Source organism: Staphylococcus caseorum (genome assembly GCF_049943195.1).
GTDB classification, from domain to species: Bacteria; Bacillota; Bacilli; order Staphylococcales; family Staphylococcaceae; genus Staphylococcus; species Staphylococcus equorum_A.
In genome coordinates this window covers 865,074-1,326,446 of record NZ_JBNFUA010000001.1, presented here as the reverse complement: position 1 = coordinate 1,326,446, position 461,373 = coordinate 865,074, and the positions used below count along the sequence as shown (strand labels likewise).

Sequence of the window (461,373 nt, the reverse complement as noted above, 5' to 3'; positions counted from 1 at the left end):
AAAGAATTTCAAAAAAAATCAACTGTTTCACAGGGGGGAACTTCCTTTTGGCATACTCGAAAAATCAATTCTATTTAAGACGTTTACATTCTTTACTTGGTATCATACCTATAGGTGGATTTTTAATATTCCATTTACTCGTAAACCACCAAGCGACGAAAGGTGCAGATGCATTTAACCAAGCGGCTGGATTCATTGAATCCTTACCTTTCTTAATTGTATTGGAATTTGTATTGATTTACATTCCGATTCTGTATCACGCAGTTTATGGTGTACATATTGCCTTTACGGCAAAAGAGAACGTAGGACATTATTCAGCTTTTAGAAACTGGATGTTCCTACTACAACGTATAACAGGTGTTATCACTTTTGTGTTTGTTGCTATTCATGTATGGCAAACACGTATTCAACGTGCGTTAGGCGATGAGGTCAACTTTGACATGGTACATGACATCGTAACTAATCCATTTTGGTTAGTGTTCTATATTGTCTGTTTATTAGCTGTTACATTCCACTTTGCGAATGGTTTATGGTCATTCTTAGTAACATGGGGTGTATTACAATCACAAAAATCGCAACAAATTTTCACATGGGTTTCTTTAGTGGTATTTATCGTAGTTTCATACATTGGTATAAGTGCTATTCTTGCGTTTTTATAAGATAAAAAAATAAGTTTCAGATTTATATTTAGGGGAGTGACTATTTATGGCAGAGAAAAAAGTTATTGTTGTCGGTGGAGGACTTGCCGGTCTAATGTCAACAATTAAAGCAGCAGAACAAGGCGCACATGTCGACTTGTTCTCACTTGTTCCTGTTAAACGTTCACACTCTGTGTGCGCACAAGGTGGAATCAACGGAGCAGTAAATACAAAAGGTGAAGGCGATTCACCAACAGTCCACTTAGACGATACAGTATATGGTGGAGATTTCTTAGCAAATCAACCGCCAGTTAAAGCGATGACAGATGCAGCACCTCAAATTATTCATTTATTAGATCGTATGGGTGTAATGTTCAACAGAACGAATGAAGGTTTATTAGATTTCAGACGTTTTGGTGGAACAATGCATCACAGAACAGCATATGCTGGTGCAACGACTGGTCAACAGCTACTATACGCTTTAGATGAGCAGGTTCGTAGTTTTGAAGTAGATGGTTTGGTTACTAAGTACGAAGGCTGGGAATTCTTAGGCATAGTTAAAGATGATGACAACATGGCTAGAGGTATTGTTGCTCAAAACGTAACGACTTCTGATATTGAATCATTTGGTTCTGATGCAGTTATCATGGCTACAGGTGGACCAGGTATTATCTTTGGTAAAACTACAAATTCAATGATTAATACTGGTTCAGCAGCATCAATTGTTTATCAACAAGGTGCAATGTATGCAAACGGTGAATTTATTCAAATCCATCCAACAGCAATTCCAGGTGATGATAAACTCAGATTAATGAGTGAGTCAGCACGTGGTGAAGGTGGACGTATTTGGACTTATAAAGATGGTAAACCTTGGTACTTCTTAGAAGAGAAATATCCGGATTATGGTAACCTTGTTCCGCGTGATATTGCTACACGTGAAATCTTTGATGTCTGTGTTAACCAAAAATTAGGTATCAACGGTGAAAACATGGTATACCTTGATTTATCACATAAAGATCCACATGAATTAGATGTAAAATTAGGTGGTATCATTGAGATTTACGAGAAATTCACAGGTGATGATCCTCGTAAAGTTCCAATGAAAATCTTCCCAGCAGTACATTACTCAATGGGAGGACTATATGTAGATTACGACCAAATGACAAACATCAAAGGCTTGTTCGCAGCTGGTGAATGTGATTATTCACAACATGGTGGTAACCGTTTAGGTGCCAACTCATTATTGTCAGCAATTTATGGTGGCACAGTTGCAGGTCCAAATGCTATCGAATATATTTCTAATATCGAATCTTCTTACACTGATTTAGATGATAGTATCTTTGAAAAACGCGTGAAAGAAGAACAAGAGAAATTTGATAAATTACTCAATATGCAAGGTTCAGAAAATGCGTACAAATTGCATAGAGAGCTCGGAGAAGTTATGACAGCCAACGTAACCGTTGTTCGTGAAAATAAAACTTTATTAGAAACTGATAAAAAGATTTTAGAATTAATGGAGCGTTATAACAATATTGATATCGAAGATACTCAAACTTGGAGTAACCAAGCAGTATTCTTCACTCGTCAATTATGGAACATGCTTGTACTTGCCCGTGTAATTACAATCGGTGCATACAACCGAAATGAATCTCGTGGTGCACATTACAAACCAGAATTCCCTGATAGAAATGATGAAGAATGGTTAAAAACTACTTTAGCAACATATCAAGGAAAAACAGAAGCGCCTAAATTCACTTACGAAGATGTTGATATAAGCTTAATTCCACCTCGTAAACGAGACTACTCTACGACGTCTAAAGGAGGTAAATAATTATGGCAGATACAAAAGAAGTAAATGAAACAGCAGCGCAAGAAGAACAAAACCAACAACCAAGCCAAAAATTAATCAAATTAATTATCAAACGTCAAGATACAGAAGAATCAAAACCTTATGAGGAAGAGTTTGAAATTCCTTATAGAGAAAACTTAAACGTTATAGCATGTTTAATGGAAATCAGACGTAACCCAATTAATAGTAAAGGTGAAAAAACAACACCGGTTATCTGGGATATGAACTGTTTGGAAGAAGTATGTGGTGCTTGTTCAATGGTGATTAACGGTCAAGCAAGACAATCATGTTCTGCAATTGTTGATCAATTAGAACAACCTATTAAATTAGAACCAATGAGTACCTTCCCAGTTGTTCGTGACTTACAAGTTGACCGTACTAGAATGTTCGATAACTTGAAACGTATGAAAGCTTGGGTTCCAATTGATGGTACTTACGATTTAGGTCCTGGACCTCGTATGCCTGAGAAAAAACGTCAAACAGCTTATGAATTATCAAAATGTATGACATGTGGCGTATGTTTAGAAGTTTGTCCTAACGTTACTAGCAATAATGATTTCGTTGGTGCACAAGCAATTTCTCAAGTTAGATTATTTAATTTACATCCAACAGGCTCAATGACAAAAGATGAACGTCTTGAAGCCTTAATGGGTGGCGGTGGATTACAAGCATGTGGTAACTCTCAAAACTGTGTCAATGCATGTCCTAAAGGTATTCCTTTAACAACATCGATTGCAGCATTAAATAGAGAAACATCATTCCATATGTTTAAATCATTCTTTGGTTCAGATCACCAAGTCAATTAATAACATATAATATAAACTAAAGACTTAACATCTATTTAAAACAGATGTTAAGTCTTTTTTATTTTAAGGATCTTCGGATTTTGAAAAGACATGGAATATAGCTAGAGTCTTTTATCTCTCATTCATATTATTCCACTAGTGGTCAGATCTTTAATGTTCTTATAATTATATCTGTATAACAAAAAATAATATTGTATTTCAGTCTTGATAAATGATTTTGAAATCAAGGCTGTGCTACAATAAAGGACAAGCAAATGAATAAGGATGTAATTGAATATGGAGAAACCAATTGGTGTAATAGACTCGGGTGTCGGTGGATTAACAGTAGCAAAAGAAATCATGCGCCAACTACCACACGAAACAATATATTATTTGGGTGATATTAAACGTTGCCCTTATGGCCCAAGAGAAGGCGCAGAAGTTAGGAAATTCACAACAGAATTAGCTGAAAAGCTGATGGAATTTGATATAAAAATGCTTGTTATTGCTTGTAATACTGCTACTGCAGTTGCTTTAAAACATTTACAAAAATTATTAGCTATTCCAGTCATTGGTGTCATTGAGCCAGGTGCGAGAACGGCAATTATGACAACGAAAAATAACGATGTTTTAATCTTAGGTACAGAAGGTACAATTAAATCTGAGGCTTATAGATATCATATTAAAAATATTAATCCTAATGTAGAGGTTTCTGGTATCGCATGTCCTGGCTTTGTTCCTTTAGTTGAAGAAATGCGTTATAAAGATCCTACAATAACAAGTATTATCGTGCATCAAACATTGAAACATTGGAGGAATAGTAATGCAGATACTGTTATATTAGGTTGTACGCATTATCCGTTACTCTATCAGCCAATAAACGATTATTTTGGTGGCGAAAAAGTGGTGATTTCTTCTGGTTTAGAGACAGCACGTGAAGTAAGTGCACTATTAACGTTTAGTAATGAACATGCTGCTTATACAGCCCACCCAGAGCATAGATTTTTTGCTACTGGTGAAACAGAGCATATCGAACGAATAATTGAAGAATGGTTAAATATGGAAACGAAAGTAGAAAAAATAGAAGTATAGAAAGAGGGAACATCATAGTGGAGGATATTGTAATTGCATCAAATAATAAAGGTAAGATAAATGATTTTAAAGTTATTTTTCCAGATTTTAATGTCGTAGGTATTTCTGAAATTATTGAAGATTTTGATGTAGAAGAAACTGGTGATACTTTTGAAGCCAACGCAAAATTAAAATCAGAAGCAGCGGCAAAAGCATTAAACAAACGTGTGATTGCAGACGACAGTGGACTTGAAGTATTTGCTTTAAATGGAGAGCCAGGTGTATACTCGGCTCGATATGCTGGCACAGCTAAAGATGACGATGCTAATATAGAAAAAGTGCTTTCCAAATTAGGCGGGGAAACAGATCGTAGTGCACAGTTCGTATGTGTAATTAGCATGAGTACGCCGAATGAAGAAACAGTTCAATTTAAAGGCACAGTTCAAGGAGAAATCACATTAAATAAAATTGGAGAAAATGGATTTGGTTACGATCCGATATTTTATATAGATGACAAGAATAAAACAATGGCTCAACTCACTGTTGAGGAAAAAAGTGAAATAAGTCATAGAGGTAGAGCAATAGAGAAGTTACGACACTATTTAGAAGGTGATGCTTAATGACAAAATGGATTATAGTCAGTGACAATCACACTGAACAAGGCGTGCTTTTTGATGTCATCAATCATCATGAAGATGTAGATGTTGCATTGCATTTAGGCGATTCTGAATTTGCTTATGATGATAGTGAACTAAGTCATTTTCATAGAGTGAAAGGAAATACAGATTTTTCTCCAGAATTTCCAAATGAAGAAAAAATAGAAAAAAATGGCATTCATGCTTTCTCCACGCATGGTCATTTATATAGCGTTAATCGTACAAGAATGAAATTAGCTGAAAAGGCTATGGCGCTAGGTTGTGAATTTGCTTTTTATGGTCATACACATGTAGCAAAATATGAAAATATTGGTGGCATTCATGTTATCAATCCTGGTAGTATTTCACAATCACGAAGCCGAGTTGAAGAAACTTATGCAGAGCTATTGATCAATGAAGAAGAACAAAGCGCAAAATTAAATTTCCGTAATCGAAATCACGATATAATTGATAGTGAAACATTTAGTATATAATATGATTAGTGCATATTATAGTCATTAGAGATATGCACTTTTATATGATATTAAAAAGGAAAAAATAATTAAGATGGCAGTTTCAGCGGTTGTTTTAATTTAAATTTCAAAAATAGTACGAAAATAAGATAAAAGGTTTATTATAGTGAAAAATCATATTTATTTTTAATGCTTGGAGTATTGCTTTATTAGGCTAAGTTAGATATAATTATTCTTGTGTTCAAAAAGATTATGTCCTGGTAGCTCAGTTGGATAGAGCAATGGCCTTCTAAGCCATCGGTCGGGGGTTCGAATCCCTCCCAGGACACTAAGAGAATAAATTACATATTATTCAAAAAAGAACTCCGTTGCGACGGGGTTCTTTTTTTAGGTTCTTTTTCAAAGAGCTAAAAAGATGAATATATATAGGGATACGATAAATGACCAAAAAACACCAGATGAATTAACATCTGGTATAGCGGGATTTAATTTGAAATGAGTTACTTTATAGAGTGGGAAGTAGAATGGTTATCACGAATTGTTACTTATAATATATCAAATATTTCAAGCATATTTAATTTTATATTTAAATCACTAGGTGCTTTTTAATAAAAATATATAGGGATTTAAGAACTTCCCTTAAATATTATTCTAATTCATTTGATTGCATATCTGTTTTTTCATAATTCGACTGAGGAAAATCATCATAAAAATTAGTATCTTCGTCAATCCATGATGTGTTAATTTCATCTAGTTCTTGATTATAAAAATTATCTGTGCGTTCATCTACTTCAGTCTTATTTTTATCTTGTTCTGATTGTGAGTTAAGTTCTGAGTTAAGTTCTGAGTTAAGTTCTGAGTTAAGTTCTGAGTTAAAACTATTGTTTTCTTTTTTGGTAGGACTTTCGACTTGACTACGTGGGTTATTATCAGAGGTTATATCAGAATCTAAGGTTCTATTGTTGGTAGTTTGGACTAGTGAATTTCTTTCATTAGATATATTCATAACTGAATTATTTAATTCCTGTTCATTTTGATTATTCATTGCGGTTTCTTTAATATTACCCAAATCAAAAATTACGCTTTTAATACTGAAGAAACTAGAAGAGACTTCTAATTTATTGTTTTTAGCTTTAATAATTTCAGAAGAAACATCAAAAACTACTTTTCCTTCTGTGATACTATCTGGAGTTACCTGTTCAAGGAAGAAAGAATTTTGTATAGATCCATCTTCGCTTTGATTGGCAGAGATAGAAGCTTGAGAATCTGCTTCTAATGATTTTTCACCTGATTTTAACTTAAACATATTACTATCAACAGTTAAAGCAGTATTCCCTTTATTCTTAATTTTCACATCTACAATGATAAAAGTATCTTTAGGTGTTGTAGGTAAAATAGAAGGACCGACCTGTTTAGCAGTTTCAACATTATTGACTGTTACTTCTAAGTTTCCATTTTTAACAGTTTCTCCTAATTTATATATTTGTTTTTTATCGCTATCGCTATTATCACTAGATGTTGTTTTTTCATCATTATTTACAAAAATGGCTGTACATGCTGAAATTCCAATAATAATTAAAACAATTAAAATTAGAGATCCTCCACAACCAATAAGCCAATTTTTTCTTTTTTTACTAGCTGTGTACTTCTGAAATGCTTGGTATTTTTCCCATTCTGATTGAGATATTTTTTCTTGATGTTGTTTCATTCTAAGTTGCTCCTTTGCTTCTAAAATATATACTAAAGCATAAAATATGCTGAGTATTAAAGAACAATTCTCCCAATAACTCTAAAGTTGTTATTATCTTTTACATAGATGTACTCATAATAAGGATTAAAAGATACCAATTTCTAGTGTTATTATTAAATACGACTTTGTTAATTAATGCTGCATTATTTAACAGGACTAAAGCAATGGTATTGTTAATAACTTGATTTTGCTTATTAATGAAAAGAGTAGCTATCTTTATCCAACATTAAGTCCTTCATTAACTAACATACGACCAGGTATTTAATTCAACTTATATTCCTTAATTTTTTTAATGTATTTTATACTTTTATTGTATGTTTTAATTTTAAATAATGCAACGCGATAATGAAATAAAGGCTGAAATTATAAAAATTTATCTAAATGAAATACTTGTTTAGGAATAATTATAAGAAACTAAGTGATGAAGATTTGAAAGACATAAAGGATGAATTGAAAACACAATAAACAGAGTGATATGATGCTCAAAATGATGGATGAAATCAAACAAGATTTGAAGAAGTAGTAAAAAGAAATATGATAAAATAAGAGCGAGCAAGTTGGATAAATGGTGGCTAATCTCAGTATAAAGTGAGGTGGTGCTTATGAAAGTGCCGTTAAAATCTTTAGAAAGGAGATGCCTTGTGTGGTTTCAATTGTAGAAGCGCTTCACTTAATGTTAGGTTTCGGTACTTTCATCGTTACATTATTAGGTTTAGTGGTTACAATTGTCAAATTAAACCATAAAAAATAACCTTCTATTCGCTTTGGCTGGCAGTAGAAGGTTATACTATAATTAGATACAGAGGCCACCGTCTTTTTAACGGGCTCACTAGGGCGATACACGTATGGTGTGTTGCCCTTTTTCTATCTATAAATTACCACAACACAAAAATATTATCAATTGTTTAAGTCGGCATAGTCATGTCGGCTTTTTATTTTAAGGAGGAAAAAGTACGAATGCAAAAGTAATAGTAATCGTAAGAGTATTAAGTTTAATTTTTGTTTACACAATAAAACATAAGCTCTATTGTGTTCATCAGGTGCTTATATGATTATGAACCAAAACACACTTGGTGAATATAAATATGAATCTAACTACTGTAATATATCTAGAGAATATCTCAAACCACGTATACCCAAAGGACAAGACATGGTTAAGTGGGCACCATTCATTATATGTATTTAATTAATACAAAAGCCGAATTAACAGTATTTTCAACATAGTATTTATGTATTATATGTTAAAACAATCTTAAAAAGGATACTGATTATGAAACCAGTATCCTTTTTAAGATTAACAGCATTTATTATTATCTTTTTCTTTTGCTTCCTCTTTTTCTTTTTTATTATCCGTGTTTTCTTCAATTTCTACTGAACAACATGACTGCTCTTGAGGTTTTAATTTTTTTAACGCGTCTTTGATACCCATTTACTTCACCTCCTTAAATGATTAAGTTAACAATTAGGCCTGTAGCAACTGCCACTACTAAAATTGCTATAACAAAAGATATTACAAATTTCTTTTTAAATAATTTGGACAACAATACGACTTCAGGAATACTTGCGCCTGCGCCACCTATAATTAATGCGACCACTGTACCTAAAGACATGCCTTTAGATACTAATGCTTCAGCTATAGGAAGCATCGTTTCTGGTCTAATATACATAGGTATACCAATAACAGAAGCAATAACAACAGAGATAATACCATCGCCACTCGCATATTGAGTTATAAATGTTTCTGGAATAAATCCATAAATAAATGCACCGACAAATACACCAATAATTAAATAAGGTAACATTGGATATAGGAAAGCCCAAGCATCATTTAAGGCTTGTTTAAAACGAGATCCTGATTTATTATTGAAAAATCCATCGCCTTTGACATTAACGCCTTTATAACTCTCTGCTAAATTCATTTTTGAAAAAACAAGACCAGTTAAAATGCTAAATATCGCTAATACAACAAAATAAACAACAGCAACTTTCCAACCTAATAGAATCCATAGCATAAATATCATGAGTGGATTCATGAGTGGCGAAGCGATTAGGAAACTCATAGCTGGACCAAACGGAACTTTAGAGTTTAACAAACCTGCAAGTATAGGGATAGTAGAACAAGAACAAAATGGTGTAATAGCACCAAAAATCATTCCTAATATATAGTTGGTTGCTTTATTTGGTTTGCTTAAAAGCTTTTGTATTTTATCTTCTGATACTACTTGTTGAATTAAACTTACAATAAAACTTACAACTATAAATAATGCTAACAATTCAAAAAATAACATTAAAAATGTTTTTATGAATTCTATGATTGAATCTGTCATTAGTATAACTCCTCTGAATTTATTTAATCAACTTTTTTTGATATATAAATTAAAAAAAGTTGATTAATATGATGTGTAATAAGATAAATCCTATAATATTTTACAGCAAGTATCTTCAGTTAATACAACTTGAATTTGTGCTTCATTGATTTTGTAGTAGTTCCAAGTACCATATTTTTCAGGTATTAAAATCTGTGCACTTACTAATTTTTTTAAATGATAAGAAATTTTAGATTGTTTTAAATCTAATAACGCTTCTAAATCACACACACATAATGATTTATTAGAACTCTGGCTAATTTGATTTAGTATTTTCAATCTGTTTTTGTCGGCAAGTGCATTAAACATGTTTTCATAAAAATCTAATTGTTGATCTTCATTCATATCAGTTTTTGCTTTAATAACTTCCATAAAAAGAACACCTCTTTTTTATAATATTTGATTAGAGTTTATATTATCTTTATTTCAATTCTTGTATTGCTTGTTTGTAGTTATTTTCTGTTGATTCACCATACTGATGAATATTACCTTTAAAGAACTCCTTCTCCATATATATTGTAGCTTCTTTTAAAGTGACTTCTCTTGATACCATAACAAGATTTAAATAACTTACAAAGTAACCAACAGATAAAGTACTTGCGTGGTTTACTCGCAATCAGGCACACCTCCTTATTGTCTAAATAATTTTATTCCATTTAATATATCAACTTTTTTTGATATATTAAATATAAATCAATATATACATTATTGCAAGATTAAAAAACTATAATTTTACATAAACTTAGACATGCTCCACAGCAATAGTAAAAATATTTTCTTCCTAGCTATATTATTAGAAACTCAAATTAAGTAAAATTTTAAAAATCCAAATCAATACATAGACACTAATCTATATAGATGTTAATCTATGGTAGTAAAATAATTAATGAGGTGAGTATAATGTTAAATATTGAAATATACGAAGAAGCTATGTGCTGTTCTACTGGCGTATGTGGTCCAGAACCGGATGAAACACTAATAAAGACGAACCAAATCAATGAATATTTAAAATCAAATCAAATAGAAGTTCAACGTTATAATATGAGTAATAATCCGAATGAATTTATTAAAAATAAAGAAGCTATTCGTTTAATTCAAGAAAAAGGTAATGAAGTTTTACCAATCACTTTTATAGAAGGCAATATAGCTAAAACGGGTACTTATATTACCCAAGAAGAAGCCGATGAAATTATTACGGTTAATCAGATGAGAAATGGAGGATGCTGTGGTGGAGATGGATGCTGTTAAATACTTAAATAAATTGAATTTAAATAATGTTGAGTTAACAAAATATTTGTTTTTTACTGGTAAAGGTGGCGTAGGCAAAACGACGATATCAAGTTCTATTGCTTTAAATTTAGCGAAGAATGGAAAGAAAGTAGCTTTAGTAAGTACTGATCCAGCTAGTAATTTACAAGATGTATTTCAAATGGAATTATCTAATAAATTAACTACATATCAACCTATACCTAATCTCTCTATAGCCAATTTTGACCCGATTGCTGCAGCAGACGATTATAAAGCACAAGCTATAGAACCTTATGAGGGCATTCTACCAGAAGATGTACTTTCTGAGATGAAAGAACAGTTAAGTGGTTCGTGTACAGTTGAAGTAGCAGCATTTAATGAATTCACTAATTTCTTATCCGACGAAACTTTAGAACAGGCATTTGATTTCATTATATTTGATACAGCTCCGACAGGTCACACACTGAGAATGCTTGAATTACCTTCTGCTTGGACAGATTATTTAAATACAACGAGTAATGACGCTTCTTGTTTAGGTCAATTATCGGGTTTAAATGAAAATAGAAGCAAATATAACTTAACACTTGAAAAATTACGCAACCAAGAAGATACGACAATGATATTAGTTGCTAAACCTAACCAATCATCTATATATGAAATTCAAAGAGCGCAACAAGAATTACAACAACTATCAATTTCTAAATTCTATATAGTCATTAACAACTATATAGAAGAAAGTCACGGTTTAATTTCGAGTCAAATGAAATCAGAACAAGATAAAAATATTAACCATTTTACTGAATGGTTAAATAACAATCATGCCTATTACGTTCCATATAAAAAACAGAAAGCAGAAAGTATAGAAAGTTTATCTAATCTATTAAATGATGATAACTTAATTGAAAATGATGAATTTATTGTTGAAGATCATCCGCAATTCAATAAATTAATAGATGAAATTGAAAATGGTAAAGTTCAATATTTATTTACAATGGGAAAAGGTGGCGTTGGTAAAACGGCAGTAGCAACGCAATTAGCTACAGCATTATCTAATAAAGGACATCGTATTCTTTTAGCAACGACTGACCCTACTAAAGAAATTAATGTTGAAACCACAAGTAATTTAAATACTGCTTATATTGATGAAGAACAAGCATTAGAAAAGTATAAAAAAGAAATACTAGCCACAGTGAATGATGATACACCACAAGACGATATTGATTATATTGTGGAAGATTTAAAATCACCTTGTACAGAAGAAATAGCATTTTTCAAAGCCTTTAGTGACATTATGGAGAATCAAGAAGACATGGATTACGTAATTGTAGATACAGCTCCTACAGGCCATACCTTGCTGTTACTTGATTCTAGTGAAAATCATCATAAAGAACTAAAGAAAAAATCAACTCAAACTACCAGTAATGTTGAAACATTATTACCCAAAATTCAAAATAAAAATTTAACACAGATGATAATCGTAACACTAGCAGAAAAAACACCTTATTTAGAATCTAAACGTTTAGTAGAAGATTTAAATAGAGCTAATATAGGCCATAATTGGTGGGTTGTTAATCAATCGTTAGTTACGCTAAATCAACGTGATGACCTTTTTAGTAACAAAAAAGAAGATGAATCAATTTGGATAAACAAGATTAAAAATGAAAGTCTTGATAATTATTTTGTCATACCTTATGGAGGGTTATCATAATGAAAAAAATTGTAATCATTGGTTCAGTTGCTGCCGGTACAAGTGTCGCGGCTAAAGCAAGAAGAAATAGTGAAGATGTGGAAATTACCGTTTTTGATAAAGATAGTGATATTTCGTATTCAGTATGTGGTATTCCCTACTATATAGGCGGTAATGTATCTGATATTGATGAACTCACGCCACGAAATGCTAAATGGTTTAAAGAGCGCTTTAATATAGATATTTATACAAAATATGAAGTGAATCAGATAAATGATACTGATCAAACAATAACAGTTACCAATTTAGTAAATGATGAAAAGATGATTCAAGAATATGACGAATTAGTATTAGCAACAGGTTCATCGCCTAAAGAACTTCCTCAATTAAATAGCGAAGAATATAACAATGTGTTTAAAGTTAAAAATATTAATGATGCGAAAGCAATTTATAATTATATTGAGGGCAATGATGTTCAGAATATAACAATCATTGGTGGTGGATTTATTGGTCTAGAGATGTTAGAACAATTATCTAATTACAATACTTCAATTGTTCAACGTAGTACTTTTATGCCTCATTTAGACTACGATATCAGTTTTATGATTCAAGAATATATTGAAGATAAAGCTAACGTATATACCTATAATGAAATAGATATTATTGATTATGATGAAAATCATACAATAAATAGAGTGAGCTTAAAAACTGGCGAATTAATTGATACAGATTTAATCATTATTGGGATTGGTGTCACACCAAATACTAAATTAGCTAAAGAAATTGGTATTAATATTGGAAAATCTGGAGCAATACAAACCAATAAGTATTTTGAAACAAATATTCCTCACATATATGCAATTGGTGATGTAGCAGAAAGTTATAATTTAATTACTGGTAACCCTATATATAGACCGCTAGGTTCTACAGCAAATAAAATGGGACGTATTTTAGGAGATCGATTAACTGGTGGAAATCTAGAACATAAAGGTATTTTAGGAACAGGCATTGTTCGTATATTTGATATGACAATTGCCCAAACAGGCTTAACTGAAAAAGAAGCTATTGATTTAGATATTGATATTGACGTATTACACAATGTGAAACCGAATCGTCCAGAATATATGCAAGGCCAAGAAATGGTAATTAAAGCTATATTTGATAAAAACAATTCTAAATTACTTGGTGCCCAAATTATTGGGTATGAAGGTGTAGATAAGAGAATAGATGTACTAGCTACTGCTATAACGTTTGGTGCCAATGCAGAAGATTTATTTCATTTAGATTTAGCATATGCACCTCCTTTTTCTACAACTAAAGATCCTGTTATTTATACAGGGATGATTGGACACAATATTACTCGAGGACGCAAAATTATAACGCCTGAAGAAGTTATAAAACAAAATAATGATTTATTGATTTTAGATGTACGTTCTCCAAAGCAATTTGAAGTTGATCATGTTGATGGAGCGATTAACGTCCCATTGAAAACGTTGAGAAGTTATGCAAAAACATTAGATGAAAATCAAAAGATAGTGACTTATTGTAATAAAGGTACTACTGGGAATGCTGCACAAAACGTACTTATTAATTTAGGTTTTAAACAAGTGTTTAATTTGTCAGGTGGTAATAAAAATTATCAACGTTATAAAAGGTTTCAAGTAGAAAGGAAGAAGAAAAATTGAATTATAAAGAAATATCACAATACTTAAAAGTGATTGCTGATAGTAGCCGTCTTGAAATATTAGATTTGTTATCTTGTGGTGAATTATGCGCTTGTGATTTATTAGAGCATTTTTCTTTTTCTCAACCCACATTAAGTCATCATATGAAAGTATTAAAAGACAATAATTTAATTACATCCAGAAAAGATGGTAATAAAAATTTATACAAATTGAATCATGACGTATTAGATGACGTTACATCACGACTGACTCTATTGGGTTCCAGTACAGTCCCATGTATATGTGAAACAGTAGAGAAAGGTGAGTGTTAATTATGATGATATTAGCAATCACAATATTTGTATTAACGTTAATTTTTGTTATATGGCAACCTAAAGGTCTAGATATTGGTATTACTGCATTAATTGGTGCTGTAGTGGCTATAATTACTGGTGTTGTGAGTTTTTCAGATGTACTGGAAGTTACTGGAATCGTTTGGAATGCGACTTTAACGTTTGTTGCAGTTATTCTTATTTCACTCATATTAGATGAAATTGGCTTCTTTGAATGGTCTGCTATACATATGGTGAGAGCATCAAAGGGTAATGGCTTGAAAATGTTTATCTTTATCATGCTCTTAGGTTCAGTTGTAGCAGCCTTCTTCGCAAATGATGGTGCGGCTTTAATACTGACGCCTATTGTTTTAGCAATGGTACGTAGTCTAGGTTTTGATAAAAAAGCGATATTTCCATTTATTATTGCTAGTGGTTTTATTGCAGATACCACATCATTACCACTTATTGTTAGTAATTTAGTTAATATTGTTTCTGCTGATTACTTTGATATTGGATTTGTTGAGTACTTCAGTAAAATGATTATACCTAATATATTCTCTTTAATCGCAAGTATTCTTGTCTTATGGCTTTATTTTAGAAAGTCTATCCCAAGAAAATTTGATGCAGTAAATATTAGAGAACCAAAAGAAGCGATTAAGGACAAAAAGCTTTTTAACATCTCGTGGATTGTACTCACTGTATTGCTAGTTGGTTATTTAATAAGTGAGTTTATAAATATTCCAGTATCAATTATTGCTGGTATCATTGCTTTAATATTTGTATTATTAGCACGTAAATCTAAGGCTGTTCATACGAAACAAGTAATTAAAGGTGCACCATGGAATATTGTTTTATTCTCTATTGGTATGTATCTTGTGGTATTTGGTCTAAAAAATGTGGGCATTACAACGCTTCTTGGTGATGTACTAACAAATATTTCAAGTTATGGCTTATTTAGTAGTATCATGGGCATGGGTTTTATAGCTGCATTCCTTTCATCTATTATGAACAACATGCCAACTGTTTTAATAGATGCAATAGCGATTGGTCAATCTCAAACAACAGGCATACTCAAGGAAGGTATGATTTATGCGAATGTTATCGGATCTGATTTAGGACCTAAAATAACACCCATTGGTTCGTTAGCAACACTTCTCTGGTTACATGTACTTACTCAAAAAGGTGTTAAAATTTCTTGGGGAACATACTTTAAAACCGGTATTATTATAACGATTCCGGTATTATTTATTACACTGTTAGGGTTATATCTAACACTTATTATTTTCTAAAAAGAGAGGAAACTATTTATGGATAAAAAAACAATTTACTTTATATGTACTGGTAATTCTTGTCGCAGTCAAATGGCTGAAGGTTGGGGTAAACAAATACTTGGCGATAAATGGAATGTATATTCTGCCGGTATTGAAACACATGGTGTAAATCCTAAGGCAATAGAAGCTATGAAAGAAGTGGATAATGACATATCAAACCATACTTCTGATTTAATCGATAATAAAATTTTAAAACAATCAGATCTCGTTGTTACACTTTGTAGTGACGCTGATGAAAATTGTCCAGTCATCCCACCTAATGTAAAAAAAGAACATTGGGGCTTTGATGATCCAGCTGGTAAAGCTTGGTCAGAATTTCAACGTGTAAGAGATGAAATTGGCGATACAATAAAACAATTTAATCAATAGCATAATAAAAAGACTATCCAGAATGATAGTCTTTTTTCACTTGAATTAATAGAACATATGTTCTACTATTGATATGAGGTGATCTTTATTATTCCAAATCCTAATGCTCCAGATAAATATAAATACGAAACAGATTACAGAAAAATACCAAGAGAATATTTAAATCCTAAAATCCCACAAGGTCGTGGAAAAATCAAATGGCAAGCTTTTGCCACGCTCCCCCAACAATTCGAAATTTTAAATAAGTTTATCAAAGACCAAAATAAGGATGACAAACCTTTATTAACAGAGGATACTTTGACTAATATAAACTATGTTTTCCAATATAAATTACATACTGGTGAATTAAGTTCTATTGATTATTGGAAAGATGGGTATATTTTTAATTATACTGGGAAAATTTTACAAATTGATACAATCAACAATTCTTTTACTTTACTTGATAAAAAAAATAAAGTCCATAAATTATCTAATAATAACGTTTGTCATATTATTTAAAGATATGACAAACGTTATTATTAATAGGATTATTTTAAATTTCCTCATACATCTTGGAGTATAAAGTACTAAGTTCTTCTTTTAGAGACTTTTTCTCTTTTTCTAATGAATTTACTTTCCTCTTCAACGAAGCAATTAATGCATCTTTTCCGTCACTTTTATTTTTATTCACAAATATTTCTTTGTTTTTTTCACGTAACTCTTCGATTCTTTTACGAATTTCATTATTGTTATATAAAGTGGCTTTAGAGACACTTGAATGTTTTGAAACAATATTAAAATTAATTTCTTCCTTCCTTTGAATCAAATCGTTTATTGCTGTAGTAACTTTTCTCTCAGTGTTAGCTTTCCGCTCTGCATGTAACTGTTTCAATTGTTCTTTCCTGTTAAAATTTTCCATATTAACCTCTATACTTTTAGTCTATTACTTCTACCAAATATAATACTTCCATCCTTTATACTACCTAAGATTTCTTCGTATTTATTTAATATATTAGTATGCTTTTCAACCATGTCTTTTCTATTATAATTTTTAGCTAATTCTATTGACTTAACTGTTGATTTGATATGTAATTCATATTTTTCAACGTCTAAATCAGAAAAGCCAATAGCTAAATCCTTACATGGTTTACCAGAATTACATGTTAAACATGGGGGTGCTTCCATATAAGGACAATCACCATTCAATCTAGCATGACATGTGCCATAAGGGTTGTCCATTGCGTTTAATTTATGTTCTTGCCATAAAGAATTTAATGTTTTTTCTGATAGTTCACTACTATGCTGTATATTTTTGATTTTACCATCGACATCGAAACTAAAGGCACCTTGATCAATAACTGATTCAAAAGCCTTTCTTTTTGTATCATCAAGTAATTTAGCATATCTAAGAGTCATTTCAGGTGAAGAATGTGCTAATAATTCTTGTATTGTTAATATATCTGCTCCGCCATTTAATAATTTTACTGCATAAGTATGTCTAAATTGATGAGTTTTAAAATGAAATATTTCACCTTGCTCATCAACAATATTTTTAGTTTTTGCTAAATGATTTAAATGAGCCCTAACCATATGCTGTGTGAAAGGCATCCCTTTTCTTTTTCCTTTGTAAATAGCGAAAATGTAATTATTGGGATTATTATCTTTTGTACTATTTATTTTAGAATTAGCTATTAAAACTGCTACTATATCAGCCAATTTGTCATCAATTGGTATTCTATGTCCTTTTACAAAGGTTTTAGCAATATCAGTAATTATTGAAAATTTCCCATTAACTTTTGCAAGGCAACTATTTTCTAAAGTTAATACATCAGAAATTCTCAGACCCGTTTTAAAAGCTACCCAAACCACTGGTATTAAATCTTTATGCAAATCATTTATATGCTCAAAAAGCTGTTCAAGTACAAAATCAGGAATATAATCAATTTGGCTATTGTTTTTCTTTTCATACCTAGGAAAGTCTTGTGGGTAAATTAAAAAACGAATGTCCTGTGATGGAGCTATATTATAATTTTGCATAGTGATATCATTTAGGAACCTTCTAATTGCTTTTAATTCTTCTTTTACAAAATTATTCGAACTTTTTACATTTTTGCTATTAGCATATTCAAATAAAAAATCTATATATGATTCGATATGATATCTATCTAATTTATTTAAATCAGACCATGTTTTTTCTTTTTCAGTTATACTTTGGAAAAATCTAGTTAATATTCTTATATAATATCTTGCAGTACCAAATGCTATGTCACCAGTTAGCAAACGATTTTTCAAATATTTTTTTGTTGCTTCTCGTATTTTGATTGAATCAATTTTTTCAAAGTTCAAATAGTGACCAGTAAGTGTTTTATTATAACTCAGTCCATACTTTTCTAAGTTCCTAATATCCCATTTATCTTTTTCCCATTCTTCTCTCTTATCAATAAATTTTTTCAGATTAATATACATGTTCTTTAAAAAAGAAGCTAAACCACTTTTATATTCATATTCACCAAAAACGATTGTTGATGATTGTCTTTTTATTGGAATATTATTTTTGGTTAACCATTTAAACCAGTCTTTTTCTAATATATTAATATCACAATCTAGTAAAGAATTTAAATCAGGATAAGCATCATTAAAGAACTCAGTGACTTTATTGAGTTTCACAGCTCCAGAATTAAATACACTACCTAAAGACCAATCCTCTTTAACCAAAAGTTTCAAAAAAATGTATTTAAATTCTAAATTCAAATTTTTATTATTAATCCTAAAAAATATATTTTTCCTTTTGTCTTTATAGCTTTTAAGATTATCTTGAAATTGCTTGAATTTATTAAAAGATGAAATATGCCATACATCATGTTTAAAAAAGTAATCATCATAAATTTCAGTTATTAAAATTTCTCCTTTTATATTTATCGTTCTACTTTGTATTGTGCATAATTCATCAACCAAAATGTTGTTTGTAGGTAAATTAAGTGGCATTGACATAGTTATTCCCCTTTATTAAAAACTTGAAATTGATGTTTTACTTTATCCCAATCATCACGTATATCTTCTTCGGTTGGGTGAACATATAAATTAATGGTAGTTTGTATATTACTATGACCAAGTCTTTCTTGAACTTGCTTAATATCTTTCGTTTCATTGTAAAAAATAGTTGCATGTGTATGACGGAATAAATGAGGATGGACGTTTATAGATGTTTTATATTTTAATCTTTTAAATAATGAAGATATATCATTATAATGCATAGCTTCTCCCACATTCTTACCTTTTAATTTTACAAAAAGATAATCAGAACATATGGAAAGATCATCAATTATTTCATATACATAATCATCATATAGATCAATTAAAGATTGAGATATAAAAATTTTCCTCTCTCCAGTTTTTAAATATGAATCGTTACTATTGTTTCTGTTTTTCAAAACTATTTGGTGGCCTTTCCTAAAATCAAATTTGATATCACCAATACGTAACGATAGTACTTCTCCAATGCGTAATCCAGTTTCATATAATAATTGGATTAAAAATTCATCTCTTATATTATTAGCTGCTTCTAATAATATCTTTATTTCCGCCTTAGTTAGTACTTCTAATTTTCTCTTTGGTTCTTTAACTTTCAAAATATTTTTTAACGTTCCATAATCTTTGTTTACATGATGCATAAAACTTTTATATTTTTTATGATGTTTACCTTTAGTATTTAAAAAATCATAAAAATTAACTTCTAATTTTTTACTTCTATAAAGATAGTCGTAAAAATTGGACACTACAGTAATAGTCAGATTAATTGTCTTGGCACTACTTTTTGATTCTTTTTGGTTATAAGGAAGAACATTTTCATATTCAAAAGGTGCTCTCATCCATCTTACAAAATCAACAAAATCATCAAAACTAACATCTCGATGTTTTATTTCCTTATACTCTAGATATATAAAAAATTTTTTTAGTGCGTAAGCATAAGTTTTCTTAGTATTCCGACTTTTCTTGACACTATCCAGATATTTCAAATAGCGTACTGCATCTATTATAGGTTCATTATTACTATCTAAAATCATAAAATTAATACCATTCTTAGATTTCACTTCTACTATTTTCATAATAATCTCATTTCTAATTTTATTAGAATAAGTATACACTATTATGGCACGCTTTCATATTAAACATATTGAACGTAATAAAAAAGAACTGCTTAATATTTATAATATGTTTATTTCTTCTTAAAAATACAACCATATTATACAAATTAGTCTATATTTTATAAAATACACATAACCATTCGTTACAATGCCTGAACAATATGAAATGTTAAATCAATTTAAACAAGATCAAAATAAAATAGATATATACTAAATGATGATCAGTGGAACGATTTAAACGATACTTTAATATTTAAAATGTATCATGATCCATCTATAGAATTACGATATTTTGTTGATGGCTATATTTAAACTAAAGAAGGTTATATACACAGAGTAGATGCATACACACAAATACTACATTTTTATGAAGATATAGTATTAAGTAAGGTTAATTTGAAAGATATTGTGGAGATAAAATAGTTTAAAAAACTTGAAGAATTTGAAAATAATTTATATTCTTCAAATCGAAATTGCGTAATGAATGTGTTCAAAGAAATCAATCAAAAGATAAATAAAATATTCGAAACCAAAACATTTTAAAGTATGTCTAAAAATTTTGATATATGAAGTCAATCTGTAATTTATCTAAGTACTAGGAGATTAAATATCAGAAAAGATAAATTCATTGAAATTGAGAACTATAAGAATACACAAATCTAAACAAAATAAGTAAGTAGTTTTTAGTCTGAAAGCCAATAAAGCGATAATATTTGTATTTAGTTCAAAAGGGAAATTATTAAATGTTTGTAACGTTAATATGAAAAGGGGATTTTAAAGTATGGATAACCCAAAGAAAGTACTAGTAACAGGTGCTACTAGAGGAATGGGAAAAGAAATTTCAAAAGTATTAGCGGAGAAAGGCTATCATGTTATCTTAGGTGATAGAAGTTTACAAGATGGTCAATCTATTGTGAAAGAATTAAAGTTAAAAGGCTTGTCCGTGACTACAGTTCAACTAGATGTTACTGATATTAACTCTGTACAGAATGCAGCTCGAGAAATAAACTCTTTAGATGTTTTAATTAATAATGCAGGTATAGCTTTAGAAGCGTCAAGTCCATCTAAACTTGATGTCACTAAAGTGAAAAATGAGTTTGATGTTAATGTTTTTGGAGTTATGAATGTAACTTCAGCAATATTACCGTTACTCAAAAAAGTGAAAGAAGCAAAAATCATTAATATGTCTAGTATGATGGGGTCTCTTAATTCAGCTTTAGATAAGGATTCAATCGTATATGGTGCAAGTGTCGCTGGTTATCAATCATCAAAAGCAGCTTTAAATATGTATTCTATTCAATTATCAAAAGAATTAGAAAAAGAAGGCTATGATATCACTGTAGATTTAGTTGATCCTGGAATGGTAGCCACAGAATTTGGAGGTCTAGACCCAGAAACTGCTAAACAAATGGGAGCAAACTCAATTGATGTAGGTATCAAAAGAGTTATTGATTTAGTAGAAAAAGGTAAAAATATTAAAAATATAACTTTTACAAATAATAATGACGTTGTTCCTTGGTGATTTTGTGCTTTTCTTTACTATTATGACTAGATAAATATCATTTTAAACTCACCTAATTGAATAGGTGGGTTCAATTAGGTTTTACGATAATTTTTGTATTTTTTGGACTCTATATATAAATTTTCAGTTTTTATACTTACTGTATTAGAATCACACATTGATTTTTGTATAGTAACTAAAAGTTTTTTACTTTCGAAAAGATAGGTATTATAAAACTTGTTGAAATAGGATAGTTGCGACGGGGTTCTTTTTTAATCCTATACTTATCAGTTTGAAATATTTTGATCATAACGCAGTGAAAAAAGGTCATTAAAAGTAATGGTCAGTAGATTAGAAAATATAGTAAAATAAGAGCGAGCAAGTTGGATAAATGGTGGCTAATCTCAGTATAAAGTGAGGTGGTGCTTATGAAAGTGCCGTTAAAATCTTTAGAAAGGAGATGCCTTGTGTGGTTTCAATTGTAGAAGCGCTTCACTTAATGTTAGGTTTCGGTACTTTCATCGTTACATTATTAGGTTTAGTTATTACAATTGTTAAATTAAACCATAAAAAATAACCATCTCTAACTTTGACCGAGTTTGATGGTTATTTAATCATTTATTAAACGAGACCACCGTCTTTTTAACGGGCTCACTAGGGCGATACACGTATGGTGTGTTGCCCTTTTTCTATCTATAAATTACCACAATATAAAAATATAATCAAATTCTATAGGTCGACAAAAGTAATAGTCTATAGATTAAAAATATAGTAAAATTAGAGCGAGCAAGTTGGATAGATGGTGGCTAATCTCAGTATAAAGTGAGGTGGTGCTTATGAAAGTACCGTTAAAAACTTTAGAAAGGAGACGCCTTGTGTGGTTTCAATTGTAGAAGCGCTTCACTTAATGTTAGGTTTCGGTACTTTCATCGTTACCTTGTTGGGTTTAGTTATTACAGTTGTTAAATTAAACCATAAAAAATAACCATCGCTAACTTTGGCCGGTTAAATGGTTATTTTTATATAAATTATCATTTTAAAGCCACCGTCTTTTTAACGGGCTCAGTTGGGCGATACACTTAAAGTGTGTTGCCCTTTTTCTATCTATAAATTAACACAACACAAAAATATTATCAATTGTTTAAGTCGGCATATTCATGTCGACTTTTTATTATGAGGAGGAAAAAGTATGAATGTAAAAAAAGTATGATATGGTATATTAAATATATGGATAATGCAATATAATTAAAGAATTAAGAAAAATGTATTTTTTATAGTTTTTTAAAACAAAATGGGGCGATATCAATTAAGAGAGAATCATTTTATACATATGTTTTACCTGGGATCATTCTGATTATTATAGTATCTATAATAATCTTCATACCAAAAGTTAAAGGCTATGAAGGTACTGAAAAGAAACCTTTAATTATTGCTCATAGGGGTGCTAGTGGTTATGAACCTGAACATAGCTTTCCAGCATATAATAAAGCGATTCATGAAATGAATATTGACTATTTGGAACTGGATCTACAAATAACTAAGGATAATAATCTAGTCGTTATGCATGATGAATCAATAGATAGAACTACAAATGGAAAAGGTAGGGTAGAAGACTATACAATTGAAGAGCTAAAAAAATTGAAGTTAAGAGATAAGAAAAATCAAAATTTGAAGGTTCCAACCTTAGATGAGGTTTTAGACCAATATGGTAACGATGTTAAATACTATATTGAGTTAAAAAACGCTAAAGATAATCCCAATATGGCACATATTGCAGTAGAAAAATTAAAAAATAAAAAGTTATTTAACTCTAAATACATCGTTATACAAGCGTTCGATGATAAAGCTTTAAAAACAATTAAAAATGAGAATGAAAACATACCATTGGTCAAATTGATTTATGATAATGAATTAAGCAAATTAGATAATAATATGTTAGAAAGTATAAGTAGTTATAGTTATGCAGTTGGAGTTTCGCATAAAAAAATAGATCGTAAGCTTATAGAAAGTGTTGAAAACAATGCTATGCAAGTACACGCATTTACTGTAAACAGTAGGAATGACTATAAGTCCTTGAAAAAAATAGGAGTGAAAGGTTTTTTTACAAATTATGGAGATGATATTGTAAAGTAATTAACAATAATAGACGCTATAAATATAAAGAGGATGCGCATTTCAATTATAATTTCCATTGCATTAAATACTTGAATGATAAGTATTTTAAAATAATTCCATTTAAAGTGTTGTGTATTACCGTTTATGTTATTTTTAGGTAGTAGTTTTTAAAATATTAATAAATACATAACGAACGATTTTTATACATATTTAAGAATTTAACGACTTATAGAAATAAGTAGGGATTGTTTTTTATAAAAAATACTTAAGTAATCATTTATATTATATAATGAATACTAAATCATCTAAAAGGGGAATTAGGAATTGGAAAAATTGCTGTCTATCATTGTACCAGTGTACAACAAAGAATTATTTCTTAATGAATGTATAGAATCAATTGGGGCATTAAATATTAATGAAGATAAAATTGAAGCGATATTTGTAGACGATTGTTCTAGTGATAACTCATTAAAAATAATTGAAGGATATAAAAATAAATACAGTTTTTTAAAACTCATTAAATTAGAAGAGAACACGGGTAGTCCTGCTGAACCTAGAAACGTAGGCATTAAAAATGCGAATGGAAAATACATAACTTTTCTTGATGCAGATGATTGGTTAGATTCAACTGGTTTACCGACGCTATTAAACCAAGCTGAAGAGAATAATTCAGATGTTGCGTTTGGACACAGTATTAAACATACAGATAAAGCAATTAGCAAATTAGGAAGATTTACTTCATATAAAGTTGCAAATAATTTAGTACCATATGAAATTAATAAGATTTTTAGAGCTGTAGGACCACCAGGTAAAATTATTAAAAGAGATATCATTATTGATAATAATATTGAATTCAAGCATATGAAATTTGGTGAAGATAAATTGTTCTTTATCAATGCAATTTCTAAATGTAAAACAGCTTCTATGAATTCAACGCCTGTTTATCATGTGAATAGATATTCATATAATCAATCACTTGTAGGTGAAACAAATATTATAGAAAAAACACATTTTAATTTATTGGTACTACAAGAAGTGTTGAAATTGGATATACCTAAAACGGCAGAATTTCAATCATTAAGTCGACTTGTAGAAGTAGATTTCGTTTCTAGATTATTTAATAATAGAAGATTTGTAAAAAGTGAAAATAAAGATGTATTCTATAGTCTATTTCAACAAATGATAGATACTTTAAATGAACATGATAAAAACGTTGAAGATTATATCATTGGAGATAAATATAAAAATATTTATCAAATGCTTATAAATAAAGAATATGAGAAACTTTTTGACTTTATCGGCATGCTATTAAAAGGTGGAAAAGCAGATAGATATGTGAAAGATAATCAAATTCACTTTTTAATGCCTGAATCTGTAAAAGATTATTTACCAATGAAAGAAGAACTATTCGCTGTTTATGAAGGCACGCATCTTATTGATGATGAATTAAGAGAAGTTATAAGAGTTTATAAAGCTCCAGAAACTACAATTAATCAAGTGTTACTTACTGAAATTAATTATGAGCTCAACGCAATCGAAGTTGAATTCTCTGAAGATGAGCATCGATTATACGTAAAAACTGAAGATTTAAGTAAGTGCAATTTTGACTTTAACATTAATTTAATTCACGATAACTATAAGAAGTATACAATTAACATGAATTTACCTAACGCAGCGCAGACGCTCAAACTTAATAGACAAAATTTTAAATCTGAATTTATTGTGAATGATAAAAAATCTGGAAAGACAGAGGCGCCTAATAAATATTTCACTTATAATCCAATAACGATTGGTATAGCGAAAAAGGTCAATTTATATAAAGATCTGGAGTTTAAAGAACGTGCAGATGTTAATGTTGAAATAGGTGAGATAATAGAAATTAAAGACATTGGCTATACTAAAAAGAATACACCAAGACTTATCACAGTGGATGGATTAGTGTTAACAGCCAATCAAAAGTTTATTTATCGTGTTGCTACTAGTAACGCCAATAAATATATTTATGAGAAACCTGAAACAGTGATGATTACAAAAGATTGTAAGGAATATCAAAATAGGGACTTTAGTGGTGAAGCTTTGACAGAGCTTAAGGTTAATGAAAAAGTAGCTATTCAAAAAGTAGTAGCATCTTCAAAGGGTACGCCACGACTTAAAACAATGAATGGTACATTTATAACCGCAAATAGAAATTTTGTTAAAGAGGTTTAAATTGAAAAGGAACAGTGACTTTATAGAGATTACTAGAAGATTCCAATTTTGGAGTCTTCTTTTTTAATGTTTACCTTTATTGATGAAATTACTTTTAAATTCGTCGTATAAGATGCTCATATATAAGTCGGTTTCATAATTTCCATTTATATATGAACCTTCACGATCGCTACCTTCAATTATAAAACCTGCATTTTTGTAAGAATTTATAGCTCTATAATTATATGAAAGGACTCTTAAATAAACTTTATGGAGGCCTAAGTCATTAAAGGCATATTCCAAAATGTGTTGTGTTACTTGAGTACCAATTCCTCTATTCCAAAACTGTGGATTAAATATACCTATTGCAAACTTAGATTTATTATTTGTTTCATCTAAAGTTAAACGAGCTTGTCCAATAAATAAATTGTCATAGTCAATAACCCATTCATATGGGTTAGCTATAATTTTCGCGATTAATAATTTAGCACCAGATTCTTGCTTTTCAGTTTCTGAATTTATTTCAGAGCCATACATTCTTAAAAGCTCTTCATTAAAAGGGACTGAGAGATAATCTTCAATGTCACTTGCTTGAGCCTCTCTTAAACTTAGATGCTTATTAATTTTAAGCACTGCTTTCATAATGTTCCTCCCAATCTATTCATATAGTCTGTTGAATTTATTTATATCAGCATACTACAAATTAATTGTGATTATACATTAATTTTAAAAAATTCTGATAAAATCAATGCTTTTCTTACAAAAAATTAATAATCCGCCAACATTATGAAAAGTTATTTAATTGTGCGAAATACAATTAAGGATTCATAACTGTTTCAAACTAGCAATTAAATAACAGATACAGCGATTTTATGATTAAGTAAGGAATTTCGAACAATATAATCAAATATTATCTTATATTATACATAATAAGTGATACACAAATAAAACATATTTTATAAGTATCACTTTAAACATAATTTTCAGTCAGAGAAATCTTATTTTATAAGGAGTGTTTATAATGGAAGGTTTATTTGAAGCAATTAAAAATACAGTACAAGCTGGTATTGCAGGAGATGGCATGAAAATTGGAAGTGGCGTTTTAGACATCATTTCTAATGGGGCAGCATTAATTTCTCAAGCGTTAGGATTTTAATCTAAGTAGATTTTAAAAAATAATACTTTAAAGGAGATAATCAATATGTCAGATTTATTTAACGCAATAAAAGAAACAGTACAGGCAGGAATTGCAGGAGACGGAGTTAAATTAGGGACAAGCATTGTAGATATCGTATCAAGCAGTGTAGGTCTATTAGGACAATTATTCGGATTCTAGTAAAAATAAACTATAAAACTTATAAATAGAGGAGAGATTTTTATGTCTAAATTAGCAGAAGCTATCGCAAATACTATACAAGCAGCACAATCAGGTAATGGTGTAGAATTAGGGACAAGTATTGTAGATATTGTATCAAGCGGTGTCGGATTATTAGGTCAATTGTTTGGATTCTAATTATTAAAATAGGAAGTAGTGGTCAAGGTGATAACCTTGGCCATTTTTTTGTATGTTCAAAATGTGTATACTGTTATTGAGTGAATAAAAGCAATAAATGTATTCAATTATATTAATGAATATGTATAAAAAGAGGGGAAATAAAAATGAATTCTAAAAGTCTACTCATAGATTTTGACGATACAATCGTAGATTTTCATGATGCGGAATCACATGCATTTTTCAAAATGGCAGAAAAATATAAATTGATCGCTAATCATGACGATTTAAAAACCTTTATGAAAGTGAATCAAGCGCATTGGGAAGCTTTTCAAATTAATAAGTTAACGAAAGAAGAGGTTCTAAGTAAGCGATTTGAAGTATATTTTGATTTACATGAAATGACAGTGGATGGTGAAGAAGCGGATCACATATTTAGAGACGAATTAGCGAAAGCACCAATAAAATTCTTTCCTAACACAGTTGAAACTTTAAAGTATTTAAAACAAAATCATGATTTATATATTGTGACGAATGGTGTGTTAGAAACGCAAGAGCGACGTATTGAGAAGGCACAGTTTGGTCAATTATTTAAAGGCGTTTTTGTTTCAGAACAAACAGGTTACCAAAAACCAATGCCTGAATTTTTTGATTATGTATTTAAGGAAATTGGTGAAGACAAACGAGATAATGCCATAATCGTCGGGGATTCTATGACATCAGATATTTTAGGCGGTAAAAATGCCCAAATTGACACGTGTTGGTTTAATCCTAGAAATAAAATAAATGAAACTGATATCAAACCGGATTATACAATAAAATCACTCAATGAATTATTAATTTATATGAAATAAAAAAGGGGCAGGAATACGAAATTAAATTGGATTTCGAGCCCCTGCTATTTTTCGGATAACTAAAAGAGGATTCCAAGAGTTGAAGCGGTCGTAAAAAACTACGCGTCTACATTAAAGTAGACGCGTAGTTTTTTAAAGCTGAAAACAAATGCATTTAGCATCAGACTGCTAATGAAAATAAAACAACTGAGACATATGTTTTATCTTTCGTACTCTTTTATGGTGTCCAAACTAGAACATCATGTCCATCTTTGTTTACTGCATTTACATCTTTGAATCCTTGTTTAATAAAGAATGCTTTAGATTGGTTACGAGCAATTACTTTAATAGGAAGTCCTTGTTTTTTTGCAAAATCCAACAACTCTTTACCGTAACCACGATTCTGAAAGTCGTTTAATACTTCTAATTTCCACAATACGTTGTAATCGTCGAAATCAGGGAAGTAGACTTCTTCAACATCGCCTTTACGATACAATGCCATTCTTGCACCTAATCTATCTCCGATTTGAATACCATAAAAAGGTGAATCTGAACTCGCATCTATCATTTCTCCACGAAGTTCATCAACCATATACAAATCTTTGTTGCCGAAGTTTCTAAAATCTTCGAATAATTCGTCTGTTTTATAATTTATATCAAGACGTTTTACGTTACTCATAGCGTCTTCCCCCTTTGTACTATTATATTTTATTATACCTTATTTCTAATGATATTTCACAAAAATGACGACGGGAAACATACTGTTAAAGTAGACTGTATACAATGCTTATTTCAAATACATAAACACACTTTTTCAAAAATCGTTTATTATAGTATGTGCATTGAATTAAAAAGTAAAAAATACAGGTTATTTTAAGCCGTTAAATTGTCAATATAGTACATAAACTTTATACTGATTAGGAATAGAGTAACATAAGGAGAATTACGAATGGATTGTATGACTATGAAACTTAACGAAAAAGATCAATTTATTTCAAAAATTAAACAAAGTGATTCAACACTAGCTCAGTTTTATCATTTAGATGCAATGGATAAGAATAACTATAAACAAAGACTTCTAAGTGAAAATAATGGAAGAGAAGTTGCATTAGCGCAAGTGATTGGAAATTATATGAGCGATTTATCTTTGACTGAGGAACAAGAAAGTAATATTAAATTATTAAGTGATGGCGCAAAAGTAATTGTTGGCGGACAACAAGCAGGTTTATTTGGTGGACCTTTGTATACATTCCATAAAATATTTTCTATTATTACACTAAGCCAACAACTATCTAAAGATTATAATAAACATGTCGTACCTGTGTTTTGGATTGCAGGGGAAGATCATGATTTTGACGAAGTAAATCATACTTATGCATATAATAATCAAGATGCTAAGTTACATAAAATCAAATATCATACAATGGAGCCACCAGAAGCAAGTGTCTCACATTATAATCCTGATAAAGCTCAGCTCAAGGAAACTTTGAATCAATTTTTCCAACAACTGAATGAAACTGAACATTCACGACCTTTAATTGAAATGTGTCGTAATATTATTGATGCACATGATAGTTGGTCCGATATGTTTAAAGCATTGCTACATGAAGTATTTAAAACATATGGTTTATTATTGTTGGACGCTAATGATTCTGAACTACGTCGATTAGAGCAACCGTTTATCAGAAAAATTGTGGAAAATCATCTTGATGTTGATGCAGCCTTTAGAAAAACACAATCACAAACAACAGCAAGTGGTTTGGAGCAAATGATTCAAACAGATACAAATGTGCATTTGTTTTTACACGAAGATAATATGAGACAATTACTGACATTCAAAGAGGGTCAATTCTATTTGAATAAATCAGATAAAACAATGACGCTTCAAGAGGTTTTAGATATAGTAGATTCAGAGCCGGAAAGGTTTTCAAATAATGTGGTAACAAGACCTGTTATGGAAGAATGGTTATTTAACACTGTTGTCTTTATTGGTGGACCAAGTGAAATAAAGTATTGGACCGAATTAAACGATGTGTTTAGAACATTGGATGTTTCAATGCCAATCGTCTTACCACGCTTACGAATTACTTATATTAATCACAGAATTGAAAAATTAATAGCACAATATCAACTGGATAAAAACCAAATTATCGAAAATGGAATTGAAGATGCTAAACAAAAATTTGTTAGAGCACAAGCATCTCAAACATTCATTGATCAAATTGAATCAATGAAAGCACAGCAAGAAACACTGTATCAATCGCTAAAAGCAGAAGTAAAAGGCAACAATGATAATACATTGTTATTAGAAAAAAATAATTCAATTCATCAAAAGCAATACGACTATTTGATAAATAGATATTTATTAAATATTGAACGAGAAAATGAAATTAGCATGAAACATTTCAAAGTATTAAGTGGCACACTTCATCCAATGGGAGGGTTACAAGAAAGAATATGGAACCCTTTACAAATTATGAATGATTTTGGGATGAATGTGTTCAATCCCTCCACTTATCCACCACTTTCTTACACTTTTGATCATATTATAATAAAACCTTAGAGACAGTAAGGGTGCACCCGATTCATCTTTTTGATGAATCGGGTGTTTTTTTACGTTGAATAAGAAATTATGGTTATATTTGTATAATTAGTGGAGGATAGTGGTGAGATGTGGTAAATTATATATATGAGAAGGTGAGGTGATTATAAATGTTCATGGGAGAATACGAGCATCAGTTGGATACAAAAGGACGTATGATAGTGCCTTCCAAGTTTCGCTATGACTTAAATGAACGTTTTATAATCACTCGAGGCCTCGACAAATGTTTGTTTGGCTATACTTTGGAAGAATGGCAAATTATCGAAGAGAAGATGAAGACATTACCAATGAATAAAAAGGACGCACGTAAATTTATGCGTATGTTCTTCTCGGGAGCCGTAGAAGTAGAGCTGGATAAACAAGGGCGTATTAACATTCCGCAAAACTTGCGACAATACGCTAACTTAAGCAAAGAATGTACAGTAATAGGTGTCTCAAATCGTATTGAAATTTGGGATAGAGGAACTTGGAACAGTTTCTATGAAGAATCTGAAGATAGTTTCGAAGATATTGCTGAAGACCTGATTGATTTTGATTTTTAATAGGAGGAGTTAAATTTGTTTCATCATGTCAGCGTTATGCTTAAAGAAACCATTGATTATTTAAATATTAAAGAAGATGGTGTCTATGTCGACTGTACATTAGGTGGCGCAGGGCATGCCCTCTATTTATTAAATCAATTGGGTGACGAAGGTAGGCTTATAGCAATCGACCAAGATACAACAGCGATTGAAAATGCTAAAGAAGTTTTGAAAGAACACTTACATAAAGTGACCTTTGTCCATAGCAACTTTAGAGAATTAACTGAAATTTTAAATGATTTGAATATTGAAAAAGTAGATGGCATCTACTACGACTTAGGTGTGTCCAGTCCACAATTGGATGTAGCTGAACGTGGGTTTAGTTATCATAACGATGCCAAATTAGACATGCGAATGGATCAAACACAATCGTTATCAGCTTATGAAGTTGTAAATGATTGGCAATTTGAAAAATTAGTCAGAATCTTTCATCGATATGGCGAAGAAAAATTTTCAAAACAAATTGCGCGTCGTATAGAACAGAACAGAGAACAAAAGCCAATCGAAACAACGCTAGAACTCGTTGATGTAATAAAAGAAGGTATACCTGCAAAAGCTAGGCGAAAAGGCGGACATCCTGCAAAAAGGATTTTCCAAGCAATTAGAATTGCAGTGAATGATGAATTATCTTCATTCGAAGATTCACTAGAACAAGCGATAGGTGCAGTAAAAATTGATGGTAGAATTTCAGTCATAACTTTCCATTCATTGGAAGATAGATTATGCAAACAGATGTTTCAAGAATATGAAAAAGGTCCAGATGTTCCACGGGGATTGCCAGTCATACCTGAAGCGTACACGCCTAAATTGAAACGCGTTAACCGTAAACCCATTACCGCTGCTGAAGAAGATCTAGATACAAATAACCGTGCGCGTAGTGCGAAGTTACGTGTTGCAGAAATATTGAAATAAGGAGTGAATGATGAGTGGCAGTAGAGAAGATTTATCAACCTTATAATGGATCAGAACAACAGATTCCCGAATCACAACCGAGGAAACAACCTAAAACGCAACCTAAAACCAAAACCGTAAAACGCAAAGTAGTAGTTCAACTTACAAAGTTTGAGAAAATGTTATACATAGGACTTATAACAGTAATTGCTTTAATAAGTATTTATATGCTATCTTTAAAAATGGATGCGTATGATACTCGAGGAAAAATTGCAGATTTAGATACTAAAATCGAACAACAATCAAGTGAAAACAGCGCAATAGAATCTGAAATTAAAAAGAACTCTTCATATGAACGCATTTACGATAAGGCAAAAGACGAAGGAATGAGCCTTAAGAACGACAATGTAAAGGTAGTGCGTAATAATGGCGAAGCGAAAAATTAGATTTAAAAAACCGAACTTTCTAATTAAACAAAGTAAAATAGGGGCAGTCCTACTCGTTCTCGGATTTGGACTGCTCTTTTTTACGTTGGTTTTAAGATACTCATATATTATGTTGACAGGGCACTCTTCCGGCGAAGATTTAATAATGAAGGCAAACGAAAAATATTTAGTCCAAAGCCAAGAGCAACCTGAACGTGGAAAAATATATGATCGTAATGGAAAAGTACTAGCAGAAGACGTAGAAAGATATAAAGTCGTTGCTATTGTTGATAAAAAAGCGAGTGAAGGCAGCGAGAAACCGAAACATGTTACAGACAAAAAAGAAACTGCGAAGAAATTAGCGACAGTGATAGATATGTCTGAGGAAGATATTGAAAAAAGACTGGATAATAAGAAAGCATTTCAAGTTGAATTTGGACAAAAAGGTTCTGATTTAACCTATCAAGAAAAAGAAAAGATAGAGAAAATGAATCTACCTGGTGTCACGCTCTATCCAGAAACTGAACGTTTCTATCCTAATGGTAACTTTGCGTCACATCTTATTGGCATAGCACAAAAAGACCCTGATACTGGGGAACTAAATGGTGCTATGGGCGTTGAAAAGATATTCGATAGTTATTTATCAGGACAAAAAGGTGCGTTATCTTACATTCATGATATTTGGGGCTACATTGCGCCAAATACAAAAAAAGAGAAAACACCACAACGCGGTGATGATGTCCATTTAACTATAGATTCCAACATTCAAGTCTTTGTTGAAGAAGCACTAGATGGAATGGTTGAGCATTATAAACCGAAAGATTTATTTGCTGTAGTCATGGATGCAGATTCAGGTGAAATTCTTGCATACAGTCAACGACCTACGTTCAACCCAGAAACTGGCGAAGATTTTGGTAAAAAATGGGCGAATGATTTGTATCAAAATACGTATGAACCAGGTTCCACATTTAAAAACTTTGGTTTAGCGGCAGCAATTGAAGAAGGAGAATTTAAACCAGATAAAAAATATACGGCAGAACCAAGAGAAGTCATGGGATCGAAAATTTCCGACTGGAACAAAGTAGGTTGGGGAGAGATACCAATGTCACTTGGTTTCACATATTCTTCAAACACCCTAATGATGCATTTACAAGATTTAGTTGGCTCAGATAAGATGAAAGAATGGTATGAAAAATTTGGATTCGGTGAATCAACGAACGGTATGTTTGATGGTGAAGCTACTGGTGACATCGCATGGGATAATGAAGCACAACAAAAAACATCTGCATTTGGTCAATCAACGACTGTAACACCAGTACAAATGTTACAAGCGCAATCAGCGTTCTATAATGAAGGTAATATGTTGAAACCGTGGTTTATAGATAGTGTATCTAATCCTGTAAGTAATGATACTTTCTACAAAGGTGAAAAAGAAATCGCTGGTAAACCAATCAAAAAAGATACGGCTAAAAAAGTACGTACTGAAATGGATAAGGTTGTTAACAGCGAAGACAGTAATGCTAAAAACTATAAAATCGATGGTTATGAAATAGAAGGTAAAACCGGAACAGCACAAGTAGCGGATTCAGATAATGGTGGATACGTAGAGGGTGAAAATCCATATTTCGTAAGCTTTATCGGTGATGCACCAAAAGATGACCCTGAAGTTGTTGTTTATGCTGGTATGAGTTTAGCTCAGAAAAATGATCAAGAAGCATATGAAAGTGGTGTGAGTAAGGCCTTTAAACCAATTATGGAGAACACGTTGAAATATCTGAATGTTGGTGATAAAAATTCTAAAGACAAATCAGATGTGAAATACAGCAAAGTGCCAGATGTTGAAGGTCAAGAAACACAAAAAGCACAAGACAAAGTGAATAGTAAATCTCTAGAACCTATCGTTATAGGTGACGGTGAGAAAATCACAAAACAATCTGTTACTGCAGATAAAGAGGTATTGCCTAATAGTAGAGTGCTATTATTGACTGATGGCGATGTTACGATGCCAAATATGTCCGGTTGGACTAAAGAAGAAGTCATTGCATTTGAAAAGCTCACGAATACAAAAGTAACTACCAAAGGTAGCGGATTTGTTTCTGAGCAATCTATAACAGAAGGTCAAAAGATAAGTAAAAAAGATAAGATAGAAGTAACGTTGTCTTCTGAAGAAATAAATGGAGAAACAGCTGATGACGAATCAAAATCTAAAGACAATGAAGAAAACAAAGAAGATAAAGAATAAATTTATTTAGCACAACTTCTGATTTCAATTTTAACTCATGTTAGAATATTTGTTTCATGATTATGAGGTATTCAAAAATAGTAGCTTGTCAGTATTTAGTAGCGTATGACGTTAATTAAATAACTGGTAAAGCTACTTACCTCTATACATATTGTAGCCACTTAGCACTAAGAAATAATCCAATTAAATATATAAAGGAGCATAATATGGTTTATTTACTCGCAATTATTGCACTTTTAATCACTTTTATATTAGTCCCAGTATTGATACCAACGTTAAAAAGAATGAAATTTGGGCAAAGTATCAGGGAAGAGGGCCCACAAAGTCATATGAAAAAGACAGGCACACCTACAATGGGTGGACTTACTTTCCTGATTAGTATCATTGTAACTTCGATACTTGCAATTATTTTTATGGAAAATCCTAACCCAATAATTTTACTATTATTTGTAACAATAGGGTTTGGCTTAATCGGTTTCATAGATGATTACATCATTGTTGTGAAAAAGAACAATGAAGGATTAACAAGTAAACAAAAATTTTTAGCACAGATTGCGATAGCAGTCATCTTCTTCATTTTGAGCCAAGCGTTTAATTTAACTGATTTTTCTACAGGAATACATATTCCATTTACGAATACAGAAATACCACTATCCATTGCATATGTATTATTTATTGTGTTTTGGCAAGTAGGGTTCTCTAACGCAGTGAATTTAACAGATGGTTTAGACGGACTCGCAACAGGCTTATCTATAATTGGATTTGTTATGTATGCAATTATGGCGTATTTCCAAGGTGCTACATCTATCGGTCTATTCTGTATTATTATGATTTTTGCATTAGTTGGGTTCTTACCATTCAATTTAAACCCAGCTAAAGTGTTTATGGGAGATACAGGTAGTTTGGCATTAGGTGGTATATTTGCCACAATTTCAATTATGCTAAACCAAGAATTATCACTCATTTTTATTGGCTTTGTGTTTGTTGCAGAAACTTTATCAGTAATTATTCAAGTTACATCTTATAAATTAACAGGCAAACGAATTTTTAAAATGTCACCATTACACCATCATTTCGAATTAGTTGGTTGGAATGAGAAGAAAGTTGTTACGGTATTTTGGACAGTAGGCTTGATTTCAGGACTAATCGGCCTATGGATTGGAGTGAATTAAATTGCTGAAATATACAGGGTTAGAAAATAAAAATGTATTAGTAATTGGTTTAGCGAAAAGTGGTTATGAAGCAGCTAAGTTGTTAAATAAGTTGGGCGCGAATGTCATAGTTAATGATGGCAAAGATTTAAGCCAAGACTCACATGCGAAAGACTTAGAAAATAGAGGGATTAAAGTCATTGGAGGAGAACATCCGCTGTCTTTACTTGATAGTAATCATATTATAGTTAAAAATCCTGGAATACCCTATACTGTACCTTTACTTGAAGCTGCTGTAGAAAAAGGCTTGAAAATCTTAACAGAAGTTGAATTGAGTTATTTGATATCAGAAGCACCTATTATTGGTGTCACAGGTACAAATGGTAAAACTACAGTAACGTCATTAATTGGCGATATGTTTCAAAAAAGTAGAGTAACAGGTAAAGTATCAGGGAATATTGGATATGTCGCTTCTAAAGTAGCTCAAGAGGTCACAGCAAGTGATTATTTAGTTACGGAACTATCTTCATTCCAACTACTTGGTATAGATCGATACAAGCCGCATATTGCTATTATCACAAATATATACTCGGCACATCTTGATTATCATGAATCATTAGAGAACTATCAAAATGCTAAAAAAGAAATTTATAAAAATCAAACAGAGGACGATTATTTAATCTGTAATTATCACCAGCGTCATTTAATTGAGTCGGAATCATTAAGTGCCAAAACCTATTACTTTTCTACACAACAAGAAGTTGATGGTATTTATGTAAAAGATGGTTTTATTGTGTTCAAAGGATTTAGAATCATTCATAAAGATGATTTAGTTTTACCGGGTGAACATAATTTAGAAAATATACTTGCTGCGACTTTAGCTGCACTTTTAGCTGGTGTATCAGTAAGAGCAATCATTGATAGTCTTACAACATTCTCTGGTATTGAACATAGATTACAATATATCGGCTCGAACAAAACGAATAAATATTACAATGATTCAAAAGCAACCAATACACTTGCAACACAATTTGCATTAAATTCATTTGATCAATCAATTATTTGGTTATGTGGTGGTTTAGATCGTGGTAACGACTTTGATGAACTTATTCCTTATATGAAAAACGTCAAGGTGATGGTCGCATTTGGAGAAACGCAAAGTAAATTTGTGAAGCTAGGTGAAAGTCAGGGCAAATACGTAATAACGGCGACTGACGTACAAGATGCAGTCGATAAAATACAAGACGCTATAGAACCAAATGACGTTGTACTTTTATCACCGGCCTGTGCAAGTTGGGATCAATACAATACTTTTGAAGAGCGTGGAAATAAATTTATAAAAAGTTTCCAAGCGCACTTACCTTCTTTTTAAAGGGTGTGAAAATGAATGACTAATAAAGTAAGTGAATTTGACTCTGAATACTTAAAAGAAAAACGAGCAAAACGTCGAAAACGACAAAAGCAAATTCAATATTCAGTATTTGGTGTATTGTTATTTATTATCATTTTGATTCTTATATATATGTTCACGCCTTTAAGTAAGATAAGCAGTGTGGAAATAAAAGGCAATGATAATGTTTCCAAAAGTGCAATCAATAAAGCGATTGATGTTAAAGACAACTCCAGAATGTACACATATAGCACTTCAAAAGCGACGGATAAATTAAAAGACAACAAATTGATAAAAAGCGCGAAAATTACGAAACAAATGCCTAACAAATTAACGGTTGAAGTCACTGAAAATCAAATTGTTGGAATGACGAAAAAGAAAGATAATTATGTGCCTATTCTAGAAAATGGTACAGAATTGAAAAACTATGATGGTAATGCAACGGATGATGGACCCATATTAGTAGGATTTGAAAAAGAGGAGAAAGAAAAAATTATTAATGAACTTGCAAAAATGCCAGCAAATGTGAGAGGTATGATTGCAGAAATTAAATATGATCCTCAAGAAAATTTACAAAATCAAATCAAATTATTCACATCTGATGACATTCAAATTCTTGGTAATCTCAATACGATTGCTAATAAAATGAAATATTATCCGCAAATGTCTCAATCGTTAGAACGTGATGAATCAGGCGAATTGAAAAAGTCAGGATATATTGATTTATCAGTAGGTGCATCATTTATTCCTTATGGTGGTGGTAATGAAACAAAATCAGCAAGTGACAAAAATGTAGACGAACAAACAACAGAAATAGATGCTGCAAAAGACGAGTTACAAAGCGCATTAAACAAAATAAATAAAGAATCAGACAAAAATAATTAAAAAATTTCGACAAATACACGTGTTTATAGTTCACAAGCATCAAAACGTATTGTAAACTGTTAATAGTGTGAACTTGAATAAGTTATTGTCAGGAGGTGCCTATCTATGGAAGAGCATTATTATGTAAGTATAGATATTGGTTCATCAAGCGTTAAAACGATAGTGGGCGAAAAATTTCACAATGGTATAAATGTGATAGGTACAGGACAGACCTACACAAGTGGGATTAAAAATGGTCTTATTGATGATTTCGATATCGCTAAACAAGCGATAAAAGATACAATCAAAAAAGCCTCTATTGCTTCAGGTGTTGATATTAAAGAAGTGTTTTTAAAACTTCCAATAGTCGGAACTGAAGTATTTGATGAAGCAAATGAAATAGAATTTCATGAAGATACAGAATTGAATGGTACACATATTGAAAGTGTGCTTGAAGGTATTCGCGAAAAAAATGATGTGCCAGAAACTGAAATTATAAATGCATTCCCAATTAAATTTATTGTTGATGGAGAAAATGAAGTTTCAGATCCAAAAGAATTAATTGCTAGACATGGTTTGAAAGTAGAAGCTGGTGTTATTGCAATTCAAAAATCAATTTTAATCAATATGATTAAATGTGTGGAATCTTGTGGCGTAGATGTATTAGATGTGTATTCAGATGCGTATAACTATGGTTCAGTGCTATCAGCTACTGAAAAAGAGCTAGGCACATGTATCATCGATATCGGTGAAGACATTACACAACTTGCATTTTATGAACGCGGTGAGCTTGTTGATGCTGAGGCAATAGAGATGGCTGGTCGAGATATCACAGAAGATATTTCGCAAGGTTTAAACACATCTTATGAAACAGCAGAAAAAATTAAACATCAATATGGTCACGCTTTCTTTGAATCTGCTTCTGATCATGATGTATTTAGTGTGGATCAAGTGGATAGTGAAGAAGAAGCTCAATTTACTCAAAAAGATTTAGCAGATATTATTGAAGCACGTGTTGAAGATATCTTCTTTAATGCATTTGATATATTACAAGATCTAGGACTTACTAAAGTTAACGGCGGTTTCGTTGTTACTGGTGGTTCAGCAAACTTATTAGGAGTTAAAGAATTACTACAAGATATGGTCAGTGAAAAAGTAAGAATTCATACACCATCACAAATGGGTATTAGAAAACCTGAATTTTCTTCAGCAATTTCAACAATTTCTAGTAGCATTACTTTCGACGAATTGTTAGATTATGTTACAATTAGTAATCATGACAGTGAAGAATTCGAAGAAGAAGTCATCGAATCTGATGAAAGAGAACATAGCACAAAATCAAGCGGATTTGACTGGTTCAAGAAAAAATCAAACAAACAAGAAGAGCCACAAACGTCAGCTTCTGAAATGGAAGAACCAGAAGCACCTGAGGAATACGACGAAAAAGTAGACGTCAACCAAGATGAAGAACGTAAACCTCAAGACAAAGAAGAAGGTAAATTCAAAAAACTTATGAAATCTCTATTCGATTGATTGGCCATTAAAACTAGGAGGAAATATAAATGTTAGAATTTGAACAAGGATTTAATCATTTAGCGACGTTGAAAGTCATCGGTGTAGGGGGCGGCGGTAACAACGCTGTAAACCGTATGATTGACCATGGTATGAATAATGTTGAATTTATTTCAATCAATACGGATGGACAAGCTTTAAACCTGTCTAAAGCTGAAGCTAAAATCCAAATTGGTGAAAAATTAACACGTGGTCTAGGCGCTGGAGCGAACCCAGACATTGGTAAAAAAGCTGCAGAAGAATCTCGTGAACAGATCGAAGATGCTATCCAAGGCGCAGATATGGTATTCGTAACTGCTGGTATGGGTGGCGGTACTGGTACTGGTGCTGCACCAGTCGTAGCAAAAATTGCTAAAGAAATGGGAGCATTAACAGTAGGTGTCGTTACACGTCCGTTTGGTTTTGAAGGTCGTAAGCGTCAAACACAAGCAGCAGCTGGTGTAGAAGCAATGAAAGCAGCTGTAGATACATTAATTGTTATTCCTAACGACAGATTATTGGATATCGTTGATAAATCAACACCAATGATGGAAGCATTTAAAGAAGCCGACAACGTATTACGTCAAGGTGTTCAAGGTATTTCTGATTTAATCGCAGTATCAGGTGAAGTAAACCTTGACTTTGCAGATGTGAAAACAATCATGTCTAACCAAGGTTCAGCATTAATGGGTATCGGTGTTTCTTCTGGCGAAAACCGCGCAGTAGAAGCAGCTAAAAAGGCGATTTCGTCACCATTATTAGAAACTTCAATCGTTGGTGCACAGGGTGTACTTATGAATATCACTGGTGGAGAGTCATTATCACTTTTCGAAGCACAAGAATCAGCTGATATCGTACAAGATGCAGCAGATGAAGATGTAAATATGATTTTCGGTACTGTAATTAATCCAGAATTACAAGACGAAATTGTAGTTACAGTTATCGCTACTGGATTTGAAGATAAACCTTCATCACAAGCACGTAAAGCTTCAAATACTGGTTTCGGTACAAGTGCAACAAGTAGTAACAGCACAAAAGAAGATACATTTGCATCAAATACAGCAAATACTTCTCAACCATCAGAAAGTGCTAGTGAAGGCAGAAGTCATACTACAAATGAAGATGACATTCCAAGCTTTATCAGAAATAGAGAAGAAAGACGTTCAAGAAGAACTAGACGTTAATTTTCGAACTAGCTCGCCTTGTGTACATAGGGCTTAAAGCTTAAAGTAGTCAATAATAAATACAATGATGTCATCAGGTCCAAAGATCTGATGACTTTTTTGAATTTTATTGCTATCTATGAGTATAACTTAATCATATATTTGTCTGAGATTTTAGAATAAATTATTGTCGCGGGTCTCCTATAAGAAGTCATAGCGAGAAATTGCAGTTTTAATTAATGGAGGGTCATAGTATGCATGATAAATTTATTAAAGATAATCATATATTGAAATATGAGGATAGCCATTTAAATAATGTAAAATTGGGTATAACAACAAGAGAAGAAGGTTTGAGTCCCTATCCCAAATCAGCTTTTAATATGGCTAGATATATTAACGATGATCCACAGCACGTTACACAACACCAAGAAGAGCTTGCAGCTGTAATTCAATACCCGAGAGAACAGTGGGTATTTCCTATACAAACGCATGAAAATAAAGTTGTAGAGGTGACAGCTAAAGATAGAGGTACGAATATTGATATTTTAACGGATGCTTTACATGGTGTAGATGCATTATATACGTATGAATCTGATCTTCTGCTTACAATGTGTTATGCGGACTGTGTACCTATATATTTTTATAGCGAAAAACATCATTACATCGCTTTAGCACATGCTGGTTGGAGGGGCACTGTCGGTCAAATTGTGAATGAAGTCATCCGCTATATCGATTTTAATTTAAATGATTTGAATATCGTTATTGGACCTGCAACTTCTACAACTTATGAAATTAATGATGATATTAAAGCAAAATTTGAATCATTACCGATAGACATAAATGAATACATTAAGACAAGAGCCAATGACAGACATGGCATTGATTTAAAACGTGCAAATGCTTTATTACTTGAAAATGCAGGTGTTCCTAAAGATAATATTTATATGACCAACTATGCGACATCTGAAGATTTATCCTTATTTTTCTCATATAGAGTAGAGAAAGGGAATACTGGCCGCATGTTAGCATTTATCGGTCAATAATGAAGAGGTGTAGAGATTTGAACGTACAACAGAATTTAGAACAAATTGAAAAACAATTAAAAACATACTGCGAAAAAGGTAATATTTCAACGTTACCAAACGTGATTGCAGTGACAAAGTATGTTACAATAGACCGAGCTAATGATGCTTATAATGCGGGGATTAGACATTTTGGTGAGAATCGTTTAGAAGGATTTCAACTTAAAAAAGAAGCTTTACCTGATGATATTGTAATGCACTTTATTGGTTCGTTACAGACAAGAAAGGTGAAAGAAGTGATCAATGAAATTGATTACTTTCATGCATTAGATCGTCTTAAATTAGCAAAAGAAATTAACAAAAGGGCGGAACACAAAATAAAGTGTTTTGTTCAAGTAAATGTTTCAGGTGAAAAATCTAAACAAGGTGTTGCATTGAAAGATGTGAATACTTTTATTGAAACGTTGGAACAATATGAAAATTTAGAAGTAGTTGGTCTTATGACTATGGCTCCATTAACTGATGACGAGTCATATATAAAAAGCTTATTTCAATCATTAAAGAATAAAAGAGATGAGATTAAAGCGCTCAATTTAAATTATGCACCATGTACTGAGTTATCGATGGGAATGAGTAATGATTTCCATTTAGCTGCTGAAGAAGGTGCGTCATTTGTGAGAATTGGGACTAAACTTGTAGGAAAAGAGGAGTGAGCCCCGTGGCTTTAAAAGATTTATTTAGTGGATTTTTCGTGGTTGAAGAAGAAGATGACGAATTAGAAGCACCAGAAGAAGAACAAGGTAGACAACAAAACAAGCAACAAGCGCAGTCTCAAACGAATTTCAATGAATATAAAAATAATGAAAATACAGAGCGACAAAGATCCATACAATCCGTTCCCAAAAAGCAGTCATCAAGATTACAGCAATCCTCAGGTGAAAGGAAGTATCAAATGAATAACACTTCATCAAAAAATAATGCAAGGAACGTTGTGAATATGAATAATCAAGAACAAGATCAATTCGGTTTTACAGAAGAAAGTTCTAAAATGTGTTTATTTGAACCACGTGTTTTTTCAGATACTCAAGATATTGCAGACGAACTCAAAAATCGTCGCGCAACTTTAGTTAATTTACAGCGTATTGATAAAGTTTCTGCTAAACGTATTATCGACTTTTTAAGCGGTACAGTTTATGCAATCGGTGGAGACATTCAACGCGTAGGATCAGATATATTCTTATGTACTCCAGATAATATAGAAGTAGCTGGTAGTATAACAGATCACATAGAAAATATGGAATACCAAGGTGAATAGAGGTAATAATAAATGGATATAGGTTTATTAGGAAGTATATTTAGTTTTATTTTATTCTTGGTTCAAATTTATTATTACGGAATGATTGTTTATTTCTTTATGTCATGGATACCTAATGCACGAGAAAATAAATTCGGTCAATTTTTGGCTAAAATTTATGAACCATTTTTAGAACAGTTCCGTAAAATTATTCCTCCAATTGGCATGATTGATATATCATCAATTGTAGCAATAATTGTACTTGTTTTATTCCGACAAGGTTTAGCAAGTATTTTTAATCTAATTTTGAGTAATTTAGCTTAAATCAATTTACGTTAAATAGAATTTAAGTTTAACTATAACTAATGTATAAAATAAATGAGAAGCACCTAACGTTGTATGACGCGAGGTGCTTTCTCTTGTATGTGGAGTGATTAGCATCGATATTTACCAGCATTTTAGAAAAGAAGAACATGAATTAATAGATCAACTTATAGATAAGTGTAATCGTGCGAATGAGCAGTATGCGCCTATATTAACACCATTTCTAGATCCACGTGGACAATATATTATGAGTGTCATAGTCGGTAGCTATGGTGATTTAGAAGTGACATTCTTTGGTGGGCCTTATGCAGAACGCAAAAGGGCCATTGTTGCACCTGATTATTTTGTGCCAGAAGAAGAACTGTTTGAAATTGTATTGCTTGAAATAGACTATCCTCAAAAGTTTGTAACGCTACAACATCAACATATATTAGGAACAATTATGTCTTTAGGGATAGAAAGAGAGCAATTAGGAGATATTATTGTAGATGACTCAATTCAATTTACTTTGACAAAGCAATTGGAATCTTATATTATGTTAGAGCTAAATAGAATTAAGGGTGCTACAGTTAAACTTAATTCTATTCCTATAAAAGATATGATACAATCAAAAGAGCATTGGCAAACATATGAAACTACTGTGAGTGGTTTGCGTTTAGATGTCATCCTAAAAGAAATGATTCGCAAATCGCGTACAATTGCTAAACAATTAATTGATAAAAAGCGTGTCAAGGTCAATCATACAATGATTGACGCTACAGATTTTCAACTTGATAGTGGTGACTTATTGTCAATCCAAGGTTATGGTAGAGCAATGATTACTGATATTGGTGGTAAAACAAAAAAAGATAAAGTAAGAATTTCGTATAAAACTTTATTCAAATAATGTTATACTTATCTAACGTATAAACAAGTCAAATTAGATTTCAATCAATAAAAATGCATACAAATGATTATAAAAAAATAGAAAATATAGACATAAAGCACTATTTCAGATATTTAAAGAAGTGCTAAAATAGTGTATTATAGAAGGAGGATAACGCATGCCTTTTACACCAAATGAAATAAAAAACAAAGACTTTACACGCGTAAAAACTGGTTTTGAACCAACTGAGGTTGAAAGCTATTTAGAACAACTAAGTAACGAAATTGAACGTTTAAAAGAAGACAAAAAGCAATTAGAGAAAGTCATTGAAGATAAAGATACAAACATCCAGTCTTATAAAGATGTTCATCAATCTGTAAGTGATGCTTTAATTCATGCGAAACAAGCTGGGGAAGAAACAAAATTAGCTGCAACTAAAGATGCTGAAGCAACAGTTTCTAAAGCACAAAGTGAAGCTAATAAAATCGTTAATGATGCAGTTGAAAAAGCACGTCGTCTTTCATTCCAAACTGAAGACATGAAACGCCAATCAAAAATATTTAGATCACGTTTCCGTATGTTAGTTGAGGCTCAACTTGATTTACTAAAAAGCGAAGATTGGGATTATTTATTAAATTATGATCTTGATTCTGAACAAGTAACTCAAGAGAATATTAATCATTTACATGAAAATGATTTGACTGAAGAAGAAAAAGCGATGAAAGCGAAAGCAGAAGCAGATAGTACTGCAGAAGCAGACGCTCAGGCTACAAATACTGAAACAGATAAAAAATAGTAATTAATATAAATAACAGACGCGTAAGCATCTCTTTGCATATCAAAGCGAGTTAGGGACAGTGAGAGCCTTTCATATGTAAGATGTTTATATCACTGTTATTTTAAAAAAATATATGAACAATGAGAGAACTCTAAGTTGAGTTAATCAGGGTGGTAACGCGGTATTAATCGTCCCTGTTAATTGAACTTAGGGTTCTTTTTATTGTACGAATGAATTGAATTTAGTATGAAAATCGGAACAAGGAGTGTATAAAATGGATTATAAAGAAACGTTATTAATGCCAAAAACAGATTTCCCAATGCGCGGAGGGTTACCAAATAAAGAACCTAAGATCCAAGAAGAATGGGAAGCTCAAAACATTTATCAAAAAGTGTTAGATAAAAATGAAGGGAATCCATCATACATTTTACATGATGGTCCACCATACGCTAATGGTAATTTGCATATGGGACATGCACTGAATAAAATCTTAAAAGACATGATGATTAGATATAAATCAATGCGTGGTTTTTATGCACCTTACGTCCCAGGTTGGGATACGCACGGTTTACCTATTGAACAAGCACTAACTAAAAAAGGTGTTAAACGTAAAGAATTATCTATTGCTGAATTCAGAAAAAAATGTGAAGCATTTGCTTTAGAACAAATTGAAAATCAGAAAAAAGATTTTAAACGTTTAGGTGTTAAAGGTGATTTTGATAATCCATATATCACATTAAAACCAGAATATGAAGCAGCGCAAATTCGTTTATTTGGCGAAATGGCAGACAAAGGATTAATTTATAAAGGTAAAAAACCTGTATATTGGTCACCATCAAGTGAATCTTCACTTGCAGAAGCAGAAATAGAATATCAAGATAAACATTCGGCTTCTATCTACGTAGCATTTGATGTTAAAGATGGTAAGGGCGTTGTAGATTCAAATGCAAAATTCATCATTTGGACAACAACACCATGGACATTACCTTCTAACGTAGCGATTACAGTACATCCTGATTTAACTTATGGTCAATATAATGTGAATGGTAAAAAATACATTATCGGTAAAGACTTAGCGAGTGATGTTGTTGAAGCATTAGGCTGGGATGAAAACACGCTTGAATTAGAAAAAGAATTTAAAGGTAGCGAATTAGAGTATGTGGAAACACAACATCCATTTGTTGACCGTGTTTCATTGGTTATCAATGGCTTACATGTTACTACTGATGCTGGTACAGGTTGTGTTCATACAGCGCCTGGTCATGGTGAAGATGACTATATCGTTGGTCAGAAGTACAAATTACCTGTAATTAGCCCAGTTGATGATAAAGGTGTCTTTACAGAAGAAGCTGGTCAATTTGAAGGTATGTTCTATGACAAAGCTAATAAAGCAATTACGGATGTGTTAAAAGAAAAAGACGCTTTATTAAATTTAGAATTTATCACACATAGTTATCCTCATGATTGGCGTACGAAAAAACCTGTTATCTTCAGAGCAACGCCACAATGGTTTGCTTCTATTGATAAAGTACGTCAAGATATCTTAGATGCAATCGAAGTAACTAATTTTAAAGTAGATTGGGGTAAAACACGTATCTTCAATATGATCCGTGACCGTGGTGAATGGGTTATTTCACGTCAACGTGTATGGGGCGTACCATTACCAGTATTTTATGCTGAAAATGGTGACATCATCATGACAAACGAAACTGTTAATCATGTTGCAGATTTATTTGAAACCTTTGGTTCTAATGTTTGGTTTGAACGTGATGCAAAAGATTTATTACCAGAAGGATTTACACACCCAAGTAGTCCAAATGGTGAATTTACTAAAGAAACAGATATTATGGACGTTTGGTTTGATTCTGGTTCTTCTCACAGAGGCGTTTTAGAAGGCCGTCCGGAACTATCTTATCCAGCTGATTTATACATTGAAGGTAGTGACCAATACCGTGGTTGGTTTAACTCATCAATCACAACTTCTGTTGCGACAAGAGGTAAATCACCATATAAAATGCTCTTATCTCACGGTTTTGTTATGGACGGATCAGGTAAAAAAATGAGTAAATCATTAGGTAACGTGATTGTGCCAGATCAAATTGTTAAACAAAAAGGTGCAGATATTGCACGACTTTGGGTAAGTAGTGTTGATTACTTAGCTGACGTTCGTATCTCAGATGAAATCTTAAAACAAACTTCTGATGTGTATCGTAAAATCAGAAATACATTAAGATTTATGTTAGGGAACGTGAGTGATTATAACCCTGCTACCGATGCATTAGCTGAAGCAGATTTATTAGAAGTAGATAAATATCTATTAAATAGACTACGTGAATTTACAGCAAATACTTTAGATCATTATGATAACTATGACTACTTAGACATCTATCAAGAAGTTCAAAACTTTATTAACGTAGAACTAAGTAATTTCTATTTAGATTATGGTAAAGATATTTTATATATTGAAGAACGTGATTCTCATAAACGTCGTAGTATGCAAACAGTGTTATACCAAATTGTAGTGGATATGACGAAACTATTAGCACCAATCTTAGTGCATACTGCTGAAGAAGTGTGGTCTCATATTCCTCATGTTGAAGAAGAAAGTATTCACTTAACTCGTATGCCAGAACGCACTGAAGTTGACCGTGAATTTTTAGATAGATGGAATACATTTATGAATTTACGTGATGACGTTAACCGTGCATTAGAAGCAGCACGTGGTGAAAAAGTAATTGGTAAATCGTTAGAAGCTAAAGTTATAATTGGCAGTAATGAGAACTTTGATGCAACATCATTTTTACAACAATTCTCTGATTTACAGCAGTTATTCATCACTTCTCAAGCAGAAGTAGTGGAATCAGTTGAAAACGGTGTGGCTTATCAATATGGTGATATCCGTATTGAACACGCGCATGGTGAAAAATGTCAACGTTGTTGGAATTATAGTGAAGAACTCGGTTCAGTTGGCGAACTTGATGATTTATGTCCGCGTTGTCAAGAAGTTGTAAAGACACTCGTATAAAACGTAGCACCATCAATTATTAATAATTGAGTCTGAGACATGTATTTTGTCTCAGGCTCTTTTCATGTTTGAACTCCTAAGATAACTATGAAGAAATAAATGAAAATAATTGTATTGAATGAGCTTTTTTAATGTATAAAAATGGATTTCAAGTATACTGAATTTATTAGAGTTTTAGAAAGGTGTTATACATGTTCCATAGTCAAAGCGCACATTTTGTAAATGGCATTACGTTAAATGTTAGAGATAAAGATGAAATGAAACAATTTTATGAAAACATCATAGGTATGAATGTAGTAAATGAATCTTATTCAACAATTCAATATGAGATTGGTAATTTAAATCATTTTATGACTTTTAATCAAGTTATACAGGGCAGAGAGCCATTACGTTCAGAAGCAGGATTATTTCACTTGGCGATTAGGTTGCCTGCAAAGACAGACCTTGCAGATTTGCTTGTTCAAATAAGTGAAGCGGGTATTCCAGTACATGGTGGAGAGCATGATGTGACGACCTCATTATATTTAGAAGACCCTGAAGGCAATGGATTAGAATTTTATGTTGATAATCCAATTGAAGACTGGTTATTTGAGGATGAAAAAGTAGTGCTTGAAACGCAACCGATTAACGTGCCAAATTTATTAACGTTTACTTCAAATGAAAAATGGCAAGGTATTCCAGATGAAAGCGTCATTGGATATTTGAATTTAAAATCGATTGATTTAAGCAAAGTAAAGCAGTACTATAATAATTATTTCGGACTTGAAACATCATCATTAGAAACAGATGGCGCATTTTACTTATCCTCTAATGGTTATCACCAACATTTAGTGGTTAATAATTGGCTATCAAGTATTAAACGAATTGAAAATAATAGAACATATGGTTTAGCAATTATTGATTTTCATTACCCTGAAACTACTCACAAATTATTAACAGGCCCAGATGGTATACAATTTCGATTTAATTATAATAAGGTCGTGTGAATTAATGAAAAAAAGACTTGGTACGATGTTTGCGATAAGTACTATTATTATTGTTGCTGCCGCATATGAAGGATTAGATAACCAAGATATGACTGAGCCAACAAATCATTTTTGGTCGTTAGATCCAATGAAATATAATACGTATACTAAAGGACAATGCACGCACTACGTCTTTGAAAAAGTAAGAGAAGATGGTATGAAAATAGGGAAAAATTGGAACGACGCAAAGTATTGGGCATCGTTTGCACAAAAAAGTGACTATAAAGTAAATCAATCACCTAAGGTAGGGAGCATTTTACAGACTGCTGAAGGTGAGTATGGTCATGTAGCTTATATTGAACAACGAAATGACAATGGTTCATTAGAAGTGAGTGAAATGAATTATAACAAGCCTTTTGAAATATCAAACCGAATTATAACGAAAGACGAAGTTAAAGATTATAAATATATCCATCCTAAGAAAAACGCAAGTGTTTAAACATAATAGTATATACAGGTAGCGACTTGTGCATGCTTTCCGCGGGCACAGCCTCAGCCTGTTGTCTTCGGCACGTGCTTTTCCCGCAGGAGTCAGCACAAGTCGTTACCTTGATTTAATAACAAAATAATATGAAATATGATTTCGATAACTCATGACTATATTTTTAATAGCAAGACTTATTTATTATATAGTTGTATATTTTTTTATTTTGTAACAGTACTTGTGCATGCTTTCCGCGGGCACAGCCTCAGCCTGTAGTCTTCGGCACGTGCTTTTCCCACAGGAGTCAGCACAAGTCGCTACCTTGATTTAATAGCAAAATAATATGAAATATGTTTTCGATAACTCATGACTATATTTTTTATAGCAAGATTTATTTAATATATATTTGTATATTTTTTTATTTTGTGGCAGTACTTGTGCATGCTTTCCGCGGGCACAACTTCAACTTGCAGTATTCAGCTCATGTTGAAACATATGCTGGGTCTAGGCGCTTCTATATCATACTGTTATTACATCAACATAAAATATTTCATCTACATTTAAAATTAGGCAACATGGTGAGCCGTTTGATTGTTAAATGTAGATGATTTTTTAATTGGTTTATTGTATATGTGAATAATATTAGCCTTTTAAGTATTAATAATGTAACTTTTTTACCAGATATTCAAACTGTAACTTTTTTTATAAGTTTGATTAGGATATAATGAAAGATGTTGTAAAAGCGACTGAGATTAGAATAGGAGGTACAGACATGAAACGTCCGTACTATATTGGTATTTCTTTATTCATAACAATCGTTATATTAATATTAGATCAAATCACAAAATTTATTGTTGCTAGTTCAATGAAGGTTGGAGAAACATTTGAAGTTATTCCCAACTTTTTAAATATAACTTCTCACAGAAATGATGGTGCCGCTTGGGGTATTATGAGCGGGAAGATGGGCTTTTTCTATATAATTACAGTTATTATACTCGTAGTGCTCATTGTATTTTATATTAAAGAAGCAAAACACAGTTTGTTAATGCAAATCGCTATTAGTTTATTATTTGCAGGTGCTTTAGGTAACTTTATTGATCGCGTGTTGCACGGCGAAGTTGTTGACTTTATTGACACATATATAATTGGTTATAACTTCCCAATATTTAATGTAGCTGACTCTAGTTTGACGATAGGCGTTTTGTTAATTATTATCGCTTTGTTAACAGATATGAAGAACGAAGAATAGGAGAGATTTTGCATGACTATACATGAGTATAAAATAGAAAATAAAGATGACGCAGGCCAGCGTATCGACAAAGTATTACCTGAATTCAATTCAGATTGGTCACGTACACAGATTCAAGATTGGATTAAATTATCACTTGTAAAAGTAAATGATAAGCTAATTAAGCCAAATTATAAGACGAAGTTAAACGACCATATTGTAGTAACTGAAAAAGAAATTGTAGAAGCAGATATCAATCCAGAAAATTTAAATTTAGATATATATTATGAAGATGATGATGTAGCAATCGTCTATAAACCTAAAGGCATTGTGGTGCATCCTTCAGCTGGGCATTCAACAGGGACACTTGTAAATGGTTTAATGTATCAAATGAAAAATTTATCTGGCATTAATGGTGAAGTACGTCCAGGTATTGTACACCGTATTGATAAAGACACATCTGGTCTATTAATGGTAGCCAAAAATGATATTGCACATCGTAGTTTAGTAGATCAATTAGTTAAGAAAACTGTGACACGTAAATACGTAGCACTTGTTCACGGCAATATACCGCATGATTACGGTACAATAGAGGCACCAATTGGTAGAAATAAAAACGATCGTCAATCAATGGCAGTGGTTGATGATGGTAAAGAAGCGGTTACACATTTTAATGTATTAGAGCATTTTAACAATTATACTTTAGTAGAATGTGAATTAGAAACAGGGCGTACACACCAAATACGTGTACATATGAAATATATTGGATTCCCTCTTGTAGGTGATCCAAAATATGGACAGAAGAAAACCCTGAATATTGGTGGACAAGCACTACATGCAGGTATCATTGGTTTTGAACACCCAGTGACACAAGAATATATTGAAAAGTCTACACCACTCCCTGAAGACTTTGAGCAATTATTAGCAGATATTCGTAAAAGTGATACTAAATAATAAGCATGAACTTGAAATATAAAGTTTTGAAGATTTCAAGTTAATATATAAGCACAAGCTACTAGAATTCTATATTTAGAACCTAGTAGCTTTTTTATGTTTGTTTATAAGCAAGAAAAATCACCATATGAATGAAATAAACATCTTCTAATGATTAACTTGAATTTTAATTGACCGCTTGCAAGTGAATTGTATTCATGGTAGTATAGTGACAGTTTAATAGAACGTCATACGTCTTTAAATGAAAGTCCAGAGAGGCTTCGAAGACATGTAGTTAATATAAGGTACATAAACATATTGTGTGTTTGTGAAAGCAAATGAACACTGTTGTAGCTGAAGTTTATCAGCGCAATGGGAAACATAGCGGTTAAATCCCTGTGTAGAGAAAGCATCTAAGTTAAGTGAAGATAAATCTCTTGTTTGTTTATGATACCTTATAACTAAACCTCATGTCTTAATAAAGACATGAGGTTTTCTTTGTATTAAATGAGATAGATATTTATCAAATTAAGGAAGGTGCCTAAAATGTCAGAACGAGTTATTATGGATGAAGCAGCGATTCAAAGAACGGTGACACGTATTGCACATGAAATTTTAGAGTATAATAAAGGTACTGATAATTTAATATTGCTAGGTATTAAAACGCGCGGTGCATTTTTAGCGCGACGTATTCAACAAAAAATTGAACGCATAGAAGAGAAACTTGTACCAACTGGAACGATTGATATCACTCAATTTAGAGATGATTTAGAACAGACAATAAATGAAGCTGAAGAAAGCGCATATGAAATTGATGTTAATATTACAAATCAAGTCGTAATTATCATTGATGATGTTTTATATACAGGACGAACGGTGAGGGCTTCCTTAGACGCAGTGTTACAATACGCTAGACCTAAGAAAATAGGGTTAGCTACACTAGTTGATCGAGGACATCGAGAATTACCGATACGTGCAGACTTCGTTGGTAAAAACATACCAACAGCAAGGGAAGAAGCTGTGGCAGTTTTTCTTGAAGAAATCGATGATAGAAATGCAGTAGTAATTGAATAGCACCTTTTAATTCAGTACGAGAGACTGGAAAAGGGAAGAGGATTTAAATTTTCAGCTACGATCTAAGCATTAGATACGTAAGCAATTCATTTATAGTTGTCAAATGCACGATGTTGATAACATTCCTCTTCACATATACTTTGTTTTATTGCGAGTTAACTATAGTCAAAATGTCAATGGCTATAAATCAACTTAGCAATAATCAAGATATATACTTTTTAGTCTCTTTACATGAATTTAATGTAAAGAGACTTTTTTTATGAGAGGAAGCATAAAACATGGAAAATGAAACAATGTTTGAACGGACAGTTAAGCCAGTATTAGATGTGCAAGATAGACCTAAATTAGGACAATGGGCATTCCTGAGTACACAACATTTATTTGCGATGTTTGGTTCAACTGTACTCGTACCATTTTTAACAGGATTACCTATATCTTCAGCGTTATTAGCTTCTGGTGTAGGGACATTGTTATACATACTAATTACCAAAGCGAAGATACCAGCATACTTAGGATCGAGTTTTGCATTTATTACACCCATTATTACAGGACTTAATTCACATAGCTTAGGTGACATGTTGATGGCGTTGTTTATGAGCGGTGTAATGTATGTACTCATCGGGTTAGCAATTAGATTAACTGGAACAGCATGGCTGATGCATTTACTGCCGCCGGTTGTTGTAGGACCAGTCATTATGGTTATAGGGTTAAGTTTGGCACCTACAGCAGTGAATATGGCAATGTTTGAGAATTCCTCAGAGATGCAAGGATATAATCTAAGTTATTTAGCAGTAGCAATGACCACATTGATTGTAACAATTGTAGTACAGGGTTATTTCAAAGGGTTCCTATCCCTGATACCAGTATTAATTGGTATTATCACAGGTTACATCCTTTCAGCATTGATGGGACTTGTCAATTTTGCGCCAATAGCGCAAGCAAAATGGTTACAATTTCCGGACGTGTATTTGCCATTTAAAGACTATACGCCATCCATTCATATGGGATTAATCATTGTCCTGATTCCTATTGTCTTTGTGACTGTAAGTGAGCACATTGGTCATCAAATGGTTATTAATAAAATTGTAGGGCGTAACTTTTTTAAAGACCCAGGTTTAGATCGTTCGATTATTGGTGATGGTGTTTCTACCATGTTTGCAAGTTTGATTGGTGGCCCCCCAAGCACGACTTATGGTGAAAATATTGGCGTTTTAGCCATTACAAAAATTTATAGTGTTTACGTCATCGGAGGCGCAGCAGTTATTGCTATTATTTTAGGGTTTGTTGGTAAATTTACAGCGCTCGTCTCATCAATACCTACACCAGTAATGGGAGGCGTATCTATATTACTTTTTGGTATTATCGCAGCAAGTGGTCTGAGGATGCTAGTCGAAAGTGAAGTTGATTTTGCAAGTAACCGCAATCTTGTTATTGCATCAGTCATCCTTGTAATTGGTATTGGTAATCTCGTCTTTAACTTAAATGGCGTCGGTATCAATATGCAAATTGAAGGTATGGCATTAGCAGCTTTAGCAGGCATTATACTCAATCTTATCTTACCTAAGGAAACACCCGCGAATAAATAAGCATTGATCATTATGAGGAGGCTAAAAAATTGGATAACTTATTATCGATGGAACATCTAACTACAAATGAAATATATGAATTAGTCAAACGTGCGAGTGCAATAAAAAATGGTGAACTACAACCTCAACGTTATGAAGATAAATTTGTAGCAAATCTATTTTTTGAAAACTCGACACGTACGAAAAGTAGTTTCTTAGTAGCAGAGCAAAAATTAGGACTGAAATTAATTGATTTTGAAACAAATACATCTTCTGTTCAAAAAGGGGAAACATTATATGACACATGTAAAACTTTAGAACAAGTAGGTGCAGATGTTCTGGTAATAAGACATTCACAAACCACTTATTATGACGAATTAAAATCGCTTAACGTACCAATTATTAACGCAGGAGATGGCAGTGGGCAACACCCGACACAAAGCTTATTAGACATCATGACAATCTACGAAGAATATCAAACTTTTGAAGGCTTAAATATCTTAATTTGTGGTGATATTAAAAACTCTCGTGTCGCCAGAAGTAATTATCAAAGTCTAACAACACTTGGTGCTAATGTAATGTTTTCTAGCCCAGATGCTTGGAAAGATGATTCCTTAGATGCGCCGTATAAAGATATTGATACTGTTATAGATGAGGTAGATATAGTAATGTTATTAAGAGTACAACATGAAAGACATACTGATGAGAACACAACACAATTTGAAGTAAGTAACTATCATAATCAATACGGTTTAACGCAAGAGAGATATAATAGGCTGAAATCACAAGCAATCGTGATGCATCCAGCACCAGTAAATAGAGGTGTGGAGATAGAACATTCACTTGTAGAAGCATCAAAATCACGCATTTTCAAACAAATGGAAAATGGCATGTACTTACGCATGGCGGTTATAGATTATATTTTACAATCGAAAGGGGCAGAAACAAATGAAATTATTAACGAATGCTAAAATCTTAAAAAATGGTGAATTTGAAACGGTGTCTATCTTAGTTGAAGGACAACATATTAAACAAATAGCTACGCAAATTGAGGTAGATACAAATACTGAAGTTATAGATGTTAAAGGACAATTTGTTTCTCCAGGTTTAGTAGATGTACATGTGCACTTACGTGAACCAGGCGGGGAACATAAAGAAACAATAGCAACGGGCACAAAAGCAGCAGCAAGAGGTGGATTTACAACCGTCTGCCCAATGCCAAATACACGTCCGGTACCTGATTCAGAAGAAAATTTAAATCATTTAAATCAATTAATAGAAGATAACGCTGAAGTAAGAGTATTACCTTACGCAGCTATTACAGTGAGACAAGCTGGTAAAGAACATGTCGATTTTGAAACACTTGCTAACAACGGCGCGTTTGCATTTACAGATGATGGTGTTGGTGTTCAACAAGCTAATATGATGTATGAGGCCATGCAAGCGGCAGCAAAAGTGAATAAAGCAGTCGTAGCACATTGTGAAGATAATAGTTTAATTTATGATGGCGCTATGCATGAAGGGCAACGCAGTGAAGCTTTAGGCATTCCTGGTATTCCAAATATTTGTGAAGCAGTACAAATTGCACGTGATGTACTATTAGCAGAAGCGGCTGGCGCACATTATCATGTATGTCACGTTTCTACAAAAGAGAGCGTCAGAGCAATTCGCGATGCTAAAAAAGCAGGTATACACGTGACAGCAGAAGTTACACCACATCATTTATTATTAACTGAAGATGATGTTCCAGGTGATGATGCGATTTATAAAATGAACCCTCCATTAAGAAGCAAAGAAGATAGAGAAGCACTGATTGATGGTTTATTAGATGGTACGATAGACTGTATTGCAACAGATCATGCGCCACATGCTGCAGAAGAAAAAGCACAGCCTATGACAAAAGCACCATTTGGTATTGTTGGAAGCGAAACAGCTTTCCCATTATTGTATACGCATTTTGTGAAAAATGGTGACTGGTCGTTACAACAGTTAGTAGATTATTTAACGATTAAACCCGCTCAGACTTTCGAGTTACCTTATGGTACATTAGAAGAAGGCGGATTAGCAGATTTAACAATTATTAACCTAGATGAAGAAAGTGAAATAAAAGCAGAGGACTTTGCATCTAAAGGAAGTAATACGCCGTTTATCGGTTATAAAGTATATGGTACGCCAGTATTAACAATGGTTGAGGGTGAAGTTAAATTTAAGGAGGAAAAATAATGTTGAAGAAACGCTATCTAGTTTTAGAAGACGGTTCATATTACGAAGGCTATCCCCTTGGTTCTGATCAATTAACAGTAGGAGAAATTGTTTTTAATACTGCAATGACGGGTTATCAAGAAACCATATCGGACCCGTCATACACGGGCCAAATTATTACATTTACATATCCACTTATCGGAAATTATGGTATAAACCGAGATGATTTTGAATCACTTGTACCTACCCTAAATGGTGTAGTTGTTAAAGAAGCAAGTGATCATCCAAGTAATTTTAGAAAACAAAAAACATTACATGACGTATTAGTTGAATATGATATTCCTGGTATTTCAGGTGTTGATACGCGTAGTATTACCAGAAAAATCAGAAATTTCGGCGTGTTAAAAGCAGCTTTTACTGATAATAAAGCTGAAATTGAATCATTAGTAGAACAGTTGAAAACGACTGAATTACCAAAAAATGAAGTAACAGAAGTATCAACGAAAACACCTTACGTTTCAACTGGGTATGATTTGAGTGTTGTATTGGTCGATTTTGGTAAAAAACAAAATATTGTTAGAGAATTGAATTTGCGTGGTTGTAATGTAACCGTCGTACCTTATGATACTTCAGCTGAAGCGATTATGAGAATGACTCCAGATGGCGTAATGCTTTCTAACGGACCGGGAGACCCTGAAGAAGTGAAAATTGCAGTTGAAATGATTAAAGGTATATTAGGAAGCGTTCCTTTCTTTGGTATATGTTTAGGCCATCAGCTTTTCGCCTTATCTCAAGGTGCAACATCGTTTAAAATGAAATTCGGTCATAGAGGTGCCAATCATCCTGTGAAAGATCTTAAAACAGGAAAAATTGCAATAACGAGTCAAAATCATGGTTATGCAATCGATAAAGACTCATTAATTGATAGTGACTTAGAAATTACACATCTTGCAATTAATGATGGCACAGTAGAAGGTTTAAGACATAAGTCACTACCGGCATTTTCAGTTCAATATCACCCTGAAGCATGTCCAGGGCCATCTGATTCAAATTACTTATTTGATGAATTTATCGACATGATGAATAATCATAAAGCGAAGGAGCGTATGTCAAATGCCTAAACGTACAGATATAGAAACGATTTTAGTTATTGGATCTGGTCCAATCATCATCGGTCAGGCTGCAGAGTTTGATTATGCAGGGACACAAGCTTGTTTAGCCTTAAAAGAAGAGGGTTATCGTGTAATATTAGTAAACTCGAATCCAGCAACAATTATGACTGACAAAGAAATTGCAGATAAAGTATATATTGAACCATTAACTCATGATTTTATAGCGCGCATTATTCGTAAAGAACAACCGGACGCCTTGTTACCTACATTAGGTGGACAAACAGGATTGAACATGGCCATTCAACTACATGATAGTGGTGAACTTGAAGCAAACAATGTGCAACTTTTAGGTACTAAATTAGAATCTATCCAACAGGCAGAAGATAGAGAATTATTCAGATCATTAATGAATGAACTCGAGGTACCTGTGCCTGAAAGTGATATTGTAAACACCGTAGAACAAGCGTTTATGTTTAAAGAAAAAGTAGGCTATCCACTCATCGTAAGACCAGCATTTACAATGGGAGGCACTGGCGGTGGTATTTGCCATAATGATGATGAGTTTAAAGAAATTGTAGCGAACGGTCTACATTATAGTCCAGCAACACAATGTTTAATTGAAAAATCAATCGCTGGTTTCAAGGAAATTGAATATGAAGTAATGCGTGACAAAAACGATAACGCAATCGTTGTGTGTAATATGGAAAATATTGATCCAGTTGGTATACATACAGGCGATTCGATTGTTGTGGCGCCGAGCCAAACATTGTCAGACATTGAATATCAGATGCTACGTGACGTGTCATTAAAAGTAATCCGTGCCTTAGGAATAGAAGGCGGCTGTAACGTGCAATTAGCTTTAGATCCACACTCTATGGATTATTATATTATTGAAGTGAATCCACGTGTGTCCCGTTCATCAGCATTAGCTTCTAAAGCAACAGGATATCCAATTGCTAAACTAGCAGCTAAAATTGCAGTTGGTTTAACGTTAGATGAAATGTTAAATCCAATTACAGAAACATCTTACGCGGCATTTGAACCAACTTTAGATTATGTTATCTCGAAAATCCCACGTTTCCCATTTGATAAATTTGAAAAAGGTGAACGTGTTTTAGGAACACAAATGAAAGCAACTGGTGAAGTTATGGCAATTGGTAGAACTTACGAAGAGTCATTACTTAAAGCAATCCGTTCATTAGAATATGGTGTACATCACCTTGGTTTGCCTAACGGAGATTCATATGATTTAGATTATATTAAAGCACGTATCAATGACCAAGATGATGAACGTTTATTCTTTATAGGTGAAGCGATTCGTCGCGGAACAACATTAGAAGAAATTCATGAAATGACACAAATTGATTACTTCTTCTTAAATAAATTCCAACACATCATTAATATTGAGCATGATTTGAAGGCTAATAAAGGTGACATCGAATATCTGAAATTTGCGAAAGATTACGGCTTTAGTGATCGTGTCATTGCACACCGTTTTGATATGACCGAAGAAGAAGTTCATGATTTAAGAATAAAAAATGGTATAACGCCAGTTTATAAAATGGTAGACACTTGTGCTGCAGAGTTTGAATCAGCAACGCCATATTATTACGGTACGTATGAATACGAAAACGAATCTATTGTTACAGATAAAGAAAAAATTCTTGTACTCGGTTCAGGACCAATTCGTATAGGACAAGGTGTAGAATTTGATTATGCAACAGTGCATGCAGTTTGGGCAATCCAACGTGCAGGTTATGAAGCAATTATCATTAATAACAATCCAGAAACTGTATCAACAGATTTTTCAATTTCTGATAAGTTATACTTCGAGCCATTAACAGAAGAAGATGTTATGAATATTATTGATTTAGAGCAACCTAAGGGTGTGGTTGTACAATTTGGTGGTCAAACAGCTATCAACTTAGCAGATAAACTTGCTAAACATGACGTTCAAATTTTAGGAACATCTTTAGAAAATCTAAATCGTGCTGAAGACCGTAAAGAATTTGAAGCATTATTACACACAATCGATGTACCTCAACCAAAAGGTAAAACAGCAACGTCTCCTAAAGAAGCATTAGAAAATGCAAGGAATATTGGTTATCCAGTTGTTGTAAGACCTTCATATGTATTAGGTGGACGTGCGATGGAAATCGTGAATAGTGATGCAGAACTAGAAGATTACATGAACCAAGCAGTTAAAGCGAGCCCAGATCATCCGGTACTAGTAGATAGTTATTTGACAGGTAAAGAAATTGAAGTGGATGCTATATCTGACGGGGAAACTGTTATAATCCCTGGCATTATGGAGCATATCGAAAGAGCTGGTGTACACTCTGGAGACTCCATAGCAGTCTATCCACCACAAACATTAACGCAACAAGAAATGGATACGTTAGAAGACTATACGATTAGACTAGCTAAAGGATTAAATATTATAGGATTAATTAATATCCAATTTGTTATCGCTCATGATGGCGTCTTCGTCTTAGAAGTGAACCCACGTTCGAGTCGTACGGTACCATTTTTAAGTAAAATTACGGACATCCAGATGGCTCAGCTAGCAATGCGTGCGATTATGGGTGAAAAACTTGTAGACTTAGGCTATAAAGCAGGGATACAACCATATGCTGAAGGTGTTTTTGTCAAAGCGCCAGTGTTCAGCTTTAATAAGTTAAAAAATGTTGATATTACGCTCGGACCTGAAATGAAATCAACAGGGGAAGTTATGGGTAAAGATACAACAATGGAAAAAGCCCTATTCAAAGGATTAACAGCCAGCGGTATGGAAGTAAAAGATCATGGTACTGTATTGATGACAGTGAGTGATAAAGATAAAGAAGAAGTAGTCAGTATCGCACATCGTTTAAATGAAGTAGGCTATAAAATTTTAGCAACTGAAGGTACTGCGAATAAATTAGCTGAGCATCATATACCAACAGAAATTGTTGGTAAAATTGGCAAAGAAGATGATTTATTAACGCGTATTCAACAAAGTGAAGTACAAATTGTAGTAAATACGATGACGAAAGGTAAGGAATTCGAACGTGATGGTTTCCAAATTAGACGTACATCAGTTGAAAATGGCGTACCTTGTCTCACTTCATTAGACACAGCTGATGCACTAACGTCAGTGATTGAAAGCATGACATTTACAATGAAAAATATGTAATAGTTAAGTTTGATACCACTAAGATAAAATAATAGTGCGAGTGCATAACATTATTTTATCTTAGTTCATATAGTAGAAGATTTTAAAATACGAGGTGTAGAACATATTATGAATAATTTACCAATTATCGCACTAGACTTTGATTCATCAGAAACGGCGGATGCATTCTTAGATCAATTTGATGAGCCACTTTTTGTAAAGCTGGGTATGGAACTTTTTTATCAAACTGGACCACAATTTATAGAATCTATTAAAGCACGTGGGCATGATATTTTTTTAGATTTAAAATTACATGATATACCGAATACTGTGGGTAAGGCAATGGAAGGGTTAAGTAAATTAAACGTTGATTTAGTCAATGTACATGCTGCTGGTGGAACTGAAATGATGACACGCGCATTAGAAGGTTTAAGAAAACACAACCAAAATATTAAAATTATAGCAGTTACACAACTTACTTCAACTACAGAATCTATGTTAAGAAATGAACAAAACATTCAAAGTTCTATAGAAGATGCAGTGCTTAATTATGCGTATCTAGCCAAAACGTCTGGTTTAGACGGTGTCGTATGTTCACCGCTTGAAGCAGCATTACTTACAGGTGAACTCGGTAAAAACTTCTTAAAAGTAACACCTGGTATCAGACCAGCACATGCGCATTCAGATGATCAAAAAAGGATTACTACACCGGAAGATGCGAAACAATTAGGCTCGACACATATTGTAGTAGGTCGACCAATTACGCAAAGTGATAATCCGGTCGCAAGTTATCATAAAATTAAAGAAAGTTGGTTAAGTAAGAATGGCTAAAGCAATAGCAAAATCACTATTAGATATTAAAGCAGTTTCACTTTCGCCCAACGATCCGTTTACATGGAGTTCAGGTATTAAATCACCTATTTATTGCGATAACCGTGTGACATTAGGTCATCCGTCAGTACGACGTAATATTAGAGATGGTTTAAGTTCGTTAATTAAAAATAATTTTCCGGATGTCGAAATCGTTTCGGGGACTGCAACAGCGGGCATTCCACATGCTGCCTATGTTTCTGAAGCGCTAGATTTACCGATGAATTATGTGCGTTCTAAGAGTAAGAGCCATGGTAAACAAAACCAAATTGAAGGTGCGTTAAGCAAAGGTAAAAAAGTGGTAGTCATTGAAGATTTAATTTCAACAGGTGGATCTTCTATAACTGCAGTAGAGGCATTAAAAGAAGCGGGAGCTGAAGTTCTAGGCGTAGTAGCTATATTTACGTACGGTCTAAAAAAAGCGGATGAACAATTTAAAGAAGCCCAAATACCTTTCTTTACTTTAAGTAATTATAATGAATTAATTGAGGTAGCTAAAGAAAAGGGAGAAATTTCTGACAATGATATTGGTACATTAGTTGAATGGCGAGACAACTTGTCTTAAAATGTGAGTTGGAGGGGATATTATGACAGAAGACCCAAAAAAAGCATATAATTACTTTGCACATTTAAACGATTTTTTAAAAAAAGAAGACGATTATAGACATCCATCTCATTCAAACGATAAAAACGAATGGCTATCTAATACATCAGAAGCAAATATATATAAGAAATCAAAGACTACTATTAAACAAAAAGGACATATTAAGTAATTCATAAAATGTAATATGTATAGACGTATTTAAGATCATAATAAAGAGGAAGATCAGAATGAATTTCATTTTGACCTTCCTCTTTATATTAAATCATTTTGACATAGCAAACTTTTTGTTGAACTTCGTTAAATTAAGGTTATTTTTGTAATAACAAAGTTTATCAATATAATTTATAATACTTATTATATGTGCTGACCGTTTTAAAACTAAAATGTGTCATTGTGTAGTAAAGTTATTATTAGCGGATCATAATTTTAATAATAATATAACCTACTAATAAAACTAATGCTGCAATAAGTAATGGAATAATATAAAAAGACATGAAATACCTCCAATTGGATTTATATTTATTCTAACTGTAAATATTAGAAAGTAAAAGAAATAAAGACGATATTGTCATTCAACTAAAAAAGAGATGACAGTTATACATTTTTTGAATGCAATGGGTTAAAAGCGTTACAAGAAATACAAAGTGGTGTGACCACTATTGTTGTGGTACATTTGCATTTATAATACGATGTATAACTTAGAATTACAATAATATATTTTTATGGGGCTGGGACATAAATATATGTCTTAGCCTCTATAGTTATATTAATTTTAGCTGACTGAATTGAAAATACCAATCGTAATTGTTTACCAAAAGGGTTTAATTTTTGAAAATGTAAGGGGTGCTTAAATGAAAATGATGAAACAATTATTCCGTGATCATACTAAAAATATCATTATTTGTTTAATTGGCGCATTTGTCAGTGCAATTGCAGTAAATTGCTTTATTCTAGAATCTAATCTTGGGGATGGAGGCACAGTTGGTATATCTTTAGCGCTTAAATATGCTTTTGGTTGGTCACCAGCTTTAACTTCTTTAATTATTAATACAATTGTTATTATTGTAGGTTGGAAATTTTTAAGTACAAGAACTGCTGTATATACTTTTATTGCAAATACAGCAATTTCTCTATTTTTAGATTTAACTGAAAATTTTAGTACTGGTATAGATAACTTTGTAATCAACGCTGCTTTTGGTGGTGTGTTTGTAGGTGTGGGCATCGGCTTGGTTATTGCAGCAGGTGGTGTCATTGGAGGAACTTCAGTTGTAGCTAAAATGCTGAATAAGTACTTTGATATAAAAACGTCACAAGGCATATTTTTATTAGATGGTTTAGTTGTGCTCTCTTTCTTATTTGTATTACCGTTAGAAAATGTGTTGTTTACGATTATTATGATATTCATTACTGAACGTGCAACTGCATTTATAATTGAAGGCTTTAATCCTAAAAAAGCTGTTACAATTATTTCAGATGAAAATGAAAATATTAGTGATAGAATTAACAGTTTTACAGGCAGGGGCTCAACGTTACTTAAAGGCAAGGGTGGTTTCGGTAAAAAAGAAACAAGTATGTTATATGTTGTAGTGCCACAATCTCAAGTCACGCGTGTCAAAAAATTAGTGAATGAAGAAGATGACAAAGCTTTCTTAGTTATACATGATGTACGTGACGTGCTAGGTAGTGGATTTATTAATTTAACATAAGCCAATAATTTGAACGTTTGCAAATAAGAATTTAAAAATATTTTACAACTTATAATAACGTTGTATATTCGATTTTTTACAATTTATCATTTATTCTAGTATTAAGAAGAATTAAGGAGGTTGGATAATGGCTATACCAAAAATAACTACATTTCTAATGTTCAATGGAGATGCAGAAGAAGCAATTAATTTATATGTTAATACATTTGAAGATGCTGAAATATTGGCATTGGTAAGATATAGTGAAAGTGATGAAGAACCAACAGGGGCTGTACAACACGCTATTTTCAGGTTGAAAGATCAAGTGTTTATGGCAATTGATAATATGAATGGTGTCGATATAGAAATGAATCCAGCCGTATCATTATATGTCACTGTAGACAGTGCGTTAGAAATGGAACGCTTATTCAGTAATCTGAAAAGTGGTGGGGCTATTTTAATGCCTAAAACACAAATGCCACCATTTAGAGAATTTGCTTGGATACAAGATAAATTTGGTGTTAATTTTCAACTAGCATTGCCAGAATAAACTTAAATTAGAGAATGAAAAAAGCTAGGATATAATCGTTTTTGAAAAAACAAACGACTTTATCCTAGCTTTTTTATTATGCGCTTTGATAATCCTAACGCATAATAAAAAATTATTTTACTTTCATTTTTTGAATGTGATCATAATCTGGTGTAGCGAAAAGCGTTTTTTGATTATCATATGTTACAAAACCTGGTTTGGCACCTGAAGGTTTGTGCACATGTCTAATTTCTGTGTAATCTATTGGAATTTGTCCAGAATTACCAGCTTTGGAGAAATAACCAGATAACATGGCCGCTTCTTTAATCGTCTCTTCACTTGGTGCATCACTAAGTATCACAACATGAGAGCCTGGTATATCTTTCGTGTGGAACCAAAGATGATTTTTTGCTGCTTTTTTATTCGTTAAATAATCATTTTGTTTATTGTTTTTACCGACAAGAATCGTATCACCATCAGTTGAAACATATGCTTGTAATTGAATGGTTTGTTTCTTTTTCTTCTTGTTTTGTTTGCGTTGTTTCATAAAGCCCTGTTCTGCTAGCTCATCACGGATATCATCAATTTCATCAACAGAGATATGTGCGAGCTGTTGTTCAATACTTTCAAAATAAGCAATATTCTCTTGAGTTAATTCAATTTGATGGAGCAACTCGTGTGCTCTTGTTTTCAACTTGTTATATTTTTTATAATAATTCTGCGCATTGACAGCAGGGGCTTTGGTTGGGTTAAGAGGAATTGTAATTTCTTCACCAGTATAATAATTAAGCGTCGTAATTTCTTTATCGCCTTGCTTAATTTGATAAATATTGGCTGTTATTAACTCACCATATAGTTGCTGTAATTCTTTTTCTTTGGTACCTTCTTGCTCATCAATTAATTTACTTAATTTATTTTGATATTTATGAAGTTGTTGCTGTACAAATTTAACTAAATCATTCGCACGTTGTTTGACACGCTCTCTTTCGCCACGTGCATCATAATAGCGATCAAGTAAATCATGCAGTGAATCGTATTCTACAACATCATCATAAAATTGATTTAATTTCATAAAGTAAAAATCTTCTTTACCTGTTTTATGATTTTTATGGAAAACAGGTATGGGCTCACCCTTAGTTTCTTCAATTACTGTATCAAATGCTTCAGGCAAAGTTTGGGCAGTCGTAAATTGTTTTCTGCTAACAATTTCATTAGTAATTAATGGACTAAACCCTTCGATGTGATCTAGTAATTGTCGAGCTATTTTCCCACTATTAAAATCTATATATTTTAATACAGTTTCTCCAGATATATCATATGGATTAATTTTGTTTTGCGCGGGTGGTGCTTCATATTGAAAACCAGGCATTACAGTACGATACTGATTTGTGTTTGGTGTTAAATGCTTAAAGCCTTCAATAATCTTGTGCTGTTCGTTTACTAATATTAAATTACTGTGTTTACCCATAATCTCTAATATAATTGTACGATGTATTGTATCGCCAATTTCATCTTTACTCTGTACATCTATTTCTACGCGTCTATCATTACCAATTTGTCTTACTGCTTTTATAAAGCCACCTTCAATATGTTTACGGAACACACGTGCAAACATAGGAGGATCAAATGGATTGTCATATTTTTTATTAGTTAAATGCATTCTAGTAAAACTTGGATGGATAGAAAGTAGAAGCTGATGATTTTTACGATTTTGACGCACAACGACAAGAAGTGTGTCGTTTTCTGGTTGATTTATTTTGTGGATTCTACCACCTACAAGAAATTGTAGAGATTCCACCATTTTTTTAGTGAATAAACCATCATATGCCATTACTATCAGCCACCTTATTTTTAGTCATTCAACATATTGTAACATGGCGTAAAGATTAGGTCATGAGCAAAGTTTGTGTTGTGGGACGCTATACAATTGAATGTTTCTTATGGTATCATATGTTAATAATAGAAGATTAGCTTAGAGAGGTAGTAAGTCATGGATAATGAGAAAGGTTTATTGATTGTACTATCTGGACCTTCTGGTGTAGGAAAAGGGACAGTTAGAAAAAAAATATTTGATGATCCAACCACATCTTATAAATATTCTATTTCAATGACCACACGTGGTAAGCGTGAAGGTGAAGTAGATGGCGTTGATTATTTTTTCAAAGCAAAAGCAGAATTTGAAGAATTAATTAAACAAGATGAATTTATAGAATACGCTGAATACGTAGGAAATTACTATGGGACGCCTGTTCAATATGTTAAAGATACGATGGAACAAGGCCATGACGTATTTTTAGAAATTGAAGTAGAAGGTGCGAAACAGGTGCGTAAGAAATTCCCTGATGCATTGTTTGTTTTTCTTGCCCCGCCAAGTTTAGATCATTTACGTGAACGCTTAGTCGGTCGTGGCACGGAGTCTGATGAAAAAATTCAAAGTCGTGTGAATGAAGCACGTAAAGAAGTAGAAATGATGAACTTGTATGACTATGTTGTAGTTAATGACGAAGTAGAGTTAGCTAAACAACGTATTCAATCTATTGTAGAAGCTGAGCATTTGAAGAGAGAACGTATTGAAGCGAAATATAGAAAAATGATATTGGAGGCAAAAAAATAATGTTATACCCACCATTAAACGAATTAACAGCAAAAGTTAATTCAAAATATTTAATTGCAACTACTGCTGCAAAACGTGCTCGTGAAATAGATGAAAATCCAGAATCTGCATTGTTAAGCAAATATGATGCAAAAAAACCTGTAGGTAAAGCGCTAGAAGAAATCGCTGGCGGAGATGTTTATCCTGACGGACTTTACAAAATACCATCTAAGTAATTAAAAGTTAATCTTGAAACATATAAATAACAACTAGCATGCTGCTAATTAAAAGTTTTTCAAATGAGTCTGGGACATAAATACATGTCTCAGACTCAATTGTTAGATTGAACAGTAGTTGTTTGATATCTAATTGTACTTGTTTCAAGCTTTTTTAGTAAGCCTTACGGGGGCGGGAATAGAAATCAAATTTTGATTTCTATCCTGCTCCCTTTTTTTATTTAATTTAAAATTTTGTGTATAATGGTGATTAATCATCTATTTAAAGCATTTAATAACAAATTAACCTTTGTGTTATTTATAAACATAAATTTATAGCCTATTAAGAGGTCATATTTAAATTATTTGGAGGAGATTTGCAATGAAACGAATATTACTTGCTGTTACAGGTGGCATTGCTGCGTATAAAGCAATTGATTTAACAAGTAAATTAACGCAAGCAGACTATGACGTTAGAGTTATGCTTACAGATCATGCACAAGAATTTGTGACCCCATTAGCTTTTCAAGCAATTGGTAGAAATCCAGTTTATACAAGTACTTTTTTAGAACAGAATCCGGAAGAAATACAACATGTTGCATTAGGTGATTGGGCGGACGCAATCGTAGTGGCACCAGCGACAGCAAATATCATTGCCAAACTTGCAAATGGCATTGCAGATGATATGGTGACGTCGACATTGCTTGCTACTGAAACAGCTAAATTTATTGCGCCAGCGATGAATGTGCATATGTATGAAAATAAGCGGACACAACACAATCTCGCTACACTGAGTTCAGATGGTTATTATTTTCTTGAACCCGGTGAGGGCTTTTTAGCATGTGGCTATGTAGCAAAAGGCCGCATGGAAGAACCTTTGCAAATTGTTGAAAGGTTAAACCAGTTTTTCAAAGACAATGAACAAGCATCTTATTCGATAGACAGTCGATTTGAAGGTATGAACGCATTAATCACTGCTGGACCGACTGTCGAAGAGTTGGACCCAGTACGTTATTTATCTAACCGATCATCAGGAAAAATTGGTTATGCATTGGCAGAATCACTAACTAAGCGTGGAGCGAACGTCACACTCGTATCTGGACCTACACACCTAACACCTCCAGAAAATGTGAATGTTATTCAAATTCAGAGTGCTGAGGAAATGTTTGAAGTGGTAAAAACACGCTTTGATGAACAAGATATCGTATTTAAAGCTGCAGCAGTATCAGATTATGCACCTGCTGAAATGTTAGAGCACAAACTAAAAAAACAAGACGGTACATTATCTGTGACTTTTAAACGTACGCCAGATATTTTGAAATATCTAGGTGAACACAAAACAAAGCAATTCTTAGTAGGCTTTGCGGCAGAAACACAAAATATTGAAACATATGCTCAGAAAAAACTGCAACATAAAAATGCAGATGTGATTATTGCTAATAACGTAGGCGATCGTTCAATAGGATTTAGTTCGGATGATAATGACTATACGATGTATTTTAAAAATGGAGGTCCTATTAGTTTAGGAAAACACAAAAAAGTCATATTAGCGGAGCATATCTTAGATAGTTTAGAAACAAGGTGGGAATAAAATGATAGCAAAAGTAATTGTTGATATACCTTCTAAAAGTGTGGACTTTACGTTCGATTATATTATTCCTACAAGACTACAATCTATGATACAAGTTGGTATGCGTGTCATTGTGCCTTTTGGACCAAGAACAATTCAAGGCTATATTATGGAAATAACAGAACAACCTGACGCAAATATAGACATAGCTAAGTTAAAAGAGATAAAAGAAATTCAAGATATTAAACCAGAATTAACTGAAGAACTTATTAAGTTAACAGATTGGTATAATAATTATTTTGTGACGAAGCGAATTTCTATGTTAGAAGTGATGTTACCGAGTGCAATTAAAGCTAAATATACAAAAGTTTTTTCAATTGAAAATGATGAAGCAATTCCTGAACAGTTACGTCGTCGTTTTGATAGCGAAGGGCATTATGCGTATAAAGAAGCTCAATATAATGATGATTTATCCGTCATATCACCTTTGTTAAAGCAAGGTGATATTAGTGAAGTAACATTGCTTTCTCAAAGTCTCAGTAAAAAGAAACAACGTGCTGTGAGAGTGATAGAAGGTTTTGAATATGATGCTGTACTTGGTTCTTTAGAAAAGTCTCAAAAGCAATATGATTTATATGCTTATTTAATTGATGAACGTCATCATACTGTATTACTGAAACAATTAGAAGCAATGAACTTTTCAAAATCGAGCATTGATACACTGATGCGCAAAGGTTTTGTGGAAAAATACGATGCAATCGTTGAACGTGACCCCTTTGAAACGCGTGTATTTGAACAAGACGAAAAGCAACAACTCACAGTTGACCAACAGCAAGCGTTTGAAGCAATACTTAAAAATATTAAGGCACATGAGCAGAGAACTTTTTTACTTCATGGTGTGACTGGTTCAGGAAAGACTGAAGTATATTTGCAAACAATTGAAGAAGTCTTGCATTTAGATAGACAAGCTATGATGCTAGTGCCGGAAATTGCCTTAACCCCACAAATGGTTTTAAGGTTTAAGCAACGATTTGGTGATGAAGTAGCTGTGCTCCATTCAGGTTTGTCAAAAGGTGAACGTTATGATGAATGGCAAAAAATCAGAGATGGTAAAGCTCGGGTAAGTGTTGGTGCACGGTCAAGTGTGTTTGCACCATTTAAAAATTTAGGCATGATCATTATTGATGAAGAACATGAATCATCTTATAAACAAGAGGATTATCCTAGATACCATGCACGTGATATCGCAGAGTGGCGCAGTCAATATCATCAGTGTCCATTGATATTAGGGAGTGCTACACCAAGTTTAGAAACTTACGCGCGCGCAGATAAGGGTGTTTATGAACTGTTATCTTTACCTAACAGAGTCAATCAACAGGCATTGCCAGAAATTGAAATCGTTGATATGAGAGCTGAATTAAGTTCAGGCAACCGGTCTATGTTTTCAGAACAATTACGTGAAGCCATTCAAACTCGTTTAGATAAACAAGAACAGATTGTATTGTTTTTAAATCGTCGAGGCTATGCATCATTTATGTTATGCAGAGATTGTGGTCATGTACCACAATGTCCCAATTGTGATATCTCATTGACTTATCATAAGTCTTCGGATCAATTGAAGTGTCATTATTGTGGTCATCAAGAAACACCACCGAACAAATGTCCTAATTGTGAAAGTGAACATATCAGACAGGTTGGTACTGGTACACAAAGAGTTGAGGAATTATTACAAGAAGTGTTCCAAGAAGCACGCATTATACGAATGGATGTTGATACTACATCTCGTAAAGGTGCGCATGAAAAATTATTAAATGATTTTGGCTCAGGTAAAGGTGATATTTTATTAGGTACTCAAATGATTGCGAAAGGGTTAGACTTTCCTAATATCACACTCGTAGGTGTACTCAATGCGGATACAATGTTGAACCTTCCTGACTTCAGAGCAAGTGAACGTACTTACCAATTATTAACACAAGTATCAGGCCGTGCAGGACGTCACGAAAAAGAAGGACAAGTAATCATTCAAACTTATAATCCAGAACATTATGCGATTAAAGATGTTCAAGAAAATGATTATCCAGCTTTCTTTAACAAAGAGATGAATTATAGGAAAATAGGGAAATATCCTCCTTACTTCTTTTTAATTAATTTCACTATTGCACACAAAGATATGAAGAAAGTAATGGAAGCATCGAAACATATTCATAAAATTTTATTACAGCATTTATCAGACAAAGCGTTAGTATTAGGACCATCACCAGCAGCATTATCAAGGATAAATAATGAATATCGCTTCCAAATCTTAATTAAATATAAAAGTGAACCAGCGCTACACGAAGCGCTTAAGTATTTAGATGATTATTACCATGACCAATATTTAAAAGACAAGCTATCATTGAAAATTGATATTAATCCCCAAATGATGATGTAATAAGGGGTGTAAAATGGCTTAACACCAGTGGTTACAAGGGTTATAGAGGGTGCTGAAATTATAAAAAGGGCAGAAAAAGGGCAGATTGTTTAATTGGGAATGTTTTCTAACTTCTCGGTTAACTGTTTGTCCATTTTTTCTGTTACATGGGTGTATATCTGAATCGTTGTTTTTTCGTCTGTATGTTCAACTCTTTTCATAATTGCTTTGAGTGATACATTCATTTCAACGAGTATACTTATATGAGTGTGTCTGAAGGTGTGGGAAGTAACTTTCTTATTTATACCTAATTCAATGGCAGCGTCTGATAATAATTTATTTACTTTATGAGAATATAATGGATTGCCAAATCTTGTAGTAAAGATAAAACCACGATCAATGTAATCTTTTTCCCAATGAGCAGATTTTTTATTTTTCAATATTACTTTTTTTAAGATTTCAACTGCACGTTTGTTAATAGAAATCGTTCTTCTTGAACCTCTAGTTTTAGTTGTGTCTTTATATCCATATCCATTTTCATATTTTATCCAATGAATTGTTCCGTTTATATCTATTGTTTTATTTTGAAAATCGATATCCTTTTCTTGTAATGCTTGAACTTCTCCAATTCTCATACCTGTTAGCGCTTGTAGTTCTATTAAGCTAGCTACAAATAAATTCAACCTTTTGTCCGAATGTTTTTTTGTTAATATAAAATCACGTATTTTTAACACTTGATTCATCTCAAGATAGTTGTATATTTTTTGTTCTTCTTTTTCTATATCTTCTAGTGTTTTAGCCTTCTTGGGTACTTCCACATCATTTAACATATGTTTGTTAGTGTATCCATAAAATTTCGTTGCATATGATAAAGCTTTTTTCATATCATTGAGTTGTCGTCTAACTTGGTTTTCTGAATACATTTCTGATAGTCCATTAATTAGTTTTTGCACATGTTTTACATCTAACTTTGAAACTAGTGTATGTTCATTTATATTGCTCTTTAAATTGTTCAAACGAACTTTTGAATTTTTTAAAGTTGTTACTTTTAAACCAGATGTATTTTTGTGATACTCAATCCATTCATCTAGTAAATTGTGAACCGTTAATGATTTTAAATTGTTATTGGTGCTAGTAGACATCTTACTTTTTATCTTATCGTCTAATTGGAACACAGCCTCTTTTTGAGAAGCTTTAGTATTTTTGTTCATAACAATACTTACTCGTTTCCATTTGTCTGTATACGGGTCTCTATACTTCTCGTAGTAGCGATATTTAGTTTTGCCTTCTTTATCTTTGAATTGTTCGCTCCACATAGGTCATTCCTCCTAAAAAAGATAAAAATATATAGGGCATAGTTAAATGCCCTTAGAATTATTCATTTGTTTTATGTGGTACAGCATCATCCATAGGTAGACCAGTTTCTGGGTCTAGTTGGTCGTTAGAATAATATTCGTCTGCTGGTTCTAGTAACCCAGCATCACCGTTTGGTATACCAGTATAACCATGTTCTTTAGCTACTTTAGCATTAGCTTCCATCTTTTCTTGGTCTGTAGGTTCTTGTTGAACTGGTTGTTCTTCAACTACAGGTGCTTCTTCTTGCGACTGAATAGGTTGTTGTTCTTGAGTGTTCACTTGTTCTTGTGATTCCACAGGTTGTTCAGTAGTTTGTTGTTCTTGTGATTGCGGTTCTTCGTTCGCTATTTCTTCATTAGACTTATCATCTGATTTGTCATCGTCATCTTTTTTCTTATCGTTTTTTTTGCTTTCTTTATCAGACGCTTTAGTTTCTTTCTTATCGTCTAGCTTGCTTTCTTCTTCGTTCCCACATGCTGCTAATACTAAAAAACTCGCTAATACTAAAAATAGTAGCTTTTTCATTTTACATTCTCCCTTATAATAAATTTATTTTATATTAAACAACCTACAATTAGATATGAGTGTACCCAGACACTCAATGTAAGTTGGATTAATCTTTCTTCATTATTTTTAATGGTTCAAATTGTATGAAGTAACCATCATATTTTACATAGTTTCCAAATTGCTTTTTATAATCTTCTATAGCTTCAAAGAAATATGATCTATCAATTTGCATTAACAAACACATCTCATATAAATCTCCCCATATCCCTTGTTTATAGCACTTTATTAATTTTTCTAAAGGGACAGCCAATTTAAATCCATATCTTCTAGCTTTCAATTCTTGTCGAGCAGCATTGATATTATCTTTTCTTGAATATACTCCTGTGATATTTCCATAAGATGTTTCATGATGCCCTAATTCTTCTGCTAATACGCCGTTCTGAATATAATGGTCATAATCATTGTTTAAAATAACTAACCCATTAGGTAAGTATTTGTTTCTTTTATAATCCCCCTTAACTTTATCTACAGGAAACTGAGTTTCAACTACACTTAAATTCTCATAGTTGCTCAATAATTCTTCTCTCATTTGCAATGCACTCAACCCCTAAAACAATTACTTTTTATATTTTTGCATAAATTCTCTAATTTCTTTAATTTCTTCTTCAGTTAGGTCATCTTCTGAATGCGCAGCTTCAACTTCTTCAAATTCAGTACCCAAATTAAATAAATAATCAACTGTTACGCCAATTCCTTTTGCTACAGCAATAACATTTTCTATTTTTGCTCCCTCGAAGTTTCTTTCCAACATAGAACGTAAAGTTGTGTAGCTAACGCCGATTTCTTTCGCAAATGATCGTGTGTTGTAGCCCATTTCTTTGATATTTTCTTCTACAAATTCGCTCCTATTATTCATTGTAAAGTCCTCCATTATTTGTACGACATTTCGTATTTGATAAATTAAGTATACATGCATTTAAATAGGAAGTAAAGAGTTTTATTACGAAAAATCGTACTTTTTTAAATAAAATGGTTGCATGTGTACGATTAATCGTATATAGTATTACTTGTAGATACGACACATCGTACACAGATGCAAAACATCGTATCTTTGGAGGTGATTATTTTGTATCCAAAACTACTTACAGCGATGAAGGATCATAACATCACAGAAAAAGATATAGCTAGGGTTTTGAACATTCCTTACACAACCGTAAGAGATAGAACAAAAGGGAAATATTCATTTACTTTTGAACAAGCAATGTTAATAAACAAAAAATTGTTCCCAGGCTATACATCAGAAGAATTATTTAAAGCGAGAAAGCAGTAACAGAAAGGAGTAATAACTATGACAGATATACCAACAAAACAAAATGTTGTAGAAGATGAAAGCCAAGTTGTATTTTATCCACTATACGGAAAACCACCAACTATAGCAAAGGTATTCGATGTTGGAAAATCAACTGTTTACAGATGGTTACGTGATTATGATGAAGATGATCTAGGTGTTAAAGACTTGTACCTTGATTTGTCTGCAAACATGACACGAATCGACATTGAAAAGTTGAGAGAGTATTTAAAACTTAGAAATAAAAAATGGTTGTAGGAGGGATTAAATGAGAGGTTTACTAGCATTATCAACAGCAATAGTCGTATTCTTCATAGCTTTGATATTCACAAAAGACTTTATTCACTTGTTTCTAATCTACTGGGTAGCCGTTTGCTTTAGTTATATGGCTTGGGACAGTTGGATTAACTATATAAAGACAGAAAAAAAGACTGATAAGCGTTGGAGCGCTTAACAGTCTGAAGAAACTTAAGTAAAAATACACAACTTAATTATATATCATACGTAGGAGGTTTGCAATTGGAACCAGAGAAAAAAGTTGAAAACAAGATTCGCAAATTCTTAGTGGACAATGGAGCTTTCGTTATGAAAACGCATGGTGGAAGTCCTGGAGTTCCAGTAGGCATACCCGACTTGTTTGCAATCTATAGAGGAATTGCATTATTTATCGAAGTCAAACGTGAAAAGGGCGGAAGAGTTAAACCAATTCAAATAGCCCAGATTGATTCATTAAAACAACATGGCACGATAGCGATTGTAGCTAACGACGTTTCTTATGTAAAAGATTTAATTGAAACTATCGACACATTAATTACAGAGGGCGCATGGAAAAACATTCAAACTGCTATCAATATGGCTAACGAAATGGGTGTAAAACAGTGATTCTATATCCAACACAAGAACAAGTGTTGAACGAAGCTAACCCATCACATTACTTTGCTTTAGGTACAAGTTCAGGTAAGTCATTAATTTCTATTTACCACTACTTGAAGCATAGAGATAGTGAGCCATTACTTATAGTTTGCCCTCCAACTAAAAAGAAAAGTAACGAATGGGATTACGAAATAAAAAAAGTAGAAGAACACGAAAACATAGAAATTGAATATGAAATTATAGCATCATCAATGCTTGCTAAAGAATATTCAAACTATAAAAACTACTTTGTGATACTGGATGAAGCACATTACTTCATGAATCCGACAAGCAACAGAGGAAAGGCAGCGCAAAAATTGTGCAAAGCATCTACTAACTTTTCAATGCTATCTGCAACGCCTGGTGAGAATTGGGAGAAGTTTATGAATTATTTAATTACCTTCAATTTTTACAAGAATAAAACAGAGTTTCTAAAGAAACATGCTATATACGAAACTAAGCATTTTGGCGGTAGATCCATTAAACAAATTGTAGATTTCCAAAATACCAATAAATTAGAAAGCCTTTGGCAATCAATATCAACTATGAAAGAAACATCTTACTTTGTAGATTTGCCACAAGTAACTGAACGTTTTGTTGAGTTTAATAAATCAACTATTTATAAAAAGGCAGCAAAAGATAGAGTGATTGAAATAGATGACGAACGAGTCATATTAGATAGCCCTCCCAAACTAGCTGCAACATTACGTTACTTATCGAACCAAAAATCAAAAGTAAACTACACAAAAGAATTGTTGGAAAGTACCAATGATAATGTTGTTATCTTTTATCAATTCACTAAAGAAAAAGACAATCTACTACAGATGATAAGTAAGTTAGATAAAACAGTGTTCGAAGTAAGCGGCCAAAACTTTGAGCTACCGACGCAAGAAGAACGCCCAACTTTAACTAACAGTGTCACATTGGTACAAATTCAAGCTGGTAGTGCTGCAATCGAATTAAAGTATGCAAGTCAAGTTATTTATTATTGCCCTACTTATAGCTTCACACAGTATCAGCAATCACGTGGCAGGTGTATCAGACATGGTGGACATGACAGAGTGGAGATTATCAAATTTAAAACTAAAGGGACAATCGAAACACAAGTTTGGAAAGCGTTAAGCGATAAAAAAGATTTCGACGAAAAACTATATTTACTAGAGGAGGATAAGCGATTATGACAAAACCAACTAAAACGGATTCACACGAAAAAATATACTTCTTAATCAAACGTAAAGGTTTAGGTTTATATATTACTAATAGACCTAATAAAAATATTGAAGAAGTTGAATATACAGACAACAAAATTAATGCAAGACGTTTTGATGAAGATGATTTTGAAATATTAACCATAGATAAAACACTTCACGAAAAAGTGGAAGTACTAAAAAAATATGCAATTGTAACATTTGAAAGTGTGGTGCCATTCAATTGAGTGAACAATCATTATTTGAACAATTAAATCAATTAAACGTTAATGATCATGTAGACAAGAAGAACGGTTTATCTTACCTTTCCTGGTCATATGCACACCAAGAATTAATGAAAGTTGACCCACAATATTCAGTGAAGATACACGAATATCCACATCCAGAAGTAGCGAACGAGCAATACTTCGTTCCATATCTTGCTACACCAGAAGGTTATAGCGTGACTGTATCTATCACGATTAAAGGGCAAACAGCAACGGAAACATTACCGGTATTAGACTTTAAAAATAAATCAGTAGCATACAAACAAGCAGACATGTTCCAAATCAACAAAACATATAAACGTTGCTTCGTTAAAGCAGCAGCTTTACATGGACTAGGATTATACATCTACAACGGTGATGTAATGCCGGAGCAACCATTTGAAGCAGCGAGCGATTCAGAAACAAAAGATGTTGTAAGTAAAATTCAAGAATTGGCACCACTAATGGATATAACCGAACAACAGTTAAGAAAGAAAATGAATATAGATTTAAACAAACTATCAAGTGAAGATGCCGAAGAAGCAATCATGAGATTAGATAACGGAATTACACAATTTAAAAATAAAAAGGATGGTAAATAAATATGAATCAATTTAATGGTGTAGGTAATTTAGTAGCAGATGTAGAACTTAAAGGACAAAACAGCAATGTAGCGAGTTTTAGAGTAGCGATACAACGTCCATTTAAAAATAAACAAACTGATGAATATGAAACAGATTTTCTAACATGTAAAGCATTTGGCAAAACTGCTGAAATAATAGCAAACAACTTTAGTAAAGGTCAAAAAGTTGGAATCACAGGTTCGATTCAAACAGGTAGTTTTGATGGCAAAGATGGTAAAAAAGTTTTCACAACTGATGTAGTTGTTAACCAAGTTACGTTTGTTGAACGTAAGGGACAAGGTTCTAATCAGAACACCAAACAAAATAACACCAATGCTTTTGCTAACGGAACAAACGATCTAAAAGACGAATTACCATTCTAAAGGGGGATATTCAAATGAGCGATAAAGATTTTATAATTAAAAAATTAAATGAAATTTATGATATTTATATTGAAATGGAGGACCATCTACCTTCACCAGATGCGGCAGAATACGTATATTTAGAAAAAGGCCATGTTATAGATTTCAGAGATGAGTGCGAAGAAGAATTTGATAGAAATTCTAAAGTGATTGATTTAAATGAGCGTTAAACACACTATCACATATTTTAAGAATCACAGCGACGTAGCTAATCCATTACATTATCAACTTACCTTTCATGAATTAATTAACACATTATCAAATGTTAAAACTCATTCAGACAAAGGAAGTGCTGGTGTAATGGTGGCTGGTTACGCCACATATAGAAACAATGAACACACAAAAACTAGAAGCATGATAACTATTGATGTAGATGATATACCTAACACAATTAATTTTCCTTCATTTATTAAAGACCGATTTCAATTTGCTTATGTGATATACCCAACGCATAGTCATACAGAAAGTGAACAGCGTTATAGATTATGTATACCTTTAATGGAAGAAATTGAATCTAAATATTATAAACAAGTCACATTATTCATTCTCAAATTTTTAAAGATGAAAAGCGAATTAGAAAAGAATAAATATGAAGGTAGTAAGTCAGTAGTGTTTTACGACCCAGCAAGTGTTTCACAATGCCATGCAATGAATTTACCAACAACAGAAAACGATGGTTCAGATTACAAACTTCATTACTCTGATAACGAGTTGTTAGATCCAACACCATTAGTTGAACATGCAAAACGCATACAAGAACAAGAGAAAACGATGCGTAAGAATGGCACACACAAACGCAGTAAAGAAGATGACGAATGGCTAAACCTATTAAAAGGTGTAGGTGATGGTCAACGCACACATGCTACAGAAGCTATGGCTGGATTGTTCATAAACAAATTCAGTCGTGATATAGCTTACGAATTATTAAACATGTGGAACTTACAAAACCATCCACCTTTAGAAGAACGAAAACTATTACATCATTTCAATGGAATATATAAAACGCATTGCAATAACAACAATTTACAGTATGACCCTATTAAGTAAGAAAGGAGGATTACATGGATAACATCTATGAGTTTGCAGAAAAACAAACGGAAAGCATCATACAAGAGAATGAAGCTAGATTCTTTAAGAAAGAAGATAACCAACAACCTAAGTTTCATCATAATGAGTTTGCCGAATACATCATGAGTAAGTACCACGTGATCAATATTAACAATAGACTTCATGTATATAAAGACGGTATCTATATAGATGACGAACGTTTGGTAAAACACGCAATGGTCACACAAATTCCGAAATTAAGAAGAACGCAACAAACAGAAGTATTAGAATATTTGCGTACAATGGCACCTCATAAAGATGAAGAACCAGCTCACTTAATACCAGTTAAAAATGGTGTCTATAACATAAAAGAAAACGAATTAATATCGCATACACCAGACTTGATATTCACTGCAAGATTCAATGTTAACTATGATGCAGATGCGAAGTCTGAAATCGTAAGTGAAACATTATTTACCATAGCTGACGAAGATACAGAAATCGTAGAAATGTTCACACAAATATTCGGATATCTTCTATATAAAGAGAACTTCATTGGAAAGTCATTTCTATTTGTTGGTAGCGGTGGTAATGGTAAGTCATTGTTATTAAGAATGATGCAAGCGATGGTTGGAACAGAAAACACTTCGAGTGTGTCACTACAAGCATTAAGTGAACAGTTCAACGTATCATCATTACACCACAAACTACTTAACGCTGGTGATGACATACCACTTAAAAGTATAGATGACGCTTCAAACTTTAAAAAGTTATCTACTGGTGAGCCAGTGTTAGCTGCATATAAAGGACAAGATGTATTCGCATTTGAAAACTATGCCAAATTAGTATTCAGTGCAAACGGATTGCCACGTTGGTATGAAAATAGCAACGGTGTATTCGACAGGTTAATCATTGTGCCATTCAATGCACGCATTAGAGGAACATCAAAAGAAGACCCTAACCTACCTAAGAAGGTTACTACAGAAGAATCCAAGTCATATCTGTTCAATATAGCTTTAGGTGGATTAAAAAAAGTATTGAAGAATAATGGCATCTACTTACCATCAGCTGTTCAAACAGAAATGGACGACTTTAGAAAAGACAATGATCCATTATCTTCTTTTATGGATAGTTATGATATAGAACAAAAACGAGCAACTGATGTCTATGAAGATTATAGAGATTGGTCAGAGTTCGAAGGTTACAAACATCCATTAATAAGAAAAGAGTTTAAAAAGAAAATCATTGAAAAAGGATATACACAAATTAAAAAAAGAATAGGTGGTTATCCAACTTCACAATGGTGTTATATTCACAAGGATAAATTAGAAGAATAATAAAGGTGTTCCAAAAATCAAGTTAGTGTTCCAAGAATTTTTAAAATTGGAACAGCTGTAACCCTTGTGGCTCTAGCCATGTTCCATTTGTTCCAATTGTTCCAACTTTTCTAAATCTATAGAAAAAATAGTATATATATAAGAGAAAGTATATATAAGGGGAGAGTTGAAAAACTAGGAACTTTTGGAACGGTATGGGTAAAAATGTTGGGAGAGTAAGGCGGAAGGTGTTCCATAAACATAAAAAATTGGAACAACTTTGGATCACTATTGGAACTGGAGAAAGTTATGGGATTAAACACAGAATACAATTTAAAAGATACTAAAGGTAAAGTGGTTGGTTCAGTCATACCGTTAAATGGTAGAGATAACAGAATTTTCGGATTATATAAAGCATATGGATTAGATGAATACATTGTAAATGATGAACGGTTAAAAGAAATCATGCTGCAATATAAATTAATTAGAGTGGATCAAGTAGATATATTTGATTTCATATAGAAGGTGATTCCAATGAATGAAGAAACAATAAAGATTAAGTATACTGCATCGTTTGAAAAGACAGTGCCATTTATACAAAGACCAAATGAAGAAGCGAACGATGTGTTAGATCGTATTGGTCAAGACATGGATAAATACGTGAATGATTATTTAGATGGAACGTTTATAGAATTTAGTGAGCCGGAGGTAAAAGACTAATGAATATCAATTTAAGCAGAGCAAAAGATGATAAAGGTAACTTATGTTTCGTGATGATAGATGATAACGAAGAAGTGTTTGTGGATGTAGAAGATTACAAGGAAGCAAAACAACTTGGTATCCATTACATGAGAATTAGATACCATGCGAAGAAAGGTAGACAACACTTAAAAAACTACATTAGAAAGTATGACCAACGTCAAGGTGTGGACAGACTCAATGCAGAGGATAGAGAGCGTGCTGAACGTAAGGTTGAGTTGGAAGAACATAAGCAACGTAAGGAACAGGAACGCCTGCAGATGATAGAGGACGCTAAGCGTAGAAGTAAGTGGTTTGAACATTTATCAGAAAATGATGTATTTCCGAAAGTGGTGAAGTAGATGAAGATTAGAGATTTGGATATCGGCTACACTGTTTGGTTCATTAAGCGAGGTAAAACGTTATCAGAATATGGAACAGTTAAAGAATTGATATACAACGATGGAGAACCACAAGCAGTAGTTGAAATGGGAGAGTACACGAAAGTCATTGATGATACTTATGATATAGCGATAGGAAGTGGATATGATGGGGAGAGAAGCTAAATTTGATTACGTGATATATAAAGGTGAAGAAGTCGTTTGTCATGGTACACGTAAAGAATGTGCAGACATGTTAGGTGTTAAAGAAGATTCAATAACTTATCTGTCATGTAAACAGAATAGAAGCTATGTTATGAAATACCCGGACAGTAATAGATTGTATGCAGAAAAAGTAAGTATTGCAGAGATAGAGAAAGAGTTAGCGCTATGATCCTATCAGATACTATAAAAGTTAAGTATAAATTAGATACATGTGGGCTACAGACACATGAAGTTGCAAAGTTACTACGTGATAAAGGTGTTAAGGGATTCGTAATATCTTCGAATGATAGAAGTGTAATCGTAGCAGTACCACGTGAGGATATAAAACGGAACAGGAAGATAATGGAGGGGATTAGGAATGAAAATTAAAACTAAGAAACAACTAAACTTACCGCAGTTGATTGAGTGGGCGATGGATAATGATATAAAGCATAGAGTATTTGAATCAAATCCAAACTTTGATGGAGTTACTTATAAATTAGGTTTCGATATTGGTGGAGATTTGTATTTTGAGGAACCGTTAACACCTACACTACTTTTCACTATAGAAGTCGAGGAAGAAATTGACGAATTCAGCGATATTAAAAGATTGGCACATTATACAGTACATGGTTTTACAAGTACTAACTTCAATAAAAGTATAGGAGAATTAAGAAAGAGTAATTCATTAGCATTTTATATCATGAATGATGATAGAACATTGACTTTAATATGGACGAAAGAGAAAGGTATGGTCGAATAATGAAACAATTCACAGTTTGGCTAGCAGTCGTAATAATACTGGCAATCATACTATTGGTAATGTGGACAACTATGTAAAGGAGTGGTGAGGGTGAGTTATGAAGTAGATTATAACAGTTGGTTAGAACGCCAAAAAGAAAGGTTAACTTTTAAATACAACAAAATCAAAGCAGAACGCGACACACTAATCGATGATATAGCAGTGTTGAAAGCAAATAATGAGAGGTACAGAAAGAGAGCAGAGAACGCAATGGATTATGCGGAACGTTCTCAATGTGAAGTATTGAGGTTGGAACGGGAGAATGAGAAGTTACGTAGTTTGAATGATATTAAAGATAATGCTTTTAAAGGGGCAGACAGAATTATCAAGAACCAGAAACACGAAAACAAAGCATTACGTATACAATCTAATACTTACTTTGACGAGTGGCAGGAATCAGAGAAACAAAGAAATGAGTTTATCTCATACGTTAATCTATACACCACCCTAACCAACCACATACGTTTGAAAGCAGAAAACAATCCTGGTGTAAGTCGCTATATAGATTTGGTAGGCTACATTAATAGATTGGAGCAAAAATAATGGATAAATATTTAGTGAAAAAAGAATTACCAACTGAAGTGAAAGAAATAAATTTAATAAAGGTTGAAACAACAGTTGGTAGTGGAAGTGAAAAAGATCCTTATAGAAATGTTGTAGCTTTATACAATAAAAACGGTCAATTTATCACAGTTATTGAAGATACTTATTTATTTTCAGAATGATAAGATTTGTAGTTATGTTGCTGGATTAAAGTTTGGATATTACTAATAAGTATGTTTAAAAGCACTTTCATATCTTCATTATTTAAACTTTCATGGCGCTGATAAGGGTGTGCTCCATCGTTACCTACCCACGAAAGCAAATCAGAAAGCCAATTGCTTTCTGGTAAATTAAGAAGTCTAATTCTTTCAGGGAGTTGTTTTTTTTGTAACGACTTTTCATTTTTTTCTTCATATTTTATCAAGTAATCCCAAACTAATTGCTCGGCAGCTTTACGATAACCTAATTTTAATAGTTCGTATAAGTTATGCTTTTCAGCCATTTTAAGTTGTTTATGTATATTGGCAAAGTCTTTAGAGCATGAAATTATTTCGGAAGTAAGTGCTTCATTGTCGTATTGATATTCAGGTGGCAATTTATCTGCTTTATAAGTTGTTCTGCCCATTGTGAATGATGATGAATTATTGAATTTATAGGATTGTAAAAAATGTTGATTACAGTTATTACACTCTAAAATTATAGAAAATTCAAAAGAATTTTCTTCAATTCCGGAACTAGATAGAAATTTTGGGGTCTGTAATTGATCGCAATAAGGACATTGTTCAGGTAAATCAATATTTATTAAAGTAGTTTGGTTTGTTGGTCTATTGTTTAAAGTTTTCTGTACATCGATTGTAAGTTTTGACATTTTATTACCTCGCTTTTATTTACTAATTTTCATTATACAAAATTCTAATATAGAAAGGAAAGATGATTATGAACGAATTAATCAAACAAGTAGAACAATGGAGTATAGATAAGAACCTAGACAAAGGTAATCCAGATAGACAAGCGTTGAAATTCTATGAAGAAGCTGGAGAAGTTGGTGCAGCATTATCACGCAACAAACTAGACGACTTAAAAGACGGTATAGGCGACACAGTCGTTACTTTAATTATATTGGCACAACAACATGGAATGACATTAGAGGATTGTTTACAGTACGCGTATGACGAAATCAAAGGAAGAAAAGGAAAGACAATCAATGGAACGTTCATCAAAGAATCAGACTTGTAAGAAAGACATACTACAAAAGGTAAAGGAAGTGTTGCAGCGTGACTGATTATTTAATCCGACACATAACCGACTCGACTAACCACACCTTCACTGAAGTCATCAAACCACGTGAGAATGAGCGTTACGAGATTGTGAGTGCAGAGAGTAAGGAAGAGGCGGAGGAGATTGCAAATAAACCTAAAGGGTTGTTAAGTGTAGTGCCATCTAGTTTTAATAATCATCGGTCTATAAATAAACCCATACCTGATAGAAAACACGCTACACCACCAAGAAAGGACAGTGACCAATGAGAATACTTAAAACACTATTAATCATAGCAGTATACGAACTAAGCAAATATGTTACGAATGAAATTATTACACGCAGACAAGCAAACGATGCGGTGGATCAGTACCCGATGGATTATGAGGTGAGTGAATGATGTTCTGGATAATAGCAACTATACTTCTAGGCGTAATCGCAGTCATTTCACTTATATTAAACACAGTCAAAGATACTAAGATAGATGCGCTGGAATATGAGGTGGCATACTTATTAGATATTATATTCAATGATCATGGCGATGTTGTGTTGAGATTGAAGGAAGATGAGCTTACTGATGAAGATATTAGAGAGATTAAAGATAAGTGGGATAAACGAATTAAATAACTGGAGGTATTAGATGTACAGTGAATCATCGGTAAGAGAATTAATTACAGGGTACTACTGGAGAACTAATTTAATTGAAGACCAAGTGTATGAGTATGATAGTACATCTACTGCACAGTATGGTATTGAATCGGCTATGCCTAAAGCGCAGGGTGGTACTGGTGATAAGGTATTAGTCAGAGTGATGATGAACGATAAGAACAATAAGCAGATTAAAAAGTTAGCGACCGAGACATCCTTTGTGGATGAACATGAACATAAAGTAAGTAATCCCAAGAACTACCATTTACTTCAGTTATTAAAGAGAGGTGAAAAGGTAAGCACGATTGAAAGGTTATTAGATATAAGTGAACGTAATATATATAACCGCATTAAACAAATAGTCAAAGTGTACATGGAAGCACAACAGTAAGTATGCAGAAAATGCAGAGATTGCAGAGTTTGCGCAGTATTAGGATATACTAAATTTATTTTATATAATTGACCCATGAGGTAAAACTCACATTATAAATAAACAATACTATATTATGCTCGATGTGGTAACGAGGTTAAACAACGCCACATACTATATTATAACTAAGGCACACCTTGTGATTGGGTGTGTCTTTTTATATGCACGTATTCATACGCCACAAAGATAAGCACACATTATATAGGTGCCTTTGAATAGGACACATTAGACACATGCCTTGTTAGGTGGTCGGTGAATAGGTGTATGGTTATAGGTCAGGGCTTTGAGCCTCGTGGTTACAACCTTGATACCTGTGACCCAATACCTTACACGTTGATAGCACAACAGGTCTTGAACCGTTTAAGAGATAGGTAAGACAACACATAGAAAGCTATAACAATGTGTAAGTTCATAAGACTTTGCTAATCATTGATAGAACATTATGTTTATTATTTCGCTAATATTATTCTATGTTTAGTTCTATCTTTGATAACAAAGTAATAAGTAAATGTAATGAAAGATTATTCAATTGATTGTTTAATCAAATGATTATGTTTGTGAAAGATGTTAGAACAATTCCATTAAAGAAATGTAATAAGATTAATTGTAATAAATTAATATCATTCAATGAAAGTTATTGTGATGAACATAAAGAATTAAAGAATGATTATAAAAAGAATTATGATTCATTTAGATATGAAAGAGATCAAACATTCATTCGATTCTATAACAGTAAAGCATGGAAGGACACAAGACATAGTGTAATGCTTGCACATGATTGGTTATGCTGCAACTGCTTACGCAAAGGGTTGTACACCAAAGCAGATGTGGTAGACCATATAGCTGAGTTGAGAGACGATTGGGATAAGAGGTTGGATAAGAGTAATCTTGAGCCACTGTGTCACGCTTGCCATAACGTTAAGACTATTCGAGAGAAACAAAGAAGATTAAAAGTGGAGAAATGAAAATTATAAGTTAAGTCGAATTTATATTGACGGCGGGTATTTAACATTCGGCTCTGAAATGTACCGGGATATATTTTAAAAGTTTTGATTTTAGAATTTAAATAATATTTTTATATAAATTATTTTTAATTTTATGAAGGGGCAGTCACTTTCAATGGCGGACTTTTAACCAGGACAAATCCCGACCCGATACCCTTCCGCGAGTCGGATTCTAGTAATAAAAGTAAAATTGCGTACTATTTGAATTAAATCTAATCAAAAGGAGGTTAAAACATGGGAAGAAACTTGAAATTGCTGTCAGAGAATAAGGGAAACCTTACCGTAGAACAACAAGAAAGTAAGAAAGCAGCGGAAAAATCTATCAGAGACTTGGAACCTTTGGATAATAAGCCTCCTGATTGGTTAGATGGTACTGCTAAAGTAGAATATGACAGGATTATCCCGCTATTACAAGAATTACCGATAGCTAGTTTAGACTTGGCTCTCGTTTCAGCGTATTGCCAAGCGTATTCTGACTATCAACGTGCAACAGTAGAACTTGCCAGAGGTGAAACGGTAACTTTCACTGAAAGAGGTTCGAAAGTTAATCCTTGGCACCGAGTTAAAGTAGATTCTTTCAATATCATCAATTCTATCGCACCCAAGCTAGGGTTAACCATTGATTCACGACTTAAAATCTTCACACCTACTGAAACTAAGAAGGAAGATGCCGACCCAATGGCTAGATTTGCAAAATGATAGATTACGAAAGAGATTATACAACAGAATATGCAAGAGCAGTAGTCAGTGGTGAGATTTTAGCTAGTCGAAAGAATATACAGAGTTGTCAAAGGCATTTAGACGATTTGAGCAATCCTTTACTCAATTATCATTTCGATTATGAGAGAGCTAACAATGTTATTGATTTCTTTGGTGAGCTACCTGATCCAAAGAGTAGAAAACTATTAACATTAGCTGGATATCAAACGTTTATCGTTGGTTCTTTAATGGGTTGGCGAGATTCGGAAGATAATCGACGATACACTAAAGCTTATGTCTCAATGGCTCGTAAAAATGGTAAGACTTTAACAATAGCTGGGTTAGCATTGTACGATTTACTGTACGGTGACGAACCAAGAGCTGAACGACTTATTGGTTTGACTGCAAACAACAGAGACCAAGCATCTATTGCTTATAAGATGGTTAAGTCACAACTTGAAGCGGTTAACTCTAGGTCACAATACACTAAAAAGAATACAAAGATTACAGACAGTAGGAAAATCATAAATAACCTTATTGATGGTTCTGAGATTCGTGCTACATCTTCAGATGCTGGAAGCCAAGAGGGTGAACAGTATTCGTTAGGTATTATTGACGAATATCACATTGCTAAGTCTAATGATATGTTGCAATCGATTAGTAGAGGACAAGTATTATTGAAATCTCCTTTGCTTATTATCATTTCAACAGCTGGTGAAGATTTGAACGTACCTATGTATGAAGAATATCAATATATAACACGTTTACTGAACAGAGAAGTTAAGAATGATAACTATTTTGTATATTGTGCTGAACAAGACAGTGAGGACGAGATACATGACCCTTCTACATGGATTAAATCCAATCCTTTGCTAGAAGTTGAAAGTATTGCAGAGGTATTGCGTGAGAATATAAACGATGATGTACAAGAAGGTATCGATAAGAACGATTTAAACAGTATCTTGGTTAAGAACATGAACCTGTGGAGACAATCAAGTAAAGATACGTATATTCAGATGAACGATTGGCAAGCTGGTTACATGGAGGACGAATTGGACATCAAAGGTAAAGATGTTTACATAGGCGTCGACCTATCACGAAGTGAAGATTTAACCGCCTTGACATTCATCTATCCGTTAGAGGATAAGAAGTATTACGTTGACGCACATGTGTTTGTAGGCTTCAAGAACTCGATTCAAGAGAAGGCTAAGAGGGATAAAATAGATTACGAGAAGTTAGTTCGTACTGATAAAGCTAGTTTGACACATGCTGAGTCAGGAATCATTGACCCTGAACAAGTTGTAAACTGGTTAATTGATTTTATTGACGATAACGAGTTAAACGTTAAAGCCATTTGTTATGATCCGTGGGAATCGTCCTATTTTGTAACCAAGATGGAAAAAGAAACCGGACATCCTTTAATACAAGTTGCACAAGATTATAAATCACTTGGTCCAGTATTGAAACAGTTTAGATTAGATGTATTTGAGAAACGGGTTGTGCATAATAACAATCCTAACTTGAATTTAGCAATTGGAAACGCAATTACTAAGACTGATAACAACAACATGATGATATTAGATAAGAAAATCAACAGACAGAAAATTGATGCACTTGTAAGTCTAGTTACAGGATACAGTCAAGCTATTAATTACGAATTTGAATCAGATTTACAAGATTATATCATGTCCGATGATTTCGGATTTTAGGAGAGCTGATAAATGGATATTTATTTGGATAAAGAGAATATGATAGTTTTTCTTTCTTTGAATGCTAACTCTACAGCGGAATCAAGAATAAAATTAGCAAAAATGTGGAAAGAAAGTGGATTACCTTATCATATAATAGTTCTTGATAATATTAACAAATTTGAATTGATCTAGGAGGTCAACTAAATGAACAAAGTTGAATTTTATGAAGCTAAGTTAAATGAGTTGAAAAAGGAAATTACACAATTTGAAGAGTGGATAAAATCAAATAACGAACGAATAAAAACTGCTAAAAAGGAATTACAGTTAACAAATGAAAACATTATAGTTAGAAATGAGATTTTACTCGACTTGGAAACCTCATTTTATGGTAATGATTTTATCGATAACTTCGGTAAGTCTAATTTCATAGTTTGTGAAATTGAAAATCATAAAGAAATTTTAATTCATGCAAAAAGTGGAAGAGAAGAATTACAATCATACATTGAAGATTTTAAAAAACAAACTAAAAAATATAACTTAGGTATTAGCGATTGTAAAGAAGGGATTTTAGTAATCGAATATTTATTATCGGAGGCTAAAAAATGAACACTTTAAACAAATTTAAACTCATAGGAGCAGCGATTATCAATAACTTGATACCGTTGCTTTTTTTATTGGGATTAATCGTTGTCAACACAGCCTGTTACATACAATGGGGACTGGTTACAGGGTTAATAGTTACTGGAGCAACATTAATACTCATTGCATTGATACTTGTTGGTGAGAAATCCCAACAACCGACAGAATAAACGACATATCTGTAAAGGGGGTGTATAAAACTAATGGGAATATTTTATGAAACAAGAAGTACGCCAATTGTCATGCAGTCTGATGACGCTTTGCTAAGCGCTTTTCCAACTCAATCCATACCACTATCGTTAGTGGGTTACAACGAGCATAAGGCGCTTAAAAACAGCGATTTATGGACTGCTGTTACATTACTTAGTCGAGATATTGCAAAGCTTGATATCAGAATTAAGGAAAACGGCGTGTATAAGGATAAGGATAGATTAGAAATGTTATTAAACAAATCGCCTAATCCTTATATGAATGGTTACATGTTGAAGTATATCGTTATGATGAACGCATTGCTTACTGGTCATGGTTATATTCATGTGGAACGTAAGGCTGGTCAAATTGTCCAATTGACTCATCTCGCTACGAGTCGAGTGAACATACAAACTGATAAAAAAGGAAACTACTATTACGAAGTTTCACAAAATAACGAGTCTTTAGATGTTGATTTTAAAGACATTATCGATATTAAACCTTTTACCTTAGATGGTATCAGCGCTTTACGAGTCTTAGATGCTATTGAGGAAGATATGAATACACAAAGTTTTACAAAGAGTTTCTTTACTAAGTTCTTTGCGAATGGTGGTCAGAACTCGGGGTTATTGAAAGTTAAAGACGGTAAGTTGAACCAAGAAGCTAGAAATAAGTTGCGTGATGAATTTGTTAAGGCTAACGCAGGCGAGGATAACGCAGGTAAGGTGCTTGTACTTGATTCAACACTTGATTACGAGCAGTTAGAAATTGACAGCTCGTTGTTAGACGTTATCAGCAAGAATCAAACACCTACCAAGGCTATTGCAAAAGCCTTTCAAATACCTTTGTCTAAATTCGGTATGGAACTTTCCAACACATCATTAAAAGATGTGAACAATGATTATTTAACCAACTGTTTAGGTGGTTATATGAAAACTTGGGAATCTGAATTAAATTTCAAACTTGTTAATGGTAAAGATCAATACAATAAGGAATTTAAATTTGATAGTAGTTCCTTCCGTAAGATTGACTGGGATTCTTACATTGAAACATTGAATACTCAACTTGAAAAAGGCGCTATTACACACGATGAATACCGTTTTGATATCGGTAGACAACCGTATGATAACGGTGTGGGTGCTATTCCACGCTTTGACCTTAATCACATCAGTGCGGATATTGCTGACGATTACCAGTTAAGAAAAACAAGCACAAACAACCAAGCACCAAATCCTGATACAGAGGGTCAACCCACTTTGAAGGGTGGTGATAATATTGAATAACATTGAATTAAGAAACAGCTTAGAATTACGTTCTACAGAAACGATTAAAGCAGTTGATAATGAAAAAATGATTGTGGAAGGTTATGCCTTACGATTTAACACATTATCAAATGACTTAGGTGGGTTTGTTGAGACTATAAGCCCACAAGCTTTAAAAGATGCTGATTTATCTGATGTAAGATGTTTGATTGACCATGATTCTAGTAAGGTGTTAGGACGTACGACTTCTAAGACTTTGGATTTAAAAGTTGATGATGAAGGGTTGTACTTCCGTTGTCAGTTGCCTGATACATCTTACAGTCGTGATTTATATGAAAACATTCGTGTAGGAAATATCAATCAATGTAGTTTTGGTTTCATCCTTGATGATGATGGTGACACAATCGAAAAGAGAGATGATGGATTGTTCAAACGAACATTAAATAAAATCCGTAGTCTTTTCGACGTATCAGTCGTGACTTATCCGGCATATAACGATACGGATGTTGCTCCAGCTTTAAGAAGTATTGAGGCAGTTAAGGAACAGGAACAAGAAGAAATTCGCATGAGACAGCAAGAAGAAATAAGAACACAAAATGAATTACTTAAATTGCAATTAGATCTACTTAAAACAAAGTAGGTCTATTTTTTATGCAAAAAATCGAGTAGGAGGCAATATAAATGTCTGAAAATATCAAAGAATTACGTTCATTACGAGCGGAACAAGTAGAAGTCGCTGAGAAAGCTATTGCGGACGAAAAGCCGGATGAAGCTAAAGATGCATTGGAAGAAATTAAGAAATTAGATACACGTATTACAAAAGTCGAGGAAGAAATAGGACTTAAAGATAAAGAAGATGAAGGGGACGAACCGAAAGGAGATAACCCTGAATTCAAATCACAAGGACAAGAAGGAGAAACGAGAATGAATCAAACTTTCAAACCGGAAATCAACTCAGGTACAGAAGAGACTAGAAAAAAAGAGGAATATGTTAGAGGTTTAGCAGATTATATTAAATCTAAAGGCAATACTCGTGCAAGTGTTAAATCTGACGATGTAGGTGTAATTATCCCCGAAGCAATTTCTTATATTGCTGAACATGAAATCAAAACAGTTCAAGATTTATCAACATTGGTTCAAAAAACATCTGTTAAAAACCCGTCTGGTAAACATCCTATTGTTTTACGTGCTACAGAGAAATTTAACACAGTTGAAGAACTGAAAGAAAACCCTGAATTAGCAGCACCAGAATTCAAGGAAATTAGTTGGGAAGTTAACACATATCGTGGCGCTATTCCTTTATCTGAAGAAGCAATCGCTGACAGTGCAGATAATTTAATTCAATTAGTATCAAATAATATTCAAGAACAAAAAATCAATACTTTAAACGAGAAAATCGGTACAGTATTGAAATCATTTGCACCAAAAACAGTAACAGGTGTTAACGGTTTAAAACAACTAATCAACGTTGATCTTGACCCTGCTTATGACCGTCAAATCATTTGTTCTCAATCATTCTACCAACAATTAGATACGTTAGTTGATGGTAACGGACGTTATTTGCTACAAGATTCAATTATTAACACAGCTGGGAACAAAGTATTAGGTATGAACGTAACAGTAGTACGTGACGACTTACTAGGTGAACAAGGTGAAGCTAATGCTTTCATTGGCGATGTAAAACGTGGCGTATTCTTTGCAGATCGTTCAGACGTATCACTTTCTTGGAACCAACACAACATCTACGGACGTTATTTAATGGGAGCTTTCCGTTTTGACGTTCAACAAGCTGATGCTAACGCTGGATTCTTTGTTAAAGCTGACTTTTCGAAAGAAGAGACTCCCAGCGAAGCCTAATAACATTAATGTTAAGGCAAACATCAAATCAGCAAGAATAACAGTTAATTAGGAGGCAATACGATGGCAGATGTATTAAAAGTATATAAAGGACAATCCGTTGTAGGACAAGCTGAGCGTTCAGAAGATGGTACAGCGTCAGTAACAGTTGAAGGTTTAGATGCTGCTACTGAATATCCAGCAGGTACTTATAAAGTGGCATTTAGTAACGAATCGGGAGAATCAGCAAAAGTTGATGTTCCTGCTTTCACTACTAAAGAAAGCGCACCGACTGAGCCTGAGAACGTTGAAGTTAACACTAACGAAGATTCAGCGGATGCATCGGCACAATAAGAAAGGGTGATTCATGATGGATTTGGAAACCCTTAAGCTTCATATGCACGTTACACATTCAATGGAAGATTCACTAATTGAAATGTATAAGGAATGGGCAGAGTCAGAAATCAAAGACTCTGTTTATCCTGATGATTTAACACGTAACGAAGAATATTTCGAAAAAAGTAATATTTTTGAACGTGGTGTTGTTCTCCTTGCTTCTCATTATTTCCGAAGCCGATATGCTTATTCAGACATTGATTATAAAACATGTCCTGACGGTGTGCTTGGTGCCATACAGAAATTAAGGGGAGGTTATCCGTATGAGAGTTGATGCAATGCAAGACTTTGTAACGTTTTACTCTAGTGGTACTGATAGCCCTTATCCTGGTATGGGTGGAAAAGAAGAAGTTTTTAAATCATGGGGAGAAATATATGAACCATCTAGTAAAGATATTGAACTAAGTAGTTTAGAAACCTCTAGTGTCAATGTGACGTTAGTTGTTCGTAATACTTTTCCAGAGTTTGTTCCCAATGTAAAACAAACCTTCGTCATACAGACAGGTATGTATCAAGACACTGAATTTAACATTAAAAATGTTGCTCCTAAAGATGAATACACTATTAAAATAGTAGGTTCTAAAATATGGTCGTAAAAATAGAAGGTCTTGAAGCAATCGAAAGTGATATATACAAACTTTACAGTCGACCAAGTATGAACAAGGCGGAAAAGAAAGCTATACAAGCTGGTGGGAACTTTATAAGGAACAAAATCGCAACTAATTTAAATCGTGTTAAAGATACTGGTGAACTTGCTGTTGGTACTGATTTAAGGAATCCGAATAAAGTGGGTTCTGAAATGATTGGGAACATTTACTGGCGAGGAGATCATAAATCTTTAGCTTACATTAATGAAAAAGGTCATTATCTTAAAAATGGTTCTTTCTACAAACCTAGAGGTGCTGGAACAGTTAATACTGTCTTACGTTATTACAACGACCAGTATTTCGACATCATCAAAAGGGAGATGAATAAGAGATGACAGATTTGTTCATTGAGATTCACAATGCTTTGTTAGATGACCCTGTCATTTCTAAACATTTCCGAAATGGTGATATTGAGTTTCTAATTCACCCTAACGCTAACGACATTTCTCAAAACGTAATTGTTATTGATGAAGTGTTTAGTCCGGTGATGTCAGATTTTGCAGATGACAATCCTCTAACTTATGAGTATTTATTACAAATAGATGTGTTCGTTAAACAACAAAATAATCAAGTCAATGGCTCCTTACTCAGTAGGGAGCTTATTTTATGTGTTTCAAAAATCATGTGGGAGCAATTCGGGTTCGGAGAATTCAATTCATTCAAACCTGAATACTACCCAGATTTCAAATTGTATCAAACCTCTAAACAATACAGAGGAAAAAAATATATTAATAAGGGGTATTTATAATGGCTAAAAAATATAACTCATTTACAGGATTAACAGGTTTCCACTATCAAGTACACGGTGAAGAAGCGCAGAAAGTAGAACGTATTGAGTATTTACAAGAAGTATCGGTATCTAAAGAACAATCAATTGAAAAAGCTTACGGTGATAACTCTGTGGCAGAAATGGCAGTATCGAATGGAACAATTGAACTTGAATCTACATTCCACCATTTACCATTAGAAGATCGTGTAGCTCTATTCGGTTTAACTAAAACAGAAGATGGACTTGTTTATGTTGGAGATAATACACCACCATACGTTTCAGTTATCTTTGAAAAAACTATGGAATCTGGTGCAGTTGAATACGTTGGTTTACCAAAAGGATTATTCACATTCCCAGAAGTTGAAGGACAAACTAAAGAAGATGGCGTTGAGTTCTCACAAGATGCATCTACTGGTGAATTCATGCCTACAGACATTGAAGGTGTTGAAGGTAAACAAGCAATGATTCTTGGACGTGACGAAAAAGGCGAAACAGCAATGCGTGACGCTATTTATCAAAAAGTATTTGGTGTTGAACATCCTGACGCTAAACCAGTTACACCCTAAGACTCCCCAAAACGTATTAATTGATGCTGGTATTGATTCAGCATCGATTGTTGCTGAATAGGGGCAAGGCAATCATGAATGAGGTGTTCACATTGTGAGCATCTCTTTTCTTATAACAAAAAATAAAACAAAAGAGGTAATTATCTATGACAACTAAAACTAAACAAATGAGTATTGAATTAATCCAAGAAGTTAAAGAAAACGGGGAATTAGTAACACAAGAATTTAAAACACCAACTTTTATTCCTTTCAGTAAGTTAATGAAAGCTACTAAACAGTTAGAAAAATTAGAAGATAAATCAGAAATGGAAGCAATGGACGAAATGATGCAAGTTATTTGTGACCTTTACAACAACCAATTCACAACTGACCAATTAATGGACGGATTACATGCTCCAGATGCGGTTAGAGTTATCAGAGAAAATATCGAGTTTATCTCTACTGGTGAACTTCCTAAAAAATAATAAGGCGAGTGATTGACGATGAAAAGTAACAGTATAGAATTTGTTACGCAATTTGATTCATCAGGTGAACCTTTGAAGTGGGACACGTTCAATACTCGTCCCTCCTTAAAGTTATCCCTCGTATATGAATGTGTAGATTTCCTTTCATCTTCAAACAATAACCCTAATATAAAAGATTTACACCAGTTGCTTGACCTTGTTGTAAGAATTTATGATGAACAGTTTACCAAGTCACAGTTAATCGATGGACTACCGCTACATGAAGCGATGACCAACCTGTATGAACAGGTGACATTCGTTGCAAGCGGTCGGGGTGTCGATGATGAAGTGACTGATAAAAAAATAAAGCAAACCACTGTCAACAGTTGGGGAGATTATAAAAACAATCTTAAAGCAACGATTCAAGACATGGTGAAAGAAGGCGGTCAGAACATTAATAATGTTTTGGATATGCCTTTTTATTTTGTCTTTGATGAATTGAATGGAGAGGCTAAGAAAAAAGAGCATAAGGAGTCAATGATTTCAGCGTTCACTTGATAAAGGGGTGACAAGATGAAAAAGGATAATAAGTTGGATTACGAATCAAGTATGATACTAGCGTTTCTGAATGTACCTATTAATTACAAATGTGAATCGATGATTACTGCTTTCTCTATCTAACGAAAATACATTTGAAAGGTAGGTGAGGAAATGGCAGAAGATATAAGAAGTATGCGAATAGAATTATCCATGAAAGATATGGGTATTCAGCGTACAGTTGGTCAGATTAACAAATCGTTTAGAGCTTTGAAAAGTGAAGTATCTACTTCATCAAAGAAATTACAATATGGTGAGAAAAGTGTTGCTTCGTATGAAAAGAATGTTAAAGATTTAACTTTAGCTCATAAAGCATCAAGACAAAACTTAAAAGAATTAACAAGACAATACCATGAAGTTGGAAAAGCTCAAGGTTATTCAAGTAGTCAGGCTTTAGGGTTACAGAAAAGTATATCTGATCAAGAACGAGAAATGCACTTCTTAGGACGACAAATTGTTAATACTACAAATGAGATGAATGAATTTAAAACAGCTCAAAAAGTAGATAATACAAGTTGGGCTAAGATGGGCAAAGGCTTTGAAGGTATGAGTACGAAGATAAGAGGCGTATCGACCCAAATGGCTGAAATTGGTTCGACTCTTACAAGTAAAATTACCAAACCTGCATTAATAGCTGGTGCTGCTATGGGTGGTATAACTGCAAAACTTGGTTTCGATAGACTTGTTGGTTTAGACACAGCTAAAGATAAACTTGAAGGATTGGGATATTCAACTAAAGAAGTTGGTTCAATCACTGGACAGGTAACCAATGCTATTAAAGGTGGTATGACCACAATGGCAGAAGGTACCGACGTCGCAGCCGGTGCATTGGCAGCAGGTGTAAAAGAAGGTAAGGAACTTGAACACTATATCAAACTTGTTGGTGATGCCGCCGTAGGTAGTAACAGACCTGTATCAGAAATGGCAATGATATTTAACCGTGTACAAGGTCAAGGTAAGTTAATGACCCAAGAGTTGAATATGGTTGAAGAAGGCATGCCCGGTTTCAGTAACGCAATGGCTAAACACCTAGGTGTATCTTACGATGCGTTTAGAGAAATGGTCACAGCCGGAGAAGTGAGCGCGAAAGACTTCACCACAGTAATGGACGACTTTGCTGGAGGTATGGCTGGTGCTTATTCTAAATCTTGGCAAGGTATGGTTCAGAATACTAAAGCTTATGTGGGTATGATTGGTGAAAGTCTATTAAGTGGTGTGTTCGAACAAGCTAAAGGTTCGTTACATGAGTTTGAAAAGTTATTACAATCTGATGGCGCTCAAAAATGGGCAACACAGACTGGTGTTAAATTAGCAAATGCTTTCACAGTTATTGCTAATGGTATTAGTGGTGTTGTTAAATGGTGGAACGGTTTAGGTAGTACAACTCAATCAGTATTGGGCGGAATTGTTAAATGGTCAGCATTAACACTTGTTGCAGTTGGTCCATTGTTGAGTATTTTCAGTAAGATAGGTTTCATGGTTGCCGGTGTGTTTGGTCCATTTGGTAGATTTTTAGGAATAATGGGACAAGTAGCGGTCGCAAGTAAATCAGCAGGTGGAATCATTGCGGGTGTCACTTCACTGTTTCCTAAATTAGGAATGGCATTAACACTTGCTACTGGTCCAGTTGGATTGACAATTGCTGCTATTGTCGCACTTGGTGCAGCCTTTGTTATAGCTTATAAGAAATCTGAGACGTTCAGAAATATTGTGAACGGTGCTATCAGTGGCGTTGTAGCTGGATTTAAAATATTGTGGTCTGGTATTATGACCGTGCTTACACCAATTGGTAATGCGATTGCAAAATTCGGACGAGAACTAGCTAAAACTTTCGGTCAATTTTGGGCAGAAAATGGTCCCCAATTCATGGAAGCACTAAACAATATTAAGATCGGATTTATGGTTGTTTGGTCTATAATACGACCAATACTTTCAGGAATAGGTTCATTATTCAAATCTGTATTTGGAGGAATCTTATCCTTTATTAAATTTATTATGCCGGGAATACAAGCTATATTTAAAGTTGGCTGGGCGATTATCAAATATATTTTCGTCTCAACTTGGGAGGCTATCAAGGGTGTAGTAAATGGTGGTCTAAAAGTTATCATGGGTTTAATACAGGTATTCTCAGGACTGTTCACAGGTAACTTCAAATTAATGTGGTCAGGTGTAAAAAATATATTCTTTGGAGCTTTCCAATTCATTTGGAATTTAGTTCAACTTTGGTTCGTAGGTAAAATCTTTGGTGTATTCAAACTAGGATTAAACCTAATTAAGAAAGTTGTATCAGGTTCATTAGGTGCAGTAAGAGGAACATTCTCTTCTGTTCTTGGTTCTATTTGGGGAATCGTTAAGAGAGTATTCGGATGGATTTCAAGTTTCATGCGTAATATTTTTGGTAGTATTTGGAAATTTACTAAAGCTATTTGGTCGAACATCAAACTAGCAGTAACTAATCCAGTAGCTTTAATCCGAAAAATAGTACCTCAAACTTTCCGAGTAATGTCTAACATAATTAGAACAATTTTTAACGGACTGAAAAAAGCAGTAACTGTAATTTTCTCAACTATGAGAACTGTTGTGGTTAATATTGCTAAAGCCTTATCTAATTTACTAAAAGGTAACTTCTCAGGAATGAGGAAGAACCTACAGAATATTACTAATGCCTTGAAGAATGCAGTAATCAAACTATGGCGTATTTTGAAGAATACAGTAGTGAGTGTAGCTAAACAACTTTGGTCAGGTATCAAAGGAATTTTCAAAAATCTATTCAATACAGCTAAGAATATTACACAGGATTTGAAAAACTCAGTAGTAGATAAATGGAAATCCTTGAAGAAATCCGTGATTAATCTTGCAACTGGAGCTAAAGATGGAGTAGTTAATGGTTTCAAAGCCATGTATAACAAAGGCGTTGAATGGTTAGACAAACTCAAAGGCTTCATTAAGAACGCTAAAGATGGATTCAAGAAAGTAGCTAGTGACCTTGGTAAAGGTGTCGCTAACGGTGCTATCTCAGGACTCAACGCTATGATTGACGGAATCAATACACTTTCAGATAAGATAATGAAGAAAAAACTTATCAAGAATAAAATCAAACCATTATCAACTGGTACTGCAGCGAGTCCTGGTGTTCAAACTAACTCACAAGGACAACTGACAAAATCAACTAGAGCAGTAGTTAATGATAAAGGTTTAGGTAACGCACGAGGACCCGGTGGTCACAAAGAAATCATACAACGTAGAAACGGTAAATTACAACAGGTTAAAGGACGCAACAAAGTTGTAAGGTTAAAACGTGGTGACGCAGTTCATAATGGTATACAATCCAAAGCTTTACGTCCACATCTTTCAACTGGTACTGGTGCAGACTTATTGAAACAAGCTAAGAAACGACATAAACATGAGGAACCACATGGTGACATGTATGTACCTAAAAACTCTGGTAATGCTGGTGGAAACTTTGCAGAGGATGCTTTCAACTGGACTAAAGAAAAAGCTAAACAAGCAAAAGATTCACTAGGTAAAGCTATTGGGGATGTGATGGATTACGCTTCCAACCCTGGTAAATTAGTTGGTAAAGTGATGAAACATTTCGGTGTTGACTTCTCGAGTGTCAAAGGCGCTATGGGTGGAGTCATGGACTTTGGATATAGTGGTCTGAAAAATGGGTTAAAAACATTATTGACTGGTTGGTTTGATGAACTTGAAGGTGGGGACGGTGACGGTGGATATATTGACTTGTCACGTGGTATCAACTTTGGATTTGCTCGAACAGCAGCAGAAGCTTCGGCACAAGGTTATCCGTTCCCAAGAGCGCACCATGGTTTAGATATAAACTACCCTTACGGGACAACGGTACAATCCACTGTATCAGGTAAAGCTACAGGCTCACACGGTTGGAATGGCGGATTTGGTAACATGATGTCTATCAAATCAGGAATTATGGAAGTTATTTACGGACATTTAAGCAAACTGAATTGGACTGGTACTAAATCAGTTAAACCTGGTACTGTACTTGGTAAATCAGGTGGTGATCCATCAAGACAAGGTGTTGGCGCAGGTAGTTCTACTGGACCCCATTTACACTATGAAATGAGAAAAAATGGAGTACCGTTTGACCCGACAAATTGGCTTAAGAAAAACAATGGTGGTGGCAAAGCCGGCGGTAAATACGGTAGCACGATCAAGAAAGCATTGGGAATGGCTGGACTACCACAAACTAGTCAATACATTAAAGCTTGGCAAGAACAAGCAAGAACTGAATCAACGTTCAACCCTAAAGCTAGAAACGCATCCGGTGCTAGTGGTTTAGTACAAGTTAAACCTGGAACATTTGGACAATATAAATTACCAGGACATGGTGATATTTGGAACCCATTGGACAACCTAATTGCCGGTATGAGATACGCTAAAGCTACCTATGGACCTAAGAAAATGCTTAACCGTATTGGACATGGTTTACCTTATAAAACAGGTGGAATCATAAACCAAAACGGTATGTATAACCTTGCCGAAGATGGACACAGTGAAGTAGTAGTTCCACTTGATCCAGCACGTGCAAGCGATGCGATGAAACTTATTACTTATGCACAAAGTAAGATTAAGGATAAGAAGAATAAACGACCTAATCAGGTTAGTAATAATTATAGTAATAGCAATCAAAGTAGTAATGATACTGAAATCCAATTAATGCAACAACAGTTACAAGCAACTAGAGAACAAAATAATTTGTTGATGAAGATACTAGGTGTCAGTAAGAATATCGAAGGACAACCTAAAGGTTATAATGAACAAGATATTTCACGAGACCAAGGCAAGAGAATGCAAATGATGGCATACAATATGGGAGGTGCTTTCTAATTTGAAAAAAGAAGTTAGATTATTTAATGATAACTTTGATGTTAAATTAACTGATACAGCTAATTTATTGTTTTTAGATCACATCGAAGAAGATGTGGAAGTTAATGCAAATACAACTGAAATCAATGGTACTGATGGAGTGCTTATGGGGCCGACTACGTTCGGTCCTTTTAATTTGATTTTAAACTTTTCGTTTAAAGGATTAGACACAAAAGACTTGAAGTTGTACAAGCAAAAATTGAGGAATATATTATACCAACGTGAACCATATTATGTTTGGCACTCAGATATGCCTGGTAAGAAATACGCAGTGTATTGTGATAGTAATGATAATGAAAACTTAACTAACTCATTTGCTACTTTTGCAGTGACTTTTGTAGTATTCAAAGGCTATTCAGAATCACTGAAAGATACAGATGAATTTAGTTTATCAAGTGGTGATTGGCAGTTCGAAGGTGGTTTGTTATCTGACGACGAAATTAAGTACAAACATGATACAACGAGTTTTAAAATTTATAATGGTTCATCTGATGTGATTAACCCTTTGCTAAGACATAGATTCAAGTTAATCATTAATATAGACGCACCTAAAGGATTTAAGGTAACTAATAAAACTACTGGAGATACATTCGAGTACAAGAAAGCTATTAAGAATAATCAAACGCTAACCATAAATGGCGTACATCCTTTCATTAATAACAATCGTGTAGGTATTGACACTAATTGGCAGTGGTTAACGCTAGATGAAGGTTTTAATGATATAGAAATTACAGGCGAGAATATAAGCAAAGTATCAACTCAATGGATATTCCCGTTCATATACAGGTAGGTGAATGAATTGAAAGACATGATATTAAAGAATAGAAAAGGTACTTTCGGAGAAATACTCACCGATTATGACTTTGGTTCTTGGAAACTTAGTTATGAGCGAAACAATGAACGATCTATTGATTTTACTATATATAAAACGTCTATGAATTGGGATTTATTCGAATCATTACTGAACGAAATGTTACTTGAATGGAAAGGGCAAAACTATGTTGTGAAGTCTACTGCAATTAAATATGACGGTATGAATGTGATAAATGAAGTCACTGCGAAACATATATTTATGGAGTTCCAAAATCACTATATACAGAAAGATTTGGAAAACGAAGAACTAAACAATGAAGAATCAGAAGAAGATAGTAAGCCTACAATGACGTTAGAACAGTATTTAGATTTTGGTTTCAAGGGCAATAAGATTGGTTATACTTATAAAATTATAGGTAAATTTGACCAACGTGTAGCAGTAGATGAACTAGGTAATAAAAACGGAATGGAATACTTAACCGAAGGGGCAGAATTATTTAATTATATCTATTTTGCAGATAATAAAAAGATTTATATCTACGATGAAGATAGTTTCTATAAAGCAACCGACATACCGTTGATATACAAGTATAACTCTAGTGAAGTACAAGCAACTACAACAACTACAGACCTTTTTAATTATATACAAGGTTTTGGTAAGAAGAAAACGAGAGCTGAAACGAAAAACTATAGTCCTATGAAACCTAAAGACTTAAATTATTCTGGTGCATTCATCAAAGATGGCACTTGGCGTACTGAAAGTGTTGGCGCTAGTTATACTAAAACATTTAATTGTAAGTGGGGTAACGAGACACTTGAATGGACATTAAAGAAAATGGCTAAAGGTGGCGTGTTAGACGTATATCTTGATGATGAACATATAGGTAAATATGAATGCTATAGCAAAACTGCAACATCCGAAAAAATTATCATTGCTCAACGCTTATCAAAAGGTAACCATACCTTTAAAGCAGTATTCAGAGGAGCTAAGAGTGGTGTGGATTATAAGAAATCTAAACCATGTATGTATGTAGGGACAGAGAAATCAACAGTGTTGAATCTAACTGCTGTATTGAAAGGTACTGATGTTTATCATGTTACAGATGAATATTATTCTCCACATTTTGATAAAGACGATCCTAAAGTGGCACCCACATTATACGACGATAACGTACTTGATAAAACAGAGTTAAGAAAAAAACTTATTCAAGAATTAAACGATGAACCCACAGTGGAAGTATCAACTAATTATTTAGGATCTATGGAGGATAAGCATTACTTAAAGAATGATGATATTCATGAAAATAGTGAGATTCGATTTATTCATCAACCACTAGGCTACAACTTAGATTTAAAAGTGGTTAAGTTAACATATTCACATCCAATCGTGAACGAACCAGTGGAAGTTGATTTCAGTAACTCACCAACTGATATTATAAAAATTCAACAAGGTATAAGTAGAAATATAAAAAGAATGAATAATTTAGTTAAAGGCGGGTCACTTGGTGGGTCGTCTTTTTCTATGCCTAAATTAGCATCAGATTCAATAGGGAGTGTGTTAATAGATGAATAAACCAACTGAAATTAAATATTCATTAGATGAAAATGGTGAACCGTATTATGCAGCTACTCATACACAGGCAGTACAAGGAATGGAAACTGTTGAAACAAATATTGAAGATTTAATGAATTTCAAAGAAACAGTTATAGGAGACACGGGTTGGGTTGATTTCCAATTTATTCCAGAGGTTGATAAAAATACTAGATTTGGAGAGGGAGACTTTAAATGTGGGCTTAAAGAAGTGAGATTTGGAGATATCCGAATTAAGTCTATTAGACTAAATATAGGAAATATTCCCCACAATAAACAAATCGCATATATTCCCACAGGTTTTATTACAAAAAACAACTTCTTCAATTGCTCCACAGATGGCAACAGTTTGCCAATTAGAGTTGAAGCACGAACTAACGGTGAATTGAAAATATATGTCCATGAAAATGATAGAAATAAATCACAAAAAGATATTTGGATATATCAACAATTTACGTGGTTAGAATAAAAAGGAGTAAAAGTATACAAGGTCAAACTTGGACTTCCTTATTAAATCAGAACAAGAAATGAAAGATACATTAAAAGCAAACAATGAAACTCTATTAGAGGAGGATAATATATGATATTAGAAAAATCATTTCCATTATCTTTAGGTCATGAATTTAGAAGAGATATATTTTACAATTTTAAAACAATTGAGCAACAACACAATGATTTGGTGAACTATATTAAATATCATCATAAAATTGATGAACATGTACACGAAGCAAAACAAATTGACTATTTAAACTTTGTTACAGATACGGGATTGAAAGTCAATTGGAATATGAGAAATGTAATTAACTACACTAACAATAGAGTTAGTAACCTAGTATTAGGTTCATTTAAAGATGGAAGAAAAGAAATCATAGACAGCAGGGTTTCAACATTCAATAATAACACAGTCCATACTATACTATCTGAAAGATTACTTGCTGATTTCTTATTTATGAACTCAAAAATTGATGAACTCTGGTCAGGTATGGCTTATGTAAATATTCACAAATTAGATCTACTCGAAGAAGTTGAACAAGGCTATAAGTTGTCTAGTGAAAATCTATTAAAAATAGATGAAGGATATATACTTTATTTCCCTGAGGGTACTTATATTTTAGACGAACCTGTTAAAAACTTATCATTTGGTGTAGGTGCAAAATTATTTATAAATGAGGTTGAATTTGAGTTAAGTGCGTTCCCTCAACAGATTAACAATGTAGAACAAAACGGTCAGAGATTAAATAATCTTGTAAATGGTATTAATGCAGGTTTGAATGTGAATTTAGACTTAGTTAACTCATATGGTAATACAGTATATGGTTCTGAAGCTTTTAAACACGCACATGGTCAAAAAAGAAATACAATGATTGGTCAAGATGCCGGGAAAGAATTAGATGCCTCTTATTCGGCTACCGCAATTGGCGCTGGCGCATTGAAAGAATCCAATTACACAGATAGAGGTACTTATATTGGTGGTAACGCTGGTAAATGGGCTGGCTCGTCTGAAAATATCGTAGGTAGACATCAACTATATACCGAACCCGATATAAACAATACGTTAAATACCTACTGGCCCAATTGGAGAGATTATGCTGGTAAAGTTGATAGTCCAGCATTTACAGCACGCAGACAAGAAGATAATCAAAGTAATGTAGCTGTCGGTAGAAACGCACAGGGTTATAACATAACAACTAAACGTTCTGTAGGTATTGGATATAATGCTATGGAACAAACACTAAATGGCGATGGTATTGTAGCAATCGGTGAAAATGCTTTCCAATATGGTATTAAAGCTAAATACTCAACATTCGTAGGTGGTCGTGCCGGTTGGCATATGATGGATAGTTATCAAGACACTGTTATAGGTAAATCTGCCGCTCAAGAATTAGTACACGCTTCACACAATACGATTATTGGATATGGTGCTGCAGGCTGGAGATGGGGAAATCACGAAGATAAGATAGACCGTAACGTTGTGATTGGTAGAAATGCGATGGCACGTTCAAAAGGTGATGCTTTTGCAAATACTGTTATCGGCGAGAACGCAATGGCTGTTTCAGATGGAGCGCAAGAAAATACGATATTAGGACATTCTGCGGGTGCAAATAATGAAACTGGTTTTAGAAATACATTTATAGGTGCTAATGGAGGTACTTATTTAAAAAATACTAAGAATGCAACAGGGTTGGGATACAACGCCTTAAACGATGTTACAATGAGCGGTTACGAAAATATAACAGGGATCGGACAGAACGCTAGTGTTACAGGTTCAAATCAACTACAACTTGGAAATAGTAAGACTACTCCGTATGCCTTTCAAGCTTTACAATTACGTTCAGATGAAAGAGATAAAGCAGATATTACAAAATCAAGTTTAGGATTAGATTTCATCAAAAAATTAAAACCGGTTGAGTATCGTTTAGATTTACGTGAGGATTATTACGAAACAGATGAAAATGGAGAGTTTATCGTAGATGAATTTGGCAATAAAAACCCTATTCCTAAAGATGGTTCCAAGAAACGTAATAGATTGCATCAAGGTTTTATTGCACAAGATGTTCAAAAGATAGTAGAAGATATAAACATTGATTTTGCGGGTGTTCAACATCACGAAAAAGATGGTGGGAACGATGTTTATTCAATTGGTTATGAAGAACTTATTGCTCCAATTATAAACGCTATCCAAGAACAAAATAAAATTATTGAAAAACAACAAAACCAAATTAATTACCTAACTTCAAAATATGTAGAAAGAGGGGTTAAATAATGCCATTAAAAAAACTTGCTAATTTAACACTTGAAACATCGGCAGAATACCAACCGAGAAGCGACTTAAATATCGCATTTTCAAGTGCTGATAGAGATACAGCAATATTTAGATTTAGAGTAACACAGAACAATAAACCGTTATTAATAGGTGTTGAAAATATAAAATCGTCTATCGTTTTAGTCCATTCCAATGGATCAAGAATAACGGAGAGGTTAACTATTGCAGATGGCTTGAATGGATTACTAGAGGTGGTACTACCAAATGAATTGGTTAAAATGCCTGGTAAAGTAACAGCGCAAGTCTACGTGACTAAGCAGTCAGATGAAACAGAAACACAAGCCGTCGTAGCTGAACGTATTTTTAGTTTCACAATTCAAGAATCACTTGCTTGGAAATTTGATGGGGAAACAAAATTAAGCTATATCATTGAGTTTGATGAGCTAGAAGAACATTTAACAGAACGCGTGTTAGCCATTGAAAAAGCTATTGCAAATGGGGAAGATTATGTTACACAAATGAAAGATGCTTTACAAGAAGCGTTAACTACTATTGAAGCCAAAGTAAACAGCGTTGAATCAACCGTGGAAGATTTAAAAAGTTCCACAATAAAAGAAGTAACTAGATTGAAAGGTAATGCTACAGAAGATATAACTACTACAGCTAATAATGTTAAAACAAGTGTTCAAGATACAGCATCAACAGCAATAAATAGCATTGATAGTAAAGCTGTAGAAGCTACTGAGCATGTAGATACAAAAGTTACTGAGTTTAATCAAACGGTAGCTGATAACGGGTTCTTATCACCTCAAACATTAGATGAAGAGATAAGTAATTTAAATTGGCAAAAACATAAACTAACTAATGATAATGGAAGTCAAATTCAAGTAAGTGACATTGATTTTGATACTATTGATGAAACATTACCGCCCGGCTTTTATTGGGTTGGTGGCGGAATAAACAGACCAGTTAATACAAATGGTTTTCTGACACTAAGACGAGGTACAGGTTCTACCTCCTACATTAAAGCAATATATGAACCCTTCAATACAAATGATATGTACGTAAGAACTAAAAATGCTAATTTCGGATGGACTGAATGGCAAAACTTAGCAAGTAAACAAACCGACACAGGTTGGGTACCATTCGATACAATTAACGGTGTTAAAAAAGACACAAAATCACTATCTTGGGGGGGTGTTAAGTGTAGTTACAGAAAAGTTATAGCAAATGGCGTGGAAACATGTTCCATAAGAATAAATGTTGAAAACTTTACTAATGATATTCAAATCGCGCAACTTCCAGAAAATTTCACATCAACTATGCAAACTTTCTATTTAAGGTCATCAACTAATAGAGTAGCAATAAGTGGATATATCACACCAGATGGCGTAGTTAAATTAAATATTCCTGACAGCGAACGTAGCACATGGACTTCTGCAGATTATGCGTTAGGGTCTGCGCAATGGTTAAATTAGGAGGGGTAAAATGAAGATAATTTATTTATATGATGGTACACCAGTGATTGTCCAAAAAGAAGATGACTATCCAGATGAAAGTTGGACAGAAACACCTCCACCAGAAGGCATATATCAACCTTATTATTTTGATGGTGATGAGTGGATAGGTGCCACTCGTGAGGAATGGTTAGATACATTACCTAAACAGGAACCAGATATTCCTGATTCACATGATTTTTTAAACGCTCAACTTTTAGCTAATGATTTAGAACATAATTCTAAAATTGAAGATTTACAACAAGATATTGCAAATTTAACAGCAAAATTATTAAAAGTACAGGGAGGTATGTCTGATGTTCACGACTCTTAAACGTTTATACAATTTAAAACTATTTGATAAACAAAAGATTTTCGAAAGTGTTAAAGCAAATTGGATAACACCTGAACAGTACAAAGAAATCACTGGAGAAGAATTTTTGTCTAGTTAAACTTTAAAATATAATCTATACTATACTTAAAAAGAGGTAATATTATGGATTATATGAGTTTTTTATCAAAGGTCGTTGTTAAAATCACTACGGACAAGAATTCGTCAGGTACTGGTTTCTTTTATGAGTTTATTTACTCTAAAGATACTACAATTCCAGTTATACTAACAAACAAGCATGTTATAGAAGAATCCAGTTCAATAAGAATCACTTTGTCGAAAAACGAGTATTTCTCTAGTGAAAATAAAATTGTAGAAAAAGAAGATTTTTTATTAAAAGATTTACAAAACAGGATAGTAAATCACCCTAACGGTGATATAGATTTATGCGCAATAATAATAGCTGATATGCTTAAAAAATTCCAGGATGAATCTGTAAAAATGGATATCGCTTTCTTAAACGATAAAAATTTACCGAATATAAATGATTTAGAAGATTTAAAATTTGCCGAAGAAGTAATCATGATAGGCTATCCTAATGGTATATCAGATACTTTTAATAACTTCCCTGTTTTCAGAAAAGGAATAACTGCAACTCATCCAGCGATAAAGTTTGATGGTACTCCCCATTTTTTAATAGATATGACTATAGTTCCAGGATCAAGCGGTTCACCAGTATTTTTATACAATGCAACTGGTTATAGTACAAAATCAGGTGAATTCATTTTTAATGGAGAAAGATTAATGTTTTTAGGAATTAACAAAGCAGTATTTATTGCTGATAACTTTGGAGAAATAAAAGAAGTACAAGAACCTACAAAATTGATATCACACTCTACAATCGGTATCAATTTAGGGATAATAATAAATTCTTTAGAAATAAACGAAATAAAAAAAGAATTTATTAAATTACTAGAGAATTCGGAGATGAATGGAAATGAAAATTAATATTGGAGGATATGATATTCAAGGAACACCTGAGGAAATTAAAAATCTAATTAATTTAGTTAGCCAAAACAGAGACAAAAAAGGTTATGAGGTCATTAAATCATCTTTTGATAAACCTAAAGTATTACTTTGTAATAAAAATTTTAAATAATATCCAGAACAACCACAGGCTTAGGCTTGTGGTTTTATTTTATAGAAAGTGGGTGAGTGAATGAAAAGGACATTTAGTATTAGTAAGTTAGACACAAAAGAAATATTGTTAATCATTCAATCCCTACTACTAGGTTCGACCATATTTGGACGGGGTGTACTTTGGTTTACAAGTCCAGAAACAATATTGAAAGATTCGCCTTTTTATCTAGCTTTAAATGAAATCATGCCTATTTGGTTATGGGGTTTAATAATTATGGTTACTGGTTTTCTATATACTATAAGTGCGTTGTTTGTGACAAGTATGGAAGAAAACAGCAAATATTATTTCTTCATCTTTGTAGGTGGTTTAACCTCGTCGATATTCTACTTCGTTATGACGAGCGCCGGGTTGTACAATAATTTAAATTGGCTAACACCATTCAACTTTTTAATATTGACAGCGTGGACTGGTGTTACATCGTTTGTAGGTGGTGCGGAGTTATATGGTAGACGAAAATAAGTTTGTTACACACGATGTATTTAATACACGTGAACGAAAAATATATCAGTACATTGACAGAGGCGACCAAGAGTTAAAAGATTTATACCATAAACTAGATAAAAAGTTAGAGTTAGATCAACAACGAGGCGAACAAACGATAAAACAACAAGATAAAATGATAGATAGTTTAGACAAGATTAATAGCAATTTAACTGGATTTGATAAGCGTGTTTCTAATATTGAAACGCAAACAAAATCAAACACAGATGCAATAAAGGAAATTAAGGCAACAACTAAAGAAAAGAAAATGGGTGCTGTTCAAGTAACAATTGCCATCATAACGACGTTAGGTGGTATTTTTGCAGCAGCGATAGGTTTTGCACAAGTATTCTTTTAGAGTCGGCTCATTGAGTCGGCTTTTTATTATGGAGGTAATTAGATGAAGAAAGATAAAGTATCACAATTCATAGCTTTAATAGGTGGTTTCTTAGGTGCCTTATACATGGCGTTAAATGCATCAGGTATTAGTGCAGAATGGATTAATCCACAAAAGGTTGATGCATGGGTAAACGTGCTTAATACAGGTATACCAGTAGCGTTAACTTTCTATGGTGTATACAAAAATACATTTGTTGTAACTAAGAAAGCTAAGAATCAAGAAGAAGCATTAAAAGATTTAAATATGAAATAAGGAGAGGTTTATATATGAAGAAACAAGATGGCGTTAAATGGGCAGTTAAAAATATCGGGAATAGACTTACTGACGGTCAACCATACGGTGCGCAATGTGCAACGTTTATTATTGAATTTACTAAAAAGTATTGGGACGTACATCCACAGGGAGACGCAAAAGATTTCATTAACTATAAATGGCCTAAAGGTTTCCAAGTTATTAAAGGTAAGAATCAAATACCACAACCTGGAGATATATTTGTATTTGGTGGAGAGTATGGACATACAGGTATAGTCACAGAAGCAAATGGAACATACTTCAACAGTATAGATCAAAACTGGTACAACGAAAGTTTAACTAAAGGTAGTCCGGCAGCATTTATTGAAGACCATGACTATAGCAATTTCTTAGGAATTATACGTCCACCTTATGAAGACGCAGATAAAGGTGCAAGTAAGAAGTCAACTAAAATTGAAACGATTAACCACACAATCAATTATAAAATGGCTAACCGTAGTGGTAATGTTAAGGGTGTTGTAATCCACAATACAGCAGGTAATGCCACAGCTAAGCAAGATTATAATAATTTACGCAATGCTTCAGTAGCACGTTACGAAGCAGGTATAGCACATTACTATATTGATAGAAACACAGTGTGGCGTGCGATAGATACGTACAGTGTAGCTTGGCATGTCGCTGATGCTAACGGTAATAATAGTTATATCGGTTATGAAGTTAATGAATCAATGAACGCTAGTAATAAAGACTTCATGGCGAATGAACAAGCAGTATTCAAAAAGGCTGCAGCTGATATGCTTTATTATGGATTGCCGGTTAATAGAGATACAGTGATGTTGCATAATCAATTTGTTCCAACAGCTTGTCCGCACAGAAGTATGGCAATTCATACAGGTTTCGACCCAGTTCGACAAGGTGCAGCATCATCTAATATTAAAAACCAATTGAAAGATTACTTCATTAAAGAAATTAAAAAATACTACAACGATCCATCATTAAAAGCTGGTAGTCCAGCAAGTAGTGATGTTCCAGATAAGTCTACTGTTCCAAGTACAAAACCCGAAGAAGAAGCACAAACTAATGTAGGTTCTACTGGTTGGAAGAAAAATCAACACGGTACTTGGTACAAACCAGAATCAGCTACATTCACATGTGGTAATACTGCAATTGCTACACGTGTTGGTTCTCCAAAATTAAACGATGATATTTTCGGTTACTGGTTCCAACCTAGTGGATATACTCCATATGATGAAGTTTGTTTACAGGACGGCCATGTATGGATTGGCTTTGATTGGAACAACACTCGCTACTACATGCCTATTAGAACATGGAATAAAGTAGCTCCACCTAATCATGGGGTAGGTCAATTGTGGGGATATATTAGTTAAATTCACTAGTAATAACTAGTATAATATGATATCGTTTACTTAGATATTTTGTGCCAAAAATATCAAAAGACTTTCTAACCATTGTGTATACGCTTACTCACTTTCAGTAGCTATATTCAAGTCCTTGAAGAGCAGACACATTTGTCCCGTGTTTGCTCTTTTTTTATTATCCATTGTTATTTATAGAATATTCTGATAATATATATATATATATGTATCCTTTCTTTTAACGAACTAATTCTTACAATTAGTTCCAGGCGCTTCGGCGTCTTTTTTTATGGTACAACACAAACAGTTGCTAATGTACTTGTTACATTTTCATACTACTAAGGGTAAGTGTCGTCATGCACTTGCCCTATTTTTTTATTGAGTTCTATACAATTGTGTTATACTGAATTAGTAATTATTAATTATAAGGGGTGGCAATATGCAAATTGTAATTTACGAATTTATCGTTCTAGATTTTGACAGTAGTAAAGAGCTTTATCGTTTTGAAAGTGATACACGAAAAAAAGTAGAAGAAGAATTAGATTCACTTAAAGATGAGAATGGTCATAAATATAAAGTCATTACTTTAGGTTCAATAGGTTTTGTAGGCGAAGTGGAAGAATTGCCGAATGATACAGCAGCAAAAGTTGAAGTTTTAAATTTACAATTACCAAAAAAATAGATTGCCTGAATTTTACCACCCATAGTTTTTGTTGGGTGGTTATTTTTTGCACTAAAAAAGGTTAGAAAATCTGTCCTTTTTTTATATGAAGTGAAGTACAACTGGTACTGCTATACCAATCACTGTAACAGCTAGACCAAATACAGTTAGCGTTCTATTTTTAAATTCATTTATATCATCTTTGATTTCTTGTCTGCTGGTTGTAATATCATCTTTAATTTCTCTACGATTTTCATCTAACTTATCTATAATTCTATCAAATTTAGTATCTAAATGATTTTTGAAGTTTTCGTATTCTTCTCTTTTCACGTATTCGCTCATTTGTTTTCTACCTCCCAAATCTAAGGATCTCTCTTCATATTCCATTAAGGCTTCAATTGTAACTTTCTTTATCTCCATTATATCATATTTATTTAGTGTAGTAGCTTCGGGAATGGTTTTCCCAACGTCTGTTTCGTTCATACTTCTTACTAATGATAAATCGGGTCTACTCATTTAGATTTCCTCTTTTCATTAAGGATAAAGGGAAAGTAAATTTTGCTAATTCGTTTTCACTATCATTCAACATATAATGAAAATGATTCGTGAATACTTGAGATTCGCCGAAAGCATCAGGTAAGTACAAAATTTTTAAATATATATTATCTATATTGTTTATATCTATATCATGTGGAAGTCCCATTCCGTATGATTTTTTAAAATTTTCTCCATTCTTAATTTGTGTGCCTTGCATACCATCAAATCTCAGCTCTTTAGAAGGTAGTTCAGAATAAGTAAGTAAAATTATTCCATCTTTTTCTAAATCTCTAGTAGTTATATTTTCTAATCCGATAACATCGAACTGTAAAATTATAGACCAGTTATCATCCGATAAATCTTCAAAATTTTCTAGACTCTCTTTAAATTGTACATCGCCTTTTTCTTCGCCTGCATACAAAGCGCTATATTTTAAATTGGTTATAAAAAGTTTATCTTTTATTTTCATGTCATACCTCCTAAGAAAATTAATACATTGATACTATAATACTATTTTTAAACAATGAATGGAATGTATTTTTTTATTTACATATACGAACAAGTGTTCTATTATATTCATGAGGTGATTATATGATTATTAACCAAGATGCACCAGATGAATATAAATACGAATCCGATTATCGTAATATACCACGAGAATATTTAAACCCACGTATACCCGAAGGGCGTGGCATGGTTAAGTGGGCACCATTCATTATATGTATTTAATTAATACAAAAGCCGAATTAACAGTATTTTCAACATAGTATTTATGTATTATATGTTAAAACAATCTTAAAAAGGATACTGATTATGAAACCAGTATCCTTTTTAAGATTAACAGCATTTATTATTATCTTTTTCTTTTGCTTCCTCTTTTTCTTTTTTATTATCCGTGTTTTCTTCAATTTCTACTGAACAACATGACTGCTCTTGAGGTTTTAATTTTTTTAACGCGTCTTTGATACCCATTTACTTCACCTCCTTAAATGATTAAGTTAACAATTAGGCCTGTAGCAACTGCCACTACTAAAATTGCTATAACAAAAGATATTACAAATTTCTTTTTAAATAATTTGGACAACAATACGACTTCAGGAATACTTGCGCCTGCGCCACCTATAATTAATGCGACCACTGTACCTAAAGACATGCCTTTAGATACTAATGCTTCAGCTATAGGAAGCATCGTTTCTGGTCTAATATACATAGGTATACCAATAACAGAAGCAATAACAACAGAGATAATACCATCGCCACTCGCATATTGAGTTATAAATGTTTCTGGAATAAATCCATAAATAAATGCACCGACAAATACACCAATAATTAAATAAGGTAACATTGGATATAGGAAAGCCCAAGCATCATTTAAGGCTTGTTTAAAACGAGATCCTGATTTATTATTGAAAAATCCATCGCCTTTGACATTAACGCCTTTATAACTCTCTGCTAAATTCATTTTTGAAAAAACAAGACCAGTTAAAATGCTAAATATCGCTAATACAACAAAATAAACAACAGCAACTTTCCAACCTAATAGAATCCATAGCATAAATATCATGAGTGGATTCATGAGTGGCGAAGCGATTAGGAAACTCATAGCTGGACCAAACGGAACTTTAGAGTTTAACAAACCTGCAAGTATAGGGATAGTAGAACAAGAACAAAATGGTGTAATAGCACCAAAAATCATTCCTAATATATAGTTGGTTGCTTTATTTGGTTTGCTTAAAAGCTTTTGTATTTTATCTTCTGATACTACTTGTTGAATTAAACTTACAATAAAACTTACAACTATAAATAATGCTAACAATTCAAAAAATAACATTAAAAATGTTTTTATGAATTCTATGATTGAATCTGTCATTAGTATAACTCCTCTGAATTTATTTAATCAACTTTTTTTGATATATAAATTAAAAAAAGTTGATTAATATGATGTGTAATAAGATAAATCCTATAATATTTTACAGCAAGTATCTTCAGTTAATACAACTTGAATTTGTGCTTCATTGATTTTGTAGTAGTTCCAAGTACCATATTTTTCAGGTATTAAAATCTGTGCACTTACTAATTTTTTTAAATGATAAGAAATTTTAGATTGTTTTAAATCTAATAACGCTTCTAAATCACACACACATAATGATTTATTAGAACTCTGGCTAATTTGATTTAGTATTTTCAATCTGTTTTTGTCGGCAAGTGCATTAAACATGTTTTCATAAAAATCTAATTGTTGATCTTCATTCATATCAGTTTTTGCTTTAATAACTTCCATAAAAAGAACACCTCTTTTTTATAATATTTGATTAGAGTTTATATTATCTTTATTTCAATTCTTGTATTGCTTGTTTGTAGTTATTTTCTGTTGATTCACCATACTGATGAATATTACCTTTAAAGAACTCCTTCTCCATATATATTGTAGCTTCTTTTAAAGTGACTTCTCTTGATACCATAACAAGATTTAAATAACTTACAAAGTAACCAACAGATAAAGTACTTGCGTGGTTTACTCGCAATCAGGCACACCTCCTTATTGTCTAAATAATTTTATTCCATTTAATATATCAACTTTTTTTGATATATTAAATATAAATCAATATATACATTATTGCAAGATTAAAAAACTATAATTTTACATAAACTTAGACATGCTCCACAGCAATAGTAAAAATATTTTCTTCCTAGCTATATTATTAGAAACTCAAATTAAGTAAAATTTTAAAAATCCAAATCAATACATAGACACTAATCTATATAGATGTTAATCTATGGTAGTAAAATAATTAATGAGGTGAGTATAATGTTAAATATTGAAATATACGAAGAAGCTATGTGCTGTTCTACTGGCGTATGTGGTCCAGAACCGGATGAAACACTAATAAAGACGAACCAAATCAATGAATATTTAAAATCAAATCAAATAGAAGTTCAACGTTATAATATGAGTAATAATCCGAATGAATTTATTAAAAATAAAGAAGCTATTCGTTTAATTCAAGAAAAAGGTAATGAAGTTTTACCAATCACTTTTATAGAAGGCAATATAGCTAAAACGGGTACTTATATTACCCAAGAAGAAGCCGATGAAATTATTACGGTTAATCAGATGAGAAATGGAGGATGCTGTGGTGGAGATGGATGCTGTTAAATACTTAAATAAATTGAATTTAAATAATGTTGAGTTAACAAAATATTTGTTTTTTACTGGTAAAGGTGGCGTAGGCAAAACGACGATATCAAGTTCTATTGCTTTAAATTTAGCGAAGAATGGAAAGAAAGTAGCTTTAGTAAGTACTGATCCAGCTAGTAATTTACAAGATGTATTTCAAATGGAATTATCTAATAAATTAACTACATATCAACCTATACCTAATCTCTCTATAGCCAATTTTGACCCGATTGCTGCAGCAGACGATTATAAAGCACAAGCTATAGAACCTTATGAGGGCATTCTACCAGAAGATGTACTTTCTGAGATGAAAGAACAGTTAAGTGGTTCGTGTACAGTTGAAGTAGCAGCATTTAATGAATTCACTAATTTCTTATCCGACGAAACTTTAGAACAGGCATTTGATTTCATTATATTTGATACAGCTCCGACAGGTCACACACTGAGAATGCTTGAATTACCTTCTGCTTGGACAGATTATTTAAATACAACGAGTAATGACGCTTCTTGTTTAGGTCAATTATCGGGTTTAAATGAAAATAGAAGCAAATATAACTTAACACTTGAAAAATTACGCAACCAAGAAGATACGACAATGATATTAGTTGCTAAACCTAACCAATCATCTATATATGAAATTCAAAGAGCGCAACAAGAATTACAACAACTATCAATTTCTAAATTCTATATAGTCATTAACAACTATATAGAAGAAAGTCACGGTTTAATTTCGAGTCAAATGAAATCAGAACAAGATAAAAATATTAACCATTTTACTGAATGGTTAAATAACAATCATGCCTATTACGTTCCATATAAAAAACAGAAAGCAGAAAGTATAGAAAGTTTATCTAATCTATTAAATGATGATAACTTAATTGAAAATGATGAATTTATTGTTGAAGATCATCCGCAATTCAATAAATTAATAGATGAAATTGAAAATGGTAAAGTTCAATATTTATTTACAATGGGAAAAGGTGGCGTTGGTAAAACGGCAGTAGCAACGCAATTAGCTACAGCATTATCTAATAAAGGACATCGTATTCTTTTAGCAACGACTGACCCTACTAAAGAAATTAATGTTGAAACCACAAGTAATTTAAATACTGCTTATATTGATGAAGAACAAGCATTAGAAAAGTATAAAAAAGAAATACTAGCCACAGTGAATGATGATACACCACAAGACGATATTGATTATATTGTGGAAGATTTAAAATCACCTTGTACAGAAGAAATAGCATTTTTCAAAGCCTTTAGTGACATTATGGAGAATCAAGAAGACATGGATTACGTAATTGTAGATACAGCTCCTACAGGCCATACCTTGCTGTTACTTGATTCTAGTGAAAATCATCATAAAGAACTAAAGAAAAAATCAACTCAAACTACCAGTAATGTTGAAACATTATTACCCAAAATTCAAAATAAAAATTTAACACAGATGATAATCGTAACACTAGCAGAAAAAACACCTTATTTAGAATCTAAACGTTTAGTAGAAGATTTAAATAGAGCTAATATAGGCCATAATTGGTGGGTTGTTAATCAATCGTTAGTTACGCTAAATCAACGTGATGACCTTTTTAGTAACAAAAAAGAAGATGAATCAATTTGGATAAACAAGATTAAAAATGAAAGTCTTGATAATTATTTTGTCATACCTTATGGAGGGTTATCATAATGAAAAAAATTGTAATCATTGGTTCAGTTGCTGCCGGTACAAGTGTCGCGGCTAAAGCAAGAAGAAATAGTGAAGATGTGGAAATTACCGTTTTTGATAAAGATAGTGATATTTCGTATTCAGTATGTGGTATTCCCTACTATATAGGCGGTAATGTATCTGATATTGATGAACTCACGCCACGAAATGCTAAATGGTTTAAAGAGCGCTTTAATATAGATATTTATACAAAATATGAAGTGAATCAGATAAATGATACTGATCAAACAATAACAGTTACCAATTTAGTAAATGATGAAAAGATGATTCAAGAATATGACGAATTAGTATTAGCAACAGGTTCATCGCCTAAAGAACTTCCTCAATTAAATAGCGAAGAATATAACAATGTGTTTAAAGTTAAAAATATTAATGATGCGAAAGCAATTTATAATTATATTGAGGGCAATGATGTTCAGAATATAACAATCATTGGTGGTGGATTTATTGGTCTAGAGATGTTAGAACAATTATCTAATTACAATACTTCAATTGTTCAACGTAGTACTTTTATGCCTCATTTAGACTACGATATCAGTTTTATGATTCAAGAATATATTGAAGATAAAGCTAACGTATATACCTATAATGAAATAGATATTATTGATTATGATGAAAATCATACAATAAATAGAGTGAGCTTAAAAACTGGCGAATTAATTGATACAGATTTAATCATTATTGGGATTGGTGTCACACCAAATACTAAATTAGCTAAAGAAATTGGTATTAATATTGGAAAATCTGGAGCAATACAAACCAATAAGTATTTTGAAACAAATATTCCTCACATATATGCAATTGGTGATGTAGCAGAAAGTTATAATTTAATTACTGGTAACCCTATATATAGACCGCTAGGTTCTACAGCAAATAAAATGGGACGTATTTTAGGAGATCGATTAACTGGTGGAAATCTAGAACATAAAGGTATTTTAGGAACAGGCATTGTTCGTATATTTGATATGACAATTGCCCAAACAGGCTTAACTGAAAAAGAAGCTATTGATTTAGATATTGATATTGACGTATTACACAATGTGAAACCGAATCGTCCAGAATATATGCAAGGCCAAGAAATGGTAATTAAAGCTATATTTGATAAAAACAATTCTAAATTACTTGGTGCCCAAATTATTGGGTATGAAGGTGTAGATAAGAGAATAGATGTACTAGCTACTGCTATAACGTTTGGTGCCAATGCAGAAGATTTATTTCATTTAGATTTAGCATATGCACCTCCTTTTTCTACAACTAAAGATCCTGTTATTTATACAGGGATGATTGGACACAATATTACTCGAGGACGCAAAATTATAACGCCTGAAGAAGTTATAAAACAAAATAATGATTTATTGATTTTAGATGTACGTTCTCCAAAGCAATTTGAAGTTGATCATGTTGATGGAGCGATTAACGTCCCATTGAAAACGTTGAGAAGTTATGCAAAAACATTAGATGAAAATCAAAAGATAGTGACTTATTGTAATAAAGGTACTACTGGGAATGCTGCACAAAACGTACTTATTAATTTAGGTTTTAAACAAGTGTTTAATTTGTCAGGTGGTAATAAAAATTATCAACGTTATAAAAGGTTTCAAGTAGAAAGGAAGAAGAAAAATTGAATTATAAAGAAATATCACAATACTTAAAAGTGATTGCTGATAGTAGCCGTCTTGAAATATTAGATTTGTTATCTTGTGGTGAATTATGCGCTTGTGATTTATTAGAGCATTTTTCTTTTTCTCAACCCACATTAAGTCATCATATGAAAGTATTAAAAGACAATAATTTAATTACATCCAGAAAAGATGGTAATAAAAATTTATACAAATTGAATCATGACGTATTAGATGACGTTACATCACGACTGACTCTATTGGGTTCCAGTACAGTCCCATGTATATGTGAAACAGTAGAGAAAGGTGAGTGTTAATTATGATGATATTAGCAATCACAATATTTGTATTAACGTTAATTTTTGTTATATGGCAACCTAAAGGTCTAGATATTGGTATTACTGCATTAATTGGTGCTGTAGTGGCTATAATTACTGGTGTTGTGAGTTTTTCAGATGTACTGGAAGTTACTGGAATCGTTTGGAATGCGACTTTAACGTTTGTTGCAGTTATTCTTATTTCACTCATATTAGATGAAATTGGCTTCTTTGAATGGTCTGCTATACATATGGTGAGAGCATCAAAGGGTAATGGCTTGAAAATGTTTATCTTTATCATGCTCTTAGGTTCAGTTGTAGCAGCCTTCTTCGCAAATGATGGTGCGGCTTTAATACTGACGCCTATTGTTTTAGCAATGGTACGTAGTCTAGGTTTTGATAAAAAAGCGATATTTCCATTTATTATTGCTAGTGGTTTTATTGCAGATACCACATCATTACCACTTATTGTTAGTAATTTAGTTAATATTGTTTCTGCTGATTACTTTGATATTGGATTTGTTGAGTACTTCAGTAAAATGATTATACCTAATATATTCTCTTTAATCGCAAGTATTCTTGTCTTATGGCTTTATTTTAGAAAGTCTATCCCAAGAAAATTTGATGCAGTAAATATTAGAGAACCAAAAGAAGCGATTAAGGACAAAAAGCTTTTTAACATCTCGTGGATTGTACTCACTGTATTGCTAGTTGGTTATTTAATAAGTGAGTTTATAAATATTCCAGTATCAATTATTGCTGGTATCATTGCTTTAATATTTGTATTATTAGCACGTAAATCTAAGGCTGTTCATACGAAACAAGTAATTAAAGGTGCACCATGGAATATTGTTTTATTCTCTATTGGTATGTATCTTGTGGTATTTGGTCTAAAAAATGTGGGCATTACAACGCTTCTTGGTGATGTACTAACAAATATTTCAAGTTATGGCTTATTTAGTAGTATCATGGGCATGGGTTTTATAGCTGCATTCCTTTCATCTATTATGAACAACATGCCAACTGTTTTAATAGATGCAATAGCGATTGGTCAATCTCAAACAACAGGCATACTCAAGGAAGGTATGATTTATGCGAATGTTATCGGATCTGATTTAGGACCTAAAATAACACCCATTGGTTCGTTAGCAACACTTCTCTGGTTACATGTACTTACTCAAAAAGGTGTTAAAATTTCTTGGGGAACATACTTTAAAACCGGTATTATTATAACGATTCCGGTATTATTTATTACACTGTTAGGGTTATATCTAACACTTATTATTTTCTAAAAAGAGAGGAAACTATTTATGGATAAAAAAACAATTTACTTTATATGTACTGGTAATTCTTGTCGCAGTCAAATGGCTGAAGGTTGGGGTAAACAAATACTTGGCGATAAATGGAATGTATATTCTGCCGGTATTGAAACACATGGTGTAAATCCTAAGGCAATAGAAGCTATGAAAGAAGTGGATAATGACATATCAAACCATACTTCTGATTTAATCGATAATAAAATTTTAAAACAATCAGATCTCGTTGTTACACTTTGTAGTGACGCTGATGAAAATTGTCCAGTCATCCCACCTAATGTAAAAAAAGAACATTGGGGCTTTGATGATCCAGCTGGTAAAGCTTGGTCAGAATTTCAACGTGTAAGAGATGAAATTGGCGATACAATAAAACAATTTAATCAATAGCATAATAAAAAGACTATCCAGAATGATAGTCTTTTTTCACTTGAATTAATAGAACATATGTTCTACTATTGATATGAGGTGATCTTTATTATTCCAAATCCTAATGCTCCAGATAAATATAAATACGAAACAGATTACAGAAAAATACCAAGAGAATATTTAAATCCTAAAATCCCACAAGGTCGTGGAAAAATCAAATGGCAAGCTTTTGCCACGCTCCCCCAACAATTCGAAATTTTAAATAAGTTTATCAAAGACCAAAATAAGGATGACAAACCTTTATTAACAGAGGATACTTTGACTAATATAAACTATGTTTTCCAATATAAATTACATACTGGTGAATTAAGTTCTATTGATTATTGGAAAGATGGGTATATTTTTAATTATACTGGGAAAATTTTACAAATTGATACAATCAACAATTCTTTTACTTTACTTGATAAAAAAAATAAAGTCCATAAATTATCTAATAATAACGTTTGTCATATTATTTAAAGATATGACAAACGTTATTATTAATAGGATTATTTTAAATTTCCTCATACATCTTGGAGTATAAAGTACTAAGTTCTTCTTTTAGAGACTTTTTCTCTTTTTCTAATGAATTTACTTTCCTCTTCAACGAAGCAATTAATGCATCTTTTCCGTCACTTTTATTTTTATTCACAAATATTTCTTTGTTTTTTTCACGTAACTCTTCGATTCTTTTACGAATTTCATTATTGTTATATAAAGTGGCTTTAGAGACACTTGAATGTTTTGAAACAATATTAAAATTAATTTCTTCCTTCCTTTGAATCAAATCGTTTATTGCTGTAGTAACTTTTCTCTCAGTGTTAGCTTTCCGCTCTGCATGTAACTGTTTCAATTGTTCTTTCCTGTTAAAATTTTCCATATTAACCTCTATACTTTTAGTCTATTACTTCTACCAAATATAATACTTCCATCCTTTATACTACCTAAGATTTCTTCGTATTTATTTAATATATTAGTATGCTTTTCAACCATGTCTTTTCTATTATAATTTTTAGCTAATTCTATTGACTTAACTGTTGATTTGATATGTAATTCATATTTTTCAACGTCTAAATCAGAAAAGCCAATAGCTAAATCCTTACATGGTTTACCAGAATTACATGTTAAACATGGGGGTGCTTCCATATAAGGACAATCACCATTCAATCTAGCATGACATGTGCCATAAGGGTTGTCCATTGCGTTTAATTTATGTTCTTGCCATAAAGAATTTAATGTTTTTTCTGATAGTTCACTACTATGCTGTATATTTTTGATTTTACCATCGACATCGAAACTAAAGGCACCTTGATCAATAACTGATTCAAAAGCCTTTCTTTTTGTATCATCAAGTAATTTAGCATATCTAAGAGTCATTTCAGGTGAAGAATGTGCTAATAATTCTTGTATTGTTAATATATCTGCTCCGCCATTTAATAATTTTACTGCATAAGTATGTCTAAATTGATGAGTTTTAAAATGAAATATTTCACCTTGCTCATCAACAATATTTTTAGTTTTTGCTAAATGATTTAAATGAGCCCTAACCATATGCTGTGTGAAAGGCATCCCTTTTCTTTTTCCTTTGTAAATAGCGAAAATGTAATTATTGGGATTATTATCTTTTGTACTATTTATTTTAGAATTAGCTATTAAAACTGCTACTATATCAGCCAATTTGTCATCAATTGGTATTCTATGTCCTTTTACAAAGGTTTTAGCAATATCAGTAATTATTGAAAATTTCCCATTAACTTTTGCAAGGCAACTATTTTCTAAAGTTAATACATCAGAAATTCTCAGACCCGTTTTAAAAGCTACCCAAACCACTGGTATTAAATCTTTATGCAAATCATTTATATGCTCAAAAAGCTGTTCAAGTACAAAATCAGGAATATAATCAATTTGGCTATTGTTTTTCTTTTCATACCTAGGAAAGTCTTGTGGGTAAATTAAAAAACGAATGTCCTGTGATGGAGCTATATTATAATTTTGCATAGTGATATCATTTAGGAACCTTCTAATTGCTTTTAATTCTTCTTTTACAAAATTATTCGAACTTTTTACATTTTTGCTATTAGCATATTCAAATAAAAAATCTATATATGATTCGATATGATATCTATCTAATTTATTTAAATCAGACCATGTTTTTTCTTTTTCAGTTATACTTTGGAAAAATCTAGTTAATATTCTTATATAATATCTTGCAGTACCAAATGCTATGTCACCAGTTAGCAAACGATTTTTCAAATATTTTTTTGTTGCTTCTCGTATTTTGATTGAATCAATTTTTTCAAAGTTCAAATAGTGACCAGTAAGTGTTTTATTATAACTCAGTCCATACTTTTCTAAGTTCCTAATATCCCATTTATCTTTTTCCCATTCTTCTCTCTTATCAATAAATTTTTTCAGATTAATATACATGTTCTTTAAAAAAGAAGCTAAACCACTTTTATATTCATATTCACCAAAAACGATTGTTGATGATTGTCTTTTTATTGGAATATTATTTTTGGTTAACCATTTAAACCAGTCTTTTTCTAATATATTAATATCACAATCTAGTAAAGAATTTAAATCAGGATAAGCATCATTAAAGAACTCAGTGACTTTATTGAGTTTCACAGCTCCAGAATTAAATACACTACCTAAAGACCAATCCTCTTTAACCAAAAGTTTCAAAAAAATGTATTTAAATTCTAAATTCAAATTTTTATTATTAATCCTAAAAAATATATTTTTCCTTTTGTCTTTATAGCTTTTAAGATTATCTTGAAATTGCTTGAATTTATTAAAAGATGAAATATGCCATACATCATGTTTAAAAAAGTAATCATCATAAATTTCAGTTATTAAAATTTCTCCTTTTATATTTATCGTTCTACTTTGTATTGTGCATAATTCATCAACCAAAATGTTGTTTGTAGGTAAATTAAGTGGCATTGACATAGTTATTCCCCTTTATTAAAAACTTGAAATTGATGTTTTACTTTATCCCAATCATCACGTATATCTTCTTCGGTTGGGTGAACATATAAATTAATGGTAGTTTGTATATTACTATGACCAAGTCTTTCTTGAACTTGCTTAATATCTTTCGTTTCATTGTAAAAAATAGTTGCATGTGTATGACGGAATAAATGAGGATGGACGTTTATAGATGTTTTATATTTTAATCTTTTAAATAATGAAGATATATCATTATAATGCATAGCTTCTCCCACATTCTTACCTTTTAATTTTACAAAAAGATAATCAGAACATATGGAAAGATCATCAATTATTTCATATACATAATCATCATATAGATCAATTAAAGATTGAGATATAAAAATTTTCCTCTCTCCAGTTTTTAAATATGAATCGTTACTATTGTTTCTGTTTTTCAAAACTATTTGGTGGCCTTTCCTAAAATCAAATTTGATATCACCAATACGTAACGATAGTACTTCTCCAATGCGTAATCCAGTTTCATATAATAATTGGATTAAAAATTCATCTCTTATATTATTAGCTGCTTCTAATAATATCTTTATTTCCGCCTTAGTTAGTACTTCTAATTTTCTCTTTGGTTCTTTAACTTTCAAAATATTTTTTAACGTTCCATAATCTTTGTTTACATGATGCATAAAACTTTTATATTTTTTATGATGTTTACCTTTAGTATTTAAAAAATCATAAAAATTAACTTCTAATTTTTTACTTCTATAAAGATAGTCGTAAAAATTGGACACTACAGTAATAGTCAGATTAATTGTCTTGGCACTACTTTTTGATTCTTTTTGGTTATAAGGAAGAACATTTTCATATTCAAAAGGTGCTCTCATCCATCTTACAAAATCAACAAAATCATCAAAACTAACATCTCGATGTTTTATTTCCTTATACTCTAGATATATAAAAAATTTTTTTAGTGCGTAAGCATAAGTTTTCTTAGTATTCCGACTTTTCTTGACACTATCCAGATATTTCAAATAGCGTACTGCATCTATTATAGGTTCATTATTACTATCTAAAATCATAAAATTAATACCATTCTTAGATTTCACTTCTACTATTTTCATAATAATCTCATTTCTAATTTTATTAGAATAAGTATACACTATTATGGCACGCTTTCATATTAAACATATTGAACGTAATAAAAAAGAACTGCTTAATATTTATAATATGTTTATTTCTTCTTAAAAATACAACCATATTATACAAATTAGTCTATATTTTATAAAATACACATAACCGTTTTCCACAATACCTGAACAACATGAGCGTTTGAAAGAATATATGCAAGACCAAAACAAAATAGAAAAGCCCGAATTAAGCGATGACCAATTAAATATATTAAATGATACATTGATATTTAAAATGTACAACGATCCAGCGATAGAAGTTAGATACTTTGTAAAAGGTTATATTCAAACAATAGAAGGTTACATACACAAAGTAGATGTTCATACACAATTACTCTATTTATATGAAGAAACTGGTTTAAGTAAGATAAATTTAAAGGATATTGTGGAAATAAAATAAAAATAATGTTAATTTGAGTATAGGGTTTGCGAAGGCCCCTAACTTTTTATTGTTTAACTCTTTTCCGTATACTTTTAAGTGTACAGTCGCCTTTCGAGGCGGCTATTTTTTATGCAATAAAATAACCCACCTAAATGAATAGATGGATATTTTAAGGGCAAAAAAAGGGCAGATTAATTAGAAAAGGGCAAACACTGTGGGAATTTATAATTAGTGTAATACCCTTAAAACATTGATATGATAGCTTTTATAGACACTGTGAAACAATGGTAAAATAGACTTTTTAATCCCCAAATGATGATGTAAGTAATTTGGTTGAATATATTGACTACAGGTGACCCAAAGTTTACAGCGGTTTGTATAATTAAATAAATTTCAAAAAAGGACAAATAGTTTAACTTGAGACGTTTTTAAAGTCTTAGTTAACTGTTTGTCTTTTTTAGTGTTATATATATGAGTGATTGTTTACAATGTCGGTTAATATATTTGGCATCCGTCGATTTGCATCAGTGAAATATTATATTGGAGGAGTTTTTGTGAGGAAAATACAAATCATTAATATTGCTAATGATTATAAATAGCATCTATAAAGGGGAATAAATACGCTAAAAACATAAGTATTACTAGAATAGCTATAAACCAGTTTTCTTTATCCAAACTTATTCATCCTTTGTAAAAGTATATGGTAACCATATTATAAAAGAATAACTAAAATCAATAACATAGGGTGAATGTAATTAAATCTTTAAGTTAAATTAACAATGTTATTAAAAGTAAATAGCGAGCTACCATTTATTATAAAGGTCTTTTTAACTTTTTATTTTTAAAATTAAAAATGTCTATAACAATTGTTATGTATGTAATTTTAATATATAAAAAACATATCAAATTTAAAATTTGCATTTAATGCTTTGTACAGTTATATTGAATAGTAACGAGTCCAATATAAATTGATATCGAACTTATTTAAAATAAAGGTCTGAGATTTTAAAATCAACAATAAAATACAATGGTGGGTATTTTTCATCATGTAAATATAATATCTAAGGGGATTTGTCTATGAGTTTAATGAATATGAGAGAAGCTACAGGATTAAGTATAGTTGAATTATCAAATCGCATCGCATCTTTATATAATACGAAATTAAGTCCTGAATTAATTGAACGCATAGAAAGTAAGCAAACGAAATTAAAAAATGAAGATGCACAAATATTGGCCGAATTTTTTAATACAACCTCTGAAGATTTAATGTAAATCAAATAGACTTAAAAATTCATCCAAATGAGTGTATAATGAGCTATAAATTTCGGCATAGTACGAGTCAATAAAGGGGCGGTATGGCAATGGTATATAATGAATACAATCAACCAATTGGTGATATAATAAATGATTTTGAATTGCCAGGTTTTCCTAAAGCAAAGTCATTGAAAGGACAATATAGTCGCTTGGAAAAATTGTCAACACAACATATCGATGATTTATTCAATCATTTTAGCGTAGAAGAAGATGCCCCGAATTGGACATATCTACCTGATGAACAAACTCAAGATTTTAACCAATTTAAAGTCTACATAAATAATAAAATTAAATCGAAAGACCCCTATTTCTTTTCAATTATTGACAACGAAACGGATGAAGCGGTTGGTATTTTGTCATTGTTAAGAATAAATCAAAAAAATGCATCTATCGAAGTGGGCCATATTCATTATTCAAATGTTTTAAAACAGTCACGTATTGCAACTGAGGTCCAATATTTATTAGCAAATTATGTATTTGAAACATTAGGTTATAGAAGATATGAATGGAAATGTGATGCTTTGAATCAACCTTCTATTAAGGCGGCCAAAAGACTTGGATTTAGATATGAAGGTATCTTTAGAAATCATACAATTTATAAAAATAGAAATAGAGATACATGTTGGTTATCTATGATAGAAAGTGAATGGTATGAATATAAAATTAAGTTTGAAAAATGGCTGAATCCTTATAATTTTGATGAGTTTGGCAAACAGCTCACTAGATTGTCTATGGACTAGAAGAAAGAAAACCAAAATTTATATAACCGAAGTATATGTAAAACGAAGGAAATATTTTATTGTAAACCGATAAAATATTTCCTTTTTTTTCTTTGGAATTGTTAAGCTATATGTAGTATTAAAAACGCATGAAATATATTTTTAAATTGAAATATAAACGGCTAGTACAGCTATTTCAATTAGCTGTTGCACAATGCATGATGCATTTTTGGTCAAAATAAGTTATAATGATATGATGAATTTTTGTGAGGAGAAATATGATGACAATTAAACAGCTTGTTACGAGTCAACACCCAATTCTAAAAAGATCAATACCTGATGTTACTTTATTTGACGCTCAATTAGCGGAGTTGTTACTCGATTTAGAAGATACAATGTATGACGTAGGTGCATCCGCTATATGTGCACCACAAATTGGTATATCGCAAAAAGTAGCGATTATAGATATGGAAGTAGATGGCTTGTTACAACTGATTAATCCTCAATTAATAAGCGAATCTAATGAGAAAGTTACAGATTTAGAAGGATCTATTAGTATACCTAACGTATATGGTGAAGTGACAAGAAGTAAAATGATCGTTGTTAAAAGTAATGATAAAAATGGTAATGAAGTTGAAATGACCGCATATGATGATATTGCACGTATGATATTACATATGATTGACCATTTTGAAGGTAAGTTATTTACTGAGCGCGTAAGTAAATTTTTAAGTGAAGCTGAAATGGAGGCGTATTTTGACAATGAGTAAAATAATATTTATGGGGACACCTGATTTTTCAACTAAAGTTTTAGAAATGCTAATTGCTGAACATGATGTAATCGCAGTTGTAACGCAACCTGATAGACCAGTTGGTAGAAAACGTACGCTTACACCACCACCTGTAAAAAAAGTGGCAGTAGCACATGACATTGCGGTCTACCAGCCAGAAAAATTAGCACAATCAGAAGACTTAAAAGTACTTATTGATTTAAATGCAGACCTAATCGTCACAGCAGCTTTTGGACAAATATTACCAGAAACATTATTAGCATCACCTAAACTGGGTGCGATTAATGTCCACGCCTCATTGTTACCTAAATATAGAGGTGGCGCTCCAATTCATCAAGCGATTATTGATGGTGAAAAGGAAACAGGAATATCTATTATGTATATGGTTAAAAAATTAGATGCTGGTGATATTATATCTCAACGCGCTATCGAGATAGAACAGCAAGATGATGTAGGTACGATGCACGAGAAATTGAGTTTTTTAGGTGCAAACTTACTGAAAGAAACGTTGCCATCTATAATAAGTGGCACGAACGACAGTATTGCTCAAAATGAAAGTGAAGCAACATTTGCCTCTAATATTAATCGTGAAGACGAGAAAATTGATTGGACACTTTCAGCAGAACAGATATATAACCATATTCGCGGCCTGTCACCATGGCCTGTTGCTTATACAGTAATGGATGACGGAAATTTAAAAATATATGCATCTAGAATTGAAAAAGATAAAACTGGAGAACCAGGTACGATTATAGAAACAACTAAAAAAGCAATTATCGTCGCGACTGGTTCCAAAGATGCTATTGCTTTAACAGACATACAAGTTGCAGGTAAAAAACGAATGCTTGCTGCAAATTACTTAAGTGGAGTGCAAACGCCACTCGTTGGGAAGGTATTATTATGACAATAGACACGAACGTACGACAATTAGCGTTTGAAACTTTACAAGACATCATAAATGACAAAGCTTATAGCAATATCATCATTAATGAAGTTTTATCTAATAATGAATTAAATCGTGCAGATAAGGGATTATTTACTGAACTCGTTTATGGCACATTAAAAAGAAAGTTTTCGCTGGATTATCTATTAAAACCTTTCGTTCAAACGAAGCTCAAAGGTTGGGTAAGACAATTACTATGGATGAGTATTTATCAATACGTTTATTTAGACAAGGTTCCTGAACATGCGATTATTAACGAAGCAGTAGAAATTGCTAAACGTAAGGGCGGACCGCATAACGGTAACGTAGTAAATGGTATATTACGTAATATTATGCGCAGTGATTTGCCAGACTTCACTGAAATCACTGATGATAAAAAAAGAATCGCTATCGAATACAGTTTGCCAAAATGGTTAGTAGATCATTGGTCGACACACTTTGGTATTGAAAAAACTGAAGCAATCGCGGAATCATTTTTAACAAAAGTAGCGACAACTGTACGTGTGAATTTAACAAGAATTTCAATTGAAGATGCAATTAGAAGATTAGTTGAAGATGATTATATCGTGGAACAAGATAATGAAATTGATACATGTTTGCACATCAGTGGCAAACCAATTATCGAATCACGTATGTTCAAAGATGGTTTAGTTTCTATCCAAGATAAAAGTTCTATGTTCGTTGCGGAATTAATGGGATTAACTGAGGGCGACGAAGTATTAGATGCATGTAGTGCGCCAGGTGGAAAAGCGTGCCATATTGCAGAAGTATTAAATGGCACAGGACATATTGATGCAACTGATATCTATGAACATAAGATAGATTTGATAGATTTCAATATTAAAAAATTACGATTGTCTAACATTTCTGCTTTTGAACACGACGCGACTGAAAAATATGGTAAAGTGTATGATAAGATTTTAGTTGATGCACCATGTAGTGGCTTAGGTGTCCTAAGACACAAACCTGAAATTAAATATGAACAATCGCAACAATCGATTCAATCATTAGTTGAAATTCAATTGGAAATTTTAAATAATGTGAAAGATAATTTAAAACCAGGTGGCACGTTAGTCTATTCTACATGCACAATTGAACAATTAGAAAATGAGAATGTAGTATATACATTTTTAAAAGATAATAAAGATTTTGAATTTGACACATTTGAACACCCGATTACTGGAGAAAAAGTGAAAACGATGCAAGTACTACCTCAAGATTTCAACTCTGATGGCTTTTTCATTACTAGGATTAGAAGAAAGGAAAATTAAATTATGATTACTGAAGAAAAGAAGAAAAAGAATAAGTTTCTTCCCAATTTTGAAAAGCAGTCCATTTATTCAATTAGATATGACGAGATGCAAGATTGGTTGATACAAAATGGTCAGCAAAAATTCAGAGCGAAACAAATTTTTGAGTGGCTTTACGAAAAACGCGTAGATAGCATCGACGAAATGTTGAATTTATCTAAGGAACTTAGAGAAGTTTTAAAAGAAAGTTTTACAATGACAACTATGACGACAGTCGTTAAACAAGAGAGCCGAGACGGTACAATCAAATTTTTATTTGAACTACAAGATGGCTATACAATTGAAACAGTTCTTATGAGACATGAATATGGGAATTCAGTATGTGTGACGACACAAGTAGGTTGCCGTATTGGTTGTACGTTTTGTGCATCTACATTAGGTGGATTGAAACGTAATCTAGAAGCGGGTGAAATAGTATCGCAAGTACTTACTGTTCAAAAAGCACTAGATGAATCAGAAGAACGCGTATCACAAATTGTTATCATGGGTATTGGTGAACCGTTTGAGAACTATGATGAAATGATGGATTTCTTAAAAATTGTCAATAACGATAATGGATTGAATATTGGTGCCCGTCACATTACGGTATCAACTTCAGGTATTATTCCACGTATTTATGATTTCGCAGATGAAGACATTCAAATTAATTTTGCTGTGAGTTTACACGGTGCAAATGATGAAATACGTTCTAGATTAATGCCTATTAACAGAGCATACAACGTTGAAAAATTAATGGAAGCTATTAATTATTATCAAGAAACAACAAATAGACGTATTACGTTTGAGTATGGCTTGTTTGGTGGCGTTAATGATCAACTTGAACATGCTAGAGAATTAGCGCATTTAATTCAAAACTTAAATTGTCATGTTAATTTAATTCCTGTTAACCACGTACCGGAACGTAATTATGTTAAAACACCTAAAGAAGACATATTTAAATTTGAGAAAGAATTAAAACGTTTAGGTATTAATGCAACAATTAGACGTGAACAAGGTGCAGATATAGATGCTGCGTGTGGTCAATTAAGAGCGAAGGAACGAAAAGTAGAAACGAGGTAGAGACATGCTAAAAGCACAATTTTTTACTGACACGGGACAATATCGTGATAAAAATGAAGATGCAGGTGGCGTATTTTATAATCAAACAGAGCAACAGTTATTAGTGCTCTGTGATGGTATGGGCGGACATCTTGCAGGTGAAGTGGCAAGCCAATTTGTAACCAATGAACTGCAAAGTCGATTTGAAGAAGAAAATCTCATCGAGGCAGATCAAGCTGAAGATTGGTTGAGAACAACACTAAAAGCGATTAATCGTGAATTATATCAATTGTCAGTAGAAAATCCAAAATATCAAGGTATGGGTACGACTTGTGTTTGTGCATTAGTATTTGATAATTATGTAGTTGTTGCAAATATTGGGGATTCACGTGCGTATTTAGTGAATAGTAGAGATATTGAACAAATTACCAACGATCACTCATTCGTGAATCATCTTATGATGATAGGCCAAATAAGCACTGAAGAAGCGTTTACGCATCCACAACGCAATATTATTACGAAAGTGATGGGTACGGATAAATTAGTTACGCCAGATATTTTTGTGAAAAAAACGAATTTTTATGACTTTTTAATGTTGAATTCTGATGGTCTAACTGATTTTGTTCGTAACCATATGATTCAAGAAGTATTAATTCAAGATAATGAATTAGAAACACAGGGACAAAATTTAATAGAACTTGCATTATCACAAGATACGAATGATAACGTAAGTTTAATTTTGGCTGAGATTGAAGGTGATAAAGTATGATAGGCAAATTAATAAATGAACGCTATGAAGTGATTAAAAAACTTGGTGGCGGTGGTATGAGTACTGTCTATCTTGCTGAAGACTCGATACTCAACCGACAAGTAGCAATTAAAGCAATTAGAATTCCATCGGGAGAAAAAGAAGAAACAATTAAACGTTTCGAGCGTGAAGTACATAACTTAACTCAACTTTCACACGACAATATTGTTAGTGTATTTGATGTAACAGAAAATGAAGATAACTTCTTTTTAGTGATGGAATACATAAAAGGTCCAACATTATCAGAATACATTCAAGAAAATCGTCCATTAGATATTGAAACTGTGTTGAATTTTACGAGACAAATTATCGATGGTATCAAGCATGCGCATGATACTAAAATTGTTCACCGTGATATAAAACCTCAAAACATTTTAGTGGAAAAAGATAAAACTTTAAAAATATTAGATTTTGGTATTGCTAAAGCGTTAAGTGAAACAACAATGACCGAAACGAATCATGTGTTAGGTACAGTACAGTATTTATCTCCAGAACAAGCACGAGGAGAGTCTACAGATAATGGAACTGATATCTATTCCATCGGTGTAGTATTGTATGAAATGCTTGTTGGGAAGCCTCCATTTTCAGGAGAAACCGCAGTAAGTATTGCAATTAAGCATATACAAGACCCGATGCCCAATGTTACTGAGCATCGTTCAGATGTGCCACAAGCTATAAGTAATGTTGTGCTAAAAGCAACTGAAAAAGATAGATCCGAACGTTATGAAACTGTTAAAGATATGCAAGAAGATCTTGATAGTGCACTATCAAAAAGTAGAGAGCATGAAGCGAAATATCTTTCAGATGATGCTAACACTAAAACAGTGCCTATAAATAAAGAAGAAATTGCTAATCAAACACAATCAGAAAATCAACATAAAAATATTAAAGAAACGATGCAAATCCCTATTGTGAATCAACAAAAATTCCAATCTAGTGAAGAGCATATATATGCAATGCCAACGAAACAACGTTCAAAGAAAAAGAAGTTTTTCTATGCTATTGTAATCATTCTTTTATTATTTGGCTTATTTGGTTTTATGGCTATGGGAATGTTTGGGAGTAAGTATTTAGAGACGCCAGACTTATCTGGTAAAACTGAAAAAGAAGCAGAAACAATATTAAAAGATAATAAATTAGAACTTGGTGATATTTCTCGTGAATATAGCGATAAATACTCTGAAAATAAAATTATTAAAACAACACCTAAAAAAGGTGAGCGTTTAGAGCAGAAGAGTAAGGTGGATATCGTTTTATCTAAAGGACCTAAATTAACAGAAATGCCTAGTCTTTATGGTATCCCTAAATCAGAAGCGATGGATAAGTTGAAAGACTTAGGCATTAAAGACGCTAAAGTAAAACAAGCGTATACAAACCAAAATGTAGCTAAAGGATTAATCGAAGGACAAAACGTATCACCTGGCGATAAAGTTGAAGTGAATGATAGTAATATCGAATTAACTGAATCATTAGGTACAAAACAAGTTTATGTCGAAGGTTATGAAAACAAATCTTTTAAAACTGCTAAGTCAGAATTAGAAGCTAAAGGCTTTAAAGTTGTAGTTAATGAAGAGCAAGACGACGACAAAGTTAAAAAAGATCACGTTATCAGCCAATCACCAAAAGGTGAAGAAGTTGATGAAGGTTCAACGATTGGATTCACAGTTTCTAAAGGAGCACCTGAGGAAAAAGATGAAGACAAGGACAAAGACAAAGAAGATTCTGATAAAGAAGATGAAGATAAGTCTAAAGATGATGAACTAGACAAGACGTATACAGAGACATATCAGGTACAGTATACAGGTGATGATGATGAGAGCCAAGAAGTCAAAGTTTATGTAAGAGATAAAGATGACGAAGGCGATTCAGCTTCACAGACGTACAAGATAAAAGAAAACAAAACAGTAAAAATCCCAATGACAATTCAAAAAGGCGAGACGGCAGGATATACCATTCGCGTTGACGATAAAATCGTCGCTGATAAAGATATTCCATATGATTTTTAGCCAAAGCTTACGATCCGAACTCGCACTTAACGAACGAAGTAAGTTTAGTGTTGCTAATTTACCTTTACCAATATAAGTAAACACCATTTCAACTGATATAAAGTCTGTTGAAATGGTGTTTTATTTTATAGGTTTTATTATTTTTATACGAAATAGTCTTAAATCATATTTAAATTAAAAAGGCTTTGCTATAATATATAAGATAATAGTTTTTAAAGAGAGGTGTCTAAGTGAAGACAGGACGCATTATAAAATCATTAAGTGGCGTTTATCGTGTAGATGTAGAAGGGGAACTATACGATACGAAACCACGCGGTTTATTCAGAAAAAATAAATTTTCACCGATCGTTGGTGATCTAGTTGATTTCGAAGTTGAGAATATAACAGAAGGGTATATTCAATACGTTCATGATAGAAAAAATGAATTGAAAAGGCCACTTGTTAGCAATGTGGACCATCTTATATTAGTAATGAGTGCAGTAGAGCCTGATTTTTCAACGCAATTACTAGATAGATTTTTAGTCATTGCGCATTCATATCATATGCGCCCGCGTATACTCATAACTAAAAGAGATTTAGCCTCAGCAGAAATGCAGCAAAAAGTTATGCAATTGTTAAATGTTTATGAAAATATGGTCTATAAAACACAATTCATTAGTATCGATGATGATATTGAACCTGTTTTTGCTGCTTGGGGAGAAGGACTTGCTGTATTAAGTGGTCAATCAGGTGTCGGCAAATCAACACTATTAAATAAATATTTTCCAGAACTGAATATTGAAACACAACATATTTCAAAAGCGCTTAACCGCGGTCGCCATACTACAACACATGTAGAACTTTTTGAACGAAGCCATGGTTATATTGCAGATACGCCTGGGTTTAGTGCGTTAGATTTTACACATATCCAAAAAGACGAATTAAAAAATTACTTTATGGAGATTAATGAATACGGCGAACAGTGTAAATTTAGAGATTGTAATCATATTAATGAGCCGAAATGTAACGTGAAAACAGAGTTGGAAAAAGGAAATATCGCACAATTTAGATATGATCATTACTTACAACTCTTTAATGAAATTGCAAATAGAAAGGAAAGATATTAAATGGCAAAACTTTATCCATCATTATTATCAACTGATTTTTTAAAATTACAAGAAGAATTAACAGCATTAGAAGAAGCAGGTGTAGACGGTGTACACTTTGATGTTATGGATGGCCAATTCGTGCCAAATATCTCGATTGGTTTACCGATACTTGAAGCAGTACGTAAAGGTACCAAACTGCCAATTGATGTTCATTTAATGATTGAAGAACCAGAAAAATATGTCGAATTATTTGCTGACTACGGTGCTGATATGATTTCAGTGCATGTAGAAGCAACACCTCACATTCATAGAGTGATAGAACAAATAAAGAATAAGCATGTAAAAGCAGGTGTTGTAATTAATCCTGGAACACCAGTCGATGCAATCTTACCAGTGATAAAAATGGTAGATTTTGTATTAGTGATGACAGTGAATCCTGGTTTTGGAGGTCAATCATTTATTAGTGATACTGTTGATAAATTAGATCAACTATCGAAAATCAAAGATGAATTAAATTTAGACTTTGAAATTGAAGTAGATGGTGGTATTAACAATGAGACTGTTGAAACTGTTATAAACCATGGTGCTACAATGTTAGTTGCGGGATCATATTTTTTCAAACATGATGATTACAAAGTAGTAACTAAGACATTGAAAGGCTGAAGCTAATGAAAGTGAATTTATTGTGTGGTAATAGAAATTTGCCTGAAAGTTTATTAAACACTGAAACAGATGCGCATTGGATTGGGGTTGATCGAGGAGCGTTACTTTTGATAGAAGCAGGAATAACACCTCGATTCGCTGTAGGTGATTTTGACTCAATTACTAGTGAAGAAAAAGCATTTGTTGAAAAAAGAATTGACATTAATCCATTTAATTCGGAAAAAAATGATACAGACTTAGCTTTAGGTATTGATCAAGCAGTGACCAATGGTTATAAAGAAATTTGTGTTTATGGTGCTACAGGCGGTCGATTAGATCATTTTATGGGTGCATTACAAATTTTAGAAAAACCAGAATATACAGAGCAAAATATTGTCATAAAACTTATTGATGTGAATAATGAAATTCAATTTTTAAAAACAGGATCATATACGATTCAGAAAAATGACAATTATCGTTATATCTCATTTATTCCAGTTACGTACCCTACGATTATCTCGTTAAATAATTTTAAATATAATCTTGAAAAGGAACAACTTAAACTTGGATCTACGTTAACGATTTCCAACGAACTCAACCAAGCAGAAGGTAATGTGAATATTACTGAAGGTAATGTATTAATGGTGAGAAGTAAAGATTAAAATACAACGACAAATAATGCTCAAGTTTATGAATTAATTTAAATGAGCGCATAAAAAAAGACCAATCCTCCACATAAGGACTGGTCTTTTTCGTGCATTATATTTATTAAACTCTAGTTACTTTACCAGATTTTAAAGCACGTGCAGAAACCCAAACTCTTTTTGGTTTTCCGTCTACAAGAATTCTAACTTTTTGAAGGTTAGCATTCCATCTTCTTTTAGAAGAATTTAAAGCGTGAGAACGATTGTTTCCAGTTGAAGCTTTACGACCTGTTACGAAACATTGTTTGCCCATGAAAGTACCTCCTTTAATAAATATAAATACACGCATCTACTACATACTTGAATAATGTACCACAAATAAAAATGGATGTAAATAAGAAGAATGATTTTTTCTATTTACATAGATTCTACTTTTGTTAAAATCAAATTATGGTATAATTATAAACTGTGGATAAATGTAGAAATTTGCTTAATTAGATAAATTATATTATTTGTTAATTTTATAGTTAATTAAACAACCATAAACTAGGAGGCCCAATTTAAATGACATTAGAAATCACAAATGATTATGGTAGTATAGACATTTCAAACGAAGTAATAGCTTCAGTTGTGGGTAGCAAAGCAGTAGAATGTTATGGGATTGTAGGAATGGCTTCTAGACAACAAGTAAGAGATGGAATTGCTGAAATATTAGGGCATGAAAATTATTCTAAAGGTATTGTTGTAAGAGAAGGCGATGGCGTTATAGATGTTGATATGTATATCATTGTAAGTTATGGTACTAAGATATCTGAAGTAGCGAGCAATTTACAGTCAACAATAAAATACACATTAGAGCAAACATTAAAAGTAAAAGTAAATTCAATAAATATATTTGTACAAGGTGTTCGAGTTAATAATGGCACTAAGAACTAGGAGGACAATACGGAATGGTTAGCAAAATAAATGGTAAATTATTTGCCGAAATGATTATACAAGGGGCACAAAATTTATCAAATCATGCAGACTTGGTTGATTCATTAAATGTGTATCCAGTACCAGATGGAGATACAGGGACAAATATGAATTTAACGATGACATCTGGAAGAGAAGCAGTGGAAGAAAACTTGTCGCAGCATATCGGTGAACTAGGGAAAACCTATTCAAAAGGTTTGTTAATGGGCGCTAGAGGGAACTCTGGGGTCATCTTATCACAACTATTTAGAGGTTTTAGTAAAAGTTTAGAAGCATATGATGAGATCAATGCACAGCAATTAGCAGAAAGTTTCAAAGCCGGTGTAGAAACTGCATATAAAGCAATTATGAAGCCTGTAGAAGGTACGATATTAACTGTAGCTAGAGATGCTGCAGATGCTGCTATGCGCAAAGTAGAAGAAACTGAAGATTGTATCGAATTGATGACATATATTTTAGAAGAAGCAGAAATCTCACTAGAAAACACGCCTAATTTATTACCCGTATTAAAAGAAGTGGGTGTAGTAGATAGTGGTGGTAAAGGTTTGGTTGTCGTTTATGCTGGTTTCCTTAAAGCATTAAAAGGTGAAACGGTAAGTGCTGAAACTGCTAAATTAGATAAAGATTCGTTAGTTAATGAAGCCCATGATTTTCATGGTGTAATTAATACTGAAGATATCGTTTACGGTTACTGTACAGAAATGATGGTACGTTTCGGGAAAAATAAAAAAGTATTTGATGAACAAACATTCAGAGAAGATATGAGTACATATGGTGACTCATTATTAGTCATAAACGACGACGAAATTGTTAAAGTACATGTACATAGTGAAAAACCAGGTGATGTGTTTAATTATGGCCAACAGTATGGAGAACTTATTAAATTAAAAGTAGAAAACATGCGTGAACAACACCGAGAAGTTGTAAAAAAAGAACAAGTAGGTCAAAGAGATACTCAAACACCTGAAACAGTTGAAACGGCAGTTATTGCTATTTCAATGGGAGATGGTATATCTGAATTGTTCAAATCAATGGGTGCAACACATATGATTAGTGGTGGTCAAACAATGAATCCATCAACTGAAGATATCGTTAAAGTAATTGAACAGTCACAATGTAAACGCGCAATTATTTTACCTAATAATAAAAATATTATGATGGCGAGCGAACAGGCTGCAAATATCGTAGGTGCTGAAGCTGTCGTTATCCCAACTAAATCTATACCACAAGGCATTGCAGCACTCTTTAATTATGATGAATCAGATGCGCTTGAAGCTAACAAAACACGCATGGTTGAATCACTTGAAGCAGTGAAATCAGGTTCAGTGACATATGCTGTAAGAGATACAAAAATTGATGGTGTTGAAATTAAAAAAGATGCGTTTATGGGCTTAGTTGAAGACAAAATCGTTACGAGTAACGAAAATGAATTTGAAACTGTTAAAGGTTTATTGTCTGAACTGATTCAAGATGATAGTGAAATCATTACGATGATTATCGGCGAAGATGCAAATGCATCATTGACTTCGGATATTGAAACTTGGCTTGAAGCATCTTATCCAGAAGTAGAATTAGATCAACATGATGGCCAACAACCTGTATATCAATATCTATTCTCTATAGAATAAATATATTTATTGAACACTTGTATATATGAATAGCTTCCACTTTAGGAAGCTATTTTAAATTGTCGACAAGGTCTAAAAGCTTTGTTGACAATTTTTTTGTGCACGTTTTCTGTGAGTAGAACTATAGCTTCAAGATATATTACATACTTGCTTCACTAGGACATGACCTCAACCTATAGGCTGCGATTTGTTTTGGATTATTCGTATCATGGCAGGCGTCTTAGATGAAAAAAGTTCATAAACTAAAAAATATAGAGTTAGTCTACTAAGGATAAATTTTGTGACAGTAATTATTTTATTGTATGTAAAGATTTGTATAATTAAATTAAAAGTAAACATTTTTATTTAATTAAACCTTATACAACAATAGTCTTCTTTTAAATGAGAATAATGCAACCAGTATTGGTTTATAATGTCTTGCTTAATTGTTATAATGAGTTGCATGCATATAAATGTAAGCGCATTACATTAGAAACATTAAAAATAAGAGTGGGGTATAATTATGAAATATAAAACAGTTTTCGATATTATAGGACCTACAATGGTGGGGCCGTCTTCATCTCATACTGCTGGTGCAGTAAGAATTGGATTAGTAGCAAAAGATTTATTTAATCAATTGCCAAAACAAGTTGATATCTATCTTTATGGTTCATTTATGGAAACATACAAAGGACATGGTACAGATGTAGCACTTGTTGGTGGTTTGCTAGGTTATGATACAGATGATGACCGCATACAAACAAGTTTAGAAACAGCTGAGCAAATGGGAATGAAAGTGAATTTTATAGAAATGGCTGAAGAAAGATCACACCCTAACACTGCTATTATCAATATGAGAGATGCTGATAAAGAAATTTCTGTTGAAGGTGTTTCTATAGGTGGCGGTAAAATTGAGGTAGTTGCTATTAATGGATTTAATATTGCGATAAGCGGTAATTATCCAGCACTGCTTGTGTTTCACAAAGATACATTTGGCACGATTGGTCGTGTAGCAAATATTTTAGGTGATTCTAGTATCAATGTGGGGAGTATGCAAGTTTCTAGAAAAGAAAAGGGCGACCAAGCGTTAATGACTTGTGAATTAGATGAATCTGTGACAGATGAAATTATAGATAAAATTAAAAACGTCGAAGGTGTAGTGACAGTTTCACTCATGGGCGACGCCTAATGGAGGGTAACGCATGTTTAAAAGTGTGAAAGAACTAGTAAAAAAATGTGAAACAGAAAATAAAAAAATTCATGAAATCATGCTAGAGCAAGAAATGGAAGTAACTGGCTTATCCGAAGCTGATATTTATGCCGGCATGGATAAAAACTTACAAACGATGGAAAATGCACTTGATGAAGGGTTAGAAGGCGTAACTTCAACTACTGGATTAACTGGTGGAGATGCTGTGTTAATCAAAAATTATTTGAAGACAGGTAAATCATTAGCTGGACCAACTTTATTGGATGCAGTGAGTAAAGCAGTTGCAACAAATGAAGTCAACGCAGCAATGGGTAAAATTTGTGCAACACCTACTGCCGGCTCTGCAGGTGTAGTACCAGGCGTATTATTTGGGCTCAAACCACGCCTTGAACCTACAAGAAAAGATATGTTGAACTTCTTACTTACTTCTGGTGCGTTTGGTTTTGTAGTGGCAAACAATGCATCAATTTCAGGTGCAGCAGGCGGTTGTCAGGCAGAAGTAGGTTCTGCTGCAGCGATGGCAGCAGGTGCAACCGTAGAACTTGCTGGCGGAACGCCACAACAATCGGCTGAAGCTTTTGCAATTTGTTTGAAGAATATGCTAGGTTTAGTATGTGACCCAGTAGCTGGCTTAGTTGAAGTGCCTTGTGTGAAGAGAAATGCTGCAGGTGCATCAAACGCAATTGTCTCTGCTGATATGGCTTTAGCAGGTGTAACTTCAAGAATTCCCACAGATGAAGTGATTGAAGCAATGTACAAGATTGGCCAAACGATGCCATCAGCATTGCGTGAAACTGGTCGTGGAGGTTTAGCTGGTACACCAACAGGTCAGCGTCTAAAACAAGAAATATTTGGTGATTAAAAATGTCAAAAGTCAATTTAATAGATAGTCCCTTTCCTTTATCACAGATAAAAGGACTGGGCCCGAAAAGGTTGTCCGTATTAAATGAATTAAATATCCATACTGTAGAGGATTTAATTTTATATTTACCAACCCGTTACGAAGATAATACAGTAATTGACTTGAATACGGCCGAAGATCAAGCGACAGTGACAGTGGTAGGAGAAGTATATTCGACGCCTACTGTCGCTTTTTTTGGTCGTAATAAATCTAAGTTAACCGTACATATCATGGTCAATAATATTGCTGTAAAATGTACTTTTTTCAACCAACCATATTTAAAAAAGAAAATTGAATTGCATGGTACAGTTACGGTAAAAGGTAAATGGAATAGAAGTAAACAAGAGATAAATGGCAGTAGAATGTTTTTTAATCAACAAGAGACTCAAAACTCACAATTTGAACCTGTTTATCGTGTTAAAGAAGGCATTAAACAAAAACCATTGAGGGATATGATTCGACAATCGTTGGGAGAAGTCACTATACATGAATGGCTCTCTGATGAATTGAGACAAAAATATAAATTAGAATCATTAGAGGATACGATTAAAGCGTTGCATTTTGCTACAGACAAGGCATCTTTGCTTAAAGCACGTAGAACATATGCTTTTACAGAATTATTTATGTTTGAGTTACGAATGCAATGGTTAAACCGATTAGAGAAAACATCAGATGAAGCGATTGAAGTAGATTATGATATCAATTTAGTGAAACATTTCATAGACAGCCTTCCATTTGAACTCACTGACGCGCAAAAGCATAGTGTTAATGAAATATTCAGAGACTTAAAAGCACCAATAAGAATGCATCGTCTCTTACAAGGTGACGTGGGTTCAGGTAAAACTGTCGTAGCAGCAATCTGTATGTATGCACTGAAAACTGCGGGATTTCAATCAGCATTGATGGTGCCTACTGAAATATTAGCGGAACAGCATGCAGAAAGTTTAGTTGAAATTTTCGGTGACAGGATGAATGTGGCCTTACTTACAGGTTCAGTAAAAGGTAAAAAACGAAAGTTGCTACTAGAGCAACTACAAAATAATGAAATTGATTGTATTATCGGCACACACGCCTTAATACAAGATGATGTAGTATTTAATAATGTAGGTCTAGTAATAACAGATGAACAACATCGTTTTGGTGTGAATCAACGTCAATTGTTGAGAGAAAAAGGTGCGATGACTAACGTCCTTTTCATGACAGCTACACCCATTCCACGAACATTAGCTATATCCGTTTTTGGTGAAATGGATGTGTCATCCATTAAACAATTACCAAAAGGCAGAAAGCCGATTATTACTTCATGGTCCAAACATGAAGCTTATGAAAGTGTACTCAATCAAATGACTTCGGAATTAAAAAAAGGTAGGCAGGCATATGTAATTTGTCCTCTAATTGAAAGTTCTGAGCATTTAGAAGATGTACAGAACGTTGTTGAGTTGTATGAATCGCTACAGATATATTATGGTACTGAAAAAGTAGGGTTACTACATGGTAAGTTGCATTCAGAAGAAAAAGATAGAGTAATGCAGCAATTTAGTAATCATGAAATAGACGTTTTAGTATCTACAACCGTTGTAGAAGTAGGAGTGAACGTACCTAATGCAACGTTCATGATGATTTATGATGCTGATCGTTTCGGTTTATCTACTTTACATCAGTTAAGAGGGCGTGTAGGTAGAAGTGAACAACAAAGTTATTGTGTACTCATTGCTTCACCGAAAACAGAAACAGGTATAGAGCGCATGAATATTATGACACAAACGACAGATGGTTTTGAATTAAGTGAACGTGATTTAGAGATGAGAGGGCCTGGCGATTTCTTTGGTGTGAAACAAAGTGGTTTGCCTGACTTCTTAGTCGCAAATGTTGTTGAAGATTATAAAATGTTAGAAGTAGCAAGAGATGAAGCAGCTGAATTGATTCAATCGGGTGTCTTTTTCGAATCTCAATATCAAATGTTGAGAACATTTGTTGAAGAAAACTTATTATATATGAGTTTTGATTAATAGAGAAAGTATAAAAAGCGGGGCCGAGACATGTATTTATGTCTCGGCCCCGTTCTTAAATTGAATGTATAATGTTTGTTAATTAACGCCTACGTCAGACCAAGCTTTTTCAATTGCTTTAGATGTTTCGCTATTCGTACCATAAAGGTGGTTAGAAGCTTCTTTTAATGATGCCTTTGCATCAGAAAATTGAGCGTTAGGCGTTAAATATTGTGTGAGTGCTAAATAATAAATTTGTTCAGCTTTTTCTTTGCCAATCGCATTAATTGTTAGGTATGCAGCTTTGTTAGGAATGCCACTATTGGTATGAACACCACCGCTATCTTGGCTGCCTTGTAAATATTGATCCATATGCGCAGGTTGGTTATACTGTTCTGGATTTTTCAAACTTCTTAATGCATCGCCATCTTTATTCGGTGTATAAACATCCTCACCGAGTAACCAATCGTCTGAATCAACAAAATAACCAAAAACGTCAGAGAAAGATTCGTTTAATGCACCCGATTGATGACTATACTCTAAACCTGCAGTGCGTTCTGTTACTGCATGTGTGAGCTCATGGGCAACGATATCATTCGCACCTGACAATGCCTTAAACGTCTGGCCGTCCCCGTCACCATAAATCATATATTGACCCGTCCAGGCGGCGTTATTAAAGTTTTTGTCATAATGAACGACCGAATCAATGTCACCGCCGTTATTATCATAACTGTTTCTATCATGTTTATTGAGGAAATAGTCATAGACTTCTTTGGCATAATAATGGGCATCTACGCCGGCGCGTTGTTCTTCTTTATTGAAATGATTGCTGTCATTTGTAATAGGTGAATAGGCATTTGTCGTTTCATTTGCAGTTTTAGTTTCTATGACTGCATCTTGAGAAGTATCGAGTAATGAATATGAATCATTTGCTTTTGTAACGCTTAAAGGTTGTTTTTCATCTCCATTAACGCCTGTCCCTTTACCTTCAGTTGTTGCATTTTTAATAACGTTTTGTTTTTTTAATACTTCACCGGTAGTAGCATCAATTTGGATTTTCCAATGTGCTGCTTTAGGAGAAATATAATTAAGTTCAATATCATAAACAAGTCTTTGTTTATCACTATTTATATCAATATTGTTTTTACTGACAACAGGATAGCTTTTTATGTTTTTTACATCAGACTTTGCTTTGCCTATTGCTTCAAAAGCTTTGTTTTCAGCGTTAGCAGAAGATAATTTAGCTTCATTTTCTACTTTTATGTATGGTTTATCTACATTACCATTTATCAATGTTACTTTACCGTTTTTATTGACATGTACTTTGATTGTTGTGCCGTCTGATGTAATGTCGTTTACTTTAGGTTTCAATGCGTAATGTGTGACGCCAGTTTTATCTTGTTGTTTATCTATCACGTTATATTGTTTGAAAGCTTCTTTATTGATAGTTTCTTGTTTAGTCTTGGATGATTGGTTAACAAGAGATTGTGCATTATTTTGTAAAAATTGTTCTACATCTGCATCATTATTAATCGCAGGGGTATTTGATGACTCTAAACTTTCAGGCTTAATACTATTACTTTCTTGTGCATCAGCATAGCTTGTAGTGAAGGCTAATAATGAACATGACAGTAATGTAGTTGATAATATTTTTTTCATTAGATCCTCCTAAATAAAGTATCCAATTAATGGAATGATTTTTGAAAAATAAATATAATGAATCTTCAAAACAATTCAAATTATACATTTCAATTTTATTTAATTCAATATCTTAATAAATATTTATATAGAATGATTAGTATTTGTATTTATTTTGCTAATTAATCCCACTGAAAATCGTTTTAAACGTTATAATACTTTTTTATGTTGGATATCTGACGTGAAAAACATCTAAGGAAGTATGTTTTTTGTTGAGCTAATGAAATAGAAAGTGTTATGATATGTTAGGAATGTTTAAGACTTGGTACTAAAAATTAGGTGATTTAGGTGGTTAGAATAAAATGAAGTTAAAAAAACAAGAACGACGCGAAGCAATTAAAAAAGAAATTGAAAAAAACCCCTTTATTACAGATTTAGATTTGAGTACACTTTTTTCAGTGAGTATTCAAACTATTAGGTTAGATCGTACATACTTAGATATTCCAGAACTAAGAAAACGAATTAAATCCGTAGCAAGAAAAAATTATGAAAGTATTCGATCCATTGATGGTAGTGAAATCATAGGCGATGTAATAAATGTTCAGCCTGATCAACTCGCAACTTCAATTATAGATATTGATGAAGATTCTGTATTTACTAGAAATAAAATTGCCAGAGGACATGTACTTTTTGCACAAGCGAATTCCTTGTGTGTAGCACTGATACATAAACCTGTTGTGTTAACTCAGGAAAGTAATGTAGCATTTTTAAAAACAGTGAAATTAAATGATACAGTACGTGCTGATGCACAAGCGATTGAAATTACAAGTAAATATTATATGATAAAAGTAAATTCGTATGTCAAAGATACTTTGGTATTTAGAGGTACATTCAAAATGTATTATACAAGTGAGGATGAACAAGATGGTTAAAATAGCGATTGATATGATGGGTGGAGACGATGCACCTGAAATCGTTTTAGAAGCTGTTGAAAAAGCTGTGAATGATTTTAAAGATTTAGAAATAATTTTATTTGGTGATCAAACTAAATGCACACTCAAACATGGTCGTGTAGAAGTACGTCATTGTACAGAAGAAATTACGATGGACGATGAACCAGTTAGAGCGATTAAACGTAAAAAAGATAGCTCAATGGCTCGTATGGCTGAAGCGGTTAAAGCTGGTGAAGCAGATGGTTGTGTATCTGCAGGAAATACAGGTGCATTGATGTCTGCTGGTTTATTTATAGTAGGACGTATTAAGGGTGTTGAACGCCCAGCATTAGTCCTCACTTTGCCAACAATTTCTGGAAAAGGATTTGTGTTTATGGATGTAGGTGCTAATGCAGATGCCAAGCCGGAACACTTATTACAATATGCCCAATTAGGCAATGTTTATGCCCAAAAAATCAGGGGCGTTGAACAGCCTTCAGTAGGTTTGTTGAATATTGGTACAGAGGCAGCTAAAGGTAACACATTAACTAAAAAAGCATTTAGTTTGATGGACGAACAAAATGTCTTCAATTTCACAGGAAACGTAGAAGCAAAAGGTTTAATGGATGACGCAGCTGATGTTGTAGTTACAGACGGATATACTGGTAATATGATTCTTAAAAATTTAGAAGGTGTTGCAAAAGCGATGGGTAAAATGCTTAAAACAACGCTTCTAAGTAGTTTCAAGAATAAAATTGCCGCACTTGTATTACGTAAAGACTTAAATGGTTTGATGTCAAAAATGGATTATGCAGAATATGGTGGTTCGGTATTATTAGGATTGAATGGCATTGTAGTAAAAGCACATGGTAGTTCTAGTGCGAAAGCTTTTTATTCAGCAATCCGTCAAGCTAAAATAGCTGGAGAACAAAATATTGTAGAAACTATGAGAGAAACGGTGGGTAAAGTAAATGAGTAAAACTGCGATTATCTTCCCAGGCCAAGGATCACAAAAAGTCGGGATGGCAAATGATTTATTTAATCAAAATGATGCTGCAACAAAGATTCTTAATCAAGCACAAGCAAAAATGGATTTTGATATTTTAGAAACAATGTTTTCAGATGAAGAAAACAAATTAGGTCAAACAGAAAATACACAACCTGCGTTGCTAACACATAGCTCAGCTTTATTACAAGCACTCAATAATCTAAATGCTGATTATACAATGGGCCATAGTTTAGGTGAATATGTGAGTCTAGTAGCGAGTGGTGTATTGAAATTTGACGATGCAGTTCAAATTGTTCGTAAGCGTGGACAACTGATGGCCGTCGCTTTTCCTGATGGTGTTGGAAGTATGGCTGCAGTATTAGGTTTGGATTTTGATGATGTTAATGCAATATGTCAAAAACTTTCAACAGATGAAGAAATTATTGAACCAGCAAATATTAATTCACCTGGACAAATCGTTGTCTCTGGACATAAAACATTAATAGATAAATTAGTGGCAGAAGGTAAAGCATTAGGTGCGAAACGCGTCCTACCACTTGCTGTGTCTGGCCCATTTCATTCATCTATGATGCAAGTGATCAAAGACGATTTTGCTGAGTATATTGAACAATTTGATTGGAATGATGCGCAATTCCCTGTAGTTCAAAATGTGCACGCAAAAGGTGAAACAGATGCAAATGTAATTAAGGATAATATGATTAAACAATTATATTCACCAGTACAATTCATTGATTCAACACAATGGTTAATTGATCAAGGTGTAGATCACTTTATTGAAATTGGTCCTGGTAAAGTACTTTCAGGTTTAATTAAAAAGATAAATAGAGATGTGAAAATAACTTCAATTCAAACATTAGAAGATATGAAAGCGTGGAATGAAAATGACTAAAAGTGCATTAGTAACTGGTGCTTCAAGAGGTATAGGACGTAGTATAGCGATACAATTGGCAGAAGAAGGATACAATGTTGCTGTGAATTTTTCGGGAAACAAAGAAAAAGCGGATGCTGTCGTAGAAGAAATTAAAGCGATAGGCGTTGAAAGTTTTGCTATTCAAGCAAATGTTGCAAATGGTGATGAAGTAAAAGCAATGATTAAAGCGGTTGTTGGCGAATTTGGTTCAGTTGATGTCCTTGTTAATAACGCAGGTATTACCCGTGATAATTTGCTTATGCGTATGAAAGAGCAAGAATGGGATGACGTAATTGATACAAACTTAAAAGGTGTTTTCAACTGTATTCAAAAAGTGACACCACAAATGCTAAGACAAAAGAGTGGTGCAATTATTAATTTATCAAGTGTTGTTGGAGCTATGGGTAATCCAGGCCAAGCAAACTATGTTGCGACTAAAGCTGGCGTAATTGGTTTAACGAAATCAGCAGCACGTGAACTGGCTTCAAGGAACATCACAGTAAATGCTGTTGCACCAGGTTTTATTGTTTCTGATATGACGGATGCTTTAAGTGATGAGCTTAAAGCAAAAATGTTAGAACAAATCCCATTAGCAAAATTTGGGAAAGATCAAGACATTTCTCACACTGTAGCATTTTTAGCTTCAGACAAAGCGAAGTATATTACGGGTCAAACAATACATGTCAATGGTGGTATGTACATGTAAGTAAGTGCTACACAGCATGACAAATTTTGTTTTATAAAACTTCTGATCTCACATAGGAGATTATGATAAGGTATAAAGTATAGATTTAAAATGATTGTGTCACAACTTCATTACTACACTTTATTGTATAAGATCCATTAATATAATGTTATACAGTACAATCATTCGAAATACTACTTGTATTTCAATTGATAAAGTGGGAAAATATATAAGTCTATAATTAGATTTTTTAAAGGAGGTGAATCGACGTGGAAAACTTCGACAAAGTAAAAGATATCATCGTTGACCGTTTAGGTGTTGACGCTGAAAAAGTAACTAAAGAGGCATCTTTCAAAGATGATTTAGGCGCTGACTCACTTGATATTGCTGAATTAGTTATGGAATTAGAAGACGAATTTGGTACTGAAATTCCTGATGAAGAAGCTGAAAAAATCAACACTGTTGGTGACGCAGTAAACTTTATTAATAGTATCGAAAAATAATAAAAAAAATATCTGAGTCGTTGAGATGACGGCTCAGATTTTTTATTGATTTTAAACAGAATTTATATTGTAAGATAATACTGCTATAGCGATTTTTACTAGATATATAGATGGTAAATACAGTAGACAGTTTTTTCTTTAGTTTTATTGTATTTTCACGTAAAATATAAAGGTATTAGTACTTTAGCATTAAATCTGAGGAGGAAATAGATTGACCAATTATAAAAAAATAGAAATGGTTAAAGCATTTGAAAAAAAATTTGCGCAGAAGATGCAAGAATTAGACTTGAATTTTAAACAAATAGAATTATATCAGCAAGCATTTTCGCATTCGAGTTTTATAAATGATTTTAATATGAATCGTTTAGAGCATAATGAACGATTAGAATTTTTAGGAGATGCGGTATTAGAATTGACGGTTTCACGTTATTTATTTGATAAATATCCAGAATTGCCAGAGGGTAATTTAACAAAAATGCGTGCAACAATTGTTTGTGAGCCTTCACTTGTAATATTTGCGAAAAAAATTCAAATCAATGAACTTATCTTGTTAGGTAAAGGTGAAGAGAAAACAGGTGGCAGAACCCGTCCCTCACTCGTATCAGATGCATTTGAAGCATTTGTAGGTGCATTATATTTAGACCAAGGTTTAGAATCTGTGTGGAAGTTTGCAGAACAAATTATTTTTCCGTATGTCGAAGATGAAGAACTTGATGGCGTTGTTGACTTTAAAACCCAATTTCAAGAATTTGTCCATAGACAAAATAAAGGTGATGTCACTTATCGTTTAATTAATGAAGAAGGACCAGCGCATCATCGTTTATTTACTTCTGAAGTGATTTTAGAAAATGCTGCAGTAGCGGAAGGTAAAGGGAAGACTAAAAAAGAATCCGAACAAAAAGCAGCAGAAAGCGCATATAAATCAATGAAAAACAAAGCTAAATAACTTTGTTATAAAACAATATGATAAGAAGTGAATCATATATTGTTAAAACCTTCGCAATAGCAATGTAGTTAATTAAGAAATATATTAGCCTTCAGGTTAATACATGGGTATTTCTAAACTGTGAAACAGCAAGGAACACTTTAAAGGAGAATAGCATGGTATATTTGAAATCTATAGATGCCTTTGGGTTTAAATCGTTTGCGGAGCACACAAATGTACAATTTGATGAAGGTGTAACAGCAATTGTAGGACCTAATGGTAGTGGGAAAAGTAACATAACAGATGCAATAAAATGGGTGTTAGGTGAACAATCAGCTAAATCACTGCGTGGTGCTAAAATGGAAGATATTATTTTTTCAGGCGCAGAACATCGAAAAGCTCAAAATTATGCAGAAGTTAAATTGAAATTAGATAATAGCTCCGGCAAGTTACAATTAGACGCGACAGAAATCGTTGTAACACGTCGATTATACAGAAGTGGTGAAAGTGAGTATTATCTTAATAATGACCGTGCAAGATTAAAAGATATTATTGATTTGTTTCTAGACTCAGGTTTAGGAAAAGAAGCGTTTAGTATTATTTCGCAGGGACGTGTAGATGAAATACTAAATGCAAAACCAGTGGATAGAAGACAAATATTAGAAGAATCTGCAGGAGTTTTAAAATATAAAAAACGCAAAGCTGCCTCTGTACAAAAGCTCGACCAAACAGAAGACAATCTTTCAAGAATACAAGATATTCTATATGATTTAGAGGGACGAGTTGAACCATTAAGAGAAGAAGCAGCTATTGCTAAAGAATATAAACATCTTTCCAAAGAAATGGAAAGAAGTGATGTACTTGTAACGGTCTATGATATTGAACAATATAGTAAAAATATTCATGAACTTGATGATAATTTAAATAATTTAAAGAGTCATCAAGCTACAAAAGATGCAGAGAAAGTACAATATACACAAGCATTAAATAAATATAAATCTGAAAGACAACAACTTGATGAACATATTGAATCATTAAATTTTCAACTTGTTAAAGCGACAGAAGAAGTTGAAAAGTATGCAGGACAACTTAACGTGTTAGAAGAACGTAAGAAAAATCAATCACAAACGAACGCACGTTTTGAAGAAGAACAAGAAAGTCTTAAAATACAAACAGAAACCTTAAACAAAGAAAAGATAGATGCACAAAATCAAATAGATAAATTAAAAAACCAACAAAAAGAGTTAAATGAAAAAATTCAATACTTTGAATCACAACTCTATGTCAGTGATGAACAGCATGACGAAAAATTAGAGACAATCAAAGATGAATATTATCAACTTATGTCTGAACAATCTGATGTAAATAATGACATTCGCTTTTTAGAACATACCATTCAAGAAAATGAAACGAAGCAATCCCGTTTAGATAGTAGGTTACTAGAAGCCTTTGAACAACTGAAGAAAATTCAAAGCGACATCAATGAAGCTGAAAAGCAAACCGCGACGACTCAAAAAGAATTGAAAAATGCTGAGCAACAGCTCAATAATTATGAAAAAAAATTAACACAACTTAAACAGCAACAGTCTGAGTACGAAGAAAAATTGCATCAAGCGTATCGATTTAACGATAAATTAAAATCTCGTATTGATAGTTTGGCCACGCAACAGGAAGAATACAGCTATTTCTTTAATGGTGTAAAACATATACTTAAGGCTAAAAATAATAAACTTTCAGGGATACGTGGAGCGGTTGCTGAAGTAATTCAAGTGCCATCCGATTTAACTAAAGCAATCGAAACTGCACTTGGTGCATCACTACAACATGTGATTGTAGATTCGGAAAAAGATGGTAGACAGGCAATTCAATATCTAAAACAAAACGGTTTGGGTAGAGCGACATTTTTACCACTCAATGTGATTCAACCTCGCCAAATTGGTAATGAAATTATGAAAACTGCACAAAATAGTGAGGGTTTTATTAATATTGCTGCACAAGCAATTGAAGTAGAATCAGATTATCAAAATGTAGTTCAAAATTTACTTGGTAATACAATAATTGTAGATGAATTGAAAAATGCCAACGAATTAGCACGTAAAATTCGTTATCGTACGCGTATTGTGACTTTAGAAGGGGATATCGTGAATCCTGGTGGCTCAATGACGGGCGGTGGAGATCGTAAATCTAAAAGTATTTTAGCTCAAAAAGATGAACTATCAACGATGCGTGCACAATTCGAAGATTATCAACAGCAAACAGTAGCATTTGAAAAACAATTTCAAAATATTAAAAATGAGTCAGATCAACTGAGCGAAAAATATTTTGATACAAGTCAACATTATAATGCTATTAAACAAAATGCTCATAATTATGAATTAGAACTAGACAGATTACGTAAAAGTGAAGCGCATTTAAAAGACGAGCATGAAGAGTTTGAATTTGAAAAAAATGATGGTTACCAAAGCGAAACAAGTAAGCAAACACTTGATGATAAAAAACAAAGATTATCTAAAATCAAAACACAACTACAAAAATTAGAAGATGATATCAATCTTTATACAAAACTTTCTAAAGAAGGTAAAGAAAGCACAACGCAAATCCAGCAACAATTACATCAAAAGCAATCTGATTTGGCAGTTGTAAAAGAACGTTTAAATACTCAGAAACAAACTGAGTCAAAAATTGCAAAACAACTTAATGATGTTATTGTGCAACATCAAAAATTAGAAGAGCAAATTAAACTCTTTAATTCAGATGAAATGACCGGCGAAAAAGCATTTGAAACGATTCAATATAATATGGAACAAAGTAAAGACGAAAAAGTAAAATTATCTCAAAATATAGAAGACGTTAAATCGCGTAGACTCGAATTGAATGATACAATTGAAGTGACAGATCAAAAACTTCAAGAAGCCAATCAAGATATTCTTTCTATAGAAAATCGCTATCAGGATATTAAATCAGAGCAGTCCCGTTTAGATGTATTAATTAATTATGCGATTGATCATTTGAGCGAAGATTATCACTTAACATATGAACGTGCGAGTGAATTATATGATTTAGATGAAGATATAGACGTTTTACGCAAAAAAGTAAAATTAACTAAAATGTCTATTGAAGAGCTAGGACCAGTTAATTTAAATGCGATTGAACAATTTGAAGAAATTAATACGCGTTTTACATTTTTAGATGAACAACGTGCAGACTTAAGAGCAGCGAAAACAACTTTAGAACAACTTATTGAAGAAATGGATCAAGAAGTGAAAGATCGTTTTAAAGAAACATTTCATGCCGTTCAAGGATATTTTTCAGATGTATTTAAATCATTGTTTGGCGGAGGCCAAGCAGAACTCCGCTTAACAGATGATGACTATCTATCTGCAGGAGTAGATATCATTGTGCAACCACCTGGTAAGAAGTTACAACATTTGTCACTACTTAGTGGTGGAGAACGTGCCTTGAGTGCCATTGCATTATTATTTGCGATTTTAAAAGTTCGCTCGGCGCCATTTGTTATCTTAGATGAGGTTGAAGCGGCGCTTGATGAAGCAAACGTGATACGCTATGCACAATATTTAAAAAATCTATCAGACCAAACTCAATTTATTGTGATTACACACCGTAAAGGTACAATGGAATTCTCAGATCGCTTATATGGTGTAACAATGCAAGAATCTGGAGTTTCCAAACTAGTAAGTGTTAATTTAAATACGATTGATGAAGTGATTAAGGAGGAACAAACATGAGCTTTTTCAAACGATTAAAAGATAAATTTTCAGCACCTTCAGAAGAACAAAAGCAACAACTTGAAGAATTAGAACAACAAGACGGAGAACAACAAGGTGAAGCATCACAAGATAGAGAGGACGAAACTCAAGATAAACCAGCGAAAAAAGTTAAAAAATTAAAAGAAGCTGACTTTGATGATGATGGTTTAATCTCTATTGAAGATTTTGAAGAAATTGAAGCACAACAGCTCGGTGCCAAATTTAGAGCCGGTTTAGAAAAATCGCGTGAGAATTTCCAAGCACAACTTAATAATTTACTCGCACGTTATCGTAAGGTAGATGAAGAGTTCTTCGAAGCACTAGAAGAAATGTTAATTACTGCAGATGTTGGATTTAATACTGTGATGCAACTTGTAGAAGAATTACGTGAAGAAGCACAACGTCGCAATATTACTGAAACAGAGGATTTACGTGAAGTTATTGTTGAGAAAATTGTTGAAATCTATCACCAAGATGATGATAACTCAGAAGTGATGAATATAGAAAATGAAGGATTAAATGTAATCCTTATGGTCGGAGTGAATGGTGTTGGTAAGACAACAACAATTGGTAAATTAGCGCATCGTTACCAAGCTGAAGGCAAAAAAGTAATGCTTGCTGCTGGAGATACATTCAGAGCCGGTGCAATTGAACAACTTAAAGTATGGGGCGAACGCGTCGGTGTTGAAGTGTTGAGCCAAAAAGAAGGTTCAGACCCAGCTGCAGTAATGTATGATGCAATTAACGCAGCTAAAAGTAAAAACGTAGATATTTTAATATGTGATACTGCAGGCCGTTTACAAAATAAATCCAATTTAATGAATGAATTAGAGAAAGTTAAACGAGTTATTGGACGTGCTGTACCAGAGGCACCTCATGAAGTTTTACTTTGTCTTGATGCAACGACAGGTCAAAATGCATTGTCACAAGCAAAATCATTTAAAGAGGTTACAAACGTTACAGGTATTGTATTAACAAAATTAGATGGTACTGCTAAAGGTGGTATCGTATTAGCAATTCGTAATGAACTTCATATTCCAGTTAAATACGTAGGTTTAGGTGAAAAATTAGATGATCTCCAACCATTCAATCCTGAAAGCTATGTGTATGGGTTATTCGCTGATATGATTGAGCAAAATGTCGAAGAAGCACCTGAGTCAAATCAGAATGAAGCAGAAATTGAAGGTAATTCAGATGAGTCAAAATGATTTAATTAAAACGATACGTATGAATTATCTGTTTGACTTTTACCAATCATTATTAACAAACAAACAAAGAAACTATTTAGAATTATTTTATTTACAAGATTATTCTTTAAGTGAGATTGCTGACACATTTGATGTGAGTCGCCAAGCAGTGTATGATAATATAAGAAGAACTGGCGATTTAGTGGAAGATTATGAAGAAAAATTAGGGTTATACCGAAATTTTGAACAAAGACAAAAAATATATGAACATATGAAACAGCACATAAATGATCCAGAAAAAATAAAACAATACATTCAAGCACTTGAAGATTTAGAATAAAAGTATATAAAGGAGGGTATTTGATATGGCATTTGAAGGATTATCCGATCGTCTGCAAGGAACGATGCAAAAAATCCGAGGCAAAGGTAAAGTTACTGAAGCAGATATTAAATTGATGATGCGTGAAGTAAGATTAGCATTATTAGAAGCCGATGTTAACTTTAAAGTGGTAAAGGAATTTGTCAAAACTGTATCAGATAGAGCTTTAGGTTCAGATGTTATGAAATCATTAACACCTGGACAACAAGTCATCAAAATTGTACAAGAAGAACTTACCCAACTTATGGGAGGGGAAAATGCTACGATTAAAATGGCTAACAAGCCGCCAACTGTAGTGATGATGGTTGGTTTACAAGGTGCTGGTAAGACTACCACTGCTGGTAAATTAGCATTATTAATGCGTAAACAATATAATAAAAAACCATTATTAGTAGCAGCAGATATTTATCGTCCTGCGGCAATTGATCAATTGCAAACAGTAGGTAAACAAATCGACATTCCAGTTTATAGTGAAGGCGATCAAGTTAAGCCACAACAAATCGTTGAAAATGCAATCGCACATGCAAAAGAAGCGCATTTAGATTTTGTTATTATTGATACTGCTGGTCGTTTACACGTTGATGAAGCGTTAATGCAAGAATTAAGCGATGTAAAAGAAATTACGAAACCAGATGAAATTATGTTAGTTGTCGATGCAATGACTGGTCAAGATGCTGTGAATGTTGCAGAATCTTTTGATTCTCAATTAGAAGTATCTGGCGTAACATTAACAAAATTAGACGGTGATACACGTGGTGGTGCTGCACTTTCAATCAGATCAGTTACTCAAAAACCGATTAAATTTGTAGGTATGAGTGAGAAACTAGATGGGTTAGAAGCATTCCATCCTGAACGTATGGCATCTCGTATATTAGGTATGGGAGATGTATTGAGTTTAATTGAAAAAGCACAAACAGATGTGGATGAAGATAAAGCAAAAGACTTAGAAAAGAAAATGCGTACATCTTCGTTTACATTGGAAGATTTCCTAGAACAATTAGACCAAGTTAAAAGTCTAGGGCCACTTGATGACATTATGAAAATGATTCCTGGCATGAACAAAATGAAAGGCATTGAAAATATGAATATGGATGATAAACAAATTGATCATATTAAAGCCATTATTCAATCAATGACACCTAATGAGCGTAACAAACCTGAGACTTTAAATGTTTCTCGTAAAAAACGTATTGCTAAAGGTTCAGGACGTTCAGTGCAAGAAATCAATAGATTAATGAAACAATTCACTGATATGAAAAAAATGATGAAACAATTTTCCGGTGGTGGCAAAGGCAAAAAAGGCAAACGCAAACAAATGGAAAATATGATGAACGGTATGAACTTACCATTCTAAAATCATAAATTTTGTATAACTATAAATAAAAAACCAGAACAACGACTTGTAACCAAATCGTTGTTCTGGTTTTTTCGTCAACTATATTATTTGTAGAATGATTAAAATTTTTCTAACCCCAGATGATCACGGAAAGTATGACCATTATAAGTTGTTCTAAATAAATTTCTTTTTTGTAATTCTGGCACAATCAATGCTACGAAATCCTCTAAACTATCTGGAAAGACAGGCGGCATCAAATTAAAACCATCGGCTACACCACTTAGTAACCAGTACTCCATTTGATCTACGATAGCTTCAGGAGTACCAATCAATGTGAAATGCCCACCACCAGCATTTAAGTAACCAAGTAGTTCTCGTACAGTTGGATGAGTATCACGAATGATTTCCAATATTGTTTCGTAACGTCCAACTGGTCCTGTGAAATCTTCTACAGGAGGCAGGGGAGGCACGGGTTCATCTAACGCCCAGTTTTGACAATCTTGTTGAATAAAGAAACTTAATTGTTTTAATGCAGTTTCCACAGGTAAGGCTTTGTCTAATTTTTCTTTCTTAGCATAGGCTTTTTCGTAAGTTTCAGCGACATATGTAACTAGACCGGGAAAAATTTTGATATATCTATTACTGTTTTGTGATAATTGTAATTGTTGATCTAGCTTTTCTCGAAAAGCTTGTGCTTGTTTAAAGTTCCAGGATACTGAATACACTGCATCTGCATATTGAGTTGCCAAAGCAATACCTTGTGAAGATGCGCCAGCTTGCATAGCAACTGGACGACCTTGTGGACTGCTTGGTGTTGTTGATGGTCCTTTAACTTTGAAATGTTTACCATGATGATTAATAGCATTAATGTAATCATCATTAATAATTTTTTTGTTCTTTCGATCATGTAGAAAATGTTCGTTATCCCAAGATGTGAATAACTGATTCATCACTTTTGCAAATTCAGCAGCAATTTCATAGCGTTCATTATGATCAGGGAGCATTTCCATACTGTGATTTAAGGCTTCTAAATCTGTCATAGAGGTGACAAGATTCCAACCTATACGTCCATGTGATACATGATCTAGACTGAGCAATTGTCTAGATGCAGTAAAAGGGTTTGAGAATGTACTTGAAATTGTTGCGACAAGTCCAATGTGTGTTGTCACATGAGCAATAGCAGATAAACTGACGATAGGATCGAACCAAAATGCTGGCATATCAGTAGAAGATTTTGCAGGAAAAGATTGATTATCAGCGAAAAATACTGCGTCGAATAGTCCTTTTTCAGCAAGTTGAGCTAATTCCTGATAATAAGTAATTTCACCAATACGATTCACACTAGAATTCGGCATTAGCCACGCAGCTTGGTGATGACCACAAGCATATAGTAAAACGCCAATATTAAGTTGTTTTTGATTTTTATCAGACATAGAAAGCACCTCCTAATTATAATTTTTTAATTCATCGTTAAGCCACCATCTACAGTGAAATTTTGTCCAGTTATACCGTTTGCTTGTTCAGAAGCTAAGTATGCAACCATGTTTGCAATGTCTTGTGGTGAAGTCACACGCTTAAGCGGTGTTGTTTGTGCGATCATGTCAAATACTTCAGGCGTCGTTGTAGCACTTGCGTCAGTTGTTTTTAAGAGGCCTCCTGACACCACGTTGGCTCTAATGCCAAATTGACCAAGTTCAGCAGCAATATTACGAGTAAAACCAATTAATCCAGCTTTTGCAGTTGTATATTCATGATAAGGTACAACAGGATTTTGATATAAATTTGTACCGATAGAAATAATAGTACCTTGCTGTCTTTCTAAAAATTGAGGCATGACACTTTGTGTTACATTGAAGGCAGCTTTTAAAGTACCATCTATTTGTTGTTGGTAATCAACCCAGGTTAAATCTTTAAATGATTTTTGCTGTGTAGGATCAAATTTAAAACCTACGAGTGCATTGTTAATTACGACATCAATTTTTCCGAAATATTGAGTGGCCTGTTCAATTAAGCAATCAATATCATCTCTATTTGTGACATCAGCTTGAATAGCAATTGCACAATCTGAGCCGATATCAGAAACAAGATCTTCTGCTAACGATTTATTTTTGTAATAATTGATTATAATATTATACCCTTGTTGCGATAATGTTTTTGCAATCGTTGCACCTAAACCTCTACTACTACCAGTTACTAAAACAGTTTTATTCATAACTTTCACTCCTAAAATTTTAAAAAATTCAAATTAAAAAAATACACAACCCTCACTATAGAAAGTTGTGTATTAGAAATGATAAAATAGTGATATTGTAAAAAAGGCAAGATTGCCCCTTGAATATATGATATAAAATCTTTCACACTTTCCTCCGCTAGTTTCAGCTAGATCAGGTTCAAAGGGTTTGAGTTGTACTCATCTCAGTTAAAAACACCCCTAGTGCATGCGCTTATTTAATTTAGTCTCAATGTATAGTTTTTAAATATAGATGTCAAGAGACTTAAAATAACATAAGGTATATCATAGTTGTATAAAGTGCATGAAAAGAGGAAATTGACAAAAGCGCGTAGTTTACAAGGTAATTGATTAGAAAAAAATGTTTTTTAAAATTGGTAAAGGATAACCTCTTTACAAATATCGGAAGAACTGGTATCATTATTTCTTGTAGAAAATAAATACTTATGAAATTAAAAGGAGAGAATATAAATGGCAGTTAAAATTCGTTTAACACGTTTAGGCTCAAAAAGAAATCCATTCTATCGTATCGTAGTTGCAGATGCTCGTGCACCACGTGACGGTCGTAATATCGAACAAATCGGTACTTACAACCCATCTAATGTGAAAGCACCAGAAGTTAAAATCGACGAAGAATTAGCACTTAAATGGTTAAAAGACGGTGCTAAACCGACTGATACAGTTCACAATATCTTATCAAGAGAAGGTATTTTGAAAAAATTCGACGACCAAAAATAAGTTTTAAACTTATTAAACAAATATAGTATTTGTAAGAGTACCGTTTTAGGTGCTCTTTTTTTAATGAGAAATATTATAATCAGTGCTTTAAAATAGTTGAGAATAAGAAAATTTTCTAGTGAGGAATGTATTACTATGTTAGATTTATACATGTTATAATAATTAAATAATACATAAAAATTACACAACACTTATAAGATACATTTATCGGAGGCACATATATGAAAGTTGAAGTTGGAAAAATTGTAAATACACATGGTATTAAAGGCGAAGTAAAAATAAAATCTAATTCTGATTTTACAGATAAACGTTTTCAACCTGGGGAAATAGTTGAAATAGCACGTAAAGATAAAGCACCACTTGAATTTAAAATTGCTTCATATCGTATGCATAAAGGACTGCATATGCTTACGTTTGAAGGTATCAATAACATTAATGATATCGAGCACTTAAAAGGTGAAACACTTTTACAAGAACGTGATCATGAAGAAATAGAGCTTGGAGAACATGAATTTTATTATTCAGATATCATTGGCTGTACCGTTTTTAATGAAGATACTCCAATTGGTCGTGTGATTGAGATATTTGAAACAGGTGCAAACGATGTGTGGGTAGTCAAAGGCGACAAAGAATACCTCATTCCTTATATCGCGGACGTGGTCAAAGAAATTGATGTAGAAGGTAGACGTATACAAATCACGCCTATGGAAGGATTATTAGATTAATGAGAATCGACTATTTAACATTATTTCCTGGTATGTTTGAAGGTGTTTTAAATCAATCTATTTTAAAACGCGCTCAAGAAAAAGATTTGTTACAAGTAAATACAGTGGATTTTAGACATTTTGCTGAAAACAAACATAATCAAGTGGATGACTACCCATTTGGAGGCGGTCAGGGGATGGTGTTAAAGCCGGAACCAATATTCAATGCAATGGATAGTATTGAGCGAACAGAAGACACAAGGGTCATTTTAATGTGTCCTCAAGGTCGCCCATTTACTCAAGCAATTGCTAATGAACTTAGTCAGGCAGAACACTTAGTATTTATTTGCGGGCATTATGAAGGCTATGATGAAAGAATCCGTGAACATTTAGTCACTGACGAAATTTCAATGGGGGACTATGTATTGACTGGTGGCGAGCTACCAGCGATGGTAATGACAGATGCGGTAGTTAGACTTTTACCTGGTGTTTTAGGTAATCAACAATCTCACATGGATGATTCCTTTCAAGATGGTTTACTAGAGTTTCCACAATATACACGACCACGTATATATAAAGATTTGAATGTACCAGACGTTTTATTATCAGGTAACCATGCACACATTGATCACTGGCGTCATGAACAGAAAATTTTAAGAACATGGGAAAAACGACCGGATTTATTAGAACAGTATCCGTTGACTAAAAAAGACCAAGAAATTATAGAAAGATATAAAAAGCAATTGAAAAAAGATTAGTAATATGCTAATATATTTTAAGTGTGCGACACACGAAAATCACTATGGTCCGCTGCTATATTTTGTCTAGGTAAGAACATAGGTTGAAGGAGAGAAAAATAATGAGTAATCACAAATTAATCGAAGCAGTAACTCAATCGCAATTACGCACAGATATACCTTCATTCCGTCCAGGTGACACTTTAAAAGTTCACGTACGTATTGTTGAAGGTACTCGCGAACGTATCCAATTATTCGAAGGTGTAGTTATTAAACGCCGTGGTGGAGGAGTTTCAGAATCTTTCACTGTACGTAAAATATCTTCAGGTGTTGGTGTGGAACGTACATTCCCATTACACACTCCAAAAATCGAAAAAATTGAAGTTAAACGCCGTGGTAAAGTACGTCGTGCTAAATTATACTACCTACGTGAATTACGTGGTAAAGCTGCTAGAATTAAAGAAATTCGTTAATCAGCAAATTAGACATAAAAAAGCGATTCCCAATGGGAGTCGCTTTTTTTGATACATATATATAACATAAGCTGCATCAGGTTGTCCTGCTAGAAACACAATTTTAGTCGACGTTTCTAGCAAATCTAAGTAGCTCATTAAAGAGGTTGAGACAAAGTACATGTCTCAGCCTCAATTATTATATTGGCAGTGGCTGAATGGACTGAAAATGCGTTTATATCAAGCTTTTAAAGAACTACTACTTCATTTTTGAAGACAAGTAGTTCTTATGCAAGTGCTTCAGCCCTTGTATTCAACTTTACAGTCAGCTTTGCCGGGGTGAGACGACGAAATCTTGTTAGAAAAGTTAGATTTCTGTTTCATTCCCTTTATCGTGCTTAATTCTTTGGTTTAATCCATTTCGTGAATCCAATACTCAATATAATACCTAGAATACTTAAAACGACCAAGATAGTTGTATGGGGTGGCATATACTTGAGTTCGATTTTTTCTTGTCCTTTTTCAACTGGAATTACGGTCATAATGCCATTGCCTTGTTTTACAGGGAGTGTTTTATCATTGGCATACGCCTTCATACCATCACGATATGCCATTGGTAAGACAAGATAGCCTTCGTCATTTTTGTCTTTTTTAATTGTATAACCAGAACGTTGTTCAGACACTTGTACATTATCTAACTGTTTAGATGCTTTATTTAAAGTTTCATAGTTTTCACCGTAAATGCCTTTAATATTAAAACGATATTTACCTTGTGACAATTTAACTCGTAGTTTTTCATCTGCTTTTACACGCATTGTAACAGGCGTGACAAACCGGCGATATTTATAAGTCAATTCATTACGACCTTGATTGTATTCGTTCACACCGACGTCATGTTGCTTGTCAGGACTTAATAGTTCAACATCCATTTCTATATACATATCTTTGTATTTATTTGCAATGGAGGATGGCAGGGTGTAAGTTATGCCACCTTTGTCTTTTGTCACTATAAGCTTTCCGTCTTTATCCCTATGTGCATTATTTAATGAGGTAGAGGTTTTGCCCAATAAATTCTCATTAGCCTTAAATTGGCTGTTAGGTTTAGCATCTTTATCGTTGAGCACGACACCTTGCAACATTGCTTGTTCTTTATCAAGCGGTGATTTAAGATCTTTTGGATCATACACCTTGTTGGTTATATGAGCACTTGGATATTTAATTTCGTTTGTTGAATGAATAAATGACTCATTTTTTGAATGATGAATCGTATCTTTAGGTTCAAAACCGAAAGACATATTCGAATCATCTGGTCGACGTATACGATCATTAACGTTCCATAATGCCATTAAATTCGCTCTGTTTGATAATAATCGATAAGTACTATTTTTATCAGTATGCATATTAATTTGTAATGTCTGATCATAATATTTTAATATGTCACCATCAAAAATACTTGAATATAAAGCAATACCATTAAAATGATAGATCATTGGTGAATTAAGACCATATTGCGACATATAATCAATTCTACTCAGTGGATCGTCATTATGCTGTTGATTGATTTCAGATATTTTCTTGGATAAAGCAGGACTTTTGTATTTTGAAGCATGCATAGCTGATTTTGTGGATTCATAGTTCCTCACATTATTAAAGTGAGGATTAGAAAGAATCATACTTTGTTGAACGATAAATAATACTAATAATACGGCTAATGGCCAACGTTTTTTCAGTAGTGACCTTTTAAATAAAAGTATTCCAATAAAGATCATAATAATGAGACAAGCGAGCATCCAAGTCATTTTTTCTTTCTCAACTATAATTGTCATGATTGACATAATCAGCAAGGCGGGTACACATGCTAAGATATAAGACTTGAGTTTTAATTCTGAAATGTGTTGAATAAATAACGCGATTAATGCTGCAGTGGCGAAAGCAAATATGTAAACCCATCTGCGTTCGGGTGTCGAAAAACCATTAAACATACTATCAAAATAGGGTGTCAATGAACCAACTAACATAATCCAAGTCATAATTGCAAAAAACCTATAATAATAATGTCTATATAACTTAAATGATAGCAATGCTACCATAGCGATAATTGAAACAGTGATATAAAAGCCGTTGCTAAAAAAGTGTTTTTGTCGTGCGAAATCTGTAAACATATCTATTTTAAAATGTGGATTACTTACTCTATCATTGTTGAAAAACGAAGTAACCCCAGTATAGAACCCCCAAATACTGACTAGTGTACTTAATACTATTGCTACAGGAATAATCCATAATTTTTGCTTGCGAGTTACGATATCACTCGGGTGGGGGAACACTAATCTATAAAAGTAATATGCAAAGAGTACAAGAGATTCATAATAACTAAAATAGAAATTTGAAAATAAAGTTAGAGCTACAGCAAAAATAAATAGACCTATTTTCTTTTCTCTATAAAATCGTTCAATAGCCAATAAGGAGAGTGGAAGAAAAATAAGCAAATCTCCATAATATGACCAGGTAAAATTAAAATAAATTACTACTGTTGAGGCCCCATATAACATAGAAGCCAGAAAAACAGCATGGTTTTTAAATTTTATATATCTAAAATAGTAAAAGGCTAGTACGAACGTTACTACACCTTTAACAAAAGCAACAATCAGTTGGTTACTTGCCCAATATGTTATGTTACTTGGATTACTATTAAATAACACTTCTGATAGCCAAACAAAAATAAAATTAACCAAAGTAAATGGAGAAGTAGCATAATAATAAGCTAAATCTTTTACATAATCGCCACCTAATCCAAATGAATGATCATAAAAACTTTTGAATTGGCTAAAATGTTCATACAAATACATTTGAAATGGCATCATTTGCCTATAGCCATCACCACTCCCACTAAATACGATACCTTCAGTTAAATAACGAAAGATATATGGTGTGAATGTTAGTAAAGCAACGCCTATACCTAGCGCAACGATACAAATAAATCTTGTAACTTTGTGGGCCCAAAGATTACGAAACATAGTCATACCTCATCTCTGACAAACTCCTTTTAAATATTAATTTGAATTGCGCTGTGGTTTTTTATTTTTGTGAATGCACCAAATCACACTCAAGATGAAACTTATGACTGAAACTGCGATCATAGTATACCAGTATTGTGGTCTGTATTTAATTGTAATTTCACTGCTATCCTTATTTACAGGCACACCTGTCATCATATAATTTACTTTTAAAGGTTTTACTTTTTTACCATCCACGTATGCAGTCATACCTTTTCTATAAGGAATATTAATAGAAGCAATGCCTTTCTTATGGCGACCTAATGTTACTTTAATGCCATTTTTAATATCTTGATAATGACCCGCATTGTTCTGTTTGCTATATGCGGTTTCAAGCTTTTTATAATTTTCTCCATGTAAACTTTGTAATTCAAATTCATAATTACCACTAGGGCTAAGTGCAATGTTTATATTACCATTTTCATCTGGTTGCGTTCTATAAAGTTGTGTGTCAACCCCAGTACGATAAGTAGAATTGTTGAATAACCGATTGTTCGAATAACCGTTTATATTTACAGAAAAATTGCTGTCAGGTTTACCTCGTTTAACTTTTAGCGTCACGTAAAAATCTTTATATTGTGATCTAATGTTTTCTGGAACATGGATTTGTACTTGACCCTGTTTATTATTGTTAGGAATATATATTTTTTTGTCTGTTTTACGATTCATGTTTTGATAGGTAATTTCGGTTTGATTTAATAAGTTTTTAGCTTTATCTGTGTATGTTTTACCCTCATTATTTAAAATTATTCCATCAATCATTGCATGTTCCCTATCTATAGGCTCTTTAAGCTTTTGTGCATCAAAGACTTGATCTGAAACACGCACTGAAGGCAAGTTTAAAGTGTTTTCATAGATTTGGTATTGTCCATCTTTTTTAACTTTTTTGAAATGTGCAGGCACGTTATTTTGGTAATCTTTTAACATTAAATAACGAACAGATAATAAACTATTAATGTTTTGTCTGCTATTCGTTGATTGGTATCTACTTACAGATTCTTCTTTCATGTTGATTTTCAAATCATCGTAATAATAATCAAGTATATTGTGGTCAAAAATACTTGAATAAAGACTCATTCCTTTAAAATGTTGATACATCGGTGTATTATCTTGCTCATTAACGCGCCAATCAATGCGCTCATCTTCAGATTTTCCTTTTTTCATATCAGAAACTAACTGTTGCTGAAGTGGCGTGTCAAAGAGACTTGCATTTACATAATAGCTATTTGCGCGTTGAACATGATCATCAAAATAAATTTGGTTGCGTATAAATACGACAGACACTAAAACAGAAAGTATCATAATAGACAATATAAAGAAATGCGTTAATTTGGTTCTTATTTTAGGTTCTTTAACGAAAAGTATGAGTAAACCAATCATGCTGACTATAGGGATATACCATAGCCACGAAACAAACTTGTCATATTGCCAAGCACTTGCAAAGACAAAACCTAAAGAGACTAAAGAGGATAATATGTACGTTTTTAAAGATAAGGTTCTAAAATATTTTACATAAAGTCCTATTAAAATAGCCGAATTAAAAGCGATGAGGTAGTGCCAACGTTTTTGTGGTGCTGAAAAGCCATTAAATACTTGATCCACAAATGGTAGAAAACTAGCACAAATTGAAATCAACGTAAAAATCGAGAATAATTTGAAATAAAAATGCTTATATAACTTGAATGATAGCAATGCTTGAAGTGTTAAGAAAAGTATGACGATTAAATAATTGTCGTAAAATATATTTGTGTTTTGGTTAAAAGGTTCAAATAAGTCTACATCTCCATTAAAAGGGATGCGTCTATTATTAAAGTAACTTTGTATTGCTGGGAAAAAGAAAAACAAACTACAACCTAATGCAATTAATGCTGAAATACATAATGTCATAAATGCATTGAATCTAGTTACGAGATCATTTTTATGTTTGAAAATCATTCGAGCTATGAAATATAAAAGTCCTGTTAATAATTGATAATAGGCAAAATAAAAATTATTAATTAAAGAAATAGTTACGATAATAATAAAGAAACCTGGTTTACCACTTTTTAAGAAGCGTTCGATTGACCATAGTAATAATGGTAACCATATAAAAACATCACTAAAAAATGGCCAATAAACAGTGAACCTAAAATAAAGTGGTGACATTACAAAAATAAATGATGCTAATACAGCCACTTTGCGATTGTGTGAAATATAGTGAACATAGATAAATGTTGCTATCATTGCTATAGCAGATTTAATTATAGAAACGACTAAGGCATTTGTCATCCAAAACATCACGTCAGAGGTATCCATTGGGATGACTATTTTAAGTAAGACAATAATAATGACGTTCAAAATAAATATAATATTTGTTGAAAAGTAATAACTTAAGTCAGTGAAAAAGTCTCCGCCCAGACCAAAGTCAGAAGCATAAAACCAATTGCTATGACTCCAATTATCAAATAAATACATTTGAATTGGCACCATTTGTTCCATACCATCATTAGGCCCTGTAAATAAAACGCCATCATGGATAAATCTATAAATAACATAACTGTGTCCAATAACAGCCAGTAATAAGAATAAACATGTGTACAAAAATTTACGCTTCATAAACGACTCCTGTATATGTAATAAATATAATTCCATTGTAACGATATTTTATGAATTTAGATAAAAATAACTATTATTTATTTAGAAAAATATAATTCATTAAGTCTTAAGCGTTTTAAAAGTTAAAGAGGATAAATAAAAATCAGTAGAATTTTAATCGTTTTTAAAGATTTAAACGTGGTGTCTAAAATAATTTGAAGTATATTACTAAATAATGTTGTAAAATTAAAGTTAATGAGATAATAATGACATTATTTTATTTATATCGTTATAGGTGACGTGTTATGATTTTAAAGTCAAAGAATAGAAAACGAAATTAAAGCATAAGTATATAATTAAAACTTTTAATTAAATAGAGCGTAAATAGAGAAAGGTGATGTATATGGTAATTCAATGGTATCCAGGCCATATGGCTAAAGCAAAAAGAGAAGTATCCGAGGAGTTAAAGAAAGTAGATGTAGTGTTTGAACTTGTAGATGCACGTATCCCGTATAGTTCAAGAAATCCAATGATTGATGAAGTAATACAACAAAAACCACGTGTGATCATTTTAAATAAAAAAGATATGGCAAATTTAAAAGAGCTAGTAAAATGGGAAAAATATTTTAAAGGCAAAGGCTTTTATCCTGTTGCAATTGATGCAAAACACGGCAAGGGTTTAAAACTCGTAGAGCAAGCAGCAATAAAAGCAACAACAGAGAAATTCGAGAAAGAAAAGCAAAAAGGATTAAAACCACGTGCGATTAGAGCAATGATCGTTGGCATTCCTAACGTTGGAAAATCAACATTAATTAATAAATTAGCAAATAAATCTGTTACTAAAACGGGTAATACACCAGGTGTAACGAAACAACAACAATGGATTAAAGTAGGGAAATCATTACAATTGTTAGATACGCCAGGTATCTTATGGCCTAAATTTGAAGACCAATTAGTTGGTAAGAAATTAAGTATCACTGGGGCTATCAAAGATAGTATTGTGCATTTAGATGAAGTAGCAATTTATGGCTTAGAATTTATGAAAGCACATGACTATGAAGGGTTAAAGGAACATTACAAAGTTGATGTGCCAATCGACGCAGAGAACCTAGAGTGGTTTGATGCTATAGGGCGTCGTCGCGGATTATTAAGACGTGGTAATGAAGTCGATTATGAAGCGGTTATTGATTTAGTTATACATGAAGTGAGAAATGCCAGAATCGGTACGTATACTTTTGATATCGCTAGTGAAATGGACGTGTAAATAATATTTATGAAACAAACTATTCAAGAAATTAAATTATTGTTGCAAGATATTCACTCGTTAGAAACTTTAAAAAATCATTCTGTTAACGACGATGATCGTAAGGGTGTACAAAATGCGATTGTTTCTAGAAGAAAACAATTGGAAAAAGTTCAAACATTACTAGAAAATTATAAAGTGATGTCTCATTATGAAAATGAAATACTAGCTGATGATGACAAAGCGTTAATTTGTGGCATAGATGAGGTGGGGAGAGGGCCGTTAGCTGGTCCTGTTGTTACTTGTGCAGTCATTTTAAATAAGAATCACCATTTCACAGGCTTAAATGACTCAAAACAACTCTCTGCAAAGAAAAGAAATTTTTTAGAAACGCAATTATTATCAGAAGTATACGCATACGCGTATGGTGTGGCGACAGTTGAAGAAATTGATCAAATTAATATCTATGAAGCAACTAAATTGGCAATGAAAAGAGCAGTTGAGGCTTTATCTGTTAAGCCTACACATTTACTGATAGATGCGATGACACTAGATGTAGATATTCCTCAAACATCATTAGTTAAAGGAGATGCCAAAAGTGTATCTATAGCAGCAGCAAGTGTGTTAGCCAAAGAACATAGAGATAGATATATGCGCGAACTTGCAGTTAAACACCCAGGTTACGGCTTCGAAAAAAATGTTGGGTATGGCACTCAACAACATTTAAATGGTATAAGTCAGCACGGCATTATAAATGAACACAGAAAAACTTTTGAACCAATTAAATCACTTTCAAATTAATGGTAAAAAACAAAAGATTTAAATAACTGGGCTAAATGAGTTTACAACAGCGCTTACATTTCATATAATTAGTTATGAACTTAACCTAAGAAACAGGAGGATGGAGAATGAATATCCACGAGTATCAAGGTAAAGCATTATTTCGTACTATGGGCGTTGCTGTCCCAGAAGGACGCGTAGCGTTCACTGCTGACGAAGCGGTAGAAAAAGCAAAAGAATTAAATTCAAAAGTATATGTGGTAAAAGCACAGATTCACGCTGGGGGTAGAGGTAAAGCAGGTGGAGTTAAAATCGCTAAATCACTATCTGAAGTTGAAACTTACGCTAAAGAATTATTAGGTAAGACGCTTGTAACACATCAAACTGGTCCTGAAGGTAAAGAAATTAAGCGCCTTTACATAGAAGAGGGCTGCGATATTCAAAAAGAATATTATGTTGGATTTGTAATTGATCGTGCGACTGACAGTGTTACTTTGATGGCATCAGAAGAAGGCGGAACTGAAATTGAAGAAGTTGCTGCTGAATCACCTGAAAAAATATTCAAAGAAACTATTGATCCTATTGTTGGTTTAGCACCATATCAAGCTAGAAGAATCGCTTTTAATATTAATATTCCAAAAGAATCAATTAATAAAGCAGCTAAATTTTTAGTTTCACTTTATAATGTTTTCATCGAAAAAGACTGTTCTATTGTAGAAATAAACCCATTAGTAACAACTAATGATGGTAATGTTTTGGCATTAGATGCAAAAGTTAACTTTGATGATAATGCATTATTTAAACATAAAGATATCCTAGAATTACGCGATTTAGAAGAAGAAGATCCAAAAGAAATCGAAGCTTCTAAGTACGATTTATCATATATTGCATTAGATGGAGACATCGGTTGTATGGTAAATGGTGCTGGTTTAGCTATGGCAACTATGGATACAATTAACCACTTTGGTGGCAATCCGGCGAACTTCCTAGATGTAGGGGGCGGTGCAACTAAAGAAAAAGTTACTGAAGCATTTAAAATCATTTTAGGTGATGACAACGTAAAAGGTATTTTTGTTAATATCTTTGGTGGAATCATGAAATGTGACATTATTGCTGAAGGTATCGTTGCTGCAGTTAAAGAAGTAGAGCTTACTTTACCGCTTGTTGTACGTTTAGAAGGTACAAATGTTGAAAAAGGTAAAGAAATTCTTAAAGATTCTGGCTTAGCAATTGAATCAGCTGCAACTATGGCAGAAGGCGCACAAAAAATCGTAAAACTTGTTAAAGAAGCGTAGGAAAGGATGGGAGCACTAACATGAGCGTATTTATTGATAAAAATACAAAAGTAATTGTACAAGGTATCACAGGGTCAACTGCCCTTTTCCATACAAAACAGATGCTTGAATATGGTACACAAATTGTTGCTGGGGTAACACCAGGTAAAGGCGGACAAGTAGTAGAAGGTGTACCAGTATTCAATACAGTTGAAGAAGCACAAAAAGAAACAGGTGCTACAGTATCTGTTATCTATGTACCTGCGCCATTCGCAGCAGATGCAATTTTAGAATGTATAGATGCAGAATTAGATTTAGCTATCTGTATTACAGAACATATTCCAGTAATTGATATGGTTAAAGTTAAACGTTACTCAGAAGGTAAAGAAACACGTGTTATTGGACCTAACTGTCCGGGTGTTATTACTGCTGATGAATCTAAAATTGGTATCATGCCAGGCTATATTCATAAAAAGGGTCACGTAGGCGTAGTATCTCGTTCAGGTACTTTAACTTATGAAGCTGTACACCAATTAACTGAAGAAGGTATTGGTCAAACAACAGCCGTAGGTATCGGTGGCGATCCAGTCAATGGTACAAACTTTATTGATGTGCTAAAAGCATTTAATGAAGACGATGAAACAAAAGCAGTCGTTATGATTGGTGAAATCGGTGGAACAGCAGAAGAAGAAGCTGCTGAATGGATTAAAGCTAACATGACTAAACCTGTAGTAGGCTTCGTCGGAGGACAAACAGCCCCTCCAGGTAAACGTATGGGCCATGCCGGTGCGATTATTTCAGGCGGTAAAGGTACTGCTGAAGAAAAAGTTAAAACACTTAACAATTGTGGTGTTAAAACTGCAGATACACCATCAGAAATTGGTACAACATTAATTGATGCAGCTAAAGAAGCAGGCATCTATGAACAATTATTAACTGTAAAACAATAATTGTATTGTACAAACCCAGCACAAATTCCGAAAATATGTCGGAGTTTGTGCTATTTTACGTATTCAAACATTTTAGATAATATAATAATCGCGGTTGATAGGCATAGATATTCTTTTCTTATCAACCGTTTTTTGTTGCGTAAATTTCTTTATAAGTTTTATGAATTTGAAGGATTCAATTTACAGAAGAGAAATTTTAAGTTGCATAACCATTGTTTTATGACACTTGTTGTAGTTACTTTTATAATAGAAGAAAAACGATTGAAAATTTTTAGAACTTGGCTAATCTTAGTTAGAAGTAATACGTACATAAGCTTTATTTTAGTCATTAAAATATAAGGTAGTTCTAGTTTGAAGTGAATTTAAAATAGAGAATTACTCCTTAAAATCTTGTTACTTTTCACTAGAAAATGATGTAGTTTTGTAATCTAAACTACTGCTGTTTTCCATTATAATTGAGATGAAAAGGAGAATTATAATGAGAGAACACGAATATTTAAAATTACGTTTTTCAGGTTTAACGACACACCAAATACATCAACTGTTAAGGTGTAATCCTAGTTTTTTAGACTATGATCAAGTGGAACAAAATCATGAACTCAAACAATTTTTAAGTACATTAAAAACAAAGCGAAAAGCAGAAATTTATAAGCAATATCTAAATATAGAAGTTAAAAACATAATAACATTGTTACGACAATGGAATTTAAAGTACATTTCAATAGAACAGTCTACATATCCCATATTACTTCGTGAAATCTATGAGCCGCCACTCATCCTTTTCTATAAAGGAAAGCTATCTTTAATGCAATCTCCTCAAACTCTTGCTATTATAGGGTCAAGGCATGCGACAGAATATAGTCAAAAAGCATTGAACTTTCTTTTTCCTTCATTTAAAAAAGGAAACTTAACCATAATCTCTGGCTTAGCTAAAGGCGCAGATAAAATGGCACACGAACATGCTTTATCGATGAATATGTCTGCAATTGCAGTACTAGGTTTTGGTCATTTACAACATTATCCAAAAGAAACGTTTGAAATTAGAAAACGATTAGAAAGCGAAGGACTTGTAGTGAGTGAATACCTTCCTTTTCAAAGACCGCAAAAGCATCATTTTCCTGAGCGTAATAGAATAATAAGTGGATTGTCAAAAGGTGTATTGATTACAGAATCTAAAGCAAATAGTGGCACATGTATTACAACGAATTTTGCCTTAGAACAAAATAGAGAAGCATACGTACTACCAGGTTCTATCTTTAATCCGATGACTGAAGGAAATTTATTAAGTGCTCAAGAAGGAGCAAAAATTGTTTTAAAAGCAAGTGATATATTAATAAATTATAATTGAAATTTAATTGAATCTAATGGACATTAAATGGAAGTTTATTAATGAAAGAAAAGGCATTTTATAATTATGAAATTACGATGACATTTGTTTTGTTTTTTTAGTCAATATTCTTAGAAATCCAGGTAACTTAAAATTAAAAACATTGACAAAAACAAAATAGACCGTTTATCATTTATCTTTGTAATTAGAAATGCAAGGGGGTAACTACTTTGACAGAAAATTTAGTCATAGTTGAATCGCCTGCAAAAGCTAAAACCATTGAAAAATATTTAGGTAAAAAATATAAAGTTATCGCATCTATGGGGCATGTTAGAGACTTGCCACGCAGCCAAATGGGCGTAGATGATGAAAATGATTTTGAGCCAAAATATATTACGATACGCGGCAAAGGTCCAGTTGTTAAAGAACTTAAAAAACATGCTAAGAAAGCAAAAAAAATATTCTTAGCGAGTGACCCTGACCGTGAAGGTGAGGCAATTGCTTGGCATTTGGCGAACATATTAAATTTAGAAGAATCAGTAGAAAATAGAGTAGTATTTAATGAAATAACAAAAGATGCCGTGAAAGATAGCTTTAAACATCCTAGAGGCATAGAGATGAATCTTGTTGACGCTCAGCAAGCGAGACGTATATTAGACCGTTTAGTTGGTTATAATATATCGCCGGTATTGTGGAAAAAAGTTAAAAAAGGTTTGTCAGCTGGACGTGTCCAATCTGTTGCACTTAGATTAGTTATTGATCGCGAAAATGAAATCAGAAACTTTAAACCAGAAGAATATTGGAAAATTGAAGGCGAATTTAGATATAAGAAATCCAAATTCAATGCCAAATTCCTTCATTTAAAAAACAAGCCATTTAAGTTAACAAATAAAGATGATGTAGAAAAAATTACTACACAACTAGATGGAGACCAGTTTGAGGTAACGAAAGTAACTAAAAAAGAAAAAACACGTTATCCATCTAATCCATTTACAACATCAACATTACAACAAGAAGCTGCGCGCAAATTGAACTTCAAAGCACGAAAAACAATGATGCTTGCGCAGCAATTGTACGAAGGTATTGATTTGAAACGACAAGGTACAGTCGGTTTAATCACATATATGCGTACAGATTCAACAAGAGTATCTGATCAAGCTAAAACTGAAGCGAAAAGTTATATTGAAGAAACGTATGGTAATAACTATACGTCAAATCGTAAAGCTAAAGGACAACAAGGCGATCAAGATGCCCATGAAGCAATCAGACCATCTGGAACATTGCGTACACCAAATGAAATGAAAAATTATTTAACGCGTGATCAACACAGACTATATAAATTAATTTGGGAACGTTTTGTCGCAAGTCAAATGGCACCTGCGATTCTTGATACTGTTGCTATGGATTTAACACAAAATGATTTAAAATTCCGTGCGAATGGACAAACAATTAAGTTTAAAGGCTTCATGACACTATACATTGAAACTACAGACGACGATGAAGGCGGTAAAGAAAATAAATTACCTAATATTGAAGAAGGCGAAATGGTTACAGCAACTAATATCGAACCTTCTCAACATTACACACAACCACCGCCGCGTTATACTGAAGCGCGTTTAGTAAAAACAATGGAAGAATTGAAAATTGGTCGACCATCTACGTATGCACCGACAATAGATACGATACAAAAAAGAAATTATGTAAAAAATGAAAGTAAGCGATTTGTTCCAACTGAACTAGGTGAAATCGTTCATGAACAAGTGAAGGATTATTTCCCTGAAATCATTGATGTCGACTTTACTGTAAACATGGAAACATTATTGGATAAAGTAGCTGATGGCGAAATTCCTTGGAAAAAAGTAATTCGTGATTTTTACAGTAGCTTTAGTCAAGATGTTGAACGTGCAGAAGAAGAAATGGAAAAAATTGAAATTAAAGATGAACCAGCTGGAGAAGATTGCGAACTATGCGGATCTCCGATGGTAATTAAAATGGGACGCTATGGTAAATTCATGGCATGTTCTAACTTCCCAGACTGTCGTAACACGAAAGCCATTATCAAAACGATTGGCGTGACTTGTCCTAAATGTAAAGAGGGCGATGTCGTTGAACGCAAATCTAAAAAGAACCGTATTTTCTTCGGTTGTTCAAAATATCCTGAGTGTGACTTCGTTACATGGGATAAACCTGTAGGTCGTGATTGTCCTAAATGTGAACAATATCTTGTTGAGAAAAAACAAGGACGTAAAAGTCAGGTTATTTGTTCAAACTGTGATTATAAAGAAGAACTGCAAAAATAAACAAACATATCATTTATTAAATATTGCGTAATACAAACGTACATTACGAATATTGTTAATAATTCTATAAGCAACTAACGACACATATTTATAATGTAGACGCATATATTTATAATTATGATATGATGTCGTAGTTGCTATTTTTAATGTATTGGAGGAAATTAAATGACTCAAACTGTCAATGTTATCGGGGCTGGTCTAGCTGGCTCAGAAGCAGCATATCAATTAGCTCAAAGAGGGATTAAAGTTAATTTAATAGAGATGAGGCCAGTGAAGCAAACACCAGCACATCACACTGATCAATTTGCTGAATTAGTTTGTTCAAACTCATTACGTGGCAATGCGTTAACGAATGCAGTTGGTGTACTCAAGGAAGAGATGAGACGTCTTGATTCACTTATTATTAATGCAGCAGACAAAGCAAGAGTACCTGCTGGTGGTGCGTTAGCAGTAGATCGACATGATTTTGCTGGTTACGTTACAGAAACTTTAAAAAATCATCCCAATGTTACAGTGTTAAATAAAGAGATTAATAGCATACCTGAAGGTTATACAATCATTGCTACTGGTCCATTAACAACAGAAAAATTGGCTGCTGAAATTGTTGAAGCTACTGGTGAAGATCAATTGTATTTTTATGATGCCGCAGCTCCAATAATTGAAAAAGAAAGTATAGATATGAATAAAGTATATTTGAAATCTCGTTATGATAAAGGTGAAGCAGCATATCTGAATTGTCCAATGACTGAAGAAGAATTCAATACATTTTATGATGCATTAATGGAAGCAGAAGTTGCACCAGTAAATGAATTCGAGAAAGAAAAATATTTTGAAGGATGTATGCCCTTTGAAGTTATGGCGGAACGTGGGCGTAAAACTTTATTGTTTGGACCTATGAAACCAGTTGGGCTAGAAGATCCTAAGACAGGCGAACGTCCATATGCAGTCGTACAATTGAGACAAGATGATGCGGCTGGTACATTATATAATCTTGTAGGTTTTCAAACACATTTAAAATGGGGAGCACAAAAAGACGTTATACGTTTAATTCCTGGTTTAGAAAATGTAGAAATCGTAAGATATGGTGTGATGCATCGAAATACATTTATTAACTCGCCAGACGTGTTGACGGAAAAGTATGAGTTGATAGGTAGAGAAGAAGTTCATTTTGCTGGCCAAATGACTGGCGTTGAAGGTTATGTTGAAAGTGCAGCAAGTGGTTTAGTAGCAGGCATCAACGTAGCGCATAAAATTAAAGGTAAAGGCGGCGTAGTATTTCCAAGAGAAACAATGATTGGAAGTATGGCATATTATATTTCTCATGCTAAAAACGAGAAAAATTTCCAGCCAATGAATGCGAATTTTGGTTTACTGCCAACTTTAGAAAATCGTGTTAAAGATAAAAAATTACGTTATGAAAAACTTGCAGATCGCGCGTTATCGTATCTAGATAATTATAAGCAAACTTTATAAAATATTCGTTGATATAACCATTTTCTAAAAATTTTGTAAGTTTGACTCAATTTAATAGTTATTTTTCGCAGTCCCCTTCATCAATATGCTACAATTCATATTGATGGAGGGGTTTTTATTGGAAGAAATCCAGCAGGCATATTTATTTATGCTAAAAGTTGAACGACAGTTTTCAGAGCATACTTTAAAGTCATACCACGATGATTTAGAACAGTTTAATGTATTTTTAAGTCAAGAATATTTAGAGTTATCTGCATTCGAATATAAAGATGCAAGAAACTATCTAAGTTATTTATATTCGAAAAACTTGAAAAGAACCTCAGTTTCTCGTAAAATTTCTACGCTGAGAAGTTTTTATGAATATTGGATGACGCAAGATGAAAAAGTTATAAATCCATTTGTTCAATTAGTGCATCCCAAGAAAGAACAATACTTACCACACTTTTTTTATGAAGAAGAAATGGAAGCTTTATTTGATACTGTTGAAAAAGACCCGAAAAAAGGTTTGAGAGATAGAGTGATTTTGGAACTCCTTTATGCAACAGGGATAAGGGTTTCGGAGTTAGTCCATATAAAAGAGCATGATTTAGATATGAATTCACCTGGTGTAAAAGTGTTAGGTAAAGGTGGTAAAGAACGTTTTATTCCATTTGGGGAATTTTGTAAACAAAGTATAGAACGATATTTAGAATTATTTAAACCTAAAAACAAAAGTGATCATAATTATTTATTAGTAAATATGAACGGTGCGCCTATCACAGAGCGCGGCGTTCGTTATGTGTTGAACGATGTTGTAAAACGTACAGCTGGCGTCACGGATATTCACCCACATAAATTAAGACATACATTTGCAACACACATGCTTAATCAGGGTGCTGATTTACGTACCGTTCAATCATTGCTAGGGCATGTGAATTTATCGACTACAGGTCGCTACACACATGTTACAAATGAACAATTAAGAAAAGTATATTTAAACGCACATCCTCGTGCAAAAAAGGAGAATTAGATTATGAGTACATCTATTCATGCGACAACGATTTTTGCAGTGCAACATAACGGCCATTCAGCAATGGCAGGTGATGGTCAAGTAACACTTGGTGAACAAGTGATCATGAAACAAACAGCACGTAAGGTTAGACGCTTATACAACGATAAAGTTTTAGCAGGATTTGCAGGAAGCGTTGCAGATGCATTTACGTTATTCGAAAAGTTCGAGACTAAACTACAACAATTTGGTGGTAATTTAGAAAGAGCCGCAGTTGAATTAGCTCAGGAATGGAGAGGTGACAAACAACTGCGTCAACTAGAAGCAATGTTAATCGTTATGGATGAGGATTCAATCCTTGTTGTAAGTGGTACAGGAGAAGTGATTGCACCAGATGATGCTTTAATAGCAATTGGTTCAGGTGGTAATTACGCTTTGAGTGCTGGAAGAGCCTTGAAACGTCATGCCACAAACTTAACTGCAGAAGAAATGGCTTATGAAAGTTTAAAAGTTGCATCTGATATTTGTGTGTTTACAAATGATCAAATCGTAGTTGAAAAATTATAAAAGTTAAAACTAAAAAAGCGCAATGAAAAAATAAAAATGTATAATTGTAAAAATTTAGGATATAGTAATAATAAATAAATTTAAAAATAATTTTTAGAATAATTGAAATCAAAATTACGGAGGTAATTTATTTTATGGAAACGACTGGCATTAAATTAACACCAAAAGATATCGTTTCAAAATTGAATGAATACATTGTTGGACAAGATGATGCAAAACGCAAAGTAGCAATTGCATTAAGAAATAGATATAGACGAAGTCTTTTAGCTGATGAAGCTAAACAAGAGATTGCACCCAAAAATATTTTGATGATTGGACCAACAGGTGTAGGTAAGACAGAAATAGCAAGAAGAATGGCTAAAGTTGTAGGTGCACCTTTTATAAAGGTAGAAGCAACTAAATTTACAGAAGTAGGCTATGTCGGTCGAGATGTTGAGAGCATGGTAAGAGATTTAGTTGACGTAGCTATTAGACTGGTTAAAGAACAAAAGAAAGCTTTAGTCGAAGAAGAAGCGAAGCAAAAAGCAAATGAAAAATTAGTAAAACTTTTAGTACCTAGTATGAAGCAAAAAGCGAATAATGCGAATAACAGTGGGAATAATCCTTTAGAATCATTATTTGGTGGTTCGATGCCAAACTTTGGTCAAAACAATGAAGAAGAAGAGGATACGCCTACAGAAGAAATCAAGACAAAGCGTTCTGAAATTAAACAACAATTATTGAATGGTGAATTGGAAGAAGAAAAAGTAAGATTAAAAGTAGAGCAAGACCCAGGCGCTATGGGGATGTTAGGCACAAATCAAAATGAACAAATGCAAGATATGATGAAACAACTCATGCCTAAGAAAAAAGTTGAAAGAGAAGTCCCTGTACAAACAGCACGTAAAATATTAACGGATCAATTTGCCGACGAACTGATTGATCAAGAATCAGCAAATCAACAAGCAATCGAACTTGCCGAGCAAATGGGTATTATATTTATTGATGAAATCGATAAAGTTGCAACTAACAATCAAAATTCAGGTCAAGATGTGTCTCGACAAGGCGTTCAGAGAGATATTTTACCAATACTTGAAGGTAGCATGGTACAAACGAAATATGGTACTGTTAACACTGAACATATGCTATTTATTGGTGCTGGAGCATTCCACGTGGCTAAACCAAGTGATTTAATTCCTGAGTTGCAAGGTCGTTTCCCAATTCGTGTTGAATTAGAAAGCCTTTCAGTAGAAGATTTTGTACGAATCTTGACTGAACCGAAATTATCACTTATCAAACAATATGAAGCGCTACTTCAAACAGAAGAAGTGACAGTCAACTTTACCGATGACGCGATTAAACGTCTGGCAGAAATTGCCTTCCAGGTAAACCAAGATACTGATAACATTGGCGCACGTCGTTTGCATACTATACTTGAAAAGATGCTAGAAGATTTATCATTTGAAGCACCAAGTATGCCCAATGCGGTTGTAGACATCACACCACAATATGTTGATGATAAGTTGAAATCAATTTCAACAAACAAAGATTTAAGTGCATTTATTTTATAATATAAATAAAAAGGAGAAGGAATATGAGCTTATTATCGAAAACTAGAGAATTAAATACACTTTTGCAAAAGCACAAAGGTATTGCCGTTGATTTTAAGGATGTAGCACAAACAATAAGTAGTGTAACAGTAACAAATGTATTTATTGTTTCTAGAAAAGGAAAGATTTTAGGATCAAGTTTAAATGAATTATTGAAAAATGATCGTATTATACAAATGCTTGAAAATAGACACATACCTAAAGAATATACGGATAAACTAATGGATGTTAGAGAGACACAATCTAACATTGATATTGAAAACGTATTATCAGTGTTCCCACCAGAAAACAAAGATTTATTCAAAATCAGCAGAACTACAATTTTCCCGATTTTAGGTGGCGGTGAAAGATTAGGTACTTTAGTCCTTGGACGTGTTCAAGAAGATTTCTCTGAGAATGATTTAGTTCTTGGCGAATATGCTGCTACAGTTATTGGCATGGAAATCTTACGTGAAAAACATAGTGAAGTTGAACAAGAAGCAAGAGACAAAGCTTCTATTAGCATGGCAATTAATTCTTTATCATATTCTGAAAGTGAAGCAATCGAGCATATCTTTGAAGAATTAGGTGGTAAAGAAGGATTACTTATTGCATCAAAAGTTGCTGATAGAGTAGGTATTACACGTTCAGTTATTGTTAATGCTTTGCGTAAACTTGAAAGTGCTGGTGTTATTGAATCGCGTTCTTTAGGAATGAAAGGTACATTTATTAAAGTGAAAAAAGAAAAATTCTTAGATGAGCTAGAAAGAATTAAATAATAAATACGTAAATGAATTTAAAAATATATCATCAAAAAGAGCGTCTAAATCATAAGACTTTTAGATGTTCTTTTAATGTGTGAAATAGTAATGTGAAAGTATTGCTTTATAAACACAAATATGATATATTTATTCACGGCTATGAAGCCAATACGCACATAAAAAGTATAAGTATAAAGGGTGCGATATTTAGTTATCGTGTTTATATGAGCTTTTTGTGGAGGTAATAAACCAATAGGAGGATTTTAATTATGGCAGTAATTTCAATGAAACAATTACTAGAAGCAGGCGTTCACTTTGGTCACCAAACACGTCGTTGGAACCCAAAAATGAAAAGATACATTTTCACTGAAAGAAACGGTATTTACATTATCGATTTACAAAAAACAGTGAAAAAAGTAGAAGAAGCTTATAACTTCATTAAACAAGTATCAGAAGATGGCGGAAAAGTTTTATTCGTTGGTACGAAAAAACAAGCACAAGACTCAGTGAAAGCTGAAGCAGAACGTGCTGGTCAATTCTATGTAAACCAAAGATGGTTAGGTGGAATCTTAACTAACTATAAAACAATTTCTAAACGTATCAAACGCATCTCTGAAATTGAAAAAATGGAAGAAGATGGCTTATTCGAAGTATTACCTAAAAAAGAAGTTGTAGAACTTAAAAAAGAATACGACCGTTTAATCAAATTCTTAGGCGGAATTCGTGATATGAAATCAATGCCTCAAGCATTATTTGTAGTTGACCCTCGTAAAGAGCGCAACGCAATTGCTGAAGCACGCAAATTACACATCCCTATCGTTGGTATTGTGGATACTAACTGTGATCCAGATGAAATTGATTACGTTATCCCAGCAAACGACGATGCTATTCGTGCCGTTAAATTATTAACTGGTAAAATGGCAGATGCGATCTTAGAAGGTCAACAAGGTGTATCTAATGAAGAAGTAGCAGCAGAACAAAATATTGATTTAAATGAATCAAAAGAAGCTACTGAAGCAGGAACAACTGAAGAAAACACTTCTGTTGAATCAAACTAAGAATAATGTAAAATGGGTGATAAGATATTCAAGCTTATCACCCTTTTTTAAAAACAAATATATTAAAATTCATTAAATAATGGAGGAATATGAAATGGCAATTTCAGCTAAACTTGTAAAAGAATTACGTGAAAAAACTGGTGCAGGTATGATGGACTGTAAAAAAGCGTTAACAGAAACTGATGGTGACATCGACAAAGCTGTTGATTACTTACGTGAAAAAGGTATCGCAAAAGCTGCTAAAAAATCTGACCGTATTGCGGCAGAAGGTCTAGTTCATGTTGAAGAAAAAGGCAATGAAGCAGCAATTGTAGAAATTAATGCAGAAACTGACTTCGTAGCTCGTAACGAAGGTTTCCAAGAATTAGTGAAAGAAATTGCTAACCAAGTATTAGAAACAAAAGTTGAAACAGTAGAAGCATTATTAGAAACTACATTAGCTGATGGTAAATCAGTAGACCAACGTGTTAAAGAATCTATCTCAACTATCGGAGAAAAATTAAGTATCCGTCGTTTTGCTATTAGAACAAAATCAGATAACGATGCTTTTGGTTCTTATTTACACATGGGCGGACGTATCGGTGTGTTAACTGTAGTTGAAGGTTCAACTGATGGCCAAGCTGCTAAAGACGTAGCTATGCACATTGCTGCAATCAACCCTAAATATGTTTCATCTGAACAAGTAAGCGAAGATGAAATTAATCACGAAAGAGAAGTTTTAAAACAACAAGCACTAAACGAAGGCAAACCAGAAAAAATTGTAGAAAAAATGGTTGAAGGTCGTTTACGTAAATATTTACAAGAAATTTGTGCAGTTGACCAAAACTTTGTAAAAGATCCTGATCAAACAGTTGAAGCTTTCTTGAAATCAAAAGGTGGAAAACTTGTTGACTTCTTACGTTATGAAGTAGGCGAAGGCATGGAAAAACGTGAAGAAAACTTTGCTGACGAAGTAAAAGGACAAATGAAATAATTTTTCATAGTTAAAACAAGAAAGAAGACACCTTTGTGCTCCGTATGAAAGATTTACTTTTGTATTGGAAGACCTATTGTGTCTTCTTTACTTGTATCAATTACATATTTTTACAATAGAGAGGATAAGACAATGGCTCAAACTTCTAAATACGATCGTGTTGTTTTAAAATTAAGTGGCGAAGCACTAGCAGGTAACGATGGATTTGGAATTAATCCAATTACGATTAAAAGTGTGGCTGAACAAGTAGCCGAAGTTGCAAAGATGGATTGCGAAATTGCAGTTATCGTTGGCGGAGGTAATATTTGGAGAGGTAAAACGGGTAGTGACTTAGGCATGGATCGTGGTACTGCTGATTACATGGGTATGTTAGCAACGGTAATGAATGCTTTAGCGTTACAAGACAGCCTTGAACAATTAGAATGCGACACACGCGTTTTAACTTCAATTGAAATGAAACAAGTTGCAGAACCATACATTCGTCGTCGTGCAATTAGACACTTAGAGAAAAAACGTGTAGTTATTTTTGCAGCGGGAATTGGTAATCCATACTTCTCAACTGATACTACAGCAGCTTTACGTGCGGCTGAAGTTGAAGCCGATGTTATCTTAATGGGTAAAAATAATGTTGATGGCGTTTACTCTGCTGATCCAAAAGTAGACCCTAATGCTATTAAGTATGAACATCTTACTCATATTCAAATGTTACAAGATGGTTTACAAGTAATGGATTCAACAGCATCTTCATTCTGTATGGATAACAATATTCCGTTGAATGTGTTCTCAATTACTGAAGAAGGTAATATTAAACGTGCAGTAATGGGTGAAAAAATAGGAACAATAATAACAAAATAATTAGAGGTGTATGAGAATGAGCGACATTATTAATGATACGAAATCAAAAATGCAAAAATCTGTTGATAATCTTTCAAGAGAATTAGCTAATATTAGTGCTGGAAGAGCCAATTCCAATTTATTAAATGGCGTAAATGTTGATTACTACGGTGCTCCAACACCAGTTCAACAACTTGCTAGTATCAATGTGCCAGAAGCACGTTTATTAGTAATTGCACCATATGATAAATCATCTGTTGGTAATATTGAAAAAGCAATCAACGCTGCTAACTTAGGTGTGAATCCTTCAAGTGATGGAGAAGTTATACGTATTGTTATTCCGGCATTAACTGAAGAGCGCCGTAAAGAGCTTGTAAAAGATGTTAAGAAAATTGGCGAAGATGCGAAAGTAGCAGTTAGAAATGTTCGTCGTGATTCAAATGATGTACTTAAAAAACAAGAGAAAAATGGCGATATCACTGAAGATGATTTAAGATCACAAACAGATGATGTACAAAAATTAACTGACAACTCAATTAAAGAAATTGATAAATTATTAGAAGAAAAAGAAAAAGATATAATGTCAGTATAAACATGGTAATGATGATTATACTTCTATTCACTCATTAAGGTATATAATTACTTATAGTTAGAGCTTGAAGCAGAGGTATATCATATATTTATCTGAACTGTATCAAATCAGACTTTGGTACAGTTTTTTTATTTGTTTATTCAATGCACCTATCTATTATGATAAAATGGTAGATAATTGCATCTAGAATCTAATTATAATAAACAGAGATGATCAAGCTCGGAGGAAATACCATGTTTAAAAAGTTAAAAAAGAAGAAAGAAAATCAGTATAAGCAATCCGATATAGATTTGGAAGTACATAATATACCCGAACATGTTGCTATAATTATGGATGGTAATGGTCGTTGGGCTAAACAAAGAAAATTGCCTAGAATAAAAGGCCACTACCAAGGTATGCAAACTGTTAAAAAAATCACTAAAGCAGCTAGTGATTTAGGAATTAAATATTTAACATTGTATACTTTCTCTACAGAAAATTGGACAAGACCTAAAAATGAAGTGAATTACATCATGAACTTGCCAGTTAACTTTTTAAGAACATTTCTACCAGAGTTGATAGAAAATAATGTTAAAGTAGAGACGATTGGTTTTATTGAGCATTTACCAACATCTACACTTAAAGCGATAGATAAAGCAAAAGAAGAAACAAAGCATAATACGGGCTTAAAATTGGTCTTTGCTATAAATTATGGCGGACGAGCCGAAATTGTTCACAGTGTGAAATCAATTTATGACAAATTGACTGCTGAAGGTTTAACAAGCGAAGCAATCACTGAAGAAATGATTAATGACCATTTAATGACTCATTGCTACCCTGACCCGGACCTTTTGATTAGAACATCAGGAGAGCAACGTATTAGTAATTTCCTAATCTGGCAAGTATCTTACAGTGAATTTTTATTCAATGAAAAATTATGGCCAGATTTTGATAAAGAAGAATTAATAAACTGTATTAAAATTTATCAATCTCGTCAAAGGCGTTTTGGGGGATTATAAGTAGTTAGGAGAATAGTATGAAAGTTAGAACTTTGACGGCAATCATAGCGCTTATCATTTTCCTCCCGGTCTTACTGAAGGGCGGAGTTATATTAATGCTGTTTTCGTATTTATTAGCGTTCATAGCATTAAAAGAATTGCTTAATATGAATATGATTAAGTTTTTATCGGTGCCAGGTATCATAAGTGCGCTAGGAATTTTAATTATTATGTTACCTCAAGGCGCCGGTAACTGGGTTAATGATTTACAATTAAAGTCTTTAATAGCAATGAGTTTTATTTTATTAAGTTATACAGTGCTTTCTAAAAATAGATTTAGTTTTATGGACGCTGCATTTTGTTTAATGACGATTGCGTATGTTGGTATTGGGTTTATGTATCTTTATGAAACAAGGTCTGAAGGCTTACACTACATACTATTTGCATTTCTAATCGTATGGTCAACAGATACAGGGGCATATATTTTTGGTCGCTTAATGGGCAAACATAAATTATGGCCTGTGATTAGTCCTAATAAAACAATAGAAGGTTTTGTTGGCGGATTGATTTGTAGTTTAATTATTCCACTTGTTATGATTATGTTTGTAGACTTTAATATTGCAACATGGATATTATTAATTGTTACGATTGTTTTAAGTATGTTTGGACAACTTGGTGACCTTGTTGAGTCAGGTTTCAAACGTCATTTTGGTGTAAAAGACTCTGGTCGTATTTTGCCTGGCCATGGCGGTATTTTAGATCGCTTTGACAGTTTTATGTTTGTATTGCCACTATTAAACATCTTGTTAATACAAGCTTAACTATAGATTCAAAGTGATACTATACAATTATATAAACAAAAATAAGGAGTTAATGAAATAAAATAACTGCAATACAGTTATTTTATTTCTTAACTCCTTTTCACAAGCAAAAATACTTTGTGTAATTACGACTGCAAAATGATAAGTATAATGTAAGTGAATGACTTGAAGACATATTAAAGTTACGTGTGTCACTCAGCATTGTTGTGTTATACTTTTATAATCTAAAGTAAGCAAGTAGTCATAAGAAAATGAATCGTATGAATTAATATATAGTATGAGCAAACAATTTATTTCGAAAATATGAGGTGTAGCAAAGTGAGTTTTCTAGTAACAATTATTTCATTTATAATCGTTTTTGGTGTCCTTGTCACAGTTCATGAGTACGGACATATGTTTTTTGCAAAACGCGCAGGCATTATGTGTCCGGAATTTGCAATTGGTATGGGACCTAAAATATTTAGTTTCAGAAAAAATGAAACATTATATACGATTAGATTATTACCTGTCGGAGGTTATGTACGCATGGCTGGTGATGGTTTAGAAGAACCACCAGTTCAACCAGGTATGCATGTAAAAATAAAATTAAATGACAAAGATGAAATTACGCACATCATTTTAGATGATCAACACAAATTTCAACAAATTGAAGCAATAGAAGTAAAACAATGTGATTTTAAAGATGGCTTTTTCATTGAAGGTGTAACATCATATGATCAAGAAAGACAACGCTATGCAATAGCTAAGAAATCATACTTTGTAGAGAATGGTAGTTTAATTCAAATTGCACCTAGAGATCGTCAATTCACGTATAAAAAACCTTATCAAAAATTCTTAACTTTATTCGCAGGACCACTGTTTAATTTCTTACTTACATTAGTATTATTTATTGGTCTAGCATATTATCAAGGTACAGCAACAAATTCAGTTGATGAAGTTGTTAAAGATTCACCTGCTGAACAAGCAGGTCTTAAATCTGGAGATACGATTGTTAAAGTAGGAAATCATAATATTGATGGTAAAGATGATATCGATAAAGCAGTAAAAGATATAAAAGATAATAAGACAAAATTAGTCGTCGAACGTGATGGCAACAAACAAACATTTGATATTAAGCCTAAAAAAATTGAACAAAAAGTAACGAAAACACACTCAGAAACAAAATATTTATTAGGTTATAGTGCAACGACTGAACACACTATTTTCAAACCAATTGCAGCGGGTGTGGAACAAACACTTAGTGCAGGTAAAATTATTTTCACTGCAATTGTAAGTATGATCGCGAGTATTTTCACTGGAGAATTCTCATTTGATATGTTGAATGGTCCAGTAGGTATATATCATACTGTCGACTCTGTCGTTAAAACTGGTATAATTAACTTGATTTCATGGACTGCTTTGCTAAGTGTTAACTTAGGATTAATGAATTTACTACCAGTACCAGCGTTAGATGGTGGACGAATTTTATTTGTAATTTATGAAGCAATCTTTAGAAAACCAGTAAATAAAAAAGCAGAAACTACAATTATCGCCATTGGTGCCGTATTTGTATTAATCGTTATGGTATTAGTGACTTGGAACGATATTCAGCGTTATTTCTTATAAAGAGGGAGAGAAGCATTTAAATGAAACAATCAAAAGTATTTATACCAACTATGAAAGAAGTGCCAGCTGGTGCTGAGGCATTAAGCCATCGACTATTATTAAAAGCAGGTTTAATCAAACAAAGCACAAGTGGGATTTACAGTTATTTACCAATTGCCGCGAGAGTATTAAATAATATTGAAGCCATCGTACGTGAAGAGATGGAGCGTATTGATGCCGTTGAGATATTAATGCCAGCATTACAACCATCAGAATTATGGGAAGAATCAGGACGTTGGAGTGCATATGGTCCAGAACTTATGCGTTTGCAAGACCGTAATGGTCGCCAATTTGCGCTTGGTCCAACACATGAAGAGGTTGTGACTTCAATTGTCCGTGATGAATTGAAATCATATAAACAACTGCCAATGACGCTTTTCCAAATACAATCTAAATTTAGAGATGAAAAGCGCCCACGTTTCGGTCTATTACGTGGTAGAGAATTTATAATGAAAGATGCTTATTCTTTTCATGCTGATGAAGCATCACTAGATGAAGCGTATGAAGATATGTACCATGCATATGGTCGCATCTTTAACCGTGTAGGCATTAACGCGAGACCTGTTGTGGCTGATTCAGGTGCAATCGGTGGTAGTCATACACATGAGTTTATGGCGTTAAGCGAAATCGGTGAAGACACGATTGTGTACAGTGAGCAAAGTGATTACGCTGCAAATATAGAAAAAGCTGAAGTGGTCTACCATCCTAATAAAAAACATGAAGATGCACAACCGTTAACAAAAATTGAAACGCCAAATGTGCATACAGCACAAGAGCTTGCGACATTTTTAAATAAACCATTAGACGAAATTACTAAATCTATGATATTTAATGTCGATGGTGAATTTATATTAGTATTAATTCGTGGTCACCATGAAATTAACGATATTAAGTTAAAAGCTTATTTTGGTACCGACAATGTAGAGTTAGCAACTGAAGATGAAATTATTAATATTTTAGGTGCAAAACCGGGTTCACTGGGTCCAGTTTTTGATAAAGACATTAAAATTTATGCAGATAATTTCATTCAAGATTTGAATAATATCGTCGTTGGTGCGAATGAAGATGGATATCACTTGTTAAACGCAAATGTAGGTCGTGACTTTGAAGTAGAAGCCTATGGAGATTTCAGATTTATTTTAGAAGGTGAATTATTAGCAGATAGCTCAGACAAAGCGCACTTTGCAGAAGGTATTGAAGTAGGCCAAGTCTTTAAACTTGGAACAAAATATTCTGAATCAATGAACGCCACGTTCTTAAATGACCAAGGTAGAGCGCAACCATTATTAATGGGATGTTATGGTATTGGTATTTCAAGAACATTAAGTGCAATCGTTGAACAGAATAACGACGAAAATGGTATTATTTGGCCAAAATCAGTCACACCATTTGAATTACATTTAATCACAATCAATCCTAAAAAAGATGATCAACGTGAATTAGCGGATCAATTATATACGCAATTAAAAGAAAATTATGATGTGCTTTATGATGACCGTAAAGAACGTGCTGGTGTGAAATTTAATGATGCTGATTTAATCGGTCTACCAATACGTATCGTCGTAGGCAAAAATGCTGCAGAAGGTATTGTAGAAGTTAAACGCCGCGATACTGGTGACAGTGAAGATGTGCATATTGATAATTTAATTAATTATGTAAATGAATTATATACAAATATATAATTAAAAAGTGAATTGGTAGATGTTACTTATATAAAATCATGAGGCTGGCACATAAATATGGCATACTATATTAGTGAGTGTAAATTAGAGAACGCACAATAGTTGTCTGATTTCTAAATGTGTTTGTTTCAAACTTTTAAAGAGGGGGCGGGAATACGAAATCAAATTTTAAAGTTTGATTTCTGTTCCGCTCCCATTTGTTATTCACAAAAATATGAATTTAAGTTATTAAGTTTAACTATTAGAATTTCACACATATCCGTTATAATATAGAGAATGGAATAATAATACATACACCGTCATTTAATGTAAGTAAGCATATACAAGTAAAGCAGTGTAATTAATAGTAAGGTGGTTATCGTCATGGCAATGACAAATCAGGAAAAATTTAAAATCCTAGCTGACCAAATTAAAATAACAAACCATTTGGAACCAGAAATTTTGGAGCAAAGTGAACTAACGCGTGTGGATGTTAAGACAACAGATCGTACATGGGTGTTTCAAATCACATTACCACACTTTCTATCAATAGAAGATTATTTGCTTTTTACAGGTGCAATTACAGAAGAGTTTAAATCAATTGCAAATGTAGAATGTAATATTACGATAAATAATAAATCAAACCAAGATGAATATGCGATAAAGTATTTTAATCATTGTATCGACCAAACAAAACTTTCACCTAAAGTAAAAGGACAATTAAAGCAAAAACGCTTAATTATGTCGGGGGATGTACTGAAAGTAACTTGTCAAAATGATATCGAGAGAGATCATTTTGATAAAGCCTGTAATGGTAGCTTAGTTAAAGCTTTTCAACAGTGTGGGTTCGATATTAGTAAGATAGTTTTTGAAACGGATAGTGTGGGCAACGAAGATGACTTAGCATCATTAGAAGCACATATTCAAGAAGAAGATGAAAAAAGTGCACGTGAAGCTACTGAAAAATTAGAAAAAATGAAAGCCGAGAAGGCAAAACAACAAGATAATAATGAAAGTTCGGTAACTAAGTGTCAAATTGGTAAACCAATCCAAATTGATAATATTAAACCGATAGATTCTATTATTGAAGAAGAATTCAAAGTAGCAGTTGAAGGCGTTATTTTTGATATTAACTTAAAAGAGTTGAAGAGCGGGCGACACATTGTAGAATTGAAGGTAACTGACTATACAGATTCGCTCGTATTAAAAATGTTCACTCGTAAAAATAAAGATGATTTAGATAACTTTAAGGCATTAAGCGTCGGTAAATGGGTTCGCGCACAAGGACGTATAGAAGAAGATTCATTTGTTCGTGATTTAGTGATGATGATGTCAGATATTGAAGAAATTAAAAAAGCTACGAAACAAGATAAATCTGAAGAAAAACGAGTAGAATTCCATTTGCATACGGCAATGAGTCAAATGGATGGCATACCTAATATTTCATCGTACGTAGATCAAGCAGCAAAGTGGGGTCATAAAGCCATTGCAGTGACTGACCATAATGGTGTTCAAGCCTTTCCAGACGCCCATGCGGCAGCTGAAAAAAATGGTATTAAAATGATTTACGGAATGGAAGGTATGTTAGTTGACGATGGAGTACCTATTGCATACAAACCTTTGGATCGTAATTTGAAAACAGCAACATACGTTGTATTCGACGTTGAGACGACTGGTTTATCCAATCAATACGATAAAATTATCGAGCTCGCTGCAGTCAAAGTTAAAGACGGAGAAATCATTGATAAGTTTGAACGTTTTAGTAACCCACATGAACGCTTATCCGACGTTATTATTAATTTGACACATATCACGGATGATATGTTAGTTGATGCACCAGAAATTGAAGAAGTCCTTACTGAGTTTAAAGAATGGGTAGGGGACGCTATTTTCGTGGCACATAACGCATCCTTTGATATGGGCTTTATTGATACCGGATATGAACATGTTGGTATTGGCGCGTCTACAAACGCTGTAATAGATACACTTGAATTATCAAGAACAATCAATACTGAATACGGTAAACATGGATTGAATTTCTTAGCCAAAAAGTACGGCGTAGAGTTAACTCAACACCATAGAGCGATTTACGATACGGAAGCAACGGCTTATATGTTTATTAAAATGCTTAAACAATTAGAAGAACTCGGTGTTCATAATCACCAAGATATTAATACATCGTTATCAAACGAAGATGCTTACAAACGTGCACGTCCGAACCATGTCACGCTTATTGTTCAAAATCAACAGGGTCTTAAAAACTTATTCAAGATTGTAAGTGCGTCCTTAGTTCAATATTATTATCGAACACCTAGAATTCCACGTTCACTATTAGATGAATATCGTGAAGGTATTCTCGTTGGTTCTGCATGTGACGAAGGAGAAGTATTTACTGCAGTAATGCAAAAAGACCAGTCTCAAGTTGAACGTATAGCTCAATACTATGATTTCATTGAAATTCAACCTCCTGCTTTATATCAAGGCCTAATTGATAGAGAACTGATACGTGATAATGAAACATTACATGAAATATATAATCGTTTAATCCGTGCGGGTGAAGTTAACGATATTCCAGTCATAGCTACAGGCAATGCACACTATTTGAATGAACATGATTCGATTGCGCGTAAAATATTGATTGCTGCACAACCTGGTAATCCATTAAACCGTTCTACATTGCCAAAGGCGCATTTTAGAACTACAGACGAAATGTTAGATGAATTGCACTTCTTGGGTGAAGAAAAAGCCTATGAACTTGTCATTAAGAATACAAATGAGCTAGCAGATCGTATAGAGCGCGTTGTTCCAATCAAAGATGAGCTATATACACCGAGAATGGAAGGCGCAAATGAAGAAATTCGAGAAATGAGCTATTCTAATGCGAAAGACCTCTATGGTGAAGATTTACCACAAATTGTAATTGATCGTCTTGAAAAAGAATTAGAAAGTATTATAGGTAATGGTTTCTCTGTTATATACCTTATTTCACAACGGCTTGTTAAAAAGTCTTTAAATGATGGATATCTCGTTGGTTCACGTGGTTCTGTAGGTTCAAGTTTTGTAGCAACCATGACAGAAATCACAGAAGTTAATCCATTACCACCACATTACATTTGTCCAAAATGTAAAACGAGTGAATTCTTTGATGATGGCTCTGTTGGCTCTGGTTTTGATTTACCAGATAAAAAATGTGAAACTTGTGGTAGCGTCCTTATTAAAGAAGGTCAAGATATTCCTTTCGAAACATTCTTAGGCTTTAAAGGCGATAAAGTACCAGATATTGACTTGAACTTTAGTGGAGAATATCAACCGAATGCACATAATTATACAAAAGAATTATTTGGTGATGATAAAGTATTCCGTGCTGGAACAATTGGTACAGTCGCAGAGAAAACAGCTTTTGGTTACGTGAAAGGTTATTTAAATGACCAAGGTATCCATAAACGTGGCGCAGAAGTAGACAGACTTGTTAAAGGTTGTACAGGCGTTAAACGTACATCTGGACAACATCCAGGTGGGATTATAGTTGTACCTGATTATATGGATATATATGATTTTACACCTGTACAGTTCCCAGCGGACGATCAGTCTTCATCTTGGATGACAACGCATTTTGATTTCCACTCCATTCATGATAACGTTCTGAAGTTAGATATACTTGGACACGATGACCCAACAATGATTCGTATGTTACAAGACTTATCAGGAATAGATCCTAAAACAATTCCAGTGGATGATAAAGAAACGATGGGCATCTTTAGTTCACCTGAACCTTTAGGTGTCACACAAGAGGAAATTTTATGTAAAACTGGCACGTTTGGTGTACCAGAATTTGGTACTGGCTTTGTTAGACAAATGTTAGAAGATACGAAACCAACAACATTTTCAGAGCTTGTTAGAATATCAGGATTATCACATGGTACAGATGTATGGTTAGGGAACGCTCAAGATTTAATACGTTCAGGTAAATGTGATTTAGCGAGTGTAATCTGTTGTCGTGATGATATTATGGTTTATTTAATGTATAACGGTTTAGAGCCGTCACTTGCCTTTAAGACAATGGAATTTGTGCGTAAAGGTAAAGGATTGACTGATGATATGGTTGAAGCAATGGTAGATAATGAAGTACCTGATTGGTATTTAGATTCATGTAGAAAAATAAAATACATGTTCCCTAAAGCCCATGCCGCAGCTTATGTGCTAATGGCGGTAAGAATTGCTTACTTTAAAGTACATTATCCACTATATTATTATGCAAGTTATTTCACAGTACGTGCATCTGACTTTGATTTAATTACAATGATTAAAGATAAAGAAAGTATTCGTAATACTGTTAATGATATGTATTCACGTTATATGGATTTAGCTAAAAAAGAAAAAGATACTTTAACAGTGCTTGAAATAATGAATGAAATGGCACAGCGTGGTTTTCGTATGCAGCCAATTAGTTTAGAAAAAAGTAAATCATTTGAGTTTATTATTGAAGGCGATACATTGATTCCACCATTTATATCTGTTCCAGGTTTAGGTGAAAATGTTGCGCAAAGAATTGTAGAAGCTCGAGAAGAAGGCCCATTTTTATCTAAAGAAGATTTAAATAAAAAGGCTGGTTTATCACAAAAAGTAATAGAATACTTAGATGAATTAGGCTCTTTACCTAATTTACCTGATAAAGCGCAATTATCAATATTCGATATGTAATGAACGAAAAGACTTAATAAAAAACAAAAAGCATGAATTAACTTGTCATTATAGGCTTTTTACAAATATAGTTATTTGTCTACCAAATAAACATATGATATAATAACAGTGCTTAAAAAATTAGACTCAGGCAGAAAGAGTGGGCATAATACCCGCTCTTTTCTATTTGCCAAAACAGGAGGTCAGCATGAGTAAAATAACTGAGCAAGTTGAAGCAATAATTCAACCTGTCCTTGACGACTTAAATTTTGAATTAGTAGAAGTTGAGTTTACAAAAGAAGGAAACGATCATTTTTTAAGAGTATCTATCGATAAAGAAGGTGGCGTAGATTTAAATGATTGTGCGCTTGCTTCTGAAAAAATCAGTGAAGTAATGGACTCAGAAGATCCTATCGAACAGATGTATTATTTAGATGTTGCCTCACCTGGTGCTGAAAGACCAATTAAAAAAGAAAAAGATTATCACAACGCTGTGACTAAACCCGTATTTGTTTCTTTATATGCTCCAATCGAAGGCGCAAAAGAATGGTTAGGTATATTGCAATCAGTTGATGATGAAACAATAGTTATGGAAGTCAAAGATAAGTCAAGAACAAAACAAGTTGAAATACCAAGAAGTAAAATCGCTAAAGCACGTCATGCAGTAATTATATAACGTGACGAGGAGGATGATAAATCGTGTCAAGTAATGAATTATTATTAGCTACTGAGTACTTAGAAAAAGAAAAGAAAATTCCTAGAGAAGTATTAATTGATGCTATAGAAGCGGCGTTAATTACTGCTTATAAAAAGAATTATGAAAGTGCAAGAAACGTTCGTGTTGAATTAAATATGGATGAAGGTACATTCAATGTTATCGCACGTAAAGAAGTGGTTGAAGAATCATTTGATAACAGAGAAGAAATCGATTTAAGTACGGCACTAGTAAAAAACCCAGCATATGAAATTGGTGATATTTACGAAGAAGACGTAACACCAAGTGATTTTGGACGTGTAGGTGCGCAAGCAGCTAAGCAAGCTGTTATGCAACGTTTACGTGATGCTGAACGTGAAATACTTTATGATGAATTCATCGACAAAGAAGATGATATTGTTACTGGTCTTATTGACAGAGTAGATCATCGTTATGTATATGTAAACTTAGGGCGTACTGAAGCTGTATTGTCTGAAGCAGAAAGAAGTCCAAATGAAAGCTACATTCCTAACGAAAGAATAAGAGTGTATGTGAACAAAGTTGAACAAACTACAAAAGGACCACAAATATACGTTTCAAGAAGCCATCCAGGTTTATTAAAACGTTTATTTGAACAAGAAGTACCAGAAATCTTTGACGGTACAGTTGTAGTTAAATCTGTAGCTCGCGAAGCTGGCGATCGCTCAAAAATCAGTGTACACTCAGACAACCATGACATCGATGCAGTAGGTGCTTGTGTAGGTTCTAAAGGTAGTCGTGTTGAAGCTGTTGTTGAAGAACTTGGCGGAGAGAAAATTGATATTGTGCAATGGGATGAAGATCCTAAAGTGTTTGTAAAAAATGCTTTAAGCCCATCACAAGTATTACAAGTTATTGTTGATGAAGAAAACCAATCAACCGTAGTTGTAGTGCCAGATTATCAATTATCATTAGCTATAGGTAAACGTGGACAAAATGCCCGTTTAGCTGCTAAATTAACTGGTTGGAAAATTGATATTAAATCAGAAACAGATGCTAGAGAAGCAGGTGTCTATCCGGTAGATGTTGAAGATACAGAAGATCAACTTAATGATGTTGTTGACGAAGAAAATGTTGATTCGGAAGAAACAGTCAATGAAGTTTCTGAAACAGTAACTGAAGAAGAAGACGCTGAAAAATAACTTGGAGTGATAACTTTATGAAAAAGAAAAAAATTCCAATGCGTAAATGTATACTTTCAAATGAAATGTACCCTAAGAATGACATGATTAGAGTTGTAATTAATAAAGACGGACAAATTTTTGCTGATGCAACTGGCAAACAACAAGGCCGTGGCGCTTATGTATCTAAAAATGTTAAATTAGTAGAAGAAGCACAACAAAAGGAAACATTAGAAAGATATTTCAAATCTAATGCTGAAACGTTAGAGCCTGTTTATAAAGAGATTATACGTCTTATCTATCGTGAAGAGATACCTAAATGACAAAAGAAAAAATCGTGAATTTTTTAGGATTAGCAATGCGTGCAGGAAAAGTGAAAACAGGCGAATCAGTCATTATAAATGATTTGAAGAACAATAAATTAAAGCTCGTAATCATTGCAACAGATGCTTCTGACAACACAATGAAAGTGATGCAGAACAAATGTGAAAGTTACCATATATCATTACGCATATTTGGAACGAGAGCTGAATTAGGACAGGCTTTAGGTAAAGCAGAACGTGTAAACATTGGAATCACTGATCAAGGCTTTGCTAAAAAGTTATTGTCAATGATTGATGAATATCGTAAGGAGTGACTATATGAGTAAACAAAGAATTTACGAATACGCTAAAGATTTAAAATTAAAGAGTAGAGATATTATCGACGAATTGCAAAAGATGGACGTTGAGGTAACAAGTCATATGCAAACGTTAGAAGATAATCAAATCCACGCATTAGATAAAATTTACAAACCTGAAAAAGCAAAAGAAGCAGAGAAAAAACAACAAAAAACTGCTCAAAACAAGCAACAATCATCAAATAATAAAGGTAACCAAAACAACAAGAATAATCAAAATAACAAAGGTAACCAAAATAATAAATCAAACAATAATAAACCGAATAACAAAAACAACAAAAAGAATAATAAAAAAGCAAAACAAATGAAACAAGAAGAACCTAAAGAAATTCCAGAAAAAATCACTTATCAAGAAGGTATTACAGTAGGTGAACTTGCTGAGAAATTAAACGTAGAGTCTTCAGGTATTGTTAAAAAGTTATTCTTACTTGGTATTATGGCTAATATTAATCAATCATTAGATGAAGAAACACTTGAGTTAATCGTTGATGATTACGGTGTTGAAGCTGAAAAAGAAATTGTTATTGATGAAGAAGATTTATCAATTTACTTCGATGATGAAACTGAAGATGAAGATGCTGTTGAACGTCCAGCGGTTGTTACAATCATGGGGCACGTTGACCATGGTAAAACAACGTTACTAGATTCTATTCGTCATACAAAAGTAACAGCTGCAGAAGCTGGTGGTATTACACAACATATCGGTGCTTACCAAATTGAAAATGACGGTAAAAAAATTACGTTCTTAGATACTCCAGGTCACGCAGCGTTTACAACAATGCGTGCGCGTGGTGCACAAGTGACGGATATAACTGTTTTAGTTGTAGCAGCAGATGATGGTGTTATGCCTCAAACAATTGAAGCAATCAATCATGCTAAAGAAGCAAATGTACCTACAATTGTTGCTGTTAACAAAATTGATAAACCAACATCAAATCCAGACCGTGTAATGCAAGAACTAACGGAATATGGTTTAGTACCTGAGGATTGGGGCGGCGATACAATCTTTGTTCCACTCTCAGCATTAAGCGGAGATGGCATTGATGATTTAATAGAAATGATTGTACTTACTTCTGAAGTACAAGAATTAAAAGCTAATCCAAGTAAAAAAGCTGTCGGTACAGTAATCGAAGCCGAATTAGATAAATCACGTGGTCCATCAGCCTCATTATTAGTACAAAACGGTACACTTAACGTTGGTGACTCTTTAGTAGTTGGAAATACGTATGGTAGAATTCGTGCTATGGTCAATGATCTAGGCCAACGTATTAAAACTGCAGGACCATCTACACCAGTTGAAATTACTGGTATTCATGATGTGCCAAAAGCAGGCGATCGATTTGTGGTTTTCAAAGATGAAAAACAAGCAAGACGTATTGGTGAATCTCGCCATGAAGCGAACGTAATTCAACAACGTCATGAAAGCAAGAGTGTTTCATTAGATAACTTGTTTGAACAAATGAAACAAGGTGAAATGAAAGACTTAAATGTTATTATTAAAGGTGACGTGCAAGGTTCAGTAGAAGCACTTGCTGCATCTCTAATGAAGATAGACGTTGAAGGCGTCAATGTACGTATCATTCACACTGCTGTGGGTGCAATTAACGAATCTGACGTTACATTAGCTAACGCTTCAAATGGTATTATTATTGGCTTTAACGTGCGTCCTGATACAGGTGCGAAACGTGCTGCTGAGACTGAAGGCGTTGATATGCGTCTACACCGTGTTATTTATAGTGTCATAGAAGAAATTGAATTCGCGATGAAAGGTATGCTAGATCCAGAATTCGAAGAACAAATAATTGGACAAGCAGAAGTTCGTCAAACATTCAAAGTTTCTAAAGTTGGTACAATCGCAGGTAGTTATGTTATTGATGGTAAAATCACGCGTAACGCTGGCGTTCGTGTCATCAGAGATAATATTGTGCAATTTGAGGGCGAATTAGACACTCTAAAACGTTTTAAAGATGATGCTAAAGAAGTTGCTAAAGGCTACGAATGTGGTATCACAGTTGAGAAATACAATGACTTAAAAGAAGGCGACATTATTGAAGCTTTCGAAATGGTCGAAATAAAAAGATAAATAATTGGAGATGAATCCAATTTAATGATAGAAAACCTCCAGTAATTTAGAGGCTTTCAGAGTGTCAACAAAGTCTCTGACTTTGTTGGCATTTTTTTATGCACGATTTCAGCAGGCACAGCTTCAACCTGTAGTTTTTGGCTAGTGCTTTGCCGCAAGAGTTGGCTCAAAGTATTGTCATATTTTAAGTGAAAATATATAACTGAATTTGAACAATGATTTTCTATATGAAAATAAATCAAATGCCTTTATAGTAATTAGTATGTAGTCTTTCTTAAGCATACAAATTATTGGAGGCTTTTTATCTGGAAAAGTTGCTATGGCTGTATTTTTAATATTAAAGTGCTATCCAAAAGTGAAATATATAAGTATAATGATATTATTACATAAAAAACTAGCGATTTAGTTTATGGATTAAAATATAACATGACTTAATATTACAACTTCAATTAGAAACAAAAAATTTTACCCCCCTCGTAATGATGTAGCTTACTTTAAAAATAAAATTATAAAAACGCTTTAACCAAACAGTTTTCACAATAATTAAATATTAAAAAAGGGTAGCATATGTTTTGTAAATCATAGGTATTTATTTGGTTGCGAATAAGTCGAAATATTATAGTGAAATTTTGGGATAACTATTTTACTGACACTAGCTGTCTATGTACTTAATTACAATTAAATGAAATAGGAGGTTATAAATGATGAGTGAATATTTAAGGGAGATCAATGAATTTTGGCAAGAATATTTGAAGCAATATAACTCTATTTATGATCAAAATACTTTAGAACAAATTATAAAAAATGATGATACGACAGCGTTTTTACATCCACAGGATTTAGCATATTTTAAAGAGCATTTTGGGAATAACTTTGCTGAAATACCTAGATTTAAAAAAATGATAGATTTTGCAAACGGAAAAGTAATTATTGATAAAAATAGACAAAGAATTTTATTTGAAAATGCAGAAATAAATCCTGCTATAGCTAGACCATATTTTGGGAACCCTAATCTAGCTGATATTGTTATATTAAAAAAGCAGCCAGAAAACGATTTTAAAATGTACGAACCTGATATACCAGAATCTGTAGTGATAGATTATCGGCAAAGAATATTATTGGATATACAAGGTAGATTAACATTTAATGGTGAGAAACTGTTTTTACCCTATATAGATAAACATAGATGGTTTATGAAATATTTATATAACGCTTCTTCGACTCTAAAACGTTTTAATATTGATCCAAACAGAGTTATGGTACTTAATTTTTTCCCTTATCAATCGGGGCATACTGCAGGAATACCAAAAGATTTTTTAACATTTAAACATGGATTACCTTCTCAGAGAATGAGTTTTGATTTGTTGTTGAAACTTTTAAACGATGATAAGCATCGCATTTATCTTGTTAGTGAGGAAGAATTATATATTTCGATTTTGAAGAACTTTGCTCATAGTTCAATATGTGACTACCTAATAGATCATTTATTCGTACTTGCTTCAAAACAAAACCGCCATGTTACATTATGCAATGTGTTAAGTTACCAAGAACACAAAACACGTTTAAGAAAAAAACAAGAATTGAGTAAAATAGAATATTACAACTGGAATAAAGAACAAAAAGAAAAGCGAGAAAAAGGTAATTCAGATTTTTATAGAAAAATTAGCGCAATGCAAAAAAATATAGAGCATCAACACTGAAATATTAATTATAAAAAAGCCTATATTCAGCATAGAAGATATCTAAGATGAGTATAGGCTAATTTTAAATGTAATAGTTTTTAAACAAAGTCTGGATATGTGCTTTGAATTCATCTACATAATGTTGAGGTTCTATAATTGTAATATATTGTGGATAGTCATATGCAATTTGTATGCTTTCTTTTTTTGAAATAATAATATGTGCGATAGCCCCATGATCACTTTCAGTTCTGTCTAAAATAATGAACTGTCTTTGTATTTCTGACCACAGAGGATCTTTAATGAGTAACTTTACAGACTGAATATCTGAAAAAATACTTTTATCAAACACTTCATTAAGTTGATCGATATTTATAATTGAAGACAAATTTAATATTTGTATCTTTCCTTGATACAAATAAGTAAACCAGTATTTGTTAGAAAAATATCTAGTATATATAGGTATTACTTTTATAGTCAAATTATTAGTTATATGTATTGCAACAAAATTATTATTTTCAATGGCCATTTGGAGTCTGAAAATTAACGTGGTTTTGCTCATCTCACGCGTCACCTTGAACTGGCTTAAGAGTTTGTTAGACAGGATTTTTTCAGCAAAATTAGAGTTTGCATTAAGTCCTCTAATAAGATTATAAGTGTCTTCATGTATTATCGGTGTAAAATTTTTCAATCTAAATAACAAGTTAAGTAATCAATTATTTTTAAATTTATATTGGTTGATTCTTAAACAATGTTTTTCAAAGTTATTATCGTATATTATTTCTCCATCAATACCATGCCATTCATTATCTTCATATAAAAAACTGTTAATATCACTAAAATCTCGCTGAATTGAACGAACATTGACGTTAAGCTGGTGTGCGAGTTCTTCTTTATTGAGTTTCTTTCCGTTTAAAAAGCGGGTATAAATATATAAAAGTCTTTCTGGTTTTTCCAATCATTCACAACTCCTAAAATAAATAAATTTAATTATTAAGTTGGCTTACAGTATAACATTACAATTTATATAATGTGTAAAACTTTATAAAAAACATTTATAAGCGTAGGTTAGGTGTTTGTATGTCAAAAAATCTTCTTAAAATAACAGTTGGGCATAATATTAAACACTTGAGCAATTTAAAATAGATTTTATTGACTATTAATGAAAAAATGTTTCATAACTTAACAGTTAGGAATTAAAATAATGCCTAACTGTCATAAAATGTTTATTTTTTGTTAATAATGTACAATATAAAGTGTACAGGACTCGAACGAAACTTTTAAAAATATAACCAACTGAAATAATAAATTTGTTTGACGTTATGAAATGAACTGTCATATAATCTTTAAGTAAGGAAACATTTCCCGGACAAATAAATCGTGTGAGGTGAATATAATGAATATGAGAGCTGAACGTGTTGGCGAACAGATGAAACAAGAAATTATGGATATCGCTAATAACAAAGTCAAAGACCCAAGAATCGGATTTTTAACGATTACAGATGTGCAATTAACAAATGATTTATCAATTGCAACAATCTATTTAACAGTATTAGGTAATGAAAAACAAAAAGAAGATACTTTTAAAGGGTTAGAAAAGGCAAAAGGTTTTATTAAATCTGAACTAGGTTCAAGAATGAGATTACGAATTATTCCTGAATTGAATTTTGAATATGATGAATCAATTGATTACGGAAATAAAATTGAAAGAATGATTCAAGATTTGCACAAAAAAGATTAATTATTATACCAAGCTGGAACAAAATCTCTTTAGATTTTATGTTTCAGCTTTTTTACATAACACAAAGTAAGCTAAGTCATGTTAATATGAGAGTAATGTAAAAAAAGAGCATTAAAGGTGGCGTAAAGATGTATAACGGTATTTTGCCTGTGTATAAAGAACGTGGTTTAACAAGCCACGATGTAGTATTTAAATTGAGGAAAATTTTAAAAACAAAAAAAGTTGGACATACTGGCACTTTAGACCCAGAAGTATCAGGCGTTTTACCTATATGTATTGGTGGTGCAACTAAAGTCAGTGATTACATTATGGATATGGGAAAATCTTATAAAGCGACTGTTACACTTGGAAGTAGTACAACTACCGAGGATCAAACCGGTGAAATTCTTGAGCGAACAACTATTGCGCAAGATGAAATTACAGTTCAAGATATTGACAAAATATTGAATCAATTTGAAGGAACGATTACTCAAATACCACCGATGTACTCATCAGTAAAAGTGAATGGTAAAAAACTATATGAATATGCGAGGAATAACGAAGTAGTAGAAAGACCAGAACGACAAGTTAATATTATGCATATTAACCGTACATCCGAACTACGCTTTGAAGATAACAGTTGTCATTTCGAAATTTTGGTTGAATGTGGCAAAGGAACATACATCAGAACATTAGCGACAGATATTGGGAAAGCCTTAGGACATCCAGCCCATATGTCAAAATTAACTAGAATTCAAAGTGGTGGATTTGATGTAGATGAAAGTCTTACACTAAATGACGTTGCAGAATTACATGAGCATGACGCGTTACAAGAAAAGCTATTTCCTATAGAATATGGATTAAAAGGTTTAAAACAAATTTTGATTTCAGATGCTGTAGTAAAAAGCAAAATTTTAAATGGCCAAAAATTCTATAAAAATGAATTCACAGAAACAATAGATACGATAGTGGCATTGGTAGATGTTACAGACAATAAAGTCTTAGCAATTTATGCGCCACATCCTGAAAAAATTGACGAAATTAAGCCTAAGAAGGTATTTAACTAAAGGAGAAATACGCATGAAAGTGATAGAAGTAGCTCATCCAATTCAAGAAGATCAATATATAACAGAAGTTGTTGCCATGGCTTTTGGTTTTTTGGATGGCATGCATAAGGGGCACGCGAAAGTATTTGATATTTTAGAACAAAAAGCAAAATCATCCAATTTAAAAAAAGCTGTGATGACGTTTGATCCTCATCCTTCGGTAGTTCTAAATCCTGAACGTAAACGTACCGATTATTTAACACCAATACAAGATAAAGTTGAAATATTAGAGTCCTATGGCATAGATTATTGTATTGTTATTAACTTTTCTTCAAAATTTGCCAATGTACCCGCTGAAACTTTCATAGAAGAGTATATTATAAAAAATAATGTTAAAGAAGTAGTAGCTGGTTTTGATTTTACATTTGGTAAATTTGGTAAAGGTAATATGATGATATTAAATGAAATGACTGAATTTAATACGACAGTGGTAAGTAAACAAGAAATAGAATCTGAAAAAATTTCAACTACTGAAATTAGAAAATCGCTTAAAACAGGTGACTTGCAAAAGGCTAATGAAGAATTAGATTATCTCTATCGTATTAAAGGGACAGTTGTGCAAGGTGAAAAACGTGGAAGAACAATTGGATTTCCAACAGCAAATGTTCAACCTAGCGGTGATTATGTGTTGCCTAAAAATGGCGTTTACGCGGTAAGTATGGAAATTGGGGTGAATAAAAAGGTCTATCGAGGTGTGGCTAATGTTGGTGTGAAACCAACATTTCACGACCCTTCTAAAGCTCAAGTAGTCATAGAAGTGAATTTATTTGATTTTAATGAAAATATTTATGGCGAGCGTGTGACTGTATTTTGGCATCATTATTTAAGACCAGAAATTAAATTTGATGGAATAGATCCTTTAGTAGAACAAATGAATAAAGATAAAGAAAAAGCGAAATACTTATTATCAGTTGATTTTGGAGACGAAATATCATATAATATTTAAGTCGAATGTGTTTTACACATTTAAGGCACCTTTATCTTGGCAGTCCGAGTCTCCAACGGTTCGCTCGGTTAAAGGCGCATAAAAATTAAAGGAGGAAATTGACTATGGCAATTTCACAAGAACGTAAAAATGAACTAATTAAAGAATATCGTACACACGAAGCGGATACTGGATCTCCAGAAGTACAAATCGCTGTGTTAACTGAAGAAATCACTACATTAAACGAACATTTACGTCAACACACGAAAGACCACCATTCACGTCGTGGACTATTAAAAATGGTAGGTCGTCGTAGACATTTACTTAACTATTTACGTGACAAAGATGTACAACGTTACCGTGAATTAATTAAATCATTAGGTATCCGTCGTTAATTTTAAGATGGATATTGAAAGGGAAAGAACCTTCAGGGTCCTTTCCCTTTTTTATAATCTAGAAAGCATATTATTTAAAAAGTAATATACTAATATAAAATTTTTCTAAGAAATGATATGATGTAACTAATAGATATATGAGAGGAGATTCGTAATGTCTCAAGAGAAAAAAGTTTTTAAAACTGAATGGGCAAATAGATCATTAACGATTGAAACAGGGCAACTTGCTAAACAAGCTAATGGTGCCGTGCTAGTTCGTTATGGTGATACAGTAGTATTATCTACTGCGGTAGCTTCAAAGGAACCACGCGATGTTGACTTTTTCCCATTAATGGTAAATTATGAAGAAAAAATGTATGCAGCAGGTAAAATTCCTGGTGGATTTAAAAAACGTGAGGGACGTCCAAGCGACGAAGCAACATTAACTGCGCGCTTAATCGACAGACCAATTCGTCCGCTTTTCCCTAAAGGATATAAGCATGATGTACAAATCATGAATACCGTATTAAGTTCTGATCCTGATTGTTCTCCAGAAATGGCAGCAATGATAGGTTCATCTATGGCACTTAGTGTCTCAGACATTCCATTCCAAGGACCTATTGCTGGTGTCAACGTAGGCTATGTTGATGGCGAATACGTAATTAACCCAACTGTTGCACAGAAAGAAGTGTCGCGTCTTGATTTAGAAGTTGCTGGTCACAAAGATGCTGTAAATATGGTTGAAGCAGGCGCAAGTGAAATTACTGAAAGTGAAATGCTTGAGGGAATCTTCTTTGGTCATAATGAAATACAACGTTTAGTTAATTTCCAACAAGAAATCGTGGATCACATCCAACCAGTGAAAACACCATTCACACCTGTTGAACAAGACGAAACGCTTGCAGAAAAAGTGAAACAGCTTACTGAAGCCAATGGTTTGAAAGAAGCTGTATTAACGTTTGATAAACAGCAACGTGATATCAATCTTGACACATTAAAAGAAAAAGTCGTTTCAGAATTTATTGATGAAGAAGATGTTAACAACGCTGCACTAATTAAAGATGTGCATGGCATTTTAAATAGTTTAGTAAAAGAAGAAGTAAGAAGATTAATCGCTGAAGAAAAAATCAGACCTGATGGCCGTAAATCAGATGAAATTCGTCCACTAGAATCAGAAGTTGGTGTGTTACCACGCGTACACGGCTCTGGCTTATTTACACGAGGTCAAACACAAGCACTATCTGTGTTAACATTAGGTTCAATGAGCGAATATCAAATTCTTGATGGCCTTGGTGAGGAACAACAAAAACGTTTCATGCACCATTACAACTTCCCTAACTATTCAGTTGGTGAAACAGGTCCAGTTCGTTCTCCAGGACGTCGTGAAATTGGTCACGGTGCTTTAGGTGAGCGTGCATTGAGTCATGTTATTCCAGATACTAAAGACTTCCCTTATACTGTAAGAATAGTGAGTGAGGTATTAGAATCAAATGGTTCATCTTCACAAGCGTCAATTTGTGGTTCTACGTTAGCCTTAATGGATGCAGGTGTTCCTATTAAAGCACCAGTAGCCGGTATTGCTATGGGGTTAGTAACACGTGATGATAGTTACACTATTTTAACGGATATTCAAGGTATGGAAGATGCTTTAGGTGATATGGACTTTAAAGTAGCCGGTACGTCTGAAGGCATCACTGCAATACAAATGGATATTAAAATTGATGGTCTAACAAAAGAGATTATTAGAGAAGCTTTAGACCAAGCACGTGAAGGTCGTTTAGCTATTTTAGATCATATGCTACAAACAATTGATACAACACGCGGTGAGTTAAGTGCGTTTGCACCTAAAGTCGTTACGATGACAATCAAACCTGAAAAAATCAGAGATGTTATTGGACCTGGTGGTAAGAAAATTAATGAAATCATTGATCAAACAGGTGTGAAACTTGATATTGAACAAGATGGTACAATCTTCATAGGTGCTGTTGATAAAGATGCAATCGCCGAAGCACGTAGTATCATAGAAGACATTACGCGTGAAGCTGAAGTTGGCCAAGTATATGAAGGCAAAGTAAAACGTATTGAAAAATACGGTGCATTTGTTGAATTATTCCCTGGTAAAGATGCTTTAGTTCATATTTCACAAATTGCAAATGAACGTATTGATAAAGTAGAAGATGTATTGAAAATTGGAGATACATTTAAAATAAAAGTAACAGAAATTGATAAACAAGGTCGCGTGAATGCGTCTCATAAAGTGCTTTTATCAAATTAATATAAAATAAAAAATCGAATTTTATTAGAAACTAGTAAATGATATGAATCGCGTTACGATAGAATGTTTCCTGTTCTATTTTTAAACGGTTTTCATATCAAAGTATACTGGTTTCTTTTTTATTTAATGCAAATATTAGCAGAATTATTGCGTAAATAATTAAATACATAAGTGAATAAGACTAAAGTTTAATTTTTAGGAAATTCATAGTTTCTATTGTAGTAAAAACGTGAATATGAAAATATAAAACAAAACATAGAAAATATTGTAGATTTATAAGTAATTGTTTATTTATTGATATCAATCCCGAACTATTTATAGTAATTACTTTAATAGTGTACATAAAGCCTATTTTAACTTATAATATACTATGAGTTTATATATGGACGGGAATTTAAATAGGAGGTAACATTTTGAGTTTAATTAAGAAAAAAAATAAAAATATTCGTATAATTCCACTTGGCGGAGTTGGAGAAATTGCGAAAAATATGTATGTCGTTGAAGTAGACGATGAAATGTTCATGTTAGATGCAGGACTGATGTTCCCAGAAGATGAAATGCTAGGTGTGGACATTGTAATTCCTGACATTCAATATGTCATTGATAATAAAGATAAATTAAAAGGTATATTTTTGACGCATGGCCATGAACACGCTATCGGAGCTGTCACATATGTATTAGAACAAGTAGATGCACCTGTGTACGGTTCTAAATTGACAATCGCGTTAATTAAAGAAAATATGAAAGCACGTAATATTAATAAAAAAGTAAGATATTATACAGTGAATAATGAATCAGTTATGCGTTTTAAAGGGGTAAACATTACATTTTTCAATACAACGCACAGTATTCCAGACAGTTTAGGCGTATGTATTCATACATCATATGGTGCAATTGTTTATACTGGCGAATTTAAATTTGATCAAAGTCTACAAGGTCATTATGCACCAGACTTGAAAAAAATGACTGAAATAGGCGAAGCAGGCGTGTTTGCGCTCATCAGTGATTCCACTGAGGCGGAAAAACCAGGTTATAATACACCAGAAAATGTAATTGAATCACATATGTATGATGCGTTTACTAAAGTAAAAGGCAGATTAATTGTTTCATGTTACGCATCGAACTTTATCCGCATTCAGCAAGTATTGAATTTGGCTCAGAGATTGAATAGAAAAGTTTCTTTCTTAGGCCGTTCATTAGAAAGTTCATTTAATATCGCTAGAAAGATGGGCTATTTTGATATTTCTAAGGACTTATTAATTCCAATTAATGAAGTTGAAAATCATCCTAAAAATGAAGTTATTATTATTGCAACTGGTATGCAAGGTGAACCAGTAGAAGCATTAAGCCAAATGGCTCAAAAGAAACATAAAATAATGAATATTGAACAAGGGGATTCTGTATTCCTAGCAATTACTGCTTCTGCAAGTATGGAAGTCATCGTTGGTAACACGCTAAATGAATTAGCGCGCGCTGGTGCAGAAATCTTACCTAGTAGTAAAAAAATACACACTTCAAGTCATGGTTGCATGGAAGAATTGAAGATGATGATTAATATTATGAAACCAGAATACTTTATACCAGTAAATGGTGAGTTTAAAATGCAAATTGCTCATGCAAAATTAGCGAATGAATCAGGCGTAAAACCTGAGAAAATCTTCCTTGTGGAAAAAGGTGATGTCGTTAACTATGATGGTGACGAAATGATTTTAAATGAAAAAGTGAATTTTGGTAATGTACTTATCGATGGTATTGGTGTTGGAGACGTAGGAAATATCGTTCTGAGAGATCGTCATTTATTAGCAGAAGATGGTATCTTTATTGCGGTCGTAACACTTGATCCGAAAAACAGACGAATTGCAGCTGGACCAGAAATTCAATCTAGAGGTTTCGTTTATGTTAGAGAAAGTGAAGCTTTATTAAATGAAGCTGAAGAAAAAGTACGTGAAATCGTCGAACTAGGACTACAAGAAAAACGCATTGAATGGTCTGAAATCAAACAAAGTATGCGTGATCAAATTATCAAGTTATTATTTGAAAATACGAAACGTCGTCCGATGATTATTCCAGTTATTTCTGAAATTTAATAGTTTCCATACTAAACAAAGAGGTTAAGACAAACGCTTAGGTAAACATATTTAAAAGTAGATTGCAGTTGATTGTTATATCTTAAATATGACATGCAAGCAACCTTTAAATCCACTCAAAGCGAACATTGTCTTACCTCTTTTATGTTATTATAGAATACAAATAAACTTTTATTATACAAACATACTTATATAATAAAACCTAAATACATATTATTTACGATGAATAAAAGTGATTCACATAACAATCAATGGGTATAGGATTAAAATAAAATTGAAATCAGAGTTAGAAAAGTAGGTGTGGAACGTGGCACAAACAAAAAAGAGAACTACAACTAAGAGAAAACCAACAAATACAAGAAAGAAAACAACAAATAAAAAGAAAAAACAAAGCGACAGTCCTATAAGATATGTTTTTGCTATTATCGCTTTTGTATTAATTATACTAGGCGCGTTCCAACTTGGTATTATTGGAACAATGATAGATAGTTTCTTGAACTATTTATTCGGTAATAGCCGTTTCTTAACATATATATTACTAATTATAGGCACAATATTTATTACTTATTATAAAGCATTACCGAAGACAAGACGTACAGTTGGTGCTTTTCTATTACAATTCGCACTATTGCTAGTGACACAAATCTTCTTTTACTTTACTAATAATGCACAAGCTGAACGAGAACCAGTATTGTCATTTGTCTATAAGGCTTATGAACAGACTAACTTCCCTAATTTTGGTGGAGGGTTAATAGGATATTACTTATTAACTTTATTCACGCCTTTAATTTCTATTGTTGGTATTATTATTGTGACAATTTTATTGATTGCTTCAAGTGCAATTTTACTTTTAAAGCAAAGTCATCGTGATGTATCGAAAATCGTATTTGAAAAGGTGAAAATTAAAAGTCAAGATGCTTCAGTAAACTTAAAAGAAAAAAGAAAACAAAATAAAATTAAAAAAGATGCTAAAGTGCGTGTGAAAGCAGAGAAAAAAGCTGAATTACAAGCACAACAAGCTGCTACTCAGGATGAAGCTAATAATGAAGTTAAAGATGTAAGTGATTTACCTGAAGTTTCTAATTTAACTGCAGAACAGCAACAATCCATACCTATATATGGGCATGGTGATAACGATGAAGACAGCGCTCAACCTACGGAAAATAAAAAATACAAACGTAGTCAACGCACGCGCGATCAAGAAGGTGCCAATGAGCAGATACCATCACAACAAAGTTCTAAAGAGGAACAAGCTTCATTAGATCAGTTGATAGATGAATCTGAACAAGCCTCAGATGAAGAAGGCGCAAATTCCATATCCGAAGCAGGTGAGGTTGAAAATGAAGCATATACAATACCACCGCTTTCCTTACTCAATCAACCTGCTAAGCAAAAAGCTACATCTAAGGCAGAAGTACAAAAAAAAGGTCAGTTACTAGAAACCACGCTCAAAAACTTTGGTGTTAATGCTAGAGTGACTCAAATAAAAATTGGTCCAGCGGTGACACAATATGAAATACAACCTGCGCAAGGTGTGAAAGTAAGTAAAATTGTTAATTTACATAATGATATTGCTTTAGCACTTGCTGCGAAAGATATTCGTATAGAAGCACCAATACCCGGTCGTTCAGCTGTCGGTATAGAAGTGCCTAATGACAAAGTATCACTCGTTTCATTAAAAGAAGTATTAGATGAGAAGTTTCCTGCCAAAAACAAATTAGAAGTTGGATTAGGTAGAGACATTTCAGGTGATCCAATTACAGTTGAATTAAATAAAATGCCTCACTTACTGGTAGCAGGTTCAACTGGTAGTGGTAAGTCAGTTTGTATTAATGGCATTATTACAAGCATTTTACTTAATGCTAAGCCACATGAAGTAAAACTTATGTTAATTGATCCAAAAATGGTAGAGTTGAATATATATAACGGTATACCGCATTTGCTTATACCTGTTGTGACAAATCCACATAAAGCATCACAAGCACTAGAAAAAGTAGTTGCTGAAATGGAAAGACGTTACGATCTATTCCAACATTCTTCAACTAGAAATATTGAAGGCTATAACGAAGCAATTAGACGACAAAATAAGGAACTAGAAGAGAAGAAATCTGAGTTGCCATATATTGTGGTGATAGTTGATGAATTAGCAGATTTAATGATGGTTGCAGGTAAAGATGTGGAAAATGCAATTCAACGTATTACTCAAATGGCACGTGCAGCAGGTATTCATTTAATTATTGCAACACAACGTCCATCTGTAGATGTTATAACTGGTATAATCAAAAATAACATTCCGTCAAGAATCGCTTTCGCTGTGAGTTCTCAAATTGACTCTAGAACGATCATAGATAGTGGCGGCGCAGACAAGTTACTAGGTAAAGGTGATATGTTATACGTTGCAAATGGTGGCTCTACGAGAACACGCGTGCAAGGTGCATTTTTAAGCGATCAAGAGGTACAAGATATTGTTAATTATGTTGTTGAACAACAAAAAGCGAACTATGTTAAAGAAATGGAACCAGATGCACCAGTTGAAAAATCAGAAATGAAAAGTGAAGATTCACTTTATGATGAAGCATATATATTTATAATTGAACAACAAAAAGCAAGTACATCCTTGCTACAAAGACAGTTTAGAATTGGTTATAATCGAGCTTCAAGACTGATGGATGATTTAGAACGGAATCAAGTTATTGGACCACAAAAAGGTAGCAAACCTAGACAGATACTTGTGGATTTAGATAGTGATGAGGTGTAAATATGGAACTTACTTCTGTGTATAAAGTTAAAGAGTGGATGATTCAACAAATTAAAGAAGGTAAATTGAGTCCTGGAGAGCCATTGCCAAGTAATTTAGCAGTGGCTAGAACACTAAACGTTAAAACAGATGACGTTTATGATGCCGTAGATGAATTGATTACAGAACAAGTATTATCTAATAACTTAGGGGAAGGTGCGAGTGTTAAATCACTGCACCCGTTCTTCTATCCTTTAGGTGAACTTGTAAGTATTAGTCAAATGATAGAACAACAAGGCTTTAATGCTAGAACAGAATTTATAAGCTTAGATGAGAAACCAGCTACTTCATTGGATGCATTAAGATTAAATATTCCTGATAAAGCTTCTGTGACCATTATAGAGCGTGTCAGACTGGCAGATCGACAACCAGTAGTATATTGCTTAGATAAAGTGTCCGCTGATGATTTAACGTGTGCACAGTATCAAAATAGCGATGAATCTTTATTAAACGCGATTGAAGCTTATGCTAATAAAAAAGTTGCCTATGCAAATACAGAAATTGAGGCAATTAGTTACGAACCTCATATCTCAGACGTACTAGACGCATCACCGCATGAAGGGCTCATGCTTTTGAAATTAATACATTACGATAATGAAGATAATCCAATACTTTATTCTTTTAATTATTTCAAAAGTAGTTTAGTAAAATTTAAAACGGTTAGAAATAGAATATAAAAACAAAATTATGAAAGCGGGGCATGACAATTTGAAGATAGATAAACAGCAAAACGACTTGCATATAAAAGTAATGCCAACAACAAAATTTAAAACAACCACAATCACATTGAAATTTATGGCGCCATTAGATAGCGAAACTATGACAGCACGTTCGCTATTGAGCAAAGTACTCGTTCGTGCGACAAAACAATGGCCGACGGATAAAGCATTTAACCAACACTTATCACAATTATATGGTGCATACGTCAACAGTTTTATTTCAAAATTCAAAGACAAGCATGTAATTACAATATCTTTAGAAATCGTAAATGAACGTTATTTAAAAGACCAGACACCATTATTTGAAAAAGGTTTGAATTTGTTAAAAGAAATGATTTGGAACCCGTTAATTGCAGATGGTGAATTTGATGAAACTTTTGTTGCACAAGAAAAATCGTTATTAACAAAAAAATTAGATGCTATAGTTGATAATAAATCACAAATTGCATTTTTAAACTTACTGAAAAATATGTTTGGAGACCAACCTTATCGCCATATAGCGTCAGGGCAAGTAGAATACATATCAGGCATAACACCAAAAAATTTATATCATACATATCAATCTATGCTAAAAGATGACTTCTGCGCGGTTTATGTAGTAGGCAACGTAGATGAGCAAGCAGTGAAATCACAAATTCAATCATATTTTGATCTTAAACCTTTTCAATTTGAATTATCATATGCAGTACCAACACCGACATCACATACTTTACCACAAGAAATTATTGAAACAGATGTAGTGGATCAAGCTAAATTAAATATGGGATATAAATTCCCAGCACGATATGGCGATCCACAATACTTTGCTATGGTCGTGTTAAATGTCATGTTTGGCGGTGATCCATCGTCCGTATTGTTTAATGAAGTACGTGAGAAACAGAGCTTAGCGTATTCAATACACTCTCAAATGGATGCTAAAAATGGTTTTATGTTTGTACTTAGTGGTGTTTCAGCTGACAAATATGAAATAGCTAAAGATACAATAATAGCTGAATTTGAAAAATTCCAACAAGGTGAGTTTGATGACGATAAATTAGAGCTAGCTAAAAAAGTAATTATTTCACAACGTCAAGAATCTCATGATAGACCAAAAAGTATTATTGAAATATTAAATAACAATATTTTACTTGATGAAGATATGTCAGAAACAAGTTTTATTGAAGGTATACAAAATGTATCTAGAGCAGAGATTCAGCAATTAGCACAAGAAACAATATTAGATACGATTTACATTTTGACGAAAGGAGGTAATGACTGATGAATGAAAAATATTATAAACAAATAGACGAAAAAGTTTATGAAGCTGAGTTAAATAATGGACTCAAATTATTTGTTATTCCGAAAAAAGGATTTCAAAAAACCTTCGTAACATACACAACACAATTTGGTTCATTAGATAATAAATTTAAACCACATGGTAGCGATACATATGTCACAGTACCTGATGGCGTAGCACACTTTTTAGAACATAAATTATTTGAAAATGAAGAAGAAGACTTATTTACTGCTTTTGCGGAAGACAACGCTCAAGTTAACGCCTTTACGAGCTTTGATCGAACAAGCTATCTATTCAGTGCTACTGATAATGTAGACCGCAATATCAAACGTTTATTAACGATGGTAGAAACGCCTTATTTTACTAAAGAGACAGTTGATAAAGAAAAAGGAATCATTGAAGAAGAAATTAAAATGTATCAAGAACAACCAGGCTATAAATTAATGTTCAATACGCTAAAGGCTATGTATGAAACACATCCGATTCGTGTAGATATTGCAGGTAGTGTTGAAAGCATTTATGAAATAACTAAAGATGATTTATATCTATGCTATGAAACATTCTACCATCCATCGAACATGGTGTTATTTGTTGTAGGTGATGTAGATGCAGAGCACATTTATGAAGTCATTTCTGAGCACGAAAATAAAAGAGATAAAGTGAATCAACCACAAATTGTCAGAGATGCTTTAGCGGAAAAAAGCGAAGTTAATGAGGTCAATGTCTCAGAATCCATGAAACTTCAATCACCAAGATTAATGCTTGGTTTTAAAAATGAAACTTTAAAAAATGAACCTAACGAAGCCTATGTTAAACGTGATTTAGAAATGACACTATTTTATGAAATGGTGTTTGGTGAAGAGACAGATTTTTATCAAACGTTGCTTAATCAAGATTTAATAGATGAAACATTTGGTTATCAATTTGTTTTAGAACCAACCTATAGCTTTTCAGTTATCACGAGTGCAACGCAATATCCTGATAAATTGAAAGCACTATTATTAGAGGAATTAGAAAACACACAAGGAAAACTAAGTGATGCAGAGGCCTTTAATTTATTGAAAAAACAATTTATCGGAGAATTTATCTCAGGTTTAAACTCACCAGAGTATATTGCTAATCAATACACAAAACTTTATTTTGAAGGCGTAAGTTTATTCGACTTATTAGACATTGTTGAGAGTATCACTTTAGATAGCGTGAACGAAACAGCAAATACATGTTTAAATCTAACACAAGTTGTAGATAGTCGTTTGGAGATGAAATAAAATGAAGGCTTTGGTCATGGGCGGATCTGGTACAATAGGTTCTGCAATTGTCGATCGTTTATTAATGGATGGGTATGAAGTCATCGTACACTATAATAAATCAAACATAGAAACTCTAACTAAGCGCTATGAACAAAAGTCAGTACAATTTGTAAAATGTGATTTAACTCAGTGTAATGAATTGGACAAAGCTTTTGGCTTTATAAAGAATTTAGATTGTTTAATTTATACTAGTGGTTCAGCTTTATATGGACAATTACAGGATATGACAGACGAAATGATCGATTCGAGCTATCAAATACATGTGCGTCAATTTATACGAACAAGTCGATATTTTGCAGATCAATTAAGACAAAGTACAAATGGTAGAATCATCGTTATCTCATCTATTTGGGGCGAAACTGGCGCAAGCATGGAAACTGTTTATTCAGCTATGAAAGGTGCGCAAATTAGTTTTGTTAAAGCGCTTAGCCAAGAGTTAGCTATGACAAATGTTACGGTTAATGCTATTGCACCTGGTTTAGTTAGTGGCAACATGACTCAAGTCTGGACGGCAGACGAACTTAGTGACATAACAAGCGATTTACCACAACAAAGATTGATTGCACCTGAAGAAGTTGCACATACGTGTAGTTATTTATGCCATCCATTAGCAAAGAGTATCACGGGAACAGTACAAAAAGTGAATGGCGCATGGTATTTATAAATTTTAATATTGTGTAAAAAAATAAGCCAACTATGAAACATTCAATGATATAATAACAGTACAATAAATCACATGATTTAAAAAAGTGATATTAATAGATGTTTCTTCAGCACCAGTCTATTATAAAATAACCGTTGTTTTTAAACTAAGGGGTGTTTATTTCATGACAGTAGCTACTAAAAAAGAATGGTATTTAGAATATGAGATAACGTTGAATAGATCAGGTTTATTAGGCGATGTATCTAGTTTGTTAGGTATGATGGGTATCAATATTGTAACGATTAATGGCGTTGATGAAGGTCGTAGAGGTTTACTCATTAAGTCTGATAACTTAGAAAAAGTGAGTAGATTTGAAAATATTGTTACTGAAATTGACGATATTTCTATTACTAAATTACGCAAACCTGAACTTCGTGATAGATTGGCAGTAAGACATGGCAGGTACATAGAGCAAGATGCTGACGATAAAAAGACATTTCGTTTTGAAAGAGAAGACTTAGGTTTACTCGTTGATTTTATGGCAGAATTATTTAAAGAAGAAGGTCATAAATTAATAGGCATTAGAGGTATGCCTAGAGTTGGAAAGACAGAATCTATTGTTGCTGGCAGTGTCTGTGCGCATAAACGTTGGTTGTTCATCAGTTCTACATTAATCAAACAAACTGTGCGTAGCTCATTAATCAAAGGCGAGTACGATCCTAATCATGTTTATATTATTGATGGTGCTGTAACAGCAAGAGAATCTAATGTAAAACACCAAGAATTAGTAAAAGAAGTGATGAGTTTGCCTTCAATCAAGGTGGTAGAGCATCCTGACTTGTTTGTTGAAACAAGTGATTATGAGATGAGCGATTTCGATTATATTATTGAATTAAGAGAAAATAAAAATCAAGAAATTCATTATGAAGAAATGAAGAAACAAACTGTTAAAAGTAAAAACAACTTAGACTTTGGTAACGATGAATTTGGTGGCGGATTTGGTTTCTTTGAATAAAAAAATGAATAGTTATCAAGGAGGACTGACATCGTGAACACAGTTGGTCAAACTTTAAAGGGACGCCGAGAACGCTTAGGTATGACTTTAAATGAATTAGAAACACGCACACAGATAAAACGTCAAACTTTGACTTTGATAGAAAATAACGATTTTGAATCTTTGAATAAAGTTGATTATGCAGAAGGTTTTATTAAAAAATATGCAAAAGCCGTTAATATTGATTCTGCACAGTTAATCAAAGCACATAGAGACGAAATCCCAAATAATGATGAAAGCATGCAAGAGACGATTGAAGCTTTTTCTAAAGAAAATAAGCCAACATATCGCAGTAAGAATAAAGAACCGTTGCAAGTAGCTGTTATAGTTAGTGTTGTTGTTATCATTTCAGCACTATTATGGATTTTAGCTGTTTTAGTATTATAATCTGTTAAAGTATAAAGCAACGATTAAGTTATAAAAAAGAAAAGAGGACTTCTTATGAATATACCGAATTGGATAACTGTTTTTAGAGTTATACTAATTCCAATATTTCTTCTATTTGCACTGATAGATTTTGGATTTGGTAACATTTCATTTATCGGTGGCAATGAAATTAGAATTGAATTATTAATTAGTGGTATTATTTTTATTATCGCGTCGTTAAGTGATTTTGTTGATGGCTATTTAGCAAGAAAATGGGAGCTTGTAACTAATATGGGGAAATTCTTAGACCCATTAGCTGACAAATTACTCGTTTCAAGCGCTTTAATCGCACTTGTACAAATTGATTTAACAAATTCAATCGTTGCGATTATTATCATTGCACGTGAGTTCGCTGTAACAGGATTACGTCTATTACAAATTGAGCAAGGTTTTGTAAGTGCTGCAGGGCAATTAGGTAAGATTAAAACTGCTGTTACGATGGTCGCAATTGTTTGGATTCTCCTAGGTGATCCTTTAGCAACTTGGATTGGTTTTGAATTAGGACAAGTTCTGTTATACATCGGTGTATTCTTCACAATATTATCTGGAATTGAATACTTCTATAAAGGTAGAGATGTATTTAAAGCGAAATAATGGGGGCAGTTCCAATACATGTCCCACACCCACACTTACCAATAAAATTAAGTACTTTAATATAGCAAAACAGTCCAAAGTGATAAAATTTGGGCTGTTTTTATTTTATTTGATAAAATAGTATAATAATTGATTTATTAAGATTTACTAAGCTTTTTAAAATATATAAAAATCTAATCTTTAGTTTTTTAAGGAATTAAGATTTATAATTAAGTTTATCGAATAATTTTGCGCTCGCTTTTAAATGCATAAAAAGTATAAACTAAAGTAAATCATGTAACTTGGTGTTGAGGAGGAGAAGTTGTGAAAATATCTATCATTGCAGTAGGCTCAGAATTATTATTAGGACAAATAGCTAATACCAATGGACAATATTTATCGAAATTGCTGAATGGTGTAGGTCACAGTGTGGTAGAACATACAGTAATCGGTGATAATCCAGAACGCTTAGAAAGAGTGATAAAAGCATCATTTAATCATTATGATACTGTTATACTAACTGGTGGCTTAGGCCCAACTAAAGATGACTTAACGAAACATACGGTTGCTAAGGTATTAGGTCGAGAATTAATCATTGATAAACATGCTTTGAATTACATTGAACAATTCTTCGAAGAGCAGAATATTGAAATGACTCCAAATAATCGTCAACAAGCGTTAGTTATAGAAGGTTCACATGTATTAGAAAATAAAGTCGGCATGGCGCCTGGTATGGTAGTAGATCAAGATGAACGACGTATTGTATTGTTACCAGGCCCACCAAGAGAAATGCAACCTATGGCTAAAAACGAACTTTTGCCATTCTTCTTCAATGGTGAAAGCACTATATTCTCAGAATTATTGCGTTTTGCAGGCATCGGCGAATCTAAAGTAGAAACAGTATTAATGGATTTAATAGATGCACAGACAAATCCTACGATTGCGCCATTGGCTGGAACGCATGAAGTTAATATTAGATTAACGGCAAATGGAGATACGCAACGTGAATGCGAGCAACTTATCGATCCTATTAAATCAGAAATTTTATCACGTATTGGTGAATATTATTATGGTTCTGATGATATACTACTGGAACAATCTCTGATGGATAAAATTCATCAATCATTTGCTCTATATGATGCTGTTACAGATGGAGAATTATATTCTAGACTGAAGAATTTTAATACTTCACAATTACTTCAAGGGATGTTACCACATCATACGCAATTTATAGATGAACATGATACAATTGAAACTCAACTTTCTGTCTCTGCCAATATCGTTAAAGATTTGTATCAAACAGAAGTAGGTATTTCAATAATGTATTATAAGGATGCAATTTATTTAGGCATTTTAGAAAATGAACGACTTGAAATTCAGTCCTTTAAAATGACGCAAAGAAGAAATTCAATAAAAAGCAGAACTCAAAATTATGTACTAATACGATTACTAAATTGGTTTAAATAAGCATTTAAAGGCTGCAAAAACTTAAAAATATAGCACGTGTGTTCTGTTTTAGTTGTAAATTTCGTCTATATAAGCGAACAAATATTCGCAAAAAGCTTGCAGAATTATTTAAATCAAGGTATAGTAGGATTAAGATATTTTACAGAGATTAATCTCAATTAGGAGGTCCAGCATTGGATAACGATCGTCAAAAAGCTTTAGATACAGTAATTAAAAATATGGAAAAATCATTTGGTAAAGGCGCAGTTATGAAATTAGGTGACAATAAAGCCCAAAGAGTTTCTAGCGTTTCAAGTGGTTCAGTTACTTTGGATAATGCGTTAGGTGTAGGTGGCTACCCTAAAGGAAGAATTATAGAAATATATGGACCAGAAAGTTCTGGTAAGACTACAGTAGCATTGCATGCTATTGCAGAAGTACAAAAAAATGGTGGCGTTGCGGCGTTTATTGATGCTGAACATGCGTTAGATCCTGTCTATGCAGAAGCTTTAGGTGTAGATATTCAAAATCTATATTTATCTCAACCTGACCATGGGGAACAAGGATTGGAAATTACTGAAGCATTCGTAAGAAGTGGTGCTGTTGACATCGTAGTTATTGACTCCGTTGCTGCATTAACTCCAAAAGCTGAAATTGAAGGTGAAATGGGTGATACACATGTTGGTTTACAAGCACGTTTAATGTCACAAGCATTGCGTAAACTTTCAGCCGCTATTTCCAAATCAAAAACAACAGCAGTATTTATTAACCAAATTCGCGAAAAAGTAGGCGTGATGTTCGGTAACCCTGAAGTAACACCAGGTGGACGTGCGTTAAAATTCTATAGTTCTGTACGTTTAGAAGTACGTCGTGCTGAACAATTAAAACAGGGCCAAGATATTGTTGGTAATAGAACGAAAATTAAAGTTGTTAAAAATAAAGTAGCACCACCATTCAGAGTTGCAGAAGTGGATATGATGTATGGTAAAGGTATCTCTAAAGAAGGAGAACTTATTGACTTAGGTGTTGAAAATGAAATTGTAGATAAATCAGGTGCTTGGTATTCATACAATGGAGATCGTATGGGACAAGGTAAAGAAAATGTTAAATTATATCTGAAAGAAAACCCTGAAATTAAAGAAGATATTAATCGTAGATTGCGTGAAGCACTAGGCATTGTTGATGGTGATGTTAAAGAAGACGAAGATGAAAAACAAACTACGCTTCTTGAAGACGAATAGTGTTATCTAAAGCAATTTAAAGATTTACTATAAAATAAGTGTATATATAAAAATATGCGCTTATTTTTTTACATAAATATAAGAATTTTAAAATATAATATGACAAATATTTTGCTATATAAGCTTAATAACATAAGTGACAACAATAGTTATAGGAGAAATAGTGTAAAAGAGGGGTCTCAAATATTGAATTAATGTGTAGGAAACCTTGACACTTCTTAGTTTAAAACCGTACAATTACATTGTATGATTCTTATATAACTTCATATAATCATATTGAAATTGATATACAGAGCAAAATCCTAGATAAAAAGGGGGTGTTTGTGTGAGTTTATTAGGCCTCCTACTCATTTTGCTAGGTATTATTCTCGGAGTTGTTGTAGGGTACATTGTAGCCCGTAATCTATTGCATCAAAAGCAATTACAAGCAAGACAAACTGCAGAAGATATTATTGAACAAGGTAATAAGGAAGCAGAGAATACTAAGAAGGAAAAGCTCCTAGAAGCTAAAGAAGAAAATCAAATCTTAAAAGAACAAAGTGAAAACGAACTTCGTGAAAGACGCGGTGATCTTCAAAAGCAAGAAGCTCGACTTCTTCAAAAAGAAGAAAACTTAGAGCGAAAATCTGATCTATTAGATAAAAAAGATGAGATTTTAGAGCAAAAAGAGTCTAAACTTGAAGAACGACAACAACAAGTAGATGCAAAAGAGAGTAGTGTTCAAACATTAATAAATAAGCATGAACAAGAATTAGAACGCATCTCTGGTCTCTCTCAAGAAGAAGCTGCACAAGAGCAACTTCAAAGAGTTGAAGATGAATTGTCACAAGATATTGCAATACTTGTTAAGGAAAAAGAGAAAGAAGCAAAAGAAGCAGTCGATAAAAATGCAAAAGAATTGTTAGCAACTACGGTTCAAAGATTAGCAGCAGAACATACTTCTGAATCTACTGTATCAGTTGTTAATTTACCAAACGACGAAATGAAAGGTCGAATCATTGGTAGAGAAGGAAGAAATATCCGTACGTTAGAAACATTAACGGGTATTGATTTAATTATAGATGATACGCCAGAAGCGGTTATCCTCTCTGGTTTTGACCCAATTAGACGTGAAATTGCAAGAACTGCATTAGTAAATCTTGTTTCGGATGGACGTATCCATCCTGGACGAATAGAAGATATGGTAGACAAAGCTCGTAAAGAAGTAGACGATATTATTCGAGATGCAGGGGAACAAGCTACATTTGAAATAAATGTGCATAATATGCATCCAGATTTAGTTAAAATCTTAGGTCGTTTACAATATCGTACAAGCTATGGACAAAATGTATTGAAACATTCTATCGAAGTTGCACACTTAAGTGGTATGTTAGCAGCTGAATTAGGTGAAGATGTTACATTAGCTAAACGTGCTGGTCTACTTCATGATGTTGGTAAAGCAATCGATCATGAAGTTGAAGGTAGCCATGTTGAAATAGGTGTAGAATTAGCGAAAAAATATGCTGAAAATGAAACAGTTATTAATGCAATTCATTCCCACCATGGTGACGTTGAACCAACTTCTATTATTTCTATATTGGTAGCAGCAGCAGATGCATTATCAGCTGCGAGACCAGGTGCTCGTAAAGAGACATTAGAAAATTATATTAGAAGATTGGAAAGATTAGAAACACTTTCTGAAAATTATGATGGTGTCGAAAAAGCGTTTGCAATTCAAGCAGGTAGAGAAATTCGAGTTATTGTATCACCAGATACTATCGACGACTTAAAATCACATCGCTTAGCAAGAGATATAAAAAGCCAAATTGAAGACGAACTTCAATATCCTGGTCATATAAAAGTGACAGTTGTTCGTGAGACTAGAGCAATTGAATACGCAAAATAAATGTTAGCCATTCAATGACTAACGATAGACTGCCAACAAAGTCATAAGACTTGTTGGCAGTTTTTTGATGATTCGTATCATTAATTGTGTTTATGACATTTCTCGAACAAAGTGATATTATACGGCTTTTAAATAGTGAAAGATATTTGAAGTCTCAAACATTAAAAAAGAGTGGGACGACGAAATCTAATTTTTCTAATAAGATTTCATCGTATGAGCCCAGCCCGGCGCAGCTGACAAAATGGAGTGCAAGAGATTGGTATAAGCGCATTTTCACTTCAGTCAGCCACTGTCCATATAATAGTTGAGGCTGAGACATGTATTTATGTCCCAGCCTCAACTTTGGTACACTGAAGAAAAACTTCACTATACTAAGCAATTTATATTTTTATTAATTAGTTTAATTCTAAATCTGCAACTTTAACTTCTTTGATAATTTCAGCTGTATCACAGCAGTTTGTAGCGATATTTGCATATCTTTCTGCTAAACGATAAGCATTGATATATAGCTCTAGACTATCTTTTGCTATATCTTCTGCGTCTTCACTTTTTGATGGATTTGCTGTAACAACTAGATCAGCAAAATGTTGTGGATCGATATTAATTGACATGTATTACTTCCAACTCCTATATTGTGGATTAAAATAATTACTATAATGAATTATACCCCCATTACAAAATATAAAACTTAAAAATTAAAGAAATATTTACTAAAGAACCTTTTCAACTTAAATTATTTACATTAAACTAACATTAAGAGAGGATGAACAAGTAAATGAGAATATTATTTATTGGAGATATCGTAGGTAAAGTCGGTAGAGAAGCAATTAACACGTACTTGCCTAAGCTTAAACAAACGCATCGTCCTACAGTTACAATTGTAAATGCGGAAAATGCCGCACATGGTAAAGGATTAACTGAAAAGATATATAAAGAATTATTAAGAGAAGGCGTAGATTTCATGACTATGGGGAACCATACTTACGGACAACGTCAAATTTATGACTTTATAGAAAGTGCTAAGCGCATGGTTCGACCAGCAAATTTTCCAGATGAAGCACCAGGTGTAGGTATGCGCATTATTCAAATCAATGACTTGAAATTGGCGATTATTAACTTACAAGGTCGTGCATTTATGCAAGATATAGATGATCCATTCAAAAAAGCAGATGAATTAATTGCTGAAGCACAAAAAGAGACGGATTATATATTTGTAGATTTTCATGCGGAAACAACTTCTGAAAAAAATGCAATGGGTTGGTATTTAGATAATAGAGTGAGTGCTGTTGTAGGTACACATACGCATATTCAAACTTCTGATGAAAGAATATTGCCAGGTGGTACAGGTTATATTACAGATGTAGGTATGACAGGATTTTATGATGGTATACTTGGAATCAATAGAGGAGAAGTTATCACACGCTTTATTACTAGCCTACCACAAAGACATGTAGTGCCAGATGAAGGACGTAGTGTCTTATCTGGTGTTATTATAGATATTAATAAAGATGGTAAAGCAACGCATATTGAACGCGTGCTCATCAACGATGATCATCCATTTTAATTATCGTCCGTTAGTATGAATTTTAAAATAAACCACTCTTTACATAGTAATAGGGTGGTTTATTTTGATATGATTGATTATGAATTATTATAACCATTAGGAGGCAAGATGGTATGAAATCACAAGTATCATGGAAAGTTGGCGGCCAGCAAGGAGAAGGTATTGAATCAACGGGGGAAATCTTTGCTACTGCGATGAACCGTAAAGGATACTATTTATATGGATATCGTCATTTTTCAAGTAGAATAATGGGCGGACATACGAATAATAAAATAAGAGTATCAACATCACCTGTACACGCGATAAGTGATGATTTAGATATATTAATCGCTTTTGATCAAGAAACAATAGAAGTTAACCATCATGAAATGAGAACAGACAGTATTATCATTGCAGACAGCAAGGCAAAACCAGAAAAACCTGAAGGCTGTCGTGCGCAACTCATAGATTTACCGTTTACGGCAACAGCAAAAGAATTAGGCACTGCCTTAATGAAAAACATGGTTGCTATTGGTGCGACATGTGCAGTGATGAAATTAGATATTTCAGCTTTTGAAACGCTTATTACTAATATGTTTACTAGAAAAGGCGCAAAAGTTGTCGAAATGAATATAGAAGCATTAAATGAAGGTTATCGTTTAATGATGGAGCAACTTAATACTGTTGAAGGTGACTTTGTTTTAGAAGAAACAAATGGAACACCACATCTATATATGATTGGTAATGATGCAATTGGCTTAGGTGCTTTATCAGCTGGATCAAGATTTATGGCGGCATATCCTATTACACCTGCTTCAGAAATTATGGAGTACATGATTGATAATCTACCAAAAGTAGGCGGCACAGTTGTACAAACTGAAGATGAAATTGCTGCTGCAAACATGGCTATTGGATCAAACTATGCTGGTGTACGTGCTTTTACTGCCAGTGCTGGACCTGGACTTTCATTAATGATGGAAGCGATTGGTTTATCTGGTATGACAGAAACACCATTTGTAGTGATTAATACCCAACGTGGTGGGCCTTCTACAGGATTGCCTACTAAACAAGAACAATCTGATTTAATGCAGATGATATACGGTACACATGGAGATATCCCTAAAATCGTAGTTGCACCTACTGATGCAGCAGATGCATTTTATCTTACGATTGAAGCATTTAATTTAGCAGAAATGTATCAATGTCCAGTGATTATTTTAAGTGATTTACAATTGTCATTAGGCAAACAAACTGTAGAAAAATTAGATTATAACAAAATCGAAATTAACCGTGGCGAAACAATTCAATCTGATATAGAACGAGAAGTAGACGACAAAGCTTATTTCAAACGTTATGCATTGACTGAGAGTGGCGTATCACCTAGACCTATTCCAGGTGTTAAAGGTGGTATACACCATGTAACAGGTGTCGAGCATAACGAAGAAGGTAAGACGAGTGAAGCAGCTGATAACAGACAACAACAAATGGATAAACGTATGCGTAAAACTGAGCATTTACTAATTAATGAACCAGTAGAAGCAGATGAACAACATGATGAAGCAGATATTTTATATTTAGGTTTCATTTCGACTAAAGGCGCAATTCAAGAAGGTAAGGATAGACTAGAAGCACAAGGCTTAAAAGTAAATCATATACAAATTAGACAATTGCATCCTTTCCCTAAAGAAACACTTCAAAAATCTATTGATAAAGCATCGAAAGTTGTCGTAGTAGAACACAATTACCAAGGACAACTTGCAAGTATCTTGAAGATGAATGTTACATTGGGTGATAAATTAGTGAACCAAACAAAATACGATGGCACGCCATTCTTGCCACATGAAATTGAAACAAAAGGACTTGAGATTGCCAAAGATTTAAAGGAGCTGGTATAAATGGCAACGTTTAAAGATTTTAGAAATAATGTTAAGCCCAATTGGTGCCCGGGCTGTGGAGATTTTTCAGTCCAAGCAGCGATTCAAAAAGCAGCAGCCAATATTGGCTTGGAACCTGAGGAAGTAGCAATCATTACTGGTATCGGCTGTTCTGGTCGTTTATCTGGATATGTAAATTCTTATGGCGTACATGGTATACATGGTCGTTCATTACCATTAGCACAAGGCGTGAAAATGGCGAACAAAGACTTGACTGTTATTGCTTCCGGAGGAGACGGTGACGGTTACGCAATAGGTATGGGCCATACTGTTCATGCATTGCGTAGAAATATGAACATGACATATATTGTAATGGACAACCAAATTTATGGACTGACTAAAGGTCAAACATCACCTTCATCAGCGCCAGGTTTTGTTACAAAATCAACACCAAAAGGAAATATCGAGCAAAATGTTAAACCATTAGAGCTCGCATTATCTTCTGGAGCAACATTTGTAGCACAAGGCTTCTCAAGTGATATAAAAGGACTTACAAAAATGCTTGAAGATGCTATTAACCATGACGGTTTTTCATTTGTGAACGTCTTTTCACCATGTGTAACATATAATAAAGTGAATACTTATGATTGGTTTAAAGAAAACCTTACAAGTATTGATGATATAGAAGGTTTTGATGTTACAGATAAAAGTAATGCAACACAAAAAGTGTTAGAGTATGATTCTCTAATTAAAGGTATTGTTTATCAAGATACTGAAACACCTTCATATGAATCTCAAATTGAAGAGATGGAAGATACGCCATTAGCTAAAAGAGATATTCATATTGATGAAACGCAGTTCAATGAATTAACAAAGCAATTTGTTTAAATTCGAAGTGTAGATAATATTCATATAGTAAAAATAATTAAATGATAGTATATAAGCTGATTACATACGGGGCTTGAATAAAGACACATTCAATATCGTATAGTATCAGCTTTTTTTTAGTAAATGTAGGAATATTTTATTCTTGTTTATAGTATTATAGAAGCTAAACAGTGCTTTATACTTGGAGGGAATACGATGGTAGACCAATTTAATTCAATGACTGAACTTTTGTTACAGACAAGTGAAGGTAAAGATTGGGAAATTCATACGCGGCGAGCAAGTCAGCCAATGATTATTACGGCAGTCCATGGTGGGGCGATTGAACGTGGCACAACTGAACTTGCTCAATCGATAAGTGAGCGTGGTAACTATGATTTTTATACTTTTAAAGGTGTACGTCATAATAAAAATCACGAACTACATGTGACATCAAGACATTTTGATGAGCCAAAACTGTTACAAATGATCGATGATAATCGGCATGCGATTTCTGTTCATGGTTGCATGGGTGATAAACCAGAAGTGTATATTGGAGGAAAAGATCAAACACTAATAAAATATATTAAACACTATTTATCTGAAATTAATATCATTGTTAAAGATGCACCATCCCATATTTCTGGACTTCACGATGATAATTTTGTTAATTGTTGCCAACACAAAGCTGGCGTTCAGTTAGAATTAACTGCGCGTCTAAGAAAAAATTTCTTTATTAACAAAAAATATAATCTTTATGATAGAGAAAATCGAGATAATTGGTCTCCGTTAATGGCTGATTTTACGCAAGCAATCATTGATGCTGTAAACCATTATCAAAATGAGCGCAATTAACCATTTATGATGTTATTTTAACCAACATTAGAAATAATATTTGCAAAACAAAACATAATGAGATATTATAGACATATTATATCTATAATAGGAAGTTGATAAACAAATGAAATGTTCTAAGGCAACAGATTATGCATTACACGCTTTATTATTTATGATAAAAAGTGACGGCGATTCAAAAAGAATACCAGTACAAGACTTAGCAGCCGTATTGAAAGTTTCTACGACTTATTTATCTAAAATTTTAACACGACTTGTAAAAGCTGGGATAATTTCAGCAAATAGTGGTGCAAAAGGCGGCTATCAATTAAAAAATGGATGGCAAGATGTTTCAATTTATGAAATTATTGTAACTATAGATGGCAAACAAAGCTTACTCGAAGATAGTTTTAGTCATGGTGAAGGGTGTTCTATTAAACAAATTATGGATGAAGCGGAACGTAGTTTAATAAATAATTTAGAACAAAAAAAATTAAAGGACTTGGCTTAACGCTAAGTTCTTATATTATTCGATTAATTATAGATATTAAGAGTCTTTAAAAGGTGTAAAGGAGTGAAATAAATGGATTATGAAATCATAGTTATTGGTGGCGGTCCTGCTGGTTTAAGCGCAGCATTAAATTTTGGAAGAGGTATGATGCATACATTAGTTATCGATGAGGATAAACCACGAAATCGAGTGACATCAGAATCACATGGTTATTTAACACAAGATGGTATTTCACCAACTGAATTCAAACAAAAAGCAAAACAAGATATTGCTAAATACAAAGATGTATCATTTTTAGCAGAACGTGTTATAGATATTAAAGAAAATGATGAAGGATTTGAAGTTTTTACCCAAGCACAATCATTTACAGCTAGACAAGTGTTACTCGCAACAGGATTAAAAGAACAAGGACCAGACATACCTGGTTTCAATGATTTTTATGGACAATCTATATTTTATTGTCCGTGGTGTGATGGCTATGAAATGCGTCATCGTAAGTTGGCTGTCATATATTCCGTTGAGATGATGACACATATGGTTAAATTATTAAGCAACTTTTCAAAAGAACTTATCGTTTTTACAAATGGGGAAAGTGTTACAGCCGAAGACAAAGCTTGGCTTAAAGCTAAAAATATTGATATATATAGCGAACCCATCGCTGATTTAAGCGGGGAAAATGGTCAATTAACTCATGTTAAATTGTCAAACGGCGATAAAGTTGAAGTTGAAGGTGCATTTAGCCAAATGCAATGGGATACTCATTTTGATTTCTTGGAAAATTTGAGTTTAGAGCGTGATGAAAATAAAAAATTTGAAGTCAATGCTTTTGGTGAAACTTCGATTAAGCATTTTTATATTGCAGGTGAAACAAAAGATAATTTCGCGGGTCAAATTATAGATGCAGCAGCTAATGGTGGTATGGTTGCTAAAATGATAATAATGACACAAATTAGTGAAGATTTTTAAAATAAATCTTATGATATAAATGATTAACGTTTTATATCTATGCCTTGAACATCTTATTTGATAAACTAAAAGATAAGTAAAACATATAAGGGGCTGAAGAAATATGCATGATACGTTAATGAGTGTCCAAATTATTCCGAAAACTGCTAATGGTGAAGATGTTATACCTTATGTTGATGAAGCGATAAAGATAATTGACGATTCTGGTTTGACTTATAGAGTTGGACCACTAGAAACGACAGTACAAGGTGAGATGAATGAATGTTTGATCTTGATTCAAAAGTTAAATGAGCGTATGGTTGAATTAGAAATACCGAGTACGATTAGTCAGGTTAAGTTTTATCATGTCCCTGAAGGTATTACAATCGAGACACTTACTGGAAAATATGACGAAATTTAAAAAATAAATAATAAACAAAAACGATTCAACATATCAAGATGTTGAATCGTTTTTATTTATTGGGAAAGACCTTTTGCACTTTGGGTTTAAATTTAATATAATGAAGTAATGATTATGGATAAAGTTATAGAACTTTGAACGTCTAGGTTGAAATACCAAAGTATAAAACATATTTAAAAACACTTGTTCTTAGTTTATATGATATAGAAAGGATTTTGTAGAGTGAATGAAGAGCAAAGAAAAAGTACTTCTATAGATATTTTAGCTGAACGAGATAAGAAGCCTAAAGATTATAGCAAGTATTTTGAGCATGTCTATCAACCACCAAGTTTAAAAGAAGCACGTAAACGCGGTAAAGAAGAAGTAAACTATAACCGTGATTTTCACATAGATGAAAAATATCGTAATATGGGTCAAGGGAAGACCTTCTTAATTAAAACATATGGTTGCCAAATGAACGCGCATGATACAGAGGTCATGGCTGGTATCTTAGGCGCTTTAGGTTATACAGCAACAGAGGATATCAATCAAGCTGATGTGATTTTGATTAACACATGTGCAATACGTGAAAATGCGGAGAGTAAAGTGTTTAGTGAGATTGGTAATTTAAAACACTTAAAACGAGAAAAACCAGAAACAGTTATCGGCGTATGTGGCTGTATGTCACAAGAAGAATCAGTTGTTAACAAAATTCTCAAATCGTACCAGAACGTTGATATGATTTTCGGAACACATAATATTCATCGTTTACCAGAAATTTTAGAAGAAGCTTATTTATCAAAAGCGATGGTTGTAGAAGTATGGTCAAAAGAAGGAGACGTTATTGAAAACCTTCCTAAAGTGAGAAAAGGTAATATTAAAGCTTGGGTAAATATTATGTATGGTTGTGACAAATTCTGTACATATTGCATTGTGCCTTTTACAAGAGGTAAAGAACGTAGTAGACGTCCAGATGATATCATTGCTGAAGTAAGAGATTTAGCGCGTCAAGGTTATCAAGAAATTACGCTGCTGGGTCAAAACGTTAACGCTTATGGTAAAGATATAGAGGGCTTAGAATATGGTTTGGGTGATTTATTAGAAGATATTACACAAATTGATATACCAAGAGTGAGATTTACTACAAGTCATCCTTGGGACTTTACGGATCGTATGATTGAAGTTATTGCTAACGGGGGCAATATTGTACCTCATGTACATTTACCAGTTCAATCAGGTAACAATGCAGTATTAAAAATTATGGGGCGTAAATATACACGTGAAAGCTATTTAGATTTAGTAGATAGAATTAAAACGAAGATACCTAACGTCGCACTGACTACGGATATTATCGTAGGTTATCCAAATGAAACTGAAGCACAATTTGAAGAAACTTTAACATTGTATGACGAAGTTGAATTTGAACATGCATATACTTATATTTATTCACAAAGAGATGGTACACCAGCAGCGAAGATGAAAGATAATGTGCCTTTAGACGTGAAGAAAGATAGATTACAACAATTAAATAAAAAAGTGGCTTATTATTCAGAACGAGCTATGAAACAATATGAAGGCGAAGTCATCCAAGTATTGTGTGAAGGTGCTAGTAAGAAGGATAATACTGTGTTAGCAGGCTATACTTCAAAAAATAAACTCGTTAACTTTAAAGCACCTAAAGAAATGATAGGTAGAATTGTAGATGTACAAGTTGATGAAGCGAAACAATTTTCATTAAATGGTACATTCTTACGCATGAGTGAAAAAGCAGTGGTGACTCAATAATGTATGAAAAAGATGACATATTAGCTGAAGCAAATCGCATTAGTGAACGAATCAAATCATTGGATACAGTTAAAGATTATCACACTGTAGAACAACAAATTCATTACAATAAAAATATTGAACAACGCATGAAAGATTTAAAGAAAACACAAAAGCAATCCGTAAACTTACAAAATTACGGTAAAACAGAAGCGCTAAAACAATCTGAAGGTAAAATACAAGGTATTGAGCAAGATATTAATGTATTACCTATAGTGGAAGAGTTCAGAGAATCACAAACTGAAGCCAACGATTTATTACAAATGATGATAAGTACAATGTCTGATCGTTTAAATCAACATGAACAAAATGACGACTAGCGTGTAATGTACTTTCAGGAAAGGAATGAACCGAATGAAGACAATTAAGACGAAAAGGTTAACTTTAACCGCAATATTCATCGCTATTAATGTAGTGTTGAGTAGTATCATTGTCATTCCGTTAGGCCCTATTAAAGCAGCACCTATTCAACATTTGATTAATGTACTATGTGCTGTGTTTGTTGGTCCGTGGTTTGGACTAGCTCAAGCATTTATTTCTTCTGTATTACGCATGATTTTTGGTACTGGTAGCTTCTTCGCCTTTCCTGGAAGTATGGTAGGTGTACTACTCGCAAGTGGTTTTTATCATTACCGTAAGCATATCTTCATGGCTGCGGTGGGTGAAGTGATAGGAACAGGTATTATTGGTAGTATAATTTGTATTCCATTAGCTTGGATACTTGGCTTTTCAGATTTTGCTATTAAACCATTAATGTTAGCATTTATCGTTTCTAGTATTATTGGTGCTATCATCAGTTATATATTATTAATGATATTGAAAAGAAAAGGCATATTAAAACGCTTCTTATAAGCTATGTCAGATTTACGATACGAGATTAAGACTCAAATAACTAATCAGGAAGTTTTAGATGGATAACGAAACAAGTTATGTCGTGCTATTATTCTTGATTACTTATAGAGACTTAGTCTCGTTTTTTTATTAAGAATTATGAATATTTTACATTTACTATATTAATAACTATATAGATAAATTAAGTTACATAATTTTTTGAGCGGTATTGTTTTGGAGTTAATCCAATAGAGCGTTTGAAAACTTTAATAAAGTAGCTTTGATCTGAAAAGCTGAGTTGATGTGCTATTTCAGAAATAGATAAACTTGAGTTATCTAGCCATAATTTAGATTCTTCTAGTTTTTTTTCTGTAATATAGGCGCTTATCGTAATACCAACTTCCTTCTTGAATAAATGAGATAAATATTTAGAACTTAAATTTACATGATTTGCTAATATATCTAAAGTTAAAGGTTGATATAAATGGTTATAAATATATTGTTGTACTAAATTAATAGGTTTTGTATATTTAGAACTATTTAATGTCTTAACTTGATTGGCAAATTTTACAAAAATATATTCTACAGATTTTATTAAATCAATTTCTTTTTCTACTTCTATCTTTTGAATGAGTAGATCACTCATTGAGTATGCTACTTCGTAGTGTAATCCACCTTCAATTGCTGATCTACTCGCTATAGCTACAGCAGAAATAGCAAGATTCTTATCATTACGAATAAGGTTATCAGGCGTAACTACGCCGACTGAGTCTAAATTAATTGTATTTTTAAAAATTCTTTTTATGTTATCAATATCTCCATGTTTTATATATTCATTAAATTTGTTTTCTAACAAAATATCATGATGTAGTTGTTCATTTAGTCGTTTAATAGAAAGTTCGAAATCAATATTATTTTCTAAAACGGGCGTATTTATAGATTGTTCTTTGATAGTTGATAGTGAAATTTGCTTTCTAAATAACAAAAAATAAATGAGTTGCCCCATATGAATGAGGTCACTTTTTTCATATGTAGGAATAGAGTTAAAATAAATTTGCAAATTCTTTTTTAAATAAAGTGGTACTTTATAACGCTTTATATAATCATAAAAAAGACTATGAGTCACTTCCTCTAACACACAAGGCCCCATAGTAAAGTCAAAATCTTCTGTTCGTATACATAAATAATATTCCATATCATTAAGAGATTTAATTATGGGCATTTCAAAAGTAGATTCAATTCCCATAAATAGATCTTTATATAACTTATCTGTGCTAAGAAAAGGGTTTTCTCGATTTGAAAATTTATATTCTTTAATAGTGATATTTGCACTACTTATTAAAATATTCATACCAGTATTGGATTGTATCATATTACATATATAATCAAGTTCATCGTTTATAGCGCAATTCATAATACTTCCTCCTTATTGATAGAAAATATACTATTTATATGGAAAAAGTGCAATTAAATATTTTGTGGAAGGGATAGAATGGGGGATACAAGGAAAAGTTTTATTTATTATGTTGTGAGTAAATAAAAGGAGTGATACTACTGTGGATATTGTTCGAAAAAAATTAAGTGAAGATAAAAAAGAAAATGCTATGGGTAGTATGAAGTTATTAACTAAGCTTCCTGGACCTGCATTAGAATATTTGATTCGATTCAATCTTAAAACCTTTAGAAAAGCTATGGAAAATCAAGATCAAAAACTATTAAACTACAGTCGCTCAATCTATAAAGAAACGTATAAAATTTACGGATGGAAAAATTTAATTTCATTGAATGTATACCGAAATGATAGCGACGCGAATGACAAGAAACCGTTACTTTATTTTATTCATGGTGGTGCATTTATTGGTGGTTCTTCATATGTGAATGATAATTTCATGAGAGCACTTGCCGACAAAACAGGTTACATTATTGCAGGTATAGATTATACCTTATCACCTGAAGCTAAATACCCAGAGGCATTGAACGACTGTTATAAGGGATTAAACTATTTATTGAAATACGCGGGTGATTTTGAAATTGATACAACTCGAATTAGTATAGCCGGAGATAGTGCAGGGGGGAATTTAGCAGCGTCATTAATATTAAAATTAGCAAAAGAAAATATTAAAATCCAAAATCAAATTTTATACTATCCTTTAACAGATTTAGTTTCTTTAGATAAACCCAGCTATAAACAGCAAGGTGCAGCTTTTCAAGACATGAAAAAACTGATTTATGTATGTCAACGCTTATATTTAAAGAACAAAAAAGACAGAAACTTACCTTATGTATCGCCATTAAGAGCAAATATACCAACTGAAATGCCTGATACTTTGATTATGGTAGCTGAAAATGATGGGCTAAAAAGTGATGGTATAGCTTATGCTGAGTTATTAGAAAGATCCGGACATAATGTGTCATGCTTATTGTATGAAAATGCATATCATGCGTTCATAAATGACCTTGGATATTCACCTGAAGCTGATGATGCACTTGAAGAAACAATTCATTTTATTACAAACTAAACAAGATAATTTTGATAAATAAATAATTCATTTGGAACTACGCGTATTTCGTAATACTTATTTTAAGGGAGAGGTATCTTATGAAAAATAATGAAATAATTCAAAATCTAACATTAGAAGAGAAAATTAAAATTGTAACTGGACAGGCATTTTGGTATACACATGACTTAGAAGATAAGGGATTAAATGCACTACTACTAACTGATGGTCCTTCTGGGGTAAGAAAGCAAGAAGAGGGAGCTGATGCTTTAGGCTTAAATCAAAGCATTGAAACAATTAGCTTTCCAAGTTTAGCATTAATTGCTAGTTCATTTGATAAAAAATTGCTACGTCAATATGGTGAATATTTAGGACAAATCGCAAAAAGTGAAAAAGTTAATGTGTTGTTAGGTCCTGGTATAAATATTAAAAGAAATCCTTTGGCTGGTAGAAATTTTGAATACATGTCCGAAGATTCTTTAGTTGCTGGTAAACTTGCAACAGCTTATATTAATGGCATACAGACTCAAGGCATTGGTTCAAGTGTAAAACACTTTGCCGCTAATAATAGAGAGAATCAACGTTTTACCAATTCTTCTAATATGGATGAACGCACACTGAGAGAAATTTATCTTAGTGCATTTGAAACAGTCGTGAAATATGCTCAGCCAGCTACGATTATGAGTTCTTATAATGCCATTAACCATGTTCCCGTTTCGGAGAATAAATGGCTACTTACAGATGTGCTAAGAAATGAATGGGGGTACCAAGGTGTCGTTGTTTCTGACTGGTCGGCGGTAAAACAGCGTTCTAATTCATTAAAAGCAGGGCTCAATTTAGAAATGCCTGGTAAGGGAGAAAGCACATTGACTGAAGTAACAAAGGCTATAGAAAGTGGCGAATTGGACGAGCTTATATTAGATATTTCAGTGGATCGTGTTTTAACGTTAATAAAACAACATCAAATCAAAGATGAAGCACAGTCTTATGACAAAGCAAGCTATCATGATTTCTCAAGAGTACTAGCAAGTAAAAGTATTATTTTATTAAAAAATGAAAACAATAACTTACCATTAAATTCGTCGTCATTAGGCTTGATTGGTGAGCTTGCGGCTAAACCAAGAATTCAAGGTGGCGGTTCTTCTAAAGTTAATCCATATAACATTGTAACGCCATTGGATGCTTTTAATACACATCAAGTTGAATATGCTCAGGGTTATTATATTAGTAATCATGAAATAGATCAAAAGCTTCAACAAAAAGCAGTAAAAGTAGCTCAACAAAATGACCAAGTAATATTATTTTTAGGTTACCCTGAAAGTTATGAAACTGAAGGATTCGATAAAAATGCTTTAGCATTACCAGACAATCAATTAGCATTATTAGATGCAGTAACGAGTGAGAATCAAAATGTAACTGTGGTTTTACAAAATGGCGGGACAGTACTTATGCCTTGGGCACATAAAGTGAAATCTATTGTCGAAACCTATTTATCAGGTGAAGCGGTAGGAGAAGCGATCAAAGATGTATTAACTGGTAAACAAAATCCAGCAGGCAAATTAACAGAAACTGTTCCAAAACGAATTGAAGATGTTCCTTCGTATTTAACATTTACTCAAAGTAAAGCAGAAGAAGAATACAGAGAAGGGATATATGTTGGTTATAGATATTACGATACAAAATATATCAAAACGCAATTCCCATTTGGTCACGGTTTAAGTTATACAACTTTTGAGTACGCTAATGTCCAAGTTGCACCTCAAGAAAATAGTTTGGAAATTAATCTAGATATCAAAAATACTGGGAAAATATTTGGGGAAGAAGTTATACAAATTTATATTGGTAACCGTGCAAGTGATATAGATATGCCGCTCAAAGAACTTAGAGATTTTGAACGTATTGCTTTAGATGCAAATGAATCAAAAACAATTACGTTTGATATACCTTATAAAGCTTTGCGCTGGTTTAATAATAATACAAGACAGTGGCAAATAGATGATGGAGACTATGTAATATATGTAGGTTCATCAGTTGAAGATATTAGATTAGAGCAATCAATTACTCTAGATATAACTAATCAAACAAAATCGCATTGGATCCATGAAGATACTTATGTATATGAATTAGTGTTAAGGAAAAATGAAATCAAACAATCACTGAAACAATATCAATTAGACGAAATCATAGATAAAGTAACAGAAGATCCAGAATTAGCTCCACTTTTTGAAAATTTACCATTACGTTCACTCATTATGCTTGATATGGATATAGCGACAGTACATGACTTTATCAATGACGCAAATGATGAATTAAAGAATAAATAATTATATGTAAATTGCTTGTTATAAACAAGCGACTGTAGGATATAAAGTTATTGAATGTTATAATATGATTATTAGGATTTGTAGTATAAATACAAAATGAGGCTGGGACATAGCACATGTCTCAGTCTCATTTTTGTTGGTGAGGCTAATATCGCTTATTTATCATTACATTTGCATAGACAATATACATATAACATATATGCATCTATATAGTTTGAATACATCAAATTAAGGTTTTTCTAAGAACGCTTATAAAGGCGTTTGATAATAATTAAGCTTTAACGCTACGATTGAATAAATAGGCGTAATATCTAAAATTATGTTAAAATTTAAGAGTTAAATTAACTAATGAAGTTAAAGAAAATTAAACGAAAATGGATAGCATTAAAGAGGCTTTCGCTACAAAAATGAATATGAAAACACGCTCAGTGCATATTTTAAATGTGTGCTACATGACTATAAATACATATTCAAAGATACAATAATAATTGAATTTAATGTTTGAAAAGTAAGAAACTAATAGAAGGATTGTGAAATATCAAAATGACTAACCAAACTCCTATGATGCAACAGTATTTAAAAATAAAATCACAATATCAAGATTGTCTATTATTTTTTAGATTGGGCGATTTTTATGAAATGTTTTTCGATGATGCGAAAGAGGCGTCAAGAGTATTAGAAATCACTTTGACGAAAAGGGATGCCAAAAAAACGAACCCAATACCGATGTGTGGTGTACCTTATCATGCAGCAGATGGCTACATTGAAACATTGATTAGCAATGGATATAAAGTAGCTATATGTGAGCAAATGGAAGATCCAAGACAGACTAAAGGTATGGTTCGTCGTGAAGTTGTTAGAATCGTTACACCTGGAACGGTAATGGATAAAGGTGGCGTTGATGAAAAACAAAACAACTATATATTAAGTTTTGTGAAAGATAATGTCGCTTACGCATTAAGTTATTGTGATGTTTCAACTGGAGAATTGAAAGTTACACATTTCGAAGATGCAGCGACACTAATGAATGAAATTACAACTATTAATCCTAATGAAATCGTCGTAAACGAGAATATTGATGATAATTTAAAACGACAAATCAGTTTAACAACTGAAACGATAACGGTATTATCGGAAATTTCAGATGCACAGTATAGTGTGAATACTATGACGGAAGACAACTTATTTAATGCGACACAATTGTTGTTAGATTATATATATCACACACAAAAAAGAGATTTATCCCATATTGAAGCAGTTGTTAAATATGAAGCGGTAGACTTTATGAAAATGGATTTTTACGCTAAACGAAATTTAGAATTAACAGAAAGTATTCGTTTAAAAACTAAAAAAGGAACATTGCTCTGGTTAATGGATGAGACTAAGACGCCAATGGGTGCCAGACGATTAAAACAGTGGATTGATAGACCACTTATCCATAAAGCACATATAGAATCTCGCTTAGATACAGTAGAACAGTTTATTAATCATTTCATCGAAAGAGATACATTAAGAAATCATTTGAATCAAGTTTATGATATTGAACGCTTAGTAGGCCGTGTAAGTTATGGCAACGTCAATGCACGCGATTTAATTCAGTTGAAACATTCTATTTCAGAAATCCCAAATATTAAAAATCTACTTAATGATTTTGATGAACAGATGACTGCACAATTTAAAGCGCTAGAGCCCTTAGATGAATTACTTGGCTTACTAGAAGAAAGTTTAAAAGAAGAACCACCAATTTCTGTAAAAGAGGGTGGCCTTTTTAAAACTGGTTTTAATAGTGAGTTAGACGAGTATTTAGAGGCATCTAAAAATGGAAAGTCATGGCTAGCTGAATTACAGGCTAAAGAACGCCAACGTACTGGCATTAAATCATTAAAGATTAGTTTTAATAAAGTGTTTGGTTACTTTATTGAAATTACTAGAGCGAACTTACAAGACTTCGACCCCACAGCATTTGGTTATCATCGCAAGCAAACATTATCTAACGCAGAACGTTTTATCACAGATGAATTGAAAGAAAAAGAAGACATCATTCTTGGCGCTGAAGATAAAGCAATCGAATTAGAATATAAATTGTTTGTTCAGCTAAGAGAAAAAATTAAAACCTATACAGAACGTTTACAAAAACAAGCAAAAGTTATATCAGAACTTGATTGTTTACAAAGTTTTGCAGAAATTGCGCAAAAATATAACTATGCACGTCCGAATTTTAGTGAAGATAAAACACTACAATTAACAAATTCGCGTCATCCGGTTGTCGAACGCGTGATGGACCATAATGATTATGTGCCAAATGATTGTGAATTAGATCAAGATACATTTGTCTATTTAATAACTGGACCTAATATGTCGGGTAAATCCACTTATATGCGTCAAGTAGCCATAATTAGTATTATGGCCCAAATGGGAGCATACGTCCCTTGTGAATCTGCAACACTCCCAGTCTTTGACCAGATATTTACAAGAATAGGCGCCGCAGATGATCTTGTATCAGGTAAAAGTACATTTATGGTTGAAATGTTAGAAGCACAGAAAGCACTCGCACATGCGACAGAAAATAGTTTGATTATTTTTGATGAAATTGGAAGAGGTACATCGACGTATGATGGATTAGCACTTGCACAATCGATGATAGAATACGTTGCGAATACGTCTCATGCTAAGACACTATTTTCTACGCATTATCACGAGTTAACAACTTTAGATCAATCTTTATCTTGTTTGAAAAATGTGCATGTAGCAGCAAACGAATATAAAGGTGAACTTATCTTCTTGCATAAGGTTAAAGATGGCGCAGTAGATGATAGTTATGGTATTCAAGTAGCTAAATTAGCACATTTACCTGATGAAGTAATTTCACGTGCGCAAGTTATATTAGATGCGTTTGAACAGACTGATAAACAAGAAAACCAAGTCGTAGTTAACAAACTTGAAGTAGACTCAAGTATTCAAGAAGCGCAATACTCAAATGTAGAAGAAGCAGTTGCAACATATCCTGAGCAATCTGAATATGCAAAACAGGATGATAATAGAAATCAATTTGAACAAACAGCATTTGAACTATTTGATGCGCCGGTCGAGCAATCTGAAATAGAAAATGAAATTAAGACGTTGAATTTATCTAACATGACGCCGATAGAAGCATTAATTAAATTAAGTGAATTACAAAAACAATTGAAATAGAGGTGAAGTCAAATGGGTAAAATTAAAGAGTTGCAAACATCATTAGCGAATAAGATTGCTGCTGGGGAAGTTGTTGAACGTCCAGGCTCAGTAGTCAAAGAGTTATTAGAAAATGCCATTGACGCCCAAGCGACTGAAATCAATATCGAAGTTGAACAATCTGGCGTAACATCCATTCGTGTCGTTGACAATGGTACGGGTATTCATATAGAAGATTTAGGTCTCGTCTTTCATCGTCATGCAACAAGTAAACTAGATGCAGATGATGACCTGTTTCATATTCGCACACTTGGATTCCGTGGAGAAGCATTAGCGAGTATCTCTTCTGTTTCCAAAGTGACACTGAAAACATGTACAGATAATGAAGAAGGCCAAGAGATTTATGTGGAAAATGGTGAAATTCTTAATCAAAAACCTGCAAAAGCGAAACAAGGTACTGATATATTAGTTGAATCATTATTTTATAATACACCAGCGCGCTTAAAATATATTAAAAGTTTATATACTGAATTAGGTAAAATTACTGATATCGTAAATCGTATGGCAATGAGTCATCCAGGCATTCGTATTTCACTTATTTCAGATGGCAGAACGATTTTAAAAACAAATGGTTCAGGACGTACAAATGAAGTAATGGCAGAAATATATGGGATGAAAGTGGCTAAAGATTTAGTACATATCTCTGGTGAAACGAGCGACTATCGCTTAGAGGGATATGTTGCTAAACCAGAACATTCCCGAAGTAATAAACATTATATATCTATTTTTATTAATGGTAGATATATCAAAAACTTTTTGATAAACAAAGCAATTTTAGAAGGTTATCATACACTGCTAATGATTGGCAGATTCCCGATTTGTTATATTAATATTGAAATGGATCCGATACTGGTCGACGTCAATGTGCACCCAACTAAATTAGAGGTACGTTTATCTAAAGAAGATCAGTTGTTTGAATTGATTGTAGAAAAAATACGAGAAGCTTTTAAAGATCGTATTTTAATACCACAAAATGATATGAATAAATTGACGCAGAAAAATAAAGTGCTGGATAAATTTGAACAACAGAAAATTGATTTTGAGAAACGTAAACAGCAAAGAGATGCTACACATTCAACGAATTTGAATTTTGACCTTGATGATAATGAGCCCAATGAAACAAATCAATCTAATCAAGCCTTAGATCATACACTCTCAAGTCCGAATACCTCCTCAGAGGATTCCTATTCAGTGCAAGAATCGACTTATGATTATGCTAAGACGCAAAGAGATGTCTTGACAGATATGGAAGAACAAGATATTACTAATACATTAGCACCTTCTGAAGATGTAGCTGAAGCACCAGATATTAAAGGGAGTATCAGTAGCAATTCTTCACAGCGTGTACCTTATATGGAAGTCGTAGGTCAAGTACATGGCACATATATTATTGCGCAAAATGAGAACGGTATGTTTATGATCGATCAACATGCTGCGCAAGAACGGATTAAATACGAATATTTTAGAGAAAAAATAGGTGATGTGTCTAATGAAATACAAAATTTATTAATTCCTTTAACTTTTCACTTTTCCAAAGACGAGTTGATGATTATCAATCAACACGTAGAAGAATTAGATAAAGTGGGTGTGCATTTAGAACCGTTTGGTGGTAATGATTATATTGTTGATAGTTATCCAGTGTGGTTTCCTGCTGCTGAAGCGGAAGAAATTATTAAAGATATGATTGAGTATGTCTTAGAACATAAAAAAGTGAATGTTAAAAAAATACGTGAAGAAGCTGCTATAATGATGAGTTGTAAGAAATCAATTAAAGCAAATCACTATTTAAAAAATAATGAAATGGCAGATTTAGTGAATCAATTGAGAGAAACAGAAGATCCATTTACATGTCCACATGGCAGACCGATAATCATTAATTTTTCAAATTATGAATTAGAACGCTTATTTAAGCGTATTATATAGGAGGTTAGTGGATGAAGCCATATATTTTACCGGCTATTCGCTCAATGAAAGATTTAGAAAAACTGATACAGACAGATTATAAAGAATGTGTGTTATTAGATACGCATATAGGTCATATTAAAAGTATTATGGAATTGATGAAGAAGAATAATATAGAAGTGTATATGCATATTGATTTAATTAGAGGTATGAGTCACGATGAATTTGCTTGTGAATTTATCATTCAAAACTATCATCCCAAAGGCATCGTATCGACAAAAACGAAAGTTATAAACAAAGCCAAAGCGTTGAATACGACTACCGTTTTCCGTGTATTTATTCTAGATAGTCATGCACTAACTAGAAGCATTGAGCTTATAAAACGTGTTGAGCCTGACTTTGTTGAAGTGTTGCCAGGTATAGCAACAAAGCCAATAAAAATCATTAATGAACAGACGAATACGTCTGTGATTGCTGGTGGATTGATTAATGACGTTGAGGAAGTTGATGTTGCGGTAAAAAATGGTGCGAAATATATCACTACAAGTGATCGGGATTTATGGTAATAAAGCTAAAGCAGTTAAATTAACAATCGTTCTATTAAAGCATAAAGATTGAATGATGTTGATCATAATGTAATTGTCTTAACAGAATTAGCTATTTTAGAAACAGATTAAATCATTTTATTAATGTATAATCATTTCTAAAGATTATAGCTAATTCTTTTTTATACCATTTTTTAATGATTAAGTATCAATTTATGTAAATTAAAAGCCTAGGGGGAACATTTAATGATAAAACCGAGGAAATTATTAAGAGGCGATACTGTTGCTATTGTATCTTTATCTTCTGGTTTAGCCGGAGAAGATTCTATTTTATGGCGAACAAAACAAGGAATCGAACGACTGGAATCCGTATTTGGTTTGCATGTAAAAATCATGCCCAATGCACTCAAAGGTATTAAATATGTTCGTGAACACCCTGAACTGCGTGCTTCAGATTTAAATGAAGCATTAAAAGATAGTGAGGTAAAAGCGATTATAAGTTGTATTGGTGGTGAAGATGCCATTAGCATATTACCCTATGTAGATTTTCAAGCAATTTACGATAACCCCAAAATTTTTTCGGGTTATTCTGATTCAACGACTGTGCACATGATGTTTTATAAAATGGGTATCGTTAGTTTTTATGGACAAGCTTTATTAACAGATTTTGCGGAGAATATAGAAATGGATAGCTATACAATTAAAGATATTGAAAAATGTTGGTTCAATGATTCAGCAATTGGCGAACGATTGCCTACGCCTTATACAAGACCAACAGGATTAGAATGGAAAGTAGAAAATAAAAATATTGCTAGGACTAAAAGAGACAACCAAAGTTATGAAGTTATAAATGGGGCCGGTGCTGTGAGTGGCCATTTAATTGGAGGTAATTTAGAAACATTTGTGAGTTTGATAGATACTCCCATATTTCCGGAATTAGAGCATTTCAATCATGCGATACTTTTTTTAGAAACTTCAGAAGATACACCATCTCCTTTAGAATTTTCGAAAATGTTTAATCAATTATTACAAATAGGGGTGTTAGATAAAGTAGAAGGCATTGTTTTTGGTAAACCATTTAATCAAATATATTATGAAGCGTATAAAAATGAAATATTAAAAATTATTAAAAGAAGTAATAAACCAAGCATTCCAATTTTATATAATTTGTCATTTGGACACAATGAACCCAAGCACAGCATGCCTTATGGCTTATCAGCAAAAATTAATTGTCATACTCAGCAATTCGAAATTAAAGAAAGCGCTGTTATTGATTTTTAAATTGTGGCAATTTTTTTACAAAAAAGATTGACAACGCTTTCAATAGAGGTGTAAGATGAACACAAGTTAATAATTAGAACAGAGATGGGAGATTTCTACAGTCATTAAACCAGTGGTTCAACACTGGACATAATTGTAGGAGTCTCTTTGTCTTTTTTTAGGAGGAGTCTCTATGAGTGTATATTTTGCTGAATTATTGGGAACAGCAATATTAGTATTATTTGGGGGTGGCGTTGTTGCCAACGTTAATTTAAAACGAAGCAATGGTAACGGTGCTGATTGGATTGTAATTGCTACAGGTTGGGGACTTGCCGTAACTATGGGCGTTTACGCTACTGGTGAAATATCTGGTGCGCATTTAAATCCGGCTGTTACTTTAGCGTTCGCAATGGACGGTGCATTAAGCTGGGGTATGGTTCCTGGATACATCATTTGTCAAATACTTGGTGGTATCATCGGTGGTATTTTAGTTTGGTTAATGTATTTAGCACAATGGAAAGCAACTGAAGATAAAGATACAAAATTAGCTGTGTTTTCTACAGCACCAGCAATAAAAAATTACTTTGCCAACTTTTTAAGTGAAATTATTGGTACTGCTGCTTTAACAATGGGTTTATTATTCATTGGAATGAATAAAATAGCTGATGGCTTAAATCCATTAATTGTTGGTAGTTTAATTGTTGCGATTGGTTTAAGTTTAGGTGGTCCAACTGGTTATGCCATTAATCCTGCTCGTGATTTAGGACCTCGTATCGCACATGCCATTTTACCAATAGCTGGTAAAGGCAAATCAAATTGGAGTTATGCAATTGTTCCGGTTTTAGGACCTATTACAGGTGGTATGATGGGTGCGGTCATTTATAGATTGTTCTATAAAGGTGCGTTTGATATGATGTCTATTGTATCAATCGTGTTATTAATTGTAACAATTGCGCTTGGAATCGCTTTAAACAAAGCAAAAAGTGCAAAAGGTATCGAAACAATTTATTAAATAAGTTTTAACTGTCCTGTTTATACGTTAAAATATAAACAGGTCTTATATTATAAAAAAATAAGTAATATGAATATGTTTGTTGAATTATTAAAAAGAAATGTATACAGATAGATTGTTGGGAAACATACATTTCACATACATTATTTATTCAACAAATATAATAAAGGGGAGATTATCAATATGAAAAAATATATTTTGTCAATTGACCAAGGTACAACAAGTTCAAGAGCGATTCTTTTTGACCAAGATGGGAAAATCCAAGGCGTAGCACAACGTGAATTCAAACAATATTTTCCTAAATCTGGTTGGGTAGAACATGATGCAAACGAAATTTGGACGTCTGTATTGGCAGTTATTGCTGAAGTGCTTAATGAAGAAAATGTTGGCGCAGATCAAATCGCGAGTATCGGTATTACAAATCAACGTGAAACAGCAGTAGTTTGGGATAAACATACGTCACGTCCAGTCTATCACGCAATTGTATGGCAATCGCGTCAAACACAAAGTATTTGTCAAGACTTAAAAGACCAAGGTTTAGAAAGCAAATTCCGTGAAAAAACAGGCCTTTTATTAGATCCTTACTTTGCAGGTACAAAAGTAAAATGGATACTTGATAATGTTGAAGGTACAAGAGAAAAAGCTGACAACGGTGACTTACTATTCGGAACAATTGATTCATGGTTAGTATGGAAATTATCAGGTGGGCAAGCACATATCACAGATTATACAAATGCAAGTCGTACATTAATCTACAACATTCATGATTTAGAATGGGATCAAGAATTATTAGACATTTTAGAAATTCCGAATTCAATGCTACCTGAAGTAAAATCTTCTAGTGAAGTTTATGCTAATACTGTGGATTATCATTTCTTCGGTAAAGAAGTGCCAATTTCTGGTATCGCTGGTGACCAACAAGCAGCACTATTCGGCCAAGCATGTTTCGACCGTGGTGATGCGAAAAACACTTATGGTACTGGTGGATTCATGTTAATGAATACAGGAGAAGAAGCTGTAACTTCTAAGAGTGGTTTATTAACAACAATCGCGTATGGTATTGATGGTAAAGTCAATTATGCACTTGAAGGTTCTATCTTCGTTTCAGGTTCTGCAATTCAATGGTTAAGAGATGGACTCAGAATGATTAATTCAGCGCCACAATCAGAAAATTATGCAGAACGTGTCGAATCAACTGAAGGTGTATACGTTGTGCCAGCATTTGTTGGTCTTGGTACACCATACTGGGATGCAGAAGCACGTGGTGCTATTTTCGGACTTACACGTGGTACTGAAAAAGAACATTTCATTCGTGCTACTTTAGAATCATTATGTTACCAAACACGTGACGTATTAGAAGCGATGGAAAAAGATTCTGGTATTAAAGTAAATAATTTACGTGTCGATGGCGGCGCAGTTAAGAATAATTTCATTATGCAATTCCAATCCGACATTTTAAACATTGGTGTTGAACGTCCAGAAATTAGCGAAACAACAGCATTAGGTGCAGCATACTTAGCTGGACTTGCAGTTGGATTCTGGGATAGTAAAGATGAAATTGCTAACCGTTGGAAATTAGAAAAACAATTCAATCCAGACATGGAAGAAAAAGAAAGAGAAAAATATTATAAAGGCTGGAAGAAAGCTGTAGAAGCTACTCAAGTCTTTAAATTAGATGATGAGTAAAAAAATTAGACTTAAAAGTGTTATCTGTGCTACAATACGGGTAAGTTAATAATATCGAGATGAGAAATGAGAGATTCAATTCGTACAATTATATATGTATGGGATGGGTCTCTCTTTTTTTAATACTTTAGGAGGCGCTGGATTTTATGAGTTTATCAACTTTAAAAAGAGAACAGATTAAGAAAGAATTGAAAAATGACGCTTATGACGTTGTGATTATTGGTGGCGGAATTACCGGAGCTGGGATTGCTTTAGATGCCAGTAACAGAGGTATGAAAGTCGCTTTAGTAGAAATGCAAGACTTTGCACAAGGTACAAGTTCACGTTCTACTAAATTAGTACATGGTGGATTACGTTATTTAAAACAGTTACAAGTAGGCGTTGTAGCAGAAACTGGTCGCGAACGTGCGATTGTTTATGAAAATGGTCCACATGTAACAACACCAGAACGCATGTTATTACCATTGCATAAAGGCGGATCTATGGGTAAATTCACTACATCGATTGGTTTAGGCGTTTATGATAGATTAGCAGGTGTTAAAAAAGCTGAACGTAAAACAATGTTAAATGCAAAAGAAACACTTGCAAAAGAACCACTTGTTAAAAAAGCTGGTCTTAAAGCTGGTGGCTCTTATGTTGAATACCGTACAGACGATGCTCGATTAACTATCGAGGTAATGAAACGTGCTGAAGAAAAAGGCGCTACTATCATTAACCATACAAAATCTGTTCATTTCACATATGATTCAAATGAAACAGTTAATGGTATTCAAGTAGAAGACCAAATTAGCAATGAAACTTACCCAATTAAAGCTAAAAAAGTTATCAATGCAAGTGGACCATGGGTAGACGAAGTACGTAGTGGCGATTATGCACGTAACAATAAAGAATTACGTTTAACAAAAGGTGTTCATGTTGTAATTGATCAATCTAAATTCCCACTAGGTCAAGCTGTATACTTTGATACAGAAAAAGATGGCCGTATGATTTTTGCTATTCCACGTGAAGGCAAAGCATATGTTGGTACTACAGATACTTTTTATGACAATGTTAAGACATCACCATTAGTTAACCAAGAAGATAGAGATTATTTAATTGAAGCAATTAACTATATGTTCCCTGATGTTAACGTATCTGATGAAGATATCGAATCATCATGGGCTGGTGTAAGACCACTTATTTTAGAAGAAGGTAAAGATCCTTCGGAAATTTCTCGTAAAGACGAAGTTTGGGAAGGTAAATCTGGTTTATTAACAATTGCAGGTGGTAAATTAACTGGTTACCGTCATATGGCAGTAGAAATTGTTGATTTATTAGCAAAACGCTTAAAATCAGAATATAAACTTACTTTCGCTAAAGCGGCAACAAAACACTTACCAATCTCTGGCGGCGATGTAGGCGGCAGTAAAAACTTTGATAAATATATTGAACAAAAAGTTGAAGATGCAAAAGCTTATCAAATAGACGAAGCGACTGCACGTCACTTTGTATCTAAATATGGTTCAAACGCTGAAGAGCTATTCAAAATTGCACAAACTGCGCAATATCAAGAAACTGGTTTACCATTAGATATCTACACAGAATTAATTTATTCAATTCAAAATGAAATGGTTCACCGTCCAACAGATTTCTTTATCCGTCGTACAGGTAAATTATATTTCAAAATTGATGATGTATTAAATTATAAAGAACAAGTAATTGATGTAATGGCTGAATTATTAGGCTATACAAATATTCAAAAAGAATTATATACAAAAGAATTAGAAACTGCGATTACAGAAGCACAAACAGGTAATAACCAACCAGCAGTTAAAGAATAAATATGTATAAATAGTAAAACTGGCGACAAGGTCTTAGGACTTTGTCGCCAGTTTTTGTTTGTCTACCTCAATATATCTTTGTGTTACTTTATATCATAATATGTATAGATATCTTTTTCGTTGAAAGGGACAGATAAATCTAAAAAGTAAGGGCTTTGCCACTTTTGTGTTTTTAATGCAGTCTTGTTTAAATTTGATTCCCAATTGGGATAAACACGCATTGCCATTTTGCCTTTGTATTGGGTTGAAGTTAAGACGCCATTTGCTAACAAAATATCTTTCGGAAAAATAAATTGTCCTTTACGATCACCATCAATAATATTAATAACCAAGTAATCTTTAGAACCCTCGCAATTAAAAGGAGTATTTTGAGCTATTTCATTTTTATGCCACATTGCAACAAAATAACCAGTTTTTTTAGGTGTCTTCTTAGCTAACCGACTTTTAAAAGTATGATGGGCTAAGTTAAAATTAAAAGCCTCATATTCATGATTCCATTTTTCAACTTCAAAATTAATTGGAGAAAAGTCATTTACCATTTCGTGCATTTTATTTATTAACTTTTTAGAAGCATAATTTTCAAACATAATAAACCAACCTTTGCTAAATTATATTTAAGTCTTTGTTTTCTGAATCAAGTAATATAAAATCTAATTACTGTGTTGAAAGCATTAATATACCTAAGATAACTATAAAAATATAAATCCATTTTTCAAAATGATTATGGTGTGTCTTTTTCGATAAATACTTACCTAATAAAACTGCAACAATCAATACAGGTAAAGTAGCTAAGAATAATTGAATAGTTTGACTCGTCCATATACCACCCAACAATTGACCTATGACAACAAAGATAGCTGTTAATAGAAAATGAGCCTGAATTGTACTTTTAAAGTCTTTAATATGCCATTGACTTAGCGTTCCGAAAATAACGATTGGTACACCATGAGAGTTATAAACACTGCCTAGCACGCCGGAAACAAGTCCTGCCAAAACTTCCCATAGAGAAGATTTAAGTTTAATTTTAGCGTGATGGGTAAGAAAAACGGTCTTGATAAATGCATAAATACCATAAAAGATTAGAAAAATAGCTAACAGTAATTGTATTTTTCCAGTATCAAAATGATGGAGTATCCATATGCCTATAGGTATGCCGATTAAACTACCGGACATCATGACTGCCAAAGTCTTATATTTAATATGCTTCATTTCAGAAAAAATATTGAATAAAGCCACAGTTAGACCAGCGATACCCACTAAAGATATAGCTGTTTTTATATCTAAACCTATTAAAGCTAATAAAGGCATGCTGATTAAAGCTTCTCCAAAGCCAAAGTATGTTCGGACTAAAGCACCTAAGAATATAGCTAATAAAATAAAAATAAAAATCGTTATATCCATTAGATGTCCTCCTCGACGAATTGTTGTTTGTTTTACATTTTATGATGAGCATGATTAACTCAATACCTATTATTGATTCAATACTTGATATTGAGTATAACATTTTTAAAATAGAATCATATTAGGGTTTCGAAGGATTATTGCATTTTTATTGGTGAGAACATTTTCTTAAGTATTTATAAAATCAATGTTTTTTAATATATCGTTGTCTAGTGGTTAACGTTTTGCATTCTATTTGATAACATTGAATTTTGAGGGTATATTGTATAGTATAAGAAGATTGAAATGATGCATGATTTGGGGGCTATCACATGAGTCAAAAGGAATTTAAGATTACTGTTGAAGATGGCACAATGTTAGAAGTGAAATTAGATAAAGCCAAACATGAAACAATTGGTGTTGTACATTTGCTTCATGGTATGGCAGAACATATGGGAAGATATGATGAACTTGTTGAATCGTTTAATCAACAAGGATATGATGTATTACGCCATAACCATAGAGGCCATGGTAAAGAAATAAATGAAAAAGAACGCGGACATATAGATGATATATCGCAAGTAGCGGATGATACATATGAAATTGCTCAAACAATGTGTACACACTATACGAACATCCCATACATTATGATTGGTCATTCTATGGGTTCTATTATAGCGCGTGTATTTGCTCAAAAATATCCTGATGCAGCGCAAGGTTTAATTCTTAGTGGCACAGCACAATATCCAAAGTATTTAGGTCTACCCATTGCTGCATTAATGAAAATCATTACTTTAATATTAGGGAAACGACGTCGATTGAAGTGGATTAACCGATTAATGTATAAATCATTCAATAAAGATATCAAAAATCAAAAAACTTCAAGCGATTGGTTATCTAGCGATGCTCGAGAAGTGGCTAAATTTATAAAAGATCCGAATACTGGTTTTTTAGTTTCCAATCAACTTATATACCAAATAATAAAACACGCATTAGCCACAAGTCGTGTAAAAAATATTGAAAAAATGAATACAGAACTTCCTGTACTACTCATATCGGGTAAAGACGATCCGTTAGGTGGCAAAGGTAAAGGTATTAGAAAACTAGGAAAATTATATAAACGCTGTGGTGTGAAACATGTAACAGTCCATTTATACAAAAATAAACGCCATGAAGTTTTATTCGATACGGATTCTGATATTACATGGAATAACATGTATGAATGGATTGAAAAGCAAATTTTAAAAAAGATAAATAATAATAGTAAATAACTAAAGAGAGTTGATATACACGTGCATAACGATAAACCTTTTTTAATCGTACTTGTAGGACCGACTGCTGTTGGAAAGACAGAATTTAGCATTGAATTAGCGAAAAAATTTAATGGTGAAATTATCAGTGGCGATTCAATGCAAGTATACAAGCATATGGATATAGGTACAGCAAAGATTACACCAGATGAAATGTCAGGCGTGCCACATCATATGATAGATATATTAGAACCAGATGAAACATTTTCTGCATTTGATTTTAAAAATAGAGCCCAGCAATTAATAACTGAGATTACTGATAGAGGATGTGTGCCTATAATTGCTGGAGGCACGGGCTTATATATCCAGTCTCTGATTCACGATTATGCGTTTGAAGATGAAACAATCACAGAAGAAGAAAGTGAAGTAGTAGATAAAAAATTAGCAGAATTAGATCAGCTATCAAATGAAGCGTTACATCAGTATTTATCATCATTTGATAGTGAGTCAGCAGAAGATATTCATCCTAATAATAGAAAAAGAGTGCGCAGGGCAATACAATATTATTTAAAAACAAAAAAACTTTTAAGTTCTCGAAAGAAAGTTCAACAATATACAGAAAATTATGATACATTATTATTAGGGATAGAAATGTCGCGTGACATATTATATCAAAGAATAAATAAACGCGTAGATATAATGTTGGAACGTGGTTTACTTGATGAAGTGAAACAACTCGTAGATGCGGGATATGAATCATGTCAAAGTATGCAAGCTATAGGCTATAAAGAAATGTTGCCTGTAGTGAAGTGCGGTACAAATAAAAATGACGCAATAGATAAATTAAAGCAACATTCTCGAAACTATGCAAAGCGACAGATGACTTGGTTCAAAAATAAGCTAGACGTAGTATGGTTAGATAAAGAGAAAATGTCACTTTCATCGATGTTAGATGAAGTTTCAGTCCAAATAAAGAAAAGGAGTATAGAACATGAAGACAACAGAAAACATCCAAGATAAATTCCTAGGACAATTTAAGACTGATCAAACAAAAGTGATTGTGTTTTTAATGAATGGTTTTCAAATGAAAGGTGTTATTGAGGATTATGATAAGTATGTAGTATGCTTATTATCTCAAGGTAAACAGCATTTTATTTATAAACATGCTATCAGTACTTTTACAATTGATGATGCACCTCAAACATCATAATCAGAAAATATATAATTAAAAATTAAAAACTAAAAAAGCTACACTAGATTAATTGATATCTAGTGTAGCTTATATTTATTTATAGATATTGTAATGATTAATATTGTTTCAGAAAATCATAAAATCTTCAAATTATAATAATGCTTCAATTTCTGATTCGATTTGATTAGGTTTTTTCTGTGGAGAAAAGCGTTTTACAACTTTACCATCTTTATCTACTAGGAATTTAGTGAAGTTCCATTTGATTTTTTCATTGAAGACACCATTTTGTTCTTTAGTTAAAAATTCAAATAGTGGGTGTTGATTTTCACCTTTGACATCAACTTTTTCATGCATTGGGAAAGTAACGCCATAGTTAATTTTACAGTTTTGTGTAGCTTCTTCACCAGTGCCAGGCTCTTGACCTCCAAATTGATTACAAGGGAAACCTAATACTATAAAATCTTGATCTTTATATTTATCATATAAACTTTGAAGTCCTTCGAACTGTGGTGTAAAACCACATTCACTAGCCGTGTTAACAATTAACATGGGTTGTCCTTGGTACGTATCTAATTTGTACGATTCTCCATTTGGTTTCTGAACTTCTATGTCATATATAGTCATTTTAATTCACCTCTTATAAATAATCTAACATAAATTGGCGCTGTAGTCTTTATATATACACTATGATAGAATAGCTAAGAAAAGAGGTGCATGTTATGACCCAACAACAAACTTATAATACAAAAAAAGAATTAGAAACAGCTATTTTAGTTGGAGTACATGCTCAAAATGATGATGAATTTGATTTTGAGTCGACAATGGAAGAATTAGCATCATTGTCAGAAACGTGTCAACTAAACGTTCAAGAACAGTTTACTCAAAACAGAACGCATTTTGATAGAAAATATTATGTTGGTAAAGGGAAATTAGAAGATATTCGAGCGTATATTGAATATCATGATATCGATGTCGTTGTTGCTAATGATGAATTAACAACAGCACAATCAAAAGCGCTAAATGGAAATTTAAATGTGAAAATTATCGACAGAACGCAATTAATATTAGAGATTTTTGCATTAAGAGCAAGCAGTAAAGATGGTAAATTACAAGTTGAATTAGCGCAACTTGATTATTTAATGCCAAGATTGCAAGGACATGGACGTAGTTTGTCACGTTTAGGTGGCGGTATTGGGACAAGAGGCCCTGGTGAAACGAAGCTAGAAATGGACCGCCGTCATATTAGAACGAGAATGAATGAAATTAAACATCAATTAGAAACAGTAGTTGAACATCGTGAACGTTATCGTAATAAACGTGAACAGAACCATGTTTTCCAAGTTGCACTCATAGGTTATACGAACGCAGGTAAATCATCTTGGTTTAACATGCTTGCCAATGAAACAACATATGAAAAGAATTTATTATTCGCAACACTTGATCCTAAAACACGACAAATCCAGATAAACGATGGGTTTAACTTAATTATTTCAGATACAGTTGGATTTATTCAAAAGCTGCCAACGACATTAATTGCAGCTTTTAAATCAACGCTTGAAGAAGCAAAAAATGCGGATCTATTATTACATGTCGTTGATAGTAGTCATCCTGAGTATAGAGCGCAATATGATACTGTGAATGGAATTGTTGCAGATTTAGATATGGCACAAATTCCGCAAGCGATTATATTTAATAAAAAAGATTTACATGAAGGCGCGACACCGACAACGAATAAGCCATCGGTATTTGTTTCTAGTCGAGATGAAGCAGATATAGACAAAGTAAAACAATTGCTATTTGATCAAGTGCAAAAAGCACTCACATATTATGAAGAAAGCATACCAAGTGCGAATGCGGATAGATTATATTTTCTCAAACAGCATACACTTGTCTCAGAATTAATATTTAATGAAGATGATGCGACTTATGAAATTAAAGGATATAAAAAAGAATAGAAGGAAGTAATGATTAATGGAAGATATGAAACAGCTGATTGCTAATACAGAAGAAACATTAGCACCATATTTCAGAAACATTGAGGCAACAGCATATGTTAATCAGGAAAAAGTATTAGATGCATTTCATGCGGTTAGAGCAACTGAAAATGACTTGCAAGGCACTACTGGTTATGGCTATGATGATTTTGGTAGAGACCATTTAGAAGAAATTTATGCTCATGTTTTTAAAGCAGAAGATGCTATTGTCAGACCGCAAATTATTTCAGGTACCCATGCGATAACGATTGCTTTACAAAGCACATTAAAATATGGTGATGAGCTGTTATATATAACAGGAAATCCTTATGATACTTTATTAGAGGTTATTGGCATAAATGGAAATGGTATTGAAAGTTTGAAAGAATACGGCGTGAGTTATAATAAAGTTGATTTAAAAGATGATGATATAGATATAGAAGAAGTAATGAATCAAATCAAACCACAAACCAAAGTTATTGCAATTCAACGTTCTAAAGGGTATGATCAACGACCTTCTCTTAATTTAGAAGTGATTAAGAGCGCAATTCAAACAATAAAATCACAGTATCCGGACGTGATTATTTTTGTAGATAATTGTTATGGTGAATTCGTTGAAACGCATGAACCGATAGAATGCGGTGCAGATTTAATTGCTGGATCATTAATTAAAAATCCAGGTGGTGGCTTAGCTAAAATTGGTGGTTATATTGCCGGCAAAGAATCATTAGTTGCTAGATGTGGATACCGTTTAACTGCCCCTGGTATAGGTAAAGAAGCGGGCGCCTCCCTTAACTCATTACAAGAAATGTACCAAGGCTTTTTCTTAGCACCTCATGTTGTTAGCCAAAGTTTAAAAGGCGCATTGTTTACGAGTCTATTATTAGAAAAAATGAACATGCGTACAAAACCAAGATATGATGTTCCAAGAACGGATCTTATACAAACAGTTGAATTTGATACCAAAGAGCAAATGATTCAATTTTGCCAAAGTATTCAACATGCTTCACCGATTAACGCGCACTTTAAGCCAGAACCTGCTTCTATGCCAGGCTATGAAGACGATGTTATTATGGCTGCTGGTACGTTTATCCAAGGTTCGTCTATTGAATTATCAGCTGATGGTCCAATTCGACCACCATATGAAGCCTATGTACAAGGTGGCTTAACTTACGAGCATGTGAAATTGGCAGTAACAAGAGCTGCAGCAAATCTTAAATCACAGCAACTGATATAAAAGGAAGCTAAAATCCATGTATTCTATCAAACACACATTTTGAAGTAATATACTTGCTAATGATGTGAATTTAGATAAAATATATGGATTTTTTTGAACAAATTAAAGGAATTTTCTAAAAATTAATATGATTTATAAATGTTGATAAGACGCACGTTAGTGATACCAAGGGTTCAAAGGATATGTGAGGAAACCTTACATATTTTTGAAATTATTGAAAAATTGTGCTAAATTTAGAACAAGTTCAAAAATAGAGGTGAGGGAATTGAAGTCAAACGATACATTAAGACGCAATATGCCTGTATTCTCTATCAGTGTTGTAACTAAATTGAGTGAATTAACCGCAAGACAAATTCGCTACTATGAAACACATGAACTGATTAAACCACAACGTTCAGAAGGCAATAAGAGGCTCTTTTCATTAAATGATTTGGAACGACTTTTAGAAATTAAAAAACTGATTGAAAAAGGATTTAATATCAAGGGTATTAAGCAAATTCTTAATGAAGAGCAAAGTCATCTTTCTGATGATGAACAAGAAACAAGAAAACAAATGATAGTTGAAGCTACCCAGAAACCACAACGAGAAGCAATACCGATAAATCGTGGTGACTTATCACGTTTTATCAAATAATATTAACGGGGGACATTTACAATGCCAAAACGTACATTTACTAAAGAAGATATTCATAAGTTTGCTAAAGAAGAAAACGTAAGATATTTACGCTTACAATTTACTGATATTTTAGGCATAATTAAAAACGTAGAAGTACCAGTTAGCCAACTAGAAAAAGTATTAGATAATGAAATGATGTTTGATGGTTCTTCAATTGAAGGTTTCGTTCGAATTGAAGAGTCAGATATGTATTTATACCCAGATTTAGATACATGGGTTATCTTCCCATGGACAGCAGGACAAGGAAAAGTTGCTCGACTTATCTGTGATGTTTATAAAACAGATCATACACCATTTGAAGGTGACCCACGTTCAAACTTAAAACGTGTCTTAGAAAATATGAGAGAATTAGGATTCTCAGATTTGAATTTAGGGCCTGAGCCAGAATTCTTCTTATTTAAATTAGATGAAAAAGGTGAACCAACATTAGAATTAAATGATAATGGTGGATACTTTGACCTTGCGCCAACAGATTTAGGTGAAAATTGTCGTCGTGATATTGTATTAGAACTTGAAGACATGGGCTTTGATATTGAAGCGAGTCACCATGAAGTCGCACCAGGTCAACATGAAATCGACTTTAAATATGCAGATGCAATTACAGCTTGTGATAAAATTCAAACATTTAAACTTGTTGTAAAAACAATTGCACGTCAACATAATCTACATGCGACGTTCATGCCGAAACCTTTATTCGGTGTTAATGGTAGTGGGATGCACTTTAATATGTCATTATTCAAGGGCAAAGAGAACGCATTCTATGATCCAGATGGCGATATGCAAATGACGAAAGATGCTTATCATTTCATAGCAGGTACTTTGAAAAACGCACGTGGTTTCACAGCTGTATGTAATCCTTTAGTAAACTCATACAAACGTTTAGTTCCAGGTTACGAAGCACCATGTTATATCGCTTGGAGTGGTAAAAACCGTTCACCATTAATCCGTGTACCAACTTCTCGTGGATTATCTACACGTGTTGAAGTACGTTCAGTAGATCCAGCTGCCAATCCATATTTAGCATTAGCAGCACTTTTAGAAGCAGGTTTAGATGGTATTAAAAATAAACTAGAAGTTCCAGAACCAGTTAACCAAAACATTTATGAAATGAATCGCGAAGAACGTGAAGCTGTTGGTATAGAAGATTTACCTTCAACTTTATACACTGCTGTTAAAGCAATGAAAAATAACGCACCAATTAAAGAAGCTTTAGGCAATCATATTTATAATCAATTTATTAACTCTAAATCAATTGAGTGGGATTATTATAGAACACAAGTTTCTGAATGGGAAAGAGAACAATACCTTAAAGAATACTAGGTGCTAAGCAAGAGGGGTAATATTAGTAATATCAACAACTCGGGTCATTCTGAATGAATGATTTCGGGTTGTTTTTTTGCACCCATTTAATTTTAAGAAGTGTGTTGGGTGCATTTTGGGTGCAGACTTTAAAAGATTTCTTTTTCTTGAATGAACTTTTCAAAGTCCTCTTTTGCTTTATGATTCATGTTTTCTGTTACGTGACTATATACTTGTTCAGTCACGCTCATTGTTTTATGACCCAATCTTTCTTGAATTACTTTCATAGGTACATCACTTTCTAATAACAACGTCGCGTGAGTATGTCTTAATTTGTGGATGCTTAAACCTTTTTCTAAACCTAATATATTTTCTGTTACATGTTTCATAGTATTATGAGTTGTACTTCGAGGTATAGGGTCACCAAAAGAATTACAAAATATAAAATCATGTGAATCATTGTAAATATCTTCATTGACTATTCTGTTAGCATTTTGTAGATACTTCAATTTAGTTAGCTCTTTAGCCAAATCTTCTGTTATATATATTGTTCTATCTTCTTTATTCTTAGTAGGATTCCATCTATCGTTTTTTTGATCGTAAGACTTAGTAATTGAAATAGTTTTATTTTTTTTGTCATAATCAGACCAAAATAAAGCGTTAGCTTCTCCCACACGTATTCCTGTTTCTACCATAAATCTGAACATATAATATTGATATACATCTCGTTTTTTTACGGCTGCTAAAAACGGTTTTATTTTATCTTTTGGTATATATTGTGCTTTTTCAGGGTTTTTTAAATCTCTATGTTTCAATTCTACGTTATCACATGGATTAAAATGTAGAATACGGTCGTAAACAGCTTGTTGCAAAGCTCGGTTTAGAAAAGAATGAGATTTCTTAATCGTTGACTTACTGTATCCTTTTTCTATTAAGTCATTTATAAACTCTTGGTGTAATGATGATGTTATTGATTTTATAGGGATGTTTCCATAAAATTTTAGAACTCTCATTTTTGAAAATTTTTCTATTTCAATTGTGCTTTGACTAAGTTTATCATTGCGCCAAGTTTTTAAATAATATTCCATCCAGTCATCTAACAAATAATCTTTTTGTACTTGCATACCTGTATTCAGAGAATTCTCTAATTCAACAGCTGCACGTTTAGCGTCACTCTTAGTTCTAAAACCACTCTTAGAGATTGATTTTCTATCTCCCTTTTCGTTATGATAAAAAACTCTACATCTCCATTTAGAACCTCTTTTTTCAATTTGTGCCATTCTATCACTCCTTTTAGAGCTGTTATTTGGTAAAAAAGATAAAAATATATAGGGCACGGTATGGGTGCCCATTTTAATGTTGTTTAATTCAAAAATATAAAGTATAATAAATAAAAAAGTAAAAGGAGGGAGAACGCTATGGAAATAATTATTGCTATTTTAAACATTTTAACTAAAGTTTCAATGTTTGTGATTCTCCTGGTACCTATATATATTATTGCTTTTTATTTACTGAAATTTATATTTGAAATATTTAAGTTTTATAATATTCACTCAATTAAAATCACTTCCTTTTTAGTATCTGTTATAATTATATTTACTAATGTTAAATTTCTAGACATCTATTAGTTAGGTGTCTTTTTATATTTATTTATATCTGGAACTTCTGCTTCACCTTGTATTTTCAGTTTTTCCATTTCTTCTTGGTGTCGATTTTTTTCATGATCTTCTTTTAATTTTTGTTCATTTATCTTTATATACTCTTCAGCTAAACCATTAGTTTCTATAGTGAAATTTTTTATTTCAACTTTGCCACCTAATAAAATATTGCTTATTATACAAAAACCAACAAAGTATTTGGCGGCATTTTTACCTTTTCCTTCATATTCTTGTTTACCTGGCGACTTTATATAAATAGTACTCATTAAATCTGAGAGATTATAAAAATCATTATGTAAATATTCGTTTGCAATCCATGGAATATTAGTTAATGTCCTTAAATTTTCCGCTGATAGAGTAGTTTTTTTATTTATTTTAATAGAATAAACTATTTTTTCACCTTTAACGTAAAAATCATGTAGTGATGAATCAATTTCATTAGAGTAATCATTAATATCAGAAATTGTGTGATGACTTTGGAGCATTTTAAACAATTTTAAATCTAAGTTTCTTTTACTAATCAATTTAATCGTTTTTATTTTACGTCTTTTAACATATGGACAGTTACCTTCATCAATTTCAGTTTGTGAAATATTTTGATTATATACATCACTTGTTATTTCGCAAAACATTAAGACTTGTGAGCCTTCGGACGGTAGAATCACAATATCTCCTATTTTCATTTTATTGTAGAATTTATTAATATTGTTAATAACTAAAGTTTGTTGCTTGTTCTCAGGATAATAGTTATCTAAAATTCTTAAAGCTAGTTCTTTATTAACACTTTCACAGTAATCTTTTTTATCAAGTTTATTCCAACCAATAGCAATAAATTTTTCGCTAGTAAATTCTTCATACCAATTGCCTCCTTCAGTACGAAGTAACCAATAATTTCTATTTTCAGGTATATTTGGGATATTTAAATTATTCTTTTCAAAAACATTTAATATTTCTTTATTAATTCCTTCCATTCTACATTCTCCTCAATAATAATTTATAAAAATATATAGGGCAGTGGTGACTGCCCGTAGAATTATTCATCTAAATCCATTAATCCAGCACCAGGTACCGCATTTGGTCCGGCTGCTGCTTGTGCTTCTTTACCTTGTTTGTATTCTTCATATGCTGCGCTTTGTTCGTCTTGTGTCCAACCTGGAGAAACCACATGTTCACCATTCATATTAGTATTTTGTTCTTCATTAGGATTAAGGTTGGCGGGGTTTTCTTCAGTTGGTCCACTTGTTAAACCGTCTTGTTCCTCAACTACAGGTGCTTGTTCTTGCGACTGGACAGGTTGCTGTTCTTGAGTATTTACTTGCTCTTGAGATTGTACAGGTTGTTCTGTACTTTGTTGCTCTTGTGCTTGTGTTTCCTCGTTTGCTACTTCTTCGTTAGATTTATCGTCCGGTTTGCTCTTTTTATCTTCATCAGATTTCTTATCATCTTTCTTACTTTCTTTATCAGACGATTTTGTTTCTTTCTTGTCTTCTAACCTACTTTCTTCTTCACTCCCACATGCTGTTAACACCAGAAAACTTGCTAATAATAAAAATACTACCTTTTTCATTTCACATTCTCCTTAACTTTATTGATTATAAGTGGTTAAATTTTAACTATAAAAAGATAAAAATATATAGGGCAGTGGTGACTGCCCAAATATTATTATGTAATTAATATAGCTAGTATTATAACTAAAAAGCACATAGTTAAAGCTATTTTATCTTTGGTTTTGATAGTTATCTTCCTTTATTTTAATCATTCTAAATGATCGACAGCGTATTTAGCTTCATCAGGAGTGAATTTATCACCAGCATCTGAAGTAAGTTGAGAGTAAATTTCATCGTCAGACATATCCATCATGTCTAAATAATTTTCAGCAGATTTCAAAGCGTTCTCATTATAATCTGCTTCTAGATTATCGACAGCGTATTGTGCTGCATCTTCTGGATATTTGTCACCTGCTGAAGAAGTTAATTGGTCGTAAATAGCATCTTTAGACATGTGCATTGTATCAGCATATGTTTTAGCTGAACCTAATGCAGCTTTTGCTTCGCGGTTTGGTTTATTTTCGTTCGTATCTTGTTTAGCTGCAGGTTCTTTTGTATCTTTTTCTATTTCCGATCCTTTATTGACATCATTTTGTACACTTGTCTTTTTAGAAGATTCATCTTTTTTATCTTCTTTATCATTATTATTTTCAAGTTCTTTAATTTCTTTTTTTAAGTCCTTATTTTCTGCGTTTACATTCTTTAATTCTTTCTTTAAATCGTTATTGGCCTGGTTTTTTTGATTGGAGGAGTTATTAACTTTCTCCCCATCGTTATTTCCAAGACTACTCAAATAAACTATTACAAATAAGCAAGTAATCACAACTCTTATCCATAATTTCCACTTTTTGAATCCCCACATTAAAGCTAAACCCACAGGGTAAATAAATATAAGTGCTAAAATAACTAATAAACTTCGTTCGTACCATTTTGGTTTTTTAGTTGAGCTTTCCATACTATCGAAAGTTTTAAAATCATTATTCATTATAAATTCTCCTAATAATATATTTATGTTATAAAAACATATTAATTATTAGTGTACATAAAATATATTATGAATTGTAGTAGGTATAGAAAATTCTTTTTTAACATTTTACACAATATTCAGAATGATATACATATTATTAAAAATGTAGTTTATTTATTTAATTCACATATACTTTTATCCTGAACAATATATTTAATTGCACACGTGTACAAAGACACGTGTATTGTTTCGATATAGTATTTTTTGTTAATTTTGTAAATTTATAGTTAAAAAATTAGAGAATAACTCTGCCTGCAAATTTAACATCAGAATCTCCGTAAAAATTCATATCTTCATATTTAGAATTTAGAGAAACTAAACGTATGTGATCTTGATATATAAATACTTTTTTAACGTATGCTTCACCGTCTACAACAAATACACCTAATTGCCCACTATTAATACTTGTATTTTCTTCTACAAATATAATTTCTTTGTGTTCAAAAAGTGGTTCCATAGAATCACCATTAACTTGTAAAGCGAAATCGTGGGGTGGAACAACGCCAGCAGGGTAGTTCACTGTGAATTCTATATCATCTACTAAAGTTTCACCGGTGCCTGCTGATACGTAACCATTTACAGTTACTTCTTCAGTCTTAGAATCTTTATATGATTGTAGGTAAATAATACTCTCACCTTGTTGCTGCACTGAGTAATGATGTTCTGCGTATGCTAAAACACGTTTTTTTCTTTTTTCTTCTAATTTATTATAAATTTCTGTTATATCATTATTCTCTCTATACGTTGAATCTATATCACTTTTCATTACTCCGAAGTAATTAGCGATTCTTTGTATAACCCCATGAGAAGGGTTAGAACGTAAGTTTAAATAATCGCTTAAAGTTGATGGAGATATATCTATATTACTTGCTAATTCTTTTTGGCTAATTTTATTTTCCTTTATTAATTTTTTTATATTAGCTGCTATTACTTTATTACGGTGATTTTTTTCCATAACAATAGCACCTCCTTATTTCGTATTATACGAAATAAACGGACAAATGTAAATGATTTATACGAAAAAAACGAATTTATGTGTTGACAGTACGAAAAAATCGTATTATAGTTGGTGTATCGAAAGGCGGTGATGCTAATGAGAACATTAAAAGAGTTGAGAATTTCCAACGGTTTAACTCAGATAGAATTAGCGCAACTATTTAAAGTTTCTTCTCGTACCATACAAAATATGGAAAAAGATTCATCAAATATAAAAGATAGCTTGTTATCAAAATACCTAGCAGCATTCCAAGTTAGTTATGATGATATTTTTTTAGGTAACGAATACGAAAATTTCGTATTAAGGGAAAAGAAAAAGAATTCAGTAATTATAAATTATAAAGATAAACAGGAGTGTTGAAATCATGAATGAATTACAGTTATTTCAAAATTCAAAGTTTGGGAATTTAGAAGTCTTAACTATTGAAGGGAAAGAATGGTTTCCAGCGACAGAAGTAGCCAAGAAATTAGGATACAAAGACCCTTATAAAGCAATAAAGCAACATACAAAATTAAAGGGGTGGGCGAATCACCTAGTCCCTTCGATGGGAGGTAATCAAAACAAAAAATTTATTGATGAAGGTAATCTTTACAGATTAATAACCAATTCAAAATTACCACAAGCAGAAGAGTTTGAAGAATGGGTATTTGAAGAAGTTTTACCCTCTATTCGCAAACATGGCATCTACGCTACTGAAAATGTAATAGAACAAACTATGAAAGACCCAGATTACATTATCAATATTCTTATGGAATACAAACAAGAAAAAGAAAATAATTTACTTTTAAAACAAGAAATTGGAGAACTTAAACCCAAAGCTGACTATGTAGATGAAATATTAAAATCGCCAGGAACTATGACGATAACTCAAATTGCAGCTGATTACGGTCTGTCTGCTCAAAAATTAAATAAATTACTACATGAAGCACGTATACAACGTCGAGTAGGTAAACAATGGGTGTTATATACAGAACATATGAACAAAGGTTATACAAAGTCAGAAACGATAAATATCGTTCGTTCAGATGGAACACCAGATACACAACCACAAACAAAATGGACACAAAAAGGCAGATTAAAAATACATGAATTACTTACTGACTTCGGTTATGAAGCAGAGGTAATAAAAATATAGGAGGAACTTAAATGACACAAGAACAAATCGAAAAATTAAATAACATTGTAATTACATTGCATTTAGCAAAACAAGATAAGGGTCCAACTTTTATTCATAGTGATGTTACTTCGTTAAAAGGGCTTGGCAATATTGAACATTCATATGAAGTAGATAGAGAAGAACATTTGGAATCAATGATTGAGTGGGCGATTGACCAGATAGAACAAAACTTTGATTTAGAATTCGAACAGTAGGAGGAAATTCAATGAGGGATAAAATAAAGGGTTTGGAAGTAGATTTGAAAGTTACAGAAATAAAACAAACGCCTACTAAAAATAAGTAGACGCTGCAAATTATTATTTGAGTAAACCATTGTCAGATAAACGCTCCAGTGTATCAGCAAGTAGGGTTGCTGAATAACTAGTGTTCAGTTCAACTATATAACTAAACAACGCGTTAATATCGACATTACCATCAAAATCTGTAATTTCGTCCATCTTAGAATCTATATCTTCTTGGGTAAAAAATTCAGATTGAACATGATTAACAGACTCAATAACAATATCTTCATATTTAGACATAATATCACCTCCTTAGGTGATTATAGCAGAAAACATATTGCGCAATATAAGAAATTTCGAACAATAGGAGGAAACGGAATGAAATTTGAAAAAATCATTAGTGAAAAAGACGAAGAAAAAGCAATACAAGAAATTATAGATGTTTTAGTTAAATATAATCTAACCATAAATAATTTCAATAAAATATTAGATTCAGTTTTTAGAGAGTTTTATGATAATGCAACATTAAAATAGCCCTCGAATAAGACGAGAGCTTGATCCTAAAAGTATCTAAAGGAATAAGAACTACTATCGACAATCAAATAAAAAATTCCAGATTCATTAATAGTTATTACAGCAGGGTTTCTATCAAAGTAACCACCATAATAGCTGAATCTCTGACCTTTTAAATATTTACGATAATTAATTTTGTTCACCAAAATAACATTTGAAGCATTGTCTAATTTAACCTCGACAGTAAGAGAACCATTAGACTCAAAAGTTGGGATTTTAGCAACCATATTAAATTTCACCACCCACTATCGCAGTAGCGATAACACTATTGTACGAAACTATAATAATAAAAGCTATAGGAGGATTAAGTATGAACTTAAAACAAGTATTAAAAATAACACTCCTAATCGTCATCTTGGCGGAAGAGATTAAGAGTGTTGGGAAAAACAAAAACTATAGATTAAATATTGATACTGATGAACTTGTTGAAAAACTAAGTAAAAAAAGAAAAGTTGATATTTATTAATCTTTTAAGTCGCTTTTCATATGTTCAATTAATCCAGAACGTATTAAAACGCCCATGATTAGATTTTGGGCATAAGTTCGAGACTCAGATATGCAATACGGAATAGCGTTGGTATATTCCAAATTCCCATCTTCATTTAGATGTTTTTGCAGTCTTTTAGAAACATTTTCTTCGGAAAACATATCATCACTTAGATTATCATCAATATCTTGAAGTAAATCAAAAAGTTCTTGTTTATTCATAATAACACCCCCTTTGCACACAGATAAATAAATTATACCAGAAAGGAGCAGATACTATGTTAAATCTTCAAATCAATGATGATCACATCAACAAAATGGTAGACGAAAAAGTTAAAGAAATTCTAAAAACTTATAAACGTACACTCGTTACAGTCGATATGAAAGATTTAGTTAAGATGACTGGATTGAGTCAATCAACATTAGAACAGAAAATTGTTTGTGAACCAGAGGTTGTTGCAGTAACTAGAAGAATTGGCACAAGAGTTTTATATAAATATCCAGAAATAAAAAATGCCTTGTCTGTAGTTATAGACAGGTTAGGAAAATAGGAGGGATAACAATGAGAGGTTTACTAGCATTATCAACAGCAGTGGTCATATTCTTCATAGCTTTGATATTCACGAAAGACTTTATCCACTTATTTCTAATCTACTGGGTAGCTGTTTGCTTTAGCTACATGGCTTGGGACGGTTGGATTAACTATTTAAAGACAGAAAAAAAGACCGCTAAGCGTGGGCACGTTTAACGGTCGAGAATTAAGACAAAAATATACTACTTAAATATACACCTAATTAATGGAGGTCGTCAAATGTATTACAGAATCAATGATGAAAGTAAGAAAGTAATTAATGTTCAAGGGTTCCAATTCATCTTACGTGTTAGAAAGATGACGCAATTTGAAGTAAATATATCTGTTGAAACATTAGACAATGTATTTATAGATGAAATCTTAGTAGCTGATGAAGAACTAGGAGTAAACACTGCAAGAGAAATCTTAGAACAATCCGTATTCAAATGGATAGATGAGAACACCGATGAAGCTGATAGAGTAATGAGCGCTGTGATGACATGGTAGGAGGAATATAAATGAGTACATTATTTAATCTAACTGACAATTATAAACAAGTTTACGACTTAATCGCAGAACAAGGTGATGAACAAGCCTTAAACGACACACTGGAAAGCATCAACGACGCTTTAGAAGATAAAGCAGATGGTTATGTATCAGTTATCAAATCACTAGAAAGTGACAACAAAGCCATAGATGACGAAATCAAGAGACTACAACAACGTAAGACAACTAACAAGAATGGTATTGATCGCTTGAAAGAATCATTGAAAGTGTATATGGAAGCAACAGGTAAAACTAAATTCAAAACAGCATTGAACAGTTACAACATTCAAAATAATCCACCTTCTTTAAATGTAATTGAAGAAAAACACATACCAAGTGACTTTTGGCTTTCACAAGCGCCCAAATTAGATAAAAAAGCATTGTTGAAACATATTAAAGAAAATGACGATGTTGACGGTGTGGAAATTAAACAAACACAAAGTTTGAGGGTGAGATAAATGATTGAACAAAACAATGAACAAGCAGACCTTTTAACTCAACTAGGAGTTAAAGATATCAGTAAACAAAATGCTAATAAATTTTATAAGTTTGCTATTTACGGCAAGTTTGGTACTGGGAAAACGACTTTCTTAACTAAAGATAATAACGCGCTTGTACTTGATATTAATGAAGATGGAACAACAGTTACAGAAGATGGTGCAGTTGTATCAGTTAAAAATTATAAACACTTTTCATATGTAATTAAGTCTTTGCCACAGATATTAGAAAAGTTACGCGAGCATGGCAAAGAAATAGATGTAGTTGTAATTGAAACTATACAGAAGTTAAGAGATATAACAATTGATGATGTTATGAGCGGCAAAAATAGAAAGCCTACATTTAATGATTGGGGCGAAACAGCTACACGAATTGTTAGTATGTATCGATTTATTTCTAAGCTACAAGAGAAGTATCAATTCCACTTAGCTATCAGTGGACATGAGGGCATCAATAAGGACAAAGACGATGAAGGTGGAACAATCAATCCAACTATCACAATTGAAGCACAAGAACAGATTAAAAAAGCTGTAGTGAGCCAATCAGATGTATTAGCAAGAATGACTATTGAAGAAACAGAAGTAGACGGTCAAAAAAATTACGACTATGTGTTAAATGCAGAACCTTCAAGTTTGTTCGAAACGAAAATTAGACACTCACAAAGTGTGACGATCAATGACAAACGGTTTGTTAACCCCAGTATTAACGACGTAGTAGAAGCAATTAGAAACGGAAACTAAAGGAGAGATAATTATGAACGAAGATAAAAATAAACTATCTCAAGAAGATTTGCTTAAGATAGTTTGGAAAGATATATACCGTTTGCTAGGCGATATCTCAAGAACTTTTAATTTAATATTCAATGTGTTTGTTGTTGTATTAATTTTAATCGCATTGGTTATTTTATGTAGTTTTGTAATATTTCCATTACTTTGGTGACAAAAGGTATTAATACAGTTAATACCCAAAAAATAAAGTTTATTAAATATTTTATACCCAAGGACATTTGTATTGGTATTACTATGTTTAGCAATCTCGCCGGTAAAGAAAGAGTTCTCTCTATAGCGTATTTTGGGTTCTTTAAATCGTTAAGCCTTTTATCTTCAAGTTCTCTATTGTTTTGAAGTTGTATTATTTTATCTTGAACTCTTGATGGATTCATTATGTCGTATTGATCTAAAACAAAGACATCCTTTATCAAAACACTAATTAAACTGCCTTTAAATAGAATTTCGTTAGCTTTACGATTGTTTACTTCACCGTTATTTAAATTATATAAATGTTCGATATGTAAATTTAAATAATAAGTTAAATCGTTAAATCTATTAAGCGACTTTTTTATTAAAGATAAATAATAGTATATAAAAACTAAAATAAAACAACCAAAGATGACTAAGCACCATAGCATAAGTATATTTCACCTCTTTCTAAAACAAACTAAATAAATTGTATCAGTAAATATTATAAACAAAAAGGAGCAATTCAATTATGAAAATTACAGGACAAACGCAATATGTAAAAGATACAAACCAAGATAAATTCTATAACGGTTCAGCAGGATTTCAAGCAGGAGAATACACAGTTAGAGTTAAGGACATTGAATTTAAAGATAATGAAAATCGCTATTTTACTATCATTTTTGAAAATGACGAAGGTAAGCAGTATAAACACAATCAATTTGTACCACCTTATAAATACGAGTTCCAAGAAAAGCAATTAATAGAGTTATTAACACGTTTAGGGGTTAATTTAAATCTTCCTAGCCTAGAATTTGATACGAATGACTTAATAAACAAGCCTTGTCATCTGATTTTGAAATGGAAATTCAATAAAAATGAAGGGAAATATTTCAGTGATTTTTCATATATTAAACCATATAAAAATGGTGATGGTGTAGTTAATAAACCAATTCCGAAAGACGAGAAAATGAAGGCTGAAGAAAATGGAGAAAGTCAACCTAAAGCTTCATTAAACGACGAAGATAATCCATTCGCAAATGCTAACGGTCCTATTGATATAAATGATGACGACCTTCCATTCTAGGATGTGATTAAATGCAACAAATTACTAGATACCAATTGGATAACGACGGTACATATTCCGTCGTTGCCACTGGTGTTGAATTAGAGACTAGTCATACAGAGTTAATAGATAACGGTTACGTAGTAAACGCAGATGTGACTGTACCAGATAATAAATTACTTACTAATGACCAACGGAAAAAGATATTCGCGTTGTGTAGAGATATAGAACTGTATTGGGGAGAACCAGTAGAAGCATTGAGACAAAGATTTCAAACAGAACTAGAAATAATGAACGGCTATGACCGAATTAGTTTAAGGGACTGTACTAAGCGTGTAGCAAGTGAATTAATAGAATTAATCGTAGCGTTTATGTTCCATCATCAAGTACCTATGAGAGTTGAAACAAGCGAACTATTGCAAGGTGAAAAAGCAATGTTGTACTGGGCAACGGTCAATCGTAACTGTGTGATATGCGGTAGTCCTGGAAGTGATTTAGCTCATTATGAAACTGTAGGGCGTGGAATGAACCGTAAAACAATGAATCATTATGATAAACATGTACTTGCGTTATGTAGAAAGCATCATAATCAACAGCATGATATAGGTGTTAAATCATTCGATGATTTATATCACTTACAGAATAGCTGGATAGCAGTTGATGACAAATTAAATAGCATGTTAAGAGGTGAGAAACAATGAGCGATAGATTGATAGACATTACAGGTGGATACGGAAGTGTTTATAAGAAAGTTATGAAAGACACAGAATTGAGTATTGAAGCTAAAGCTATATATGCTTATCTAACTTCTTATGCAGGTGGTAAAGATACTGCTTTTCCTAGTGTTAGCCTAATATGTCACGAACTAAACATTAGCAAGAACAGATTTTATAACCATAGAAAAGAACTTGTTGAAAAAGAAATCATTTCTGTAAAAAGAGAAAGAACTGATAACGGGTTTAGCAAGAACATCTATACAATCAATCATCATTTCGTACGTCTCAATTTTGTAGACATACAAAACGTAGACATACAAAACGTAGACATACAAAACGTAGACATACAAAACGTAGACATACAAAACGTAGATATACAAAACGTAGATATACAAAATAAAGACACTAAGAATAACAGTACTAAGAATAACAATATTAAGAATAACAACAATAAGAATAATACTAGCGCAACTGACGTTACGCGTGAACGTTTTGAGAATTGGTGGAAACTTTATGATAAAAAGCTAGACAAGAAAAAAGCATTTAGCTTATTTAAATCAGCGCTAAAGAAACATAGTTATGAAACTATCATGGATGGAACTAGAGAGTACTTGAAGACTATTACTAATAAGAAGTATCAAAAGTACCCTAAAACATTTTTAAGTCAAGAAAGCTATATGAATGACTTTACAGAAGAAATAAACCCTACTGGACAAGACCAACTAGAACGTATGAAGTATGACTCTAGTTATTGGGATTAGGAGTGATTAAATGAAACGTATGTTAAGCCTTAGAATAACAGAAACGCTTAAACAATATGAAGCTAATGACGTAGAGAAAGGACTTTATTGTGAAAAGTGCGGTAACCGATATGATCTACACACATTTAGTAGTGGTTATGAATATCGTGATGGTTGTGAGTGTAGCATGATTGCAGCGGGCAAAGAAGCAGAAAGAAAACGTAAACAAAAAGCAGTTAATCGTATATTTAGTCAATCTAATGTAAATCACTCACTTAAAGATGTAACAGTAAATAATTATCAACCACAAAATCAAACACAAGAAGACGCTAAGCAGACAGCTATAGAGTACGTTAAAACATTTTCTATAGATGAATCTAAGAGTTTAATACTACAAGGCTCATATGGTACTGGAAAATCCCATTTAGCTTATGCCATAGCAAAAGCAATTAAAGCACAAGGTTATTCTGTAGCATTTATGCACATACCAATGTTAATGGACCGTATCAAAGCTACTTACAACAAAAATTCAGTAGAAACGACAGATGGACTCGTTAAGTTACTAAGTAATATAGATTTACTTGTATTAGACGATATAGGTGTAGAAAACACTGAACATACATTAAATAAACTATTCAGCATTGTAGATAACAGAGTAGGTAAAAATAATATATTTACTACTAACTTCAGCGATAAAGAATTAAATCAAAATATGAATTGGCAACGCATCAATTCAAGAATGAAACATAATTCAAGACAAGTGAGAGTTCTTGGTGATGATTACAGGGAGAGAGACGCATGGTAACAATTGATGAAATAAAACAAAACCTTGAATGTTCTGATGTGTACATTCAGAAAATGATTGAGTGGGCAAATGGAGACGAAAATAAGTTAGAGAGCTTATACTACTTCAAGCTTGCTGAACGTCAAATACGACCTGCTATTCAAGAGGTGAGGTAATTGGGGTTAAGCACTGAATATGATTTGAAAGATAGTACGGGTAAAGTGGTTGGTTCTGTTATACCACTTAACAATAAAACGAATAGGTTATTTGGATTGTATAAACGATATGGATTAGATGAATTCATCGTTACAGATAACAGATTAGAAAAAATAAAGAAGCATTTCAATTTAACTAGAGTAGATCAAACAAGCATATTTGATTTCATACAGGAGTGACGGAATGAGTAAATACAATGCTAAGAAAGTTGAGTGTAAAGGGATTGTGTTCGATAGCAAAGTTGAATGTGAGTATTACAAATACTTAGAAGGCCGAAAGTTTATTGATGGCTTTGATTATATTGAAGTGCAGCCAAGATATGAGTTGGTCCCTAATTTTGGTAAGCAACGAAAAGCTGAATACATTGCAGACTTTGCACTATGGAATGAGGATAAGTTGGTTGAAGTCATAGACGTTAAAGGAATGGCTACAGATACAGCTAAGTTGAAAGCTAAGTTATTCAGATACTTGTATCAAGATGTGACGTTAACGTGGATATGTAAAGCGCCTAAGTACACTGGCAAGGATTGGATAACATATGAAGATTTGATAAAGGCTAGACGAGAACGTAAGAAAGCAATGGAGTGATTCCGATGAATGAAGAAACAATCAGGATTAGATACAACGTGACATACGAGAAGTCTTATACTTTTCCGGCAAATGTTAATGATGAGGATTGTGAGATAGAGGAACGGATCTACAATGAAATGCCAATTAAAGAAGATGAATATACTGACGCAAAAGTGATTAGATTTGAAGAACCGACAATTATAGATAGAGGATTCTAGGAAGAATAAGAATGAACGTCAATTTAAGTAGAGCTAAAGATGATAAAGGTAACTTATGTTTCGTGATGATAGATGATAACGAAGAAGTGTTTGTGGATGTGGAAGATTATAAGGAAGCTAAGCAACTTGGTATCCATTACACGAGAATTAAACATCATGCTAAAAAAGGTAGACGACACTTAAAAAACTACATTAGAAAGTATGACCAACGTCAAGGTGTGGACAGACTCAATGCAGAGGACAAAGAGCGTGCTGAACGTAAGGTTGAGTTGGAAGAACATAAGCAGCGTAAGGAACAGGAACGCCTGCAGATGATAGAGGACGCTAAGCGTAGTAGTAAGTGGTTTGAACATTTAGCAGAGAATGATGTATTTCCGAAAGTGGTGAAGTAGATGAAGATTAGAGATTTAGATTTAGAGCAATATGTAATTGTGTATGACATTGGTAAGAGTGAGAACAATAATGGCATGACTGTTGTAGGACGTGTGGAAGAAATTGTGTTCAATGATGATGGAGAGAATGCAGCTACTATAAATTCGTTAGGTAACTTATACGATATTACAGACGATAACTACTTTGATTTGTGGACTAAGAGTATTGAGGATAAGACAGAGAGTGTGAGTATACAGAATAAAGAAACAGAAGAAATAGTATCAAGTGGTGAAGTGAAAGCAACTATTGATTTGAGTAATTCAGAGTTTGCACACTTGCGCCAATCCAACGACGTACAACAACGTAAGCGTAACGACACAGTCAACCACCCATCACATTATAACTATGGTGATATTGAAGTCATAAATTTCATAGAGCAGGTAACACAACATTACAATTCTAATGTAGCTTATCACATTGGTAATGCAATTAAGTATCTAGCACGTTCACCACACAAGAATGGTAAAGAAGATGTGGCAAAAGCTAAATGGTATATCGAACGTGCATATGATAAGTGGGATGTGAAGTAAATGACACCTAATGAAATACTACTAAAAAATTCAGACTTAATTGTTAAATCGTTATTTCAAAGAGCTGATAGAACATATAAACAATTCTTAAAGTATAGCAACACAAGTTATAACGCAGAAGTTGGTACAAGTAGATATTGGAAAGCAGTGGCTGGCACTGAACAGACACAAAGAGAAATAAAAGGATTAATTGAACAACTTAAAGCAATGGACGAATACACACAATGGAGCGAGAAGTTACATCAAGACAGATATAAGTTTATTGAGAAGTACGACATTGTAATGGAGAAATATAAATTATCATGATCCTATCAGATACTATAAAAGTTAAATATAAATTAAATACATGTGGGCTACAGACACATGAAATTGCAAAGTTACTACGTGATAAAGGTGTTAAAGGATTCGTAATATCTTCGAATGATAGAAGTGTAATCGTAGTAGTACCACGTGAGGATATAAAAGCGAATAGGAAGATAATGGAGGGGATTAGGAATGAAGATTAAACGTAAAGTACAGAAAACATTACCGCAATTGATTGAGTGGGCGAAGGAAAACGATATAAAAAATAAGATTTTTATTGGTAAACAAAATTATTACAATGTCGGTTTTGATATACATGGATTCATATATTTTAATAGCGGTAATACTATGCCACTTGACGAAACTTTCACAGTTACAACCGAAGAAGAAATTGATGAAGATACAGAGTTTAAAAGTATGGTCGAGGTAACCACAGACGACTTATTTGCTGTTTGGGAACACGCAAGTATTAGCACATGGAAAAATGAACACAGCAAAGAATTTCACGCATACATTGATGGCGAATTTAAATTAATTTGGACACATGAGAAAGGGTTGGTGGAGTAGATGGTACCGAAGTTTAGAGTGTATGAAACAGATCGTAAAGCTATGCACTATACAGATAAAGATTTAGTTGTATGTTTCTCTGATAACGGTGTAGATGTAATTGACCATACAACATTCAGTTCATCTTGTATGGATATAGATAATTTCGTACTCATGCAATCCACCGGACTTAAAGATAAGAACGGTGAGGACATATTTGAAGGTGATGTTGTTAAAACAAAATATGGTGAACATGGTAGACACATTGGTGTAGTTAAATACGGCGGTGCAAAATTTTATTCAGAAGGTGTTAAACAATATTTGTCATGGCATGAAGATTTAAACGGACTTTTTGAAATTATTGGTAATCAATTTGAACAACCTCATTTACTAGAAGGTGATAACGAATGAAACAATTCACAGTTTGGCTAGCAGTCGTAATCATACTGGCAATGATGCTATTGATAATGTGGGCAACTATGTAAAGGAGTGGTGAGGGTGACGGTTAAAAAATTAAAAACCATGTTAAATAATATCGGGTTGTATGTTGATGTGGAAATTAAAAAGCGCGGTGAAGTTAATCCTTTTGAAACAGAAACCTATCAATATGGCACAGTTTTAGAAGGTAATTCATGCAATGTAAAAAATTGACCCATCTTCAAAGTGTGGATTAACAAATCAAATAAAGTAACGATAAAAACCAGAGGCGTTCAAAAGAGTTTTGATATTCAAAATAAAGATGAATTGGTAAAAGAATTGAAAGGATTTGAAATCATATAAAGGAGTGATGGCGAGTGAGTACCTTAAAAGAGATTTGTAAAGAACAAACAGAAATGATAGATGAGATGCGTCAAAACATCAAAGAATTAACCGAAGAAAACGAGAAGCTATCAGAACAATATAACAAGATGCTGGAAGAACGAAACAGCCTTATAGACGATTTATCTTGGTATAAAGCAAAGGTTAGTAGGTTGGAACGTGAGAATGAGCGTTACGATATTGTGAGTGCAGAGAGTAAGGAAGAGGCTAGAGAGATTGCAAATAAACCTAAAGGGTTGTTAAGTGTAGTGCCATCTAGTTTTAATAACGGTCTTATTAGTAAAGCGTTATCGAAAGGTAACAAATATAGAAAGGACAGTGAGTGAATGAAATGTATATTTAAAACATTATTAATCATAGCACTATATGAACTAAGTAAAGAAGTAGCATATGAAATCATTATAAGAAAGCAAGCAAATGACATAGTAAATAACACACCAATGGATTATGAAATAGATGGATGGAAAAGATATTAAGGAGAGTAGAAGATGAAAAAAATAATATTAGCAGCATCATTATTATTAACAGTATTCTTAGGTGGTTGCACATGGCTGGATGATGCAAAGAAAGATCATGAGAGTGACACAAAAGGATTGGATAGAACAGTAACTGTATATAGTAAAACTGGAGAAGTAGTTAAACAGTATAAGGGAGACAATGTAAGAACTAAATATAATGACGGTGGCGCATTAGTTATTAATGTAGATGGCAAGCGTGTGCAAGTGATGAATAGCGATGTTGTGATAGAAGAAAAAGGTGCAGAGAAATATGAGGTGAGTAAGTGATGGGTGACGTTAACTTGATGGTGTGTGAAACATGTTAGTTATCACATGTATTGTATTAATAGTAATTGTTATCTTCTTGCTGTTGTCATACATAGGTATGCAAAGTCGTAATAAAGAGTTAGAACTAGATAACTTTATATTAAAAACTCAGATAGAACAAATGTTGAAAGAACAGTAACTGGAGGTAAGTCATGTATAATGCAGATCAAATAGAGGAAATGATATATGAATATCATTGGAGAAAGAATGTATTACTTGAAGAAGGTTATGAGTTAGATAGTAACTCTACTGCTCAGTATGGGGTTGAGTCTACTATGCCTAAAGCGCAAGGTGGAACGAGCGATAAAGTATTAGATATCGTGACACGTAATGATGTAATCTATAGAATATTGTATAAGCATATTGAAGTAGTAAGCTTTATTGATAAGTACGAATATCATATAGACAATGATAAGAATCTAAATATACTTTATGAAATTAAGAAAGGAAAGAGGCCTACAGAAATTAAGAAGATAATGAATATAGGTAGAACAAACTTTGAAAGTCGTATGACAGATATCGTGAATGTGTATCTTAATGAGCAAGATAAACACAATAAGCACAATCAACACAATCAACAAGATAAACACAATCAACACTAATTAGTAATCATCATTAGTATTTTATATAATATATTTATAGCGATAATGCTAGAATACAAATGGTACTAACAATTATAAATAAACAATACTATATTATATCGAGACACATCCATTCCGCGGGTGTGTTTCTTTTTGTGTAAGGTGATTCATCTATGGCATTAACCAAAGAAGAAAGAAGAATATTTTATAACAATAAGTCATGGAGAAATAAAAGAGAAGAGATAAAACGAAGAGACAATTATGAATGTCAAATGTGCAAAGCACAAGGGAAAGTTAATATAGATTACTATGAAAAGAACAAGAATGACAGAAAGAAAATAAAACTTGTTGTTCATCATAAGAAAGAATTAGAACATCATCCTGAATTAGCACTTGAAGATGACAATTTAGAAACGCTTTGTGTTGAATGTCATAACGAAATCCATGGAAGGAATTTTAAAAATTGGTTTCAACCAAAAAAGAAAAAATGGGATGACGAATTTTGGTAAACAAAAATAATTTTCATACATACCCCCGCCCAAAAATTTTTCGTTTAGAAAAGATTAAGGGAACCGGTGATAGGTAGTCTATATTCCACATTTGAAGTGTTTATTTCACACATAACCCCCCACCCCTATGCGAAAGAGAAAGAGGTGATTAATTTGGAGAATGACGAAAAGCATATAGAACACCAAGAAGAACGTGTTAAGGCTGAAACAGAGCGATTAAACAAGATATTTAAAGATATACCCCAAGATAGAATGAAAGTAGCACAGGGGCTTATTATTCAAGCTGCTAGGCTAAGAGTATTGTTAGATGATGCTTGGCTAGACATACAAACTAATGGTGATTATGAATTATTTACTCAATCAGAAAACACGCCTCCATATGAACGAGAGAGACCAGTAGCTAAACATTTTAATCAAAGAGATAGTTCTTATCAAAAAGTAGTTATGCAACTAACTAAATTATTACCAGAAGATGTAAAAGAAGAAATTAAAGAAGAAAGGAAAAGCTTATTATGACCTCAGTAAATAAATATGTGACACGTTATATAGATAAATATAAAAACGGTGAAATAACATTTAATAAAGAGCGACAATGGTTAGTCGAACACTTAGAGTTAAATATACTTTATCGAGAAGATTTATACTTTGATGAAGATCAAATAGAACGTTGTATTAAATTTATTGAGAAATTTTATTTTAAGTTACAACCTTTTCAAAAATTTCTTATTGCATTTGTATTTTTATTTGATGAAGAAGATGAACTTTATTTCGAACAATTTTTCTGGCTAGTTGCTCGTGGTGCTGGTAAAAATGGTCTGATAAGTGGACTATCTAACTATTTTATAAGTGAATTGCATGGTATAGCTAACTACGATGGTACAGTTGTTGCCAACACTGAAAAACAAGCTAAAACATCTTTTGAAGAAATGCATAGACAAATAACTAAGCATAATCTTTATAGTGGAAAAATAAACGATGTTGAAGGTGAAGGTTTCTTTGATTTAACAAAACAACGTATTACATCAGAAGTGACAGATAGTAAGTTTGAATATGCTACAAGTAACGCAGGAAGTAAAGATGGTGGACGTGAAGGATTTATAATTTATGATGAAGTTCATAGATATGAAAATAACGATATTGTAGATGTATTTTCTAGTGGACTTGGAAAAGTTAAGCACCCTAGGGAATTTTTTATTGGAACTGATGGCTTTGTTAGAGAAGGATTTTTAGATAAATTAAAAGATCGTTCAATGGATATTCTAAAAGGTCAATCACCTAATGACAGACTTTTTCCATTCATTTGTCGCATAGATGATGAAGAAGAAATGTCTACACCAGAATCCTGGAGTAAAGCAAACCCTATGTTTGAAGAACCGATAAGCGATTATGGCAAACGATTATATCGTAAAGTTCTTAATCAATATCATGATTTAGAACATAGTCCAAGTGGTCGTGAAAACTTTATGACTAAACGAATGAATTATCCAGAAGTTGATTTAGCAAAAGTTGTTGCAAGTTATGAAGACATATACGCTACTAATCAAGAAATTCCTTTATTAAAAAATAAAACAGCTATAGCTGGTTTAGACTTTGGTAGTATAAAAGACTTTGCAGCTGTTGGTTTATTGTTCAAACAAGGTGATGATGTTATTTGGATTAGTCATTCTTTTGCTAGAAAACAATATTTAGACCAAGCTAATCTTCAACCGCCAATAAAAGAATGGGAAAGACAAGGATTATTAACAATTGTAGATGAACCTTCTATTAACCCGATTCATATTATTGACTGGTTTAAAAAAATGAGAGAAAAATATGCTATTCAAATGGTTGTAGCAGATAACTTTAGAATGGATTTATTGAGACCTTATTTTGAAGGCGCTGGATTTGATATAGAAGTATTAAGAAACCCTAGAGGTGTACACAGTCTTTTAGCGCCGAGAATAGAAACGCTATTTGCAAATCATCGAGTAATATTTGGAGATAATCCATTAATGCGTTGGTATACAAATAATGTTGCTGTTGAAGTTAAAAAAGATGGGAATAAAGAATTTGTTAAAAAAGATGAACACCGTCGTAAGACTGATGGATTTCACGCTTTTCTGCATGCTTTGTATAAATTAGATGAATTACAAGAAGTTGATTTAGATAAAGCATTTGATTTATTAGATAAACTTGATTTCTAGTTAGGAGGTGGTTAATTGGGTATATTTGCAGATGCATTCAAAAGAAATATAGAACTTAGAGATGCTTTAGATTTAGATTTAGCTGACGATCCTGCAAGCAGAGGGTATTTAAAGAGAATTGCTTTAGAAACATGTATAAACTTTATCGCAAGGACATTTAGTCAATCTGAATTTTGGGTTAAAGATAAAAACAAACTATTAAAGAATAAAATTTATTATAAATTGAACGTTAAACCTAATACAGATTCTAGTGCAACTGATTTTTGGCATAAGGTTATATATAAATTAGTATATGACAACGAAGTTTTAATTATTAAAACTGATTCTGATGATTTAGTTGTAGCAGATGATTTCTATAGAGAAGAATATACTTTGTACGAAGATTTGTTTAAAGATGTCGTTATAAAAGATTATCAATTTAAAAGGTCTTTTAAAATGAGTGAAGTTATATATATGAATTATAACAACGATAAATTACAAAAATTTGTTAATAGTCTGTTTTCTGATTATGGTGAATTATTTGGTCGTATGATGGATACACAATTAAGAAAAAATCAAATACGAGGGCTATTAAGAGTAGAGAATGGCGGCGGTGAAATATCAGAAAAGCAAATGAGTAGATTGCAAAAGTTTGCTAATAAAATATACGATAAATTTAAAAATAATAATGTGGCTATTGTTCCAGAAGTATCAGGATTTCAATATGAAGACTTAACTAAAAGTGATGGTTCAAAAGGAACTGATAATGGAGCAGAGAATATTCAAAAAGTAAAAAAACTATTTATTGATGATGTAGCTAAAATTATTGGTATTCCACCTAATTTAATACATGGTGATGTTTCTGATTTAGCAAATGCTATGGAAGCTTACATTGATTTTTGTATTAACCCACTTATTTCAAAAATAGAAGATGAATTAAATAGTAAGTTATTTAGCGAAAATGAATTTTTAAATGGAAAACGTATAGAAGTTGCTGGTATAAACAAAGTTGATCCAATCAAGAATGCAGAAAAAGTCGATAAATTAATATCTTCAAGTGCAGCAAAACAAAATGAAGTGCGTGAAATGCTCGGTCTCGAACCTGTAGAAGGTGGAGACCGTTTTATTTTGACTAAAAATTATAAGAAAGAAGGAGAAAATACATTGAAAGGGGGTGAGGAAAATGACGAGTAAGGAGGAATTGATGAAAGCGAGCGCTAAATATCAATTTAAAAACGAAGCAAAAGATAGCGGGGTCATACTCACTCTTTCAGGTCCTATTGCCAAACCATCAATATTTGCTGATGAAACAATTAATAGTGCTGATATCGCTGAAGTTTTAGATGATGTAGACAAAGATATTACAATACGACTTAATTCTCCAGGTGGAGATGCATTTGAAGGCATAGAGATTTATAACTACTTGAAAAACCACCCATCTAACATAACTGTTGAAATCACTGCTTTAGCAGCAAGCGCAGCATCTATTATAGCAATGGCTGCCGATGAAACTGTTATGGGTAAAGGCGCTTCAATTATGGTTCATGAAGCTTCAACTATAGCAATAGGTAATAAATCAGAAGTGAAAAAAACAGTGAATGCATTAGAAACTATTGATGAATCTATCGTTGATATTTATGCAGAAAAAACAAATTTATCGCGTGATGAAATTGTAAATCTTATGGAAGAAGAAACTTGGTTCACGGCACAAAAAGCAGTTGAAAAAGGATTTGCCAACCGTACTAAAGATGTATCTGATATACCTAAAGGAAATAGTGATAACAAGCAAAACATTTCAAATCAACAAATTAACAATGAGATGAGAGATGCAATTGTTAATTTGACTAATGAATTTGCCTCTTTAAAAGAGAAGTTACCTACAGAAAACAAAAAGAAACGAAAATACTTATAGGAGTGAATAATTATGACAATTAAATTTAAAGATGACGTTGATAAAAACGTGAAAAACTTGCGCGAAGAATATTTTGAAGCAGTGCGCAATGAAGCAGAACAAGAGGTAGTCGAACAAAAATATAACAATTATATGGCAGCATTTTCAGACGGATTACGTGATGAAGTATTAAAACAAGCGCGTGATGAAGTGAATAACACTACTAGTGATAACCAAATTAGAATGAACCGTGGGAATAATGTTTTAACTGCTGAAGAAAATAGATTCTTCACTAATTTAGTTGAAGATGATGCAGATTTAGATACTTACAAAGAAGGTGTTATTTTACCAGAGACTACCGTTGTGCGTGTTTTTGAAGATATGCAAAAAGCTCGTCCGTTATTATCAAAAATCAATTTCCGTTTAGCTGGTATTAAAACACGTATGATTGTAGGAGACCCTAGCGGTGCAGCAATTTGGGGAGAAATATTTGGTAAAATTCAAGCTAATTTCAAAGAGTTAAATTTTTCTCAAAACAAATTAACTGCGTTTGCCATTGTACCTAAAGATATGTTGGACTTTGGTCCGCAATGGGTTGAACGTTATGTTCGTACACAATTATCTGAAGCAATGGCATTGAAATTAGAAGAAGGTATTGTTTTAGGCAAAGGCGCTGCGTCTAACGAACCATATGGATTAACGAAAGACCTTATTATTGATGATGAAGGAAAGATTACAGGAGCGAAAGACAAAGAAACAACTGGAACTTTAACTTTTGAAGATGCTAAAACGACAGCTAATGAGCTTGCTGGAGCGTTAACAACACTTTCTACTAAAGAAAACGGTTCGAAAGTCGATGTATCTTCTGGTGTAGCTTTAGTAGTAAATCCTGCAGACCAGTTTTATGTTAAAGCTCAAAACACAATGCAAACAGTGAATGGAGCATGGGTTACATCGTTACCGTTTAATGTTGATGTTACGACTTCTGAATTCATTCAAGAAGATAAAGCGTTATTTGTAGTAGGTAATCGTTACTATGCTGTTCAAACTGGACAAGTAAATATTAAGTCATATGATCAGACGTTAGCTTTAGAAGATGCTGATGTTTTTATTGCTAAACAAAATGCTCATGGTTTACCAGATGATAATAAGGTGGCTTTATTATATGACTTGAAATTAGATGGTAAGCCAAGTAAAGATTCAGAAAATGAAACGCCCTAACCGTCCCCAAAAGGTAGAAGTGGCAGTAAATAGTAAATCTGCCACTATTTATGCTGAATAGGGGTTGGTTAATAGAAAAGTGAAAGAGGTGGTTAATTGATTGCGAATGAACATGTGGAAGAAATGAAAAAACGCTTGAAAATATTTCATGCAGCAGAGAATGAGCATATCGAATCATTACTAAAACAATCATATGAAGATATTAGCTATCGATGCCAAAGTTTCGTTATGAATGAATCATTAAGAGGTGCTGAACTTGTTTATGAACGTACTAGATACGCATATAATGATTTATTAGAATTCTTCCATGAAAACTTTATATCTCAAATAACTTCTTTTGCATTAGAAAATATGGAGGATGAAGATTATGAAGAATAATTTCAAACCTCCTGAATTAGGTAATGGAGATTTAAGGACACCAGTAACGTTTTATGAACTTGTTAAAAAGGGACCTTATCCAGACGATTTAGAGAAAAGTGAATTACATTCATGCATGGCAGAAACTTATAGTCCTTCAATGAAAGACAAAGAAGTTCTAAATGTAAATGAAACACAATATGGTCTAACAATAGCAATAAGAGACCCTCTACAATCATATACACCTAATAATAAACATAGCGTTGAAGTTGAAGATTTTAGGTTGGAAAAGAATTTATTCAATATATACGATGTGCGATTTGATAAACCCGAAAGAGGTTTTATTACGGTGGTGTTAGGCGAAAAATGAGTAAATATAAAAAGAAAGGTATATACGATGTGAAAATCGAGGGCGAAAAAGAGATAATGAAAAAGATGGAAGCGAAATTTGGTCAAAAAGCGATGCAGGCAAAGAATGATAAAGCTTTAATTGAAGCATCTGATTTTTTAAAACAAGAGTTGAAATATCAATTCGAAGAATTTAGAGATACAGGTGCTACCATTCAAGAAATGAAGCGAGGGAATCCTGAAACGGTCGGTGGTCAACGACGGATTATGATTCATTGGGAAGGTCCTAAGGAAAGAAAAAATATCATTCATCTTAATGAACATGGCTATACACGAAACGGTAAAAAGTATACACCACAAGGGTACGGTGTCATTGCCAAAACGTTAGATGCATCACAAACCAAGTATCGTGGCATTATACGAAGAGAGTCGAACAAAAAATGAATATACTCAAATATATTACGAATATCATTATTAACGACCCTATCCTTGCATCAGAAGTCAATAATCGTATTTATTATTACGAAGTAACAGAAGTTGATGATACGAGTGAAGCATTTGTCGTTTTAACACCAATATTAGATCGCCCAAGCACATATGTTTCTGATAAATACCTTTCGGAAACATATTTTTTTCAAGTTGATGTTGAAGCTTATAACCATCAACAAACCATAAATATAACTAAACGTATTCGTTATTTACTATCAAATGTAAATTTAAGTCAAGCATCATCACAATTAGATGACTATTTTAAAGCAACGCAAAGGTATGTGATGTCACGTAGATATCGTGGTATACCTAAAAATCAATATTACAAAGGTGAACGTGTCGAATAGATGCGTTCTTTTTAATTCAAGGAGGAAAAATTATGGCAGTAGTAGGATTTGAAAAAGTACATGTAGGTATTTTTGATGAAGATGAAAAAATTAAACAGTTAATGACATGGAAAGACGCAAAAGGGGGTACGGTCAACCTTAATATTTCAGGATTAGCCCCTGAAAAAGTTGAAATGCGTGCGTCAAATAAGACCGTATGGTCTAAAAAGCAAGGAACAGGTGAAGTTCAATCAGAACTTGATGTGTTTAATGTGCCAGACAAAGATTTAGATGCTGTTTTAGGTCGTGATGTGGCCGATAACGGTACTTCATGGGTTGGCGAAAAAACACGTGCGCCTTATGTTGCGTTAATTGGTGAATCAGAAGATTTATTATCAGGCGAACCTGTATATCTTGCATTAACTAAAGGGACAATGAGTCTTGAATCTATCGAATGGAAGACAACGCCAAAAGAAGCAGAAGAACCAGAACCACAACAACTGACAGGTGATTGGATTGCACGTACTATTAATGGTGAATCACGTACTTATGGTTATCATGTTGGTAAAGAAGGGTCAGAAGAATTGTTCCAAAGTGTATTCCCTGGTTACGAAAATGTTGGAGAAGGCGAAATGCCAGACAATGACAATTCAAACGATAACGAAGCAGTAGAAACACCCTAAGGCACCCCAAAATGTAGGAGTAACAGCTAAAAGTAAGTCGGCTGTTATTTCTGCAGAATAGGGGTTTTTTAATGAAAACAGAAATGGAGGTAATAAAATGGCAGACATTTTAAATATTTATAAAGGTGATGAAGTTATCGCAAGCGCTGAACGTAATGAAGATGGCAATGCGATAGTGACAGTAGAAGGTTTAGAAGCAAATACGGAATATGAAGCAGGTACGTTTCAAGCTACTTTTAAAAATGAGCATGGCGAATCGCCGAAAACTAACGTGCCAGCCTTCAAAACCAATCCAATTAAGGTAACAGGCGTTACCTTAGACCAAACAGAATTAGAATTAGATGTAGACGGTACAGTGACACTACAAGCCTCTGTAGCACCAACTACAGCAACAGATAAATCAGTCGCATTCACTTCATCTGATGACACAATCGCTAAAGTAGATAGAGAAACTGGAGAAGTAACAGGTGTTGCGCCAGGAACAGCCGATATTGTAGCAACTACGATTGATGGTAATAAAACAGCAACAACAACAGTTACAGTAACAGAGAACACACCAGATGAACCAGATAATGTAGAAGTAGATGCAAATGAAAATGATGCAGATGTATCAGCAGAATAAATAAACAAGGCGACCGAAGTCGCCTATTTTTGTATACAAAAATAATTCAATTAAAGGAGATAATCACATGATCAAATTTGAAATTAAAAACGAAGAAACAGGTAAAGTAGAAAGTTACTTAAAAGAAGAAATCAAAATGGGAGAAGCAGAACGTTTTTATGAATGGATGGAAAATCGTGAAAAAGAAGTAAATAAAGAAAAAGCAGATATGAAAAAAGTTAGAAAAATGGAACGTGATTATTTAGTTAGTTTGTTTGAAAAACAAGGTTTAACAGAAGAAGACGTTTTAAACAACATGGGTACAAAAACATATTCTTATGTATTAGGTGAAATATTTCGAGAAATCAGCGGTGAAGATGAAACAGATTCAGAAGATGAAACAAGCGAAGAGGGAAAGACAGAAGAACAAGCTCAATAAAAGAAATTTTATCGAACATTAGAAATCTACAACATTTTTGTATGAAGGAATTTGGGTGGACTTTAACAGAGGTTAGAGAACAACCATATCTTAAATTGTTGGCAATTTTAAAAGCAGATGACAAACAAGATGAACAACAAACTAAGTCTAAAAAAGAAAAAGAAGTTATCAAAGGTAAAGGCATAATTAAACTATTGAATGGATAGGTAAGAAGGGAGGTATACATATTTGGATAATATTCAAGGTTACGCGATAAAGAATACCATGGATAACACAGGCATAGAACAAGGCATGAAAGGTCTTAAACGCCAGATGGGTGTATTAGGTTCAGAAGTTAAAGCGAATATGTCTAGTTTCGGTAAAGCTGAGAAGTCTGTACAAAAGTACCAAACACGTCTTGATGGGCTTAATAATAAAATGAAAGTCCAAAAGAAAATGTACGATCAAGCCAAAACGGATTTAAATAACGTTAAAAGCGCTTATGAAAAAGCATCGAACAGTATTAAACAACAAGAACAAAAAGTTAGAGAGCTTGCCGAAGCACACAAGAAACAAGATAATGCGATGCGCAAATCTAATCAAGAAATGAAAAAATCTAATAATGAATTAGACAACGCTAAAAAGAAACAATCGTTATTAAGTGCTGAAAAGGCTAAAGCTAAAACCAAATTAGATGACTTACGTTCTGCAGAAAGACGCTTAAAAGAATCAGGTAAAGCTTCTACGGAACAAATTAAGCAAGCTTCAAATGCGACTAAACAACAACGTGAAGTCCATCAAAAACTCATTGCAAGTCATAAAGAAGAAACGGCTAATGTTAAGAAGTTAACACAGTCTCATAAAGGCATTACAGAAGAGAATAAAAAGGTTAAAGCTTCTTATAAACAGTCTAATGACGCAGTAAAAACAGCTGAAAAAGAATATGATAAACTTTCTAAAACGATTAAAGACTATCCGAAAGACTTAGCCAAAGCTGAAAAAGCTGTGAATAATGAAAAAGCTTCAATGAATGGGTTACAAAAAAGTATTAATAAAACTGAACAAGAGCTAAAGCAAATGAATAAACAACAGATGGTCGCTAATAGCTCATTCACAAAACAAGCTGACCATTTAGACAAAATGTCAGAGAAGTATGGCAAGATGTCCCAAAACATGCGTTCAGTGGGACGTAATATGTCTATGTATGTAACAACCCCGATTGCTGGCGCTATGGGTTATGCTGGTAAATTAGGTGTTGAATTTGATGACGGTATGCGTAAAGTACAAGCTGTCTCAGGCGCTACGGGTAAAGATTTAGACGCGTTGAAAGCTAAAGCACGTGAAATGGGCGCAACAACTAAATTCAGTGCGACAGATAGTGCAGAAGCTATGAACTACATGGCTATGGCTGGTTGGAAATCACAAGATATGATGGGTGGCTTGCCAGGTATTATGGATTTAGCTGCTGCATCAGGTGAAGAATTAGGCACTGTTTCTGATATTGTTACCGATGGTTTAACGGCATTTGGGCTAGAAGCTAAAGATAGTGGTCATTTTGCAGATGTTTTAGCGTCAGCTAGTGCGAATGCGAATACTAATGTACAAATGATGGGTGAAGGCTTTAAATATGCAGCGCCTGTTGCTGGTGCGTTAGGTTATAGTATCGAAGATACTTCAACAGCAATTGGATTAATGAGTAATGCAGGTATTAAAGGCGAAAAAGCTGGTACAGCATTACGTACGATGTTTACGAACCTTTCAAAACCAACTGCAGCTATGAAAACGAAGATGGATGAACTTGGTTTATCTATTACAGATAGTAACGGCGAGATGCTACCAATGCGTGATGTTTTAGATCAATTACGTGATAAATTTAGTGGTTTATCTAAGGACCAACAAGCTGCAACTGCAAGTACAATATTCGGTAAAGAAGCAATGAGCGGTGCATTAGCTGTTATTAATACTTCTCAAGAAGACTATGACAAACTAGCTAATTCTATTGATAACAGTGAAGGTTCTGCTAAGAAAATGGGCGACACAATGGAAAAAGGCTTAGGTGGTAGTTTAAGAGAATTAAAATCAGCCGCAGAAGAACTTGGTTTATCAGTTTTTGAAACTATCCAACCTGCTTTATCGGGTATGGTCGGTGGTTTGAAATCAACGGTTGATTTCTTAAACGATTTACCTAAAGGCGCAAAAGTAGCTAGTGTCGCTATTGCAGGTGTAGCTGCCGCGATTGGTCCCGTAACGTTAGGTGTTGGGCTATTATTAAGAGCAGTTCAAGCAGCAGCTGGAGGTTATGCTCAACTTAACAGACGTATGGCTGAAAATTCTGCAGAAGCAGCAATTAATGCAGGCGCAACTAAAGCGAATGCAGGTGCCATTGCCACATCAGGTAAGAGTGCTAAGGGTTCAGCAGGGTTATTTGGTCGCTTTGGTAAAACAGCAGGTAAAGCTACTGGTAAAGTCAATTTGTTAGGCAAAGGTGCTAAACTTTTAGGTAATGGTGTTAAATTCTTAAGTGGTCCCATTGGTTTGGCTATCACAGGTGTTACGTTGTTAGGTGGTGCATTCACAAAAGCTTATAATAATGTGGATTGGTTTAAAAAGGGCATTGATGGTTTGCTTGATGTTGTTAAAACATTTGGTGGCGGTGCTATTGAGCAACTCAAAAACCTTGGTGGTTGGTTCTCGAAAACAGGTAGTAAAATCAAAGAAACTTTCTTCGATGAAATGAAACAAGGCTATAAAGACTTAGACGATGACGATTTATTAAAACAAGCTGGCGATGGCTTTAAAAAATTCATGGATAAAGTTGGTACAGCTTCAGATAAAGCAACCGATACAACTAAAGTTTTAGGCAAAGGTGTTTCTAAAGAAACTGAAAAAGCGTTAGATAAATATGTGAAGTATTCAGAAGAAACGACACGTATTTTATCAGATATTAAATTAAATCACGGTAAAATCACAGATGATATGCGTGAACAACTTGAAACATCCGTACGTAAAGGCGGAGAAGAAGCCTTAAAACAAACGAAAAAGCATAACCAAAAAATGACTGATGAATTGAAAGATATGCTTGAAAATAGTGAAGCATTTACGGCTCAAGAAAAGCAAGATATGATTCAAAAGAATCAAGAAGCATCTGATGAAAAAGTTAGACGACTTGAACAGCTTAACCAAGAAATCGAAGAATTAGAGCTCAAACAGTTTAACGACGGTAAACTCACAGCGCAAGAAGAAAAAGATTTAAAAGCTAAACTAGAAGAACGTACTAATATTACGACTAAAGCTTTAGTTAAAGGCCAAAAAGAACAACAAGTGATTTTATCAAGAATGAACGCAAACACAGGTGCTATTGATACCCAAGAAGCAAGTGACGCAATTAAAGATGCAGTCAAGGCAGAGAAAAAAGTTAAAAAAGAAGCAAAAAAACAACGTGATGATGATATTGGTCAAGCTGATGATTTACTTGATTATGAAGTAATTGATCAAAAAGAACATGATAAAAGAGTCAAAGAAGCCAAAGGTAACTATGATGAAGCTATTGACACTATCGAGGGGAAAACTGGTGAAATACGTAAATCAGTTAAAAAGAACAATAAAGATATAGCGGATGACATAGATTTATCTAGTGGTCATGTTTATTCTAATTCTGAAAAATGGTATAAAAAAACGAAAAATTTTATAAAAGATGATTGGAATAGTTTTTGGCAAGATGTAGGTTCACAAGCTTCTGGAATTGGCACTTGGATAGGCGATCAAACCGATGAAATTATTGGAGCTTTCAAAAAAGGTTGGGGCAAAGTTGAAGATATTGGCGATGCCGTTTCTTCTTGGCAAGAAAATATTTCTGAAGCTGGCGAAGATATCAAAGGTGGCTTTGACTCACTCACAGGTTGGTTTTCTGAACAAGGTCAGGAATTCTGGGATGCACTTCAAGATGGCTGGAACATTGCCATAGAAAATGGCGGAGATTTATGGAATTCTTTAACAGGTTGGTTGTCTGAAAAGTGGAAAAGTAGCAAAGAATGGTTCTCTCAAAAAGGCGGTCATATTTGGTCTAACATTAAATCAGGTTGGAATAATGCGCTTGAAACTGGAGGCAATCTCTGGTCATCGATTACTAATAAACTAGGTGAAACTTGGGAAAATACCAAGGGTTGGTTTAGTGAAAAAGGCCGAAATATCCAACAATCATTCAAAAATGGTTGGAATTCAGCTTGGGATACAGCCGGTAATATTTGGGGCAAAGTGACTAAAGGCGTGTCTGATACCTGGGAAAACGTGAAGACATCAACCCGTGATAAACTCGAAGAAGCTAAAGATATTGCGACAGGTAAAACAAAAGGTATTTGGAAAAATACATCTAAATGGTTTGGTGATACTTACAATACAGCGAAAGATAAAGTGACAGGCGTTTATACTAAAACGCGAGATAAATTTACAGACGCTGCAGGTAAAGTATGGGATAAATCCAAATCAGCATATGATGGCACGAAAAAATGGTTTGGTGAAACTTATGAGAAAGCTAAAACCAAGGTCACAGGTGTTTATAATCAAGCAAAAGGTAAATTTACCGATACCGCTAGTACAGCTTGGGATAAATCTAAATCTACGTGGAAAGGCACAAGCAAATATTTCGGTCAAGCTTATAGTTCTGTTAAAACTAATGTAAGTAACATGTGGGGCAAAGCTAAAACAAGTTTCGGTAATATTGCTGGTGAAGGCTGGAAAAAAGCGAAGTCTGTTTATAAAGGTTTCAAAAAATGGCTAGGCGATACACTACAATGGATTAAAGATATTGGTAAAGATATGGGTAGCGCTGCTAGTGAATTAGGTAAAACCGTTGCCAACAAAGCTGTAGATGGATTAAATGGTATGATTGGCGGGGTTAATAAGATATCTAAAGCTATTACAGATAAGAATCTAATAGAAAAAATCCCACATTTATCAACAGGAACTTACGATGGTTCTTCTGTTGCTACAGATTCAAATGGTGGTTTAAGACAACGTACCATGGCTCTTGTGAATGATAAGGGCTCTGGCAATGCACCAGGAGGTGGCGTTCAAGAAATAATCGAACGCAAAAATGGTTCTTTATACGCACCTAAAGGGCGAAATGTAGTCATGCCCTTAGAATCTGGTGATATAGTTCATAACGCAAATGACACAAAACGCTATCAAGATATGGGTTTGATTCCGAGATTTAGTAAAGGATCTAAGAAGAAGAAGAAAAATCAATTCGATTATCTTAAAGAAGCAGGTAGTGGAATAGTCAAAGAGACAGGCAAAAAACTTGGAGACGGTTACCACAGCACAAAAGAGGGAGTCAAAGATGCTGGCAAAGCTGTAAAAGCTGGTGGAGAGGTATTAGTAGATAAAGGTAAAGATACCACTAGTTGGTTAGGGGATAAAATTGGCGATGTTTGGGACTATGTAAAAAATCCAGGTAAATTAGTAGAAAAGATGATTGGTCATATAAGTTTTGGGAAAGAAAACAAAACTATGGAAATGGCTGGACTAGCATTTAGTAGTCTTAAAAAATCCTTAGTAGACAAAGTTAAGTCTTGGTTTGAAGAAGCTGAAGGCGGAGACGGAGATGCTGGATGGTTATTTAAACATGATATATGGCAGAAATTCGGAGCTTATACAGGTGGATTAGGATTTAATGGTGGACAACATTTCGGTGTCGATTTTGGTATGCTCCCTGGGACTCCTGTTAAAGCCGTAGCAGGTGGTAAAGTTTCTAAAGTTTGGAATGACTTTGGTGGCGGTAAATCAATGGAAATTGATTTAGGCAATGGCTTAACTAACTGGTATATGCACTTGAACGAACAACTCAAGAAAAAAGGCGATAAAGTAGGTGTAGGCGATTTAATCGCTAAATCAGGTAACACTGGTAACTTCACAGCTGGTAGTGGACATCTTCACTTCCAACTTAATAAGAACGGTAAACCACAAGCTAACGTATTAGAGTGGTTGAAAGGCTTAGGTGGTGGAGGTAAGAAGAAAGCAGCTAGTAAATGGGCACCAGAGATTAAGAAAGCTGCTAATCGTATGAACGTATCCCTTAAAGGAAATGATTTAAAAAATATCATCTCACTTATTAATGCTGAGTCTAGCGGTAATGCAGGAGCAGTACAAAATGGTGTAGATGATGTTAACTCAAGGAACGGCAATCCTGCACAAGGTTTACTACAGTATGTACCTAACACATTTAAATCATACGCTATGAAAGGTCATGGAAATATTAAATCGGGTTATGACCAATTACTGGCTTTCTTTAATAACAAATATTGGAGAAGTCAATTTAATCCCAATGGCGGTTGGTCACCAAATGGACCAAGAAAATATGAAAATGGTGGGATTTCTACTACACATAAACTTGCTGAAATTAGTGAAAGAAACAGAGCTGAAGCTATCATTCCACTTCATAAATCTAAACGTAACCGTGCAGTTGGCTTAATGGAAAAAGCTATGACAGCAATTGGTATGGATAATGGCTCTGCGAATGTCACAGTTAATAACGATAATTCAACAATTGAGAAAATGCTAAGTCAGCTTGTAAGAGTGAATGATCAAAACAATAAACTTACACAGACAATTATCAAACTGTTAAGCAATCAAAAACAAGGTTCACCTAAAGATGCAGCGAATATCATTTCTCAAATTTTAGGAGAAGATATGAGAATGGCTAGCTTTAATCAAGGAGGTTAATGATGATAGACGGCAGATGGTTAAAAATTATTGATGAAAATGGAACAAAGGATATCAATGAGTATATAAGTAGATTTATTTTTCTTGATGCTAAAGCCTCTTACCCTGTATCAGTCGAAGACAGTATAACTATGAAAGGAGTAGATGGTGAGCTACCAAGTGTAGCCTCATTTGCTCCTTTTAATTTAATGGTTAAGTTTGGCTTTGATGGTATCGACGAAATAGATATTAATTTAATGGAACAAAAACTTAGAAACATATTTTACAAAAGAACACCTTATTATATCGTAACCTCTGATAATCCAGGCATTAAGTATAAAGTTAATAATCCAGATATGAATCCAGACTACGCAGATTTTTCGACAACTCGTTTTGAAATGACTTTCAGCGTCAAAGATGGATATTCAGAATCATATTTAAAAACAGATGAAATGAGTTTATCGAATCAAAATGATTGGCAATTCGGCAATGGTTATCTAGCATTTGATGAATCAGATGACTTCCATCATAGAACGAAAAAGTTTCGTATTTATAATGGGTCGTCAGACACAATTGATCCAACACTGCGACACACTTTAAATATAACTGTACATGCCAATGCTCCGAAAGGATTTAAAATTAGAAGTTTAACCACAGGTGATGAATTTGAATATACTGGTAATTTGGGCTACACAGACACATTCATGTTGAAAGGTGTATATCCGGTTAAAAATGGTAGTCGTGTAGGTACAGATACCAATATGAGTTGGCTTACATTAGAAAAAGGATTTAATTATTTTATAGTTGAAGGCGAAGGTTTATCAGATTTTGATATAACTTTCTCTTTCAACTTTATTTATAGGTAGGTGAAAAGAATTGGCATACAGTTTAATTTTGAAAAACAAATCAGGCACGTTGAAGGAACATATCACAGATTATGGTTCATTTGTGTATGAGTGGGAGAAGAACAATGAACGATCAATATCTTTTACTGCTTATAAAACATCTAATAATGCTGATATATTTGATGCCATAGTTAACGAATCATTAGTTGAATGGGAAGATGAATCCTATGTTATAAAAAGTACATCTTTGAAGGCAGATGGTACAACTATCACTAATGACGTTATCGCAAAACATATATTTATGGAACTACAAAATCACTTTGTAGAAGATGAAAGTAAAAATAAAATCGAATCTGATTCTTCAAGTGAGGACAAACAAATAAAAGTAAGTTATAGAAAGTTCATGGGAACAATCTTCAAAGATAATCCTATGGGCTTTTATTATGTTACACACGGGAATTTTGATGATGTTTATGTAGATAGTTTAGGTGATAAAAATGCGCTTGAAATGTTAGTAGAGGGTGCCGAATTATTTAACTATATATATTTTGCATATAACAAAGCTGTTCACATTTACACAGAAGATGAATTTTATAAAATGTCTGGTGAGCCACTGATATATAAATATAATACAGATAACGTTCAAGCAACTACCACTACAACAGAGTTGAAAACATATATTGTCGGATATGGTAAGAAATTTGAAACAAAAGAGTTTAAAGACTACCAACCATTAAAACCTAGCGATTTAACATACACGGGTAAATTCGAAAGATCAGGCACATGGTCAACTGAACAAGTTGGTGCATACTACGATGGGGAAATTGATTGTAAATTTGGAAATGAAACAATTTACTGGAATCTTAAAAAGATGTCTAAAGGTGGCATTGTATCTGTATATTACGACACAAAATTAATTGGTAATTACAGTTGTTACAGTAAAAATGCTAAGACAGATAAGATAATACTCGATAAAAAAGCAAGTAAAGGAAAACATAAAATCAGAGTTATATTCAAGGGTGAAGATAGTAAGGTGGATTACAAAAAGTCTAAAGCGTGTATGTACGTTGGTACAAGTTCGGCGAAAGTGTTTAATGTTACAACCACATTAAATGGTGATGGTATATACAAAGCCAAAACAGAATACAAATCACCTAATTATGAACAATTTGGAAAATTACAAGCTAATACTTTTTATAGTGACAGTATCACAAGTGAAACGGAATTGAAAAAGGAATTGAAATCGCAACTTAACGATGTGCCGACAGTTAAATTATCAACGAATTATATTAGTTATGAAGATATAAAAGAATACAATAAAATGCGTTTGATTCATAGACCCTTAGGTTTCAATACTGATTTAAAGGTCGTTAAGATAACTAAGCATCACCCATTAGTAAACGAACCAGTAGAAGTTGAATTTAGCAACGCTGCAGAGGACATCATTTCTATTCAACGTAGAATAAGTAATCAAATCAAACGTGTGAACAATTATGTAAAAGGTGGAAAGCTCAATGTGATAGGCGGTTATAAAATGAACCTAACAGGTGAATCAGTAGGGAGTGTACTAATAGATGACTAGATCAGTAGAAATCAAACCTTCGTTAGATGAAGATGGAAATGAATATTTCCCCGTTGTTCATATTGACGGATTAATAGGAAGGGAAGACATCGACACTTCGGAAATGGTGCAATCAAACACAGATGAAATTAATGGATTAAAAGCAAGGATTGAAGAATTAGAAATTAAAAACAACTCTCAAAAAACAGCAATTAATGAATTGGTCAGAGGACTAGAAGAAGTAAGAGGGAGAGTCAAAGTGCTAGAGGAGAGTGATACTGAATGATTTTAGAAAAAGATTTAGACTTAGAATTGTCGCAGGGATATAGACAAAAAAACATTAAAAACTTTGTTACAATCGAAAAGTTTTACAATTATCTTTTAAATGACTTCAATAAGCATCTAACGGACAAACATGTTCATAAAGCAGTGAGTATTGATTACAATCATGCTTTTACTGTTAAAGACAGGTTAGATTGGTTATTAGTTTTAATACGAAATATTGTTGAAAACAACAACGGCGATGGAATTATAGAAGTGTCGGATGCAAGAGTAACCTTAGATGGTCAAAAGAAATCTACATTAAGAGAACGTATTGATTATGAAACGGAGAAGCTAAGTCGTATAGCATCATATGACAATGACGGTCTTATGACTAGTGAAGATCGTTTAGAATTAGATTCTTACGTCACAATTAACCCCTTGCTTTTAGAAAGAGATACAAATAGAAATCAAGATATTGCTCCATTAATTCAAAAAGCGATTGATAAAGTCGGACCTAACGGTTCGACTATTTTAATACCCGATGGTAATTATACGTGGTCGAAAACAGTTGATTTAGCATCTAATGTTAATATTCGTTTTGGTTTAGGTGCGAGAATTGTAAAGACGTATAAAGGAAATCTGTTTTATGGTACTTCTTATGGTAAACAAGGGTATGAGGCAGGAATTTCTAATGTAAATATAGAAGGCGGTCGTTTTGTTGGTGATTTGGAAAAAGGTTATGACTTAATAACAACTTTACACCATGCGAGTACTGTTACGTTTAGAAATATGGTGTTTTACGAGAGTTCATCTACACATACTTTTGATTTACTTGGTTGTGAAAATATTGATTTCGATTCTTGTGCGTTTATAGGATATAGATTAACAAATAATACCAATCACAAAGAAGCGATACAACTTGACCACAGTTACAGACAAGGTGGCGGCGCTAAAGAAGATATTTCAAGTTATGACGGTCTGCCAACACGTAAAATAACAATTAATAAATGTAAGTTTTTACCTATTAAAGACGATAAAGGGAAAGTTAAATACCCTGCACCAAATATTGTCGGTCAACATAGAAGTATCATAGGTAATAATCCTAGTTACGTCAAAATAACAAATAACGTTATGCGTGACGGTGTAGGAATGGCTAAAACAAACGAATGGCTTGGTGGTTGGATTCATTTTAGAGGTATCAATCATTTAGAAATTAGTGGTAACGAGTTTAATGCGTATAACACTGTAGGGTATGCAAGAGCCATCCAATTATATAGAACAACAAGTAACTTAATGATGGAAGATATTACTAAAACAGCGCCTAGAGTTACATTATCAGTACCAGAACCATTAGATAATGTAGTTATCAAAGATAACGTATTTAAAAACTTTAAAAGTACTACAGATAAATCGGTTGTAAATATCAACGGTACACGTTTTGATGGTAACGATTATTTCTGCAGATTCATTCAAATTAGCAATAATAATTTTGAATGGAATGCGCCATCTAATACAGTTAACGCTAATAATGTTGGTCAAACATTGATAACATCAGAATTGATGCGCCACTCTTCTGTGACAGATAACGCTTGTCGTATTTGTAAAACATTTATTGAAATTGGAGATTGTAACAGTGTAGCTATTAACTCTAACAACTTTGAACAAATGAAACATACAAATATTATTGTAAGTTCAAGTAAAAAACAAGGCTTAAATCGTTTAATATCTATTCATGATAATCGTGCTTTAAACAGCACGACTTTTTTATGGTTTGATAGAACAGATGCTATATCTGTAGCAAATAACCAAGTCTTTGGTTTGGTTGGCGTTGGTAATACAGGGTTAACATCTGTAATTGCAGCAGCAGAAGAAGTGTATAAAGTTATGATAAATAATAACTCAATTGACGTAAGAGATAAACCTTATATAGGTATTCGTTTAACAGGTGTTAAAACAAATGCTGTTATCCAAGGGAATATAATCGCAAATACGAAAAATGATATTGTTTATCGTAGTGCCGCACATGTTCTAAGCGTAAACAACTGGACTTGGGATTAGGAGGAATATGAATGGCTATAAACAAAATTGCAAAGTTCGAACTTAAAAATGAACCCTATTTAAAACCGATTGCTAATTTTGGCTTCGGTTTTTATAATATAGACAAAAATACAGCAACACTAAAAATACAAATCACTAGAAATAATGCTCCTTTACTTGTGGGTGAAGATAACGCCCTTGTGTGGGGACTGTTTCAAAGTGAAAACAAATCATCTACAGGAACACAGGAGTTAGAAATTGTAGATGCTATGAATGGGATTGTACAAATAACTTTAGATCATGAGTTTTTACAAGCTAGTACAGATACAACTGTGAATGCTCAAGTATATGTAGCACCTAGAAACGGTGATGATATAGCAGCTTTAAATGAATTTAGTTTTAAAGTGAAAGACGCTTTAATAAATCAAATAGATGCAGTTAGCAAAATAACATATATTCGTATGTTTGATGATTTGAAAGCGAGAATTGAAAACAAAGTATTTGAGATTGAGGAAGCGATTAAAAATATTGATGATTATGTAGTGAGAGTTGAAACTGCTTCTACACAAGCTCAAAAAGATATTATTCTTTTAAAAGATAATTCAATAAAAGAAATTGAAAATAAATCAAACGCTGAACAAACTAACCTTGATGATAAGATAACATCGGCCAACGTATCATTAACACAAATTACCGACGCAAACATTGAACAAGTAAACACTGCTAAAAACGAAGCTGTAACAGCTTCAAATAATGCTAGAACGGAAATTGAAAGCAAGGTTGCGGGTTTCAAAACGGAAGTTGAACTAAGAGAAGTTTTCATGACACCCGAGCAAGCAGACGCAAAATACCTAACAGTTCAAGATGATGATAATTATGCGACTAAAGCAGACGTAGCGAACTTGGTAAGTAATGATGCGTTAACTGAAAACTATTACACAAAACCTTACATTGATGAAAACATTCAAACTAAAGCAGAAACTTCTGACCAACTTCAAGATTTACAAAATAGTATAAACAACATGATTACAGAAGCAGTGGACAATAAACTATCAAATGTATGGGAAACAATTTTCAGTGGTTCTGCAATGACTGCTGATACAACATACGATTTAAACGAAGGCAAGAAATTTTCTGATTACAAAACAGTTAAGTTCTTAATTGACGACACGTACAATGGTGCGAAATGGTATTTTGTACCGATGGATAAAGGACAAAAAACTGTAGGTATTCCTAGCACGAATTTACACAATACTTTAGCAACTGCTCCAGTCATGATGGAATTTAACTTTGATATATCCAATGATACATCTTTCACAATATCAAGAGATTTCATGTATACCGTTGCTAGTAATACAGGCAACACTTCTGCAAATAAATTTAAAATACTCCAAATTGAAGGGAGTCATTTATTATGAAGATATTAGTTAATAATAAAAATGAAATTTTAAGTTATACTTTAGTTGAAAATCAAAAAACAGGTATTGATGTGAGTACAGAACATATTCCTGTTGATTTTTTTACAACATTTCAAGATAGGAAATACAAATTTGAAAATGGTGTCATCGTATTCAATGAGGATTATGACAATGTAGATATTGACAACGCAATCCCTTATTCAATCGACCAAGATGTAAGAGTGGCGTTTGGCAACTTGCAAATGAGTTCTGTTCAAACAGCAAAGATAGTATCGGAGTTGACTGACCAAGTCTCGGAACTCACAAAACAAAATGTCGAATTGCAAAAACAAATAGATAACAAAGGTGTTGAATAATATGTTTATGTATCCTAAATTTGAAGATTTAAAAACTCAATGGGGTTGGCATATATACTCGTTAGAAGATATGCAATGGTATGTAGATATGGGCGTTATAAGTAAAGAAGAATACAAAGAAATCACTGGTGAAGATTATCCAGAACAACCACAGGCTTAGGCTTGTGGTTTTATTTTATAGAAAGTGGGAGGTCCGATGTTGAATGTAAATGAATTAACGACATGGTTTATCTTCTCTGTTTTGCCTATTGCTTTAGCGATAGCAACTTTTGCGTGGAAGATAAGTAAGGATAAGAAAGATAATGAAAATCGTATTACTCGAATTGAATCCGAAGTGACGAGAAATACTGAAGATATTAAAGAAGTGAAAGACGAACAAAGACAACAAAGAGAAGAAATTAAAATAATATTGCAAATTAGTTCAAAGATTGACACTTTAAATTCACGTTTTGAAAACTTTGAAAATCGATTTTATGACAAACAAGATACTAACAACTAAGGTCGGCTCATTGAGTCGGCTTTTTATTATGGAGGGTGAAAGTTAATGCAAATATATAAAAATAAAGACATTACCACAAGTATAGACACAGAAAAAATGAGTATAAATAATTCAGACACTTATTTTTATACAGAGGATAAAGGAAGCGCAGCTTTGAGAATATTTATAAATCATCGCAAGGCTGCCTTTAATTTAAATAATACAAATTTAACACCAGTATTAGACTTGTTCCACTCAGATGGATCAATTTGGTTAGACGAAACTTTGGAAGTAATTATGTCCGATAAAGGGATTTTACAGTATAATATACCGAACAATGTTATATCACACGCGGGTCGAATTAAAGCTAAGTTATTTCTAAGAAATGCAGAACAAAGTATTCATGTGGCTAACTTCACATTTGACATCAAAGACAGTGGTATTGAGGGAGCAGTTGAAAAAGAGATAAGTGTTAATTTAGTAGATGATGCAGTTAAAAGAATAATGAATGAACAACCAGAAATATACAAAGGAGAAAAGGGAGACGCTTTTCAATATGAAGATTTTACAACTGAACAATTAGAAAGTTTAAAAGGTGAACAAGGTCCAAAAGGAGATACCTTATTAGCACCTCCTAAAATTTATACGAGAGATGAATACAATCAATTAGCAACTAAAGAACCTAATACATTGTATTTCATAAGTGAGGTGTAGGATATGTCACAAGTTAAATTAGGGGATAAAAATATTCCGTTTATATATCAAGGAAATGAGTTGTTATATCCTAATCCTGTAAAAGATGGATTAGTTCTTTATTATGACTTTAAAGGAGTTACGAATAACAATAGGTGGAAAAAATATCCTAGAGATTTAAGTGGAAACGGTCTTAGTGCAAGTCTTTATAATTCTGCATACAATACAGAAGGCAGTGGATACATTGACGGTCTACACTTTGATGGCATAGATGATTTCGTGAGCATTCCACAAAACCCTTTAGCTTATCAAGGTAAGGAAAAACAAAAGTGGACAGTTTCCATATTAGCTACTATAAAAGACTCTTATACATCAAACAAATTGCTAAAGGGTATAAACAATGGTTTGGAAGTGAGAATTTCAGGAGGTGTATATAAAGCTTTAAACTTTATAGGAAGCACATCACGACTATATTTATATTCTAACAGTATTGTACCAGTAAATGAGAAATGTCATATAACTTACAGCTATAACTATGTGAACAAGAAAAACAGAATTTATATAAATGGTGTTTTAGATAGTGAATTAATAATTGATGATAGTAAAGATAAACTAGAAGGCATGTTGAGTGTATTGGAGTTAAGTCCTAATAGAGACAATGTGATTCATTCTTTACAAATATACAACAGAATATTATCAGAACAAGAAATTCAACATAACTATCAATTAGAAAAAGAAAGATGGGGGCTATAGTATGAGATTCGTAATTGCAGATTTAGAGTTTTTCCAAAATTTAGGGTATAACACAAAATATTGGCGTAAGAATAAAGATGGAAGTAGAACAATTTGTCATTTAGAGTATGCAGAGATATTAACGCATGACTTACACAATAACCCTGATGTACAAATTGTAGATGCACCAGAAGCATCAGAAATCATGGCTACTGAAGAATGGTCATGGGAAGAAGAATAAATCATTAAGTCACTCCTAACGGGGTGGCTTTTTATTATATATAAAAGGAGATAACAATATGGAACAAATTATAGCATTTGCAGGAATTATTTCAGTAATCACAATTGCATTAACACAAGTTATCAAGAAAGCGAGTGTTGTGCCTAAAAATATCATACCAATTATTTCAATGGTGATAGGTGTGGCAGTCGGAGGTGTTACTGCTTTTATACCAGAGATAGTAACTGAATTATCAATTGCTGGTCGTTTGTTAGCTGGATTAATTAGTGGGCTAATGGCTACAGGCATTTGGGAAACGTTCAACAGACGTACAGGTAATACTAAAGATAATAATATGAAATAAGGAGAGATTTATATATGAAGAATGCGATTGATTATTTAACTGAAAAAGGTTGGAAAATATCATCAGACCCACGACAATACGATAACTATCCAAAGAATTATGGCTATCGTAATTATATAGAAAATGGAATTAACTACGATTCATTTTGTGGTGGTTATCATAGAGCGTTCGATGTGTATTCTAATGCTACAAATGATGTACCATCAGTAACAAGTGGAACAATAGTAACAGCTGAAACACATGGCAACTTTGGAGGTACACTGGAAGTAAGAGACGCAAACGGTAATGATTGGATATACGGACATTTACAACGTGGTTCTCTACGTTTCAAAAAAGGTGATTCAATTAATCAAGGAGATGTAGTTGGGTTACAAGGTTCATCTAACTATGACGACAATCCTATGGCAGTCCACCTGCACATTCAACTAAGACCTAAAGGTACTGATTTATCAGATGAAAAAGCAGAAGTTTGTACAGGATTACCAATAGAAACATACGACATTAGCAAACTGAATAAAAAACAAGATAAAGCTAATAATGGGAGCGTGAAAGAATTGAAACATATTTATTCTAGTCATATTAAAGGTAATAAAATAACATCACCTAAGCCAAGTATTCAAGGAATTGTCATTCATAACGACTATGGCAGTATGACACCTTCACAGTATTTACCTTGGTTATACGGTCGTGAAAAAGCTGGTACGCATGTTAATGGTTGGGCAAGCGTTTATGTTAACCGTAATGAATGTTTATGGTACCACCCAACAGATTATGTAGAATGGCATTGTGGTAACACATGGGCAAACAATAACTTAATCGGGCTTGAAGTGTGTGAAAGTTATCCGGGGCGTATTTCCGATAATTTATTTTTAGAAAATGAAGAAGCTACATTAAAAGTAGCAGCAGATATATTGAAGTCTTATGATTTACCAGTCAATAGATCAACTGTTAATCTGCATCGTCAATATTTTGGCACATCTTGTCCACATCGTTCTTGGGATATTCACGTTGGTAAAGGTGCAGCTAATACAACTGCTAACAATAATAAAATGGAAAATTACTTCATTAAACGTATCAAACATTATTATGATGGTGGTAAATTAGAAACTGGTAACGCAGAAACAATTCAACAAGAAGATGTAAAACAGGAAGTTAATGAACACAAAACCGAACAAATAGTATCTTCTACTGATTGGAAAGAGAATGCAGATGGCGTTCTATACAAAGCAGAGCAAGCAACGTTCACTGTAACTGCAAACGAAGGAATCATTACACGTTATACAGGACCGTGGACTGGTTGGCCACAAGCTGGAGTGTTACAGAAAGGGCAATCTATTAATTATAGTGAAATACAGAAATATGACGGTCATGTATGGGTATCGTGGGACACATTTGAAGGAGAAACAGTATACATGCCGGTCAGAACGTGGAATAGTAAAACTGGTAAGTTAGGTTCATTATGGGGAACAATTAAATAATATGTTACAATATGAATAGCTATCATACTAAGGGTAAGTGTCGTCATGCACTTGCCCTATTTTTTGTGTTCGCCTATTCGTTCGCGTTAAATTTGTTATACTATGTATATAATATTGTATTTAATGTAGTTTGAAAGGGGTATAATAATATGGAAAACAACAATGAAATAACATTTGAAAAAAGTGATGGTTATATAAATGGAGAAGATTTCTCAATGTTTTATGCTAATTCTTTAGATGTTCAAACAAGCATTACTGATTTCATGGTTAATTTTAAACAAAGCACGCCTAATGGTTTTCTAGAAAACCAAAAAATAATAATGAATCCAAGCTTAGCTAAACAATTAAGAAATGCTCTTAATCAAGCTATTAATCAACATGAAATTGTACATGGTGAAGTAAAAGATATTGATGAACTACAAAATGAAATGAGTAGTCACTATCATGGACACGAATAAAGTTTATGAAATCAATAATCATCCCAATTATAAAAAGTATGGCGGAGACTCAACTAGAAGTTATACAAGTAACCAAAGCACTGGTACACTAGGATTTCAAGAAGTGGAGGTAGGTAATATGAGTATGGACTATATTACACGACCAGAGTTTGAACAACATCAAAAACACATGGATTCAAGATTTGATAACGTTGAATTAAAAATTAATAAAGCTGTCACCGATTTAAAAGAAGAAATTAGTAAAGAAAAAGTAACTACAAAACGTTTTTGGATTGGTATTAGTGTACCCGCGATTATTAGTATCGTTGGGGTGTGTATTCAACTATTCACATAATTCTATAAAATTTTGTTCATTACAAATAACCGTATCTTAATTGATGCGGTTATTTTTTCTTTTGTGGTAAAATAAAATTACATGCGTTTGCAATCCCTTATATTTGTTTGTAAACTAAAGGCATCCCTAACACCTATGCATGTCACTGGGTGTTTTTTATGTTATATTATATTTAGCTTCCGACATAAGCTATTAAAATTTACATTTTTAGGCAATCCCGTTTGGGGTTGTCTTTTTTATGTTATAGTATATATACTTCTTTATTTCCTAACAATTAAGAAGTCCTCTTAAGTATTTAGGCAACCTATTATGGTAGGTTGCCTATTTTTATGCTTATGTTAAAATAGATTTATCCGTTTACACGGACTCCTTTAGTAGTATTTTATACTTTGCCCCTTCTATAATTAGAGGGGGTTTTTTATTTGTTTAATGAGTACTCCATTTATATGAAGGAACTGGTTTAAGTAAGATATATTTAAAGGATATTGTGGAGATAAAATAACCCACCTAAATTAATAGATGGGCAACAGTCTGCACCCAGTTTTTGATTACTACTGTTTTTGGGTGCGAAAATGGGTGCAACATTTTAAAACCCCGTAAAATCGTATACAGTGAATAATCGATATCGTAAGGGTTTTAAGAGTTAATAAAATATATAAAACACCTAGTTATTCTATAGAACACAAGTTTCTGAATGGGAAAGAGAACAATACCTTAAAGAATACTAGGTGCTAAGCAAGAGGGATAATACCAGTAATATTAACAACTCGGGTCATTCTGAATGAATGATCTCGGGTTGTTTTTTTGCGCCGATTTAATGTTAGGAAGTGTTTTGGGTGCAGGTTTCAAAAGAGTTCTTTATTCTGAATGAATTTTTCGAAGTTTTCTTTTGATTTATGCTTCATGTTTTCTGTTACATGACTATACACTTATTCAGTTATACTCATTGTTTTATGACCTAGTCTTTCTTGGATTACATTTCAAAACAATATGATACAGACTTAACATCGTGTGTACAAATCTTCTTTAACGATATTAAAGATAGAAAAGAAAAATAGTGAAAGAATAAAACTTGTACGCATAAGATATACTAGATAAAATTATAGAGGTGTTGAGAAAAAAGAGTGTACAAATTATTACACTCTTGAAACTTTAATTTTCTTGAATATCATTAAACCTATAAATAGTGCTGGTAAAACAATTAGACAACTCATAAATGCATTTATAATCATATTTATTATATCTAAGTTTGGAGCACTTTTATTTGGTGATAAACTTCCAGAAAAATCAATTAAAGCATGTAGTAAAATGACTGACCAAATATTTTTAGTGACATAGAATATAGCAGAGAACAACACTCCTAAAAAGAATGCGTAGATTATCTGAGAAATTACTTCTAGATTGTTATCATTAGTAAAAAAATTACCTATATGGGCTAATGCAAATATTAGAGACGAGATAAGAGCAGATTTTAAAGGGGTGTATTTTTTCAATAAATTTTTAAAGATAATCCCTCTGCATAATATTTCTTCAAATGAGCCAATTAATAGATTAGCTACAATAATCAACAATAATGTATAAACACTTGGATTAAATTCAATAATCTCGTTAAAAGTAGTAGCAATTAATATAAAACATATAATTATAGCGTACCAACCATAGAGAATTCCTTTGAAAAATGAATTTATTGTAAACTTAAAAAGATCTAGTGAATTAAGGTATTTCAATATTACAAGTAATATTATTATTAGAAAAGATTCCGCGATAATAGTATTGACAAATTCTGAAAAATGCAAAAAATTCATAGTTAGTTTAAGTAGAATAACTAAAAAAACTGTTAAAATGAAAAAGAATAAAATAGGGTATTTTTTAATTAAATTTTTCATTTAATTCCTCCTTTAATTTAGTATACAAAAAAGAGAGTAAAATTACTATTGAAATGGTTTTCAAAAAGAATATTGTATAAATTTTATAATGAAAATGAGACGAAGATATAGATGAAGTTTTCATGGAAGGTATTAATTGGTGGTTTTAAATTCCAAACTGGATAATCACTATCATAGTTATACCATTTTTAGCCCACTTTATTACTAAAAGTCAGATGGAAAACAAGCATAAAAATGATTTGCAAATACAAAAATTAATTAAAACACAGGATATGTTGTCTAAAGAAGCGACACCTATTAATTATATTACTCATGCAAATCTTAGCTATTTTAATAACATCTTACGTTAAAACATTATTAATAAAGAACAGCCCCAAATAACTCGATTTGAGTTATTTGGGGCTGTTTGTTGAGATAATATAATTGTAATGATACACCTATATTAACCGAATATCGCGTGCACGAAAGGTAATAAATATAATGTAAATAAAGTAAGACATATTCCAAAGTATATAATAAATGCACGCGCTTCTTTTGATTTGAAGAAAATAATCACCTCAATCATTATAAACTGAAACTTAATTTTAAGATAAAAGGATTATCACAGTCAACAAAGAGCATTATAATGCACATTAATATTTGAAGCTATTGTATTATTAATTGTATGTATAATGTATAAGTAGTAATATGTAACTAATAAATATTATTTATCTTGATAAGGGGATGGGTAGATGAACAAGATTAAACTAAGTACATTGAGAGCGGCATCATTAAAAGAATTAGAGAGTAGTATTAATGCATTTTTAGAAGATGATGAAGTGGCAGGTTATCAGTTACTAAATGCTACAGTGCGAGAAGTTGAGGAACGCACATACTCATCGAATGAAGAAGAGTTTAATGCTATACTGACATTCATAAAAAATACTTAAAATAAAAAAGTCGAGTATGAAGTTTTAACTTTTTACTCGACTTTTTTTATTTTGTGAAAAGGATCTATAAAGTAACGACGATAATTTAAGAAAGATGTTAAAACTACTATAATATAGTTATGTAAACTAAAGTGAAAAATTTTATTTCTTATCGTTCTATTGCTAATACGTATTAAAATGATACATAAAAAAACTGCCTGCATTTGATATGCGGCAGTAAAGGTTATTTCTTTTTATATTTCGTTACGACTGCTTGGATAACAAAAACAATGAAACCAATAAGGACACCTAAACAAATCGCTACGACTGCTGATACCATTAACGGTAATTGAAATTGATTTTGTAATATGAGTCCTACAATCACTGCAATAATCACTGCGATGATTGTAATCATATTCTCTTTAAATATACTCAATTTGTTCACTCCTATCTAATGTATTATAGCACGAGTTTATCAGTGATATAAAATAAAATAATATTAATCGTCATTATAATTACGTTGAATATTATAACAGAATTTTGTCATTTGAATTAAAGTATAAAATATTGTGGACTACGCTAACTTGACGACTTAATTGATTTTCTATATGATAATTTGGACAATTCAAAAGAAGTAGGTGCAACTGTGAAATCGACTAAAAAAATGACAATATTGGTTGTTAGTGTGATTGTGTTAGGTGTACTTGCGTTTCAATTTATAAATGGAACAGGGCCTTTTCAAAATAATGGATCAAAATCAGATTCTGGACCTAACGAAACTGAGGAAGTGCACATTGAACGTGTTGTTGATGGTGATACTTTGGTTGCCAAAGATGACAATAACAAAGAACTGAAGGTTAGACTTATCGGAGTGGACACACCAGAAACAGTTAAACCTGATACTCCAGTTCAACCATATGGTAAAGAAGCTTCTGATTATTCTAAAGCACAATTGACAAACAAAGATGTTTTTTTGGAATATGATAAAGAACAAGAAGATCAATATGGAAGAACATTAGCTTATTTATGGTTAGATAAGCATATAATGTTTAATGAAGAATTAATAAAAAAAGGTTTGGCTAAAGAAAAATATTATGCACCTAATGATAAATACAGAGACGTATTTGAAAAAGCCGAACAACAAGCAAAAAACAACAATGAGAATATTTGGAGTTAAAGTAATTAACCGCACATGGTTGTGCAAAGTACGCATATAAATGCTAAAAGGAATCATGTGACTTTGTGCACAAAATAAAAGGTAGCTACCCATTTTAGGAAGCTACCTTTTTATTTTTGCTACTATTCTTTCTAGTAATATCGATTAATGCATATGATTCACTAATTTATTATATTGTTCTTCAGTTAATGATTCATTTGAAGATGCTAGTGTTTCACCAATCACTTCTTTTAAAGACGATTTTGAAGAGACGGTTTCTGCGTAATCTCCTCTAATTGTTGGTCCATCTATGATATTCACACTACCATCTGTAAAATAAACAAGTCCTATACTCTTGATTTGACGTTTTAAGTGTTCATTTATTTTATCTTCTAATACTTTGGCATTTTGAGAAGATTGTTCATATGGATCATAATTATAAAATTCAAAAATCACTGAGTTATTTTTGATACGTTCTATAAATGTATAACTTGTTTTTCGTGTTGTTTGAAATTGTGAATGATATTGATTCGCAATGTAGCGACCGACAGTTTGATTTACTGTGTCTTCATTATTAGATAAAGATTCTAAGTTAGGGTCTACATTAAAATGGTAGAACGTTTTTTGTTTCCAATTTTTAACATTAATGTTGAAGAGCCCTTTATCAGTTATCACGATATAATCGAATGTTCTTGCATATTCAAATAACGGATGTTTTACTGCAAGATTACTTGTAGCAATGATGTCATAAAACTTAATCTTAGCGTCTGTTTTGTATTGTGATAAAATTTCATTTAAATCCTGTTTGGCTTTTCTTAATCCATGATGATATGTATCGTTATTTGCATCAATATCTAACATCTGATTTTTTAAGTATGTGTTTTCACTCGTAACCATACTGATTTTATTAACTAATTGATTCTTAGAATATATTTCAGTATCAAGCTTATGTTTCATAAGGTGATGATTTATAAATACAATAATAATTAATAGAACAATTATTATAAGTAAAATAGAAAATAAAAACATGTGTATCATCCTAATCTTAATTTAATTTTTAACAAGGTTTATTTTACGCCTTTCTTTAAAGTAGTACAAATTGTATTTATTAAATTGTTATAAAAAATACAATAAAATCATTATTAATAACAATTGTAATGATTTGTGTGATTAATTCTATAATAAAAGTTAACAAAGTGAACGTTTGAACAATGATTTATAGTTTTACTTATGACTATAAATAGATATAATAAATTATGCGCAATATAAATAGTGTAGATGGAGGACGACAATTTGAGTGCTATTAAAAGTTATCTCGAGCAAATTACTGAGAAGATCAATGAAAATGAAATTATCGCATTTGATAATCATCCTGCTGCTTATAAAATAATTGATCAATTATTTTATAATGGAATTAAAATCTCAGTGATTAGTTATTCTACGGATATTATTAAATATGTAGCTAAACATACAAATTTTAATATTATATTATCAAATGGTGTGGTTAGCAGTGAATATCATATTATAGTAGGTACAGATGTTGCCCAAACATTTTCAAAATATCGTATTAGTCGGTATTTTGCTGCTATGCCTTATATGGCAGATAATTCATTATATCAGACTATACCTGAAGTAGCTGAAATTCAAGTTGCGCTAATACAAAGTGCTGATCAATTTTTGCTTATTAATAGACCTGAATTTTTAAATACCAGATTAGCACATGATTTTATACATATAGGTGATTTTTAAAATTAAATGTGTTTTATTTCACATTTTCATGTTTTATACATTGAAAAACACTTCTACAAATTATATAATGAATATTATTGGAAACGCTTACTTTGATAGGAGGTGCTCATTTGCCAGATACTAAAAATAATAATATTAAACAAATTGTAGAGACGCTAAATGAAAATGTAGCTAGTTTATTTAAATATAATGGTGAAGTTGCTAAACAATTATTTTTGCATGATAAATTTAATTTAAATGGAAAAGTAGACATAAGTGTTGAAAGAAAATTTTTAGGGGAAGTTTTAAAATATATACCTAAAACATTTAAATCTGTGCTATATGATGGCACATCCTCAACGTCTGATTTCACGAAAATTGATTTTCCTAAAGTGACACACGCTAATATCTTTGATAATGAAGATATCATTATGACGATTATTGTTTATGATGTAGAAGATGAAGATTGGATGTTTAGATGGAATCATAATATTAGGATGCCTGAGAAACATATTTATTTCCATTCAATTAAATGGGATGTAGATTATGTTAAACCAGAAATTGTCTTGATGTATGAATTGTTGGATCCTATCGATTATCATCAAATTCCCAATTATAGAAGTGTCATTGATTCATTAAGTTATTATCAATTCGTTATCTTGCGCTTAGTTGTTGGAGATGAACGTATTAACCAAGCATTAATTTCAGAAAAGAAAGCAATATAAAATCCTTCAAATCAGAATGTCAGTCTTTTAACTAAAGCACATTTGATTTGAAGGATTTCTTTATTTAATATTTATGAATGCATCGTGTTAGATTTTTAAACATTGACCATTATAGCAGTATTCATATGTTGATTTAACCGCTTTTTCTGCATCTGTTACATCTATACCGAACATGATAGATATTTCCGAAGCACCTTGGTTCATCATTTTTAAATTTATATTAGCTTCGGCAAGCGCATGCGTTATTGTATTGGCTGTGCCGACAATTCTATGCATACCTTCACCTACGATCATGAGTACAGCTAAATCGTGCTCTACACTCAACTCATCAACATCACAACGTTCGCGAATATCGTTCAAGACTTGCTCTTCTCTATGTTGAATTTCTTTTGAACGCATTATGATACTGATACTGTCTATACCTGAAGGCATGTGATCGAATGAAATCTCATAATCTTCAAGTACACCTAATATTTTACGTGTAAAACCAACTTGCCTATTCATTAAGTATTTTTTGATGTTCAGTACTGTGAAATCTTTGTCACAACTAATACCACTGATAACGTTATTAGAGTTGATTTCTCTATCATGACGAATATATGTCCCTATATCATTAGGTCTATTTGTATTTTTAATAACGACAGGAATTCTATCTTTATGCAATGGCTGCAGTGCTTCATCATGGAAGACACCAAAGCCGGCGTATGAAAGTTCACGCATTTCTCTATAAGTAATTTCGTCAATCACTTCAGGATCTTTTACTATAGAAGGATTGGCTCTGAAAATACCAGATACATCTGTGAAGTTTTCATATATATCTGCTCTAACACCTCTAGCGACAATTGCTCCAGTAATATCAGAACCGCCACGTGGGAATGTAACAATGTAATTTTGTCTTGAAAGGCCAAAGAAACCGGGAATAATTAATTTTTCATCATATTCTCTTAATTTATACAATGCTTCATAAGATTGATCTAAGATTTGGGCATTTTGGGGTAAATCTGTAACAGTTATGCCAGCATCTCCGGGCGAAATATAACGGGTAGGGATGCCTTGACTGTTATTATACTCAGCGATCAATTGAGCATTAAAGTTTTCTCCACAAGATAATAAAGCATCTAACAAACGAGAAGGTTTGTCTTTTAATGTAGCAATGTAAGATTCTAGTGTTTGATCAATCGTAGATAGTAATGTATCACTCATATGTAATTCATGAATAATATCGGCATAGCGCTGAATGATTTCTTCTTTTTTAGAAACATAGTCTAAACGATCAATTACTTTTTCGTATAGACGAATTAATAAATCAGTTGTTTTCACATCTTCTTTATGTCGTTTGCCTGGTGCAGAAACAATAGTGATTTTTCTATCTTCGTTCGAATTAACAATATTTAATACTTTCTTTATTTGTTCTGCATTAGAAACAGAACTTCCTCCAAATTTTGAAACTTTCATAGTGACATACAACCTTTCTAAAAAATCAGAAAATTTTGTTTAGTTTTTATCACGAGAGTGATAGGATAGATATACGATTTAGATTTTCAAGCTTTACAAAAATAATGAATGAATTTATACTATACCATATTCAAGTATTTTTCAACTGTACAATTGTATTTTTTAGAAGAACAATCGGAGGAATGAATTTATGAAGGAATTAAATGTAGCCCTGCTCGGTTTAGGTACTGTAGGTTCAGGTGTAGTAAAAATTATTGAAGAGAATAGAGAACAAATTAAAGAAACAATGAACAAAGATATTAATATTAGACATATCTTGGTACGCGACAAGAGTCGTTCAAGACCTATAAATGTTTCGAAGTATCATTTGACGGAAGACATTGATGAAATATTAAATGATGATTCAATTGATATCGTCGTAGAAGTCATGGGTGGTATTGAACCAACAGTAGATTGGTTGAAACGTGCTTTAAGCGAGAAAAAACATGTTATTACAGCAAATAAGGATTTATTGGCAGTTCACTTGAATGTATTAGAAGAATTAGCTCAAAAAAATGATGTAGCTTTAAAATATGAAGCAAGTGTTGCAGGTGGTATACCAATCGTCAATGCGATAAATAACGGTTTAAATGCAAATAATATCAGTAAATTCATGGGTATTTTAAATGGAACATCAAACTTTATTTTAAGTAAAATGACACAAGAAGAAACATCATTTAAAGATGCTTTAGACGAAGCGCAAAGATTAGGTTTTGCTGAAGCAGATCCTACTGATGATGTTGAAGGCATCGATGCAGCAAGAAAAGTAGTAATTACGTCTTATTTATCATTTAACCAAGTCATCAATTTAGCTGATGTAGATAGACATGGTATTAGTGACGTTGAACTTTCAGATATTAAAGTAGCCGATGAATTAGGCTATAAAATCAAATTAATTGGTAAAGGTACATATGAAAATAGCCAAGTACAAGCTTCTGTAGCGCCAACACTAGTTAATAAATCGCATCAATTAGCTTCAGTTGAAGATGAATTCAATGCAATTTATGTTATCGGTGATGCTGTCGGTGAAACAATGTTTTATGGTAAAGGTGCAGGTAGTTTAGCTACAGGTAGTGCTGTAGTAAGTGACTTATTGAATGTCACATTAAACTTTGAAACGAATTTGCATACATTACCACCACACTTTGAATTGAAAACTGCAGAAACAAAAGAAATGATGGATGACGAGGATACAATTTCGTTTAAAGATAAAGAAAGTTATTACTTAGTAGTCCAAACAGATGGTGAAGAAATAAATAAAGTTGAAACTCAAATTAAAAGTATATTACCTTTCCATAAATCATTATCAGTATCAGAGCGTGATGCGCATACTGTAGGTATAGTCATCGTTGGTATCGATGAAGCACCAGAGACCTCTATTACAGAGTCAGGTTATATTGTTAAGAAAATTTATCCAGTAGAAGGGGTTTAATATTTATGAAAAGATGGCAAGGATTAGTAGAAGAATTTAAATCATATTTACCCGTAAATGAAGCAACACCACAGTTAACATTAAATGAAGGACATACCCCTTTAATTTACTGTGAGAACATGTCAGAGATGCTTGATATTGAATTACATGTGAAGTATGAAGGTGCAAATCCAACAGGTTCGTTTAAAGATAGAGGTATGGTTATGGCTATGGCCAAAGCAAAAGAAGAAGGCAAAAAAATAGTGATTTGTGCTTCTACAGGTAATACATCAGCATCAGCTGCAGCATACGCTGCACGTGCTGGTTTAAAAGCAATCGTTGTAATACCAGAAGGGAAAATTGCTTTAGGCAAATTATCTCAAGCTGTTATGTATGGTGCTGAAATTGTTTCAATAGAAGGCAATTTCGATGAAGCTTTAGAAATTGTTCAAGAAGTTGCTAAAAATGGTGAAATTGCACTTGTAAATTCAGTGAATCCATACCGTATTGAAGGTCAAAAAACAGGTGCCTTTGAAGTAATTCAACAATTGGACGGTGTTGCCCCTGATATTTTATCTATACCAGTAGGTAATGCTGGAAACATTTCGGCTTATTGGAAAGGTTTTAAAGAATATCACGACAAGCATGATACGCAATTACCTAACATGTACGGATTCCAAGCTGAAGGTGCTTCGCCAATTGTACAAAACAAAGTAGTGAAGGATCCTGATACAGTTGCAACAGCAATTAGAATAGGGAACCCTGCAAGTTGGGATAAAGCGACAAATGCATTGAATGAATCTAATGGATTAGTCGACAGTGTAACTGATGAAGAAATCTTAGAAGCATATCAACTTATGGCACGAAAAGAAGGCGTCTTTAGTGAACCTGCAAGTAATGCTTCAATCGCGGGATTAATTAAACTACACCGTTCTGGAAAACTACCAAAAGGTAAAAAGGTAGTAGCTGTATTAACAGGTAATGGCTTAAAAGATCCTGACACTGCAATTTCTTTATTAGATAACCCTATTAAACCTTTACCAAATGATAGAAAGAGTATTCTAGACTACATCAAAGGAGCACTATAGCATGAGCGATAGGTTATATTTAAAAATTCCGGCATCTACTGCAAATTTAGGTGTCGGTTTTGATTCTATAGGAATGGCTTTAAATAAATTTTTATATTTAGATGTGAAAGTAAGTAAGAATAATGTTTGGACATTTAACCATAACGGCCCAAATGTTGAAGGATTACCAACTGATGACAGTCACTATATTTTCCAAGTTGCTCAAAAGGTTGCGCGTAAGTATAACGTTACTTTACCCAACTTAGATATAGAAATGAGAAGTGAAATTCCATTAGCGAGAGGATTAGGTTCTTCAGCCTCTGCATTGGTAGGTGCGCTTTATATTGCTAACTATTTTGGTGACATAGAATTGTCTAAGTATGAATTGCTTCAACTTGCTACAGAATTTGAAGGGCATCCTGATAATGTCGCACCTACGATATATGGTGGTTTAGTACTCGGGTATTATAATCCAGATACAAAGGTTACAGATGTGTCTTATATTGACACACCGAAAGTAGATATTATTATCACAATTCCATCATATGAATTGAAGACAACTGACTCAAGAAATGCGTTGCCTGATACTTTTTCACACAAAAAAGCGGTTCAAAACAGTGCAATAAGTAATACGATGATTAGTGCACTCATACAGCATAATTATGAACTTGCTGGCAAGATGATGGAGCAAGATGGCTTCCATGAACCTTATAGACAGCATTTAATACCTGAGTTCCAATCGATTAAAGCGATTGCTAAACAGTACCAAGCCTATGCGACAGTAATAAGTGGTGCAGGGCCTACAGTATTAAATTTAATTGCACCTGAACGTAGTGGTGAGTTGGTAAGAGAATTAAAGCATGAATTTGAAAGTTGCCGATCTGAACTTGTTACAATCAACGAATCTGGTGTAGAAACTAAAGTATTGTACCAACATCTTTAATTTGGTGTAGTATAGAATGAAGATGTTGAAAGGAGATAGGCAACATGAGTAAATATAAAGTAATAGTAATGGATATGGACGATACGTTGATGAATGCTGAAAATAAAGTCAGCCCTGAGACAGAATCTTATTTAATTGAGATACAAAAACAAGGGTATAAAGTTATTTTAGCTTCAGGTCGTCCAACTGAAGGTATGCTACCCACTGCGAAATTGTTAGAGTTAGATCGACATAATAGTTATGTGATTAGTTACAATGGTGGTCAAACAATCAATGTTCGTGATGAAGCGGTTGAAGTGAGCCGAGCAATAACGAAAGAAAATTTTGATTTAATTGTAGATTTTTGTAGAAAACATGAATTGTTTGTTTTAACTTATCAAGATGGTCACATCATATATGAAGGTGAACACGAATACATGAACATTGAATCAGAGCTTACTGGTTTACCAATGAAGCATGTAGTTGATATAAAGGCGTATATTCAATCAGATGTGCCTAAAATTATGGGCGTTGATTATGTTTCTAAAGTTTCAGCTATTAACACTGAATTAGATGGCAGTTTCAATGAAGCTGTAGATGTTACAACAAGCAAACCTTACTTTTTAGAATTTATGACAAAAGACGTATCTAAAGGAAATGCAATTATTGCTCTATGTGAGAAATTGGATATAGATATAGCACAAGTCGTCGCATTTGGTGATAGTTCTAACGATATATCAATGCTTGAAGTTGTAGGCTATGCAGTAGCTATGGACAACGCAAATGACGCTGTGAAGGCTGTAGCTGATGAAATTACTTTAAGTAATATTGATAATGGCATTCCACATACGTTACAAAAAATAATAAAATAGGCTTGGATTTAAGTTTAGTTTATATTTGTTCAATTTAAAAAATCACCAATTCCTTGGCATATCAAGCCATTGAATTGGTGATTTGTTTTATGAATAGAGCAATCGTCTAAAGTTCGTTTACGTATTTATTTTGCTGTATGTGTCCATTCATTTTTACCGCGATGTCGTTTAACATGCGCGTATACCTGATCAGCTGCATAATCTAAATTTGTGTAGACTGTAATAGAAAATGCGGATTGATTCTCTTCAAAATCTTCTTCGAGAAATAAATCTTTAAGATGGTTAAAAAGACTTTCCATTTGTGAATGGTCTAAACTACTATACTCCCTTAATGTGCGTTTAATTAAGCGGTTATGTCTATCTTCAAGTGATTGCACAACAATAACGAAGCGTTCCTCAGTTTCTAAAATATCGTCAAATAAATTCGTTTGTCCAATCATAATTTCCACCTCTAAGTTACGTTTATTATTATAATCCATTATACTATATTTCTCTTCAACTGAAAATATCATCGCCTTATAGATTTGAATATGTGTTGAATTCAATAAACACGATTTATTATAAAAGAAAAAGCATTGACCCAAGAAACAAATAATTGCTTCAGTGCATCAATGCTAAGACATTAACTGTAATCGTGACTCTTTAAATCCAACTCTTCAAGTTTAACAATTTTAGTTTTTTTGAAATACTTATGACTAAAGTAAACAATAGCTAAAATCACCATAGGGAAAATATTTCGGAATAATGCTCCGAAATCACCAGCCATTACAGCACCAAATGAATTTCCAACAAATAAGAATAGTAAAGCAAGAATTACAATGATAGGTCCTAATGGGTAAAATGGTGCTTTATAAGGAAGTACATCATCAGGATTTTTATTTTGTTTTTTAATTGCTGACCGTAATCTTATTTGTGCTAAAATACTGGATCCCCAAATTACAATGACTAAAGAACCAATGATATTAAGTAATGTAAAAATAATATCAGATTTGAATTGGGCGATAATAATTATAGCTAATACAATGATAAAAGTAACAAAAAGTGCAGCCATTGGTAATTTTGTAGTTTTATTTAATTTACCTAAGAATCTTGGCGCTTGCTTATCTTCTGCCATTGAGAATAGCATACGACTCGTAGTATAGATACCTGAGTTCGCTGCAGATAATAATGCAGTTAAAATTACAGCGTTAATTACAGATGCTGCAAATGCAATACCTACACGGTCAAATACAATTGTAAATGGACTTTGCGCTACTGATTCACTTTTGTTCAATAACATTGGATCAGTATAAGGAATAATTGCTGATATGACAGCTATTGATAATACATAGAATAATAAAATTCTCCAAAATACTTGTTTAATTGCTTTAGGCATTGAACGATGCGGATTGGAGGATTCTCCAGCCGTTACAGCAACAACCTCAGTACCACCAACTGAGAAACCTGCGACCAGTAATACGCCTAAGAAGCCTGAAATTCCACCAACAAAGGGTGCTTCTCCGCTTGTGAAATTGCTTAAACCATATGTTTTACCACCTAAGATACCAACAATAGTTAATACACCAATCACAATAAATACAACAATTGTGATAACTTTTATAAGTGATAACCAAAATTCTGTTTCACCAAAAGCTTTAACTGAAAAAATGTTCAGTAAAAAGAGTAAACATAAAAAGATAATACTCCACGTCATTGGTGAGAAGAATTGAAATACATCCCAATAATAAAGTACGCTTGCAGATATAATGATATCAACACTCGTTACGAGTAACCATATTGCCCAATATAACCAACCCATCGTAAAGCCTAATGAACTATCCACGAAACGGGTAGAGTATGAACTGAATGACCCCGAAACAGGATAAAACGTAGCTAATTCACCGATAGATGACATTAAGAAATATAGCATTACGCCAATAATCAAGTACGCCAATATTGCGCCGCCTGGACCAGCTTGAGATATAACATTCCCAGTTGCTACAAATAAACCAGTACCAATGGCGCCGCCTATTGCTATCATTGAAATATGTCGAGAGTTAAGACCACGATTCATATTATTTTGTGCCATAAAAAATCTCCTATAATCTATTGAATTTTATATATACAGTCCATTTTAATGCTTTTAAGTGATACAAGCAATGCCTTTTATGACTTAAAATTCATAAAATATTTAAATATTTAGAAAACTTTCACATATTTCAATGATACTTTGTTGCTTTTAAAATCATATTACATTAAAATAAGTGCTAGATAATAATTATTATTATTTAGAAAATCGAGGGGGAATTTTTATGAGTAATGATAAAAAATTGACAAGCCTTTTTGGTGCGCCAGTCTCGGACAGAGAAAATAGTATGACGGCAGGACCTAGAGGACCACTATTAATGCAAGATTGGTACTTTTTAGAGCAAATGGCTCATTTTGATAGAGAAGTTATTCCAGAACGACGCATGCATGCGAAGGGTTCTGGAGCATTTGGTACATTCACAGTAACAAATGATATTACAAAATATACTTCTGCAAGTATTTTTTCAGAAGTTGGGAAACAAACAGAAATGTTTGCACGTTTTTCAACGGTAGCTGGAGAACGTGGGGCAGCAGACGCTGAACGTGATATCCGTGGGTTTGCTTTGAAATTTTATACGGATGAAGGTAACTGGGATTTAGTAGGTAATAACACACCAGTATTCTTCTTTAGAGATCCTAAATTATTCGCGAGTCTTAACCACGCAGTAAAACGTGATCCACGAACTAATATGCGTAGTTCGCAAAACAATTGGGACTTTTGGACTTCGTTACCAGAAGCATTACATCAAGTAACAATCTTGATGTCAGATAGAGGGATTCCAAAAGGTTTTAGAAATATGCATGGCTTTGGTTCTCATACTTATTCAATGTACAATGACAAAGGTGAACGTGTATGGGTGAAATTCCATCACAGAACTCAACAAGGCATTGAAAACTTACAACCTGAGGAAGCAGCAAGCGTTATTGCTAACGATAGAGAATCATCACAACGTGATTTATTCGAAGCAATCGAAAATAAAGATTATCCAAAATGGAAATTATATATTCAAGTGATGACTGAAGAGCAAGCAAGAAATCATAAAGATAATCCATTCGATTTAACTAAAGTTTGGTATAAAGGTGATTATCCGCTAATTGAAGTTGGTGAATGGGAACTTAACCGTAACCCTGATAACTACTTCCAAGATGTTGAACAAGCTGCATTTGCGCCAACAAACATTGTTCCAGGATTAGATTTTTCACCGGATAAAATGTTACAAGGCCGCTTATTCTCATATGGTGATACACAACGTTACAGACTGGGTGCTAACCATTGGCAAATTCCAGTAAACCAACCTAAAGGTGTAGGTGTTGAAAATATTTGTCCATTCAGTAGAGATGGTCAAATGAGAATTTTAGATAATAATCAAGGCGGTGGCACACACTATTATCCAAATAGTGATGGTTCTTTTGAAGATCAACCACAATTTAAAAAACCTGGATTACCAATTGAAGGCGAAGCATATGAATATGATTATAGACAAGATGATGACAATTACTTCGAACAACCAGGTCGCTTGTTTAGATTACAATCTAAAGAGCAACAAGAGCGTATATTTGTAAATACTGGAAATGAAATGCAAGGTACTACATTAGAAGTTCAACACCGTCATATCCGTCACTGTTACAAAGCTGATAGTGAATATGGTAAAGGCGTGGCGAATGCATTAGGTATTGATATCAATGATGTAGATTTAGAAGTAGCAGACTAAGTTAATATGATGGGTATTAACTTTTTAAGATTTTTAAAACCTTAAAGCAGAATTTATAATTAAAGGTAGCTTCCAATATAATGGAGGCTACCTTTTTATGTTATCTCGTTTTAATTCCTAAAAAGTTTTGTGAATAAAAATGGAGTTTACCGCAATTATTGCACATTAGTGCAATTAACGGCGTTGCATCATTTCCTAATGAAGCTGTTAATAAGGGCGCGAAATAATGCCCATTTAAAATCTCGATTTTGGGATGTTCACAATTACAAATACTTTTGTCTTTTGTTTTTGTCGTTATTGAATTAATGATATGACTTTTCTGCTCGTCTGACATGTGGCGATTTTCCATAAAATTCTCCTCCAATAATAGATACTTATACTATTATAAGATGTTTTACGGTTGATTAGAAGACTGCGTAAAAATTTAAAAGTGACAATTAAGTTGTAAAATGTTAATTAACACTTATTAATGACCTATAAGATTTGAAAGCTATGGAATGCATGGCAAAAGGGTTTATTTATGTGTGATGATCTAATCAAATTTAAGATTTCAAATAAAAATAAACGCAGCCCTATTATGAAAAGACTATAGATAATGAAATAAACAAAAAAGATATTCTCAATAAAAATGATTATAAAAAAATAGAGCCTGGGACATAGCACATGTCCTCAGGCTCATTTTTATATTGGCAGTGGCTGACTGAATTGAAAATGCGCTTATATCAAGCTTTTTTCAGTTCTAGTCAGCTGTGCCGGGGTGGGACGACGAAATTTTATTAGAAAAATTAGATTTCTGTCCCACTCCCTATCTCCGTTCTTAGGCGTCTCCATTACGGAAACACCTTTATTTCTGGAACTTAACAAATCATTTAAGTTCTGTATTACTTTTAAATATGTCGTATTCAAAAGATAAGGTCTAACATCATATTATTTTGTTTCGCGATGTAACGTATATTTGTTTAATCTTGGGCAGAATTTTTTAAGTTCTATACGCTCAGGATTATTACGTTTATTTTTAGTAGTAATATAGTTACGCTCGCCAGACTCAGTACAAGCCAATGTAATATTTACGCGCAAAGTTGACACCTCTTTCTTAACAGGAATGATTACGCTTTAAAATTCTATCATATAAATTATTCAATTTCAATTACTTTTCTAAAAATATATACATTAAAGAAAATACGAATTATCTCATTCAAACAAATTGTAATAAAGATTTGAATTTAGAACTTTCTATTTGATTAATTAAATAGATGTGTTATGATTTAAAACGAAATGATTACGATTTAAAAGGAGAGACACATTAATGGCAAAAAAATCAAAAATAGCAAAAGAACAAAAAAGAGAACGGTTAGTCGCTCAGTATTATGAATTACGTCAAGAATTGAAAGCTAAAGGAGATTATGAAGCTTTAAGAAAATTACCACGAGATGCCTCACCAACAAGATTAACACGTCGTTGTAAAGTTACTGGAAGACCTAGAGGTGTTTATAGAAAATTTGCAATGTCTAGAATTGCTTTTCGTGAATATGCACATAAAGGACAAATTCCAGGTGTTAAAAAATCAAGTTGGTAAATACGACCCAAGTTCGTTTACATTTATAGTAAAACAATGTATATTATCAATTGGTTAAGATAAATTAAAAAGTTATTGTTCGGAATCTGATGTAAAAACATGTATTTTCCTTATATAATATTTAAAATCATCATGAAAATCTTACCATTATATTATTGTTTTATTAAAAATGTTAGGGGTTTGTTAAATTATGAAAATTTTTGATTATGAAGATATCCAGCTGATACCAAATAAATGTATTGTTGATAGTCGCTCTGAATGTGATACAACTGTTAAATTTGGTTCAAGAAACTTTAAATTGCCGGTAGTACCAGCAAATATGCAAACAGTGATGAATGAAGAATTAGCAGAATGGTTTGCAGAAAATAATTATTTTTATATTATGCACAGATTTGACGAAGAGGCTCGTATTCCATTTACTAAAAGGATGCAAGATAAAGGTTTGTTCGCATCTATTTCTGTAGGAGTGAAAGAACGTGAATTCGGTTTTGTTGAAAAATTAGCAGCAGAAAAAATAATCCCTGACTATATTACAATTGATATTGCACATGGTCATTCAGATTCAGTCATTAATATGATTAAACATATAAAAACACATATTCCAGAGACATTTGTAATAGCTGGTAATGTGGGCACACCTGAAGGCGTTCGTGAACTTGAAAATGCCGGTGCAGATGCTACGAAAGTAGGTATAGGCCCTGGTCGCGTTTGTATTACTAAAATTAAAACTGGTTTTGGAACTGGTGGCTGGCAGTTATCAGCACTCAACCATTGTAGTAAAGCAGCACGAAAACCAATCATCGCTGATGGTGGTATCAGAACACATGGTGATATCGCTAAATCAATTCGCTTTGGTGCATCAATGGTAATGGTGGGCTCATTATTTGCAGCTCATGAAGAATCTCCTGGCGAAACTGTTGAATTAGATGGTAAAATGTATAAAGAATACTTTGGTAGTGCTTCTGAATTCCAAAAAGGCGAACACAAAAATGTTGAAGGTAAAAAAATGTTTGTTGAACACAAAGGTTCTTTATTGAATACTTTAATAGAAATGCAACAAGATTTACAAAGTTCAATTTCGTATTCAGGTGGCAAAGATTTGAATGCATTAAGAAAAGTGGATTATGTAATTGTTAGAAACTCTATTTTTAATGGTGATAGAGACTAGTTTTATAGTGGGTGTATAAAATCAGAAAAATTTTATTATATATAGTTGTTTTGTTAATCATAGTATTAGTCGTTCCAATCAAAGAAACAACTCCTATGACATCGTTACAACAACAGTTTAAATCAAAAGTAGATGGTTGGACATCTGAACAATCTGCTTCTGATGATGCGTTGAAAGTGCCGAGTGAACAAGAATTTGCTGTGAATAATATTCAAATGAACATGACTAAAGATGAAGTTGACAAAAAGTTAGGAGACGCACAACGTGTGACTTCTAATGAGTACGGTACAAATTGGCATACTTACTACTCTGGTGATTATAGATCATTTGTGATGGTGAGTTACATTGATGATAAAGTAAATGCACTTTATAGTAATCAGAATGTGATTTCATCAAAATCAAAAATTAAATATGGAACACCCAAAGAAGTCGTTAGAGATAGATTAGGTGAACCTATTACTGAAAAAGAAAAAGGTCATGTAAAATTTGATGTGCAAGATGACGAATTCGACAATTTCCATGATGATCAGATTTATACAACAGCTTTTTACGACAAACATGAGAACAATAACTTAACTGCACTTTTACAAGTTAGTGAAAAAATGGAAAACCGCTTACAACAACAATACGCTGCACCATCAGAAGGGTTAGCGCAAAGTTTCGAATTACAAAACTTTGATTTAGTAAACGCTGAGAGAGTCCAACGTGATTTAGCCTCGTTAAATTATTCGGATAGTATTTCTGATACTGCTAGAAAACATAGTGTAGATATGGCAGAGCATGATTATTTTGATCATGATAATTTATCAGGTGATTCACCATTCGACAGATTAGAAGCTGACGGTCATGATTTTAATGCAGCAGGTGAAAATCTAGCTTATGGTCAAACAAGTAGCATTTATGCACACCAAGGTTTAATGAATTCATTGGGACATAGAAAGAACATACTAAAAAAAGAATTCAAAACATTAGGTGTAGGTGTCGACTTTAATGAAGATAGACAACCTTATTGGACTGAAAATTACAGTGGATAGTGTTTATTGATTGTTATAAGAGGGTATCTTATAATTTGTGAGGATGAATAAGTTATGACAACAAATAAAAAAGATAAAACAGAAGATATACTTGAAAAAGTAAAAGAAGTCTTAGATAAAAAAGACAAAAAATAAGAGGTTGAGCTCATTGCTCAATCTCTTATTTTTGTGAGAGTGTTTTTAAAGGATTCAATTTATAATTACATTTCTCTAAATAAGCCTACAACTTTACCTAATACAGTTACATGTTCTAAATAGATAGGTTCCATTGTACTATTCTCAGGTTGTAAGCGATAACGTGTCTTTTCTTTATAGAACCGTTTAACAGTAGCTTCATTTTCTTCAGTCATAGCAACAATAATATCTCCATTTTCAGCGATTGTTTGGCTTCTAACGATTACTTTATCGCCATCTAAGATACCTGCTTCAATCATACTGTCTCCAACGACATTGAGAATGAAAATATCACTATTATGAGTTGAAGTGAAGTGTTCGGGTAACGGGAAATATTCCTCAACATTTTCTACGGCAGTAATCGGTATACCGGCTGTTACTTTACCGATTACAGGAACATGAATAGTTTCTTCCATATTTAAAGTATCACCTAATTGTTCTGATACAATTTCAATTGCACGAGGTTTAGTAGGATCTCTTCTTATATAACTCTTTTCTTCTAATCTTGATAAATGACCGTGCACTGTAGAACTTGATGCTAATCCTACGGCTTCACCAATCTCTCTTACACTTGGCGGATATCCTTTTGAATGAACTGTTTGTTTTATATATTCGAAAATTTCACTTTGTCGCTTTGTTAACTCTCTCATAGTAGGCACTCCCTAGATTAATTTGTTTTTATTATAGCATGCATATATATATATTACAAACGTTTGTTCGTTTCTTGTTGACTCGGAACAAGTGTTCTGGTAAGGTGTAAATACAAACAAACGTTCTAGGAGTGGCTATTAATGTTGAAAATATATAAACACCAAATAAAAGCGTATGTAACAGTGTTACTTGTTACGATGCTATTAAGCACATTATTTATTTTAAGTGCACATAACAATGCAGAATCAGAACAGACGTACGAAATGACCGATCATCAAATAACGCATGAACCAGCACAAAGCGAACAATACAATGTGAAAATCGAAGAGAATAGCGAACACGAACAACAACCGGTTATAGCAGCGGTTAAATAATTTTTTAAATAGAAGTGATTTGGGAAAGCAAGTATGTTAATAGTAAATAGGGATAAAGTGAGCGAAACGATTTAGTTTCGCTCACTTTTTTGTTATATTTTTCCTAGATTATAAATTACGGAGGTTAACTATGGCTAACAAGGGTAGCGTAGATTTAGAACGTATTAATGAATTAGCAAAGAAGAAAAAAGAACAGGGACTTACTCAAATTGAAGCCAAAGAGCAATCTAAGTTGCGCAAAGCTTATTTAGACGAATTTAGAGGCAAGTTCAAGCAACAAATTGAAAGTACTAGAATTATTGATTCAGAAGGAAATGATGTTACACCTAATAAAGTGAAAAAAATATTAGATTCTAAAGACAAAGAAGATAAAAACTAAATCAATTTTTTGTTAAATAGAAGAAAAATAATGTATAATGGTATTGAATCTTGCTAGAAGAAAGGAAGTCATGTTAGATGAATATAGAAAAAGATCAATTAGCGATAGATACGATTAGAGCGTTAAGTATCGATGCTATTGAAAAAGCAAACTCAGGTCACCCTGGATTACCAATGGGCGCAGCTCCTATGGCCTATACTTTATGGACGCGTCATTTAAACTTTAACCCCCAATCAAAAGATTTCTTTGATAGAGATCGCTTTGTATTATCTGCGGGACACGGGTCTGCGTTATTATACAGTTTATTACATGTTTCAGGTAGTTTAGAATTAGAAGAGCTAAAACAATTTAGACAATGGGATTCTAAAACACCAGGTCATCCTGAATTTAGACATACGGATGGCATTGAAGTAACAACAGGTCCACTTGGACAAGGTTTCGCTATGTCAGTTGGTATGGCAATGGCAGAAAAACACTTAGCTGGTAAATTTAATAAAGATGACGCACAAGTTGTAGATCATTATACTTATGTACTTGCTTCTGATGGTGACTTAATGGAAGGTGTTTCACATGAAGCTGCTTCATTAGCAGGTCATAGTCAATTAGATAAACTAATTGTTTTATATGATTCAAATGATATTTCTTTAGATGGTGATTTAGATAAAGCATTTTCTGAAGATGTTAAAGGTCGTTTCGAAGCATACGGTTGGAAACATATTTTAATTGAAGACGGTAATGATATCGAAGCAATTGATAAAGCAATTGAGGAAGCGAAGTCTAATGATGTACCTACAATAATTGAAGTTAAAACAATTATTGGTTATGGTGCACCAAACAAACAAGCTTCTCATGGTGTGCACGGTGCGCCATTAGGTGAAGACGAAAGAAAATTAGCTTTCGAAAATTATGGTTTAGATCCTGAAAAACGTTTCAATGTGCCTGAAGAAGTATATGAAATTTTCCAACAAACTATGCTAAAACGTGCTAACGAAAACGAAGAAGCATGGAATAAACTTGTTGAAGAATATAGTAGTAAGTACTCAGATTTAGCTGAAGAATTTAAACTAGCTATTAGTGGTAAATTACCAGTAAATTATAAAGATGAGTTACCAAACTTCGAAGCTGGCCATAGTGGTGCTTCTCGTGCTGATTCTGGTGAAGTAATACAAGCGTTAAGTAAAACAGTACCTTCATTCTTTGGTGGGTCAGCGGACTTAGCTGGTTCTAACAAATCAAACGTAAAAGATGCGGCTGATTTTGACAAAGATACACCAGAAGGCAAAAATATTTGGTTTGGTGTGCGTGAATTCGCAATGGGAGCTGCAGTAAATGGTATGGCTGCACATGGAGGATTACATCCATACGGTGCAACATTCTTCGTATTCAGTGACTACCTAAAACCAGCACTTCGTTTATCATCAATCATGGGCTTAAATTCAACATTCATCTTTACGCATGATTCAATTGCTGTTGGTGAAGATGGTCCAACACATGAACCAATCGAACAATTAGCTGGTTTACGTGCGATTCCTAATATGAATGTGATTCGTCCTGCAGACGGTAACGAAACACGTGTGGCTTGGGAAGTAGCTCTAGAATCAGAAAGTACACCAACATCATTAGTATTAACGCGTCAAAACCTTACAACAATGGACTTACCAAAAGAAACAGTTGAAGAGGGCGTACGTAAAGGTGCTTATGTAGTGTTTGAATCTGATAAAGAAGCAGAATTCTTATTATTAGCAACAGGATCTGAAGTTAATCTTGCTGTAGATGCAGCAAAAGATTTAGAAGCACAAGGTAAAGGCGTTCGTGTTGTATCAATGCCTAACTGGAATGCATTCGATCAACAATCTGCTGAGTATAAAGAATCAGTATTACCATCATCAATTACAAAACGTGTAGCTATTGAAATGGCTTCACCACTTGGTTGGCATAAATATGTCGGCACACAAGGCAAAGTCATCGCAATTGATGGATTTGGTGCAAGTGCGCCTGGCGATTTAGTAATTGAAAAATATGGTTTCACTAAAGAAAACGTATTGAATCAAATACAAACATTCTAATTAATATAATTAATTATTTAAATTGTTGGTATGAGAGCGAAAGTTCTCATACCAATTTTTATTATTAGATATAAAGCATAGCTTATATTTACAAATTGATTTTGTAATTGATATAATACATAAGGTTGAAAAAATATATATTAATTGAATTGCTCTTGAAAAGGAGCACCAATTTTAGTAAAATTCATTAGGATAGGAAAGTGGGTGAAACAATGGCAACTTGGTTAGCAATTTTATTAATCGTGTTAGCACTAATTCTAGGACTAGTCGGTGGATTTTTCCTTGCAAGAAAATATATGATGGATTATCTTAAAAAGAACCCACCAATTAACGAAGAGATGCTACGTATGATGATGATGCAAATGGGTCAAAAACCATCTCAAAAGAAAATAAATCAAATGATGACAATGATGAACAAAAATCAACAAGATCAAATGAAAAAAACAAAATAATGTTCTATAAAGGGTTCGAGCCAATAAGTGAATTGGTTTGAATCTTTATTTTTTAACAATAAGATTAAAACATTAAACCCTTAGGCATATTAAATAATTTCAAAGTGAATGATAGTTTTATCAAGGGATTTATGTCGCGAACCCTAAAGTATTCAATAATTAAAATGTGAGATTTATATTTCAAATATTCAGAAAATATTTGATTGTGATATGATTTTTGTTATAATTGTGTATATATAAGGGAGGTATCGATAAGTGAAGGATGCTTATGACATGGAAGACAGAGAAGTATTAGATCGACTAGCTAATATGCACATTAACTTTCCGAACGATGAAGCTTTTAAGAAATATCATAACGCAATGCAAATTCATGATATGAATTATCTTAGATATACACTAAATGATGCATTATCAGCATGTGTTAATTCACATGTGCAATAGAGCAAAAATGATAGAATAAACCTTTACCAAGGTTCATTCACATTGTCGACAAAGTCTTAACGACTTTGTTGGCATTTTTTATGGTGTATGTTTTAGATTTTTTAGTCTCACAAAGCTTTAGTCATAGCACTTCACTTTCCCAAGAATAAAACAATAGAAAAAATTATATTATTCGCATAGATGTTAAGCATATTTAGTATAAGAAATTTATTATTTATAGAGGGAAAAGATATTGATAGTTGTTATTTACTTAATTTAAAAATGCTAATATATACTATGTAATGTTAGAAACGATAAAATAGTTGAAAACGAATTAAAAATACTGATTAATATTTTGTTAAGTGATATACTATCGAAAGTAAATATCATCTTATAGAAATTTAAAGAAGGTGTAAGTGTGTTATATTTAGTAATTTCTATAATTTTCGCTTTTATAATGGGACTAGGTGCTATCTTTGTGCGAATGAAAGCGCAAAATTTTCCAGTTAATGAAAAGAAAATTATATTACCACCATTTTTTATGGCAACAGGTGCTTTAATGTACGTTGTTCCATATTTTAGATTAACTGGTCTTGAAATTGTAGAATGTATTATTTTAGGTATAGCGTTTTCTACAATTTTAATATGGACATCTAAATTTGAAACTCAGGGCAGTGAAATATATATGAAGCGCTCTAAAGCTTTTCCTATCATTCTTATTTCACTACTGTTAATACGTACATTACTTAAAATATTTATTAGCAATAAAATAGATCCAGGAGAAATTGGTGGCATGTTTTTCTTGCTTGGTTTTTCTATGATTGTTCCTTGGCGTTTAGCGATGTTATATAAATATAAAAAGCTTAAAAGCACGTTAATTCAATAGTTTGGAGAGGCTGGGGCATAAATACATGTCTCAGCCTCAATTGTTATATTGGCAGCAGTTGAAAGAAGTGAAAATTCCTTTATATGAAACTTTTAAAGCATTAGTTCTTCATTTATGAAGATAAGCAGTTCTTATATAAGAGCTGAAGCTATTGTCTTTTTTTATAGTCATCTTTGTGATCTGGAGTCATATGACAAAATTTTATTAGAAAAATTAGTTTTTTGTCTCATCGCCATTATGGTTATACTTGTCTTAGTGGTAAAAATATTATAATATATAAATACGAACAAACGTTCTATTAGAGGTGTTAAAATGAAAGTAATACATACAGCCGATTGGCATTTAGGCAGAATTTTAAACGGTAAATCATTATTAGAAGACCAAGCGTATATTTTAAATCGTTTTATAGAAGCGATGGACAATGAACAACCGGATGTCATAGTGATTGCCGGTGATTTATATGATACAAGTTATCCGAATAAAGATGCGATTCAATTATTAGAAAGTACAATTGATACTTTAAATCTAGAGATGGGCATTCCGCTCATTATGATAAGCGGTAATCATGATAGTAAAGAACGATTAAACTATGGTTCCAAGTGGTTTGAAAAATCAAATTTATATATACGTACAAAACTTGAAGATATGAATGCACCTATTTCAATTGGAGCTATAGATTTTTATACGTTACCGTTTGCAACAATTAATGAAACTCAACACTTTTTAAAAGATAATACGATAGAAACTTATCAACAAGCTTTAAGTAAATCTATTGAATATATGAGTAATAATATAAATAAGAATAATACCAATATTCTTATTGGTCACTTAACTGTACAAGGTGGTGTGCGTTCAGAATCAGAGAGACCTTTATCTATAGGGACAGTCGAATCTGTAGAAGTTGATTCGTTTCAACAGTTTGATAGAGTTATGCTGGGTCATCTACACCATCCGTTTAGCATAGATTCTGATTTTATAAGCTATAGTGGATCTATACTCCAATATTCTTTTTCTGAAGTGAATCAACCTAAAGGGTATAGAACCATTGAAATTAATGAAGATACAATTAAAGAGAAATTCATACCGATTGCGCCTTTAAGACAATTAGAAGTTATAGAAGGCGATTACGAAGACGCGATACAAGAAAAATTAAAGGTAAAAGATAAAGATAATTATTTACACTTCAAATTAAAACATATGTCTCATGTCAGTGATCCAATGGTACATTTAAAACAAATTTATCCTAATACATTAGCACTTACAAACCAGACTTTTGATTTTAGTGCACACATTCATCAAGATAACTATGAAATTCAAAAATTAGATGATGAAACGATAATTGATAAATTCTATAAAAATATTACTGATGAAGAACTAACACAAACTCAAGGTAAAACAGTAGCTAAGGTGTTAAATGATTTACTCGAAGGAGGATCTGAATAAATGAGACCTTTAACATTAAATTTAAATAATTTCGGACCTTTCTTAAAAGAAATGATAGATTTTAATAACGTAAAAGATAATCAACTTTTTTTAATCAGTGGTAAAACTGGATCAGGTAAGACAATGGTTTTTGACGCAATTGTGTATGCACTTTTTGGTGAAGCGTCTACTAAAGATAGAAAAGAGAGTGATTTAAGAAGTCATTTTGCAGATAGCAAGACACCTATGATTGTAGAATTTGAATTTAAACTAAGAGACCATATTTTTAAGATTGTGAGACAAGGTGCATTTATTAAAGAAGGTAATAAAAATAAAACGCTAGGCCAGTTAGCAATATACCAATACGAAGACAATGAATATAATCTCAGAGAGAGTAAAATAAATACGGGTAATCAATTTATCAGAGATTTATTAGGCGTAAACGCTGAGCAATTCAGACAACTTTTTATATTACCTCAGGGAGAATTCAAGAGATTTTTACTATCTAAAAGCTCAGAGAAGCAAGAAATTTTAAGGACACTTTTTAATAGTCAGCGTTTTGAAGAAATACAGAAACACTTGAGTAACGACGTAAAAGAAGTTAGAGAACAAATTGAAAAAAGATTCAATATGTTAGAAAATAATTGGCATGATATTGAAACATTTAACGATGAACTATTAACTGAATATAAAACAATCAATGCTAGACAAACAAATCGAATTATGGAAGTATTACCAGAATTTAAAGAAAAAGCACGAAAAATACAACAAGAAATAAAAGAAAAAAAGAGTAAATATAAAGATGAAGTGACCTCGGCAGAAAATAATTTAAATTACAATTTAAAACTTGAAGAAGCATTAACGCAGCTTAAAGAGAAACAACTGCAATATGAACAGTTACTTTTAGTTGATGACGAAATCAAAAAGAAAATCAAACTATTAAATGAAATTTATGAAGTAAGACCGTTAGCTAATTTGTTAGAGTCTAAAGAAACGTTAACTTTAAAAAAAGAAAAATCAATAAAAGATATCGAAGAAAAAGAAAAATCGATTAATACGCTCAAAGATAAGTCACATAAAAATAAAAAACAACTCGAAAAACATTTACAGTCTTCAGACATATTAAAAGGTTTTAGAAAGTATGTAGAAAAATGTAAGTTGTTTTATGATAAAGCAAGTAAATATCGAGAGGCATATCATCAACGTGAAACAATAAATAAAGCTTATAAAACACTTGAAGAAAAGGTTAAAACACAAAAGCAACTACTGGATGATCTCGCTAAGAAGTTAAACCATCGTAAGAGTGATTATAAAAAAGTTGAATTGCTTAATGCACAAATTTACAATTTAAATAATGAAATCAAAGAGTTAAAACAGAATGAACTCAAAAAAATTGAATTTGAAAGCTTACAAAACAGAAAAAAACAGAAGTTAACAGATATAGAAAAATTTCATATGCAACTTCAACAATTAGATGACAAATACTCTAATATAGACAAAACGAATATAGATTTAAACAATAAAAAGGATATTATTGCAAAAGTTCAATCAGCATTAAATTCAGGTGATACATGCCCGGTTTGTGGAAATGAAGTACATTCAATTGAGCAACATCTAGACTTTGATGAACTAACGGAAAGACATCAAGCGTTAACTGCAATAGAAGAACAACATAAAGATATAAAAGAGAAAAAAATAAAATGTGAAAGTGAATTAAACTATTTAAATGAACAAATAGAAAAATTTTCTCAAGAAGAGCTTAATAATACGAATTATCATGAACTTGAAAAGCGTATTGATTATAAATATGATGAAAAAGAGAATTTAGAAAAAGAAAATGAAGAGATTAATCAATTAAAAGAGCAATTACAAAAAAACGAACAAACTTATCATACGCTTGAATTAGATATGAAAAATAAGCAACATACTCTAAGAGAAAATGATATTACTATAAATGACTTCGAACATAACACCGAATTTGATAATGTTGTTGAGTTTGTGAAAGCTTATGAAAGTAATTTAGAAAAGATAAAAGAATATGACAATGTTTTTAATAAATTAGAACAAAATATTCTAAATAATAACCAACAACTGTCTATTGAAGAAAATAGTAAAACATATTTAGAATCAAGTTTAAAAGAATTAAAAAATGAATTGGAAAATATGAATCTGAAGATAGATGAAGAAATGGATAGAATTGGCTTCACCCAATTTGAGCAGGTGGAAGCAACAATAGTTAAAGTAGCAGATAAAGATAAAATTGAAGCAGAGGTCAATACTTACAATAAAGAGAAACAGTCATTAGAATTAATTATTACACAGCTTAGTGAGGAAACGAAAAATAAAAAACTTGAAGATAGCCAACATTTAAAAGAAATCTATCAACAAAAGCAACAAGTATTAGACAATATAGCTACGGAATTAAGCCAACATGAATATAAGATTGATTTTAATCAGAAGAAAATCAATGAGATTAATTCAATTATAGAAACATTAGAAAAGGAATTGAAAGCACAGCAAGAAGTGTTTCAATTAGCCGAAATATTGTCAGGTAAAAATGATCAAAAGTTAACGTTAGAAAACTATGTATTAATTTACTACTTGGAACGAATTCTTGCTCAAGCCAATCAACGTTTAGCATTGATGACAGGGCAACGCTATCAATTAACAAGAAGAGAACAAATATCACAAGGTTACAGTGGACTTGAAATAGACGTTTTTGACTCGCATTCGAATCAATCTCGACATATTTCATCATTATCTGGTGGAGAAACTTTCCAAGCATCATTAGCCTTAGCATTAGGACTTAGTGAAGTAGTTCAACAAGAGTCTGGAGGAATTGCTTTAGATTCTATGTTTGTAGATGAAGGTTTCGGAACATTAGATCAAGAAACATTAGAAACAGCGTTAGATACATTACTGAGTTTGAAATCTACAGGGAGAATGGTAGGTATTATTTCTCACGTAAGTGAACTTAAGCAAAGAATTCCGTTAATACTTGAAGTTAGTACAGAGCAATATCAAAGTACTACACAATTTAAAAGGCAATAATTGAATAAGGGATTGGTACAGAAATCTAGTTTTTCTAAAAAGATTTCATCGCATGAGCCCAGCCCGGCAAAGTTGACTATAAAATGGAATACAAGAGCTGAAGCGCTTTTAAAGAACTACGTATCTTCATAAATGAAGTAGTCGTTCTTTAAAGGCATGATATAAGCACATTTTCAATTGAGTCAGCTACTGCCAATATAATTATAGAGGAGTCTGAGACATAGGATTTACAGTGAACTAAAAAATGGTGGTTTCTACGTGAAATAAAGTAGAAACCACCATTTTTATGCGCTTATCCATTTTAGTAGCTCGATGAGTTACTATTTTACTTATATTTATTGCCATTAATACTAATTCTACTTCTCGTTTAACTTTAGGTAAGCCACGAAGTGACATTCGTTTGAAAACAAAAATAGCATTCAAGAAACCAAAAACTGGTTATACATCAATATTTTTTGGTTGTTGAATTATTAGAAAATGATGGTGCTTTGGGTTGACCCATATAGGAAATACGCTATTTAAAGACTACAACAGGCTGAGTCTTTGTCTGCGGTAAACATGCATAAAAAATACCAACAAAATCGTTAGACTTAGTTGGTAGTAAGAAGCAATGGATATCAAATGCTTATTGCTTTTTATTAATTTTTTTCACGTAGTAAATCACGGATTTCTGTTAGTAATACAGTGTTTTCTTCGACTTCTTCTTCTTCAGGTTTCATTAAGGTGTTTGCAATTTTAACAAAGATGAATAATGCAAAAGCAATGATAATGAAATCTATAATTGATTGTACAAACATACCATATTCGATGCCCATGAATGTCCAACTTTTTGCAAAGTCAACAGTTCCGAAAATCAAGCCAATTAAAGGCATGATGATGTATGCAACTAGTGCTGTAACAATTTTGTTGAAAGCTGCACCCATAACTACAGCTACCGCTAAATCTAAGACATTACCTTTTAATGCAAATTCTTTAAATTCCTTCAACATTTTATAACACCTCTTAATTAAATATAAATTTTATTATACAATAAGTTTTAAATAAAGAGAATAGTTTTTTTAACTAAATTTGATATTAACACTAGGGTTTGTTATTCTAATACGTGGCGAAAGATAAAAATAGAATTTATAGTGATTTTTCTATTTAGGATTTTAAAAAATTAAATAAGATGAGAAAGGGAGTTATTATTAATGAATTCTTCTAACGATAGACTTAGTGGTAAGAAAATATCTCCAGTTTTTATCTATAGTGCGATACTCGTAGCGATTGTAGTACTTATAGGTGCATTCTTGCCTGAACAGTTTGACACTGTAACAAATACAATCAAACTATGGATAACAGAAAAACTTGGATGGTATTACTTAATACTTACAACGTTCATTGTTTTCTTCTGTGTTTTCCTAATATTTAGCCCAATCGGTAAACTGAAACTTGGTAAACCGAATGATAAACCTGAATTTAATACAATTTCATGGTTTGCGATGTTATTTAGTGCTGGTATGGGAATTGGACTTGTATTCTATGGAGCGGCTGAACCAATGGCTAACTTTGCTGCGCCACCAACTGCAGATCCAAAAACAACTGAAGCGTATACTGAAGGTTTACGCGCAACATTCTTCCATTGGGGCTTCCACGCATGGGCAATTTATGGCGTAGTAGCATTAGCGCTTGCGTATGCTCAATTTAGAAAAGGCGAACCAGGACTTATTTCTAGAACTTTACGACCTATCTTAGGTGATAAAGTAGAAGGTCCTATTGGAACAATAATCGATGTATTAGCAGTATTTGCTACTGTTGTTGGTGTTGCCGTATCACTTGGTATGGGCGCATTACAAATCAATGGTGGTTTGAATTACTTATTCGGAATTCCAAATAATATATGGGTACAAGCAATTATTATTGTGATTGTAACTATATTATTTATCATGAGTGCTTGGTCTGGATTAAGTAAAGGTATCCAATATTTAAGTAATCTAAATATTAGTTTAGGTTTAATATTGATGGTAGCTGTACTTATTATTGGTCCAACTGTATTAATTTTAAATATGATGACAAGTTCAACAGGTAGTCTATTGAACTCGTTCCTATTTAACTCATTTGATACAGCAGCTTTAAACCCTCAAAAGAGTGAATGGATGTCTAGTTGGACACTTTACTATTGGGGCTGGTGGTTAAGCTGGAGTCCATTCGTAGGTATATTTATTGCACGTGTATCTAAAGGACGTTCTATCCGTGAATTTATTTCTGGTGTACTTTTAGTGCCTGCATTAGTAAGTTTCGTTTGGTTCAGTGTATTTGGAGTACTAGGTATTGAAACTGGTAAGAAAAATCCTGAAATATTCGATATGACCGTAGAAACACAACTCTTTGCTGTGTTTAACGAAATACCTATGGGCATTATATTGTCAATTATTGCATTGGTATTAATTGCATCATTCTTTATTACTTCAGCTGACTCAGCGACATTCGTATTAGGTATGCAAACGACATATGGTTCGTTAAATCCTTCGAATTACGTTAAAGTCACTTGGGGTATTGCACAGTCATTAATTGCTTTCGTATTATTATTTGCAGGTGGGGGCGATGGTGCACAAGCACTGAACGCGATTCAGAGTGCCGCCATTATAAGTGCCTTGCCGTTCTCCTTTGTAGTTATAATGATGATGATTTCATTCTACAAAGATGCGAACAAAGAGCGTAAGTTCTTAGGCTTAACACTGACACCTAACAAACATAGATTGCAAGATTATGTACAACATCAAGAAGATGAATATGAAGATGATATTATTGAAAGACGTAAACCGTTAAGAGACGATGAAAAAAACGAAAAATAATGTGAATTAACTGGGGGATCCTAATGGACCCCCAGTTTTTTTGTGCGCAAAAAGATTAAATATTAAGCAGGAGCAGTTTTTGTTAAAGCGTTTAATATAAATAAAAAATATAAGCAAAACAGTAAAAAGAATTATATATATAATTAAATATAGGTGATAATGATTCTCAATTGATAACATTAACTTATTACACAATCATAGAGTGATAAGTTATACTTATACATACTGATTGAAAAATCAAATCTAAATTATATAGGTTTCTAGTATTATGTAGTTGTTTTAAGTTGCATTTAATTATACAATTCAGATAACGGCATATAATCAATATAAATTTCAAGGGGGATTTTTATGGCTTCTAATATCAAACAACAAGCGAAAAAATCGTTTGAGCTTAACGGAAAATCATATACGTTTTATGATTTAAACACGTTAGAAGAACAAGGTTTAACGAAAGTATCAAAATTACCATACTCAATTAGAGTATTACTAGAGTCTGTTTTAAGACAAGAAGATGGTTTTGTAATCACTGATGAACACATCAAAGCATTATCTGACTTTAACAAAGGTGCAGAAGGCGAAGTACCATTTAAACCATCTCGTGTTATTCTACAAGATTTCACAGGGGTTCCTGCTGTTGTAGACTTAGCATCATTACGTAAAGCAATGAATGATGTTGGCGGAGATTTGGATAAAATCAACCCAGAAGTACCAGTAGATTTAGTTATTGACCACTCAGTTCAAGTTGATAGCTATGCAAATCCAGATGCATTAGAACGTAATATGAAATTAGAATTTGAAAGAAACTACGAACGTTATCAATTTTTAAATTGGGCTACTAAAGCATTTAACAACTACAGTGCAGTGCCACCAGCAACTGGTATCGTTCACCAAGTTAACTTAGAGTATTTAGCAAATGTTGTTCATGCTCGTGAAGTAGATGGTGAAACTGTAGCGTTTCCTGACACATTAGTTGGTACTGACTCACATACGACAATGATCAATGGTCTTGGTGTATTAGGTTGGGGCGTAGGTGGTATCGAAGCCGAAGCCGGAATGCTTGGTCAACCTTCATACTTCCCAATCCCTGAAGTGATTGGTGTTAGATTATCTAACGCATTACCACAAGGTGCAACAGCTACAGATTTAGCTTTACGTGTGACTCAAGAGTTACGTAAACAAGGCGTAGTTGGCAAGTTTGTTGAATTCTTTGGTCCAGGTGTACAACATCTACCATTGGCAGACCGTGCAACAATTGCAAACATGGCTCCAGAATATGGTGCGACTTGTGGTTTCTTCCCAGTAGATGAAGAAGCATTAAAATATATGCGCTTAACAGGTCGTTCTGAGGATCAAATCCAACTTGTTAAAAAATATTTACAAGAAAACAACATGTTCTTCACAGTAGAAGATGATGAACCAGAATATACTAAAGTTGTTGAATTAGATTTATCAACTGTTGAAGCTTCATTAGCAGGGCCAAAACGTCCTCAAGATTTAATTTTCTTAAGTGATATGAAAACTGAATTCCAAAAATCAGTTACTGCACCAGCAGGTAACCAAGGTCACGGATTTGATGAGAGCGAATTTGATAAAACTGTTGATATTGAATTTAAAGACGGTTCAAGTACAACAATGAAAACGGGCGACCTAGCTATTGCTGCAATTACATCATGTACAAATACATCTAACCCATATGTAATGTTAGGTGCTGGACTAGTTGCTAAGAAAGCAGTAGAAAAAGGATTAGAAGTGCCAGAATACGTTAAGACTTCATTAGCACCAGGTTCAAAAGTTGTTACCGGCTATTTAAATGATTCAGGTTTAAACAATTATCTTGATAAACTTGGATTCAACCTTGTAGGTTATGGCTGTACAACTTGTATTGGTAACTCAGGTCCATTACGTGAAGAAATTGAAAAAGCTATAGCAGAAGAAGATTTATTAGTTACATCTGTATTATCAGGTAACCGTAACTTTGAAGGACGTATCCATCCTTTAGTTAAAGGTAACTACTTAGCTTCACCACAATTAGTTGTTGCTTATGCTTTAGCAGGTACAGTAAATATCGATTTACAAAATGAACCTCTAGGTAAAGGCAAAGATGGCGAAGATGTATATCTAAAAGATATTTGGCCTACAATTAAAGAAGTTTCAGATACTGTAGATAATGTTGTTACACCTGAATTGTTCAAAGAAGAATATGCAACGGTATACAATAATAATGAAATGTGGAACGAAATCGATGTTACAGACAAACCATTATATGACTTCGATTCTGAATCTACTTATATTCAAAACCCTTCATTCTTCCAAAACTTATCTAAAGAGCCTGGAACAATTGAATCACTTGAAAATTTACGTGTTATGGGTAAATTTGGAGATTCAGTAACAACTGATCATATTTCGCCAGCAGGTGCTATTGGTAAAGACACACCAGCAGGTAAATACTTATTGGATCATGATGTTCCAATTCGTCAATTTAACTCATATGGTTCACGTCGTGGTAACCATGAAGTTATGGTCCGTGGTACTTTCGCTAATATTCGTATTAAAAACGAATTGGCTCCAGGTACAGAAGGCGGATTCACAACGTATTGGCCAACAGGTGAACAAATGCCAATATACGATGCAGCAATGAAATATAAAGAAGATGGCACTGGTTTAGTAGTATTAGCAGGTAATGACTACGGCATGGGATCTTCCCGTGACTGGGCAGCTAAAGGTACAAACCTTTTAGGTGTTAAAACAGTTATTGCTCAAAGTTACGAACGTATTCACCGTTCAAACTTAGTTATGATGGGTGTATTACCTTTACAATTTAAAGACGGAGAGTCTTCAGAAAGTTTAGGCATCGATGGAACTGAAGTTATTTCAGTTGATATTGATGAAAATGTTAAACCTCATGATTTAGTTAAAGTACAAGCTAAAAAAGAAAATGGTAAAGTCATTGAATTTGAAGCAGTTGCACGTTTTGATTCAAATGTAGAAATGGATTATTACCGCCATGGTGGTATCTTACAACTTGTATTAAGAAAAAAATTAGCTAGTAATTAATAACTTAAAGATTACACAGTAGCTGTCTGATATATAAATTCACTTGTTTTAAGTTCTTCTGCAAGAGCTTAAGCACTTGTACTTCTTTATCTAATCAGTCTTGTGGGGGTGGGAAAAATGAAATCAAACGTTGATTTCTGTCCTGCTCCCTTTTTTATGTTAATATTTAATGTGTAATAATGACTATGTGTATTTGAAAAGAGGACGTAAAATGATTTACAGTATGACAAAAATAGAATCACGTTATCAAGAGACAGATCAAATGGGCGTAATCTATCATGGTAATTATCCTACATGGTTCGAAGTCGCACGAACAGACTATATTTCTAAATTGGGCTTCAGTTATAAAGACATGGAAGATGCGGGTATTATCTCACCAGTAACAGATATAGATATTAAATATATTAAATCCATCACGTATCCAGAAAAGGTAACAATTAAGACTTGGGTAGATAAATACTCTAGATTGAGATATGTTTATCGTTATGAGATTTTTAATGAAGTAGGCGAGTTAGCGACTACAGGATCTACTACTTTAACTTGTATTAAAAAGGAAGACTTTAAACCAATTAGACTAGATAAGTATTTCCCAGAGTGGCATGCAGCTTATCTTGATATTGATCAAAGAAATAAAGCAGGCGAAACGTTAGAGCTTGTACAAGGTATTTAACTCAATAATACTTTTCGTTAAGTATTGATTAAAAGATACATGATAAAACAAATAAAAAAGGATGATTTCTATATTATTTAATAGAAATCATCCTTTTTCTTGTTTAACTTTAATTCTTTTATCTCGAAAGCTTCTTTAATTATACTAATGATAAATCATTTGAATCTAAAAGTTTAAATACAACTGTGTAAGCAATATTATATAGAAGAAAGATAATAATCAACACTGATTGTACATTAACTTAAGTTCAAAATAATTTAACTATATATTATTTAGTAGTATACGAAATTTCATCAACACTATCATTTATATCGATGAATAAATTATCATCTTTAAAATACCATAAATCTTTTTCAGCGATTACAACGTCTAAACCTTCGTAATTATTTTCGTAACCAATTTCAACTTCATCTTTTCTGTCTACGCTAAAGGCAGGGCTAAATCCTTGTTTCAACTGAAATTCTCCACCATAACGAACGAAAAATTGTAAGACTTTATCACCTTCGGGTAATTCAAGTTCTTCTTTAAACCAAGACACTGCATTATTTGAAAGTTCTATTTCCATAATAAAAGTCTCCTTTCGGTTCACAAGTGCTTAACTTATGATAGTTAGTGACTAATCTAAAAATTAGTATTATATACATTACCCGTTTTGAGTAATACTAAAGATATTATAGCATAAATTATCAAAAAATTATTTAAAATCAATTTAGACATATGTGAAATAGCGAAAATCTATGTTAAAGCGTTACATTAGTAGTATAATAGAAGTAATGATGTTTTAAAGTGATTGAAGAAATTAATTCTTCGTACGTGGATGTTAGGGGTCTTAAGCTAAAAATAAAAAGCTGGAGGCAATGAAGTCCTCTAGCTTTTTATTTTAATTACTTGATTGTTTACATAGTGACTTGTGTAATAGTTACATCCATTTTATTTTGGGTTCTTCACCTTTGAAAATTCTTACAATATTAGAACGGTGTCTAATAATCAGCAATACAACTACACCGATGCTAACGATAACCAAGATGACGTCTCGAATGAGTACAGCACCAATAAGACAACAGATTGACGCAATAATACTTGAAAGTGAAACATATTTTGTTAATTTCAATATTATAAAGAAAATAGCTGCTAGTATAATTAATAAGACAGGATTCATACCAAGTATAACGCCAGCACTTGTAGCAACGGCTTTACCACCTTTGAATCCAAGGTAAACTGGATATACATGACCTAAAATTGCGAAAGCACCAACGATTAATCCATTTGTGAAAAATGAACTAATAGGACTTTCTGCACTGACAGGTAACCATAGTGGGAAAAAGACAACAATGAAACCTTTAAATATGTCTAAAAAAGTAACTAGGAAGCCTGCTGGTTTACCTAATACTCTAAAGCTATTTGTCGCACCAGTGTTGCCACTACCAAATTGTCTGATATCTTTTTTATAAAATAATTTTCCTATTACATAGCCACTTGGAAATGCACCAATGAGGTAACTTAGTATCAACATGATTATAATCATCATCATATATAATCCACATCCTTTAATGACATTAAAATTATTTTACCATACAAGACCATAGTAAGACGAATAAAAATTTTCATAGAGGAATGAATTATTTTTTGAAAATTGATTTGGTGCTTGCAATTTATCCAGATTTATATAAGAATAACTAATGTATAGTTTTAAAAACGAACGTATGTTTGTAGGAGGGCGAAACGATTGGCAATGAATAAACAAAATAACTATTCGGATGATTCCATTCAGGTTCTTGAGGGGTTAGAGGCCGTAAGAAAAAGACCTGGTATGTATGTTGGTTCTACCGATAAACGTGGATTACATCATCTAGTGTATGAAGTTGTCGATAATTCCGTCGATGAAGTATTAAACGGTTTTGGTAGTGAAATCATAGTAACTATCAATAAAGATGAAAGTATTACAATAGAAGATAATGGACGTGGCATGCCAACAGGTATCCACACTTCAGGGAAACCTACTGTTCAGGTCATTTTCACGGTACTTCATGCAGGCGGTAAGTTTGGACAGGGCGGATATAAGACTTCAGGTGGATTACACGGCGTGGGAGCATCAGTTGTCAATGCGCTGAGTGAATGGTTGGAAGTTGAAATCTGTAGAGATGGTACGATATATACCCAAAGTTTTAAAAATGGTGGTAAACCATCATCAGGACTTGAAAAACATGGTAAAACAAAAAGAACAGGTACAAAAGTAACGTTTAAACCAGACCCTGAAATTTTCAAAGCAGCAACTTCATTTAATTACGATATGTTAAGTGAACGATTGCAAGAGTCGGCTTTTTTACTTAAAAGCCTAAAAATCACGCTTAGAGATTTAAGAGCTGGTAAAGAACGTGAAGATGTTTACCACTATGAAGATGGCATTAAAGAATTTGTGAGTTATGTTAATGAAGGCAAAGAAGTATTACACGAAGTCGCTAATTTTTCAGGTGAAGCGAATAAGATTGAAGTAGAAGTAGCATTTCAATACAACGATCAATACTCAGAAGGTATCTTGAGTTTTGTTAATAACGTTCGTACTAAAGATGGAGGCACGCATGAAGTTGGTTTTAAATCAGCTATGACACGTGTGTTTAATGATTATGCGCGACGTATTAATGAATTAAAAGAGAAAGATAAGAATCTAGATGGTAATGATATAAGAGAAGGGCTTACAGCAATTATATCGTTACGTGTTCCGGAAGAATTACTCCAATTCGAAGGACAAACCAAGTCTAAATTAGGTACGCCAGAAGCTAGAAGTGCAGTTGATTCTGTTGTTTCTGACAAATTGCCGTATTATTTAGAAGAAAAAGGTCAATTATCTAAATCTCTAGTGAAAAAAGCACTGAAAGCCCAACAAGCGAGAGAAGCAGCACGTAAAGCAAGAGAAGATGCACGCTCAGGTAAGAAAAACAAACGTAAAGATACATTACTTTCTGGGAAATTAACACCTGCACAAAGTAAAAATACTGAGAAGAAAGAAATATACTTAGTAGAGGGTGACTCAGCAGGTGGTTCTGCTAAATTAGGAAGAGATCGTAAGTATCAAGCTATATTACCGCTAAGAGGTAAAGTAATAAATACAGAAAAAGCTAAACTGGATGATATATTCAAAAATGAAGAAATTAACACAATTATCCATACAATTGGTGCGGGTGTCGGTAATGAATTTAAGATTGAAGATAGCAATTATAATAGAATCATCATCATGACAGATGCTGATACCGATGGCGCACATATCCAAGTATTGTTATTAACATTCTTCTTTAAGTATATGAAACCTTTAGTAGAAGCTGGCAGAGTATTTATTGCACTACCTCCTTTATACAAATTAGAAAAAGGTAAAGGTGCTTCGAGAAAAATTGAGTATGCTTGGACTGACGAAGAATTAGAGCAATTACAAAATAAATTAGGCAAAGGCTTTACGCTACAACGTTATAAAGGTCTTGGTGAAATGAACGCCGATCAATTGTGGGAAACAACAATGAATCCTGAAACTCGAACGTTAATTAGAGTACAAATTGAAGATGAATTGCGTTCTTCTAAACGTGTGACAACATTAATGGGTGATAAAGTAGCGCCACGACGTGAATGGATTGAAAAAAATGTTGAATTTGGCTTACAACAAGAACAAAGTATTTTGGATAATAATGAAATTCAAATTTTAGAACAGGAAAACCCCGATGAGGAGGAAATAAATTGAGTGAAATAATTCAAGATTTATCGCTAGAAGATGTTATTGGCGATCGATTCGGTAGATATAGTAAATACATCATTCAAGAGCGTGCATTGCCAGACGTTCGTGATGGGCTCAAACCTGTTCAAAGACGTATTTTATATGCAATGTATTCAAGTGGAAACACATATGATAAAAATTTCCGTAAAAGTGCTAAAACTGTCGGTGACGTCATTGGACAATATCATCCACATGGTGATTCCTCTGTATATGATGCAATGGTTCGACTGAGTCAGGGTTGGAAATTGCGCCATGTGTTAGTGGATATGCAAGGTAATAATGGTAGTATTGATAATGACCCAGCGGCAGCTATGCGTTATACGGAAGCTAAATTAAGCCCTATTTCAGAAGAATTATTAAGGGATATTAATAAAGAAACAGTACCATTTATGCCCAACTATGATGACACGACAATGGAGCCTATGGTCTTACCAGCAAGGTTACCTCATTTATTGATTAATGGTAGTACCGGTATATCTGCAGGTTATGCAACAGATATACCGCCGCATAACTTGGCAGAAGTAATACAAGCAACGCTTAAATATATTGATAACCCTGATATTACAGTGAGTCAATTGATGAAATATATTAAAGGGCCAGATTTTCCTACTGGTGGTATTATCCAAGGTATTGACGGTATCAAGAAAGCTTATGAAACCGGTAAAGGTAAAATCATTGTCCGTTCTAAAGTAGAATTAGAAGAACTACGAAATGGTAGAAAAGAGCTTATCGTTACTGAAGTACCTTATGAAGTGAATAAAAGTTCACTAGTTAAAAAAATGGATGAGTTACGCGCAGATAAAAAAGTAGATGGTATCGTTGAAGTACGTGATGAAACAGACCGAACTGGTTTACGTATAGCAATTGAATTGAAGAAAGACGTAAATAGTGAAGCGGTGGCGAACTTCTTATACAAAAATACGGATTTACAAGTTGCATATAACTTTAATATGGTTGCGATTAGTGATGGACGTCCTATACTTATGGGCATTCGCCAATTTATTGATAGCTATATCAATCACCAAATTGATGTTGTGACAAAACGTACGCGCTATGAATTAAACCATGCTGAAAGTAGAATGCATATTGTAGAAGGTTTAATGAAGGCACTTTCTATTTTGGATGAGGTCATAAAACTCATTAGAAGTTCTAAAAATAAAAAAGATGCTAAAAATAACTTAGTAGCTGAATATGATTTTAGTGATGCTCAAGCTGAAGCAATTGTGACGTTACAATTGTATCGTCTTACAAATACAGATATTGTTGAATTACAAAATGAACATGATGAATTGAAAAAGACAATCGAAGCTTTAAGAAACATCCTAGATAATCATGAGGCTTTATTAAATGTTATTAAAGAAGAATTAACTGAAATAAGAAATCGCTATAAACAAAAGCGTTTGTCTTCAATTGAAGCAGAAATTACGGAAATCAAAATCGATAAAGAAGTTATGATACCAAGTGAAACTGTAATCATGAGTGTCACGAAACATGGTTATATCAAACGTACTTCTTTACGTAGTTTTAATGCAAGTGGCGCCGAAGAAGTGGGTGTTAAAGAAGGCGATGAATTGCTAAAATATCAAGAAGTTAATACTTTAGATACTGCACTTGTCTTTACTAATAAAGGGCGTTACTTGTATATTCCAGTGCATAAATTATCAGAAATCAAATGGAAAGATTTGGGTCAACACGTATCACAAATCGTACCTATTGATGAAGGTGAACATGTCATAGATGTCTTTTGTGAACGTGACTTTAAACCTGAAGCATTTTATATTCTTGCTACACGTGATGGTATGATTAAGAAAAGTAATGTTTCTATGTTCAAAACTTCACGCTTTAATAAACCATTAGTATCAATGAAGTTAAAAACGGATGATGAAATCATTAATGTCATGCGCATAGAAGAACCACAACTGATCACAGTGCTTACACATAAAGGTATGTCCTTAACATATAGTAGTGATGAACTTTCTGATACTGGCTTAAGAGCAGCTGGCGTTAAATCTATTAACTTAAAAGACGAAGATTATGCAGTGCTTACACAATTGATATCTGAAAAGGATTCAATTCTAATGGCGACACAAAGAGGTTCATTAAAACGTGTAGGATTTAAAGTATTGCAAACAGCAAAACGCGCACAACGTGGCCTTACATTGTTGAAAGAACTTAAGAAAGCGCCACATCGTATTGTAGCTGCCGAAGTTGTCCAACCAGGACAAAAGCAATATACAATCTATTCAAATAAACAACAAGAAACAGGCGAGATTAAAGATATTCATTTATCAGAACAATACACAAATGGTAGTTTCATAGTAGATGTTAATGACTTTGGAGAAGTGGAAAATTTAGTTGTTAAATAATATAAATTGAAAAAACTGTTAGTAAATGCAACTATATAATGATAAAATACCTTTTAGGTGCAATAAAAAATAAAACCAAGAGATTTATAGTGGAGCAAGATATGATAGTGCAAAGCCTTTAGCTAAACACTTTTAAACCTTCGCTCACTTTCATGTGCACATATGCATTTTGATTATTAATATGTACATGAAATAACTATAAATCTCTTGATTTTGCTATAAAATTTAAATTATATAGATGAGAGGGATTAAATTGAGTAATTTTGATAGTTTAATTCCAGATTGGTTCAAAACTTTTGTTCAAGTCGGGAATGATTTAATCTGGTCGCAATACCTAATTGGACTACTAATAACAGCAGGTTTATACTTTACTATTAGTTCTAAATTTGTTCAATTAAGATGGATTCCAGAAATGTTTCGTGCCATTGGCGAAAAACCCGAAACACTAGATAGTGGTAAGAAAGGTATCTCGCCATTCCAAGCTTTTGCAATAAGTGCGGGATCTCGTGTCGGTACAGGTAATATCGCAGGTGTGGCTACTGCAATTGTTTTAGGTGGACCAGGCGCTGTGTTCTGGATGTGGGTTATCGCATTGATTGGTGCAGCGAGTGCTTTTATAGAAGCAACTTTAGCACAGGTATATAAAGTACCTGATGAAGATGGTGGTTTCCGTGGTGGACCAGCTTATTACATAACTAAAGGTTTAAATCAAAAATGGCTAGGTGTTTTATTTGCCATATTAATTACAGTGACATTTGCATTTGTGTTTAACACTGTGCAATCTAATACGATCGCTGAATCATTAAAAACACAATATAACGTAAGCCCTGTTGTAACAGGTGTCATTTTAGCAATACTAACAGGTGTTATTATTTTTGGTGGTGTCCGTAGTATTGCCAAAATATCATCAGTCATCGTACCATTTATGGCAATCATATATATCGGTCTTGTAGCTGTTATTTTGTTTATCAATTATGATCAAATTATTCCAATGATTACTACAATTGTTAAGAGCGCCTTTGGGTTTGAACAGGCGACTGGTGGTGCTGTTGGTGCAGCGATTTTACAAGGAGTTAAACGTGGTTTATTCTCCAACGAAGCTGGTATGGGTTCTGCACCTAATGCTGCGGCAACAGCAGCCGTTCCTCACCCTGTAAAACAAGGTTTAATTCAATCGCTAGGTGTATTCTTTGATACTATGCTTGTTTGTACAGCAACTGCGATTATGATTTTATTATATACAGGATTAGAATTTGGTGAAAATGCGGCACAAGGTGTTGCAGTAACACAATCTGCACTTAATGAACATTTAGGTAGTGCTGGTGGTATTTTCTTAACAGTAGCAATATCATTATTTGCTTTTTCATCTGTGGTAGGAAATTATTACTATGGACAGTCAAATATTGAATTTTTATCAAAAAACAAAGCATTATTATTTGTTTTTAGATGTTTAGTTGTTGTACTTGTATTTGTAGGTGCAGTAATTAAAACAGAAACTGTTTGGGGCACAGCCGATGTATTTATGGGCTTAATGGCAATCGTCAACTTAGTCGCAATTATAGGATTATCTAATATTGCATTTGCAGTTATGAATGATTACCAACGTCAACGTAAAGCAGGTAAAAAGCCTGTCTTTAAACCAGAAGAATTAGAAATTAATTTATTTGGCATTGAAAGCTGGGGCATGAAAAAGAAATAATTATATAAAGTGATTGTAACTATGTATTTTCTATAAAATGGAAATGCATAGTTTTTTTATGTAATAATACTATGAAATTAATAGAAAAGCGTTTTACTACTTTCAATTTTATAATTTTCACTATATAATGCTTATTGACATAATAAGAAGGATGAGTGACATGAGTTCTTACCTTATTACAAAGGTTTTAAATAACAATGTAATTATTTGTACTAATGAAATGCAAGAATATGTATTAATTGCAAAAGGCATTGGTTTTAATAAAAAGATTGGAATGACATTACATGAAAACCAATCCATTGAAAAAGTATATATATTAGATCAAAAATCACAACAAGATCATTATAAAACATTGGTTGAATTAGCTGATGATAACTTGATACAAGCCGTGATTGATGCAGTAAATATTATTACCAATTCGGTAATGAAAATAGACAATCAAAAATTGGTTGTATCGTTAACAGATCACATTATTTTTGCTTATAAGCGTATGAAACAAAATCAATTAATTAATAATCCATTCGTCATGGAAACAAAGCAATTATATAGTGAGGCATATGAAATAGCAGAAAAAGTAATTGAACGATTAAACGATGTTTTAGAAGTGAATTTTCCTGAGGATGAGATTGGTTTTATCGCATTACATATCGCTTCTAATACTGAAACAGTGTCCATACGTGAGATGGAAACGATAAATGTGTTGATTAATAAAAGCATCTTTATTTTAGAGCATGATTTGAAACATACAATAGATAAAGAAACGGTACAATATCAACGATTTATTAGACATATTCAATTTTTAATAAGAAGATTAAATAAAGGGGAAGTATTGCAAAAAACAAGTGCGTTTGAAGAATTATTAAAAACGCAGTACCCTTTGTGTTTTAATATCGCCTTGAAAATAATGAAAATGTTGCAACAAGAACTGAATGTTACTATATATGAGGCAGAGGTCATTTATTTAACATTACATGTTTATCATTTTATGGCTGCTAAGCCGTCAGATCAAACATAATTTAATTCATCACAAAATCGGACAATGATATAAATTTATGTATAAAAATTATTATATGACCCAGTTAACACTGCTAATAGCACTTAGTCATTTCAAATGACTAGGTGCTGTTTTTTAAAACCACAAACTAAATTAAAAAACTTTGCTATTTTAATTTAAATAAAAAGTAATTTTACTTTTTAAAAAGGTTGAAATGTAAAGAGTGTTTAGAAAATATTAAATAACATATAATAATGTATTAAGATTCAACTTTTCACCGCCAACAAGGTTTACAGCTTATGTTGAACATTATAGACTTAGTCTTCAGGTTAATTATGAGTAGGGGGGCTACAGTTGCGTGAAGTATTATGATGAAGTGCCTATTATAAGAGCAGTAGCGGCTATGTTAGTTGTAGCAATTCATACAGTCAATAGTATTGGTTATTCAGCTTCAACAGGCGATTTTACTTCTGACGCTTTAGGATATATCAATCAAATGGCAAGATTAGGCACGCCTATATTTGCTGTTATTAGTGCTTTTTTATTGACGATATCAGTTATTAATAGAGGATTTAGTTTGAATTACTTTATGAAATCTAGATTTAGTAAAATCTTTATCCCTTACATAATTTGGACGATTTTTTATTTGTTATATAGAGAATATTTTTTACATAACCTTGAGGACGACGGTAAGTTAATTAACTATTTTGTTTATGGTAAAGCTAATTTTCATTTATACTTTATTTTGACTGTCATTCAATTTTATTTTCTTTTTCCATTTGTGCATAAATTTAAAAAAGGTTGGCCAATCATATCGGTTTTCATTTTAGCGACCATTGTCAACATTGTTTGGATCGTCATTCAGCCAATTTCATTAGGTGGCGGAGGCGTCGAACGCTTTGTTAATGATAAACTGTTTATTTTGAATTGGATTTCATTCTTTATGCTAGGCATTGTATATGCTAAATTTTATAATGAAATAAAAGAATTGATATTTAAGTATAAAACGCTGCTTACTATAATTATTGCAATATTATTTATAGATTTACTCATAAGTATTGATTTAGAAAATCTCAATAGTTCAATCACAATATCGAACATTATTTATATTCCATTCTTTATCGTTTTTCTTAATTACATGTACGAGCATGTTAAGAAAAATAAGATTGTATTAAATACGTTAACGGTAATTGGTAACTATTCAATGGGGATATACTTAGTTCACTATGTTGCCATACAATTTGTGAAAAGATTACCAATTGTAGAGAATATAGCACCACAAAGTAAATTTGTGAGTGTCTTTATTGCAGCAGTTGCACTATCTGCATTATTAGTATACTTAATTGGTAAATTACCTTATGGCAATTATATCGTTCCGATTCCTAAAAAGAAGACGAATAAAAATAAAGATATTACCGAAGAACCAGTTCGTGAAAATGAACCCACTTTAAATTAACAATTTAGAGCTCTCGTATTATTGTGGAATATACTAACTTCTAGGCAAACCAAGCAAATTTTCACGTTTGGTTTGTCTTTTTTTATTAAAAGCTGTAGTAGTACAAAAATAATGAAAGTATTGTTGTACTTTTATTATGTGTATAATTTCTCAAAAAGATTCTTACGATATATAATGTGGTAAAATATATGTTTGGAAGATGACGAATGTGTTAATATTAATATTAGCAAATAAATCGACAATGCATTTTATGTTCGTAGTTTTGTACTACGATTTGTATCATTTAATGTTAAATTATAATTTTAGAATCAAATTAAGGTATGGTGAGTATATGTCGAATGAAGAAAATATAAAGCAAGAAAAAAAGAGTGGAAAAGATAAATTGAGACTGAGTTTTCCAGAAACCCGCTTCATGAAGTTTTTAGGCGGTAAAGATTTACTTTTTGGTTTGTTGATTTTAATATTAGTAGGTTTTTCAATTTTTATATTTGATCAAGTTTCTTACATTTTCAAACCATTTATTATCGTATTTAATACGCTTGCAGCACCTATCATTGTATCAATTATTCTCTATTATTTATTTAACCCGGTAGTTAATTTAATGGAACGATATAATATTCCAAGAGTTTGGGGCGTTATCATTTTATTCCTACTCATCGTTGGTGTAATATCATTGGCAATTAATCTACTTATCCCAGTGATTGGGTCACAATTCAAAAGTTTTGGTAATAATTTTCCATACTATGTTGATAAAGTGAATCAATTTATTGATAGTCTTACTAAATTTTCTGTGATATCTAATTTCTATACGCAGATTCAAGATCAACTTGATACATTAGCAAAAAAATTACCAGGTATGGTTTCTGATTATTTTAATGGTTTTGGATCTAAAATCAAGAATTTTGCCGAAGCATTAGTCAATGTTGGTGTAGTAATTGCAACAACACCATTTGTATTATTCTTTATGTTAAAAGATGGCTATCGTTTCAAAGATTTTTCTACAAAATTGATGCCACCAAAATTCAGAAAAGATTTTCATGATTTATTAGACAAAATGAGTGTTCAAGTAGGTTCTTATATCCAAGGACAAATTGTTGTTTCGTTCTGTATTGGAATTCTATTATTTATTGGTTATAGCATTATCGGATTAGATTATAGTTTAATCTTAGCATCTATTGCAGCTGTAACGAGTGTAGTACCATACATTGGTCCTACGATTGCAATTTCACCTGCAATTATTATTGCATTAATTACTTCACCAATTATGTTGTTGAAATTAATTATCGTGTGGACTGCTGTACAATTTATTGAAGGGCACTTTATTTCACCGAATGTAATGGGTAAAACACTGAAAATACATCCACTAACAATTATTTTTATCTTGTTAAGTGCGGGTAACTTACTCGGTGTAGTTGGGGTTATTTTAGGTATACCAGCATACGCTATCTTAAAAGTGCTTATTTCACACTTATATTCTATGTATAAACGTAGATATAATAAATATTATGGTCAAGATGCAGGCGAGTATCAAACTTCATCAGAAGAAGAAATTCGTTAATATCAACGCAACTTCAATTAAATTGCATAGTAGCTGCTTGATACCTAAATGAAGTTGTTTCAAGTTCCTGTATTACTTTTTCTAGTCAATCTTATAGAGCGGTGATAGGAAATCAGATTTTGATTTCCTATCACCGCTCCTTTTTTATTAGAAAATTTTTGATTTTGAAATTATATGCTTGCCTGGGCATGGGAGTGGACAGAAATCTATTGCCAATATAACAATAAAGGCTGTGACCGCAGAAAGCGCGCATAAAAATGACAAAGGCTGAAACTTGTCGTTTTTATATGCTCTGCGTTTCATAATGACTTCACTGTGCATCGTATAAATGATTTAAATGAAAGCCACCTAACAATTATGTTATATAGATGTCATTAAAAATTTATTTATTATATTTTAGTGTTGTGCTATATTTTTTATGACACAATAGAAACACTGAAAAGAGAAGTGAAGATATGTCTAAGGAATTAAGAAGTAAATTATTTTCTATATTAAAAATAGTATTTGCAGTTACGTTATTTATTTTTGTTGTTTTCACATTATATAAAGAACTCTCACATATTAATCTTAAAGAAACAGTAAAATCATTTGGAGAAATTAATAGAGTATGGTTAGTTGCTTTATTTTTAAGTGGTGGGTTATCTATTATTGTATTATCGCTTTATGACGTCCTCTTAGTAAAAACGTTAAAGTTGAAACTCTCTTTATTGAAAACGATTCGTATTGGTTATATTGTAAATGCACTTAATGCTGTCGTAGGCTTTGGAGGTTTTATTGGTGCAAGTGTACGTTTTCTATTGTACAAGAACGCAACTGATGATAAAAAGGCGTTAGTACATACAATCTCTATTGTTTTAATATCAATGTTAACAGGACTTAGTTTACTGTCTATCCTTGTAGTGATTCACGTATTTGACGTGACGCACATATTTAGCCCTTTTCCATGGATTCGATGGTTATTGTATATTGTGGCACTATTTTTACCAATATTTATCATAGTTACTTATGTAAAACCAGTTAAACAATCACATAAATTACTTGGTATTTATTGCACAGTTGTTTCTGGTATTGAATGGATGATAGCATCATTTGTATTATATATGGCTTTAGTCATTGTAGGCATCCACATACCATTTACTGCTTTTATGGGCATATTTATTATAGCGTCACTATCAGGTTTAATTAGTTTTATTCCTGGTGGGTTTGGAACATTTGATTTAGTCGTCTTATTAGGTTTGAAAAGTCTAAATGTACCGGAAGAAGAAATTGTTTTAGCATTATTGCTCTATCGTTTTGCTTATTATTTATTCCCAGTGTTAATCGCGTTGATTCTTTCTACATTTGAATTCAGAAGTACTGCAAAACGCTATTGGGAAGATTCAAAGCTTATGTTACCAGTGAAAGATATGACATCACTCGTAGCATCGTATCAAAAAGATATAATTGTAAGAGTGCCATCGTTTTCAATTGCACTATTGTTGATGTATACAAGCCTCATATGTTTTTTAAATAATATGACGATTATATATGATGGTTTATATGATCCGAATCATTATATTTATTACATTATCGTATCAGTACATACATCGGCATGTTTACTTTTATTATTAAATATAATTGGTGTATATCATCTCTCTAAACGAGCTATTTTATTTTCAATGATTTCGATTAGTTTAATATTTATTGTTACAGCTTATACTTATGCTTCTTTTATATTACTGAGTTGGCTAGCAGTTATGTTTGTCCTACTATTGGTATTTTATAGACGCTCGAATACAATTAAAAGACCATTCAGATATACAAAGTTATGGTTAAGTGTCGCTGTCGGTGCACTCATTTTGTATATTAATCATATTGTTATAGATGGGACATTCTATACATTAGATATTTATCATTTGGAAATGGACAGTTCAATATTAAGGTATTATTTCTGGTTTACAATTCTACTCGTTGCTATTATTGTCGGTGAAATCGTCTGGTGGTTTGAGTATCGTTATAGAGTAAAGAATAGAAGTAACAATATTGAAATATGTGAAGCAATCATAGCGCAAAATGGCGGTAATTATTTAAGCCATTTAATGTATAGTGGAGATAAGCATTGTTTTATTAATGAAAAAGAAGATGCCTTTCTTATGTATCGTTATAAATACAGTGCCTATATTGTATTAGGTGACCCAGTAGGCAATCCAGAATCGTTTCATGAATTATTAGAAACGTTTTACCATGAAGCACAATACTTAGGTTATGATGTGATATTTTATCAAGTAACTGATAAATATATGTCACTTTACTATGATTTTGGCAATCAATTTTTCAAATTAGGCGAAGAAGCGGTTATAGATTTAACTACATTTACTACATCAGGTAAAAAGAAACGTGGCTTACGTGCAACATTAAATAAGTTTGATGATCTTAATCTAACTTTTGAAGTGTTAGACCCACCGTTTTCCCCCAGATTACTTGTGGATTTGAAAAACATTAGTGACGATTGGTTAGCAGAAAGAAATGAAATGCATTTTTCTGTAGGTAGCTTTAATGAATACTATGTATCGCAAGCACCTATAGCGATCATTAAAGATAAAGATGAATCTATCATCGCATTTTGTACCTTTATGCCTACGTATTACAAAGCAACACTTTCTGTAGATTTAATTCGTTGGAAGGCAGATAGTAATTTACCTTTAATGGATGGCTTATATTTGAATATGTTGTTATGGGCAAAGGCGCATAATTATGAGCATTTTAATATGGGTATGGCTACATTATCTAATGTGGGGCAAGTGCCGTTTTCATTTTATGGAGAGAGAATCGCAGGTAGAGTTTTTGAACATTTTAATGGTCTATATAGATTTCAAGGTCTCAGAAGATACAAAGAGAAATTTAATCCTCTTTGGGAACCAAGATTTTTAGTTTATAGAAAACATCATTCATTATGGCTTAGTATGTTAAAAGTGATGCGTGTAATTAGAAAGTATAAATAAGAAGGAATAAATATAAAAGCAACCAACACACATTTTATGTGTTGGTTGCTTTTTTTAAGGAGTTTAAAAGTGTTTAATGGTTTTTGTAGTTAATATCTGGAGAAGTTATTAACTACTTTAAATAAACTAACTGGTAGAACTGTTCTAAATATCATTTGACTCTAACTATATATGAATTTCTCGTTACCCCTTTGTTAAGGTATAATCATAATATATCATCATTAGAAAACGCTTTCAATGGTGGGAAGTAAGATTATTCAAATAAAAAATGACATTTTATCTACATGATTTCTTTTTAAATTTTAATTGTATTATTACTATTTGTTAGGAGTGGAACGATCGCTAAAAATAGAATTGCATGATAATTATTTAATATTAAAAATAGATTCAATCAGTTCATCATTTGTAGTAAGATATAAAATAAATTAAAAATATTGGGGCGTATTAAAATGAAGAAAATCATAATTGGCATTATCTTAGCCTTATTAATTATTGCATTAATCGTTGCAGGCACGTTTTTATACCAATCCCTTAATTCTAATTATAAAGGGACAAATCAAGTTTCTCAGAGTAATGAGTACAATAAAGAAAAAAGGAACGTTCATCCGCCGAAAATAGATGTATTAGCACAGCAATTTAGCACAGATTTCATGAATCGTGATACAAGACATGGTTATCATAAAGTATCGAAGGGGATGCACAAAGATAAAATAGAAGCTGAATTTGGTAAAAGTGAAAAAACAATGAATATTGCCGGTGTGAAAGTTGTTAAATACGGTGACATTGGGGTTCACTATACCAATCATAAAGTGAGCCGCTTCTTTATCATGCCGGAAGACGTGAATGTCCAACAATTTAGACAAGTACATGGTACAAGAACAATAAACTACGAAGAAAATACAATGATCTATGATGATAATCCTAATAATAAATTCTCGGTAAAAGTTTATGTAGGTCAAAATGGTGAAATTAAGGGGATAGAAAGTATAGATCAAGTAACGGACAATCATTAAAAAGTACAAAGTGACAATTATAGTTAGTTAATATATCCAGATAAATAGTCATAGTATTGAACGACATTACATATGATTTGATAAAGGCATTGATATGTTAGAGCGGTATTCTAAAGTTAAAAGAATACCGTTTTTTATTTTTAAAAACTGCAAATAGCTCTACAGAAAATTAATCTAATAAATAAAACATACGATTGTTCTATTAAATTATAAAAAGTTGTGGTAATATGAAAGCGGTTACACAAATTGAGGTGATTTCATTGGCAACAATAAAAGAAGTAGCTCAATTGGCAGGATGCTCAGTAGCAACTGTCTCTAGAGCAATCAATAATAATGGTTACGTAAAAGCACAAACAAGAGCACAAATTGAAAGTGCGATTAACCAACTGAATTATCAACCGAATGAAGCGGCACGTACGTTATATAAGCGAAAATCTAAAATGATAGGATTATTACTTCCAGATATTAGTAATCCGTTTTTCACACTTATTGCTCGCGGAGTAGAAGATGTAGCTTTGGCACACGGTTACCAAGTATTGATAGGTAATAGCGATAATGATATTGATAAAGCAAAAAATTATCTTTCTACATTTGTAGCGCATAATTGTACGGGTATGATTTCCACAGCGCTAAATGAAAATGTAATTGAAAATACACTTCATTCATATGGTATTCCATTTGTATTTGTTGATCGTATTAATGATGGCAATGAAGGGATTTCTACAAATCATTTTGAAGGTGGTCAACTCCAAGCTCAATTAATCATTGAAGGACAGGCACAGCACGTATTAATCGTGCATTCTGATTTAAATGTAGCTGCATTCCAATTACGTGTGAATGGCGTAGAAACATTACTCAACCAACATAATGTGTCATATTGTCGTTGTGAAGAAGAACAAATAGATGACGAAACACAATTTATTAAACAAATACGTCAAAATCATATCGATAGCATTATATGTAGTAATGATTTGATTGCGATTAAAATATTGGGTGTGATTCAACAACATGGATTTAAAGTGCCGAAAGATATACAACTTGTTGGCTATGATGACATACCATTTTCAAAAATGACATTTCCTCAAATTACAACAATAGATCAATCGGCATATCGTATAGGTGAACTTGCTGTATCGAAACTCCTCAATTTGTATGAGGAGGGAGACGCGGACCACGTTGATCAAGTAGCGATTACAGTGAAGCGGAGGGAAAGTACGAGATTTTAATGCATAACATGTAACGGGTTACATAAAATTTTAGGAGTGATTGAATGTATAAGACAGGTATATTAAATAGCGAAATTTCCAAGTTGTTAAGTGATTTAGGGCATACTGATCAAATTATCATTGCAGATTGTGGACTTCCAGTTCCAGAAGGCGTGAAAAAGATTGATCTGGCATTGGAATTTGGAAAGCCTTCTTTTATTGAAGTATTTAACCTTATAAAAACGCATATGGAAATCGAGCAAATGACATTAGCTGAAGAAATGATAACTCAAAACACGGCATTATATCAGACATTATCAGCTGAAAATATTGAAATTCAAACAACGTCAAATGAGCAATTCAAAGTACAAAGTAAAACAGTTAAAGCCATCATTCGCACAGGTGAAGCTAAACCGTTTGCTAATGTTGTACTAACAAGCGGTGTTTTATTTTAAGGGGTGAATAAAATGATAAAGATGGAACAAATATATAAATCGTTTGGGCAAAATGACGTATTAAGAGGCGTGGATTTTGAAATCGGTGATGGTGAGATACATGCCTTAATGGGAGAAAATGGTGCTGGGAAAAGTACATTGATGAAAATACTCACCGGTGTATATAAGTCGGATAGTGGGTCTGTTGAAGAAAACGGTGAAGCGATTCAATTTAAAAATACCAAAGACGCGGAACTTAATGGCGTGTCGTTCATACAACAAGAGTTAAATATATGGCCTAATTTAACAGTGTTAGAAAATTTATTTCTTGGTAAAGAGGAAACAAAGTTCTTAGGTATTGTCGATAATAAAGCGATGAAAAAACAGGCAAATGCTATTTTCAAAAAGTTAAATATTAATATCGACTTAAATAAAGAAGCGGGTGCTTTATCTGTAGGTATGCAACAGATGTTAGAAATTAGTAAAGCTTTAATGCAAGATTCAAAAGTCATTATTATGGATGAGCCTACTGCAGCATTAACAAATAACGAAATTGATATTTTATTTGAACAAATTCGAAAACTGAAAAGTGAAGGTGTGTCATTTGTCTATATCTCTCATAGAATGGAAGAAATTTTCAGTATTTCAGATCGTATTACGGTAATGCGAGACGGACGTTCCATCTTAACTTCTGCAACAGCAGATACAACAAATGAGAAAATTGTTAAGGCAATGATTGGTAGAGACCTAGATAATCAATACCCAGACAGACATTACACGCAAGATGAGGAAGTTGTTCTTTCTGTAAAAAACCTCAGTTCTACTGAACATAAATTGAATGATATTCACTTTAATCTACATAAAGGTGAAATTTTAGGTTTTAGTGGATTGATGGGTGCAGGACGTTCTGAAATTATGCGTGTAGTGTTTGGTTTAGATAAGGGGCATATGCAAGTAACTCTCAATGATAAACAACTACAGATAAATAATCCTAATCACTCTATCAAACAAGGCTTAGCATTTATCACAGAGAATAGAAAAGAAGAAGGCTTGGTCTTGCAAGATTCAATATTAGAGAATATCTCGTTACCAGCGTTGAAAAGTTTTTCGAAATCCGGCTTTTTAACACGAGCTTCTATGGAGCAATATGCAGAACAAATGATTCAACGTTTGAATATTAAAGGTAAGAAAAATGATGCATGTGTTGATTTATCAGGTGGTAATCAACAAAAAGTTGTTATTGCAAAATGGATAGCAACTGCGCCACATGTCCTAATCTTAGACGAGCCTACACGTGGTATTGATGTAGGTGCGAAAAGAGAGATTTATCAATTGATGAATGAATTGACCGAACGAGGCATGTCTATCATTATGATTTCATCAGAATTACCTGAAATTATAGGCATGAGTGACAGAGTGGCCGTTGTGCATGAAGGAAATATTGCAGGCGTGCTAGAGAAAGCATCATTAACAGAAGAACGTATTATGACATTAGCTACTGGAGGGGAAGTACATGACACAGTCTAAACTATCATTTTCATATTTAGAAAAAATAATTCCGTTTATTGGGTTAATCTTATTAGTTATTATCATTAGTGCATTAAACAGCGCATTTTTAGAACCATCCAACTTATTTAATTTACTGAGACAAGTATCGATTAATGGACTCATTGCATTTGGTATGACATTTGTTATTTTAACGGGTGGTATTGATTTGTCCGTCGGTTCTACATTGGCGTTATCAAGTGCGATGGTAGCAATTTTAATGGTATCAGGTGTAGATTCAATGATTGCGTTATTACTCGGTTGTATCTTTGGTGCAGTTCTAGGGGCCATTAACGGTTTGTTAATTACTTTAGGTAAGATGGCACCATTTATCGCAACATTGGCTACTATGACCGTCTTTAGGGGCTTAACACTAGTGATTACGGATGGTAACCCGATTACAAACTTAAATGGGAGCTATGCATTCCAATTATTTGGTCGTGGTTACTTTTTAGGCATACCTGTTCCGGCAGTTACAATGTTTGTTACGTTTATCATTTTATATATTTTGCTACATAAAACAGTATTTGGTAGACAAACTTATGCTATGGGCGGTAATGAGAAGGCAGCATTTATTTCTGGTATTAAAGTAAATAAATTAAAAATCATGATTTATAGTTTAGCTGGCTTAATGTCGGCAATGGCAGGCGCAATATTAACATCACGCTTAAACTCTGCACAACCAACAGCAGGTATGTCATATGAGTTAGATGCGATTGCAGCCGTTGTACTGGGTGGTACATCACTTACGGGTGGTAAGGGACGCATACTCGGTACATTAATTGGTGTACTTATTATCGGTGTGTTAAACAATGGTTTGAACTTATTAGGCGTTTCATCATTCTATCAACAGGTTGTTAAAGGTGTAGTGATTATCATAGCTGTATTAATTGATAGAAAGAATAAATAGTGTGGGAGGTTAGCAAGATGAAAAAAATATTAATCAGTGCAATTGCGATTTTATTATTTTTAACAGGATGTTCACTTGAGTCTCCTTTGGAAAATAATGATGACGGTAAGTCAGATAAGAAAAAATCTGATATTGTCATTGGTGTAAGTATCTCAACGTTAAACAATCCATTCTTTGTGAAAATTAAAGATGGTATTGAAGATGAGGCAAAAAAACAAGGTGTTAAAGTGAAGTTTGCAGATGCGCAAGATGATGCAGCAAAACAAGCAAACGATATTGATGATTTAATACAACAAAATGTAGATTATCTTATTGTGAATCCTACAGACTCAGATGCAATTTCTGGTAGTATACAAATAGCTAATGATCAGAATATACCAGTAGTAACCTTAGATAGGGAAGTTGCTAAAGGGGAAGTCGCTTCATTTATTGCTTCAGATAACGTTAAAGGTGGGGAAATGGCTGCAAACCTCATCGTTGATAAATTTGGGGAAGGTACTAAAGTTGCAGAGTTAGAAGGTATACCTGGGGCAAGTGCTACAAGAGAACGTGGTAAAGGGTTCCATAACGTAGCAGATGACTCACTTGACGTGGTATCCAAACAAAGTGCGAAATTTAATAGAACAGAAGGATTGGATGTAACTCAAAATATTATTCAAGCACATCCAGACATTAAAGCAATCTTTGCACAAAATGATGAAATGGCATTAGGCGCAATAGAAGCGGTAGGCAGCAAAGATATTAAAGTTATTGGTTTTGATGGTAATGAAGATGCAATTAAATCAGTAGACAAAGGTAAGTTATATGCCACGGTCGCGCAACAACCTGATTTGATGGGTGAAGAAAGTTTGAAAACAGTAATAGATTTACACAAAGGTAAGGAAGTAGAGAAGAAGAATAAGATTCCATTAGAAATGAAAAAACAAGAGTAGTAGTAAAAAATAGCTTATAGTGCTAGAGGGAGACTAATAAGTGAGTTCAATCATATAATATCAAAAGGCCGGATGCATAGTAGATATGCTCCGGCTTTTATGATTGATTTGTTATTGCTTATAATTTTGACGTTCATTTTGTTCTTCAGCATAACGTTCTGGATTTTTTTTATAAAATTCTTGGTGTTCTGCTTCAGCTTTATAAAACTTAGAAGCGGGCAAGATTTGAGTTGCAATTGCCTTGTCTCTATCAATCGTGTGTTTTAATTTTTCGATATACGTTTCAGCTACTTCCTTTTGATTGTCATTAGAATAAAAAATAGCTGTCTTATACTGCGAACCTCTATCTTGAAATTGTCCGCCGTCATCAGTTGGATCTATTACAGAAAAGAAAATTTCTAATAACTTATTATATGAAAACAGTGCGACATCATATTCGATTTCGACGGTTTCATAATGCCCAGTGTTGCCAGTCTTGACTTGTTCATATGATGGATTGTCAACTGTACCTCCCATATAACCAGAGGTTACTTGTTCAATACCTTCATACGTGTCAAAAGGCTTGACCATACACCAAAAGCAACCTCCGGCGAAGTATGCTTTGTTTATATTCATGCTTAACATCCTTTCTGTATTAGACCTTAGTACCATATATTAAGATATTACTTGATTTTTATACTCTTTTTATATAACTTTAATATATGTTAATTATAGTACATAGAAGTGCAATTTTGAAGATATAAGGTTGATACTAATGAATAAGGACAAAAAAAGAAGTACATCAGATGAGAACGAAGAAACAACACAGGCCCCTTTACGAAGGGTGAAAAAGAAGCGGATTAGAAAGCTTCCTTTCATTATTTTAATTATCATTATCCTATTGGCGATAGTGATTGGTTATGCGATTCATGGTTATAATTCAGGTATTGATTATGCTAAAGACCATGGTAAGACACTGAAAGAGCATAAATTTAATGGTGCTCAAAAAAATGACGGTAAGATTACAGTCATGGTGTTAGGTGCAGATAAGGAGCAAGGTGGTATTTCTAGAACAGACTCTATTATGATTGCTCAATATGATTTTGTGCATAAAAAGCTGAAAATGATGTCTGTCATGCGTGATATCTATGCTGATATTCCTGGAAATGGACAGCATAAAATTAACTCTGCATATTCTATAGGCGGTCCAGAATTAATGAGAAAAACGCTGAAGAAAAACTTAGGTGTAGATCCTGAGTATTACGCTATTTTAGACTTTACTGGTTTTGAAAAAATGATTGATGAACTAGAACCTAACGGTGTACCTATAGATGTTGAAAAAGATATGTCGAAAAATATAGGTGTATCACTGAAAGAAGGTCACCATCGATTAAATGGTAAAGAGCTTTTAGGTTATGCTAGATTTAGACATGATGCTGAAGGTGACTTTGGTCGTGTCCGTAGACACAACAACAAGTGATGCAAGCACTTAAAGGAGAACTTGCAAGTATCGATACACTTCCTAAATTGCCACGTGTCGCTGGTATTTTAAGAGGTTACTTGAATACGAACATGCCAGACTCTGCAATTATGCAAGCAGGCTTAAACTTTGGTATTCGAGGCGATAAAAATGTTGATTCTCTAACTTTACCTGTCGAAGGAAGTTACCAAGATATTCAAACGTTTGGTGATGGTAGTGCATTAGAAATCGATAAAGCGAAAAATAAAGAAGAAGTTCAGAAGTTTTTAAACGAATAATATGAAAGAGTGGGACAGAAATCTATTTTTTAACAAGATTTCGTCGCATGAACCTAGCTCGGCAAAGCTGACTATAAATGGAATACAAGAGCTTGATATAAACGCATTTTTAATACAGTTAGCCACTGCCAATCTCAAAAAAGGTAGACAATCATAAAAATGATTGTCTACCTTTTGTTTTATGAGTAAAATCTTTATTGATAGTTTCTTGTGCATGCTTTCCGTGGGTACAGCCTCAGCCTGTAGTCTTCGGTCTGTACTTTTCTCGCAGGAGTCAGCACAAGTTACTGCCTTGGTTGTAACAAAGCGCATAGAAAACGAACATTACTAAAAGGTTGGTGTTAACCACAAAACAGACCAAACGCTATGTATTAACGTTTGGTCTGTTTACGTTCTCTATACGTATAAACATAGCATGGTATTATTGGTCGGATTTTCTAACGCCGGCAACACCATAGTGTGATGCTTTCATTTCTTCAATAACAACTTGTATTGCTTCTTTATTAGCACCTGTAGTTTTTTCTACAGCTTGTGTTACCTCAGAGACTAAATCTTTAAGTTGATCATCTGAACGACCTTCTAATAATTTCACATTAACGATTGGCATATGTATTTCCTCCTATAACAATTTGAACTTATTATATCATGAAAATTCTCAAAATTCTAAAAACAATCAAAATAGAACGTTTGTTCTTATAAGTATTGAATGGGAACACGTGTTCGTATATAATAGAATTAATTGAGGGAGGTATTTGATATGTATGATTATAATCTGGTGGAAGAAAGAGATGTATTGTGTATAGACCAAAAGAGCTTTTTTGCAAGTGTGTCTTGTATTCAAAAAGGATTAGATCCATTGAAGGAGAAATTAGCCGTTGTTGCCGATACGAAGAGACAAGGATCAGTTGTTTTAGCTGCCACAGGACCTTTAAAAGCGCTAGGTATTAAAACCGGGTCGAGACTATTCGAAATACCACATAGAAGCGACATATATATTATTAATCCGAGTATGAGAAAATATTTGGAAGTGTCTGTAACAATATCAAAAATTGCTTTACGTTATGTAGCGCCGGAAGATCTACATCAATATAGTATCGATGAGTTTTTTATGGATGTTACGGATAGCTATCACCGTTTTAGCACTACGATTCATTCATTTTGTGAAAAGCTGCAATGTGAGATTGAAGAAGAAACAGGAATTAACTGTTCTATTGGTGTTGGCTCAAATATGCTTTTAAGTAAAATTGCAATGGACGTAGAAGCGAAACATTCTTCTAGTTTAATTGCAGAGTGGCGTTACCAAGATGTGCCGAATAAACTTTGGCCTATTCAGCCGTTAAGTGAATTTTGGGGAATTAGTAGGAAAACAGAAGCAAAATTGAATAAACGAGGTATTTTTACTATAGGTGATTTAGCCAATTATCCGTATCAATATTTAAAGAGAGATTTAGGGATTGTAGGCGTTGATTTACATTTACATGCGAATGGCATAGACCAAAGTAGAGTAAGAGATAAATATGAAGTAATGAATCCATCGATTTGTAAGAGTCAAATACTGATGCGCGATTATCATTATGAAGAAGCTAAGGTTGTCATGCATGAGTTGATTGAAGATGTTGCTAGTCGTGTTAGGGCAAGAAACCAATTAGCAAAAACGATTCATTTTTCATTTGGTTATAGTGATGAAGGTAGCGTTAATAAACAATACACCTTACAGGATCCGACGAATTTGGAAGAGCAAATTTATAAAGTCGTTGAACATTTCGCAGATAAATTATGTGATCATACTATGTTATTTAGAACTGTAAGTGTTTCATTAACGAAATTTATAGATGAAAAAGACAGACAGTTAAACTTGTTTATAGATGAATATGAAAGAAAAAGAAATGAAAAATTAGCAAAAACCATTGATGCCTTACATCAAAAATTTGGTCGAGGCATCGTATCTAAAGCTGTATCTTATACTGATGCGGGTACAAAACACGGCCGCTTAGGACTCATGGCAGGTCATAAGATGTAAAGTTTTGAACGTGCATGATTTCCTAGAAGGCGTAGCTCGAGCATGTAATTACTCACTCATACTATTTTGTCGGGCGTCAGGACGTTACAAAATCAGTACAGGGGATACCCTAAAGTTAAACAAAAACGAAGGCTGGCATTAATTGCGATAAATATAAGGGAATAGTAGTTCATCGAGTTACTAACATAGATAAAAACTAAAAAAATGATGATTTCTACTTCATTAATCGTAGAAATCATCATTTTTTTAGTTATCTAAGATTTAGTGCCCCAGCTCCTACTAATAAAGTAAGTATATTAGTATTTTAAATAATTAAAGCCTTTTCAATAAAATCATTAGCGATTTTTGGGGTATATCCTTCTTTACGCCAAGCAAGTTTTGTTTGAAAAATCCACGGATTATCTATTATTGGTAAAATAGTATATTCTTTATAGATTTCTTCAGTTATTGAAGACGCTGGAAGAATAGTTCCACCAAACCCTCTAGATAATAATTGAATTAACATTGAGGAATCATGACATTCGCATAAAATATTAACGTTTAACTGTTGCTCATTAAAAGTGTTTATAATTTGTCTATATAGTCCTGAAAAGGTATTTGAAGTTAATAAAATTAATGGTAGTTGTGATAATTCTTTTATAGAAATTTCTGTAACTGCGATATGTTCAAAGGTATTGTTAGGGAGGATACAAACGCAATAATCATTAATAATAGTTTTTGTGACAATGTCATTATCAGACAATGATTCATTTATATATGCAACATCTATTTTTCTTTCTTTTAATAATTGAATTAAGCTAATGCTATCAGATTCCCATATGTTAAAACGCATATTATCATTTTTCTTTTTAAATAATTCAATTTGTTTAAACATTGTTTGTGAACCATAAATTGTTGTACCTATAGCAAGTTTAAGATTCACTTGTTCATTGAATTCTTGTGTTTCATTCACTGCATCATTAACAGTATTTAAAATATGTTTTGCTTTTTCTTGAAAAAATTCTCCTTGTGCAGTAAGTTTCACTTTCTTCTTTTTGTTTCTTTCGAATAAATTAAATCCTAACTCATTTTCTAAATCCTTAAGTTGTCTGCTTAATGGTGGTTGAGCAATATGTAATGACTCAGCGGCCTTTGTGATACTACCAGCGTCAGCAATCGCTAAAAAATAACGTAAATGTCGTAACTCCATATATTCCTCTCCTTATATACCTTATAAGTATTAAAATAATATTTAATATATATTTATTGTATTACATCAAACAGCTTTATACTAGTAGTTGAGAGGAGGGATAAGTAATGAAATTAATTATCGGTATTTCTGGGGCGACGGGAGCTATTTTTGGTATTCGTCTTTTAGAAATTTTACGTGATACAAAAAATGTTGAAACACACTTAGTAATGTCACAGTGGGCAATAACTACTATTAAAGAAGAAACTGATTATAGTGTAAGCGAAGTTCGTGAACTTGCAGATTATTATTATTCACCTAAAAATTTAGGTGCAGCTATTTCAAGTGGTTCATTCAATGTGGATGGCATGATTGTAGCCCCATGTAGTATGAAATCATTAGCTTCTATAAGTATGGGTTTGGCGGATAATCTTATCACTCGGGCTGCAGATGTTATGTTAAAAGAAAGAAAAAGACTCGTACTAATGACCCGAGAAACGCCTCTAAATAATATACATTTAGAAAATATGCTTAAATTGTCACAAATGGGAGTAACGATTTTCCCTCCTATGCCTGCTTTTTATAATCATCCAAAAGATTTAAACGATATGGTGAACCATATTGTTTATCGTCTTATTTCACAATTTGGAATAGATAAATTACCACAAGAAAAAGTCTGGACAGGATTTACGAAGCAAGAACAAAAAAATGTTAATTGTTAAGAAAGGAAGCGAAACGAATGTCTTACAAAGATTTAAGAGGTTTTCTAGACTTGTTAGAGTCAGAGAAACAATTAATAAGAGTGAAAGATGAAGTTATGCCTGAACCTGATTTAAGCGCAATTGGCCGTACAGCTCCTGATATGGAAAACGGTCCGGCAGTTTTAGTAGAAAATATTAAAGGATATCACACACCTGTAGTACTAAATGTACACGGAAGTTGGCAAAACCATGCATTAATGCTTGGTTTACCTAAAAACACTCCTACTAAAGACCAATTCTTTGCATTAAAAGAAAAGTGGGATCAATATCCAATTAAACCTAAATGGATAGACGCAAAAAACGCACCAGTAAAAGAGAATATAATTTCTGAAGAAGACGGAATTAACTTATTTGATGTATTGCCATTATTTAGAATAAATGAATTTGATGCTGGATATTATTTGTCAAAAGCATTAATCGTCAGTAAAGATCCGAATAAACCAGACAGTTATGAAGAACAAAATGCTGGAACATATCGTGTCCAAGTAAAAGGAAAAGACAAAGTAGGTATTCAACCATTACCTTTCCATGATATTGCTGTACATTTACAACATGCAGAAGAAAAAAATGAACCGCTACCTATCGCAATCTGCCTAGGTAATGACCCTGTGTTGAGTTTTATGGCTAGTACGCCAATAGAGTATGTACAGTCTGAATATGACTTTGCTGGTGCTTTAAAAGGTGAACCAATAGAGTTAACCAAAAGTGAATATGGAGATTTAGATATTCCTGCACGAAGTGAAATTGTATTGGAAGGCTATATTGAGCCACGTAAACGTGAAATTGAAGGGCCATTTGGCGAATTCCCTGGTAGTTATTCAGGTTCAAGAAAACAACCTACAGTAAAAATCACCAAAATAACACATAGAAATAATCCAATATTTGAAAATCTATACTTAGGTATGCCTTGGACAGAAATTGATTATCTGATGGCATTGAACACAAGTTTACCATTATATAAACAATTAAAAAGAGACTTCCCTGAGGTAGAAGCAGTTAATGCAATGTATACACATGGTATTGGTACGATTGTTTCTACTAAATCAAGACTTGGTGGTTATGGCAAAGCTGTAGCGATGCGTTTACTCTCTACACCACATGGTATGCCATATACTAAAATAGCAATTATAGTAGACGAATTTGTAGATCCGTTTAATCTTGAACAAGTTATGTGGGCTTTAACAACAAGAGTTAGACCAGATAAAGATGTGTTTAAGGTACCATATGCGCCAGGTATGCCGTTAGATCCTTCTTCAGAGCCTGCAGGTATGCATACAAAACTTGTTATAGATGCTACAACACCAGTAGGCGCTGATGTTGGTCGTGATACTGAGTTGCTTGGCACACCAGAAAAAGCAGATGAATGGATGGAAAAATTAGGTAACCTAGTAAAGAGAAAGGAAGATTAATATGATTTGTCCTAGATGTGATTCAAAAGAAGTAGAATTATTGACTAAAGCGCCTAAAGATGACGCTTGGGAAGTATATATTTGTAACACATGCACTTTTTCATGGAGAAACACTGAAGGTGAAAATATTACAAATCCTGAGAAATATGATTCTCGTTTTAAATTAAAACCAACTGAATTTGATAACTTAGCTCAAATTCCACCAATTCCTGATTTAACCAATAAATAAGTCAGAAAGGAGTGTGCGTAATGAAAATACCTGAACAAATTAAAAGTTTGTTAGATGGCAAATATTTAGATGAAAAAAAGGATATTGCTATGATGTTACAATCTATTACTAATGAGGGATATCCTCATACAGCAATGGTAAGTGTTGGTGAAGTTGTTGCCACAGACAGTGAGCATATTAGGATTGCTTTGTGGCCAAACACACAAACTGCAAATAGTTTATCTGAAATTGGTAAGGCGAGTCTTGTAATTGTCTACAATAATAAGGTTTTTTATTTTGAACTTGATACAAAATTATTGCCATCTATATCTAATGAAAAATTCTCAAGAATACGTTTTGATGCATTTACCAAAAATGTAAAAGAAGATAGAGCAAAATATGCAGATATTACTTCAGGTATAACTGTTGAAATACATGAATTTGAAGAGGTTCTCAAACGTTGGAAAATAACAATAAGCGAATTACTGAGTGTTTAAAATATATAAATTAACAGAGAAAAATTAGAACTATCTATTGTTGAAAGCGCAGATAAGTTTAGATTTTCAGATCAAAATTATTAACACAATTCATGCTTATCAGCACACATATTTAAAAGAGACTCCTGTTCGAACAGGAGTCTCTTAAGCATTTCAAAATAAAATTTCGGTTTAAATATAATTATTTCTTCGTTAATACTTCAAGTACAGCATTAACGAAGGTCACATACCGTTTTTACTAGGCTATATAAGTATCGAAATCGCTTAGTGCTACAGCACCTTTCTTGCGATCTTCTGGGTTTTTAAAACTAATACGTAATGCACCATAAATATCTTCGCGTACTTCTAAAATTCTTAGGTTGCTTATAGAAATATTATGTAAACTCAAGATATTTGTAACTTTGCTTATCATACCCGGTTTATCCGGAATATCCACATATAGATCATACTCAATAGATAGCGCGCCTTGTGATTTAACGGGTAGTTCATCACGATATATTTTAGCATCGTTATAAAAATCATATAAGTCATCAGAGCTATCACGCTCAATGAGAGCAATAACGTCTTCCATTTGAGTTTTCCAGTCATTTAAAATAGTTAAGATTGTGTTTTTATTTTCAATCGTAATGTCTCGCCACATAACAGGGCTACCACTCGCAATTCTTGTGATATCTCTAAAGCCACCAGCTGCAAGTGTTTTTATAAGTGTAGATTCATCAGCATGTTTGGCATTTAAATGTACCAAGCTCGAAGCAATGATGTGGGGGACATGACTTACAACACCCGTCACGAAATCATGCTCTTTTGGAGTTATAGAAATAAACTTCGCATCTGTAGTTTTGAGCAAACTTTGAATTTCTTCAAAAGCCGCGTCATTAGCCGATTCATCATGAACGAGTATATAAAATGCATTTTCAAATAAATGTTTTTTAGCATTTAATACACCTGTCTTATGACTACCAACCATAGGATGGCCACCAATCAAATGGATATCGTGAGATAAAAGAAGTTGTTCATATTGTTGGATGGTTGACTTTGTACTGCCAGTATCTGTAATAATCACATTCTTTTTCATATGATAGTTTGGTAATTCTTGTAAGTATTTTATTGTTTGTTGTACCGGTGTTGCGTAAATGATGATATCTGCACTTTCAACGCTCGATTTATAATCTGTCGATTGAAAATCAATAATACCTATAGATAAAGCTTTATCTAATTGAGAGGTATCTGCATCATAAGCTGTGATTTCTATATCATCATGATAATATCTTAAATTACTCGCTAGACTTCCGCCAATAAGACCTAAGCCAACGAAAAGTATTTGTTTCATTGTGCGAATCACCTCTATCAAAATTTTCAGAATAGTAACATTGTAAAGCAGCAAATGTTATTTCGCAATATGCCTAAACTCTGAAAATGAAGATTTAACTTACTAAGCAAGTTATAATTTTATGAATTGAGATATACTTTGTATGATGAAATGGTATGAGATAATTCAATAAAGATTTATATATGAAAGAATAAAACCGAAATAAAAATCATTTAAATTATACAGGAGTGGTGAAATTGAATATACAAAATATTTTGATTGCTGGTCAATATGAATCTGCTTTTCAGCAATATTTGTTGCATTTAGAAAATTATCATTTGCGTTTTCAATCGATTGATATGATTTCAGAAGGTGATATGGAATGGGCGGATGCTTATGTAGGCTTTGCTCCTAGTAAAGCATTTCATCCTTCTAAGGTAAATTGGGTCCATGCATTTAATGCAGGCGTAAATAATTTTTTAGCAATAGATGGTTGGAAGAAATCAAATACGGTATTAACTCGAACTGTGAGTGACTTTGGAGAAAAAATGAGTGAATATTGTTTGAGTTATATATTAAAAGACTTGCAACATCATAAATTATTTCAATCACAACAAAAAGATAAGCTCTGGTCATGCGAAACACCCGCTGCCTTGAAAGATCAAACGATAACGATATTCGGCACTGGTGAAACCGGAAAAGTAATAGCAAAAGTTTTATCGTCATTTGGCACAACTGTATACGGTGTTTCAAGTAGTGGCGAAAACAAAAGGTATTTTAAACAAGTAAATACGTTAGAAACATCCAAACCATTGATTGAACAATCGGATTATATTATTAGTACCTTACCGTTAACACAACAAACTGAAAAACTATTTAATGAACAAATCTTTAGTTATTTAAATAATGCTTATTTTATAAATGTTGGTAGAGGACAGGGTGTTGATACAAATCATCTTATAAAGGCACTAGATACTGGAAAAGTCAGACATGCAGTATTAGATGTCTTTGAGTCAGAACCATTACCAAAATCATCAGAGTTATGGCACAGGGAAGATGTTACGATAACACCACATATTTCAGCATTAACAGATTTAGATGATGCTATTTCATGCTTCTGTAATACATTAGAGTATTTAGAGAGAGATAAAACATTATCAAATCAAGTAGACTTCAGTAGAGGTTATTAAACTGTAATAAAAATATAAGTTATTTGTGTTTTAAATGTACAAAGTATGATTTTTTTACTATCTTTGATCGCAATAAAGTTTCATATTAAAAGCAAAGGCGTCTTTTATGAATTAAGACTATTAATTTATAACATTCTTCAAAAAACACTTTTTTCAAAAAATGATATTGTATAATTGGAATAAGAAGATAGTGGAGACAAACTGTTATGGGAAAATCACAAAATATTAAGGATGGTTATAGTCAGATTTCGAAAAAATAAAGAAAGGGGGAAATTATTTAGACAAGAACAACTTTTTGATAAGGGAGCAAGGTGTTTGTTTTGTAATAGCTTTGTGTTTCATGTTTAAAGATCATGTTAAGTTGTTTGATCTAATCATGTGATAAAAATGAAAATAACTAATTTAATAAGATTAGCCTCAATTTCAAAAAAGTTATTTGCATTAAGTTTAATAATATCGATCATATCAACACTGTTAGGTTTAATAATGCCTATATATTTAAAAACAATAATAGACCAATTTCAAAGGACGGGATTGGAGTCTTTAGATATAATTTTAATTATAGTTTTATTTATAAGTAGCGCAATCTTAGGATCAATTTCCTTATATTTATTTAAATATATTGGTAGTAAATCTATGTTAAAAATTAGAAGTCGTATTTGGGAAAATGTTTTAAAATTAGATTTAGCGACTATTTATAAATATGAAAGTGGAGAAATAATTAGTAGACTTAAAAATGATATTGAAGAACTAAATTATTTTTTGACTAATACCATACCCAATGCACTAAATTATTCTTTAACCTTTTTAGGTGCACTCATTATGTTATTTATTTTGGACTATAAAATCATGTTTATAACTGTTGCAATTATCCCAATGGTTTGCTTAATAATATTCCCGATCGGAAATATTACATATAAACTCTCTTTAAAACTTCAAGATCAATTATCAATTTTTACGTCTAAGTTAAATAACGTTTTGACGAATATAAAGTTGGTGAAAGCTTATACATTTGAATTCTATGAGTATAAAAGGATTAATAAAATAATGGAGAAAATACTTGAAGTAGAGTTGAAAGATGCAAAGGTAAAGGCTGTCATAGCACCAATCATGTCATTGGTTACAATAGGAACGATATTATTCATTGTAGGATATGCAACATTTAGAATCAGTAATGGCACACTTAGTACAGGTACATTTATCGCAATATTGTATTATGTATTACAAATGATCCCAGCTATTATTTCATTTACAACTTTATACAATGAAGTGCAAAAAGTAAGAGGTGCCAATGAAAAAATTAATGAGCTGTTATCTGTTGATAATTTAGAAACCGAAAAAATATTGTTTCATGAGGTTCAATTAGATTTACAAGAATTGAAAATCAGAAATATGACTTTTAAATTTGATAAAACTCCTATACTAAAAAATATTAATTTAACAATAAAACCAGGAGAGACAATTGCTATCGTTGGACCATCAGGTTCAGGTAAATCAACACTTTTTGATTTGATTTTAGGTATTTATAAAGATTACGCAGGTGAAATCATTTATGGTGATAAAAATATAAAAGATATTAATATAATTGATTGGAGAAACACCATAAGTTATGTACCTCAAGAAAACAATATAATGAGCGGGACCATATTAGATAACATTATTTATGGTAAAAAAAGTATAGTGTGTTTTGATGCAATTCAGACTATTTGTAATAAATCAGATTTAATACAAACAGTTAACAACTCTCCCAAAAACTTTTTGACTGCAACAGGTGAAAATGGAATATTTTTATCTGGAGGACAAAGACAAAGAATTGCGTTATCAAGAGCTATGATGAAAGACAGTAATATTTTCTTGTTAGATGAATTTTCATCCAATTTGGATAGTCAAACTGAAAATATTTTGGTAGCTAATATTACTAAATTTATGAGAAATAAAACTTGTTTAATTATAGCTCACAGAATGTCGACAATAAAAAATGTAGATAGAATCGTATTCATGGAAAATGGCTCTATAACTGGTTTAGGAAGCCATCATGAATTATATAATTCCCATAAGTTATATAAACTTTTTATTGATAGTCAAAATCGTTTTAAATAACGGAGGTATGATATTCATGGAAATTATAATGGAACTTTATATGGTTATAAAAGAAGAAACCAAAAAATACTTTTTAGTTAAAAAAGTAAAAAAGAAATTCAAAAAAATAGCTCAAATAAATACGGGTTTAAATAATTTATATCATGATAATAAAGAATGGTTCGAAAATGATGAGAAAATCATAGATAAAATCTTGGAAGTAGACATAAACAATCAAAGTGAACTGAACAAGCTGCAAGCATTTTTAGAAAGTTACTTAAAGCAGAATATATGATGAAAGTAGCAATATTAGATACAGGTATTGATGGCTACCATGATAGGTTAATAGTTTATATTAATTTTTAAAATTGAAAAACTTTAAGTCCACGAGTATAAAATACATAAACTTTTTTATACTGAATATTGTAATGAGTCTTTAATTATTTATTATCAAGACTCATTTTTTAATATTCTTATAAAGATGATCTTTAACCAAGCTATACACAAGATAAATGATTACCCAAGTTAGGATAGCAAAATAAGCAAATATAATTATAATATTTTCATCACTGTTACCATTAAACCATTTTATCAAAGTCACTATACTTCTTATAAACAAAGCCCACATAAGTATATTTAAAATTAATTTTTACAAAATAATTCAGCCACCTTATTATGAGATATAATTCGTTAAAAAATTTATAATAAATCCTAAATAATGTAAATCAATTTCAAAGCTTTTTATACTATTTATGTAAAAATTTTTGAGTTTAGCATGACTGTTATCAAATAGGAATTTCTATTCGGAATCTTACCAATTTTAGAAAATAACAGTTAAACTAAAGATATACATATAAGGAGGGGATAGTATGACAGAATCCATTTTTACGACAATTCAAGCATTAACGAATATTAATAGTCCTTCAGGGCATGCAGAAAAGGCAGTTAAATACGTTAAAGATGAAGTTGGAAAGTTAGGTTATACAACTCATATTACTAACAAAGGTGCGTTGATTATTACTGTAGAAGGTGAGAATGATCAAGACCATAAATGTATTACAGCCCATGTAGATACATTAGGTGCAATGGTAAAAGAAATTAAAGAAGATGGCCGTTTAGCATTAGATTTAATTGGTGGCTTTAGTTATAACGCAATAGAAGGGGAATATTGCGAAATTGAAACATCTGTAGGACAAACTTACACAGGGACAATATGTCTACATGAAACAAGCGTACATGTATATCGTAATAATGATAATGAGCCTAGAAACATAGACCATATGGAAGTAAGATTAGATGAAAAGGTGAATACAAAAGCAGATACAGAACAATTAGGTATCGAGGTAGGAGATTTTATAAGTTTTGATCCTAGAACACAAATCACATCTTCGGGTTTTATAAAATCACGTCATTTAGATGACAAAGCAAGTGTTGCCATGATTATAGAGTTTTTAAAAGCAGTTAAAAAAGAAAATCTCAAATTACCACATACGATTCAATTTTACATTTCTAATAATGAAGAAATAGGCTATGGTGCCAATGCTTCAATTTCATCAAATATTGTTGAGTTTATTGCATTCGATATGGGTGCTTTAGGGGACGGTCAATCTTCAGATGAATATACGGTTTCTATCTGTGCTAAAGATGCATCAGGTCCATATCATAAGGCATTACGTGAACAACTCGTCAATTTATGTAAAACAAATAAAATCCCATACAAAGTTGATATTTATCCATATTATGGTTCTGATGCTTCAGCAGCATTAAAAGCAGGCGCAGATATAAAACATGGCTTATTCGGTGCAGGTATCGAATCATCACATGCACTAGAACGTACGCATATTGATTCATTAAAAGCGACACAAGCATTGTTACATGCTTATTGTTTAGCACCGATTCAATCATAAATATATTGAAACCTAGATTATCTATTTAATTTTGTAATGCTACTATATACGATGTTATAATATAAATAACAAAGATATTTGCATTTTATGCACCAAGCCCCTCGCTACCATTAATAGCGAGGGGCTTTTTGTAATGCTATAAATAAGAGATGGTGCATTCAATTATACTAAAAATAGACTATGGGTTTATATTAGGTCTTCGTTTAATGTTTTCAACTAGATTTTTCAAATATAGAGTGAATGGTATGAGGAGAACTAAAACGGAAATGATAAAAGTAATATTATATCCTGTTTTGGCTATTATATAACCAAATATAATACCTGATAAAATTTCTCCAATTGCACCAGAGGCACCATTCAATGAAAATATCGTAGCCATACTTGATGTTTTATCTGCCATTTCTTGATTCAAGATATTGCTGATTAAGGTATTCATAAGATCATCAACGATAGTAACTAATGAAATACTTATTATAGAAACTAACTTTCTTCCTAATATGAGTAATGCTATAAATATCATAGTTACAAATATGATTAAAGCATTGTAAGTTTCAGGTGATTTATTAAAATGAGAATCAAATTTTGAAAATAACTGTAAAACTAATAATAAAATTATTCCACCAAAAGTAGTTATTAAACCAAAAAACATTTCATTTATCCCTATATATTGAAAATACGGTTGCCAATATCTATCAATTGTATCTATCACAAAGGCAAAGAAAAAACTGGCTATAATGATATTAAAGGCTCTTCTATTGTTAATCATAACGATTGTTGCATCTTTTATAATTGATAGTATAGGGTATTGCTGTTGTTTATGCTTTTTAGTAGGAAGTTTGTCATTTTTAATACAGATAATTAAATAAAGTACTAATATTATAGAGATAGTTCCAGCTAAGATAAAAGGTAAGTAATTATTAATTTTATAGAAAAAGCCTGATAATGGAGATATCACTATTATAGACAAAATAAAAATTTTTGTGCTATTAAACATATATTTAGAAAAGTTAATTTCTCCCACAGAATAGCTGAGCCATGATTCGAAAGTTCCAGAAAACATAGTTTCAGATAGAGTCCAAGTCAATAGTATAATTATTAGAATTAATATATTTGACGAAAACGGAAAAAATAACCAAGTTAATGAAAGACAAGTACATGAAATAATTAAATTGAATCTCACACCAAATTTATCTGCAATTGCACCTGAAGGTATTTCAAAAAGAAATTTCATGATTTCAAAAATTGTTCCTATAATCCCAATAAAAAACAAATTATAACCACAGTTAAATAGGAATAGTATCCAAATAGGAGCATAAAATCCTATAATAATTCCCCGTAAAAGTGAGATTATATAAAATGAGCTCATTAGAAATTATACAACTCCTTTATGTATGTAGCATTTTTCTTTTTATTACTAAACATTTTTTATAATAATTCAGCATTATTAACCGTTATTTTTCATTATATTGACGACTTTTTTATTACATAAGCTTTTCTTATACCACTAGGACGTACTAAATATTAATCAAATATCAATGTTTTATTGAACAATGAAACCTAATTATGGTGTAAAACTACAACGCTATCGTACGTCTACCTGTAAATATCATCATTATTAAGATTAAAAGAGAATTTAGATTTAATATTAGAAAGCTAGTCTTCTTCAAAGCGTCTTTGATATTCTTTCTTAGTACATTTAATAATTTATGACTTCTCTGTCTTCTATACTTATTCTAAGGACAAAGATTTAGGTGCTTCGTTAGTGACTTCGTAACTATTACTTTCTAGTTGTTGTATATGTATCTAATACTTCGAAATTATAAAGTGATGTATCGAACACTATAATTATATTATATTTTAAAAAATTTATGTCAATATATTATAATGCATTGAAAATTAGATGATATGTGCATAACTACTAAAATAAATATTTTCTCTTGTTTAGCAGCTTCAATTTAATTTTGCAATTTTACTATATACGATGTTATAATATATTTAACAAGAGTTTCGTGCATTGAATGCACCAACCCCCTCGCTACCACTAATAGCGAGGGGTTTTTTTGGTTCGGATTCATAGATAATAAACCATTGATTTTCATATAAAATATCACAAAATAGTAATGGAAATTCAGCAGATTATATGTACAAAGATGATAAGTTATGATAAAAATAAGCGTGAATATTATCTTTATTTTCTAAGTAAGGGGGATATCTAATGAAAAAAACACTAGGCTTAAACCTTTTGTTTTTAATATTATTCATCATTTTTGCTACAGCATTTTTCACTAACTTTTTTGGTAGTCTGACGATATGTGTCATTATTATTGCGCCTGTTTTAATGCTAGTCATTGGCGGCTATGTATTCAAAACCAACTTCAACAAGTATAACCAAAATGATTTCAACAATAATCATCGTTTAAAGTAAAATAGTAATTAAGATAAATTCAAATGTTGACAAATTGAAAATATCCTTGTAGCATACTAGGTAATTACTTTTCGCAACTTAGGTTGCCATTTGAAAGATGACGTAGCATATATGACATGTAGTAAGAAGAAAGCTAATGGTTGATGGAAATTAGCACTGCATATAATGTGAATTGGGCTTTTAGATGTAATTAAAAATTATAATATTTAAAGTGAACAAATAATTTGTTAACTAAGGTGGCACCACGGTAACGCGTCCTTACAGATATGCGTTAGTGTGGTGTTTTTTATATACCAAAAAATAAGAAAGCAAAATGAAGTAAGTGATGTAAAGGTAACAAGCAGAAAGTTAGTGGTTGATGGAAACTAACACCTACATATACTGAAATTGGGTTTTGTTGGATAACAAATGAATAAATCAATGAGAGAGTAGATTAAAGCAAGTATATCTACTAATTTAGGTGGTACCGCGCGTCAGCGTCCTTAACAATGTTTAAGGATGCTGATTTTTTTATGAGGAGGAAAATAAAATGAAAGTGCAATATCAAAGATTAAATGCAGAGGTAACACCAGAAGCGTTAGCGAGATTGAAAGAAAATAAAATCGTATTAGAGAGTTCAGAACAATCGAAACTAAAAGGGCGTTATTCTATAGTGATTTTCGATACTTACGGTTCAATCACGTTGGATAATGAAACAATGACTGTATGTACACCAGAAGAAAACAGAGTAGAACATGAGCAACCTTATAAAAAAATGAAAGATTTAATTGATCAATATAAAGCAGAAATTGAAGACGAAGCATTAGCGTTATTACCTTTTATTTCTGGTTTTGTAGGATCATGTAGTTTTGATTTAGTAAGACATGAATTCCCAGTACTAAAACAAATCAATCTTGAAGATCATCCGCAACATGATGCTAAGTTTCATATGGTTGAAGATGCATATATATTTGATCATTACAAAGAGCATTTATACGTTATTGCAACGAACTTGTTTTCAAAAGAAAATGATGAACAATTAAAAGCGCGCGTGGCTAAACGTGTAGAAGAATTAAAACAAATTACGATTTATCCATCTGAGCTTGAACATACAGCTATAGAAAAAGAGATTAAATCAAATATTGCACCAGAACAATTTATTAATACAATTAGCAAAATGAAGTCACTCATTCAACAAGGTGATATGTTCCAAGTTGTACCATCTATCGTTTATAGTTACGAACATCACTTTGGTCAACAATTACAAGCTATGTCTTATCAACTTTACCAAAATTTAAAACGTCAAAATCCAAGTCCATATATGTATTACTTGAATATGGATCAGCCGATTGTCGTTGGTAGTTCACCGGAAAGTTTTGTAAAAGTAAAAGGGCAAACCGTAGTGACTAATCCAATTGCTGGAACGATAAAAAGAGGCGCTACTGAAGAAGAAGACCAAGTAAACGAAGCCAGTTTAAAAAACGATGAAAAAGAATTAAGCGAACACAGTATGCTTGTTGATTTGGGTAGAAATGATATCCATCGTGTAAGTGAAACAGGGACTTCGATAATCGGTAAATTAATGACAATTGAACGTTATGAACATGTGATGCATATCGTCAGTGAAGTTACTGGAAAGCTTAAAGACAATTATTCACCTATGACAGTGATTGCGAGTTTATTACCTACAGGTACTGTATCAGGCGCACCTAAGCTAAGAGCGATTCAACGTATCTATGAAGTGCAACCACAAAAACGTGGCGTATACAGTGGCGGTATTGGTTATATCAATTGTAACCACGACTTAGATTTCGCATTAGCGATTCGTACAATGATGATTGATGACACGCACATTAACGTAGAAGCAGGTTGTGGTGTGGTGTATGATTCAATTCCAGAAAAAGAACTTGAAGAGACAAAATTAAAAGCTAAAAGCTTATTGGAGGTGTCACCATGATACTTATAGTTGATAATTATGATTCATTTACTTATAACTTAGTAGATATGATTGCACAGAAAGAAGCAGTGATAGTTAAATATCCGGATGACCCATCTATATAAAATCTGGATATTGACGGTGTTATTATTTCACCTGGTCCAGGTCATCCATTAGATACAGATGATTTGATGCAAATCATTGATCATTATAAAAATAAACCGATTTTAGGCGTTTGCTTAGGGTCGCAAGCATTGACTTGTTATCATGGCGGCGATGTCATCCAATGTGATTATATAAAACATGGTAAAAAAGACCAAATGCGTATCACAAAAGAAACTTTGTTATACACTGATATTCCAGAATATTCAGAAATTATGCGATACCATTCATTGATGAGTAATCCTCAAACATTACCTGAAACATTAACAATAACGGCACAAACAGAAGATTGCATACAGTCATTTGAACACACACAATTGTTACATTATGGGATTCAATATCATCCCGAGTCATTTGCTACGGCACATGGTAAACAAATCATTAATAACTTTTTAAACATAATGAAGGAGGTAACAGAGGATGGAGCTACAAACACAGTTAAAACAATATAAACCACTTAACCAAACACAAATGAATGAATTTATAGAATTACTTATTTCTAAAAATTTAGAAGACAACGTAAAAATTGAGTTACTCGAAACGTTTTCTGAAAAAGAAACTACGCAAGAGGAGTTAACTTATATATCAAATAGTTTAATTCATTCTATGTATCGTGAACAACCGTACTATCCTAATGCTATGTGTGTTTGTGGCACGGGTGGAGATAAATCAAATAGTTTTAATATCTCTACAACCGTATCTTTTGTTATCGCTAGTGCAAGTGTACCCGTAATTAAGCATGGTAATAAGAGTGTCACTTCATCATCTGGAAGCACGGATTTGTTAAATGCAATGGCTATCAAATCAAGCACTGTTGAAGATACACCAAAACAATTAGACGATAATGGATTGGTCTTTTTAAATGCTACTGAAACATATCCGATAATGAAAAATATTCAACCTATCAGAAAAGGTATCAGCAATCCAACAATATTTAATATTACTGGTCCAATCATTAACCCTTTTAAATTGGATTATCAAGTCATGGGTGTTTACGAAACATCAAAATTAGAAAAAATTGCACAAACCTTAGCAGATTTAGGACGTAAAAAAGCAATCGTTGTATACGGTGCAAATGGTATGGATGAAGCTACATTATCTGGCGACAATATTATTTATGAAGTAACAGCAAATGAAGAAATTAAACACTATACGCTGAATGCAACAGATGTAGGCTTAGATTATGCGCCAAACGAAGCACTTGTTGGAGGTACACCACAAGAGAACTTAGAAATCACGAAACATATATTAAATGGAACAGATCGTAGTGCTAAGAGAGATGTTGTTATCTTGAACGCAGGCATCGCACTCTATGTAGCAGAAAAAGCTGAAACAATAGAAGCTGGTGTGAAAGCAGCACAATCATTAATAGAAAGTGGCAAAGCTTTAACGCAATATAATAAAATGGGAGGCAAAACGTATGACTATATTGGATGAGATTGTAACATATAAAAGAGGTTTACTAGAGCAGGGCTATTATGAAGATAAATTATCAACACTAGAAGCAGTGGATATTTCACATAAAAAAACATTCCAATCACATTTAGATGATTCAAATCAACTTGGAGTGATTGCTGAAATTAAATCTAAAAGTCCGACGCTTGATGGATTACCAACAAGAGACTTAGCGCAACAAGTGAAAGATTACGAAACTCATGGTGCGAATGCAGTTTCTATATTAACGGATGAGCACTATTTTGGTGGTAGCTACGAACGTTTACAAGCATTAACAACAGAAACATCATTGCCAGTATTGTGTAAAGATTTTGTAGTAGATCCGATTCAAATTGATGTTGCTAAAAAAGCAGGCGCTTCGATAATATTACTTATCGTTAACGTTTTGACCGATCCAGAATTAAGAGAATTATATAAATACGCTACATCGCAAAATTTAGAAGTGCTCGTAGAAGTTCATGATAAAGAAGAATTAGCACGTGCCTATAAACTAGACCCAAAAATTATTGGTGTGAATAATAGAGACTTGAAGCGTTTCATTACAAATGTTTTGCATACAAATGAGATTTTAGAAGATAAAAAACCGGGTTATTACTATATTTCAGAAAGTGGTATCAAAGATGAGCAAGATGTTCAAAATATCGTTGATTCGGGTATAGATGGTTTATTAATTGGTGAATCATTAATGAAATGTGATGACTTAAGTCAATTTTTACCAGGTCTAAAATTAGACAAGGTGCAACGATGAAGTTAAAGTTTTGTGGCTTCCGCACATTAGCCGATGTAAACAAAGCAAAAGACTTAAATATTGATGCGATGGGATTTATTCATTTTCCAAAGAGTAAAAGATATGTAGATATTCAAACCATCAAACAATTGGCTGAAGTTATACCTGATGATAAAGAAAAAGTAGTCATCGTTGTCGATCCAGATTATGACACGATTACCAATTTGATAGTGCAGACGCAGATTTCAACAATTCAACTCCATGGTAATGAACCGTTAGAAATTGTAGATTTTATCAAGAAAAGTAATACGAACATTAAAGTTATCAAAGCCTTACCCGCAACAGACCAACAAACATTAACGACAGCTATTGATTACTATAAAGATGCTATTGATATGTTTATTATTGATACACCATCGAAGTCTTATGGTGGTACAGGTGAAGTATATGATTGGGAAATGTTAGAAACAATCAACGATGTTAACTATTTAATTGCAGGCGGTATGAATTACGACAATATACAAGCTGTAGCATCTTTAGGTTTAGCACATCAAGGCTATGATATCGCTAGTGGCATAGAAACAAATAATGAAAAAGATATGGAAAAAATGACAGCAATTATTAAACTCGTAAAAGGAGCAAATGAATTATGAATAAAAACATACAAACAGAAGCAGATGAATTTGGTTTCTTCGGTGCTTATGGTGGTCAATATGTACCAGAAACGTTAATGCCAGCAATTCAAGAATTGAAAAAAGCTTACCAAGAAGCAAAAGCGGACCCGAAATTTCAAGAAGAATTAGATGGTTACCTTAAAGACTACGTAGGTCGAGAAACGCCATTGACATATGCTGACTCATATACAGAAGCACTTGGTGGCGCAAAAATTTATTTGAAACGTGAAGATTTAAATCATACAGGCGCCCACAAAATAAACAACGCATTAGGACAAGCACTATTAGCGAAAAGAATGGGTAAAAATAAACTTGTTGCTGAAACAGGCGCGGGTCAACATGGTGTTGCGAGTGCGACGGTTGCTGCATTATTTGATATGGAACTCGTAGTATTTATGGGTGAAGAAGACATTAAAAGACAATCTTTAAACGTATTTAGAATGGAATTGTTAGGTGCGAAAGTTGAATCTGTAACTGAAGGCCAAGGAACGTTATCAGACGCGGTTAATAAAGCATTACAATACTGGGTAAGTCATGTAGATGATACGCATTATTTATTAGGTTCAGCTTTAGGACCAGATCCATTTCCAACTATTGTAAGGGATTTACAAAAAATCATAGGTACAGAAATAAAAGCACAAATTCAAGAAAAAGAAGGACGCTTACCAGATGCAATTGTAGCTTGTGTTGGTGGTGGATCTAATGCCATTGGTACATTCTACCCATTCGTTCAAGATGATGTGAAATTATATGGTGTGGAAGCTGCAGGTGAAGGTTATGACACGGATAGACATGCACTAGCGATTAACAAAGGTAAAGAAGGCGTATTGCACGGTACTAAAATGTATCTTATTCAAGATGAAAATGGTCAAATTCAACAAGCACATTCTATATCTGCAGGTTTAGATTATCCTGGTGTTGGACCAGAACATTCGTATTATCACGATATAGGTAGAGTGAAGTTCGCCACTGCAAGTGACAAACAAGCGATGGATGCTTTAGTTAGATTTACAAAAGCTGAAGGTATTATTCCAGCTATTGAAAGTGCACACGCATTAAGCTATGTAGAAACGTTAGCACCAACGATGGGCAAAGATGAAATTCTTGTTGTTACAGTTTCAGGACGTGGCGATAAAGATATGGAAACAATTAGAAATTATATGAAAGAAGACGGTGATTCTAATGCGTAAACTATTCCTTCCATATATTATGGGTAATAAATCTTTTATTGAAAATCTTAAGACCGTCAGTGATGCAGGTGCTGATATTGTTGAAGTAGGCGTACCATTTTCAGACCCAGTGGCTGATGGACCAGTCATTATGGACGCTGGTAGCAAAGCCATAGAAGAGGGCGTCAATATTCAGTATATTTTAGATCAACTTACTGAACATCGTGATTCAATATCAAGTAAATATGTATTAATGACTTATTATAATATTATTAATTTTTACGGAGAAGATGCATTTTTTAAAGCTTGTGAAAAAGCAGGTGTCTACGGTTTAATTATTCCTGATTTGCCACATGAACTAGTGCAACAATTAAAAGAACGCCATCCTGACAGAAAAGTGAATATTATTTCACTCATCGCTATGACGACGTCTGAAGAACGTAGTAATCAAATCGCTCAAGATGCGGAAGGATTTATTTATACAGTAACAATGAATGCGACAACAGGGGAAAATGGTAAGTTCCATCCTGAACTTAAAGATAGAATTAAGCATATAAAATCAATTTCTAATGTGCCTGTCGTTGCAGGTTTTGGTATTCGTACACCAGAACATGTGTCAGATATCATAGAAGCTTCAGATGGTGTCGTTATAGGTAGTGAAATTGTTAAACGATTAGAGAAAGATCCAAAAGCAGACACAGTTAGTTATTTTAATTCAATTAGAAATGCACTCGATAGAAAAAGTGAATAAAGCATTGTGTGTGTAAGAGGTTAGAATTATGGGTACGCTATTAAGAGAGAATATATTTTTGAGGTGCATAGCATGCAATTTCAATGAATTAAATATAGCTATTCTCTTATTTTTAAAAAGAGGTGACATAATTTGAGTAAAAAAGTCTTGTTTATTATAACAAGTGTTAATCAATTTGAAGATGGTACACCAACAGGATTATGGTTAGAAGAAGCAAGTGAACCCTATGATATATTAACGGAAGCAAATATTAATGTAGATATCGCTACAATAAATGGTGGGGAAGTCCCATTAGATCCCAATTCTACACAGAATGGTGAACTTAATAAATATAAAGCATTTGTTGAGCAAACGAAATCAGCGTCAAGCATAGAAGATATAGACGTGAGTCAATACGACGCTGTATATTTACCAGGCGGTCATGGCACAGTATTTGATTTTGCACATAATCAGAAGTTAGCTTCTGTACTTGCTGACTTTAAAGCAGATGATAAAATCATTGCATCTGTATGTCACGGTCCAAGTGCTTTTGTCGGTGCTAAAGATAAGAAAGGCAACTTCCTAGTGAAGGGCGTGACGTTAACTGCATTTACAGATGAAGAAGAACGTGCAATGGGCTTTGAGGAAAAAGTACCTTTCTTAACTCAGACAGAATTAGAAAATCAAGGCGTCAAATTTGTAACTCAGGACAACTTCACTGAACATGTGGAAACAGATAATCAATTTATTACTGGTCAAAACCCACAATCAAGCGTAGCAATAGGTGAAACATTACGAGACGCTTTAAATTAGAACATAGTATCATAAGGCGTGGAACAGATATAAATGTTCTACTCCCAACTATAAAGAAAACTGGAAAACTTAATAAGTTTTCCAGTTTTTATTGTTATAACAATGGCAAATGTGTTTAATTGCTTATTCTTTGTTAAAATATAAGTAATGATATAATAAGACATACATAAAGTTCATGTATAATGAATTTATATATGCTATTGATTTAGTTTTATAAATGGTTATTGTATAATAATCAAGATTGAAGTTTAAACTCAAATAAAAAAAGAATTATAAACAAATAGGAGTATACAAAATGAAATTTACGAATTTAACTGCTAAAGAGTTCGGTACATTTACAGATAATATGCCAAATAGTCATTTTACACAAATGGTAGGAAACTACGAATTGAAAATTGCAGAAAGTACAGAAACACACTTAGTTGGTATTAAAAACAATGAAAATGAAGTCATTGCAGCATGTTTACTGACTGCAGTACCAGTAATGAAGTTTTATAAATATTTTTATACAAACAGAGGACCTGTTATAGATTTTGAAAATAAAGAACTTGTTCATTACTTCTTTAATGAATTAACTAAATATGTTAAAAAACATAAAGGTTTACATTTAAGAGTTGACCCTTATTTAGCTTATCAATATCGTAATCATGATGGAGAAGTGTTAGGAAATGCTGGTCATGACTGGTTTTTCGACAAAATGAAACAATTAGGATACAAACACCAAGGATTTTTAACTGGTTTTGATCCAATTCTTCAAATTAGATATCACTCAGTATTAGATTTAGCAGGTAAAACAGCTAAAGATGTACTTAACGGCATGGATAGCCTACGTAAACGTAATACAAAAAAAGTTCAAAAGAATGGTGTTAAAGTAAGATTCTTAGAAGAAGATGAGTTACCAATCTTCCGTTCGTTTATGGAAGATACATCTGAATCAAAAGAATTTGATGATAGGGAAGATAGCTTTTATTATAATAGATTGAGATATTATAAGAATCGTATCTTGGTCCCGTTAGCTTATATGGACTTTGATGAATATATCGAAGAATTAAAAGCAGAGCGTGATGTCTTAAGTAAAGATATTAACAAGGCGATTAAAGATATAGAAAAACGACCAGAAAATAAAAAAGCGTATAATAAGCGAGATAATTTAGAACAACAGCTTATTGCAAATCAACAAAAAATTGAAGAAGCGCAATCGTTACAGGCTGAACACGGTAATGAATTACCAATTTCTGCAGCATACTTTATTATTAACCCCTATGAAGTAGTTTACTATGCAGGTGGTACTTCAAATGAATTTAGACACTTTGCTGGTAGTTATGCGATTCAGTGGAAGATGATTAATTACGCTATTGACCATAATATAGATAGATATAACTTCTACGGTATCAGTGGTAATTTCACAGAAGATGCAGAAGATGCAGGCGTAGTGAAATTTAAAAAAGGATTTAATGCCGAAGTAGTTGAATACGTTGGGGATTTTGTAAAACCTATTAATAAACCAATGTACAAAATTTATACGACATTAAAAAAAATAAAAGATATTAAGAAGTAGATATAAATTATAGAAGGGAACTAAGCTAGAATGAAATTTACAGAGTTAACCGTCAAAGAGTATGACAATTTTGTACAAAACCCGGCATTAGAGAGTCATTACTTTCAAGTAAAAGAAAATATTGCGACAAGAGAAGAAGATGGATTTCAAGTTGTACTATTAGGCTTAAAAGATGACGACAATCAGGTTATTGCTGCTAGTCTTTTCTCTAAAATTCCTACAATGGGGAGTTATGTTTATTATTCTAATCGTGGTCCAGTTATGGATTACAATGATTTAGGTTTAGTAGATTTCTATTTACGTGAATTAGATCATTATCTTCAACACCATAATTGTTTATATGTCAAAATGGACCCGTACTGGATTTATAAAATATACGATAAAGATATCAATCCATTGCCAGAACCAGATAAGAATGACGCATTAGTCAACTTATTTAAATCTCATGGGTATACCCATCACGGCTTTACGACTGAATATGATACATCTAGCCAAGTAAGATGGATGGGTGTATTGAACTTAGATGGCCAAACGCCAGCTTCTTTAAAAAAACAATTTGATAGCCAAAGAAAACGTAATATCAATAAAGCAATTAATTTTGGTATTAAAGTTAGGTTGTTAAATAGGGATGAATTCGGTCTTTTCTTAGATCTTTATCGAGAAACTGAAAAACGTGCTGGCTTCGTATCTAAAACAGATGAATATTTCTATAATTTCATTGATAATTATGGTGATAAAGCTTTAATACCTTTAGCATATATAGACTTAAATGAATATATTGAAAATACACAAGAGAGTATTAATGATAAAGAATCACGTAGAGATCAAATCATGCAGAATGAAAATAAATCAGATAAACAGTTGAAGAAAATTACAGAACTGGATAAACAAATAGAGCATGATAAAAAAGAGTTAATGCATGCAAGTGAATTAAGATTAACAGATGGTGCTATATTAAATTTAGCTGCTGGTGTATATTTTGCAAATGCATATGAAGTAAACTACTTCTCTGGTGGCTCATCAGAAAAATATAATCAATATATGGGACCTTATATGATGCACTGGTACATGTTGAACTATTGTTTTGACAATGGTTATGGTCGCTATAATTTCTATGGTTTATCAGGCGACTTCACTGAAAATAGTGAAGATTACGGCGTATATCGCTTTAAACGTGGATTTAATGTGCAAATTGAAGAATTAATCGGCGACTTTTATAAACCAATTAAGAAAACAAAATATTGGTTATTTAATACGTTGAATAATGTTAGAAAAAAAGTTAAAAAATAGCAAAAAAAGAAAGCATACTGGTATGTAAGCCCTAATCAGTATGCTTTCTTTCGTTCTGAAGTTAGTTATATTAGGATGGCAATTCCAATATAACAATGAACTAAAATGTGGAATAGTCTGAGATGTTAATTCTTGTTGTTTCCCACATTTTTTAGTATAGCATAGGATTTTAGCAATGCAATAACCTTACACTATAATAATTTTATAGTAAAATTTATTTTTATAAAATATTTAAAATAATATATGTAATAGTTATGAAAATATGAAAAGCGCACTACAAGACGTCTTGTAGTGCGCTTTCTAGCATGATTTTTCAAAAATGCGCCCTATTTATTTACAAGTTAAGGATCATTAAGATAATGCTCTAATGATATAAGTTATACCAATAATAAAGAACACCGCACTCATGAAGATAGCAACTAAAATTGCCGCCATAAGTGGATTAAACAGTAAAATAATACCGAAAATAATTGTAATAATGTTCAAAATAACCGATATAATATGGAAACCTTTATTTGATTTTTCAAGTGGCGTTACCGTAAACATATTAAATAACGCATTAATAATAAACCAAATAGCAAATAAATAAACAATAAATGTCGTACTTGTAACGATATTAAATAAAATCAATAACCCTAAAATAATGTTAATTACACCAAGTACAAGCACTATGGTTGAAGCATTTTTATCTGTTTTTTTCATTACACGACGAACGAAAATTTCTAAAAAACCGTTAATAATAAATAGTAGTCCTATGAGCCATGTAATAGCAAATAAGTTTTCTTCAGGAAAACTTAAAATAAACACGCCAATAATTAGAAAAATGACGCCGATCACTAAACTAGACCATTTGATTCGAGAACGTTCCTGCATAAATTTCACTCCTAAATGATTATCTAAATAGTATATACCCAAATGACAGAAAAGAACACGTTTTTTATAGGTGCCTATATTTATGTTATGTAACCCTATAAGTGTATGGTTTAAATAAAAGACCATTTTTTAAGGATTGCTATAAAATTGAAGGAGATATCAATCTAATAGCAAGATTAAAGAACAAAGTATTGTTTGAGCTTAAAATCACTAATTCATTAAAAATAAGACGCTGAGAAGTCGATTTCTCAGCGTTTAAATATAAGTTCATGAGTATATATCCATGTAAATACACGTAAAATTGTGAGTTTAGATCATTGTATAAAATAACCGAAAACAAGATAAACAATATCTTAGCTGCATACAGTCAAAACAAAACTTGTATAGATATTTACGTAGCTTGAAAGTTAATAAAGTACAATTATAATTAGACATTAAGTGAGATGCGTATAAGTATCTAGTAAATATTAAACGATATATATGTATGAAAAAGCTAAAATAGGATTAATAAGTAGTAAATTCTAAATACATAATATATATGATGAAAATAGCTATATAGATATGTAACTTTTAAAATTCACTTTTTAGTTTACATAATATATATTATAGGAAGTTATTGGTATTTGAAAGAAAAGGCCCTAATTGGTAACTCACTACCTGTTACGTTATACATGCTTGTTAACGCAATCATTCTTTCTAGTGCTTCGATGTAATTTCTTCTTGTTCATGATCCATCTATTACGTTATATGTTTATAACTTTAATTAACTTGTTACTATTGTACTTTACTGATGCTATCAAATTATCGACTTTACTATATTGGCTTAAACCTCATATATGGTATATGCTGTGGTTTGAATTTTTATATAACGTTTTATTAAATCAACAGCTTGAATTTAAAGATATAATTAAAAAAATGAACTGTAACTTAGATTATAGCTACAGTTCATTTTTTATTTTTGTTTATAATCTTCTAATTCATCTTTTGGGATGCCACCACGTTTACGTATTTCTTTTCTAGCTTTCTTTTCGCGGCGTTTACGTCTCCAGTTACGTGTCATGTACCATATTACAAAGCTTAGGATGAAACTTAATATAGTCATAAACGCAGCAAAACCTAATAAAGGTTCATATCTAATATCTTGAAAATTTGGTATTAAAAATGCTGATATTGCTAATACTACTAATGTTAAGATTGGTGCAGTAAACCATTTATTTAAGACAAGATTGCAAAATACTGTTACTAATATGACAGCTACTACAGTAATCCATAAAAAATTAGGCATATCAAAAATAGTCATTAATTCCTCTCCCTTTTATTTAATATTTATACTTTACTTACATTATATATATCATACTATATTTTCTATATAAATACATTCAGTCTTGAGCAGTATAATTTTATATTAAATTAATAAAAAATACGTGTCAATCCAATTCGGTTTACTGTTCCCCATTTTTAACATAGATAAACTTTCGATTATCATTTATCCGGGTCATTCATGTATAATTAACTGTGAATACAATATAAATGTAGAGGAGTAGATTATATGGCTGAAACACTACCATTTAGAAATAATGTTCCAATTGAAGAAACATGGGACGTAACTGACTTATTTAGTTCTGACGATGCATTTTATAACACATTGAATGAGACTTTAGAACAAGCTAAGGCGTTTAATCAACAATATACAGGTCACTTAAATGAAGTAGATATTGTTGAAGATGCACTGGATGCATATTCTGAACTATTAATTCAATTAGATCGAATGGCAAATTACGCTGAGTTAAGATTGAGCGTTGATACGGCTAATGAACATGCACAGACATTAAGCGCAAAATTGTCTACATCTTATGGAAAAATCGCTAGTGAACTTTCATTTGTAGTTTCAGAAATATTAGAACTTTCTGATCAAACACTTGAACAACTTGTTAAAACATCGAAGTATCCACACTTTTTAACAAAATTAAAAGCGAATAAGGCGCATCAATTATCTCCAGAAGTTGAAAAAGTATTAGCAAGTTTGTCCCCTACTTTTGAGAGCGCTTTTGAACTTTATGGAACTACAAAAATGTTGGATATTGATTTTGAATCATTTGAATATGATCATCAAACATATCCTTTAGATTATGCTACTTTTGAGAATGAATATGAAGATAATCCAAATGAAGCGTTTAGAAGAATAAGTTTCAAACATTTTAGTAATGCATTAAGTAAGTATCAGCACACGACAGCTGCGACATATAATATGCAAGTACAACAAGAGAAAATCGAAGCAGATTTAAGAGGATATGATTCTGTTATTGATTATTTACTACAAGAGCAAGAAGTGACGCGAGACATGTTTAACAGACAAATTGATGTAATTATGAGTGATTTAGCACCCATTATGCAAAAATATGCGAAATTAGTTAAACGTGTTCATGGCTTAGATGTGATGCATTTTGAAGATTTAAAAGTTTCTATTGATCCAAATTACGAGCCCGAAATTTCAATAGAAGATTCTAAACAATATATTTATGGTGCTTTAAATGTACTTGGTGAAGATTATTTGAAAATGGTTGAAGCTGCTTATAAAGATAGATGGATAGATTTTGCACAAAACAAAGGTAAAGAAACAGGTGCCTATTGTGCGAGTCCATATGCTTCACATTCATATGTCTTTATATCATGGACTGGCAAAATGACTGAAACCTTCGTGTTAGCGCATGAATTAGGTCATGCGGGTCACTTTACTTTAGCACAGGAACATCAAAATTATTTAGAATCAGAAGCTTCGATGTATTTTGTAGAAGCACCTTCTACTATGAATGAAATGCTTATGGCGAACTACTTATTTGAAAATAGTAATGATGCTAAATTTAAACGTTGGGTAACAGGTTCTATTATTTCAAGAACGTATTATCATAATATGGTTACGCATTTACTTGAAGCTGCTTTTCAACGTGAAGTTTATAATAAAGTCGATCAAGGCGAATCATTAACTGCCCCAATACTTAATGACATTATGCTTGATGTCTATAGTCAATTCTTTGGAGACAGTGTGAAACTGACAGAAGGCGCAGAGTTAACTTGGATGAGACAACCACACTATTATATGGGATTATATTCATACACGTATTCAGCGGGCTTAACAATTGGTACAGTGATGTCTCAACGTATTCAAAATGAAGGACAACCAGCTGTTGATGCTTGGCTAGATACATTGAAAGCAGGAGGTAGTAAATCACCAGTAGATTTAGCCCAAATTGCAGGTATAGATATCCGTACGGAACAACCATTAAAATCAACAATTGGCTATATTGGCAAACTTGTTGATGAACTAGAAACATTAACTGATGAAATTGAAAAGAAATAACGTTTTATAAAATTAAAAAAGCACAATGGCAATTTTGAAGATCATCCACTTTCATTTATCTGAAAGCGAGTCATCTTTATAAAGCCATTGTGCTTTTATTATGTGTAACATTTTTATTTATTATAGGATTCATAACGTTCGCCTGTAATAAAGAAATAAATATTCTCTGCTATATTGCAGATATGATCTCCAATACGTTCCAAATGTCTTGCAGCTAAATGTGCTTGCCCTGCAACGAAAGGATCATTATCTATTAAATACGTTGTGTTTACAATGTTTTTATAGATATCATCAATATCTTTATCACGATCAATGATTTCTTTTATTAAGGTAATATCATTATCTTTTACTGCATCATCTAAGTCTTTTAACATTAAGAGCGCAAGTTTTCCCATGGTGTTGAGTCTCGTCAGTACATATTCATCAATAATTTTTGCACGTAATCTAATTTTCGCTATGCTTGCTGCATTATCGCCTATACGTTCAAAATCAGTGGCGATTTTTAAAGCGGCCATCATTAAACGTAAATCTGTAGCAATCGGCTGTTGCTTAGTGATAAGCATGATTACTTTTTCATTAATTTCAGTTTCTTGCTCATTGATTTCTTTATCCTTAGCTATTGTTTGTCTGGCATAATTACGATCTTCTTCACTTAACGACGTTAGTCCAAATTCTATATTACGATATACATAAAGACCAAGTCGACGTAGATCTTTAATAAGTCCGTCTAGTTGGCCTTCGTATTTATGTCTAATTGTCGCCATAGATTAACCGAAGCGACCTGAGATATAATCTTCAGTTTGCTTATCTGCAGGATTAGAGAAGATCTTATCAGTGTCGTCGTATTCATTAACATAGCCGTTAAGGAAGAAAGCAGTTTTATCAGAAACACGAGCAGCTTGTTGCATATTATGCGTAACAATGATGATTGAATATTGTTCTTTAAGTTCTTGAACAAGTTCTTCTATTTTTAATGTTGATATTGGATCTAAAGCTGACGTTGGCTCATCCATTAATATAACATCTGGTTCGATAGCTAATGTACGCGCAATACAAACACGTTGTTGTTGTCCACCTGATAAACTATAAGCGTTTTTGTCTAAGTCATCTTTTAATTCATCCCAAATTGCAGCGCCACGTAAAGATTTTTCAACAATTTCATCTAAGACTTTTTTGTTTTTAATACCATGGATTTTAGGACCATAAGTAATATTATCATAAATTGATTTAGGAAATGGATTTGGTTGTTGGAATACCATCCCTACATTTGTTCTCAATTTTTCAACTGAATATTTATTATCGAAAATATTTTTATCACGGTACATGATTTTACCAGCAGTTTTAACAGATGGTACAAGTTCGACCATACGATTTAATGCTTTAATGTATGTTGATTTACCACAACCTGATGGTCCAATAATCGCAGTTACATTATTTTCTAAGATATCTAAGTTAATGTTTTTTAATGCATGATTTTCGCCATACCATAAATCAAGATTTTTAGTTGAATAGACAATTTTCTTTTGGCTATCTGGGATTTTATTGTCTGAATGGTTTGGTTCAATAGTAGCTATTGGTGAGTCATTACGGTCGGTATGTGATTTTATTGTATCGTTATTATCTATAATTTGTTTATTCATAATTAAAACTCCTTTTTATAGGCTAGATGCTAAGGTTTTACTGAAAACCTAGCACATTCCCATTTACTAGCCTTTTTTAAATAATATTTATCGTGTCTTAAATTTAGTATTTTTTACTATATTTATTTCTTAAGAATATCGCTATTGCATTCATTAATAGTAATATAACGAGTAATACGATAATTCCTGCCGATGCAACGTTTTGGAATTCTTCCTGTGGTAATTTTGTCCAGCTATAAATTGACATTGGTAACGCTTGGAATTGATCGAATATTGTTGATGGTAGCTGTAATAAAATCGTTGGTATACCAATTAAAATTAATGGTGCTGTCTCACCTAATGCACGAGATAGTGCTAAGATGAAACCTGTCAAAATACCAGGAATCGCCGCTGGTAACACAACACGGCGTATTGTTTGCCATTTGTTAGCACCTAGTCCGTATGAAGCTTCCTTAACAGAACTAGGTACAGATCTGATTGCTTCTTGGCTAGCTACAATGATTACCGGTAAGATAAGTAATGACATTGTTAATGCAGCCGCTAAAACGGAGTTGCCGAGTGCAATTGAATCGATACCCATACCTCTTACGAAAATTGTAAGACCGAGTAAACCGAATACGACTGAAGGTACACCAGCTAAGTTTGAGATACTCACTTTAATAAAGTTTGTAAGTGCATTTTCTTTAGCATATTCTTCTAAATAAATTGCAGTACCAACGCCTAAAGTAATTGTTATCGGGATAATAGTAACCATTAACCATATTGTACCGATAAAGGCACCTTTAATCCCTGCCATAGAAGGCGTTGATGATGAGAAATTAGTGAAAAATGATGGAGTTAAGTGTCCAGCACCTTTTATAAGTGTATCAATGAGTAATGCGGCTAATACGAGCAGACCAACCATAGTACAGGCAAAGAAAGCCCATTTATTAACTTTATTTGTCGTTAACCTTCCAGAGAGTTTCTTTTCAACTGTTTGTTGATCTACGAGCACGTTTTTGTTTGTTTCAGTCATATTAATACTCCTCTCTGAAACGTTTCGTAATCCATTGAGAAATCAAGTTCATTACTAACGTGAATAAGAATAACGTGAATCCTACTGCATAAATACTGTAGTAAGTATCAGTACCAAATGTTGCATCACCTGTTGCTACTTGAACGATATAACCTGTCATTGTTTGGATAGACCCTGTTATATCAAGTGATGCACTCGGTGTACTACCTGCAGCAAGAGATACAATCATAGTTTCGCCAATTGCACGTGAAATTGCTAATACAATTGAGGCCATAATACCTGAAGTTGCAGCTGGTAAAATAACTTTAGTTGCTACTTCAAATTTTGTAGCGCCTAAACCTAGTGCACCTTCACGCATTTTGTTTGGTACAGATGACATTGCATCTTCACTCATACTTGATATTAATGGAATAATCATTACACCAACTACAAGACCTGGACTAATAGAGTTGAAACTACCTATGTCTGGAAAGATTCCACGTATTAACGGTGTAACAAATGTTAGAGCAAAGAAACCGAATACGATTGTTGGAATACCAGATAATATTTCTAATATTGGTTTGATAATACTTTTAGCACGTGGCGAAGCATATTCACTTAAGTAAAGTGCTGCACCCAGACCTAATGGCACTGCTACGATTGTAGCTATTACAGTTATTTTCAATGTACCTAATATTAATGGCCAAATTCCAAATTTAGGATCAGATGAGAATGGTGTCCATTCCATCGAAAAGAGAAATTCTGTAATAGGAATACGTGTGAAAAACGTAATTGTTTCAGTTAATAATGTGACTACAATACCGATTGTCGCTAATATAGAAAAAATTGCTATTGTACCTAAAATAATAGGAACAATTTTATCGCTTGCACCATTTTTATTGGCGTTGTTTTTTTCAATCATTTCGCTTACGGAGCGGTTTTTATTCGCCATGTTAATATCCTTCCTTCATATAGACTCCGAAATTGTTAAAAAAAGGTTGGGATATTTAGAAATAGAGAAACAAAGTAGACGTTATTCCCATCGCCACTTTGTTTTCTAATACAGAATCCCGACCTTTAAGATTTACAGCTATGTGTTATTTGTCTTCTTCTTTGTCTTTGCTTTCTTTACCAGTAATCTCTTTTAATTCATCTAGTTGTTTTGTGTAATCTTTTTCTGGTAGAGCCACAAATCCTGCTTCTTCAGCTGATTTACCTTTGTCTTCAAAGATAAATTTCATGAAATCTTGGAATCCTTCATTTTCTTTTAGTTTTTTCTCGTTTGTATAAATGAACAATGGTCTACTTAAAGCATATGAACCATCTTGAATTGATTCTTTAGTTGGTTTAGTAACTTTACCGCTATCATCTTTGATTTCAACGGCTTTTAATTTATCTTTATTTTCTTCAAAGAAATTATAACCGAAGTAACCAATACCTTGTTCATTTTTTTGAACTGATTGAACGATTACGTTTGTATCAGCGTTTTTCTCTGCTTTGATATCTCCGTCATCCATAACTTCTTCAGTGAAGAAATCATACGTACCATGTGATTGGTCTGGAGAAAATGATTTGATTTCTTTATCTGGCCATTCAGGATTAACATCTTTCCATGATTTTGCTTCGCCAGAATAAATATCTTTCAATTGATCTTTAGTTAATTCGTTTACAAAATCGTTTTCTTTATTAACTGCAATTGTTACGCCATCTTTTGCAACTTCAAATTCATTATATTTAATACCTTTATCTTCTAATTTTTTCTTCTCTTCATCTTTTATTGGTCTAGATGCGTTTGAAAAATCAGTATTCCCTGAAATGAATTTTTCGAATCCGCCACCAGTACCAGATGTACCAGATGAAACTGTAACATCGGAATTTTCTTTAGCAAATTTTTCGTTTAATTTTTCAATGATTGGACCTACTGTTGATGAACCGTCGCCTTTAACTTCGCCTTCGCCGCCACCAGAACCAGCATTTCCGCCACCACAAGCGCCTAATAAAAGTGAAGAGCCAATTACTGTAGTTCCAAATACTTGCCATTTTTTCATTGAAACATCCTCCTAATAAATAAATAACCCTTAAAAGTTATATGTATTTCTTACAGTTCCTATATTACACACAATTTATTAAATACAAATATAGATACTGTAAATGTTTTGTTAATTTGAGATGGCTTCTATTTACAAAGTTTATAAATGCTATGAATTAATAAAGTAATGACTTGTAAATGTTGGTAATACAACGTTTTAGTCAAATCATATATTACAAATAACTATGAAATTGTAATATAAAAAAATAAAAAATCCTGAAACTGCTATTTTTATATAGCAGTTTCAGGATTGATTTGTTGAGAACATTATTTTGAAGTCCAATTCATTCTAAAAATTGTGGACATTATTATTATGAAACAAGTTAGATGAAAATATCACTTTATAATAGAAGGAATTACTTTTCTATTCTTTCCCAACCTTTTTTAGTTAAAGCAATTTTACCAGAATCTATTGTGATAATTTTGTTCTTATATAAGTGTCCAATTGCTCTTTTGAATGAACCTTTACTCATATTGAAAATTTCTTTAATAGCTTCTGGACTCGATTTGTCTGAGAAAGGAAGTTCCCCATCATACTCTACGAGCAAGTCAAAGATGTTTTGACCATCATCATCAAGTCTTTCGTGTGCAAGTGGTAAAAATGAACCATTCAATTCACCTTTATCGTTTTGACCAATGATACGCACTTTTACATTTTCACCGAGACGTGGTTCCTCTTTACGTTCTGTTTCGTGAACAAAAATTTTATAACCCTCTTTTGATAGTAAGAAGCTGCCAATTCGTAATAAACGATATGGTCTTGCTTCGATGATTTTATTTTTCAATTCATTGTCGAAAACAGATTTATATGTTTGTTCTACTATTGTTTCTGTTGCTAAACGTGCGAACATATTGTTATCTCTATCAATACGTAACGTAACGAATAACTCATCACCTTGTACTGGCCATACTGATTTAACTTTTGGTAAATCTTCCCAAGGTATTAAAACTTCTCTTGGTAAACCTACGTCGACATGCGCACCATCACGATCTACTTTTAATACTTTTACAAAATCGTATTTATCAGTTGTTACGTCAGGCATATTTTGCGTAGCAAATAATGCACCTGATCTATTTGGGTAAATAAAGAAACTATATTCTTCCCCTATATTTAATTCGTCTTCATCTTTAATTTCGGATTGATTGAGTTTAACTTCTTCTCCGTTTGGTCCTTTTAACTTATATGTTGAGCCTTCTAATCCAACAACTTTAAGAAATTCTATAGAACCTACAATATCTTTTTCATCTTGGGCCATACTTTTCTCCTTCGTACATACAGATTTATTCTTATTTATTATAACATGCTATGAAGAAACTAGCATCACTACATCGAGAATGGTCGAAACAAGTTGATAAGTGTGTTATAATTTGTCCGGTAGATTAACGAAAAGGATAACGAAAAGGAGTAAATGCATGTTACAAGTTACTGATGTAAGTTTACGATTTGGTGATCGTAAACTATTTGAAGATGTAAATATTAAATTTACAGATGGCAATTGTTATGGATTAATAGGAGCTAATGGCGCAGGTAAATCAACGTTCTTAAAGATTTTATCAGGTGAATTAGATGCTCAAACTGGTCATGTTTCTATGGGTAAAGACGAACGTTTAGCAGTATTAAAACAGGATCACTTTGCATTTGAAGATGAACGTGTGATTGATGTTGTTGTTAAAGGACACGAACGTTTATATGAAGTAATGAAAGAAAAAGATGAAATCTATATGAAACCAGACTTCAGCGATGAAGATGGTATTAGAGCTGCAGAACTAGAAGGCGAATTTGCTGAAATGGACGGCTGGAATGCTGAAGCAGATGCGGGTACCCTACTTTCTGGTCTAGGTATCAAAGCAGACCTACAAGATAAAACAATGTCTGAATTAGAAAACAATCAAAAAGTTAAAGTGTTATTAGCACAAAGTCTTTTTGGTAAACCTGACGTATTATTACTAGATGAGCCTACCAATGGTTTAGATATCCCTGCAATAAGCTGGCTAGAAGATTTCTTAATTAATTTTGAAAATACAGTTATTGTTGTGTCTCATGATAGACACTTTTTAAATAATGTTTGTACGCATATTGCTGACTTAGATTATGGGAAAATTAAATTGTTTGTTGGTAACTATGATTTCTGGTACCAATCAAGTCAACTTGCTATGAAAATGGCTCAAGATCAAAACAAGAAAAAAGAAGAGAAAGTTAAAGAATTACAAGATTTCGTGGCACGTTTCTCTGCAAACGCCTCTAAATCAAAACAAGCAACAAGTCGTAAGAAGCAATTAGAAAAAATCGAAATTGATGATATTCAACCTTCTTCTCGTCGTTATCCTTTTGTGAAATTCACACCTGAACGTGAAATTGGTAATGATTTATTACATGTCGACAATGTTTCTAAAACAATCGACGGCGTGAAAATATTAGATAATATTTCATTCTCTATGGATCCTAACGATAAAGCTGTATTAGTTGGTGATAGTGAATTTGCTAAATCAACATTACTTAAAATCTTAGCTGGTGAAATGGAACCAGATGAAGGTACAGTAAGATGGGGCGTAACAACTTCTCAAAGTTTCTTACCTAAAGATAACTCATTCTACTTCGAAGGTGTAGATACAAACTTAGTTGACTGGTTACGTCAATACGCACCTGAGGACGAACAAACTGAGACATTTTTACGTGGCTTCTTAGGACGTATGCTATTTAGCGGTGAAGAAGTTAAGAAAAAAGCGAGTGTCTTATCTGGTGGAGAGAAAGTACGTTGTATGCTAAGTAAAATGATGTTATCAAGTTCTAACGTGTTACTACTGGATGAACCTACGAACCATTTAGACTTAGAAAGTATTACTGCAGTCAATGATGGCTTGAAATCATTCAAAGGTTCTATTATCTTTACATCTTATGACTTTGAATTCATCAATACGATTGCAAACCGTGTTATTGATTTAAACCCAACTGGTGGTCTTTCTAAAGAAACGACTTATAGAGCTTATTTAGAAGAAACTGGTGTCTTAAAATAATAACCATGTGTTATTGATTTAAATATAACGCAATAAATAAGAAGCGTATTCCATTTAATATGTAGTGTACTCCTCTTAAAATGTAGACACCTCTAATGCTTTTATAGCATTAGAGGTGTCTTTTTAATTTGCTTTATCATCTGATTTAGAGTGAAGCGCCCCACTGTTTGGGCTAATTACTTTCAAAATAAATTTTTGAATTATATAATCATAATTAATTCAAATGAACGGAGGAGTTATTTTAATGGAAAATTTAAATATGATTGATGGACAACTTTTACCACAAATCGGCTTCGGTACATATAAATTAAATGGTGCGCAAGGTGTACATGCAATCGTTAATGCGTTAAATCAAGGGTACAGAATATTAGATACAGCTTATAACTATGAAAATGAAGGTACAGTGGGTAAAGCAATTGAAAGAAGTCATGTTTCAAGAGATCAAATCATTGTAACTTCGAAATTACCAGGTCGTTATCAAGACTATGATGCAGCATTAACAGCTATACAAGAATCTATTTATCGATTAAATGTTGAGTATATTGATCTATATTTAATTCATTGGCCAAACCCAAGACATAATAAATATGTTGAAGCTTGGCAAGCGATGATTGATGCTCAAAAAGCGGGACTTATTAAATCTATTGGTGTTTGTAATTTCTTACCAGAACATATAGAAAAATTAGAAAAAGAAACTGGTGTCTTACCTACTGTGAATCAGATTGAATTACATCCGTACTTTAATCAACAAGATATGGTTGAATATAATAATACAAAAGGAATTATAACAGAAGCATGGAGTCCATTGGGTCGTGCATCTGAAGTAATAAAAGATAAAGATATCGCTGTAATTGCCGAAAAATATAATAAAACAATACCTCAAATTATATTAAGATGGCACGTTCAATTAGGTGTAGTGCCAATTCCAAAATCTACATCTATCACGAGACAAATTCAGAATCTAAATGTTTTTGATTTTAACTTAGAAGTTGAAGACGTAGAAAAAATAAACAACTTATCTCAAAAAGATGGTAGATTAAAAGGTCAAGACCCTGCAACATATGAAGAGTTTTAAAAATTGGAATATAGAAAAGTGATTGTTATTAAACAGATTTAATTATATTTACACTTATAACGTAAAATGTATAAATATAATGTTGTATTTTTCAGTAAATTTAAAAAACTTGATAAAAGCGGTTTACAGTACATATAAGCATATGTATAATATGAATCATAAACAAACAAAAATTAAATATGGTTTTGATGAGGCGCATCAATCATTAGTAAATATTAGAAGAACCTGCCTGCTAGCAGCTAATTTTGAAAGGGTGAGATGCCGAAATAGTTATAATAGCAGCTTATAACACGTTGGACTTTATGGTTAAGAGCTAAGAGTCTGTCATTATTGTAAGATAATGGAGTGCATCACTTGTATATAAATTATAGAACAAGTTCGCATCCCGAACTTGTTCTTTTTTTAATACTGTGATTCTCCCCTATTGATTGAGGAGGATATAGAATTGAACAGAAGTGTTTTGAAATTTGGAGGTTCTTCAGTAAGTGATTTTACAAAAATAAAAAATATAGCGGAAATGTTGAAAATGAGAGTTGATCAAGGTGAACAACTTATTGTTGTTGTTAGCGCCATGGGCAAGACCACAGATGAGCTTATGGCTAATGTCTCTGCATTGACTACAAGCCCTAAAGATCAAGAACTTGCACTATTATTAACAACCGGTGAACAACAGACAGTTTCTTACTTATCTATGGTTTTAAATGATATCGGGGTCAACGCCAAAGCGATGACCGGATATCAAGCGGGTATTAAGACAATTGGACATCATTTAAAAAGTCGAATAGCAGAAATTAACCCTGATACATTCGAAATCGCATTTACAGAAAATGATGTTTTAGTTGTTGCTGGTTTTCAAGGCATTAATGAATCACTTGAAGTAACGACATTAGGTCGAGGTGGTTCAGATACTACTGCTGTTGCCTTAGCTGCAAGTAATGACACGGCATGTGAGATTTACACCGATGTCGATGGTGTCTATGCTACAGATCCAAGATTATATAAAGATGCAAAACGGCTTGAATACGTTTCTTATGAAGAAATGATGGAAATGAGTGCATTAGGTGCAGGCGTATTAGAAACAAGAAGCGTCGAATTAGCAAACAACTATCATATCCCGCTTTATTTAGGAAGAACTTTATCAAATGTGAAAGGAACATGGATTATGTCACAAGCAGAATTATTAGAAAAAAAAGCAGTCACAGGTGTGGCGTTAGATACACATATGATGCACGTTACAATTAGTTATCCCCTACCAGATAATAGATTACTTACTGAGCTCTTTACTCAATTGGAAGAAGGTTCAGTTAATATTGATATGATTTCTCAGATTATTAACTTGGAAGGATTACAAATGTCCTTTACTATTAAAGATACAGATGCTTTTCAGATTTCAACTATATTAGAAACTTTAAAAGAACAGTTTAATGCATTAGACTTCAAAATTAATGAAGCATACGTTAAAATCTCTTTAATTGGCTCTGGTATGCGTGATATTTCTGGTGTAGCATCAAAAGCATTCATTACTTTAATTGAAAACGATATTTCATTTTATCAAACTACAACATCAGAAATAAGTATTTCATGTGTGATAGATGCTGAGAATGGCGAACGAGCTGTTCGAACCCTTTATCAAGCTTTTGATATCTGAATTTTCGGAATATAATTAAGATTTATTAAAATAATAAAAATGGAGTGTATGGTATATGACAAAATTAGCATTGGCAGGCGCAACAGGTTTAGTAGGAAGAAAAATGTTAGAAACAATAGATCGCAAAGGTGTGGCCTTTGATGAGTTAGTGTTGTTCTCTTCAGCTCGCTCAGCAGGTGAAAACATTGAATTTCAAGGTAAAAACTACACAGTTAGAGAATTAACAGAAGCAGCAGCTAAGGAATCATTTGATTATGTATTAATGAGTGCTGGTGGAAGTACAAGTGAACACTTCTCCCCTATTTTTGAACAAGCGGGTGCAATTGTCATTGATAATTCAAGTCAATGGAGAATGACTGAAGGTGTAGACTTAATCGTTCCAGAAGTTAATGAACCTGTATTAGATAGAAAAATTATTGCAAATCCAAATTGCTCAACAATACAATCAGTTGTACCACTTAAACCATTACAAGAAGAATTTGGTTTGAAACGTGTTGCATATACGACATACCAAGCAGTTTCGGGTTCTGGGGTAAAAGGGAAACAAGATTTAGCAGAGGGAGCAAATGGTAAGGCCCCTGAAGCATACCCTCACCCTATTTATAATAATGTATTACCTCATATTGATACTTTCCTTGAAGATGGGTATACAAAAGAAGAACAAAAAATGATAGACGAAACACGTAAAATCTTAAAAGATGATGAATTGAAAGTTACAGCTACTTGTGTACGTGTGCCAGTTCAAGACAGTCATAGTGTACACATGAGTGTAACGTTAGAAAAAGAAGCTACAGTGAGTGCAATTCAAGAATTATTTGAAAATGATGACCGTGTGGTACTTGAAGATGATCCACAAAATAATGTATATCCATTAGCTATTAATTCTACAGACAGAGATGAAATATTTGTAGGACGTATTCGCCGTGATGAAACATTAGATAATACATTCCATGTATGGTGTACTTCTGACAACTTATTGAAAGGTGCGGCATTGAATGCAGTGCAAATACTTGAACAAGTTATGAGCTTGAAAGGAGTAAAATAATATGGGACATATTTTTGAAGGCGTAGGTGTCGCTCTAACAACACCTTTTACACACAATGAAGTAGATTATGATGCACTTAGAAGACATTTGAAATACTTAATTGAAAATGATGTGAAATCGATTGTTGTAAATGGTACTACAGCTGAGAATCCGGCATTAACTGATGACGAAAAAGATCAAATATTAGAAGTAGTCGTAAATTATGTAAATGGACGCATTCCTGTAATTGCTGGCACAGGTACGAATAACACCCAAAAATCAATTCAAGCTTCAGTTCGTGCTAAAGAAATTGGTGCAGATGCAATTATGCTAATCACGCCCTACTATAATAAGACGAATCAACGTGGTTTAATTGCTCATTTTACGAAAATAGCAGATGCGATTAAATTACCAGTCATATTATATAATGTGCCTTCTCGTACAAATATGACTATAGAACCAGATACTGTTGAAACTTTAAGTAAGAATGAATATATTATTGCATTAAAAGATGCGACCAACGATTTTGATTATTTAGAAGAAGTAAAAGCACGTATCAACTTAAATGACTTTACACTTTATAGTGGTAATGACGACAATGTAGTTGAGTATTTTAATAAAGGTGGACATGGTGTTATCTCAGTAGTAGCTAACGTGATTCCTAAATCTTTTCAAGCGTTATATGATGCTAAACAAAATGGAGAAGATATTGAAAAACAATTCCAACCGATTCAAAAATTGTTAGATGCATTAGCAGTTGATGTTAATCCTATTCCAGTGAAGGCACTCACAGCGGTAGAAGGCTTCGGAAATTACGAGGTGCGTTTACCACTTGTAACTTTAGAAGATGAAGACCGTCGAACATTAGAAAAAGCGTATGAACAATTTAAAGTAGGTGACAAAGTATGAAGATAGTATTAATAGGCTATGGTGCAATGAACCAACGTGTCGCAAGATTAGCTGAAGCAAAAGGACATGAAATAATTGGTGTTATTGTACGAGATGCTACCAAGGATTACCCGTACCCTACTTTTGAACGTATAGCAGATGCTAAAGAAGCAGATGTTGCAATTGATTTCTCCAACCCAGAACTGTTATTACCATTATTGGATGAAGACTTTAATTTACCATTAGTAATAGCAACGACTGGTGAAAAAGAAGAAATAATCAATAAACTTAAAGCATTAAGTGATCAAATGCCAGTCTTTTTCAGTGCGAATATGAGTTATGGTGTACATGCTTTAACAAAAATTTTAGAAGCAGCAGTGCCTCTATTACAAGATTTCGACATTGAACTTACGGAAGCACATCATAATAAAAAAGTGGATGCGCCAAGTGGTACATTAGTAAAATTATATGATGTGATTGATGACTTGCGAGAAAAATCTACACCGGTATATGACAGACATGAGCATACTGAAAAACGCACACAAGATGAAATTGGTATCCATTCCATTCGTGGCGGCACGATTGTAGGAGAACATGACGTGCTATTTGCTGGTACTGATGAGACAATAGAGATTACGCATCGAGCACAGTCAAAAGATATTTTTGCAAATGGTGCAATCGGTGCAGCAGAAAAATTAATCAACAAGGCAAATGATTATTATACATTTGATAACCTATAAAAACTAAGGAGCGTATTAAATTATGGTACAACATTTAACGGCAGAAGAAATTATTAAATATATAAGTGATGCAAAGAAATCTACACCCCTAAAGGTTTATATTAATGGGAATTTTGAAAATGTAACCTTCCCTGATAGTTTCAAAGTGTTTGGTTCACCTGATTCAAAAGTTATTTTCTGTGAAGCTGATGAATGGAAAACATTTTATGAAGCGAATCAATCTAGTATTGAAACTATAGAAGTTGAAATGGATCGTCGTAATTCGGCTATTCCATTAAAAGATTTAACTAACACAAATGCACGTATTGAACCAGGCGCTTTCATCCGTGAACAAGCTATTATTGAAGATGGCGCAGTGATTATGATGGGCGCAACAATTAATATTGGTGCTGTAGTTGGTGAAGGTACAATGGTAGATATGAATGCAACACTTGGCGGCCGTGCAACTACTGGTAAAAATGTACATGTTGGTGCAGGCTCAGTATTAGCTGGTGTCATTGAACCACCTAGTGCTTCACCAGTAGTAATCGAAGATGATGTACTTATTGGTGCGAATGCAGTTATTCTTGAAGGTGTTCGTGTTGGCAAAGGCTCTATTGTGGCTGCAGGCGCAATCGTAACGCAAGATGTGCCAGCTGGATCAGTTGTTGCAGGTACACCTGCTAAAGTGATTAAACAGACAAGTGAAGTTGAAGATTCGAAACGTGAAATCGTTTCAGCTTTAAGAAAATTGAATGACTAAAGCTTAATTTCATGCAATTTCCACTTTTACTAAGTTAGTTATGGTTCTAGAATAATCAGAACTATGCTTCTTAATATGAACATCCATAAATATTAATGTAGGAGGTTTAAGACGAGACAAGATGTAATTAATGATGGCGTTTATAACTTTTAAAAAGTTGCTATCCATTATACATTGATGAATCGGTCTTACCTCCTCATTTTTTTAATATTATGTTTTCGATTTTTTATACATATAAACAAAGTGCTTTAGATTAAAATCTGAAGTTAATTAATAAAACTAAAAGGATTTGATTTAAAATGAATGAATTAGAATTCGTAACAACACATAGACGTCATTTGCATCAAAACCCAGAGCTAAGTCTACATGAATATGAAACTACTACCTATATTGCTTCTTTCTTAGATGAATTAAGTATCAGTTATGAACGCCCTCTTGATACAGGGTTGGTTGCTTATTTACCTGGGAACGGTGAGCATACGATAGCTTATCGTGCAGATATTGATGCATTGCCTATTTTTGAAGAAAACGATGTAGCTTACAAAAGTTTAACAGATAATGTGATGCATGCTTGCGGACATGATGGGCACACTACTGCGTTAATGCTGTTTGTTAAACGATGTAAAGCGATGGCTGATCAAGGAACGTTACCGCAAAGTATCGTTTTTATATTTCAACCTGCTGAAGAAACAGGTGGCGGTGCAAATCGATTAATTCGTGCTGGTGCCTTTAAAAATTATGAAATTGAAGCAGTATTTGGTATTCATGTTATGCCCTTTGAAAATGAAGGTAAAGTTGTTATACGAGATGAAGAAATAACGGCAAGTGCTACTGAATATAGATTTTATCTAAATGGCCTTTCTAGTCATGTTGCGGATAAAGAACAAGGACATTCTTGTGGAGAAGCATTACAACATGTATTAAGCCAAGTAGGACAAATTCAACAATATCATTTGAACGGTTTAAAACGAAATATTGTCCATATGGGTCATTTTGAAGCTGGAGAAGCGATTAATACTGTCCCTAGTCATGGTTATCTAGAAGGTACAATCAGAACATATGATGTTCATGACTTAGAAATCGTGAAACAACAAATGGCCAAAATTGCTGAAAGTGTCAGCTTATTATTTAATGTAGAATGTGAAGTGAAGTTTGAAGAAGGTTACCCACCTACTTATAATGATCCATTACTACGTAAACATGTTGAACATGGATTGGAAAATGCAGATTTTGAAATTATTGATAAACCTACACCTTATTTATTTGGCGAAGATTTCAGCTTTTATAGTCAACTTGCGCCGAGTTATTTTGTATTTGTTGGTGTACGCGATGAGGAGAAGGGTTATGTAACTGGCTTACACACTTCTCATTTAAATTTCAATGAATATATGCTCATACGTATTGCAGATTATTATGAACAACTTCTAAAATCCTATAGTGAGGTGCGTGTACAATGACAGCCATTTGGTCAGTAGATACAGAGAAATTTTATGAAAATGCAGTAAATGTAGCGCAAGATAACCAACTCATGGCTGTAGTTAAAAATAATGCTTACCATTACGGTTTGGAATTTGCTGTTCAACAATTTAAAAAAGCTGGTATCCAAACTTTTAGTACAACTTCTTTGAGAGAAGCAATCCGAATTCGTAAACTTGCACCCGACGCTACGATATTTTTAATGAATGCAGTTTATGAATTCGATAAACTACGTGCCTATCATATTCAGATGACTTTACCTTCTCTAGACTTCTATTATGAACATGTAGAAGATTTATATGATATTCAAGTTCATTTAGAATATGAAAATTTATTACATCGTTCAGGATTGAAATCAATTGCAGAAATGAGAGAAGTCCTTATACATCATGCGCAAAATAAAAATGAACAGCGCATGATAATAACTGGCTTATGGACACACTTTGGATATGCAGACGAATTTGATGTTCCTGATTATGAAATTGAGCGAAAAGCATGGTTAGACGTTGTAGATACTTTATTGACTGAGGGCTATCAGTTTGATCTAATTCATGCTCAAAATAGTGCGAGTTATTATCGAGAAAATGGTGTTTTCCCCCATCATACACACGCACGTGTTGGCATTGCATTGTATGGTTCAAGACCATACAGTCATGTAGAGGAAACAGCAATTAAACAATCATTGACTGTTAAAGGTAATGTCATCCAAGTGCGTGAAGTTAATCAAGGAGATTATTGTGGGTATAGTTTTGCTTATGAAGCTACACAAGATGAAACAAGGTTAGCAGTCGTAGATGTTGGTTACGGCGATGGTATACTTAAATCAAGAGCACAACACGAAGCATTGATTAACGGTAAACGTTATCCTATACGTGCGTTAATGATGAGTCATATGTTTGTGGAAGTAGATAGCAATGTTCGTGCACAAGATGAAGTGATACTATATAATAACGATATACGCGTAGATGAGTTCACATTTAAAGGTGTGGGCGCGAATTCTGAACAATTAAGCGCGATGAATCATGACTCACTAATAAAGGAGTATAGATAAATTATGGTAGTAGAATACAATGATAAAGGAGAGCTTACAATTGGAGGTACAAGTCTTAAAATGATAGCACAAAGTTTTGGGACGCCTACGATTGTTTATGATGAAACGCAAATCAGAACACAAATGAGACGTTTTCATGAAGCTTTTCAAAAGAGCGGATTAAACTATAATATTTCATATGCTTCTAAAGCATTTACTTGTTTACAAATGGTTAAATTAGTAGAAGAAGAAGGACTCGAATTAGATGTAGTATCTGAAGGTGAATTATACACAGCATTAGCTGCTGGTTTTGATGCACAGCACATACATTTTCATGGTAATAATAAGACAAAACGTGAAATACAATATGCCTTAGAAAGTAAAGTGGGTTATATTGTGATTGACTCTTTAGAAGAAATTGATCTTATTAACCGTTATGCAAGTGAAGAAGTGAATGTAGTGTTAAGGTTAAATCCTGGAGTTGAAGCACATACACATGAATTTATTCAAACTGGACAAGAAGATAGTAAATTTGGCTTGTCTATCAAACATGGTTTGGCGATTGAAGGTGTCAAAAAAGTTAAAGATGCTAAGCGCTTAAATCTTAAAGGTGTTCACTTCCATGTAGGTTCGCAAATTGAAGGTACTGAAGCTATGATTGAAACTACTAAATTAGTTATCCAATGGCTGAAAGAAAATGACATTCAGATAGAATTGATCAATTTAGGTGGCGGCTTTAGTATTAAGTATGTCGAAGGTGATGTGAGCTTCCCTATCGAAGATGGTATTGCAGAAATAACTGAAGCAATTAAAACGATAGCACAAGAAGCTGATTACCCTATTCCAGAAATTGGTATTGAACCTGGACGTTCAATTGTAGGAGAAGCAGGTATTACTTTATATGAAGTAGGTACAATTAAAGATATTCCTAATGTGAATAAATATGTGTCAATCGATGGTGGCATGAGTGATCATATTCGTACCTCTCTTTATGATGCGAAGTATGAAGCTCTACTGGTTAATAGAAATGATCCAAAGGATGAAACTGTAACACTGGCAGGTAAATTATGTGAATCTGGAGATATTATTATCAAAGATGCACAATTACCAAGTACAGTTAAACGTGGCGATTACTTAGCTATTTTATCAACTGGTGCTTATCATTATTCAATGGCATCAAATTATAACCAAATGCAGAAACCGTCCGTATTTTTCTTGAAAGATGGAAAAGCAAGAGAAGTTATTAAGCGTCAATCATTACGTCAATTAATCATTAATGATACAAAATAAATGACTATATAAGAAAAAAGGTTGCTAGCTATTCCCTACTGGGCATGCTAACAACCTTTTTTAATGTTTTTAAAATGGTGTTTTAAGCGTGTTAAACAAACAATATAAAGTTCTGGGTTAATTGGTCATGATTATAATTGAAAGCTCTTTAAATGCCTATATTGAATGAATATATGTATATTGCACACATTAAGAAAGCCTAACTCGATTTCATCGACGAAAATAAAGGATTACATGCTTGTCGCACGCATTAAGTCGCCCTAACATAATTAAAATGTAATCTAAGAAGCATTAGCGGATTACATGCTTGTCGCATGCATTAAGAAAGCCTAACTCGATTTCATCGAGAAAGGCTTTCTATATATAAAAAAAAGAACCTTTGACAAGGTTCTTTTTAAATAAAGTCAATATAGAAATCTATATTATAGTTTAGCAACGTTTGCAGCTTGAGGACCGCGGTCGCCTTCAACTACTTCAAATTCAACTGATTGACCTTCTTCTAATGATTTGTATCCTTCTTGGTTAATTGCTGAGAAGTGTACGAACACGTCGTTTTCTCCTTCAACTTCGATAAAACCAAAACCTTTTTCGGCGTTAAACCATTTTACTGTACCTTGTTTCATAACTGTGAAACCTCCAAGACTAATATTCATTCAATATGCGTTATTCGCATATTACAAAAAATACAATTTCACAGTTCAAGTCTGTTAGTACAATATTCTTTGCAATATGGAATAAAACTATTGCTTGACTAACAGTATAAAGCAATTTAAATAAAATTGCAATACAAATCTGAATAAACTGTTTATTCAACAATAGGTAATTTATAATATACTTCATTATTATTTAAAACAATAAAACTATAGAATATTTGTAAATCTTCATCGCAATCTTCACAAAATCCTAAATCACAATTATTATAAAACGCATGAATATTATATTTTCCAACTAAATAGTTATCATAATCTTTTTTACATTTTAAAATGATTGATTGATATTGGCTTAACATCTCGTTATAAGTCTCAAAATTATGTTGTTCTACGATATGATCAGTCCAGTCACTAAATAACCACCACCCTTCATAGTCAGCCCGAATTTTTGCAACTGTCCACATTTCATTTCACCCTTTCATAGTCAGCTCAAAAACATTTTCAAAACATTTAAATAGCGTGTTCTAAATTTTAAGCTTAATAGAACAAGTTGATTATACTTATGTATGGTCTTCATACATTCACTCTAAATAAAATCCCCACGTTTATAAATAGATATGAATAGAACTAGTTATATACTTTATATAATTTAATTAGAGTCGCACAATTTGTCTATGTGTAATATTTTAACTAGATAATATACAAAATCAAGTTATCTGACTCATACTTTTGGCCTATATACATACGTAGCTCAAACGTAAATATTAGTTTTGTGGCCTAAAATTTCGTATAATACTACTAAGAGGTGATAATATGCAGTGCAAACACGTTAAAGTATTTGGAATGGTGCAAGGTGTAGGTTTCCGATACTATACACAGAAGATAGCTAGAAAGTATAATATTGTAGGCACAGTTGAAAATATTGATAATTATGTTGATATTTATGCGCAAGGAAATGAAAAAGCATTAACTCCATTTTTAAATGCAGTTATAGACGGTGCGTCACCTGCCTCGCATGTTGAAGATTATACTATAGAAGAATTGAATATTGATGAATCATTAAAGGATTTTAAAACTATATAAAGGAAGATGAAGTTTGAGATATACTATTTCACGTATTTTTGGGACAATCATAGCTTTTCCAGTAGCAGTTATCGCATGGTTTACTAGTGTTTTTGCTCTTGATATTTATGTTATATTTGATTTTCTTATTTCTGCGGTAACGTTCTTGGCAATTTACTTCCCTACTCAACGTTTAACTTCTAGAAAATATTTAAATGAAATTGGTCTATCACGTCGTGATTATCATTTTGTAAATAGTCAGTTAAACAATGCACAAGATAAGATTAGAAGAATTTTAAAAACATTTGTAAATGTGAGATCGATTAAAGATTTTAGACAAGTGAATGAAATATACCGAATTTCTCGTGCAATTTATTTTGCAGTGAAACAACAACCAGGTTCATTTTTCAAAGTAGAAGGTTTCTTCTATTCACATATTGATAATGCATTAAATTTAATTGAAGCATATACAAGATTATCTAAGTCACCTAAAAAATCTAAAGAAGAAAAACAAAAATTAGAACAAACAAGAATTACTTTAGACGAAGTGAAAAGAACTTTAGTTGCTGACTTGAAGAGAATTAATAACGAAGACTATAGCCAGTTAGATATAGAGATGGAATTAAACAAAATGGAACAGAAAAGAAATAAATAACATAGAATTAAGAATGGAGAGAAATTGAATGGCTAAAGAACAAGACTTTTTAAGTTCACATCCATTGGACAAATATATTGATGAACAGTCAGCTAATCAAAATGAAATAATCAATAATAAAACGCAATATACTCAAGAGGAACAACAAAAAATCGATAAGTTGAGCGAACAAATAAAGCCAATGGATAATGATGGTTTACTGAATTATGGTACACAAGCACAATCAAATATGTCACAGTTCTCACACCGTATTTTAAATGAAGTTAACACAACAGATGTTGGCCCTGTGGGTGAGTCTCTGAATGGTTTAATGAGTAAATTAAAGTCAGTTAATCCTGAAGAACTTAATCCAGAAAACCAATCTAAGTTGAAACGTATATTTAAACGTACGAAAGCATCTGTTAATGAAATATTTTCTAAAATGCAATCTGTAGGTTCACAGATTGATCGTATCTCTATTGAGTTAGATAAGCATAAAAATAACTTAAAAAAAGATATAGACATGTTAGATGAATTATACAATATGAATAAAGATTATTTTGAAGAATTGTCTTTATATATTGAAGCAGCTAAAAAGAAACAGCATGCGCTTCAACAGACTGAAGTACCTAAACTAAGAACACAAGCAAAAACGACAGGTAACCAAATGGATGTGCAAGCAGCATCTGATATGGAACAATTTATAGATCGTTTAGATAAACGAATTTATGATTTGCAGTTATCAAGACAGATTGCAATTCAGACTGCACCTCAAATACGAATGATTCAAAACGTAAACCAAGCCCTTGCTGAGAAAATTCAAAGTTCAATTTTAACGAGTATTCCATTATGGAAAAACCAAATGTCTATTGCATTAACATTGATGAGACAACGTAATGCCGTATCAGCTCAAAAGGCAGTTACAGATACTACAAATGATTTACTATTAAAAAACTCTGAATTATTAAAACAAAACGCGTTAGAAACAGCTACTGAGAATGAACGTGGTGTCGTTGATATCGAGACACTCAAAACAACACAAAATGATATTATTGAAACAATTGAACAGACACTTCAAATCCAAGAACAAGGCCGTACTAAACGTAAACAAGCAGAAACAGAATTAAATCAACTTGAATCAGAATTACAAAATCAATTGTTAGATATGAAAGATAATAAATAAAGTTTTATGAACAAATAAAGTAGATGGAGTCGGGACAGAAAATCAAATTTTGATTTCTCCCCGCCCCATCTACTTTTTCTATTTAAAATCGGTACAATTATATAAATTAATACAAAAAATAAGACGCTTTCGTATAATAAAGTTACTCTAACATAATTTTAAAACGAGAAGTAGGATTAGCATGAATGGCAATAAATATAAGGAAAATAGTAGCTCATCGAGCTACAAAAATAGATAAAAAACATAAAAATGATGGCTTCTACTTTATTTCACGTAGAAACCATCATTTTTTAGTTATCTGAGAAGCTTATGTCTCAGACTCATTTTGAGATTTAATTCTAATCGCTCTATTTAATGCTTAGAATCTTCTGTATGTTGATTTGCTGAATTTTTAATTAAATTCTCTGTATTGTCAACTGTGTCTGAGGATTTAGTAGTTACTATATTTTGTTCCACAGCAAGTTTGTGCGCAATTTTCGGCGCTGTCCAAACGACAGGAAGCATGATAATCGATATAGGTACTGCTGTTACGATTATAAAGGACTGTATTGCACTAATACTACCCTCGCCAATATTAATAAGAATAATTGAGATTACACCCATAATAGCAACCCAGAATAATCTGATGATTTTAGGCGGATCTCCTTCGCCAGTAACGGACATAGAAATTGAATATGACATTGTATCGGCAGTTGTTATTACAAATATAAGTGTCAAAATGAGTAAAGCTATAACTAACACATTGCCTAAAGGTAATTGTGTAGCAATTGAGATAACTGCTGCAGGTAAACCATTTTCAGATAAAGGATCACTAATTGAACCATTATTTTTAGATTCATAAAACAATCCACTTCCACCTAAAATAGAAAACCAAAAATGAGAAACTACAGCTGCTACGACTGAAACGAGTATGAAGATTTCTCTGATTGTACGTCCTTTTGAGACACGGGCAACTAACATAGCCATTAAAGGACCATAACCTATAAACCAACCAAAGAAGAAAAGCATCCATGCGCCGGCCCATTGATTATCTCCTCTAAAGGTACTGATTTCTAAGAAATTATTGATATATGTTCCATAAGAAGAAATAAAAGTATCAATAATAAAACCACCAGGGCCTATTAACAATATAAAGACAGCAAGTGCTATTGCTAACCATATATTTAGTTTGCTAAGAAACTGTATACCTTTATCTATCCCTGTAGTTGCAGAAATAGATACAATGACCATAAGTCCTGCAACAGATAAGACTTGAGTAATGATATTATCTGGAATACCAAAAATACTATGTAACCAGTAACTAAATTGAAAACCGAAAAATCCAATTGTTCCAATTGTTCCAGCTACAGCACCTAAAATACAAAAGACATCTATCATAGAGCCTGTCTTAGTATGCTCGATCTTTTTACCAAATATTGGATATAAAATTGTTCTTGGACGCATTTTCATGCCTTTATTATAATGTGCATACATAATAATAATACCACTGACAGCACCATAAACTGCCCAGGCTGTGAAGCCCCATGATGTGAAACTTTGAGCCATTGCTGCTGGTATAGCAGCTGAACTACTATCTTTGATACTTGGATCCATAGTTGGTGGCACATCAATAAAATAATACATAGGTTCAGCAGCAGCCCAAAATATAGCGCCTGCCCCTAACCCTGACGTAATCACAATTGCTGCCCATCTGAAGTAACTCATTTCAGGTTTAGAAGCATTTCCGAGCCTTACACGACCATACTTTGAAAAGGCTAAAACAGCACCTACCGCAAATGTTGCTAGTAATAAAATTTGCCAAAATGCACCGAAATATGTAATGGATAGTTCAAAGCCTTTTTGCACGAAATCCGAAGTTGCTGTAGTAAATAGTGATGACATAATTACAAATAATACGAGTACGCCACCGCTAATAAGAAACACCGGCCAATCTAGTTTGTCTTTCCAATAAGAAAATTTAATGTTATTCTACTCCTCTTTTTAGGTTCTCTCTATTTTCTCTATATTAAGTCTTTTATAATAAATAGTTTAGCTTTTTCAGTACTTATCCAATTGCTTACGAATATCATTGAATATTGTTTTAGAGTTCAAGATTATAAGTATGAAAACGAAGTCTTACGCTATAGCAAATGGTGTTTTTGTGAATATGAACACGTGTACTTTCCATCTTTAATAAAAATATGTAAGTCTATTTATGATTGTGACAAGAGACTTACTATTGTCACTGACGAAACACTTGAAGTTAAGATTATAGCCCACTTCTTCTTAGTAATCAATTGGACTTTGTAAAATAGTTATAATTTTTAAGATTAAATTATTATATATTAATCATGCAATTGGAAAATTCTGCCCTTGAAAAATGATATTTTTATTTAAATGAAGATTTTAATAGCAAAATGATATTTTTACACATAAAAAATCCCTTCAAAGCAATCACTGTTTCAGTGACTACTTTGAAGGGATTGTATCTTTACAAAAACGATGCATTTAAATATTGAGCAGAATCTACTTAAATGAACTTTTAATCTTTTTCGTAAACGATAGGTTTTTGATTTTTAACCATAGTAGCTACAATATAACCTATGATAGTAGTGACTATAGCAATTGGGAACCATTCTAATGAATAGTCTTTTAAAGGTAAGCTATCAATAAAGCTCATTTTTATCCAGCCTTGTGTATGTACTACACTTAATATTGAAACAATAGTAACAATCGCAACTGGAATTTGTTGTGCAATTGGCTTAGTTGGTACGAAACGTGCAATCAATATCAGTAATACTGAAGTAATTGCTACTGGATATACAATACTAAGTACTGGTTCAGACATTGTAATTACTGAGTTTAAACCTTGATTTGCTAATATAAAACTAATTAGCGTAAATCCAATTACATAAGCTTTATAAGAAATTTTCGGTAAAATTCTATGGAAATATTCTGACACTGAAACGATTAAACCACATGCAGTAGTTAAACACGCAAGTGCAACAATAATACCTAATAGATATTTACCAAAAGTTCCAAAGCCTACATCTGCCATTGTAGTTAATAGGTATGTACCTATGTTTTGATCTTTTGCTGTTAAACTAGCAATTTTTTCTTGCGATACATCCATGTGATTTCCTATAAAACCTAGAGAAATATAGATGAACATTAAGGCAACTGCAGCGATTAAACCAGCTAATAATGTCTGCTTAAAGATCTTATTAGCATTTGTAACGCCTGTTGCTTTTACAGCATTAACTACAATCATTGAGAAGGCAATTGCTGCAATAGCATCCATCGTTAGGTAACCATTGGTAAACCCTTGTGAAAACCCAGCAAAGCCAGAAGTAAACGATTCTGCAGATTGACTTGGTGCATTACCACCAAAATCTACGAATCCTTTAATAATCATCGCTAATATCGTGATAAGTAGTAATGGTGTTAGCAATGACCCGATACGATCAACCATTTTACTAGGATTGATACATAAATATAATACAATTAAGAAATAAATAACTGTAAATATAAATAATGCTAAACTACTATTTGTTTGTGCAATTGGTGTAACAGTCATCTCAAATGATGTTGATGCTGTACGTGGAATCGCAAATAATGGACCTATTGTTAAGTATATAATTACTAAGAATACTACTGAAAACTTAGGTGATATTTTATTTAATGACCCGATGTAGCCTTGTTTATCTAATGCACCTACAACAACGCCTAATAACGGTAATCCGATTCCAGTTAATGCAAATGCTAAAATGGATGGCCAGAAATATTCTCCGCTATCTAAACCTAAATTAGGTGGGAAAATAAGGTTGCCAGCGCCAAAGAACATTGCAAACAATGTGAAGCCTATAATCCATGTATTTTTATTCATATGACGTTCTCCTTTTAATCCAATAAAATAATATTACCTATTCTATCACGTTTAATTAGATGCCGTCTATATAAATTTCAGAATATTTAAATATATAGCGATTAATTTATAAAAATTAGTCTAGCTAAAATGATTTTAATAAAAGTTTTTTCAATAATGGTGACAGATGGCTTGGCAAATTTTCTACGCCTTCTACAAAGATGGCATACTGACCATAAATATTATGAATCGTTTGTTCTATGTCTTCTGTAATAGGATCTTGACTTAAAAACACATTGAATACTTCGATCCCCATTTTTCTAGCAGTTTCAACAGCTTCATAAGTGTCTAAGATACCATCTTGACTATAATTATATGCTGAAGGTTCACCATCTGAAAATACAATTAGAAAACGTTGGTTATGTGAACGACGCATTAATCGTTCACTTCCTATTCTAATTGCTACGCCATCTCTATTATCATCTTGAGGTTCTAAAGCCATAATTCTTGGTCCATCTTTTTCTAAAATTGAGCGGTCGTATGAAATGATTTCGTCAATAATATTGGGTTGATTCGCTTCATCTGCATCAAACGCGTCTTCGTTAAATGCAAGTATCTCATGTTTAACATTTAATGATTTTAAAGTTTCATGGAATAGGACAACGCCCTTGATCGTTTCTTCCATCTTATCTTGCATACTTGCAGATGCATCAACGAGCAATGTAAAAGTAGCGTCAAAGGATTGACTTAAATCTTGTTTCTTATAAAACAGCTTATATTGATCATCAATAAACCAATTAAGTAGATTCTTCTGTAGTCTTCCTTTAGTTAAATTATGACGTTCATCCTGGTATTCTCTATCAATTGTTTTCTTTATGATTTGGGTTAAATCTTTTGTCTCAAACTGGACTTCAGATTCAACGTCACGATAATCATTGATATATTGTGGTTCTATGTCTGGAATATTCCATTTAATCTCTACGTTTTGATTGATACCTTTAAGTGCAAACGCTTGGTTATGGCCGACAGAACCGCCTTCGTCATCTTCAACGTTATCAGTAGAGCCTTTCCCCTTTTTAGTTTGCATATCAGTCATATCATCGCTCGCATCACCCTCACGTGCGGTGTCATTATCACCCATGACATCACTATTCTCACCTTCATGTAATTCCATTTCTAAATAAGCGCCACCTTCTGACGCACTATCTTGATTATTAGATTCCATATCTTCGCTTACAACGTCTTCATCGTTTTGTTCATCAGACTGACCATCTGAGTTACTTGCGTCAGTTCTCGTTATATCCTCAAAATTAAGTTCTTCTATTGCTTCATAAACTTTTTTCGGTAAATGATAATATTCGTTCAACATATCTTCTTTTAAAATATCATCGATTTGATACATGATACGTTCTGCTAAAAACATGTTATCTTCAGACGTTTCATTATAAAAGAAACTTGGTAAGTATTGATACATATGATTTAAAACATCATCAATTTGAGGATGGATTTGCGGTACATCATAAAAGTTTTCTGTTAAAAAAGATGCTTCTAAATATAAAAATAGTAAGTCTGTAAAAGTTGTTTTGGTTTTATAAACTTTGATTTGTGTCTGAGTATAATTCAATCTAACCTCATTACGCATTTGAATTATAGGCTTTGTCGAAGGACGTAATTGAACTATGGTATTTAATACACGTTTGTCTTCTAATAATTTGAAAAGTTGTTGGAAGAATTTTGGGTGTTGAAACTCTCGATTATGAATGACTTTATTTACAATTTTTTCATCCATCATTTGATAACCATAAGTAGCAAGTAATACATCTGATTTTAATCCTGTGGATTCTATTTCTTTACTCCTATGTGACCAAAATGAGCTTGTAATTAAGGTATGATTGATTGGATCATAGTATGGAAATTTTTGTATTTTAACGTGTGCTTGTTCATTTTTCAGTAAAAGACGAGCTAAATCTTGTAGCATCATGACTTGCTTTGCATCAAGTTGTTCGTCATTAAATTTTATAAAACGATCACTCATGATTATCCCTCACTAAAAGTTTAATTCTACTGCGTTTTTAATTGCTTGTTGTTCACGTTCGTCTTCTAATTTATCTATAATCGTACGCTGTATCGCACGTTCTATTGGCATGATTGTTGCTAAATCGCTCAAGTCAATCAGCGCTCGAATACTGGCTGCTTCTTCAGAAATTTGACCTTGTTTTGTCATTGTTCTCAAATCTTCATTGAACTTTATAATATTTTGGATAACAGCGTCGTCTTTTAACTGGCTTTGGTTTTTAATAACATCACTTAAAATATCACCATCAATATAATCTACTTCAATAACAACGAAACGGTTTTTTAATGCTTCATTCATAGGTAATGTGCCAATGTACCCTACGTTTATTGCTGCAATAACATTAAAACCTGGTGCTGCACTTACAACTTCTCCTGTAAATGGATTTGTTAGTTTTCTACGATAGTCTAATACACCATTCAGTATAGGAAGTGTTTCTGGTTTCGCCATATTGATTTCATCAATATAAAGAATATTTCCTTCTTTCATGGCTTGTATGACAGGTCCGTCTATAAAGACAATTTCTTGTGATCCATTGTCATTTGTTTGTATTGTTTTAAAGCCTAATAAACTTTCAGCATCTAAATCGACTGAACAGTTAATTTGGTGCATCGGTCTATTTAAAGTTTCACTTAACGTTTCTGCAAGTTTCGTCTTACCAGAACCAGTTGGTCCTTTTAACAGTATATTTTTATTTAATTGCATTAATGATTTAGCATCATTGAAGACAGTCTCGTCTCTATTAATATATTGTGCATTTGTCATGTTTTGTATCTCCTTTTGCATTTACATGTTTGTCTAATGATTGTTAAAAATCATTAAAAATAGACTGGGGCAAGAATACATTATCATATTTTGCCCTAGCCCTATTTTAATAAGAAAATTTATAAACTCACAATAGTTTGTGAGGTATTGTTTGTTGCGTTCATGGTGCAATACGATATATTTAAAATCTTATACTTCTTTAAAATATTCTTTATAATATCCGCCAACTAGACCAGAGTTATCGATGATTTGATAATACTCTTCAGTTTCATTGATAACGTCATATTGTTTACCTACTGTTAGCATATCAGATACTGTGAATTTTTTCGCTTCTGCATGTTCAACTTCGACTTTTTTAATAGGTGTATTTGTTTTCCAAGTTTCATGTAACATAATTGTAAAAACCTCTCTTTATTGTTTTGTTTCTAAAGTTAATATAAATGTGATGCCGCTTTTTTCACTAATTCTTAAAGAACGTTCGCCATCTTGATCTAATGTTTGATAAGGAATACCAATGACTTCAAGTTGTTGCAATGCATTTTGAAAATGTGCTTTGGATTCAGTAGCAAATTCAATTTGTTCAACTATACCATGTTCAGGCATTTTCACTTCATCCTTTGCAGCATAAATATGTAGCTCGCCACCTAGCCCGCCGTCTCCTATACGAAACACTTGTACTTTATAATCGGCATCGTCTGTTGGTGCGTATTCAGCAAAATGTATGAGTCCAAAAACTTTAGTTAAAATAGATTGCGTTAATATAAGTTCATTAACTTTCAAGAGGACAGGCCCTAATCCTTGGATCTGGTGTAACGGATTTACAGTACTTTCAAATGATGGCATACCTAATGGTGTCCCAGTATTATGTTCATTTGAGTAAATATTAAATGTTTGATCATTTTGGTCTTTAAAATCAAAATATTGATGACCATTTAAATCGGTAATACCACCATGATTAATGTGATGATTATCTAATACTGATTTATACTCATCCAGACCTTCATCACTTGGCACACGCAAGCCAATATTATCTATATGATTATTATTGTTAATATAGTTAGGTATTTCTACAAAATGTATACGTGTCCCAGAATTAAGTTCAGCATCTCCAAAACGTAGCGCTTGTCCTTTGTTTGTCACATTGAGTCCGAGTATATCTTTAAATAAAGTTTTAGTTTTTTCTAAATCATTTGTCCCTGTAGTAACACTTCTAAGACCATTCATTATATTAACCCCTCTATTCATATCTTTTCAACTAATTATAACTTACTTTAAGTATTATTTGTATGATGAATAATGGTTTTACAAAATTATAACGAATATACATTGGACGAATTAAGAAAATGTATTAAAATGTATATATATCGTGATTTATTATTTTTCATGACAAATTTGAAAATAGATTTATTGAATTAGAAGGAGGTTTTAAAATGTTAACTGTATGGGTTGTATTTGGTATCACTGTGCTTATAGCAGTGTATTCTGGAATTACTTTCTTTTCGAATATAAATAATAAAGCAAAGCAAAAAAATGCTAATGCTAAAAGTGTTAAGAAAAATAATATCTATGGCGTAGTTTTCTTAGTATTTTTAATTCTAGCTATTATTGAGCTTTTCGTGTATATAGCTTAAAGAAGTGTTAATTAAAATCAAAATATAGCTTAGTATTTAAATACTGTATAAGTAAATTTCTTATATTAGAACATGCTTATTAAAACAAGGGATACTCCAATATATTGGGATATCCCTTGTTTTGTAACTAATTCTATTTTTTGTTATTAATTAACTTTGCCATAAGTGAGCTTTATGACACAACTTTGATAAATATGTGTTTTTAATAATGATAAATTTAATCACTGGTTAATGTTACGGTTTGTTTTGATTCAGAAGACATTTGAATTGCATCTATCATAGCGATGGATGCGAGTGCATCTTGAGCATGTACATAATTTTGTGTATCGTTATGTAGACAGTCATAAAATTGATTAATCAGTTTACCATGGCTTGGTCCATAATAAGATTTTGTTTTAGGTGCTTTAGCATCTTCTATAACTTGCTTTTTATAACCTTCTTCGTTTACACGTGTCAGAATATTATCTTTAATTGTGAATTTTTCATTTTCAAAGATGACTTGAAGCTCAACACTAGAATTCCCAATACTGGCATTTGTAGCGAAAAACATACCATTTGCTTTGTTTTCAAACGCTATGTGTGCAGCTGCGGTATCCTCTACTTCAATATCATAATCTAATAGTTGTGAGACATTGCCTTTAATAGATGTGATTTTGCCACAAAGTAATTGCATTAAATCTAGTGTGTGAATAGCTTGATTGATTAGTACGCCACCACCCGCAGTGTCCATCTTACCGCGCCAAGGTTTCTCTGTATAATAAGCTTCAGGTCTAAACCAAGTTACTAGCCCTTTTACGCCAATGACATTACCATATTCACCACTTTCGACGATTTTCTGTAGTGTTTGAAAGGTATCATTATAGCGATTTTGAAAGCAAATACCAATTTTAATTTTTGGGTATTTGCGCTCTAATTTCACTAATTCAAGACCTTCTTTGGCATTAATTGCAAGTGGTTTTTCTTGCAACACATGAACGCCTTTTTCGACACAAGTCGCTGTTGCTGATAAGTGTAAATAGTGTGGTAAACAAATATGAACGCAATCTAACGCTTCTGAATCTAACATTTCATTTAATTCTTTATAAAAATGCGTATTTTGTACTTTATTTTTTAATAATTCGTTTTCATCACAAACTGCTACTAATTGAGCCTCTGGATTATCATCAATCGCTTGAATATGTACTTGAGCGATATCACCTAGTCCAACAATTCCAATTTTAAGCATATGACCATCTCCGTTTATTTATGCTTTTATGAGTTAATTTATTGCTCTGATTGAATTTTTTCTTGTAATGCATTTTTAAATTCAGTTGGATCTACTGGTAGTGATACCTCTTTGCCTAACCAACTTGAAAGATAAATGGCATTTACAAAGTTAACACCATTAATGCCGTCACTGCCTGGAGCAATCAATGGTGTATCATCAATAATGTTAGCTGCAAAGTTTTCTAATACGCTAATGTGTTGTTGACCCCATACACTTTCGAATTCAAACGTTTCTTGATCATAGATATCGTCAAAACCATTGCCAGTGAATATTTTGGCAGCATCTTCCCACGACATATTACGGTTCATGTCTGTTTCAGATTCTTTTAAGCGAGTCAGTGTAATTTTGTTACTATCTTCGACTAATATTTTACCTTTATCGCCAGTGATTTCTAAGCGGTCTGTTCCGATAATGTCATGAGTACATGTAATGAATACACCTGTTGCCCCGTTGCCATAATCTAATACAGTTGTTACATCATCATCGACGCTTAATTCTCTTTGGTAACCATATTTAACATTTGAAAATACTTTTTCAGGTAAGCCACATAACCACTGGAGTAAATCGATTTGGTGTGGTGCTTGGTTTACTAAAACGCCACCGCCTTCTCCATCCCAAGTTGCTCTCCAAGAACTTTGATCATAATATGCTTGTGGACGCCACCATGTAGTGATAATCCAATTTGTGCGACGAATATGACCAATTTCACCAGCATCAATTAATGCTTTAACTTTTTGGTATAAAGGATTGGTTCTTTGATTAAAGAAAATACCAAACGTTAATTCTGGTTTAGAAGCTGCTAAATCACTGATTTCTTTAACTTTTTCAGCATAGATATCTGCAGGCTTTTCTAAAAGTGCATGAATATCCCTAGACAATGCTTCTTTACCTATTTCTGTATGAAGGTAATGAGGCACTGTAGTAACGACTGCATCTACATCGCCACTTTCTAACATATCAATATAGTTATCGTAGAAAGGTACATCTGGATATTTTTCAGCACTTAATGCTTTTTTCTCAGGATCAATGTCACATATTGCGCCAATTTCTAGTTTATCTACTTCTCCGCTATGAATAAAACCTGCATACGTGCCACCTTGTGCACCTAAACCAATAATTCCTAAACGAACTTTTTCCATTATGCATTCTCCTCTTGTTCAATATTAGATAGTATTTTTAGTAAAGCTTCATATTGCATTTTATATCCTTCAGCGCCGTCTTTAGCTACTGTGTTTTGAATCGTCTCTGTGGAATGTTCAAGTTCTAAATCTTTAAGTGAATCAAATACAACGAGATGAGGTTCTAGTGTTAAAAATCCTTTGTAGCCGCGGTCGATTGCTTGTTTAAGTATCGATTCAATTTGACCATCACCCGTGCCACATAAGACATTGACGCTATCTTCATAAATAGCATCTTTAATATGAATATATTCAATATGTGGAGTCAATAATTCATAACATGCTTGTGGATCCTCGTCACACTGAACAAAATTTGCGAAATCAAAGATTGCTTTAAAATGTTCTGAACCGACTTCATTTAAAATAACATTACAACGTCGAGCAATATCTCCAAAGATATCTTTTTCATTTTCATGAAGTAATATCACATTATACTGTTCAGCAATTTTGGCAAATTGCTTTAATTTAGCAATGACTTCTTTTTCATAATCATCAAAATTATCTTCTTTTGGTATATAAAAACTAAATATTCTAATGTATTTACAATCTAAAGTGTTTGATATTTGACATAATGTTTTTAATGTCTCTAATTGCGCTTTAAAAGCATCTTCATCATTAATATAAATTTTGCCTATTGGCGAACCAATGGATGAAATGCCAATCTTCCACTTTTTCAACCTTGGTAAGACATCTTTTTGTATGCTTTCAACAGAGTATTTGCTAATATTTTCACCATCAACACCGCGCAATGAGATATAGCGCATACCTAATTCACTGACAGTTTTTAACTGGGTATCTAATTCGGATGATATTTCATCCGAAAATCCTGATATTGCGATATTTTTCATTATAAAAATACCTCCATTTTCATTAAATATAACTTGAATTTTATAAAGTAATAAATTGCAATCGCTTACATTTATCTGTTTTAAAAAAGCACCTATCAAGGTGTAGATAGACTATTAATTTAAATTAGAACCATGTTTTATAACCTAAATCAATTAAGTGATCACGACTTGTGATTAAGCAATCATATGGATCGGCACCGTATAATTCATCTTGCTCAACAAAGAAATATTCACTGCCACTTTCAAGGCCAGCTTCAATGATATCTCGTAAAGGTAAAGTACCTTCACCAAGTTCAGCAAATTGTGTAATCATATGGAGCATATAATATACCTTCTCAACGCCTTCTCCAGGGTATTGGTCCCAGTCAATTTCGCCAATACGATAATCTTTTAAGTGGATGGCACGAATGCGATTTGCATATGTTGGTATGAATTTAGCTGGGTCTATACCAGCACGCCAAATCCAATGTACATCTAACTCAAAGCCTAAATGTTCAGTGTTATCACGCATTAAATCTAACATGAGCTCTCCATTATAACGAACGAATTCTACGTTATGCGCATGATAGTAAAGATCGATGCCATGTTCTTTTAAGCGTTTCGCATATTCCTCACATATTTCGGCAAATTTAAGCGTACTTTCTTTAGAACCCATATAATTCATAGGAAGCATACCAATACGTAAAATTGTACAATCTACAGCTTTACAATCTGCTACAATTTTATCAAAATCATTTTGTAATGTATCACCTGGATATTTTTGTTCTTCAGAAATATCTTCGACACCACAAGACATTGCCGCGATATTCATGCCAAAATCTTTAATTGAACGTTGCATTTCAGTAATATTCTGTTCTGTCATTTCTATTTGAGATACCTCAACAGCATGGTAGCCAAGCTCATTTACTTTATTTAAAACATTGTATATCCCATCTTCAGCTACCTTATCTTTAAGCATCATCATTTGAACTCCAATTTGTGGTTCAGTCATATAAATCATCCTTTCAATATAATATTACTTTAGTGTTATAATTTAATTATATATTGAGTGAAAATTAACAACATTGTAAATAAAGGGAAAAAGATTGTTTTTTGAGCGGGAGGTATTTAAATGAAAGACAACGGGGATATTAAGTTTAAATTTGATTCTATTTCGTTACCTTTTGATGGAGAGTATGCAGCATGGCACAGGATAAGTGATGGTCACTTTGGCAATGAATTACATTATCACGACCATTATGAAATATTCTTCTCACTGTCTGGCAATATGCTATATACCATTGAAGGTAGAAAATATCAGCTAGACGTAGGTTCTTTATTACTCATTACACCATATGAATTTCATCAATTAAATGAACAGATGGATGGGCATGCCGAACGTATTGGATTAAGATTTGATGAACATTTATTAGAATCTTTGTCTACAGATACATATGATTTAAGTGCATGCTTCGACACAAAATCACCAAACTTTAAAAATTTACTGCAATTGTCAGAATCACAAAAAAGAGAACTATATTATTTACTTCAGGGTTTAATTAATGAACAAAATAGTCAGAAATTTGGGAAGAAATTAGCAGAAGAAGCATTGCTCACTCAATTTTTTATACTTTTAAATAGAGTGTCAATTGCTAATGAACAAGTATCAGTGATAGATGACCCGGAATCTGAGTTAGTAAGACAAGTATTAGATTATATGGAGTTACACTACGCAGATCCTATTTCATTAGAAGATCTCGAAAAGAAATTCTATGTTAGTCGCTATAAAATTACTCAGCACTTCACTCGCCTTGTAGGCTATCCACCATATCGTTATTTATTACAGAAACGATTGCAAAATGCGCAACGTATGTTGAAAAATGGAGAAAGTCCACAACAAGTTGCCAATCAATGCGGTTTTAGCGATTATTCTAACTTTTATCGAAAATTTAAAACGTCTTATGGGTGCAGTCCACGTGATTATTATCAAAAACACGCCAAAAATTAAACTGTTTATAGAGTAGAGAAATGCCATTACTTTAGAATTGTCTCAGCTAGTGAGTCTAAAGTAATGGCAATTTTTAATGGAAAGACCGATCATGAAAAAGGTACTTAACATAATAAATAATGCATCTATGCTTTTAAAGATACAAAAATTATGTTTATGCTCAAGCAATATTCAACGGTTAGTAATCATTATTTGAATGGTCGAAAATTTAATATAATAAGCTTGTTATTGAAATAGAATAATGAACTGTAGTAATTAGAATAAATAGAAATATCGTAACTAGTATAGATTTTAAACATGAAATCTGCTGTTTTACGTGTTTAAAATCCAGAATGTTTAAATTAGTAAATAGTGGTAAGGACACTGATGCTACAAGGTTTATAGCTTTTACAACAGTTTCATTACCACCTCCCCTCTCGCATAAAACGTTATAACGTGTATAATGACGTTATAACGTTTTAAGACTTGGAATGAATTTTCCCTGCGTTAGATTATAAAATAAAGGCGGAAAGATCTATGAAAGAAATTAATGATATTATTGCTGAAAATCTTAAGTTATATAGAAAACAAAATGGATATTCACTAGAACATTTATCCACTTTGACTGAAGTAAGTAAAACGATGCTTGGGCAAATTGAACGTAAAGAATCTATTCCATCGATTACAACATTATGGAAAATTGCTAACGGTTTAAAAGTTTCATTCTCTGAACTTACACAAGAAAATATTGAAAATATTAGAAAGATATCTGCGAATGAATTGAAGCCATTAACTTCAGAAGACAATAAATATAAAGTATATCCATTTTTTAAGTTTGATATTGAGAAAAAGTTTGAGAGTCATATGGTTATTATAGAGCCTGAAGGTCTTATGAAAGATTCGCCACATGGTTCTGGATCTATAGAGTACATAACGGTTTATGAAGGTACACTAACGCTTAAATTGGATGGAGATAACTATACGGTTCATAAAGATGAATCTATCCAATTTAACGCCAATATCTTCCATTTTTACTCAAATGAAAATATTTCATCAGTTCGATTTAATATGATTGTACATTATTAATTTCTTTGCAGAAATATTTAACTTTTTCAGAGTTGTAATAAAAATATAAGTAACTGTATACTGATCGCTCACATTGTAATTTAAGTACGATTTTGAGTTAATGTCTTATTTTGTGATCAAATATACCTTTTTAGTTATTGTTGTTGTATATGTCCTCTTAAATGACCATATTTTTTAAAATTCCATGTATCTGTTAAGCATAGTCAAAGACATAACTCGGTTTTCTAATGCTATCTATTTTTATTAAATTCATGGTTAAACTTAATAGCATCGTTGATTTTAAGCGTTGCCATAATTAGTTTTAGTATTTTTCTTCTAAGACAACGCTCAAAGGTTTCCGGTTACATTTGTTTAACGTGTGGCTTGATATTATTAATCATCATATTTGTTTTTGGATTAGTTTTGGGGGCGTGAATACGAAGTCGAATTTTGATTTCATGTTCACGCCTCTTATTTGGATTTTAGAGTAATTAAAATTTTAAAAAAAATACAACGACGCTTAGCGCCGTTGTATTGGGATTAATAAACTATTTTGTGTTGTGAATTAAGATTCTAATAGTAAATCTTCTGGGTTTAGATAGTATAAATATATTGTAGTCATGCATAGTGAAATGTTGTTATAAAACTGTTTTTAAGCTATCTTTTTATAAAAAATGCGTATGAATATTCATGATTAGTAAATTCTATGGGGGGAATTTGGGGGGTTATAGATAATCTGCATATTCTAAAATACTTTTATCATTTTCAAAGTTAAAATTGATACTATTATTCATCTTATTATATAGCACTTCATTCTTGAAACTAGATTTATATTTCGATGTAATATCACCGTCTAATGTATAATTAGTGGAATAGTAATCTGTCCCGAATTTGCCTATGGAAATGAAAATTAATTTTTTAACATTCGCTTTTAAGAACAAATGTTTGGCAGATTCGGCTGAGTAACCATTAGTTATATAGTCATCAATTATACAAACTACTTTACCTTCAATCTTATCTATTAATTGAGGATTAATTATTAATGATTGAAAATCATTATTACATTTATATATAGTTCGAGAATTTCCGGACTTATGTTTAGGTTGCATCTTTTCTTTTCTTATTAATAACTCAGGCCCATTATATGGCTTACCACCCACAATATAACGTATAGATTCTTTTATGAATCTAGTAGCTGTATCTGTATTTTGAGGATCAGATGATGGGAAGGTTCCCCAATAATCCACCTCATCGAAGATTTGACTTGTACTTACTTCACTAATTAAATTAAATAGTAAAAGTAATAAGACTTTTTGATCCCGGCTTTTTACATTACCTTTTAAATTTGCTTGAAAAATTTCTTTAATTCGTACTTCTTCTTTAGGTTTGTAATAATAGTTAGCATTATTTAAGCTCATTATCGTATACCTATCACCAAAATTCATTTGAAAATAATTATTTTTGTGTACATCAAATGCTTTCATACAATCTATAATGTCTTGAAATTTATTGACTGGTAAACCGTATTTTTTTACTTTTTCTGAAATGTTACTTGAATTATTAATTAATTTTTCGATATTAAATAAAGGAATTTTACAAATAAAAGAAAATATGGCATCTTCATCTACAATACCAATCATACAAATTATGGTCTTTTCTTTCTTTTTAATTTCCTGAATTACTGTTTTCTTGCTTTTTGATCCTCGTTCTATAAATATAACTTTTTCTTCATATTCACTTGGCAATTGTTTTTTCATTTTTGAAATTGATTGATTTTTTGCTACTATTGCTGGTTGTATATCATTATCATATAATTCATCTAAAATCTTTAAATTTTCACTTTTTAGCATATTTTCTTTATTAAAAACCAATAACTTTGAAATACATATTAGCTTATTCACTAATCATTTCCCCTCCTAATTTATATAGCACACTGTTTATTATATTGTCTTTTTGATCTATAAACAATATTTTTTTATTTGCTTCGCTCGCATTCTTAATTGTATTCATTGTGCCACTCTTTAAATTAGTTTCTATAACAACAATTATGTCGCATATGTTTGCGATATATTTATTTCTATCTAAAAAACTAGACTTATAAGTGTTTTCATTTGGTCCTATTGATGTTAAAGCCAAACCCTTTTCTAATATATCTAAAAATAATCTTTTGTTATTTTTAGGATATATATTGTGGAAATTAGTTGGTAAAACTGCAATCGTTTTCCCCTGATAATTTACTGTTGTTCTGTGAGAAATAGAATCAATTCCATTTGCTAAACCACTTACAATAATGTATTCATCATCGATAAATTTTTTAGTTACTTTTTCTGTAATAATGATTGAGTTTTCGGTTGGTTCACGTGTACCGATAATAGCTACTCTTTTATGCTTTTTTGATAATAATGAAACATCTCCTTTAGCGTATAAAAAAAGTGGCATAATATTATTCGGTATTAATGAAGTGATAGCATTTTTATCATATTTAAAATATATTTTGTTTTGCTTTCTATTTTTAAAAAAGTCATCATTAAAATATAAGTTTTTCTTAAAGTTATTATACTTGTCATATTTAGTAGATAGATTGAGATCTTTATCGGTAAATAATTCTTTTAAATTATTGTTAGCAGAGTTTTTATTAAAAATAATTTTTATAGGATCTAGATTTTGAAGATAAATTTTTTCTAATAACTTCGAACTAAATCCGAATTGGTGTAAAAAGAATAAATCACTTCTTATAAATTTAGACATTGGAACCTCCTTAACTATAGAGTTTTACGTAACGAAAATTTTAATAATTGTTAACCCTTAAATGTTATTATACACGTAATTAAATTAAATTAGTTAATTTATTAATTTTGGCTATCCACTCATGATATTGCTTCTTGCTCGCGTTCTTGTATTCTTTAAATGATTGCGGACCGTCCTTGCCTAACTTACTTTGCATCTTGTTAAACGAATGACATTTCTTGCGTGCTGCTGCCTTTGCTTTCTGTGTTGCATTATATTTCTTTGCCTCCTTAACCGTTCTAGTATCTCTATCAGGATCAGGGGCGAACATGCGTGACTTATCCAATTCCTGTTGTATATCTTCATCACTTTTAAACTTAACAATATATGGCCGGAAATTGCATTGGCAGTTAGGGTGTAACGGAAACAAACTATACAAATCTACATACGGGAATTTATCTCCTGGCTCTGTAGCGAATACAATACCTCTGTACGCTGCGCATTGTCCGCAGGTAGGTATTATGTTACCAGTAACTTCTACTTGTTTAACCTTGCGCTCTGAACACCTGTTGAGGTGCCCATGATTTTCAGCCTGCTGTAGTTTAGTACGTGTTACTGTCTTTGCGTAAAAGTCCACCGGTGAATGTTTATGGTCCTTTGTAACAAATGCAGTCATACTTCTTTTACCAAACTTCTCGCCTAAGTGTTGTGTTATTTGCTTTGTTGTCATACCTGTTATTAATCCATTTGCTATTTCGTTACGCACATCATAGATTGCCTAATCTAAATTCTTATAGCCATATTGTTCTGCTGTTCTAAATGCTGCCGATAAATCGGTTAATGTATCAGATACAATATTACTTATGGTTTCCATATGCAATGGTGTTTGCACTAGCTCTTTTATATCACTATTGCTCATTACAACAATTTCGAATCCTGTACGTTCCAATAATTGTTCAGCATGTTTTAATCCTTTTGAATATGAATTAATGATACTGGCTGGTAAAAACATTTGCCATTGTAGTACTTAATTCTTCATAAAGCCGTTTTAATAGAATATACAAATGTTTTACTTCTTCATTGTCTTCGATGTCTTTATTTGAATGTAAAACTATTGTTCTAGCCTGGTTATATACATAATCAATAATTTGTTCGATCTGTTCTTGTGATAGTGCCATATTTAATCTCCTTTAATGATATAATTTTGTTTACTTATAATAAATACAATTCGCCCCACGATTACGTGAGGCGTGTGAATTAATCTAAGACGTTTTGGTGTAATATTAATCATTAATCTTTGCAAGTTTACGTAAATCGTTATCACTAATACTGGTAAGATCTATATTTTGATGGATATGAGCATCATGCTCGATGTTTTGTTTATCTCTCCATTGATTAGGTTTGCGATTTTTCAACCAAAATATTTGTGCTGTTGTATCAGGTTTCATGTATTTTGTAACTGTTACTACTTGGCCGTCAGGTGTTACTTGTTCTTCGGTATATTCATATCCTATAGCCTTATTAAACAGTGCATTTTCAACTTGTCTGTCTACTACTTCTTTGCCTCTTTTTAAGGACTGAAATATAAGAACATGCTTTTTAGCCCAATTGTATAAAGTGCGGGGTGTTACACCAATATTTTGAGCAATTTGGTCATTTGTTAATCCGTCACGAGCCCACCCCTCTATTAGTAATAAATTTTCACTTGTTTTCCATTCGTCAACTTTAGATTTAAACATTGTTACCCTCCTTGTTAATGCTGCATTGTTTTTTTAGTAAGTTATCTACTTCTAATAGTGATGGAAGCATAAAATCTTGAGTTATGTTCTTCACATCACTAAAGCTATAGTCTAAATATGGCTTTATAAAGTTAGGTATATTATTAATTGCTGCTGCTATCTCTTGCTTATTTATTAAGTGATACAAATTACTTTGAACTTTGACTATATGATTGTGATCAATTTCAGTTATATGCGTTTGTTCTCTGTATTCTTTCAAATAATAAGCAAATGCAGTTGTTAAAATACGCCCTAATACCATCGCCTTACGTTTTTGAGTTACTTTATTTGTTTGCATGATAGTCACCATCTATCTCAACGTTTCCACCTATATAATCGATTGCCCACTCAATAATAGCTTGCAAATGTTGTTCGCGATTTTCAAAATACAACTCATTAACGCCATTGCCTTTATCGATATTAACTGGATAAGAAGTTCTATTATCATTAATTACACTATCTAAAGTTTCAATTACAGTGTTAATGATTACTCTTGCTTCATCACTAATTTTATAAAATTCGTCACTCATGTTACTACCTCCTATATTTGAATGCGCTACGCACTCACTACGTTCGTTTGTGGGCGTCCAGTTGTTAAGCTAACCTAAAGGAACGCTTAAAACATGTACGCATGTGTGTTGTTTCATAATCACAATTTCGTTTTTGATATAAATGCTAGTGGTAACAGAGTATCAACTAAGTAACACCAAAAATGAAGTGTTTAAACATTGATATGAAAGTGTTTTGAAGTAAATTAGCAAGGTAACACCAAATTGCTAAAAAACCTCTATATATACTTATTACTTCTTATATACTTTTATATTTTGATGTTACCTGTTACTAAAGTGGTAAAAGCCTCGATATATAAGCATTTGAGTTAGTAACATCTATGTTGTTACTTGTTGTTACACTGTTACTTTATCTCTTTTATAAATTTATTATTGTCATCATAGATTGCAGTTGTTTCGTCATTTTTAACGTATATTCTCTTGTTTTGATTGATAATAGGTAGTTTAAATTGTTTAGACATATAGCCTATTTGTTTGAGTTGTTTACCAAATTTATTGCTGTTTACTGCCTTGAATCCATTTTCTAGACACCAATTTTTATAATTTTGATATGCCTTTGTTGTTGTTCTACCTAGAAACAGTGAAACCTCTTGCTCTTCTGAATGAGCTACAAATTGCCTTATTGGGCTATTATCTGTACGGTATTGCGCTTTGTACTTTTTTGATATTTCAGGTTCAGTTATACCTTTATTATTGATAGCTTCCAGTAATCCATTTAAAGCTTTATTAAGTAATGCTGACTTAACTTCATCTGTGTTGAGCTTATCTAATATAAAGGGGTCTTTAGCGTAGCTTATATTGTCAAAACTACGTGTCATTGGCACTATTATTAGTCTTCTAAAGAAACCGTAACTATCATCAGACGTTGAAAATAAATCGTTACCAGCTAAAATAAACTTAGTTCTTGGTACAAAATCAAATGGCGAACCATATTTTACTTGAGCATTGATGCGTTCCCCTGTTATAAGTGATTTCAATATACCGGTGTTATTGATAATTGCATCTGTATCGATATCATCAGTCAAATTTAAATGTGAACCGTACAAATGTGCTTTGCTAAATTTATCTGTAAGCTCTTTGATTGACAGTGACGTTGTGTGTTCTTCGCCTACTAACTCATTAATAATATGCATGAACGAAGATTTTCCAGAACTACCGTTTGAATATAGGTAGAAAGCTACACCAAATTTATTATTTGAATATAATGTATAGCCGACCATTTGATATAAAAGTGCTTCTATATCTTTGTTACCATCTGACACATCACGTATAAACAATTCTAATAGTTCACTTTGAGCGATTGGTTTGTAATTGGTATCAATCTTAGATGTGATAACTAAATGCTCTGAAAATGGCTCTAATTGCTTAGTTTCAAGATTGAAAACGCCATTTTTTACACCTATATATTTTGATCCTGATTCTTGAATTATATTCTGACTGCATAGTGCTTTTAGTTTATGGAATACCTCGTTATTTTGTTTTATACTTAATTTGGGAAGTTCTATCAATGTAATTTGATTTAAAATATTTATATCTAATAACTGATAAAATTCACCGTTAAAATAATGAGGTTGCTGATTAATCTCACAACATTTATATTTTCTGTATAAGTAAGTGGCGAAATCATAAAATAAAAACCTACTGCCACTAAAATATTTCTTTTCGTTTTTTGCTACGAGATTCATCATGTTCCCCTCTCTGTTAATTCTTATTTCAACATATTGTTTTGGTTATCTGTATGTTAAAATTAAATCGGTTTGTTTATTACAAACTGTATTAGAGCGTAACGCTTCTGCTGTGGTTAGTGAGAGTGTTGCGCTTTTTTGTTTCTTCTACTAATTCATTAAAAAGTTTTCTTAATGATTCTTCGTTTTCTCTAATAGCAATATCTTCGATCTTTGATTCAGATTTAATACAAACACTATTATCGTTTAAATAAACTTTCATTTTAGTACCTCCATTTATAGACTTATTTTTGAAAAACTTCTTTTTTGCCTAAACTCTAGAAAATTTTTAAAGCCTTTTATATCAACAATTATTATCCAGGGTGATGGCCTAAAAACTATGTGTTGATAATGCTTGTTTTCTTCTGCTTCTCGAATATATTTATTAGTTGTACTTGGACTTAAACCATAAATGTGTGCTAGTGGTTTAGGACGTGCAAATTTAGGTTCTATTATTGCTACTTGTTCGTCTGAAATCACTGTATTTTCTCTTGTAGGTACAATATTTAGTGCTTGATTATTCATTTAACCACCTCCTTTGATGTGAAAATTTCATCAACCTCTACATTAAGTGCTAGAGCTATTAATTTAATAGTTCTTTTACTTGTGTTTGAATGTCCATTAATAACATTAGACAAATGGTTGTAACTAATATCAACTTCTTTACTTAGTTCAGTAAGACTTATTTCACTATTTGCCATAGCAATTTTAATTTTCCTAGAACTTAACTCCATATTTTTACCTCCAGATATAAAATTATATCTAAATTATATTTGTTAGTTATGATTATGTCAATAAATTACTTTAAACTTAAAGAATGTTGTGTAATAATGAGTTGAACAAAGGAGGTAATTTTATGTCTGGAGATTTAGAAAAGTTAATAAAATCATATGTTCAAGAAAAGAATATTTCTATTTCTGAATTAGCAAGAGCATCAAATTTAAGTCAATCATATGTATATAATTTAGAAACTGGTAAAAAGAGCAATCCTAAACTTAATACTTTAGTAAAATTAGCTAATGGATTAAGTAAGTTTGGTTATAATAAATTGAGTGTATTAAATGAATTGATTGCGGCAATACCAGAATTAAGTAATCAAGAGAATAAAGAAAAAGCATTTCAGCAATTGATACATATGAATGACGAAAAAATAACTGTTAGAAGTAGTGGGTATACAGATTTATTCAATGTGCTTAACGTTAGTAGCGAAAGAGTTGGGTATAGATACACTCAAAATAATGTTGATTATCAAATAATATTAGGTGATAAAATTAAATCCCATATAAAAAATGTTGTAGATGAAATTATTGATATGTATGTTAGTACTTATCCTGAATTGTTAGAAGAAGATGAATATTATAATTTAATGGTTGAATCTGAGTTAGCGAAGAATAAATTGAAATTACTTAACTATGGAGATTCTTTAGAGGATAGTGATAACTAATGTATGTAAAAGAAAAAGTGACTAAATCGGGTGTTAAACGTTATGAGTTTTTTGAAAAGTATATAGACCCACTAACAAGCAAATGGCGAGAAGTTTCTGTGACTATGAACAAAAATACCAAACCATATAAAAATGAAGCGAGAAAGCTATTACAGAATAAAATCGAAGTGAAATTGAAAGATAGAAATACAAAAGAATTAAAAGGTCTTACATTACATGATGCTATGAGTGAATGGTTAGAGCGTGCTATAAAATCAGATAATTTAAAACAAAGCACGATTAACTCATATAAATATGAAATTGAATCTATGAAGAATGAAATTGAATCTATGAAGAATGATATTGAAAAGGATATTAAAATCATTAATGTACATTATCAGTATATGCAAGATTTAATTGATATGTGGGCTAAAAGTGTTAATTATTCACGAGTAAAGTCGCATAAGAATAGATTAATGTCTGTATTTAAGTATGTACGTGACGTGTACGATATGAGAGATATAACAGCTATAGAGCGTGTGAAGTTGCCTAGTAATAAGAAAACATATGCGCAAACAATTGAAGAGCGTGAGAACTATCTAAATGAACTGGAACAGCACCAGTTACTAAATGCATTGCAAAAAATGTATGATAAGAATTTCAATTACGCTTGGGCTAAAACATATTATTCTGCATATAAAGCCATAGAAATCCAATTGCTTACTGGTATGCGTATTGGTGAAGTATTAGCGTTACAGTTTAAAGATATTAATTTCGAGAAGCGGTTTATTGATGTAAATGGCACATTGGTAGACAGAAAAGACCCTATCACACAAAGATATGGCGTGAAAGACAGTACAAAAACGGGATCAAGTATGAGGAAGATTGGTATTACTGCACGAGCAGTTGAAATTTTTGACGAATTGTACAAATACAAACAATTTAACGAATTAGATCCTGAATTTTTGGAACGAGATTTCATATTCACAAATAAAAAAGGTAATCCCCTTTCAACTAATAAGATGAATTATATCTTAAAAGAAGCATTGAAGATTACCAATATCACAAAACGTGTCACAACACACACAATGCGTCATACCCATGTATCTATATTAGCACAGCATGCAATCCCCTTAAAAGCAATTCAAGAGCGTGTGGGTCATTCTGATAGCAATATGACATTGAGGATATATACACATGTTACGGATAATATGGCGCAAAACTTGATTAATGAGCTAGAAGCATACGATAAAGATTTTAATAATCAAAAATACAAATTACGCTTAGTGCAATAAATATATTGAAAGCGCCCTTTTTATTTAGGCGCTTTTTTATTTTTGGTTCAAGTTATAATAATTACTAATATTAAAATAATGATTCTATGGGGGGGTTCGGGGGTGTTTTCTATAAATGCATAAATACATAAAAATACAACGACGCTAAACGCCGTTGTATTAGGGTTAGTAAACTATTTTGTGTTGTGTATTAAGATTCTAGTAGTAAATCTTCTGGATTTTCAATTAAATCTTTAATCATTTTTAAGAATCCTACTGCTTCTTTACCATCAATGATTCTGTGATCATAGCTTAATGCAATGTACATCATTGGACGGTTTTCGATTGTATCTGCATCGACAGCAATTGGACGTGTAATAATTGAGTGCATACCTAGAATAGCAGCTTGGCTACCATTAATGATTGGTGTAGACATCATTGAACCAAAGATACCACCATTAGTAATTGTGAATGAACCATTTACCATATCGTCTAGACCGAGTTTTTTATCGCGTGCTTTTTTAGCTAAATTGCCAATTTCTTCTTCGATTTCAGCAAAGTTTTTCTTGTCACAATCTCTTACGAATGGAACAAGTAAACCGTCGTCAGTAGATACTGCAACACCGATATCATAGAATTGTTTAGTAATCATATCGTCGCCGTCAATCTCAGCATTCACACCTGGGAATTTTTTCAGCGCTGCAACAGCTGCTTTTGTAAAGAATGACATGAAGCCGAGTTTAGTACCATCATGATCTTTAATGAATTGTTCTTTTTTACGTTTACGTAAATTCATTACGTTCGTCATATCGATTTCGTTAAATGTAGTTAACATAGCTGTGTTATTAGAAACTTCTAATAATTTTTTAGCAGCTGTTTTCTTACGACGAGACATTTTTTCTCTCACTACTGGTTTTGATGGATTTTGTTGTGCCGGTTTTTTCGCTTCTTCTTTAGCGGCTGGAGCTGATTGTTTTGAGCTAGCTTGATTTTGACTTTGATCAACATGTTCTTTTCTTACAACATCATTTGACTGTGCTGCTACTTCAGATAAGTCGATACCTTTTTCACGAGCATATTTACGAGCTGATGGTGTTGCATTAACACGTTGTCCGTTGTCTTGATCTTTTTCTTCTGATTTATCATTTTGCGTTTCAGATTGTTGTGGTTGAGCTTTTTCTGATGATGAATCGTCTTTAGCGTCATCTTGTTTAGCTGGTGCTTCAGAAGCGTTGTTTCCGCTACCTTCTCCAACAACAGCGATAGATTGACCTACTTCAACTGTATCGCCTTCGTTTGCAAGTAATTCTTGAAGAACGCCTGCTTCTTCTGAAACAACTTCAACGTTTACTTTATCTGTTTCTAGTTCAACGATAGCTTCACCTTTATCTACGTTATCGCCTACTTGTTTTAACCATTCTGCAATGGTACCTTCTGTTATGGATTCTGCTAATTCTGGAACTTTTACCTCTGGCATGCTTGACTTCCCCCTAGTTAATTTTTGTACTTTGTTCGAGTATCATATTTTGAACGAGTTTGTGGATTTCACCATCACCTTCAGCCGGTGCCGAACGTTGTATACGACCATGATAACTTAAATCGTATTTGTCTGTAGTTAATTCTTTTAGATATGGATAAACAAATGACCATGCACCTTGGTTCTTAGGTTCTTCTTGTACCCAAGCTACGTTTTCTAAATTCGGCAATTCATTTAACAATGCTTCGATTTCTGTTACAGGGAATGGGTAAAGTCTCTCTACTGCAACAATTAATATAGAATCATTTGGATTTTTAGCCAAATATTCTTTTAAATCAATAAACATTTTTCCTGAAGCTAAAATAACTTTTCTTACAGTGTCTTTTTGATGTTCTTCTGGTAAAATCGCTTCAAATTTGCCCGTAGTAAATTTACTAATAGGATCTGCTACTGTTTTATTACGTAATAAGCTTTTCGGTGACATTACTACTAAAGGTCTCATAGATTCAGTACCTAATGTAGCAGCTTGTGCGCGTAATAAATGGAAATAGTTACTTGAACTAGATAAATTAACGATTGTCGCATTATTTTCTCCTGCAAGTTGCAAGAATCTTTCTAAACGTGCAGATGAATGTTCTGGTCCTTGTCCTTCAAATGAATGAGGTAACAATAATGTTAAAGCAGCACGTTCACCCCATTTAGCTCTTGAACTAAATAAGAAGTTATCAAAAATCATTTGAGACATATTTGAAAAATCACCATATTGTGCTTCCCAAATTGTCATACATGATTTATTTTGAACGTTATAACCATATTCAAAGCCAACTACTGCAGCTTCTGATAATGGTGAGTTACGTACTTCAAACGTCGCTTTTTGATCAGGTACATGATGTAACGGTGTGTACTTCTCGCCAGTCTCTGGATCATGTAAGACTGCATGGCGGTGACTGAAAGTACCACGTTCGCTATCTTGCCCTGTTAAGCGTATTGGATTGCCATTTTGAGTAATTGTCACAAAAGCTAATTGTTCTGCTTGAGCCCAGTCAACTAATCCATCTTCTTTTTCAAATGGCTCTCTACGTTTGTCTAATACTTTATTAAGTTTCTTCAATACATTGAAATTTGAAGGATACGTAAGCATCGCATCATTAATTTCTTTAAGATGTTCAAAACTCAATTCAGTATCTTGGCTTTGAATTGGTTCTGCCAAGTCATCTGGTTTTTGCATATTTGGATTATCCATTTTATCATTTTTATCAATTTTGTCATGAGCTGCTCGTAATGATTTTTGTACTTCATCCATAATATTATTCATTTGATCTTCTGTAATAATATGCTCATCTACGAGCTGTCTTCCGTATAAAAGTTCAACGGAGTCATGTTTACGTATTTCATGATATTGTAGTGGATTTGTGATTGATGGTTCATCCATTTCGTTATGACCATATCGACGGTAACCAACTAAGTCAATAACAACATCTTTATGGAATTCTTTTCTGAAAGCCATAGCAATTTCAATTGCTTCAATTGTTGCTTCAACGTTGTCTGCATTAACATGCATAATTGGCACATCATATCCTTTAGCAACATCTGAAGAATATGTTGTAGAACGACCTTCTTCAGGTTCTGTTGTAAAGCCGATACGGTTATTTGTAATAACGTGCAGAGTACCACCAGTAGAATAACCATCAAGGCTACCTAAGTTCATTGCTTCAAAATTAATACCTTGGCCAGGATAAGCTGCGTCACCATGAATTAATATTGGCATAGATTTTTCGAATTCAGTTGTTACTGCACCAGGTTGATCTGTATTGTCTTGTGTTGCACGTGTTTTACCTAAAACCACAGGTGCTACGATTTCTAAATGACTTGGGTTATTAGCTAATGAAATACGTTGTTCACTACCATATGAACGCGTCGTTTTCACGCCACCAAGGTGATATTTAACATCGCCAGACCAACCAGAAGTTAATTTTAAGCTTCCGTCTTCTGGTAAAAACTTCATTGGATCTGTGTGCATAAATTCAGAAATCATCATTTCATATGGCTTTTCTAAAACATGTGTGAGTACGTTTAATCTCCCACGGTGAGCCATACCAATTTGAATGTTTTGAATACCTTCGTCACTCGCAAGTTTTAAAGTTTGCTGTAACATTGGGACTAATGTATCTACACCTTCAATTGAAAAGCGTTTTGCGCCTACAAAGTTTTTGTGTAGATATTTTTCAAAACCTTCAACGTGGGCTAAATTTTTAAAAAGTTCGATTTTTTGATTGTCATTTAAAGTTGCTTTGTACGGTGTTTCAATTCTGCGTTTTAACCATACACGTTCTCTATTGTTGTTGATATGCGTGTACTCAAAGGCGATTGGTCCTTTGTAACGTTTTTCCATACGTACAATAGCTTCATAAGCATTGTCATAAATATCTTTGAAATGCTCTGATACGATACCTGCAGAAATAGATTCAAGTGTTTCTTTGTCTAAATTGAAATCTTCAAAGTTTAACTTTGGAACATTTTCTCTTACAGGTCTATTGACTGGATAAATATCTGCTAATAAATGCCCATATTGGCGGATATTATCTATTAAGCGCATAACACGTTTGATTGTGCTATCACCTTTAGTCACATTACTTTGACCTTCAGTATTTGTTACGATGTTAGCTTCACCGTTTTTGATTGTACTAAATAGGACTTGCAAATCTTCAGGGACTGAAGTCGGATCATTTAGATATACGTCATATAAATCTAAAACATATCCAAGATTTGCCCCGAAATTTACAGGTGCCTCGGAAACCTGTCTTTCGTTGCTCATATTACACCCTCCACAAAATAGTTGAAACGCTTACAAATCAATAATAGCATTAAACAGGCGTAAATTAAAGTACCAATAGCCTAGTTATATGAAAAAACAGAACCTAAATTAAATAGATTCTGTTACTTTTGTAATATATATAATAATGTAACGTATGTTTTGCTAAATTCAAACTTTTTTAATGCTAGATTTAACGTGTTAAAAAGTGATTTTAAAAGTAGTATATTTACCTGTTTCACTTTCAACTTGTATAGTGCCATGATTCAATTCAATTATTTTTTTAGCAATAGATAGACCGAGACCATTGCCACCTAATTTACGTGAACGTGATTTATCGACTCTATAGAAACGGTCAAAAATAAATTCAATATCTTCTTTAGGAATACCAACACCGTGGTCTGTTATCTCAATAGAAATTTGTTTGTTTCTAAGATTGGTTTGAATATGAATATGTTTGTTATGTTGATCATATTTCATAGCGTTATCAATGAAGATAATTAATATTTGTTCTAATTGGTAACGATTTATTTTAATATTAAGTGGTTTAGGATAAGCTTCAAATTCAAATTTATAGTCCTGATGTAATTGTTTTAAAGATTTTATACGAGAAGTAATTTCCTGATTAATGTCTACATTTTCGATATCTCCATCTCGACTATTATTATTATCTTTAGTGAGTAAGAGAAGCTCTTCTACTAATTTTGTAATTCTCATCATTTCTTCTAAGGAAATGTCTAAAGATTCTTCTAGTATTGCTGCATCTTTTTTTCCCCAACGTTGAATTAAATTTAAGTGACCTTGGATAATTTGTAATGGCGTACGTAATTCGTGAGAAGCGTCTTCCACGAATTGTCTTTGTTGATTAAAAGATTCTTCTAATTGGAACATCATTTCGTTAAAAGTAACGATTAAATTATCTGTTTCTTCATAGTTTGTAGTTAACTCTACTTTTTCTTGGAAACCGTCTCTACGTATTTGTTGCATTTTGTTAGACATCAAAATTAATGGCTTTGTAATTTGTGATGAGAAAAAGTAACTTATAATCGCAGTGATAAACGTTGCAATGATGCCGAAAATAAGCGCAATAAAATATAAAGAATTTACGAGTGTATTATAGCTTTCTAATGAATGGACAATCACACTATACCCTTTGAAACTTTGAGAATCGATGTGGTGCGTTATAGTCAGGTATTCCGTATTATGATGATTTTTGATTGAAGCTTGATTCGCATCTTTAGTCGCAAAATTTGGTGTGTAATTGATCGTATTATCATTTGAAGTCTCCATTAATTTGTTACCATTGTCACTATAAAGTATTACCTTTTGAAAGTTGCCTAAAGAAGCATTTAAATCTAAAGGTGTGATATCTTTCATATGCTTAGTTTCAAAAAGGTTTACAATATCTGATGAACTTCGTTCTGCCTCAGTAAATTCATTGTGACGTAAACTATTGCTTAAGAAGAATATGATAATCAAACTAAAAATAAATATTGTTGAAAACGTTATTGTTGTTGTTATCATCATCCATTTTGTTTTTAATTTTCTTTGCTTCATTGTCTAACCACATAGCCAACGCCACGAACAGTTTCGATGTATTTATCTTTACCATATGGTTTGAGTTTGTTTCTTAAATAACGAATATAAACATCAACAACATTTGTTTCAACCTCGGTATCATATCCCCAAACATCAGTGATAATTTGTTCTCTCTGCAAAACATGATTTTTATTAACAGCAAGTAAATATAATAAGTCATATTCTGTTTTTGTTAAATCTAAGGATTGGCCCTCTACAGTGACCTTAAAAGCGTCTTTGTCTATAATGATACCCTTGATATTAATGACGTTCTTTTGTGGCTGTCTACGTAGCATAGCACGTATTCTAGCTAGTAATTCTTCTATATCAAATGGTTTAACAATATAATCATCAGCGCCATAATCTAAACCTGCGACTTTATCATAGGTATCACTTTTAGCAGTAATAATAATAATTGGCGTTGTTTGCTTTTGACGAATTTGACGGCAGATTTCTAAGCCATTGATATTTGGTAGCATCAAATCCAAAAGTATAAGATCATAGTTATTTGATAATGCTTTTTCTAAACCAGGACGTCCATCGTATTCTATATCTACAGTGTAATTTTCGTGTTCAAGTTCAAGTTCTATAAAGCGAGCGAGATTTTGTTCATCTTCTACTATTAATATTTTTGTCATAAGTTGCACCTCAAATTATATTTTAAATGATAATACACAATGTAGGAAGTTATTACTAATAATTGTATAATATTTGTTGCTTGTATACGAGATATAATAAAACAAATAAATCGTATTATATCCCCTCGTATTGCCTTTTAAAGATTATTAAGTCTTGATAAATATAAGAATCTATAAAAATTCTCTAATTCTAATTGACAATAATTCTCAGTGTTGTATAATGTAATTGAAAATGATTATCAATTCCAAATATAAGACATTCCCCCCACACGAATTTCGATCTTATTGGATTGATCATTTTCAGAAATATCCCCTTTTATATGCCCGTAAAAGACTAACGTTGCGAGACAACGTGAATATAAAAACCGGTTTTACATTGTAAAATCGGTTTTTATAATAAATTTTGACACAAAAAGCAATAAGATACGTTATATATCAAGTTGCTCAAAATTAAGGCAAGCCAACGTTAAGTTAATATTGACGTTTGGCTTGTTTTTTTGCAATTCAAAATGCAAACAAGATATTTTCAAAATCATAAATAAAAAACTGCCGAAAAGTCAGTGACTTTTCGGCAGACTATCCAACTAGATGCAACATATACCTAGCTGATTTAGTGTTGATAAACTATCAATAAATACTAAACTTGTAGTTTATGTCTTAAAATAAGCGTTGGAAGTACCACACAAAACGCGCCACCAATGATTCCAGCAATGATATCAGTTGGATAGTGAACACCAAGGTATACGCGAGATGATGATATTAAAATGATAAATAATGCAGATAATCCTATCATAAATGCTCTGGATTTACCTTGTAGCACTCGATTAGCGATATACATCGTACTGCCAAAGAATGTGGCGGAGCCCATAGCATGACCACTTGGGAAGCTAAACCCAGAAATATCAATGAGCCTTAATAATGTTGGACGTTCTCTATCAAAGAGGTTCTTTAGCAAAGGATTTAAAGTCCCTGATAAACTCATTGCGATAGCAAAAAACAAAGCCTCAATATTTAATCGTTTTAGCATTAAATAAGCAATTAATAGTAGTGACAAGCAAACCATTGCCCATACTTCACCAATCTTAGTTACGCCTAAGAAGAAAGTAGTCGTAATAAAACTTTCAGAAGAATAAATAAATTCGTATACTTCATTATCAATCCATTTTCCTAATCTAGATTCATGAAAGAATGCAATGATGCCAAATATTAAAGTGAAAATGATTAGTAATGATATTCGTTTCCATCGACTCATTGCATATGACCTCCCATTAGTTTAGTGCGTCATTAATAATTTTATTGAATAAATCTTGACGCGTATAGCTTTCTTTATATGTTTGCATTTGTTTAACTATCGATTCACGGTTAGCTTCAATTTCATTAAGCTGTGTGATTAATTGTGTTTCAGTTAACGTATCTTCTGGTAATGTTTTACCAAAACCTTTAGATTCAAAATTCTTAGCGTTATCAATTTGATCACCACGGGATTGATCTAAACCAAGTGGAATTAATAACATAGGAATTCTAAGTGCTAAAAATTCATAAATCGCATTTGAGCCAGCACGACTAATAACCGTATCAGTAATTGCTAAAAGGTCTGTTAAATCATCTTTCACGAATTCAAATTGAATATAACCATCTTTATTTGAATATTGCTTTTCTAACAAGCCTTTACCAGTTAAGTGTACAACTTGATAGCTTTCATTCAGTGCGTCTATATTTTGTCGTATGATTTCATTTAATTTTTTACTACCTAGACTACCACCCATAACGAGCAATACTTTTTTATCATTAGCAAATTTAGTGAGTTGATATCCTCGGTTTTTATCTCCAGTTTTCAAATCTTCACGCACAGTTGCGCCGACAAAATCTGCTTTATCCTTAGGTAGATACTGCAATGTATCTTCAAAAGTAGTGTAGATTTTCTTAGCAAATTTGAGTGAAATCTTGTTAGCTAAGCCGGGCGTTAAATCTGATTCATGAATTATTGTTGGAATCTTCAAAGATTTTGCAGCCATAACTACTGGCACAGATACAAAACCACCTTTTGAAAATAATAAGTCAGGTTTCTCTTTCTTTAATACTTTTCTCGCATCTAATACACCTTTTAATACTTTAAATACGTCTTTTATATTGTCCCAAGAAATATAACGTCTTAATTTACCACTAGAAATTGAATGATATTTGATTTCAGGTAATTGAGATTCTATCATCTCGCGTTCAATTCCTTTTTTTGAACCGATGTAAAAGGTTTCATAACCTTCTTCCAAGGCAGTGGGTATTAAACTTAAATTGACTGAGACATGTCCAACAGTGCCTCCCCCAGTAAATGCGATTTTCGTCATATTGTAACCTCTATTCTTCTAATTTTTTATAATAGGCGTAAAAGGGTTCTCCTTTATTAAAAGGAGGGTAATCAATTTCTGCCTCGCCTACTTTATTAAAGCCCAATTTATTAAACAGACCTTGTGCACGTTTGTTTAATGCAAATGTATCTGTCACTATAACGTGAATATTATGATCAAGTGCAAGGTTAACAGCAAAGTTAAATAATTGAGTAGCAGCACCTTTATATGCTGATGAAACAGCAAGTCTGTGGATTACATATGCACCACTTCTGTCGATTGGCCATTCTAGTTCATCATACCACTCTGATTGTTGTTGGTCGACAACTATAAAAGCATAAATTATAGAAGTTTCTTCAAGTACATAAAGTGTTTCATTTTGTATGTCTTCTTTGAAATGCTGCTCCAAAGGATATTGTTCATCCCATTGGTTATTATTATCTTGTTTCATGATTGCTTTAGCTTCTTTTACAATTTTTAGAACACTTGATAAATCGTTTTTGTTAGCAATTCTAATCATAGAAATAGTACCTCTCTATAGTTAATTTAATTTTTTAAGAAGATTTTGTAAAACAGTATCCTCTTTATTTGCTTTGTTGACAAGCGCTTGGGTGAATTTTTCATTTGTTTTTTTGTCGAATGTGCCATTTACTTCCAAATTATTTTCTTTTTGGAATGATTCAATAGCAGATTGCAAAGCATTATCAAATTCATTAGAGTTATTATTTACTTTATGACCCAATGCAGATAATCCAACCTTCATTGTTTTAACATTTTTATCGCTATCACCCAACTCAAATGTTTTATCATTAGGTATAACATTTAATGTTTGGTATTCTGGTTCATTAATTTTTACATCCGGCTTAATTCCCTTACCATGAATGTAATGTGAATGTGGTGTTAGCCATTTCATGTTGGTGAATTTTAATAATGATCCATCGTCAAATTCATTTGTTGTTTGAACAATTCCTTTACCAAATGTTTTAGAACCATAAACCTTGGCCTTATCATAGTCTTTCATAGCACCTGTAAATACCTCAGAAGCACTTGCAGAGCCTTTATTGACAAGAATTGATACTTCCATGTCTTTAGCTTCTTTTAAAGCATCATTAGAAGCTGTAATTTCTTCTTTATGGTCGCCTTTTTGAAGTTGTACAACGGTTTCACCTTTATCTATAAATATATTAGCCATTTTAATCGCTTCATCTAATAAACCACCTGGGTTATTACGTAAGTCTAAAACAATTTTACGGACGCCATCTTTATGTGCTTTGATAATTGAAGATTTTAATTCTCCTGCAGTGCTATCTTGGAATTTGTTGATAGTAAAGACACCTATGTCGTTTTGTTTTTCATATTCAACGCTTTTCACATGTATTTTATCACGCTCAATTGTGATATCGTGTGCTTGGTTAGCTCTTTCAATTGTTAAAGTTACATTCGTTCCTTTTTTACCGCGCACTTTATTTACAATCGCTTCCAATGGTTGTCCTTTGATAGATTTACCATCAACTTTAGTCACAATATCTTTAGGTTGTATACCTGCTTTTTCAGCTGGCGAACCTTTCATTGGACTTGTGATTTCAATTTTATTGCCTTTCTTTTGCATTTCTGCGCCGATACCTACAAAATCTCCAGAAACATCTTCATTAAAAGATTTCGTTTCTTTTTTAGTCATATAGTCAGAATATGGGTCATCTAACTCTTTTACCATTCCATCAATAGCAGCTTCAGATAATTTTTCGGAATCTGTCTCTTTATAATATTCATTATTTAAAGTTTTATAAACTTTTTGTACCTTTTGCATTTCTGTTCGTTGATCACTATTTAGTCCGCTTTTCCAATTACTAACGCCAATTGTTGCAAATACTGCAATGAGGGCTGTGATGATCACAGTAGCTATTATCAATAAAATGAAATGGCTACGTTTGAAATTTAAGAATTTAGATTTATTTTGGTGATTATTATCGTTATTACTGTCGTTACTGTTTTCCTCATGTATGTCTTTATAATCTGACATTTAATCACTTCCTACTACATATGTAAAAATTCCTATTAAAGTTTAACTAAAATAAAAAAGCTAGGATTGAACCATATTCGATTAATCCCAGCTACTTATATGACACTATAATATTTTAATATACTTGAATCTATATATACAAACATTAAGTGATTTAAAATTTTAGCCATTCTGTATATTCTTCATATAAATCATCGAACACAGCCATTGAAATGGGATAATTGCCTTGTGTCTCTATATAATCAGATATAATATGAAAATCTTTCTCTTGTCTTGGAAAAGATAAATCATCAAAAATTTCTTCTGCTAATTCACCTTTTTCGTTTTTACGACCTCTTGCCGTTAGCACAAATTGATAAAATGAATGATCTTTCATTAGTTCATTGTCACATCAACGATTTTTGTCTCGCCTTTAGTAATAGAATTTACATCTGCAACATTAAGAGATGAGGTATTATCAGAATTTGTGATAATGATTGGTGAAATTACAGATTTCGCATTTTCTTTAATATAATCTAAGTCAAAACGTAATAATGGATCGCCAACACTTACTGTATCTCCACTTTCAACTAAAACTTCAAATCCCTTGCCATCCAATTGAACTGTGTCTAAACCGATATGAACGAGCAATTCTAAACCATTGTCAGCTTTTAAGCCTATAGCATGTTTAGTTGGAAATACATTATCTACTTTTCCGTCGATTGGTGATACGACTTCGCCTTCTGTTGGGTTTACTCCAAAACCTTCGCCCATCATTTTTTGTGCGAAAACTGGGTCTGGAATATCTTCAATTTTTACATATTCCCCTGTAATTGGCGCATAAATAACACTATCCTTATTGACTTCTTTACCTTTGCCGAATAATTTTTTAAACATATCTTGTTCGCTCCTTATTTTTCAAAATGTGATATTAAATCTTCATAGCCTAATTCTTCAAGCTTTTCGAAAGGAATAAATTGAACTGCTGCGGAATTAATACAATATCTTAAACCGCCACTTTCTTTTGGTCCATCATTAAATACATGACCGAGATGACTGTTTGCATCATCTGAACGTACTTCTGTACGTACCATGCCGAAAGTTTTATCTACAAGTTCAACAACTTCTTCATCATCTAGAGCTTTAGAAAAACTAGGCCAACCACAATCTGATTCAAATTTTTCTTCTGAGGTGAATAAAGGTTTTCCTGAAATTTTATCGACATAAATGCCTTTTTCATAATGGTTCCAGTACTCATTTTGGAATGGAGGTTCTGTTCCATTTTCTTGTGTAACTAGGTATTCCATTTCATTTAAACTATCTTTGCTTTTTTTAATCATTTTGTTCCCCCCAATGTTTTTCTATAAATGCTTTACGTCCTGATCCACGTTGATATTGCTCATAATGCAATGGATTTTTTTTATAATAATCTTGATGTTGTGATTCAGCAGGATAAAAGTTTTTATATGGTTTGATGGGTGTAATTACAGGATTATTAAAAATAGCCTGTTCATTTAATTGCTGTATTTTTGCTTCTGCAGCTTTCTTTTGTTCTTCATTGTGATAAAAAATGGCTGGTTCGTAGTGTTCACCACGATCAAAAAATTGGCCACCATTATCAGTTGGGTCAAATGTTTTGAAATAAACATCTAAAATATTTTCGAAGGAAGTGATTTCAGAGTTATATGTGATTTGTACTGCTTCTACATGACCAGTTTGATTCGTACTTACACTTTCGTAAGTAGGATTATCCAAATGGCCACCACTATAACCAGAAACAACATTTTCGATACCTGGATAAGAAGTAAAAGGTTTAACTAAACACCAGAAACAACCGCCAGCTAATGTCGCATAAGCCATAATATACCTCCTATATCTATTTTGTCATAAAGTTACCATTATTTTAAGAGATATGCTATCAAATTGTTTATAAATAATATAAGGACTGTAAATTTTCTTAATAATAGTAACAGCGTATATGGAGCAAAATCATATTAAGATCTTAAAACAATTAATCCAATGGCGCCTTGACCAGCATGTGTTGAGATAACAGGTGTTGTTATATTTGTATCGAAATGTTGAAAATTAAATTCTTCAGAAAATTGCTTTTTAACCTTATCTACAAATTCAATGACATTGGCATGAGCAATACCAATAGATTTTATATTCTTATCACCTATAAAGTGGCTTATTTCTTTCTTTAAAAATTGAACACTTGCATTTTGCGTACGTGAATTGTGTAACATTTCAAGTTTCCCATCAACAAGTGTACCAATTGGCTTAATTTTCATCATATTCCCAATTAAACCTTTTGTTTTACTAATACGCCCACCTTTAATCAGTTGATTAAGTTGGCCAATAACAACATAAAGTTTAATGTTTTTTTGTAATTCATTCAATTTTTCAATAATTTTTTCAGTTGCAATACCTTCATTATTCCAATCTACAACGTGCTGAATTTGATAACCTAAACCAAAGGAAATTGATTTAGAGTCTATCACCGTTACATTGCTATCAGAAATTTGACTGGCTTGCAGTGCAGTTTGATAAGTACCACTTAATCCCGAAGTGATATGAATACTAATGATTTCAGAACCATCAGCACCTAATTCATCATACATCTCAATGAATTTGCCAATCGCTGGTTGACTTGTTTTAACATCTGCATCATCCTGAATTCTTTGTATATATGCTTCAGAAGTGATATCGACTTGGTCTACGTATGATTTTCCATCTATTGTTAAGTTAAGTGGTACAACATGGATATCATTTTCAACTAAATAGTCATTTGATAAGTCTGAAGTTGAATCGGTTACAATTTTCTTTTTAATCATAATGTCCTCCTATGAATTTTTCTTACGAATTAAATGTAAAAAAGTATGAGGAATTGTATTTTTGTCATCTAATTCCCCTTTAACTGATGATTCGACTTCCCAATCTTCGAATGTATAAGGTGGGAAAAATGTATCCCCATCAAATTTATCTTCAATTACTGTGATATACATATCGTCAACTTTATCAATCATTGCTTCAAATAATGATTGACCACCAAATACGAAAACATGGCCAGGTAAATCAAATATATCATCCATAGAATGAATTACATCAACGCCTTCATGTTGAAACGCTTTATTTCTAGTTAATACAACGTTTCGCCTGTTAGGAAGTGGTTTTCCTATAGAGTCGAATGTTGCGCGTCCCATAACGAGGGTATTGTTAGTACTTAATTTTTTAACGTGTTTAAGGTCATTCGGTAAATGCCAAGGCAATGTGTTATCTACGCCGATAACACGTTGTTGGTCATGCGCCACAAGTATTGATAGTGTCATATTTTTCCTCCCTACTGCTAATATAGTAAAATATTATTTTGAATTTTTAATAATTATCATATATTAATCAATTTTGATCGTTTTGTAGATTACACTGCTATCGGTGCTTTTATTGCTGGATGAGAGTTATAATCTATAATTTCCAAATCCTCGTAATTGATATCGAAAATAGAAGCATCACTGTTGATTTTTAATTGAGGTGGTTCAAAACCATCACGTGATAATTGTGTTTCTATAGCATCAATATGATTAGCGTAAATGTGGGCATCGCCAAATGTATGCACAAATTCTCCAACCTCTAGCCCACATTCTTTCGCAATTAAATGCGTTAATAAACTATAACTAGCAATATTAAATGGCACACCTAAAAATATATCTGCACTTCTTTGATAAAGTTGACAACTTAATTTACCCTCTTGTACATAGAATTGAAACATCGTATGACATGGTGGCAATGCCATGGTATCTATTTCAGTTGGATTCCAAGCTGAGACAATATGACGTCGAGAATTCGGATTGTTTTTGATTTGTTCTATAACAGTCTTAAGTTGATCGAAATGGTTACCATTTTTATCTTCCCAGTCGCGCCATTGTTTACCATACACATTGCCTAAGTCACCAAATTTTTGGGCAAATGCATCATCGTTTAAAATCTGTTGTTTGAACTTTTGCATTTGTTCCTTATATAGTTTATTAAAAGATTCATCTGCTTGTGCTCTATGTCCAAAATCGGTCATATCTGGCCCTTTATAATCTGATGATTTCACATAATTCTCAAACGCCCATTCATTCCAAATATTGTTATTATATTGGAGTAAATATTTAATGTTCGTATCACCTTTGATAAACCACAATAATTCCGTTGCAATTAATTTAAAGGATACTTTTTTGGTTGTTAATAAAGGAAATCCTTTCGAGAGGTCAAATCTTAATTGATGTCCGAATTTTGAAATTGTGCCTGTATTTGTGCGATCATTTTTTTGTTTGCCGATGTCTAAAATTTCTTCGCATAGATTGTGATATGATTGGTCAAAACTATTAAGCATAATAACCACACTCCTTTCTATTATTTATATTTATCTTATTGGAAATTACTGACAATTAAAAGAGTTTACTATTAATTGTGTAAAAAACAATTCACTTTATATAAAGTATACATTATTTTTTTGAAAACGTTTAAAATGTAGCATTATTTTTAAATTTAAAAAACCAACTTACCATATCTTAAATAATAAGTTAGATATGATAAGTTGGTTTAGAGAAACATTTATCCAAGTCCAATTACTATTATCATTTAATATAAAATAACAGATTATATTAAATTAAGTAATTAGCAATATTCATCGAAAGCATCTTTGATATCCATACAAATATCTTGAATATCTCTACCTTCAATATGTTCGCGTGGAATAAAATGTTTTAATTCTTGACCTTCAAATAAAGCGAATGATGGACTAGACGGTACTTGCTGAATAAATGATCTCATTTCTTCAGTAGCTTCCTTGTCTTGTCCAGCAAAAACTGTGACTTTATTACTAGGTTTTTTATCATTTTGTTCAACTACAGTCACTGCTGCAGGTCTTGCTAATCCAGCTGCGCAACCACATGTAGAGTTAATAACTACAAAAGTTGTGTCATCTGCTGCGACATTATTCATATAATTAGAAACTGCTTCAGCAGATTCTAAACTTTCAAAATCATGTTCTGTTAATTCACTACGCATTTGTGTAGATAATTCATTCATATAAGCATCATATGCATTCATTGATAACACTCCTAAAATTTATCTTTTAATTCATTTTTATCAGTAATTACTTGTTTCTGTTAGCAATTTGTTTCCAAACGGATCCTAAAGCTTCGTCACCATTTTCTATTCTAGAAATTGCCATCTCTATTTGTAGTTTTACTTCGTATGCAGGGTCGTCTGCATGTGCTCTTAATGATTCGAGTTGTTCAGGGCCACCTTCGTCAAAGATAAACATTGCCGCTCTCCATCTTACAATTTTTTGTGGGTCATTCAATGCTTTTTCCATTTCGGGTAGCGCTTGTTTGAAACCTAAATCGCTTAAACAATCTCCTGCTGTACGTCTTACTGCAGGACTTTTATCATTTAAACCTTTAAACAGATAAGGTAGTACAGCCTTATCTTCCACCATTCCAAGTAGCACGATAGCTTCACGTCTCAAGGGTATTTTTTGCTCATCGCTCACTGCTTCACCTAATAATGGGAAATCTTGTACAGTTGGTGTTGGAAAGGATTTTAACATTCTTAATCGTTCTTTCCAGTCATCCGCAGCTTGATAAGCTTCAAGCGTAACGTGTTGATATTGTTTTTCTGGTACAACAATATCTGTAGCTAATGCTTCTTGGACAAGTGTTTTTAAGCGTTCTTCAGGATAAATCGCAGTAATTTCTTCAAATACTTCAGACATAATATCGTCTAATTCACCGTAGCGCACACCTAAATCATCCCATTTGCGAAGAAAGACAATATTATCATTATCTTTTTGTGCAGCTAGCATGCTATCTATATAAATTTCTGATAATTGTTTGCGTTTTTCTTCAGAGCTTGTAGTAAGTTTAATTTGATAAGGAATCCCCTTAAATTTTAATACTTCAGCCTTAACCTCTCCATAGTGTTCATCAGGTAAAGGTTCACTTATTTCTTCTTGGTCTTCATTTAACGTTGCAGTTACGTTAGGTAAAACATCTTCCCAATCAAATTTCGGCTTTTTGTCCACTGCTAAAAAGTCCATGACATAGAATATAGACTTAACGCCTTCTATTGCTAATACATCATTAATAAAATGAGGTTGTCCCTCTGCAACTGCAGTATACGTATTTGATTTATTATCTTCTCTTTTCTCACTCAAGACAATTTTCATTGTATTTGGACTTGGTGTAGGTTCAACACGAACAATTTCCATCAAGGAACCTCCTTGTTATATTTATATTCTTTCTAACGTAGCTAATATATTCGGTAATACATCATCCCACTCAACATTAGCTTGTTTATCAACTGAAATAAAATCCATAGCTTGGAATATAGATTTAACACCCTCTACTTCTAATACGGCATTAATAAATTCAGGTTGTCCTTCTTTTACTTTAGTATACGTGTTGGGTTTTGTATCTCCACCTTCTACGCTATATACAAATTTCATTGTATTTGGATTTGGGGTTGCTTCTACATTTAAAATTTCCATGATAAATCCTCCTTATTGTAATTCATTTCCTATTTGTTTAATTTGTTTTCCAATTGAACACTCATTTATACAAAAGTGGTGTGCTTGTGTTTTTCCTTCAGTCTTTCTGATATGATTTTTAAGCAAGCATTCTTTGCAGTAGGTGTTCATTAAATGATCTATCGCATCAATTGCTTCTTTTTCAGAATAAGTTAGAATAATCTTCACTCTCCTGTGTTTCTGTAAATAAAAGTATTTAATTATATTAAGATTTGACGCTTGAAGGTATTATATCATTTGTAACTACGATTGTTTAATATTAAATTTGCAATTAAGATTAATGTAGAAATAATGTGTATTAATTTTCAAAGTATACTTGCAATTTTTAATTTATCTGATAAGATAATGCAGTTGTTAAATATGCGGTTTCTAAACACCCGCATCATCAAAATTTAGGAGGAAGTTAAATTGTTTAACGAAGTTTTTGGTGTGTTAACGTTTTTAATCACATTTTTATTATTAGTCGTAATGTATCGCTTTTTTGGAAAACAAGGATTAATTACTTGGATTGCAATTGGTACAATTATCGCTAATATACAAGTAATAAAAACAGTAGATATTTTTACTATTTCTGCAACATTAGGTAATGTAATGTTTGCATCGATATATTTAGCTACTGACATTTTGAATGAGATATATGGTAGAAAAATTGCAAAGCGTGCGGTTTGGTTGGGTTTTAGTTCAACGTTAGTCATGATTATTGTCATGCAATTATCGTTACACTTCACCCCATCTCCCGTGGACACGACGCAAGGTGCATTAGATACAATATTTAATCTTGTGCCTAGAATTGCATTAGGTTCTGTTATTGCATATATCATTGGACAGCATTTAGATGTACTGCTATTTTCATTGATTAAAAAGGTGTTCAGTTCAGATAGAACATTTATTATTAGGGCATATGGAAGTACGATAATTAGTAATATTATAGATACAGCATTATTCGTAGCTATTGCGTTTTTAGGAACAATGCCAAATGAAGCAGTATTTGAAATTTTTATAACAACTTACTTGTTGAAAATTATTTCTACAATATTTAACGTGCCGTTCGGTTACTGGGCAAAATCTATGTATCGAAAAGGTAAAATACAGAAATTAGATGAAGGTTACTAAAAAAACTCTGAAATTGGTTATATACCGATTTCAGAGTTTTTTTGATTTAAAACAGTAGTAATTTGTTCTCTTAGATATTCAAATGTTACATAACCATCGCTAGCTAGAAAGTGTCCTTGGTGTGGAATATGAATTGTTTGAGTTCCTAAAGCTTTAGACAAACGATCTGTTGCACGTATATCAACAACAGGATCATAATCGCTACCAATAGTAATAATATGTTGAGCATTGATGCCATCAAGCTGAACGTTAGTTTGATTGATATAATAATCTAATTCTGGTAAATTCACTAATGTTTCATTAAAGCCTGAAACTAAAAATAATCCTTTAATATGTGGGCATTGAGGAAGTTGAGATAAATAATTAAGCACGGATACTACCCCAAGACTATGAGCGACAATAAGCGTTTCAGAATTTAATTTATATGCCATACTATTGTGTAATGCTTTGTACCACTGATCTATATCTGGATGATTTGAGTCTGGTAAATATATGACTTCGACATCATAATCAGAAGCTCTCATTTTAGCAGCTAACCATTGAAACCAATGGCTATCAGTATGTGCTTGATAACCATGTATAATAAACATATTTTTCAAAGTATCAGACCTCTCTTGATCAACTCCGACTAATTAAGTATAAATTCAATATATATCTATGATACGAAAAATATATTGAATTTCCAACTGATATGATTAGCGATTATATAGTATAAATGTAATAGTTTTGATAAGATTAGATTAACTTAAATAATGTGGGTGAATTTATGGCGAAAATATATTTTGATGCAGCTACTGCCGGTAATCCAGGTGAAAGTGCTTGTGCCGTTGTCATGGTAACAGACAATGAACGGATTCAGTATGACGCTAGTTTAGGTATAATGGATAACCATAGTGCTGAATGGGCCGCGTTAGTGTTTGCCTTAGAAAGTGCTGTGAAACACGAAGTGACGACGGCGATAGTTTATACAGATTCAAAATTAATTGAAGATAGTTTGAATAAGGGACGCGTAAAAAATAATAAATTCAAACCTTATTACAGTGAAATGTTAAAATTAGAACAACAGTTTGATTTACTTTTTGTAAGATGGATTCCTAGAAATCAAAATAAAGAAGCAAATCATCATGCTAAAAATGCACTATATAAAATCACTAAAAATAAAAAAGGCAAATAATATAAAAAGTGGCTGCTAACTTTCCGGAAGGATTGCTAACAGCCACTTTTTATTTGTATGTTTAACTGAAATGAGTAGACAAGTATTTTCCTGATACGTATAACTCATGTTCGTTACAGATATTTAATATCTTAGTGATATCTGTACCAAATTTCATATCTTGTAATAACGTTGTTGTATCTAAAGGTACTTCAGTGTGAATTTTAGCTAAAGACTTGGAAACCTTTAAGTTTTGCATATCATTACTTATTTTATTCTGTTGACCAGGTGTTAATTCATCTATTGCGTCAACGACAGATTCTACAGAACCATAATTTTGAATAAGTTTAATTGCTGTTTTTTCTCCTATACCTTTTACACCAGGATAACCATCTGCGCTATCTCCCATAAAAGCTTTTACATCAATAAGTTGTAACGGATTCAATCCATATTCACTTTGGAATCTATCAAGCGTGTAGCGATTATAAATGCTGAAGCCCTTTTTAGTTAACCAAATTTCTACATTGGGATTGATACATTGTAGTATGTCTTTATCACCAGTTACTACATAAATTTGATTTTCATCAGAATATTGATGTGCTAAGGTTCCAATAACATCATCAGCTTCATAGTTCTGAACGCCAATATTTACAAAACCAAATTGATTGGACACCTCTTTCACATAATCAAATTGAGGAATAAGTTCTTCAGGTGGTGCCGGCCTATTTTGTTTATACCCATCAAACATATCATTTCTGAAAGTGGATTTACCCATATCCCAACATACAGCTACATGTGTTGGCTGTATGTCATTGATTGCGCTAAACACGTGACGCACAAATCCTTGTATCCCATTTGTAGGTGTACCTGAAGAATTGCGCATAAATTGTTTGTGAAGACTTGTAGCATAAAAATGGCGGAATAATAAAGCCATGCCATCTATTAGTAATATTTTATTAGACATTTTGTGTACCTCTTTCTTATTTACAATAACACTTTTAATTGTGCATTCGTTTCTTGCAATTGTTGAATCAATGCATCATCGATTTCAAATGATAATAATTCTTTAATTTGACGATGAATATCACTTTCAAATTGCTTGAATTTTGTTTCAGCATTTTCGTCCATAACTAAGACAATTTCATTGAGTGCTTTTCTAAGATCAGCAATACAAGGAGCGAGCAACTTGATTGTTTCTTGTGTAATTTGTTCTTGTAATTCACCCTGTGTCTTAGGTTGCAGTATATTCTTTTTAGAAAGTGACTTAGGTAATGCATCAATCATATGACTTAACTCCACTTTTAAATAAGGTTCATCTAATTCAATATTGTTTTTATCAAATTCTGGTTCAATAAATACATGCAATTGTTCAAGTTTTTGTTTCAATGGCGCAATTTCATTATGCAATTGTTCGTGGAAGTATTTTTTGACGCGTTCAACAAGTAAGGATTGCTCCAAGTACAAGCGTTGATGAATTTGATCTAAATAAATTTTCGTAGATAGTCGTTTTTCTTCGTTGAAGTTACTGTTTTTTGTCATTTGTCCATTATAAATAGATTTGACTTCATCTTGTAATTGTAATTTCAAGCGTTCGTTTAAATGATAGATTTGGTCTTCTACTTCATTTGAAGCACGTTGTTCTGCAGTTTGTAATATGTTATAACTCAACACTGTTGATTGTTCATAATTTTTTAATTTTTGTTTACGTTGTTCGATTTGAGCTTTGTTGTTCGTTGTTTCTTCAATCAGTTGCTCAAACGCTTCGGAAATATGTGTGAGTTGTTTTAACATTTGTTGTTGGAGTATATATTTAGATTCAACTTGAGTAAAATATTGAATACTCTCCTGTAATTTATCGATACCTTTATCGCCAGACTTAAGCGCCTCTCTACTAGAAACAGCAAAAATATCTGAATCCATGTTGACTTGAGTTAAAGCATCACCAACATATTCTATCACAGCATTTAAATCTTCGTCAGTTTCTGCTAAGTCGGTCGCATTTATAATCATTTTGAAGGCTTGATTTTCATTTAACTGGTTCATTTCTTTCATGTGTTCAATAAAGCGCTTGTCATTATTTGTAAACGAATGATTAAAATAACTAACATATAAGATTAAATCTGAAGATGTCAGTATTTTCTCAGTTTCGTTCGTATGACGTTGATTATTTGAATGTAGACCTAGAGAATCAACGATGATTTTATCTTTTAACCATTCTATTGGTAGTTTAAGATGCACTGTATTTACAAACGTTGCATACTCATCTTCTGCACTCCACTTTTTAATGTCGTCTTGCGGAATAGTATGTGTTTGTCCTTCTTCTAACATGCGTTTATACATACTGTAATGTTTTTCAACTGCGTTCACAAAAGCCAATTGATTTTTTTCCAAAGTTGCTTTGATTTTATCTGTATTTTTACTTAAAAACGTATCAATACTTTCAAATGTTTTATTTTCAATTTCGAAAACTTGATTCAACTCATCTAAAAGTTGCTCAGATGATTTAAGGGTTATCTGACTTTCATGACCATAAGTTAATTCAGTCATTGCTGCAGTGGTTGGATTAGGAGAACTGACTAAGTGCGAACCACCTAATAGCGCATTAATTAAACTACTCTTGCCTGCGCTAAATGTACCAAAGACCCCTATTTTTACAACTTTATTTTCTAATCGAGTCAACGTATCATCAATGTCTTGTTTTGTTTGTTCGAATAATGGGATATCTTGAATTAATTCAAGTGCATTTTTGATGTTTTGGGTATTATCTTGGTTATCGTAATGTGTTGCAACTGTATTTCTCTTACTCATCTTTACAGTATCAGTATTGTCTTGTGCTGTGTAATTGATTTCTGTTCGATCTATTAATTTATCTAAAGAGTCATCCATATGAATATAATAATGCATGTAGTTTTGTGTTTCGAGTGACTCTCTCAAATTGCGCATTTCCATAAATTTCACATAATCATTATAATCGTCTTCTTGTTCTGTGCCGATATCATTTGCTTGTGAATGGTTAATGGCTTTTTTAAATAATGGATCAGATTCTTTTGCAATGAATTTTTTGAGTGAAGCCATCAAATCATCTGCAAATGTTAAAACGTATTGATTACTAATCGTTATTTGCATTTGATATAAATCAGTTATGAGTTCTGGGTGTATTGTATAATGCTGATTAAGAATGTCATCATTGACCTCTGAAGAATTTATAAATCGTGTTAAAAATGACATATCTTCTCTTAGTGGTTGTCTGACTTCTTGATTCACTTTGTCTTGGAGTTGTTCAACAACTGCTGTTAATCTCTTTTGCTGTTCTTCTAATGTTTTTTGTTTTTTATTAAATAAACCACCGACTTTAAAGTCTTTCGTACGACTTTCTAAATAAATTTTGATTTTTTCTCTCGTGTCATGCGTCATGATATATGCATTATCTAAAATATCTTTACGTTTTTGCTTTAAAAAATCATATAATTCATCAGGGTTATTTAATAACTTGGCTTCTTCACTGACCTCTTGATTTTGTTGGAAATTGAGATAAGCTTGATCAAAATCCGCTTCGAAAATATCAAGTTGTTCTAAAATATCTTGAATTTCATATTGAACATAAGATAATTGTTCATCAGTAATAAATTTAACAATTCGTTCCACATAATCCTCGATAGATTCTCTATGGGTGTCTTTTTCAATCAAATAATTAGAAAGCGCGTTAATTTCATTATATTCATGCTCATATTTTGACACATAAAAAATTTGATCTAATTCGATTTCCCACTCAGCGATTGATTTCTCTACGCGATCTTTAAATGTCTCAAAAGTAATTTCTTCTTCGCTATGTTTATCTATTTGATTAATTACAAATACCACAGGCACATTTGCTGCATTTAACTGTTTCATAAATTGAAAATTTAAAGCTGATTGAACGTGGTTATAATCTACTGTATAAAAAAGTACATTACTCGTATACATAAATTCCTCGGTGCTTGATTGATGTGTTGCAACATTAGAATCTACACCAGGTGTATCTTGTAACGTGAAACCTTTTTTGAATTTGTCTGATGGAAATTTTATTTCTACAGATTCTACATCTATGTTTTCACGATTCATTTGTTTAACTTCATCGTAATTATTTAATAATGTATATTGTTGATTGCTCAAGTTTGCAATAATTCCTGGTTCGTCTGACACAGAAACAATAGCCGTATTGCTTGTTGTTGGTACAGGTGAACTTGGCAAAATACTTTCTTCTAAGAGTAAGTTAATTAAAGTAGATTTTCCTGCTGAGAAGTGGCCTACAAAAGTGGCAGTGTATTGTTCTAAGTACACCTTTTTAATAACTTGATTGATGATGTGGACAAGACGTCCATTATTTGATTTTTCAACTTCTTTTTTTAGTTTATATAAAATATCGAGTTGCTCAGTATTAGACATGATATGTATCCCCTTTGATTACTTGTATGTAATTAATCTTATTGTATAACAAATTATTGTTTGTCTAAAGGTAGTAAGTGAAATTAACTTTCTTTTAATTACGTATTAATGATAATTTGTCTTAATGTTACGTTGCGTACGTAGTGTATTCTAATCACTAGGCTGATTATTAAAATATGTCGTTATCATATAAACGGCTGTAATAAAAAAGTCACTCCAAACACATTTGGAATGACAACAGCATAAGATAGTTTATGATGAGC

Annotated in this window: 477 protein-coding genes, 1 tRNA gene, 6 pseudogenes and 2 riboswitches; of the genes and pseudogenes, 367 read left to right on the top strand and 117 right to left on the bottom strand. The window is 32.6% G+C overall.

Annotated features, from left to right (window positions below):
• The first annotated feature begins 47 nt into the window (after window positions 1-47).
• From ACP3TL_RS06920 to ACP3TL_RS06890, 7 genes are all read left to right on the top strand, one after another.
• Window positions 48-659 carry a succinate dehydrogenase cytochrome b558 subunit gene (locus ACP3TL_RS06920; RefSeq protein ID WP_069832457.1) on the top strand — a complete coding sequence of 204 codons (612 nt, stop codon included), beginning with the start codon at window positions 48-50 and terminating at the stop codon, window positions 657-659.
• 46 nt (window positions 660-705) lie between these two features.
• Window positions 706-2,469: a succinate dehydrogenase flavoprotein subunit gene (gene sdhA / locus ACP3TL_RS06915; protein ID WP_069816323.1), complete on the top strand. Its 1,764-nt coding sequence runs from the start codon at window positions 706-708 to the stop codon at window positions 2,467-2,469.
• A gap of 2 nt (window positions 2,470-2,471) precedes the next feature.
• Window positions 2,472-3,293: a succinate dehydrogenase iron-sulfur subunit gene (gene sdhB / locus ACP3TL_RS06910; RefSeq protein WP_069816321.1), complete on the top strand. Its 822-nt coding sequence runs from the start codon at window positions 2,472-2,474 to the stop codon at window positions 3,291-3,293.
• A gap of 276 nt (window positions 3,294-3,569) precedes the next feature.
• The gene (gene racE / locus ACP3TL_RS06905) at window positions 3,570-4,364 is read left to right on the top strand and encodes a glutamate racemase (RefSeq protein ID WP_069832458.1); all 795 of its coding nucleotides are present in this window, start codon (window positions 3,570-3,572) and stop codon (window positions 4,362-4,364) included.
• Between the two features lie 17 nt (window positions 4,365-4,381).
• Window positions 4,382-4,963: an XTP/dITP diphosphatase gene (locus ACP3TL_RS06900; RefSeq protein ID WP_069832459.1), complete on the top strand. Its 582-nt coding sequence runs from the start codon at window positions 4,382-4,384 to the stop codon at window positions 4,961-4,963.
• The gene (locus tag ACP3TL_RS06895) at window positions 4,963-5,472 is read left to right on the top strand and encodes a YfcE family phosphodiesterase (protein ID WP_069832460.1); all 510 of its coding nucleotides are present in this window, start codon (window positions 4,963-4,965) and stop codon (window positions 5,470-5,472) included. The genes ACP3TL_RS06900 and ACP3TL_RS06895 overlap by 1 nt, the downstream gene beginning before the upstream one ends.
• Before the next feature lie 233 nt (window positions 5,473-5,705).
• Window positions 5,706-5,779, top strand: a tRNA-Arg gene (locus ACP3TL_RS06890).
• A gap of 318 nt (window positions 5,780-6,097) precedes the next feature.
• Here ACP3TL_RS06890 and ACP3TL_RS06885 read toward each other — a convergent pair.
• On the bottom strand, window positions 6,098-7,159 hold the full coding sequence (locus ACP3TL_RS06885; protein WP_277579848.1) for a DUF4352 domain-containing protein: 1,062 nt from the start codon (window positions 7,157-7,159) through the stop codon (window positions 6,098-6,100).
• A 685-nt stretch (window positions 7,160-7,844) separates the two neighbouring features.
• On the opposite strand from ACP3TL_RS06885, the gene ACP3TL_RS06880 reads away from it, so the two are divergent.
• On the top strand, window positions 7,845-7,952 hold the full coding sequence (locus ACP3TL_RS06880) for a putative holin-like toxin (protein WP_426428873.1): 108 nt from the start codon (window positions 7,845-7,847) through the stop codon (window positions 7,950-7,952).
• Window positions 7,953-8,255: 303 nt separating this feature from the next.
• Window positions 8,256-8,387 carry a hypothetical protein gene (locus ACP3TL_RS06875; protein ID WP_426433214.1) on the top strand — a complete coding sequence of 44 codons (132 nt, stop codon included), beginning with the start codon at window positions 8,256-8,258 and terminating at the stop codon, window positions 8,385-8,387.
• 108 nt (window positions 8,388-8,495) lie between these two features.
• Here the strand turns inward: ACP3TL_RS06875 and ACP3TL_RS06870 are convergent, their stop codons facing one another.
• From ACP3TL_RS06870 to ACP3TL_RS06855, 4 genes are all read right to left on the bottom strand, one after another.
• The gene (locus ACP3TL_RS06870) at window positions 8,496-8,630 is read right to left on the bottom strand and encodes a hypothetical protein (protein WP_107517768.1); all 135 of its coding nucleotides are present in this window, start codon (window positions 8,628-8,630) and stop codon (window positions 8,496-8,498) included.
• Between the two features lie 13 nt (window positions 8,631-8,643).
• The gene (locus ACP3TL_RS06865; RefSeq protein WP_285328684.1) at window positions 8,644-9,528 is read right to left on the bottom strand and encodes a permease; all 885 of its coding nucleotides are present in this window, start codon (window positions 9,526-9,528) and stop codon (window positions 8,644-8,646) included.
• A gap of 90 nt (window positions 9,529-9,618) precedes the next feature.
• A complete protein-coding gene (locus ACP3TL_RS06860; RefSeq protein WP_069821051.1) occupies window positions 9,619-9,939 on the bottom strand; it encodes an ArsR/SmtB family transcription factor in 321 nt (106 codons plus the stop codon).
• Between the two features lie 49 nt (window positions 9,940-9,988).
• The gene (locus ACP3TL_RS06855) at window positions 9,989-10,183 is read right to left on the bottom strand and encodes a hypothetical protein (protein WP_002509689.1); all 195 of its coding nucleotides are present in this window, start codon (window positions 10,181-10,183) and stop codon (window positions 9,989-9,991) included.
• A gap of 284 nt (window positions 10,184-10,467) precedes the next feature.
• On the opposite strand from ACP3TL_RS06855, the gene arsD (ACP3TL_RS06850) reads away from it, so the two are divergent.
• The 7 genes from arsD (ACP3TL_RS06850) (at window position 10,468) to ACP3TL_RS06820 (ending at window position 16,699) form a co-directional block, all read left to right on the top strand.
• Window positions 10,468-10,815 carry an arsenite efflux transporter metallochaperone ArsD gene (gene arsD / locus ACP3TL_RS06850; RefSeq protein WP_069821052.1) on the top strand — a complete coding sequence of 116 codons (348 nt, stop codon included), beginning with the start codon at window positions 10,468-10,470 and terminating at the stop codon, window positions 10,813-10,815.
• Window positions 10,796-12,523, top strand: a complete 1,728-nt coding sequence (gene arsA, locus ACP3TL_RS06845; protein ID WP_285336871.1) for an arsenical pump-driving ATPase — start codon at window positions 10,796-10,798, stop codon at window positions 12,521-12,523. Before arsD (ACP3TL_RS06850) ends, arsA (ACP3TL_RS06845) begins: the two co-directional genes overlap by 20 nt.
• The gene (locus tag ACP3TL_RS06840) at window positions 12,523-14,187 is read left to right on the top strand and encodes an FAD-dependent oxidoreductase (protein WP_069821054.1); all 1,665 of its coding nucleotides are present in this window, start codon (window positions 12,523-12,525) and stop codon (window positions 14,185-14,187) included. Before arsA (ACP3TL_RS06845) ends, ACP3TL_RS06840 begins: the two co-directional genes overlap by 1 nt.
• Complete coding sequence (locus ACP3TL_RS06835) at window positions 14,184-14,498, top strand: ArsR/SmtB family transcription factor (RefSeq protein WP_013730040.1); 315 nt, start codon at window positions 14,184-14,186, stop codon at window positions 14,496-14,498. Before ACP3TL_RS06840 ends, ACP3TL_RS06835 begins: the two co-directional genes overlap by 4 nt.
• Complete coding sequence (gene arsB, locus ACP3TL_RS06830) at window positions 14,498-15,790, top strand: arsenite efflux transporter membrane subunit ArsB (protein WP_176721779.1); 1,293 nt, start codon at window positions 14,498-14,500, stop codon at window positions 15,788-15,790. The genes ACP3TL_RS06835 and arsB (ACP3TL_RS06830) overlap by 1 nt, the downstream gene beginning before the upstream one ends.
• A gap of 18 nt (window positions 15,791-15,808) precedes the next feature.
• The gene (gene arsC / locus ACP3TL_RS06825; RefSeq protein WP_069821056.1) at window positions 15,809-16,201 is read left to right on the top strand and encodes an arsenate reductase (thioredoxin); all 393 of its coding nucleotides are present in this window, start codon (window positions 15,809-15,811) and stop codon (window positions 16,199-16,201) included.
• 87 nt (window positions 16,202-16,288) lie between these two features.
• Window positions 16,289-16,699 (top strand): YolD-like family protein, encoded by a 411-nt coding sequence (locus ACP3TL_RS06820; RefSeq protein ID WP_069821063.1) that lies wholly within the window; start codon window positions 16,289-16,291, stop codon window positions 16,697-16,699.
• Between the two features lie 34 nt (window positions 16,700-16,733).
• Here the strand turns inward: ACP3TL_RS06820 and ACP3TL_RS06815 are convergent, their stop codons facing one another.
• Genes ACP3TL_RS06815 through ACP3TL_RS06805 form a run of 3 tightly spaced genes read right to left on the bottom strand, consistent with a single transcriptional unit; the run spans window position 16,734 to window position 20,286 of the window.
• Window positions 16,734-17,099 carry a DUF6262 family protein gene (locus ACP3TL_RS06815; RefSeq protein WP_069821057.1) on the bottom strand — a complete coding sequence of 122 codons (366 nt, stop codon included), beginning with the start codon at window positions 17,097-17,099 and terminating at the stop codon, window positions 16,734-16,736.
• Between the two features lie 8 nt (window positions 17,100-17,107).
• A complete protein-coding gene (locus tag ACP3TL_RS06810; protein ID WP_069821058.1) occupies window positions 17,108-19,171 on the bottom strand; it encodes a site-specific integrase in 2,064 nt (687 codons plus the stop codon).
• A 2-nt stretch (window positions 19,172-19,173) separates the two neighbouring features.
• Complete coding sequence (locus ACP3TL_RS06805; RefSeq protein ID WP_069821059.1) at window positions 19,174-20,286, bottom strand: tyrosine-type recombinase/integrase; 1,113 nt, start codon at window positions 20,284-20,286, stop codon at window positions 19,174-19,176.
• An 820-nt stretch (window positions 20,287-21,106) separates the two neighbouring features.
• Here ACP3TL_RS06805 and ACP3TL_RS06800 point away from each other — a divergent pair.
• From ACP3TL_RS06800 to ACP3TL_RS06780, 5 genes are all read left to right on the top strand, one after another.
• Window positions 21,107-21,847: an SDR family NAD(P)-dependent oxidoreductase gene (locus ACP3TL_RS06800; RefSeq protein WP_285336897.1), complete on the top strand. Its 741-nt coding sequence runs from the start codon at window positions 21,107-21,109 to the stop codon at window positions 21,845-21,847.
• Between the two features lie 448 nt (window positions 21,848-22,295).
• Window positions 22,296-22,403 (top strand): putative holin-like toxin, encoded by a 108-nt coding sequence (locus ACP3TL_RS06795; protein ID WP_081330575.1) that lies wholly within the window; start codon window positions 22,296-22,298, stop codon window positions 22,401-22,403.
• A 300-nt stretch (window positions 22,404-22,703) separates the two neighbouring features.
• The gene (locus tag ACP3TL_RS06790; protein ID WP_081325319.1) at window positions 22,704-22,811 is read left to right on the top strand and encodes a putative holin-like toxin; all 108 of its coding nucleotides are present in this window, start codon (window positions 22,704-22,706) and stop codon (window positions 22,809-22,811) included.
• Window positions 22,812-23,092: 281 nt separating this feature from the next.
• Window positions 23,093-23,959 (top strand): glycerophosphodiester phosphodiesterase family protein, encoded by an 867-nt coding sequence (locus tag ACP3TL_RS06785; RefSeq protein WP_317134759.1) that lies wholly within the window; start codon window positions 23,093-23,095, stop codon window positions 23,957-23,959.
• A gap of 306 nt (window positions 23,960-24,265) precedes the next feature.
• Window positions 24,266-26,149 (top strand): glycosyltransferase family 2 protein, encoded by a 1,884-nt coding sequence (locus tag ACP3TL_RS06780; protein WP_069832916.1) that lies wholly within the window; start codon window positions 24,266-24,268, stop codon window positions 26,147-26,149.
• A 63-nt stretch (window positions 26,150-26,212) separates the two neighbouring features.
• On the opposite strand, the gene ACP3TL_RS06775 is transcribed toward ACP3TL_RS06780, so the two are convergent.
• Window positions 26,213-26,770 (bottom strand): GNAT family N-acetyltransferase, encoded by a 558-nt coding sequence (locus tag ACP3TL_RS06775; RefSeq protein WP_285325519.1) that lies wholly within the window; start codon window positions 26,768-26,770, stop codon window positions 26,213-26,215.
• 379 nt (window positions 26,771-27,149) lie between these two features.
• Between ACP3TL_RS06775 and ACP3TL_RS06770 the strand changes: the two genes are divergently transcribed.
• The 4 genes from ACP3TL_RS06770 (at window position 27,150) to ACP3TL_RS06755 (ending at window position 28,474) form a co-directional block, all read left to right on the top strand.
• Window positions 27,150-27,284 (top strand): beta-class phenol-soluble modulin, encoded by a 135-nt coding sequence (locus ACP3TL_RS06770; RefSeq protein ID WP_069832914.1) that lies wholly within the window; start codon window positions 27,150-27,152, stop codon window positions 27,282-27,284.
• A gap of 45 nt (window positions 27,285-27,329) precedes the next feature.
• Window positions 27,330-27,464 (top strand): beta-class phenol-soluble modulin, encoded by a 135-nt coding sequence (locus tag ACP3TL_RS06765; RefSeq protein WP_069816301.1) that lies wholly within the window; start codon window positions 27,330-27,332, stop codon window positions 27,462-27,464.
• Between the two features lie 42 nt (window positions 27,465-27,506).
• Window positions 27,507-27,641, top strand: a complete 135-nt coding sequence (locus tag ACP3TL_RS06760) for a beta-class phenol-soluble modulin (protein WP_069816297.1) — start codon at window positions 27,507-27,509, stop codon at window positions 27,639-27,641.
• Window positions 27,642-27,787: 146 nt separating this feature from the next.
• Complete coding sequence (locus ACP3TL_RS06755; RefSeq protein WP_069832913.1) at window positions 27,788-28,474, top strand: YjjG family noncanonical pyrimidine nucleotidase; 687 nt, start codon at window positions 27,788-27,790, stop codon at window positions 28,472-28,474.
• A 217-nt stretch (window positions 28,475-28,691) separates the two neighbouring features.
• Here ACP3TL_RS06755 and ACP3TL_RS06750 read toward each other — a convergent pair whose 3' ends face one another.
• Window positions 28,692-29,132, bottom strand: a complete 441-nt coding sequence (locus ACP3TL_RS06750) for an N-acetyltransferase (protein WP_021338686.1) — start codon at window positions 29,130-29,132, stop codon at window positions 28,692-28,694.
• A 270-nt stretch (window positions 29,133-29,402) separates the two neighbouring features.
• On the opposite strand from ACP3TL_RS06750, the gene bshC reads away from it, so the two are divergent.
• From bshC to ACP3TL_RS06590, 32 genes are all read left to right on the top strand, one after another.
• Window positions 29,403-31,016 carry a bacillithiol biosynthesis cysteine-adding enzyme BshC gene (gene bshC / locus ACP3TL_RS06745; protein WP_069832912.1) on the top strand — a complete coding sequence of 538 codons (1,614 nt, stop codon included), beginning with the start codon at window positions 29,403-29,405 and terminating at the stop codon, window positions 31,014-31,016.
• A 149-nt stretch (window positions 31,017-31,165) separates the two neighbouring features.
• On the top strand, window positions 31,166-31,597 hold the full coding sequence (gene mraZ / locus ACP3TL_RS06740) for a division/cell wall cluster transcriptional repressor MraZ (RefSeq protein ID WP_069832911.1): 432 nt from the start codon (window positions 31,166-31,168) through the stop codon (window positions 31,595-31,597).
• A 15-nt stretch (window positions 31,598-31,612) separates the two neighbouring features.
• Window positions 31,613-32,548 (top strand): 16S rRNA (cytosine(1402)-N(4))-methyltransferase RsmH, encoded by a 936-nt coding sequence (gene rsmH / locus ACP3TL_RS06735; protein WP_069832910.1) that lies wholly within the window; start codon window positions 31,613-31,615, stop codon window positions 32,546-32,548.
• Window positions 32,549-32,562: 14 nt separating this feature from the next.
• Window positions 32,563-32,973 (top strand): cell division protein FtsL, encoded by a 411-nt coding sequence (gene ftsL / locus ACP3TL_RS06730; RefSeq protein WP_021338689.1) that lies wholly within the window; start codon window positions 32,563-32,565, stop codon window positions 32,971-32,973.
• Window positions 32,954-35,194 (top strand): penicillin-binding protein, encoded by a 2,241-nt coding sequence (locus ACP3TL_RS06725; RefSeq protein WP_069816286.1) that lies wholly within the window; start codon window positions 32,954-32,956, stop codon window positions 35,192-35,194. Before ftsL ends, ACP3TL_RS06725 begins: the two co-directional genes overlap by 20 nt.
• A 206-nt stretch (window positions 35,195-35,400) precedes the next feature.
• Window positions 35,401-36,366 carry a phospho-N-acetylmuramoyl-pentapeptide-transferase gene (gene mraY / locus ACP3TL_RS06720; RefSeq protein WP_069816284.1) on the top strand — a complete coding sequence of 322 codons (966 nt, stop codon included), beginning with the start codon at window positions 35,401-35,403 and terminating at the stop codon, window positions 36,364-36,366.
• Window position 36,367: 1 nt separating this feature from the next.
• Window positions 36,368-37,717, top strand: a complete 1,350-nt coding sequence (gene murD, locus ACP3TL_RS06715; RefSeq protein ID WP_069832909.1) for a UDP-N-acetylmuramoyl-L-alanine--D-glutamate ligase — start codon at window positions 36,368-36,370, stop codon at window positions 37,715-37,717.
• A gap of 15 nt (window positions 37,718-37,732) precedes the next feature.
• Window positions 37,733-38,620 carry a cell division protein FtsQ/DivIB gene (locus ACP3TL_RS06710; RefSeq protein ID WP_285325520.1) on the top strand — a complete coding sequence of 296 codons (888 nt, stop codon included), beginning with the start codon at window positions 37,733-37,735 and terminating at the stop codon, window positions 38,618-38,620.
• Window positions 38,621-38,725: 105 nt separating this feature from the next.
• Window positions 38,726-40,132, top strand: coding sequence for a cell division protein FtsA (ftsA, locus tag ACP3TL_RS06705; RefSeq protein WP_069816273.1), 1,407 nt, complete (start codon window positions 38,726-38,728; stop codon window positions 40,130-40,132).
• Window positions 40,133-40,161: 29 nt separating this feature from the next.
• Window positions 40,162-41,334 carry a cell division protein FtsZ gene (ftsZ, locus tag ACP3TL_RS06700; protein WP_069816271.1) on the top strand — a complete coding sequence of 391 codons (1,173 nt, stop codon included), beginning with the start codon at window positions 40,162-40,164 and terminating at the stop codon, window positions 41,332-41,334.
• Window positions 41,335-41,567: 233 nt separating this feature from the next.
• Window positions 41,568-42,356, top strand: a complete 789-nt coding sequence (gene pgeF, locus ACP3TL_RS06695) for a peptidoglycan editing factor PgeF (protein ID WP_069832907.1) — start codon at window positions 41,568-41,570, stop codon at window positions 42,354-42,356.
• A gap of 17 nt (window positions 42,357-42,373) precedes the next feature.
• On the top strand, window positions 42,374-43,048 hold the full coding sequence (locus ACP3TL_RS06690; RefSeq protein WP_285325521.1) for a YggS family pyridoxal phosphate-dependent enzyme: 675 nt from the start codon (window positions 42,374-42,376) through the stop codon (window positions 43,046-43,048).
• Between the two features lie 5 nt (window positions 43,049-43,053).
• Window positions 43,054-43,650 carry a cell division protein SepF gene (locus ACP3TL_RS06685; RefSeq protein WP_002507930.1) on the top strand — a complete coding sequence of 199 codons (597 nt, stop codon included), beginning with the start codon at window positions 43,054-43,056 and terminating at the stop codon, window positions 43,648-43,650.
• 12 nt (window positions 43,651-43,662) lie between these two features.
• Window positions 43,663-43,953, top strand: a complete 291-nt coding sequence (locus tag ACP3TL_RS06680) for a YggT family protein (protein WP_002507929.1) — start codon at window positions 43,663-43,665, stop codon at window positions 43,951-43,953.
• A gap of 106 nt (window positions 43,954-44,059) precedes the next feature.
• Entirely contained in the window at window positions 44,060-44,839 is a 780-nt protein-coding gene (locus tag ACP3TL_RS06675; RefSeq protein WP_069832905.1) for a YlmH family RNA-binding protein, read from the top strand.
• 157 nt (window positions 44,840-44,996) lie between these two features.
• Window positions 44,997-45,614: a DivIVA domain-containing protein gene (locus ACP3TL_RS06670; protein ID WP_021338697.1), complete on the top strand. Its 618-nt coding sequence runs from the start codon at window positions 44,997-44,999 to the stop codon at window positions 45,612-45,614.
• A 256-nt stretch (window positions 45,615-45,870) separates the two neighbouring features.
• Window positions 45,871-48,621 carry an isoleucine--tRNA ligase gene (gene ileS / locus ACP3TL_RS06665; protein WP_069832904.1) on the top strand — a complete coding sequence of 917 codons (2,751 nt, stop codon included), beginning with the start codon at window positions 45,871-45,873 and terminating at the stop codon, window positions 48,619-48,621.
• A gap of 191 nt (window positions 48,622-48,812) precedes the next feature.
• Window positions 48,813-49,607: a VOC family protein gene (locus tag ACP3TL_RS06660; RefSeq protein WP_069832903.1), complete on the top strand. Its 795-nt coding sequence runs from the start codon at window positions 48,813-48,815 to the stop codon at window positions 49,605-49,607.
• 4 nt (window positions 49,608-49,611) lie between these two features.
• On the top strand, window positions 49,612-50,085 hold the full coding sequence (locus ACP3TL_RS06655) for a CHAP domain-containing protein (protein WP_069816259.1): 474 nt from the start codon (window positions 49,612-49,614) through the stop codon (window positions 50,083-50,085).
• Window positions 50,086-50,842: 757 nt separating this feature from the next.
• The gene (gene lspA, locus ACP3TL_RS06650; RefSeq protein WP_069832902.1) at window positions 50,843-51,319 is read left to right on the top strand and encodes a signal peptidase II; all 477 of its coding nucleotides are present in this window, start codon (window positions 50,843-50,845) and stop codon (window positions 51,317-51,319) included.
• A 12-nt stretch (window positions 51,320-51,331) separates the two neighbouring features.
• A complete protein-coding gene (locus ACP3TL_RS06645; protein ID WP_065337802.1) occupies window positions 51,332-52,252 on the top strand; it encodes an RluA family pseudouridine synthase in 921 nt (306 codons plus the stop codon).
• 525 nt (window positions 52,253-52,777) lie between these two features.
• Window positions 52,778-53,305 (top strand): bifunctional pyr operon transcriptional regulator/uracil phosphoribosyltransferase PyrR, encoded by a 528-nt coding sequence (pyrR, locus tag ACP3TL_RS06640; RefSeq protein WP_002507921.1) that lies wholly within the window; start codon window positions 52,778-52,780, stop codon window positions 53,303-53,305.
• Window positions 53,306-53,583: 278 nt separating this feature from the next.
• Window positions 53,584-54,891: a uracil-xanthine permease family protein gene (locus ACP3TL_RS06635; protein WP_069832901.1), complete on the top strand. Its 1,308-nt coding sequence runs from the start codon at window positions 53,584-53,586 to the stop codon at window positions 54,889-54,891.
• Window positions 54,892-54,920: 29 nt separating this feature from the next.
• A complete protein-coding gene (locus ACP3TL_RS06630) occupies window positions 54,921-55,841 on the top strand; it encodes an aspartate carbamoyltransferase catalytic subunit (protein ID WP_069832900.1) in 921 nt (306 codons plus the stop codon).
• Window positions 55,819-57,093 carry a dihydroorotase gene (pyrC, locus tag ACP3TL_RS06625; RefSeq protein ID WP_069832899.1) on the top strand — a complete coding sequence of 425 codons (1,275 nt, stop codon included), beginning with the start codon at window positions 55,819-55,821 and terminating at the stop codon, window positions 57,091-57,093. Before ACP3TL_RS06630 ends, pyrC begins: the two co-directional genes overlap by 23 nt.
• The gene (locus ACP3TL_RS06620) at window positions 57,093-58,193 is read left to right on the top strand and encodes a carbamoyl phosphate synthase small subunit (RefSeq protein WP_069832898.1); all 1,101 of its coding nucleotides are present in this window, start codon (window positions 57,093-57,095) and stop codon (window positions 58,191-58,193) included. Before pyrC ends, ACP3TL_RS06620 begins: the two co-directional genes overlap by 1 nt.
• Window positions 58,186-61,359 (top strand): carbamoyl-phosphate synthase large subunit, encoded by a 3,174-nt coding sequence (gene carB / locus ACP3TL_RS06615; RefSeq protein ID WP_069832897.1) that lies wholly within the window; start codon window positions 58,186-58,188, stop codon window positions 61,357-61,359. Before ACP3TL_RS06620 ends, carB begins: the two co-directional genes overlap by 8 nt.
• A gap of 108 nt (window positions 61,360-61,467) precedes the next feature.
• Window positions 61,468-62,169, top strand: a complete 702-nt coding sequence (gene pyrF, locus ACP3TL_RS06610) for an orotidine-5'-phosphate decarboxylase (RefSeq protein ID WP_285325522.1) — start codon at window positions 61,468-61,470, stop codon at window positions 62,167-62,169.
• Window positions 62,162-62,773 carry an orotate phosphoribosyltransferase gene (gene pyrE / locus ACP3TL_RS06605; RefSeq protein WP_069832895.1) on the top strand — a complete coding sequence of 204 codons (612 nt, stop codon included), beginning with the start codon at window positions 62,162-62,164 and terminating at the stop codon, window positions 62,771-62,773. The genes pyrF and pyrE overlap by 8 nt, the downstream gene beginning before the upstream one ends.
• 22 nt (window positions 62,774-62,795) lie before the next feature.
• Entirely contained in the window at window positions 62,796-62,981 is a 186-nt protein-coding gene (locus ACP3TL_RS06600; protein WP_069832894.1) for a hypothetical protein, read from the top strand.
• Between the two features lie 682 nt (window positions 62,982-63,663).
• Window positions 63,664-64,518 carry a YitT family protein gene (locus ACP3TL_RS06595; protein ID WP_069816241.1) on the top strand — a complete coding sequence of 285 codons (855 nt, stop codon included), beginning with the start codon at window positions 63,664-63,666 and terminating at the stop codon, window positions 64,516-64,518.
• Between the two features lie 127 nt (window positions 64,519-64,645).
• Window positions 64,646-65,047, top strand: a complete 402-nt coding sequence (locus ACP3TL_RS06590; protein WP_069832892.1) for a VOC family protein — start codon at window positions 64,646-64,648, stop codon at window positions 65,045-65,047.
• A gap of 112 nt (window positions 65,048-65,159) precedes the next feature.
• On the opposite strand, the gene ACP3TL_RS06585 is transcribed toward ACP3TL_RS06590, so the two are convergent.
• A complete protein-coding gene (locus tag ACP3TL_RS06585) occupies window positions 65,160-66,857 on the bottom strand; it encodes an Rqc2 family fibronectin-binding protein (RefSeq protein ID WP_069832891.1) in 1,698 nt (565 codons plus the stop codon).
• 159 nt (window positions 66,858-67,016) lie between these two features.
• Between ACP3TL_RS06585 and gmk the strand changes: the two genes are divergently transcribed.
• From gmk to priA, 4 genes are all read left to right on the top strand, one after another.
• Window positions 67,017-67,640 (top strand): guanylate kinase, encoded by a 624-nt coding sequence (gene gmk, locus ACP3TL_RS06580; RefSeq protein WP_069816237.1) that lies wholly within the window; start codon window positions 67,017-67,019, stop codon window positions 67,638-67,640.
• Window positions 67,640-67,855, top strand: a complete 216-nt coding sequence (gene rpoZ / locus ACP3TL_RS06575; protein WP_002507908.1) for a DNA-directed RNA polymerase subunit omega — start codon at window positions 67,640-67,642, stop codon at window positions 67,853-67,855. Before gmk ends, rpoZ begins: the two co-directional genes overlap by 1 nt.
• A 361-nt stretch (window positions 67,856-68,216) precedes the next feature.
• Window positions 68,217-69,425 (top strand): bifunctional phosphopantothenoylcysteine decarboxylase/phosphopantothenate--cysteine ligase CoaBC, encoded by a 1,209-nt coding sequence (coaBC, locus tag ACP3TL_RS06570; RefSeq protein ID WP_069832890.1) that lies wholly within the window; start codon window positions 68,217-68,219, stop codon window positions 69,423-69,425.
• A 1-nt stretch (window position 69,426) separates the two neighbouring features.
• A complete protein-coding gene (gene priA, locus ACP3TL_RS06565; RefSeq protein ID WP_069816233.1) occupies window positions 69,427-71,835 on the top strand; it encodes a primosomal protein N' in 2,409 nt (802 codons plus the stop codon).
• Between the two features lie 89 nt (window positions 71,836-71,924).
• Here priA and ACP3TL_RS06560 read toward each other — a convergent pair whose 3' ends face one another.
• The 4 genes from ACP3TL_RS06560 to ACP3TL_RS06545 all read right to left on the bottom strand — a co-directional run bounded on the left by ACP3TL_RS06560 (window position 71,925) and on the right by ACP3TL_RS06545 (window position 74,593).
• Entirely contained in the window at window positions 71,925-73,130 is a 1,206-nt protein-coding gene (locus ACP3TL_RS06560; RefSeq protein ID WP_285325523.1) for a tyrosine-type recombinase/integrase, read from the bottom strand.
• A 58-nt stretch (window positions 73,131-73,188) separates the two neighbouring features.
• Window positions 73,189-73,695, bottom strand: a complete 507-nt coding sequence (locus ACP3TL_RS06555; RefSeq protein WP_285325524.1) for a hypothetical protein — start codon at window positions 73,693-73,695, stop codon at window positions 73,189-73,191.
• Between the two features lie 88 nt (window positions 73,696-73,783).
• Window positions 73,784-74,266: an ImmA/IrrE family metallo-endopeptidase gene (locus ACP3TL_RS06550; RefSeq protein WP_285325711.1), complete on the bottom strand. Its 483-nt coding sequence runs from the start codon at window positions 74,264-74,266 to the stop codon at window positions 73,784-73,786.
• A 27-nt stretch (window positions 74,267-74,293) separates the two neighbouring features.
• Window positions 74,294-74,593, bottom strand: coding sequence for a helix-turn-helix domain-containing protein (locus tag ACP3TL_RS06545; RefSeq protein WP_069816225.1), 300 nt, complete (start codon window positions 74,591-74,593; stop codon window positions 74,294-74,296).
• A 210-nt stretch (window positions 74,594-74,803) separates the two neighbouring features.
• Between ACP3TL_RS06545 and ACP3TL_RS06540 the strand changes: the two genes are divergently transcribed.
• From ACP3TL_RS06540 to ACP3TL_RS06445, 20 genes are all read left to right on the top strand, one after another.
• Entirely contained in the window at window positions 74,804-75,007 is a 204-nt protein-coding gene (locus ACP3TL_RS06540; protein ID WP_285325525.1) for a hypothetical protein, read from the top strand.
• An 18-nt stretch (window positions 75,008-75,025) separates the two neighbouring features.
• Complete coding sequence (locus ACP3TL_RS06535) at window positions 75,026-75,283, top strand: helix-turn-helix domain-containing protein (protein WP_285325526.1); 258 nt, start codon at window positions 75,026-75,028, stop codon at window positions 75,281-75,283.
• A gap of 10 nt (window positions 75,284-75,293) precedes the next feature.
• A complete protein-coding gene (locus ACP3TL_RS06530) occupies window positions 75,294-75,479 on the top strand; it encodes a hypothetical protein (RefSeq protein ID WP_285325527.1) in 186 nt (61 codons plus the stop codon).
• 65 nt (window positions 75,480-75,544) lie between these two features.
• Window positions 75,545-75,907, top strand: coding sequence for a PDDEXK family nuclease (locus tag ACP3TL_RS06525; RefSeq protein WP_285325528.1), 363 nt, complete (start codon window positions 75,545-75,547; stop codon window positions 75,905-75,907).
• On the top strand, window positions 75,904-77,118 hold the full coding sequence (locus ACP3TL_RS06520) for a helicase-related protein (RefSeq protein ID WP_285325529.1): 1,215 nt from the start codon (window positions 75,904-75,906) through the stop codon (window positions 77,116-77,118). Before ACP3TL_RS06525 ends, ACP3TL_RS06520 begins: the two co-directional genes overlap by 4 nt.
• Window positions 77,115-77,372, top strand: a complete 258-nt coding sequence (locus tag ACP3TL_RS06515; RefSeq protein ID WP_285325530.1) for a DUF2483 family protein — start codon at window positions 77,115-77,117, stop codon at window positions 77,370-77,372. Before ACP3TL_RS06520 ends, ACP3TL_RS06515 begins: the two co-directional genes overlap by 4 nt.
• Window positions 77,369-77,992: a Sak single strand annealing protein gene (locus ACP3TL_RS06510; protein WP_285325531.1), complete on the top strand. Its 624-nt coding sequence runs from the start codon at window positions 77,369-77,371 to the stop codon at window positions 77,990-77,992. The genes ACP3TL_RS06515 and ACP3TL_RS06510 overlap by 4 nt, the downstream gene beginning before the upstream one ends.
• Window positions 77,993-77,994: 2 nt before the next feature.
• Window positions 77,995-78,396, top strand: coding sequence for a single-stranded DNA-binding protein (locus tag ACP3TL_RS06505; protein WP_285325532.1), 402 nt, complete (start codon window positions 77,995-77,997; stop codon window positions 78,394-78,396).
• A 14-nt stretch (window positions 78,397-78,410) separates the two neighbouring features.
• Window positions 78,411-78,605, top strand: a complete 195-nt coding sequence (locus ACP3TL_RS06500; RefSeq protein ID WP_285325533.1) for a hypothetical protein — start codon at window positions 78,411-78,413, stop codon at window positions 78,603-78,605.
• A complete protein-coding gene (locus ACP3TL_RS06495; protein WP_285325534.1) occupies window positions 78,595-79,482 on the top strand; it encodes a hypothetical protein in 888 nt (295 codons plus the stop codon). Before ACP3TL_RS06500 ends, ACP3TL_RS06495 begins: the two co-directional genes overlap by 11 nt.
• A 14-nt stretch (window positions 79,483-79,496) precedes the next feature.
• Window positions 79,497-80,819 carry a DNA primase family protein gene (locus tag ACP3TL_RS06490; protein ID WP_285325535.1) on the top strand — a complete coding sequence of 441 codons (1,323 nt, stop codon included), beginning with the start codon at window positions 79,497-79,499 and terminating at the stop codon, window positions 80,817-80,819.
• A 288-nt stretch (window positions 80,820-81,107) separates the two neighbouring features.
• Window positions 81,108-81,320 carry a hypothetical protein gene (locus ACP3TL_RS06485; protein WP_285325536.1) on the top strand — a complete coding sequence of 71 codons (213 nt, stop codon included), beginning with the start codon at window positions 81,108-81,110 and terminating at the stop codon, window positions 81,318-81,320.
• Window positions 81,321-81,332: 12 nt separating this feature from the next.
• On the top strand, window positions 81,333-81,518 hold the full coding sequence (locus ACP3TL_RS06480; RefSeq protein ID WP_285325537.1) for a hypothetical protein: 186 nt from the start codon (window positions 81,333-81,335) through the stop codon (window positions 81,516-81,518).
• A complete protein-coding gene (locus ACP3TL_RS06475; protein ID WP_285325538.1) occupies window positions 81,518-81,898 on the top strand; it encodes a hypothetical protein in 381 nt (126 codons plus the stop codon). The genes ACP3TL_RS06480 and ACP3TL_RS06475 overlap by 1 nt, the downstream gene beginning before the upstream one ends.
• Window positions 81,899-82,102, top strand: coding sequence for a hypothetical protein (locus ACP3TL_RS06470; RefSeq protein ID WP_285325539.1), 204 nt, complete (start codon window positions 81,899-81,901; stop codon window positions 82,100-82,102). It begins immediately after the preceding gene.
• The gene (locus tag ACP3TL_RS06465) at window positions 82,083-82,310 is read left to right on the top strand and encodes a hypothetical protein (protein ID WP_285325540.1); all 228 of its coding nucleotides are present in this window, start codon (window positions 82,083-82,085) and stop codon (window positions 82,308-82,310) included. Before ACP3TL_RS06470 ends, ACP3TL_RS06465 begins: the two co-directional genes overlap by 20 nt.
• The gene (locus ACP3TL_RS06460; protein WP_285325541.1) at window positions 82,307-82,510 is read left to right on the top strand and encodes a hypothetical protein; all 204 of its coding nucleotides are present in this window, start codon (window positions 82,307-82,309) and stop codon (window positions 82,508-82,510) included. The genes ACP3TL_RS06465 and ACP3TL_RS06460 overlap by 4 nt, the downstream gene beginning before the upstream one ends.
• Window positions 82,500-82,883, top strand: coding sequence for a hypothetical protein (locus tag ACP3TL_RS06455; protein ID WP_285325542.1), 384 nt, complete (start codon window positions 82,500-82,502; stop codon window positions 82,881-82,883). The genes ACP3TL_RS06460 and ACP3TL_RS06455 overlap by 11 nt, the downstream gene beginning before the upstream one ends.
• A gap of 90 nt (window positions 82,884-82,973) precedes the next feature.
• Window positions 82,974-83,465, top strand: a complete 492-nt coding sequence (locus ACP3TL_RS06450) for a hypothetical protein (RefSeq protein ID WP_426433213.1) — start codon at window positions 82,974-82,976, stop codon at window positions 83,463-83,465.
• Window positions 83,465-83,647: a hypothetical protein gene (locus ACP3TL_RS06445; protein WP_285325544.1), complete on the top strand. Its 183-nt coding sequence runs from the start codon at window positions 83,465-83,467 to the stop codon at window positions 83,645-83,647. Before ACP3TL_RS06450 ends, ACP3TL_RS06445 begins: the two co-directional genes overlap by 1 nt.
• Here the strand turns inward: ACP3TL_RS06445 and ACP3TL_RS06440 are convergent.
• Window positions 83,629-84,333, bottom strand: a complete 705-nt coding sequence (locus ACP3TL_RS06440; RefSeq protein ID WP_285325545.1) for a hypothetical protein — start codon at window positions 84,331-84,333, stop codon at window positions 83,629-83,631. The two genes, ACP3TL_RS06445 and ACP3TL_RS06440, sit on opposite strands and share 19 nt — an antisense overlap.
• Window positions 84,334-84,401: 68 nt before the next feature.
• Here ACP3TL_RS06440 and ACP3TL_RS06435 point away from each other — a divergent pair, with 68 nt between their 5' ends.
• The 38 genes and pseudogenes from ACP3TL_RS06435 to ACP3TL_RS06255 all read left to right on the top strand — a co-directional run bounded on the left by ACP3TL_RS06435 (window position 84,402) and on the right by ACP3TL_RS06255 (window position 112,826).
• Window positions 84,402-84,701, top strand: a complete 300-nt coding sequence (locus ACP3TL_RS06435) for a MazG-like family protein (RefSeq protein ID WP_285325546.1) — start codon at window positions 84,402-84,404, stop codon at window positions 84,699-84,701.
• A 38-nt stretch (window positions 84,702-84,739) separates the two neighbouring features.
• Window positions 84,740-84,991, top strand: coding sequence for a DUF1381 domain-containing protein (locus ACP3TL_RS15000; RefSeq protein ID WP_484378946.1), 252 nt, complete (start codon window positions 84,740-84,742; stop codon window positions 84,989-84,991).
• Complete coding sequence (gene rinB / locus ACP3TL_RS06430; RefSeq protein WP_210146187.1) at window positions 84,988-85,122, top strand: transcriptional activator RinB; 135 nt, start codon at window positions 84,988-84,990, stop codon at window positions 85,120-85,122. Before ACP3TL_RS15000 ends, rinB (ACP3TL_RS06430) begins: the two co-directional genes overlap by 4 nt.
• Window positions 85,119-85,349, top strand: coding sequence for a DUF1514 family protein (locus ACP3TL_RS06425; protein WP_285325547.1), 231 nt, complete (start codon window positions 85,119-85,121; stop codon window positions 85,347-85,349). Before rinB (ACP3TL_RS06430) ends, ACP3TL_RS06425 begins: the two co-directional genes overlap by 4 nt.
• 13 nt (window positions 85,350-85,362) lie before the next feature.
• Window positions 85,363-85,761 (top strand): hypothetical protein, encoded by a 399-nt coding sequence (locus ACP3TL_RS06420; protein WP_285325548.1) that lies wholly within the window; start codon window positions 85,363-85,365, stop codon window positions 85,759-85,761.
• Between the two features lie 584 nt (window positions 85,762-86,345).
• Window positions 86,346-86,765 (top strand): HNH endonuclease, encoded by a 420-nt coding sequence (locus ACP3TL_RS06415; RefSeq protein ID WP_317134758.1) that lies wholly within the window; start codon window positions 86,346-86,348, stop codon window positions 86,763-86,765.
• A gap of 378 nt (window positions 86,766-87,143) precedes the next feature.
• Complete coding sequence (locus ACP3TL_RS06410; RefSeq protein WP_285325549.1) at window positions 87,144-87,503, top strand: phage terminase small subunit P27 family; 360 nt, start codon at window positions 87,144-87,146, stop codon at window positions 87,501-87,503.
• The gene (locus ACP3TL_RS06405) at window positions 87,500-89,212 is read left to right on the top strand and encodes a terminase large subunit (protein WP_285325550.1); all 1,713 of its coding nucleotides are present in this window, start codon (window positions 87,500-87,502) and stop codon (window positions 89,210-89,212) included. Before ACP3TL_RS06410 ends, ACP3TL_RS06405 begins: the two co-directional genes overlap by 4 nt.
• A 12-nt stretch (window positions 89,213-89,224) precedes the next feature.
• The gene (locus ACP3TL_RS06400) at window positions 89,225-89,386 is read left to right on the top strand and encodes a hypothetical protein (protein ID WP_285325551.1); all 162 of its coding nucleotides are present in this window, start codon (window positions 89,225-89,227) and stop codon (window positions 89,384-89,386) included.
• A 12-nt stretch (window positions 89,387-89,398) separates the two neighbouring features.
• Window positions 89,399-89,800 carry a coiled-coil domain-containing protein gene (locus tag ACP3TL_RS06395; protein WP_285325552.1) on the top strand — a complete coding sequence of 134 codons (402 nt, stop codon included), beginning with the start codon at window positions 89,399-89,401 and terminating at the stop codon, window positions 89,798-89,800.
• Complete coding sequence (locus ACP3TL_RS06390) at window positions 89,797-90,003, top strand: hypothetical protein (RefSeq protein ID WP_285325553.1); 207 nt, start codon at window positions 89,797-89,799, stop codon at window positions 90,001-90,003. The genes ACP3TL_RS06395 and ACP3TL_RS06390 overlap by 4 nt, the downstream gene beginning before the upstream one ends.
• 72 nt (window positions 90,004-90,075) lie before the next feature.
• Window positions 90,076-91,305, top strand: a complete 1,230-nt coding sequence (locus ACP3TL_RS06385) for a phage portal protein (RefSeq protein WP_285325554.1) — start codon at window positions 90,076-90,078, stop codon at window positions 91,303-91,305.
• A gap of 67 nt (window positions 91,306-91,372) precedes the next feature.
• On the top strand, window positions 91,373-91,924 hold the full coding sequence (locus ACP3TL_RS06380) for an HK97 family phage prohead protease (protein WP_410529879.1): 552 nt from the start codon (window positions 91,373-91,375) through the stop codon (window positions 91,922-91,924).
• 41 nt (window positions 91,925-91,965) lie between these two features.
• Window positions 91,966-93,141: a phage major capsid protein gene (locus ACP3TL_RS06375; RefSeq protein WP_285325555.1), complete on the top strand. Its 1,176-nt coding sequence runs from the start codon at window positions 91,966-91,968 to the stop codon at window positions 93,139-93,141.
• A gap of 63 nt (window positions 93,142-93,204) precedes the next feature.
• Window positions 93,205-93,474: a fibronectin type III domain-containing protein gene (locus ACP3TL_RS06370; protein WP_285325556.1), complete on the top strand. Its 270-nt coding sequence runs from the start codon at window positions 93,205-93,207 to the stop codon at window positions 93,472-93,474.
• 16 nt (window positions 93,475-93,490) lie between these two features.
• Window positions 93,491-93,790 (top strand): head-tail connector protein, encoded by a 300-nt coding sequence (locus tag ACP3TL_RS06365; RefSeq protein ID WP_285325557.1) that lies wholly within the window; start codon window positions 93,491-93,493, stop codon window positions 93,788-93,790.
• Complete coding sequence (locus tag ACP3TL_RS06360) at window positions 93,780-94,112, top strand: hypothetical protein (RefSeq protein WP_285325558.1); 333 nt, start codon at window positions 93,780-93,782, stop codon at window positions 94,110-94,112. Before ACP3TL_RS06365 ends, ACP3TL_RS06360 begins: the two co-directional genes overlap by 11 nt.
• Window positions 94,103-94,498, top strand: a complete 396-nt coding sequence (locus tag ACP3TL_RS06355; RefSeq protein WP_285325559.1) for a hypothetical protein — start codon at window positions 94,103-94,105, stop codon at window positions 94,496-94,498. The genes ACP3TL_RS06360 and ACP3TL_RS06355 overlap by 10 nt, the downstream gene beginning before the upstream one ends.
• A complete protein-coding gene (locus ACP3TL_RS06350; RefSeq protein ID WP_057511923.1) occupies window positions 94,495-94,911 on the top strand; it encodes a hypothetical protein in 417 nt (138 codons plus the stop codon). Before ACP3TL_RS06355 ends, ACP3TL_RS06350 begins: the two co-directional genes overlap by 4 nt.
• A complete protein-coding gene (locus ACP3TL_RS06345) occupies window positions 94,908-95,498 on the top strand; it encodes a major tail protein (protein ID WP_285325714.1) in 591 nt (196 codons plus the stop codon). Before ACP3TL_RS06350 ends, ACP3TL_RS06345 begins: the two co-directional genes overlap by 4 nt.
• Before the next feature lie 146 nt (window positions 95,499-95,644).
• Window positions 95,645-95,962 carry a phage tail assembly chaperone G gene (gpG, locus tag ACP3TL_RS06340; RefSeq protein WP_285325560.1) on the top strand — a complete coding sequence of 106 codons (318 nt, stop codon included), beginning with the start codon at window positions 95,645-95,647 and terminating at the stop codon, window positions 95,960-95,962.
• Between the two features lie 18 nt (window positions 95,963-95,980).
• Window positions 95,981-96,289 (top strand): annotated as a pseudogene (gene gpG, locus ACP3TL_RS06335) (phage tail assembly chaperone G); the annotation flags it as partial.
• Between the two features lie 81 nt (window positions 96,290-96,370).
• Window positions 96,371-96,499 (top strand): phage tail assembly chaperone GT, encoded by a 129-nt coding sequence (gene gpGT, locus ACP3TL_RS06330; protein ID WP_410529878.1) that lies wholly within the window; start codon window positions 96,371-96,373, stop codon window positions 96,497-96,499.
• Window positions 96,500-96,652: 153 nt separating this feature from the next.
• A complete protein-coding gene (locus tag ACP3TL_RS06325; protein WP_285325561.1) occupies window positions 96,653-101,401 on the top strand; it encodes a peptidoglycan DD-metalloendopeptidase family protein in 4,749 nt (1,582 codons plus the stop codon).
• Window position 101,402: 1 nt separating this feature from the next.
• Window positions 101,403-102,230 carry a phage tail domain-containing protein gene (locus ACP3TL_RS06320; RefSeq protein WP_285325562.1) on the top strand — a complete coding sequence of 276 codons (828 nt, stop codon included), beginning with the start codon at window positions 101,403-101,405 and terminating at the stop codon, window positions 102,228-102,230.
• A 9-nt stretch (window positions 102,231-102,239) separates the two neighbouring features.
• Window positions 102,240-103,826: a phage tail protein gene (locus tag ACP3TL_RS06315; protein ID WP_285325563.1), complete on the top strand. Its 1,587-nt coding sequence runs from the start codon at window positions 102,240-102,242 to the stop codon at window positions 103,824-103,826.
• On the top strand, window positions 103,819-104,313 hold the full coding sequence (locus ACP3TL_RS06310) for a hypothetical protein (RefSeq protein ID WP_069854506.1): 495 nt from the start codon (window positions 103,819-103,821) through the stop codon (window positions 104,311-104,313). Before ACP3TL_RS06315 ends, ACP3TL_RS06310 begins: the two co-directional genes overlap by 8 nt.
• 111 nt (window positions 104,314-104,424) lie before the next feature.
• A complete protein-coding gene (locus ACP3TL_RS06305) occupies window positions 104,425-106,608 on the top strand; it encodes a tail fiber domain-containing protein (protein WP_285325564.1) in 2,184 nt (727 codons plus the stop codon).
• The gene (locus ACP3TL_RS06300; RefSeq protein ID WP_285325565.1) at window positions 106,608-108,086 is read left to right on the top strand and encodes a BppU family phage baseplate upper protein; all 1,479 of its coding nucleotides are present in this window, start codon (window positions 106,608-106,610) and stop codon (window positions 108,084-108,086) included. Before ACP3TL_RS06305 ends, ACP3TL_RS06300 begins: the two co-directional genes overlap by 1 nt.
• 10 nt (window positions 108,087-108,096) lie before the next feature.
• On the top strand, window positions 108,097-108,438 hold the full coding sequence (locus ACP3TL_RS06295; protein WP_285325566.1) for a hypothetical protein: 342 nt from the start codon (window positions 108,097-108,099) through the stop codon (window positions 108,436-108,438).
• Window positions 108,422-108,556 (top strand): XkdX family protein, encoded by a 135-nt coding sequence (locus ACP3TL_RS06290; protein ID WP_285325567.1) that lies wholly within the window; start codon window positions 108,422-108,424, stop codon window positions 108,554-108,556. The genes ACP3TL_RS06295 and ACP3TL_RS06290 overlap by 17 nt, the downstream gene beginning before the upstream one ends.
• A 44-nt stretch (window positions 108,557-108,600) precedes the next feature.
• Window positions 108,601-109,443, top strand: a complete 843-nt coding sequence (locus ACP3TL_RS06285; protein WP_285325568.1) for a S1 family peptidase — start codon at window positions 108,601-108,603, stop codon at window positions 109,441-109,443.
• On the top strand, window positions 109,433-109,594 hold the full coding sequence (locus ACP3TL_RS06280) for a hypothetical protein (RefSeq protein WP_176721770.1): 162 nt from the start codon (window positions 109,433-109,435) through the stop codon (window positions 109,592-109,594). The genes ACP3TL_RS06285 and ACP3TL_RS06280 overlap by 11 nt, the downstream gene beginning before the upstream one ends.
• Before the next feature lie 60 nt (window positions 109,595-109,654).
• On the top strand, window positions 109,655-110,095 hold the full coding sequence (locus ACP3TL_RS06275; protein ID WP_285325569.1) for a hypothetical protein: 441 nt from the start codon (window positions 109,655-109,657) through the stop codon (window positions 110,093-110,095).
• Window positions 110,079-110,474: a hypothetical protein gene (locus ACP3TL_RS06270; protein ID WP_285325570.1), complete on the top strand. Its 396-nt coding sequence runs from the start codon at window positions 110,079-110,081 to the stop codon at window positions 110,472-110,474. Before ACP3TL_RS06275 ends, ACP3TL_RS06270 begins: the two co-directional genes overlap by 17 nt.
• A 42-nt stretch (window positions 110,475-110,516) precedes the next feature.
• Entirely contained in the window at window positions 110,517-110,768 is a 252-nt protein-coding gene (locus ACP3TL_RS06265; RefSeq protein ID WP_285325571.1) for a phage holin, read from the top strand.
• Window positions 110,769-110,782: 14 nt separating this feature from the next.
• Window positions 110,783-112,156, top strand: coding sequence for an SH3 domain-containing protein (locus ACP3TL_RS06260; RefSeq protein ID WP_285325572.1), 1,374 nt, complete (start codon window positions 110,783-110,785; stop codon window positions 112,154-112,156).
• Between the two features lie 427 nt (window positions 112,157-112,583).
• A complete protein-coding gene (locus ACP3TL_RS06255) occupies window positions 112,584-112,826 on the top strand; it encodes a hypothetical protein (protein WP_285325573.1) in 243 nt (80 codons plus the stop codon).
• Between the two features lie 81 nt (window positions 112,827-112,907).
• On the opposite strand, the gene ACP3TL_RS06250 is transcribed toward ACP3TL_RS06255, so the two are convergent.
• Window positions 112,908-113,321: a hypothetical protein gene (locus ACP3TL_RS06250; RefSeq protein ID WP_285325574.1), complete on the bottom strand. Its 414-nt coding sequence runs from the start codon at window positions 113,319-113,321 to the stop codon at window positions 112,908-112,910.
• Window positions 113,314-113,811 carry a hypothetical protein gene (locus ACP3TL_RS06245; protein WP_285325575.1) on the bottom strand — a complete coding sequence of 166 codons (498 nt, stop codon included), beginning with the start codon at window positions 113,809-113,811 and terminating at the stop codon, window positions 113,314-113,316. Before ACP3TL_RS06245 ends, ACP3TL_RS06250 begins: the two co-directional genes overlap by 8 nt.
• A gap of 122 nt (window positions 113,812-113,933) precedes the next feature.
• Here ACP3TL_RS06245 and ACP3TL_RS06240 point away from each other — a divergent pair.
• Window positions 113,934-114,056, top strand: a pseudogene (locus tag ACP3TL_RS06240) (YolD-like family protein); the annotation flags it as partial.
• Window positions 114,057-114,179: 123 nt separating this feature from the next.
• Here the strand turns inward: ACP3TL_RS06240 and ACP3TL_RS06235 are convergent.
• From ACP3TL_RS06235 to ACP3TL_RS06220, 4 genes are all read right to left on the bottom strand, one after another.
• Window positions 114,180-114,314 (bottom strand): hypothetical protein, encoded by a 135-nt coding sequence (locus tag ACP3TL_RS06235; protein ID WP_107517768.1) that lies wholly within the window; start codon window positions 114,312-114,314, stop codon window positions 114,180-114,182.
• A 13-nt stretch (window positions 114,315-114,327) separates the two neighbouring features.
• The gene (locus ACP3TL_RS06230) at window positions 114,328-115,212 is read right to left on the bottom strand and encodes a permease (RefSeq protein WP_285328684.1); all 885 of its coding nucleotides are present in this window, start codon (window positions 115,210-115,212) and stop codon (window positions 114,328-114,330) included.
• 90 nt (window positions 115,213-115,302) lie between these two features.
• A complete protein-coding gene (locus tag ACP3TL_RS06225) occupies window positions 115,303-115,623 on the bottom strand; it encodes an ArsR/SmtB family transcription factor (protein ID WP_069821051.1) in 321 nt (106 codons plus the stop codon).
• A 49-nt stretch (window positions 115,624-115,672) separates the two neighbouring features.
• Window positions 115,673-115,867 (bottom strand): hypothetical protein, encoded by a 195-nt coding sequence (locus ACP3TL_RS06220; protein ID WP_002509689.1) that lies wholly within the window; start codon window positions 115,865-115,867, stop codon window positions 115,673-115,675.
• A gap of 284 nt (window positions 115,868-116,151) precedes the next feature.
• Here ACP3TL_RS06220 and arsD (ACP3TL_RS06215) point away from each other — a divergent pair, with 284 nt between their 5' ends.
• The 7 genes from arsD (ACP3TL_RS06215) to ACP3TL_RS06185 all read left to right on the top strand — a co-directional run bounded on the left by arsD (ACP3TL_RS06215) (window position 116,152) and on the right by ACP3TL_RS06185 (window position 122,383).
• On the top strand, window positions 116,152-116,499 hold the full coding sequence (arsD, locus tag ACP3TL_RS06215; protein ID WP_069821052.1) for an arsenite efflux transporter metallochaperone ArsD: 348 nt from the start codon (window positions 116,152-116,154) through the stop codon (window positions 116,497-116,499).
• On the top strand, window positions 116,480-118,207 hold the full coding sequence (arsA, locus tag ACP3TL_RS06210; RefSeq protein WP_285336871.1) for an arsenical pump-driving ATPase: 1,728 nt from the start codon (window positions 116,480-116,482) through the stop codon (window positions 118,205-118,207). The genes arsD (ACP3TL_RS06215) and arsA (ACP3TL_RS06210) overlap by 20 nt, the downstream gene beginning before the upstream one ends.
• Window positions 118,207-119,871 (top strand): FAD-dependent oxidoreductase, encoded by a 1,665-nt coding sequence (locus tag ACP3TL_RS06205; RefSeq protein WP_069821054.1) that lies wholly within the window; start codon window positions 118,207-118,209, stop codon window positions 119,869-119,871. The genes arsA (ACP3TL_RS06210) and ACP3TL_RS06205 overlap by 1 nt, the downstream gene beginning before the upstream one ends.
• Complete coding sequence (locus ACP3TL_RS06200; protein ID WP_013730040.1) at window positions 119,868-120,182, top strand: ArsR/SmtB family transcription factor; 315 nt, start codon at window positions 119,868-119,870, stop codon at window positions 120,180-120,182. Before ACP3TL_RS06205 ends, ACP3TL_RS06200 begins: the two co-directional genes overlap by 4 nt.
• A complete protein-coding gene (gene arsB, locus ACP3TL_RS06195) occupies window positions 120,182-121,474 on the top strand; it encodes an arsenite efflux transporter membrane subunit ArsB (RefSeq protein ID WP_176721779.1) in 1,293 nt (430 codons plus the stop codon). Before ACP3TL_RS06200 ends, arsB (ACP3TL_RS06195) begins: the two co-directional genes overlap by 1 nt.
• Before the next feature lie 18 nt (window positions 121,475-121,492).
• Window positions 121,493-121,885 carry an arsenate reductase (thioredoxin) gene (gene arsC / locus ACP3TL_RS06190; RefSeq protein ID WP_069821056.1) on the top strand — a complete coding sequence of 131 codons (393 nt, stop codon included), beginning with the start codon at window positions 121,493-121,495 and terminating at the stop codon, window positions 121,883-121,885.
• An 87-nt stretch (window positions 121,886-121,972) separates the two neighbouring features.
• On the top strand, window positions 121,973-122,383 hold the full coding sequence (locus tag ACP3TL_RS06185; RefSeq protein WP_069821063.1) for a YolD-like family protein: 411 nt from the start codon (window positions 121,973-121,975) through the stop codon (window positions 122,381-122,383).
• A gap of 34 nt (window positions 122,384-122,417) precedes the next feature.
• On the opposite strand, the gene ACP3TL_RS06180 is transcribed toward ACP3TL_RS06185, so the two are convergent.
• The 3 genes from ACP3TL_RS06180 to ACP3TL_RS06170 are packed head-to-tail and all read right to left on the bottom strand — an operon-like array spanning window position 122,418 to window position 125,970.
• A complete protein-coding gene (locus ACP3TL_RS06180; protein WP_069821057.1) occupies window positions 122,418-122,783 on the bottom strand; it encodes a DUF6262 family protein in 366 nt (121 codons plus the stop codon).
• Window positions 122,784-122,791: 8 nt separating this feature from the next.
• Window positions 122,792-124,855 carry a site-specific integrase gene (locus tag ACP3TL_RS06175; protein ID WP_069821058.1) on the bottom strand — a complete coding sequence of 688 codons (2,064 nt, stop codon included), beginning with the start codon at window positions 124,853-124,855 and terminating at the stop codon, window positions 122,792-122,794.
• 2 nt (window positions 124,856-124,857) lie between these two features.
• Complete coding sequence (locus ACP3TL_RS06170; RefSeq protein WP_069821059.1) at window positions 124,858-125,970, bottom strand: tyrosine-type recombinase/integrase; 1,113 nt, start codon at window positions 125,968-125,970, stop codon at window positions 124,858-124,860.
• A gap of 187 nt (window positions 125,971-126,157) precedes the next feature.
• Between ACP3TL_RS06170 and ACP3TL_RS06165 the strand changes: the two genes are divergently transcribed.
• The 12 genes from ACP3TL_RS06165 to ACP3TL_RS06110 all read left to right on the top strand — a co-directional run bounded on the left by ACP3TL_RS06165 (window position 126,158) and on the right by ACP3TL_RS06110 (window position 137,739).
• Entirely contained in the window at window positions 126,158-126,436 is a 279-nt protein-coding gene (locus ACP3TL_RS06165) for a YolD-like family protein (RefSeq protein ID WP_426433220.1), read from the top strand.
• 1,059 nt (window positions 126,437-127,495) lie between these two features.
• Entirely contained in the window at window positions 127,496-127,690 is a 195-nt protein-coding gene (locus ACP3TL_RS06160) for a helix-turn-helix domain-containing protein (RefSeq protein WP_069816107.1), read from the top strand.
• Window positions 127,691-127,779: 89 nt separating this feature from the next.
• Window positions 127,780-128,472: a GNAT family N-acetyltransferase gene (locus tag ACP3TL_RS06155; protein ID WP_069832889.1), complete on the top strand. Its 693-nt coding sequence runs from the start codon at window positions 127,780-127,782 to the stop codon at window positions 128,470-128,472.
• A 260-nt stretch (window positions 128,473-128,732) separates the two neighbouring features.
• Window positions 128,733-129,221 (top strand): peptide deformylase, encoded by a 489-nt coding sequence (locus ACP3TL_RS06150; protein WP_056935551.1) that lies wholly within the window; start codon window positions 128,733-128,735, stop codon window positions 129,219-129,221.
• Window positions 129,214-130,146, top strand: a complete 933-nt coding sequence (fmt, locus tag ACP3TL_RS06145; RefSeq protein WP_069816484.1) for a methionyl-tRNA formyltransferase — start codon at window positions 129,214-129,216, stop codon at window positions 130,144-130,146. The genes ACP3TL_RS06150 and fmt overlap by 8 nt, the downstream gene beginning before the upstream one ends.
• A gap of 2 nt (window positions 130,147-130,148) precedes the next feature.
• Window positions 130,149-131,456: a 16S rRNA (cytosine(967)-C(5))-methyltransferase RsmB gene (gene rsmB, locus ACP3TL_RS06140; protein ID WP_256092382.1), complete on the top strand. Its 1,308-nt coding sequence runs from the start codon at window positions 130,149-130,151 to the stop codon at window positions 131,454-131,456.
• Between the two features lie 3 nt (window positions 131,457-131,459).
• Window positions 131,460-132,554 (top strand): dual-specificity RNA methyltransferase RlmN, encoded by a 1,095-nt coding sequence (gene rlmN, locus ACP3TL_RS06135; protein ID WP_002512298.1) that lies wholly within the window; start codon window positions 131,460-131,462, stop codon window positions 132,552-132,554.
• Window positions 132,555-132,558: 4 nt separating this feature from the next.
• Entirely contained in the window at window positions 132,559-133,302 is a 744-nt protein-coding gene (locus ACP3TL_RS06130) for a Stp1/IreP family PP2C-type Ser/Thr phosphatase (RefSeq protein WP_069832888.1), read from the top strand.
• Window positions 133,299-135,347, top strand: a complete 2,049-nt coding sequence (gene pknB, locus ACP3TL_RS06125) for a Stk1 family PASTA domain-containing Ser/Thr kinase (protein ID WP_285336709.1) — start codon at window positions 133,299-133,301, stop codon at window positions 135,345-135,347. Before ACP3TL_RS06130 ends, pknB begins: the two co-directional genes overlap by 4 nt.
• A gap of 230 nt (window positions 135,348-135,577) precedes the next feature.
• A complete protein-coding gene (gene rsgA, locus ACP3TL_RS06120; RefSeq protein ID WP_285325577.1) occupies window positions 135,578-136,453 on the top strand; it encodes a ribosome small subunit-dependent GTPase A in 876 nt (291 codons plus the stop codon).
• Window positions 136,454-137,098 carry a ribulose-phosphate 3-epimerase gene (rpe, locus tag ACP3TL_RS06115; RefSeq protein WP_069816095.1) on the top strand — a complete coding sequence of 215 codons (645 nt, stop codon included), beginning with the start codon at window positions 136,454-136,456 and terminating at the stop codon, window positions 137,096-137,098.
• Between the two features lie 5 nt (window positions 137,099-137,103).
• Window positions 137,104-137,739, top strand: a complete 636-nt coding sequence (locus tag ACP3TL_RS06110) for a thiamine diphosphokinase (RefSeq protein ID WP_069816093.1) — start codon at window positions 137,104-137,106, stop codon at window positions 137,737-137,739.
• A 106-nt stretch (window positions 137,740-137,845) separates the two neighbouring features.
• Here ACP3TL_RS06110 and rpmB read toward each other — a convergent pair whose 3' ends face one another.
• Complete coding sequence (gene rpmB / locus ACP3TL_RS06105; RefSeq protein ID WP_002507894.1) at window positions 137,846-138,034, bottom strand: 50S ribosomal protein L28; 189 nt, start codon at window positions 138,032-138,034, stop codon at window positions 137,846-137,848.
• A 251-nt stretch (window positions 138,035-138,285) separates the two neighbouring features.
• On the opposite strand from rpmB, the gene ACP3TL_RS06100 reads away from it, so the two are divergent.
• The 5 genes from ACP3TL_RS06100 (at window position 138,286) to recG (ending at window position 144,423) form a co-directional block, all read left to right on the top strand.
• Complete coding sequence (locus ACP3TL_RS06100; protein WP_069816091.1) at window positions 138,286-138,657, top strand: Asp23/Gls24 family envelope stress response protein; 372 nt, start codon at window positions 138,286-138,288, stop codon at window positions 138,655-138,657.
• A 14-nt stretch (window positions 138,658-138,671) separates the two neighbouring features.
• Window positions 138,672-140,324, top strand: a complete 1,653-nt coding sequence (fakA, locus tag ACP3TL_RS06095) for a fatty acid kinase catalytic subunit FakA (protein WP_285325578.1) — start codon at window positions 138,672-138,674, stop codon at window positions 140,322-140,324.
• Between the two features lie 502 nt (window positions 140,325-140,826).
• Window positions 140,827-141,492 (top strand): L-serine ammonia-lyase, iron-sulfur-dependent subunit beta, encoded by a 666-nt coding sequence (gene sdaAB / locus ACP3TL_RS06090; protein WP_069816087.1) that lies wholly within the window; start codon window positions 140,827-140,829, stop codon window positions 141,490-141,492.
• 13 nt (window positions 141,493-141,505) lie between these two features.
• Window positions 141,506-142,375, top strand: coding sequence for an L-serine ammonia-lyase, iron-sulfur-dependent, subunit alpha (gene sdaAA, locus ACP3TL_RS06085; RefSeq protein WP_069832884.1), 870 nt, complete (start codon window positions 141,506-141,508; stop codon window positions 142,373-142,375).
• Window positions 142,376-142,377: 2 nt separating this feature from the next.
• A complete protein-coding gene (recG, locus tag ACP3TL_RS06080; protein WP_069832883.1) occupies window positions 142,378-144,423 on the top strand; it encodes an ATP-dependent DNA helicase RecG in 2,046 nt (681 codons plus the stop codon).
• 78 nt (window positions 144,424-144,501) lie between these two features.
• Here the strand turns inward: recG and ACP3TL_RS06075 are convergent, their stop codons facing one another.
• Window positions 144,502-146,061, bottom strand: coding sequence for a M4 family metallopeptidase (locus ACP3TL_RS06075; RefSeq protein ID WP_069816083.1), 1,560 nt, complete (start codon window positions 146,059-146,061; stop codon window positions 144,502-144,504).
• 341 nt (window positions 146,062-146,402) lie between these two features.
• Between ACP3TL_RS06075 and fapR the strand changes: the two genes are divergently transcribed.
• The 10 genes from fapR to ffh all read left to right on the top strand — a co-directional run bounded on the left by fapR (window position 146,403) and on the right by ffh (window position 157,691).
• The gene (gene fapR, locus ACP3TL_RS06070; protein WP_069832882.1) at window positions 146,403-146,972 is read left to right on the top strand and encodes a transcription factor FapR; all 570 of its coding nucleotides are present in this window, start codon (window positions 146,403-146,405) and stop codon (window positions 146,970-146,972) included.
• Window positions 146,965-147,951, top strand: coding sequence for a phosphate acyltransferase PlsX (gene plsX, locus ACP3TL_RS06065; protein WP_069816079.1), 987 nt, complete (start codon window positions 146,965-146,967; stop codon window positions 147,949-147,951). The genes fapR and plsX overlap by 8 nt, the downstream gene beginning before the upstream one ends.
• A complete protein-coding gene (gene fabD, locus ACP3TL_RS06060; protein ID WP_069816077.1) occupies window positions 147,944-148,870 on the top strand; it encodes an ACP S-malonyltransferase in 927 nt (308 codons plus the stop codon). Before plsX ends, fabD begins: the two co-directional genes overlap by 8 nt.
• Window positions 148,863-149,597 (top strand): 3-oxoacyl-[acyl-carrier-protein] reductase, encoded by a 735-nt coding sequence (gene fabG, locus ACP3TL_RS06055; protein WP_069816075.1) that lies wholly within the window; start codon window positions 148,863-148,865, stop codon window positions 149,595-149,597. The genes fabD and fabG overlap by 8 nt, the downstream gene beginning before the upstream one ends.
• 248 nt (window positions 149,598-149,845) lie before the next feature.
• The gene (locus tag ACP3TL_RS06050) at window positions 149,846-150,079 is read left to right on the top strand and encodes an acyl carrier protein (protein ID WP_002507883.1); all 234 of its coding nucleotides are present in this window, start codon (window positions 149,846-149,848) and stop codon (window positions 150,077-150,079) included.
• Between the two features lie 235 nt (window positions 150,080-150,314).
• On the top strand, window positions 150,315-151,025 hold the full coding sequence (gene rnc / locus ACP3TL_RS06045; RefSeq protein WP_370736906.1) for a ribonuclease III: 711 nt from the start codon (window positions 150,315-150,317) through the stop codon (window positions 151,023-151,025).
• 155 nt (window positions 151,026-151,180) lie between these two features.
• Window positions 151,181-154,750, top strand: a complete 3,570-nt coding sequence (gene smc, locus ACP3TL_RS06040; RefSeq protein WP_069832880.1) for a chromosome segregation protein SMC — start codon at window positions 151,181-151,183, stop codon at window positions 154,748-154,750.
• A complete protein-coding gene (ftsY, locus tag ACP3TL_RS06035; protein WP_069816071.1) occupies window positions 154,747-155,979 on the top strand; it encodes a signal recognition particle-docking protein FtsY in 1,233 nt (410 codons plus the stop codon). The genes smc and ftsY overlap by 4 nt, the downstream gene beginning before the upstream one ends.
• Window positions 155,966-156,298 carry a putative DNA-binding protein gene (locus tag ACP3TL_RS06030; protein ID WP_069832879.1) on the top strand — a complete coding sequence of 111 codons (333 nt, stop codon included), beginning with the start codon at window positions 155,966-155,968 and terminating at the stop codon, window positions 156,296-156,298. Before ftsY ends, ACP3TL_RS06030 begins: the two co-directional genes overlap by 14 nt.
• A gap of 25 nt (window positions 156,299-156,323) precedes the next feature.
• Window positions 156,324-157,691, top strand: coding sequence for a signal recognition particle protein (gene ffh, locus ACP3TL_RS06025; RefSeq protein ID WP_069816067.1), 1,368 nt, complete (start codon window positions 156,324-156,326; stop codon window positions 157,689-157,691).
• 101 nt (window positions 157,692-157,792) lie between these two features.
• Here ffh and ACP3TL_RS06020 read toward each other — a convergent pair whose 3' ends face one another.
• Both ACP3TL_RS06020 and ACP3TL_RS06015 read right to left on the bottom strand, forming a co-directional pair.
• Window positions 157,793-159,106, bottom strand: a complete 1,314-nt coding sequence (locus ACP3TL_RS06020) for an NtaA/DmoA family FMN-dependent monooxygenase (RefSeq protein ID WP_277575817.1) — start codon at window positions 159,104-159,106, stop codon at window positions 157,793-157,795.
• Window positions 159,107-159,132: 26 nt separating this feature from the next.
• A complete protein-coding gene (locus ACP3TL_RS06015; RefSeq protein ID WP_069832877.1) occupies window positions 159,133-159,885 on the bottom strand; it encodes a 3-oxoacyl-ACP reductase in 753 nt (250 codons plus the stop codon).
• Window positions 159,886-160,017: 132 nt separating this feature from the next.
• A riboswitch (TPP riboswitch) is annotated at window positions 160,018-160,116 on the bottom strand.
• Window positions 160,117-160,374: 258 nt separating this feature from the next.
• Here ACP3TL_RS06015 and rpsP point away from each other — a divergent pair.
• The 4 genes from rpsP (at window position 160,375) to rplS (ending at window position 162,555) form a co-directional block, all read left to right on the top strand.
• Window positions 160,375-160,641: a 30S ribosomal protein S16 gene (gene rpsP / locus ACP3TL_RS06010; protein ID WP_069816061.1), complete on the top strand. Its 267-nt coding sequence runs from the start codon at window positions 160,375-160,377 to the stop codon at window positions 160,639-160,641.
• A gap of 221 nt (window positions 160,642-160,862) precedes the next feature.
• Complete coding sequence (gene rimM, locus ACP3TL_RS06005) at window positions 160,863-161,366, top strand: ribosome maturation factor RimM (RefSeq protein ID WP_069816059.1); 504 nt, start codon at window positions 160,863-160,865, stop codon at window positions 161,364-161,366.
• The gene (gene trmD / locus ACP3TL_RS06000) at window positions 161,366-162,103 is read left to right on the top strand and encodes a tRNA (guanosine(37)-N1)-methyltransferase TrmD (protein ID WP_069816057.1); all 738 of its coding nucleotides are present in this window, start codon (window positions 161,366-161,368) and stop codon (window positions 162,101-162,103) included. The genes rimM and trmD overlap by 1 nt, the downstream gene beginning before the upstream one ends.
• A gap of 101 nt (window positions 162,104-162,204) precedes the next feature.
• Window positions 162,205-162,555 carry a 50S ribosomal protein L19 gene (gene rplS / locus ACP3TL_RS05995; RefSeq protein WP_002507872.1) on the top strand — a complete coding sequence of 117 codons (351 nt, stop codon included), beginning with the start codon at window positions 162,205-162,207 and terminating at the stop codon, window positions 162,553-162,555.
• 377 nt (window positions 162,556-162,932) lie between these two features.
• Here rplS and ACP3TL_RS05990 read toward each other — a convergent pair whose 3' ends face one another.
• Window positions 162,933-165,548 carry a YfhO family protein gene (locus tag ACP3TL_RS05990; RefSeq protein ID WP_069832876.1) on the bottom strand — a complete coding sequence of 872 codons (2,616 nt, stop codon included), beginning with the start codon at window positions 165,546-165,548 and terminating at the stop codon, window positions 162,933-162,935.
• 36 nt (window positions 165,549-165,584) lie between these two features.
• Window positions 165,585-168,182, bottom strand: a complete 2,598-nt coding sequence (locus tag ACP3TL_RS05985) for a YfhO family protein (RefSeq protein WP_285336710.1) — start codon at window positions 168,180-168,182, stop codon at window positions 165,585-165,587.
• 382 nt (window positions 168,183-168,564) lie between these two features.
• Between ACP3TL_RS05985 and ylqF the strand changes: the two genes are divergently transcribed.
• The 26 genes from ylqF to ACP3TL_RS05855 all read left to right on the top strand — a co-directional run bounded on the left by ylqF (window position 168,565) and on the right by ACP3TL_RS05855 (window position 200,948).
• A complete protein-coding gene (gene ylqF, locus ACP3TL_RS05980; RefSeq protein WP_285325580.1) occupies window positions 168,565-169,425 on the top strand; it encodes a ribosome biogenesis GTPase YlqF in 861 nt (286 codons plus the stop codon).
• A 9-nt stretch (window positions 169,426-169,434) separates the two neighbouring features.
• Complete coding sequence (gene rnhB / locus ACP3TL_RS05975; protein ID WP_069832873.1) at window positions 169,435-170,205, top strand: ribonuclease HII; 771 nt, start codon at window positions 169,435-169,437, stop codon at window positions 170,203-170,205.
• A 107-nt stretch (window positions 170,206-170,312) separates the two neighbouring features.
• Window positions 170,313-171,479, top strand: coding sequence for an ADP-forming succinate--CoA ligase subunit beta (gene sucC / locus ACP3TL_RS05970; RefSeq protein ID WP_069816048.1), 1,167 nt, complete (start codon window positions 170,313-170,315; stop codon window positions 171,477-171,479).
• Window positions 171,480-171,499: 20 nt separating this feature from the next.
• A complete protein-coding gene (gene sucD / locus ACP3TL_RS05965; RefSeq protein ID WP_065367410.1) occupies window positions 171,500-172,408 on the top strand; it encodes a succinate--CoA ligase subunit alpha in 909 nt (302 codons plus the stop codon).
• 478 nt (window positions 172,409-172,886) lie between these two features.
• A complete protein-coding gene (gene dprA, locus ACP3TL_RS05960; protein WP_285325581.1) occupies window positions 172,887-173,756 on the top strand; it encodes a DNA-processing protein DprA in 870 nt (289 codons plus the stop codon).
• Between the two features lie 209 nt (window positions 173,757-173,965).
• A complete protein-coding gene (gene topA, locus ACP3TL_RS05955; RefSeq protein WP_069816044.1) occupies window positions 173,966-176,035 on the top strand; it encodes a type I DNA topoisomerase in 2,070 nt (689 codons plus the stop codon).
• Between the two features lie 165 nt (window positions 176,036-176,200).
• On the top strand, window positions 176,201-177,508 hold the full coding sequence (gene trmFO, locus ACP3TL_RS05950; protein ID WP_069832871.1) for an FADH(2)-oxidizing methylenetetrahydrofolate--tRNA-(uracil(54)-C(5))-methyltransferase TrmFO: 1,308 nt from the start codon (window positions 176,201-176,203) through the stop codon (window positions 177,506-177,508).
• 118 nt (window positions 177,509-177,626) lie between these two features.
• Complete coding sequence (xerC, locus tag ACP3TL_RS05945; protein ID WP_069832870.1) at window positions 177,627-178,517, top strand: tyrosine recombinase XerC; 891 nt, start codon at window positions 177,627-177,629, stop codon at window positions 178,515-178,517.
• Window positions 178,518-178,520: 3 nt separating this feature from the next.
• Entirely contained in the window at window positions 178,521-179,063 is a 543-nt protein-coding gene (gene hslV, locus ACP3TL_RS05940; RefSeq protein ID WP_002507861.1) for an ATP-dependent protease subunit HslV, read from the top strand.
• Window positions 179,064-179,197: 134 nt separating this feature from the next.
• Window positions 179,198-180,613, top strand: a complete 1,416-nt coding sequence (gene hslU / locus ACP3TL_RS05935) for an ATP-dependent protease ATPase subunit HslU (RefSeq protein WP_069816039.1) — start codon at window positions 179,198-179,200, stop codon at window positions 180,611-180,613.
• Between the two features lie 23 nt (window positions 180,614-180,636).
• Window positions 180,637-181,410, top strand: coding sequence for a GTP-sensing pleiotropic transcriptional regulator CodY (gene codY, locus ACP3TL_RS05930; protein WP_002507859.1), 774 nt, complete (start codon window positions 180,637-180,639; stop codon window positions 181,408-181,410).
• A 251-nt stretch (window positions 181,411-181,661) separates the two neighbouring features.
• Window positions 181,662-182,450, top strand: coding sequence for a 30S ribosomal protein S2 (gene rpsB, locus ACP3TL_RS05925; protein WP_069816037.1), 789 nt, complete (start codon window positions 181,662-181,664; stop codon window positions 182,448-182,450).
• 94 nt (window positions 182,451-182,544) lie between these two features.
• Window positions 182,545-183,423 carry a translation elongation factor Ts gene (gene tsf / locus ACP3TL_RS05920; protein ID WP_069816035.1) on the top strand — a complete coding sequence of 293 codons (879 nt, stop codon included), beginning with the start codon at window positions 182,545-182,547 and terminating at the stop codon, window positions 183,421-183,423.
• A gap of 132 nt (window positions 183,424-183,555) precedes the next feature.
• Window positions 183,556-184,278: a UMP kinase gene (gene pyrH, locus ACP3TL_RS05915; protein WP_021338738.1), complete on the top strand. Its 723-nt coding sequence runs from the start codon at window positions 183,556-183,558 to the stop codon at window positions 184,276-184,278.
• Between the two features lie 16 nt (window positions 184,279-184,294).
• Window positions 184,295-184,849 (top strand): ribosome recycling factor, encoded by a 555-nt coding sequence (gene frr, locus ACP3TL_RS05910; protein ID WP_069816033.1) that lies wholly within the window; start codon window positions 184,295-184,297, stop codon window positions 184,847-184,849.
• Window positions 184,850-185,082: 233 nt separating this feature from the next.
• Entirely contained in the window at window positions 185,083-185,847 is a 765-nt protein-coding gene (uppS, locus tag ACP3TL_RS05905; RefSeq protein ID WP_069816031.1) for an undecaprenyl pyrophosphate synthase, read from the top strand.
• 17 nt (window positions 185,848-185,864) lie between these two features.
• The gene (locus ACP3TL_RS05900; protein ID WP_069816029.1) at window positions 185,865-186,647 is read left to right on the top strand and encodes a phosphatidate cytidylyltransferase; all 783 of its coding nucleotides are present in this window, start codon (window positions 185,865-185,867) and stop codon (window positions 186,645-186,647) included.
• Window positions 186,648-186,965: 318 nt separating this feature from the next.
• Window positions 186,966-188,252, top strand: coding sequence for an RIP metalloprotease RseP (rseP, locus tag ACP3TL_RS05895; RefSeq protein WP_285325583.1), 1,287 nt, complete (start codon window positions 186,966-186,968; stop codon window positions 188,250-188,252).
• A gap of 20 nt (window positions 188,253-188,272) precedes the next feature.
• Window positions 188,273-189,973 (top strand): proline--tRNA ligase, encoded by a 1,701-nt coding sequence (locus ACP3TL_RS05890; RefSeq protein ID WP_069832869.1) that lies wholly within the window; start codon window positions 188,273-188,275, stop codon window positions 189,971-189,973.
• Window positions 189,974-190,336: 363 nt separating this feature from the next.
• Window positions 190,337-194,653: a PolC-type DNA polymerase III gene (locus tag ACP3TL_RS05885; RefSeq protein ID WP_069832868.1), complete on the top strand. Its 4,317-nt coding sequence runs from the start codon at window positions 190,337-190,339 to the stop codon at window positions 194,651-194,653.
• A gap of 187 nt (window positions 194,654-194,840) precedes the next feature.
• A complete protein-coding gene (gene rimP, locus ACP3TL_RS05880; RefSeq protein ID WP_069816020.1) occupies window positions 194,841-195,308 on the top strand; it encodes a ribosome maturation factor RimP in 468 nt (155 codons plus the stop codon).
• A gap of 23 nt (window positions 195,309-195,331) precedes the next feature.
• Entirely contained in the window at window positions 195,332-196,507 is a 1,176-nt protein-coding gene (gene nusA / locus ACP3TL_RS05875; RefSeq protein ID WP_069832867.1) for a transcription termination factor NusA, read from the top strand.
• Between the two features lie 17 nt (window positions 196,508-196,524).
• Window positions 196,525-196,809: an RNase P modulator RnpM gene (gene rnpM, locus ACP3TL_RS05870; protein ID WP_069816016.1), complete on the top strand. Its 285-nt coding sequence runs from the start codon at window positions 196,525-196,527 to the stop codon at window positions 196,807-196,809.
• Entirely contained in the window at window positions 196,806-197,123 is a 318-nt protein-coding gene (locus ACP3TL_RS05865) for a L7Ae/L30e/S12e/Gadd45 family ribosomal protein (protein WP_002507846.1), read from the top strand. The genes rnpM and ACP3TL_RS05865 overlap by 4 nt, the downstream gene beginning before the upstream one ends.
• A 4-nt stretch (window positions 197,124-197,127) precedes the next feature.
• A complete protein-coding gene (infB, locus tag ACP3TL_RS05860) occupies window positions 197,128-199,248 on the top strand; it encodes a translation initiation factor IF-2 (RefSeq protein ID WP_069816014.1) in 2,121 nt (706 codons plus the stop codon).
• A gap of 701 nt (window positions 199,249-199,949) precedes the next feature.
• Window positions 199,950-200,948, top strand: a complete 999-nt coding sequence (locus tag ACP3TL_RS05855) for a hypothetical protein (protein ID WP_069832866.1) — start codon at window positions 199,950-199,952, stop codon at window positions 200,946-200,948.
• A 64-nt stretch (window positions 200,949-201,012) separates the two neighbouring features.
• Here the strand turns inward: ACP3TL_RS05855 and ACP3TL_RS05850 are convergent, their stop codons facing one another.
• Both ACP3TL_RS05850 and ACP3TL_RS05845 read right to left on the bottom strand, forming a co-directional pair.
• Window positions 201,013-201,489, bottom strand: coding sequence for a hypothetical protein (locus tag ACP3TL_RS05850; protein ID WP_285325585.1), 477 nt, complete (start codon window positions 201,487-201,489; stop codon window positions 201,013-201,015).
• Window positions 201,490-201,639: 150 nt separating this feature from the next.
• Window positions 201,640-201,885 carry an HTH domain-containing protein gene (locus ACP3TL_RS05845; protein ID WP_285325586.1) on the bottom strand — a complete coding sequence of 82 codons (246 nt, stop codon included), beginning with the start codon at window positions 201,883-201,885 and terminating at the stop codon, window positions 201,640-201,642.
• Between the two features lie 435 nt (window positions 201,886-202,320).
• On the opposite strand from ACP3TL_RS05845, the gene rbfA reads away from it, so the two are divergent.
• The 18 genes and pseudogenes from rbfA to rny all read left to right on the top strand — a co-directional run bounded on the left by rbfA (window position 202,321) and on the right by rny (window position 222,784).
• On the top strand, window positions 202,321-202,668 hold the full coding sequence (gene rbfA, locus ACP3TL_RS05840; RefSeq protein ID WP_031265894.1) for a 30S ribosome-binding factor RbfA: 348 nt from the start codon (window positions 202,321-202,323) through the stop codon (window positions 202,666-202,668).
• A 128-nt stretch (window positions 202,669-202,796) separates the two neighbouring features.
• Window positions 202,797-203,714: a tRNA pseudouridine(55) synthase TruB gene (gene truB / locus ACP3TL_RS05835; protein ID WP_069832864.1), complete on the top strand. Its 918-nt coding sequence runs from the start codon at window positions 202,797-202,799 to the stop codon at window positions 203,712-203,714.
• A 13-nt stretch (window positions 203,715-203,727) separates the two neighbouring features.
• Window positions 203,728-204,699, top strand: coding sequence for a riboflavin biosynthesis protein RibF (gene ribF / locus ACP3TL_RS05830; protein WP_285336711.1), 972 nt, complete (start codon window positions 203,728-203,730; stop codon window positions 204,697-204,699).
• Between the two features lie 104 nt (window positions 204,700-204,803).
• Entirely contained in the window at window positions 204,804-205,073 is a 270-nt protein-coding gene (rpsO, locus tag ACP3TL_RS05825; protein ID WP_021338745.1) for a 30S ribosomal protein S15, read from the top strand.
• Between the two features lie 154 nt (window positions 205,074-205,227).
• Window positions 205,228-207,327: a polyribonucleotide nucleotidyltransferase gene (gene pnp, locus ACP3TL_RS05820; protein ID WP_069832862.1), complete on the top strand. Its 2,100-nt coding sequence runs from the start codon at window positions 205,228-205,230 to the stop codon at window positions 207,325-207,327.
• A 413-nt stretch (window positions 207,328-207,740) separates the two neighbouring features.
• Entirely contained in the window at window positions 207,741-209,414 is a 1,674-nt protein-coding gene (rnjB, locus tag ACP3TL_RS05815) for a ribonuclease J2 (protein ID WP_285325587.1), read from the top strand.
• Between the two features lie 307 nt (window positions 209,415-209,721).
• Window positions 209,722-210,550: pseudogene (locus ACP3TL_RS05810) on the top strand (sensor histidine kinase); the annotation flags it as partial.
• A gap of 155 nt (window positions 210,551-210,705) precedes the next feature.
• Window positions 210,706-212,172: pseudogene (locus tag ACP3TL_RS05805) on the top strand (DNA translocase FtsK); the annotation flags it as partial.
• 2 nt (window positions 212,173-212,174) lie between these two features.
• The gene (locus ACP3TL_RS05800; protein WP_285325588.1) at window positions 212,175-212,888 is read left to right on the top strand and encodes a GntR family transcriptional regulator; all 714 of its coding nucleotides are present in this window, start codon (window positions 212,175-212,177) and stop codon (window positions 212,886-212,888) included.
• Between the two features lie 10 nt (window positions 212,889-212,898).
• Window positions 212,899-214,188 carry an EF-P 5-aminopentanol modification-associated protein YfmF gene (gene yfmF, locus ACP3TL_RS05795; protein WP_285325589.1) on the top strand — a complete coding sequence of 430 codons (1,290 nt, stop codon included), beginning with the start codon at window positions 212,899-212,901 and terminating at the stop codon, window positions 214,186-214,188.
• A complete protein-coding gene (yfmH, locus tag ACP3TL_RS05790; protein ID WP_069832858.1) occupies window positions 214,188-215,474 on the top strand; it encodes an EF-P 5-aminopentanol modification-associated protein YfmH in 1,287 nt (428 codons plus the stop codon). The genes yfmF and yfmH overlap by 1 nt, the downstream gene beginning before the upstream one ends.
• Window position 215,475: 1 nt before the next feature.
• A complete protein-coding gene (ymfI, locus tag ACP3TL_RS05785) occupies window positions 215,476-216,180 on the top strand; it encodes an elongation factor P 5-aminopentanone reductase (RefSeq protein ID WP_069832857.1) in 705 nt (234 codons plus the stop codon).
• Window positions 216,181-216,343: 163 nt separating this feature from the next.
• Entirely contained in the window at window positions 216,344-217,174 is an 831-nt protein-coding gene (locus ACP3TL_RS05780; protein WP_069815990.1) for a YmfK family protein, read from the top strand.
• Window positions 217,175-217,207: 33 nt separating this feature from the next.
• Window positions 217,208-217,600, top strand: a complete 393-nt coding sequence (locus ACP3TL_RS05775) for a helix-turn-helix domain-containing protein (protein ID WP_069815988.1) — start codon at window positions 217,208-217,210, stop codon at window positions 217,598-217,600.
• A gap of 54 nt (window positions 217,601-217,654) precedes the next feature.
• Complete coding sequence (gene pgsA / locus ACP3TL_RS05770) at window positions 217,655-218,233, top strand: CDP-diacylglycerol--glycerol-3-phosphate 3-phosphatidyltransferase (protein WP_069815986.1); 579 nt, start codon at window positions 217,655-217,657, stop codon at window positions 218,231-218,233.
• A 303-nt stretch (window positions 218,234-218,536) separates the two neighbouring features.
• Window positions 218,537-219,679 (top strand): CinA family nicotinamide mononucleotide deamidase-related protein, encoded by a 1,143-nt coding sequence (locus ACP3TL_RS05765; protein ID WP_069832856.1) that lies wholly within the window; start codon window positions 218,537-218,539, stop codon window positions 219,677-219,679.
• A gap of 173 nt (window positions 219,680-219,852) precedes the next feature.
• A complete protein-coding gene (gene recA, locus ACP3TL_RS05760; RefSeq protein ID WP_069832855.1) occupies window positions 219,853-220,899 on the top strand; it encodes a recombinase RecA in 1,047 nt (348 codons plus the stop codon).
• A 325-nt stretch (window positions 220,900-221,224) separates the two neighbouring features.
• A complete protein-coding gene (gene rny, locus ACP3TL_RS05755) occupies window positions 221,225-222,784 on the top strand; it encodes a ribonuclease Y (RefSeq protein ID WP_069815980.1) in 1,560 nt (519 codons plus the stop codon).
• Window positions 222,785-223,179: 395 nt separating this feature from the next.
• Here rny and ACP3TL_RS05750 read toward each other — a convergent pair whose 3' ends face one another.
• Window positions 223,180-223,395, bottom strand: a complete 216-nt coding sequence (locus tag ACP3TL_RS05750; RefSeq protein WP_069832854.1) for a hypothetical protein — start codon at window positions 223,393-223,395, stop codon at window positions 223,180-223,182.
• Between the two features lie 164 nt (window positions 223,396-223,559).
• Here ACP3TL_RS05750 and ACP3TL_RS05745 point away from each other — a divergent pair, with 164 nt between their 5' ends.
• From ACP3TL_RS05745 to thiW, 10 genes are all read left to right on the top strand, one after another.
• A complete protein-coding gene (locus ACP3TL_RS05745) occupies window positions 223,560-224,348 on the top strand; it encodes a TIGR00282 family metallophosphoesterase (RefSeq protein WP_002507824.1) in 789 nt (262 codons plus the stop codon).
• Window positions 224,349-224,461: 113 nt separating this feature from the next.
• Window positions 224,462-226,222 (top strand): 2-oxoacid:acceptor oxidoreductase subunit alpha, encoded by a 1,761-nt coding sequence (locus ACP3TL_RS05740; RefSeq protein ID WP_069832853.1) that lies wholly within the window; start codon window positions 224,462-224,464, stop codon window positions 226,220-226,222.
• Complete coding sequence (locus tag ACP3TL_RS05735) at window positions 226,223-227,089, top strand: 2-oxoacid:ferredoxin oxidoreductase subunit beta (RefSeq protein ID WP_069815973.1); 867 nt, start codon at window positions 226,223-226,225, stop codon at window positions 227,087-227,089.
• A 195-nt stretch (window positions 227,090-227,284) separates the two neighbouring features.
• The gene (locus ACP3TL_RS05730) at window positions 227,285-227,920 is read left to right on the top strand and encodes a poly-gamma-glutamate hydrolase family protein (protein ID WP_069815971.1); all 636 of its coding nucleotides are present in this window, start codon (window positions 227,285-227,287) and stop codon (window positions 227,918-227,920) included.
• 106 nt (window positions 227,921-228,026) lie between these two features.
• Entirely contained in the window at window positions 228,027-228,410 is a 384-nt protein-coding gene (locus tag ACP3TL_RS05725; protein WP_069815969.1) for an RrF2 family transcriptional regulator, read from the top strand.
• Window positions 228,411-228,482: 72 nt separating this feature from the next.
• Entirely contained in the window at window positions 228,483-229,376 is an 894-nt protein-coding gene (locus ACP3TL_RS05720; protein ID WP_069832852.1) for an NAD(P)/FAD-dependent oxidoreductase, read from the top strand.
• Between the two features lie 103 nt (window positions 229,377-229,479).
• Window positions 229,480-229,776 carry a thiamine-binding protein gene (locus tag ACP3TL_RS05715; RefSeq protein ID WP_069815965.1) on the top strand — a complete coding sequence of 99 codons (297 nt, stop codon included), beginning with the start codon at window positions 229,480-229,482 and terminating at the stop codon, window positions 229,774-229,776.
• A 222-nt stretch (window positions 229,777-229,998) separates the two neighbouring features.
• A complete protein-coding gene (miaB, locus tag ACP3TL_RS05710) occupies window positions 229,999-231,540 on the top strand; it encodes a tRNA (N6-isopentenyl adenosine(37)-C2)-methylthiotransferase MiaB (RefSeq protein ID WP_069832851.1) in 1,542 nt (513 codons plus the stop codon).
• Entirely contained in the window at window positions 231,540-231,899 is a 360-nt protein-coding gene (locus ACP3TL_RS05705) for a YlbF/YmcA family competence regulator (protein WP_069815961.1), read from the top strand. Before miaB ends, ACP3TL_RS05705 begins: the two co-directional genes overlap by 1 nt.
• 34 nt (window positions 231,900-231,933) lie before the next feature.
• Complete coding sequence (gene thiW / locus ACP3TL_RS05700) at window positions 231,934-232,431, top strand: energy coupling factor transporter S component ThiW (protein WP_069815959.1); 498 nt, start codon at window positions 231,934-231,936, stop codon at window positions 232,429-232,431.
• Window positions 232,432-232,612: 181 nt separating this feature from the next.
• On the opposite strand, the gene ACP3TL_RS05695 is transcribed toward thiW, so the two are convergent.
• Entirely contained in the window at window positions 232,613-233,824 is a 1,212-nt protein-coding gene (locus ACP3TL_RS05695) for an AraC family transcriptional regulator (protein WP_069832850.1), read from the bottom strand.
• 142 nt (window positions 233,825-233,966) lie between these two features.
• On the opposite strand from ACP3TL_RS05695, the gene ACP3TL_RS05690 reads away from it, so the two are divergent.
• The 9 genes from ACP3TL_RS05690 to ACP3TL_RS05650 all read left to right on the top strand — a co-directional run bounded on the left by ACP3TL_RS05690 (window position 233,967) and on the right by ACP3TL_RS05650 (window position 248,688).
• Entirely contained in the window at window positions 233,967-234,929 is a 963-nt protein-coding gene (locus ACP3TL_RS05690) for an alpha/beta hydrolase (RefSeq protein ID WP_069832849.1), read from the top strand.
• Window positions 234,930-235,009: 80 nt separating this feature from the next.
• Window positions 235,010-237,232: a beta-glucosidase gene (locus ACP3TL_RS05685; protein WP_069832848.1), complete on the top strand. Its 2,223-nt coding sequence runs from the start codon at window positions 235,010-235,012 to the stop codon at window positions 237,230-237,232.
• A gap of 543 nt (window positions 237,233-237,775) precedes the next feature.
• Window positions 237,776-240,424, top strand: a complete 2,649-nt coding sequence (gene mutS, locus ACP3TL_RS05680; protein WP_069832847.1) for a DNA mismatch repair protein MutS — start codon at window positions 237,776-237,778, stop codon at window positions 240,422-240,424.
• A 12-nt stretch (window positions 240,425-240,436) separates the two neighbouring features.
• Window positions 240,437-242,386, top strand: a complete 1,950-nt coding sequence (mutL, locus tag ACP3TL_RS05675) for a DNA mismatch repair endonuclease MutL (RefSeq protein WP_069832846.1) — start codon at window positions 240,437-240,439, stop codon at window positions 242,384-242,386.
• Window positions 242,387-242,397: 11 nt separating this feature from the next.
• Complete coding sequence (locus tag ACP3TL_RS05670; protein WP_069832845.1) at window positions 242,398-242,931, top strand: glycerol-3-phosphate responsive antiterminator; 534 nt, start codon at window positions 242,398-242,400, stop codon at window positions 242,929-242,931.
• 225 nt (window positions 242,932-243,156) lie between these two features.
• On the top strand, window positions 243,157-244,191 hold the full coding sequence (locus tag ACP3TL_RS05665; RefSeq protein ID WP_069832844.1) for a S66 family peptidase: 1,035 nt from the start codon (window positions 243,157-243,159) through the stop codon (window positions 244,189-244,191).
• Window positions 244,192-244,363: 172 nt separating this feature from the next.
• Window positions 244,364-245,182, top strand: a complete 819-nt coding sequence (locus ACP3TL_RS05660) for an MIP/aquaporin family protein (RefSeq protein ID WP_069832843.1) — start codon at window positions 244,364-244,366, stop codon at window positions 245,180-245,182.
• Between the two features lie 183 nt (window positions 245,183-245,365).
• Window positions 245,366-246,868: a glycerol kinase GlpK gene (gene glpK, locus ACP3TL_RS05655; RefSeq protein ID WP_277575823.1), complete on the top strand. Its 1,503-nt coding sequence runs from the start codon at window positions 245,366-245,368 to the stop codon at window positions 246,866-246,868.
• A 146-nt stretch (window positions 246,869-247,014) separates the two neighbouring features.
• Window positions 247,015-248,688: a glycerol-3-phosphate dehydrogenase/oxidase gene (locus ACP3TL_RS05650; protein WP_285325591.1), complete on the top strand. Its 1,674-nt coding sequence runs from the start codon at window positions 247,015-247,017 to the stop codon at window positions 248,686-248,688.
• An 83-nt stretch (window positions 248,689-248,771) separates the two neighbouring features.
• Here the strand turns inward: ACP3TL_RS05650 and ACP3TL_RS05645 are convergent, their stop codons facing one another.
• Together ACP3TL_RS05645 and ACP3TL_RS05640 are read right to left on the bottom strand one after the other, a co-directional pair.
• A complete protein-coding gene (locus ACP3TL_RS05645; RefSeq protein WP_069832840.1) occupies window positions 248,772-249,275 on the bottom strand; it encodes a MepB family protein in 504 nt (167 codons plus the stop codon).
• Window positions 249,276-249,342: 67 nt separating this feature from the next.
• On the bottom strand, window positions 249,343-250,089 hold the full coding sequence (locus ACP3TL_RS05640; protein ID WP_069832839.1) for a sulfite exporter TauE/SafE family protein: 747 nt from the start codon (window positions 250,087-250,089) through the stop codon (window positions 249,343-249,345).
• A 311-nt stretch (window positions 250,090-250,400) separates the two neighbouring features.
• Here ACP3TL_RS05640 and ACP3TL_RS05635 point away from each other — a divergent pair, with 311 nt between their 5' ends.
• From ACP3TL_RS05635 to hfq, 3 genes are read left to right on the top strand one after another with little or no spacing between them, the layout of a single operon-like run.
• Window positions 250,401-251,339, top strand: a complete 939-nt coding sequence (locus tag ACP3TL_RS05635) for an alpha/beta hydrolase (protein WP_069815940.1) — start codon at window positions 250,401-250,403, stop codon at window positions 251,337-251,339.
• Window positions 251,340-251,360: 21 nt separating this feature from the next.
• The gene (gene miaA, locus ACP3TL_RS05630; RefSeq protein WP_069832837.1) at window positions 251,361-252,338 is read left to right on the top strand and encodes a tRNA (adenosine(37)-N6)-dimethylallyltransferase MiaA; all 978 of its coding nucleotides are present in this window, start codon (window positions 251,361-251,363) and stop codon (window positions 252,336-252,338) included.
• Entirely contained in the window at window positions 252,310-252,528 is a 219-nt protein-coding gene (gene hfq / locus ACP3TL_RS05625; protein ID WP_002507796.1) for an RNA chaperone Hfq, read from the top strand. Before miaA ends, hfq begins: the two co-directional genes overlap by 29 nt.
• A 132-nt stretch (window positions 252,529-252,660) precedes the next feature.
• Here hfq and ACP3TL_RS05620 read toward each other — a convergent pair whose 3' ends face one another.
• Window positions 252,661-253,134: a glutathione peroxidase gene (locus ACP3TL_RS05620; protein WP_065337888.1), complete on the bottom strand. Its 474-nt coding sequence runs from the start codon at window positions 253,132-253,134 to the stop codon at window positions 252,661-252,663.
• Between the two features lie 95 nt (window positions 253,135-253,229).
• On the opposite strand from ACP3TL_RS05620, the gene hflX reads away from it, so the two are divergent.
• From hflX to glnA, 4 genes are all read left to right on the top strand, one after another.
• A complete protein-coding gene (gene hflX / locus ACP3TL_RS05615; protein ID WP_069832836.1) occupies window positions 253,230-254,465 on the top strand; it encodes a GTPase HflX in 1,236 nt (411 codons plus the stop codon).
• Window positions 254,466-254,481: 16 nt separating this feature from the next.
• Window positions 254,482-255,720 carry a methionine gamma-lyase family protein gene (locus tag ACP3TL_RS05610; protein WP_285325592.1) on the top strand — a complete coding sequence of 413 codons (1,239 nt, stop codon included), beginning with the start codon at window positions 254,482-254,484 and terminating at the stop codon, window positions 255,718-255,720.
• A 265-nt stretch (window positions 255,721-255,985) separates the two neighbouring features.
• Entirely contained in the window at window positions 255,986-256,354 is a 369-nt protein-coding gene (locus ACP3TL_RS05605; protein ID WP_002507792.1) for a MerR family transcriptional regulator, read from the top strand.
• 21 nt (window positions 256,355-256,375) lie between these two features.
• A complete protein-coding gene (gene glnA / locus ACP3TL_RS05600; protein WP_285336712.1) occupies window positions 256,376-257,716 on the top strand; it encodes a type I glutamate--ammonia ligase in 1,341 nt (446 codons plus the stop codon).
• Window positions 257,717-257,844: 128 nt separating this feature from the next.
• Here glnA and ACP3TL_RS05595 read toward each other — a convergent pair whose 3' ends face one another.
• The 5 genes from ACP3TL_RS05595 to ACP3TL_RS05575 form a co-directional block, all read right to left on the bottom strand.
• Window positions 257,845-258,975 carry a site-specific integrase gene (locus ACP3TL_RS05595; protein WP_285325593.1) on the bottom strand — a complete coding sequence of 377 codons (1,131 nt, stop codon included), beginning with the start codon at window positions 258,973-258,975 and terminating at the stop codon, window positions 257,845-257,847.
• Between the two features lie 344 nt (window positions 258,976-259,319).
• Window positions 259,320-260,324, bottom strand: coding sequence for a hypothetical protein (locus tag ACP3TL_RS05590; RefSeq protein ID WP_069878221.1), 1,005 nt, complete (start codon window positions 260,322-260,324; stop codon window positions 259,320-259,322).
• Between the two features lie 62 nt (window positions 260,325-260,386).
• Window positions 260,387-260,920 (bottom strand): hypothetical protein, encoded by a 534-nt coding sequence (locus ACP3TL_RS05585; protein ID WP_285325594.1) that lies wholly within the window; start codon window positions 260,918-260,920, stop codon window positions 260,387-260,389.
• A 188-nt stretch (window positions 260,921-261,108) separates the two neighbouring features.
• The gene (locus ACP3TL_RS05580) at window positions 261,109-261,885 is read right to left on the bottom strand and encodes an Ltp family lipoprotein (RefSeq protein ID WP_285325595.1); all 777 of its coding nucleotides are present in this window, start codon (window positions 261,883-261,885) and stop codon (window positions 261,109-261,111) included.
• A 277-nt stretch (window positions 261,886-262,162) separates the two neighbouring features.
• A complete protein-coding gene (locus ACP3TL_RS05575; protein WP_285325596.1) occupies window positions 262,163-262,882 on the bottom strand; it encodes an XRE family transcriptional regulator in 720 nt (239 codons plus the stop codon).
• 138 nt (window positions 262,883-263,020) lie between these two features.
• Between ACP3TL_RS05575 and ACP3TL_RS05570 the strand changes: the two genes are divergently transcribed.
• The 3 genes from ACP3TL_RS05570 to ACP3TL_RS05560 are packed head-to-tail and all read left to right on the top strand — an operon-like array spanning window position 263,021 to window position 264,295.
• Complete coding sequence (locus ACP3TL_RS05570) at window positions 263,021-263,284, top strand: helix-turn-helix transcriptional regulator (protein WP_203217189.1); 264 nt, start codon at window positions 263,021-263,023, stop codon at window positions 263,282-263,284.
• A gap of 4 nt (window positions 263,285-263,288) precedes the next feature.
• On the top strand, window positions 263,289-264,059 hold the full coding sequence (locus ACP3TL_RS05565) for a phage antirepressor (RefSeq protein ID WP_285325597.1): 771 nt from the start codon (window positions 263,289-263,291) through the stop codon (window positions 264,057-264,059).
• 11 nt (window positions 264,060-264,070) lie between these two features.
• Window positions 264,071-264,295, top strand: coding sequence for a TscA family type II toxin-antitoxin system antitoxin (locus ACP3TL_RS05560; protein ID WP_285325598.1), 225 nt, complete (start codon window positions 264,071-264,073; stop codon window positions 264,293-264,295).
• A gap of 102 nt (window positions 264,296-264,397) precedes the next feature.
• On the opposite strand, the gene ACP3TL_RS05555 is transcribed toward ACP3TL_RS05560, so the two are convergent.
• Window positions 264,398-264,622, bottom strand: coding sequence for a hypothetical protein (locus ACP3TL_RS05555; RefSeq protein WP_285325599.1), 225 nt, complete (start codon window positions 264,620-264,622; stop codon window positions 264,398-264,400).
• Window positions 264,623-264,700: 78 nt separating this feature from the next.
• On the opposite strand from ACP3TL_RS05555, the gene ACP3TL_RS05550 reads away from it, so the two are divergent.
• Window positions 264,701-264,856, top strand: a complete 156-nt coding sequence (locus tag ACP3TL_RS05550; RefSeq protein ID WP_285323139.1) for a hypothetical protein — start codon at window positions 264,701-264,703, stop codon at window positions 264,854-264,856.
• Window positions 264,857-264,882: 26 nt separating this feature from the next.
• Here the strand turns inward: ACP3TL_RS05550 and ACP3TL_RS05545 are convergent, their stop codons facing one another.
• Complete coding sequence (locus ACP3TL_RS05545; RefSeq protein WP_285323140.1) at window positions 264,883-265,122, bottom strand: DUF1883 domain-containing protein; 240 nt, start codon at window positions 265,120-265,122, stop codon at window positions 264,883-264,885.
• An 83-nt stretch (window positions 265,123-265,205) separates the two neighbouring features.
• On the opposite strand from ACP3TL_RS05545, the gene ACP3TL_RS05540 reads away from it, so the two are divergent.
• Window positions 265,206-265,361: a hypothetical protein gene (locus ACP3TL_RS05540; protein WP_285325600.1), complete on the top strand. Its 156-nt coding sequence runs from the start codon at window positions 265,206-265,208 to the stop codon at window positions 265,359-265,361.
• Here the strand turns inward: ACP3TL_RS05540 and ACP3TL_RS05535 are convergent.
• A complete protein-coding gene (locus ACP3TL_RS05535; RefSeq protein ID WP_285325601.1) occupies window positions 265,358-265,603 on the bottom strand; it encodes a hypothetical protein in 246 nt (81 codons plus the stop codon). The two genes, ACP3TL_RS05540 and ACP3TL_RS05535, sit on opposite strands and share 4 nt — an antisense overlap.
• Window positions 265,604-265,659: 56 nt before the next feature.
• On the opposite strand from ACP3TL_RS05535, the gene ACP3TL_RS05530 reads away from it, so the two are divergent.
• The 56 genes from ACP3TL_RS05530 (at window position 265,660) to ACP3TL_RS05255 (ending at window position 303,239) form a co-directional block, all read left to right on the top strand.
• A complete protein-coding gene (locus tag ACP3TL_RS05530) occupies window positions 265,660-265,932 on the top strand; it encodes a hypothetical protein (protein ID WP_285323144.1) in 273 nt (90 codons plus the stop codon).
• A gap of 11 nt (window positions 265,933-265,943) precedes the next feature.
• A complete protein-coding gene (locus tag ACP3TL_RS05525; RefSeq protein WP_285325602.1) occupies window positions 265,944-266,129 on the top strand; it encodes a hypothetical protein in 186 nt (61 codons plus the stop codon).
• A gap of 63 nt (window positions 266,130-266,192) precedes the next feature.
• Complete coding sequence (locus ACP3TL_RS05520; RefSeq protein ID WP_285325603.1) at window positions 266,193-266,459, top strand: DUF1108 family protein; 267 nt, start codon at window positions 266,193-266,195, stop codon at window positions 266,457-266,459.
• An 11-nt stretch (window positions 266,460-266,470) separates the two neighbouring features.
• A complete protein-coding gene (locus ACP3TL_RS05515) occupies window positions 266,471-266,956 on the top strand; it encodes a siphovirus Gp157 family protein (protein WP_285325604.1) in 486 nt (161 codons plus the stop codon).
• On the top strand, window positions 266,957-267,736 hold the full coding sequence (locus ACP3TL_RS05510; protein ID WP_285325605.1) for an ATP-binding protein: 780 nt from the start codon (window positions 266,957-266,959) through the stop codon (window positions 267,734-267,736).
• 13 nt (window positions 267,737-267,749) lie between these two features.
• Window positions 267,750-267,935, top strand: coding sequence for a hypothetical protein (locus tag ACP3TL_RS05505; protein ID WP_285325606.1), 186 nt, complete (start codon window positions 267,750-267,752; stop codon window positions 267,933-267,935).
• Window positions 267,936-268,484: 549 nt separating this feature from the next.
• Window positions 268,485-269,039 carry a single-stranded DNA-binding protein gene (locus ACP3TL_RS05500; protein WP_285325607.1) on the top strand — a complete coding sequence of 185 codons (555 nt, stop codon included), beginning with the start codon at window positions 268,485-268,487 and terminating at the stop codon, window positions 269,037-269,039.
• Between the two features lie 11 nt (window positions 269,040-269,050).
• Window positions 269,051-269,719 (top strand): putative HNHc nuclease, encoded by a 669-nt coding sequence (locus tag ACP3TL_RS05495; RefSeq protein WP_285325608.1) that lies wholly within the window; start codon window positions 269,051-269,053, stop codon window positions 269,717-269,719.
• Window positions 269,716-270,495 carry a helix-turn-helix domain-containing protein gene (locus ACP3TL_RS05490; protein ID WP_285336713.1) on the top strand — a complete coding sequence of 260 codons (780 nt, stop codon included), beginning with the start codon at window positions 269,716-269,718 and terminating at the stop codon, window positions 270,493-270,495. The genes ACP3TL_RS05495 and ACP3TL_RS05490 overlap by 4 nt, the downstream gene beginning before the upstream one ends.
• 10 nt (window positions 270,496-270,505) lie before the next feature.
• Window positions 270,506-271,279, top strand: a complete 774-nt coding sequence (locus ACP3TL_RS05485; RefSeq protein ID WP_285325610.1) for an ATP-binding protein — start codon at window positions 270,506-270,508, stop codon at window positions 271,277-271,279.
• Entirely contained in the window at window positions 271,273-271,434 is a 162-nt protein-coding gene (locus tag ACP3TL_RS05480) for a hypothetical protein (protein WP_165349546.1), read from the top strand. Before ACP3TL_RS05485 ends, ACP3TL_RS05480 begins: the two co-directional genes overlap by 7 nt.
• Window positions 271,435-271,653: a hypothetical protein gene (locus tag ACP3TL_RS05475; RefSeq protein WP_103170003.1), complete on the top strand. Its 219-nt coding sequence runs from the start codon at window positions 271,435-271,437 to the stop codon at window positions 271,651-271,653.
• A gap of 4 nt (window positions 271,654-271,657) precedes the next feature.
• On the top strand, window positions 271,658-272,062 hold the full coding sequence (locus ACP3TL_RS05470) for a DUF1064 domain-containing protein (protein ID WP_285325611.1): 405 nt from the start codon (window positions 271,658-271,660) through the stop codon (window positions 272,060-272,062).
• Window positions 272,059-272,262: a protein kinase family protein gene (locus tag ACP3TL_RS05465; RefSeq protein ID WP_285336714.1), complete on the top strand. Its 204-nt coding sequence runs from the start codon at window positions 272,059-272,061 to the stop codon at window positions 272,260-272,262. The genes ACP3TL_RS05470 and ACP3TL_RS05465 overlap by 4 nt, the downstream gene beginning before the upstream one ends.
• Window positions 272,263-272,273: 11 nt before the next feature.
• On the top strand, window positions 272,274-272,654 hold the full coding sequence (locus ACP3TL_RS05460; protein WP_285325613.1) for a hypothetical protein: 381 nt from the start codon (window positions 272,274-272,276) through the stop codon (window positions 272,652-272,654).
• Entirely contained in the window at window positions 272,655-273,224 is a 570-nt protein-coding gene (locus ACP3TL_RS05455) for a DUF3310 domain-containing protein (protein ID WP_285325614.1), read from the top strand. It abuts the gene before it with no gap.
• Entirely contained in the window at window positions 273,225-273,530 is a 306-nt protein-coding gene (locus ACP3TL_RS05450; RefSeq protein WP_285325615.1) for a DUF1140 family protein, read from the top strand.
• Window positions 273,527-273,730 carry a hypothetical protein gene (locus ACP3TL_RS05445; RefSeq protein WP_285325616.1) on the top strand — a complete coding sequence of 68 codons (204 nt, stop codon included), beginning with the start codon at window positions 273,527-273,529 and terminating at the stop codon, window positions 273,728-273,730. Before ACP3TL_RS05450 ends, ACP3TL_RS05445 begins: the two co-directional genes overlap by 4 nt.
• Window positions 273,720-274,094 (top strand): hypothetical protein, encoded by a 375-nt coding sequence (locus ACP3TL_RS05440; RefSeq protein ID WP_285325617.1) that lies wholly within the window; start codon window positions 273,720-273,722, stop codon window positions 274,092-274,094. Before ACP3TL_RS05445 ends, ACP3TL_RS05440 begins: the two co-directional genes overlap by 11 nt.
• Window positions 274,095-274,484, top strand: coding sequence for a YopX family protein (locus tag ACP3TL_RS05435; protein ID WP_285325618.1), 390 nt, complete (start codon window positions 274,095-274,097; stop codon window positions 274,482-274,484).
• Between the two features lie 87 nt (window positions 274,485-274,571).
• Complete coding sequence (locus tag ACP3TL_RS05430) at window positions 274,572-274,724, top strand: hypothetical protein (protein WP_285325619.1); 153 nt, start codon at window positions 274,572-274,574, stop codon at window positions 274,722-274,724.
• Window positions 274,725-274,867: 143 nt separating this feature from the next.
• Window positions 274,868-275,218: a hypothetical protein gene (locus ACP3TL_RS05425; RefSeq protein WP_285325620.1), complete on the top strand. Its 351-nt coding sequence runs from the start codon at window positions 274,868-274,870 to the stop codon at window positions 275,216-275,218.
• The gene (gene rinB, locus ACP3TL_RS05420) at window positions 275,219-275,368 is read left to right on the top strand and encodes a transcriptional activator RinB (RefSeq protein ID WP_158256559.1); all 150 of its coding nucleotides are present in this window, start codon (window positions 275,219-275,221) and stop codon (window positions 275,366-275,368) included.
• A gap of 12 nt (window positions 275,369-275,380) precedes the next feature.
• Complete coding sequence (locus ACP3TL_RS05415) at window positions 275,381-275,677, top strand: DUF5052 family protein (RefSeq protein WP_225518486.1); 297 nt, start codon at window positions 275,381-275,383, stop codon at window positions 275,675-275,677.
• Between the two features lie 31 nt (window positions 275,678-275,708).
• Window positions 275,709-275,855 carry a hypothetical protein gene (locus tag ACP3TL_RS05410; protein ID WP_225518487.1) on the top strand — a complete coding sequence of 49 codons (147 nt, stop codon included), beginning with the start codon at window positions 275,709-275,711 and terminating at the stop codon, window positions 275,853-275,855.
• A 13-nt stretch (window positions 275,856-275,868) separates the two neighbouring features.
• Complete coding sequence (locus tag ACP3TL_RS05405) at window positions 275,869-276,318, top strand: hypothetical protein (protein WP_225518489.1); 450 nt, start codon at window positions 275,869-275,871, stop codon at window positions 276,316-276,318.
• A gap of 152 nt (window positions 276,319-276,470) precedes the next feature.
• Complete coding sequence (locus ACP3TL_RS05400; RefSeq protein ID WP_285325622.1) at window positions 276,471-276,806, top strand: HNH endonuclease; 336 nt, start codon at window positions 276,471-276,473, stop codon at window positions 276,804-276,806.
• Window positions 276,807-276,959: 153 nt separating this feature from the next.
• The gene (locus tag ACP3TL_RS05395; RefSeq protein WP_285325623.1) at window positions 276,960-277,322 is read left to right on the top strand and encodes a hypothetical protein; all 363 of its coding nucleotides are present in this window, start codon (window positions 276,960-276,962) and stop codon (window positions 277,320-277,322) included.
• A complete protein-coding gene (locus ACP3TL_RS05390; protein ID WP_285325624.1) occupies window positions 277,319-278,989 on the top strand; it encodes a terminase large subunit domain-containing protein in 1,671 nt (556 codons plus the stop codon). Before ACP3TL_RS05395 ends, ACP3TL_RS05390 begins: the two co-directional genes overlap by 4 nt.
• 15 nt (window positions 278,990-279,004) lie before the next feature.
• A complete protein-coding gene (locus ACP3TL_RS05385; RefSeq protein WP_285336715.1) occupies window positions 279,005-280,162 on the top strand; it encodes a phage portal protein in 1,158 nt (385 codons plus the stop codon).
• Entirely contained in the window at window positions 280,152-280,880 is a 729-nt protein-coding gene (locus ACP3TL_RS05380) for a head maturation protease, ClpP-related (protein WP_285325626.1), read from the top strand. Before ACP3TL_RS05385 ends, ACP3TL_RS05380 begins: the two co-directional genes overlap by 11 nt.
• Before the next feature lie 12 nt (window positions 280,881-280,892).
• Window positions 280,893-282,080 carry a phage major capsid protein gene (locus ACP3TL_RS05375; protein ID WP_285325627.1) on the top strand — a complete coding sequence of 396 codons (1,188 nt, stop codon included), beginning with the start codon at window positions 280,893-280,895 and terminating at the stop codon, window positions 282,078-282,080.
• Between the two features lie 96 nt (window positions 282,081-282,176).
• Entirely contained in the window at window positions 282,177-282,458 is a 282-nt protein-coding gene (locus ACP3TL_RS05370; RefSeq protein ID WP_285325628.1) for a phage gp6-like head-tail connector protein, read from the top strand.
• Window positions 282,448-282,807, top strand: coding sequence for a hypothetical protein (locus ACP3TL_RS05365; protein ID WP_285325629.1), 360 nt, complete (start codon window positions 282,448-282,450; stop codon window positions 282,805-282,807). The genes ACP3TL_RS05370 and ACP3TL_RS05365 overlap by 11 nt, the downstream gene beginning before the upstream one ends.
• Window positions 282,804-283,229 carry a hypothetical protein gene (locus ACP3TL_RS05360; RefSeq protein ID WP_285325630.1) on the top strand — a complete coding sequence of 142 codons (426 nt, stop codon included), beginning with the start codon at window positions 282,804-282,806 and terminating at the stop codon, window positions 283,227-283,229. Before ACP3TL_RS05365 ends, ACP3TL_RS05360 begins: the two co-directional genes overlap by 4 nt.
• On the top strand, window positions 283,226-283,621 hold the full coding sequence (locus tag ACP3TL_RS05355; RefSeq protein WP_285325631.1) for a hypothetical protein: 396 nt from the start codon (window positions 283,226-283,228) through the stop codon (window positions 283,619-283,621). Before ACP3TL_RS05360 ends, ACP3TL_RS05355 begins: the two co-directional genes overlap by 4 nt.
• A 32-nt stretch (window positions 283,622-283,653) precedes the next feature.
• Window positions 283,654-284,283, top strand: coding sequence for a major tail protein (locus ACP3TL_RS05350; protein ID WP_285325632.1), 630 nt, complete (start codon window positions 283,654-283,656; stop codon window positions 284,281-284,283).
• A gap of 97 nt (window positions 284,284-284,380) precedes the next feature.
• Entirely contained in the window at window positions 284,381-284,905 is a 525-nt protein-coding gene (locus tag ACP3TL_RS05345; protein ID WP_069795783.1) for an Ig-like domain-containing protein, read from the top strand.
• A 67-nt stretch (window positions 284,906-284,972) separates the two neighbouring features.
• On the top strand, window positions 284,973-285,323 hold the full coding sequence (gene gpG, locus ACP3TL_RS05340) for a phage tail assembly chaperone G (protein ID WP_285325633.1): 351 nt from the start codon (window positions 284,973-284,975) through the stop codon (window positions 285,321-285,323).
• Between the two features lie 41 nt (window positions 285,324-285,364).
• A complete protein-coding gene (locus ACP3TL_RS05335; RefSeq protein WP_285325634.1) occupies window positions 285,365-285,529 on the top strand; it encodes a hypothetical protein in 165 nt (54 codons plus the stop codon).
• 22 nt (window positions 285,530-285,551) lie between these two features.
• Window positions 285,552-292,022, top strand: a complete 6,471-nt coding sequence (locus ACP3TL_RS05330) for a phage tail tape measure protein (RefSeq protein WP_285336716.1) — start codon at window positions 285,552-285,554, stop codon at window positions 292,020-292,022.
• 2 nt (window positions 292,023-292,024) lie between these two features.
• Entirely contained in the window at window positions 292,025-292,867 is an 843-nt protein-coding gene (locus ACP3TL_RS05325; RefSeq protein ID WP_285325636.1) for a phage tail domain-containing protein, read from the top strand.
• Window positions 292,868-292,877: 10 nt separating this feature from the next.
• Entirely contained in the window at window positions 292,878-294,428 is a 1,551-nt protein-coding gene (locus tag ACP3TL_RS05320; RefSeq protein ID WP_285325637.1) for a phage tail protein, read from the top strand.
• Window positions 294,421-294,693 carry a hypothetical protein gene (locus tag ACP3TL_RS05315; protein WP_285325638.1) on the top strand — a complete coding sequence of 91 codons (273 nt, stop codon included), beginning with the start codon at window positions 294,421-294,423 and terminating at the stop codon, window positions 294,691-294,693. Before ACP3TL_RS05320 ends, ACP3TL_RS05315 begins: the two co-directional genes overlap by 8 nt.
• Window positions 294,690-296,729: a hypothetical protein gene (locus ACP3TL_RS05310; protein ID WP_285325639.1), complete on the top strand. Its 2,040-nt coding sequence runs from the start codon at window positions 294,690-294,692 to the stop codon at window positions 296,727-296,729. The genes ACP3TL_RS05315 and ACP3TL_RS05310 overlap by 4 nt, the downstream gene beginning before the upstream one ends.
• Before the next feature lie 11 nt (window positions 296,730-296,740).
• Entirely contained in the window at window positions 296,741-298,126 is a 1,386-nt protein-coding gene (locus ACP3TL_RS05305) for a BppU family phage baseplate upper protein (protein ID WP_285325640.1), read from the top strand.
• The gene (locus ACP3TL_RS05300) at window positions 298,123-298,482 is read left to right on the top strand and encodes a DUF2977 domain-containing protein (RefSeq protein WP_285325641.1); all 360 of its coding nucleotides are present in this window, start codon (window positions 298,123-298,125) and stop codon (window positions 298,480-298,482) included. Before ACP3TL_RS05305 ends, ACP3TL_RS05300 begins: the two co-directional genes overlap by 4 nt.
• Before the next feature lies 1 nt (window position 298,483).
• Window positions 298,484-298,642, top strand: coding sequence for an XkdX family protein (locus tag ACP3TL_RS05295; RefSeq protein ID WP_285325642.1), 159 nt, complete (start codon window positions 298,484-298,486; stop codon window positions 298,640-298,642).
• A gap of 36 nt (window positions 298,643-298,678) precedes the next feature.
• Complete coding sequence (locus tag ACP3TL_RS05290) at window positions 298,679-298,981, top strand: DUF7365 family protein (RefSeq protein ID WP_069816115.1); 303 nt, start codon at window positions 298,679-298,681, stop codon at window positions 298,979-298,981.
• Window positions 298,982-299,026: 45 nt separating this feature from the next.
• Window positions 299,027-299,674, top strand: coding sequence for a BppU family phage baseplate upper protein (locus ACP3TL_RS05285; RefSeq protein WP_285325643.1), 648 nt, complete (start codon window positions 299,027-299,029; stop codon window positions 299,672-299,674).
• Between the two features lie 3 nt (window positions 299,675-299,677).
• Window positions 299,678-300,406, top strand: coding sequence for a LamG-like jellyroll fold domain-containing protein (locus ACP3TL_RS05280; RefSeq protein WP_285325644.1), 729 nt, complete (start codon window positions 299,678-299,680; stop codon window positions 300,404-300,406).
• Between the two features lies 1 nt (window position 300,407).
• Window positions 300,408-300,626: a hypothetical protein gene (locus ACP3TL_RS05275; RefSeq protein WP_285325645.1), complete on the top strand. Its 219-nt coding sequence runs from the start codon at window positions 300,408-300,410 to the stop codon at window positions 300,624-300,626.
• Between the two features lie 58 nt (window positions 300,627-300,684).
• The gene (locus ACP3TL_RS05270; protein ID WP_069827449.1) at window positions 300,685-300,969 is read left to right on the top strand and encodes a holin; all 285 of its coding nucleotides are present in this window, start codon (window positions 300,685-300,687) and stop codon (window positions 300,967-300,969) included.
• A gap of 14 nt (window positions 300,970-300,983) precedes the next feature.
• Window positions 300,984-302,447 carry an SH3 domain-containing protein gene (locus ACP3TL_RS05265; protein ID WP_285325646.1) on the top strand — a complete coding sequence of 488 codons (1,464 nt, stop codon included), beginning with the start codon at window positions 300,984-300,986 and terminating at the stop codon, window positions 302,445-302,447.
• A 149-nt stretch (window positions 302,448-302,596) separates the two neighbouring features.
• Complete coding sequence (locus tag ACP3TL_RS05260) at window positions 302,597-302,905, top strand: DUF3467 domain-containing protein (RefSeq protein ID WP_285325647.1); 309 nt, start codon at window positions 302,597-302,599, stop codon at window positions 302,903-302,905.
• Window positions 302,892-303,239: a hypothetical protein gene (locus tag ACP3TL_RS05255; protein WP_285325648.1), complete on the top strand. Its 348-nt coding sequence runs from the start codon at window positions 302,892-302,894 to the stop codon at window positions 303,237-303,239. The genes ACP3TL_RS05260 and ACP3TL_RS05255 overlap by 14 nt, the downstream gene beginning before the upstream one ends.
• 1,136 nt (window positions 303,240-304,375) lie before the next feature.
• Here the strand turns inward: ACP3TL_RS05255 and ACP3TL_RS05250 are convergent.
• Window positions 304,376-305,125 carry a CPBP family intramembrane glutamic endopeptidase gene (locus ACP3TL_RS05250; protein ID WP_285325649.1) on the bottom strand — a complete coding sequence of 250 codons (750 nt, stop codon included), beginning with the start codon at window positions 305,123-305,125 and terminating at the stop codon, window positions 304,376-304,378.
• Between the two features lie 731 nt (window positions 305,126-305,856).
• On the opposite strand from ACP3TL_RS05250, the gene ACP3TL_RS05245 reads away from it, so the two are divergent.
• Entirely contained in the window at window positions 305,857-306,054 is a 198-nt protein-coding gene (locus ACP3TL_RS05245; protein ID WP_069815928.1) for a hypothetical protein, read from the top strand.
• 223 nt (window positions 306,055-306,277) lie between these two features.
• Here the strand turns inward: ACP3TL_RS05245 and ACP3TL_RS05240 are convergent, their stop codons facing one another.
• A complete protein-coding gene (locus ACP3TL_RS05240) occupies window positions 306,278-306,469 on the bottom strand; it encodes a hypothetical protein (protein WP_069815926.1) in 192 nt (63 codons plus the stop codon).
• Between the two features lie 210 nt (window positions 306,470-306,679).
• On the opposite strand from ACP3TL_RS05240, the gene nucI reads away from it, so the two are divergent.
• Window positions 306,680-307,210 carry a thermonuclease NucI gene (nucI, locus tag ACP3TL_RS05235; RefSeq protein WP_069832833.1) on the top strand — a complete coding sequence of 177 codons (531 nt, stop codon included), beginning with the start codon at window positions 306,680-306,682 and terminating at the stop codon, window positions 307,208-307,210.
• A gap of 144 nt (window positions 307,211-307,354) precedes the next feature.
• Here the strand turns inward: nucI and ACP3TL_RS05230 are convergent, their stop codons facing one another.
• Complete coding sequence (locus ACP3TL_RS05230; RefSeq protein WP_069832832.1) at window positions 307,355-308,218, bottom strand: hypothetical protein; 864 nt, start codon at window positions 308,216-308,218, stop codon at window positions 307,355-307,357.
• Between the two features lie 264 nt (window positions 308,219-308,482).
• On the opposite strand from ACP3TL_RS05230, the gene ACP3TL_RS05225 reads away from it, so the two are divergent.
• Window positions 308,483-308,938, top strand: a complete 456-nt coding sequence (locus tag ACP3TL_RS05225) for a sugar phosphate isomerase family (protein ID WP_069815920.1) — start codon at window positions 308,483-308,485, stop codon at window positions 308,936-308,938.
• A 110-nt stretch (window positions 308,939-309,048) separates the two neighbouring features.
• On the top strand, window positions 309,049-309,642 hold the full coding sequence (locus ACP3TL_RS05220; RefSeq protein ID WP_069815918.1) for a hypothetical protein: 594 nt from the start codon (window positions 309,049-309,051) through the stop codon (window positions 309,640-309,642).
• An 87-nt stretch (window positions 309,643-309,729) separates the two neighbouring features.
• Here the strand turns inward: ACP3TL_RS05220 and ACP3TL_RS05215 are convergent, their stop codons facing one another.
• Window positions 309,730-311,097 carry an aspartate kinase gene (locus tag ACP3TL_RS05215; RefSeq protein ID WP_285325650.1) on the bottom strand — a complete coding sequence of 456 codons (1,368 nt, stop codon included), beginning with the start codon at window positions 311,095-311,097 and terminating at the stop codon, window positions 309,730-309,732.
• Window positions 311,098-311,287: 190 nt separating this feature from the next.
• Between ACP3TL_RS05215 and ACP3TL_RS05210 the strand changes: the two genes are divergently transcribed.
• From ACP3TL_RS05210 to ACP3TL_RS05195, 4 genes are read left to right on the top strand one after another with little or no spacing between them, the layout of a single operon-like run.
• Complete coding sequence (locus tag ACP3TL_RS05210; protein WP_069815914.1) at window positions 311,288-312,568, top strand: homoserine dehydrogenase; 1,281 nt, start codon at window positions 311,288-311,290, stop codon at window positions 312,566-312,568.
• Window positions 312,569-312,573: 5 nt separating this feature from the next.
• Complete coding sequence (gene thrC, locus ACP3TL_RS05205; RefSeq protein ID WP_069832829.1) at window positions 312,574-313,635, top strand: threonine synthase; 1,062 nt, start codon at window positions 312,574-312,576, stop codon at window positions 313,633-313,635.
• Between the two features lies 1 nt (window position 313,636).
• Window positions 313,637-314,557, top strand: coding sequence for a homoserine kinase (gene thrB / locus ACP3TL_RS05200; protein ID WP_069815910.1), 921 nt, complete (start codon window positions 313,637-313,639; stop codon window positions 314,555-314,557).
• Between the two features lie 44 nt (window positions 314,558-314,601).
• Window positions 314,602-315,408, top strand: coding sequence for a Cof-type HAD-IIB family hydrolase (locus ACP3TL_RS05195; RefSeq protein ID WP_069815908.1), 807 nt, complete (start codon window positions 314,602-314,604; stop codon window positions 315,406-315,408).
• Between the two features lie 125 nt (window positions 315,409-315,533).
• Here ACP3TL_RS05195 and ACP3TL_RS05190 read toward each other — a convergent pair whose 3' ends face one another.
• Together ACP3TL_RS05190 and ACP3TL_RS05185 are read right to left on the bottom strand one after the other, a co-directional pair.
• The gene (locus tag ACP3TL_RS05190; protein ID WP_002507777.1) at window positions 315,534-315,848 is read right to left on the bottom strand and encodes a hypothetical protein; all 315 of its coding nucleotides are present in this window, start codon (window positions 315,846-315,848) and stop codon (window positions 315,534-315,536) included.
• A 182-nt stretch (window positions 315,849-316,030) separates the two neighbouring features.
• On the bottom strand, window positions 316,031-317,476 hold the full coding sequence (locus ACP3TL_RS05185) for an amino acid permease (protein WP_069815906.1): 1,446 nt from the start codon (window positions 317,474-317,476) through the stop codon (window positions 316,031-316,033).
• Between the two features lie 223 nt (window positions 317,477-317,699).
• Here ACP3TL_RS05185 and ACP3TL_RS05180 point away from each other — a divergent pair, with 223 nt between their 5' ends.
• Window positions 317,700-319,187: a catalase gene (locus tag ACP3TL_RS05180; RefSeq protein ID WP_069815904.1), complete on the top strand. Its 1,488-nt coding sequence runs from the start codon at window positions 317,700-317,702 to the stop codon at window positions 319,185-319,187.
• 100 nt (window positions 319,188-319,287) lie between these two features.
• Here ACP3TL_RS05180 and ACP3TL_RS05175 read toward each other — a convergent pair whose 3' ends face one another.
• Together ACP3TL_RS05175 and rpmG are read right to left on the bottom strand one after the other, a co-directional pair.
• Complete coding sequence (locus tag ACP3TL_RS05175) at window positions 319,288-319,536, bottom strand: hypothetical protein (RefSeq protein ID WP_069815902.1); 249 nt, start codon at window positions 319,534-319,536, stop codon at window positions 319,288-319,290.
• 578 nt (window positions 319,537-320,114) lie between these two features.
• A complete protein-coding gene (gene rpmG / locus ACP3TL_RS05170; protein WP_002507773.1) occupies window positions 320,115-320,264 on the bottom strand; it encodes a 50S ribosomal protein L33 in 150 nt (49 codons plus the stop codon).
• A 229-nt stretch (window positions 320,265-320,493) separates the two neighbouring features.
• Here rpmG and rpsN point away from each other — a divergent pair, with 229 nt between their 5' ends.
• The 3 genes from rpsN to ACP3TL_RS05155 all read left to right on the top strand — a co-directional run bounded on the left by rpsN (window position 320,494) and on the right by ACP3TL_RS05155 (window position 322,965).
• Window positions 320,494-320,763, top strand: a complete 270-nt coding sequence (gene rpsN, locus ACP3TL_RS05165) for a 30S ribosomal protein S14 (protein WP_069815900.1) — start codon at window positions 320,494-320,496, stop codon at window positions 320,761-320,763.
• A 190-nt stretch (window positions 320,764-320,953) separates the two neighbouring features.
• Window positions 320,954-321,931 carry a GMP reductase gene (guaC, locus tag ACP3TL_RS05160; RefSeq protein ID WP_069815898.1) on the top strand — a complete coding sequence of 326 codons (978 nt, stop codon included), beginning with the start codon at window positions 320,954-320,956 and terminating at the stop codon, window positions 321,929-321,931.
• 11 nt (window positions 321,932-321,942) lie between these two features.
• Entirely contained in the window at window positions 321,943-322,965 is a 1,023-nt protein-coding gene (locus ACP3TL_RS05155; protein WP_285325651.1) for a CAP domain-containing protein, read from the top strand.
• Window positions 322,966-323,165: 200 nt separating this feature from the next.
• On the opposite strand, the gene lexA is transcribed toward ACP3TL_RS05155, so the two are convergent.
• Window positions 323,166-323,789, bottom strand: a complete 624-nt coding sequence (lexA, locus tag ACP3TL_RS05150; RefSeq protein WP_069832155.1) for a transcriptional repressor LexA — start codon at window positions 323,787-323,789, stop codon at window positions 323,166-323,168.
• Window positions 323,790-323,930: 141 nt separating this feature from the next.
• On the opposite strand from lexA, the gene sosA reads away from it, so the two are divergent.
• The 8 genes from sosA (at window position 323,931) to sbcC (ending at window position 332,840) form a co-directional block, all read left to right on the top strand.
• Window positions 323,931-324,164 (top strand): DNA damage-induced cell division inhibitor SosA, encoded by a 234-nt coding sequence (gene sosA, locus ACP3TL_RS05145; RefSeq protein WP_069832154.1) that lies wholly within the window; start codon window positions 323,931-323,933, stop codon window positions 324,162-324,164.
• A 130-nt stretch (window positions 324,165-324,294) separates the two neighbouring features.
• Window positions 324,295-324,543: a DUF896 domain-containing protein gene (locus ACP3TL_RS05140; protein ID WP_069815891.1), complete on the top strand. Its 249-nt coding sequence runs from the start codon at window positions 324,295-324,297 to the stop codon at window positions 324,541-324,543.
• A gap of 77 nt (window positions 324,544-324,620) precedes the next feature.
• Window positions 324,621-326,609 (top strand): transketolase, encoded by a 1,989-nt coding sequence (tkt, locus tag ACP3TL_RS05135; protein WP_069815888.1) that lies wholly within the window; start codon window positions 324,621-324,623, stop codon window positions 326,607-326,609.
• A 212-nt stretch (window positions 326,610-326,821) separates the two neighbouring features.
• Window positions 326,822-327,061 carry a YneF family protein gene (locus ACP3TL_RS05130; protein ID WP_021338794.1) on the top strand — a complete coding sequence of 80 codons (240 nt, stop codon included), beginning with the start codon at window positions 326,822-326,824 and terminating at the stop codon, window positions 327,059-327,061.
• A 255-nt stretch (window positions 327,062-327,316) separates the two neighbouring features.
• A complete protein-coding gene (locus ACP3TL_RS05125; RefSeq protein ID WP_057512104.1) occupies window positions 327,317-327,502 on the top strand; it encodes a hypothetical protein in 186 nt (61 codons plus the stop codon).
• Between the two features lie 397 nt (window positions 327,503-327,899).
• Window positions 327,900-328,367, top strand: coding sequence for a CcdC family protein (locus tag ACP3TL_RS05120; RefSeq protein ID WP_002507699.1), 468 nt, complete (start codon window positions 327,900-327,902; stop codon window positions 328,365-328,367).
• Window positions 328,368-328,679: 312 nt separating this feature from the next.
• The gene (gene sbcD, locus ACP3TL_RS05115; RefSeq protein WP_285325653.1) at window positions 328,680-329,810 is read left to right on the top strand and encodes an exonuclease subunit SbcD; all 1,131 of its coding nucleotides are present in this window, start codon (window positions 328,680-328,682) and stop codon (window positions 329,808-329,810) included.
• Entirely contained in the window at window positions 329,811-332,840 is a 3,030-nt protein-coding gene (gene sbcC, locus ACP3TL_RS05110; protein ID WP_069832152.1) for an exonuclease subunit SbcC, read from the top strand.
• Window positions 332,841-333,478: 638 nt separating this feature from the next.
• Here sbcC and mscL read toward each other — a convergent pair.
• Complete coding sequence (mscL, locus tag ACP3TL_RS05105; protein ID WP_069832151.1) at window positions 333,479-333,829, bottom strand: large conductance mechanosensitive channel protein MscL; 351 nt, start codon at window positions 333,827-333,829, stop codon at window positions 333,479-333,481.
• 201 nt (window positions 333,830-334,030) lie between these two features.
• Here mscL and ACP3TL_RS05100 point away from each other — a divergent pair, with 201 nt between their 5' ends.
• From ACP3TL_RS05100 to menI, 3 genes are all read left to right on the top strand, one after another.
• The gene (locus tag ACP3TL_RS05100; protein WP_069832150.1) at window positions 334,031-335,674 is read left to right on the top strand and encodes a glycine betaine uptake BCCT transporter; all 1,644 of its coding nucleotides are present in this window, start codon (window positions 334,031-334,033) and stop codon (window positions 335,672-335,674) included.
• Window positions 335,675-336,022: 348 nt separating this feature from the next.
• The gene (gene acnA, locus ACP3TL_RS05095; protein WP_069815761.1) at window positions 336,023-338,728 is read left to right on the top strand and encodes an aconitate hydratase AcnA; all 2,706 of its coding nucleotides are present in this window, start codon (window positions 336,023-336,025) and stop codon (window positions 338,726-338,728) included.
• A 211-nt stretch (window positions 338,729-338,939) separates the two neighbouring features.
• Window positions 338,940-339,398, top strand: coding sequence for a 1,4-dihydroxy-2-naphthoyl-CoA hydrolase MenI (gene menI, locus ACP3TL_RS05090; protein ID WP_069815760.1), 459 nt, complete (start codon window positions 338,940-338,942; stop codon window positions 339,396-339,398).
• A gap of 268 nt (window positions 339,399-339,666) precedes the next feature.
• Here the strand turns inward: menI and ACP3TL_RS05085 are convergent, their stop codons facing one another.
• A complete protein-coding gene (locus ACP3TL_RS05085; protein WP_069815759.1) occupies window positions 339,667-339,963 on the bottom strand; it encodes a HesB/YadR/YfhF family protein in 297 nt (98 codons plus the stop codon).
• A gap of 354 nt (window positions 339,964-340,317) precedes the next feature.
• Window positions 340,318-340,926: a glycerol-3-phosphate 1-O-acyltransferase PlsY gene (gene plsY / locus ACP3TL_RS05080; protein WP_069832159.1), complete on the bottom strand. Its 609-nt coding sequence runs from the start codon at window positions 340,924-340,926 to the stop codon at window positions 340,318-340,320.
• A gap of 204 nt (window positions 340,927-341,130) precedes the next feature.
• On the opposite strand from plsY, the gene parE reads away from it, so the two are divergent.
• The 13 genes from parE (at window position 341,131) to ACP3TL_RS05015 (ending at window position 360,251) form a co-directional block, all read left to right on the top strand.
• The gene (parE, locus tag ACP3TL_RS05075) at window positions 341,131-343,125 is read left to right on the top strand and encodes a DNA topoisomerase IV subunit B (RefSeq protein ID WP_141714411.1); all 1,995 of its coding nucleotides are present in this window, start codon (window positions 341,131-341,133) and stop codon (window positions 343,123-343,125) included.
• Window positions 343,122-345,524, top strand: a complete 2,403-nt coding sequence (gene parC, locus ACP3TL_RS05070; protein WP_069832149.1) for a DNA topoisomerase IV subunit A — start codon at window positions 343,122-343,124, stop codon at window positions 345,522-345,524. Before parE ends, parC begins: the two co-directional genes overlap by 4 nt.
• 253 nt (window positions 345,525-345,777) lie before the next feature.
• Window positions 345,778-347,223, top strand: a complete 1,446-nt coding sequence (alsT, locus tag ACP3TL_RS05065) for a glutamine transporter AlsT (protein WP_069815755.1) — start codon at window positions 345,778-345,780, stop codon at window positions 347,221-347,223.
• 160 nt (window positions 347,224-347,383) lie between these two features.
• Window positions 347,384-348,238: a glucose PTS transporter transcription antiterminator GlcT gene (gene glcT / locus ACP3TL_RS05060; protein WP_069815753.1), complete on the top strand. Its 855-nt coding sequence runs from the start codon at window positions 347,384-347,386 to the stop codon at window positions 348,236-348,238.
• A 337-nt stretch (window positions 348,239-348,575) separates the two neighbouring features.
• A complete protein-coding gene (locus ACP3TL_RS05055; RefSeq protein WP_069815751.1) occupies window positions 348,576-349,673 on the top strand; it encodes an acyltransferase family protein in 1,098 nt (365 codons plus the stop codon).
• A gap of 331 nt (window positions 349,674-350,004) precedes the next feature.
• The gene (locus tag ACP3TL_RS05050; protein ID WP_069815749.1) at window positions 350,005-351,231 is read left to right on the top strand and encodes an AI-2E family transporter; all 1,227 of its coding nucleotides are present in this window, start codon (window positions 350,005-350,007) and stop codon (window positions 351,229-351,231) included.
• 455 nt (window positions 351,232-351,686) lie between these two features.
• Entirely contained in the window at window positions 351,687-354,212 is a 2,526-nt protein-coding gene (mprF, locus tag ACP3TL_RS05045) for a bifunctional lysylphosphatidylglycerol flippase/synthetase MprF (RefSeq protein ID WP_285336717.1), read from the top strand.
• Window positions 354,213-354,661: 449 nt separating this feature from the next.
• Window positions 354,662-355,225: a hypothetical protein gene (locus ACP3TL_RS05040; RefSeq protein WP_069832147.1), complete on the top strand. Its 564-nt coding sequence runs from the start codon at window positions 354,662-354,664 to the stop codon at window positions 355,223-355,225.
• A gap of 227 nt (window positions 355,226-355,452) precedes the next feature.
• Window positions 355,453-356,451, top strand: coding sequence for a LacI family DNA-binding transcriptional regulator (locus ACP3TL_RS05035; RefSeq protein WP_069815743.1), 999 nt, complete (start codon window positions 355,453-355,455; stop codon window positions 356,449-356,451).
• A 44-nt stretch (window positions 356,452-356,495) separates the two neighbouring features.
• The gene (rbsD, locus tag ACP3TL_RS05030; RefSeq protein ID WP_069832146.1) at window positions 356,496-356,885 is read left to right on the top strand and encodes a D-ribose pyranase; all 390 of its coding nucleotides are present in this window, start codon (window positions 356,496-356,498) and stop codon (window positions 356,883-356,885) included.
• 12 nt (window positions 356,886-356,897) lie between these two features.
• The gene (locus ACP3TL_RS05025) at window positions 356,898-358,391 is read left to right on the top strand and encodes a sugar ABC transporter ATP-binding protein (protein WP_069832145.1); all 1,494 of its coding nucleotides are present in this window, start codon (window positions 356,898-356,900) and stop codon (window positions 358,389-358,391) included.
• Window positions 358,378-359,319 (top strand): ABC transporter permease, encoded by a 942-nt coding sequence (locus ACP3TL_RS05020; protein WP_069815738.1) that lies wholly within the window; start codon window positions 358,378-358,380, stop codon window positions 359,317-359,319. The genes ACP3TL_RS05025 and ACP3TL_RS05020 overlap by 14 nt, the downstream gene beginning before the upstream one ends.
• A gap of 17 nt (window positions 359,320-359,336) precedes the next feature.
• Window positions 359,337-360,251, top strand: coding sequence for a D-ribose ABC transporter substrate-binding protein (locus ACP3TL_RS05015; protein ID WP_069815730.1), 915 nt, complete (start codon window positions 359,337-359,339; stop codon window positions 360,249-360,251).
• A gap of 111 nt (window positions 360,252-360,362) precedes the next feature.
• Here the strand turns inward: ACP3TL_RS05015 and msrA (ACP3TL_RS05010) are convergent, their stop codons facing one another.
• Window positions 360,363-360,866, bottom strand: a complete 504-nt coding sequence (gene msrA / locus ACP3TL_RS05010; protein WP_069815726.1) for a peptide-methionine (S)-S-oxide reductase MsrA — start codon at window positions 360,864-360,866, stop codon at window positions 360,363-360,365.
• 139 nt (window positions 360,867-361,005) lie between these two features.
• On the opposite strand from msrA (ACP3TL_RS05010), the pseudogene ACP3TL_RS05005 reads away from it, so the two are divergent.
• Window positions 361,006-361,988 (top strand): annotated as a pseudogene (locus ACP3TL_RS05005) (LCP family protein).
• 421 nt (window positions 361,989-362,409) lie between these two features.
• Here the strand turns inward: ACP3TL_RS05005 and thmT are convergent.
• Entirely contained in the window at window positions 362,410-362,595 is a 186-nt protein-coding gene (thmT, locus tag ACP3TL_RS05000) for a 2-hydroxymuconate tautomerase (protein WP_002507674.1), read from the bottom strand.
• Window positions 362,596-362,745: 150 nt separating this feature from the next.
• Between thmT and ACP3TL_RS04995 the strand changes: the two genes are divergently transcribed.
• The gene (locus ACP3TL_RS04995; protein ID WP_069832143.1) at window positions 362,746-364,008 is read left to right on the top strand and encodes a Y-family DNA polymerase; all 1,263 of its coding nucleotides are present in this window, start codon (window positions 362,746-362,748) and stop codon (window positions 364,006-364,008) included.
• A 304-nt stretch (window positions 364,009-364,312) separates the two neighbouring features.
• On the opposite strand, the gene ACP3TL_RS04990 is transcribed toward ACP3TL_RS04995, so the two are convergent.
• The gene (locus ACP3TL_RS04990) at window positions 364,313-365,197 is read right to left on the bottom strand and encodes a LysR family transcriptional regulator (RefSeq protein ID WP_069815720.1); all 885 of its coding nucleotides are present in this window, start codon (window positions 365,195-365,197) and stop codon (window positions 364,313-364,315) included.
• 107 nt (window positions 365,198-365,304) lie between these two features.
• Between ACP3TL_RS04990 and ACP3TL_RS04985 the strand changes: the two genes are divergently transcribed.
• The 4 genes from ACP3TL_RS04985 to ACP3TL_RS04970 are packed head-to-tail and all read left to right on the top strand — an operon-like array spanning window position 365,305 to window position 368,051.
• Entirely contained in the window at window positions 365,305-365,898 is a 594-nt protein-coding gene (locus ACP3TL_RS04985; protein WP_069815718.1) for a non-oxidative hydroxyarylic acid decarboxylases subunit B, read from the top strand.
• A 17-nt stretch (window positions 365,899-365,915) separates the two neighbouring features.
• Complete coding sequence (locus ACP3TL_RS04980) at window positions 365,916-367,346, top strand: non-oxidative hydroxyarylic acid decarboxylases subunit C (RefSeq protein WP_069815716.1); 1,431 nt, start codon at window positions 365,916-365,918, stop codon at window positions 367,344-367,346.
• A 1-nt stretch (window position 367,347) separates the two neighbouring features.
• Window positions 367,348-367,575, top strand: a complete 228-nt coding sequence (locus tag ACP3TL_RS04975; protein ID WP_069815714.1) for a non-oxidative hydroxyarylic acid decarboxylases subunit D — start codon at window positions 367,348-367,350, stop codon at window positions 367,573-367,575.
• Between the two features lie 20 nt (window positions 367,576-367,595).
• Window positions 367,596-368,051: a hypothetical protein gene (locus tag ACP3TL_RS04970; RefSeq protein ID WP_069832142.1), complete on the top strand. Its 456-nt coding sequence runs from the start codon at window positions 367,596-367,598 to the stop codon at window positions 368,049-368,051.
• Window positions 368,052-368,289: 238 nt separating this feature from the next.
• Here the strand turns inward: ACP3TL_RS04970 and ACP3TL_RS04965 are convergent, their stop codons facing one another.
• Entirely contained in the window at window positions 368,290-369,381 is a 1,092-nt protein-coding gene (locus tag ACP3TL_RS04965; RefSeq protein ID WP_069832141.1) for a prephenate dehydrogenase, read from the bottom strand.
• A gap of 236 nt (window positions 369,382-369,617) precedes the next feature.
• On the opposite strand from ACP3TL_RS04965, the gene ACP3TL_RS04960 reads away from it, so the two are divergent.
• From ACP3TL_RS04960 to ACP3TL_RS04945, 4 genes are all read left to right on the top strand, one after another.
• Entirely contained in the window at window positions 369,618-370,550 is a 933-nt protein-coding gene (locus ACP3TL_RS04960; protein ID WP_069832140.1) for a D-2-hydroxyacid dehydrogenase, read from the top strand.
• A gap of 387 nt (window positions 370,551-370,937) precedes the next feature.
• Window positions 370,938-372,650 (top strand): ABC transporter ATP-binding protein, encoded by a 1,713-nt coding sequence (locus ACP3TL_RS04955; RefSeq protein WP_081325269.1) that lies wholly within the window; start codon window positions 370,938-370,940, stop codon window positions 372,648-372,650.
• Between the two features lie 16 nt (window positions 372,651-372,666).
• Window positions 372,667-372,924: a hypothetical protein gene (locus tag ACP3TL_RS04950; RefSeq protein WP_069832158.1), complete on the top strand. Its 258-nt coding sequence runs from the start codon at window positions 372,667-372,669 to the stop codon at window positions 372,922-372,924.
• 574 nt (window positions 372,925-373,498) lie between these two features.
• A complete protein-coding gene (locus tag ACP3TL_RS04945; protein ID WP_277575828.1) occupies window positions 373,499-374,536 on the top strand; it encodes a M42 family metallopeptidase in 1,038 nt (345 codons plus the stop codon).
• A 178-nt stretch (window positions 374,537-374,714) separates the two neighbouring features.
• On the opposite strand, the gene ACP3TL_RS04940 is transcribed toward ACP3TL_RS04945, so the two are convergent.
• Window positions 374,715-375,902 carry an MFS transporter gene (locus ACP3TL_RS04940; protein WP_069832138.1) on the bottom strand — a complete coding sequence of 396 codons (1,188 nt, stop codon included), beginning with the start codon at window positions 375,900-375,902 and terminating at the stop codon, window positions 374,715-374,717.
• Between the two features lie 849 nt (window positions 375,903-376,751).
• Between ACP3TL_RS04940 and ACP3TL_RS04935 the strand changes: the two genes are divergently transcribed.
• The 11 genes and pseudogenes from ACP3TL_RS04935 (at window position 376,752) to ACP3TL_RS04885 (ending at window position 387,454) form a co-directional block, all read left to right on the top strand.
• The gene (locus ACP3TL_RS04935) at window positions 376,752-376,961 is read left to right on the top strand and encodes a hypothetical protein (protein ID WP_069832137.1); all 210 of its coding nucleotides are present in this window, start codon (window positions 376,752-376,754) and stop codon (window positions 376,959-376,961) included.
• 529 nt (window positions 376,962-377,490) lie between these two features.
• Window positions 377,491-378,897, top strand: a complete 1,407-nt coding sequence (locus ACP3TL_RS04930) for an anthranilate synthase component I (protein WP_069832136.1) — start codon at window positions 377,491-377,493, stop codon at window positions 378,895-378,897.
• Window positions 378,894-379,490 (top strand): annotated as a pseudogene (locus tag ACP3TL_RS04925) (anthranilate synthase component II). The gene ACP3TL_RS04930 and the pseudogene ACP3TL_RS04925 overlap by 4 nt, the downstream one beginning before the upstream one ends.
• Entirely contained in the window at window positions 379,459-380,475 is a 1,017-nt protein-coding gene (gene trpD / locus ACP3TL_RS04920; RefSeq protein ID WP_069832134.1) for an anthranilate phosphoribosyltransferase, read from the top strand. The pseudogene ACP3TL_RS04925 and the gene trpD overlap by 32 nt, the downstream one beginning before the upstream one ends.
• On the top strand, window positions 380,459-381,241 hold the full coding sequence (gene trpC, locus ACP3TL_RS04915; RefSeq protein ID WP_069832133.1) for an indole-3-glycerol phosphate synthase TrpC: 783 nt from the start codon (window positions 380,459-380,461) through the stop codon (window positions 381,239-381,241). Before trpD ends, trpC begins: the two co-directional genes overlap by 17 nt.
• On the top strand, window positions 381,238-381,873 hold the full coding sequence (locus tag ACP3TL_RS04910; protein ID WP_069832132.1) for a phosphoribosylanthranilate isomerase: 636 nt from the start codon (window positions 381,238-381,240) through the stop codon (window positions 381,871-381,873). Before trpC ends, ACP3TL_RS04910 begins: the two co-directional genes overlap by 4 nt.
• On the top strand, window positions 381,870-383,084 hold the full coding sequence (trpB, locus tag ACP3TL_RS04905) for a tryptophan synthase subunit beta (RefSeq protein WP_069815690.1): 1,215 nt from the start codon (window positions 381,870-381,872) through the stop codon (window positions 383,082-383,084). Before ACP3TL_RS04910 ends, trpB begins: the two co-directional genes overlap by 4 nt.
• Window positions 383,077-383,814, top strand: a complete 738-nt coding sequence (gene trpA / locus ACP3TL_RS04900) for a tryptophan synthase subunit alpha (protein WP_069832131.1) — start codon at window positions 383,077-383,079, stop codon at window positions 383,812-383,814. Before trpB ends, trpA begins: the two co-directional genes overlap by 8 nt.
• 132 nt (window positions 383,815-383,946) lie before the next feature.
• Window positions 383,947-384,606 (top strand): type 1 glutamine amidotransferase domain-containing protein, encoded by a 660-nt coding sequence (locus ACP3TL_RS04895; RefSeq protein ID WP_069832130.1) that lies wholly within the window; start codon window positions 383,947-383,949, stop codon window positions 384,604-384,606.
• Window positions 384,607-384,901: 295 nt separating this feature from the next.
• A complete protein-coding gene (locus ACP3TL_RS04890) occupies window positions 384,902-386,164 on the top strand; it encodes an aminoacyltransferase (protein ID WP_069832129.1) in 1,263 nt (420 codons plus the stop codon).
• Window positions 386,165-386,194: 30 nt separating this feature from the next.
• Complete coding sequence (locus tag ACP3TL_RS04885) at window positions 386,195-387,454, top strand: aminoacyltransferase (RefSeq protein ID WP_069832128.1); 1,260 nt, start codon at window positions 386,195-386,197, stop codon at window positions 387,452-387,454.
• Between the two features lie 351 nt (window positions 387,455-387,805).
• On the opposite strand, the gene ACP3TL_RS04880 is transcribed toward ACP3TL_RS04885, so the two are convergent.
• Entirely contained in the window at window positions 387,806-388,327 is a 522-nt protein-coding gene (locus ACP3TL_RS04880; RefSeq protein ID WP_069832127.1) for a DUF308 domain-containing protein, read from the bottom strand.
• A gap of 952 nt (window positions 388,328-389,279) precedes the next feature.
• Window positions 389,280-389,627 (bottom strand): hypothetical protein, encoded by a 348-nt coding sequence (locus ACP3TL_RS04875; protein WP_046465295.1) that lies wholly within the window; start codon window positions 389,625-389,627, stop codon window positions 389,280-389,282.
• A 249-nt stretch (window positions 389,628-389,876) separates the two neighbouring features.
• Between ACP3TL_RS04875 and pepF the strand changes: the two genes are divergently transcribed.
• On the top strand, window positions 389,877-391,685 hold the full coding sequence (pepF, locus tag ACP3TL_RS04870; RefSeq protein ID WP_046465296.1) for an oligoendopeptidase F: 1,809 nt from the start codon (window positions 389,877-389,879) through the stop codon (window positions 391,683-391,685).
• 113 nt (window positions 391,686-391,798) lie between these two features.
• Here pepF and phoU read toward each other — a convergent pair whose 3' ends face one another.
• The 6 genes from phoU to ACP3TL_RS04840 form a co-directional block, all read right to left on the bottom strand.
• Entirely contained in the window at window positions 391,799-392,449 is a 651-nt protein-coding gene (phoU, locus tag ACP3TL_RS04865; RefSeq protein ID WP_046465297.1) for a phosphate signaling complex protein PhoU, read from the bottom strand.
• 3 nt (window positions 392,450-392,452) lie between these two features.
• Window positions 392,453-393,325 carry a phosphate ABC transporter ATP-binding protein PstB gene (gene pstB, locus ACP3TL_RS04860; protein ID WP_176722972.1) on the bottom strand — a complete coding sequence of 291 codons (873 nt, stop codon included), beginning with the start codon at window positions 393,323-393,325 and terminating at the stop codon, window positions 392,453-392,455.
• A gap of 103 nt (window positions 393,326-393,428) precedes the next feature.
• Window positions 393,429-394,340: a phosphate ABC transporter permease PstA gene (pstA, locus tag ACP3TL_RS04855; RefSeq protein ID WP_002507653.1), complete on the bottom strand. Its 912-nt coding sequence runs from the start codon at window positions 394,338-394,340 to the stop codon at window positions 393,429-393,431.
• Between the two features lies 1 nt (window position 394,341).
• On the bottom strand, window positions 394,342-395,271 hold the full coding sequence (pstC, locus tag ACP3TL_RS04850) for a phosphate ABC transporter permease subunit PstC (protein WP_046465299.1): 930 nt from the start codon (window positions 395,269-395,271) through the stop codon (window positions 394,342-394,344).
• A gap of 145 nt (window positions 395,272-395,416) precedes the next feature.
• On the bottom strand, window positions 395,417-396,367 hold the full coding sequence (locus tag ACP3TL_RS04845) for a PstS family phosphate ABC transporter substrate-binding protein (protein WP_046465300.1): 951 nt from the start codon (window positions 396,365-396,367) through the stop codon (window positions 395,417-395,419).
• 397 nt (window positions 396,368-396,764) lie between these two features.
• Window positions 396,765-397,664: a CvfB family protein gene (locus tag ACP3TL_RS04840; protein WP_046465301.1), complete on the bottom strand. Its 900-nt coding sequence runs from the start codon at window positions 397,662-397,664 to the stop codon at window positions 396,765-396,767.
• A 157-nt stretch (window positions 397,665-397,821) separates the two neighbouring features.
• On the opposite strand from ACP3TL_RS04840, the gene ACP3TL_RS04835 reads away from it, so the two are divergent.
• The 10 genes from ACP3TL_RS04835 (at window position 397,822) to lysA (ending at window position 409,337) form a co-directional block, all read left to right on the top strand.
• Entirely contained in the window at window positions 397,822-399,423 is a 1,602-nt protein-coding gene (locus ACP3TL_RS04835) for an ABC-F family ATP-binding cassette domain-containing protein (protein WP_069815671.1), read from the top strand.
• 244 nt (window positions 399,424-399,667) lie between these two features.
• Complete coding sequence (locus tag ACP3TL_RS04830; protein WP_046465303.1) at window positions 399,668-400,498, top strand: aldo/keto reductase; 831 nt, start codon at window positions 399,668-399,670, stop codon at window positions 400,496-400,498.
• A gap of 180 nt (window positions 400,499-400,678) precedes the next feature.
• A riboswitch (Lysine riboswitch) is annotated at window positions 400,679-400,857 on the top strand.
• A gap of 86 nt (window positions 400,858-400,943) precedes the next feature.
• Window positions 400,944-402,146: an aspartate kinase gene (locus ACP3TL_RS04825; protein WP_046465304.1), complete on the top strand. Its 1,203-nt coding sequence runs from the start codon at window positions 400,944-400,946 to the stop codon at window positions 402,144-402,146.
• Between the two features lie 55 nt (window positions 402,147-402,201).
• Window positions 402,202-403,191, top strand: a complete 990-nt coding sequence (locus ACP3TL_RS04820; protein ID WP_046465305.1) for an aspartate-semialdehyde dehydrogenase — start codon at window positions 402,202-402,204, stop codon at window positions 403,189-403,191.
• A gap of 1 nt (window position 403,192) precedes the next feature.
• Complete coding sequence (gene dapA, locus ACP3TL_RS04815; protein ID WP_046465306.1) at window positions 403,193-404,080, top strand: 4-hydroxy-tetrahydrodipicolinate synthase; 888 nt, start codon at window positions 403,193-403,195, stop codon at window positions 404,078-404,080.
• On the top strand, window positions 404,077-404,799 hold the full coding sequence (gene dapB / locus ACP3TL_RS04810; protein ID WP_046465307.1) for a 4-hydroxy-tetrahydrodipicolinate reductase: 723 nt from the start codon (window positions 404,077-404,079) through the stop codon (window positions 404,797-404,799). The genes dapA and dapB overlap by 4 nt, the downstream gene beginning before the upstream one ends.
• 22 nt (window positions 404,800-404,821) lie before the next feature.
• Entirely contained in the window at window positions 404,822-405,541 is a 720-nt protein-coding gene (dapD, locus tag ACP3TL_RS04805; protein ID WP_046465308.1) for a 2,3,4,5-tetrahydropyridine-2,6-dicarboxylate N-acetyltransferase, read from the top strand.
• Window positions 405,542-405,840: 299 nt separating this feature from the next.
• The gene (locus ACP3TL_RS04800; RefSeq protein ID WP_046465309.1) at window positions 405,841-406,998 is read left to right on the top strand and encodes an amidohydrolase; all 1,158 of its coding nucleotides are present in this window, start codon (window positions 405,841-405,843) and stop codon (window positions 406,996-406,998) included.
• The gene (locus tag ACP3TL_RS04795; protein ID WP_046465310.1) at window positions 406,995-408,068 is read left to right on the top strand and encodes an alanine racemase; all 1,074 of its coding nucleotides are present in this window, start codon (window positions 406,995-406,997) and stop codon (window positions 408,066-408,068) included. The genes ACP3TL_RS04800 and ACP3TL_RS04795 overlap by 4 nt, the downstream gene beginning before the upstream one ends.
• Before the next feature lie 3 nt (window positions 408,069-408,071).
• On the top strand, window positions 408,072-409,337 hold the full coding sequence (gene lysA / locus ACP3TL_RS04790) for a diaminopimelate decarboxylase (RefSeq protein WP_046465311.1): 1,266 nt from the start codon (window positions 408,072-408,074) through the stop codon (window positions 409,335-409,337).
• A gap of 422 nt (window positions 409,338-409,759) precedes the next feature.
• Here lysA and cspA read toward each other — a convergent pair whose 3' ends face one another.
• Together cspA and msaA are read right to left on the bottom strand one after the other, a co-directional pair.
• Window positions 409,760-409,960 carry a cold shock protein CspA gene (cspA, locus tag ACP3TL_RS04785; RefSeq protein ID WP_002507639.1) on the bottom strand — a complete coding sequence of 67 codons (201 nt, stop codon included), beginning with the start codon at window positions 409,958-409,960 and terminating at the stop codon, window positions 409,760-409,762.
• 182 nt (window positions 409,961-410,142) lie between these two features.
• On the bottom strand, window positions 410,143-410,451 hold the full coding sequence (msaA, locus tag ACP3TL_RS04780; RefSeq protein WP_002507638.1) for a regulatory protein MsaA: 309 nt from the start codon (window positions 410,449-410,451) through the stop codon (window positions 410,143-410,145).
• A gap of 349 nt (window positions 410,452-410,800) precedes the next feature.
• Between msaA and ACP3TL_RS04775 the strand changes: the two genes are divergently transcribed.
• Genes ACP3TL_RS04775 through ACP3TL_RS04765 form a run of 3 tightly spaced genes read left to right on the top strand, consistent with a single transcriptional unit; the run spans window position 410,801 to window position 412,866 of the window.
• Entirely contained in the window at window positions 410,801-411,070 is a 270-nt protein-coding gene (locus ACP3TL_RS04775; RefSeq protein ID WP_046465312.1) for an acylphosphatase, read from the top strand.
• A gap of 13 nt (window positions 411,071-411,083) precedes the next feature.
• Window positions 411,084-411,704 carry a 5-bromo-4-chloroindolyl phosphate hydrolysis family protein gene (locus ACP3TL_RS04770; RefSeq protein ID WP_046465313.1) on the top strand — a complete coding sequence of 207 codons (621 nt, stop codon included), beginning with the start codon at window positions 411,084-411,086 and terminating at the stop codon, window positions 411,702-411,704.
• Between the two features lie 28 nt (window positions 411,705-411,732).
• Complete coding sequence (locus ACP3TL_RS04765; protein ID WP_046465314.1) at window positions 411,733-412,866, top strand: toxic anion resistance protein; 1,134 nt, start codon at window positions 411,733-411,735, stop codon at window positions 412,864-412,866.
• Window positions 412,867-413,217: 351 nt separating this feature from the next.
• Here ACP3TL_RS04765 and ACP3TL_RS04760 read toward each other — a convergent pair whose 3' ends face one another.
• The 6 genes from ACP3TL_RS04760 to ACP3TL_RS04735 all read right to left on the bottom strand — a co-directional run bounded on the left by ACP3TL_RS04760 (window position 413,218) and on the right by ACP3TL_RS04735 (window position 420,773).
• On the bottom strand, window positions 413,218-414,747 hold the full coding sequence (locus tag ACP3TL_RS04760; RefSeq protein WP_410529799.1) for a BCCT family transporter: 1,530 nt from the start codon (window positions 414,745-414,747) through the stop codon (window positions 413,218-413,220).
• A gap of 640 nt (window positions 414,748-415,387) precedes the next feature.
• Entirely contained in the window at window positions 415,388-416,731 is a 1,344-nt protein-coding gene (brnQ3, locus tag ACP3TL_RS04755) for a branched-chain amino acid-like transporter carrier protein BrnQ3 (protein ID WP_046465316.1), read from the bottom strand.
• 124 nt (window positions 416,732-416,855) lie between these two features.
• Complete coding sequence (locus ACP3TL_RS04750; protein WP_046465317.1) at window positions 416,856-418,745, bottom strand: vWA domain-containing protein; 1,890 nt, start codon at window positions 418,743-418,745, stop codon at window positions 416,856-416,858.
• Window positions 418,746-418,757: 12 nt separating this feature from the next.
• Window positions 418,758-419,549, bottom strand: a complete 792-nt coding sequence (locus tag ACP3TL_RS04745; protein ID WP_046465318.1) for an ATP-binding protein — start codon at window positions 419,547-419,549, stop codon at window positions 418,758-418,760.
• 189 nt (window positions 419,550-419,738) lie between these two features.
• Window positions 419,739-419,942 (bottom strand): DUF6501 family protein, encoded by a 204-nt coding sequence (locus ACP3TL_RS04740; protein WP_002507630.1) that lies wholly within the window; start codon window positions 419,940-419,942, stop codon window positions 419,739-419,741.
• A gap of 18 nt (window positions 419,943-419,960) precedes the next feature.
• Window positions 419,961-420,773: a VOC family protein gene (locus ACP3TL_RS04735; protein ID WP_046465319.1), complete on the bottom strand. Its 813-nt coding sequence runs from the start codon at window positions 420,771-420,773 to the stop codon at window positions 419,961-419,963.
• A gap of 206 nt (window positions 420,774-420,979) precedes the next feature.
• Here ACP3TL_RS04735 and ACP3TL_RS04730 point away from each other — a divergent pair, with 206 nt between their 5' ends.
• Window positions 420,980-421,180 (top strand): hypothetical protein, encoded by a 201-nt coding sequence (locus tag ACP3TL_RS04730; RefSeq protein ID WP_002507627.1) that lies wholly within the window; start codon window positions 420,980-420,982, stop codon window positions 421,178-421,180.
• Between the two features lie 217 nt (window positions 421,181-421,397).
• On the opposite strand, the gene ACP3TL_RS04725 is transcribed toward ACP3TL_RS04730, so the two are convergent.
• From ACP3TL_RS04725 to ACP3TL_RS04710, 4 genes are all read right to left on the bottom strand, one after another.
• The gene (locus ACP3TL_RS04725; protein ID WP_046465320.1) at window positions 421,398-422,405 is read right to left on the bottom strand and encodes a Gfo/Idh/MocA family protein; all 1,008 of its coding nucleotides are present in this window, start codon (window positions 422,403-422,405) and stop codon (window positions 421,398-421,400) included.
• A gap of 38 nt (window positions 422,406-422,443) precedes the next feature.
• Window positions 422,444-423,586, bottom strand: coding sequence for a Gfo/Idh/MocA family protein (locus tag ACP3TL_RS04720; RefSeq protein ID WP_046465321.1), 1,143 nt, complete (start codon window positions 423,584-423,586; stop codon window positions 422,444-422,446).
• Window positions 423,586-424,473, bottom strand: coding sequence for a sugar phosphate isomerase/epimerase family protein (locus ACP3TL_RS04715; protein ID WP_046465322.1), 888 nt, complete (start codon window positions 424,471-424,473; stop codon window positions 423,586-423,588). The genes ACP3TL_RS04720 and ACP3TL_RS04715 overlap by 1 nt, the downstream gene beginning before the upstream one ends.
• A gap of 124 nt (window positions 424,474-424,597) precedes the next feature.
• Window positions 424,598-425,464 (bottom strand): sugar phosphate isomerase/epimerase family protein, encoded by an 867-nt coding sequence (locus tag ACP3TL_RS04710; RefSeq protein ID WP_046465323.1) that lies wholly within the window; start codon window positions 425,462-425,464, stop codon window positions 424,598-424,600.
• A gap of 120 nt (window positions 425,465-425,584) precedes the next feature.
• On the opposite strand from ACP3TL_RS04710, the gene ACP3TL_RS04705 reads away from it, so the two are divergent.
• Together ACP3TL_RS04705 and ACP3TL_RS04700 are read left to right on the top strand one after the other, a co-directional pair.
• A complete protein-coding gene (locus ACP3TL_RS04705) occupies window positions 425,585-426,460 on the top strand; it encodes an AraC family transcriptional regulator (protein WP_046465324.1) in 876 nt (291 codons plus the stop codon).
• A gap of 516 nt (window positions 426,461-426,976) precedes the next feature.
• Window positions 426,977-427,525 (top strand): helix-turn-helix domain-containing protein, encoded by a 549-nt coding sequence (locus tag ACP3TL_RS04700; RefSeq protein ID WP_046465325.1) that lies wholly within the window; start codon window positions 426,977-426,979, stop codon window positions 427,523-427,525.
• Between the two features lie 704 nt (window positions 427,526-428,229).
• Here the strand turns inward: ACP3TL_RS04700 and ACP3TL_RS04695 are convergent.
• The 12 genes from ACP3TL_RS04695 to ACP3TL_RS04640 form a co-directional block, all read right to left on the bottom strand.
• Window positions 428,230-429,405, bottom strand: coding sequence for a phosphoribosyltransferase (locus ACP3TL_RS04695; RefSeq protein WP_285325657.1), 1,176 nt, complete (start codon window positions 429,403-429,405; stop codon window positions 428,230-428,232).
• Window positions 429,398-430,252, bottom strand: a complete 855-nt coding sequence (locus ACP3TL_RS04690) for a DNA-processing protein DprA (RefSeq protein ID WP_285325658.1) — start codon at window positions 430,250-430,252, stop codon at window positions 429,398-429,400. The genes ACP3TL_RS04695 and ACP3TL_RS04690 overlap by 8 nt, the downstream gene beginning before the upstream one ends.
• Before the next feature lie 79 nt (window positions 430,253-430,331).
• Window positions 430,332-430,961 carry a phage minor capsid protein gene (locus ACP3TL_RS04685; RefSeq protein WP_426433212.1) on the bottom strand — a complete coding sequence of 210 codons (630 nt, stop codon included), beginning with the start codon at window positions 430,959-430,961 and terminating at the stop codon, window positions 430,332-430,334.
• Between the two features lie 48 nt (window positions 430,962-431,009).
• Window positions 431,010-431,243, bottom strand: a complete 234-nt coding sequence (locus ACP3TL_RS04680) for a hypothetical protein (RefSeq protein ID WP_285325660.1) — start codon at window positions 431,241-431,243, stop codon at window positions 431,010-431,012.
• Window positions 431,218-431,409, bottom strand: coding sequence for a hypothetical protein (locus ACP3TL_RS04675; RefSeq protein ID WP_285325661.1), 192 nt, complete (start codon window positions 431,407-431,409; stop codon window positions 431,218-431,220). The genes ACP3TL_RS04680 and ACP3TL_RS04675 overlap by 26 nt, the downstream gene beginning before the upstream one ends.
• A 105-nt stretch (window positions 431,410-431,514) precedes the next feature.
• The gene (locus ACP3TL_RS04670; RefSeq protein ID WP_285325662.1) at window positions 431,515-431,970 is read right to left on the bottom strand and encodes a helix-turn-helix domain-containing protein; all 456 of its coding nucleotides are present in this window, start codon (window positions 431,968-431,970) and stop codon (window positions 431,515-431,517) included.
• The gene (locus ACP3TL_RS04665) at window positions 431,963-432,307 is read right to left on the bottom strand and encodes a hypothetical protein (protein ID WP_285325663.1); all 345 of its coding nucleotides are present in this window, start codon (window positions 432,305-432,307) and stop codon (window positions 431,963-431,965) included. The genes ACP3TL_RS04670 and ACP3TL_RS04665 overlap by 8 nt, the downstream gene beginning before the upstream one ends.
• Window positions 432,294-432,539 carry a TscA family type II toxin-antitoxin system antitoxin gene (locus tag ACP3TL_RS04660; protein WP_285325664.1) on the bottom strand — a complete coding sequence of 82 codons (246 nt, stop codon included), beginning with the start codon at window positions 432,537-432,539 and terminating at the stop codon, window positions 432,294-432,296. The genes ACP3TL_RS04665 and ACP3TL_RS04660 overlap by 14 nt, the downstream gene beginning before the upstream one ends.
• 383 nt (window positions 432,540-432,922) lie before the next feature.
• Window positions 432,923-434,266: a DNA primase family protein gene (locus tag ACP3TL_RS04655; RefSeq protein ID WP_285325665.1), complete on the bottom strand. Its 1,344-nt coding sequence runs from the start codon at window positions 434,264-434,266 to the stop codon at window positions 432,923-432,925.
• A gap of 88 nt (window positions 434,267-434,354) precedes the next feature.
• Entirely contained in the window at window positions 434,355-434,525 is a 171-nt protein-coding gene (locus tag ACP3TL_RS04650; RefSeq protein ID WP_285325666.1) for a hypothetical protein, read from the bottom strand.
• 14 nt (window positions 434,526-434,539) lie between these two features.
• Window positions 434,540-434,827 carry a hypothetical protein gene (locus tag ACP3TL_RS04645; RefSeq protein WP_285325667.1) on the bottom strand — a complete coding sequence of 96 codons (288 nt, stop codon included), beginning with the start codon at window positions 434,825-434,827 and terminating at the stop codon, window positions 434,540-434,542.
• Entirely contained in the window at window positions 434,824-435,036 is a 213-nt protein-coding gene (locus ACP3TL_RS04640; RefSeq protein ID WP_285325668.1) for a helix-turn-helix transcriptional regulator, read from the bottom strand. Before ACP3TL_RS04640 ends, ACP3TL_RS04645 begins: the two co-directional genes overlap by 4 nt.
• Before the next feature lie 122 nt (window positions 435,037-435,158).
• Between ACP3TL_RS04640 and ACP3TL_RS04635 the strand changes: the two genes are divergently transcribed.
• Both ACP3TL_RS04635 and ACP3TL_RS04630 read left to right on the top strand, forming a co-directional pair.
• Window positions 435,159-435,746 (top strand): helix-turn-helix domain-containing protein, encoded by a 588-nt coding sequence (locus tag ACP3TL_RS04635; protein ID WP_285325669.1) that lies wholly within the window; start codon window positions 435,159-435,161, stop codon window positions 435,744-435,746.
• Window positions 435,746-437,020, top strand: a complete 1,275-nt coding sequence (locus tag ACP3TL_RS04630) for a tyrosine-type recombinase/integrase (protein WP_285325670.1) — start codon at window positions 435,746-435,748, stop codon at window positions 437,018-437,020. Before ACP3TL_RS04635 ends, ACP3TL_RS04630 begins: the two co-directional genes overlap by 1 nt.
• 190 nt (window positions 437,021-437,210) lie before the next feature.
• Here ACP3TL_RS04630 and sucB read toward each other — a convergent pair whose 3' ends face one another.
• The 19 genes from sucB to ACP3TL_RS04535 form a co-directional block, all read right to left on the bottom strand.
• Complete coding sequence (gene sucB, locus ACP3TL_RS04625; protein ID WP_046465326.1) at window positions 437,211-438,476, bottom strand: dihydrolipoyllysine-residue succinyltransferase; 1,266 nt, start codon at window positions 438,474-438,476, stop codon at window positions 437,211-437,213.
• 13 nt (window positions 438,477-438,489) lie between these two features.
• On the bottom strand, window positions 438,490-441,291 hold the full coding sequence (locus ACP3TL_RS04620; RefSeq protein ID WP_285325671.1) for a 2-oxoglutarate dehydrogenase E1 component: 2,802 nt from the start codon (window positions 441,289-441,291) through the stop codon (window positions 438,490-438,492).
• A 198-nt stretch (window positions 441,292-441,489) separates the two neighbouring features.
• Window positions 441,490-442,845, bottom strand: a complete 1,356-nt coding sequence (locus ACP3TL_RS04615) for a HAMP domain-containing sensor histidine kinase (RefSeq protein ID WP_046465328.1) — start codon at window positions 442,843-442,845, stop codon at window positions 441,490-441,492.
• A complete protein-coding gene (locus ACP3TL_RS04610; RefSeq protein ID WP_285325672.1) occupies window positions 442,842-443,504 on the bottom strand; it encodes a response regulator transcription factor in 663 nt (220 codons plus the stop codon). Before ACP3TL_RS04610 ends, ACP3TL_RS04615 begins: the two co-directional genes overlap by 4 nt.
• 637 nt (window positions 443,505-444,141) lie before the next feature.
• Window positions 444,142-444,756, bottom strand: coding sequence for a phosphatase PAP2 family protein (locus ACP3TL_RS04605; RefSeq protein ID WP_046465330.1), 615 nt, complete (start codon window positions 444,754-444,756; stop codon window positions 444,142-444,144).
• A 16-nt stretch (window positions 444,757-444,772) separates the two neighbouring features.
• Entirely contained in the window at window positions 444,773-445,846 is a 1,074-nt protein-coding gene (murG, locus tag ACP3TL_RS04600; protein ID WP_046465331.1) for an undecaprenyldiphospho-muramoylpentapeptide beta-N-acetylglucosaminyltransferase, read from the bottom strand.
• Window positions 445,847-445,856: 10 nt separating this feature from the next.
• Complete coding sequence (locus ACP3TL_RS04595; RefSeq protein WP_046465332.1) at window positions 445,857-446,366, bottom strand: GNAT family N-acetyltransferase; 510 nt, start codon at window positions 446,364-446,366, stop codon at window positions 445,857-445,859.
• Window positions 446,367-446,387: 21 nt separating this feature from the next.
• Window positions 446,388-447,866 (bottom strand): S41 family peptidase, encoded by a 1,479-nt coding sequence (locus ACP3TL_RS04590; protein WP_285325673.1) that lies wholly within the window; start codon window positions 447,864-447,866, stop codon window positions 446,388-446,390.
• 154 nt (window positions 447,867-448,020) lie between these two features.
• Complete coding sequence (locus ACP3TL_RS04585; protein ID WP_046465334.1) at window positions 448,021-448,242, bottom strand: YozE family protein; 222 nt, start codon at window positions 448,240-448,242, stop codon at window positions 448,021-448,023.
• Window positions 448,242-448,742, bottom strand: coding sequence for a PTS sugar transporter subunit IIA (locus ACP3TL_RS04580; protein WP_046465335.1), 501 nt, complete (start codon window positions 448,740-448,742; stop codon window positions 448,242-448,244). The genes ACP3TL_RS04585 and ACP3TL_RS04580 overlap by 1 nt, the downstream gene beginning before the upstream one ends.
• Before the next feature lie 14 nt (window positions 448,743-448,756).
• On the bottom strand, window positions 448,757-449,185 hold the full coding sequence (gene msrB / locus ACP3TL_RS04575) for a peptide-methionine (R)-S-oxide reductase MsrB (protein ID WP_046465336.1): 429 nt from the start codon (window positions 449,183-449,185) through the stop codon (window positions 448,757-448,759).
• Window positions 449,178-449,705, bottom strand: coding sequence for a peptide-methionine (S)-S-oxide reductase MsrA (gene msrA, locus ACP3TL_RS04570; RefSeq protein WP_002507605.1), 528 nt, complete (start codon window positions 449,703-449,705; stop codon window positions 449,178-449,180). The genes msrB and msrA (ACP3TL_RS04570) overlap by 8 nt, the downstream gene beginning before the upstream one ends.
• A 134-nt stretch (window positions 449,706-449,839) precedes the next feature.
• A complete protein-coding gene (locus ACP3TL_RS04565; RefSeq protein ID WP_277575832.1) occupies window positions 449,840-450,679 on the bottom strand; it encodes a DegV family protein in 840 nt (279 codons plus the stop codon).
• Window positions 450,680-450,688: 9 nt separating this feature from the next.
• Window positions 450,689-451,174 carry a dihydrofolate reductase gene (locus ACP3TL_RS04560; protein WP_069815623.1) on the bottom strand — a complete coding sequence of 162 codons (486 nt, stop codon included), beginning with the start codon at window positions 451,172-451,174 and terminating at the stop codon, window positions 450,689-450,691.
• Window positions 451,175-451,263: 89 nt separating this feature from the next.
• Entirely contained in the window at window positions 451,264-452,220 is a 957-nt protein-coding gene (locus ACP3TL_RS04555; protein WP_046465339.1) for a thymidylate synthase, read from the bottom strand.
• 284 nt (window positions 452,221-452,504) lie between these two features.
• Window positions 452,505-452,939 carry a bacilliredoxin BrxA gene (brxA, locus tag ACP3TL_RS04550; protein WP_046465340.1) on the bottom strand — a complete coding sequence of 145 codons (435 nt, stop codon included), beginning with the start codon at window positions 452,937-452,939 and terminating at the stop codon, window positions 452,505-452,507.
• 46 nt (window positions 452,940-452,985) lie between these two features.
• Complete coding sequence (locus ACP3TL_RS04545) at window positions 452,986-454,101, bottom strand: conserved virulence factor C family protein (RefSeq protein WP_046465341.1); 1,116 nt, start codon at window positions 454,099-454,101, stop codon at window positions 452,986-452,988.
• 21 nt (window positions 454,102-454,122) lie between these two features.
• Entirely contained in the window at window positions 454,123-454,380 is a 258-nt protein-coding gene (locus tag ACP3TL_RS04540; protein WP_002507599.1) for a NifU N-terminal domain-containing protein, read from the bottom strand.
• Window positions 454,381-454,392: 12 nt separating this feature from the next.
• A complete protein-coding gene (locus ACP3TL_RS04535; protein ID WP_046465342.1) occupies window positions 454,393-454,587 on the bottom strand; it encodes a zinc-finger domain-containing protein in 195 nt (64 codons plus the stop codon).
• Window positions 454,588-454,827: 240 nt separating this feature from the next.
• Between ACP3TL_RS04535 and ACP3TL_RS04530 the strand changes: the two genes are divergently transcribed.
• Window positions 454,828-455,532: a queuosine precursor transporter gene (locus ACP3TL_RS04530; protein ID WP_046465343.1), complete on the top strand. Its 705-nt coding sequence runs from the start codon at window positions 454,828-454,830 to the stop codon at window positions 455,530-455,532.
• A gap of 17 nt (window positions 455,533-455,549) precedes the next feature.
• Here the strand turns inward: ACP3TL_RS04530 and ACP3TL_RS04525 are convergent, their stop codons facing one another.
• On the bottom strand, window positions 455,550-456,131 hold the full coding sequence (locus tag ACP3TL_RS04525) for an RBBP9/YdeN family alpha/beta hydrolase (RefSeq protein ID WP_046465344.1): 582 nt from the start codon (window positions 456,129-456,131) through the stop codon (window positions 455,550-455,552).
• Between the two features lie 167 nt (window positions 456,132-456,298).
• On the opposite strand from ACP3TL_RS04525, the gene ACP3TL_RS04520 reads away from it, so the two are divergent.
• Complete coding sequence (locus ACP3TL_RS04520) at window positions 456,299-456,706, top strand: ribonuclease HI family protein (RefSeq protein WP_046465345.1); 408 nt, start codon at window positions 456,299-456,301, stop codon at window positions 456,704-456,706.
• A 61-nt stretch (window positions 456,707-456,767) separates the two neighbouring features.
• On the opposite strand, the gene ACP3TL_RS04515 is transcribed toward ACP3TL_RS04520, so the two are convergent.
• Window positions 456,768-457,649, bottom strand: coding sequence for a 5'-3' exonuclease (locus ACP3TL_RS04515; protein WP_046465346.1), 882 nt, complete (start codon window positions 457,647-457,649; stop codon window positions 456,768-456,770).
• 20 nt (window positions 457,650-457,669) lie between these two features.
• Window positions 457,670-461,110: a dynamin family protein gene (locus ACP3TL_RS04510; protein WP_285325674.1), complete on the bottom strand. Its 3,441-nt coding sequence runs from the start codon at window positions 461,108-461,110 to the stop codon at window positions 457,670-457,672.
• Window positions 461,111-461,373: the final 263 nt, after the last annotated feature.

Coding starts and splice junctions, on each gene's coding strand:
- sdhA (WP_069816323.1), top strand. CDS start 706: ATGGCAGAGAAAAAAGTTATTGTTGTCGGTGGAGGACTTGCCGGTCTA.
- sdhB (WP_069816321.1), top strand. CDS start 2,472: ATGGCAGATACAAAAGAAGTAAATGAAACAGCAGCGCAAGAAGAACAA.
- racE (WP_069832458.1), top strand. CDS start 3,570: ATGGAGAAACCAATTGGTGTAATAGACTCGGGTGTCGGTGGATTAACA.
- ACP3TL_RS06895 (WP_069832460.1), top strand. CDS start 4,963: ATGACAAAATGGATTATAGTCAGTGACAATCACACTGAACAAGGCGTG.
- ACP3TL_RS06885 (WP_277579848.1), bottom strand. CDS start 7,159: ATGAAACAACATCAAGAAAAAATATCTCAATCAGAATGGGAAAAATAC.
- ACP3TL_RS06875 (WP_426433214.1), top strand. CDS start 8,256: ATGAACCAAAACACACTTGGTGAATATAAATATGAATCTAACTACTGT.
- ACP3TL_RS06870 (WP_107517768.1), bottom strand. CDS start 8,630: ATGGGTATCAAAGACGCGTTAAAAAAATTAAAACCTCAAGAGCAGTCA.
- ACP3TL_RS06865 (WP_285328684.1), bottom strand. CDS start 9,528: ATGACAGATTCAATCATAGAATTCATAAAAACATTTTTAATGTTATTT.
- ACP3TL_RS06860 (WP_069821051.1), bottom strand. CDS start 9,939: ATGGAAGTTATTAAAGCAAAAACTGATATGAATGAAGATCAACAATTA.
- arsD (WP_069821052.1), top strand. CDS start 10,468: ATGTTAAATATTGAAATATACGAAGAAGCTATGTGCTGTTCTACTGGC.
- ACP3TL_RS06840 (WP_069821054.1), top strand. CDS start 12,523: ATGAAAAAAATTGTAATCATTGGTTCAGTTGCTGCCGGTACAAGTGTC.
- arsC (WP_069821056.1), top strand. CDS start 15,809: ATGGATAAAAAAACAATTTACTTTATATGTACTGGTAATTCTTGTCGC.
- ACP3TL_RS06815 (WP_069821057.1), bottom strand. CDS start 17,099: ATGGAAAATTTTAACAGGAAAGAACAATTGAAACAGTTACATGCAGAG.
- ACP3TL_RS06810 (WP_069821058.1), bottom strand. CDS start 19,171: ATGTCAATGCCACTTAATTTACCTACAAACAACATTTTGGTTGATGAA.
- ACP3TL_RS06805 (WP_069821059.1), bottom strand. CDS start 20,286: ATGAAAATAGTAGAAGTGAAATCTAAGAATGGTATTAATTTTATGATT.
- ACP3TL_RS06800 (WP_285336897.1), top strand. CDS start 21,107: ATGGATAACCCAAAGAAAGTACTAGTAACAGGTGCTACTAGAGGAATG.
- ACP3TL_RS06775 (WP_285325519.1), bottom strand. CDS start 26,770: ATGAAAGCAGTGCTTAAAATTAATAAGCATCTAAGTTTAAGAGAGGCT.
- ACP3TL_RS06770 (WP_069832914.1), top strand. CDS start 27,150: ATGGAAGGTTTATTTGAAGCAATTAAAAATACAGTACAAGCTGGTATT.
- ACP3TL_RS06765 (WP_069816301.1), top strand. CDS start 27,330: ATGTCAGATTTATTTAACGCAATAAAAGAAACAGTACAGGCAGGAATT.
- ACP3TL_RS06760 (WP_069816297.1), top strand. CDS start 27,507: ATGTCTAAATTAGCAGAAGCTATCGCAAATACTATACAAGCAGCACAA.
- ACP3TL_RS06755 (WP_069832913.1), top strand. CDS start 27,788: ATGAATTCTAAAAGTCTACTCATAGATTTTGACGATACAATCGTAGAT.
- ACP3TL_RS06750 (WP_021338686.1), bottom strand. CDS start 29,132: ATGAGTAACGTAAAACGTCTTGATATAAATTATAAAACAGACGAATTA.
- bshC (WP_069832912.1), top strand. CDS start 29,403: ATGGATTGTATGACTATGAAACTTAACGAAAAAGATCAATTTATTTCA.
- mraZ (WP_069832911.1), top strand. CDS start 31,166: ATGTTCATGGGAGAATACGAGCATCAGTTGGATACAAAAGGACGTATG.
- ACP3TL_RS06725 (WP_069816286.1), top strand. CDS start 32,954: ATGGCGAAGCGAAAAATTAGATTTAAAAAACCGAACTTTCTAATTAAA.
- mraY (WP_069816284.1), top strand. CDS start 35,401: ATGGTTTATTTACTCGCAATTATTGCACTTTTAATCACTTTTATATTA.
- ACP3TL_RS06710 (WP_285325520.1), top strand. CDS start 37,733: ATGACTAATAAAGTAAGTGAATTTGACTCTGAATACTTAAAAGAAAAA.
- ftsA (WP_069816273.1), top strand. CDS start 38,726: ATGGAAGAGCATTATTATGTAAGTATAGATATTGGTTCATCAAGCGTT.
- ftsZ (WP_069816271.1), top strand. CDS start 40,162: ATGTTAGAATTTGAACAAGGATTTAATCATTTAGCGACGTTGAAAGTC.
- pgeF (WP_069832907.1), top strand. CDS start 41,568: ATGCATGATAAATTTATTAAAGATAATCATATATTGAAATATGAGGAT.
- ACP3TL_RS06680 (WP_002507929.1), top strand. CDS start 43,663: ATGGATATAGGTTTATTAGGAAGTATATTTAGTTTTATTTTATTCTTG.
- ACP3TL_RS06670 (WP_021338697.1), top strand. CDS start 44,997: ATGCCTTTTACACCAAATGAAATAAAAAACAAAGACTTTACACGCGTA.
- ileS (WP_069832904.1), top strand. CDS start 45,871: ATGGATTATAAAGAAACGTTATTAATGCCAAAAACAGATTTCCCAATG.
- ACP3TL_RS06660 (WP_069832903.1), top strand. CDS start 48,813: ATGTTCCATAGTCAAAGCGCACATTTTGTAAATGGCATTACGTTAAAT.
- ACP3TL_RS06655 (WP_069816259.1), top strand. CDS start 49,612: ATGAAAAAAAGACTTGGTACGATGTTTGCGATAAGTACTATTATTATT.
- lspA (WP_069832902.1), top strand. CDS start 50,843: ATGAAACGTCCGTACTATATTGGTATTTCTTTATTCATAACAATCGTT.
- ACP3TL_RS06645 (WP_065337802.1), top strand. CDS start 51,332: ATGACTATACATGAGTATAAAATAGAAAATAAAGATGACGCAGGCCAG.
- pyrR (WP_002507921.1), top strand. CDS start 52,778: ATGTCAGAACGAGTTATTATGGATGAAGCAGCGATTCAAAGAACGGTG.
- ACP3TL_RS06635 (WP_069832901.1), top strand. CDS start 53,584: ATGGAAAATGAAACAATGTTTGAACGGACAGTTAAGCCAGTATTAGAT.
- pyrC (WP_069832899.1), top strand. CDS start 55,819: ATGAAATTATTAACGAATGCTAAAATCTTAAAAAATGGTGAATTTGAA.
- ACP3TL_RS06620 (WP_069832898.1), top strand. CDS start 57,093: ATGTTGAAGAAACGCTATCTAGTTTTAGAAGACGGTTCATATTACGAA.
- carB (WP_069832897.1), top strand. CDS start 58,186: ATGCCTAAACGTACAGATATAGAAACGATTTTAGTTATTGGATCTGGT.
- pyrF (WP_285325522.1), top strand. CDS start 61,468: ATGAATAATTTACCAATTATCGCACTAGACTTTGATTCATCAGAAACG.
- pyrE (WP_069832895.1), top strand. CDS start 62,162: ATGGCTAAAGCAATAGCAAAATCACTATTAGATATTAAAGCAGTTTCA.
- ACP3TL_RS06600 (WP_069832894.1), top strand. CDS start 62,796: ATGACAGAAGACCCAAAAAAAGCATATAATTACTTTGCACATTTAAAC.
- ACP3TL_RS06595 (WP_069816241.1), top strand. CDS start 63,664: ATGAAAATGATGAAACAATTATTCCGTGATCATACTAAAAATATCATT.
- ACP3TL_RS06590 (WP_069832892.1), top strand. CDS start 64,646: ATGGCTATACCAAAAATAACTACATTTCTAATGTTCAATGGAGATGCA.
- ACP3TL_RS06585 (WP_069832891.1), bottom strand. CDS start 66,857: ATGGCATATGATGGTTTATTCACTAAAAAAATGGTGGAATCTCTACAA.
- gmk (WP_069816237.1), top strand. CDS start 67,017: ATGGATAATGAGAAAGGTTTATTGATTGTACTATCTGGACCTTCTGGT.
- rpoZ (WP_002507908.1), top strand. CDS start 67,640: ATGTTATACCCACCATTAAACGAATTAACAGCAAAAGTTAATTCAAAA.
- coaBC (WP_069832890.1), top strand. CDS start 68,217: ATGAAACGAATATTACTTGCTGTTACAGGTGGCATTGCTGCGTATAAA.
- priA (WP_069816233.1), top strand. CDS start 69,427: ATGATAGCAAAAGTAATTGTTGATATACCTTCTAAAAGTGTGGACTTT.
- ACP3TL_RS06560 (WP_285325523.1), bottom strand. CDS start 73,130: ATGTGGAGCGAACAATTCAAAGATAAAGAAGGCAAAACTAAATATCGC.
- ACP3TL_RS06555 (WP_285325524.1), bottom strand. CDS start 73,695: ATGAAAAAGCTACTATTTTTAGTATTAGCGAGTTTTTTAGTATTAGCA.
- ACP3TL_RS06550 (WP_285325711.1), bottom strand. CDS start 74,266: ATGAGAGAAGAATTATTGAGCAACTATGAGAATTTAAGTGTAGTTGAA.
- ACP3TL_RS06545 (WP_069816225.1), bottom strand. CDS start 74,593: ATGAATAATAGGAGCGAATTTGTAGAAGAAAATATCAAAGAAATGGGC.
- ACP3TL_RS06535 (WP_285325526.1), top strand. CDS start 75,026: ATGACAGATATACCAACAAAACAAAATGTTGTAGAAGATGAAAGCCAA.
- ACP3TL_RS06530 (WP_285325527.1), top strand. CDS start 75,294: ATGAGAGGTTTACTAGCATTATCAACAGCAATAGTCGTATTCTTCATA.
- ACP3TL_RS06515 (WP_285325530.1), top strand. CDS start 77,115: ATGACAAAACCAACTAAAACGGATTCACACGAAAAAATATACTTCTTA.
- ACP3TL_RS06505 (WP_285325532.1), top strand. CDS start 77,995: ATGAATCAATTTAATGGTGTAGGTAATTTAGTAGCAGATGTAGAACTT.
- ACP3TL_RS06500 (WP_285325533.1), top strand. CDS start 78,411: ATGAGCGATAAAGATTTTATAATTAAAAAATTAAATGAAATTTATGAT.
- ACP3TL_RS06495 (WP_285325534.1), top strand. CDS start 78,595: ATGAGCGTTAAACACACTATCACATATTTTAAGAATCACAGCGACGTA.
- ACP3TL_RS06490 (WP_285325535.1), top strand. CDS start 79,497: ATGGATAACATCTATGAGTTTGCAGAAAAACAAACGGAAAGCATCATA.
- ACP3TL_RS06485 (WP_285325536.1), top strand. CDS start 81,108: ATGGGATTAAACACAGAATACAATTTAAAAGATACTAAAGGTAAAGTG.
- ACP3TL_RS06480 (WP_285325537.1), top strand. CDS start 81,333: ATGAATGAAGAAACAATAAAGATTAAGTATACTGCATCGTTTGAAAAG.
- ACP3TL_RS06475 (WP_285325538.1), top strand. CDS start 81,518: ATGAATATCAATTTAAGCAGAGCAAAAGATGATAAAGGTAACTTATGT.
- ACP3TL_RS06470 (WP_285325539.1), top strand. CDS start 81,899: ATGAAGATTAGAGATTTGGATATCGGCTACACTGTTTGGTTCATTAAG.
- ACP3TL_RS06465 (WP_285325540.1), top strand. CDS start 82,083: ATGATGGGGAGAGAAGCTAAATTTGATTACGTGATATATAAAGGTGAA.
- ACP3TL_RS06460 (WP_285325541.1), top strand. CDS start 82,307: ATGATCCTATCAGATACTATAAAAGTTAAGTATAAATTAGATACATGT.
- ACP3TL_RS06455 (WP_285325542.1), top strand. CDS start 82,500: ATGAAAATTAAAACTAAGAAACAACTAAACTTACCGCAGTTGATTGAG.
- ACP3TL_RS06445 (WP_285325544.1), top strand. CDS start 83,465: ATGGATAAATATTTAGTGAAAAAAGAATTACCAACTGAAGTGAAAGAA.
- ACP3TL_RS06440 (WP_285325545.1), bottom strand. CDS start 84,333: ATGTCAAAACTTACAATCGATGTACAGAAAACTTTAAACAATAGACCA.
- ACP3TL_RS06435 (WP_285325546.1), top strand. CDS start 84,402: ATGAACGAATTAATCAAACAAGTAGAACAATGGAGTATAGATAAGAAC.
- rinB (WP_210146187.1), top strand. CDS start 84,988: ATGAGAATACTTAAAACACTATTAATCATAGCAGTATACGAACTAAGC.
- ACP3TL_RS06425 (WP_285325547.1), top strand. CDS start 85,119: ATGATGTTCTGGATAATAGCAACTATACTTCTAGGCGTAATCGCAGTC.
- ACP3TL_RS06420 (WP_285325548.1), top strand. CDS start 85,363: ATGTACAGTGAATCATCGGTAAGAGAATTAATTACAGGGTACTACTGG.
- ACP3TL_RS06415 (WP_317134758.1), top strand. CDS start 86,346: ATGATTATGTTTGTGAAAGATGTTAGAACAATTCCATTAAAGAAATGT.
- ACP3TL_RS06405 (WP_285325550.1), top strand. CDS start 87,500: ATGATAGATTACGAAAGAGATTATACAACAGAATATGCAAGAGCAGTA.
- ACP3TL_RS06400 (WP_285325551.1), top strand. CDS start 89,225: ATGGATATTTATTTGGATAAAGAGAATATGATAGTTTTTCTTTCTTTG.
- ACP3TL_RS06395 (WP_285325552.1), top strand. CDS start 89,399: ATGAACAAAGTTGAATTTTATGAAGCTAAGTTAAATGAGTTGAAAAAG.
- ACP3TL_RS06390 (WP_285325553.1), top strand. CDS start 89,797: ATGAACACTTTAAACAAATTTAAACTCATAGGAGCAGCGATTATCAAT.
- ACP3TL_RS06385 (WP_285325554.1), top strand. CDS start 90,076: ATGCAGTCTGATGACGCTTTGCTAAGCGCTTTTCCAACTCAATCCATA.
- ACP3TL_RS06380 (WP_410529879.1), top strand. CDS start 91,373: ATGATTGTGGAAGGTTATGCCTTACGATTTAACACATTATCAAATGAC.
- ACP3TL_RS06375 (WP_285325555.1), top strand. CDS start 91,966: ATGTCTGAAAATATCAAAGAATTACGTTCATTACGAGCGGAACAAGTA.
- ACP3TL_RS06370 (WP_285325556.1), top strand. CDS start 93,205: ATGGCAGATGTATTAAAAGTATATAAAGGACAATCCGTTGTAGGACAA.
- ACP3TL_RS06365 (WP_285325557.1), top strand. CDS start 93,491: ATGGATTTGGAAACCCTTAAGCTTCATATGCACGTTACACATTCAATG.
- ACP3TL_RS06360 (WP_285325558.1), top strand. CDS start 93,780: ATGAGAGTTGATGCAATGCAAGACTTTGTAACGTTTTACTCTAGTGGT.
- ACP3TL_RS06355 (WP_285325559.1), top strand. CDS start 94,103: ATGGTCGTAAAAATAGAAGGTCTTGAAGCAATCGAAAGTGATATATAC.
- ACP3TL_RS06350 (WP_057511923.1), top strand. CDS start 94,495: ATGACAGATTTGTTCATTGAGATTCACAATGCTTTGTTAGATGACCCT.
- gpG (WP_285325560.1), top strand. CDS start 95,645: ATGACAACTAAAACTAAACAAATGAGTATTGAATTAATCCAAGAAGTT.
- gpGT (WP_410529878.1), top strand. CDS start 96,371: ATGGTGAAAGAAGGCGGTCAGAACATTAATAATGTTTTGGATATGCCT.
- ACP3TL_RS06325 (WP_285325561.1), top strand. CDS start 96,653: ATGGCAGAAGATATAAGAAGTATGCGAATAGAATTATCCATGAAAGAT.
- ACP3TL_RS06310 (WP_069854506.1), top strand. CDS start 103,819: ATGAATAAACCAACTGAAATTAAATATTCATTAGATGAAAATGGTGAA.
- ACP3TL_RS06305 (WP_285325564.1), top strand. CDS start 104,425: ATGATATTAGAAAAATCATTTCCATTATCTTTAGGTCATGAATTTAGA.
- ACP3TL_RS06300 (WP_285325565.1), top strand. CDS start 106,608: ATGCCATTAAAAAAACTTGCTAATTTAACACTTGAAACATCGGCAGAA.
- ACP3TL_RS06295 (WP_285325566.1), top strand. CDS start 108,097: ATGAAGATAATTTATTTATATGATGGTACACCAGTGATTGTCCAAAAA.
- ACP3TL_RS06290 (WP_285325567.1), top strand. CDS start 108,422: ATGTTCACGACTCTTAAACGTTTATACAATTTAAAACTATTTGATAAA.
- ACP3TL_RS06285 (WP_285325568.1), top strand. CDS start 108,601: ATGGATTATATGAGTTTTTTATCAAAGGTCGTTGTTAAAATCACTACG.
- ACP3TL_RS06280 (WP_176721770.1), top strand. CDS start 109,433: ATGAAAATTAATATTGGAGGATATGATATTCAAGGAACACCTGAGGAA.
- ACP3TL_RS06275 (WP_285325569.1), top strand. CDS start 109,655: ATGAAAAGGACATTTAGTATTAGTAAGTTAGACACAAAAGAAATATTG.
- ACP3TL_RS06270 (WP_285325570.1), top strand. CDS start 110,079: ATGGTAGACGAAAATAAGTTTGTTACACACGATGTATTTAATACACGT.
- ACP3TL_RS06265 (WP_285325571.1), top strand. CDS start 110,517: ATGAAGAAAGATAAAGTATCACAATTCATAGCTTTAATAGGTGGTTTC.
- ACP3TL_RS06260 (WP_285325572.1), top strand. CDS start 110,783: ATGAAGAAACAAGATGGCGTTAAATGGGCAGTTAAAAATATCGGGAAT.
- ACP3TL_RS06255 (WP_285325573.1), top strand. CDS start 112,584: ATGCAAATTGTAATTTACGAATTTATCGTTCTAGATTTTGACAGTAGT.
- ACP3TL_RS06250 (WP_285325574.1), bottom strand. CDS start 113,321: ATGAGTAGACCCGATTTATCATTAGTAAGAAGTATGAACGAAACAGAC.
- ACP3TL_RS06245 (WP_285325575.1), bottom strand. CDS start 113,811: ATGAAAATAAAAGATAAACTTTTTATAACCAATTTAAAATATAGCGCT.
- ACP3TL_RS06235 (WP_107517768.1), bottom strand. CDS start 114,314: ATGGGTATCAAAGACGCGTTAAAAAAATTAAAACCTCAAGAGCAGTCA.
- ACP3TL_RS06230 (WP_285328684.1), bottom strand. CDS start 115,212: ATGACAGATTCAATCATAGAATTCATAAAAACATTTTTAATGTTATTT.
- ACP3TL_RS06225 (WP_069821051.1), bottom strand. CDS start 115,623: ATGGAAGTTATTAAAGCAAAAACTGATATGAATGAAGATCAACAATTA.
- arsD (WP_069821052.1), top strand. CDS start 116,152: ATGTTAAATATTGAAATATACGAAGAAGCTATGTGCTGTTCTACTGGC.
- ACP3TL_RS06205 (WP_069821054.1), top strand. CDS start 118,207: ATGAAAAAAATTGTAATCATTGGTTCAGTTGCTGCCGGTACAAGTGTC.
- arsC (WP_069821056.1), top strand. CDS start 121,493: ATGGATAAAAAAACAATTTACTTTATATGTACTGGTAATTCTTGTCGC.
- ACP3TL_RS06180 (WP_069821057.1), bottom strand. CDS start 122,783: ATGGAAAATTTTAACAGGAAAGAACAATTGAAACAGTTACATGCAGAG.
- ACP3TL_RS06175 (WP_069821058.1), bottom strand. CDS start 124,855: ATGTCAATGCCACTTAATTTACCTACAAACAACATTTTGGTTGATGAA.
- ACP3TL_RS06170 (WP_069821059.1), bottom strand. CDS start 125,970: ATGAAAATAGTAGAAGTGAAATCTAAGAATGGTATTAATTTTATGATT.
- ACP3TL_RS06160 (WP_069816107.1), top strand. CDS start 127,496: ATGAGTTTAATGAATATGAGAGAAGCTACAGGATTAAGTATAGTTGAA.
- ACP3TL_RS06155 (WP_069832889.1), top strand. CDS start 127,780: ATGGTATATAATGAATACAATCAACCAATTGGTGATATAATAAATGAT.
- ACP3TL_RS06150 (WP_056935551.1), top strand. CDS start 128,733: ATGACAATTAAACAGCTTGTTACGAGTCAACACCCAATTCTAAAAAGA.
- fmt (WP_069816484.1), top strand. CDS start 129,214: ATGAGTAAAATAATATTTATGGGGACACCTGATTTTTCAACTAAAGTT.
- rlmN (WP_002512298.1), top strand. CDS start 131,460: ATGATTACTGAAGAAAAGAAGAAAAAGAATAAGTTTCTTCCCAATTTT.
- ACP3TL_RS06130 (WP_069832888.1), top strand. CDS start 132,559: ATGCTAAAAGCACAATTTTTTACTGACACGGGACAATATCGTGATAAA.
- pknB (WP_285336709.1), top strand. CDS start 133,299: ATGATAGGCAAATTAATAAATGAACGCTATGAAGTGATTAAAAAACTT.
- rpe (WP_069816095.1), top strand. CDS start 136,454: ATGGCAAAACTTTATCCATCATTATTATCAACTGATTTTTTAAAATTA.
- ACP3TL_RS06110 (WP_069816093.1), top strand. CDS start 137,104: ATGAAAGTGAATTTATTGTGTGGTAATAGAAATTTGCCTGAAAGTTTA.
- rpmB (WP_002507894.1), bottom strand. CDS start 138,034: ATGGGCAAACAATGTTTCGTAACAGGTCGTAAAGCTTCAACTGGAAAC.
- ACP3TL_RS06100 (WP_069816091.1), top strand. CDS start 138,286: ATGACATTAGAAATCACAAATGATTATGGTAGTATAGACATTTCAAAC.
- fakA (WP_285325578.1), top strand. CDS start 138,672: ATGGTTAGCAAAATAAATGGTAAATTATTTGCCGAAATGATTATACAA.
- sdaAB (WP_069816087.1), top strand. CDS start 140,827: ATGAAATATAAAACAGTTTTCGATATTATAGGACCTACAATGGTGGGG.
- sdaAA (WP_069832884.1), top strand. CDS start 141,506: ATGTTTAAAAGTGTGAAAGAACTAGTAAAAAAATGTGAAACAGAAAAT.
- recG (WP_069832883.1), top strand. CDS start 142,378: ATGTCAAAAGTCAATTTAATAGATAGTCCCTTTCCTTTATCACAGATA.
- ACP3TL_RS06075 (WP_069816083.1), bottom strand. CDS start 146,061: ATGAAAAAAATATTATCAACTACATTACTGTCATGTTCATTATTAGCC.
- fapR (WP_069832882.1), top strand. CDS start 146,403: ATGAAGTTAAAAAAACAAGAACGACGCGAAGCAATTAAAAAAGAAATT.
- plsX (WP_069816079.1), top strand. CDS start 146,965: ATGGTTAAAATAGCGATTGATATGATGGGTGGAGACGATGCACCTGAA.
- fabD (WP_069816077.1), top strand. CDS start 147,944: ATGAGTAAAACTGCGATTATCTTCCCAGGCCAAGGATCACAAAAAGTC.
- fabG (WP_069816075.1), top strand. CDS start 148,863: ATGACTAAAAGTGCATTAGTAACTGGTGCTTCAAGAGGTATAGGACGT.
- rnc (WP_370736906.1), top strand. CDS start 150,315: ATGGTTAAAGCATTTGAAAAAAAATTTGCGCAGAAGATGCAAGAATTA.
- smc (WP_069832880.1), top strand. CDS start 151,181: ATGGTATATTTGAAATCTATAGATGCCTTTGGGTTTAAATCGTTTGCG.
- ftsY (WP_069816071.1), top strand. CDS start 154,747: ATGAGCTTTTTCAAACGATTAAAAGATAAATTTTCAGCACCTTCAGAA.
- ACP3TL_RS06030 (WP_069832879.1), top strand. CDS start 155,966: ATGAGTCAAAATGATTTAATTAAAACGATACGTATGAATTATCTGTTT.
- ffh (WP_069816067.1), top strand. CDS start 156,324: ATGGCATTTGAAGGATTATCCGATCGTCTGCAAGGAACGATGCAAAAA.
- ACP3TL_RS06020 (WP_277575817.1), bottom strand. CDS start 159,106: ATGTCTGATAAAAATCAAAAACAACTTAATATTGGCGTTTTACTATAT.
- ACP3TL_RS06015 (WP_069832877.1), bottom strand. CDS start 159,885: ATGAATAAAACTGTTTTAGTAACTGGTAGTAGTAGAGGTTTAGGTGCA.
- rpsP (WP_069816061.1), top strand. CDS start 160,375: ATGGCAGTTAAAATTCGTTTAACACGTTTAGGCTCAAAAAGAAATCCA.
- rimM (WP_069816059.1), top strand. CDS start 160,863: ATGAAAGTTGAAGTTGGAAAAATTGTAAATACACATGGTATTAAAGGC.
- trmD (WP_069816057.1), top strand. CDS start 161,366: ATGAGAATCGACTATTTAACATTATTTCCTGGTATGTTTGAAGGTGTT.
- rplS (WP_002507872.1), top strand. CDS start 162,205: ATGAGTAATCACAAATTAATCGAAGCAGTAACTCAATCGCAATTACGC.
- ACP3TL_RS05990 (WP_069832876.1), bottom strand. CDS start 165,548: ATGTTTCGTAATCTTTGGGCCCACAAAGTTACAAGATTTATTTGTATC.
- ACP3TL_RS05985 (WP_285336710.1), bottom strand. CDS start 168,182: ATGAAGCGTAAATTTTTGTACACATGTTTATTCTTATTACTGGCTGTT.
- ylqF (WP_285325580.1), top strand. CDS start 168,565: ATGGTAATTCAATGGTATCCAGGCCATATGGCTAAAGCAAAAAGAGAA.
- rnhB (WP_069832873.1), top strand. CDS start 169,435: ATGAAACAAACTATTCAAGAAATTAAATTATTGTTGCAAGATATTCAC.
- sucC (WP_069816048.1), top strand. CDS start 170,313: ATGAATATCCACGAGTATCAAGGTAAAGCATTATTTCGTACTATGGGC.
- sucD (WP_065367410.1), top strand. CDS start 171,500: ATGAGCGTATTTATTGATAAAAATACAAAAGTAATTGTACAAGGTATC.
- dprA (WP_285325581.1), top strand. CDS start 172,887: ATGAGAGAACACGAATATTTAAAATTACGTTTTTCAGGTTTAACGACA.
- trmFO (WP_069832871.1), top strand. CDS start 176,201: ATGACTCAAACTGTCAATGTTATCGGGGCTGGTCTAGCTGGCTCAGAA.
- hslV (WP_002507861.1), top strand. CDS start 178,521: ATGAGTACATCTATTCATGCGACAACGATTTTTGCAGTGCAACATAAC.
- hslU (WP_069816039.1), top strand. CDS start 179,198: ATGGAAACGACTGGCATTAAATTAACACCAAAAGATATCGTTTCAAAA.
- codY (WP_002507859.1), top strand. CDS start 180,637: ATGAGCTTATTATCGAAAACTAGAGAATTAAATACACTTTTGCAAAAG.
- rpsB (WP_069816037.1), top strand. CDS start 181,662: ATGGCAGTAATTTCAATGAAACAATTACTAGAAGCAGGCGTTCACTTT.
- tsf (WP_069816035.1), top strand. CDS start 182,545: ATGGCAATTTCAGCTAAACTTGTAAAAGAATTACGTGAAAAAACTGGT.
- pyrH (WP_021338738.1), top strand. CDS start 183,556: ATGGCTCAAACTTCTAAATACGATCGTGTTGTTTTAAAATTAAGTGGC.
- frr (WP_069816033.1), top strand. CDS start 184,295: ATGAGCGACATTATTAATGATACGAAATCAAAAATGCAAAAATCTGTT.
- uppS (WP_069816031.1), top strand. CDS start 185,083: ATGTTTAAAAAGTTAAAAAAGAAGAAAGAAAATCAGTATAAGCAATCC.
- ACP3TL_RS05900 (WP_069816029.1), top strand. CDS start 185,865: ATGAAAGTTAGAACTTTGACGGCAATCATAGCGCTTATCATTTTCCTC.
- ACP3TL_RS05890 (WP_069832869.1), top strand. CDS start 188,273: ATGAAACAATCAAAAGTATTTATACCAACTATGAAAGAAGTGCCAGCT.
- ACP3TL_RS05885 (WP_069832868.1), top strand. CDS start 190,337: ATGGCAATGACAAATCAGGAAAAATTTAAAATCCTAGCTGACCAAATT.
- rimP (WP_069816020.1), top strand. CDS start 194,841: ATGAGTAAAATAACTGAGCAAGTTGAAGCAATAATTCAACCTGTCCTT.
- rnpM (WP_069816016.1), top strand. CDS start 196,525: ATGAAAAAGAAAAAAATTCCAATGCGTAAATGTATACTTTCAAATGAA.
- ACP3TL_RS05865 (WP_002507846.1), top strand. CDS start 196,806: ATGACAAAAGAAAAAATCGTGAATTTTTTAGGATTAGCAATGCGTGCA.
- infB (WP_069816014.1), top strand. CDS start 197,128: ATGAGTAAACAAAGAATTTACGAATACGCTAAAGATTTAAAATTAAAG.
- ACP3TL_RS05855 (WP_069832866.1), top strand. CDS start 199,950: ATGATGAGTGAATATTTAAGGGAGATCAATGAATTTTGGCAAGAATAT.
- ACP3TL_RS05850 (WP_285325585.1), bottom strand. CDS start 201,489: ATGAGCAAAACCACGTTAATTTTCAGACTCCAAATGGCCATTGAAAAT.
- truB (WP_069832864.1), top strand. CDS start 202,797: ATGTATAACGGTATTTTGCCTGTGTATAAAGAACGTGGTTTAACAAGC.
- ribF (WP_285336711.1), top strand. CDS start 203,728: ATGAAAGTGATAGAAGTAGCTCATCCAATTCAAGAAGATCAATATATA.
- rpsO (WP_021338745.1), top strand. CDS start 204,804: ATGGCAATTTCACAAGAACGTAAAAATGAACTAATTAAAGAATATCGT.
- pnp (WP_069832862.1), top strand. CDS start 205,228: ATGTCTCAAGAGAAAAAAGTTTTTAAAACTGAATGGGCAAATAGATCA.
- ACP3TL_RS05800 (WP_285325588.1), top strand. CDS start 212,175: ATGGAACTTACTTCTGTGTATAAAGTTAAAGAGTGGATGATTCAACAA.
- yfmF (WP_285325589.1), top strand. CDS start 212,899: ATGAAAGCGGGGCATGACAATTTGAAGATAGATAAACAGCAAAACGAC.
- yfmH (WP_069832858.1), top strand. CDS start 214,188: ATGAATGAAAAATATTATAAACAAATAGACGAAAAAGTTTATGAAGCT.
- ymfI (WP_069832857.1), top strand. CDS start 215,476: ATGAAGGCTTTGGTCATGGGCGGATCTGGTACAATAGGTTCTGCAATT.
- ACP3TL_RS05780 (WP_069815990.1), top strand. CDS start 216,344: ATGACAGTAGCTACTAAAAAAGAATGGTATTTAGAATATGAGATAACG.
- pgsA (WP_069815986.1), top strand. CDS start 217,655: ATGAATATACCGAATTGGATAACTGTTTTTAGAGTTATACTAATTCCA.
- ACP3TL_RS05750 (WP_069832854.1), bottom strand. CDS start 223,395: ATGTCAATTAATATCGATCCACAACATTTTGCTGATCTAGTTGTTACA.
- ACP3TL_RS05745 (WP_002507824.1), top strand. CDS start 223,560: ATGAGAATATTATTTATTGGAGATATCGTAGGTAAAGTCGGTAGAGAA.
- ACP3TL_RS05740 (WP_069832853.1), top strand. CDS start 224,462: ATGAAATCACAAGTATCATGGAAAGTTGGCGGCCAGCAAGGAGAAGGT.
- ACP3TL_RS05735 (WP_069815973.1), top strand. CDS start 226,223: ATGGCAACGTTTAAAGATTTTAGAAATAATGTTAAGCCCAATTGGTGC.
- ACP3TL_RS05730 (WP_069815971.1), top strand. CDS start 227,285: ATGGTAGACCAATTTAATTCAATGACTGAACTTTTGTTACAGACAAGT.
- ACP3TL_RS05725 (WP_069815969.1), top strand. CDS start 228,027: ATGAAATGTTCTAAGGCAACAGATTATGCATTACACGCTTTATTATTT.
- ACP3TL_RS05720 (WP_069832852.1), top strand. CDS start 228,483: ATGGATTATGAAATCATAGTTATTGGTGGCGGTCCTGCTGGTTTAAGC.
- ACP3TL_RS05715 (WP_069815965.1), top strand. CDS start 229,480: ATGCATGATACGTTAATGAGTGTCCAAATTATTCCGAAAACTGCTAAT.
- ACP3TL_RS05705 (WP_069815961.1), top strand. CDS start 231,540: ATGTATGAAAAAGATGACATATTAGCTGAAGCAAATCGCATTAGTGAA.
- thiW (WP_069815959.1), top strand. CDS start 231,934: ATGAAGACAATTAAGACGAAAAGGTTAACTTTAACCGCAATATTCATC.
- ACP3TL_RS05695 (WP_069832850.1), bottom strand. CDS start 233,824: ATGAATTGCGCTATAAACGATGAACTTGATTATATATGTAATATGATA.
- ACP3TL_RS05685 (WP_069832848.1), top strand. CDS start 235,010: ATGAAAAATAATGAAATAATTCAAAATCTAACATTAGAAGAGAAAATT.
- mutS (WP_069832847.1), top strand. CDS start 237,776: ATGACTAACCAAACTCCTATGATGCAACAGTATTTAAAAATAAAATCA.
- mutL (WP_069832846.1), top strand. CDS start 240,437: ATGGGTAAAATTAAAGAGTTGCAAACATCATTAGCGAATAAGATTGCT.
- ACP3TL_RS05670 (WP_069832845.1), top strand. CDS start 242,398: ATGAAGCCATATATTTTACCGGCTATTCGCTCAATGAAAGATTTAGAA.
- ACP3TL_RS05665 (WP_069832844.1), top strand. CDS start 243,157: ATGATAAAACCGAGGAAATTATTAAGAGGCGATACTGTTGCTATTGTA.
- ACP3TL_RS05660 (WP_069832843.1), top strand. CDS start 244,364: ATGAGTGTATATTTTGCTGAATTATTGGGAACAGCAATATTAGTATTA.
- glpK (WP_277575823.1), top strand. CDS start 245,366: ATGAAAAAATATATTTTGTCAATTGACCAAGGTACAACAAGTTCAAGA.
- ACP3TL_RS05650 (WP_285325591.1), top strand. CDS start 247,015: ATGAGTTTATCAACTTTAAAAAGAGAACAGATTAAGAAAGAATTGAAA.
- ACP3TL_RS05645 (WP_069832840.1), bottom strand. CDS start 249,275: ATGTTTGAAAATTATGCTTCTAAAAAGTTAATAAATAAAATGCACGAA.
- ACP3TL_RS05640 (WP_069832839.1), bottom strand. CDS start 250,089: ATGGATATAACGATTTTTATTTTTATTTTATTAGCTATATTCTTAGGT.
- ACP3TL_RS05635 (WP_069815940.1), top strand. CDS start 250,401: ATGAGTCAAAAGGAATTTAAGATTACTGTTGAAGATGGCACAATGTTA.
- hfq (WP_002507796.1), top strand. CDS start 252,310: ATGAAGACAACAGAAAACATCCAAGATAAATTCCTAGGACAATTTAAG.
- ACP3TL_RS05620 (WP_065337888.1), bottom strand. CDS start 253,134: ATGACTATATATGACATAGAAGTTCAGAAACCAAATGGAGAATCGTAC.
- hflX (WP_069832836.1), top strand. CDS start 253,230: ATGACCCAACAACAAACTTATAATACAAAAAAAGAATTAGAAACAGCT.
- ACP3TL_RS05610 (WP_285325592.1), top strand. CDS start 254,482: ATGGAAGATATGAAACAGCTGATTGCTAATACAGAAGAAACATTAGCA.
- glnA (WP_285336712.1), top strand. CDS start 256,376: ATGCCAAAACGTACATTTACTAAAGAAGATATTCATAAGTTTGCTAAA.
- ACP3TL_RS05595 (WP_285325593.1), bottom strand. CDS start 258,975: ATGGCACAAATTGAAAAAAGAGGTTCTAAATGGAGATGTAGAGTTTTT.
- ACP3TL_RS05590 (WP_069878221.1), bottom strand. CDS start 260,324: ATGGAAGGAATTAATAAAGAAATATTAAATGTTTTTGAAAAGAATAAT.
- ACP3TL_RS05585 (WP_285325594.1), bottom strand. CDS start 260,920: ATGAAAAAGGTAGTATTTTTATTATTAGCAAGTTTTCTGGTGTTAACA.
- ACP3TL_RS05580 (WP_285325595.1), bottom strand. CDS start 261,885: ATGAATAATGATTTTAAAACTTTCGATAGTATGGAAAGCTCAACTAAA.
- ACP3TL_RS05575 (WP_285325596.1), bottom strand. CDS start 262,882: ATGGAAAAAAATCACCGTAATAAAGTAATAGCAGCTAATATAAAAAAA.
- ACP3TL_RS05570 (WP_203217189.1), top strand. CDS start 263,021: ATGAGAACATTAAAAGAGTTGAGAATTTCCAACGGTTTAACTCAGATA.
- ACP3TL_RS05565 (WP_285325597.1), top strand. CDS start 263,289: ATGAATGAATTACAGTTATTTCAAAATTCAAAGTTTGGGAATTTAGAA.
- ACP3TL_RS05560 (WP_285325598.1), top strand. CDS start 264,071: ATGACACAAGAACAAATCGAAAAATTAAATAACATTGTAATTACATTG.
- ACP3TL_RS05555 (WP_285325599.1), bottom strand. CDS start 264,622: ATGTCTAAATATGAAGATATTGTTATTGAGTCTGTTAATCATGTTCAA.
- ACP3TL_RS05550 (WP_285323139.1), top strand. CDS start 264,701: ATGAAATTTGAAAAAATCATTAGTGAAAAAGACGAAGAAAAAGCAATA.
- ACP3TL_RS05545 (WP_285323140.1), bottom strand. CDS start 265,122: ATGGTTGCTAAAATCCCAACTTTTGAGTCTAATGGTTCTCTTACTGTC.
- ACP3TL_RS05540 (WP_285325600.1), top strand. CDS start 265,206: ATGAACTTAAAACAAGTATTAAAAATAACACTCCTAATCGTCATCTTG.
- ACP3TL_RS05535 (WP_285325601.1), bottom strand. CDS start 265,603: ATGAATAAACAAGAACTTTTTGATTTACTTCAAGATATTGATGATAAT.
- ACP3TL_RS05530 (WP_285323144.1), top strand. CDS start 265,660: ATGTTAAATCTTCAAATCAATGATGATCACATCAACAAAATGGTAGAC.
- ACP3TL_RS05525 (WP_285325602.1), top strand. CDS start 265,944: ATGAGAGGTTTACTAGCATTATCAACAGCAGTGGTCATATTCTTCATA.
- ACP3TL_RS05520 (WP_285325603.1), top strand. CDS start 266,193: ATGTATTACAGAATCAATGATGAAAGTAAGAAAGTAATTAATGTTCAA.
- ACP3TL_RS05515 (WP_285325604.1), top strand. CDS start 266,471: ATGAGTACATTATTTAATCTAACTGACAATTATAAACAAGTTTACGAC.
- ACP3TL_RS05510 (WP_285325605.1), top strand. CDS start 266,957: ATGATTGAACAAAACAATGAACAAGCAGACCTTTTAACTCAACTAGGA.
- ACP3TL_RS05505 (WP_285325606.1), top strand. CDS start 267,750: ATGAACGAAGATAAAAATAAACTATCTCAAGAAGATTTGCTTAAGATA.
- ACP3TL_RS05500 (WP_285325607.1), top strand. CDS start 268,485: ATGAAAATTACAGGACAAACGCAATATGTAAAAGATACAAACCAAGAT.
- ACP3TL_RS05495 (WP_285325608.1), top strand. CDS start 269,051: ATGCAACAAATTACTAGATACCAATTGGATAACGACGGTACATATTCC.
- ACP3TL_RS05490 (WP_285336713.1), top strand. CDS start 269,716: ATGAGCGATAGATTGATAGACATTACAGGTGGATACGGAAGTGTTTAT.
- ACP3TL_RS05485 (WP_285325610.1), top strand. CDS start 270,506: ATGAAACGTATGTTAAGCCTTAGAATAACAGAAACGCTTAAACAATAT.
- ACP3TL_RS05480 (WP_165349546.1), top strand. CDS start 271,273: ATGGTAACAATTGATGAAATAAAACAAAACCTTGAATGTTCTGATGTG.
- ACP3TL_RS05470 (WP_285325611.1), top strand. CDS start 271,658: ATGAGTAAATACAATGCTAAGAAAGTTGAGTGTAAAGGGATTGTGTTC.
- ACP3TL_RS05460 (WP_285325613.1), top strand. CDS start 272,274: ATGAACGTCAATTTAAGTAGAGCTAAAGATGATAAAGGTAACTTATGT.
- ACP3TL_RS05455 (WP_285325614.1), top strand. CDS start 272,655: ATGAAGATTAGAGATTTAGATTTAGAGCAATATGTAATTGTGTATGAC.
- ACP3TL_RS05450 (WP_285325615.1), top strand. CDS start 273,225: ATGACACCTAATGAAATACTACTAAAAAATTCAGACTTAATTGTTAAA.
- ACP3TL_RS05445 (WP_285325616.1), top strand. CDS start 273,527: ATGATCCTATCAGATACTATAAAAGTTAAATATAAATTAAATACATGT.
- ACP3TL_RS05440 (WP_285325617.1), top strand. CDS start 273,720: ATGAAGATTAAACGTAAAGTACAGAAAACATTACCGCAATTGATTGAG.
- ACP3TL_RS05435 (WP_285325618.1), top strand. CDS start 274,095: ATGGTACCGAAGTTTAGAGTGTATGAAACAGATCGTAAAGCTATGCAC.
- rinB (WP_158256559.1), top strand. CDS start 275,219: ATGAAATGTATATTTAAAACATTATTAATCATAGCACTATATGAACTA.
- ACP3TL_RS05415 (WP_225518486.1), top strand. CDS start 275,381: ATGAAAAAAATAATATTAGCAGCATCATTATTATTAACAGTATTCTTA.
- ACP3TL_RS05410 (WP_225518487.1), top strand. CDS start 275,709: ATGTTAGTTATCACATGTATTGTATTAATAGTAATTGTTATCTTCTTG.
- ACP3TL_RS05405 (WP_225518489.1), top strand. CDS start 275,869: ATGTATAATGCAGATCAAATAGAGGAAATGATATATGAATATCATTGG.
- ACP3TL_RS05400 (WP_285325622.1), top strand. CDS start 276,471: ATGGCATTAACCAAAGAAGAAAGAAGAATATTTTATAACAATAAGTCA.
- ACP3TL_RS05390 (WP_285325624.1), top strand. CDS start 277,319: ATGACCTCAGTAAATAAATATGTGACACGTTATATAGATAAATATAAA.
- ACP3TL_RS05380 (WP_285325626.1), top strand. CDS start 280,152: ATGACGAGTAAGGAGGAATTGATGAAAGCGAGCGCTAAATATCAATTT.
- ACP3TL_RS05375 (WP_285325627.1), top strand. CDS start 280,893: ATGACAATTAAATTTAAAGATGACGTTGATAAAAACGTGAAAAACTTG.
- ACP3TL_RS05365 (WP_285325629.1), top strand. CDS start 282,448: ATGAAGAATAATTTCAAACCTCCTGAATTAGGTAATGGAGATTTAAGG.
- ACP3TL_RS05360 (WP_285325630.1), top strand. CDS start 282,804: ATGAGTAAATATAAAAAGAAAGGTATATACGATGTGAAAATCGAGGGC.
- ACP3TL_RS05355 (WP_285325631.1), top strand. CDS start 283,226: ATGAATATACTCAAATATATTACGAATATCATTATTAACGACCCTATC.
- ACP3TL_RS05350 (WP_285325632.1), top strand. CDS start 283,654: ATGGCAGTAGTAGGATTTGAAAAAGTACATGTAGGTATTTTTGATGAA.
- ACP3TL_RS05345 (WP_069795783.1), top strand. CDS start 284,381: ATGGCAGACATTTTAAATATTTATAAAGGTGATGAAGTTATCGCAAGC.
- gpG (WP_285325633.1), top strand. CDS start 284,973: ATGATCAAATTTGAAATTAAAAACGAAGAAACAGGTAAAGTAGAAAGT.
- ACP3TL_RS05335 (WP_285325634.1), top strand. CDS start 285,365: ATGAAGGAATTTGGGTGGACTTTAACAGAGGTTAGAGAACAACCATAT.
- ACP3TL_RS05325 (WP_285325636.1), top strand. CDS start 292,025: ATGATAGACGGCAGATGGTTAAAAATTATTGATGAAAATGGAACAAAG.
- ACP3TL_RS05315 (WP_285325638.1), top strand. CDS start 294,421: ATGACTAGATCAGTAGAAATCAAACCTTCGTTAGATGAAGATGGAAAT.
- ACP3TL_RS05310 (WP_285325639.1), top strand. CDS start 294,690: ATGATTTTAGAAAAAGATTTAGACTTAGAATTGTCGCAGGGATATAGA.
- ACP3TL_RS05305 (WP_285325640.1), top strand. CDS start 296,741: ATGGCTATAAACAAAATTGCAAAGTTCGAACTTAAAAATGAACCCTAT.
- ACP3TL_RS05300 (WP_285325641.1), top strand. CDS start 298,123: ATGAAGATATTAGTTAATAATAAAAATGAAATTTTAAGTTATACTTTA.
- ACP3TL_RS05295 (WP_285325642.1), top strand. CDS start 298,484: ATGTTTATGTATCCTAAATTTGAAGATTTAAAAACTCAATGGGGTTGG.
- ACP3TL_RS05290 (WP_069816115.1), top strand. CDS start 298,679: ATGTTGAATGTAAATGAATTAACGACATGGTTTATCTTCTCTGTTTTG.
- ACP3TL_RS05285 (WP_285325643.1), top strand. CDS start 299,027: ATGCAAATATATAAAAATAAAGACATTACCACAAGTATAGACACAGAA.
- ACP3TL_RS05280 (WP_285325644.1), top strand. CDS start 299,678: ATGTCACAAGTTAAATTAGGGGATAAAAATATTCCGTTTATATATCAA.
- ACP3TL_RS05275 (WP_285325645.1), top strand. CDS start 300,408: ATGAGATTCGTAATTGCAGATTTAGAGTTTTTCCAAAATTTAGGGTAT.
- ACP3TL_RS05270 (WP_069827449.1), top strand. CDS start 300,685: ATGGAACAAATTATAGCATTTGCAGGAATTATTTCAGTAATCACAATT.
- ACP3TL_RS05265 (WP_285325646.1), top strand. CDS start 300,984: ATGAAGAATGCGATTGATTATTTAACTGAAAAAGGTTGGAAAATATCA.
- ACP3TL_RS05260 (WP_285325647.1), top strand. CDS start 302,597: ATGGAAAACAACAATGAAATAACATTTGAAAAAAGTGATGGTTATATA.
- ACP3TL_RS05255 (WP_285325648.1), top strand. CDS start 302,892: ATGGACACGAATAAAGTTTATGAAATCAATAATCATCCCAATTATAAA.
- ACP3TL_RS05250 (WP_285325649.1), bottom strand. CDS start 305,125: ATGAAAAATTTAATTAAAAAATACCCTATTTTATTCTTTTTCATTTTA.
- ACP3TL_RS05245 (WP_069815928.1), top strand. CDS start 305,857: ATGAACAAGATTAAACTAAGTACATTGAGAGCGGCATCATTAAAAGAA.
- ACP3TL_RS05230 (WP_069832832.1), bottom strand. CDS start 308,218: ATGTTTTTATTTTCTATTTTACTTATAATAATTGTTCTATTAATTATT.
- ACP3TL_RS05215 (WP_285325650.1), bottom strand. CDS start 311,097: ATGAAAGTTTCAAAATTTGGAGGAAGTTCTGTTTCTAATGCAGAACAA.
- ACP3TL_RS05210 (WP_069815914.1), top strand. CDS start 311,288: ATGAAGGAATTAAATGTAGCCCTGCTCGGTTTAGGTACTGTAGGTTCA.
- thrC (WP_069832829.1), top strand. CDS start 312,574: ATGAAAAGATGGCAAGGATTAGTAGAAGAATTTAAATCATATTTACCC.
- thrB (WP_069815910.1), top strand. CDS start 313,637: ATGAGCGATAGGTTATATTTAAAAATTCCGGCATCTACTGCAAATTTA.
- ACP3TL_RS05195 (WP_069815908.1), top strand. CDS start 314,602: ATGAGTAAATATAAAGTAATAGTAATGGATATGGACGATACGTTGATG.
- ACP3TL_RS05190 (WP_002507777.1), bottom strand. CDS start 315,848: ATGATTGGACAAACGAATTTATTTGACGATATTTTAGAAACTGAGGAA.
- ACP3TL_RS05185 (WP_069815906.1), bottom strand. CDS start 317,476: ATGGCACAAAATAATATGAATCGTGGTCTTAACTCTCGACATATTTCA.
- ACP3TL_RS05180 (WP_069815904.1), top strand. CDS start 317,700: ATGAGTAATGATAAAAAATTGACAAGCCTTTTTGGTGCGCCAGTCTCG.
- ACP3TL_RS05175 (WP_069815902.1), bottom strand. CDS start 319,536: ATGGAAAATCGCCACATGTCAGACGAGCAGAAAAGTCATATCATTAAT.
- rpsN (WP_069815900.1), top strand. CDS start 320,494: ATGGCAAAAAAATCAAAAATAGCAAAAGAACAAAAAAGAGAACGGTTA.
- guaC (WP_069815898.1), top strand. CDS start 320,954: ATGAAAATTTTTGATTATGAAGATATCCAGCTGATACCAAATAAATGT.
- lexA (WP_069832155.1), bottom strand. CDS start 323,789: ATGAGAGAGTTAACAAAGCGACAAAGTGAAATTTTCGAATATATAAAA.
- sosA (WP_069832154.1), top strand. CDS start 323,931: ATGTTGAAAATATATAAACACCAAATAAAAGCGTATGTAACAGTGTTA.
- ACP3TL_RS05140 (WP_069815891.1), top strand. CDS start 324,295: ATGGCTAACAAGGGTAGCGTAGATTTAGAACGTATTAATGAATTAGCA.
- tkt (WP_069815888.1), top strand. CDS start 324,621: ATGAATATAGAAAAAGATCAATTAGCGATAGATACGATTAGAGCGTTA.
- ACP3TL_RS05130 (WP_021338794.1), top strand. CDS start 326,822: ATGGCAACTTGGTTAGCAATTTTATTAATCGTGTTAGCACTAATTCTA.
- sbcD (WP_285325653.1), top strand. CDS start 328,680: ATGAAAGTAATACATACAGCCGATTGGCATTTAGGCAGAATTTTAAAC.
- sbcC (WP_069832152.1), top strand. CDS start 329,811: ATGAGACCTTTAACATTAAATTTAAATAATTTCGGACCTTTCTTAAAA.
- mscL (WP_069832151.1), bottom strand. CDS start 333,829: ATGTTGAAGGAATTTAAAGAATTTGCATTAAAAGGTAATGTCTTAGAT.
- ACP3TL_RS05100 (WP_069832150.1), top strand. CDS start 334,031: ATGAATTCTTCTAACGATAGACTTAGTGGTAAGAAAATATCTCCAGTT.
- acnA (WP_069815761.1), top strand. CDS start 336,023: ATGGCTTCTAATATCAAACAACAAGCGAAAAAATCGTTTGAGCTTAAC.
- menI (WP_069815760.1), top strand. CDS start 338,940: ATGATTTACAGTATGACAAAAATAGAATCACGTTATCAAGAGACAGAT.
- ACP3TL_RS05085 (WP_069815759.1), bottom strand. CDS start 339,963: ATGGAAATAGAACTTTCAAATAATGCAGTGTCTTGGTTTAAAGAAGAA.
- plsY (WP_069832159.1), bottom strand. CDS start 340,926: ATGATGATTATAATCATGTTGATACTAAGTTACCTCATTGGTGCATTT.
- parE (WP_141714411.1), top strand. CDS start 341,131: ATGAATAAACAAAATAACTATTCGGATGATTCCATTCAGGTTCTTGAG.
- glcT (WP_069815753.1), top strand. CDS start 347,384: ATGAGTTCTTACCTTATTACAAAGGTTTTAAATAACAATGTAATTATT.
- ACP3TL_RS05050 (WP_069815749.1), top strand. CDS start 350,005: ATGTCGAATGAAGAAAATATAAAGCAAGAAAAAAAGAGTGGAAAAGAT.
- mprF (WP_285336717.1), top strand. CDS start 351,687: ATGTCTAAGGAATTAAGAAGTAAATTATTTTCTATATTAAAAATAGTA.
- ACP3TL_RS05040 (WP_069832147.1), top strand. CDS start 354,662: ATGAAGAAAATCATAATTGGCATTATCTTAGCCTTATTAATTATTGCA.
- ACP3TL_RS05035 (WP_069815743.1), top strand. CDS start 355,453: ATGAAAGCGGTTACACAAATTGAGGTGATTTCATTGGCAACAATAAAA.
- rbsD (WP_069832146.1), top strand. CDS start 356,496: ATGTATAAGACAGGTATATTAAATAGCGAAATTTCCAAGTTGTTAAGT.
- ACP3TL_RS05025 (WP_069832145.1), top strand. CDS start 356,898: ATGATAAAGATGGAACAAATATATAAATCGTTTGGGCAAAATGACGTA.
- ACP3TL_RS05020 (WP_069815738.1), top strand. CDS start 358,378: ATGACACAGTCTAAACTATCATTTTCATATTTAGAAAAAATAATTCCG.
- ACP3TL_RS05015 (WP_069815730.1), top strand. CDS start 359,337: ATGAAAAAAATATTAATCAGTGCAATTGCGATTTTATTATTTTTAACA.
- msrA (WP_069815726.1), bottom strand. CDS start 360,866: ATGAATATAAACAAAGCATACTTCGCCGGAGGTTGCTTTTGGTGTATG.
- thmT (WP_002507674.1), bottom strand. CDS start 362,595: ATGCCAATCGTTAATGTGAAATTATTAGAAGGTCGTTCAGATGATCAA.
- ACP3TL_RS04995 (WP_069832143.1), top strand. CDS start 362,746: ATGTATGATTATAATCTGGTGGAAGAAAGAGATGTATTGTGTATAGAC.
- ACP3TL_RS04990 (WP_069815720.1), bottom strand. CDS start 365,197: ATGGAGTTACGACATTTACGTTATTTTTTAGCGATTGCTGACGCTGGT.
- ACP3TL_RS04985 (WP_069815718.1), top strand. CDS start 365,305: ATGAAATTAATTATCGGTATTTCTGGGGCGACGGGAGCTATTTTTGGT.
- ACP3TL_RS04980 (WP_069815716.1), top strand. CDS start 365,916: ATGTCTTACAAAGATTTAAGAGGTTTTCTAGACTTGTTAGAGTCAGAG.
- ACP3TL_RS04975 (WP_069815714.1), top strand. CDS start 367,348: ATGATTTGTCCTAGATGTGATTCAAAAGAAGTAGAATTATTGACTAAA.
- ACP3TL_RS04970 (WP_069832142.1), top strand. CDS start 367,596: ATGAAAATACCTGAACAAATTAAAAGTTTGTTAGATGGCAAATATTTA.
- ACP3TL_RS04965 (WP_069832141.1), bottom strand. CDS start 369,381: ATGAAACAAATACTTTTCGTTGGCTTAGGTCTTATTGGCGGAAGTCTA.
- ACP3TL_RS04955 (WP_081325269.1), top strand. CDS start 370,938: ATGAAAATAACTAATTTAATAAGATTAGCCTCAATTTCAAAAAAGTTA.
- ACP3TL_RS04950 (WP_069832158.1), top strand. CDS start 372,667: ATGGAAATTATAATGGAACTTTATATGGTTATAAAAGAAGAAACCAAA.
- ACP3TL_RS04945 (WP_277575828.1), top strand. CDS start 373,499: ATGACAGAATCCATTTTTACGACAATTCAAGCATTAACGAATATTAAT.
- ACP3TL_RS04940 (WP_069832138.1), bottom strand. CDS start 375,902: ATGAGCTCATTTTATATAATCTCACTTTTACGGGGAATTATTATAGGA.
- ACP3TL_RS04935 (WP_069832137.1), top strand. CDS start 376,752: ATGAAAAAAACACTAGGCTTAAACCTTTTGTTTTTAATATTATTCATC.
- ACP3TL_RS04930 (WP_069832136.1), top strand. CDS start 377,491: ATGAAAGTGCAATATCAAAGATTAAATGCAGAGGTAACACCAGAAGCG.
- trpD (WP_069832134.1), top strand. CDS start 379,459: ATGGAGCTACAAACACAGTTAAAACAATATAAACCACTTAACCAAACA.
- trpC (WP_069832133.1), top strand. CDS start 380,459: ATGACTATATTGGATGAGATTGTAACATATAAAAGAGGTTTACTAGAG.
- ACP3TL_RS04910 (WP_069832132.1), top strand. CDS start 381,238: ATGAAGTTAAAGTTTTGTGGCTTCCGCACATTAGCCGATGTAAACAAA.
- trpB (WP_069815690.1), top strand. CDS start 381,870: ATGAATAAAAACATACAAACAGAAGCAGATGAATTTGGTTTCTTCGGT.
- trpA (WP_069832131.1), top strand. CDS start 383,077: ATGCGTAAACTATTCCTTCCATATATTATGGGTAATAAATCTTTTATT.
- ACP3TL_RS04890 (WP_069832129.1), top strand. CDS start 384,902: ATGAAATTTACGAATTTAACTGCTAAAGAGTTCGGTACATTTACAGAT.
- ACP3TL_RS04885 (WP_069832128.1), top strand. CDS start 386,195: ATGAAATTTACAGAGTTAACCGTCAAAGAGTATGACAATTTTGTACAA.
- ACP3TL_RS04880 (WP_069832127.1), bottom strand. CDS start 388,327: ATGCAGGAACGTTCTCGAATCAAATGGTCTAGTTTAGTGATCGGCGTC.
- ACP3TL_RS04875 (WP_046465295.1), bottom strand. CDS start 389,627: ATGACTATTTTTGATATGCCTAATTTTTTATGGATTACTGTAGTAGCT.
- pepF (WP_046465296.1), top strand. CDS start 389,877: ATGGCTGAAACACTACCATTTAGAAATAATGTTCCAATTGAAGAAACA.
- phoU (WP_046465297.1), bottom strand. CDS start 392,449: ATGGCGACAATTAGACATAAATACGAAGGCCAACTAGACGGACTTATT.
- pstB (WP_176722972.1), bottom strand. CDS start 393,325: ATGAATAAACAAATTATAGATAATAACGATACAATAAAATCACATACC.
- pstA (WP_002507653.1), bottom strand. CDS start 394,340: ATGACTGAAACAAACAAAAACGTGCTCGTAGATCAACAAACAGTTGAA.
- pstC (WP_046465299.1), bottom strand. CDS start 395,271: ATGGCGAATAAAAACCGCTCCGTAAGCGAAATGATTGAAAAAAACAAC.
- ACP3TL_RS04845 (WP_046465300.1), bottom strand. CDS start 396,367: ATGAAAAAATGGCAAGTATTTGGAACTACAGTAATTGGCTCTTCACTT.
- ACP3TL_RS04840 (WP_046465301.1), bottom strand. CDS start 397,664: ATGGCCCAAGATGAAAAAGATATTGTAGGTTCTATAGAATTTCTTAAA.
- ACP3TL_RS04835 (WP_069815671.1), top strand. CDS start 397,822: ATGTTACAAGTTACTGATGTAAGTTTACGATTTGGTGATCGTAAACTA.
- ACP3TL_RS04830 (WP_046465303.1), top strand. CDS start 399,668: ATGGAAAATTTAAATATGATTGATGGACAACTTTTACCACAAATCGGC.
- ACP3TL_RS04820 (WP_046465305.1), top strand. CDS start 402,202: ATGACAAAATTAGCATTGGCAGGCGCAACAGGTTTAGTAGGAAGAAAA.
- dapA (WP_046465306.1), top strand. CDS start 403,193: ATGGGACATATTTTTGAAGGCGTAGGTGTCGCTCTAACAACACCTTTT.
- dapB (WP_046465307.1), top strand. CDS start 404,077: ATGAAGATAGTATTAATAGGCTATGGTGCAATGAACCAACGTGTCGCA.
- dapD (WP_046465308.1), top strand. CDS start 404,822: ATGGTACAACATTTAACGGCAGAAGAAATTATTAAATATATAAGTGAT.
- ACP3TL_RS04800 (WP_046465309.1), top strand. CDS start 405,841: ATGAATGAATTAGAATTCGTAACAACACATAGACGTCATTTGCATCAA.
- ACP3TL_RS04795 (WP_046465310.1), top strand. CDS start 406,995: ATGACAGCCATTTGGTCAGTAGATACAGAGAAATTTTATGAAAATGCA.
- lysA (WP_046465311.1), top strand. CDS start 408,072: ATGGTAGTAGAATACAATGATAAAGGAGAGCTTACAATTGGAGGTACA.
- cspA (WP_002507639.1), bottom strand. CDS start 409,960: ATGAAACAAGGTACAGTAAAATGGTTTAACGCCGAAAAAGGTTTTGGT.
- msaA (WP_002507638.1), bottom strand. CDS start 410,451: ATGTGGACAGTTGCAAAAATTCGGGCTGACTATGAAGGGTGGTGGTTA.
- ACP3TL_RS04775 (WP_046465312.1), top strand. CDS start 410,801: ATGCAGTGCAAACACGTTAAAGTATTTGGAATGGTGCAAGGTGTAGGT.
- ACP3TL_RS04765 (WP_046465314.1), top strand. CDS start 411,733: ATGGCTAAAGAACAAGACTTTTTAAGTTCACATCCATTGGACAAATAT.
- ACP3TL_RS04760 (WP_410529799.1), bottom strand. CDS start 414,747: ATGTCATCACTATTTACTACAGCAACTTCGGATTTCGTGCAAAAAGGC.
- brnQ3 (WP_046465316.1), bottom strand. CDS start 416,731: ATGAATAAAAATACATGGATTATAGGCTTCACATTGTTTGCAATGTTC.
- ACP3TL_RS04750 (WP_046465317.1), bottom strand. CDS start 418,745: ATGAGTGATCGTTTTATAAAATTTAATGACGAACAACTTGATGCAAAG.
- ACP3TL_RS04745 (WP_046465318.1), bottom strand. CDS start 419,549: ATGACAAATGCACAATATATTAATAGAGACGAGACTGTCTTCAATGAT.
- ACP3TL_RS04740 (WP_002507630.1), bottom strand. CDS start 419,942: ATGTTACATGAAACTTGGAAAACAAATACACCTATTAAAAAAGTCGAA.
- ACP3TL_RS04735 (WP_046465319.1), bottom strand. CDS start 420,773: ATGAATGGTCTTAGAAGTGTTACTACAGGGACAAATGATTTAGAAAAA.
- ACP3TL_RS04730 (WP_002507627.1), top strand. CDS start 420,980: ATGTTAACTGTATGGGTTGTATTTGGTATCACTGTGCTTATAGCAGTG.
- ACP3TL_RS04725 (WP_046465320.1), bottom strand. CDS start 422,405: ATGCTTAAAATTGGAATTGTTGGACTAGGTGATATCGCTCAAGTACAT.
- ACP3TL_RS04720 (WP_046465321.1), bottom strand. CDS start 423,586: ATGGAAAAAGTTCGTTTAGGAATTATTGGTTTAGGTGCACAAGGTGGC.
- ACP3TL_RS04715 (WP_046465322.1), bottom strand. CDS start 424,473: ATGAAAAATATCGCAATATCAGGATTTTCGGATGAAATATCATCCGAA.
- ACP3TL_RS04710 (WP_046465323.1), bottom strand. CDS start 425,464: ATGACTGAACCACAAATTGGAGTTCAAATGATGATGCTTAAAGATAAG.
- ACP3TL_RS04705 (WP_046465324.1), top strand. CDS start 425,585: ATGAAAGACAACGGGGATATTAAGTTTAAATTTGATTCTATTTCGTTA.
- ACP3TL_RS04700 (WP_046465325.1), top strand. CDS start 426,977: ATGAAAGAAATTAATGATATTATTGCTGAAAATCTTAAGTTATATAGA.
- ACP3TL_RS04690 (WP_285325658.1), bottom strand. CDS start 430,252: ATGTCTAAATTTATAAGAAGTGATTTATTCTTTTTACACCAATTCGGA.
- ACP3TL_RS04685 (WP_426433212.1), bottom strand. CDS start 430,961: ATGACAACAAAGCAAATAACACAACACTTAGGCGAGAAGTTTGGTAAA.
- ACP3TL_RS04680 (WP_285325660.1), bottom strand. CDS start 431,243: ATGTTTTTACCAGCCAGTATCATTAATTCATATTCAAAAGGATTAAAA.
- ACP3TL_RS04675 (WP_285325661.1), bottom strand. CDS start 431,409: ATGGCACTATCACAAGAACAGATCGAACAAATTATTGATTATGTATAT.
- ACP3TL_RS04670 (WP_285325662.1), bottom strand. CDS start 431,970: ATGTTTAAATCTAAAGTTGACGAATGGAAAACAAGTGAAAATTTATTA.
- ACP3TL_RS04665 (WP_285325663.1), bottom strand. CDS start 432,307: ATGCAAACAAATAAAGTAACTCAAAAACGTAAGGCGATGGTATTAGGG.
- ACP3TL_RS04660 (WP_285325664.1), bottom strand. CDS start 432,539: ATGAGTGACGAATTTTATAAAATTAGTGATGAAGCAAGAGTAATCATT.
- ACP3TL_RS04655 (WP_285325665.1), bottom strand. CDS start 434,266: ATGATGAATCTCGTAGCAAAAAACGAAAAGAAATATTTTAGTGGCAGT.
- ACP3TL_RS04650 (WP_285325666.1), bottom strand. CDS start 434,525: ATGAAAGTTTATTTAAACGATAATAGTGTTTGTATTAAATCTGAATCA.
- ACP3TL_RS04645 (WP_285325667.1), bottom strand. CDS start 434,827: ATGAATAATCAAGCACTAAATATTGTACCTACAAGAGAAAATACAGTG.
- ACP3TL_RS04640 (WP_285325668.1), bottom strand. CDS start 435,036: ATGGAGTTAAGTTCTAGGAAAATTAAAATTGCTATGGCAAATAGTGAA.
- ACP3TL_RS04635 (WP_285325669.1), top strand. CDS start 435,159: ATGTCTGGAGATTTAGAAAAGTTAATAAAATCATATGTTCAAGAAAAG.
- ACP3TL_RS04630 (WP_285325670.1), top strand. CDS start 435,746: ATGTATGTAAAAGAAAAAGTGACTAAATCGGGTGTTAAACGTTATGAG.
- sucB (WP_046465326.1), bottom strand. CDS start 438,476: ATGCCAGAGGTAAAAGTTCCAGAATTAGCAGAATCCATAACAGAAGGT.
- ACP3TL_RS04620 (WP_285325671.1), bottom strand. CDS start 441,291: ATGAGCAACGAAAGACAGGTTTCCGAGGCACCTGTAAATTTCGGGGCA.
- ACP3TL_RS04615 (WP_046465328.1), bottom strand. CDS start 442,845: ATGAAGCAAAGAAAATTAAAAACAAAATGGATGATGATAACAACAACA.
- ACP3TL_RS04610 (WP_285325672.1), bottom strand. CDS start 443,504: ATGACAAAAATATTAATAGTAGAAGATGAACAAAATCTCGCTCGCTTT.
- ACP3TL_RS04605 (WP_046465330.1), bottom strand. CDS start 444,756: ATGAGTCGATGGAAACGAATATCATTACTAATCATTTTCACTTTAATA.
- murG (WP_046465331.1), bottom strand. CDS start 445,846: ATGACGAAAATCGCATTTACTGGGGGAGGCACTGTTGGACATGTCTCA.
- ACP3TL_RS04595 (WP_046465332.1), bottom strand. CDS start 446,366: ATGATTAGAATTGCTAACAAAAACGATTTATCAAGTGTTCTAAAAATT.
- ACP3TL_RS04590 (WP_285325673.1), bottom strand. CDS start 447,866: ATGTCAGATTATAAAGACATACATGAGGAAAACAGTAACGACAGTAAT.
- ACP3TL_RS04585 (WP_046465334.1), bottom strand. CDS start 448,242: ATGAAAGATCATTCATTTTATCAATTTGTGCTAACGGCAAGAGGTCGT.
- ACP3TL_RS04580 (WP_046465335.1), bottom strand. CDS start 448,742: ATGTTTAAAAAATTATTCGGCAAAGGTAAAGAAGTCAATAAGGATAGT.
- msrB (WP_046465336.1), bottom strand. CDS start 449,185: ATGATTAAAAAAAGCAAAGATAGTTTAAATGAAATGGAATACCTAGTT.
- msrA (WP_002507605.1), bottom strand. CDS start 449,705: ATGGCTTATGCGACATTAGCTGGCGGTTGTTTCTGGTGTTTAGTTAAA.
- ACP3TL_RS04565 (WP_277575832.1), bottom strand. CDS start 450,679: ATGATTAAAAAGAAAATTGTAACCGATTCAACTTCAGACTTATCAAAT.
- ACP3TL_RS04560 (WP_069815623.1), bottom strand. CDS start 451,174: ATGACACTATCAATACTTGTGGCGCATGACCAACAACGTGTTATCGGC.
- ACP3TL_RS04555 (WP_046465339.1), bottom strand. CDS start 452,220: ATGCTTAATAGTTTTGACCAATCATATCACAATCTATGCGAAGAAATT.
- brxA (WP_046465340.1), bottom strand. CDS start 452,939: ATGAATGCATATGATGCTTATATGAATGAATTATCTACACAAATGCGT.
- ACP3TL_RS04545 (WP_046465341.1), bottom strand. CDS start 454,101: ATGGAAATTGTTCGTGTTGAACCTACACCAAGTCCAAATACAATGAAA.
- ACP3TL_RS04540 (WP_002507599.1), bottom strand. CDS start 454,380: ATGGAAATTTTAAATGTAGAAGCAACCCCAAATCCAAATACAATGAAA.
- ACP3TL_RS04520 (WP_046465345.1), top strand. CDS start 456,299: ATGGCGAAAATATATTTTGATGCAGCTACTGCCGGTAATCCAGGTGAA.
- ACP3TL_RS04515 (WP_046465346.1), bottom strand. CDS start 457,649: ATGTCTAATAAAATATTACTAATAGATGGCATGGCTTTATTATTCCGC.
- ACP3TL_RS04510 (WP_285325674.1), bottom strand. CDS start 461,110: ATGTCTAATACTGAGCAACTCGATATTTTATATAAACTAAAAAAAGAA.